The 376,558-nt window shown below is 37.7% G+C and carries 314 protein-coding genes, 4 tRNA genes, 2 other RNA genes and 7 pseudogenes; 207 read left to right on the forward strand and 120 right to left on the reverse strand.

Features of this window, described 5'->3' with window-relative positions; all coding sequences use genetic code 11:
• From H4J67_RS02455 to purF, 7 genes are all read left to right on the forward strand, one after another.
• Positions 1-2,227: FimV/HubP family polar landmark protein (locus H4J67_RS02455; RefSeq protein ID WP_310740483.1), on the forward strand; the 2,227-nt coding region annotated here is incomplete at its 5' end.
• A gap of 290 nt (positions 2,228-2,517) precedes the next feature.
• A complete protein-coding gene (gene truA, locus H4J67_RS02460; RefSeq protein ID WP_182176544.1) occupies positions 2,518-3,300 on the forward strand; it encodes a tRNA pseudouridine(38-40) synthase TruA in 783 nt (260 codons plus the stop codon).
• A 215-nt stretch (positions 3,301-3,515) separates the two neighbouring features.
• Positions 3,516-4,376 carry an acetyl-CoA carboxylase, carboxyltransferase subunit beta gene (gene accD / locus H4J67_RS02465; protein ID WP_182176545.1) on the forward strand — a complete coding sequence of 287 codons (861 nt, stop codon included), beginning with the start codon at positions 3,516-3,518 and terminating at the stop codon, positions 4,374-4,376.
• 21 nt (positions 4,377-4,397) lie between these two features.
• Positions 4,398-5,690 carry a bifunctional tetrahydrofolate synthase/dihydrofolate synthase gene (folC, locus tag H4J67_RS02470; protein WP_182202787.1) on the forward strand — a complete coding sequence of 431 codons (1,293 nt, stop codon included), beginning with the start codon at positions 4,398-4,400 and terminating at the stop codon, positions 5,688-5,690.
• A 30-nt stretch (positions 5,691-5,720) separates the two neighbouring features.
• Positions 5,721-6,344: an SPOR domain-containing protein gene (locus H4J67_RS02475; RefSeq protein ID WP_182176547.1), complete on the forward strand. Its 624-nt coding sequence runs from the start codon at positions 5,721-5,723 to the stop codon at positions 6,342-6,344.
• A gap of 158 nt (positions 6,345-6,502) precedes the next feature.
• Positions 6,503-6,985: a CvpA family protein gene (locus H4J67_RS02480; protein WP_070374279.1), complete on the forward strand. Its 483-nt coding sequence runs from the start codon at positions 6,503-6,505 to the stop codon at positions 6,983-6,985.
• A 112-nt stretch (positions 6,986-7,097) separates the two neighbouring features.
• Positions 7,098-8,615, forward strand: a complete 1,518-nt coding sequence (gene purF / locus H4J67_RS02485; RefSeq protein WP_182202789.1) for an amidophosphoribosyltransferase — start codon at positions 7,098-7,100, stop codon at positions 8,613-8,615.
• A 148-nt stretch (positions 8,616-8,763) separates the two neighbouring features.
• Here the strand turns inward: purF and H4J67_RS02490 are convergent, their stop codons facing one another.
• Together H4J67_RS02490 and H4J67_RS02495 are read right to left on the reverse strand one after the other, a co-directional pair.
• A complete protein-coding gene (locus tag H4J67_RS02490; RefSeq protein ID WP_182176549.1) occupies positions 8,764-9,363 on the reverse strand; it encodes a Yip1 family protein in 600 nt (199 codons plus the stop codon).
• Positions 9,364-9,632: 269 nt separating this feature from the next.
• Positions 9,633-9,911 carry a hypothetical protein gene (locus H4J67_RS02495; RefSeq protein ID WP_182176550.1) on the reverse strand — a complete coding sequence of 93 codons (279 nt, stop codon included), beginning with the start codon at positions 9,909-9,911 and terminating at the stop codon, positions 9,633-9,635.
• A gap of 259 nt (positions 9,912-10,170) precedes the next feature.
• On the opposite strand from H4J67_RS02495, the gene H4J67_RS02500 reads away from it, so the two are divergent.
• Positions 10,171-10,965 (forward strand): alpha/beta fold hydrolase, encoded by a 795-nt coding sequence (locus tag H4J67_RS02500; RefSeq protein WP_182176551.1) that lies wholly within the window; start codon positions 10,171-10,173, stop codon positions 10,963-10,965.
• Between the two features lie 71 nt (positions 10,966-11,036).
• Here H4J67_RS02500 and H4J67_RS02505 read toward each other — a convergent pair whose 3' ends face one another.
• On the reverse strand, positions 11,037-12,443 hold the full coding sequence (locus H4J67_RS02505; RefSeq protein WP_182202791.1) for a GGDEF domain-containing protein: 1,407 nt from the start codon (positions 12,441-12,443) through the stop codon (positions 11,037-11,039).
• Positions 12,444-12,993: 550 nt separating this feature from the next.
• Here H4J67_RS02505 and H4J67_RS02510 point away from each other — a divergent pair.
• From H4J67_RS02510 to H4J67_RS02525, 4 genes are all read left to right on the forward strand, one after another.
• Complete coding sequence (locus H4J67_RS02510; protein WP_182176553.1) at positions 12,994-13,647, forward strand: ABC transporter ATP-binding protein; 654 nt, start codon at positions 12,994-12,996, stop codon at positions 13,645-13,647.
• Positions 13,640-16,042 (forward strand): FtsX-like permease family protein, encoded by a 2,403-nt coding sequence (locus tag H4J67_RS02515; protein WP_404842770.1) that lies wholly within the window; start codon positions 13,640-13,642, stop codon positions 16,040-16,042. Before H4J67_RS02510 ends, H4J67_RS02515 begins: the two co-directional genes overlap by 8 nt.
• A gap of 7 nt (positions 16,043-16,049) precedes the next feature.
• Positions 16,050-17,153, forward strand: coding sequence for a lipocalin-like domain-containing protein (locus tag H4J67_RS02520; protein ID WP_182176639.1), 1,104 nt, complete (start codon positions 16,050-16,052; stop codon positions 17,151-17,153).
• A gap of 326 nt (positions 17,154-17,479) precedes the next feature.
• Positions 17,480-18,247, forward strand: coding sequence for a tRNA isopentenyl-2-thiomethyl-A-37 hydroxylase MiaE (locus tag H4J67_RS02525; protein ID WP_182176555.1), 768 nt, complete (start codon positions 17,480-17,482; stop codon positions 18,245-18,247).
• A gap of 2 nt (positions 18,248-18,249) precedes the next feature.
• Here H4J67_RS02525 and H4J67_RS02530 read toward each other — a convergent pair whose 3' ends face one another.
• The 3 genes from H4J67_RS02530 to H4J67_RS02540 form a co-directional block, all read right to left on the reverse strand.
• On the reverse strand, positions 18,250-19,281 hold the full coding sequence (locus H4J67_RS02530) for a GGDEF domain-containing protein (RefSeq protein ID WP_182176556.1): 1,032 nt from the start codon (positions 19,279-19,281) through the stop codon (positions 18,250-18,252).
• Between the two features lie 152 nt (positions 19,282-19,433).
• Entirely contained in the window at positions 19,434-20,189 is a 756-nt protein-coding gene (locus H4J67_RS02535; protein WP_182176557.1) for a UDP-2,3-diacylglucosamine diphosphatase, read from the reverse strand.
• A gap of 9 nt (positions 20,190-20,198) precedes the next feature.
• Positions 20,199-20,690, reverse strand: coding sequence for a peptidylprolyl isomerase (locus tag H4J67_RS02540; protein ID WP_182176558.1), 492 nt, complete (start codon positions 20,688-20,690; stop codon positions 20,199-20,201).
• Between the two features lie 190 nt (positions 20,691-20,880).
• Between H4J67_RS02540 and cysS the strand changes: the two genes are divergently transcribed.
• Positions 20,881-22,266 carry a cysteine--tRNA ligase gene (gene cysS / locus H4J67_RS02545; RefSeq protein WP_182176559.1) on the forward strand — a complete coding sequence of 462 codons (1,386 nt, stop codon included), beginning with the start codon at positions 20,881-20,883 and terminating at the stop codon, positions 22,264-22,266.
• A gap of 122 nt (positions 22,267-22,388) precedes the next feature.
• Here the strand turns inward: cysS and H4J67_RS02550 are convergent, their stop codons facing one another.
• The gene (locus tag H4J67_RS02550) at positions 22,389-23,159 is read right to left on the reverse strand and encodes an ABC transporter substrate-binding protein (protein ID WP_182202793.1); all 771 of its coding nucleotides are present in this window, start codon (positions 23,157-23,159) and stop codon (positions 22,389-22,391) included.
• A 584-nt stretch (positions 23,160-23,743) separates the two neighbouring features.
• Between H4J67_RS02550 and H4J67_RS02555 the strand changes: the two genes are divergently transcribed.
• On the forward strand, positions 23,744-24,229 hold the full coding sequence (locus H4J67_RS02555) for a carboxymuconolactone decarboxylase family protein (protein ID WP_259368459.1): 486 nt from the start codon (positions 23,744-23,746) through the stop codon (positions 24,227-24,229).
• A 272-nt stretch (positions 24,230-24,501) separates the two neighbouring features.
• Here the strand turns inward: H4J67_RS02555 and mltF are convergent, their stop codons facing one another.
• Positions 24,502-25,932 (reverse strand): membrane-bound lytic murein transglycosylase MltF, encoded by a 1,431-nt coding sequence (mltF, locus tag H4J67_RS02560; protein ID WP_310650685.1) that lies wholly within the window; start codon positions 25,930-25,932, stop codon positions 24,502-24,504.
• Positions 25,933-26,134: 202 nt separating this feature from the next.
• On the opposite strand from mltF, the gene purL reads away from it, so the two are divergent.
• Positions 26,135-30,061, forward strand: coding sequence for a phosphoribosylformylglycinamidine synthase (gene purL, locus H4J67_RS02565; RefSeq protein WP_182176562.1), 3,927 nt, complete (start codon positions 26,135-26,137; stop codon positions 30,059-30,061).
• Between the two features lie 251 nt (positions 30,062-30,312).
• Here the strand turns inward: purL and H4J67_RS02570 are convergent, their stop codons facing one another.
• Positions 30,313-30,555, reverse strand: a complete 243-nt coding sequence (locus tag H4J67_RS02570) for a hypothetical protein (protein WP_182176563.1) — start codon at positions 30,553-30,555, stop codon at positions 30,313-30,315.
• Positions 30,556-31,422: 867 nt separating this feature from the next.
• On the opposite strand from H4J67_RS02570, the gene H4J67_RS02575 reads away from it, so the two are divergent.
• Positions 31,423-32,097: a nitroreductase family protein gene (locus H4J67_RS02575; protein ID WP_182202795.1), complete on the forward strand. Its 675-nt coding sequence runs from the start codon at positions 31,423-31,425 to the stop codon at positions 32,095-32,097.
• Between the two features lie 161 nt (positions 32,098-32,258).
• A complete protein-coding gene (locus H4J67_RS02580; RefSeq protein WP_310650689.1) occupies positions 32,259-32,717 on the forward strand; it encodes a MarR family transcriptional regulator in 459 nt (152 codons plus the stop codon).
• Here H4J67_RS02580 and H4J67_RS02585 read toward each other — a convergent pair.
• From H4J67_RS02585 to H4J67_RS02620, 8 genes are all read right to left on the reverse strand, one after another.
• Positions 32,673-33,245, reverse strand: coding sequence for a lytic transglycosylase domain-containing protein (locus H4J67_RS02585; RefSeq protein ID WP_220463357.1), 573 nt, complete (start codon positions 33,243-33,245; stop codon positions 32,673-32,675). The genes H4J67_RS02580 and H4J67_RS02585 overlap by 45 nt on opposite strands.
• A 111-nt stretch (positions 33,246-33,356) precedes the next feature.
• Complete coding sequence (tadA, locus tag H4J67_RS02590) at positions 33,357-33,869, reverse strand: tRNA adenosine(34) deaminase TadA (RefSeq protein ID WP_182176566.1); 513 nt, start codon at positions 33,867-33,869, stop codon at positions 33,357-33,359.
• 2 nt (positions 33,870-33,871) lie between these two features.
• Complete coding sequence (gene hemW / locus H4J67_RS02595; RefSeq protein ID WP_182176567.1) at positions 33,872-35,020, reverse strand: radical SAM family heme chaperone HemW; 1,149 nt, start codon at positions 35,018-35,020, stop codon at positions 33,872-33,874.
• A gap of 2 nt (positions 35,021-35,022) precedes the next feature.
• Entirely contained in the window at positions 35,023-35,616 is a 594-nt protein-coding gene (locus tag H4J67_RS02600; RefSeq protein ID WP_182176568.1) for an XTP/dITP diphosphatase, read from the reverse strand.
• Between the two features lie 85 nt (positions 35,617-35,701).
• Positions 35,702-36,142 (reverse strand): DUF4426 domain-containing protein, encoded by a 441-nt coding sequence (locus tag H4J67_RS02605; protein ID WP_070374257.1) that lies wholly within the window; start codon positions 36,140-36,142, stop codon positions 35,702-35,704.
• A gap of 94 nt (positions 36,143-36,236) precedes the next feature.
• Positions 36,237-36,785, reverse strand: coding sequence for a YggT family protein (locus H4J67_RS02610; RefSeq protein WP_182176569.1), 549 nt, complete (start codon positions 36,783-36,785; stop codon positions 36,237-36,239).
• 42 nt (positions 36,786-36,827) lie between these two features.
• Complete coding sequence (proC, locus tag H4J67_RS02615; protein ID WP_182176570.1) at positions 36,828-37,643, reverse strand: pyrroline-5-carboxylate reductase; 816 nt, start codon at positions 37,641-37,643, stop codon at positions 36,828-36,830.
• 91 nt (positions 37,644-37,734) lie between these two features.
• Positions 37,735-38,415 (reverse strand): YggS family pyridoxal phosphate-dependent enzyme, encoded by a 681-nt coding sequence (locus H4J67_RS02620; RefSeq protein ID WP_182176642.1) that lies wholly within the window; start codon positions 38,413-38,415, stop codon positions 37,735-37,737.
• Between the two features lie 76 nt (positions 38,416-38,491).
• Here H4J67_RS02620 and H4J67_RS02625 point away from each other — a divergent pair, with 76 nt between their 5' ends.
• Both H4J67_RS02625 and H4J67_RS02630 read left to right on the forward strand, forming a co-directional pair.
• Positions 38,492-39,535 carry a type IV pilus twitching motility protein PilT gene (locus tag H4J67_RS02625; protein ID WP_070374253.1) on the forward strand — a complete coding sequence of 348 codons (1,044 nt, stop codon included), beginning with the start codon at positions 38,492-38,494 and terminating at the stop codon, positions 39,533-39,535.
• Between the two features lie 64 nt (positions 39,536-39,599).
• Positions 39,600-40,727 (forward strand): PilT/PilU family type 4a pilus ATPase, encoded by a 1,128-nt coding sequence (locus H4J67_RS02630; protein WP_182176571.1) that lies wholly within the window; start codon positions 39,600-39,602, stop codon positions 40,725-40,727.
• 119 nt (positions 40,728-40,846) lie between these two features.
• Here the strand turns inward: H4J67_RS02630 and ruvX are convergent, their stop codons facing one another.
• The 4 genes from ruvX to rsmE form a co-directional block, all read right to left on the reverse strand.
• Positions 40,847-41,281, reverse strand: coding sequence for a Holliday junction resolvase RuvX (ruvX, locus tag H4J67_RS02635; RefSeq protein WP_182176572.1), 435 nt, complete (start codon positions 41,279-41,281; stop codon positions 40,847-40,849).
• A gap of 19 nt (positions 41,282-41,300) precedes the next feature.
• Positions 41,301-41,855, reverse strand: coding sequence for a YqgE/AlgH family protein (locus tag H4J67_RS02640; RefSeq protein WP_182176573.1), 555 nt, complete (start codon positions 41,853-41,855; stop codon positions 41,301-41,303).
• 146 nt (positions 41,856-42,001) lie between these two features.
• Complete coding sequence (gene gshB, locus H4J67_RS02645) at positions 42,002-42,958, reverse strand: glutathione synthase (RefSeq protein WP_182176574.1); 957 nt, start codon at positions 42,956-42,958, stop codon at positions 42,002-42,004.
• Between the two features lie 69 nt (positions 42,959-43,027).
• Complete coding sequence (gene rsmE, locus H4J67_RS02650) at positions 43,028-43,789, reverse strand: 16S rRNA (uracil(1498)-N(3))-methyltransferase (protein WP_182176575.1); 762 nt, start codon at positions 43,787-43,789, stop codon at positions 43,028-43,030.
• A 240-nt stretch (positions 43,790-44,029) separates the two neighbouring features.
• Between rsmE and H4J67_RS02655 the strand changes: the two genes are divergently transcribed.
• The 4 genes from H4J67_RS02655 (at position 44,030) to H4J67_RS02670 (ending at position 51,745) form a co-directional block, all read left to right on the forward strand.
• On the forward strand, positions 44,030-45,208 hold the full coding sequence (locus tag H4J67_RS02655) for an efflux RND transporter periplasmic adaptor subunit (RefSeq protein WP_182202796.1): 1,179 nt from the start codon (positions 44,030-44,032) through the stop codon (positions 45,206-45,208).
• A 9-nt stretch (positions 45,209-45,217) separates the two neighbouring features.
• Complete coding sequence (locus H4J67_RS02660) at positions 45,218-48,325, forward strand: efflux RND transporter permease subunit (protein ID WP_182202798.1); 3,108 nt, start codon at positions 45,218-45,220, stop codon at positions 48,323-48,325.
• A gap of 188 nt (positions 48,326-48,513) precedes the next feature.
• Positions 48,514-50,619 (forward strand): TonB-dependent receptor, encoded by a 2,106-nt coding sequence (locus H4J67_RS02665; protein WP_182176578.1) that lies wholly within the window; start codon positions 48,514-48,516, stop codon positions 50,617-50,619.
• A 148-nt stretch (positions 50,620-50,767) separates the two neighbouring features.
• Entirely contained in the window at positions 50,768-51,745 is a 978-nt protein-coding gene (locus H4J67_RS02670) for a rhodanese-related sulfurtransferase (protein WP_182176579.1), read from the forward strand.
• A 93-nt stretch (positions 51,746-51,838) separates the two neighbouring features.
• On the opposite strand, the gene metK is transcribed toward H4J67_RS02670, so the two are convergent.
• From metK to H4J67_RS02735, 13 genes are all read right to left on the reverse strand, one after another.
• Positions 51,839-53,026, reverse strand: a complete 1,188-nt coding sequence (metK, locus tag H4J67_RS02675; RefSeq protein ID WP_182176580.1) for a methionine adenosyltransferase — start codon at positions 53,024-53,026, stop codon at positions 51,839-51,841.
• 130 nt (positions 53,027-53,156) lie between these two features.
• Complete coding sequence (gene murI, locus H4J67_RS02680; RefSeq protein WP_182176581.1) at positions 53,157-54,008, reverse strand: glutamate racemase; 852 nt, start codon at positions 54,006-54,008, stop codon at positions 53,157-53,159.
• Positions 54,009-54,129: 121 nt separating this feature from the next.
• A complete protein-coding gene (locus H4J67_RS02685; protein WP_182176582.1) occupies positions 54,130-54,870 on the reverse strand; it encodes an ABC transporter substrate-binding protein in 741 nt (246 codons plus the stop codon).
• Positions 54,871-55,901: 1,031 nt separating this feature from the next.
• Positions 55,902-57,047 carry an ABC transporter ATP-binding protein gene (locus tag H4J67_RS02690; protein WP_182202800.1) on the reverse strand — a complete coding sequence of 382 codons (1,146 nt, stop codon included), beginning with the start codon at positions 57,045-57,047 and terminating at the stop codon, positions 55,902-55,904.
• Between the two features lie 3 nt (positions 57,048-57,050).
• Positions 57,051-58,676, reverse strand: a complete 1,626-nt coding sequence (locus tag H4J67_RS02695) for an iron ABC transporter permease (protein ID WP_259368460.1) — start codon at positions 58,674-58,676, stop codon at positions 57,051-57,053.
• Positions 58,677-58,693: 17 nt separating this feature from the next.
• The gene (locus tag H4J67_RS02700) at positions 58,694-59,716 is read right to left on the reverse strand and encodes an extracellular solute-binding protein (RefSeq protein WP_182176584.1); all 1,023 of its coding nucleotides are present in this window, start codon (positions 59,714-59,716) and stop codon (positions 58,694-58,696) included.
• A gap of 232 nt (positions 59,717-59,948) precedes the next feature.
• Positions 59,949-60,929, reverse strand: coding sequence for a sterol desaturase family protein (locus H4J67_RS02705; RefSeq protein ID WP_182176585.1), 981 nt, complete (start codon positions 60,927-60,929; stop codon positions 59,949-59,951).
• A 94-nt stretch (positions 60,930-61,023) separates the two neighbouring features.
• Positions 61,024-63,237 (reverse strand): TonB-dependent receptor domain-containing protein, encoded by a 2,214-nt coding sequence (locus tag H4J67_RS02710; RefSeq protein WP_182202801.1) that lies wholly within the window; start codon positions 63,235-63,237, stop codon positions 61,024-61,026.
• Entirely contained in the window at positions 63,237-64,511 is a 1,275-nt protein-coding gene (locus H4J67_RS02715; RefSeq protein WP_182176587.1) for an imelysin family protein, read from the reverse strand. The genes H4J67_RS02710 and H4J67_RS02715 overlap by 1 nt, the downstream gene beginning before the upstream one ends.
• 150 nt (positions 64,512-64,661) lie before the next feature.
• The gene (locus H4J67_RS02720) at positions 64,662-66,401 is read right to left on the reverse strand and encodes a cadherin repeat domain-containing protein (protein ID WP_182202803.1); all 1,740 of its coding nucleotides are present in this window, start codon (positions 66,399-66,401) and stop codon (positions 64,662-64,664) included.
• A gap of 698 nt (positions 66,402-67,099) precedes the next feature.
• Positions 67,100-67,585 carry a VOC family protein gene (locus tag H4J67_RS02725; RefSeq protein WP_182176589.1) on the reverse strand — a complete coding sequence of 162 codons (486 nt, stop codon included), beginning with the start codon at positions 67,583-67,585 and terminating at the stop codon, positions 67,100-67,102.
• Positions 67,586-68,207: 622 nt separating this feature from the next.
• Positions 68,208-68,389, reverse strand: a non-coding RNA gene (ssrS, locus tag H4J67_RS02730) — 6S RNA.
• A gap of 92 nt (positions 68,390-68,481) precedes the next feature.
• Entirely contained in the window at positions 68,482-68,790 is a 309-nt protein-coding gene (locus tag H4J67_RS02735; RefSeq protein ID WP_070374245.1) for a cell division protein ZapA, read from the reverse strand.
• 185 nt (positions 68,791-68,975) lie between these two features.
• On the opposite strand from H4J67_RS02735, the gene H4J67_RS02740 reads away from it, so the two are divergent.
• The 7 genes from H4J67_RS02740 to gcvP all read left to right on the forward strand — a co-directional run bounded on the left by H4J67_RS02740 (position 68,976) and on the right by gcvP (position 78,955).
• Positions 68,976-69,545 (forward strand): UPF0149 family protein, encoded by a 570-nt coding sequence (locus tag H4J67_RS02740; RefSeq protein WP_070374244.1) that lies wholly within the window; start codon positions 68,976-68,978, stop codon positions 69,543-69,545.
• A gap of 14 nt (positions 69,546-69,559) precedes the next feature.
• On the forward strand, positions 69,560-70,927 hold the full coding sequence (gene pepP, locus H4J67_RS02745) for a Xaa-Pro aminopeptidase (RefSeq protein WP_182202805.1): 1,368 nt from the start codon (positions 69,560-69,562) through the stop codon (positions 70,925-70,927).
• A 189-nt stretch (positions 70,928-71,116) separates the two neighbouring features.
• Entirely contained in the window at positions 71,117-72,340 is a 1,224-nt protein-coding gene (gene ubiH, locus H4J67_RS02750) for a 2-octaprenyl-6-methoxyphenyl hydroxylase (RefSeq protein ID WP_182176592.1), read from the forward strand.
• A 72-nt stretch (positions 72,341-72,412) separates the two neighbouring features.
• On the forward strand, positions 72,413-73,681 hold the full coding sequence (locus H4J67_RS02755) for a UbiH/UbiF/VisC/COQ6 family ubiquinone biosynthesis hydroxylase (protein WP_182176593.1): 1,269 nt from the start codon (positions 72,413-72,415) through the stop codon (positions 73,679-73,681).
• 476 nt (positions 73,682-74,157) lie between these two features.
• A complete protein-coding gene (gene gcvT, locus H4J67_RS02760; RefSeq protein WP_182176594.1) occupies positions 74,158-75,246 on the forward strand; it encodes a glycine cleavage system aminomethyltransferase GcvT in 1,089 nt (362 codons plus the stop codon).
• 184 nt (positions 75,247-75,430) lie between these two features.
• On the forward strand, positions 75,431-75,820 hold the full coding sequence (gene gcvH / locus H4J67_RS02765) for a glycine cleavage system protein GcvH (RefSeq protein ID WP_182176595.1): 390 nt from the start codon (positions 75,431-75,433) through the stop codon (positions 75,818-75,820).
• A gap of 243 nt (positions 75,821-76,063) precedes the next feature.
• A complete protein-coding gene (gcvP, locus tag H4J67_RS02770) occupies positions 76,064-78,955 on the forward strand; it encodes an aminomethyl-transferring glycine dehydrogenase (protein ID WP_182176596.1) in 2,892 nt (963 codons plus the stop codon).
• A gap of 479 nt (positions 78,956-79,434) precedes the next feature.
• On the opposite strand, the gene H4J67_RS02775 is transcribed toward gcvP, so the two are convergent.
• Together H4J67_RS02775 and H4J67_RS02780 are read right to left on the reverse strand one after the other, a co-directional pair.
• Positions 79,435-79,896 (reverse strand): hypothetical protein, encoded by a 462-nt coding sequence (locus tag H4J67_RS02775; RefSeq protein WP_182202807.1) that lies wholly within the window; start codon positions 79,894-79,896, stop codon positions 79,435-79,437.
• Positions 79,897-79,986: 90 nt separating this feature from the next.
• Entirely contained in the window at positions 79,987-80,169 is a 183-nt protein-coding gene (locus tag H4J67_RS02780) for a hypothetical protein (protein WP_182176598.1), read from the reverse strand.
• A gap of 271 nt (positions 80,170-80,440) precedes the next feature.
• Between H4J67_RS02780 and H4J67_RS02785 the strand changes: the two genes are divergently transcribed.
• The 21 genes and pseudogenes from H4J67_RS02785 to H4J67_RS02880 all read left to right on the forward strand — a co-directional run bounded on the left by H4J67_RS02785 (position 80,441) and on the right by H4J67_RS02880 (position 103,027).
• The gene (locus H4J67_RS02785) at positions 80,441-81,154 is read left to right on the forward strand and encodes a triacylglycerol lipase (RefSeq protein WP_182202809.1); all 714 of its coding nucleotides are present in this window, start codon (positions 80,441-80,443) and stop codon (positions 81,152-81,154) included.
• Positions 81,155-81,184: 30 nt separating this feature from the next.
• Positions 81,185-81,349 (forward strand): annotated as a pseudogene (locus H4J67_RS20985) (hypothetical protein); the annotation flags it as partial.
• A gap of 60 nt (positions 81,350-81,409) precedes the next feature.
• Positions 81,410-82,716: pseudogene (locus H4J67_RS02790) on the forward strand (efflux RND transporter permease subunit); the annotation flags it as partial.
• Positions 82,717-82,720: 4 nt separating this feature from the next.
• Entirely contained in the window at positions 82,721-83,407 is a 687-nt protein-coding gene (locus H4J67_RS02795) for a HupE/UreJ family protein (protein ID WP_259368476.1), read from the forward strand.
• Positions 83,408-83,481: 74 nt separating this feature from the next.
• Positions 83,482-84,021, forward strand: a complete 540-nt coding sequence (locus H4J67_RS02800) for a hypothetical protein (protein WP_182202918.1) — start codon at positions 83,482-83,484, stop codon at positions 84,019-84,021.
• 75 nt (positions 84,022-84,096) lie between these two features.
• Positions 84,097-84,417: a DUF6488 family protein gene (locus H4J67_RS02805; RefSeq protein ID WP_404842774.1), complete on the forward strand. Its 321-nt coding sequence runs from the start codon at positions 84,097-84,099 to the stop codon at positions 84,415-84,417.
• Positions 84,418-84,659: 242 nt separating this feature from the next.
• Entirely contained in the window at positions 84,660-85,046 is a 387-nt protein-coding gene (locus H4J67_RS02810; protein ID WP_310740489.1) for a CopL family metal-binding regulatory protein, read from the forward strand.
• Between the two features lie 176 nt (positions 85,047-85,222).
• On the forward strand, positions 85,223-85,741 hold the full coding sequence (locus H4J67_RS02815; RefSeq protein ID WP_182202813.1) for a DUF411 domain-containing protein: 519 nt from the start codon (positions 85,223-85,225) through the stop codon (positions 85,739-85,741).
• A complete protein-coding gene (locus tag H4J67_RS02820; RefSeq protein WP_182202814.1) occupies positions 85,741-87,195 on the forward strand; it encodes a TolC family protein in 1,455 nt (484 codons plus the stop codon). The genes H4J67_RS02815 and H4J67_RS02820 overlap by 1 nt, the downstream gene beginning before the upstream one ends.
• On the forward strand, positions 87,195-88,985 hold the full coding sequence (locus H4J67_RS02825; RefSeq protein ID WP_182176603.1) for an efflux RND transporter periplasmic adaptor subunit: 1,791 nt from the start codon (positions 87,195-87,197) through the stop codon (positions 88,983-88,985). The genes H4J67_RS02820 and H4J67_RS02825 overlap by 1 nt, the downstream gene beginning before the upstream one ends.
• A 17-nt stretch (positions 88,986-89,002) precedes the next feature.
• Positions 89,003-92,140, forward strand: a complete 3,138-nt coding sequence (locus H4J67_RS02830; protein WP_182202816.1) for an efflux RND transporter permease subunit — start codon at positions 89,003-89,005, stop codon at positions 92,138-92,140.
• Between the two features lie 97 nt (positions 92,141-92,237).
• Entirely contained in the window at positions 92,238-92,888 is a 651-nt protein-coding gene (locus H4J67_RS02835) for a PepSY domain-containing protein (RefSeq protein WP_182202818.1), read from the forward strand.
• Positions 92,888-94,741, forward strand: a complete 1,854-nt coding sequence (locus tag H4J67_RS02840; RefSeq protein ID WP_182202820.1) for a 2Fe-2S iron-sulfur cluster-binding protein — start codon at positions 92,888-92,890, stop codon at positions 94,739-94,741. The genes H4J67_RS02835 and H4J67_RS02840 overlap by 1 nt, the downstream gene beginning before the upstream one ends.
• A gap of 32 nt (positions 94,742-94,773) precedes the next feature.
• Positions 94,774-95,070 (forward strand): hypothetical protein, encoded by a 297-nt coding sequence (locus H4J67_RS02845; protein WP_182176607.1) that lies wholly within the window; start codon positions 94,774-94,776, stop codon positions 95,068-95,070.
• Positions 95,071-95,129: 59 nt separating this feature from the next.
• Positions 95,130-95,663 carry a cytochrome c gene (locus H4J67_RS02850; protein WP_182202822.1) on the forward strand — a complete coding sequence of 178 codons (534 nt, stop codon included), beginning with the start codon at positions 95,130-95,132 and terminating at the stop codon, positions 95,661-95,663.
• A 99-nt stretch (positions 95,664-95,762) separates the two neighbouring features.
• Positions 95,763-96,182 carry a nuclear transport factor 2 family protein gene (locus H4J67_RS02855; RefSeq protein WP_404842775.1) on the forward strand — a complete coding sequence of 140 codons (420 nt, stop codon included), beginning with the start codon at positions 95,763-95,765 and terminating at the stop codon, positions 96,180-96,182.
• Between the two features lie 295 nt (positions 96,183-96,477).
• Positions 96,478-96,807: a hypothetical protein gene (locus H4J67_RS02860; RefSeq protein ID WP_182176610.1), complete on the forward strand. Its 330-nt coding sequence runs from the start codon at positions 96,478-96,480 to the stop codon at positions 96,805-96,807.
• 179 nt (positions 96,808-96,986) lie between these two features.
• The gene (locus tag H4J67_RS02865; RefSeq protein WP_182202826.1) at positions 96,987-97,400 is read left to right on the forward strand and encodes a hypothetical protein; all 414 of its coding nucleotides are present in this window, start codon (positions 96,987-96,989) and stop codon (positions 97,398-97,400) included.
• Positions 97,401-97,831: 431 nt separating this feature from the next.
• Positions 97,832-98,461 carry a heme-binding protein gene (locus H4J67_RS02870; RefSeq protein WP_182176612.1) on the forward strand — a complete coding sequence of 210 codons (630 nt, stop codon included), beginning with the start codon at positions 97,832-97,834 and terminating at the stop codon, positions 98,459-98,461.
• A 428-nt stretch (positions 98,462-98,889) separates the two neighbouring features.
• Positions 98,890-99,687 (forward strand): annotated as a pseudogene (locus H4J67_RS02875) (transposase).
• A 451-nt stretch (positions 99,688-100,138) separates the two neighbouring features.
• On the forward strand, positions 100,139-103,027 hold the full coding sequence (locus H4J67_RS02880) for a pitrilysin family protein (RefSeq protein WP_182202827.1): 2,889 nt from the start codon (positions 100,139-100,141) through the stop codon (positions 103,025-103,027).
• A gap of 265 nt (positions 103,028-103,292) precedes the next feature.
• Here H4J67_RS02880 and adhP read toward each other — a convergent pair whose 3' ends face one another.
• The 9 genes from adhP to H4J67_RS20430 all read right to left on the reverse strand — a co-directional run bounded on the left by adhP (position 103,293) and on the right by H4J67_RS20430 (position 113,829).
• Complete coding sequence (adhP, locus tag H4J67_RS02885) at positions 103,293-104,303, reverse strand: alcohol dehydrogenase AdhP (RefSeq protein WP_182202829.1); 1,011 nt, start codon at positions 104,301-104,303, stop codon at positions 103,293-103,295.
• 326 nt (positions 104,304-104,629) lie between these two features.
• Positions 104,630-105,289 carry a peptidylprolyl isomerase gene (locus tag H4J67_RS02890; RefSeq protein ID WP_182202831.1) on the reverse strand — a complete coding sequence of 220 codons (660 nt, stop codon included), beginning with the start codon at positions 105,287-105,289 and terminating at the stop codon, positions 104,630-104,632.
• A 291-nt stretch (positions 105,290-105,580) separates the two neighbouring features.
• Entirely contained in the window at positions 105,581-107,335 is a 1,755-nt protein-coding gene (locus tag H4J67_RS02895) for a M14 family metallopeptidase (RefSeq protein WP_182202833.1), read from the reverse strand.
• A 2-nt stretch (positions 107,336-107,337) separates the two neighbouring features.
• Positions 107,338-108,984, reverse strand: coding sequence for a M14 family zinc carboxypeptidase (locus tag H4J67_RS02900; protein WP_182202835.1), 1,647 nt, complete (start codon positions 108,982-108,984; stop codon positions 107,338-107,340).
• Positions 108,985-109,247: 263 nt separating this feature from the next.
• Positions 109,248-110,036, reverse strand: coding sequence for an amidohydrolase (locus H4J67_RS02905; protein ID WP_182176619.1), 789 nt, complete (start codon positions 110,034-110,036; stop codon positions 109,248-109,250).
• The gene (locus tag H4J67_RS02910) at positions 110,024-111,154 is read right to left on the reverse strand and encodes a methionine aminotransferase (protein ID WP_259368477.1); all 1,131 of its coding nucleotides are present in this window, start codon (positions 111,152-111,154) and stop codon (positions 110,024-110,026) included. The genes H4J67_RS02905 and H4J67_RS02910 overlap by 13 nt, the downstream gene beginning before the upstream one ends.
• Positions 111,155-111,479: 325 nt before the next feature.
• The gene (locus H4J67_RS02915; RefSeq protein WP_182202836.1) at positions 111,480-112,925 is read right to left on the reverse strand and encodes a hypothetical protein; all 1,446 of its coding nucleotides are present in this window, start codon (positions 112,923-112,925) and stop codon (positions 111,480-111,482) included.
• Positions 112,925-113,410 carry an AAA family ATPase gene (locus H4J67_RS20425; RefSeq protein ID WP_259368463.1) on the reverse strand — a complete coding sequence of 162 codons (486 nt, stop codon included), beginning with the start codon at positions 113,408-113,410 and terminating at the stop codon, positions 112,925-112,927. Before H4J67_RS20425 ends, H4J67_RS02915 begins: the two co-directional genes overlap by 1 nt.
• A gap of 119 nt (positions 113,411-113,529) precedes the next feature.
• Positions 113,530-113,829: an ATP-binding cassette domain-containing protein gene (locus H4J67_RS20430; RefSeq protein ID WP_259368464.1), complete on the reverse strand. Its 300-nt coding sequence runs from the start codon at positions 113,827-113,829 to the stop codon at positions 113,530-113,532.
• Between the two features lie 270 nt (positions 113,830-114,099).
• Between H4J67_RS20430 and H4J67_RS02925 the strand changes: the two genes are divergently transcribed.
• The 5 genes from H4J67_RS02925 to H4J67_RS02945 all read left to right on the forward strand — a co-directional run bounded on the left by H4J67_RS02925 (position 114,100) and on the right by H4J67_RS02945 (position 117,043).
• Complete coding sequence (locus H4J67_RS02925; RefSeq protein ID WP_182202838.1) at positions 114,100-114,420, forward strand: hypothetical protein; 321 nt, start codon at positions 114,100-114,102, stop codon at positions 114,418-114,420.
• A gap of 51 nt (positions 114,421-114,471) precedes the next feature.
• Positions 114,472-115,260 (forward strand): phytanoyl-CoA dioxygenase family protein, encoded by a 789-nt coding sequence (locus H4J67_RS02930; protein WP_182202839.1) that lies wholly within the window; start codon positions 114,472-114,474, stop codon positions 115,258-115,260.
• A gap of 223 nt (positions 115,261-115,483) precedes the next feature.
• Positions 115,484-115,885 carry a hypothetical protein gene (locus H4J67_RS02935; RefSeq protein WP_182176624.1) on the forward strand — a complete coding sequence of 134 codons (402 nt, stop codon included), beginning with the start codon at positions 115,484-115,486 and terminating at the stop codon, positions 115,883-115,885.
• Positions 115,886-116,180: 295 nt separating this feature from the next.
• Positions 116,181-116,558 carry a PAS domain-containing protein gene (locus H4J67_RS02940; RefSeq protein ID WP_182202841.1) on the forward strand — a complete coding sequence of 126 codons (378 nt, stop codon included), beginning with the start codon at positions 116,181-116,183 and terminating at the stop codon, positions 116,556-116,558.
• A gap of 185 nt (positions 116,559-116,743) precedes the next feature.
• On the forward strand, positions 116,744-117,043 hold the full coding sequence (locus H4J67_RS02945; protein ID WP_182176625.1) for a YkgJ family cysteine cluster protein: 300 nt from the start codon (positions 116,744-116,746) through the stop codon (positions 117,041-117,043).
• 123 nt (positions 117,044-117,166) lie between these two features.
• Here H4J67_RS02945 and dnaK read toward each other — a convergent pair whose 3' ends face one another.
• The gene (dnaK, locus tag H4J67_RS02950) at positions 117,167-119,059 is read right to left on the reverse strand and encodes a molecular chaperone DnaK (protein ID WP_182202843.1); all 1,893 of its coding nucleotides are present in this window, start codon (positions 119,057-119,059) and stop codon (positions 117,167-117,169) included.
• A gap of 336 nt (positions 119,060-119,395) precedes the next feature.
• On the opposite strand from dnaK, the gene H4J67_RS02955 reads away from it, so the two are divergent.
• Complete coding sequence (locus H4J67_RS02955; RefSeq protein ID WP_070374211.1) at positions 119,396-120,160, forward strand: Crp/Fnr family transcriptional regulator; 765 nt, start codon at positions 119,396-119,398, stop codon at positions 120,158-120,160.
• Positions 120,161-120,171: 11 nt separating this feature from the next.
• Here H4J67_RS02955 and H4J67_RS20435 read toward each other — a convergent pair whose 3' ends face one another.
• Positions 120,172-120,306 (reverse strand): hypothetical protein, encoded by a 135-nt coding sequence (locus H4J67_RS20435; protein WP_259368465.1) that lies wholly within the window; start codon positions 120,304-120,306, stop codon positions 120,172-120,174.
• A gap of 78 nt (positions 120,307-120,384) precedes the next feature.
• Here H4J67_RS20435 and H4J67_RS02960 point away from each other — a divergent pair, with 78 nt between their 5' ends.
• Positions 120,385-120,801, forward strand: coding sequence for an alpha/beta hydrolase fold domain-containing protein (locus H4J67_RS02960; RefSeq protein ID WP_310650688.1), 417 nt, complete (start codon positions 120,385-120,387; stop codon positions 120,799-120,801).
• Between the two features lie 309 nt (positions 120,802-121,110).
• On the forward strand, positions 121,111-123,111 hold the full coding sequence (locus tag H4J67_RS02965) for an alpha-amylase family protein (protein ID WP_182176628.1): 2,001 nt from the start codon (positions 121,111-121,113) through the stop codon (positions 123,109-123,111).
• A 103-nt stretch (positions 123,112-123,214) separates the two neighbouring features.
• Here the strand turns inward: H4J67_RS02965 and H4J67_RS02970 are convergent, their stop codons facing one another.
• Complete coding sequence (locus H4J67_RS02970; RefSeq protein WP_182202845.1) at positions 123,215-123,580, reverse strand: carboxymuconolactone decarboxylase family protein; 366 nt, start codon at positions 123,578-123,580, stop codon at positions 123,215-123,217.
• Positions 123,581-123,906: 326 nt separating this feature from the next.
• Between H4J67_RS02970 and H4J67_RS02975 the strand changes: the two genes are divergently transcribed.
• The 11 genes and pseudogenes from H4J67_RS02975 (at position 123,907) to H4J67_RS03025 (ending at position 133,260) form a co-directional block, all read left to right on the forward strand.
• Positions 123,907-125,106, forward strand: coding sequence for a serine hydrolase (locus H4J67_RS02975; RefSeq protein WP_182202847.1), 1,200 nt, complete (start codon positions 123,907-123,909; stop codon positions 125,104-125,106).
• 114 nt (positions 125,107-125,220) lie between these two features.
• Positions 125,221-125,496: a hypothetical protein gene (locus H4J67_RS02980; protein ID WP_070374206.1), complete on the forward strand. Its 276-nt coding sequence runs from the start codon at positions 125,221-125,223 to the stop codon at positions 125,494-125,496.
• Positions 125,497-125,604: 108 nt separating this feature from the next.
• Entirely contained in the window at positions 125,605-125,937 is a 333-nt protein-coding gene (locus H4J67_RS02985) for a hypothetical protein (protein WP_070374205.1), read from the forward strand.
• 49 nt (positions 125,938-125,986) lie between these two features.
• Positions 125,987-126,543 (forward strand): annotated as a pseudogene (locus H4J67_RS02990) (GNAT family N-acetyltransferase).
• Between the two features lie 111 nt (positions 126,544-126,654).
• Positions 126,655-127,518: a TIR domain-containing protein gene (locus tag H4J67_RS02995; RefSeq protein WP_182176632.1), complete on the forward strand. Its 864-nt coding sequence runs from the start codon at positions 126,655-126,657 to the stop codon at positions 127,516-127,518.
• Positions 127,519-127,994: 476 nt separating this feature from the next.
• Positions 127,995-128,702: an SDR family oxidoreductase gene (locus H4J67_RS03000; protein ID WP_182176633.1), complete on the forward strand. Its 708-nt coding sequence runs from the start codon at positions 127,995-127,997 to the stop codon at positions 128,700-128,702.
• A gap of 104 nt (positions 128,703-128,806) precedes the next feature.
• Positions 128,807-129,889: a DUF418 domain-containing protein gene (locus tag H4J67_RS03005; RefSeq protein WP_182176634.1), complete on the forward strand. Its 1,083-nt coding sequence runs from the start codon at positions 128,807-128,809 to the stop codon at positions 129,887-129,889.
• A 531-nt stretch (positions 129,890-130,420) separates the two neighbouring features.
• On the forward strand, positions 130,421-130,705 hold the full coding sequence (locus H4J67_RS03010) for a hypothetical protein (protein ID WP_182176635.1): 285 nt from the start codon (positions 130,421-130,423) through the stop codon (positions 130,703-130,705).
• Between the two features lie 189 nt (positions 130,706-130,894).
• Complete coding sequence (locus H4J67_RS03015) at positions 130,895-131,374, forward strand: hypothetical protein (RefSeq protein ID WP_182176636.1); 480 nt, start codon at positions 130,895-130,897, stop codon at positions 131,372-131,374.
• A gap of 338 nt (positions 131,375-131,712) precedes the next feature.
• Positions 131,713-132,477: a CPBP family intramembrane glutamic endopeptidase gene (locus H4J67_RS03020; protein ID WP_182202848.1), complete on the forward strand. Its 765-nt coding sequence runs from the start codon at positions 131,713-131,715 to the stop codon at positions 132,475-132,477.
• Between the two features lie 552 nt (positions 132,478-133,029).
• Positions 133,030-133,260, forward strand: a complete 231-nt coding sequence (locus tag H4J67_RS03025) for a glutaredoxin family protein (RefSeq protein ID WP_070374193.1) — start codon at positions 133,030-133,032, stop codon at positions 133,258-133,260.
• 387 nt (positions 133,261-133,647) lie between these two features.
• On the opposite strand, the gene H4J67_RS03030 is transcribed toward H4J67_RS03025, so the two are convergent.
• Positions 133,648-134,883 (reverse strand): DEAD/DEAH box helicase, encoded by a 1,236-nt coding sequence (locus H4J67_RS03030; protein WP_182176638.1) that lies wholly within the window; start codon positions 134,881-134,883, stop codon positions 133,648-133,650.
• Positions 134,884-135,099: 216 nt separating this feature from the next.
• Here H4J67_RS03030 and H4J67_RS03035 point away from each other — a divergent pair.
• From H4J67_RS03035 to minE, 6 genes and pseudogenes are all read left to right on the forward strand, one after another.
• Positions 135,100-136,277, forward strand: a pseudogene (locus tag H4J67_RS03035) (IS3 family transposase).
• Between the two features lie 836 nt (positions 136,278-137,113).
• Entirely contained in the window at positions 137,114-137,386 is a 273-nt protein-coding gene (locus H4J67_RS03040) for a DUF904 domain-containing protein (protein ID WP_182174277.1), read from the forward strand.
• On the forward strand, positions 137,386-137,667 hold the full coding sequence (locus tag H4J67_RS03045) for a cell division protein ZapA (RefSeq protein WP_182174280.1): 282 nt from the start codon (positions 137,386-137,388) through the stop codon (positions 137,665-137,667). Before H4J67_RS03040 ends, H4J67_RS03045 begins: the two co-directional genes overlap by 1 nt.
• A gap of 91 nt (positions 137,668-137,758) precedes the next feature.
• Complete coding sequence (gene minC, locus H4J67_RS03050; protein ID WP_182174283.1) at positions 137,759-138,478, forward strand: septum site-determining protein MinC; 720 nt, start codon at positions 137,759-137,761, stop codon at positions 138,476-138,478.
• A gap of 28 nt (positions 138,479-138,506) precedes the next feature.
• Complete coding sequence (minD, locus tag H4J67_RS03055; RefSeq protein ID WP_070374181.1) at positions 138,507-139,316, forward strand: septum site-determining protein MinD; 810 nt, start codon at positions 138,507-138,509, stop codon at positions 139,314-139,316.
• Position 139,317: 1 nt separating this feature from the next.
• Positions 139,318-139,596, forward strand: coding sequence for a cell division topological specificity factor MinE (gene minE / locus H4J67_RS03060; protein WP_070374180.1), 279 nt, complete (start codon positions 139,318-139,320; stop codon positions 139,594-139,596).
• Between the two features lie 136 nt (positions 139,597-139,732).
• Here the strand turns inward: minE and H4J67_RS03065 are convergent, their stop codons facing one another.
• The 3 genes from H4J67_RS03065 to H4J67_RS03075 all read right to left on the reverse strand — a co-directional run bounded on the left by H4J67_RS03065 (position 139,733) and on the right by H4J67_RS03075 (position 143,047).
• A complete protein-coding gene (locus H4J67_RS03065; protein ID WP_182174286.1) occupies positions 139,733-140,377 on the reverse strand; it encodes a thioredoxin domain-containing protein in 645 nt (214 codons plus the stop codon).
• The gene (locus H4J67_RS03070; protein WP_182174289.1) at positions 140,374-140,817 is read right to left on the reverse strand and encodes a disulfide bond formation protein B; all 444 of its coding nucleotides are present in this window, start codon (positions 140,815-140,817) and stop codon (positions 140,374-140,376) included. Before H4J67_RS03070 ends, H4J67_RS03065 begins: the two co-directional genes overlap by 4 nt.
• A gap of 70 nt (positions 140,818-140,887) precedes the next feature.
• Positions 140,888-143,047: a S46 family peptidase gene (locus H4J67_RS03075; RefSeq protein WP_182174291.1), complete on the reverse strand. Its 2,160-nt coding sequence runs from the start codon at positions 143,045-143,047 to the stop codon at positions 140,888-140,890.
• 332 nt (positions 143,048-143,379) lie between these two features.
• On the opposite strand from H4J67_RS03075, the gene H4J67_RS03080 reads away from it, so the two are divergent.
• Positions 143,380-144,204 carry a zinc-dependent peptidase gene (locus H4J67_RS03080; RefSeq protein ID WP_182174294.1) on the forward strand — a complete coding sequence of 275 codons (825 nt, stop codon included), beginning with the start codon at positions 143,380-143,382 and terminating at the stop codon, positions 144,202-144,204.
• 100 nt (positions 144,205-144,304) lie between these two features.
• Here the strand turns inward: H4J67_RS03080 and H4J67_RS03085 are convergent, their stop codons facing one another.
• On the reverse strand, positions 144,305-145,510 hold the full coding sequence (locus H4J67_RS03085) for a S41 family peptidase (protein WP_182202850.1): 1,206 nt from the start codon (positions 145,508-145,510) through the stop codon (positions 144,305-144,307).
• Positions 145,511-145,779: 269 nt separating this feature from the next.
• Here H4J67_RS03085 and H4J67_RS03090 point away from each other — a divergent pair, with 269 nt between their 5' ends.
• Both H4J67_RS03090 and H4J67_RS03095 read left to right on the forward strand, forming a co-directional pair.
• Positions 145,780-146,301, forward strand: coding sequence for an NUDIX hydrolase (locus H4J67_RS03090; protein ID WP_182174300.1), 522 nt, complete (start codon positions 145,780-145,782; stop codon positions 146,299-146,301).
• A gap of 97 nt (positions 146,302-146,398) precedes the next feature.
• Entirely contained in the window at positions 146,399-147,553 is a 1,155-nt protein-coding gene (locus H4J67_RS03095; protein WP_182202852.1) for a helix-turn-helix domain-containing protein, read from the forward strand.
• Between the two features lie 83 nt (positions 147,554-147,636).
• Here the strand turns inward: H4J67_RS03095 and H4J67_RS03100 are convergent, their stop codons facing one another.
• Complete coding sequence (locus tag H4J67_RS03100) at positions 147,637-148,359, reverse strand: DUF642 domain-containing protein (protein ID WP_182174306.1); 723 nt, start codon at positions 148,357-148,359, stop codon at positions 147,637-147,639.
• 1,836 nt (positions 148,360-150,195) lie between these two features.
• On the opposite strand from H4J67_RS03100, the gene H4J67_RS20990 reads away from it, so the two are divergent.
• The 3 genes from H4J67_RS20990 (at position 150,196) to H4J67_RS03115 (ending at position 153,494) form a co-directional block, all read left to right on the forward strand.
• Entirely contained in the window at positions 150,196-151,095 is a 900-nt protein-coding gene (locus tag H4J67_RS20990; protein WP_182174309.1) for a peptidoglycan DD-metalloendopeptidase family protein, read from the forward strand.
• Positions 151,085-151,522, forward strand: a complete 438-nt coding sequence (locus H4J67_RS03110; protein WP_182174312.1) for a polymer-forming cytoskeletal protein — start codon at positions 151,085-151,087, stop codon at positions 151,520-151,522. The genes H4J67_RS20990 and H4J67_RS03110 overlap by 11 nt, the downstream gene beginning before the upstream one ends.
• Positions 151,523-152,249: 727 nt before the next feature.
• Complete coding sequence (locus H4J67_RS03115) at positions 152,250-153,494, forward strand: EAL domain-containing protein (protein ID WP_182202853.1); 1,245 nt, start codon at positions 152,250-152,252, stop codon at positions 153,492-153,494.
• Positions 153,495-153,866: 372 nt separating this feature from the next.
• Here H4J67_RS03115 and H4J67_RS03120 read toward each other — a convergent pair whose 3' ends face one another.
• Positions 153,867-154,079 (reverse strand): hypothetical protein, encoded by a 213-nt coding sequence (locus tag H4J67_RS03120; RefSeq protein WP_182202855.1) that lies wholly within the window; start codon positions 154,077-154,079, stop codon positions 153,867-153,869.
• A 950-nt stretch (positions 154,080-155,029) separates the two neighbouring features.
• Between H4J67_RS03120 and H4J67_RS03125 the strand changes: the two genes are divergently transcribed.
• From H4J67_RS03125 to H4J67_RS03135, 3 genes are all read left to right on the forward strand, one after another.
• Complete coding sequence (locus H4J67_RS03125) at positions 155,030-156,634, forward strand: ABC-F family ATPase (RefSeq protein WP_070374171.1); 1,605 nt, start codon at positions 155,030-155,032, stop codon at positions 156,632-156,634.
• Positions 156,635-156,823: 189 nt separating this feature from the next.
• On the forward strand, positions 156,824-157,282 hold the full coding sequence (locus H4J67_RS03130; RefSeq protein WP_182202857.1) for a DUF1456 family protein: 459 nt from the start codon (positions 156,824-156,826) through the stop codon (positions 157,280-157,282).
• 4 nt (positions 157,283-157,286) lie between these two features.
• A complete protein-coding gene (locus H4J67_RS03135) occupies positions 157,287-158,468 on the forward strand; it encodes a DEAD/DEAH box helicase (RefSeq protein WP_182174321.1) in 1,182 nt (393 codons plus the stop codon).
• Here H4J67_RS03135 and H4J67_RS03140 read toward each other — a convergent pair.
• A complete protein-coding gene (locus H4J67_RS03140; protein WP_182202858.1) occupies positions 158,465-158,848 on the reverse strand; it encodes a YkgJ family cysteine cluster protein in 384 nt (127 codons plus the stop codon). The two genes, H4J67_RS03135 and H4J67_RS03140, sit on opposite strands and share 4 nt — an antisense overlap.
• Before the next feature lie 179 nt (positions 158,849-159,027).
• Here H4J67_RS03140 and H4J67_RS03145 point away from each other — a divergent pair, with 179 nt between their 5' ends.
• Entirely contained in the window at positions 159,028-159,852 is an 825-nt protein-coding gene (locus tag H4J67_RS03145; protein ID WP_182174327.1) for an SDR family oxidoreductase, read from the forward strand.
• A 59-nt stretch (positions 159,853-159,911) separates the two neighbouring features.
• Positions 159,912-160,442 carry a redoxin domain-containing protein gene (locus H4J67_RS03150; protein ID WP_182174330.1) on the forward strand — a complete coding sequence of 177 codons (531 nt, stop codon included), beginning with the start codon at positions 159,912-159,914 and terminating at the stop codon, positions 160,440-160,442.
• Positions 160,443-160,484: 42 nt separating this feature from the next.
• On the opposite strand, the gene H4J67_RS03155 is transcribed toward H4J67_RS03150, so the two are convergent.
• Together H4J67_RS03155 and folD are read right to left on the reverse strand one after the other, a co-directional pair.
• Positions 160,485-160,973 (reverse strand): glutathione peroxidase, encoded by a 489-nt coding sequence (locus tag H4J67_RS03155; protein ID WP_182202860.1) that lies wholly within the window; start codon positions 160,971-160,973, stop codon positions 160,485-160,487.
• A gap of 32 nt (positions 160,974-161,005) precedes the next feature.
• The gene (gene folD, locus H4J67_RS03160) at positions 161,006-161,857 is read right to left on the reverse strand and encodes a bifunctional methylenetetrahydrofolate dehydrogenase/methenyltetrahydrofolate cyclohydrolase FolD (RefSeq protein ID WP_182174336.1); all 852 of its coding nucleotides are present in this window, start codon (positions 161,855-161,857) and stop codon (positions 161,006-161,008) included.
• Between the two features lie 353 nt (positions 161,858-162,210).
• Here folD and H4J67_RS03165 point away from each other — a divergent pair.
• From H4J67_RS03165 to H4J67_RS03230, 14 genes are all read left to right on the forward strand, one after another.
• A tRNA-Pro gene (locus tag H4J67_RS03165) sits at positions 162,211-162,287 on the forward strand.
• A 48-nt stretch (positions 162,288-162,335) separates the two neighbouring features.
• Positions 162,336-162,412: transfer RNA gene (locus H4J67_RS03170), tRNA-Arg, on the forward strand.
• A gap of 17 nt (positions 162,413-162,429) precedes the next feature.
• Positions 162,430-162,505, forward strand: a tRNA-His gene (locus H4J67_RS03175).
• Between the two features lie 57 nt (positions 162,506-162,562).
• Positions 162,563-162,639, forward strand: a tRNA-Pro gene (locus H4J67_RS03180).
• Between the two features lie 462 nt (positions 162,640-163,101).
• Positions 163,102-164,409, forward strand: coding sequence for a trigger factor (gene tig / locus H4J67_RS03185; protein ID WP_182202862.1), 1,308 nt, complete (start codon positions 163,102-163,104; stop codon positions 164,407-164,409).
• Positions 164,410-164,638: 229 nt separating this feature from the next.
• Positions 164,639-165,247, forward strand: a complete 609-nt coding sequence (gene clpP / locus H4J67_RS03190) for an ATP-dependent Clp endopeptidase proteolytic subunit ClpP (RefSeq protein WP_083278125.1) — start codon at positions 164,639-164,641, stop codon at positions 165,245-165,247.
• 80 nt (positions 165,248-165,327) lie between these two features.
• Complete coding sequence (gene clpX, locus H4J67_RS03195) at positions 165,328-166,605, forward strand: ATP-dependent protease ATP-binding subunit ClpX (protein WP_070374163.1); 1,278 nt, start codon at positions 165,328-165,330, stop codon at positions 166,603-166,605.
• A gap of 158 nt (positions 166,606-166,763) precedes the next feature.
• Entirely contained in the window at positions 166,764-169,112 is a 2,349-nt protein-coding gene (gene lon, locus H4J67_RS03200; protein ID WP_070374162.1) for an endopeptidase La, read from the forward strand.
• Between the two features lie 291 nt (positions 169,113-169,403).
• Entirely contained in the window at positions 169,404-169,679 is a 276-nt protein-coding gene (gene hupB, locus H4J67_RS03205; protein ID WP_070374161.1) for a nucleoid-associated protein HU-beta, read from the forward strand.
• A 196-nt stretch (positions 169,680-169,875) separates the two neighbouring features.
• Positions 169,876-171,789 carry a SurA N-terminal domain-containing protein gene (locus H4J67_RS03210; protein WP_182202863.1) on the forward strand — a complete coding sequence of 638 codons (1,914 nt, stop codon included), beginning with the start codon at positions 169,876-169,878 and terminating at the stop codon, positions 171,787-171,789.
• A 134-nt stretch (positions 171,790-171,923) separates the two neighbouring features.
• A complete protein-coding gene (locus H4J67_RS03215; protein WP_220471610.1) occupies positions 171,924-172,475 on the forward strand; it encodes an SAM-dependent methyltransferase in 552 nt (183 codons plus the stop codon).
• Positions 172,476-172,737: 262 nt separating this feature from the next.
• Positions 172,738-174,216 carry a glycerol kinase GlpK gene (gene glpK / locus H4J67_RS03220; RefSeq protein ID WP_182174348.1) on the forward strand — a complete coding sequence of 493 codons (1,479 nt, stop codon included), beginning with the start codon at positions 172,738-172,740 and terminating at the stop codon, positions 174,214-174,216.
• A 124-nt stretch (positions 174,217-174,340) separates the two neighbouring features.
• A complete protein-coding gene (locus H4J67_RS03225; RefSeq protein WP_182202865.1) occupies positions 174,341-175,207 on the forward strand; it encodes a class I SAM-dependent methyltransferase in 867 nt (288 codons plus the stop codon).
• Positions 175,200-175,961, forward strand: coding sequence for a type 1 glutamine amidotransferase domain-containing protein (locus H4J67_RS03230; RefSeq protein WP_182202867.1), 762 nt, complete (start codon positions 175,200-175,202; stop codon positions 175,959-175,961). The genes H4J67_RS03225 and H4J67_RS03230 overlap by 8 nt, the downstream gene beginning before the upstream one ends.
• Before the next feature lie 39 nt (positions 175,962-176,000).
• Here the strand turns inward: H4J67_RS03230 and H4J67_RS03235 are convergent, their stop codons facing one another.
• Entirely contained in the window at positions 176,001-176,525 is a 525-nt protein-coding gene (locus tag H4J67_RS03235) for a VF530 family DNA-binding protein (protein ID WP_182174357.1), read from the reverse strand.
• A 69-nt stretch (positions 176,526-176,594) separates the two neighbouring features.
• Positions 176,595-177,425 carry an SDR family oxidoreductase gene (locus H4J67_RS03240; protein WP_182202868.1) on the reverse strand — a complete coding sequence of 277 codons (831 nt, stop codon included), beginning with the start codon at positions 177,423-177,425 and terminating at the stop codon, positions 176,595-176,597.
• A gap of 95 nt (positions 177,426-177,520) precedes the next feature.
• Between H4J67_RS03240 and H4J67_RS03245 the strand changes: the two genes are divergently transcribed.
• The 6 genes from H4J67_RS03245 to H4J67_RS03270 all read left to right on the forward strand — a co-directional run bounded on the left by H4J67_RS03245 (position 177,521) and on the right by H4J67_RS03270 (position 184,586).
• On the forward strand, positions 177,521-178,333 hold the full coding sequence (locus H4J67_RS03245; RefSeq protein ID WP_182174363.1) for a crotonase/enoyl-CoA hydratase family protein: 813 nt from the start codon (positions 177,521-177,523) through the stop codon (positions 178,331-178,333).
• A gap of 87 nt (positions 178,334-178,420) precedes the next feature.
• Complete coding sequence (locus tag H4J67_RS03250) at positions 178,421-179,323, forward strand: radical SAM protein (protein ID WP_182174367.1); 903 nt, start codon at positions 178,421-178,423, stop codon at positions 179,321-179,323.
• 161 nt (positions 179,324-179,484) lie between these two features.
• Complete coding sequence (locus tag H4J67_RS03255; RefSeq protein ID WP_182202870.1) at positions 179,485-180,249, forward strand: ABC transporter substrate-binding protein; 765 nt, start codon at positions 179,485-179,487, stop codon at positions 180,247-180,249.
• 340 nt (positions 180,250-180,589) lie between these two features.
• Positions 180,590-182,887, forward strand: a complete 2,298-nt coding sequence (locus tag H4J67_RS03260) for an ATP-binding protein (protein WP_182202871.1) — start codon at positions 180,590-180,592, stop codon at positions 182,885-182,887.
• Positions 182,888-183,134: 247 nt separating this feature from the next.
• Positions 183,135-183,497 carry a response regulator gene (locus H4J67_RS03265; RefSeq protein ID WP_182174376.1) on the forward strand — a complete coding sequence of 121 codons (363 nt, stop codon included), beginning with the start codon at positions 183,135-183,137 and terminating at the stop codon, positions 183,495-183,497.
• A gap of 27 nt (positions 183,498-183,524) precedes the next feature.
• Positions 183,525-184,586: an HD domain-containing phosphohydrolase gene (locus H4J67_RS03270; protein ID WP_182174379.1), complete on the forward strand. Its 1,062-nt coding sequence runs from the start codon at positions 183,525-183,527 to the stop codon at positions 184,584-184,586.
• Between the two features lie 166 nt (positions 184,587-184,752).
• On the opposite strand, the gene H4J67_RS03275 is transcribed toward H4J67_RS03270, so the two are convergent.
• From H4J67_RS03275 to H4J67_RS03295, 5 genes are all read right to left on the reverse strand, one after another.
• Positions 184,753-186,024, reverse strand: coding sequence for a flavohemoglobin expression-modulating QEGLA motif protein (locus H4J67_RS03275; RefSeq protein WP_182174382.1), 1,272 nt, complete (start codon positions 186,022-186,024; stop codon positions 184,753-184,755).
• 130 nt (positions 186,025-186,154) lie between these two features.
• Positions 186,155-186,778, reverse strand: a complete 624-nt coding sequence (locus tag H4J67_RS03280; protein WP_182174385.1) for a DUF502 domain-containing protein — start codon at positions 186,776-186,778, stop codon at positions 186,155-186,157.
• 63 nt (positions 186,779-186,841) lie between these two features.
• Positions 186,842-188,710 (reverse strand): glutathionylspermidine synthase family protein, encoded by a 1,869-nt coding sequence (locus tag H4J67_RS03285; protein WP_182174400.1) that lies wholly within the window; start codon positions 188,708-188,710, stop codon positions 186,842-186,844.
• A 400-nt stretch (positions 188,711-189,110) separates the two neighbouring features.
• Complete coding sequence (locus tag H4J67_RS03290) at positions 189,111-189,422, reverse strand: hypothetical protein (RefSeq protein ID WP_182174403.1); 312 nt, start codon at positions 189,420-189,422, stop codon at positions 189,111-189,113.
• A 54-nt stretch (positions 189,423-189,476) separates the two neighbouring features.
• Positions 189,477-189,863 carry a hypothetical protein gene (locus H4J67_RS03295; RefSeq protein ID WP_182202873.1) on the reverse strand — a complete coding sequence of 129 codons (387 nt, stop codon included), beginning with the start codon at positions 189,861-189,863 and terminating at the stop codon, positions 189,477-189,479.
• Between the two features lie 222 nt (positions 189,864-190,085).
• Here H4J67_RS03295 and H4J67_RS03300 point away from each other — a divergent pair, with 222 nt between their 5' ends.
• Positions 190,086-190,769: a glucosaminidase domain-containing protein gene (locus tag H4J67_RS03300; RefSeq protein WP_182174421.1), complete on the forward strand. Its 684-nt coding sequence runs from the start codon at positions 190,086-190,088 to the stop codon at positions 190,767-190,769.
• 616 nt (positions 190,770-191,385) lie between these two features.
• Here the strand turns inward: H4J67_RS03300 and H4J67_RS03305 are convergent.
• A complete protein-coding gene (locus H4J67_RS03305) occupies positions 191,386-192,210 on the reverse strand; it encodes an AraC family transcriptional regulator (protein WP_182174424.1) in 825 nt (274 codons plus the stop codon).
• A gap of 180 nt (positions 192,211-192,390) precedes the next feature.
• Here H4J67_RS03305 and H4J67_RS03310 point away from each other — a divergent pair, with 180 nt between their 5' ends.
• Entirely contained in the window at positions 192,391-193,059 is a 669-nt protein-coding gene (locus tag H4J67_RS03310) for a glutathione S-transferase family protein (RefSeq protein WP_182174428.1), read from the forward strand.
• A gap of 139 nt (positions 193,060-193,198) precedes the next feature.
• The gene (locus tag H4J67_RS03315) at positions 193,199-194,155 is read left to right on the forward strand and encodes an alpha/beta fold hydrolase (RefSeq protein WP_259368466.1); all 957 of its coding nucleotides are present in this window, start codon (positions 193,199-193,201) and stop codon (positions 194,153-194,155) included.
• A 25-nt stretch (positions 194,156-194,180) separates the two neighbouring features.
• Here H4J67_RS03315 and H4J67_RS03320 read toward each other — a convergent pair whose 3' ends face one another.
• On the reverse strand, positions 194,181-194,870 hold the full coding sequence (locus tag H4J67_RS03320; RefSeq protein ID WP_182174431.1) for a hypothetical protein: 690 nt from the start codon (positions 194,868-194,870) through the stop codon (positions 194,181-194,183).
• Positions 194,871-195,599: 729 nt separating this feature from the next.
• Here H4J67_RS03320 and mgtE point away from each other — a divergent pair.
• The 3 genes from mgtE (at position 195,600) to H4J67_RS03335 (ending at position 200,109) form a co-directional block, all read left to right on the forward strand.
• Positions 195,600-196,955 carry a magnesium transporter gene (gene mgtE, locus H4J67_RS03325; RefSeq protein ID WP_070374140.1) on the forward strand — a complete coding sequence of 452 codons (1,356 nt, stop codon included), beginning with the start codon at positions 195,600-195,602 and terminating at the stop codon, positions 196,953-196,955.
• A 319-nt stretch (positions 196,956-197,274) separates the two neighbouring features.
• The gene (locus tag H4J67_RS03330; protein ID WP_259368467.1) at positions 197,275-198,192 is read left to right on the forward strand and encodes a phospholipase A; all 918 of its coding nucleotides are present in this window, start codon (positions 197,275-197,277) and stop codon (positions 198,190-198,192) included.
• Positions 198,193-198,216: 24 nt separating this feature from the next.
• Positions 198,217-200,109 (forward strand): nitrilase-related carbon-nitrogen hydrolase, encoded by a 1,893-nt coding sequence (locus H4J67_RS03335; RefSeq protein ID WP_259368468.1) that lies wholly within the window; start codon positions 198,217-198,219, stop codon positions 200,107-200,109.
• A gap of 67 nt (positions 200,110-200,176) precedes the next feature.
• On the opposite strand, the gene H4J67_RS03340 is transcribed toward H4J67_RS03335, so the two are convergent.
• Positions 200,177-202,003: a glycoside hydrolase family 3 protein gene (locus H4J67_RS03340; RefSeq protein ID WP_182202874.1), complete on the reverse strand. Its 1,827-nt coding sequence runs from the start codon at positions 202,001-202,003 to the stop codon at positions 200,177-200,179.
• Positions 202,004-202,540: 537 nt separating this feature from the next.
• Between H4J67_RS03340 and H4J67_RS03345 the strand changes: the two genes are divergently transcribed.
• The 7 genes from H4J67_RS03345 to H4J67_RS03375 all read left to right on the forward strand — a co-directional run bounded on the left by H4J67_RS03345 (position 202,541) and on the right by H4J67_RS03375 (position 217,299).
• On the forward strand, positions 202,541-204,049 hold the full coding sequence (locus tag H4J67_RS03345; protein ID WP_182174437.1) for an MFS transporter: 1,509 nt from the start codon (positions 202,541-202,543) through the stop codon (positions 204,047-204,049).
• A gap of 465 nt (positions 204,050-204,514) precedes the next feature.
• A complete protein-coding gene (locus tag H4J67_RS20995) occupies positions 204,515-207,766 on the forward strand; it encodes a di-heme oxidoredictase family protein (RefSeq protein WP_182174440.1) in 3,252 nt (1,083 codons plus the stop codon).
• An 82-nt stretch (positions 207,767-207,848) separates the two neighbouring features.
• On the forward strand, positions 207,849-209,282 hold the full coding sequence (locus H4J67_RS03355) for a glycoside hydrolase family 16 protein (RefSeq protein WP_259368469.1): 1,434 nt from the start codon (positions 207,849-207,851) through the stop codon (positions 209,280-209,282).
• A gap of 859 nt (positions 209,283-210,141) precedes the next feature.
• Complete coding sequence (locus H4J67_RS03360; protein ID WP_182202876.1) at positions 210,142-210,927, forward strand: ABC transporter substrate-binding protein; 786 nt, start codon at positions 210,142-210,144, stop codon at positions 210,925-210,927.
• 477 nt (positions 210,928-211,404) lie between these two features.
• Positions 211,405-212,352: a class I SAM-dependent methyltransferase gene (locus H4J67_RS03365; RefSeq protein WP_182174446.1), complete on the forward strand. Its 948-nt coding sequence runs from the start codon at positions 211,405-211,407 to the stop codon at positions 212,350-212,352.
• A gap of 417 nt (positions 212,353-212,769) precedes the next feature.
• Positions 212,770-213,348, forward strand: a complete 579-nt coding sequence (locus H4J67_RS03370; protein WP_182174449.1) for a DNA-J related domain-containing protein — start codon at positions 212,770-212,772, stop codon at positions 213,346-213,348.
• A gap of 348 nt (positions 213,349-213,696) precedes the next feature.
• Positions 213,697-217,299 carry a response regulator gene (locus H4J67_RS03375; protein ID WP_182174452.1) on the forward strand — a complete coding sequence of 1,201 codons (3,603 nt, stop codon included), beginning with the start codon at positions 213,697-213,699 and terminating at the stop codon, positions 217,297-217,299.
• Between the two features lie 215 nt (positions 217,300-217,514).
• On the opposite strand, the gene H4J67_RS03380 is transcribed toward H4J67_RS03375, so the two are convergent.
• Complete coding sequence (locus tag H4J67_RS03380) at positions 217,515-218,693, reverse strand: multidrug effflux MFS transporter (RefSeq protein ID WP_182174455.1); 1,179 nt, start codon at positions 218,691-218,693, stop codon at positions 217,515-217,517.
• Between the two features lie 770 nt (positions 218,694-219,463).
• On the opposite strand from H4J67_RS03380, the gene katG reads away from it, so the two are divergent.
• The 3 genes from katG to H4J67_RS03395 all read left to right on the forward strand — a co-directional run bounded on the left by katG (position 219,464) and on the right by H4J67_RS03395 (position 224,669).
• On the forward strand, positions 219,464-221,686 hold the full coding sequence (gene katG, locus H4J67_RS03385; RefSeq protein ID WP_182174458.1) for a catalase/peroxidase HPI: 2,223 nt from the start codon (positions 219,464-219,466) through the stop codon (positions 221,684-221,686).
• A 1,298-nt stretch (positions 221,687-222,984) separates the two neighbouring features.
• Entirely contained in the window at positions 222,985-223,911 is a 927-nt protein-coding gene (locus H4J67_RS03390) for an ABC transporter ATP-binding protein (RefSeq protein WP_182174461.1), read from the forward strand.
• Positions 223,908-224,669, forward strand: coding sequence for an ABC transporter permease (locus H4J67_RS03395; protein ID WP_070374125.1), 762 nt, complete (start codon positions 223,908-223,910; stop codon positions 224,667-224,669). Before H4J67_RS03390 ends, H4J67_RS03395 begins: the two co-directional genes overlap by 4 nt.
• Before the next feature lie 328 nt (positions 224,670-224,997).
• Here the strand turns inward: H4J67_RS03395 and H4J67_RS03400 are convergent, their stop codons facing one another.
• Entirely contained in the window at positions 224,998-227,157 is a 2,160-nt protein-coding gene (locus H4J67_RS03400; RefSeq protein WP_182174464.1) for a putative Ig domain-containing protein, read from the reverse strand.
• Positions 227,158-228,064: 907 nt separating this feature from the next.
• On the opposite strand from H4J67_RS03400, the gene H4J67_RS03405 reads away from it, so the two are divergent.
• The 7 genes from H4J67_RS03405 (at position 228,065) to H4J67_RS03435 (ending at position 242,327) form a co-directional block, all read left to right on the forward strand.
• Complete coding sequence (locus H4J67_RS03405; RefSeq protein WP_182202878.1) at positions 228,065-230,734, forward strand: glycoside hydrolase family 16 protein; 2,670 nt, start codon at positions 228,065-228,067, stop codon at positions 230,732-230,734.
• Between the two features lie 76 nt (positions 230,735-230,810).
• Positions 230,811-233,795, forward strand: coding sequence for a TonB-dependent receptor (locus H4J67_RS03410; protein ID WP_182174470.1), 2,985 nt, complete (start codon positions 230,811-230,813; stop codon positions 233,793-233,795).
• A 124-nt stretch (positions 233,796-233,919) separates the two neighbouring features.
• Positions 233,920-235,248 (forward strand): glycoside-pentoside-hexuronide (GPH):cation symporter, encoded by a 1,329-nt coding sequence (locus H4J67_RS03415; protein WP_182174472.1) that lies wholly within the window; start codon positions 233,920-233,922, stop codon positions 235,246-235,248.
• Positions 235,249-235,403: 155 nt separating this feature from the next.
• Positions 235,404-236,816 (forward strand): family 16 glycosylhydrolase, encoded by a 1,413-nt coding sequence (locus tag H4J67_RS03420; protein ID WP_182174475.1) that lies wholly within the window; start codon positions 235,404-235,406, stop codon positions 236,814-236,816.
• Between the two features lie 99 nt (positions 236,817-236,915).
• Positions 236,916-240,362: a hypothetical protein gene (locus tag H4J67_RS03425; protein WP_182174478.1), complete on the forward strand. Its 3,447-nt coding sequence runs from the start codon at positions 236,916-236,918 to the stop codon at positions 240,360-240,362.
• Positions 240,363-240,454: 92 nt separating this feature from the next.
• Positions 240,455-241,342, forward strand: a complete 888-nt coding sequence (locus tag H4J67_RS03430; RefSeq protein WP_182174481.1) for a glycosyl hydrolase family 17 protein — start codon at positions 240,455-240,457, stop codon at positions 241,340-241,342.
• Positions 241,335-242,327: a glycosyl hydrolase family 17 protein gene (locus H4J67_RS03435; protein ID WP_220463281.1), complete on the forward strand. Its 993-nt coding sequence runs from the start codon at positions 241,335-241,337 to the stop codon at positions 242,325-242,327. The genes H4J67_RS03430 and H4J67_RS03435 overlap by 8 nt, the downstream gene beginning before the upstream one ends.
• A gap of 144 nt (positions 242,328-242,471) precedes the next feature.
• Here the strand turns inward: H4J67_RS03435 and H4J67_RS03440 are convergent, their stop codons facing one another.
• A complete protein-coding gene (locus H4J67_RS03440) occupies positions 242,472-244,382 on the reverse strand; it encodes a methyl-accepting chemotaxis protein (RefSeq protein WP_182174484.1) in 1,911 nt (636 codons plus the stop codon).
• 400 nt (positions 244,383-244,782) lie between these two features.
• On the opposite strand from H4J67_RS03440, the gene H4J67_RS03445 reads away from it, so the two are divergent.
• The 9 genes from H4J67_RS03445 to yeiP all read left to right on the forward strand — a co-directional run bounded on the left by H4J67_RS03445 (position 244,783) and on the right by yeiP (position 256,085).
• Positions 244,783-245,949: a sensor histidine kinase gene (locus H4J67_RS03445; protein ID WP_182174487.1), complete on the forward strand. Its 1,167-nt coding sequence runs from the start codon at positions 244,783-244,785 to the stop codon at positions 245,947-245,949.
• Positions 245,950-245,964: 15 nt separating this feature from the next.
• Entirely contained in the window at positions 245,965-246,786 is an 822-nt protein-coding gene (locus tag H4J67_RS03450; RefSeq protein WP_182174490.1) for a LytTR family DNA-binding domain-containing protein, read from the forward strand.
• Between the two features lie 200 nt (positions 246,787-246,986).
• Positions 246,987-247,754, forward strand: coding sequence for a sugar-binding protein (locus tag H4J67_RS03455; protein ID WP_182174493.1), 768 nt, complete (start codon positions 246,987-246,989; stop codon positions 247,752-247,754).
• Between the two features lie 156 nt (positions 247,755-247,910).
• Positions 247,911-249,533, forward strand: a complete 1,623-nt coding sequence (locus tag H4J67_RS03460; protein ID WP_259368470.1) for a glycoside hydrolase family 30 beta sandwich domain-containing protein — start codon at positions 247,911-247,913, stop codon at positions 249,531-249,533.
• 48 nt (positions 249,534-249,581) lie between these two features.
• The gene (locus H4J67_RS03465; RefSeq protein ID WP_182174499.1) at positions 249,582-250,094 is read left to right on the forward strand and encodes a tyrosine-protein phosphatase; all 513 of its coding nucleotides are present in this window, start codon (positions 249,582-249,584) and stop codon (positions 250,092-250,094) included.
• Between the two features lie 393 nt (positions 250,095-250,487).
• Positions 250,488-251,759 (forward strand): sugar MFS transporter, encoded by a 1,272-nt coding sequence (locus tag H4J67_RS03470; protein ID WP_182174502.1) that lies wholly within the window; start codon positions 250,488-250,490, stop codon positions 251,757-251,759.
• Between the two features lie 14 nt (positions 251,760-251,773).
• Positions 251,774-254,350 carry an exo 1,3/1,4-beta-D-glucan glucohydrolase gene (locus H4J67_RS03475; RefSeq protein ID WP_182202879.1) on the forward strand — a complete coding sequence of 859 codons (2,577 nt, stop codon included), beginning with the start codon at positions 251,774-251,776 and terminating at the stop codon, positions 254,348-254,350.
• A 146-nt stretch (positions 254,351-254,496) separates the two neighbouring features.
• The gene (locus H4J67_RS03480; RefSeq protein ID WP_182174508.1) at positions 254,497-255,417 is read left to right on the forward strand and encodes a M14 family metallocarboxypeptidase; all 921 of its coding nucleotides are present in this window, start codon (positions 254,497-254,499) and stop codon (positions 255,415-255,417) included.
• A gap of 95 nt (positions 255,418-255,512) precedes the next feature.
• Positions 255,513-256,085, forward strand: coding sequence for an elongation factor P-like protein YeiP (gene yeiP / locus H4J67_RS03485; RefSeq protein ID WP_182174511.1), 573 nt, complete (start codon positions 255,513-255,515; stop codon positions 256,083-256,085).
• A gap of 76 nt (positions 256,086-256,161) precedes the next feature.
• Here the strand turns inward: yeiP and H4J67_RS03490 are convergent, their stop codons facing one another.
• Genes H4J67_RS03490 through pspF form a run of 6 tightly spaced genes read right to left on the reverse strand, consistent with a single transcriptional unit; the run spans position 256,162 to position 262,574 of the window.
• Complete coding sequence (locus H4J67_RS03490; RefSeq protein WP_070374110.1) at positions 256,162-256,944, reverse strand: ATP-binding cassette domain-containing protein; 783 nt, start codon at positions 256,942-256,944, stop codon at positions 256,162-256,164.
• A 1-nt stretch (position 256,945) separates the two neighbouring features.
• Entirely contained in the window at positions 256,946-257,935 is a 990-nt protein-coding gene (locus H4J67_RS03495) for an oligopeptide/dipeptide ABC transporter ATP-binding protein (RefSeq protein WP_182174514.1), read from the reverse strand.
• Positions 257,935-258,828: an ABC transporter permease subunit gene (locus tag H4J67_RS03500; protein ID WP_182174517.1), complete on the reverse strand. Its 894-nt coding sequence runs from the start codon at positions 258,826-258,828 to the stop codon at positions 257,935-257,937. Before H4J67_RS03500 ends, H4J67_RS03495 begins: the two co-directional genes overlap by 1 nt.
• On the reverse strand, positions 258,818-259,846 hold the full coding sequence (locus H4J67_RS03505) for an ABC transporter permease (protein WP_182202881.1): 1,029 nt from the start codon (positions 259,844-259,846) through the stop codon (positions 258,818-258,820). Before H4J67_RS03505 ends, H4J67_RS03500 begins: the two co-directional genes overlap by 11 nt.
• A gap of 1 nt (position 259,847) precedes the next feature.
• A complete protein-coding gene (locus H4J67_RS03510) occupies positions 259,848-261,473 on the reverse strand; it encodes an ABC transporter substrate-binding protein (protein ID WP_259368471.1) in 1,626 nt (541 codons plus the stop codon).
• Positions 261,474-261,482: 9 nt separating this feature from the next.
• Positions 261,483-262,574, reverse strand: coding sequence for a phage shock protein operon transcriptional activator (pspF, locus tag H4J67_RS03515; RefSeq protein ID WP_182174523.1), 1,092 nt, complete (start codon positions 262,572-262,574; stop codon positions 261,483-261,485).
• A 191-nt stretch (positions 262,575-262,765) separates the two neighbouring features.
• On the opposite strand from pspF, the gene pspA reads away from it, so the two are divergent.
• From pspA to ffs, 11 genes are all read left to right on the forward strand, one after another.
• On the forward strand, positions 262,766-263,434 hold the full coding sequence (gene pspA / locus H4J67_RS03520) for a phage shock protein PspA (RefSeq protein ID WP_070374104.1): 669 nt from the start codon (positions 262,766-262,768) through the stop codon (positions 263,432-263,434).
• 56 nt (positions 263,435-263,490) lie between these two features.
• Positions 263,491-263,703, forward strand: coding sequence for an envelope stress response membrane protein PspB (gene pspB, locus H4J67_RS03525; RefSeq protein WP_070376993.1), 213 nt, complete (start codon positions 263,491-263,493; stop codon positions 263,701-263,703).
• Positions 263,700-264,146, forward strand: coding sequence for an envelope stress response membrane protein PspC (gene pspC / locus H4J67_RS03530; RefSeq protein WP_182174526.1), 447 nt, complete (start codon positions 263,700-263,702; stop codon positions 264,144-264,146). Before pspB ends, pspC begins: the two co-directional genes overlap by 4 nt.
• 132 nt (positions 264,147-264,278) lie before the next feature.
• Positions 264,279-265,709, forward strand: coding sequence for a YcjX family protein (locus H4J67_RS03535; RefSeq protein ID WP_220463282.1), 1,431 nt, complete (start codon positions 264,279-264,281; stop codon positions 265,707-265,709).
• 60 nt (positions 265,710-265,769) lie between these two features.
• Positions 265,770-266,813, forward strand: coding sequence for a YcjF family protein (locus tag H4J67_RS03540; RefSeq protein WP_182202882.1), 1,044 nt, complete (start codon positions 265,770-265,772; stop codon positions 266,811-266,813).
• Positions 266,814-267,043: 230 nt separating this feature from the next.
• On the forward strand, positions 267,044-267,856 hold the full coding sequence (gene phhA, locus H4J67_RS03545) for a phenylalanine 4-monooxygenase (protein WP_070374101.1): 813 nt from the start codon (positions 267,044-267,046) through the stop codon (positions 267,854-267,856).
• 9 nt (positions 267,857-267,865) lie between these two features.
• Positions 267,866-268,204 (forward strand): 4a-hydroxytetrahydrobiopterin dehydratase, encoded by a 339-nt coding sequence (locus H4J67_RS03550; RefSeq protein WP_070374100.1) that lies wholly within the window; start codon positions 267,866-267,868, stop codon positions 268,202-268,204.
• A gap of 110 nt (positions 268,205-268,314) precedes the next feature.
• Positions 268,315-269,865 carry a transcriptional regulator TyrR gene (gene tyrR, locus H4J67_RS03555; RefSeq protein WP_182174532.1) on the forward strand — a complete coding sequence of 517 codons (1,551 nt, stop codon included), beginning with the start codon at positions 268,315-268,317 and terminating at the stop codon, positions 269,863-269,865.
• Between the two features lie 33 nt (positions 269,866-269,898).
• The gene (maiA, locus tag H4J67_RS03560) at positions 269,899-270,552 is read left to right on the forward strand and encodes a maleylacetoacetate isomerase (protein WP_182202884.1); all 654 of its coding nucleotides are present in this window, start codon (positions 269,899-269,901) and stop codon (positions 270,550-270,552) included.
• Positions 270,553-270,698: 146 nt separating this feature from the next.
• Complete coding sequence (locus H4J67_RS03565) at positions 270,699-271,556, forward strand: DUF3014 domain-containing protein (protein ID WP_182174538.1); 858 nt, start codon at positions 270,699-270,701, stop codon at positions 271,554-271,556.
• Between the two features lie 159 nt (positions 271,557-271,715).
• Positions 271,716-271,812, forward strand: an RNA gene (gene ffs, locus H4J67_RS03570) — signal recognition particle sRNA small type.
• Between the two features lie 563 nt (positions 271,813-272,375).
• On the opposite strand, the gene H4J67_RS03575 is transcribed toward ffs, so the two are convergent.
• From H4J67_RS03575 to H4J67_RS03585, 3 genes are all read right to left on the reverse strand, one after another.
• A complete protein-coding gene (locus H4J67_RS03575; RefSeq protein WP_182174541.1) occupies positions 272,376-272,639 on the reverse strand; it encodes a late competence development ComFB family protein in 264 nt (87 codons plus the stop codon).
• A gap of 99 nt (positions 272,640-272,738) precedes the next feature.
• Positions 272,739-273,344, reverse strand: a complete 606-nt coding sequence (gene priC / locus H4J67_RS03580; protein WP_182174544.1) for a primosomal replication protein PriC — start codon at positions 273,342-273,344, stop codon at positions 272,739-272,741.
• A 22-nt stretch (positions 273,345-273,366) separates the two neighbouring features.
• The gene (locus tag H4J67_RS03585; RefSeq protein ID WP_182174546.1) at positions 273,367-274,152 is read right to left on the reverse strand and encodes a TSUP family transporter; all 786 of its coding nucleotides are present in this window, start codon (positions 274,150-274,152) and stop codon (positions 273,367-273,369) included.
• Positions 274,153-274,600: 448 nt separating this feature from the next.
• Between H4J67_RS03585 and H4J67_RS03590 the strand changes: the two genes are divergently transcribed.
• The 14 genes from H4J67_RS03590 (at position 274,601) to H4J67_RS03655 (ending at position 289,266) form a co-directional block, all read left to right on the forward strand.
• Positions 274,601-275,383 (forward strand): DUF3450 domain-containing protein, encoded by a 783-nt coding sequence (locus H4J67_RS03590; protein ID WP_182174549.1) that lies wholly within the window; start codon positions 274,601-274,603, stop codon positions 275,381-275,383.
• Positions 275,383-276,726, forward strand: coding sequence for a MotA/TolQ/ExbB proton channel family protein (locus H4J67_RS03595; protein WP_182174552.1), 1,344 nt, complete (start codon positions 275,383-275,385; stop codon positions 276,724-276,726). Before H4J67_RS03590 ends, H4J67_RS03595 begins: the two co-directional genes overlap by 1 nt.
• Complete coding sequence (locus tag H4J67_RS03600) at positions 276,726-277,250, forward strand: MotA/TolQ/ExbB proton channel family protein (protein WP_070374083.1); 525 nt, start codon at positions 276,726-276,728, stop codon at positions 277,248-277,250. The genes H4J67_RS03595 and H4J67_RS03600 overlap by 1 nt, the downstream gene beginning before the upstream one ends.
• Before the next feature lie 12 nt (positions 277,251-277,262).
• Complete coding sequence (locus H4J67_RS03605; RefSeq protein WP_070374082.1) at positions 277,263-277,664, forward strand: biopolymer transporter ExbD; 402 nt, start codon at positions 277,263-277,265, stop codon at positions 277,662-277,664.
• Positions 277,665-277,667: 3 nt separating this feature from the next.
• Positions 277,668-278,282 carry an energy transducer TonB gene (locus H4J67_RS03610; RefSeq protein WP_182174555.1) on the forward strand — a complete coding sequence of 205 codons (615 nt, stop codon included), beginning with the start codon at positions 277,668-277,670 and terminating at the stop codon, positions 278,280-278,282.
• A 5-nt stretch (positions 278,283-278,287) separates the two neighbouring features.
• The gene (locus H4J67_RS03615) at positions 278,288-279,559 is read left to right on the forward strand and encodes a lipopolysaccharide assembly protein LapB (RefSeq protein WP_182202886.1); all 1,272 of its coding nucleotides are present in this window, start codon (positions 278,288-278,290) and stop codon (positions 279,557-279,559) included.
• Between the two features lie 1,252 nt (positions 279,560-280,811).
• On the forward strand, positions 280,812-283,055 hold the full coding sequence (locus H4J67_RS03620) for a TonB-dependent siderophore receptor (protein WP_310740499.1): 2,244 nt from the start codon (positions 280,812-280,814) through the stop codon (positions 283,053-283,055).
• Between the two features lie 72 nt (positions 283,056-283,127).
• A complete protein-coding gene (locus tag H4J67_RS03625; protein ID WP_182202887.1) occupies positions 283,128-284,333 on the forward strand; it encodes a PepSY domain-containing protein in 1,206 nt (401 codons plus the stop codon).
• A 156-nt stretch (positions 284,334-284,489) separates the two neighbouring features.
• The gene (locus tag H4J67_RS03630; protein WP_182174564.1) at positions 284,490-284,696 is read left to right on the forward strand and encodes a hypothetical protein; all 207 of its coding nucleotides are present in this window, start codon (positions 284,490-284,492) and stop codon (positions 284,694-284,696) included.
• Positions 284,697-285,430: 734 nt separating this feature from the next.
• Complete coding sequence (locus tag H4J67_RS03635; protein WP_182174949.1) at positions 285,431-285,604, forward strand: hypothetical protein; 174 nt, start codon at positions 285,431-285,433, stop codon at positions 285,602-285,604.
• A 38-nt stretch (positions 285,605-285,642) separates the two neighbouring features.
• Complete coding sequence (locus H4J67_RS03640) at positions 285,643-286,035, forward strand: response regulator (RefSeq protein WP_182174567.1); 393 nt, start codon at positions 285,643-285,645, stop codon at positions 286,033-286,035.
• Between the two features lie 52 nt (positions 286,036-286,087).
• A complete protein-coding gene (apt, locus tag H4J67_RS03645) occupies positions 286,088-286,642 on the forward strand; it encodes an adenine phosphoribosyltransferase (RefSeq protein WP_404842772.1) in 555 nt (184 codons plus the stop codon).
• A gap of 8 nt (positions 286,643-286,650) precedes the next feature.
• Positions 286,651-288,873, forward strand: a complete 2,223-nt coding sequence (gene dnaX, locus H4J67_RS03650) for a DNA polymerase III subunit gamma/tau (protein WP_182202889.1) — start codon at positions 286,651-286,653, stop codon at positions 288,871-288,873.
• A gap of 63 nt (positions 288,874-288,936) precedes the next feature.
• The gene (locus H4J67_RS03655) at positions 288,937-289,266 is read left to right on the forward strand and encodes a YbaB/EbfC family nucleoid-associated protein (protein WP_146798582.1); all 330 of its coding nucleotides are present in this window, start codon (positions 288,937-288,939) and stop codon (positions 289,264-289,266) included.
• 209 nt (positions 289,267-289,475) lie between these two features.
• On the opposite strand, the gene H4J67_RS03660 is transcribed toward H4J67_RS03655, so the two are convergent.
• Positions 289,476-289,832, reverse strand: a complete 357-nt coding sequence (locus H4J67_RS03660) for a helix-turn-helix domain-containing protein (protein WP_182174922.1) — start codon at positions 289,830-289,832, stop codon at positions 289,476-289,478.
• Positions 289,833-289,968: 136 nt separating this feature from the next.
• Between H4J67_RS03660 and H4J67_RS03665 the strand changes: the two genes are divergently transcribed.
• From H4J67_RS03665 to H4J67_RS03675, 3 genes are all read left to right on the forward strand, one after another.
• Positions 289,969-291,300 (forward strand): aldehyde dehydrogenase, encoded by a 1,332-nt coding sequence (locus tag H4J67_RS03665; RefSeq protein WP_182202891.1) that lies wholly within the window; start codon positions 289,969-289,971, stop codon positions 291,298-291,300.
• Between the two features lie 79 nt (positions 291,301-291,379).
• Positions 291,380-292,165: a 2OG-Fe(II) oxygenase gene (locus H4J67_RS03670; RefSeq protein ID WP_182174579.1), complete on the forward strand. Its 786-nt coding sequence runs from the start codon at positions 291,380-291,382 to the stop codon at positions 292,163-292,165.
• 439 nt (positions 292,166-292,604) lie between these two features.
• Positions 292,605-293,627 carry a phospholipase A gene (locus H4J67_RS03675; protein ID WP_259368472.1) on the forward strand — a complete coding sequence of 341 codons (1,023 nt, stop codon included), beginning with the start codon at positions 292,605-292,607 and terminating at the stop codon, positions 293,625-293,627.
• A 61-nt stretch (positions 293,628-293,688) separates the two neighbouring features.
• Here the strand turns inward: H4J67_RS03675 and H4J67_RS03680 are convergent, their stop codons facing one another.
• Positions 293,689-294,117 carry an organic hydroperoxide resistance protein gene (locus H4J67_RS03680; protein WP_182174582.1) on the reverse strand — a complete coding sequence of 143 codons (429 nt, stop codon included), beginning with the start codon at positions 294,115-294,117 and terminating at the stop codon, positions 293,689-293,691.
• A gap of 110 nt (positions 294,118-294,227) precedes the next feature.
• On the opposite strand from H4J67_RS03680, the gene H4J67_RS03685 reads away from it, so the two are divergent.
• The 3 genes from H4J67_RS03685 to H4J67_RS03695 all read left to right on the forward strand — a co-directional run bounded on the left by H4J67_RS03685 (position 294,228) and on the right by H4J67_RS03695 (position 296,402).
• The gene (locus tag H4J67_RS03685) at positions 294,228-294,668 is read left to right on the forward strand and encodes a MarR family winged helix-turn-helix transcriptional regulator (RefSeq protein ID WP_182174585.1); all 441 of its coding nucleotides are present in this window, start codon (positions 294,228-294,230) and stop codon (positions 294,666-294,668) included.
• 72 nt (positions 294,669-294,740) lie between these two features.
• On the forward strand, positions 294,741-295,373 hold the full coding sequence (locus tag H4J67_RS03690) for a TetR/AcrR family transcriptional regulator (RefSeq protein WP_182174588.1): 633 nt from the start codon (positions 294,741-294,743) through the stop codon (positions 295,371-295,373).
• A 45-nt stretch (positions 295,374-295,418) separates the two neighbouring features.
• A complete protein-coding gene (locus H4J67_RS03695; protein ID WP_182174591.1) occupies positions 295,419-296,402 on the forward strand; it encodes an MDR family oxidoreductase in 984 nt (327 codons plus the stop codon).
• Positions 296,403-296,573: 171 nt separating this feature from the next.
• On the opposite strand, the gene H4J67_RS03700 is transcribed toward H4J67_RS03695, so the two are convergent.
• Positions 296,574-297,089, reverse strand: a complete 516-nt coding sequence (locus H4J67_RS03700; RefSeq protein WP_182202893.1) for a fused DSP-PTPase phosphatase/NAD kinase-like protein — start codon at positions 297,087-297,089, stop codon at positions 296,574-296,576.
• Between the two features lie 144 nt (positions 297,090-297,233).
• On the opposite strand from H4J67_RS03700, the gene H4J67_RS03705 reads away from it, so the two are divergent.
• The gene (locus tag H4J67_RS03705) at positions 297,234-297,440 is read left to right on the forward strand and encodes a hypothetical protein (RefSeq protein WP_182202894.1); all 207 of its coding nucleotides are present in this window, start codon (positions 297,234-297,236) and stop codon (positions 297,438-297,440) included.
• Between the two features lie 145 nt (positions 297,441-297,585).
• Here H4J67_RS03705 and H4J67_RS03710 read toward each other — a convergent pair whose 3' ends face one another.
• Complete coding sequence (locus H4J67_RS03710) at positions 297,586-297,885, reverse strand: DUF3301 domain-containing protein (RefSeq protein WP_070374063.1); 300 nt, start codon at positions 297,883-297,885, stop codon at positions 297,586-297,588.
• 15 nt (positions 297,886-297,900) lie between these two features.
• Positions 297,901-298,950, reverse strand: a complete 1,050-nt coding sequence (locus H4J67_RS03715; RefSeq protein ID WP_182202896.1) for a DUF3549 family protein — start codon at positions 298,948-298,950, stop codon at positions 297,901-297,903.
• A 110-nt stretch (positions 298,951-299,060) separates the two neighbouring features.
• On the opposite strand from H4J67_RS03715, the gene truC reads away from it, so the two are divergent.
• Positions 299,061-299,819 (forward strand): tRNA pseudouridine(65) synthase TruC, encoded by a 759-nt coding sequence (gene truC, locus H4J67_RS03720; protein ID WP_220463284.1) that lies wholly within the window; start codon positions 299,061-299,063, stop codon positions 299,817-299,819.
• 13 nt (positions 299,820-299,832) lie between these two features.
• Here the strand turns inward: truC and H4J67_RS03725 are convergent, their stop codons facing one another.
• The 5 genes from H4J67_RS03725 to H4J67_RS03745 form a co-directional block, all read right to left on the reverse strand.
• Positions 299,833-300,162 (reverse strand): hypothetical protein, encoded by a 330-nt coding sequence (locus H4J67_RS03725; RefSeq protein WP_182174597.1) that lies wholly within the window; start codon positions 300,160-300,162, stop codon positions 299,833-299,835.
• A gap of 268 nt (positions 300,163-300,430) precedes the next feature.
• Entirely contained in the window at positions 300,431-301,261 is an 831-nt protein-coding gene (dapD, locus tag H4J67_RS03730) for a 2,3,4,5-tetrahydropyridine-2,6-dicarboxylate N-succinyltransferase (protein ID WP_070374060.1), read from the reverse strand.
• A gap of 37 nt (positions 301,262-301,298) precedes the next feature.
• Positions 301,299-303,920, reverse strand: coding sequence for a [protein-PII] uridylyltransferase (gene glnD, locus H4J67_RS03735; RefSeq protein ID WP_182202897.1), 2,622 nt, complete (start codon positions 303,918-303,920; stop codon positions 301,299-301,301).
• A gap of 116 nt (positions 303,921-304,036) precedes the next feature.
• Positions 304,037-304,825: a type I methionyl aminopeptidase gene (gene map, locus H4J67_RS03740; protein WP_182202899.1), complete on the reverse strand. Its 789-nt coding sequence runs from the start codon at positions 304,823-304,825 to the stop codon at positions 304,037-304,039.
• Between the two features lie 76 nt (positions 304,826-304,901).
• Positions 304,902-305,516 carry a hypothetical protein gene (locus H4J67_RS03745; protein WP_083277881.1) on the reverse strand — a complete coding sequence of 205 codons (615 nt, stop codon included), beginning with the start codon at positions 305,514-305,516 and terminating at the stop codon, positions 304,902-304,904.
• Between the two features lie 455 nt (positions 305,517-305,971).
• Between H4J67_RS03745 and rpsB the strand changes: the two genes are divergently transcribed.
• The 20 genes from rpsB (at position 305,972) to H4J67_RS03845 (ending at position 329,575) form a co-directional block, all read left to right on the forward strand.
• Positions 305,972-306,700 carry a 30S ribosomal protein S2 gene (gene rpsB, locus H4J67_RS03750; RefSeq protein ID WP_070374057.1) on the forward strand — a complete coding sequence of 243 codons (729 nt, stop codon included), beginning with the start codon at positions 305,972-305,974 and terminating at the stop codon, positions 306,698-306,700.
• 122 nt (positions 306,701-306,822) lie between these two features.
• Entirely contained in the window at positions 306,823-307,695 is an 873-nt protein-coding gene (gene tsf / locus H4J67_RS03755) for a translation elongation factor Ts (protein ID WP_070374056.1), read from the forward strand.
• Between the two features lie 144 nt (positions 307,696-307,839).
• On the forward strand, positions 307,840-308,580 hold the full coding sequence (gene pyrH, locus H4J67_RS03760; protein ID WP_070374055.1) for a UMP kinase: 741 nt from the start codon (positions 307,840-307,842) through the stop codon (positions 308,578-308,580).
• A gap of 24 nt (positions 308,581-308,604) precedes the next feature.
• Positions 308,605-309,162 (forward strand): ribosome recycling factor, encoded by a 558-nt coding sequence (gene frr / locus H4J67_RS03765; RefSeq protein ID WP_070374054.1) that lies wholly within the window; start codon positions 308,605-308,607, stop codon positions 309,160-309,162.
• 99 nt (positions 309,163-309,261) lie between these two features.
• Entirely contained in the window at positions 309,262-310,005 is a 744-nt protein-coding gene (gene uppS / locus H4J67_RS03770; protein WP_182174610.1) for a polyprenyl diphosphate synthase, read from the forward strand.
• A gap of 69 nt (positions 310,006-310,074) precedes the next feature.
• On the forward strand, positions 310,075-310,944 hold the full coding sequence (locus H4J67_RS03775; RefSeq protein WP_182202900.1) for a phosphatidate cytidylyltransferase: 870 nt from the start codon (positions 310,075-310,077) through the stop codon (positions 310,942-310,944).
• Positions 310,945-310,957: 13 nt separating this feature from the next.
• A complete protein-coding gene (ispC, locus tag H4J67_RS03780; RefSeq protein WP_182174616.1) occupies positions 310,958-312,205 on the forward strand; it encodes a 1-deoxy-D-xylulose-5-phosphate reductoisomerase in 1,248 nt (415 codons plus the stop codon).
• A complete protein-coding gene (gene rseP / locus H4J67_RS03785) occupies positions 312,206-313,561 on the forward strand; it encodes a sigma E protease regulator RseP (RefSeq protein WP_182174619.1) in 1,356 nt (451 codons plus the stop codon).
• Between the two features lie 27 nt (positions 313,562-313,588).
• Positions 313,589-316,063, forward strand: coding sequence for an outer membrane protein assembly factor BamA (gene bamA, locus H4J67_RS03790; protein ID WP_182174622.1), 2,475 nt, complete (start codon positions 313,589-313,591; stop codon positions 316,061-316,063).
• 146 nt (positions 316,064-316,209) lie between these two features.
• Positions 316,210-316,728 carry an OmpH family outer membrane protein gene (locus H4J67_RS03795; RefSeq protein WP_259368473.1) on the forward strand — a complete coding sequence of 173 codons (519 nt, stop codon included), beginning with the start codon at positions 316,210-316,212 and terminating at the stop codon, positions 316,726-316,728.
• 173 nt (positions 316,729-316,901) lie between these two features.
• Entirely contained in the window at positions 316,902-317,942 is a 1,041-nt protein-coding gene (lpxD, locus tag H4J67_RS03800) for a UDP-3-O-(3-hydroxymyristoyl)glucosamine N-acyltransferase (RefSeq protein WP_220463285.1), read from the forward strand.
• Between the two features lie 4 nt (positions 317,943-317,946).
• The gene (gene fabZ, locus H4J67_RS03805; RefSeq protein ID WP_070374046.1) at positions 317,947-318,399 is read left to right on the forward strand and encodes a 3-hydroxyacyl-ACP dehydratase FabZ; all 453 of its coding nucleotides are present in this window, start codon (positions 317,947-317,949) and stop codon (positions 318,397-318,399) included.
• A complete protein-coding gene (lpxA, locus tag H4J67_RS03810; RefSeq protein WP_182174628.1) occupies positions 318,400-319,194 on the forward strand; it encodes an acyl-ACP--UDP-N-acetylglucosamine O-acyltransferase in 795 nt (264 codons plus the stop codon).
• Between the two features lie 32 nt (positions 319,195-319,226).
• A complete protein-coding gene (lpxB, locus tag H4J67_RS03815; RefSeq protein ID WP_182174631.1) occupies positions 319,227-320,429 on the forward strand; it encodes a lipid-A-disaccharide synthase in 1,203 nt (400 codons plus the stop codon).
• Positions 320,426-321,151: a ribonuclease HII gene (rnhB, locus tag H4J67_RS03820; RefSeq protein ID WP_182174633.1), complete on the forward strand. Its 726-nt coding sequence runs from the start codon at positions 320,426-320,428 to the stop codon at positions 321,149-321,151. Before lpxB ends, rnhB begins: the two co-directional genes overlap by 4 nt.
• Positions 321,151-324,708, forward strand: coding sequence for a DNA polymerase III subunit alpha (gene dnaE / locus H4J67_RS03825; protein WP_182202902.1), 3,558 nt, complete (start codon positions 321,151-321,153; stop codon positions 324,706-324,708). Before rnhB ends, dnaE begins: the two co-directional genes overlap by 1 nt.
• A 171-nt stretch (positions 324,709-324,879) precedes the next feature.
• Positions 324,880-325,836 (forward strand): acetyl-CoA carboxylase carboxyl transferase subunit alpha, encoded by a 957-nt coding sequence (accA, locus tag H4J67_RS03830; RefSeq protein WP_070374042.1) that lies wholly within the window; start codon positions 324,880-324,882, stop codon positions 325,834-325,836.
• A gap of 133 nt (positions 325,837-325,969) precedes the next feature.
• Positions 325,970-327,340, forward strand: a complete 1,371-nt coding sequence (tilS, locus tag H4J67_RS03835; protein ID WP_182174639.1) for a tRNA lysidine(34) synthetase TilS — start codon at positions 325,970-325,972, stop codon at positions 327,338-327,340.
• A 108-nt stretch (positions 327,341-327,448) separates the two neighbouring features.
• Complete coding sequence (sstT, locus tag H4J67_RS03840; RefSeq protein WP_182174642.1) at positions 327,449-328,687, forward strand: serine/threonine transporter SstT; 1,239 nt, start codon at positions 327,449-327,451, stop codon at positions 328,685-328,687.
• 318 nt (positions 328,688-329,005) lie between these two features.
• Complete coding sequence (locus tag H4J67_RS03845) at positions 329,006-329,575, forward strand: alkylphosphonate utilization protein (protein ID WP_182174645.1); 570 nt, start codon at positions 329,006-329,008, stop codon at positions 329,573-329,575.
• 112 nt (positions 329,576-329,687) lie between these two features.
• On the opposite strand, the gene H4J67_RS03850 is transcribed toward H4J67_RS03845, so the two are convergent.
• On the reverse strand, positions 329,688-330,140 hold the full coding sequence (locus H4J67_RS03850; protein ID WP_182174648.1) for an isoprenylcysteine carboxylmethyltransferase family protein: 453 nt from the start codon (positions 330,138-330,140) through the stop codon (positions 329,688-329,690).
• 203 nt (positions 330,141-330,343) lie between these two features.
• On the opposite strand from H4J67_RS03850, the gene H4J67_RS03855 reads away from it, so the two are divergent.
• The gene (locus H4J67_RS03855) at positions 330,344-331,240 is read left to right on the forward strand and encodes a DMT family transporter (RefSeq protein WP_182174651.1); all 897 of its coding nucleotides are present in this window, start codon (positions 330,344-330,346) and stop codon (positions 331,238-331,240) included.
• Positions 331,230-331,679: a GNAT family N-acetyltransferase gene (locus H4J67_RS03860; RefSeq protein ID WP_259368474.1), complete on the forward strand. Its 450-nt coding sequence runs from the start codon at positions 331,230-331,232 to the stop codon at positions 331,677-331,679. Before H4J67_RS03855 ends, H4J67_RS03860 begins: the two co-directional genes overlap by 11 nt.
• 105 nt (positions 331,680-331,784) lie before the next feature.
• On the opposite strand, the gene H4J67_RS03865 is transcribed toward H4J67_RS03860, so the two are convergent.
• From H4J67_RS03865 to H4J67_RS03880, 4 genes are all read right to left on the reverse strand, one after another.
• Positions 331,785-333,143 carry a M28 family peptidase gene (locus H4J67_RS03865; protein WP_182202904.1) on the reverse strand — a complete coding sequence of 453 codons (1,359 nt, stop codon included), beginning with the start codon at positions 333,141-333,143 and terminating at the stop codon, positions 331,785-331,787.
• Between the two features lie 32 nt (positions 333,144-333,175).
• A complete protein-coding gene (locus tag H4J67_RS03870) occupies positions 333,176-333,709 on the reverse strand; it encodes a YaeQ family protein (RefSeq protein ID WP_182174657.1) in 534 nt (177 codons plus the stop codon).
• 78 nt (positions 333,710-333,787) lie between these two features.
• Positions 333,788-334,171: a ribosome recycling factor family protein gene (locus H4J67_RS03875; protein WP_182174660.1), complete on the reverse strand. Its 384-nt coding sequence runs from the start codon at positions 334,169-334,171 to the stop codon at positions 333,788-333,790.
• Positions 334,172-334,244: 73 nt separating this feature from the next.
• Positions 334,245-335,012, reverse strand: a complete 768-nt coding sequence (locus tag H4J67_RS03880) for a hypothetical protein (RefSeq protein ID WP_220463286.1) — start codon at positions 335,010-335,012, stop codon at positions 334,245-334,247.
• A 324-nt stretch (positions 335,013-335,336) separates the two neighbouring features.
• Here H4J67_RS03880 and cysB point away from each other — a divergent pair, with 324 nt between their 5' ends.
• A complete protein-coding gene (gene cysB, locus H4J67_RS03885) occupies positions 335,337-336,311 on the forward strand; it encodes an HTH-type transcriptional regulator CysB (RefSeq protein ID WP_070374031.1) in 975 nt (324 codons plus the stop codon).
• A 251-nt stretch (positions 336,312-336,562) separates the two neighbouring features.
• Here cysB and H4J67_RS03890 read toward each other — a convergent pair whose 3' ends face one another.
• The 3 genes from H4J67_RS03890 to pabB all read right to left on the reverse strand — a co-directional run bounded on the left by H4J67_RS03890 (position 336,563) and on the right by pabB (position 340,117).
• The gene (locus H4J67_RS03890; RefSeq protein WP_182174663.1) at positions 336,563-337,954 is read right to left on the reverse strand and encodes an L-serine ammonia-lyase; all 1,392 of its coding nucleotides are present in this window, start codon (positions 337,952-337,954) and stop codon (positions 336,563-336,565) included.
• A gap of 132 nt (positions 337,955-338,086) precedes the next feature.
• Positions 338,087-338,656 carry a CoA pyrophosphatase gene (locus H4J67_RS03895; RefSeq protein ID WP_182174666.1) on the reverse strand — a complete coding sequence of 190 codons (570 nt, stop codon included), beginning with the start codon at positions 338,654-338,656 and terminating at the stop codon, positions 338,087-338,089.
• 39 nt (positions 338,657-338,695) lie between these two features.
• Entirely contained in the window at positions 338,696-340,117 is a 1,422-nt protein-coding gene (gene pabB / locus H4J67_RS03900; protein ID WP_182174669.1) for an aminodeoxychorismate synthase component I, read from the reverse strand.
• A gap of 168 nt (positions 340,118-340,285) precedes the next feature.
• Between pabB and H4J67_RS03905 the strand changes: the two genes are divergently transcribed.
• From H4J67_RS03905 to H4J67_RS03920, 4 genes are all read left to right on the forward strand, one after another.
• On the forward strand, positions 340,286-341,809 hold the full coding sequence (locus H4J67_RS03905) for a fumarate hydratase (protein WP_182174672.1): 1,524 nt from the start codon (positions 340,286-340,288) through the stop codon (positions 341,807-341,809).
• Between the two features lie 131 nt (positions 341,810-341,940).
• On the forward strand, positions 341,941-342,159 hold the full coding sequence (locus H4J67_RS03910; RefSeq protein ID WP_182174675.1) for a TIGR02922 family protein: 219 nt from the start codon (positions 341,941-341,943) through the stop codon (positions 342,157-342,159).
• A 225-nt stretch (positions 342,160-342,384) separates the two neighbouring features.
• Positions 342,385-343,737 carry a DNA recombination protein RmuC gene (locus tag H4J67_RS03915; RefSeq protein ID WP_182174678.1) on the forward strand — a complete coding sequence of 451 codons (1,353 nt, stop codon included), beginning with the start codon at positions 342,385-342,387 and terminating at the stop codon, positions 343,735-343,737.
• Positions 343,738-343,787: 50 nt separating this feature from the next.
• Positions 343,788-344,987, forward strand: coding sequence for a GGDEF domain-containing protein (locus H4J67_RS03920; RefSeq protein ID WP_182174681.1), 1,200 nt, complete (start codon positions 343,788-343,790; stop codon positions 344,985-344,987).
• Positions 344,988-345,235: 248 nt separating this feature from the next.
• On the opposite strand, the gene H4J67_RS03925 is transcribed toward H4J67_RS03920, so the two are convergent.
• Positions 345,236-346,573: a sodium-dependent transporter gene (locus tag H4J67_RS03925; protein WP_182174684.1), complete on the reverse strand. Its 1,338-nt coding sequence runs from the start codon at positions 346,571-346,573 to the stop codon at positions 345,236-345,238.
• Positions 346,574-346,910: 337 nt separating this feature from the next.
• On the opposite strand from H4J67_RS03925, the gene H4J67_RS03930 reads away from it, so the two are divergent.
• Positions 346,911-347,744, forward strand: a complete 834-nt coding sequence (locus H4J67_RS03930; protein WP_182202906.1) for an ion transporter — start codon at positions 346,911-346,913, stop codon at positions 347,742-347,744.
• A 99-nt stretch (positions 347,745-347,843) separates the two neighbouring features.
• Positions 347,844-350,711 carry an ATP-binding protein gene (locus H4J67_RS03935; RefSeq protein ID WP_182174746.1) on the forward strand — a complete coding sequence of 956 codons (2,868 nt, stop codon included), beginning with the start codon at positions 347,844-347,846 and terminating at the stop codon, positions 350,709-350,711.
• A 25-nt stretch (positions 350,712-350,736) separates the two neighbouring features.
• Here the strand turns inward: H4J67_RS03935 and H4J67_RS03940 are convergent, their stop codons facing one another.
• The 5 genes from H4J67_RS03940 to H4J67_RS21155 form a co-directional block, all read right to left on the reverse strand.
• A complete protein-coding gene (locus H4J67_RS03940) occupies positions 350,737-350,952 on the reverse strand; it encodes a helix-turn-helix transcriptional regulator (RefSeq protein ID WP_182174749.1) in 216 nt (71 codons plus the stop codon).
• Position 350,953: 1 nt separating this feature from the next.
• Positions 350,954-351,412 (reverse strand): hypothetical protein, encoded by a 459-nt coding sequence (locus H4J67_RS03945; RefSeq protein ID WP_182174752.1) that lies wholly within the window; start codon positions 351,410-351,412, stop codon positions 350,954-350,956.
• Between the two features lie 334 nt (positions 351,413-351,746).
• Entirely contained in the window at positions 351,747-352,055 is a 309-nt protein-coding gene (locus H4J67_RS03950) for a DUF962 domain-containing protein (RefSeq protein WP_182174755.1), read from the reverse strand.
• Positions 352,056-352,079: 24 nt separating this feature from the next.
• Positions 352,080-352,715, reverse strand: a complete 636-nt coding sequence (locus H4J67_RS03955; protein ID WP_182174758.1) for a LysE family translocator — start codon at positions 352,713-352,715, stop codon at positions 352,080-352,082.
• A gap of 264 nt (positions 352,716-352,979) precedes the next feature.
• Positions 352,980-353,093 carry an SCP2 sterol-binding domain-containing protein gene (locus H4J67_RS21155; protein ID WP_404842776.1) on the reverse strand — a complete coding sequence of 38 codons (114 nt, stop codon included), beginning with the start codon at positions 353,091-353,093 and terminating at the stop codon, positions 352,980-352,982.
• 349 nt (positions 353,094-353,442) lie between these two features.
• Here H4J67_RS21155 and H4J67_RS03960 point away from each other — a divergent pair, with 349 nt between their 5' ends.
• The gene (locus tag H4J67_RS03960; protein ID WP_182174761.1) at positions 353,443-354,138 is read left to right on the forward strand and encodes a pseudouridine synthase; all 696 of its coding nucleotides are present in this window, start codon (positions 353,443-353,445) and stop codon (positions 354,136-354,138) included.
• Between the two features lie 587 nt (positions 354,139-354,725).
• Here the strand turns inward: H4J67_RS03960 and H4J67_RS03965 are convergent.
• From H4J67_RS03965 to H4J67_RS04000, 7 genes and pseudogenes are all read right to left on the reverse strand, one after another.
• Positions 354,726-355,010 carry an Hpt domain-containing protein gene (locus H4J67_RS03965; protein WP_182174764.1) on the reverse strand — a complete coding sequence of 95 codons (285 nt, stop codon included), beginning with the start codon at positions 355,008-355,010 and terminating at the stop codon, positions 354,726-354,728.
• 4 nt (positions 355,011-355,014) lie between these two features.
• On the reverse strand, positions 355,015-355,272 hold the full coding sequence (locus H4J67_RS03970) for a hypothetical protein (RefSeq protein ID WP_182202907.1): 258 nt from the start codon (positions 355,270-355,272) through the stop codon (positions 355,015-355,017).
• Positions 355,245-355,430: pseudogene (locus H4J67_RS03975) on the reverse strand (response regulator); the annotation flags it as partial. The pseudogene H4J67_RS03975 and the gene H4J67_RS03970, both read right to left, overlap by 28 nt.
• A 37-nt stretch (positions 355,431-355,467) precedes the next feature.
• Positions 355,468-356,064: a response regulator gene (locus H4J67_RS03980; RefSeq protein ID WP_182202924.1), complete on the reverse strand. Its 597-nt coding sequence runs from the start codon at positions 356,062-356,064 to the stop codon at positions 355,468-355,470.
• Between the two features lie 9 nt (positions 356,065-356,073).
• A pseudogene (locus tag H4J67_RS20460) lies at positions 356,074-356,520 on the reverse strand (ATP-binding protein).
• 48 nt (positions 356,521-356,568) lie between these two features.
• The gene (locus tag H4J67_RS03995) at positions 356,569-356,757 is read right to left on the reverse strand and encodes a histidine kinase dimerization/phospho-acceptor domain-containing protein (protein ID WP_182174773.1); all 189 of its coding nucleotides are present in this window, start codon (positions 356,755-356,757) and stop codon (positions 356,569-356,571) included.
• A gap of 5 nt (positions 356,758-356,762) precedes the next feature.
• A complete protein-coding gene (locus tag H4J67_RS04000; RefSeq protein WP_182174776.1) occupies positions 356,763-356,939 on the reverse strand; it encodes a hypothetical protein in 177 nt (58 codons plus the stop codon).
• Between the two features lie 263 nt (positions 356,940-357,202).
• Between H4J67_RS04000 and H4J67_RS04005 the strand changes: the two genes are divergently transcribed.
• A complete protein-coding gene (locus tag H4J67_RS04005) occupies positions 357,203-357,499 on the forward strand; it encodes a hypothetical protein (RefSeq protein ID WP_182174781.1) in 297 nt (98 codons plus the stop codon).
• Between the two features lie 15 nt (positions 357,500-357,514).
• Here the strand turns inward: H4J67_RS04005 and H4J67_RS04010 are convergent, their stop codons facing one another.
• The 3 genes from H4J67_RS04010 to mfd all read right to left on the reverse strand — a co-directional run bounded on the left by H4J67_RS04010 (position 357,515) and on the right by mfd (position 362,953).
• Entirely contained in the window at positions 357,515-357,808 is a 294-nt protein-coding gene (locus H4J67_RS04010; RefSeq protein ID WP_070374015.1) for a DUF1244 domain-containing protein, read from the reverse strand.
• Positions 357,809-357,816: 8 nt separating this feature from the next.
• Complete coding sequence (locus H4J67_RS04015) at positions 357,817-359,340, reverse strand: CsiV family protein (protein WP_182174784.1); 1,524 nt, start codon at positions 359,338-359,340, stop codon at positions 357,817-357,819.
• A gap of 73 nt (positions 359,341-359,413) precedes the next feature.
• Positions 359,414-362,953: a transcription-repair coupling factor gene (gene mfd, locus H4J67_RS04020; RefSeq protein ID WP_182202911.1), complete on the reverse strand. Its 3,540-nt coding sequence runs from the start codon at positions 362,951-362,953 to the stop codon at positions 359,414-359,416.
• 178 nt (positions 362,954-363,131) lie between these two features.
• Here mfd and H4J67_RS04025 point away from each other — a divergent pair, with 178 nt between their 5' ends.
• The 3 genes from H4J67_RS04025 (at position 363,132) to glnS (ending at position 367,897) form a co-directional block, all read left to right on the forward strand.
• Positions 363,132-363,788, forward strand: a complete 657-nt coding sequence (locus tag H4J67_RS04025; RefSeq protein ID WP_182174790.1) for a DUF1456 family protein — start codon at positions 363,132-363,134, stop codon at positions 363,786-363,788.
• 296 nt (positions 363,789-364,084) lie between these two features.
• Complete coding sequence (locus H4J67_RS04030; protein WP_182174793.1) at positions 364,085-365,935, forward strand: DUF885 family protein; 1,851 nt, start codon at positions 364,085-364,087, stop codon at positions 365,933-365,935.
• Positions 365,936-366,226: 291 nt separating this feature from the next.
• On the forward strand, positions 366,227-367,897 hold the full coding sequence (gene glnS, locus H4J67_RS04035) for a glutamine--tRNA ligase (RefSeq protein WP_182174795.1): 1,671 nt from the start codon (positions 366,227-366,229) through the stop codon (positions 367,895-367,897).
• A 525-nt stretch (positions 367,898-368,422) separates the two neighbouring features.
• On the opposite strand, the gene trpA is transcribed toward glnS, so the two are convergent.
• From trpA to H4J67_RS04065, 6 genes are all read right to left on the reverse strand, one after another.
• Positions 368,423-369,277, reverse strand: a complete 855-nt coding sequence (trpA, locus tag H4J67_RS04040; RefSeq protein WP_404842773.1) for a tryptophan synthase subunit alpha — start codon at positions 369,275-369,277, stop codon at positions 368,423-368,425.
• A complete protein-coding gene (gene trpB / locus H4J67_RS04045; protein WP_182174798.1) occupies positions 369,274-370,521 on the reverse strand; it encodes a tryptophan synthase subunit beta in 1,248 nt (415 codons plus the stop codon). Before trpB ends, trpA begins: the two co-directional genes overlap by 4 nt.
• 93 nt (positions 370,522-370,614) lie before the next feature.
• Positions 370,615-372,003 carry a bifunctional indole-3-glycerol-phosphate synthase TrpC/phosphoribosylanthranilate isomerase TrpF gene (gene trpCF, locus H4J67_RS04050; RefSeq protein WP_182174801.1) on the reverse strand — a complete coding sequence of 463 codons (1,389 nt, stop codon included), beginning with the start codon at positions 372,001-372,003 and terminating at the stop codon, positions 370,615-370,617.
• 1 nt (position 372,004) lies between these two features.
• On the reverse strand, positions 372,005-373,036 hold the full coding sequence (trpD, locus tag H4J67_RS04055) for an anthranilate phosphoribosyltransferase (protein ID WP_182174804.1): 1,032 nt from the start codon (positions 373,034-373,036) through the stop codon (positions 372,005-372,007).
• The gene (locus tag H4J67_RS04060) at positions 373,029-373,691 is read right to left on the reverse strand and encodes an aminodeoxychorismate/anthranilate synthase component II (RefSeq protein WP_182202913.1); all 663 of its coding nucleotides are present in this window, start codon (positions 373,689-373,691) and stop codon (positions 373,029-373,031) included. Before H4J67_RS04060 ends, trpD begins: the two co-directional genes overlap by 8 nt.
• Positions 373,684-375,348 (reverse strand): anthranilate synthase component 1, encoded by a 1,665-nt coding sequence (locus tag H4J67_RS04065; RefSeq protein ID WP_182202914.1) that lies wholly within the window; start codon positions 375,346-375,348, stop codon positions 373,684-373,686. The genes H4J67_RS04060 and H4J67_RS04065 overlap by 8 nt, the downstream gene beginning before the upstream one ends.
• Positions 375,349-375,677: 329 nt before the next feature.
• Here H4J67_RS04065 and H4J67_RS04070 point away from each other — a divergent pair.
• The coding region (locus tag H4J67_RS04070) for an RNase RNM (protein WP_182202916.1) at positions 375,678-376,558 on the forward strand (881 nt) is incomplete at its 3' end.

Here is a 376,558-nt window from a genome sequence, read left to right on the forward strand (position 1 = left end):
TATTCATTTAGATGATGATCTAGATGATCTGGACGGACTCGATGATTTAGATGATTTAGAAGACATATCACTTGATAGCGACGAGTTAGAAGGTGGCGAGTTAGACCAAAGCGACTTAGATTCCTTACTTTCAGGCCTTGATGACGATGATGACGACGTTCCAGCGGATAAAGATCAAATTAATAACAATGAAAGTAAAGAAGAGCTGCCAGGTGAAGCATTAGAAGGTGGTGAATTAGACCAAGATTTATTGAATGACCTATTAAACGGCATTGGCGACGATGACGATAGTGCTTTAGAGACAATTGAATCTGTACATGAAGAAGCTGCAACAGAACTAACCGATCCAGACGATATCGATGCACTGATGGACTCAATGGCTACCGCAGCGTCAAAACCTAATCCAGAGAAAGTAGCAGATGCAGCTGATGATAGTTCTGCTGAGTTAACTGACCCAGACGATATTGATGCACTGATGGATTCAATGGCCGCCGCAGCGCCAAAACCTGAGCCAGAAAAAGATGCCGCCGATGATAGTACTGCTGAGTTAACTGACCCAGACGATATTGATGCACTGATGGATTCAATGGCCGCCGCAGCGCCAAAACCTGAGCCAGAAAAAGATGCCGCTGATGATAGTACTGCTGAGTTAACTGACCCAGACGACATCGATGCACTGATGGATTCAATGGCCGCCGCACCGCCAAAACCTGAGCCAGTAGCAGATGCCGCTGATGATAGTACTGCTGAGTTAACTGACCCAGACGACATCGATGCACTGATGGATTCAATGGCCGCCGCAGCGCCAAAACCTGAGCCAGTAGCAGATGCCGCTGATGATAGTACTGCTGAGTTAACTGACCCAGACGATATTGATGCACTGATGGATTCAATGGCCGCCGCAGCGCCAAAACCTGAGCCAAAGGATATAACTGACAATAGTACTGAAGAGTTAACTGATCCTGACGATATAGACGCACTGATGGATTCAATGGTCAAAGAAAGTGCGGTTGCTGAATTAAATGAACAAGCTGAGAATTTTGAAATATCAGATCCCGATGATATCGACGCCTTGTTAGATTCAATGTCAGCCCCAGAACAGATGTTAAAACCCATTACCGCCGATGATATTATTGATCCTCTTGATGAAATGGCTGCTGAAAATATAGCATTAACTGACCCTGATGATATTGATAGTTTATTAGGTGATATTCAGGGTAATGCAACTGAGACTAAAGAAGATGAAAATAAAGCGCTTATCGATAATTTTACCAATGAATACGTAGCGCCATTTTTATCAGTAGATTTTAGTGAACTACTTAAAGATGATACCGAAGTATTAGTTGACGATACTCATGCAAGTCATGACGAAAGTATAAACGAAAAAATTAGTAAGAAAGATAATGACTTGTCAGATAATTTAGATATAGATGCACTTTTGGCTGAGATGGCTGACGGTGACAATTTAAACTCTGATGATTTAGATATTGGTGACGATATACTCATCGATGGACAAGTCAATGAACTAGAGCCAGAAGCAGCAACTGATTATACCGATAGTGATGTATTAGCTGATTTATTAGCCGATGAAAACATCTCTGACGATTATTTTGTTGATGAAAATAGTGAAAATAGTGAAAATAGTGAAATTGATGAGATTGATGCACTCGCTCATGTTGACTTTGATGACTTATTGGCAAACATAGCAGAAGAGAGTCAAACGACACCTTCAGATGATCTCGACTTTTCAACTGACTTCAATGCTAATGACATTGACTTAGACGCTGTTGATTCCGATGATGAGATTAAGATTGAAGTTGACACTGAAGATGATTTCGATATTGACTTAGATGATGTGTTAGATATTGGTGATGACCTCAATAGTGATAATAATTTAAATGTTGATTTTGAAGATGAAGATGAAGATGAAGATGACTTTGTCTCTGTCGACTCTTTATTATCAGATAGTTTAAGCGACACAGAAGACGAAGAGCCCTATAATAAAACTGATTTTAATGTGGGACTTAATGAGTTCCCTGAGTTTTCTGGTGAAAACGCCGCCGAAGAAGAAGATGATAACGGTATTGCCGCTAAATTAGATTTAGCGAAAGTTTATATTGAAATAGGAGATAACGAAAACGCCGAAGTAATACTACAAGACGTAGTAGCAAAAGGTGATGCCCAGCAACAATTTGATGCTCAACAACTACTTGATAATATTAGTTAATCAAGAGACGTTATTTCATTCTATAAAAGCCACTGTTGTGGCTTTTTTTATATAAGTGAAATAGGCGCAATAATAGAAAACGCCAAAGTAATATTCAAGACGTAGTAGCAAAAGGTGATGCTCAGCAACAATTTGATGCTCAACAACTACGTGATAATATTAGTTAATCAAGAGACGTTATTTCATTCTATAAAAGCCACTGTTGTGGCTTTTTTTATATAATCAAAGAACCTGATTGGCATAAACCTTAAAATATTGGATAATGCGCGCATTATAATCGGGAGTTATTGATGCGTTACGCTTTAGGTATTGAATACGATGGAAGCCGTTATCACGGTTGGCAACGACAAAAAAATGCGGTCAGTGTTCAGCAAAATGTAGAAAAAGCTTTATCAAAAATTGCTGATGAAAAAATTGAAGTTATTTGTGCAGGCAGAACTGATACGGGTGTTAGTGCGACTAACCAAGTTATTCACTTTGAAACGGACAAAGTTCGTAAAGATGTTGCTTGGACACTGGGCGTAAATACCAATCTACCTAGTGATATTGCTGTGTCTTGGGTTAAGCAAGTGGACGACAGTTTTCATGCTCGATTTAGCGCCACAGCACGTCGTTACCGCTATGTTATTAATAACAATCGTTTAAGATCTGCAATTTTAAGCCAAGGAATAACCTGCTGTCATTATCCACTTGATGAAAAGCTAATGCATCAAGCGGCACAGTCTTTATTGGGTAAACATGATTTTACTTCCTTTCGCACCGTTCATTGTCAGTCGCATTCTCCGGTTAGAACATTGATTCATTGCAATGTTTCACGACAAGGTGATTTTGTTATTATTGATGTTAAAGGCAATGCTTTTTTACATCATATGGTGAGAAATATTGCGGGTAGTTTAATGCGTATAGGCCAACAATTAGAAACAGTAGTGTGGTTGGGCGAAGTACTTGAAGCTAAAAATCGTTGTGTAGCTGGCATGATGGCATCTGCTGCAGGTTTGTATTTTGTTGGTGTTGACTACCCACAAGAGTTCAACATTCCAAAACCTCCGCTGGGGCCACTGTTTTTACTTTGAGATAAATAGTGACAGAATGAGTAATTACAAACTGCTAATTCCAACAAAACAGACCAGTTTTTTGTATTCATAGTAGGGTTAAATGTGCTTTAATTGTCGAATATAGTTAGAATAATTCAAAAAATTAATAATTTGCTGATAGGTTCGAAACCAATATTGGCAAGTTTTCCTATGTTCCCATGAACATATTAGGTAAAAGAAGGCAAAAATAAATTATGAGCTGGATAGAAAAAATTCTCCCAAAAGCAAAAAGCACCCAAAAACGTAATATCCCTGAAGGCGTTTGGAGCAAGTGTACTTCTTGTAATGCAGTACTATATAAAGCAGAACTCGATAGATTATTATCTGTTTGTCCAAAATGTGATCACCATATGCGTATTTCAGCACGCAAACGTATTGATTGCTTTTTAGATGCAAATAATCGTGCTGAATTAGGTGAAGAGTTTGAAGCACAGGATATTTTAAAGTTCAAAGATTCAAAACGTTATAAAGACCGCCTAAGCGCTGCACAAAAAAGTACCGGTGAAAAAGATGCACTGGTTGTTATGATAGGCGAACTTAATGGTATGCCTATCGTTGCTGCTGCGTTTGAGTTTGCTTTTCTAGGTGGTTCAATGGCATCAGTTGTTGGCGCTCGTTTTGTTAAAGGTGTTGAATACTGCCTTGAGCATAACCTACCACTTGTTTGTTTTTCTGCAAGTGGCGGAGCACGTATGCAAGAAGCATTATTTTCATTAATGCAAATGGCAAAAACAAGTGCAGCATTAGCGAAAATGAGCGAAAAAGGCTTGCCTTACGTTTCGGTATTAACTGACCCTACGATGGGCGGCGTATCTGCAAGTTTAGCTATGCTCGGCGATATTAACGTTGCAGAGCCTAAAGCGTTAATTGGCTTTGCGGGTCCACGTGTTATTGAACAAACTGTTCGAGAGAAGTTACCTGAAGGTTTTCAGCGTAGTGAATTTTTAAAAGAAAAGGGTGCTATTGATATTATTGTTGACCGACGTGAAATGCGTAGTACGCTTTCTCGTATGTTAGCTAAATTCATGGGACATCCAAGCCTTAACGCTTCATAACTAACGTTTCATAACAACACTATGCCAACAAACAACAAAAGCCATTTTGCTAGCAAGTCGCTAGCTCAATGGCTTTCTTATTTAGAAACAATACATTTAACTGAGATCGACTTGGGGCTCACACGCATTTCGCTTGTGGCTAAGCGATTAAATATTGATTTCAGTTTTGCCCAAGTGATCACGGTCGCAGGTACTAATGGTAAAGGCACTACCTGTGCTTTTATTGAAAATGCTTTGCTCGGTGATGATAAAACAGTTGCGGTTTATTCTTCACCACATATTGAAAAGTTCAATGAACGCTTACGTATTAATAATATTGACGTTGACAGTCAGTCATTGATCAACGCCTTTGAGCAAATAGAGCAACAACGTGGTGATATTTCACTAACCTACTATGAATACACAACATTAGCCGCATTTTTAGTTTTAATGGAAAGAAAACCTGCTTTTATTATTTTGGAAGTAGGTTTGGGTGGGCGTTTAGATGCCACAAACTTAATTGACGCTGATATTGCGGTTATAACCACGATAGACTTAGACCATCAAGCGTACCTAGGTGATAATCGCGAAAGTATTGGCTTTGAAAAAGCGGGTATCATGCGTGCGCATCAAAAAGTTGTTATTGGTGATACCGATTGTCCTATATCAGTACTTGCTCATGCTAAAAAACTTAAAGCCGTGTTGAGTCTGCGAGGCGATGACTTCTCTATTGAACCGCACCAAGTACCCGCTTGTCACTCTTTGTGGCGTTGGACATTTGGCGAGTACCAAATCAATGATTTAAATAAGCCTTTTATACCTCAAGATAATGTAGCAACAGCACTAACAGTATTGGCTTTACTTAATGATTGTTCTGTTGTTTTTAATACTGAAAGTGTAAATGTCTTAATAAACCAAACAAAAGTTGCTGGTCGAACTGAGCTTATCAGTAAAAAATCGTTAAACAGTCCGGTGCTACTTGATGTTGGCCATAATCCTCAAGCAGCACGTTATTTAGTTGAGTATTTAAAGTCGCAAAAGTATGACAAGCTTTATGCAGTTACCGGTATGTTAAAAGACAAAGATATTGCTAACACCTTTGGGCCATTATCCACATTAGTTGATAAATGGTATTTAGGCAGTTTATCTATGCCTCGTGGAGCTACCGCAAAGGAGTTAGCCGAAAAATTGTTATTAAATGAAGATTCAGCTAATTGTTTTGACAATATCACTGAGGCATTTAGAATGGCTAACAAAAATTCAACAGCAACAGATTTGATCTTAGTGTTTGGATCATTTTACACCGTAGCTGAAGTCCGACGTTTATTGCTGTAGTTTTTATTAACTGCAGCCTGGGAGTTCCATTTGTCTACACCTTTTCAAAACCGCTTAGTTGGCACCATTATTGTGGCTGCGGTTGCTATTATTATTTTGCCAGACTTACTAGACGGTAATAAAAAGACCTATCAAGATGAGTTTGAAAAAATTCCACCTCCGCCTAAGGTCGAGTTTGTTAAGAACACTCCAAGCTTTCCTGAAGATAAAATTTTTATAAATACCGACGAAATACTGAGTGATGAAACGGCGTTAGATGACGATATCTCTTCGACTGAACAAGCAATAAAAAATACAGCTGAAACAGAGAGTGACCCGAGCTTAAATAACGCTGTAGCGACCAAAGAAGACGATAAAGAGTCAACTGAGCAAGCAATAGATAATATTTTGCCAGAAAAGTCCGTGTTGCAACAAGCATGGGTAGTACAGCTGGGCAGTTTTCGTCATAAAAAAAATGTTGCACAGTTATTACTCAAGCTTAAAGATAATGGTTATACCGCTTTCACAAAGCCGATAAAAACAAAAAATGGCCCATTAATTAAAGTTTTCATTGGTCCTGAACTGATCAAAAACTCATTGATAAAAAAAATCTCAGCATTGAAAAAATTAACCGGTGTTGAAGGTAAAATTGCTCGTTTTTATCCGACAAAATAATAAGTTATAACCACTGCCCAATAATACAGTGTAAAAAGTAGTTGAGCACTTTCAATGGCAATGGCTATTTTAAATAAAACATTGGTAAAATAAGGGGCGTTTCTGTTAGAATGCGCGCCTTATTATGCTGGTAAATATTCATTGGTAACGATTAATTTATGGTTTGGATAGACTATGCCATCTTGGCAATTGTAGGCATTTCAACATTAATTAGCTTGGTTCGCGGCTTTGTCAAAGAAGCTGTTTCGCTAGTTATCTGGATCAGTGCCTTCTTTATTGCCAGCCACTTCTATGTAAATCTTGCTAGTTTATTGACAAACATTTCCGATCAAGTCCTACGTAATGCCGCGGCAATTGCTATTCTTTTTATTACCACGTTAATTCTTGGCGCTATGGTAAATTATCTTATTGGTCAATTGGTCAGTAAAACCGGCTTGTCTGGAACCGATCGCCTGCTAGGGCTTGTATTTGGTGCATTACGTGGCGTGTTAGTTATCAGCGCAGTATTATTCTTTATGGATGCATTTACGCCAGCGTCATCAACCGCATGGTGGGCAAGTTCTCAACTCATCCCCGAGTTTACACTCATTGTTGAATGGTTTTTCGAATACCTAAAGAATTCATCAAGCTTTTTGAAATAACGTTATTGTAGTGCCATGAAAATGGGGCTGATGTTCATTAGTATAATTTTTATTTACTTAGCGTTTATGTTATTAAAACGCCCTTAAACTTAGTTCTGTGGAGAATAAACGCATGTGTGGTATTGTTGGCATTGTTGGTAAAACATCGGTAGGTCAAGCATTATATGACGGATTAACTGTACTTCAACATCGTGGTCAAGACGCTGCAGGTATTGTGACTATTCACAACAATACCTTTAGACTACGTAAAGGAAATGGTTTAGTAAAAGACGTGTTTCATACGCGTCATATGTTGCGATTACAAGGTAACATGGGTATTGGTCATATTAGATATCCAACCGCAGGTACTTCAAGTTCTTCAGAAGCTCAGCCATTTTATGCCAATGCTCCTTTTGGTATTTCTCTTGCACACAATGGTAATTTAACCAACGCGATTGAATTAAAAGAGTGGTTATTTAATGTCGCACGTCGCCATGTAAATACCACCTCTGATTCTGAATTGTTACTCAATATTCTCGGTCATGAATTACAATTGACTGAAAATTTGAAATTAACACCTGATGACATTTTTACTGCAATATCTAATGTACATGAGCGTATTCGTGGTGCCTATGCAACGGTTGCTTTGATTATTGGTCATGGCATGGTGGCATTTCGTGATCCTAATGGCATCCGTCCTTTAGTATTTGGTAAGCGTGAAACGGCTACCGGTATCGAATATATGATTGCTTCTGAGTCGGTAGCGCTTGATGCAAACGACTTTGAATTTGTCCGCGATGTTGCGCCTGGCGAAGCTATTTATTTCACTGAAGATGGGCAAATTCACAGCCAGCAATGTGCAAAGAACCCAACATACAACCCGTGTATTTTTGAATATGTTTATTTTGCGCGTCCTGATTCAGCAATTGATAAAATTTCTGTTTACGGCTCTCGTGTTGAAATGGGCAAAAAATTGGGTGATAAAATTGCAAAAGAATGGGAAGACGTAGATATCGACGTTGTTATCCCTATTCCAGAAACATCATGTGATACTGCTTTAGAAATTGCTCGCCATCTTGGTATCCCATACCGTCAAGGTTTTGTGAAAAACCGCTATATTGGTCGAACTTTTATTATGCCGGGTCAAGAGCAGCGTAAGAAGTCAGTTCGCCGTAAACTTAATGCGATAACAACTGAGTTTGCTGGTAAAAATGTATTGTTAGTCGATGACTCTATTGTAAGAGGGACGACTTCTGGGCAAATCATTGAAATGGCTCGCTCTGCGGGGGCAAAAAATGTTTATTTTGCCTCAGCCGCACCAGAAATTCGTTTTCCTAATGTTTACGGTATTGATATGCCAAGTGCCAATGAACTGATTGCTCATGGCCGTGAATTAGACGATATTTGCCAATTAATTGGTGCAGATAAACTTATTTTTCAAACCTTAGAGGATTTAGTTAGTGCTGTGGGCAGTGTAAACCCTGAAATCAAACAATTCGAGACATCTGTTTTCGATGGTCAATATATAACTAAAGATATTACTCAGGGCTATTTAGAACGTTTAGATGCGATGAGAAATAATGAGAATAAAGAAGACTCAGATAAAAATGCTGATTCAATTATAGATATGCACAATGAAGGTGCTGAATAGCATCAGGCTTGTCTGAACGACACCATAGAAAAATAAAGTAAAATAAAAGCCCGTTTAGTTTATCACTAAGCGGGCTTTTTTATCATCAAATGCTAAAGATACATATTTATAATAAATGACTTATCGACTTAAATTTATAATAAAAGCGTTAAGATATATGTTCAGAGCCAAAGCCCATACCTAGCATAATAGCGCTAAATGCCATTAAAGAGACTAAAAGAACTAATCCGCAAGTAACCACCGAGCTTGAATAAATAAAGCCTTTTTCTTCTGGAATATTCATCATGATGGGTACGCCAGAGTAAAGTAAATAGACTGAATAACAAAGTGCGGCTAGTCCCGCTAAAGCAACAAACCATAAAACAGGAAATAAAGCGGTTACGCCAACCATTAATAATGGTGTTGCTGTGTAAGCGGCTAACTCTAAAGATTGGGTGAAATCAGGCTTAGCATCAAAAGTTTTTGCCATCCATTGAATTAAAAAAGCTAAACCAATAACACCAAAGATCAAACCAAAATACATACCGACAGACATAGTCATTGCGCTTGCCTGAGTTAATTTTATTGGATCTCCTACGCCTATTGTCCAACCAATATGAGCAGCGGCAAAATAACTACAAATGGCAGGTATTAACGCTATGGTTAAAATATGAACCATGCTATACATTAAGCTTTCGTGGCGCCTTTCTATTGTGTGCCACTCTTTCTTAGGGTCAGTATACAATCCCCATATATGGTTTAATATCATAATAAAATCCTCTCGCTGTCCCCAAAATTACATTTATTGCTTTTTATTTTTTATTAATAAATGTCTGTGTCGATCAATGTTTTTATTATTGATAGCTTATTTATGTAAGATGGCGAAGCTTTCGTCAAGAGATGAATAGCAATTAAGCTAAATTAAATGCAAATAACTTCTTTTTATACCGAAAATAACAGATGTTTATATAGTGATATATTATTTTGTTCTTTCAAAGAAAAGTGTGGGCTATTAAGAATGTCATTGTTAATTGAAAATCAGGCGACTTTTATTCTAACAATATTCATGACTTCTATCTCAAAGCCGGCAATTATTTCAGTGCTTGTGTAATAGGTCATGTTCACTTGTTGTTTGCTAAGCGATTTATAAGCTTTTTTCCGCTTATATTTAAATGGAGCATCACAGCCTTTTATCATTATCGTATTAATAAACCACTCATCTTGTTCGCGTTGAACATGAGAGACGACAGTAACATTTTCACTATGAACAAGTTTGTCATGTTTTTTTAAGAGACTGTTTACTGTTTTCTTTTTCATCTTTATTACCTTGACGAGACGTTGTAATGCCCGGACCTAAAATAGTAGCGCCATTGATATTGGCTTTGTATTAATAAGATAAACTATTCTAAACTTTATTATATCTTTTCGCAAAATTGACAATTAAGACGGAACATCATTAAAGTATTACCATAGTAAGGCGGGATATTAGCGAACTTATTAGGAGATTTTTTTTAAATTTAGCTATACTAGCTACTCTTAAGTTTGTATAACTCATCGTAATGGGGTGTTTGTAGTAATGAGCAAATCAATTCTTTTCCATACTATTTATCCACATAAAACCAGTAAAGTATGGGTTGTTTTTGTCCATGGTGCTGGCGGTAGTTCGGCAATTTGGTTTCGTCAGATCAGAGATTATCAAAAAACCTATAATGTGCTCTTACTTGATCTTCGTGGCCACGGAAAGTCCAGCCATCTGGTACAAACCTTTGTTGATAGTAATTACTCCTTTAATAAAGTCTCTGAAGATATCATCGATGTTTTAGATCACAACAATATTAAATGTGCACATTTTGTTGGTATTTCTTTAGGAACTATTATTATTCGTAACATAGCTGAAATTGCGCCTCAATATGTATCAAGTATGGTGCTAGGTGGCGCTATCACTCGTTTTAATGCTCGTAGTAATATCTTGGTTTATTTGGGAAATACCTTTAAGCATTTTTTACCGTACATGTGGTTGTATCGTTTATTTGCTTTTATTATGATGCCGAAAAAACGCCATAAGGAATCGCGGCACTTATTTGTTCGTGAAGCTAAACGTTTGTGCCAGAAAGAATTTATTCGTTGGTTTAAGTTAGCGATGGACGTGAATCCCTTGATGCGTTATTTCAAAGAAAAAGAAATTGATATACCTATCCTTTATATTATGGGCAAGGAAGACCATATGTTTTTGGGGCCGGTGATGGAAATGGTTAAACAACATAAAAACAGTTTATTACACACCATCCATAAATGTGGTCATGTCTGCAATGTTGAGAACCCCGAACTCTTTAACCAACATTCGTTAGAGTTTATCGCTCAACAATACTAATATTATAAGATATATCTACCCCTTGAGAACAAAGTTATGTTTTTTCTTTTATAAGAATTAGTCTATAGCGGTTAAACAGAACTGATTTGGTTACGCCCGTTTTCCTTTGATTTATACATGGCTTTATCCGCTCTTTTGAGAAATAAACCAACATCATCTGACTTAGTTAATTGAGTTGCCCCCATACTTACGGTGACCTTTACTTTTTTATTATCAATAATAAGAAAGGCATTATCAACAGCCGCGCGGATGCGTTCAGCAACAATTAACGCGAAGTCGATGTTGGTAGCGGGAAGAATGAATGCAAACTCTTCACCGCCAATTCGCCCCATCAGATCATTCTCTCTCAGTACCAATTGGCTTACGTTGCAAATAAGTTTTAAGACATCATCGCCAATCGAATGTCCATAGGTATCATTAAATACTTTAAAATAATCTACATCTAACATTAATAAACACAGTGGAACTTGATAACGATGGGATCGCTCTAATTCAAGCTGCAAAGATTTCATAAAAGCGCGTCTGTTAGCAATGCCGACTAACTCATCCGTTGTCGCCATTTTTCTTAATTTATTAATGTCTTGTTCTATATGGTTAGCCATTTTATTTAAATTTTTGCTCAGTGAGCCAATTTCATTTTTTACGATGACCTTGCTACGTGCTTGGTAATTTCCTTCGGCAATATTTTGTGCATCGTGAACCAGTGAAAATATGGGCATAACAATTTTATTTCTGACATAAAAAGTAATAATTAACGCCATAAGCGTTGAAATAACTAATAATAAAATGACATACCATAAATGTTTTTTTTGCTTAATGTTAAACTCATCAGCCTCGACAATTAACCTAGTTTCTACAGCTTCGATAAATTTTTGAATAGGTTGCATGATGGCCCTTTTTTCTTGCTGGTATTGAGGTGAAAATAATAGCTTAACCGCAAAAGCCCTTTCAGGCTCGCCTTTAAGGGTAAACGTACCTTTACCATCGTTGTAGAGTCCTGCCATTAATGCAAAAGCCTGTTTTTCTATAGTCATTAAATTATCTGAGCGGGCTTGGGACTGTTGAAGAAGTAACAACTCACTTTCTGTAAAGCCCATATTCCCCATAAGTGTCTTTAATGGGACTTGTACGCCTAATTTATCTGAAGTAAATCGTTCTGGCGTAAGTGAGGTGTGCCAGTAAGTGGGAGGGTATTTTTTTGGTCGAGGAGAATCCCCGTTTCGTATTGCAATGATGTCAAAGTAATACTCTTTATAAATTTCATCCCCGGTAACCACATAATTACGTGCCATACGTGTTAGGTCATCTGAACTTTGACGTAGTTCATTAGCAATGCCTAGCGAATATATATGGTGCTTTTTATCCTTAATTGCTTGTAGATCAAAAATACCAATAATATGAAAGACAACATAACCCCACATGCTTAATATGACGATAAAGCATAAAAAACCGATTTTATTGCCAGTGGAAATATTCATCAATAACCTATTGGTTTGGTGTTAGCTATGCAATAGTACACAGTTGTTACTATTTACTTATTTCATTCACTAAAGTCTAACCATGAAATTAAAATTTTACAGACACTTTTATTAAGTGTTGAGTTTATCCAAACGAGTATCCTTATAGATTTATAAATCTATAAGGTATGATATTACTAATATCACTGTTTTAAAGCTTACTTTGAGTATAGACACTTCTGATCATCTTGTGTAAATAAGCGATAATTCTTGATACGGGTATGATAAACAGGCATTAATTTAATCCCCATAGGTTAGTTATTTACGATATTTCGGCCACAACACTATTAGCGCCTAACTTCTTTTTATCAGTGTTAAACACCGAAGTGTGAGTTAATGGAGCCGTAATAAAATTTATTTATATTGTTAATTACTCACTTAGTGTCGGCTAAATGAAATCTTATTCATAATTACCTGGCTAAATGAAGGGGTAATTTTAGGGGATTAAATACTTTGGGGTGCTTTTGTAGTATTTTTACCATGATATTCTGCTTAATAATAAGGAGTTACCGTGATTTGCGTAAAAGACTTATCTTTTAGCCGTAATGATGGCGCCAACAAACAAAATATTTTAAATAAACTCGATTTATTTGTACCTGCAACACAGCACCTTGCATTACTTGGTGATAGTGGTTCAGGTAAAACAACCTTTTTGCATATTTTAGCGGGACTCTTGCAAGCAGATAGTGGCTCGGTAAGTATTAATAATCAAGAGCTTTCATCACTGAATGAGACAGAACTTGCGCTTTATCGTCGTAAAATAGGGCTAATATTTCAGCATTACCAATTGCTTGACTGTTTAACTGTAAAGCAAAATATTCTCTTTCAACACAAACTCAATTACCCCAAAGAAATTGCGGATGAATTTGACCATATCGTCAATAAACTCGGGCTCCAAAGTAAGCTTGATTCATTGCCAGAAAAACTCTCAGGGGGAGAACAACAAAGAGTTGGCATCGCAAGAGCTTTACTTAACAAACCTCAGATAATTTTTGCAGATGAACCAACAGGTAACTTAGACCGGCAGCGCTCGCACCAAGTCGTTAAACTTCTTACTGAGTTATGCACTGAGCAAAAAATCAATTTGGTGATGGTGACTCACAGTCATCAATTAACCGATTACTTTGATCATGTAAAAGTACTTAGAGATGGGCATTTTGAATAATTTGACCAATGAAATTAAACTTATTCTCGCCACTCATTTAGCCTTCTATCGAAGACATCCTTGGTTAATGGCATTATTTTTTCTTGGTTTTAGTCTAGGTAGTGCACTATTAACCGCAATTTCTGGTCTTAATCAAGAGGCTAATACACGCTATGAGAATTCTTCCGCATTAATCAATAACCCCGTTACACATTTAATTAAACCATTAACAGGGAAGTACTTTATTGATGGCAATATATGGCTCACTTTACGACAACATGGCTTTATCAATACTCAACCCGTTTTACGAGGTCAATTAAAAACCAACAAAGGGGAAACGCTTGCCATTCAAGGTGTGGATACTTTGCTATGGTTAAACCGTGCGCAATACCAACAAAGTGATGAAAATGTTAATAAAACTGCTCAACGATTTTCCCTTTCTACCTTATTAGTTGACTCAAAATTTGCAAATCGTATCGTGACAAAAACAGGTGAGCCGATAAATTTTTCGCTGCAAAACGCTCAGCAACAACCTGAAGTTATATTAGCTGACAATATCGGATTTTGGGCGATCACTGATATTGCCAATGCTGATTATTTATTAGCCGCTAAAGGGCAACTCAGTTTTATTGAGCTCTCGCATGTTAGCGAGCAGCAATTAATAGAAATAGCAGAGCTAATTGCTGGGCAAGCACAGTTGATCGATGCAGAGCAACAATCGTTCGATGTTTTATCTGAAGCCTTCTTTTTTAATCTGACTGCACTTGCCATGCTAGGTTATATTGTTGCGGCATTTTTGAGTTTTAATGCGATAAAACTGACCTTAACTGCGCGACAAAAATTAATAGAGCAAATGCAGCTATTAGGTTGCATTAAGTTAAGTGTTCAATTGAGCCTTGTCATTGAGCTTATTATTGTCAGTATTTGTACTGCTTTATTAGGCACATTAGGTGGTTATTTAATTGCTAATGCATTAGTGCTTGATGTGAACAGCACTTTAGTTGGCTTGTATCAACTCGATAAAGCGCTTGTGATCAATTGGCAATGGTCAAATGTCTTATTAGGGTTTGCCCTTAATATTTCGGCTTTGGCAGTAATACTTTTAGCGCAAGCCAAACAAGTTGCCCAAAAAAGTCAACTGATGTTCTATAGTTTGTTGGTCAGTACATTAGCGGCGGTCATAGGTTTACTCTATTATGCGACTAATGAGTATCAAGCCTTGCTGCTGTGTTTTGCGCTTTTAATGTTATTTATTTTACTTGTGCCTAAAGTACTGTCTCTCTTGGTTTCATTACCGTTCACCATTACAAATCCATTAACACAATGGCTTCATGCCGATACCCGACTCCATGTAAAAGATCTTCATATTGCTATTATTGCAATTTTAGTCGCGCTTGGTAGTGCCATCGGTATGCAAATTATGGTGAAAAGTTTTAGCCATACATTAAATGCCCATCTTGAAAAACAATTAAGTGCTGATATATATTTGCGTTCAGATAAGCTCGATAACAACTTAAGGCAAGCGCTCACTAACTTGCCTGAAGTTGATAAGTTAAGTATTTATATGCAAAGTGATGGTGATGTAAATAAAGTCCCTGCGAATCTTGCAAGCTTTGGTAATAGCTTTGAACATTATCAACATATTTCGCTGACTTCAGGCTCAGCCATTAATGGAGCAAATTTTTATGGTCAAGGCTGCTTGGCTAATGAACAAAGTAAAATTAAGTTTAATTATTCATTAAATGACGTGATGGTATTTAAGCAAAACTCAACTAAATTTACTTGTCGTATAACAGGGTTCTTTTATGATTATGGTAACCCAAGAATATCGTTACTTACGCTAGAAGAACGCCATAAAACAGCCGCACTAAATCATGATGTTTTTGGTTATTCAATACGGCTAAAAAGTAGTACTTCCGTTGCCGTTTTTAGCGAGCGTTTAATGGACGAATTTAAACAAGACAGTACAAAAATTTTAGCCAATAAAAGATTTAAAGAAATCGCTAATACCTTGTTTGAAGATACGTTTGTAGTGACCAAAGCACTCAATGGTTTTATTCTCGCTATTGCATTGTTAAGTTTGTGTACCAGCCTATTAAGTTTAAGTGTTAATCAATTAAAGCAATTAACCATATTACGTAATTTAGGCGTGACACAGCGGCAATTATTAACCATGAAATTGCTACAAACAGCAGGTGTAGTGGTTTTTACCGCATTGTTTGCTATTCCGCTCGGCTTCGCATTGGGCTTCGCGTTATTGAAGTTTGTCATGCCAATTGCCTTTGGCTGGACTATTCACTTTAGTTTAGATTTAAGCAGTTTATTAATAACTTGTTTAACGCTAGTTGGAGTCTCTGTTTTATGTGCCTATTTACCGATTCGAAAATTAACTAACTTATCGACTAAGGAGTCATAATCGCGTGATAAAAAGACAAGTTTTGGTCGGGGTATTATTGACTCCGTTTGTTTTTGTACGATTTACGCTTGTGCTGCTAATTTTTGCGCTGTCTGCGTGTCAACCTGCTGAGCAAGAAACAACATCATCTAAATTACAAGTGGCTATTGGCAAACCGGTAATACAGGGCACTGCTCTTATCTTCCCCGCAGATCATGGTATTCATGCTGAACAAGGTATTGAGTGGTGGTATGTGACGGCTAATTTGCAAAGTGACACGGGTGAGACTTTTGGGGTTCAATGGACATTATTTCGCACACTAATGCCAGGTAACCTTGAGTCAAAATGGTGGGATAATAATCTTTACTTTGCTCATTTTGCAATGCAACACCAACAAGATCATGTTGCGTTTGAACGGTTTTCACGAGCAAGGCAAGCTAAGGTCATTAGCTCGCCGTTTAATGCCAGTATTGATGATTGGCAGTTGGGCAGTATCAACAACGAATTTTTACCACTCAATTTAACCGCAGCCCATGAAAAATATGAAATCGCTCTAACTCTAAGCGACAGTCCAATAGTTTTGCATGGCGACAAGGGCTATAGTCAAAAAACACAAAGTGGTCATGCATCTTATTACTTTAGTTATCCCTTTTTAAAAGTAAAAGGTCGCCTAACTTTTGCGGGTAACACCTATAACGTTACGGGTAATGCATGGTATGACAGAGAATGGTCGGCGAGTTTACTCGACAAAAATCAACTCGGTTGGGATTGGTTCAGTATTGTTGACACTCAATCAGCCGCTCAATCAGAGAAGCAAGGACTCATGCTCTTTTGTATTCGAGGTAATAATAATAATTATGAGTATTGTAGTGGTACTGAGATAGCCCCCAATGGCGTAACAACACCACTTTTTACAGAAGATATTAAATTGTCTGTTATTGAAACCGTGACATTAAATAACAACGATTATCCTAGTAAATGGCAAGTTGAATTAACGAATAGACCAACCATTATTATTGAAAGCATTACCAAAGATTCACGTAATCAATTAACGATCCCTTACTGGGAAGGACGAGTAAAAGCAACGGGTGGTTTTAATGGTATTGGCTATGCTGAAATTACTGGCCACTAATTATTCATTATTAAGTTGTTATTTTATAAACCCTGGTCAAATGACTAATAAAAGAACTCATCCGTAAGTTATATGTAAGACTTGCAATCATTATTGCCTGATAATATTAGTTTCTTTGCTGTAAAAAAGTGGATTGAGTGAGATGATTTTGTTTCATAAAAGGCCCTTACTTTGTGGTATTAGCGTCTAAAGTAACGTTTAAAGTAGCATATAAAGTACTCAATATTATTTTCTCGTTAACTTTCTCTAAAATAGCCGCGCAATTATCAATAAGGGTATGATAAAATCTATTTAAATCTAGTGTATATAGTGAAGAATTTCACCAAATGTCGACTGCAAAATTATTATCTCCAATACTGTCATTCTTAAAGTGCGAAACACCACAAGCATGGCTTAATGAAGCCGTAAAGCCTGAAAATTTATCTGTGCTATTAATTGATCACCTGGTCTGTGAATTAAAAGCAGCTCAGTCTGCTATGTTTTTGATCCGAAAATATGCAGTTGATAAAGAAAGTGGTGATGCTTTGTTGGCATGGCTGCAGCCATTTGAGCAATTAATCTATAAAAGGCAAGGGGATTGGCGCTCATTACCGTCGAAAAACAAGTTAACTAAAGCCATATTACCTAAGTCAGGTTCAGCACACGGGCAAGGCCTTATCGACAAAATGGTCTTACTGATAAAAGAAGAATTACATCATTTTTATCAAGTATTAGAAATGATGGATGAGTATGGTATTGAATATCAAAGTATTACGCCGTGCCGATACGCGAAAGGCTTACTTCGCCATGTAAAATCTTTTGAACCTGATGCTATGGTTGATAAGTTAATTATCGGTGCCTTTATCGAAGCTAGGTCGTGTGAACGTTTTGCTAAAATAGCCCCTCATGTTGATAAACGTCTTGGTGATTTCTATATATCATTATTGCGCTCTGAAGCTAGGCACTACCAAGACTATTTATCATTAGCGACAGAAATAACCGGAAAAGATATTTCTGAACGAGTGAGGTACTTTGCCGATATTGAAGCGGCATTAATTATTAGCCCTGACGAAGACTTCAAGTTTCACAGTGGTTTACCAATAAAAGCTATTTAATTTTAGTAAGCATTTTCTGGGTGTTGTGTGGCAATTATACTCGCTAAAACACAACAATTTCGCCCTGAATTTTTAGCTTTATATAAAGCTTGGTCTGCATTATTAAATAATGTAGACCAAGTCATATTACTTTGTAGTTCGGCAACACCGATAGATACTGTTATTGGCGGCAGTTGCGTATTACTTTGGCGTTGGACTAACTTTAATGTTGAAATAGCCAGACGAATTTTTTCAGCCATTGAATGAGCAAATTGTTGAGATTTGTTTGATAGAATCACTATAAATTCTTCACCACCGTAGCGTACAGGAATATCATCTGATGCTACATGTTCTTTGATGATTTTAGCAACAAGTTGAATTACTTTATCACCGACACTGTGCCCGAAAGAATCATTCACTTTTTTAAAGTGATCAATATCGATAACTAAAGACGAATGAGTCTGACTCAATGATAGCGTTTTTAATCTTTGCTCACATCCTCGGCGATTTAATAATCCGGTTAAGGTATCAATTAAGGCCTCTTGACGAGATTCTTCTAACTTTTGTTTTAGCTGTGAAACTTCTTGAGAAGCCTTATAAAGTTCGGTTGATAAAAACTTATGTTTAACTTTTGACTGACCTATAGTGTTAAACAAAAATGTTGTAATATTTTGCAGCGGTTTATATACCCTTAATTGACCAAGTGCCTTACTTATTTTATTTAGGTGGCTTATCGCGGCTTTTTCATTTGAAACTTGATGATCAAGCTGCGCTAAGGTACTACTTAATGTGTACCCTAAAGGTGTGAATATTTTATCTTCAATTTGTTGAGTATTTGATAAAAACTTAACAAATAAAGAATCGAGGAAAATAGTGTCTAAGGGTTTATAGGCGGCTAATTGAACATCTATTTTACTATTGAGGGATAAAATTTCTTTAGTGAAATAATAATAAGCTACTGCGTAATGACTAGGTGTAGGTGCAACATTATGAAAAATCATGAATTTTTTTGCTTCTTCAGAAATAATCATAGCGTGATGAAAGTTCTCCTGCATAATACGTCCTTTTATTATTTTTTACATCATAACAGTTAACTAAAAGTAAACTCAATGTAAAAGCATATAGAAACGTGTGGTTTTATAAACTTTTATTGACCAAGCTATAAGTTATTTATATAAGTATTAATCAATTTAAAACAAATGGAATTTTAGTCAGTTTTAAAAGCTTGTGAAAGTAACTTTATACTGTTTTCTGTTACCTTTAACCAAGCGCCCTGTTCATACCAGTCACCTAGTACAATACGTTGAGCGGGAGCATTATTTACTTGAATATTGTGGATGTTTGGACGATGGGTATGTCCATGTATCATTAACTGACTTTTATATGACTCAAGTGCGTTTATAACTTCAGTTTCGGTAACGTCCATTATTTCTTGTGATTTCATTGCCGTTGCACTGGCACTTTTTATGCGATAGTTCTCAGCAATTTTTCGGCGTATAAACAAAGGCAAGTTTTTGATGATGGCTTGCCACCACCATGAGCGTGATTTTTTTCTAAAGGCTTGATAGGCAATATCACGCGTACATAAGGTATCGCCGTGCATAATAACAACAGGTTTACCGTATAAATTAATAAGGTCTATTTCAGGTAATAAAAGCATACCACAGGCTTTAGCATATTTTTTACCAAGTAAAAAATCTCGATTACCATGAATATAGTAAATACGGGTGCCTAGCTTGCTTAATGTTTTTAAGGCGTTGGAAACGTTTATAACAAAAGGATTTGTATCATCATCGCCAATCCAGTACTCAAATAAGTCACCTAATATATAAAGCGTTTCGGCTTTAGGCGCATCATTTTCAAGGAATGACAAAAAACAGGCCGTGATATCAGGCCTATTTTGAGCTAAATGTAAGTCGGCAATAAAATAGGTTACCGACTCTTTTAATACCGTGCTGGTCACTGAATGAAATTAATCAATAATCGCAGATTCAATGATAATTTCTTCTTTTGGTACATCGTCATGACCGAGCAAACGGCCAGTATCAACTAATGTCATTTTATCAACAATATCCATGCCTTCAACAACTTCGGCAAATACACAATAACCCCAACCTTGCACAGATTCGTTTTTAAAATTTAAAAAATCATTGTCGCTTAAGTTGATAAAAAATTGAGCTGAAGCTGAATGTGGCTCTTGGGTTCTTGCCATCGCTAAAGTGCCACGCTTATTTTCTAAGCCATTACTTGCTTCATTCTGAATGGTTTCACGAGAATCTTTTTCTTCTAAGCCAGAAGCAAAACCACCGCCTTGTGCCATAAAACCTTTAATGACACGATGAAAAATAGTGCCGTTGTAAAAACCATCTTCAACATATTGCTGAAAGTTTTTTGCTGTAAGAGGTGCTTTATCAAAATTTAATTCAATTTTGATATCGCCTAAGTTTGTTTTTAAAATGATCATTTTATTTACTCTTCAATTTCGATATGGGAATTGTAAACGAAAGCACAGAACTGTAAAGCAAACTTATGGATATTGTGTAGGTAAATAATGACCCTAGCGCTTTGTTCGGGTACAATTATCGAAAATTAATAGAATTTTTATTAACTATTAATTACCCCTATTTTAATCATGATCGGAGCCAGAAAATCTTATGTTACAGATATACAATACATTGACCCGCCAGAAGGAAGTTTTTATCCCAATTGAAGCAGGTAAAGTGGGTTTGTATGTGTGTGGTTGTACGGTTTACGATTTATGTCATATCGGTCATGGGCGCACTTATATTAGCTTTGACAACATTGCTAGATACCTAAGATTTTCTGGTTATGACGTAAATTATGTCCGTAATATCACCGATGTTGAAGATAAGATAATTAAGCGTGCACAAGAAAATAACGAAACACCAGACGAGCTTACCGAGCGTACTATTGCATTAATGCATGAAGACTTTGATAGTTTGAACATTGAACGACCAGATGTAGAACCAAGAGTGACGACGCACATGGACGAAATTATTGCCATGATCGTCACACTTGTCGAAAAAGAGCATGCCTATGTTGCTGCTAGTGGCGATGTGTTGTTTGCTGTATCGAGCTTTGCAGACTACGGCAAACTCAGCGGTCAAAATTTAGAGCAATTACAAGCAGGCTCTCGTGTAGAAGTTGATGAAAGTAAAAGGTCACCACTGGATTTTGTTTTGTGGAAGTCAGCTAAACCACGTGATCCAAGTTGGGAATCACCTTGGGGAGCAGGGCGTCCCGGTTGGCATATTGAATGTTCGGCGATGAGTGCTAAAGAACTAGGTCATCATTTTGATATTCACGGTGGTGGCTCAGATTTACAGTTTCCACACCATGAGAATGAAGTAGCACAAAGTTGTTGTGCGCTTGATTCCCCTTATGTGAATTATTGGATCCATACTGGTATGGTGCAAGTTGACCAAGAAAAAATGTCAAAGTCACTCAATAACTTTTTTACTATTCGTGATGTGCTCAGCCAGTATGACTCAGAAACCGTTCGGTTCTTTTTAACCTCTGGACATTATCGTAGTCAGCTAAACTATTCTACGGATAATTTGGAACAGGCACGTTCTGCTCTAGAGCGTATTTACACAGCTTTGCGTGATGTTGAGGTGCTTGCTGATTTTTCACTAGATAAAAATGACACGTTTGTTGCTCAATTTATTAAAGTAATGAATGACGACTTTAATACACCACAAGCGTTAGCGGTATTATTTGATTTAGCCAAAGAGTTAAATGTCGCTAAAAATGAAAGCAGTGATAAGGCACCTTATTTAGCTGCAACACTCAAAGGTCTGGGAGAATTGATTGGTTTGCTACAACTATCTCCAGCAAGTTTTTTACAAGGAAAAGGTGACAGCGATGAAGTCGCTGAAGTTGAAGCGTTAATAAAGCAACGTAATGATGCGAGAACAAGTAAAAACTGGCTATTAGCTGATGAAGCTCGAGATAAATTAGCGGCGATGAATATTATCGTTGAAGACAGTGCGGGCAAAACTACATGGCGTAAAAGCTAATTTGTAGTTGATTAACAGCCAGTGAGTAAAAGTCAAACCTCAATAACACATTGTTATTGAGGTTTTTGTTTTAAAAGGCATGTTGCTTTTTAAATTAAAGGATTGACACAATAATGTGTTAATTACTGATTATTTACGGTCCAGCGTTTAATTATTTTAGCAATTTCGCCGCTTTGTTCTAACTTGGCAATGGCTTTATTAATCAGATTAAGGGTTTCAAGAGTACAGGATTCACGGCTTAACATAATATGAATATTATCTTGGTATATTTTTAATGAGTGCATCTCAAACTCATCTTGCAAAAAGTATTTTTCAGAGAACACTTTCATCGTTACTGGGTCGACCAAAAATCCGTCGATGTGACCTTTTAGCAATAGCGCTACATTTTGCTCTAGATCGATAACGTTATTAATATGGCTATGAAAATCTTTGGTCGTAATAAGTTTTTGAAACTCCTCACCATAAAAATATCCTCCTTCTACACCAATCATATAATTAGAACTAGCCAGATCACCTAATGTCTCGAGCTTAATTTTATCAGCCATGCCTTTTTTGACAAAAAGATTAACTTTCTCAAGACGATAAGGTAAAGAAAAATAAGCGCTTTCTTCTCGTTCAAGCGTATAGGATGCACCCATCGCCATATCCATTTTGCCTGTTTTTATGTATTGTAAATGTCTTTTCCAAGGCAATTCAGTGAAGGTTACCTTAAAATTGGTCTCTTTAATAATCGCATTGAAAATATCGAAATCTAAACCAACAAGTTCTTGTTTTTTATTGTGGTATTGATAGGGATACCATAACTCCCAACCAACAGCATAATCTCTTGAAGGAGCAGTATGAGCAGGACTATTCACAATTAATAATAGAACTAAGAGTATATATTTTTTCATTCTATTTCTTCCATGCATCAGCTAATTAATGAATCGAGATCCTGATATTACGGTAACTTTACTTGCCTAGACGTGTTTTATAGACAAATTTATATCCTTATATTGCACTATCAATGGTATTAACAGCAACAATTTGTTACATCTACATTGACATAAGCTTAATTTAAAAGCAAAAAAGGGCATTTTTTGTCGATAAAAATAAATTATTAGCGTTGAACCCATTAATTATCCGCTAGATAAAGAGCCATACGGCTAGATTTAGCTTGCTCTGTAGTTTTTCGCTGCTTAACGGCGAACACGTTAACTTTATTATTGCTAAAGTCAATTTTGCTGAATCTCACCGCCATTTCCGTGATGTACAGGGTCTTATTATTTTCATACTTTCCTATCAGCTCAATAACTCGAAGATGTTGCACTTGCAATATTATGGAGTTGTACTAATGTATCTTTAACGATTAGTTTACTACTTTGAAATAGTTCTGGCGTTAGTTGAGCCACTTGCTGGCGATGAAAATGAAAACATTGTTGAGCTTGCCCGTTTTTTTAATGAAACGTTAGGTTTTTGTCCTAATAGTGTGCTGACCATGCAACGGCGACCAGCTATAGCTAAGGCGTTTATTCGTTTAAATATTGCTGTAATGGCAAATGAAGGTAGAGTAACCGCTGAACAAAAACGTTTGGTGGGCTATATAACCAGTGCTAATACAGGTTGTCGCTATTGCGAGGCACATACAATTTTAGCGGCAGAGCGCTATGGTGGAACTGACCAAAGGTTAGCTGATATTTGGTCTTTTCGAACAAGTGATAGCTACAGTAAAGCGGAGAAAGCAGCGTTTGAATTTGCGCTTGCGGCTTCAAGTGTACCCAATGCCGTTGACACTAGTATATCTGGCGAATTACATAAATACTGGGATAACGGTGAAATTATCGAAATCCTTAGCGTTATATCTTTATTTTGCTTTTTAAATCGTTGGAATGACCCTATGGGGACAACCATGGAAACAGGGGCTGTTGATGCAGGTAATCGGCTATTGAACGAGTCAACATGGACTCAAGATAAGCATACTTAAGGTTATTGGTGAAAACCAATAGTGGTTTTCTATTGGTTTTCTATTAGGAAATGTCCCAAGCGACGGGTGCTTATCTTCTGCTTTTGTCGTTGTAACTGTCTTTTTCTATGGGTACTTTGTACTTGTCGTCTAATTTTATTGTTCATTTTTCCTCTCCTTGAACTTATTTACTTACTGAGTATTGCTTAATTATATTTCACTTTGATGACAACCTAAAAGTTATTCAGTGAAACAACAGGTAACTTCACATTAACACAGATTATCAACTTAAGTTATTCTATTATAGCGATTGCTTCAGTTTCCAATGGTTGGGGAAGAACATTTTCTCTTGATTTATTATCCATCCAAGTCAAGGTGTCGTAGTAACGTCTGATGTTTTCAACATAATTTACCGCTTCATCACCACGGGCATAACCGTATCGAGTTGGTTTGTAATATTTTTTTTGTTTTAGTAATGGTAAGCGATCTTTGACCTCTACCCAGCGGTCGGGATCGCCACCTTGTTTTTCTGTTATTTTTCGTGCGTCATTTAAATGGCCTAAACCAATATTATATGAGGCAAGAGCAAACCATAAACGGTCGGGGAAAGGTACTCTATCGGGCATTCTATCGATCATTTGTTTAAAGTATTTAGCACCACCACGAATACTTTGTTCAGCATCTAAGCGACTTTTAATGCCCATTTGCTTAGCCGTTGGCAAAGTTAACATCATCATACCACGCACACCCGTATAAGAACGTGCGTGAGGTTCCCAATGAGATTCTTGATAACTAATTGCGGCCAATAATCGCCAGTCAATCTCTTGGCTATACTTTAGAAAGAGGGGTTGGTATTGAGGCAGTTTACCTTCAACCGCTTTAATAAACATGCGGGTATCAACATAATTAAACTCTTCAACATGACCATAATATTTGTCATTAAGCGCTAATAATGTACCGTCGTGATGTACTTTGCCAAAAAACTCAACAAGACTGGCATAGATTGATTGGTCATTATTTTTTCTAACAGCCCAAGCCAAAGGTTGTGGTTTTTTTATGGTAAAGCCAATGCTGATTTCAGGATAATAGCGGCGATTAACTGCTAGGGTATTGCTGTCGATAATGGTGTAGTCGATTTCTTCTGATAATACTTTTAGTAATAATTCTTCACTATCAAATTCATCACTGATTTGCCAAGTTAAGTCACGATGGCTATTTTTTAATTGAATAAGATTTTCTTCATGGCTTGAATGCGCCATGATCAGTAAATTCCCAGTTAAATCTTCTATGTCACGAGGTCGAACGCCACCTTGTTTAAAAACAAGTTTTTGACTGATATCATCATAACTAGGAGAGAAATTATATTTTTGACGTCTTTTTTCGGTTACCGCTAAGCCGGCTGCTAATATATCGACTTGGCCGCTATCTAATTTATCAAAAAGTTCTTCAAGGCTGTAGCTAGGCACTACTTTTAATTCAACACCTAATGAGTCTGCATAATTTTTTACCAGCTCATATTCAAAACCTGCAGCATCTTCAGCTTCTAGATAATAACTGGTTAAGCCATAAATAGTACCGACCTTAATATAGCCACGCTCAATTATTCGCTGCAAACTGGCATTATTTTCTGTTGGCTGACAGCCGAATAGCAAAAAAATACTCAAGAAGAATATACTTACAAACTTGCTGATTTTTTTAACTATTTTAAAATTCATCTTTATCATATAATGTCATTGTGGCGTGATTCCAGCTTTATTCAAAGCACTTTTTATCAATTATCAAGATTAACTGTTTAAGTTAATCTTTTAACGCTTATCAAAACCCTTTATATAAACTATAATATGCGCGATTTTTCTTCCATTATTTTAACTGCGAAAACGCAACTAAAATAAAACTAAACTGGTGATTACGTTTATGACGATGTTGATGAAAACCCTTCGCGGCGCTCCTGCTCTTTCAGACTTTCGAGTTAAAAAGTTATTGGCTCAATGCGCTGAATTAGAACTTCCTGTGACAGATATTTACGCTGAATTCACACACTTTGCACATATTTCAGCTGATCTTAGTGACGAAGAGTTTCAAGTTTTACAGCAACTTCTCAAGTATGGACCAAACATTGAAGAACATGAACCTGTTGGTCTGTTTTTATTGGTTACTCCTCGTCCGGGTACTATTTCTCCTTGGTCTTCAAAATCAACAGATATCGCTCATAATTGTGGTCTAGCGAAAGTTAACCGTTTAGAACGAGGTATTGCTTATTATATTACCGGCGAACCTTTGGATGCAAAGCAGCAGGCTCAACTCAATCACTTAATTTCAGATCGAATGATGGAAACTGTTTTTACTGAGATGTCAGCAACTACTGCGCTTTTTGCGACGGCTGAACCTAGTGAGTTAACCGTTATAGATATTGAAAATGGTGGTAAAAACGCATTAATGGCTGCCAACGTCGAATTAGGCTTAGCGCTAGCTGAAGATGAAGTAAATTATTTATTTGAAAACTTTACCAAATTAGGTAGAAACCCTCACGACATCGAACTCTACATGTTTGCTCAAGCAAACTCTGAACATTGTCGTCATAAAATATTCAATGCGGATTGGACTATTGATGGTGTTAAACAGCCGAAGTCGCTTTTTAAAATGATCCGTAATACCCATGAAATAAACCCTGACTTTGTCTTAAGTGCCTATAAAGATAATGCTGCCGTTATGGTTGGTAATAAGGGCGGTCGTTTCTTCCCTAATCCAGCAACCAACGTTTATAGTTATCATCATGAAGACATTCAAATTTTAATGAAAGTTGAAACGCACAATCACCCAACAGCTATTTCTCCTTACCCTGGAGCAGCAACAGGCTCAGGTGGTGAAATTCGTGATGAAGGCGCGACAGGTATTGGTTCCAAGCCCAAAGCCGGTTTAGTGGGCTTTTCAGTATCAAATTTACGCATTCCTGATTTTGTTCAACCTTGGGAAACTGATTTTGGTAAACCAGATCGTATCGTTTCAGCATTGGACATTATGTTGGAAGGTCCTTTAGGCGGAGCGGCATTTAATAATGAATTTGGTCGTCCAGCTATTTTAGGTTATTTCCGTACTTACGAAGAAGAAGTTAACTCGTTTAATGGCTCAGAGGTTCGTGGTTACCATAAACCTATCATGCTAGCCGGTGGTTTGGGTAATATTCGTGACGAACATGTACAAAAGCGTGAAATTATTGTTGGTGCTCACTTAATCGCACTTGGTGGTCCGGCAATGAATATCGGTTTAGGTGGCGGGGCAGCATCATCAATGGCTTCTGGCCAATCAGCCGAGAACCTTGATTTTGCTTCTGTGCAACGTGAAAATCCTGAAATGGAACGTCGTTGTCAAGAAGTTATCGATAAATGTTGGCAGCTTGGCGAAGACAACCCTATCGCCTTCATTCATGATGTTGGCGCAGGTGGTTTATCAAATGCATTTCCTGAATTAGTCTCTGATGGCGGACGTGGCGGTGTTTTTGAACTGCGTAATGTTCCTAATGATGAACGTAGCATGGCTCCTCATGAAATCTGGTGTAACGAATCTCAAGAACGTTATGTTATTGCGGTATCAGACAAGAATTTAGCAACTTTTGAACAAATATGTCTTCGTGAACGCGCACCATTTTCCGTAGTTGGGCGTGCTACCAAAGAAGAACACTTAACGGTTACTGATGCACATTTTTCTGGTAATGCGAAATGCGATACCCCGATTGATTTGCCGCTTGAAGTCTTATTAGGCAAAACGCCTAAAATATTTAAAGATGTCACCACAGCTAAAGCAGCGGGTGATGTGTTCTCTTTAACGGACATTACCTTAGCAGATGCCGCGGACCGCATATTATCATTACCGACAGTTGCAGAAAAAACGTTCCTGATCACCATTGGCGATCGCTCGGTAACGGGTATGGTTAATCGTGATCAAATGGTTGGTCCTTGGCAAGTACCTGTCGCCGATTGTGGTGTTACTGCCTCCGCGCTTGATTCTTACCATGGTGAAGCGATGTCTTTAGGTGAACGTACACCGGTCGCATTATTAAACTTTGGCGCTTCTGCTCGTTTAGCGGTCGCTGAATCACTAACTAATATTGCCGGTACAGATATCGGTGATTTAAATCGTATTAAATTGTCTGCTAACTGGATGTCACCCGCAGGTCACCCAGGTGAAGATGCTGGTTTATACGAAGCGGTTAAAGCCATTGGCGAAGAACTTTGTCCTGCACTTGGCTTAACTATTCCGGTTGGCAAAGACTCAATGTCAATGAAAACCAAATGGGAAGATAACGGCGAAGAAAAATCAGTCACTTCACCTATGTCATTAATCATTACTGCTTTTGGTGTTGTTGAAGATATTCGAAAAACAGTCACTCCTGAGTTAAGAATAGATCAAGGCGAGACTCGACTTGTAGCTATTGATTTATCAAAAGGTAAAAAGCGCTTAGGTGGCTCATGTTTAGCACAGGTTTATAAGCATTTGGGTAATGAAACCCCCGATGTAGATTGTCCTGAAACCTTAAAAGGCTTCTTTAATGCTATGCAAACCTTGGTTCGTGATGAAAAGCTTATTGCTTATCACGATATTTCTGATGGTGGTTTATTCACAACTGTCGTTGAAATGGCTTTTGCCGGTCACACCGGTGTTGATATTGATTTAACAAAATTAAGCTCAGTTTCAGGTAATGATATTGACGTATTGTTTAATGAAGAGCTCGGCGCTGTTATTCAAATTCGTGAAAGCGATGTTGCAGTCATTGATGCTATTTTAGCGGCTCATGGAATTTTAGATTGTTGTACTGATATTGGCCGCATTAATAACGAAGATACGCTTCGTTTTAGCCGTGATGATAAGGTAGTACTTGAAAATTCTCGTACTTATTATCGTACTGTCTGGGCACAAACCACCTATAGAATGCAGTCACTGCGTGATAATCCAGAATGTGCTCAACAAGAACATGATGTTAAGTACGATACCGAAGACCCAGGTTTACATGCTGAGCTTACTTTTGATATTAATGAGGATATTGTTGCTAAGTTAATTGCACAAGATTCATTGCAGGGCACTAACCCTAAAATTGCGATATTGCGTGAGCAGGGTGTTAACTCTCATGTTGAAATGGCGGCCGCTTTTGATCGTGCTGGTTTTGTTGCTATTGACGTGCATATGTCTGATATTTTATCAGGGCGTGCCGATTTAGCTGACTTTAACGGTTTAGTCGCTTGTGGTGGTTTCTCTTACGGCGATGTATTAGGTGCTGGCGAAGGTTGGGCAAAATCTATCTTGTTTAACAAAGATGCTAAAGCGATGTTTAAAGCCTTTTTCGAACGCCAAGATACTTTTACTTTAGGTGTTTGTAATGGTTGTCAGATGTTATCTAACCTGAAAGAAATTATTCCAGGTTCGGCAGCGTGGCCACATTTTGTACAAAACAAATCTGAACGTTTTGAAGCACGTTTCTCATTAGTTGAAATTCAAGAAAGCCCTTCAGTATTATTTAAAGGTATGTCAGGTTCTCGTATGCCGATTGCTGTTTCTCATGGTGAAGGTCATGCAGAATTTAGTTCTGAAGAAGCTATTGGCGCAGCCAATGATTCTGGCACAGTTTCAATGCGTTATGTTGATAACTATGGTCAAGTTACTGAAACTTACCCAGCTAACCCGAACGGCTCGCCAGACGGTATTACCGCCCTAACCACATCAGACGGTCGCGTTACCATCATGATGCCACACCCTGAACGTGTTTTTAGAACGGTTGCTAACTCATGGCACCCCGATGAATGGCAAGAAGACTCACCTTGGGTACGCATGTTCCGTAATGCGCGTGCTTTTATTGGTTAATTTTTTCTAGCTTGTCTAGTTAAAAATAAAGCGCTTAACCATTTAATGCCGTTCACTTAAGGTGAGCGGCATTTTTTTGTCTAAAATTATTTTACTCAGAAAATTATTTATAGCGTTGTTTTAATCAATGTAAATAATTTTTGCTCAGTGGTGTGGCTTATTTGCATGGTTATTAGATTGCTTTAATGCTAACAAGTGACAATGTAAGTTATTTAAAACATATCAAGTGTGTGACCTTTAATTCTAGATAACTATCCTTGGTGTTCCCCATAGCCCATAACCAAATCATTGGCATTATATTTATTTGCTAAAGATGGAATAATATCATCGTCTAATCCTTCCTTAACGTGTAAATTTTTACCTTTAAAATGATAAAGCTTAACGAATGATGTTAGATGATCTAAATGATTTTTAGATTGTTTCTTTGAGTTCATTGGCTGAAAGTAAACACTGCAACTTTCTAAATAACAGTTAAACAAATGAATATCACTCATTAATAGTTTTACTAAATCAGATGACTTTTCAATAATTTTATTATTAAATGTTTTATGCGTTACGGTATTTTCCTCTGTTTCTATGCCGCTAGTACCTTGCCATTACTTAACCATTGATGGTCACCAACGAATAAAACTGATGTATCTGAAACACGTAATAAATGTGTATATTCTGCTTGTTCAAATGTCCAAAGATGTGATGCTTATCTTCGGTTTTCTGCTACCACCAAGTCATACTGATTTTCCTTTAGTTGCTTTTTTAGTGTGATAAATTGATCGCGCTGCTCCCGTATTTTATAGCTAATAGAAATACCTTCTTGTTTGGAAAGATGAATTAAGCGATTAATTTTTCTTCATTCACTAACTCAGTCGTTGTTTTATGATTAAGCCAGTGTTTATAGCGAGAAGGTTTTTCTTTTGTTGCTAAAACAGTGATGCGAGCGTGATTATTTTTAGTGAAATTAACTCGCTTGTTCTAGGCTGAACTAGCGTTAATATAGTTGAGAAGCTATCCATGTATGTGTCTCCAGTTACTTTAAAGCCAAATAATCAACTATAGTTTATTTATGAAAATACGTTATGTAGTCACAAGACTTACTTAAACTTAAACTTAAACTTAAACTTAAAAAGGAAGGATTTATAATAAAATAATTATAAAAATTCGAAAATATACATAGATTTTAATTTATTGAAAATATTAGCGTTAATTGTAAAGCGTGATTTGAATTTATTTAACTTATCGACAATAGTGTAAAATATAGGTAAGGAAAATAGCATGCTGACCTATAATTGTTGTTGCACTTGCAATATCTGAGCAGTGTTATATTCTGCTAGATGTTGGTATTAAATAAAAAGAGATAAATCTCGATGCAAGATCACGACTCAAGCCCGCTCACCGATTACATTGAATACCCCGTTGAAGAAATGCGATTGCGTTCTGAAAACTTCTACTTAGATATAAAACGTCGTCATAGCATTCGCAATTTTAGCGATCGCCCTGTGCCTAAAGATATTATAGAAAACTGTCTAAAAGCTGCTGCAACGGCGCCAAGTGGTGCCAATCATCAACCTTGGCACTTTGTCGCTGTACATAGTAGCGATATAAAAAATAAAATTAGAGAACAGGCTGAATTTCATGAACGAGGCTTTTATGAAGGCCGAGCAGGTAAAGAGTGGTTAGGTGCTTTAAAAGCGCTCGGCACAGATGCTAATAAACCTTACTTAGAAAATGCACCGTGGCTTATCGCCATATTCAGCCAAAAGAAAGGTGGCATAAGTTCAACAGAGAAAAACACTAACTATTATGTTCATGAATCTGTTGGGATCGCGACGGGTTTTTTAATTAATGCCTTACATACTTCTGGTTTAGTGACGCTAACCCATACACCAAAACCTATGTCTTTTTTAAGTAAAGTGTGTGGACGTCCAGAAAATGACCGCGCTTATATGTTACTTATTACCGGCTATCCAAGCGAAGATGCTACTGTGCCTCAGCATGCTTTAGTTAAAAAACCACTGAATGAAATTGCGACATTTTTGTAGTCATTATTTTAAAAACCCGAGGTACTCTCATTACTATATCTGCCAGAAATAAAGCGTTTAGGCTAACGAAAGAAATAGCTGAACCCTTAGATTTAACCAAGCACTTACCGTTTAGAGTCGCAGTTGTTAGCAATTTACTCGCTTTAAATCGTGACTGGAAAATTCGTGAACTCTGTGATCTAGAACCCAGAGAAATGCGCGTTCTATTAAATATTGGCTCATACATGCCGATTAAATCAGCGGACATAGCTTATCAATCTCGTATTGATTCTTATAATGTTAGTCGTGCAGTAAAAGCATTAGATAAAAAAGGTTTAATTGACATTCGTCGAGATGAAAAAAGTAAAAACATTAAAATTTTAGCCCTAAATGACCAAGGTCAGGCATTATATCAACAACTTACTACCGCGATGGAGTTGCGCTCAAAAGAGCTTGAAAGTGTTTTAACCGCTGATGAAACTAGTGCTTTTTATCATGCGCTCAGTAAAATTGAAGATAAAGTTGAACAATTACTAGCGAAACAAGCGCTCACTAAAATAGCGCAAGGTGAAGATGCTCCTGGCGATCAAAAAGAATTAATTCGTTGGTACAAAAAAGGGCAAAGTGGTGATGTGGGTTAAATAGCGCTGATGTAAAATTTTTACCCGTCCAACATAAACTTCAGTTTCAGGAAAAGGCGGCACGCCGTTATACTTTTTAACAGCGCCTTCGCCCGCGTTATAGGCCGCTGAAACTAAAGTAATATTTCTACCGTACTTCCTTATTAAACGTGCTAAATTCTTACTGTCAGCGCTAATATTTTGTTTAACATCGAATGAATTCCTAACGCCTAACGCTTTAGCTGTTGCCGGCATTAACTGCATGAGCCCTTGTGCGCCAGTTTTAGATAACGTTTGAGGGTCAAAGTGTGATTCGGCATGAATAACGGCAAGAATAAGGGCAGGGTCAATTTTATAAAGTTTTGCTTGTTGATTAATGGTTGTTCTGTAATGATCAATAAATAAGCGCGTGTTATGCCAGTTAACCATAGCGTTAAGTTTGCAGGAAAAGCAACCTATGCTGACTTGTTGATAATTTGAGGTGCTAGGGGGCAATATCAGAAAAAGAGCTAATGCCTTTTTCTGATTGATATTGGTAAACTTTGACACTATCTTCTGCAATGACATGATGAGTAAAGCACATAAATAGTAAAAATTAGCCGCAAGATAATTTTAATAAAACGCTCTAGGTTGAAGTAACAATAATACTGAGTATAGCGCTTATTTTTGAACTAACTTCGCTTGCTGTTTTAGCGCTTTTTTTTCAGCTCTGCGGCGTTTAAAAAAAGCGGACAGTAATTGGCTACACTCTTTTGCCATTATGCCGCAAGACAGCACAATTTGATGATTATGCTTTTCATCAGACAATAAATTAAAGGCACTACCTGCAGCGCCTGTTTTTAAGTCTGGCGTTGCGTATACCACGCGTTTAATTCGGCTATGCACCAATAAACCGGCGCACATTGGGCAAGGCTCCAATGTTACATAGAGCGTACAGTCGAGCAGACGGTAGTTTTGCAAAGCTAAGCCAGCTCGGCGTACCGCAACCATTTCAGCGTGGGCTGATGGGTCGTTAAGTGTAATCGACTGATTGTAGCCTTCACTTATCACTTGATTATTAGCGACAACTACAGCACCAACAGGAATTTCGTTAATCGCTTCTGCTTGTTGGGCAAGCTCAAAAGCTCGTTGCATAAACACTTGGTCTAATGCTTGTTGTGCTTCGCTATCCATCACTATAAAAACATCTCGAGTAAGTCATTTAAATAGCGATGACCTAATTTACTGACTTGCCAAGTGCCATCAGTGTTTTCTTGCATCAATTGTTTTTGTTTAGCGACTTGCAATGTTGGCAAGACAGTTTCAATTGATAAGCCTGTTCTTTGTTGATATTCCGTTAAGCTAAAACGTTCATGTAAGCGCAGTCTGTTCATCATATATTCAAAAGGTAATTCTTGTGCACTGACTTCAACTAAATGATCTAAGTGTGGACGACTCTCGTCTAAGTAACCTTTAGGGTGTTTTACCTTGATAGTACGGAAAACTTTACCATTAAGTGGGTCTGTTATTTTGCCATGCGAGCCACAGCCAATGCCCAGATAATCACCAAACTGCCAGTAATTGATATTATGCTGACATTCAAAGCCGGGTTTACTGTAAGCCGAGATTTCGTATTGCTGATATCCCGCGGCAGCTAATAAGGCGATACCTTGATCTTGAATATCCCAAAGTACTTCGTCTTCAGGCAACTTAGGCGGGCGAGAATGAAAAGCGGTATTGGGTTCTATTGTTAACTGATACCAAGATAAATGGGTTGGATTCAGTGAAATAGCGGTGGTTAAATCATCAAGGGCGTTAGCAATGTTTTGCTGCGGTAAGCCATGCATCAAGTCAAGATTAAAAGTTTTTATACCACAAGAATAGGCTAACTCGGCTGCTTTTTTTGCTTGGTTACTGTCATGAATTCGACCTAATTTTATTAGTTTGTCAGATTCAAAACTTTGAACACCAATCGATAGTCTTGAAACACCCCCATTAAAGAAACCAATAAATTTTTCAGCTTCAACGGTGCCTGGGTTTGCTTCTAACGTTATTTCAATGTCATCTTTATGTGCGAAGCGCGCGAGGACTTGGGTTAATAAACTTTCAATGGCCTGTGCAGAAAATAAGCTCGGTGTACCACCACCAATAAAAATAGTGTGTAATGGGCGATCACTTAGAGAGAACTTGGCGATATCTGCATCTAAATCATCAATAAGATGTTTTACATACTCTTCTTCTGGAACCGCTGATTTCAAAGCATGTGAGTTAAAATCACAATATGGGCATTTTTCAACACACCAAGGGATATGGATATATAAAGAAAGCGGGGGCGCTTGTAGCATTATTATTTAACACCAAAATGTTGCACAAGTTTAGCAAGTGCTTGGCCGCGGTGGCTTAAACTATTTTTTAAATCGCGAGGCAATTGTGCTGAAGTTTGTTGCTGTAGTTCTTGCCAAAAAATAGGGTCATAACCAAAACCTTGTTCGCCCAATCTTTCACGGGTAATTGTACCTTCCCAAACGCCATGACAAATTATCGGCGTTGGATCGTGCTCGTGTTTCATATAAACCAGTACACAATGAAAACGAGCGGTACGTTGTTCATCAGGTATGTTTTGCAATGCTTTTAACAGTTTATTCGTATTGTCACTATCACTAGCGTTTTCACCCGCATAACGCGCCGAATAAACCCCCGGTGTGCCATTTAATGCATCAACCTCTAAACCAGAGTCGTCAGCGATTGCCGGTAAGCCCGTTATTTTAGCTGCATGACGCGCTTTAATGATGGCATTTTCAACAAAAGTAGTGCCTGTTTCTGCCACTTCACTGACATTAAATTCACTTTGGGGTTTTATTTCAATGCTATATGCGGCTAATAAATGGCTGAGTTCTTTAATTTTACCTGGGTTGCCTGTGGCTAATACGATGGTTGACATTTTGTACCTTGAGCGTGTAGAAATGAAAAAATAAAATCAGGTAAAACCTGATTTTATATATTAATTATTTGTATGCAATTAGTGATTAATCAACATAAAATTTCTGTTTGAATTTAAGCTGGTGGGTTTCTTTGCCGTCACTAATGGTGATATCAAAGTAAAAGGTTTCTTCGTTGGTGTAATTAACTTGTGCTAAATAATAAATAGCATCACCTTCTTTTACTTCGTCAAATTCAAGGGTTTTGATTTGACCAATATCATTTCGAGCTTTTCCTTGAATAGTTACGGCTTTTGCTGGCGTTGACGGTTTAGTATCGTCTAAAACTGAAATATTAATTAAACCGTTAAAACGACTACGTTCAATATCATAAGCTTTTGCTACTTTTGGGGTCAAAAATGTGGCATTTATTGCCATATAATGAACTTGCATCGAACCCAGTTTTTTCATGTTTTCAGCAAAAACGTTACTGACTAGGGTCAATGAAACTAAAATAATAAATAAACAGGTTTGAAAGATATTTTTCATAATGTGTTCCTTTTTGTTTTAATTATCCATACATTTAATAAGACAGGTTTTATAGCCAAATTATTACAAAACCTGTTTTATTGTTTCTATGTTATTATAGCATTGCCCAACCTGGAATGGCGCCAGATAGGAAAATATTAATTACGTTTAGTAATAAGAAAGCAATAAGTATAGATAAGTCTAAACCGCCAATGCTGGGTACAATACGTTTTATCGGTTTTAAAAACGGTTCAGTTAACTGCTGGAAGATAGCTTGCGTAGGGTTGTACCCCTGAACTACCCAGCTCATTAATGCCATAACGAGCATTAACATAAATAGCAATACACCCGTTTGTTTAATTAAATAGATAAGACCTAAGTATAGCGCCGAAATAATATTGATATCACCACCATTAAGTAATGGGATAAGAATAAACTTTAACGCTGCTACGGCAAAAGCTAATAACAATGTTGATATATCAATACCACCAAAACCAGGTATAACCCGGCGAAGCGGAATAACGGCTGGGTTGGTTACTTTTACAATAAACTGGCTTAACGGGTTATAAAAATCAGCACGGACCAATTGTAACCATACACGTAAAACTAACAACATTAATAATGCGTCAAAGGCAAAGCTCAGCAAATAATTAATGGCTTCCATCTACTTCTCCAAAACTTAATAATTAATAAAATTCAAACGGTATTAAACGTTATTTTGCGCCATTTCTTTAGCGCGATGCAATGCACTGTTCATTGCATTTGTTACTATTTTATCCAAACCATCATCTATAAAAGAATTAATAGCAGCATTGGTTGTACCACCTTTTGAGGTGACCTTAGCACGTAATTCGCTGATTGGAATATCGTTGTTGACCACCATTTGCGCAGCACCTAAAGCGGTTTGCTGCACTAATTCACGGCTTTCTTTTACTGAAAAACCTAACGCTATCGCTTGTTTTTCCATTGCTTCCATAAACAAAAAGAAATAGGCCGGCGCCGAGCCAGAGACCGCAATAATATTGTCAATTTCATCTTCAGTGGCTAACCACTTGATAATACCCACCGAACTCATTAGTTCTTCGGCAACCTGTTTTTGTTGAGTATTAACATTTTCGTCGGCATATAAACCAGTAACACCTAAACCAATCTGCGAGGGGGTATTGGGCATAGTACGAATAATGCCACATGGTTTGGCTAAGGCTTTTTGCATTTGTGCAACAGTGCATCCAGCAGCAACGGAAATAAAGCACTTGCTGCTAATGTCAATTTCTTGGCTGATTTTTTGGCAAACCTCAACAATAAAGTGAGGTTTAACACCAAGTACAATAAAATCTGCAAAATTAGCCGCAACGATATTGTCTGCGGTTTCTTTAATACCAAGTTGCTCTTGTAAAGCCAGTCGCTTCTCAGGTGAAGGATTTGATACGATAATATCTTGAGCGGCAAAGCCTGTGTTTACTAAGCCAGAAATAATTGCGCCATTCATGTTACCAGCGCCAATAAAAGCAATTTTTGTCATGAAATACCTATGATAAATAAGAATGTGAATATTTTAACTATTGTAACTAATTATACTTAAAGAAAGTGAAATAGATTGTATCCGAATATAACTATTTATCTTCTCTAGCGCCAAAAATGGCTGAGCCAACTCTGACCATAGTCGAACCTTTAACAATAGCGTCACTCAAGTCTCCTGACATGCCCATCGATAAAGTATCCATACTAGGATGGTCTTTTTTTAATTGCGTATAAAGTTGCTGCATTTTTTCAAAACTTTGTTCAGAGGCATTTTTCTCAGGGATAGCCATTAAGCCGCGCAGGGTTAAATGTGGGCAATGCTCAATACAATCAATTAACGCTTTAATATCTTTAACGGCTATGCCGGATTTGCTTTCTTCGCCACTAATATTGACTTGTAAACAAACGTTGAGGGGAGTATCTTGGCTAGACCTATGATCATTAAGGCGTTTTGCTATTTTAATGCGGTCAACACTATGTACCCAAGCAAAGTTATCGGCAATTAATCGTGTTTTGTTTGACTGTATAGGACCAATAAAATGCCAAGTAATGTCTGACAAACTTTGTAATTCTTCTATTTTTTCAACGGCTTCTTGAATATAGTTTTCACCAAATTCTCGTTGGCCTGCTAAATAAGCTTGTTCGATCATGGCACTGGTTTTGGTTTTACTAACCGCGAGTAAGGTCACCTGTGAAGATGGACGTTTTGCTAGCTCGCAAGCATTAAAAATTTGCAGATTTATCTTAGCAAGATTATCTTTAATGGGTGTCATATTGTTTTGTGTCAATTTAGTTTCAACTTACTTTATATTATAAAATTATAAAAAATAATTATTAAGAGGTCTTTTTATGGATATTACCGAATTACTTGCCTTTAGTGTGGAAAATAATGCATCTGATCTACATTTATCTGCAGGCACTCCGCCTTCAATTCGTGTTGACGGTGACGTACGTAAACTCAATATCCCAGCATTTGACGAGAAAGATGTTAATGCTCTGGTCTATGATATTATGAATGATCGTCAACGGAAAGAGTATGAAGAAAATTTAGAAGTCGATTTCTCTTTTGAAGTGCCAAATTTGGCACGTTTTCGTGTCAATGCTTTTAATCAAAATCGTGGCCCTGCAGCAGTATTTCGTACTATTCCAAGCAAGATATTATCCTTAGATGATTTAGGCTGTCCTGATATCTTTCGTGAAATTTCTGATATACCTAGAGGCTTAGTTTTAGTGACGGGTCCAACAGGCTCGGGTAAATCAACCACTTTAGCGGCTATGGTCGATTATATTAATAACAACAAACACGATCATATTCTTACCATTGAAGATCCTATTGAGTTTGTTCACGAAAACAAAAAATGTTTAATAAACCAACGTGAGGTCCATCGCGATACACTAAGTTTTGAAGCTGCTCTGCGCAGTGCTTTACGTGAAGACCCTGATGTTATTCTTGTTGGTGAAATGCGCGACTTAGAAACTATTCGTTTAGCAATGACAGCGGCGGAAACCGGCCACTTAGTTTTTGGTACTTTACATACAACCTCTGCACCAAAAACCATCGACCGTATCATTGATGTTTTCCCCGGTGAAGAGAAATCTATGGTGCGTTCAATGTTGTCAGAATCACTTCGTGCGGTTATTTCACAAACCTTGATTAAAAAAGTGGGTGGGGGTCGTGTTGCCGCTCATGAGATAATGTTAGGTGTTCCTGCAATAAGAAATTTAATTCGTGAAGACAAAATAGCGCAGATGTACAGTGCCATTCAAACCGGTATGTCTCATGGCATGCAAACCATGGATCAATGTCTTCAAGGTCTAGTGAATAGAGGCTTGATAACTAAGCAAGATGCGATGGAAAAAGCGGTGGATAAAAATCAGTTTAGAGGTTTTTAAAGCACGCTCAAACCATGGGTGTCTATTACTTCACATTACGGTTTAAAAGATAAGAGAAAGATCAATGAATTTTCATGACTTATTACAAAAGATGGTAAAAGAAGGTGCCTCTGATATGTTTGTTACCGCTAAGCTTGCGGTAAGCGCCAAAGTAAATGGCGAGTTACAAGCAATCGATGATCACCTTTTAACAAGCGATGAATCGTTAGCTCTTGTTCATAACGCAATGAACGATAAACAGAAAAAGCAATTTACCGAAGAAAAAGAATGTAACTTTGCCATTTCAATTGACGACATTGGCCGCTTCCGTATTTCAGCCTTTTGGCAACGCGATATGGCAGGTATGGTTGTCCGACGTATTGTCACAGAAATTCCTGATGCTGACGAACTCGGTTTACCGCCAATCTTAAAAGATGTAGTCATGTCAAAGCGCGGTTTAGTACTTTTTGTTGGTGGCACGGGTACGGGTAAATCAACATCAATGGCTTCATTGATTGGCTATCGTAATAAAAATTCGCGTGGCCATATTCTTACCATTGAAGACCCTGTTGAATTTGTTCATGAACATGCGCGTTGTATGGTAACGCAACGAGAGGTCGGCTTAGACACTGAAAGTTTCGATGCGGCCTTAAAAAGCTCATTACGCCAAGCACCCGATGTTATCTTAATTGGTGAGATCCGTAACCAAGAAACCATGGAACATGCGTTAAGCTTTGCTGAAACCGGGCACTTATGTATTGCAACCTTGCATGCAAATAATGCTAACCAAGCGATTGACCGTATTATGCATTTAGTGCCTGCCGATCAACATGGCAAGTTATTGTTTGATTTAGCGTTAAATTTACGCGGTATTATCGCTCAGCAACTGATCCCTACCTGCGACGGTAACGGGCGTGTTGCGGCGATTGAGATCTTACTTAACTCGCCTTATATCGCTGAACTTATTAAAAAAGGTGATATTGGTAGTATTAAAGAAGTGATGGAAAAGTCTAAAGAACTTGGCATGCAGACCTTTGATGGTGCTTTGTTTGAGTTGTATCAAAAAGGCTTAATAAACTATGCTGATGCATTGCATCATGCTGATTCACCTAATGATTTACGCTTGATGATTAAGTTGCGCAGTAATGAGCAAGGAGGCACCGGTGCATTAAGTGGCGTGACCATTGACGGTTTTGGCCCTAAAGATATTTAGTTAACAGATGCTTAAGAAACATTGCTAGGTGTTAAGCTAAGTTTCCTGAACAGTGTAACAATAGATAGTCAAACCACTTGACGCATGAGCTTTATGTGGTTTGACTATATTGCTATTTTCTAGTCGTAAAGCGTTTCAAAATAGCTTTCAATAATTAATCTTGCTGACTCAGCATCAATATTATCTTTTTTTAAATTACGATAGCCACCAGCGGCAAATAAACGTTCTTTGGCATCCGCTGTGGTTAAACGTTCATCTTGAAATTCTACCTTCAAAGCGAATTTATTGGATAAGCGGTTACCAAATTTTTTGGCATCAAGGGTTAACTGTTGCTCACTACCATCCATATTTAAGGGTAATCCCACCACTAAATAGTCAGGTTGCCATTCTTTAATAAATTTGGTTAATTCCATCTCATTAGGAATACCTTCTTTAGCTCTAATCGAGCCTAAAGGAGAGGCACTTCCTGTCAGTTCTTGGCCAACAGCAACGCCAATATATTTTTTACCAAAATCAAAACCTAAAACGGTGCGTTGGCCGACATCTTTTGACACTTATTATTCCTTAATGTTGTTAAGCATGGCCAATATCCGTAGATAAATGAGCCATATCAATACCTAGCTTTTCTGTGGCTTTTTTCCAGCGCTGCTCAATCGGTGTATTAAAAACAATATCACCATCAGCAGGGGTTAAAAGCCAGGCGTTAGTTTTTATTTCTTCTTCTAATTGACCCGGCCCCCAACCAGCATAACCTAATGTGACCATATATTTTTCAGGGGCTTCTTCGGTACCTAGTGCCATTAAAATATCTTTAGAGGTCGTTATCATCACCTCTTTACTGAGTGATAACGATTGTTTCCAGCAACTTTGTGGACTATGTAAAACAAAGCCTCGGTCTTGAGATACTGGACCTCCAGTTAACACTTGTTGGCCTAATTCAGGTGCTTCTTCTTTTTTAGCATCTATTTGGACGAGCAACTCGTTTAAAGTAACGTTAACGGGTAAGTTAATAATAAGCCCCATGGCACCTTCTTCATTATGTTCACAAATATAGGTCACGGTTTTATTAAAATATGCATCGTCTAATGCAGGCATTGCGATTAAAAGTTGATTTTCTAAGCTTTCCATACCTTCACCTTTTTACATCTTAAGTTTAAAAAAAACTCTATGCATCATTGTTTTTATAGAGGTATGGTAACCCTTTACTTTAAAGGGTTACCGCTAGTAATAGACTCATAACTTTATTTTGGTGATAAAAAGTATAACTAAAAGGCTTATACTCTAGGGCGAATATTTTCTTCTATTGCATCCATTAATTTACCACTGATATTAATAGGATATGCAGCTTCAATTTCTCGGATACAGGTTGGGCTGGTCACGTTAATCTCGGTAACTTTGTCACCAATAACATCTAACCCTACAAAGTATAGACCACGTTTCTTTAATTCAGGGGCAATAGTTTCAGCAATTAACCTATCGGTTGCGCTAAGGGGTCTTGCTTCACCACGACCACCGGCAGCTAAGTTACCACGCGTTTCACCTTGTGCAGGGATACGCGCTAGACAATAAGGCATAGGTTCACCATTAACAATAAGGATGCGTTTATCGCCATCTTTAATTTCAGGCATGAATTCTTGCACCATGGCGTATTGATTACCGTGGTTGGTCAGTGTTTCTAATATAACACCAACATTAGCATCATTTTCTTTTATACGAAAAATTGACGCACCGCCCATGCCATCAAGTGGCTTGATAATAATGTCTTTTTCTTTTTGATGAAATTCACGAATTTTATCATTGTTACGTGTCACTAAGGTACGTGGTGTTAGCTCGGCAAACCAAGCGGTAAAAAGTTTTTCATTACAGTCACGAAGGCTTTGAGGTTTATTCACAATTAATGTGCCTTCAACCTCCGCACGCTCAAGCATATAAGTCGCGTAGATAAACTCAGTATCAAAAGGAGGATCTTTACGCATGAGCACCGCGTCAAGCTCTGAAACTGCTATATCGTTTACGTCGTCGAGTTCATACCAATGTTGAGGATCGTCAAAAACTTTCAATTTTTGTGCAGTCGCACGGCATTGTCCTTGGTCAAGGTATAAGTCTTTCATTTCCATGTAATAAATTTCATATCCACGCTTTTGCGCTTCAAACATCATCGCCATAGACGAATCTTTTTTTACATTGACCTGTGAAATAGGGTCCATTACTACGCCAAGTTTAATTGTCATTTATTTTTCCTATATCTTGCAAACAACTCAAATTAATTTCAATTGCACACAATCATTAAAGTATTATTACTAGTTAATATCGCCAAAGCGACATTGCAATGCGGTAATTGCAGTTAATGCTGCTGTTTCTGTTCTTAATATTCTGGGCCCTAATAAAACATCAACAAAAGAGGCTTGATTGGCTCGTTTAATTTCATCATCACTTAAACCTCCCTCTGGACCAATAAGTAAACGCACTCGCTGATTTGACTCATTGATGTTTTTTTCAGGCAAATTCATTATTGAGTATTGCGCTTTTGGGTGTAAATTTAGTTTTAATGAACCAGTTTGCTGAGTTAGCCATTCATCTAAATAAACAGCAGGCATAACAATAGGGACCGAACAACGGCCACTTTGTTCACAAGCACCAATCACTATTTTTTGCCATTGGTCTATTTTTTTCTGTAAGCGCTCACCTGTCAGCTTTACGCCACAACGTTCAGTAAATAGTGGGGTTATGGTATTAACACCAAGTTCAACCGATTTTTGTAAAGTAAAATCCATTCTATCGCCACGGGAAATACCTTGGCCTAAATGAATGTTTAGCGGTGACTCTACATGCTTCTCTGTGAACGACGTTATAACCACTTGTGCACTTTTTTTATTAACATCAGTGAGTTCAGCTTGATAATCGCCTAGTAAACCGTTATTAAATTCACCGTTGAAAAGAGTTAAGGAATCACCACTCTTTAAACGTAAAACTCGTATTGTATGGCCAAAGGCATCTTCACTTAAGGTGACTGTGTCGCCAATAGAAAAGGATTGTTGTTGATAAATTCTAGGATTGCTCATTTTATTTTATTTTTTATTATCTTAACAAGAAATATAAGGGCGACTTGCTCTTATTTCAATTATCATTTTATAAAATAGCTGAAAAACGGCTTTTTAAAATAAACATCGCCTGTTTTAAGTCTTTGATTACCTTTTTTGACTGAATTTACTATGATCAAATGTAATAATAACTTTTTAAGCAGCTTGATTTTTATTAGCTGTTTTCGTTTCCTGCTTATACATCCTAAACGGAGAACATAGATGTTCACAAAACACCTACCATCTTTTCAACCTATTTTATCTCGCGTGAGTCTTTTGTCAGTTATTGCTTTGACTGTTGTTAGTTGTGGACAAGCTGAGCAAGTTAAACAAAAAACGCCAGCTCCTGCCGTTTCTATTTATGAAATAAAAGTAAATGAAATTGGTAGCTATCGTGAATTTTTAGGGCGTTCCGTTGCCTCAAAAGAAGTTGATTTACGTGCTCGCATTGAAGGTGAATTAATAGCACGTCACTTTGACGAAGGTTCTATCGTTGAAAAAGATCAAGTACTACTTAATATTGAACCTGCGGCTTACCAAGCCTCTTTAGAATCTGCAAAAGCAGATTTAGCTAGTAGAGTTGCAGGTGCAGAAGGTGCGGCACGAGATTTAAAACGAGGGCGTGAAGTTGCAGGAGATGGCTATATTTCACAATCTGATCTTGATAAGTTAATCACTAATAACTCCCAAGCAAAAGCGGCGGTGCAGGTGGCTGAGTCAACACTAGAAACAGCTAAGTTGAGTTTAAGTTATACCGTGATTAAAGCGCCATTTTCAGGGCGAATTGGTAAAGTTAATTATAGTATTGGTGCCGTTGTGAGCCCGAGCAGTAATACCATCGCGACATTAACAGCAACAGACCCCATCTATGTGAGCTTTCAAGTAGAAGAAAGCGACTATATTTCTTATTTACAAAAAAATACGCATCACCCTAAAGATTTATCCATTGATATTTCATTACGTTTACCGAACAACACCACCTATGGCGAAAAAGGTTTGCTTATTTTTGCCGATACCAAGATAGACCAGGGTATGGGGACGGTTGAATTACGTGCGAAGTTTAATAACCCTGACGGTATTGTTGTGCCTGGCTTGTTTGTCACCTTAATTATCGAAGGCAAGCAAAAAGAGCAAATGGCGCTAGTCCCTCAAGTTGCCGTTCAAGAAAGCCAACAAGGCAAGTTTGTCCTTGTTGTTAGCGACGATAATAAAGTTGTGCAACGTTTGGTTACTTTAGGGCGAAGAATGAATGCGATGTGGGTCGTTGAATCAGGTCTTAAAGCGAACGAACAAGTGATCATAGAAGGTTTACAAAAAGTAAGAAGTGGCGTTGAAGTGAAGCCAGTTATCAAAAGAATTGACCCGCTTACCGGTACTATTTCTGACCTTTTAACTAAGTAGGACACTCCCATGATTAGTAAAACGTTTATTCATCGACCCAAGTTTGCTTTTGTTATCTCAATTGTTATTACTTTAGCGGGCCTTATTGCCATGGGGATATTGCCCGTTAATATGTACCCTGAAATAACACCACCGCAAGTTCAAATAACAGCAGTCTATCCCGGTGCTAGCGCTCAGGTTGTCGAAGAGTCAGTTATTCGTCCCATTGAAGAAAAAATCAATGGTGTTGAAGATATGATGTACATCGAGTCAACAGCGTCAAATAATGGTTCAGCAACCATTACTGTATTTTTCAAGGTGGGTATTGATGACGATATGGCGCAGGTCAATGTGCAAAATCGTGTGGCATTAGCCCAAAGCTCACTGCCATCAGAAGTGACCCGACAAGGGGTAACGGTTAAGAAAAAATCTAGCTCAATGTTAATGGCCATTAATTTATTTTCAAAGCAAGCGGGTATAGACCAACTTTTCTTAAGTAACTATGCGACCAATTCATTAACTGAGCCGCTGGGACGTATTCCTGGCGTAGCAGAAGCTAGTGTTATGGGTGAAATGACTTATAGCATGCGAGCATGGCTGCGACCTGACCGTATGGCATCATTAGGGGTTACGGTTACGGAGGTAAAACAAGCACTTCAAGAGCAAAATTTAATTGTAGCGGCAGGGAAGTTAGGTGCGAGCCCTTCATTGCCAAATCAACAGTTTGAGTATTCAATTCAAGCGAAAGGGCGATTAAAAACGGTTAAAGAATTTGGGCAAACCATCGTAAGAGCTCGTTCTAACGGTAACTTTGTCCGTTTATCTGACATTGCACGTTTAGAACTTGGTTCGCAAAACTATGGCGTTCAAGCACGTTTAAATGGTAACGAAACCGCATTTTTAGTTATTTATCAATTGCCTGGTGCAAACGCAACTGAAGTCGCTCGGTTAGTAAAGTTAGAGATAGAAAAATTATCAGCACGTTTTCCTGACGGGCTTGAGTATGCTATTCCATACGACACGACTGAATTTATTTCACGTTCTATTGATGAAGTAAAAACGACCTTATTTCAAGCAATAGTTTTAGTTATTCTCGTGGTTTTCTTATTTTTGCAAAACTGGCGAGCCACACTGATCCCAACTATCGCTATACCGGTTTCATTAATTGGTACCTTTGCTTTTATGTTAGTGATGGGATATTCCATTAACACCGTTACACTCTTTGGTTTAGTGCTTGCAATAGGGATTGTTGTCGATGATGCCATTATTGTTATTGAAAATGTTGAACGCATTCTAAAAGAAGAAAAACTCGACATAAAAGAAGCGGTGACTAAGGCCATGGAACAGGTTTCAGGGCCAATTATCGCAACTACTTTAGTACTGCTAGCTGTATTTATTCCTGTCGCCTTTATGCCGGGTATTACTGGTGAATTGTACAAACAGTTTTCAGTAACCATCTCATTTGCTGTTATCATTTCGTCTATTAATGCCTTAACGTTAAGCCCAGCTCTTTGTACTGTTTTATTAAGTAAAGAGAATATGAAACCGATCAAATGGTTGATGCCTTTTGAACGGGGTATTGAAAAAATGACAGGAAGCTATACCACAGGCGTTAACTTCTTATTAAAACGTGCTACTCGCGTCGGTATTATTGTCGGTGTTTTGTTTGTAGCTACAGGGTGGTTAACCACATCGGTACCCACGGGGTTTGTTCCAAGCGAAGACCAAGGTTATGTTTTTCTCGATATCCAATTACCTGATGCGGCTTCAAGTAACAGAACACAGGCACTTATTGATAAAATAACGCCAATGATAAAAGCAGACCCAGCCGTTACTGATGTTATTACTGTCTCAGGTGTTTCGTTATTAGGTGGGGCAGGCTCGAACAATGGTTTAGGTATTATCATGCTAAAAGATTGGGAAGAAAGAACGGAGCCAGCATTAGCACTGCGTGCTGTTATCCAGCGTTTAATGGGGCAACTGTGGACAATGCCAGACGCACAAATAATGATATTTAATCCTCCGCCTATTCCAGGTTTAGGGACAAGTTCGGGTTTTGAATTTAAACTACAAGACAGTGAAGGCCGAAGTCCTAGTGATTTAGCACAAGTGATGAATGGCCTTATTTATGAGGCAAATCAACGACCTGAATTAACTCGCGTTTTTAGTACTTACCGCGCAAATGTTCCACAATACTTTTTAGAGGTTGATAGAGATAAAGCAAAAGCTCAAGGTGTTGCTTTGTCTGATATTTTTATAACGTTACAAGCGCAGTTAGGGTCAATGTACATTAACGATTTCAGCCAGTTTGGGCGAACCTACAGAGTAACCGTTCAAGCTGAAAAAGAGTTCCGTAAAGATCCCTCTGACTTGCGCTACTATTTTGTGCGTAACCAAGACGGTGAAATGGTGCCGTTAACGACACTTGCTAAGCTTGAGCCTATTTTAGGCCCTACCAGTATCGGACATTTTAATTTGTACCGTAGCGCAAATATCACTGGCCAAGCATCGAGTGGTCATTCGTCAGGTGAGGCGATAGCGATTATGGAAGAATTGGCTGGAAACTTACCCCAAGGCTATATTTTTGAGTGGGCCGGGCAGTCTAAACAAGAAATTGAAGCGGGCAATTTAGCGCCTGTTTTATTTGGCTTAGCGTTGTTGTTTGTTTACTTATTTTTAGTCGCTCAATATGAAAGCTGGACTATACCGTTTTCTGTCATCGCCGCAGTGCCTTTAGCCTTATTTGGCTCAATGCTGACACTTTATATCTTAGGGATGGAAAACAATATTTATGCGCAGGTAGGGTTAATACTACTGATTGGCTTATCGACTAAAACTGCCATTCTTATTGTTGAGTTTGCGATGGAACTAAGAGCCCAAGGAAAGACGATCATGGAAGCGGCACTTGATGCTGCAAAGTTAAGATTTAGAGCGGTATTGATGACGGCACTGTCTTTTATTTTAGGTGTTATTCCTTTAGTTATGTCGTCTGGTGCAGGAGCCAGTAGCCGAATATTCCTTGGTGTTACCGTACTTTCAGGTATGTTAGCGGCCACTATACTGGGTACGTTGTTAGTGCCATATTTCTATATGATGATTCAACGTATGCGGGAAAAAATTAAAGGGTCATCGAGCTAGATATAACGGCTTAGAAATTTAGAAATTTAGAAATTTAGAATTTGAAAAGGCTTTTCACAAATGTGGGAAGCCTTTTTTTGGCAAGCTATTCTTACAACTACTGACAATTATTAGACACAAAAGTACTGAACTCTACAGTTGTTTTCTAGATAATAACGGCATATATCACCTCATCAAATGGTTAAAAAATGCTAAGTACACTAAGTCGTAATCAACAGAGTTTAGTTTGGACAAAAATTGCCTTAACACTCATTTCAATATTTTCAATATCAGCTCCATCATTTGCGTTTGCAAATAAATCCTTTCAAGAAGAAAAAGCCATAAATATAAAGGCTAAAGTTGAACCTATCGAGGTTATTGAAGTTGTCTCTCGTCGTAATCAAGCAAATACGGAAGTTTCTTTTGAAACTAAAAAACTTATGAAAATTGCTGGACTAGATCATGATCCACTGAGTGCCGTCTATAGTATGCCTGGTGTGGTTTATGCGGGTGGCGATAGTGGTGGAGAACCTGCTATTCGTGGTTCATCACCAGATGATAATGCATTTTATATTGACGATATGCCTGCGGGATATATTTTTCATTTATTTGGGGACAGTATTTTTAATGAAAACGTTGTGGGTGATTTTTCGCTTCATCCTGCTGCTTTTGGCAGTCAATATGGCAATGCAACTGGCGGCGTTTTCGATGTAAAACTCCGAGACCCTCGTAATCAAGACTTTACGACTACTGTGGATGCAAGTTTGATGAAAACAGGCGTAATGATAGAGAGCGGGATAAATGATGACCAAGCTTTTTATTTATCGTATCGCCGAAGCTTGATTCATTTGTTTTTACCCGAAGGTGAAGAAGAAGATGGCTACACTGTTTTTAAAGCCCCGGTGAGTGACGACTATCAAGGTAAATATCAGTGGCTAATTGGTGATGAACACAAATTAACTTTTACCTTAACAGGAGCCAGTGACATTGGTGGCATTAATGTATCAAAGGCTTCAGAAGAAGGTCGAATAGATCCTGATTTTATTGGCGACTTAAAAATAAAAAGTCAATTTGATAGCCAAGGAATTTCCTGGCAGTTCTACGGAGACAATGGTCGATTAATGCATTTAACCGTAGGTCATTCTATAGAAAAATCAGAAGAATCATATGGCGCAGGACAATTTATTAACCTTGAAAATGAATCTTATAATTCCCGGTTTGTCTATCAAATAGACTGGTTTGAAGCGCATAAATTGATTACAGGTATTGATTTAAGCAATAATGAAAGTACTTATAGCTTTGATGCTATTCCTTATTATTGTACTGATCATGATCCCGATTGTGAAAGTAAAAAAGGAGATCGTATTCAAGACAATGACAGTTTAACCAATAATAACAGTGCCGTTTATTTTAATGATATTTGGTCGTTCGATGAAAACTGGTCTTTAGAAATGGGCTTACGAGCTGAGTACAATGATTTTACGGAACAGAAATTTTTTCATCCGCGAATTTCGCTTAACTGGTATGTAAACAATGATTTAACCATAAAGGCGAAAACAGGTACATATAATCAATTTCCTGACCTTGAAACTGTATTAAAAAGCGTAGGAAACCCGCAACTTAAATCACCAAAAGCAACACACTATGCTCTAAAATTCAGTTATCAAATAAATGATTTATGGGAAAGCACTATTGATTTATATTATAAAAATTTAGGCGATTTAGCGCGGTCACTTGATGAAGACGATGTTAATGCTCACTTACATTATAGTAATGACTTATCTGGAGCTGCTAGAGGTTTAGAGTGGGTAATTAGAAGGGAAGAGGGTGACGGTTGGTATGGTTGGGCGTCATTGAGTTGGTCGAAGAGTGCCCGAACTGATGATTTCACCAATGTAACGACTGAGTATTATTTAGACACGCCGTTACTCGCTAACATGGTGGCCAACTATAAATTTAATGAAAAATGGGATTTCGGCGTAAAACTGAGCATCAGAAGTGGCGCAAAATATACACCAATTGTAGGTTTATATAATAACCCCGATCATCAAGATTATTACCTTCCTACTTATGGGGATTTGAACTCTGAAAAACTCCCTACATATAGTCGTCTTGATATACAGGCGAATTACAAGACAACCATATGGGGAAATAAAGCTGAATGGACATTTGCTTTATTAAACGCAACGGGGAGTAAGAATATTTCTGGTTATTATTATGCACCTGATGGTACTGAAACTTTAACTGATTTTAAAATAGAAGGAGAAGAAGGAATGGAACCATTTCCTTCTATTGGTGTAAAAATTCAATTCTAATTTAATTGATCAATGGGATAGGTACTTTATCTAAATAAAGTCTTTTGATAGAATGCGCGTCTTTCGCCAATGCTGATTATATCAGTGTTGGCTTTATTTCAATCTACAGCTCCAGATTTACGATTTGGCTGGCTCAATGGGTATTATTATGCAAAACATCACCGTGTGTGCACTTTATAAATTTGTCCGCTTAGAAAACTTCGAACAACTTAAATCTCCTCTTTTATCAGTCATGTTAGATAATAATGTCAAAGGTACATTATTACTTGCCAACGAAGGCATTAATGGTACCGTAGCAGGCACACAAGCTGGTATTGATGCAGTATTAACTTTTTTAGCAAGTGATGAGCGTTTAGGTCAAGTGTCTAACAAATACTCTTATGCAGATGAAAACCCTTTTCAGCGTAGTAAAGTTAAGTTGAAAAAAGAAATCGTAACTATGGGTGTTGAAGGTATTAATCCATTATTAACGGTGGGTACTTATGTGAAACCTAAAGAGTGGAATGCACTTATTGCTAATCCTGAAGTATTACTTGTTGATACCCGCAATGATTATGAAGTTGAGATTGGTACTTTTGAAAACGCAGTAAACCCGAAGACTGAAACTTTTCGTGAATTTCCAGAATATGTTGCTAAAAATTTAGATAAAAATAAACACAAAAAAGTAGCAATGTTTTGTACTGGTGGCATCCGCTGTGAAAAATCAACTGCATATTTGAAAGAGCAAGGCTTTGAAGAGGTATATCACCTTGAAGGTGGCGTACTTAAATATTTAGAAGAAGTTGATCAAGATGAATCGATGTGGCAAGGCGAGTGTTTTGTTTTTGATAGTCGAGTTGCAGTAAAACACGGTTTAGAGCAAGGTCAGTATGATCAATGTTTTGCTTGTCGTTATCCGATAACCGAACAAGAAAAGCAAAGTGAGCATTATGTAAAAGGCGTTAGTTGTCATCGTTGTTATGATAAATATACTGATGAGCAACGTAGTGGCTTTGCTGAGCGCGAACGCCAAATTAATTTAGCAAGCCAACGTGGTGAAAAACACATTGGTGGCCATGTTCAAAGTGTCATTGAGCAGCGACGAAAAGAAAAAGTAGCTGGTAAAAAAGCGCAGTCGACTGAATAGCCATAAATTTAACTCATATTTTACAATAAAAAAGCGACTCTTTAAGTCGCTTTTTTATGTTCAGGAGTAACGATTATGTTGAAACGTTAAAAATTAAAACCCAGCGGCTTTACGAAGCGTGTCGGCTTTATCTGTTCTTTCCCAAGTAAAGGCGGTAAAAGTATCATCACCTACTGTTACTTCAACAGGTTTACGACCAAAATGTCCGTAAGCGGCTGTCATTTGGTACATAGGGTGTAATAAATCAAGCATTTTAGTAATGCCGTAAGGTCGTAAATCAAAATACTCTCTAACTAACTCAATCAACGTTGCTTCTGATACTTTACCGGTACCAAAGGTTTCAATTGAAATAGATGTTGGCTCAGCAATACCAATGGCATAAGAGATTTGAATTTCACAACGGTCAGCTAGGCCAGCAGCAACAATATTTTTTGCAACATAGCGCCCTGCATAAGCGGCACTGCGGTCAACTTTTGATGGATCTTTACCTGAGAAGGCACCACCACCATGACGAGCCATGCCGCCATAGGTATCGACAATAATTTTACGACCTGTTAAACCACAGTCACCAACGGGACCACCAATAACAAAACGACCTGTAGGATTAATAAAGTATTTAGTATCTTTAGTTAATAACTCAGCAGGTAACACAGCTTTGATGATATTTTCCATTACAGCTTCGTGCAAATCTTCTTGAGAAATTTCTGGGTTATGTTGAGTTGATAAAACAACCGCGTCAATCGCTACTGGTTTATTATCTTCATAAATAAAAGTGACTTGAGATTTAGCATCAGGACGTAACCAAGGTAAGACCCCTGATTTACGCACTTCAGCTTGACGCTCTACTAATCGATGAGAATAAAATATTGGTGCAGGCATTAACGTTTCAGTTTCATTGGTCGCATAACCAAACATTAATCCCTGGTCACCAGCACCTTGATCTTCTGGGTTTGCTCGGTCAACACCTTGGGCAATCTCAGGTGATTGCTGGCCAATTAAATTCATAATGCCACAGGTTTCACCATCAAAACCGACGTCAGACGAAGTATAGCCAATATTACTGATTACATTACGGGTAATCGTTTCTAAATCAACCCATGCAGTGGTAGAAACTTCACCTGAAATAATAGCTACACCAGTTTTCACCATCGTTTCACAAGCGACACGGGCATTCTTATCTTTAGCGATAATAGCATCAAGTACCGCATCAGAAATTTGATCGGCGATTTTATCTGGATGACCTTCAGAAACTGATTCAGAAGTGAAAAATTGAGTAGACATAAAACCTCAGGGAAATTTAATAGTTTAAGATATTTTTATATTGAAGTTATTCTAACTGCAAGATTAACTATTTTCTAGTTTTTTTACGCCTAGAAGGCTAAACGGCTAAAAATAATTGTGAATTGCTCATTTAAAGAGCAGGGAGTCGTTGTAGTGAGACATTTTCATCAAAGAGTACTGACATTAACTGGGCTTGTTCCGGTGATATCTTTGAGCTAAAAAAATGTTGTTGGGAAATATGTTCATGACTTGCCAGTAATCCCTTAATTTCAAGTTGTCTGGCAAGCTGCTCAGTTACCGGTAGAGCAGTTTCCATAATGGTAATTTTATCACCGACAATATCTTGTATAAGTTGGCGAACAAAAGGGTAATGAGTACACCCTAATACGAGGGTATCAATATTACTTTGCACAAGTGGCAACAAGAAGACATTTAGTATTTTACGGCACTGTTCACTTTCATAAAGGCCTTGCTCAATAAGTTCTACTAAGCCGGGACAAGGTTGGATATAAATTTCAGTACCATTTCTATGCTTATTTACTAATGATAAAAAACGCGTATTTATAGCGGTTGCTTCTGTTACCAATAAAGCTATTTTTTTGGTTTTACTATGAATTGCGGCAGGTTTAATTGCGGGCTCAACCCCTATGATTGGAATTGAAACACGTAAACGTAGCTGATCAATCGCGCTAACGGTTGCAGTATTACAGGCAACAACAATTGCTTTTACCTGCTGGTTAATCAACCAGTCTGTGATTTTATTTACCCGTTCAATAATGTTTACTGACGATTTATCGCCATAAGGAGCAAATTGGCTATCTGCAACATAAATAATATTTTCATGTGGTAAGTTTTTATGAATACATTTCGCAATCGATAAACCACCAATACCAGAGTCGAAAACACCGATCGCTTGAGAATTTGCTGGAGCTAACTTTAAAGGGACTACTGTTTTTTGGGCGACTAGCTGATTTTTAATCATTATATCTGTCATTAATGAGTAAGGGATTAAATTTATATTTGTTATATTGATTTTAGTCAAAGAAGTAAAGTGATCTGAGTGTTATTTATTGAATTTATTGAATTTATTGAATAAATTAAATTTAAAGCACATGCCATTTACTTTTTAGCTTATCTAAAATGCCACTGCTTTTAATTTGATGATAAGCATCTATATATTTACTGACAACCTTTTCATCACTGTTAAGACTAAAAGCAAAATATAAATCATGGTTAATGACTGATATAGGCATAATTACTTTTAGGTTACTGATATCTAAGTTTAATTTATTTGCTCGTACTTTTAAGGTGTTCTTTGTACCCGTAATAATGTCAACCCTATTGAGATATAGCATTTGTAAGCTTTGCTCTGGTGAACCAAGTATATAAAGATAGGGGTATTCATGCTGCTGAAAATATTGTGCAGTACTTGATGAATTCGCTACGGCTATTTTGTATTTTTTTAGTTGCTGAATATCAGTTATTGATGTTTTAAAGTTTTCTTTTAAGCCCCAAGCGTAAATATCTTCTTTTGTTAATTTCCCCCCCCAAATGAATAAGTTTTCCCGAGATAAGGTACGAGAGAGTGAAAAAATAAGTGTATTAGGTTGGTTCAAGGCTGTTCTGTAAGCGCGTGCCCAAGGCAATATTTGCAAATCAATATTATCACCGGTAATTTTGAATATTTCTTTCATAACTTCAACTGAAAAGCCACTTAACACACTACTTTCTTGGTAGAACTGGTAGGGGGGTAATATTTCAGTGACAACAAGCTGTTCGGCAATACTTGATGCGGTATTACCTAGCCAAAATATAATAATCCAGAGATACTTTCTATTTATCAATTATCTAACTCATTTAACAAGGGTTAATAAACTTAGTATAGAGCAAATTAAGTTTTTGTTCTTCCTATGATATTTAAAAATCCAAACAAACAAATAATAATGTCAGTAAAGTAATCAATAAACTACCGTTAGCCTTTTAAAGTAAGATAAGTTACCACAATGTCTCATTGTCGCTAATACTCTGCGTCTGTTTATTTACGCACAAATGGACTTGTTGTTAATTCAATATTTAACTTGGGCTGAAGTGCCTGATCTTATTTTGCTTATTTCATCAATGATTGTTGCCAATTGACTGTTAATTATTTGCTCTGAGTTTGTTTTGTTGAAAACGATGGCGTTAGATAGTTGTATTCAAATTGGTTTACTGTTATTTGTCGTTTCGTAACTTTGGTTTGCAGTAAACCTAATTGATTTTTCTGGGGATGGATTGGTATAGTCTTAGTGATGACGTTAGCCGAAGTGATATTTTCTCCCTACCATTGATGTTCATATTGACCGTTTAGCTCCAGCACATTTAAGTGTAACATACCTTGGTGTAGCATTATTTTATTCTTTAGGCTTCGCTATAGTCCCAATATTAGGTGGTTTTTTTATTAGATGACTTTGGAGGTTTTGGGGGCTTCATGCCCCCCATCACTGCTGTGTTTTTTTGTTATATATATCGAAGACTACCCGTTTAAAAGTGGCTAAATTTTGATGATGGAGTTAGAGAAAAATAAATGTGAGAACGTTTTTAGAAATCAACAAAATGTCAGGTTATGGGGGCGAGTAAACAATACCGCTAACCTCTTTTCATGCAAGAGAATTAGTGCAAATATTGGTGGTTAGCTGATAACGTCTAATTGCCAAATAAATAATCTTTGCGTGATTTTAATTTCTAATTTTTATTGAAATAGCGATCCTAACCATATCCACTGTTTCTTATCATCACTTTAAAATAAACTTAAGTGTGAGTTAAAAGAATTTTTACACTTTATGGTTGCAAAACAACCTTAAGATTGACGTTGTTTTGATAGAAACCCCGCTTATAGTTACCCTAAAATATCATCATAACTATTAAAAACTTGATAGTTATGGCTCTTGATTTTTATCGCTATTTTTTGCCCCAACGTGAATAAAAAATTGCTATAAAAGCTCAACTGTTCAAATGATAAAGATAGGTCTCTATCAATACTACTCAGTAAATAGTGAAATCCATGTTCAGTGATAGAGATATTATCAACTTTGACATTGTTTTTCTCAAACCCGCCTTCACAATACACAATAGCTTGTGACTTCAATAACAATTGTAGTTGTTGAGGACACCCTTTGTAGGTAACCATATTTTCTTTTAAAAAAATATCTTCAGTTGATGGTAATTCTCCAACAGCTGATTGAAATTGGCCATTGATCGCCTTTACAGGTATCCAGCTACCTAATTGCAAAAAATCAGCAACTTGCCAGCTGTTTGGTGAGTGACAAACATCGGCAGGTCTACCTATTTGAAGGATACTTCCCTGATGCATTACTGCAATTTTATCTGCAAAAGTAAAGACTTCGTCTTTGTTATGAGTCACAAATATAGCACTCATTTTTAACAGCTTTAAAATTTGGCGCATTTCTAACATCAATTCATTGCGTAAACGTGCATCAATATTTGAAAAAGGCTCATCAAGTAATAATAAGGTAGGCTGAGGTGCTAATGCTCTAGCAATAGCAACTCTTTGTTGTTGTCCACCGGACAACTGATGTGGAAATCTTGCTTCTAAACCTGTTAACTTAAGTAAGTTGAGCAAATCAGTCATTCGAATTTTTTGTTCACTTTTGGGCAGTTTACTAATTCCAAAGCAGATGTTTTTTTCAACTGATAAATGAGGGAACAATGCATAATCTTGAAAGATCATACCGATATTACGATGTTCAGGAACTACATGCTTAAATGGCGTTATAGTGAGAACATCTTCTTCAACGATTAAATGAGTACTACTTGAATTATTACGTTTTATGTTTAACTCACCCGTACTGGGTGAATTAAAGCCCGCTATAGTATTAAGCAATGTGGTTTTTCCACAACCACTTGGTCCTACTAATCCAAGAATATCACCAAAGTTTAGTGTTAAGTGGGTATCTAACAAAATGACTTTATTATGTAATTTAACCGAAAGTTGCTTAACGCTTAATAATTCATTTTCGACCATTTACTATAAATCCTTACTTCTGTTGAGCCAAATAATAGGTAATAGGCCTAAAAAAACAATTAAAATAGCACTCAAGGCTCCTTGCTCAAGCATTTCGTCTGATATTAATTGATAAATTTGTATACTCAATGTATCAAAATTAAAGGGCCTTAGTAACAATACGGCGGATAGTTCTTTCATTGATTCAACAAATACGAGTAACCATGCTACAAAAATAGAAGGTCTCAGTATTGGCAGATGTACCTTTTTTAACATTTGTCCTAAACCCACACCCAAACTTGCAGGAGCAAGATCAACAGAATTAGGTATCTGTTTGATACCACTTGATATTGTTCCATTGGCAATCGCTGAAAAACGAACCACAAAGGCAAATACGACAGCAAAAATAGTGCCGGACAAGACTAAACCGGGTTCTTTAAGCTGAAGATACCTTGCTATATCATTAATAAAATGATCAAGGGGTCCAAAACTAGCCAATAGTGCCATTGCTAAAACTGTTCCAGGAACGGCATAACCTATTCCTGATAAACTTGAAGGAAGTATTCGCCATTTATCAAAGCTCAATCGACGATATAAACTACATAACAATGCAAAGAAAGTGGCAATAGTTGCGGCATAAAATGACACTTCAATACTGTTAAGGCTTGGTGAAACTAAATTTGCTAGCTGAGCCATACTGCTGTATTCAACTGCCATAATAACAAGTAAAGCGAAAGGTAAAAGAAAACCCGCTAAAACCAATATCCAACAAAAACTGCTAATGAGTAGTTGTTGAAATAATGACAATGTAATAATTTCAATATGCTGATTAGGCCTATTTGATTGATGATTTTGACCGGCTCTCGCACGTTGTTCACCAACAACTACAAACAAAATTATCAGCATTAATATACTGGCCAAAGCATTTGCTGTTGCTAAGTCACCATAGCCCAGCCAAGTATCATATATAGCTGTAGTCAGTGTATTTACCGCAAAATAATTTACCGTGGCAAAGTCAGCTAAGGTTTCCATAAGGACTAAACTCGCTGATATCGCTATTGCTGGCCGTGCCAGCGGTAAGGCAACTTTTAAAAAGCTTTGTTTTGCTGACAACCCTAATAAACGTCCGGCCCTTAATAAGTTTTGATCTTGTTGCTCAAGTGCAGTACGCGTCAACATATAAACATAAGGAAACAAAACTAACGAAATTACAATGGAAGCTCCAAGTAAAGTACGTATATCAAAGAACCAGTAATCACTCGGCGACTGCCAATTAAACCAACTACGTAACGCGCGCTGAACGGGTCCTGCGTAATCAAACAGATCAGTATAAAGATAAGCAACTAAATAGGCTGGCATTGCTAAGGGCAATAAAAGTAGCCATCTCAGAAAGTTTTTACCCAAAACGTTGGTATGAACAATGAAAGCCGCACTCAAGGTGCCAAAAATTAAAGACAAAAAAACGACCAACACCCCTAGTACTAGCGTGTTAGTAATATAGTCAGGTAAGACTGTTCGCCAAAGATGAGAAAATAAATCACTTGACGAACTAAAGCTGGCTAATACCATAACTAATACCGGTGTTATGAGTAAAAATACTATGAGCCAGCAGGCACTTCGCCAGATATTATTTTTTAATGGGGCTATCAAGAAATAATAATCATCCTTTATAAATCAAATTTAGCTTTATCTATAAGTTTAAGCGCTTCTTTTCTATGCTTTGCGATCGATTCTAACGACAATGAATCTGCTTTAAACTTACCCCATGAGGCAACTAAATCAGATGGCATTACATCAGTTCTCACTGGATATTCCATATTCGTTTCAGCATAAAGCTTCTGTGCTTCTTTTGACACTAAGAATTCCATTAAAGCTTTAGCATTGTCATTATTAGGAGCATATTTTGCCATGCCCATTCCTGATATATTCACATGAGCACCCCGGTTATTTTGATTGGGAAAATTAATATATACCGAATCAGCCCATAACTTCTGCTTTTCATCAACCAACATTTTGCCAAAATAGTAACTATTACCTAACGCTATATCACATAAGTTTTGATGAATTGCTTGTACTTGACCACGGTCATTACCCTGAGGTTTGCGGGCTAAGTTAACTTTAAAATTTTCTAACCAAGTGAGGGTTTCTGTTTCACCATGAGCAGCAATCATAGAGGCAACGAGTGCAATATTATATGAATGTTTACCGCTTCGAGTGCATATTCTTCCTTTATATTTAGTGTCAGCTAAATCTTCATAATTGATATTGATAGCACCCAAACGTTTAGCTGAATAAATATTACGAACACGTGTTGTAAGTGCATACCACGTATTGTCTGTAGCACGATATTGACTAGGAATTACATCAAGTAACGTTTTAGAGCTATAAGCTTGGAGTAGATCGCGGTCATGTAATTCAATGAGCCGACTAATATCCGTCGTTAATAATATATCTGCGGGGCTATATTTACCTTCTCGGGCGAGGCGTTCCGCCATGCCTTTTTTAGCAAAAATAACATTGACTTTAATCCCCGTTCTTTTTGTAAAAATGTCAAACAAAGGCTTGACTAAAAACTCTTGCCGGTAAGAATACACATTCACCTCATCACTAGCTTGTAAAGATGATGAAATAAGTAAAAAGCTAGTAAAAATTAGGAATAAATTTTTTCGGATGGACGCTATATTTTGCATTATATTACCCTGACAACTTTATGCCAGCCTCTGTCGACAGTATTTATAGGTTGGCAAGATTAAAGAAAATATTATAATTTGTCAATCTATTTGAGAATAATTCTTGTTTAGATTACTGTTCTAAGAATCTTGTTGTCTTAGGAAATCAGTAGACTCGGTATATGTTAATACCACTAATCACTATAACTAAAAAATATAGGGCAAAAATTTTTAATTGAATACCATTAACGTACTAAAAAAAACGTAAACGAAAACGTAATTTTCTATATACGTTGATAAAAGGTTGTAAATAAATACCCATTAGCGACTTATGCAATTCCCCTTCTTTACCTATACCAAAAGACAACGCTCCAACCTCAGACGCACGCATAAGACAGTTGAATAAGCGATCCCAGAGGGATAATACCGTACCAAAGTTTTTATCAAAATGCTTAACGTTATCACTGTGGTGAATTTGATGCTGTGCAGGGCTTAAAAATAACCCTTCTATTTTATCTCCCCAACTTATCCTAATATGGCTATGACGCAGATTTGAGCCCATAATATTAAAGGCAAAAATAAAAACATTGGCACCAATAATATCAATCATTTTTAATGTGGGCCCAAATAAGTAATAACACAAGCCAACAACAAAGCCTTGCGTTAACGCCATACGGCAAGCATAGAGATAATTTTCAATGGGATGTGAGCGATATATAGTAAAGGGTGTTAGTACGGTTGCAGAATGATGAACTTTATGGAACTCCCATAAATAATGACTTTTGTGTAAACAATAATGTAATAAGAAACGAGTAAAATCATCAAAAATAAATAGTAATATGGTAAAAATAACCATAATACTTGCTGAAGATAAAGTAAAGTGCGCTATAGGCCCAAATAACCATTCTATTGCTGATGAAATACCTAAAGCCACAGGCACCATTGTTAAGATAATAAAAGGAAATAACGCCGCCTTAAAAAGTTTATTTATAATAAATAAACCATAATCATTGAGTGCTGAGCGCGCTAAGAAAATTTTCCTAGGAAATAAAAAGGCTATTAATCCTCGTTGCTTTTTTTGCGTTGAGTCAGACTTTATTATCTTCTTTAAGTTAACAAAATATACTACGCTGGCAAATAGTAATGCCGATAAAATATAACCCCAAAATAAGCGTTGGTTAGGATCAAGGATATAAAGGGCTAATTCTTTAAAATTTGAGCTAAGAAAGTCCATAAATATAAATAACTTTTCGTAATAAGGTTACAAATAAAAACGATAAGTATGACACTTAACGCTTTTATTTAATTTTAAACACTATTAACGCTAATTAGAAGCTATATTGATAGCCAACAGAAGCAGATCTAGGTTTACTAGGGCGAGCTCCATAAGGGCGTCGACTAACTATTTCTTGATTATCGAGTAAGTTATCAAGCTTAAGATAGATACTGCCCATATCTCCTAGTTCATAACTTGCAGCCATATCAACGATTGTTAGTGATTGTGTTGTTACGCCAGACAGCAGAACATTTTCACCTGATGCTTCTTTCATTTCACCAATGTAGCGGGTAATTAAATTAACTTGCCAATTATTAGCTGCTAAACCGATATCAAGTGTTAACTGATTTTCAGGTAAATACGGTAAAGTATCTCCAACTTTGACGTCTCCCCACATACTAAAGTCAGAGCTAAATGCACTATCAAACTCGCCTCTAGTATAGGTGTAGCTTAACAATACGGGTAAGTCATAGTCCGCTGATAGCTCATAAGTGTGTTTTGCACTTAATTCAAGGCCTATAACATTTGCTTCACCACTGTTGAACTCGCCATCAGTATTATCTTGACAAAGCGAGGCAGTTGAAAAAGAGCAGCTTTCCTTTAAATTTTCTATATCGTTGTAAAATATAACCGCTTCAAGTTGACTACTCTCGTCATGATAACGAGCACCTAACTCATAATTAATGCTATTTTCAATTTTGACATTAGTTGGCTCTTTTGGACTCGTCGGCACAAAACCTTCATGAACACCAAAAAACAGCCCAGAATGTTCAGTTAATGTGTAAAATCCACTTAAACTTGGTAACCAAATATCAGTGCTTTTCTTTTGCCATTCACCTTCTTTACCTGGCGCTTGATTTTGGTAACTGGCATCAAGAAATTCACCACGTAGGCCAAAGGTTAAATCTAATGCACCTAACGTTATAGTATCTTTAAAAAATATAGAAATAGCATCAGTTTTTTCTTTGTTTGTGTCTCCAGGCAGCGTTGCACTATCATCACTGAGTAGTTTACCTGACGTCATTGTATATGTATCCGTAGTGTGACGTCGCTTGATTTGATCTTGATGAAACCTAAAACCAACATTAAATACATGTTTTACATTTAAAAGTGTATGGTAGAGGTATAACTCTGTTTGAATACCTTGCGAATAATATTCACGTTGGTTATCTCCTAATATAATCTTTTCATATTCTCTTTCTGTGTTTCGTTGACCCGTTAACACTTGATAAAAAGGTGCATTAGCGTCTGTTTCAGGATTCGTTAAAATATCCTGTAAATCAGTGACTACTGCCCCTGCTTTAAAACCGTTAATCTTATCCCAAGAACGCTCAAAATCGTTACGGTACAAGCGGGTTGTCACATCAAAATTGTCATTACCAATAAAGTGTGTGAACTGTACTTGCTGATGCTCCCAGTCCATTAAATCTTTTTGGCTGGCTACATAACGTTGATTAGCATTTTGCTTAAAATCAGCGTCAGTTAACCCTAAGTAAGTCTCATTTGATTTTTCATTAGCATGGGCTAGCTTTAATTCAATTATCTGATTATATTGGCTACTAGATAAGTCATATTGAAACTTAGCCATAATATCGTTTTTCTTAAATCCGGTATCACCACCACCGTCCAACGTTTTAAAACCATCCGCTTCGATATGCACCGCATCAACTAAATAGCCAAAATTACCATTAGTGGTACCAAAGTAAGCTTTCGTTTTAGCATACCCGTCAGATCCAAAGGCAAGGTCTATAGCACCTTCTTTGTTCTTAGGTACTTGGCGGGTTGTCATATTCAATGCACCAGCTACAGTATTTGGTCCATACTTAATTGCAGAAGGGCCTTTAAATACTTCTAGGGCAGTCATTTTACTGATCATTGGAAAGTAATATGCTGCGGGTGCAGAGTAGGGTGCAGGACCAATTAATACACCATCTTCCATGATGGTGATTTTTTTACTACGTTCCGGTGTCGCACCACGAAAACCTATATTAGGTCTTAAACCATAGCCATCTTCTTCACGAATATTAACGCCAGGTACGCTATATAGTACACGGTTAATATCATCAAACTTAAATTTTTCTAACTCAACTTCACCTATTAACGTAGCTGCTCCAGCTTCAGTACGCAATTTATCATTATGGCCAATAATTTGAACACGTTCAGTGTATTCAGAAGCCGTATCACTAGTACCATCGTCAGCATTAACATTAGGATGAAAGGCAAAGGCAAAAACAACAGCAATATATTTATGCTCGTTAATCTTCATTAATCGTTATCTCCTGCGGATGTCGCGGGTAAATTAAGTGATAAACTGGTAATAAAATCTATTTTAAGTTTATCAGTGACTTCTTTAACATTGGCATGAGTTTCTGTTACTTGTGCTTCATTATTAACAAGGGCTTTAGCCAAACTGTTCTGATAATTCTGCACACCATCAATGGCTAGCTGAACGCCTGCAGACATTGAATCTGCTGTATCTTGATCGCCAACATCAATCAGGTAATGAGTAAAACCAGTACCAGTTTCTCCAGTTAAAAGCTTTTGAAATGCCAGTAAGTTGTTTTCAATATTAGTAATAGAGTGATGTGCATATACTGATTCTACAACGTCAGGACAAGCTTGTGATCCACAGCTATTAGCCTGAAGCCCCAATGGGGTCGCTAACTTGCCATCCTTAGTGAATGTTTCTAAATAAAATAAACCATCACTGATAAGATTAATCGCTTTTAGTTCAGTGCTAAATTCGCTGCCTATACTACCTGCTGCTTTAAGTGTACTTGCAAAACCATTGTCACCAGACCAAGCTGTTATTAATTCTTTGGCACTATTATTAACATCGCGAGCAGCTTCAACCGCAAATTCACATCGCGCGACTTTTCGATATTCATCTGTTTGATTGTCCCAATTTTCAGGCTGAGTACTCGTAGTGCAACTATGATTAAGTTGTTCGTTAAACAATAAATATTCTATAGCGGCTAAACCACGTCGTGAAGGTGTACGTTCAGCAATATTAAATGGCTGCCCATTGACAATCCCAGCTTTAAAATTTACCACTTCAAAATCAACAGAACATGAATTGACTACAGGCCAAGAATAAATTTTATCCCGTAATAATCCCTCATTATCAACTAAAGGACCAACTTTCATTAACTCTGCTTGTTGCCATACATTCATGGTGTTGCGCCATGCTGTCTTTGCACTATCACGCATAGCGATAACTTGCTCGCTTGTTGCATTACCCAAAGCTGCGTCTGTTTCCATTTTACAGTAGGCTGCTATCTCTGGAATTTGTGCTGCTGATGCTGTTGAAAATTGTTCAAAAATTGGCGTGATTATATTATCAGTAATGTTTTCAAGTAACGCTTGCTGAGTAAAATTACTGCCAGGGTTTGGCGCAGGGGGCGTAGGGTTTGGTATAGAGACTGAAGTGGTACCAAAGTTTTCACCACTACTGCTGCTGGTACTTTCCCCACAAGCACTCACTAATAGAGCCGTAGCGACGGCTATAGAGAGTGCAGTGTGATTAATGTTAACTGACATTTTTTAACCCTATAATGTAAATAAAATGAATGTTATAGATATTAATAATTATTTATTTGTGACTATTCTATAAAAATTATTCACAAATAAATAATAACCAAGCCTTTATACGAAACAACTTAAGGCTTGGTTTAGTCTTAACTTAAAATACTACCAATTAGCAACGTTGTCAGCATCTAAGCCCAATGCTTCTTGCAATATATCACGCGCTTTCTCTAGGTCAGCAATGTAAGTAGTTACAGCTGTTTTATCAGCAGAGCCAAATGGGAGCAATACTGGCTTTTGTCCAAAGTAACTGTGAATCTCAGCAAACTCTGCATCTGTGATTGGCGAATGAGGATTAAATTGTAAGCCTAATGCAAAGCCTTTCATTTCAGACCAGTGTTTAGCAACGTCTTCGTAGCTATAATCGTCGCCTGATTTAGCTAAATCTCCACGAAGGTCATTAATATAATGAACAACGGTAGCAGCAATGGCTTTTTCCCATGCATGAACGATATTATCACGCTGTGTTTCAAGTGCGGTTGTTTGCTCTGCAGTAAATACAGAACCTACGTTATCATTAATCATTTTACGAGCTGATAAGAATGCTTCCATGGCATCTTTAGTATAATTCGTTGGATTGGCATTACTTGCAGAGCCGATGTCACGTTTAGCTGCATTAGCAGAGCTACCTAAATTTACTTCTGATGTTAAATCAAATAAGCCATCACCGTCAGTGTCATGTTTACCATTCCAATCAGTACGACCTGTGGTTGCATCGTCAGCCTTAACTTTTCCAGCAATCTCTTTATCGGTATATTCTAAATAATTACGAGCAGCGCCAAAGTAACCAAAACCTTCATCAAAACCATGTTCAAGAGCAGTATCTGCTTTACCAGTACCACGGGGATCAATATTGTCTATGTCTAAGCCTTCATCTAAATAATCATCAGTAGCTTGAGAGTAGGTGATGCTCATCAATAAGAACTTTTGAAGCAATTGTTTTAAGTCAGTACCATCAGTATTGACATAAGCTTTAGTGATAGGACTATTTGTCGCCTCATCGAGGCGAATATTAGCATCAACTGCGTTATCAGCCAATTGATCAAAATAAGCGTCAACTAACGTTTCTGGTGTCATGCCCGCGCCCGCGCCAACAAAACTAGTACCATCAGTCCAATCTTTACGCATGCGACTAGCATCATTACCGGCTATTTTACCGACTAAGTTTTTAGCGCTTGAAGAGATATCGGTAATGAATGGTTGTTTGGTATCATCCAAGAAGGTCAACGAAAAGTTGTTTTCATATTGATTACTGGTGGTACGAAAATAAGAGTTTAACTTCTCAATTACCTCTGCTTTATTTGCAAACTTATTGGCGTCTATATCAGCTTGTAGCCCACTACCAATATAGCTGGTTAATTCAGAAATTAACGCATGACGAGCGATTTGCCCTGTATAACCAACACTTGATTCATCTGTAATTAATTTACTTTCAAACTTATAAGTATCCAATAAGTCATTAACAGTAATAGTGACTTCTTTCGAAAATGAAAGGCCTCCACTGTCTGTAACTGTGATATTGGTAGCCAAAGATTCAGCATTTTCAAAGTTAGCCATAGCGTCAGTTTTTAAACTTAATTCATCGCCAGTAATAGCAAACAGTTCGTTATCAGTTGTATAGGTAAATGTATCACCTGAGTTTGCATCAGTTGCTGACAATGTTCCAATAACTGCGCCTGCAGAATTTTCGTCTACAGTGATATTGCTAACTGCAACATCTGTTGGGGCGGTGTTAGCTGGCGCAACAGGTTCAGGGCTTGCTTCGTTAGTGCTTGAACCACCACATGCTGACAAAGTTAAGGATGCTGCTATTGCTAGCACAAGAGCTTTTATGTTCGTTTTCATGAGAGACCTTTAAGTTATAAATAATATCAATTTACATGATGCTTTTTTTATTGCGGTAACATTAACACTAATGTTAATGCGAATCAATATCATTATCAGTTATATTTAATTCTTAAAAATTCTAAATCAGTGAAAATTCGTCTCTTACGTGAAGGCGTCGTTTTACCTGTTAACTTTAAGGAAACTGATTTTTTGAATGATAAACTGTCTAGTGAAAATGAAAAGTCCTGTTATCGTTAATAATTAAAGTGAGTACCCTCGAACAACAGCTAACTTTGAAGCTCTTTAAATTCTCTTAATATTAACTTAGTATTTTTTGAGCTTAAGTATTAACATCTCAATAGGGTTTAATGTCGCTAATTATTAATGTATATGTTTAGCTATTTATGGTTGAGACTTTAAACAAGTCGTCGCATAGATGGCATACTAAAGAGGTAATTAAATTGTTTTATACAAAATACTATTTTGAATCTAATTTTATTATTTATTTATTGATATTCGAATTTTATACGTATCATTCGTATTTTATCAATGGTGCTGGTTATTTATCTCTTTAAAATTGGATTAAGCAACGTGGTATATTTTATAGATACCTTCACGAGTAAAGGCAAAGTTATTCTTCTTCGACAAAAAGACACAAAAAAGGCTACTCTTAGGTAGCCTTCAAATAATTTTTTACGTGTGTTATTTTAAATTTATTACTCGTAATCAGAAGCGTAAGTTTCTTCGTAAGAATGCGAATAAAGCTCAAATAAGTTGCCAAACGGGTCTTCTAAATACACCATTTTTGCTTGTCTAGTCTCGTCTTCTGGATGGTAGCGCATAACGTCCATACGTACTTTTCCACCATATTGTTCTGTGCGCGCCATCGCACCTTCAAAGTCGTCTGTTTGAAGACAGAAATGGAATATACCTAAGCGTGAAAAATCAACGTCGTGACGTTCTTGCCGCTCTTTCATTTCAAACATCTCAACACCAATGCCGTCAGTTGTTACTAAATGCGCAATATTAAAGCCTTTGAAACCTTCACCAAAAACAGCCACACACATTCTACCAATGGCAGTCTCGCGTTCTTCTTTTACCTTGGTGTTGCCCATTACAATCTTTAGACCGAGCGCTTTAGTGTAAAACTCAACCGCTTTATTCATATCGCCAACCATGAGGCCTACGTGATTCATTTTCATAACTTACTCCAACATTATATTGATTAGTTCTTACTTCGTTTCGATGAGGTAATACTACGCCTAATGTTGCTTAATAAAAAATTATCAATTGTTATTATAATAATAACGTTTTGTTATGATTTTTTATGTTTTTAGCAGTGAAATACTGCTTGAAATTCACTATGACTTTCAAAAGTAAAAATGGGCATAGCCCGACAGACTTGTCCTGAATTCATGAGTGAAATTAATATTAATGCGCTAACGCCTAACGATCGTTTTATGGCAACGCCATTCTTTTTTAGTTAATTATTTAGGCGTATCGTTCTTGATGACCAAGTACTATAATTAAGAACCTATTCGTCAGCTCATCGTTAACATTTGACAGTGAATCAATATAAACTGATTTATGTTTGTTCTCATATCATGACGAAACTTTTATAAGGTTGCGCGAATTGTATTTGGAGGTTTATATGTACAAGTTTTTCAAAAGTGTTCGCCATAGCTGTGATGCTTATTGCCTTTATTGGGCAAGGAGCCATCTTTAATCGTGAGCACTTTATTTTTTCTAGCGTTGCGCGAATTTATTCGATTTTGACTAAACAAATAAGCCATACAATAATTTATTAAATTATTGTACGAAAAGGATGCTTCCAAGGTGCCGCAGTCGACTTTAGTCCTGAACACCGGGTGTTCAGGGCGGAGGTATCATTTCAACCGTAGGCTTCCCGATACGAGCCGGGCTTGCGCAATAGTTAATAATCAACTTCCTTAGTTAAAACTTATCGGCTCAGGGACATAGTTAACATACAAACACCCCAGAAGACGAAGTTAGTATAGCTAATTTTTCAAAGCGATTTAAGTGTTTTTTTGTAACTTAAGTTTGTTTGTTTTTTTAGTGAACAGAGGTTGCTGAAAAATCAAGCTTTCTTGAGGTATTCGGAAATTACAGCTTGTTTGATAGTCGCTTGTAGTAAATCAATTTTACTTTGCAGCGCAGCACGTTCATCGATAATTTCTTTACGAGCAGCTAATAAATCATTAGATAAGTTAAGTGCAGTCATTACTAGTGATTGTTCAGGTGTCTTTATAGAACAAGTTTTACTGTCTGTTAGTAAACGTTGGTTTAACTCTTCCGCGGCTAATAGTAAAGACGACTCTTGCCCGCTAGGACATGAAATCTTTAGTCTTCTATTAGCAACTTCAATGGTAACCGAGTGTTGACTCATAACAGGCTGATTCTCAAAAAAACATCTTAATTAATAGTAATATATACATATCTGAGCACTATAGCGATGAGCAGTACACTATGCAAGCGTTCTCTAGGGTTTTCTCCTTTTAATCTCTAGCATCATAAAAGCGTGAATGTTACGATACCTTGCATTAACTCACGAATTTTATTGATGATTAAAACATGTCCAACGAAACCTCTTTAGACTTTGCCTCAGTGCAAGCAATTCTTACAACAGAAAGTATTACCGTCCATGGCGCTGAATTACATGGGGTATTAACTGGCTTAGTTTGTGCCGGGTTTACCTTTGAAAGTGAGGACTATATCGTGATGATTAATGACTTGTTTAATAACGGTGAAGGTTTACCTCGTGCCGTTAAGTCGTTGGTCAAATCAATGTTTGCAAAAGTTTGGCATGACATTATTGATGACTCTTATGGTTTTCAATTAACGTTACCCGATGATGACGATAGTATAGTTGAACGTGGTCATGCTTTAAGTGTTTGGGTACAAGGCTTCAATTTAGGGTTCGGCCTACAACAAAAAAACAAAGCGGTATTATCAGAAGACGTTAAAGAAGTCCTTATTGATTTTGCTGAAATCTCTAATTTGTCTGACGAAATGGAAGAAGACGAAGATACCGAGCAAGCCTATTTTGAAATAGCTGAATATGTCAGAATTTCTGCTTTATTGTGTTTTACCGAGCTCGGCTCACCGCCAGAAAGTAAAAGCGCAGAAGATACTGTCCACTAAAAAAAGATTAAGTCATGAATACATCAACTTTAGTTAAAAATACTTTATTACCTTTGGCAGAATTTATCCAACGTCGTGCTCAATTTTTTACCTCGATGCCAGAAAATTCTATTGCGATATTTTCCGCTGGACAAGAAGTCACGCGTAGCAATGATACCGAATATGCTTTTTGCCAAAATAAAAGTTTCTATTATCTAACAGGATATAACGAACCTGATGCTATTTTAGTGCTGATTAAATCTGTTGGTAAGGGCGAAGAAAATCAACAAAGTATTTTATTTAACCTTGAAAAAAATGCCCTTCAAGAAGTCTGGCACGGTAGGCGAGTAGGACAAGCGATAGCGGTAGAGCATTATGGCGTAGATGAATGTTTTCCACTAACTGAAATAGATCAATACCTCCCTGATTATATTGCGGATAAAAGTCACTTGTTATTTTGCCAAGGAAAAAGTAGCCACTTTGATAGCCAAATATATGCATGGTTATCAGCAGTTAAAGCGCAAAACCGCCTTGGCGTAAAAGCACCAACACTACTGGTTGATTGTCGAAATATTATTGAAGAAATGCGTTTAATTAAAAGTGCTGGCGAGCTCGATATTATGCGCCAAGTAAATATTATTAGCGGTGCGGCTCATGCTAGAGCGATGGAGCAGTCAGCGATTGGTAAATTTGAATATCAATTAGAAGCGGAAATACTACATGAATTTGCCAGTAATGGTGCAAGGCACCCCGCTTATGGCAGTATCGTTGCCTGCGGCGATAATGGCAATATTTTACATTACACCAACAATGATGACGTACTGAAAAATAACGAATTGGTGTTGATTGACGCCGGTGGTGAACTTAGCGGCTATGCGGCTGACATTACTCGCACCTTTCCTGCAAATGGCAAGTTCACATTAGCACAACGAGAAGTCTATCAACTGGTGCTAGATGCACAGAACTTAGCGATTGATGCAATAAAGCCAAATGCAACCTTTGTCGAGCTTAATGTTTTAGTGAATAACTTCTTGACTTCAGGTTTACATCGTTTAGGTATATTATCTGGGAATTTAGATCAGTTACTTGAGGACAAAGCCTGTAAAAAGTATTTTATTCATGGCTTAGGGCATTGGTTGGGGTTAGATGTTCATGACGTTGGTGATTATCAGTCAAATAATAAACGCGAGCAATGTCGAGCGTTTGAACAAGGTATGGTGATGACCATAGAGCCGGGCATTTATATTCCACTTGATGATTATAGTGTTGATAAAAAATGGCGCGGTATAGCAATAAGAATTGAAGATAATATAGCAGTAACTGATCAAGGTCATGAAAACTTAACGGTAAATGCGCCAAAATCAATTGCTGAAATTGAACAACTAATGACTGCGAATAATTAACTGACTTTTTTTATTGTCAATTCACATTGCCATATGAACTTGTCATCATAGATTTACGTATTTACATTCAGGCAGCAATCATCAATCAATGTTTTATTTCACAGTCCAATGAAAAATTGGCAATGAACTTAGCATTTCACTTTGACGCTTTATCTTAAACGACTGTATTAAATAGCTAAAAAAGTAACTATGAAAAAAGAATTCGATATCGTAATTTCTGGTGGTGGTTTATCTGGTGCATTAATGGCGCTGAGTTTGATCGACTGCAAAAAACAACAGGGTCAGCCGCTATCTATTGCCATTGTTGAAGCTCACCCGGTATTAGAAGATCCAAGATTAACTTTTGACGATCGTGTGTTAGCGCTTTCACATGGCACAGCGACCTATTTAGAACGTTTAGGCGTTTGGCAACAATTAAAGCATCTAGCCGAGCCTATTAAAAACATTCATATCTCTGATCGAGGCTTTTACGGTAAAGCTCGACTTTATGCTGAGCATCATCAAGTTAATGCACTCGGCTTTGTTGTTGAAATGTCATTGCTTGGGCAAGCATTATTAAGCCGTTTAAAAGAGAAAAACAAAATAATAGGTAATATCACTTGGTTCACTCCCGATAAAATAACTGATATTACTTGGCAAAAAGAGCAGGTTGAACTGACGCTTAATTCAACAGTAAAGCTTAGCGCGAAATTACTATTAGCCTGTGATGGTGTTCATTCGGCCTGTCGAAAATTTGCTAACATTGCGGTGCAAGAGTCTCACTACGGTCAATCGGCACTTATTACCAATGTAAGTACGGCTATTGCCCACAACAATTTGGCTTTTGAACGCTTTACTGATAATGGTCCTATCGCGATGTTACCGTTGTCGAAACAGGGGAGCGCAACAAGTGATAGTCGTTGTTCTTTGGTGTGGACATTACTGCCTGAACAAGCAGATAAAATGCTAGCACTTAGCGATAAACAATTCCAAGATGAACTTGAAAATGCTTTTGGTAATTGGCTTGGCGCAATAACCCAAGTGGGTAAACGCGATGTTTATTCGCTTAAATTATTAATGGCTGATGAACAGGTTTTTCATCGGATGGCACTTATTGGTAATGCTTCTCACACAATTCATCCTATTGCCGGACAAGGTTTTAATTTAGGTGTAAGAGATGTTAAGCAAATGGTGGAACTGATCAAAGTAGCCTTAAATAACAATCAAGACATTGGACAGTTTTCTCTGTTAAGTCATTATGCCTCGCAACGAAAGTTAGATCATCAGCAAGTCATTGGTTTAACTGATTCGTTAGTGACACTTTTTTCAAATAAATTACCCCCTTTAGTTATAGGTCGTAATGTTGGTTTGAAAGTCATGAATTATTTATCACCTTTAAAAAGTCGCCTCGTTAGAAAAACGATGGGTTATTAAGGGTGAAACGAAGGTTACAAAAAATACTAAGTTAACCTAACGTAAAGCCATTTTAAAATTAAGAAGAATAACATGCAAAAATTTGATGTATTAATTGTTGGCGGTGGCATGGTGGGCTTAACCTTAGCTTTAGCGCTACGTCAGCAAACACAGTTAACCGTTGCAATTGTTGACACTTCACCGCCGGATGAATTATCAGAACAGCCTGATGTTCGAGTTAGTGCGCTGAATGTCGCCAGTAAACAAATTTTTGATAATCTGGATGTTTGGCCATTAATTCAACAAAAACGTATTCAAGCTTATACTGATATGCATGTTTGGGATAAAGCCGGCTTTGGCAAGTTACTTTTTTCTTGTGACGATTTAGCCGATACCTCAGCCAATGAACAGCTAGGTTGGATCGTTGAAAATAGCGTTATACGTCAGAGTCTTTGGCAAAAAGCACAAGTAGATCAAGGTATAATTTTTTATACTGAAAATACCTTAAGTAATATAAGTATTGGTGAAAGTGAGGCTTTTGTTAGTTTTACATCAACTAACGGCAACCCTATGCCAATAACCGCTAAATTAGTGGTTGGTGCTGATGGCGCAAATTCTTGGGTTAGACGTCAAATGGCGTTCCCCTTAACTTTTCGTGATTATGATCATCATGCTATTGTTGCTACGGTAAAATGTTCTCAAGGACACCAAAATACTGCATGGCAAGTTTTTCTAGAAACTGGCCCTTTAGCGCTACTGCCACTTAACGACGCTCATGGAACGCAAGACTTATGTTCGATTGTTTGGTCTACATCCCCCGAAGATGCAATTCGTTTAAATGGCTTAACCCCAATAGAGTTTTCAAAAGCATTAACGGCAGCAAGTGATGGGAAATTAGGGAATATTGAACTGCAGAGTAAACGTTTTACTCATCCGCTAACTATGCGTATCGCCCAAAGCTTCGTTCAAGAGCGTATTGCTTTGGTGGGTGACGCTGCTCATACTATTCATCCATTAGCAGGCCAGGGCGTTAATTTAGGTTTACTTGACGCGGTATCATTGGCGCAAATTATTAATGACAAAATAACCCAACAAAAATCCCCTAATGACGCTTGGTTAACCACTCGTTTGTTAAATGAATATTCGCGTTGGCGTAAAGCCGAAGCAACCGAAATGGTTGCGGCAATGGAGTCAATTAAACAAGTGTTTACACCTCAACAAGGCGCTATAAAATTGTTGAGAGGTCTGGGGTTGTCTTTAATTAATAACTTAAAGCCCGTTAAGCAAGTCTTAATTAAACAAGCATTGGGTTTGAAAAGTGATTTACCTAAACTTGCAAAAATCAAAGACAAGTTATTTTAAAATTAACGTTGCTTTGAGCATTTAAGTAAACGCTTTTTACATGACCGTAATAGCTTGTAATAACGTTTGCTCTGTTTTAAATAACTTATCTAATGATTGTCTTTTAAGTGTATGGTTAATCAATGAAAAATAATTTTATAAACGTCCTGATGTTTCTCCTTCCTTTTGATATTATTAGCTTTTAAATTAATAAGTTCTCCTGAAAAAAAATGTCAGTAAAAAACACAAAATAAAAACCCAAGATTCTATTTTTTAACGAAGTAAAACTGATTATAATTTTCAAAAGCTGTATTTTTAAAAATTAAATTTGGATTAAAATATTTATCTGGTTTAAAATTTGTATTATTGGCTGTTTTCTTTGTTTTTAGTTGAATCGGTTGCTTTGCGCGGCTATAATCTGGCCAATTATTTTGTAAATATACGACCTTTAAGCTTGGCTTAATGGTGAATTCAACAATTAAAGTGGAATACATACGATGACTAATAAAACCGTATTACATGCTAAGCACATCGAAGCTGGCGCAAAACTAGTTGATTTTCACGGCTGGGAAATGCCAATTAACTACGGCTCGCAAATAGAAGAGCATAATGCTGTTCGAACTGATGCCGGCATGTTTGATGTTTCACACATGACCATTGTTGATATTAAAGGTGTTGATGCCAAAGCATATTTACGCCGTTTAGTGATTAATGATGTTGCAAAATTAGCCGTTGAAGGTAAAGCCCTTTATACCGGTATGCTTAATCACGAAGGTGGTGTTATTGATGATTTGATCATTTATTTTTTCACTGAAACTTATTATCGTTTGGTTGTTAATTCAGCAACGCGCGTAAAAGATTTAGCGTGGATGAATGAACAATCGGCTGGTTTCGACATTACAATTAACGAACGTCCTGAATTTGGCATGATTGCCGTGCAAGGTCCTCAAGCTAAAACTAAAGTAGCTTCACTATTAACACCAGAGCAAACACAAGCTGTTGAAGGTATGAAGCCATTCTTTGGTGTTCAAGCCGGCGATTTATTCATTGCCACCACGGGTTATACCGGTGAAGATGGTTATGAAATAGTGGTTCCAGAAGACCAAGCAGCAGATTTATGGCAAAAACTACTTGACGCAGGTGTTGCACCTTGTGGTTTAGGCGCGCGTGATACCTTGCGCTTAGAAGCTGGCATGAATCTTTATGGTTTAGATATGGACGAAACTGTTTCGCCATTAGCGGCTAACATGGCATGGACCATTAGCTGGGAACCAACAGATCGTAACTTTATTGGCCGTGAAGTATTAACTGCCCAAAAAGCTGCTGGCGACCAACCTAAACTTGTTGGTTTAGTTTTTGAAGAAAAAGGTGTATTACGCACTGGCTTAAAAGTGATTACACCATTTGGTGAAGGTATTATTACCTCAGGTACATTCTCGCCAACATTAGGTCACAGTATTGCTATGGCTCGTGTTCCTCGCAGCGTAAGCCCAGGCGACACTGTTGAAGTAGAAATGCGTAAAAAATTAGTGAATGTTAAAGTGATCAAAGCTGGTTTTGTTCGCAATGGCAAAAAAGTTTTTTAATTAATTTTTAATCATAAAATTTTGTTAGAAAAGCAAGTAGAATGACAATGTTGGTCGAGGGTAAGTCTATTTACGCTTGTCCAATATAGAAGAATAATTAAGCTATAGTATTTAATTGTTAGCCAATAGCGACAATTAAAATTGAGTTTACGATAAACAATAATTAACCTCAGGAAAATAAAAAATGAGCAACATTCCTTCAGAACTAAAATATGCAACATCACACGAATGGGTACGTCAAGAAGGTAACGGCGTAGTTACGGTTGGTATCACTGAACATGCACAAGACTTATTAGGTGACATGGTATTTGTTGAATTACCAGATGTTGATGATGAGATCAGTACTGGTGACGACGTTGCAGTAGCAGAATCTGTAAAAGCAGCTTCAGACATCTACGCACCCGTTTCAGGAAAAGTTATTGAAGTAAATGAAGACTTAGAAGATTCTCCTGAATTAGTTAACTCAGACGCTTTTGGCGCTGGTTGGTTATTCAAGGTTCAGTTAGCTGATGAAGCAGAGTTAGATGCTTTATTAGATGCTGATGGTTACGCGAACTCTATTGACGAAGACTAATTTTGGGCACATTTAGCTTTCATGCTGCGTTGCTTTTGTTACTCGTCTAACTCACTTGCTTAGTAAACCTTTAGCTAAAGGCTTACTAAGCTCATAAGACTGATAACTTTAATGCATTGCCTAAAAGCTAACTGTTTACGAAATCTGTTATTAAGCCTCCAACTGATTTTTTTGGGCTTTATTTTAGTTACGCAGTAACTAAAGACCCAGTTAATTAATTACCCACTTAAGAGAAGCTGTTTTATGACTACTCAATCAAAATCACTTGCTTATTTAGAGCAAACTCAAGACTTTATTCGTCGTCACATTGGCCCTAATGCCGAACAAACTCAAGCGATGTTAAATGACATTGGCGCAGAGTCGGTTGACGCACTTATCAATGAAATCGTACCAAGTGATATTCGTTTATCAGCATTGCCTGCGATTGAAGAAAGTAAAACAGAAGCGCAAGCCTTAAGTGATTTAAAAGCGGTTGCAAGCTTGAACAAAGTAAACGACACCTACATTGGTTTAGGTTACTACGGCACATTAACACCGAACGTAATTTTGCGTAATGTGTTAGAAAATCCAGGCTGGTACACAGCTTACACGCCATACCAACCAGAAATTGCTCAAGGTCGTTTAGAATCATTATTAAACTACCAGCAAATGTGTATCGACCTTACCGGTCTTGAACTAGCTTCTGCTTCATTGTTAGATGAAGGTACTGCAGCTGCTGAGGCTATGGCATTAGCCAAACGTGTTTCTAAAAACAAAAAATCAAACTTATTCTTTATCTCAAGTGATGTTTATCCACAAACTATCGATCTTGTTAAACAGCGTGCAGAAATGTTTGATTTTGACGTTATCGTTGCTCCCGCTCACGAAGCCGCTGACCATGATGTTTTTGGTGCTTTGCTACAATACCCAAGTGCATCGGGTGAAATTACAGATATTAGTGAGTTAATTGAAAAAATTCACGCAAACAAAGGCATTGTTGCGGTAGCCGCCGATATCATGAGTTTAGTAATGTTAAAAGCACCAGGTGAATTAGGTGCTGATGCCGTTATTGGTTCAAGCCAACGTTTTGGTGTTCCAATGGGCTACGGCGGACCACACGCTGCATTTTTTACTACCTCTGAGAAATACAAACGTTCATTACCTGGTCGTATTATTGGTGTTTCTAAAGATACCCGTGGTAACGCTGCATTGCGTATGGCAATGCAAACTCGCGAACAACATATTCGCCGAGAAAAAGCTAACTCAAACATTTGTACTGCTCAAGTACTCTTAGCTAACATGGCGGCGTTTTACGCGGTTTATCATGGTCCTAAGGGCTTGAAAATCATTGCTAATCGTATTCATCGTTTCGCAGATATTTTATGTTTAGGTACATCAACCAAAGGCTTAACGGCTATTCATGCTAACTACTTTGATACCTTAACGTTCAATTTAGATAATAAAGAAGAAATCGTTGCACGCGCATTAGCTGCAGGTGTTAACTTCCGCACTGATGTTGCGGGTCAAATTAGTATTTCTCTCGATGAAACAACCACTCGTGCTGATATTGCTGGCTTATTCGATATATTATTAGGTGTAGGTCATGGTTTAGACGTTAGCGACCTTGACGACAAAATAGTGAGTAGCGGTCATTCTTCAATTCCCGCCGCATTAGTACGTGAATCTGAAATATTGACTCACCCGGTATTTAATTCATACCACAGCGAAACAGAAATGCTTCGTTATATCAAAAGATTAGAAAACAAAGATTTAGCATTGAATCATTCAATGATTTCTTTGGGTTCTTGTACGATGAAGTTAAATGCAACAGCACAGATGATCCCAGTTTCATGGCCTGAATTCGCTAACATGCACCCATTTGCGCCCATTGACCAAGCTCAAGGTTATAAGCAAATGATTGACGAGTTAGGCGATTGGTTAGTTGAACTAACGGGTTACGACAACATTTCAATGCAACCAAATTCTGGTGCTCAAGGTGAGTATGCGGGGTTAATCGCGATTGTTAAATATCATGAAAGTCGTGGCGATGCACATCGTAATATTTGTTTAATTCCATCTTCTGCTCACGGTACAAACCCTGCGTCTGCGCAAATGGTTGGCATGAAAGTTGTTGTTGTTGCTTGTGATAAAGAAGGTAACGTTGATATGGACGACTTGCGTACCAAAGCAAGCGAAATGGCCGACAATCTTGCCTGTATTATGATCACCTACCCGTCAACGCATGGTGTATATGAAACAAGCGTAGCAGAAATTTGTAACATCGTTCATGACCATGGTGGTCAAGTTTACCTCGACGGTGCAAATATGAACGCACAAGTAGGTGTAACATCTCCAGGTTATATTGGTGCAGATGTTTCTCACTTGAACTTGCATAAAACTTTTGCTATTCCACACGGTGGCGGTGGCCCAGGTATGGGACCTATCGGCGTTAAAGCACACCTTGCGCCATTCTTGCCTGATCATGCATTAATTAACGTTGATGAAAGCACTAAAGGTAATGGAGCAGTTGCAGCAGCACCCTTTGGTAGTGCAGGTATTTTATGTATCTCTTACCTCTACTGTGCAATGTTAGGTAAGCAGGGCGTTACAGATGCGACTAAATATGCGATTACTAATGCTAATTATTTAGCTAAAAAATTAAGCCAACATTACCCACTTTTATATGCAGGAAAAAATGGTCGTGTAGCTCATGAATGTATTATTGATTTACGTCCACTTAAAGCAACATCGGGTATTAGTGAAGTTGATATAGCAAAACGTTTAATTGATTATGGTTTTCACGCACCGACCATGTCGTTCCCAGTAGCGGGTACTTTCATGATTGAGCCTACAGAGTCAGAGTCTAAAGTTGAACTTGACCGTTTCGTTGAAGCGATGGTTTCTATTCGCGATGAAGTACGTAAAGTTGAATCAGGTGAATGGTCAAGTGACGACAACCCATTGCATAATGCTCCTCATACGTTAGCGGATATTACTGATACTTGGGAACGTGGTTATTCTATTAAAGAAGCGGTATTCCCAGTTCCTGCTGCAGCAAAAAATAAATTTTGGCCAACAGTTAACCGTATTGATGATGTTTACGGAGACCGTAACTTAATTTGTTCATGTCCTCCAATTGAAAGTTATATCGATTAATTTTATTTTTGATCACAACACTTAGAGTTGGAAACCAGTGACATCAAGTTGGAAACTGTAAATGTAGTTGGAAACTTTAGATGAAATTAAGAAAGGCGAATCAGAAATGGTTCGCTTTTTTATTTTTTTAAATAAATATATAAATTTTATTCCCATACTGGGACGGGAATTAAGATGGTTAATTTCCGTATGGTAGTTTTTAAATGTTTGGATAATCATCTTCACTTTACTAAAAGACTATTATCGACTTTATATTTTTTGTCAAACTTAAGAAAGTTAAAATATATTAAAAGGGTAGAGATATTTAAGGGTACTTTTTACTGTTTTAAACCTTTTCTTAGTAGCGCTTGTTCAAAGTGAGTTTTTACTTTTTGACCATATGTAGGCTCCATATGGTGATCCGTAATTAAGTTGGTTAACTTCCAAGTAAAATAATTTAAAAGGCGAATCAGAAATGATTCGCCTTTTTTGTGGATAATTTAACTAAGAAGACGCTTATCTAGCTCTTTAGCTGCATTTATTGCACTAAATATTTCAGATTGAAGTAATTTATCCCAAATATCTAAACATGTATTTATAGCAGTTTCATCCTCATCCTCTGAAGCTTCGTCGTGAAGGCGTTGAAGGACTGCAATTAATGATGAATCAATGATATTTATGTGTAGATTTGATGGGTTTTTATTCCGGTCATTACTTAAGTTAGTAACCAAATCTAACAGAGGGTCACTCAACTCAGTTAAAGCGCCAGAGTAATTTTCTAGTGTATGGAACAATTCAAACAAGCAGTACTTAGCAGACTCGGACTTTACAAATACGTCAAATAAATTGTTAACATTCTGTTTTGTCCAATAATGTTCACTTCCAATACATCCTCCTATTTTTCGCAAAATACCCGCATCATTATCGTTCACTAGAGTTTTGTAAGCAGGCTCTAGTTTCAAACTTTTATCATGATATTTATCTTCCTCTAGGAATTGCTTAACTACGGAAGCACAGCCTTCTCTTAGGTTTACATTATCTTTTAATACGAATTAAATTTTATCTTCAAATAACTTATTGAAAAACCATCTTGCGTAAACTTGTCGAGCTGCTTCTTTCTTTACTTCATCAAGCGGGTAATCAAGCATCCTCATAACTAAACTGACAAATTTTTGTTGGTATTTACCTTCAAATCCTTTATTAAAAAAGTAATGTACTCCATGGCCACATGTCATACGAAGATCTTTATCACAGAGTTCTATGAATTTTTCTAGAGCATAGTTGTTGTCGTAATTTGCCATTGGCAACAGTAAATCAATAGATGTAATGTTAACCGCGGGGTGTGGATCATCTATGGCATTGTCTATAAGGTGCTTATTTTCAAGAGCATAATTCTTATCATTCCAAAATATTCTTTAAATACCACCATATGCCATACCACTTCAGCTTACTGGAGGGGAGAAAACCTGGATTAATGAAGAGAGCGCCGTTAGCTTTCCTGAATTATTGGCAAATGAGACTAAGATAAATGAGAATGTTGATTTTATTGAATTTGACTATTTTACAAAGATCATAAATTTGACTCAAAATGTATTTGCGAACTCAATAGTAGGTTTAGTGAATAAGGTTCAAGGGCTTAATTTTAGGAAACCAAAAATTAGAAAAAATTCATCTATTGAATCCCTAACAAGCTCTTTGGCTACTTTTCTGGAAGGTGAGTCAGATGACTATGACAGTATTGTGTTTATTTGTTATAGCATGGGAGGGTTAATTGCTAAAAACTTTATTTTGAATCACCTAGCAGAAGAATATGAAGATATTGACTTACCAGTCATAGGTTATATCTCTCTGGCTACACCACATAGGGGCTCCTTTCCCGCTTTAATTTTGGGACCTGCGAATGTTAATGCTAAAGAACTAAAACCTTTAAATAAAGATATGACAGCACTAAATGATCTCTGGGTGGATAGGTTTCATAACCTTGCAAAAAGTTATTACGTTGAAGCTCAACATGATGAGTGTGTGGGCAGTTTAAGTGCTACACCAAATACTACTAAGAAATTAAAATCAAAAACTTTGCAAGTAAGTCATAGCGGAATTTGCAAACCTAGCGATTCTAAAAGTTTAACTTTTAAAATAGTAAGTAAATATTTACTAGAAATTATAAATAGTTACATCCAAAAAAAGTTGACTGAAACAGAGTATGAATCTTATGTGTAGTCATATGACAAAGAAATATTTGTTATCAAAATGGCTTTAGCTTCAATTGAAGAAAAACTAATAGAAGATGCTAAGGAGTCATTTTTTCACGCAGAATTGATTATGCCACTTCAAAAGAATGAGATTGAGGTTTTTCAAGAGCTCAGAAGTAAAATTATAAGTATATATAGAACATACGTTTCATGTAAAGGCACCAAATCAAATAGTGAAGTGGTAAAAGAAATTCATAATAAAATTGTAGAACTAGATAAAACTTCAGTACCACCCAGTGTTGCCGATAATTTTATTATTTTAAAACCACGCAGTGAATGGCCAAATCCTAATAAACCTAAAGCACAATTTATTGAGGAATTAGCAGCCGGAGTAGAGCCTATGCCGGGTAATCGATATGAGTTCTTACAACCAATACAAATGCGCTTTAATGAGTTGTTATCAGGGGTTCGTGCAGAGCTGGCTATCAAAGTGTTTGGCGATGACTTTGATACTTTAGCAACGTTAGGAAAGAGTATAAACACAGCTATTATTAATGTTGAGGGGACTGCTGATATTCAAGTAGAAAGAACGACTGGTTTACCTATAATGACGATTAATCCTAAACTTGCCCAGCTAACAAAATATGGAATAAGCGTGAAGCAACTACAAGATCAACTTTCCACAGTGTTAGGCGGTTCGGTTGCGGGTAAGTTCTATAAGGTGACCAACGTGCAGACATAGTAGTACGACTTCCAGAAGCGCTAAGAACCGATGTTGATGCCTTGTCTTACTTACTGATACAGATGTTAGATAACAGTTATGTTCCATTACAGGAGTTAGCTGAATTGGTATTGGTTGAAGGTGCAAACCAAGTCAATAGAGAAAATGGCAAACGTAGAGTGGTTGTTACCGCTAATGTTCGAGGGAGAGATTTGGGCTCATTTGTTAAGGATATTCAGGCCTCTATTGATAAGTCTGTTGAAATGCCTGCGGGTTACTGGATTGAATATGGTGGCACTTACCAAAAGTTACAATCAGCTTTAGATCGCCTATCTATCGTGGTTCCTATTACGTTGGTGATGATTATTGGTCTTCTTTTCTTGGTTTTAGGCTCATTTAAAGATTCCATGATTATTTTTACTGGCGTTCAATTAGCTTTAACAGGAGGGATTTTTGCTTTACTATTGAGAGATATCCCTTTTTCAATATCAGCCGCTGTTGGCTTTATTGCTTTATCAGGCATTGCTATTTTAAATGTCCTAGTTATGGTTTCGTTTATACAAAAACTTAGACGTGAAGGAGCTGCTTTAGATACGGCTATTATCGAAGGTGCATTGACAAGACCTCGACCTGTTCTAACAACCGCGCTTGTTGCCTCATTAGGTTTTGTGCCTATGGCGCTTAATACAGGGGTAGGCTCTGAGGTTCAACGTCCACTAGCAATTGTGGTGATCGAAGGGGTGATTTCCTCAACTATATTGACGCTATTCGTTCTTCCAGTTTTATATCGTTTGCTGCATAGCGAAGAAACCTTGACTGAAACAACTCATTCAAAAACAACTCATTCAAAGGAAACCGTAAATGTTTAATATTATGCAGCGATATGGCTTGTTGAGTTTTATCGTTTTACTTGCCATATGGTTACCGATTGAAGCTTTTGCTCATGGTGTCGATGAAAGCACAAGAGCATTTTTACTACAAAACACTGGTGTACAAATTATCCCATTTTTGTATATTGGTGCTAAGCATATGGTGACAGGGTACGATCATTTATTGTTTTTAGTAGGTGTGTTGTTCTTTTTATATAGAAGTCGAGACGTTTTATTGTATGTCAGTATGTTTACGCTAGGACACAGCTTAACCTTATTGTTTGGCGTGATCAGTGACATACAAGTTAATGCTTACTTAATCGATGCCATTATTGGGCTATCAGTTGTTTATAAGGGCTTTGATAATTTAGGTGGCTTTAATCGACTCTTTGGTAAATCACCCAATGCCAAGCTTGCTGTACTGATTTTTGGCTTTTTTCACGGTTTTGGCTTAGCAACCAAGTTACAAGAGTTTCAACTTCCTGATGACGGTTTAATTACTAATTTAATTGCTTTTAATGTTGGGGTTGAGTTAGGACAGTTTACCGCCTTGGCCTTTATTCTTTTAGTGATTAATTTTTGGCGTAAACATAGTAGCTTCACGCGCTTTGCGACCAACACTAATTGTTTGTTGATGAGTGCAGGGTTTATGTTGGTAGGTTTTCAACTGACTGGTTATTTCATTAACTAATTTATTAAATTTTTACTATTAAACTTTACCCTAATTTAAGAGACAAAACGATGCAACAAAGCGGTCCAAAAAATATGCCACAAGCTATCACATTAACGAATTCAGCATTGCTTAAATACACACTGTTCAGCTTAGTATTTGCAGCAATTACACTTTTAACCATTATATTACCTGCGGAATACAACATCGATCCCACAGGGATAGGACATAAACTTGGGCTAACCGTTTTTCACAACGTAAAGGCCGAAACGTCCACTCCACTCTCTTCACAAGAAGTAGCCAAAAAATCAAAAGTTGTTACAGAAACCATTGAAGTAATTGTTCCTGCTGGTCGCGGTGTTGAATACAAATTTATCATGGCGCAATACCAAAAGCTTGAATACGAATGGATAACAGATAGTTCAGCATTGTATTTTGATTTACATGGTGAACCAGAAGGCGACACCACGGGCTATTTTGAAAGTTATGTAATAGCAACACTGGGTGAAATGAAAGGGAGTTTTACGGCACCATTTGCTGGTTCACATGGTTGGTATTGGAAAAATACTTCTGATGCACCTGTTACTGTTCAACTTATTGTAAAAGGTGAATACACTAAGCATGGCCTTAAATAATCACCTCAAGTAATAGATAAAAAAACATACTTTGAATTTAATTAAAATAACGGGAACACCGAAATGAAAACTTGAATAGCAGCCTTATTCATTACATTGATATTTACCACAAGTTCAGCATTTGCGCATACTGACCACGGAAAAATAAGCCCTAAAGTAGCAACACAAATTGCAGCTAAAGCTATCCAAAAACTGACTTTTAAAGATTTAGGTTTCAAGGTTGGAAAATTAGACCCGAGCTGGAAGAGTTTGACCTCAGAAGATTTCAAATTACATGCAGCAGAAGCTAACCGTTATATTGTTAGTGCTAACAATAAATCAGAAAATAAAACAATTTATTTCCTGATGACAATGTCAGGCGAAGTATTAAAAGTAAATTCTGAAGCGAAGTTTTAGTCTACTAAAGGAGTTAGCTTTATACGCCTCCTTAGTTTTATTTGAAAGGTAGGTAAATAAATTTTTTGATATTTAGCAGGACAATTAATTAAAAACCAATGGTTTTCTGAAGTTGCAATAGTTCCCTTGCTTATGACACTACTACACATTAATGTCGTTTTATTTACATCGCCAACATTTACTTATTGTAAAAAAGCACTTGTTATGCGAATATTTAGTTAATTATATTATGTTGGTTACTTGTGACTTTTAATTTTCCTAAAACATTATTAGTATTGCTAGTATGTTTGGCCTTTGTTGGTCAGGCAATGGCGTCTACTCTTATGTCTTATCATATGATGAGTATGAAAGTTATGAATGACCAAGAGCAATCACAAGATATGTCAATGATGGATCATAGCATGCATAAAATGGCTAATGATTCTTCTCGTGATTCTGAAACATCAGAAGATGATTGTTGCGTAAAAGCATGTAGCTGTTTTACTGGTAGTTATTCAAGTCTTGCAACATTATTGAAATACGCTGTCAGTAACCCAATTATAGATTTATCTTCAAAAATACCCTCGTATTTATCGTTGGCACAAAGTCAACAATCCACATCTCTTTATAGACCTCCAATACTTAGTTAAATACAGAATAAGTGTGTCCAAAATTTGGGTCATTTATATAACTAATATCTGTATTAGGCTTTTTTTATCCCTGAATTTATTTAAATTCATTACTAAACATTAAAAATAACCTAATTAATCAAAAAATCAATCAAAAAATCAATCAAAAAATTAATTAATATCCCATTGGGGGAATTATGTTACCAAATAAATATAGTTTAAAGATCATCGCTACATTTTTCGTAGTGGCATTGATCGCAAGTTGTTCTGATAGTGATGCAGTTAGAGCAGAATCGAATACTGCTAAAGCACAACCTATATATCTAGACGTATATAAAAGTTCGACTTGTGGCTGTTGCAAGAAGTGGATAAGTCATATTGATGAGAATAGGTTTCAATCCAAAGTTCATGACAGAAATGATATTTCAAGCATTAAAGAAAAAAGAGGGATTCAGCCACGATATCGCTCTTGTCATACCGCTATTTCTAAAGATGGTTACGCTTTTGAAGGACATGTACCTGCAAAATTCATTCAACAATTCTTGAACGAAAAGCATGATGATACTGTCATTGGCTTGTCAGTTCCTGCAATGCCTTTAGGCTCTCCCGGTATGGAAATGGGGGATAAATTTCAACCATATAAAGTTCTTCTTTTGAAATCAGATGGAAGCTATGAAATTTATTCAAATGTTCAGTCATATGAGGAACAGTTCTAATGATTAAACAAAGTATTAATAGCAAATTACGCACAAAGTGTGGGGTAAGTATATTAGCTCTTTTATTTATTCCATCGCTTGCTGCTCAACAACCCCTATCAAGTGTTGAAAGCATTTTATCTTTCGAGATGGCAATAAAATTGGCGCAGAAGAGTGATCCTTGGCTTACGGGTAATTTTCATAAACAAAGATCTATTGAGTCAATGAGTACAGCAGTTAGTACATTACCAGATCCTAAAATATCTATTGGTCTAGCAAATTTACCTACTAATGGATTTGATTTTGGTCAGGAAGGGATGACACAAGCTAAAATAGGAATAGCTCAAATGTTCCCTCGTGGTGATACCTTAACTATTAAAAGCCAGCAACTTCGAATTCAAAGTGAAGCATTTCCCTTCCAGCGTCAGGATAGAGAAGCAAAGGTTGCTGTCACTGTAGGTAGTTTATGGCTGGATGCATATCGAGTGCAACAGAGTATCGCTTTAATAGAAAAAAACAGGTCTTTGTTTGAACAACTAGCAGATATTGCAGAAGCTAGTTACTCATCGGCATTAGGAAAAACTCGTCAACAAGATATCGTTAGAGCGCAACTTGAACTAACTCAATTAGAAGACCGATTAGAAAAGTTAGGCCAACAAAAAAATCGTTTTGAAGGCATGTTATCTCAATGGTTAACCAAATTTTTGACAAGTAATGATTCTGTAGAAACGACTTTATATAGTGATTTTTCTTTACATGACATTGAGCTTAGTCATCAAATCCCACAAATAGATTTGCTTAATAATAAATTAGTTCACAGCCAAAGTTGGTTAAATTCACAAGAGCTAGTTCAATATTTCACAAGCCATCCATCTGTTATTGCTATTGAAAAGAAAGTGAGTGCAACTAAAACAGGTATTAAGCTTGCGGAGCAAAAATATCAACTGGAATGGGGGGTAAGTGCTAGTTATGGATATCGAGCCGATGATCCTATGGGGAGAAGCAGAGCTGATTTGTTTTCAGTAGGAGTGACGTTTGATCTTCCTCTATTTACCGAAAATCGACAAGATAAAGAAGTGCAGTCTGCCATTTTTAAAACAGAAGCCATTAAAACTGAAAAGTTATTGTTGCTTAGACAATTACTTGGTTCTTATTCTAGCGCCAAAGGAAGATTGCTACGTCTCAAAAATAGACAGAACTTGTACACATCGAAGTTATTACCTCAAATACATGATCAAGCAGAAGCATCACTCACAGCATATACCAATGATGATGGTGATTTTGCGGAAGTTGTACGCTCACGTATTGCTGTTTTAAATGCAGAAATAGATGAGTTAACCCTCAATGTAGAAGAGCAAAAATTAAACCTTGAACTAAATTACCTTTTCATTGGCAGCATTAAGACTGCAATGACGACTAATAATATGAATTATATCTCTAGCGGCCAATATGCAGCTAGTGCCGGAGAAAAATAATGAGCAATAATATTAAACCTATCTTTATGGGCATGATTATCGGGGGAATCCTAACTTTTGGAGCCTACACTGTGTTAATTCCTTCAGGGAATAAACAAGGTATAAATGCGGTATCTGAAGAAAAAAAACCGCAATATTGGGTTGCACCGATGGATGCAAATTATAAAAGAGATAAGCCTGGTAAATCACCTATGGGCATGGATTTAGTACCTGTTTATGATGATGGTGGTAAAGGACCTGATGAAGGCCCAGGAACCATCCGAATTTCTCCTGATGTAGTGAATAACTTAGGTGTTAGAACGTCAACAGCTAGCTATAAGTCATTACATACAGAAATAAATACAGTCGGATATGTTACCTACGATGAGGATAAGTTAATTGATATTCACCCGCGAGTTGAAGGTTGGATAGAAAAATTATACGTTAAGGCAGTTGGTGATCCTGTTAAGAAGAATCAGCCTTTATACGATATATATTCTCCTGCGTTAGTTAATGCTCAAGAAGAACTACTATTAGCACTGGATCGTAAAAACAATAGGTTAATCAGCGCTGCTGAAAACAGATTAGCCGCATTACAATTGCATATATCAGCTATTGAGAAGTTGAAGGAAACTAAAAAAGTTCAGCAAACCATTACTTTTTATTCGCCTCAAAAAGGTGTTGTCGAAAACTTAAAGATACGTGAAGGCTTTTTTGTTAAACCTGGTTCAACCCTTATGTCAATTGTTGATTTATCAGAAGTTTGGATTGAAGGTGAAGTTTTTGAAAGACAGGCAGGACAAGTCAAGACAGGAGCACCGATTACGATGACGTTGGATTATTTACCGGGAAAAATTTGGCAAGGACAAGTGGACTTCATCTATCCGACACTTAATCAAAAAACACGCACAGTGAAAGTACGTATACGTTTTAAAAATGAAAACGGTGACTTTAAACCTAATATGTTTGCTCAAATAACTATTCATCAAACGAGTGACGAACAAGCGTTACTTATCCCTAAAGAAGCACTTATTAGGACTGGTACCCAAGATAGAGTTGTTCTCGCTTTAGGTGAGGGAAGCTTTAAGTCAGTGATTGTTAGAGTGGGTCGTTATAATAATGAAAGTGTAGAGATACTTGAAGGACTCAGCGATGGTGAAAAAATCGTTAGCTCTGCGCAATTTTTATTGGATTCAGAATCAAGCAAGTCATCTGATTTTAAACGGATGAACCATGATGAATCAAAAATAGATGATTCAGTTCCTGATTCTGTGTGGGTTTCAGCTCAAATACAAAGTGTGATGGCCAATCATAAAATGTTGACGTTAATACACGCCCCTATCCCTGAGTGGGGCTGGCCAGAAATGACAATGGACTTCATCTCTACAGACTCTGTAGATTTATCGCAACTTAAAGAAGGTCTTAGCTTACACGTGGAAGTAACTAAAACATCAAATGGTGATTATCAAGTGAGTAACATCCATGTGCCAGATGATGTTGACATTAACGCGACTGATAATAGCATTGAAGCCAGCTCTAACACTTCTTTTGCAACAGTGACGGGAAAGATAAATTCATTAATGATAGATCATGGAATGATTAATATTAGTCGTTCTGCCATTAAAAAATGGAATAGACCTGCGGCAACACTAGATTTTATTACCGATAATGGCGTGAGTTTGGCTGGGTTTAGCCAAGGAATGGACGTTAAATTTACCTTTGAAATTAGAGATGGCAATTTTATCATCAATGATATTTCACCATTAGTACCTGTTTCTGGTGCTGATGCTGTCGACCACTCAAACCACTAATATAGGAGTTAATTATTATGATAGCTTCTATCATTCGTTGGTCTATAGGTAATCGTTTTTTCGTATTGTTAGCCACCGCCATTCTTGTCGGTGTGGGGCTATATGCAGTAAAGAATACCCCAATAGATGCCTTACCTGATTTATCAGATGTTCAGGTAATTATTAAAACCAGTTACCCAGGACAAGCCCCGCAAGTGGTTGAAGATCAGGTGACTTATCCATTAACAACTGCAATGCTGTCAGTACCAGGTGCTGAAACGGTACGTGGTTTTTCATTCTTTGGTGACTCTTATGTTTATGTCATCTTTGATGAAAATACAGATTTATATTGGGCGCGGTCACGAGTACTTGAGTATTTGAGTCAAGTAGTACCTAGTCTACCAACAGAAGCTAGACCTCAACTCGGGCCTGATGCAACAGGCGTTGGCTGGGTATATCTTTACGCGTTAGTCGATAAAACAGGCCAACATGATTTGAGCCAATTACGTAGTGTTCAAGATTGGTTTTTAAAATATGAATTACAAGCGGTAAAAGGGGTTTCTGAAGTTGCTGCCCTTGGCGGAATGGTCAAACAATACCAAATACAAGTGGACCCCGATAAGTTAAGAGCTTTTGGTATTCCGCTTTCAATGATCCAAACAGCGATAAAGCAAGGAAATCAAGAGATTGGAGCCTCTGTGGTTGAAATGGCTGAAGCTGAATATATGGTCAGAGCTACAGGCTATTTGAAAGGTGTTGACGATTTAGAAAATATACCTTTAGGGGTAAACCAAAATGGTACCCCTTTATTGCTTAAAGATGTTGCTGACATTGGTACGGGACCACAAATGCGTCGCGGTATTGCCGAGCTTAATGGTGAAGGTGAAACCGTTGGCGGCATCATTGTGATGCGCTTTGGAGAGAATGCACAAGAAGTGATCGCACGCGTTAAAACAAAACTTGAGGAGCTTAAAGCGGGTTTACCCGATGGTGTAGAAATTGTGACAGTTTATGACCGTTCAGCCCTTATTGAACGTTCGGTCGATAACCTAGCCGATAAGTTAGTAGAAGAATTTATTGTTGTTGCGCTTGTATGTTTGGTTTTCTTGTTTCATTTACGCTCTTCTTTAGTGGTTGTTTTTAGTATCCCTGTTGGCATTTTAACCGCCTTTGCTGTGATGCATGCTCAAGGATTGAACGCTAATATTATGTCATTAGGGGGCATTGCTATTGCTATTGGCGCAATGGTAGATGGTGCTATTGTGATGATAGAGAATATGCACAAGCATATGGAACGGACTCCACTGAGCAAGGATAATCGTTGGCGTATTGTCGCCGATGCCGCTACAGAAGTAGGTCCAGCATTATTTTTTAGCTTGATGATAATCACCGTTAGTTTTATTCCTGTGTTTACTTTAGAAGCACAAGAAGGACGAATGTTCTCGCCATTAGCGTATACCAAAACTTATGCCATGGCGGCTTCTGCGGCATTAGCGATTACTTTAGTACCCGTATTAATGGGCTACTTTATTCGTGGTAAAGTGCTTCCAGAACAAAAAAACCCCGTGAATCGATTTCTCACAGCCATGTATATGCCTGCACTAAAAGCGGTGTTAAATTTTCCTAAAGTGACACTTGTTGCTGCACTAGCTGTGTTTGCTATTGGTTTATACCCACTAGATAAAATTGGTAGTGAGTTTATCCCTCCACTTGATGAAGGCGATTTGATGTATATGCCAACTACTTATCCAGGGATCTCTATTGGCGAAGCTCGTCAATTATTGCAACATACTAATAAGTTAATTAAAACGGTGCCAGAAGTTGAAACTGCCTTTGGGAAAGTTGGGCGTGCTGAAACAGCGACTGATCCGGCGCCTTTGACGATGATCGAAACATTTATCCAATTAAAGCCTCAAAGTGAATGGCGAGAAGGTATTACCACTGATAGTTTAAAAGCAGAGTTTGATGGGCTAGTTAACATTCCTGGGTTAACCAATGCTTGGGTTATGCCAATAAAAACACGTATTGATATGCTCGCAACGGGGATTAAAACGCCAGTAGGTATTAAAATAGCTGGACCTAAACTCAATGTTATCCAAGATATTGGTCAACAACTTGAAAATATCTTACAAGATGTGCCAGGCACCGCCTCAGTATATTCAGAGCGTGTCGCAGGAGGACGTTACATTAATGTGGATATTCAGCGGGCCAAAGCGGCTCGTTATGGTTTAAATATTAGTGACATACAACAAGTTATTGCTACCGCTATTGGCGGCATAAATGTTACTCAAACCATTGAAGGGTTAGAGCGTTATCCGGTGAATTTACGTTACCCTCAAGATTACCGAAATTCTCCTGAGCAATTATCATTACTACCGATTGTTACGCCTAATAGGCAGCGTATTTCTCTTGGCGATGTGGCCAATATTTTTGTTGAAGATGGACCTCCAGGCATAAAATCTGAAAATGCCCGTTTAAATGGTTGGGCATTTATTGATATTGAAGGCGTTGATGTTGGCACTTATGTTGAGTCAGCCAAAAAAGTGGTTACTGATAAGTTATCACTGCCAACGGGGTATTCTATTGCTTGGGCAGGGCAATACGAATACATGGAACGTGCAAAAGCAAAACTGACTTACGTGGTACCGCTTACCTTATTCATCATTGTTATTCTCCTGTACTTAAATTTTAGAAATGTTATTGAAGTCGCAATGATTATGGGGACGTTGCCGCTCGCGATGGTAGGCAGTATTTGGTTAATTTACCTTGAAGGTTTCAGTTTTTCCGTTGCTGTCGGGGTGGGATTTATAGCCTTAGCAGGTGTCGCAGTAGAAATTGGCGTGATTATGTTGGTTTATTTAAACCAATCTTATCGAGACATGCTTAAAAAACATCAAGAACAAGGTATTACCACAATAAAAGCAGATGTTTTTCAGGCGGTATTATATGGTGCTGGCATGCGTGTTCGCCCAGTAATGATGACCGCAGGTACAGTCATTGTTGGCTTATTACCGATTTTATATGGCACAGGTACAGGCTCTGAAGTGATGAGCAGAATTGCTGCACCTATGGTAGGTGGAATGTTGAGTGCGGTTATTTTGACATTACTTGTTTTACCTACGTTGTATTATTTATGGCGCTCGTCATCGGTAAAAAGTACGGCAAAGAAGGCATAACAATATGAAGTTACTAAAAACTAGCCGTAAATTTCATAAATGGTTAATGTTGTTTTTGGGCCTTCAGTTTTTGATCTGGTCAATATCAGGAGCCTATATGGTGATATTTGATATTGACTATATTCATGGTGATAGTTTGGTGGTTAATCACCAAACTAAACTTGATGCAGATACTATTACTTATCCGTTTTCAAAACTACGTCAGCAATACCCCAATGCCGAAAGCATAGAAGTTGAGGTTTTCATTGATCAAGCTGTTTATCGTTTTAAGCAAGGGAATAATAAATATCTCGTTGATGCTCAAACGGGCCAGCAGCTTTCCCCGTTAAATGAGGTGTCCGCGATCCGAGCCGCTCAACATTATTATAGTGGTAAAGGTGGCGTGGCAAAAGTTGAAATTATTCAAGAAAATCCGCCATTTGAATTGAGTCGTCGAGCTTTACCCGCTTGGCGAGTTAACTTTGATGATTTTGGCAATCCTTCGATTTATGTTTCAGCTCAGACGGGGAAACTTGTCAGTAAACGACATGAATTTTGGCGTATCTTTGATTTAATGTTTAGCTTGCATGTGATGGATTACGAAGATGAAGATCCGAGTAATCAACTATTGTTTTGGTTCACCTTATTTTCGATATTGGCATCAATATTTGGTGGAGTATTAAGTTACTTTGTTATTTTTAAAAACCGAGCAAAAAATACTACAAACATAGCTCATTTAGCTAAAGAAATTACAGGAGAAGCAAAATAATGTTACTCCTTAAAAAACTGCATAAGTGGTTGTCGTTATTGGTCGGATTGCAACTATTGATTTGGTTAAGTACTGGCTTGTATTTCAATCTAATGGATCATGAAAAGGCATCGGGTAATCAATTTCGTCAACGCCCGGCTGTAGCTCAGGTAGATATTAATAGGTTAGTTGAGCCTCAACTGGTGTTGTCTAGATCTAAGCGGTCAGTATCATTAAAACAAATATCTTTGTTAGCACAACCTTATTATTTATTAACTCATCAGAAAGGGTTATATAGCCATTTTAGCAACAATTACTCTGTTGTTGATGCTTATACAGGTAAGCCCATAGTTATTGATGAGGTAATGGCTACAAAGCTAGCGCAATCTTCTTATAAAGGTCAGGGAAGAATTAACAGTGCCATTAAATTATCCCCGCCTTATGACGATATACCGCGCGAACAAAACCATGTTTGGCAGATAAATTATGCTGATTATATTAATACTAGTGTTTACATAGATGCTGGCTCAGGCCGGATAATTAAACATAGTAATGATGATAAGCGTTTTGTAGATATTTTCTTTATGTTGCACTTTATGGATTATGGCACCGAGGGAAGCTTTAATAATGTTCAAATCACTGTTTTTGCTATTTTCACTCTTTTCTTTTCCCTAACTGGTTTTATCTGGACAATTGAACTGATTTTTAATGGCCAATACAAAGTTAATTTTGGTAGGAGAAAGCGTAATTTAGCGTTGTTTGACAAGAATGAGCAGGCTATGGGGGAATTTGAAGTAACTGCCAATACAAGCATACTTGATGGGCTGATTGATCATGATATAGTTTTGTCATCAACCTGTGGAGGTGGTGGTACTTGTGGGCAGTGTAAAGTGCGTATTGATGGGAAAGTTAAAGTCACTTCAGCAGATCATGTTCACTTTACGGATGAACAATTACAGCAAGGCTTCCGCTTAGCATGCCAACATGATGCAAGTGAAGTTGAACAGCTCACCTTATTGGATTCAACAAAAGCTAAAAAGCACCAACTTGAATTAACCCATAGTGAATTTGTTAGCCCATTTATGAAAGAGCTTCGCTTTAAAGTTGTTGGCGGGTATAAGCTTGCTTTTAAAGCGGGTGCTCATATGCGCTTTTTTATTCCTGCTGCCAAAGGTGTATCTATTCCGCAGCGTTTACCTGAAGCATTAAAACCCCACTGGCATCATATTGAACATTTAGAATATGAGCATAACGCCTGTAGTCGAAATTATTCCTTGGCTAATGGTCATGGTCAAAATAACGGTGGTGCAGAAGAGCTGATGTTTACCATCAAAATTCAAAATGCTCCTGACAAAATTGTATTTCCTGGTGTCGGTTCAAGTTATTTATGTAACTTATCTGTAGGTCAGACAATAGAAGCGGTAGGACCCTTTGAAGATTTTTATGCAAAACCATCAAGCAATAAAACTATGATACTAATTGGTGCTGGCTCTGGTATGGCTCCGCTTAAATCTCTGATTGAAGAGCAGTTACATAGCGGTATAAATGAGAAGTCTACTAAAAGAGGAATTTACTTTTTCTATGGTGCTAGAACGGAGGATGATTTGTTGTACCAAAGTGAATTCTTTCAATTAGCTAAACAATTTGCCAACTTTAATTATTTTCCGGTGTTATCGCAACCATCGGCTGAATGGACGGGAGCAAAAGGCTATGTTCAAGAGCTTTTAAAATTACAAATTGAAGGTATCAGTCAAATAAATAATGTTGAATTTTATTTGTGTGGACCACCAGACATGATGAGTACAACCATTGATTTACTGAAAACAAAGAATGTAGATGCAAGCAATATTGCATTTGATGAATTTACACAATAAACCTTAATAATTTATTAAACTAGGAGTAAACCATGAAAACTTTAACAAAAATAGCTTTGGTGTTAATACCAGCCATCACTTTATCAATGGCAGCTACTGCACATGATCCTAAATTGCATGTCAAAAAGGCTGAAAAGGCTGATTGTAGCAAAATGGATCACAGCAAGATGGATATGAAAGATCCTGTCGCTATCGCTATGATGAAAAAATGTATGAAGCAGGCTGAGAAGTCAAAAGATAAAATGGATCACAGTAAAATGATGGATCACAGTAAAATGAAAAAAACTGAGCAAAAAAAGAAAGATGGTGATAACGAACATAACCATTAATTAACTAAAATAGCCACTTAGCGTCTGTGTTAGGTGGCTTTTTGCTTAAAGGAAAGCATATGAAAATTATTAAATCATTATTACTATTTGCTGTATTAGGTATAGGTGCAGCGGCTACGGTGATGTATTCAGGTGTAGTTGATGTTGCGGCTGATGAGCCACATGGTGATTTGGTTTACTGGTTTTTAGAAGAAACCAGAGAAAACTCTATAAAAAAATCAGCTCAAGCTATTGAAGTACCTGATTTAAGTGCTCCTGAACTGTTATTAACAGGAGGCAATGACTACGAATTTATGTGCTCTAGTTGCCATTTAAAGCCTGGTCAGCGTGAGAGTGATATGAGCGTAGGCTTATATCCCGCACCACCTAACTTATCACTTTTTCCTGAAAGTCATGAAGGGCAAGAACACGTCGATGCAGCACAAGCTGATCGTAAGAGTTTTTGGGTGATTAAGCATGGAATTAAGGCATCAGGCATGCCAGCATGGGGTAAAACCCACGACGATGAACGTATATGGGCAATGGTTGCTTTTATAAAACGATTACCGACTTTGACACCAGAGCAATACCAAATACTTACCGCGATAGATTAATGTCTAATTAAATTTAAGAAAAAGGGATAAGTGATGATAAAAATTAAAATACCCATGTTGATTGTCTGTTTAGTCTTAGTGTTTTGAGGAAATGTAAGTATTGCGAAAGATAATGAACATCATTCTGGTCAAAAAACTGAAATGTTTATCGGTGTTGATTCACCTGCCGGAAAAGTGGTTATGCAATTCCATCTAGTGCTGAAAACCGTTGATCAAACTACAGCGAGGAAGCTACTGGCAGATAATGTTTTAATCTTTGAAGGTGGTGGAGTGGAACGCTCAGCCGATGAATACGCTCACCATCATATGTTTTCAGATATGAAATACCTTGCTGCTATGAAGAGTGAACCATTAGAGCATAATGTAAAAGTTATGGGTAACAGCGCGGTGTCGGTGTCACGCAGTAAAACTATGGGAACTTACAAAGGAAAAGAACTAAAGTATGAAGGTATGGAGACTATGGTGCTAAAAAAGCAACAAGTAGAATGGAAAATAGTTCATATCCATTGGTCAAATTAGTAATTAAATCAAATAATTAAAGTGGTAATGATAGTGATTAAATCTATAGTTTTTATTACTGTTTTGTATGTTAAGTTTGGTTCCATCTTAAGTATTTTTTGTTATTTATAACTAATTTATTTTTTAGGTGGTAACTCACTAGAAATTTTAAATGCGAATCAGAAATGATTCGCCTTTTTTATTTGTAATGATCTCTTTGTTATTTATTGCTAACACGGACTATACAAGGAGATAGCGACAAAGTTTGTCGCCTCGTGAGTAGATACTTTCATAACTAACGATATAAGGGATTAAGATGGTCTCAACTAAAATTTATGGGTATGCAGTAGGAGAAAATAGCCGATCTATTTCTAATTATATTGCTCATGAGCTGCTAACCGTTGATTGGCAGCTTGGTCATTATCAACCTAAATTGTTTGCTAATAATATGAAACATGCAGATTTACTTGTTATCGTTGCTAATCTCAGTTGCACTGAGGGTCTAATAAAAATAGAAAAAATGGTAAAGGTAGCTGAAAATTTGGCAGTAACGACAGTAGTTTTTTTGCTTCACCCAAAACAACAATTAAATAAGTTACGTTCGATAAAGAAATTAACTAGGAAATTAACTAGGACAGTCGCTTAAAGTTGAAGAATAGAAGCTTCTTAACTATAGTCAATAAATGACTGCTATTTAAAAGGACTTTGTCATGACAACCGCAAGAAGACAACTCATTAATATATCTGACACACCTTATTACCATTGTATTTCTCGCTGTGTACGTCGTGTTTTTTTAAGAAATTAACTAGGACAGTCGCTCAAAGTTGAAAACGCGAGTAGAAGAAGCTAAAAAAGGTAAGCAACCCCAAATGTTACTGCCCTTTGTGGGCAACCCACGACAAGCAATGCCAAAAGGTTTACCGTTTGAACTTAAAGATTACCTTGAATTAATTGAAATGACAGGGCGTTGCCTTCGTGAAGATAAAGCGGGTCATATTGAGAAAAACCAACCCGCACTGCTTAGCCGTTTAAATATCACTCCTGAAAATTGGCTAACCCTGACAAAAGATTTCAGAAAGCTTTTTCATGGAGCGGTGGGGCACAGCGATGTATTGTCTGATTACTCTGAGCATAAAGGCTTGAAGCGGCGAAATAATGTCAGTTGTTGTGATAAGCTTTTAGCGCAACGATTCAGTACTCATTATTCACCTCATTTTCTAACAACACATCAAGCCTGATGTGTTTTTCGTGTCCAGAAAACACCATTTATCCTGTTTATTTGAAATGATAATAAATAATATTCGACTTTAGGGTTTTTGAGTGATGACTGAGCTTTTTTTGAGTGTTTTTTAGTCTTTTGTTGTTGGTTTGTTTTAGGATGTATTATAAGTGAGTGTCCTAGTTAACTTGTTGTTGTCATCTGTTAATTAAGTTTATGAAATTTAAAAAGGCGGATCAGCAATGATTCGCCTTTTTACTTATTACGGTTAGAAAAGTGAGCCGATATCGGCTTTCTTGTAATTCAGCACTAATCGACGGCAACCAACAGGTTTTATTGAAGATAAAATTTAATATTGAATTGAACTAATTTCCCAGTTTTACGTATCTAGTCTTAATAAAAAATTAAAACAGTGAGAAACACTGTTTTATAAGACCTCAAGGAAATTCTATGAAATTACTTTTCACACTTCTTGTTCCACTGATTTTGGCCGGTTGCTCCGTGTTTGGAGAAAGTGGAGTTGATAGCGCGCCTTATACACTATTGAAATCTGATAAGGCACAGAAAATTGAAGTGCGTAACTATGAATCGATAGTGCTAGTGTCATCTGACATGTCAGCCGACGGAATGAACGGTGCTTTTAGGAATCTGTTCAGATACATTACTGGTGAGAATGAAGGCGCCACTGAAATAGCCATGACAGCACCTGTACTGATGGATGAATCAGAAGCATTATCTAAGGGTACCAAAATCACTATGACCGCTCCGGTGTTTATGAAAGAGCGATCAGAACAACAAGTAATGTCATTTGTAATGCCTGCCGATTTTACGATACAAAGTACCCCTAAGCCAACCAACCCAGACGTCTGGATAACAGAACTAAAGGATTACAAAGTCGTGGTGATAAAGTTCAGTGGACTACTCAGTGATAGTAATGTTGAAACACAAACCCAAATTCTCAATAGCTGGATAGCGAAAAATGGCTATACAGCAGTTAGTGAGCCTATTAACGCAGCCTACAATGGTCCTTTTACCATTCCATGGTTTCGCCACAACGAAGTGTTAATTGAAGTAAAATAGCCCAAAATGCATTACTATTGGTTGTTGTAAATGCCAGTCAGGGTATCTGTTTTCCCTCTGACTGGCTTGCTGCTGTGCAAGACGAAACATTTAAATGTCTGCTTTTTCGAATAACGTTCATTGACCAAATAATCACAAAATCTCTTAACAGGCCACCCATAATAACTTAGGCAGTTTTCGTTCAATAAACTAGACTTAAGTTACCTTTATTCAGTCGGGTGATTGTTATGCCTAAGCCTCGTTCACAACAAATTAGTTTATTGGATACACCTTATTATCACATTTGCAGTCGAACGGTACGCAAGACTTTTTTGTGTGGCGTAGATAAGCAGACGGGTGTCAGTTTCGAGTATCGACGCAGATAGATTGAAAAACGATTATTTACATTATCTCAGGTATTTTAGATAGATATCTGAGCTTATACTGTCATGCATAATCATTTACATATCGTCTTGCATGTTGATAGTGAGCCAATAGAAAACTGGTCAACCGATGAAGTATTACAACGTTGGGATCAATTATTCAAATGGACCTTATTAACTCAAAAATATTCGAACAGACAACCGCTTTATAAGTTTCAACTAGCGACGGTTAAAAGTACGGTTGAGATGTATAAGCAGCGTTTAATTGATATCAGTTGGTTTATGCGCTCATTGAATGAGCCGATAGCTCGACAAGCTAACCGAGAAGACCAATGTACCGGACATTTTTGGGAAGGACGCTTTAAATCACAAGCACTGCTTGATGAAGCGGCGTTACTGCCGTGTATAGCATATATTGATGTAAACCCTATACGAGCAGGTATTGCGGTTACCCCAGAGCAGTCTGACTTCACCAGTATTCAACGACGCATTAAAGCGGCTATAACCGGTGAGCAACCGACCTGCTTATTACCTTTTACGGGCAATGAACCCCATCAAGAATCCACTGGCGCGTGTATTTATTTTAGCTTACAAGATTACTTAACTCTGGTTGATGAAACAGGACGCCTCCTGGGTGATGATAAACGAGGCGCCATCGACACTACTAGCGCAACTATCCTCGCGAGGTTACACATCAATGATGAAAGTTAGCTAAAGCTTAATACGGATTTTGAAACTATCTTCACAGGCGCTATCGGTATTGCTGAACATTTATGTGAATTTAGTGAGCATGTTGGTTTACAGCGAACACATGGTATAGCGAACACTCAGGTCTGTTTGAATAGTACACAACGCTTTTTATGAATAAGACGTAACCTTACTACTATTTTAAAGCAGTGGGTTCAACTTGGTTATCATTTGATGCTTTAAGAAAGTAGTTGCATAAAGGACTATATAAACTCGCTTTACCTTATCAAAAGATATTGTCATAAGCTAAAAAGACAAGCAATGGCTTATCATTATTATTTGTGGTTATTATGGGTGTGATTATTTAGATAGTTATTTATAATAATTATGCGCTACAAAAATAAGGTTGGCACTTTTTTGTTAGTACTATCTTTACAGTAAGAATACGCAAAAAAACGCCAATTAAACATAAACAGCCCAAACATAAAATAATTGCCTTCCCATTTTATTCCTTTATTTATAACCCGTACTTATTTTGTTACATGATGTAGCGGCTTATCCTGAAAAATTTAATGAAAAAATTCTCAGAGTTACATAAAATACATCAATAAAAATAAAGGGAACTATGATGAAAAAGAAATATTTAGCGGCTGTCATAGCTGCAAGTTTAACGTTATCCGCCTGTATGGCAACCAGTAGCGACTCTGGCAATAATATGTCACAGCAATCAAGCCAAGAGAGCGCAAACAAAGTCTTTAGCCAAAAATACTTGTTCAAAGAGTTGGCTAATGGTTTACGTGTCTTAGTGGTAAAAACAGACTATCCAGATCTTGTTTCAGTACAAATCCCCGTGTCTGTAGGTTCTCGTGATGAAAATGAAGTAGGTAAAACAGGCTTTGCCCACTTCTTTGAACATATGATGTTTAAAGGTTCAGAAAAATTTCCGCAAGCTGTTTATGCCGATCTATTTAAGAATGCCGGTGTTGATAACGGTGCTTACACCACCAACGATTACACTAATTATCATTTAGATTTTTCTAAAGATCATTTAGATAAAGTATTAGAGATTCAAGCTGATCACTTTAAAAACCTAAAGTACACCGAAGCACAATTTAAAACAGAAGCCTTAACGGTAAAAGGTGAGTATTTAAAAAATAATGCTAGTCCAACTCGAAAGTTGTTAGCGGCGGTGCGAAAAGAAGCATTCGATACTCATACTTATAAGCATACCACTATGGGCTTCTTTGAAGATGTAGAAGCAATGCCTGATCAAGTTGCATATGGTGAACAGTTCTTTAAACAATTTTATAAGCCAGAATACGTTTCTTTAGTAATTGTCGGTGATGTTGAACCAGAAGCAACAATGGCCATGGTCGAGAAGCATTGGGGAAATTGGCAAAAAGGTGATTTTGTTAGCACTATAGCACCTGAGCCAAAACAGGAAGCTGCGAAATATGTTCATGAAAAATTCGATGGCTTACCGGGTCACTGGTTACTCGTTTCTTATAAAGGTGCTGATTGGCAACCCAAGAAAAAAGATCGCGCGGCTTTAGATTTAATTTCTGAATTGTATTTTTCCAATAACTCAGCATTGTATCAAGAACTCGTTGTTGATAAGCAGTTGGCTAGCCAAATGTTTAACTACAACCCTGAAACAAAAGATGCTGGCTTACGTCACGTATTTATCAAAGTGAATGATGAAAAAGACCTAGCAACGGTTCGTGATGCAGTAAACCGTACTTACGCACAAGTAAGAACTGAGCTCGTTTCTTCAGAAAAACTTGATAACTTAAAGTCTAACTTAAAATATAGTTTTGTTAATAGTTTAGATTCATCAGAGTCTATCGCTTCAACATTGGCGAGTTATATGCATTTTGACCGCGATCCCGAAACGATTAATCACCTCTATAATAGCTTTGACAATATTACAGCTGAAGATATTCAACGTATTGCTAATGAATACTTTATTGATGAAAATCGCACAACAGTGACTTTATCAGCATTAGATGAGATTGCCGACTTTGAAAAAGAAGTTGACTTAAATGGCGCCGTTGCAAAAATAGTCATGAAAAATTCGCAGCCGAGTACTCCACAGTTTGCGGTATTAGATAAGACCAATGACTCACCGTTGATTGATGTTAACTTCTTATTTTATACCGGTGCTGCAGCGGATCCAGCCGGTAAAAAAGGAGTAGCGGCTTTAACCGCTCGTATGTTAACTCAAGGCGGCTCGGCAACAAAAAGCTATCAAGATATTAAGAAAGGTTTATACCCTTTAGCTGGACGTTTTTCGTCGCAGCTTGATAAAGAAATGATGTCATTTACTGGTCGGGTGCATAAAGATAATGCTACTCAGTGGTACGAACTTATTAGCGATCAATTATTAAATCCAGGATGGCGTGAAGACGATTTTAAGCGTCTGAAAAAAGAGCTTGTTGATGGTATTAAATCAGGTCTTAAATCTTCTAATGATGAAGAATTAGGTAAAGAGGTGCTTTATAGCGAACTTTATCAAGGGCATGTTTACGAAAACTACAATAGTGGTGATTTGTCTGACTTAGCCGCTATTACTCTTGAAGATGTTAAAGCGTTCTACAACACCCAACTTTCCCAAGCAAAATTAAACTTAGGTATAACTGGCGCTATGCCTAGTGCTTTAAAAGCACAATTAATGACAGATTTAGCGACTTTACCCGTCGGTGATGAAAAGCGCTTAACAATTGCTAAAGCACCCGTTTTAAAAGGTCATCATGCGACAATTATAGAAAAAAGTGCGCAATCAACAGCGGTATCTTTTGGTTTTCCCATTGATACTATACGCAGTGATAAAGACTGGGCGGCACTTTGGTTAGTGCGTTCATACTTTGGTGAACATCGTAGTTCTAACAGCTACTTGTATCAACAAATTCGTCAAGCGCGTGGCATGAACTATGGAGATTATTCTTATATTGAATATTTTCCACGAGGGATGTACCAAACTAAACCTGATGCAAATTTAGGTCGTTCTAGTCAAATTTTTCAAGTGTGGTTACGTCCTTTACGTTCAAATAATGATGCTCATTTCGCAACGCGTGCCGCTTTGTATGAATTGGACAACTTGATTGAAAAAGGCATGAGCGAAAAAGACTTTCAAGCAACACGTAATTACTTAACGAACTATGCACCGCAATTAGTGGCCAGCCAAGATCAACAGTTAGGTTATGCACTTGATAGTGGGTTTTATCAAACAGAAGAGTTTGTTAAGTACGTTCGCGATCAATTTGCAAAACTATCATTAGATGATGTTAATCGTGTTATCAAAGAAAATTTACAAACAGATGATATTCATTATGTTTTCATTTCAGGCGATGGTAAAGACATGAAGCAACGTTTGTTGTCTGAACAAGTATCACCGTTAACATATAACAGTGATAAGCCAGCAGAGCTTTTAGCGACCGATAAAATCATTGAAAGTTACAAGCTAACACTGCCGTCTAAAAATGTTGAAGTGATTGCAATAAATGAGGTTTTTCAATAAATTGCGTTTACACTCACTTTAATAAATATTCGTTATTATCTTATTGAAGATTATAAATAACTAAATAAGAATAACGCATGTAGTTAAAAATAAAAAACCGGCATCTGCCGGTTTTTTATTTATTAATAACGATTAATTGTGCTTTATGCATCGAGTTTAGATATATCTGTTATTGGGCTAATAAACGGTGATTGTAATTTTCCAACTCAAGTTACCAAAGATATCGCAGCGTTAGTTGCAAATGCCAATAGCTAGATAGAAATGATTAAAACTTCATAACCACTCGACCGGTAATTTCGCCGTTGATCATATCTTCAAAGATATCATTAATATCTTCTAGTGACTTTTCAATGGTGATCGCTTTAACTTTTCCTCTAGCGGCAAAATCTAAGCATTCAACTAAATCTTTACGCGTATCCACAATAGAGCCGACAACGCTAACACCATTTAAAACAGTATCAAATATAGGTAACGGCATATCTTCGGCGGGTAAGCCAACTAGTACACACTTACCCCCACGACGAATAACTTGGTAACTTTGTTCAAAGCCACTTTTACTAACAGCGGTACAAATACTGGCATGAACGCCGCCTGTTTCAGCTAAAACTCTTGCTACAACATCATCAGACTTGAAATCTAAACAAAAAGAGGCCCCCAAATCTTTAGCCAATTTCAATTTTTCAGTGCCAGTATCAATAGCGATGACATTTAAGCCCATTGCTACAGCATATTGCACAGCTAAATGCCCTAAGCCATCAATACCAAAAATAGCTACCCATTCACCTGGTTTAGCCGTAGATACTTTTAATGCTTTATAAGTTGTAACACCTGCGCAAAACAAGGGGGCAGCATCTACATAGCTAATCTCGTCTGGTATTTTTACAACATAGTTGCCATCTGCTTTACAGTATTCAGCATAACTCCCATCAACAGAGTACCCTGCATTTTGCTGTAACAAACAGAGGTTTTCATTACCAGATAAGCAGTAATCACAATATCCACAAGCACTATATAACCATGGAATACCTAAACGGTCACCAAGATTAAAGTGCTTAACTTGCTCGCCTACTTCAACGATTTCTCCAACACCTTCATGGCCTGGAACAAGTGGCATCTTAGGTTTTACTGGCCAGTCACCATGACACGCATGTAAGTCGGTATGACATACACCACAAGCATGAACCTTTACTAAAACTTCATGACTCGAAATTGTAGGCTTATCAAGTTGTTTAATTTCGAGCTTGTCTTTGAATTGATGAATAACAGCTGCTTTCATTAATGACCTTTCTTTAAGTTAATACATTGTAAAAAATATTATAGTACTCAACTTTAATAAAAATATGATGTAGAACAATAAATGGCCAGAAAGAGACGTTGATGGCTATCTTAATTTGTTAATAAATAATAGCAATTTAGTAAAGGTGAGTTATTTTTCTTGAGACATAATAATGTTTACTTATATCAAGGTGAAGACTGTTTTATTCATGGCTTTTAAGCGTAGATGCATATCTTGAACATTAATTTTTTGATCTGCCGATAACACCAATAAGCGATTATTACTTACGGGTCAATCTGATGTGATCAGCAATAATTAATATTAAGTTATTCTTTGTCGGCAATACGGATTGACGCTTTAATGATGTTGACCGCTTCTCTAGTTTTACCTCTTTGGCTACCTAAGGCTTCAATTTTAGTTAAGCTATCTTCTATATCAGTTACTACTTTACCAAAAACAGTATGATTACCGTCTAAATGAGGTGTCGCGTTAAAAGTAATGAAAAATTGACTGCCATCAGTGCTTGGGCCTGAATTTGCCATACTTAACATACCCGGTTCACTGTGGCCTATGTCACTATTAAATTCGCCATCGTATTTATAACCTGGGTTGCCCGTGCCATTACCCAATGGATCGCCACCTTGCGCCATAAAGCCAGGAATAACACGATGAAAACTTAGCTCATCATAGAAACCCAATTTAGTTAAGTAAATAGTACTAGAAGCATGCATAGGTGCAGAGTCTGTGAATAGCTTGATGGTCAGGTTACCTTGGTTTGTTTGCAGCTCCCAAAAGTAATCTCTTCCTTGGGTAAAGTTCAGTAATGGCGGTCTACTTAACGTTGTTTTCCAAGCAGGGTTTGTTTTATCAACCGCTTGTTTAGTAATAAATCTATCAATAGTATTTAATGCGGGATCTATTCCACAACATGCGGCCAGTACCATGATTAACAAAAGACTGGTGATGATGTTTTTCATATTATTCATAAAAGACTTCTTATTTTATTTTAATTTTTTGAAAATATACTAAGTTATCAAATATTATTAGGTATTAACGACTAAGAAATAATAATTTTTATTAACTGATCAATCATTAAGTCAGCAGCTTAAGATGACTAAGCTTTGATGCCACAATGCTGTTTCGTATGTAAGGCGTATTATAATATTTTTAGCACTTCACTAGAGGGGAGAAGTGTTAAATAACGGCTAATAAAAAACCGACAGAGGCCGGTTTTACATTACTATGTTATTAGCAGAATATTACCTTTATATTCTTTGTTAAAACTTAAACATTTTACTGTGCTTGCCGCCTTTTTCTGAGTCTACTGTCACTTTATAAGTCCCTTTGCCATCGACAATCCATTTCACTATGGTTGTTGAGTGACCCGCAAGCGTGGCGACCTTAATCATTGCTGGGTTTAAGTCGTGGTCAGTATGTGTGTTGGCACCTTCGCTAATAACGGTTAACCCACTTAATATTGAAAAGTCATCAGAGAGAATCGATATGCGGTCTTCAAACGACAAATTATTATTAATGTCTTGTGATAATCTTGTCGGAATTGCTCGCTCATTAGCAATATTAACCGTTATTTCATACAAACCATTACTGAGCTTGCGCGTTGATGAACGAGTTACTTCTAACTGTGGCATATGGTAAGCGTGAAATAAGGTAAAGGCCATATTTCGGTGTGCTTCTTCTTCTAATAGGAAAGAAGGTGGCGTTCTACCAAAATTCTTCTTAAAACCGCCAACTTCTATATCGCCATAAATTGGATGCTTTACTTTAGTCCAAGGAACAAAAGCATCACCAAATAAAATATGCTTGTTGAAATTGTGATTTTGATTGCCTAATTTATCGCTTGTTTTATCGTTTGGGCGAAACATATTAGCCGATGTCCAAAGTTCATTCGTAAATGCCATAATACCGTTGTTGCCATAAAACCAATCAAATTCTCCACCGTAGACTTGATAAAGATCTTTCCAAGCGACGAGGTAGCGATAATTGGGTAGTATTTGCTCACCTTGGTTGGCGATAAAATCATAGACGCTAATATCAGAACGGGTATATTTGTTATTGGCTTTACCCGGACCACGTAAAATCATACCACCGGTATTATGGTAACTTTGCGCGGCAGCAATATTACGATGAGCTTTAACAAATTTAGCCACTGCACTGGTTTCTTTTAATGAAAAAGGATAACGGCGTGCACCTCTTTGAATATAAGCTGGCTCCCATTCATGGGCCCAATCACGATTAGGATCATATTCGTAAACCCCTTTACCATCTTCGTTGACAAGACCGTCACCATCATTGTCGTATCCTTCAGCTCCTAACATGCGGTAATCGCCAGTTTGACCTTCTTCAACAGGTACCATTAAACCTGGGTATTTTTCGTCTTCTTTGTGAGTACCACGTACCTTATCTTTAATGCGCATGCGAGTAATGTGGCCATCATTATTGAGATCTTCTGGACCATCTTCATCGATTTCACCGTCAAGATCGTTGTCAGTAGGTACCATGCCCGAACGAGGAGAGTGCGCAGTATTAGCCTGCTTCATAAACCAGTCACGCCCGTCAGGATTAATTGTAGGGACAATATAGAAAGCTTTATCGTTAAGTAGATCGGTGATCCACTTTACTTTTCCGTAGCTCTCAGTTAAATACCAAGCGGTATAAAGAGAAACCTCTGTACCTTGAATCTCATTAGAATGAATATTGCCATCAATATACATCGCCGGTTTTGTCGTATCATCACCGTTGTTATAATTGGTAATTTTAATAACAAAAATATCACGACCTTCGTAAGACTGACCAATAGATTCTAGTCGAGTAAGTTTAGGGTAAGCTTTATTTATTTTTTTGAGTATCGTTATAGTACTTTCTGAGTCATAAAAACGATTCCAGCGTATATCTACCTTTGGGTCTAAAGGCGCACCTAATGCCTGTAATCCAGTGAGTTTGTCTGCGGCTTGTGCCGTTATAGTTAACAAAGCTGTGGCCGTTAAAATGCAGATGAGCAATAGTTTTTTCATGATTAAGCTCCAAAATTAACGGTTTGTGTCACCGCATCGATGACAGGTGAAGATACTTCAAATGAGGCATCATTGAAGCCTTTGGTATTGATTAGCCACTTGATTTCTTGTTGATCGCCATGAGCGGCAATAGGCGCTAATAATGTTCGCTTGCTACCACCAATAAATTGTTCTTTGGGTAAATTCCACTGAACTCTTACGGGAAGCATCCAACGGGTGAGTTTACCCATGGCGCTTTGTGTTGGAAGTTTGCCGATGTTTTTTATTTTTAAGGTCACTCGGTAAAGATCTTTACCTATTTTTTTTACGCTCTGGCTCACGTTAAGCTCAGGAAAAAGTGTGGTTAGCGAAGTAATATATTCCGAACTTTTAGTTTCAGCAAATACGCCAACATCAGGATTATTTAAATAGGCAAGTCGAAAACCACCCACTTCTACCTTTTCATCTACAAAGTCTGGGTGTGAAATTTTTGTCCACGGTATAATCGCTCCTTGCAGATTTTTTTCCTTGGCGTTAGTTACCAAACGAGCTTCTTTGGTATCTTCGCTTGCAGAAGCGTTTTTGTTATTTTCAACATCAGCCTCTTTATTTTTTTCTACGTCAGCTGATTGGGCAATGGTTATTTGCTTAAAATTCCAGCCGTTGGTGGCTATTGACCAACGACCCCCGTGAAAATAGGCCCAGTCGTGAAAAGTACCTTGACCACGGTTTTCTGCTTTTACCTGCCAGTCTTTATGATCTTGCTGCCATAGGTGAGTAAATAATTTATAACCGTCAACATCTTCTTTAGGCATTTTATCAAAGGCTTCCAGTGGACGTTTATATTCACTTACCAGTACTTTATTAGCCGACCAGTTTTCATGGAGGTTGTCGTATTTAGAAAAATTAACGGTCATTAAAATATTTTGATGATCGATAACAAAATCTATTAAGGCACGCGTTTCAGGTTCAGATGCTTGATTAATACCAGAGCCAATACCAAAATAGTCATAGTTATAAGTAAAGTTTTTATTTATTGCTGTTCCGCCATAGCCATCTTCATCTAATTTACCATCACCGTCGTCATCTTTTCCTTCATTGAGTAAACGGTATTGACCTGCTTCGTTTTTAAGGCGATCAACTTTTACTAATAAACTAGCATCTTGTTCACTAGCTTTATATAGGCCAGAACTGTCTGAGATCCTTAACTGAGAAATAAAACCATCGTTGTTAAGATCATTAGGACCATCTTCATTAATTTTTAGGTCGTTATCGTCATCTGTTTTTAAGTCATTAAAGCTCGTTGAATAACCATTTTTACCCAGTATAAAACTTGTGGCATCAGGGTTTGGCATAGGTACGACAAATATACTTTTACCATTTCGGGTGACTTTACCTGATTTTAGATCCTCGATTAGGCGCATCGCAAGTTCAGTACCGACTAAATAATCGCCATCAACGTTGCCAGTAACCAAAATTGCTGGTGAGCTTTTATCACCAAATTGAGCCACTATTATCGACTTTCCTGATCGTGAAGTACCAATTTGCTGAGTTTGAACACCCAGTTTTTTTAATTGTTTTAACATTTCTGCGTGGCTGGTGTATTGGTTAATATAGTCTTGACCAAGACAACTGCCAGAGATGAGGAATAACGCGAGTAGTCGCTTCATTTACTTATATGCTCCAGTTATAAAAACGCTTAATTATTAGAATATGTTTTATAGGCGAACTTTAATTAGCCATAAAGAGTATATATTTTTTTCAATGAATTCAAAGAAAAGTGAATTAAATGAGCTGGTTTGCTAGTAATTCAGGTTAGATGCTCAAAATGTATAAAAACCTAAAACAACTTAACCACTTATAATCTTGTTTTAGGTTTGTCTTGTTTATAACAATAAACGGCTTTGGCTTACGAGAATAAATTGGCTGGTTTTTAATACAACTCAAATTTATCTGCATCTAAAAAGGCGGGGAATTGATTTTTAAATTTATCAAGCTTACTGAAGTCGAGTTGGGTTGTGATGATTTGTTGTTGGTGATCTGTGGCAGAAAGTATGTTCTCACCATCAAAATTAATGACAGTTGTGCCACCAGAGTGAGGCATATCGTTACCGTCTGGTCCGATACGATTAACTCCGACCACAAAACTTTGATTTTCCATCGCTCGGGCTTTTAATAAGGTATCCCATATAAGACGACGTGGAGCAGGCCAATTAGCAACGTTGACCATAAGATCATAATCTTGGCGGTTTCTCGACCAAACAGGAAAGCGCAAATCATAACAAACCAAAGGCAGTATTTTTATACCCCTAATGTTGATTATTTTTCTGTGCTGGCCTTGCTCAACAAAGTCTTGCTCTTTGCCTAAACGAAATAAATGGCGCTTGTCATAATGTTCAACCCGACCATCAGCAAAGACCCAATAAAAACGATTCACTTTTTTATCATTTTGGCTCACTAAAACCGTGCCAGCCACTACACAGTTATATTGCTTTGCTATTTTCTTTAACCAATGTAGAGCAGAGCCACCATCTTCTGGCTCTTGCACATCTTTTCTATTAATACAAAAACCAGTTGAAAATGTTTCTGGTAGCAATAATAAATCGACGGCAGCATGGTCAGTAAAGTGATCTTTGAAAAGTTGCTCTAAACGATCAAAATTGCTTTGTTTGTCTAACCAACTAATATCGAACTGCACTGCGGCTATGGTTAAAGTTGACATAATATTCCTGCGGCTTTAAGTAGAGTATCGTCATTTTTTGCGAAACAAAGTCTGATTACTTTATTATTTTGATGATAAGACTCCCTTTTTTCAGCGGGATACAGGGGACTTAACGGAATGGCAGCAACACCGACTTCTTGGGTTAACCACTGACAAAATTCACGATCATTTAGCGCTGAGATTGCAGAGTAATCAAGCAATAAAAAATAAGTACCTTTTGACGGTAGCATCTTAAAGCGAGAGTCTTTTAGTGCATTGATCAGTAAGTCTCTTTTTTGCTGATAGAAATTTGATAACTCGGTGATATGCTCGGGATGCTGTTTTAGCATTTGCGCTATAGCTATTTGTGCCGGGGTAAATGAGCAAAAGGTAACATACTGATGAATTTTTCTAAACTCGACCGTAAGCGCATCAGGTGCGGCGCAATAACCCATTTTCCAGCCGGTGCAATGAAAGGTTTTACCAAAACTAGAGACGACAAAGGCGCGTTTAAACAAATCAGGGTAACGTAAAATACTTTCATGACGTAAGCCGTCAAACGTCATGTGTTCGTATACTTCATCGCTTATTACATATAAATCATATTTCTCAATCAAAGCTTGTAAGCTAGTAAGATCTGCAGCACTGAGTATTGATCCCGTTGGGTTGTGTGGGCTGTTGATAATAATGGCACGTGTATTTTCATTAATGGTTTGCTCAACTAACGACCAGTTTATTGCATAGTTAGGCGCATCTAGTGCGACATGGCGACAAACTCCACCAGCAAGTTCAACGGCTGTCTCATAAGAGTCATAAGCGGGATCAAAAATAATCACTTCATCATTTGGACGAACCAGCACTTGTATTGCAACCCATAGTGCTTCGGTAGCCCCCGAGGTTATTGTAACGTTTTTTAGCCCATTCAGTTTTTGCGCAGTGGTTAAATCTGTTTGATACTGTCGATGCACCATAGCGGCAACTTGCGTTAATAACTCAGGTAAACCGTTTGAGGGTGAATATTGATTTTTACCTTCACTAATGGCTAAGTTTATTTTATCTTTTAAAAATTCTGGTGTATCAAATTCAGGAAAACCTTGCGACAAATTAATTGCCTGATATTGATTTGCCATCATCGACATTTCTGTGAAAATACTGGTGTCTAGATTAGGCAGTTTACTGGTAAAAGAAGATGGCACAAAAGGCTCCCTGGATTATTAAGTCGATATTTTTGAGGAAAATTAGCTTAAATAAGCATGGTTCAATCGGTCTTTATTTAAATAGACTGTGAAGCAATAATTGAATGTTAAGGCTAACGGCTGATGAGTTCAATCGTTATCCTTTTTAAATCGATATCTTAGTGTAAACAACCGTTAATAAATTAACGGCTACTTTTAGCGCGTACTGTTAACAACATTAAGCCAATTGCGAGAGCAGCATAATAATAAGGCATGCCCGTTTGCCAACTTATGGTGCTATTAACGCCAAAAAGTCTAGATATAGTGCTGCTTGAATAGGTCCTATATACCAAATTGCCGGGCATAGCACTTCAAACATTCGCTTTGTGCCGGTCAATACCTCACAAAAATAAGCAAGGGATACGGTAAATGAAATGGCTATAATTAATTGTATGATTAACAGCCACTCGGCTATCGCCGCAAATCTAAGTACACTACCCAAAATGGCCAATGCTAATAATATCCATGCAGCAGAGTAGCTCGCTAAACTTTGCAATAGCGCTGACTTTTTACTGTAGGTGACTAACTCAACCGTATTTGCTTGTTTTTCTTCTTGGCCGAACTGTGAAAGCACTAAAACACACCATAACCATGACAGCGGTAAAAATATGCTAACCAGTAATTGCTGACTGATAAATAGTTGAATAATATTTAACGTTAAAAGACCTAACAGCCAGTAAATCGAATGGCTTTTTAATAATAATTTGAGTTCTAAACGTAATAAGCGAGTAAAAGCAAAGTGCTTGGTTAGCATGGTAAATAGCACATCGAGTCGATTGAACACTTGACGGGTTAAGGTGTTTATTAGCCATGAGGTTTGTTTGGTTTCAGGTACGGGGTTTCGACTAAAACGATCAAAAAAGGTTACTGCAATAATAAAACAGCTTAAGCAAATGATCAGTAACGGCAGAATACTCGATAAATACTGTGCTGTTGGCTCTATTCCTTGCCAAAGAAAAGTGTTTACTGCATTTTCTTCATCAACAACCGTTACGCCAATATGTGTTGAGCCTGCTTGTGGCGGAAAACGTTCTGCAACCTCGGTTTCTATAGCAGAAAGTATTGCGCCAACTCCTGAAACGCTTTCAATGGTTTGAACAATAGAGCCGGTCCACAAGAAAAAATAAACAACATTGCCAAAGCCACCCTTAAGCCATTTTATTGATTCAAACATTATCGCCACTAAAGCAACAACTAATAACACCGGTAGAACAAAGACTAATTGGGGCCAAGCTAACGCCCAAAGGTCTATCTGATAATTTTCCCCATAATAAAGTTGCAGTAAAATACAACTGATCAGCATAACCAATACGATAGTAAACAAAATTAAAACATTGGTGCACCATTTGGCGAATATAAAAGATAACTTACTCATAGGAGTGGCGGCAATAAGTTCGCAGGTCATCGATTTTCGATCTAATTCAAGGCCATTCTTAATCAGATAAAAACAAATAATAGGTAAAAATAAAACATTCAACATCGCCAAACAAACACCTAACCAGGCACTGTTATAAAGACCTCTATAGCCATTGATAATAAGTGTTTGATATTGAGCATCGAGTGAAGGGAAAAAAAGTAAGGTTAATACCGACATCGCCAGTAAAGTAACCACAAAGCTTTGCTGGCGAGTTCGTTGTTTAAAATCAGCGACCCTACATTGCCATAATTGATTCATTAACATGCCCTCGCAAGAACCGTTCGAGCACGCTTATTACTGGTAAAGTAGAGATACGCATCTTCTAATATTGGCGCTCTTGGTATTGCTCGCGCATCAGGGCAGTGTTCAGCGACAATATTTAACTCGACCTTGTTGTCTTTTCGCACACTGTGGCTGACAATAAAATCGTGCTGAATTTGTTTTAATTCATTCAAGTTAGTGGTGAGATGCCAGCATTTATCGGCAACTTTTTCTTGTAGTGCCTTTGGAGTTGCTGATTGAATTAATTGCCCAGTTTGCATAATCGCAATTTGGTCAGCAATAGATTCAACATCTGCGACTATGTGAGTTGATAAAATAATGCAACGGTCATCGGCTAATTCAGTTAATAACTGGCGAAAATTGGCACGTTCTTGTGGATCTAGACCCACAGTTGGTTCATCAATAATCAATAATTTCGGGTCATTAAGTAAAGCCTGTGCAATGCCAATGCGCTGTTTCATCCCCCCGAATAACCTTTCAATGGCATATGAGCAGCATGGGTAAGGTTGAGCTTAGCAAGTAAATCCTCGATTCTTTGAGTTGCTAAAGATTGATTTAACCCTTTTAAGCCGGCCATGTATTACAAAAATTCAATAGCCGACAATTGGTCATAGACGCCAAAATATTCAGGCAGGTAACCGAGTTCGTTACGCAATAACTGTGGTGATTTAACAATGTTTTGTCCTTGCCATAAAATTTTTCCTTGGCTAGGTTTTGTTATCGTAGCAAGAATACGCATTAAGCTAGATTTTTCTGCGCCATTAGCGCCTAGTAAGCCTAAAATCCCTGGTCTAACTTGTAGTGATAATAATTTGATTGCTAGTTGTGTGTGCTTGCCAGTTTGGTATTGATGGCTAAGTGATTGAATATCCAATAACATTGTATTTCCCTTCGACATTAAGATGTTATCTATTTAGCAAAGTTTACGCCAAAAATAAGTTGTTTTAATTCAATGGATTATTGTTTTTGGTTTTTATTTTTTTGAAAAAAAATGTTCAATTAAACCAACTATTAGTGAAATTATTAACGATTAATAAATTTCACTAAGGTACAACGGTGACATTGTGTTTTATAATACTTGCGTTAAATAATAGCGTGGCCTTTTTAGGTCAATCAACATGTTAATTTTAATAACTTTTAGGCATATTTGATGAAATTTATAGCTGCCTTTATTGTTGTACTCTTGTTGTTTAGTGCAAAAAATTTCTACGCTTTCGAAGCGAAAAAAGTTGATATCGGTGATATTATTTCAAAAGAAAAATTCTCACGATACAAAGACGTTGGCGATTTCATCGAACATTCTCCGAAAGTAACCATTGAAGTTAGACCTGAGCCAGAAGATATCGCCGAATATGGCACTGATGTTGTTAAATCTTTGACGGGTTCCGATTGTGATAGAGATGGCATTATGGATGATAATGCTAAGTGTAATGCGGTTTATTACAAACTGTGGATGAAGTATGAGCGTTAATCAATCATCAAAATATAATTTTAAACAGTCAAGCCAAGGTAAAAGCCGTTAATGTTAGAAAATCAAAGTCAGTTGCAGGGGCATTATGATGCCCAAGGTTACTTTGTTATTAGAAATTACTTTAATGACACTGAAATTTCAGCCCTAAGACAAGTGGTATTGAAATTTCACGATCTTTGGAAAAAAGATCACGCAAAATTTTATCAAGAAGAAGCGTTCAACTCTTCTTTGATCACCGGCAGTCAGTACTTAGCATTTGACGATCGCGTTAAGCTTTTCAACTTTATTAGTTCAAAAAAAATAATGGCTGTTGTCGAGTCGGTTATAGCGGCAAAGCCAGCCTTTATGAATACTCAATTGTTTTTTAATCCCGTTAATCCAGCACAAAAAGATTTTTGGCATCGAGATTGCCAATATGATCACGAGGTTGAAGAACAGAAAAAAGCCATTCAAGAGACACAAGTTGTTCACTTACGTGTGCCATTATTTGATGAGCGCGGTATGGAATTAGTGCCCGGAACACATAAACGCTGGGATAACGAAGAAGAATTTAATGTTCGACAAGAAGAAAAGGGCAGAGTGAGTAGCGAAAACCTTTCTACCGGTAAAGAAATAAAGTTAGCGGCCGGTGATTTATTAGTTTTTTCGGCCGATATGATCCACCGTGGTTTGTATGGACTTGATCGATTAGCGTTAGATATTTTAGTTTTTGATCCCACTGGCGATTTTGCTGACTACGTTGATGATGATTGTTTACCCGAATTTTCGATGCTAGATAAGATTGAAGATCCAAGGTTATTTACCAATACCTTCGACTTAAAGGCAATAAAACTAAAATAGTAAAGTAACACTTATTATTGGTATCTATTTTTAAATTCAGCTACCTAGATAGACTGAGTTTTTTATAAAAAAAAGTTGATGATTTCAATGAGAAAATAACAATTAATCATTACGTTATTACATTAACTTTATTAAATTAATCTTATATATTATGCTTAATGATAAATGATTATAAAACCCAGCTTCTCGATTAATTATCATTAGATAAAATAGGTAGATTTCATTGATTCAAAAATTTGCTTCGCACGGCCAATGCCAATTCACACTCGATAATAATATTATTATTATCGATGCAGTGGGTCCATGGAATGTCGAGTTTTTCAAACAAATGCACGCTAATCTACAACAAGTCGTCCTAGAAAACTTTATCAATGTAAATTACGGGATCATTGTGATACTTAAAGGAGAAACATTAGCAACACAGGAAGGTTTAGATTATCACTTGTATAAAGTGAAGCACGGAACCGCTAAGGCCATTGCTATTAATATGATACACAGCTCATTTGCATTAACCACTCAACTTGAATTTGAGGCTGTGTATAATAAGGCTGGCATTAAAAACAAATTTTTTAATAACACATCGACTGCTAAACATTGGTTAGAAAGTGAATTAGTTTCCTTATAATCGTTTTTAACAATAGTGTAGTATTAAAGCGTATCTGATAATTTTGAAGGCCCAAATATTAGTTTTTTTTGTGTTGACTTGAAAATATACTTTTCTGGATATTTATTTGAGCTGAACTAAACTACTCTTAAACTTATTAGTTACGGCTAAGTTAAAATGAGCACTTGTTGTGTTTCTGCGTTTATCGACCCATTGTTTTTTATGAGTGACTTAAACTGGCAGAAATAGTTTACTGTTGTCTATCGTCTATTTTTTAACTATTTATTTTGACACGAGTAAGGCGTTAGGTGATTTTATGTTTACAGAGAATTCAGAAGACTTTATCTATAATTCATCGATTGGTATTCATGCTGTATCGCCAGAAGGTATTATTGTTTATGCCAATGAGTGTGAACTTGAAGTGTTAGGTTATACAAAAAATGAATACATAGGGCATCACATCTCAGAGTTTCAGATAGATGAAAGCTGTTTAGCTGACATGATGACACGTTTGAGCCATTTTGATATATTGAAAAATTATCCTGCAAGAGTCCAAGGCAAAGATGAAATTAAATATATTATCTACAACTCTAGTGTTTACGAAGAAGATGGCGAATTTAAGCATACGCGTTGTTATGGAACTGAAGTAGAAAAGGTCATTTATGATGTTTTCTTTAAACATTTTGATTTCTAACGTTAGTATTGAGAGGCAATAGCGTCTCCAAATTGTACAAAATATTGTGGCTGTTTTGTAGTGCAGTGCTTTAATCAGCTCTTTTTATGTCTGCTATTTGCCCCATCATCTTCTATTTGCTCGAGAAGTTGGGCCGTTTAGCGTATCCTATTCACCATTAAGTTTATTGTTATTTATTATTTATTATGAACATTGAAGTAAAAAATATTCCCGTTCCCGAAGTCACCTGTGCAAATTGCCAGGCATGTTGCTGTAGTTTAGAAGTTAGAATTATTTCAGATACTGGTGTGCCTCATCGCCATATCTATATTGATGACCATGGACACGAATCCATGTTACGACTTGATGATGGTCTGTGCTCAGCGTTAAACAGAGATACATTATTGTGTTCTATTTACGAAAATAGACCTTGGGTTTGTCGAGAATTTGAGATGGGTTCATATGAATGTATCGACGAAAGAACAGAAAAGCTCTATACCTCTTAGAATAGTTAGCTGTTTATTTTATCATAATAAAAAACCCCTAATAATTAATATTAGGGATTTTGTTTTTATACTGTATTATGATAAATAAGTGCTTAACTTACCTTATCAGCCACCATTGGTTGATTAACCATTACTCACTTCTTCAAAGTCAGCGTCAATAATCTCTTCGTTTTTAGCACCATCATTAGCCGCATCACCTTGAGGCTGCTCTGCTTGTGATTTCGAAGCTTGCATTATTTTACTGTGCGCTTCTTGTAATGCTTTTTGTCGCATTTCTATCGCCGCTTTATCATTGCCATTAACGGCCATTTTTAATTGCTCAATTAATGTTTTAAGCTCGGCTTGTTGATCTTCACTCAAGCTAGTCATTGACGTTTGTACCGTGTGAATCAATTGATCGGCTTGGTTGCGTTGTTCAACTAACTCACGTTTTTGCTTATCTTCAGTAGCGTGCTTGTGGGCATCGTCGACCATGCGATTAACTTCATCTTCAGTTAAACCACTTGATGCCGTAATTTTAATACTCTGCTCTTTACCTGTTGCTTTATCTTTTGCTGAGACATTTAAAATACCATCTGCATCAATATCAAAAGTGACTTCAACTTGCACCGAGCCACGAGGGCCGGGGTTAATATCTGTTAAGTTAAATTGACCTAACGATTTATTATCTGTTGCCATTTCACGCTGACCTTGCAATACATGCACAGTTACCGCGGCTTGATTATCTTCGGCCGTAGAGAATGTTTCAGAAGCACGTGTTGGTATCGTAGTATTTTTATCAATAAGCTTAGTCATTACACCGCCTAAAGTTTCAATACCTAGTGATAATGGCGTTACATCAAGTAATAACACATCACCGACCGTTCCTGATAACACACCTGCTTGAATCGCTGCACCAATAGCCACTGCTTCATCTGGGTTAACATCTTTACGTGGCTCTTTACCAAAGAAGGTTTTAACTGCTTCTTGTACTTTTGGCATACGTGATTGACCACCTACCAAAATAATTTTATCAATATCACCTTTACTTAAACCAGCATCTTTGAGTGCTTGGTCACACGGAGCGATAGTCTTTTTCACTAAGTCATCAACCAAAGACTCTAATTTTGCTCGGGTAATTTGAACGTTTAAATGTTTAGGACCACTAGCATCAGCAGTGACATACGGTAAGTTCACGTCAGTTTGTAGTGCTGATGACAACTCTATTTTTGCTTTTTCAGCCGCTTCTTTAATACGCTGTAACGCTAATGGGTCTTGGTGAATATCAATACCGCTTTCTTTTTTAAATTCATCAGTAAGGTAGTTAATCAGGCGTAAATCAAAGTCTTCGCCACCTAAAAAGGTATCACCATTGGTTGCTAATACTTCGAATTGTTTTTCGCCATCTACATTAGAAATTTCAATAATTGAAATATCAAAGGTACCGCCACCTAAATCATAAACCACCACTTTCTGGTCAGCTTTGTTATTTTTATCAACGCCGTAGGCTAATGCCGCAGCTGTTGGTTCATTAATAATACGCTTGACATTAAGTCCAGCAATTTTACCGGCATCTTTGGTTGCTTGGCGTTGTGAATCATTAAAATAAGCGGGGACAGTAATAACCGCTTCGGTAACCGTTTCACCTAAATAGGCTTCAGCATCTTTTTTCAATTTACGTAAAATTTGCGCTGATACTTCTTGTGGTGATAATTTTTTACCATTAACTTCAACCCAAGCATCACCATTGTCTGCTTTGACAATTTTATAAGGGGCTAACTTAATGTCTTTTTGTACTTCTTTATCATCAAATTTACGACCAATTAAGCGTTTAATCGCAAATAATGTATTTTTAGAGTTGGTAACGGCTTGTCTTTTTGCCGGTTGGCCCGCTAATGTTTCCTCGTTTGCATAAGCAACAATTGACGGAGTGGTGCGGCTACCCTCTGCATTTTCAATAATTTTAGCAACGCCACCTTCCATAACGGCTACACATGAATTTGTTGTACCTAAATCTATACCAATAATCTTAGACATAATAATTACCTATTATTTATTAAAAAAAGTCTAATGCTTTATGGTCATTATCCAGCAAGCAGTTTGACCGTATAAACAAACTAACGTTGATGTTTTAAGGTTAGATGTTTGGTTAGTGGCGCTATAATAGCTAAGGTCATAAAATGCTTCTGTCACAAATATGACAGTATCGATCATTTTATAATTTTTATATTATCTAGGCTTTATAAGTTAAAAGTCAGCAGATTAACGTGAGGAATAGTCTGTAAATTTAAAAAGCAACATTGTCTTTTGCTCTATAGATACAAAGGGTAGAATAAAACTATTCGTGCCAGCTATCGCTTAAATACTACTCTTATGAATAAAGACGCTACTCATCTACCTCAAAAAGCTAGCCCAGTTTTAGTAAAGCAAGCTAATATTTTTGCAGATTTACCGGCGAAGTTAATTGAAGATTTTCAACAAGAATTTCAGCTTGATGAATGGTACAAAGGTGATTACTTTAATCCGGCCTTACTTACTCAGCGATTTTTTGTGGTGATTAGCGGTAGTTTAGAAATCAAACAAAGTAATCCAGAAACGGGAAGAGAAGCTACGTTAGATATGCTTTATGCGGGCGACTGTTTTGACTTAATGGTGCTGTTAGACGATCAACCACATGAGGTTATTGTTTCACCTTTAACAACGGTAAAGTTATTGTCAGTGAAACTTTCCACCATGCGGCATTGGTTGTGGACGTATCCAGAGTTTAACCAGCAATTTATGCCTTACTTAGCGAAAAAAATGCGTGAAAAAGAACAACAAGCCAGTAGCCTAGTTTTACACGATGTTACTACACGTTTAAGCCGTATTATTTTAGAACATATTAATAAAATTAAGTTTTATAACGGCACAATAGAAGCAGAGCATCAACATCATTTGGTTAACGGTTTAAACGATGAAACCTTAGCGCGGATGACTGGCTCAGTTAGGCAAGTGATAAATAAGCAGTTACAACACTGGAAAAAAGAAGGTACGCTTGATAAAAAACGTAATCAATTGATTATTAAAGATTTAGAGGCTTTAGTGAAAGAAGCTAAATATACAGAAACTTTACCTAACGCCCCTTTTTTTAAACCCTAAAGGCAAAAATATCAATAATTAATAGGGTAGCCGGTATTTTTATTGATGATATCAAGCTCTCTAGAACGTCTAATACCTTCCATAATATCGGCTAATATCTTTTCATACTTTGAATGGCTAGAAGAAAATGCGACATAGACTTTCATTGGCTTAGAGGCATTGCAGTATGTTTAAATTGGCGCCTTTAATAGGTGAGGGGCCAACACTCAGTTTTGTGCAAGGCCGTGCAGTGCAAGCAAGATAAACGCTTAAGAATCGATAAGCAGATTTTAATTTACCCAAGTGTTGATTACACAGGCCAGCAGCCTTCTTTTACTGAGAATGGTTCAGATTTTTTACTTGAGCAAGATAAAATAACTTGGTACTTTAATCAGTACTTTAAAGCGAGTGATAACCGTAAAACAGCATCACCTTTGTATGGTGAAATAAGTAAGACTTTACCTGAAACCTTAATTATTACCGCCGGATGCGACCCGTTAAGAGGTGAAGGTTTAGCTTATGCTAAAGCGCTAAAAGCGGTTGGGGTAGCGGTGCATCATCAGTTGGATGGGTTAACGCATGCCTATATGTTACTTGATGCATTGGTTGAAGAAGAGTGTCAGCAAACTTTTCAGCTGGTCGCTAATTTTATTAATAAATAGCTAAGCTTGCCACAGACTTCTGTGGCAAAAGCATTCATTATCGCAAGGTCTTGTTACCAGAGAGCAAGATCTCTTTATCATAATGTCAGTGATCCCATTACCGACGTTGTCAACACGTTTCATCTTCATCTTCATCTAGGTCATCATAATTTCAATATAGTTTCTTGTTTGGTAAAACACCGACAATAAATGGTTGAATACGTATTCATCTTCTTTGATATAGCGCTTTGTTTAAATTTAACGCAACCTGTCTTGGCTATTTAATAAGCAAATACAAACATTAATTTTACATTAGGAATAACAATAAAAATGAAAACTAAAGTAATAAAATCGTTATTAACAACAGGTATGGCATTAGGTATTGTTTGTCAGGTTCAAGCTGCTGCTCAACCGACTACTTTTGTTCATCTCTTTGAATGGAGCTGGCAAGATGTTGCCAAAGAATGTGAAGACTACTTAGGCCCTAAAGGTTATGCCGCAGTTCAAGTGTCACCACCTAATGAGCATATTCAAGGGGGACAATGGTGGACTCGATATCAACCGGTAAGCTATAAAATTGAGAGTCGAGGCGGTAACCGTGCCCAGTTTGTCGATATGGTGAATCGTTGCAAGGCTGTTGGCGTAGAAATATATGTTGATGCAGTTTTAAATCATATGGCATCTGGTAGTGGTACGGGTACTGCAGGGAGTAATTATGGTAACAAAAGCTTCCCAAATTATGGGCCACAAGACTTTCATGATACTTGTGCCATTACCGATTATAACAATCGTTGGCAAGTCCAAAACTGTGAACTAGTCGGCTTAACCGATCTTAATACCGGTGCTGCTTATGTACAAGAAACGCTCGTGGGTTATTTAAACGACCTGCAAGGCATTGGCGTTACAGGCTTTCGGTTTGACGCCTCTAAGCACATGTCATTAGGTGATATTCAAGGGGTATTATCGAGAGTTAATGGTTCGCCTTTGGTCTTTCAGGAAGTGATTGATCAAGGCGGGGAACCCATCACCTCCAGTGAATACCAAAGCACAGGTTTAGTAACCGAATTTAAATATACCACACAGCTAGGTAACACCTTCAAAAATGGCAGCCTAGCATCACTGAGTAGTTTTGGTGAAGCTTGGGGCTTTTTACCGAGTAGTTCCGCGGTAGTTTTTGTCGATAACCATGATAATCAACGTGGTCATGGTGGCGGTGGTAATGTGATTACTTTTGAAGATGGCCGTTTATACGACTTAGCGAATCTATTTATGTTGGCTTATCCGTATGGTTACCCAAAAGTTATGTCGAGCTATGACTTTCAGGGTGATACTGATGCGGGTGCTCCAAGTGTTCCGGTCCATAACAATGGTGATCTAGAATGCTTTGGCAGTAGTTGGAAGTGTGAGCATCGATGGTCATATATTGCTGGTGGTGTCGACTTTAGAAATAATACCGCAGATAACTGGAACACCACAAACTGGTGGGATAATGGCAATAACCAAATTGCTTTTGGTCGAGGTAGTTCGGGTTTTGTCGCAATTAATAAAGAAGATGTTAATTTAACGTCTACGCTAAATACACAAATGAGCGCAGGTAGTTATTGTAACGTTTTAAAAGGTCAATTATCTGCTGATGCTAAATCGTGTAGCGGTGAAACGATTACAGTAAACAACGGTGGAAGTATTAATGCCAATGTAGGTGTTTGGGATGCATTTGCCATTCATCAAGGCGCAAAAATTAATGGTGAAGTAACAGGCCCAGCAACATTGAAACGTACGGTGATATTTATTCAAGCACAAACGCAAAGTGGTCAAGATATGTTTATTCGCGGCGGCATTGATCATAACTACGCCAATAATAATCTTGGTAGAAATTGTCAAACCACTAATTTTGAGTGTGCAATGACTATTCGCCATAACAATTTAAAAAGCGCAACGACAACGCCATGGAAAACCAATGAAAGCTACTTAGATTGGTATGGCAGTGAAGCCGCTCAAAGTAGCACCGCTGAAGGAACTCCGCTTGATTGGACCACCAATGCTTGGCCTGCAGGTTGGGGAGCAAAGCGTACCGTTGCTAATGATGGTTATGGTGAAGAGCCGTTAAATATTTGGGGTCAACATTACTGGATGTTAGATGTTGATATGGATTGTAGTAAAGCGGTTAATAACAAGTTTGAAGTAAAAGCCTATGTTAAAAATGGTCAAGGTTGGGAAGGTGACATCAACCAAGCTAACACACCCTATGCATCGAGTAATCATTTTGCTGAATGTGGAAAAATCAACAAGTTTAACTTCAATAGTAATGCCGTAGAAATTCGAAGTTTTTAGAGTTTTGTCGCGTTTTTATGATGATTTTTAACTAAATAAGTGAGCAGGCTAGGCAAATTTTTTGTCTAGCCTTTACAACTTTAAAGCGATATTTATAGACGATTTATAAAACTTCTTTAGCGGCTCTAAAAGACTCTTGTGCAGCTGGCGCGCCACAATACACAGCGCTGTGCAGTAATACTTCTCTTATTTCCTCTTTAGTCGCGCCATTATTTAATGCACCACGAATATGCCCTTTAAGTTCTTGAGGAGCTCTTAGTGCTGCCAGCATAGCGATAGTGACTAAACTACGGGTTTTAAGATCTAATTCAGTTCGCTGCCAGGTTGCTCCCCAGCCATGATCGTTGATGTAGTCTTGCATAGGTTGACTAAAATCATCGGCATTATTAAGTGCGCGGTCAACAAATTCATCGCCCATTACTTGACGGCGAATTTTTTCACCTGCTGTTTTTTCGTTGTTAGCTAACATATATTATCCTGTTTTTTATTGGGCGGCCCAAGCACCGTCCATGGGAAGTGCCGAACCGGTTATACTACGCGCACTATTACTGCATAATAATAAAATAAATCCACCAATTTTACGAGGGTTAACCGTTGGTTAGGTTCCGCTTCGCCTCACTTTTAACCAATAATTAAAGTCTCTTAACGTGGTGTTAGCAGTACAAAGGATGTGAAGTTAAGTCATTCAAGCACAACAAAAAAAATTGGCTATTTGCTCCATCGTCGCCTATTTTGTCCACTTATGGCTGCGTTAGCTTACAATACAAAACTTGGCATTGATAAAATGGATTTTAAATGAAAATACCTTTGTTAATCTTTACTATTTTAAACACTATATCATTCACCGTAGATGCTAACGTTAGTGATGGTTTTAGTGAGTTAAACTCTGAAACTCCTGGTTGTGCTGTTGGTGTGGTGAAGACAGGTGAATTAGTTTATGAGCGCTATTTTGGGCAGGCAAACTTACGCTATCAAGTTCCAATAGATAAGAAAACCGTTTTTAATTTGGGGTCTATTACTAAACATTTTACTGCTGTTTTAGCGTTACAATTAGAGGTGAAAGGCCAACTATCTTTAAATGATTCATTGAAGAAATATTATCCCCAAGGCCCCCGTTGGTTTGAAAATATCAAGTTACGTCATTTAATTAATCACCAAAGTGGTCTGCCAGACTATTTAAATGATGAAAAAACTAGGGAGGAACTTGTAAAAAGGGTATCTACCATACCCCATGTACTTGAAGATCTAGTTGTAGGGAAGCCGATTGCACGTGATGTTACTCTAATGCACGTTCTTGATACTATGATGGCGTTATCTGCACCATCATTCAAACCGGGAGAAAATTCAAGTTACAGTAATACGGGTTATTTGTTTTTGGCTGATATACTTGAAAAAGCTAGTGGAATACCTTTTAGTGACTTAGCTAAAAAACAACTATTTAAACCACTTGGAATGTCTTCGACTGAACTTGTGAGTTCACAGACTATTGAAATTCCTTGGAGTGCTACGGGGTATAGTGTTGTAAATTGGCCTACATACAAATATCGACGTAATTCATCAAATCTAATTACCCAGGGCGATGGCGGAATTTTATCTACGCTTCCTGATTTTGCCAAATGGATAAGTCATTTAATGTCCCCTATTGATGACAAATTATTTTGGAGTACATTCTTGCATCCGATGAAGCCTGTTTCCAACATTGGAGGACTCTCCAGTTTCCAGAATACTGACGACAGTAAAGGTCATTTTATCAGTCAAATATTATCTTCTTTAAAGACCGTTTCTAAAATTGGAGGAGTACCATATAATAATGGGCTGTTCATTAGGAAGGTTAAAGGTGAGACAGTATATTCTCATAGAGGTTTATCAATTGACTCAATGGGGAGTTACTTTTGGCTTTCACCTAGTCATAATGTTGGGTATATTCAACTTTGTAACTTCAGCTTCGATAAACGGTCATCTGTAAACGAAATATTGCATACCTATGCTGATTAACAAGCTAACAAAAAATTAAACAAGGACAAAAAGCCGTTGGCTTTTACCCCTTGGTCGCTATTTTAACTAACCATTACTCCCCCTTAAATGGGCGTTATATTACAAGGTATTTCCATGCTCTTTTTGATTATTAAACTATTGATGTTAGCTCTTTCATATAAATTATACTTGATGAAAAAGGAACCTTATTTTTCAGCATTATTGTTTAGTATTCCCTTAGCTATTGTTGGTTTAATTATGGGACATACATTCATGGGGGTTTTTGTTGGCAGTGCCATTTTATTTGCCTTAGCTTTCGTTTGCTTCGTACTTATGTCTAAGTTACCAACAGGGATGCCCGAGTACAGTGTATTAGCTGTAACGGCAATTATTGTTGCATTTGTAATATAGCAAGGTATTCAAGCTGGGCTTTTAACCCTTGGCTAGCTTACGTTTAGCTTCACATTTTAGCTAACTAAACTTTACCCTTAATTGGGCATTTTTTTTACGGAGATTTATGTGAAAAGTTTACTTAAAAGTATTCAATATGGAATGTTAGATTTTATTGAGGGAGAAAATCAACCTGATTACACATCTGATAATGTTACTGATTGCATTACATTACTCTTAGAGTTTATGTCGTCAATGGGATCAGAAATTCAAACTGTTGATAGTACTAAAAATCATATTAAATATTTAATCTTATCTTTGAACGAATTAAACGATGACTGTGGTCAATGTTTAATAGAAACTGACCAACGTGAAGATATTTGTGATTTCATTCAAAAAGTAACAACTAAAGCCAATGTAGAATTTGAAGGTGATGTTACAGAAGAATGGCGAGAGTGGTAAAAATAGTAAGCGACTCAAGTAGAATACTATAGTTCATGGAGGATTTAGGTTGTTATTTCCAGTATTAGAAACTAATCGTTTAAGGTTAGATAAATTAACGACAGAAGATTCAAAGAGCTTATTTGATTTATTCTCAGACAATTCAGTTGTCAAATATTATGATCTGGACGCATTTACTGAACATTCACAAGCGAGTAATTTAATAGAATTCTTTAACGCCCGCTTTACAGAAAACTCTGGTATTCGTTGGGCTATACGCTTAAAAGAAACACATCAATTAATAGGGACTTGTGGGTTTAATACTTGGAGTCCTAAAATGAAAAATGCTGTGATAGGTTACGATTTGCTGCCTAAGTTCTGGGGCAGTGGTTACACAACAGAAGCTGTGCATAGAATTGTTAAATCAGCATTTTGTGGTGAGTTACCATGCGGAGCATTGAATCGCATTCAAGGTGTACGGTTCTGGGGAATCTAGCCTCAGAGTCTCTTTTACTCAACGTAGGCTTTAAAGAAGAGGGGATTCGCCGTCAAAGTGGATATTGGAAGAATCAGTTTCACGACCTTAAATGTTTTGGCTTAATAAAATCAGAGTATGGTGAAACATAAGCTATTAAATAGAATAAATAACCGTTGGCTATTTGCTTCTTCGGCGCTTATTTTAGTCAACAATTATGCGCCAGTTAATTGGGTGTTATATGCAGTGCAAGGATCTGAGTAGTGAAGCTGTTAAAAAATAAAATCAATAAACTAGCAGAAATGAGTGAAGCGTTTAATTGGAAAAACTGTAGTAAAAAGCATGAATCACTTGATCTGATTTTAGGGGAGCCTTTACCTACGTGGGATACATGGGTAAATGATATAGAAAATATTTTGAAACAAACAGTTAAGGCAAATTCAGAACCTTTTATTTATTTTAAAGCTGCAAATAATTCAAAGGTAACAGGTAATAATGAAGACAAATTTGAGTTTGCAAAAGACAATTATATTAAAACATTAAATGCATTAATTTCGTTAATAGATGAAGGCGATATATTTAATGAATTATTAGTTTCAGGGCCACCAAAAAAAACCAATAAACCCAAAGGTTCGACCGAAAAAACAAATGCAACTAACTCTCTAGTACCAAGTAATAATAAAGTACTTATTGTTTATGGGGATGACAATGCTTTAAAAATTGAATTAGCGCTATTTCTTACACAAATTGAAATTCAGCCAATTTTTTTGCACAGAGAAGTGGATGCTGAGCAAAGTCTCATTGAAAAACTCGAGGCCAACAGTGATGTATCTTATGCATTCATATTATTTACCCCTGATGAAGTTTCGTATACGATTGATCAATCTAGTGTTATAGATGCTGAGAGAAAAAAAGTTATTAGAGCCAAACCTAATGTCATTTTTGAGTTTGGTTATTTGGTCGCTAAGCTTGGGAGAAAAAATGTCTGTGTTCTTCATAAAGGCGATGTGGATATACCTGCTGATTTAAGCGGTTTTATATATAAAAAAGTTGATGATAATATCGATGATATTGGGCTGTTTTTAATTAATGAAATTAAAGCAGCTGGTTTTAAGCCTGAATTATAATAGTGTCTATGCAGTTACTTAAACGGCCACAAAACATTTGCTTCTCTTGTTCCTGTTATTATAAATAGTTATTTTTCCAAGCTTAATAAAGTGTTTTATGACAAAAAACCATGATTATAGATTACCCTAGAGAGCCAACGACCCAGTGCAATAAATGTGGTTTGAGATATAAAATATCTTATTCTGTTTGCCCCCATTGTGTTGGTAAAAACAAGGGACAAATTATTCGTGATATTCACATGACACACTCAAAACAAGCGAAAAAAATCTCCAGTACAGGTAGGCAGTTTTTTTATTTGGCAATTATTCTAGTTTGCTTCTTAATTGTGTTATTTTAGTTTGCTGTTAATCAAACTATAAGCCATTAAAGAGAGACCAAAAACAGTTTTCTGTTGCGCTCTCATATTTGGTAAATATCTACCATTTTAGTAAACCATTTTTGCCTCTAAACGGGGTGTCATATTTAAAGGTTCAACATGAGTGATTTAATTGTATTAATAACGGGTGCTAATAGAGGCATTGGTTTCGAATTAACAAAACAATATCTTATAAATGGGTGGACAGTAATTGCTACCTTTAGAAATGAAAAGGCATCGGCTGACTTAATAACATTGAAGGATAAGTTCTCTGAAAAATTACTCATTGAATTAATGGATATCACCTGTCCAGAAAATATTGAGAGGTTAGCAAATAAACTCAGTGAAGAAAGTATCAAAATAGATTTAATCATAAATAATGCTGGTTATTTAGATCAAGAAAATAAAAGTATTCATGACATTAATTATGCAAATGCTGAAATGAGTTTTAAAGTGAATTCGCTTGGCCCATTGTATTTAACTCATTGTTTTTTATCTTTGATGAAGAAAAATCGTCTATGTAAAATAGCTATAATTTCTTCTGTTATGGGATCCCTAACACGAGAAAGAAGTGTAGATTGGTATGGTTACCGAATGTCTAAGGCAGCAGCCAACATGCTAGCCGTGAATTTATCCAATGAACTTGTTAATGACAATGTCGCTGTGGTGGCTGTTCATCCTGGTTGGGTTCAAACAGATATGGGCGGTTCTTCTGCAAGAGAAAATGTTAAAGATTCGGCTCTTGGAATTATGAAAGTGATTCTACATTTATCTATTGATACCACTGGGAAATTTTATGATTTTAAGGGGGAGGAATTACCGTTTTAATAAGTTGTTAAATAGGAAAAATAAAAGGTTGTTTTTTCTCCTTGAATGCTATTTAGCTAATGATTTTGCCTATTAATAAGGCGCTACGACTCTAAAGGATATTTATGAAGCAAAGAATCATGGGGTTTGACCTTGCTAGAGCTTTAGCAATATTTGGAATGGTTATCGTTAATTTTAAAATTGCGATGAACTCTGAAACAGGTAACGATTTTTTATTGTGGTTTTCTGCGCTGTTTGAAGGAAGAGCATCTGCTCTTTTTGTTATCCTTGCAGGAATTGGTGTTACATTTTTAACCAATAAAGCTCGAAAGTCAGAAGATAGAGCGATCATATACAAGTGTCGATTATCGCTAATCAAAAGAGCTTTATTACTTATAATTATTGGGCTGATGTACACACCAATATGGGAAGCGGATATACTACACTTTTATGGCTTTTATTTTATGATTGCTGCGATTGTATTCATGGTGAGTAATCGCTTTTTGTTGATTGTATCTGCTTCGATTACCTTATCCTTTCCTATATTGATGTTGTTCTTTAATTATGACCAAAATTGGAATTGGTCTAGTTTAACATACATGAATTTATGGTCTTTCGATGGAATGATAAGGCATGTACTTTTTAATGGTTTTCATCCAGTATTCCCTTGGGCTAGCTTTCTTATATTTGGGATGTGGCTAGGGCGAGTCGATTTATCGCAAACCACGATCAGAAATCGATTACTTATATGGTCTCTTGTCACCTTAGTAACGACTGAGCTTATATTTTACTTCGCTCGCTTTTATATTGGAGATGGTGCCGAGTTTGGACTTACGCCAGAAGACATTACCGCGCTTTTTTCGATCTCTATTATACCGCCTTTTCCTCAATATATTATTTCTGCTGGCAGTTCTGCGTGTATAGTTTTGGTTGGCTGTTTATATTTTTCGGATAAGTTTAGAGAAAGTAATATAAATGTATGGTTATGCCAAACGGGTCAGTTGTCTTTAACTCTCTACGTTGCACATGTAATCTTAGGTATGGGAGCTCTTGATGGTCTTAATAGGCTAAATAATCAGACTATAGATTCATCTTTAATTAGTTCATTGATCTTTTGTGTTTGTGGCGTTGCTTTTAGTGTTTTTTGGCTTAAATATTTTAAAGCTGGACCGCTAGAATTTCTGTTTCGAAAGCTAACAAACGTTTAAAATGAAAAGTACAACAGACTATTCTTTCGTTCACATTTTAATTAACAATGATTTTATCTAAAGTTAGGCGGATGGGATTACGAAATTTACGTTGTATTTACCACTAATTATCACGAGTACCTTTTTATTTATATTTACTGTAGCGTTTCAAAGTTCACCGTTTTATCATTACTCAACGTTTAAAAAGTTCAATTCCACCTCAACAATATAGAGTTGAATTACATGAAATGGTAATTAACAAAACATTATTAGAAAATGAACCTCTAGATCGAAAATTAGGGTAAAGGCATTAATAAGCAATAAAAAGAGTATTGTTCCTTCGTATACTTTTATGGAAGCGGTAATGAGCAATTTTACGAGTTTTTCACGTTTTATGTATATGACTATTTACTCTCTTTTAGTTTTTATACTCGCTCATCAAGACCTTAAAAGCTAACAAACGATTGAAGTAGAATAAATAAAAGTTGGCTGTTTCCAATGGACACTTATGTTAACTAACAATTTTAACAACTTAGTAATATTTTGGATGTGATGAAGTATCTAATTGTTATGTACAACAGCGCTAGTTTTGTAGCTTCATTGTGGTGTCTTTCGGCAATAACGCCATTATTGCTTTTAGTGGGTAATGATATTTCTTGGATGTCGATAGTTGCGGTTGGTTTGATTATTCTTTATGGCTCTTCAATATCCTTATTTAGAAAAGAAAAAATAGCTCAAGGCTGTTGGTGTAAATCTGATGTTTTTGTATATATTATTGTTCCAACGTGTCTATTTACCTATGTTACTTGTATGATGCTATCTAGTGTAAACGTCTAAGTTACTCGACATCTAAAGAGTGGCTGACCTTGTGTTTAACTTACCATTTTATTCAACCATCCTTAACTTTTGATGAGGTGTTATATTGTAGATGAGCATTGGATATCTCATTGAATTTATGATTTATGACTCAATTTTAAACCTAAACAGTGTTATCAAATAGAGTTAACTTTAAAAGGATTTATTAAAGTGCCACATACCTTCGAATCAAAAAATGTAAAAGCAAAGTTATCAATCTCCTTAAATAAACTCGTGTTATTGACTTTTCTAGTGGTGATTGCCTATTTTGGCTATGAAAAATATGCTTTACATAACGCTGAGCAAACACAAGCATCCGTTTTTATTTTAACTCCTCAAGTCAATGATATTTACTTTTTAGACATTAGGTTGATTAATAATAAATTGAATCCTAAGCATAAATATAGATTAGCTAAAGTGGTAAGTGTTAGCGGCAGTAATGTGGCTATTGTTTATGGAAGGGTTTTCTATCAATGGCAGAATGCAGTGGTAAATAGCATTAAGTATGATGATTTAAATAATAATAATTATTTTGAGCTAATACCCGATTACATTCCTTTTAGTTTAATTAAAGAAATGAGGGCTAATGAGGCTATTTATCTCGTTAAACGACCTATTCGAAATAAACTTTATGGTAAATTTGTAAATTAAGATGTTTAATGAATCTGCCTAGTTGGTTTTAGCTCAATACTGCTGTTGTTATTTCACATGCTAACATTCACTAAAAGTACAAATAAGGCTTTCTCTTATTATAAATCAGCATAAAAATCGGCTTCCCTAATAATATTGCTGACTTTTGCAAATATAATAGTGGGAGCTTCTAAGGTCTCTACTTAAATGACAGGATCTTACTGCCTGTTTTATTGGACCTAATAGATATACAGGTTAATTTTATCAGTAAGTAGGGTTCGACAATTACGTTTTAATATTATGCATTTAGATTAACTTCTCAATTGTTCTGCTTTTATCAATTGGATTTTAATATATTTATGACTATCTCAAAGGTTAACAACGCATCAGCGGCATTAAATAAGATGATGTTATCGGTATTGTCAATGTTATCGGTATTGTCAATGTTATCGATATTACTGTTAGCTCTAGCACTACCGATATTTTCAACCCTTATTGTATTTATATCAGGTCTTGGTTCAATATTTTTAGATGATGTACATACTATTGAACAGCTGAGCATGAATCTAGGCTTTAATTTTACAACATCAATAGTTTCAGTATTTTTAATGCTACCCCTTCTTCAGTATTATCTTTCCGCAAAAAATAAAGAAAATATAGTTAACCGATTAGCTTTAAAATCTATAACGTTAACACGACTAATAATGACCTTATTAGCCGTGTTAACCTTCTCATTATTTGAATATTTTATATTTCGTCTGGGTATTTTTGAAACGCCAAGCTTTATGCTCGACTTTTTAGAATCAATAGATACAGGACTTGAAATTACATTACTTATTTTAACAGTTGGAATCGTAGGTCCTTTTTTTGAAGAAATTATTTTTAGGGGGATCGCCTTCTATAAGTTAGAACAAATTTCGCTAAACCCAACGTTCATCATTCTCATTACCAGTTTAGCGTTTACCTTGATACATTCTCAATACGAACAAATAGAGGTATTTATTTTACTCTTCTTATCTTCGTGCTTATTAGGATTGATTAGATATGTAAGTGGGAATTTATGGTATTGCATTTTTGGTCACATGGTCATGAATATTATAGTGGTTGCAGAAAATTTTTTATAAAAGACTAAAACAACTTCCTCATCCTATAATCATAAAGCGTTTTTAAGCTATTCTATAATGTCTGTTACCTTTAAGGGTAATGTCATTAGGGGCAGGATAGCTCTTCCAACAAAATGTTAGTAATAACACCTAAGCATCAACGGCAATTTTTAACGAGCTGACCACCTAAAATCAATTGATACTATCAAAGGTAGCATTAATAATGTAAGGGTGAATGACAGCTATGGTCGCTTAGCTGTTTGTCAGGGGAAAGGTAATTCTACATATTCTGAATGCTGCAAACCGTCCAAAAAATTAATGATGTTCACATTTGCAAGGTGGATGAAACCAAAAATTAAAAAAATTTAATTGATAAAATTTTACTGTTGGTAGCTCTAAGCAGAAACGATTGAATTAAAGCTCAAACAACTAGTTGATATATTTTTATCACCTTGGTTTAGCACAGCCGATTCATTTTCTTTGTATAAAATTGAAAGTTCCGTTAATTCACCTTTGTTTTTTCTGAGAGTTCAGTAAAATAGTGAATCTTTAACAATTCTGCAAAGGTTAGTGATGAAACGCGTTGTTTTATATATTTCAGATAAATGTCCCCATTCTCGTGAAGCTCAAAAATACTTGGATAATAATGGCATAAAATACAGATTAACCAATGCGAAAATGCAGCGCGGTAGAAAAGAGCTTGACGCTATAGGAGCTAGCTCTTTGCCCGCCCTTAAAATTGGTAATGAAGTCATGATTGGCTGGAATCTAAAAAACTTTAAGAAACTCTATGCCGAAGATTAACAAGCTCAATTATCTCATTAGATAACTGAGCAACCAACGAGCACAGAATGCTTGATTACTCTATTTCTAATGGATAAAAAGATAGAAAAGTAGGGCATCATATAATCTTTCCCTGAGCATTATTATAATTAATGATCACTTTTTGCGTATTACTGAGCAACGAATAGCACCCAATAGGTGTGGTGATCCATTACCGCATACGCACTAAAATTAATCGCTGAAGATTACTTAATACGTTGTGCTTATTTGCACCGCAACCAGGTTAATGCTGATAAAATTTTGCCCAGTGTACTTATCTTGACCGCAAAAAAAACACGCTAAAAGGCATCGACAGTTGATATTTGTAGCCGAGCTAAAAATCTCTAGTTGGCTACTTTATAGCTCTCCTTATTTTCTTTTTTTTCTTGTGCTATTTGTTCTGTTCGTTTTATTTGTTTTATTTGTTTTACTTACCTTTTTTTTGACTTCTTTAGGTAATTTTGAAAACTCTTTATGAAAAGGCTGCTCTGTAACAACAGGAATGACTTGTCCTATGCTATTTTCGATATTAATTAATTGCCTCATATCATTTTCTACAGCAAATGAAATGGCCATTCCACTTTTACCGGCCCGAGCAGTTCGACCTATGCGATGTATGTAATTTCTTGGATCTTCAGGGAGGTTATAGTTAATAACTAAAGTAATATTATTAACATCAATTCCGCGAGCAGCAACATCAGTGGCAACTAATACTCTTAGATTAGAATCTTTAAAGTTTTGTAGCGCTTCCTCTCTAACGGCTTGTGTTTTACTACTATGAAGGCTAGCGGCTGTTATTGATGCTTTTTCTAATGCTTTAACAATGATGTCGGCGCCATACTTTGTTTTACAAAAGATAAGCACTTTTTCAAATTCAGGTTTTTGCAATATATTAAAGAGTAAAGGTACTTTATTCGCTTTATCAAGATGGTATACGCTTTGATTAACCAAATCGATAGTGACCGTTTCAGCCGCAACTTGAATTTTTATTGGATCTGTTAATATTGCTTCTGCCAGTATTTCTATTTCAGCGGGCATAGTCGCTGAAAACAATAGTGTTTGTCGCTTCTTTGGCAGTTTAGATATTATGGTTTGAACATCTTTAAAAAACCCCATATCAAGCATAGTATCTGCTTCATCTAAGACAAATATTTCTAACGCCTTAAAATTTATATCACCCGTTTCAATTAAATCTAATAATCGTCCAGGGGTTGCCACTAAAATATCAAGTCCAAGCGCGATCGAGTCAACTTGAGCTTGTCTTCCGACACCACCATAAACAACCTTAGTTTTAAGTCCTAAGCCCTCAGAGTAGTCATCAATATTTTGCATTATTTGCGAGGCAAGCTCTCTCGTTGGCGTTAGTATTAGCGAACGCGTGCTCTTCGCTTGGATATCTATTTTATTCCGACCAAAATTATTGATAATAGGCAGTGAAAAAGCCGCCGTCTTTCCTGTTCCCGTTTGCGCTATACCAAGAAGATCATTCCCATCAATAAGAGCCGGGATACATTCTTTTTGGATCGGTGTAGGCTGTTTATAGCCTTTAAGAGTAACGCGATCAATAATTGACTCTAAAAGTGAAAATTCTTTAAATTCTGACATGCTGCCTCGGTGTCCTTTAATCAATAGCCGACTATTCTAACAGAATGCTTGAATATATTTAAGACGTATTAAGATGGCTTTTTTTGACGAGTCCCCACAAAAGATCTCATTAAAACTATAGTTAAGTAACTAAGTACTCTGACTGTAGTAACATAGTCGATTTGGCCACCTAACTAGAGATGTTATTATACACCTTATCAAACTTTAGGTGACACCATGACAAAAAGAACTAAACCCAATTTCACACCAGAATTCAGATTTGAATGTGCTCAATTAGTCGTTGATAAAGGCTACTCTGTACTTGAAATGGCAAAAGCCATGAATGTAGGTAAATCATTGTTAGATAAATGGGTTCGCCAATTAAAAAATGAGCTCAATGGTTTAACGAGTAAAACTATGCCATTAACACCAGACCAACTTGAAGTTCGTGCACTTAAAAAGCGTATTGCTCGCATTGAAGAAGAAAAGGAAATTCTAGAAAAGGCTACGGCTCTCTTGATGTCATACTCACTCGCCAGTTTGCGATAATTAAAGCCCTTAAAGGGAGTCATACTGTTAAACGTTGTTGCGATGTGTTTGCTATTCATCGCAGCAGCTACAAGTATTGGGCAAAGCAATGCAGACGTATTAAGCCTGAAAAGGTTAAAGCAATGGCGATGGTAAAAAGCATTCATGCTAAAAGTAATAGCTCGGCAGGTGCTCGCACCATTTCAGTTATTGCCACTGCAAGAGGCTTGGCGATTAGCCGTTATGTTGCTAAGCGTTTGATGAAAGAACAAGACTGGGTCAGTTGTCAGCTGCCAAGTCACAAATACAAGAAGGCAATGCAGCCACGTGTAGCGATATTAAACACACTTGAACGCCAGTTTGCTGTATGGTAGTTGTGTCCATTTTGGTGCGGTAATATAACGTTTATTTGGACGGGAAATCGTTGGGCATACCTAGCTGTTGTTATGGACTTATTTGCACGAAAGTTAGTGAGCTAGGCAATATCGTATTCACCCGATACTAAGTTAGCAGCGAAAGCCTTATCAATGGCATTTGAATCAAAAGGTCGACCAAGAAATTTGATGTTTTATTCAGACCAGGGAAGTACTTATACAAGTAGGAACTACCATCAGTTATTGTGGCGATATCAGATTAAGCAAAGTATGAGCCGTTGTCGTAACTGTTAGAATAATAGTCCGATGGAGCGATTTTTTAGAAGTTTAAAAACAGAATGGGTGCCAACAGCAGGTTATCGCTCATTTATTGAAGTTAAAAAGTCAGTTGTTAACTACATCATTCGATATTACAGCAAAGTTAGGCTTCACAGTTATAACCGAGGACTAACACCCAATGAGTCAGAGAAAAGATACTGGCTTGAATACAAATCTGTGGCCAGTTTTACTTGACCACCTCACATCCTCTAATGGATTCAACTACTTTAGATTACAAATAATAACCTTTCCTGAATCGTTGATGTAAGCAGAGATTGCTTTATGGAAAGAGTTCGCTAAATAAACTCTCGCTATAATAAACGCTCTTGAGTCAATAGCGGGAATCGAAGTAAATTATTATCTATTTCCGCAATGCGCACAAAGTTAGCATTAGCTGTTTTATGATGAACGACGGTTTTGGTGGCTTAGTTGTCTGTCAGGATAAAGATGCATCTACCTGATCCGAACACTGTAAACAGCTCAAAAAGCTAATGATGATAATATCCTCATCATTATGTAGGCATTGCCAAACGAAACATTATCAAGCGGTAATTTTTTAAGCTCATCAGTTTGTTCTCATAGAGGAGTAAAACGTAGTGACTTATTTCCTTTATTGTTATCTATGGCCTTATTTTATCCAGTTTTGTCTTGAATATTTATCTCGAACTGTTATTTGTGTCGTTGTGTTATTATTTGAACACAGACTTGATGTGGGTCAATGTTTTAGTTATAGATAAGAAGGTTAGGAAAGGTAAGTTAATTCATTGATACAAATTGTAGATATTAAGATAGTCTGCGTTGCTAAATGGGTATTTATGTTAATTATCGCAAAAATTCACAGGCTAGACCTCTTATATTTTTCGTTTGTTATTTGGTCGAAGCGCTTGTTTTTTAAACGTGATTTATTAATCTATTCTATCTTTAATAATTGTTACACAAATTAAGGCGATAATTGTCTTAAAAAGTAGCATTCTGACTCACTTTATATTAAATTTGCCGCCCTTAATTAGTACGGTTAACAAGAGCGCCTTATGAACGAAAATACTCTCCCACAACTCGAACAACTGATCGAAAATATCATTGATAAAAATAACCAATTAAAAAGTCAAATAGCAGAATTAGCAGAGCAAAAAGCAGGCTTAGCTCAGCAAGTAGCAGAATTAGCTGAGCAAAAAGCTTTACTTGTCGATGAAAATGAAACCTTTCAGCTTGAAGTCTTAGAAGGTGAAGAAAAACAGAAACAAACAAATAATGTATTAACTGCTTTATTAGCTAAATTGCAAAGTGCAGAAGAGCTTAGTTAATGTCTATTAAAGACTCTAATGGCATCAGCATTGAAATTATGGGTAAGCTACATCAGTTTTCTTGCCTAGCTGAACAGGCAGAGGATTTAAAGGAAGCGGCTAGTAAACTTGCTGTTATGTGCGATGACATTAAACAGCAAAGAGGAAACGCTAGCAGCGAGCGTGCTTTATTAGTTGCGTCAATTAATTTAAGCTATTCATTATTAATGGCAAATAATAAAATTGAGCAAAATCAACACAGGCAAGAAGTGTTGATTTCGACACTTAAAAACGCTTTATAAACACTTTCACCTTTTCTAGTATTGCCACTATCGCTGAGTAAGTTAAGATAGTGGTAATAATCGTTACTTTATACTTAGGAAAAATTTAGCTATGGCTGATGCTAGCATTGAATTTAAAGGTTCAAGCTTTACCCTGTCTGTTTTACATTTAAGAACATCAAAATTAGCAGATATTCGGTCTGATTTAGCAAATAAAGTCGCGCAAGCGCCAGATTTTTTTTATCTTGTTCCTATTGTGGTTAGTATTGAAAAATTAGAGGGTTCGGTTGACTATCAAGCAATCAAATCATTAATAGAAGAATTCAATTTTACCTTTGTTGGCTTTACCGGGTTAATACCTAAAGAACAACGAACGTTGATCCGCGAACTGGGTTTTTCATTTGTTAATACGGCAAAAAGCCAGTCTTTAGATAAAGCGCCTAGTGCAGAAAAGCCAGAAGTCGCAAAAACTGAAACGATAGCAGATATACCAGAACGTGGACTTTTCAGCGATAAAATACATCGTGGTCAAATTCGTTCTGGTCAGCAAGTTTATGCTAAAGACCAAAATTTAGTGGTTATTGGCTCAGTATCTGCTGGAGCTGAAGTGATTGCTGATGGTAATATTCATGTTTATGGTTCGTTACGTGGTCGAGCCATTGCCGGCGCAACAGGTCACCATCATGCGCAAATATATTGCCAAAATCTTGAAGCAGAATTAGTTTCGATTAATGGTAACTATTGGCTAAGCGAGTCAATGGAGCAACATTGGGGCTCACCCGTATATATACATTTGACTGACAGTGAATTAACGTCATCAAAACTTATTTAACTTTTAACTTATAAAGGATATTCGGTCTATGGCACGAATAATAGTAGTTACATCAGGAAAGGGTGGGGTTGGCAAAACGACATCAAGTGCGGCAATTGGTCTTGGTTTGGCGTTAAAAGGTCAAAAAGTTGTGTTAATTGATTTTGATATAGGCTTACGAAATCTTGATTTGATTATGGGCTGTGAACGCCGAGTTGTTTATGACTTTGTTAATGTGATTAATGGTGAAGCCACCCTAAATCAGGCATTAATTAAAGATAAGCGTGTCAGTAGTTTATCTATATTACCTGCTTCACAAACCCGTGATAAAGATGCGTTAAATAAAGAAAACGTTGGTAAGGTTCTCGAAGAGCTTGGAAAAACCTATGACTATATAGTTTGTGATTCTCCAGCGGGTATCGAAGCAGGCGCTATGATGGCGCTTTATTATGCTGATGAAGCTATAGTCACTACTAACCCTGAAGTTTCATCGGTTCGTGACTCTGATCGAATTTTAGGTATGTTAGCTAGCCGCTCTCGCAGAGCTGAGCTTGGCTTAGAACCTATTAAAGAACATTTATTATTAACGCGTTATTCACCTAAGCGTGTTGACGATGGTGAAATGCTAAGTGTTGAAGATGTGGTAGATATTCTATCCATACCTTTATTAGGTGTTATTCCGGAATCACAAGCGGTACTTAAGGCATCTAATGCCGGCGAACCAGTGATCCTAGATACTGAAAGTGATGCAGGAAAAGCGTATCAGGATGTGGTTGATCGCCTTTTGGGTGAAACTGTTGATTTTAGATTTTTACATGCCAAGAAAAAAGGCATTCTTAGTCGTATGTTTGGAGGATAACATGGCATTACTTGATTATTTTTTACGTAAAAAAGAAAAACAGGTAACAACCGCTTCTAAGGCGAAAGAACGTTTACAAATTATTGTTGCCCATGAGCGCAATAGTCGAAATAAACAGCCTGATTACTTGCCGCAACTCACTGCGGATATCCTTGAGGTATTGCGTAAGTACATTAAAGTAACCGATGAAAGTTTTTCGATAAACCTTGATAATAAAGGCGGCGATTTAAATGTCTTAGAACTTAATATTGAATTAAGTGATGAGAACAGTATTAACTAAGTCGATTTGATAGTGTTTATCAGACCTTATTGGTAAACATAAAAAAGGCGCTTATTCTTTGAGAGAATACGCGCCTTTTTCATTTTATTTTACGATAAAATGATTAAACATTTTATCGTTATCTTGTTTTTAACACTTAGTAGGCTTCGGCGATGGCTTCTTCAACTAATTGAGTTAATTGTTCGTAGCCAAAATTAACCAGAGGTTTTCCATTAACAAAAAACTGCGGTGTTGCTCGAACTTCGAGGGTTTTACCGTCTGCGATATCTCGCATTATAACCTTGCTAACGTTTTCGCTACTGACATCACGCATGAACTGGGCGCTGTCCAAGGGTAAGTTCTTTAATAACGCACGAGCACTTTGTGGTTGAGCAACATGATGACGAGTCCAGGCTTGTTGTTTGTCAAATAAAATTTCTACTGCCGGCCAAAACTGTTCTTGTAAGTGTGCGGCTTCGAGTAGTTTAACCACTTGATCTGAACCCTTATGGAAAGGGGTATAGCGCATCATAACTTTAACTTTACCAGGGTAGCGTTTAATTAAATTATTTACCAGTGGGTAAAAAGCTGAACATGTTTCGCAAGCAGGATCGAAAAATTCGACAATGGTCACTTTTGCCTCTAACGGTCCTTTTATTGGCGCGCCAACACGTTCAATAATGTCTAGATTTTCAACCTTAGCGCTCTGCTGGCTATTGTTTGCTTTAAATATTGTTGCTGCGCCAATAAAAGCCAAAAGGATAATTAGGCTGGCGCTAATGAAAAGTATTTTTTTATTCATGGTGATTCCGATTTAGTCATAAAAAATAATAATAAAGCCATGAGACTAAAGGTTAATAAAGACATCATTGGCATATTTAAGAACCCAAAAACATTGAGGTGCGTTTCTGAACAAGGGATATCTTGTACGCAGGGTTGTGCGCTTTTAGGGATGTAACCGGCCACTAATAACACATGAAATAATGCGGTGAGCCAGCCAAATAACACCAATACACCCGCATAACGTGTCACTTTAGCGTCAAATGGAAATAAGGCCATTGGTAAAATAACGACCAAAGGGTACATAGCAATTCGCTGATACCAGCACAAAGAGCAAACGGGGAGTTTAACAACCTCACTAAAAAACAAACTAGCAAGCGTGCTTATGGTGGCGAGTACCCAAACTGAAAAGAGTAACAACCAACCTTTGGATAACGTATTGTTAGCAGATATATCGTTCATATAATCTCGTTTAGTTAACGTTGAAAATCTAGCTTAAGCCGGATTTTCAAGGTAAATAAAATTAAGTTAATTATTCAACGATATCCATTTCTTCAATAAGATTGGTCGCGCCGTCAACATGTTCCATCACCCATAACATGTATTTAATATCAACGTGAATCGATCTGTTTAATTTAGTGTCGTAATCCCAATCACCAATAATACTTTCATAAACACCGTCAAAGACTAAACCAACAAATTCTGCTTTATCGTTGAGAGTAGGTGAGCCAGAGTTACCACCGGTGATATCTAATGTGCCTAGGTAGTTTACGGGCACTGAGCCGAGTTCTTTTTTAGCGTACTCGCCGTAACTTTTACTCTTAATTAACTCGAGTTGTTTTTTAGACGCATTAAAGGGTTTAATACCTGTGTCTTTTTCTACTATACCTTCAAGTGTGGTAAAAGGTGTTGCAGTGAGTCCGTCTACTGGTGAATAACCTTTTACGTTACCGTAAGTAATGCGTAATGTACTGTTAGCATCTGCGTATACAGGGAGTTTCTTATCGTTAAAATAGGCGATTAGCGCTTCCATATATTTAGGACGATAAGCTTGAATATTACCTGACAATTCTTCGTCTTCTTCTTCAAGTGCTTTTCTTACAGAAAAAGTCTTTACGGCAAGTTGAATAAAGGGATCTGAGCTTTTTTCAAAGTCGGCTACCGATTTATTCATCCAAGCAAGGCGAGTTTCTTGGTCAGCAATTGTTGATGTTTGATACATTTTTTCAAGCTTAGTGCTTAAGGCTTTTTTATTTAGCCCTTGTTCAAGTTCAAAAAATTCATCGATGGCGAGAATACGTTCTGATTTGGGCAATTCAACATAATGTGTCAACATAGCGAATAAAATCTTTTGATCGATATTCGCATCGAATCGACGATTAAAGGTTTTCATGCTTTGTTCAAAACGTGCAAGATCACGTTCTTGGTAACCCCTCTCTCTCGCTACGTTTGGTTTGTTTTTTTCTACGGCTAAACGATGTAAACGATAAGCGGTGCTTAACATTTTGTTGTAAGCCATGTAACCTAAAATTAGATCGCGTGCTTGAGTTTTTTGGTTTTGTTTTAGGAGCTTATTTAGGCCGGTAAGTGCGTTGCCATATTTAGCTTTTCGCATTTTATCAGCATTGATCCAAGTGCTTAAGTCTTGTTCTAGTTGCTGTTTACGGGCTAACGTTGTGCCTTTATTGTAGCTTTTTATCATGCTACCGTAATTCTTTGCGTAGTTAGCTAAGCCGGCTAAGGTGCTTTCGTACTTTATTCTCGCCTCACTTTCTGGTGCAGACTCGTTATTAATTAAGTCGATAAGCTCTTCACGATAATTTTTAGCATTAGGGTAAGTCCAAGTAAATTGGTTTTCAACCTCAAGTGCAGTGCGGTAACGGTTGGTGCGTCCTGGGTAACCTAGCACCATAATGTAATCGCCTTCATCAACACTACTTTTATTCACTTTTAGGTGATGCTTTGGCTCATAAGGTACGTTGTCTTTACTAAAATCGGCGGGTTGGCCATCTTTACCGACATATGCACGATAAAAACCATAGTCTCCGGTGTGGCGTGGCCACATCCAGTTATCAACATCACCACCATATTTACCAACACTACTTGCTGGAGCATGGACTAAACGAACATCACGAATAGTTAATTGTTTAAATAAATAATATTCTAAACCACCATGAAAATTAACAACACTACAACGATATTTGTCATCACTTTCACATTCAGCCACTAATGTTTTAGAGTTTTTATCTACGGCTTTATAGCGCTCAGAGCCCGACATGTTCTCGGTAATACTGCCTTTAATTAACGTGGTAACATCATTGATTTCTTCGGTTACATAGATACGGCTGCCGGGTGTAGCGGGTAGCTCTTCATCAAAGGTTTTTGCTAGAAAACCATTGGCGAGTAGGTTGTTTTCTGCTGTTGAGTTGTATTGAACAGAGCCATAAACACAATGGTGATTCGAGGCAACTAAGCCTTTATCAGAAACAAAAGAAGCCGTGCAGCCACCAAGGCTTACAATAGCACCCATAGGAAAACCAGTAAGATCGGTTAAATCGTTAGGATTTAATTTTAAACCTGCTCGGGTAAGTTCTGATGCAATGCTTGGCAATTGGTGAGGTTGCCACATACCTTCATCAGCCGTGGCAAATGTTGAAGCCATCGCTAATAATAAAATCGTTGTTTTTTTCATTAGAATTCTCTGGATTGTATTAATTTATAGTTATAGTTTTTATATTGATGAGTCGCTAGATAATACTGAGTAATATTTAGCAGCCACATATTTATCTATTTTTACGGTGAACATTATGCCAAAGATAGCTTTAAGGATAAAGTTTGATCTTTACCGCCACTTTTCAATGGTTTACTGAAAATAACGCCTAATTCTACCTGCTTCTTGTTATGAACTTTACAGCAGTTAAGCACTTAATTATAGAGCCTTCATCATTGTTATTATGACCAAGAGCTTGAAATTTAACTATTTCGTACCTATCTAAAGATAAATATTCTCAGGTAATGCTTTTTATGTTGTCTTATTTACTTCCTATCTTTATTGGCGTTTTACTGATTGGTTATTCTGTTGCCAAGCCTTATTGGCGAGAGTATCAGCGAGAAAAAATAAGAAGTCAGCCATTTAAAAAGTCTTGGCGAAAAATCATTCAGCAAAGAATGCCGTACTTTGGACAAATGCCAACAGATTTACAACTGCAGTTAAAGCGACATATTCAGGTGTTTTTGGCGGAAAAAAACTTCGTTGGTTGCAATGGGGTTCAAATAACCGATGAAATACGGATCACTATCGCTGCACAAGCATGTCTGTTATTACTTAATCGTAAGACAAATTTTTACCCTAAATTACAGACTATTCTTGTTTATCCGAGTGCTTTTATTAAAGAACAACAAAATGTGGGGATTGACGGTTTAAGGTATCAGCAAAGTGTTGCACTTGCAGGTGAGTCATGGGATTTTGGTAAGGTGGTACTCTCTTGGCAAGATACCCTAGCGGGGGCAAAGATCCCTGACGATGGACGCAATGTGGTCATTCATGAATTCGCTCACCAATTAGACCAAGAAAATGGTAAAGCTAATGGTGCTCCAATATTATATCAAGGGCAAAACTACAAGGCTTGGTCTGACGCTTTTTCTTTACAATTTGAAAAACTTCAAAGACAAGCACAAACCGGGGCACCATCATTATTTGACTATTATGGCGCTACTAATCCTGCTGAGTTTTTTGCGGTGACCAGTGAAGTTTTTTTTGAACAGGCTAATCCGTTTAATGCCAAGTATCCGGTGCTTTATCAACAACTCAAAAACTATTATCACGTTGACCCGCTTCACTGGAAATAGGGCGGTAATGGCTGACCTTTTAATCGCTTAATATTTTACACTGTAAAATATCGAGTGTTTTAAATGAATTAAAGCCAATTGATATGCCTGACTTTTCATCTTATCTACTTTTAAAGTATTGAATATGTGTCATTTTTCCTGAAGTATTTCCCAATTGATACTCTATATTTGCACTACCATTACCGTAGTATTTTATTTGGTAGGGAAACTGATACTTATTCGTTCTGTCATTGTATTCTGCTTGTGCCCAGCGGTATTTTAATGGGCAGTTATTCCTAGCCAGTGTCCATTTTCCATAATTTTTCTTGTAATGTTTACTACTGTGTTTTTCTTCAGGCTTTGCCTTACCTTGGCATACTCTATATTCAATCGCTGAATATTTGGCCATCGCATAAGCCTCTTCAAACGCTAATACAGCAATAGCAGGTAAGTCGGGTGCAACACCAACGTCTTCCCAATTCGTTTTTGTTAAAGGATTCATCGCGGTTCCGGTCGGTACAAAAATTGAAAGCCTTGAAGGTAAATAAAAAAAATGTCCTGGGTTGGCTCTTCCTTTTATTGTTTCTCCTACGAGGTATGCACGCTTTCTTACCTTTAGGTTATAGACAAATTCTTCAGCGGCTGAAAAGGTATTTTTACTGGTGAGAATGTAGACGGGCAGATTGGGCCTTTTATCACTGGGAAGATCATCAATCGTCCAATATTCTTCATTCTTATTTGTTTCTCGCCAATAAATACTATTAAGGTGTGTCTTCTTATCAAAAAAATAGCTGCTAAAATAGCGAACAAAATCTGCGCTTCCTCCTCGATTATTTCGTAAATCAATAATCAGGGAATCAACATCCGCTAGTTGCAATAAAATACGGTCTATTATGTCTTTAGCTTGTGGATCAGATGGAAACTTATCAAAGCTAATAAGGCCAACATTACCGTCGAGTATTTCGACTTTTCTAAAGTGTTTTTCAATATCTTCATTAGTATTGATTGTTACACCTGGTTGACAAAGTTTAACTCTGATGTGCTTGTCTTGCGTTATTTCCTGAATGTCATCAGTTAGTCTGTCTGCCAAGGTAAAACTTTCATTATAACCAAGATATTCATTATTATTAATATTCAATAAAAGCTGTGTTGCCACTTTGTTGGCAACATCAGGGAAGACATAATTATCGATTAATTTTTTCGATATACTATCGATAATGACCCTTTGCTTATCATAAGGTGTTTTGGCAACGGTCATTGCTACAACAGTAAAGTTGACAGGTAATTTACTGAAAAATAATATTAATAGCACACCATATTTAGTCATCAAAATTATCTTTTTTCGTTATTATCGATAATACACCTCTTAGCAACACAGCATTATTTTAAGCTTTACGAAACCATTCGTAAAGTAATGGGCTTTGCTGACAAATGATAACAGGGCAGGGATAATTTTTTAGATCTATGTCCTACCACTGTAGTAAGATAGATTTATACTTTTGGTTAAAAATTATTATGTTAGAAGATGATATGGTTTAATAATTAATGTTCATTTTTTTACCGGTGATTTTTTCAATATTTCTAAAGATACCCTCTATGCGTTTATTAAAATCAACGATTCACCCTGACATTAGTGACATGTCAGCACGCCAATTTACGCGAAAAGCAACGCGCGCTATTGTGTTAAAAGGCGAGAATATTCTTTTGCTCTATACCAAACGCTATCACGATTATAGCCTACCCGGTGGCGGCATTGATGACGGCGAAAGTCATGTGGCAGGCTTAGTGCGTGAGTTGAAAGAAGAAACGGGTGCACATGATGTAACAAATGTTCAAGCGTTTGGTTTATATGAAGAGTTTCGACCTTGGCATAAAGCCGATTTTGAATTTATGCATATGCAGTCTTATTGCTATATTTGCTCAATAGACGATGAACTACTTGAACCTGAGCTTGAATTACATGAAATTAGTAATGGTATGTATCCTATATGGATGAATATTCATCAAGCGATTAGTCACAATGAACACACGATGGCGAATAGTCAAAAAAAGGGATTATCCATTGAGCGTGAAACCTTTTTACTCAAATTGATTGCTAATGAACTCATAGCTTCATAATACGTAACATTTAAAAAGTAATATTAAACGGGGCAATGTTGATATACTTTTGACGTTTTTTGTTGAAGCTAACGAATTATAGGGAAATATACTTCAAATGATTAAGACTCAACCTTCGTTATTATTGACGGTGGCGGTTAATGAGCTGCTTAGTCAGTGTGAACTGCCGGCAACTTTATCGATAGAATTGTGTGCGTCGTCTTTAGCGATGAGCATGACGTCTTTTCGCCGCAAACTTGCCAAAGAAGATACAAGTTTTAAACTTATTCAAGGTAAGTTTTTAAATGAACTTTGTGTGGAAGCTTTATTAACTCAGCAAAGTAACATTGAAGACTTAGCGATTAAACTTGGCTATTCTGAAAGGGCGACCTTTGAAAGGGCTTTTCGTCAAAAATTTGGTATTACTCCTGCTCAGTTTCGCGAACTTTCCACTGCTAGTAGTACTGATAGCAATTATGAAAAATTGACAAGCACCGCTAAAAATATGCCACCAATGCCCAGAAGCTGTCGACAATTAATTGAAGAGAAAGAGCAAGGGCGTCTTAATTTACAGCGAGTTATTGAGATTATAGGACATGATGCAATTTTTTCTGCTCGTATTCTTGGACAAGCCAGTAAAGCGATTTATGGAAAAACTCCAAAAAATCTTCTTGAAGCCATAAGTCGTAATTTAGGGATAGGTCGTGTAGTTAATTTTGCCATTGTTTATGCAATGAAAGATGCACTGCAAGATCATGTTGAACAATGGATTGTTGAGCAGTACACTGAAGTCTTTTTGATGGCACCTAAAATATTTCAGCAAGTTCGTAAGTCATTACCCTCTAAAATCAAATTTGATATTGCCCTAACAGAGCAAGTACTTGTTTTTGCATTGCTTGGGGTGTTTTTACTCAGTCATAAAAGCACCTATAACCATGAGTTAATGCTTTATTCGCTGCGTGGTGTTGATGATTTAGATTCGCTTAATCGTCACATGAGAAAATCGATGGGGATCAGTATATTTTCGTCATCATCTCTAATGCTTTCGTTATGGCATATTGATGCTAGTTTGGTTAAACAGCTTAATCATTTAGAAAAAGTGAGTCAGTTAAAAGTGCTAGGGAGTATACAAGATGAGTTAGTATTATTTATGCTTTCGTGTTTGTATTTTTCAGCCGCAAGGTATGACGATTTTAGTCAATTAGAGCAAAAAGCTGAGTTGCTTCATCTTTGTGACTTTGATGAAATTAGAAAATTATTGATGAAAGGGTAATGTAACGTTAGAAAAAGAAACTTTCTCAGCCATCATGAAAAGGGGGCTACTTGTTATCAACTGAGAAAGTTATAAAGCTTGAATTACGCTTGTTTGACGAGTTTTCGCTGACGAACAAATAACAACGTTATTGCGATTAAAAACAAAATAAACATTGACGGCTCGGGAACCGAAATCACCTGGGCTAAAGAAACATTATCAACTAACCCCCCTAAAGTGTTCTGTGTACCAAATGATGCGAAACTTAAATTCATAGATTGTGCTTGAGCAGTAAATAAAACTGACTGTAGAGCCCAGTTTGGTGTTAAGTTTCTTGTGCTGTTAGCAATTAAAGCTGCAGTCATTCCTAAATCAAAGTCAACGTTTGCATCATACCAAAAAACATTAATTCCGTTATCGTCACTATTATTCGTTCTTGGTTTGTAATAGAACTCTAATAAATAGTCTGCACCAATTGTCAATGAATTTAGTGTTTGTGTCATTGCTGCGTTAGATGAGCCACGTTGATGAGAGTCTAATTCAACATGGTATAAGCCATCTTGAGAAGCTGTTACAACATTTTTTTGTAATTCTATGCCATTACCATATGACGTCTTCCAGCCAGGTAACGTTGAAAAAACATCCCAAGCACTTGTTTTGTTTTTAAATGCCTGTAAGTCAATATGAGAAACTAAACCCTTTGAAGTTGTTGCATCATCAAAGGTAAGTTGTTCAAAACTTCCGTTAGTAATTAATGATGCATGCGCAAAAGCACTTAAGCTGATTAAGGAAACAGACAATAAAATGTTCTGTATAAATTTAGACATATGAGTAAGCTCTTATTTGATTTTTTTAACCTCTATATTATACGTACTGATAGCACCCTAAAAATATGGCTAAACTGTCCATTTTAGGTGCTTACTATCAAGAATAACTACTTTTAGGTAAGTGGGTCTAACTTTTATTTATAAAGAGAATTTTTAATATTTCTCTTTTTAGTAATTCTACTTATTATCTAGGTACTTGATAAAAATAATTTACGTATTCTTTTATGTTACGAGGCTATAAAAGTTAAAGAGAAATCTTAGGCGATTCAAAGTATACTAAATAATGATTAATCTTTGTTTTATTATCCACCTAACGTAATTATCAAAACAGGCGAAGTAATAGGGGAAGGATTTTATGCGCTGGCAACATCCAACAAAAGGACTATTAAGCCTCGTTATTTTTTACCTGCTATCGAAAATAATGCCCCGAGTATCTAGTTTTTCGAATGGGTTATTGATACTGCACTAAAACAAGTCAGTTAGTCGCAAAAAAAGGGCTTAACTTCACTGTCATTGTGAGTGTAACATTGCAGGATTACAGTTATGCCAACCTGATTTTCCTAGAGGCATTGTTAGCAGCTCACCCCGATGTTAAACAAGGTTATTTAAAGCTAGAAATACTGGGAAAATGGCTTTAGATGATTTTCATTATGAATCAAAAATCGTGCAAGTTTTTATGGCCATGGGCGAAAATACTTGCTTAGATGATTTTGGCACAGACTATTCGTCTTTCACTTACCTTAGATAACATTAACGAGCGTAATTAATATAGCCCCAAGCTTTATGTTAAATATATTGCCTAGTATAGCTGATGTCGTCATTGTTGAAGTTATAATTAGTAGAAATTTACGTTATATTATCTACGGATATTAAGTTTTTATTTTACTTTTGATGACGACAAGCACTTTAGCTTGTTATGAGTAGCTCTGTTAGATAACGAACTAAAAGTATTGTTAAATAATGCAAAGCATTGATTGCAATGTGTTTTTTGCAAGTGTGCTTTTTGATTTATAAAGCTCTTTTTTATTTTTAAGAAACAATTTTAATTTACTGATACACTGCAGTTATGAATGTTTTTGATTAATTAGAACGCTAGGATTAGGCTTTAAGTGTAAAAGAATATAACGGGGTAATAACCCTAAGATTAAAAATTCTTGATACTGAAAATAAATCGGTTTAATCACACAACTTTTATAGTTATATGATCGATTAATTATAGTATTAAATGCAGAACTAAACTTATAACTGCATATAGAACTAAACGCGTATTACTCAACAAATTTTTGACTTAACGATCTCATTTGTTAGTAGAGTTAACAAAGATGATCAATGGTTTACTACACCTAAGCAGGCACTAAATGCTCAAAAACGCCTCGTGATATATCATTTTTCGACATGCTAGATACGCTAGTAGTTAAAAGGAATTATTATAGCTTTTAAGCGCAGCTGAGGATAAATAATTTTTTGACAACTGTTGTGTTAGTAATGTGGTAACAGTTTTTCATGCTGGCGTTACCAACACCTTAATAGCTTTCTAATTTTTTTCAGTTTTACTATTTCAGCTAGCAAAAAATATAACAAGCACTGAGAAAAATTATAAAAAGTATAAATCGAATCTATCAACACTTATTTCCAAGTCGGCAGTTTATTGTTCGTCAAAATGGTGAAATAAGATACATCAAAGCCTCTTCTACAGTGCAACTTAGCCTTGTTCTGTTGATTGCTTTAACATTTTCTTGGCTGTTGTTTAGTAGCGTTGAATATTTTTCATTGAACGATAAAGTGTTACAAAGCCAAGATAAATTGTACCAGTCACAAACATCTTTGGACCTGTTAGTGTTCAAATACCAAGATAAACAGAGGCAGTTGCAGCAGCAGTTATTACAAGTACAAGAGCAACAAGAATTACTGCGAAATGTATTGGATTCACTACCGACAGCCATAGTTGATCAAAAGCATGAAATTATTGGGCAAACTAGTGATGCAACTCCACCTAATATTGGTCTTAGCTTAGAAATAATAAGTAAAACTAATGATCCCATATGGTCGGTTATGCAGCAAAGTCAGACTGATATTGACCAATTGAAGCAAAAACAGCAATTTAGTTATAACCAATTAGAACAGCAAATAAATAAACGCAAGCAGGTACTTGAGCAAGCAATGAGACTGGCGGGCGTGTCTAGTGCAGCCGTGCTTAAGCAATCGACGTCCCCTGTATTCGGCCAGGGAGGACCACTCAACCAAGTGTTAGCCCAAGAACTTGATATTGACAATAAAAACTTGATAGAGAAATTACTCAGTTTAACCAAGCTAGAAGCGGCATTGAGTAATATACCAGTTATTTTTCCAGCAAAAGATTATTATATTTCCAGCCTTTTTGGTATTCGAAAAGACCCTATGCTCAAACACCCTGCAATGCATAAAGGCATTGATATGGCAGGTTGGTTAAAAACTGAAATATTTGCTTCGGCTGACGGCACTGTGCGTCGGGCAGGAATAAATGGTAGTTATGGCCGCTTTATCGAAATTGATCACCACAATGGATTTATGACACGCTTTGGTCATCTACATAAAATAAAAGTAAAGAAAGGGCAAGAAATCAGTAAGGATGATGTTATTGGCTTAATGGGGAGTAGTGGGCGCAGCACGAGTACTCACTTACATTATGAAGTTCTTTTTAATAACAAGCAGATCAACCCTCTTTCACTCATTAAGGCTTTGAAAAATGTTCTCTAAAAACAAAGATAAAGACGTAGCGGTAGAAAATAAACGCAGTAAAAATAATAACAAGATACCCTCAATTATTAGTTCTGACGTTAACATTGTGGGTAACGTATCTAGCGAAGGAGTGATTCAACTTGATGGTAGAATCGAAGGCGAGATACATGTGAGGCATTTAACAGTTGGTATTCATGGCCTGGTTGAAGGCGCTATTTTTGCTGAAGAAGCCGTTATTAAAGGCACTGTTACTGGATCTATCAAGGCGCAAAAAGTGATACTAGAAAAAACGGCAGAAGTGCGTGGTAATATTCAACATGAAGTCATTAGTATAGAGGCTGGCGCTGTTATCGAAGGTAAAATTAATCATATAAGCGAAAATGTCACTGAGCTAGCCATGTCCAAAAAAAGTGTAAAACCGAGTGAAAATCTCAGCACTGAGTAACCTAATGCAATAAAATACTACAAGAAAAATAATATTAGCCTCAACCTCATTCATAAGTAGACGAGCTGATATGTTGAAAAGTATTACCCAAGTGTGAATACTTGTTAATAATAGATTGAATTAAGTAAATAACATAAAAGTATCCTGTTATTGTGAGGGCGGTTATTTTAGAGCAGATTAACAAAGTTAAGCTTTATATTATTGCTACACCAGAACAACATCAGTATGGTTTAATCAGTCGCTTAGTCAATCTTTAAATAACAAGACAATGAAGTCTCGCGTAGGTCAGGTTTTCATACAAGTAATAAATCAACAATGACATTGCTGGGTAAAGCCATCACAATGGATAACAACCTACTCAACTAATCTTTACAGATTTAAACTATATATTACTTAACGAAGTGTCTATTACCACCCTAATCATACACGCATAAAAATTAGTATTTAATGCTCACATCTGTTCTTTTATAATCACTATTTTTAAATATGCTTCTTAGATATAACAATATTGATATCAATTAACTTTTTGAAATAATTGATAATAGTATTTTTTTGAGTGCGGATTTTAGTATTGTTATGTCGTTATATCTATATTTTTGTGCTACGGTTTCATTATAAGCTCTGTTAATTTATTATATTAAAGGATTTAATATGTTGGTGAAAATCTTTACTAATCTCATTAGTATTACAATTTGGTCGAGCCATCTTAATATTGGGCCTAAATATCATGATAAGTAACACCATCGATGGAGTGATTCAAGGTATTGTATCTATAAAAGATATAGATGACTCTGATAGCGTCAAGAATAAGCTCAATAAACTATTGTCAATTGTTCGCAAACATCTCGACATGGACGTAGCCTTTATTGCAAAGTTTGTTAATAAAGAACGAGTTATTAAAGTTCTTGATGCTAAAAACGATATGTTGTCAATCAATGTCGGTGATTCAGATCCGATAGATGACACCTACTGTGAAAAAATAGTTGATAATGTACTGCCAAATATTATTCACAACACTAAAGAAAATGATATCACCAATTCGCTCCCAATTACCGAAAAGTTATCAATAGGCTCGTATATAGGTGTTCAAATAATATTATCTAACGGTGAGGTTTACGGTACCTTTTGTTGTTATAAACAGTCACCAGATGACACCATAAATCAACGAGATCTATCTTTTTTAAATGCTATTGCAGATATTGCCAGTGAATTAATTGAGAAGAATGTTAAAACAGAGCTCAGTCATAACGAAATGAAAGCGAAGATTATCTCTGTACTAGAGCAAAATAAAATTAATATTCATTACCAGCCCATATTTAACCTTCGCAGTAACAAAATTATAGGTTACGAATCGCTTTCTAGATTTAACACGCTCCCTTATAAATCACCTGATATTTGGTTTGCAGACGCATCTCAAGTTAATTTAGGTGAAGAGCTTGAAATTTTGGCGATTAAAAGTGCAATCAAAGGTATTGATGAATTTAACTTAGATACCTATATTGCTATAAATACATCGCCGGCATATGTGTTAAATGGAGCTGTAGCAATTGCCTTACAGGGAGTAAATTTAGAACGTATTATTCTAGAGATTACAGAACATGCACCGATTAGAAACTACCCTGAATTTCGCAAGGCATTAGAGCCACTTCGTGAGCGGGGATTGCGTATTGCTATTGATGACGCTGGTTCAGGTTACTCTAGTTTCCAGCATATTTTGGAGCTTGAAGCTGATATTATTAAACTAGACATTACACTGACCCAAAACATTAATTCCAATCATAGAAAATATTTATTAGCAACTGCACTATGCGCATTCTCTAAATCGATAAATTGCAGTATTATTGCTGAGGGTGTAGAAACGGTTGAAGAGTTGAATTCACTAAGAGAATTAGGTGTTGATAGTGTACAAGGATATTTACTTGGCCGGCCAATGCCGATTAAAGAAGCGATAAATTATGTAACAATTTTTTAGTACTGAGGTTATAGAAATAACATAGTTCAGAAGCTATTTATCCTAAATCAGTAGGCAAGATTTTTTGAATGAATAAAATTTATCACCTTTATTGTTTGCTAACAAAACTTTGAATTGACTGCAATGGTCAATTAAAATGGGGAAGATTTTAAGTAAAAAAAATTAGTATGCTATCAGCAAGCTGACAACTTAACTCGTCATTAATAGCGAATCTTTTCTCTGATCATAAACTGATCGTTTATCTGGTTGAATAAACATGTGTTGTTATAACGAAAGGCTATTTTATAAAGCAATTAAAGTTGCTTTTAGCCTTTATCGACGAACTCGCATTATAAGCAATAATATTAAACATTATTCACAGTCACAACCCACTTAGTAGGCTAGAAAAGTATCCACTTCTTGTTTGAAATTTTCATGAGTTGTTAGCACTTTTAAAGATTGATAAAGAGCTTCTATTGCTGACAAATTTTTTGTAAAAACAATTTTTAGCTTCATAAAAAAGTATGCAGTAACTTCACTAGATAAGCCTAAGCTACCACTTTTTAAATGCATTTTATTGCCGCTACTGATCGCTTTTGGTAACATTAATTTAATAGCTCCGCTACGTGTTGGTACTTTTACTTTTTCATTTAATGCATGCCTAGCATGAGTTAATGGTAAGTTGAGTGATTATATGAGCGCCTTCAAGCACATATAAAGGGTTTGGGTTGAGGTCAATTTAAAGATAAAAATCACCATATATTTAACCGCCAGCACTAGGTTGTCTTTGCTTTTGTAAACGAATTTCTTGACCAGTTTTATGCCTTTTAAAATGCTTACTTTTAAGTCCTTATTTTTTTGTATCCCTCCACGTTGATGAACAATTTGATCTTGTACGTTGAAATTAGGGGGAACCGGTGTAAGTATCTTGTAAATCAATCAATATTTTGCATTGCTTTCTTGCCCTACATTGATTGACAACCACGCGAGGCATGTTGGTCGCAACAAAGGCACTAACAAATAACGATTTAAAAAAGCTCGTAAATCGACTTTTTGACAATATTATCATGGTTTTGATGATGTTGAACTAGCGAACTAGGGGGAGTGTAAAACCTGATTAGCCATCAGCCAAATTTTTAAATTCAGTTGTAACCTTAACTTTAATTTTATGCGGTGTAATAAATACTTTGTATGCTGTTTTAAGTGAAAACGATAAACTATTACCTGAGGATTTTATCTCTATTTATATATAGGCGTAAATTTATAACAATCAAAGGCGGGTTGTAAACTACTTATACAGCAGATGTTTTATGTCGTTAACTTTTATTATACTAAAATTATGCGTTGTTTATAAAATAATCACTTAAAAGTGAAGTTTCGATGGGGCTCTGAGCATTAATCCTGTATGATACGCGGCTTTATTATGGTGGCTAAGCATTTGTCTATTGATACATCTAGCTTAGTTATCCAAAATTACAGTATTAACTATCACTTTAAAGCCATCTGTTAGCACTTACTAGTTAATGAGTTTAGTTAACGGAAAATAGGAATATCTTTTGATCACTACATCTAACATTACAATGCAATTTGGCGCAGAGCCTTTGTTTGAAAACATTTCGGCTAAATTTGGCAATGGTCACCGCTACGGTTTGATCGGCGCAAATGGTTGTGGCAAGTCTACATTCATGAAGATACTCAGTGGTGACTTAGTACCAAGTTCAGGCAATGTCTCGGTTAGTACTGGCAACAAAGTCAGTACGTTGGGTCAAGACCAGTTCGCTTTTGAACAACACAATGTTATTGACACTGTTATTATGGGTGACATGCCATTATGGAAAGTAAAGCAAGAAAGAGATGCTATATACGCACAAGCTGAAATGAGCGAAGCCGATGGTATGCGTGTTGGTGACTTAGAAAGTGAATTTGCTGAAATGGACGGTTACACCGCAGAAAGTCGCGCAGGTGAAATACTACTAGAAGCAGGTATCGAAGAATCTTTTCATTATGGTTCAATGCAACAAGTTGCTCCAGGTTGGAAACTTCGTGTTTTACTTGCACAAGCCTTATTTGCTAACCCTGATATTTTGTTACTCGATGAGCCAACCAACAACTTGGATATCCATACCATCAGTTGGTTAGAAGCTGAGTTAAACAAACGTAAATGTACCATGATCATTATTTCTCATGATAGACATTTTCTTAATTCAGTATGTACACATATGGCTGATATTGATTACGGTGAATTACGGGTTTATCCTGGTAATTACGAGTTTTTCCTCGCGCAGTCTGGTTTGTTACGCGAGCAATTATTAGCCGGTAATGATAAAAAAGTTGCTGAGATCGCTGAGTTGCAAGACTTTGTTAACCGTTTTGGCGCTAACGCTTCTAAAGCGAAACAAGCAAGTTCTCGTGCTAAGAAAATGGATAAAATTAAACTTGATGATGTAAAGTCTTCAAGTCGTATCACCCCAAAAATAGCTTTTGCCCCTGGCAAGAAAATGCATAGACAAGCACTAGAGCTTGAAGGTTTAGCTCATGGCTTTGACGGCGTTACTTTGTTTTCTAAAGGTGATTTACTGTTAGAAGCGGGCGCTAAACTAGCTATCATCGGAGAAAACGGTGTTGGTAAAACGACGTTGCTACGCTGTTTAATGAGCGAGTTAGAGCAGACTGAGGGTGTTGTTAAATGGTCTGAAAATGCTTCTGTGGGTTATTGTCCACAAGATAGTGGTTCATTCTTTGACAACGACTTAACATTGATGGAATGGATGTCACAATGGCGTAGACCTTGTCACAATGATTTAAGTGTCCGTGGCATGCTAGGACGTATGTTATTCACTGATGATGATGCTAACAAGAAAGCACGTAACTGTTCAGGTGGTGAAAAGAATCGCTTGTTATTCGGTCGTTTAATGATGGCTGATATCAACGTATTAATTATGGATGAGCCAACTAACCACATGGATATCGAAGCGATAGATGCATTGAACAATGCGCTAAAAGACTTTGAAGGTACGCTAATTTTTGTTAGCCATGACCGTGAGTTTGTTTCTAGCTTAGCAACCCGTATTATCGATATTAAAGATAAAAAGCTTGTTGATTTTCAAGGTTCATTAGATGAATATCTTGATAGCCAAATACAGGCTCAAAAAAGAGCTTAGTCCTCTTTTAGCTGAGTTATTTGATTGTTGAAAACGCCTTTAATGGCGTTTTTAACGCTTTAACTAAGCACTATTTATAGATAAAAAAATGAGTTAGCCAATATTTAAAATGAGTGCGCTATACTCTCTACCACTCTGAAGACAACTCTACTGCTGCCTTCACCTTAACAACGTTCTCTAGGTCTAAACATGATAAACAATGATATTCTTCGTCGCTTAAGTACTTTACTTGATTTTGATGACGAAAAAACCCGTGCCGTCTTTAAATTAAACGCTTGTGAAATATCAGCAGAGCAATTGGTTTGTTTTTATAAAGAAAAAGACGATGAGGCCTATGTTGAACTACTTGACGTAGAATTTGCTAGTTTCCTCAATGGTTTGATTGTTGAAAGAAGAGGCGCAAAAGAAGGACCACAAGCGGTTCCTGAAGCTGTCTTAACTAATAACGCTATTTTTAATAAGTTGAAAATTGCTTTTTCTCTACAAGCTGATGAAGTGATCGATACGCTTGAATTAGCCGAGTTGAGCTTAACCAAATATGAATTAAGTGCATTTTTTAGAAGCATCAATAATAAACATTATAGAGATTGTAGTGATGAAGTTTTATCGACCTTTATTAAAGGTTTAAAAATTAAACTTCAAGGATAGTATTATGCCATTTTCGACACTGGGATTAAGTGAACCGCTTTTAAAAGCACTTGCTGACTTAAAATATAGCGAGCCAACGGCTATTCAGAAAAAAGCCATTCCGGTTATTTTATCGGGAAAAAACCTTGTTGCTGCAGCGCAAACAGGTACAGGTAAAACGGCCAGTTTTGTTTTACCCATGCTTGAAAAACTTAATACCGAACGAAAATTACGTGGCAAACGTATTCGAGCGCTTATTCTTACGCCAACACGTGAACTTGCCGTTCAAGTAGAACAAAGTATCCGTGATTATGGTAAGTATTTAGACCTAAGCTCAATGGCAATGTACGGTGGTACTGACATTGAACCGCAAAGGCAGAAGCTTATTTGGGGGGTTGATATTGTTGTTGCGACTCCCGGACGATTACTTGATATGGCTCATCAACGTGCTCTGCATTTTGATGAACTTGAAGTCCTTGTTTTAGATGAAGCTGACAGAATGCTTGATATGGGTTTTATTGAAGATATCAATAAAATCATTGAACGTTTGCCACTCGAACGTCAAAACTTACTGTTTTCAGCCACTATTTCTGATGATGTTCGAACGTTATCAAAGCGTACTTTTAGTAATGCGACAGAAATCTCTATCGGCAATAATAGTGCCTCTAAACCTAAAATTGACCAATGGTTAATAACGGTTGATAAAGGTAATAAATCGGCATTACTGAGCCATTTAATTATTGAACATCAATGGCAGCAAGCGCTGATCTTTATCGAAACAAAACACGGTGCAGCTAAACTTGTTAGCCAGCTAGAAAAACGTGGCATTAGTGCCGAGTCTATTCATGGTGGCAGAACACAAGCGATGCGAGAACAAGTTCTTAATGATTTTAAAGTCGGTAAAATTAAGTTTCTTGTCGCAACAGGTATTGCTTCACGTGGTCTTGATATCGGCGAGCTAACTCGAGTGGTTAATTACGACTTACCAGATCAAGTCGATGACTATATTCACCGTATTGGTCGAACAGGTCGAGCGGGAGCCTCTGGAGAAGCGGTATCATTTGTAGCCAAGGACAACTTTAGAAACTTGTGTGCGATAGAAAGCCGTTTAGGACATGTTATTAAACGCAAAGAATTTGAAGGATTTCCAGTCAAAAAAGTGGTGCCACTTTCTATATTAAATTACGTGCCAAAAAATAAACGTTAACTACGGCTCATTAATTTATTAAGTTTGTATTGTGCTTGTTGGGGATGGGTTAAATCGATGATTTCTATCATTTCACACTCATCCCTGATCATCTCACTGATATTACTCGGATAATCCCGGCAGTCTTCAGGGCGGTCTTGATAAATGGCACAAGTATATTTAACTTGCTCGCTAGCATCTTGGTTAGGCATCTTTTCTAGGAAAGGGCACTGTGTCAGTTGCTTACCGGTTTGAGGATTAAACCAAATCTTATCTTTTATTGCATATTGATGAATGTGCGGGCGAAAAATTTCCCACATTTCAATATCTTCAATCGAAGCTGCTATGCCTCCGTCGCCATATTTTATACAGCATTTTCCACATTGATTACAATCTTTCAATGGTTGCTTGACTCGTTTTAGTGTTTAAACAAAAGTGTATCATGTTAGCCTAACAATTATTGCGTAAGGCATTCGTGTTTCTTTATACAATTAATTATCTCACCTTGTGCTGATTTGATATCCCCAGTATGCTCACCGACAATAAAGCAAATTTTCGAATTAAAGGTAATAATAACAACGTGAAAAAATCTATTTTAATAACAGGTTGTTCAAGCGGTATTGGCTTAGATGCAGCCCTGACGTTATCAACAAGAGGCTATCAAGTTTTTGCTACCGCAAGAAAACAAGCCGATGTCGTTATGCTACAAGAAAAGGGTTTAACCGCTTGCCAGCTTGATTTAAGCCAAGTTGACAGTATCCATGCGGCACTTGCTTTTGTGCTCAATGAAACGGGGGGGACATTAGATTTTCTTTTTAATAATGGTGCCTATGGTCAACCGGGTGCACTAGAAGACTTACCAACTCAAGCGCTTATAAGCCAATTTGAAAGCAATGTTTTTGGCTGGCACGAACTGACTAAACAAGTGATTCCGATTATGCGCAAGCAAGGTCATGGCCGAATTATTCAATGTAGCTCGGTGTTAGGCTTTGTTTCTATGGCTTATCGTGGCGCTTATAATGCCTCAAAATATGCTGTTGAAGGTTTATCTGACACCTTAAGGTTAGAATTGAGATCAGCGAATATCGCAGTGATACTTTTACAGCCGGGTCCCATTAATACTCAATTTCGCGCCAATGCCTTAAGTGCTTTTACAGCCAATATTGACGCTAAAGACAGTGTCCATCATGTTGAGTATCAACAACAAATAGCAAGGCTGGCCAGTAAAACCTCGAATGCAAAATTTACCTTAGAAGCGGCAGATGTCACCAAAGCGTTGATCCATGCTTTAGAGAGTAAACGCCCGAAAATAAGATACAGAATTACCGTGCCTACTAAACTATTTGCCGTATTCAAACGTATACTACCGACAAGTTGGCTCGATAATCTTTTAGCTAAAGGTTAATGAGCTAAAATAAGGTAAACTAACAATAAAATATTATTCATTTTTAAAAGGTAACTCTGATGAAAAGAACATCAAAAGTAGTTTGTACATTTTTAGCATTAATGACGAGCTTTAGCTTGTTAGCCTCTGATTTAAAAGTGGGAGAGCAAGCACCAGATTTTAAATTGCAAGCCACCAATGGTGATTATTACCAACTCAGTGACTACCAAGGTAAGCAAGCGGTTGTTTTAGCTTGGTATCCAATGGCTAACACGCGTGGTTGTACCATTGAATGTAAGTCATTGGTTGAGAAGGGGCATTTGATCAGAGCGTATAATGCAAGTTACGTTATGGCCAGTGTTGACCCATTAGATGACAACAGAGATTTTGCTAAGAAAACCGGCGCAGACTTTCCGATGTTAAGCGATCCAACAAAAGCGACTGCAAAAGCCTACGATGTGTTGAATATGATGCAAGTTGCTAGTCGTGTGACATTTTATATTTCTAAAGAAGGTAAAATCTTGAAAATAGATGATGATATTTCGCCAAGAACAGCGGCAGAAGATATTGCTAGTAACCTTGAAATGTTAAAAGTAGCAAAAGCTCAATAAGATAATAAGAGCAGCCAATACTTTTTGGCTGCTCATTATAAGTTACTCAGCGAGTAACTTTTCTATATCCGCTTTAATGCTAGTTGGTTTAGTGGTTGGCGCATAGCGTTTAACCACTTGGCCTTTTTTGTTCACTAAAAACTTAGTGAAATTCCACTTGATGCTCTTAGAACCTAGTATTCCAGGTGCTTTTGCCTTTAAAAAGGTAAAAAGAGGGTGAGTGTTGTCGCCATTAACATCAATTTTATCAAATAATGGGAATTTGATATTAAACGTTAGATCACAAAACTGCTGTATTTCCTCATTACTGCCTTTTTCTTGTTGCTTAAACTGATTACAAGGAAAAGCTAAAACCGCTAAACCTTGTGTTTGATACTCACTGTAAAGGGATTGTAAGCCTTCATATTGTGGCGTAAATCCGCAGGCACTTGCCGTATTTACAATAAGCATTACCTTACCTTGATAGTCTTTCAACTCAACGGTTTCTTTTTTATTGTTTAGTGCATTAAACTGATAAATAGCGTCAGACATTGATTATTCCTTTATATTAAGCGGCTTAAAATTTAGTGAAATTCTTCACAAGCTATCAAAGTGTTCTCGATTAAACTTGCTACTGTCATTGGGCCTACGCCGCCAGGTACGGGCGTAATGTAAGCGGCTTTCGTCTGAGCTACATCAAAACCGACATCACCAACAAGTTTGCCATTGTCTAAACGGTTAATCCCCACATCAATAACAATAGCGCCAGCCTTAATCCATTCTCCAGGAATGAACTCAGGTTTTCCTACGGCCACAACAAGTAAGTCAGCGTTACGTATTTTATCTTCAAGATTTTTAGTGAATCTATGTGTGGTGGTTACTGTGCAACCGGCCAGTAATAGTTCTAACGTCATTGGACGACCAACAATATTTGAAGCACCGACTATAACCGCCTCTAAACCATGTGGGTCTATACCGGTAGTCTCTATCAGTTTGATAATGCCCTTAGGTGTACAGGGGCGCAATCCTGGCTGGCGAAGTGCTAGTTTGCCAACGTTGAATGGGTGGAAGCCATCAACATCTTTTAAAGGGTTAATATGCTCGATAATTAAATTAGCATCTAAACCTTTTGGCAAAGGGAGCTGAACAAGAATACCATCAATATTTTCGTCATTATTTAATTCATCAATTAAAGTAAATAATTCAGCTTGAGTGGTTGTTGGGGGCAGATCATATGAGCGAGAAAGAAAACCAACTTCTTCACATGCTTTACGCTTACTACCAACATAAACCTGTGAAGCAGGATCTGAGCCGACTAATATCACGGCTAGCCCGGGAGGTCGTAAGCCATTTTTAATGCGTACTGCTACTTTTTCTTTTACTGAGAGCCTAAGCTGCTGAGCAATATATTTACCGTCTATAAGAGTTGCTGTCATGATAGTTTCTATTAACTTAGTTAAATGATGAAAAACGACACTATTTTCGCATAAAAACTTAGACTGTTATAGCTACTGTTCCTATAAATGGTCTTTTATTCGGTAATATATCGTCAAATGAAGATTTAAAAATAAAATATCCGCTAAACAAGTAGGCCAATAACAGAATTTATTGGTAATTGAAGAGTTGCTATATTTATAGGCAATAAGTGCTGATTATCAAGCGGCTTGTTTTAAAAGTGAGCAAACGGTTATTTTTTTATAAAAAAGGTTTGACGGGACTCAGGCAACTAGGTAATATCCGCATCCGTTGAAAGGGACGTATTTTTAGTTCTTTTAAACGCAGTACATATCGGTGATTAGCGCAGCTTGGTAGCGCACTTGGTTTGGGTCCAAGGGGTCGCAAGTTCGAATCTTGCATCACCGACCACTTTTTTAATTATTTTTAATAACTAGAAATTTGGCCTGTAGGTAATGTGCGCCCTTAGCTCAGCTGGATAGAGCAACGCCCTTCTAAGGCGTGGGTCGCAGGTTCGAATCCTGCAGGGCGTACCAAACAGTATTTTACAATGGTGGCTATAGCTCAGTTGGTAGAGCCCCGGATTGTGATTCCGGTTGTCGAGGGTTCAAGTCCCTTTAGCCACCCCATTTTTTTCAAGAGATGGCGATAAAATATTGTAGTGAAGTAGGTTAAGTAGAAAATGTCGGTGATTAGCGCAGCTTGGTAGCGCACTTGGTTTGGGTCCAAGGGGTCGCAAGTTCGAATCTTGCATCACCGACCACTTCTTATTTTAGAGTCCTATTATCTTTGTTAACTCCCCGTATACATTTCTATTTATAAATCATAAATTTAATCTAAAACAACTCTTTAACTACCCGTTACACCAATCTTTATGCACTTTAGACTTAATTTATTACATTTAAATGAAGTCAGCACACACTGTTTTTACTCGTTTTATCACCCATTTAAAAAATAAGTCAAAAATAACGTCATTAAAGGGTCGACTCTTATAACAAGCATCGCTATAATTTCGCGTCATTATTTTAAAATCTAGGTCTATATCATGCCTTTTAAACCTCGCTGAGCGAGGAATTATTTATTGGTGTTGGTATTTACTCTGATTTTTCGGGCTTCTGTAGCATTGGTTATAGGGCTACAAACGTCACACTCTTTGGCTAATTAAGCTGTGAAGTAGTTGTGTTATTGAAAGCGTTACTAAAACGCTAAGTTTTGAGGTATTAAAATGCAAGTTTCAGTAGAGACTACACAAGGTTTGGAACGTAAGTTAACTATTTCTGTTCCTGCAGAATCAGTAGATGTAGAAGTTAAAAACCGTCTTCGTCACATATCAAAAACCCAGCGAATTAATGGTTTCCGTCCAGGTAAAGTTCCTGCGACTGTTATCCAAAAGCGTTACGGTCAATCAGTTCGTCAAGAAGTTGCTGGCGAATTAATGCAACGTAACTTTGTTGATGCAATCGTTGCAGAAAAAATGAATCCAGCTGGTCGTCCAAGTTTTATTGCTAAAAGCAATGAAGACGGCAAAGCGCTAGAATTCGAAGCTACTTTTGAAGTTTACCCTGAAGTTACTTTAACGGGCTTAGATTCAATTAACGTTGAACGTCCTGACGTTGAAGTTACAGATGCTGATTTAGATGAAATGTTTATTACATTACAGAATCAACATAAAACGTGGAAAGAAAACAAGCGTAAAACTAAAGCCGGTGACAAACTTGTTTTAGATTTTACTGGCCGTGTTGACGGTGAAGTTTTTGAAGGCGGCGAAGCTAAAGATTTCGAACTTGAGTTAGGCGCTGGTCGCATGATCCCAGGTTTTGAAAAAGAAATTACTGGCATGAAAGCTGGCGATGAAAAAACAATTAAAGTGACTTTCCCTGATGATTACCATGCTGAAAACCTAAAAGGCAAAGAAGCAGAGTTTGATATCGTTCTTCATAAAACTGAAGGTCCAGTATTACCAACAATCGATGAAGATTTTGCTAAATTGTTTGGTGTTCAAGAAGGTGGTGTAGAAGCATTACGCACTGAAGTAAGCACTAACATGACTCGTGAGTTAACCCAAGCGGTTAAAGCTAAAGTTAAAGAGCAAGTAATCGAAGGCTTATTAGCTGCTAACGATGTTGAAATTCCTAAAGCGTTAATCGCTCAAGAAATTGACGTTTTACGTAAGCAAGCAATGCAACGTTTTGCGGGTCAAATGGATCCTAATAACATGCCAGAGCTTCCAGCTGATATGTTTGAAGAGCAAGCTAAACGCCGTGTTAAAGTTGGTTTGTTACTAGGTGAAGTGATCAAAGTTAATGAATTAAAAGTTGATGAAAACAAAGTTAACGAATTAATTGCATCAGCCGCATCAGCTTACGAAGATCCAAAAGAAGTTATCGAGTACTACGCAACAAACAAAGAGCTTAACCAACAAATGCAAAATGTTGCATTAGAAGAGCAAGCTGTCGAATTGTTACTTGAAAGCGCAAAAGTTAATAAAAAGAATGCAAGCTTTAAAGATATAATGAATCCAGAAGGTAAATAAGACTGAGTCTTTTAGGATTCTTGCCACTGAGCAAAGAAACTTAATTGGCTCAGTGGCTGCCATTTGCTTAAATTTGTAGCACTTTAGTGAAACAAATGTGAATTGGTAGACCTTTTAGATTGACATTATGTCAAGCAATCGCTTAAATGGCTGGTATGGGGACATACGAGCCATTTTTTATATAGAAAGGAAATTTTAGTTGTTTACTTCTCAAAATAATTCTCAGAAAATCACCAGCACTATCGATAGTGCTTTAGTGCCAATGGTTATTGAGCAAACACCTAAGGGTGAGCGCTCGTTCGATATTTATTCAAGACTTTTAAAAGAGCGTGTTATTTTCTTGTGTGGTCAAGTTGAAGATCACATGGCTAATTTGATTGTTGCTCAGTTATTATTCCTTGAGTCTGAAAGTCCTGATAAAGATATATACTTATATATTAATTCACCTGGCGGTTCGGTAACTGCAGGTATGGCTATTTACGATACGATGAAGTTTATTAAGCCAAACATCAGTACCGTATGTATTGGTCAGGCGGCTAGTATGGGCGCATTCTTATTATCAGGCGGTGAAAAAGGTAAACGTTACTGTCTACCAAACGCCCGTGTGATGATTCATCAGCCACTTGGTGGTTTCCAAGGTCAAGCATCTGATTTTGAAATTCATGCGAAAGAAATTCTTTATATTAAAACCAAATTGAACACTTTAATGGCTGAGCATACAGGTCAGTCATTAGAGAAAGTTTCTCATGACACCGACCGTGACAACTTCTTAAGTGCAGAAAGTGCGGTTGAATATGGATTAGTTGACTCTATATTAACAGAAAGATTAGATAAATAATTTCACAACTTTGTGAACTAGATAATTTATGAAATACTTAACAGTATCTGTATTAGAAATTAAACAAATTGAGGTTCCGTATGACCGATATTAAAAATGGTGACGGTGATAACGGCAAGCTTTTGTATTGTTCGTTTTGTGGCAAGAGCCAACATGAAGTTCGTAAACTTATTGCTGGTCCGTCAGTATTTGTTTGTGATGAGTGTGTCGAACTGTGCAACGATATTATTCGTGAAGAAATAAAAGAAATTTCCCCGAAAGAAGAAAAAGAAAGCTTACCTACACCGATAGAGATCCGTGAAAGTTTAGATGACTACGTTATTGGTCAAGATCACGCGAAAAAAGTATTAGCCGTAGCGGTTTATAATCACTACAAACGTTTACGCAATGGTGACTCTCACAATGGTATAGAGTTAAGTAAAAGTAATATTTTACTTATTGGCCCAACGGGTAGTGGTAAAACATTACTGGCTGAAACCTTAGCGCGTTTGCTTGATGTGCCCTTTACTATGGCTGATGCCACGACATTAACTGAAGCAGGTTATGTTGGTGAAGATGTTGAAAACATCATCCAAAAGCTTTTACAAAAATGTGATTACGATGTTGAAAAAGCCCAGCGTGGTATTGTTTACATCGATGAAATTGATAAAATTTCTCGTAAATCAGATAATCCATCAATCACGCGTGATGTATCAGGTGAAGGTGTTCAGCAAGCATTGTTGAAGCTTATTGAAGGCACTATTGCTTCAGTTCCACCACAAGGTGGGCGTAAACATCCTCAACAAGAGTTTTTGCAGGTTGATACTTCAAAAATCTTATTTATCTGTGGTGGCGCATTTGCCGGTTTAGATAAAGTTGTTGAGCAACGTTCGCATACAGGTGCAGGTATAGGTTTTGGCGCAGAAGTTCGTGGCAAAGATAGCAAGAAAACGCTAACCCAACATTTACAAGATGTTGAGCCAGAAGATCTGATTAAGTATGGTTTAATTCCTGAATTTATTGGTCGTTTGCCTGTTGTAGCAACATTAACAGAACTTGATGAAGACGCATTAATCCAAATATTGCAAGAGCCTAAAAATGCGCTAACTAAGCAGTTTGGTGCATTGTTTGACATGGAAAACGTTGAATTAGAGTTCAGAGAAGATGCATTAATTGCTATTGCACACAAAGCTATGGTGCGTAAAACGGGTGCGCGTGGTTTACGCTCAATTGTTGAAAGTGTCTTACTTGATACCATGTACGAATTGCCATCAATGAATGATGCGATAAAAGTTGTGGTCGATGAAACAGTAATAAAAGGTGAATCAAAACCAATTATTATTTACGACACACCACAGGAAAAAGTAGCGAGCGAATAGCCGTTCATTGCTAAGATTTTAGGTGTTTCCACAAAAAGAGTTAGATGACATTGGTCATTTAACTCTTTTTTTTTGTCTATCCGTTGAAAGCTTTACTAAAATCCCCATATACTTTTTAACTACAATTTTTTCCCTACTGATTTTCGAGAGAGTAACCTATGACCGAAGAGTTATCTGGTATCAATGAAATTCCTGTTCTAGCCTTGCGCGACGTTGTTGTCTATCCCCAAATGGTGATCCCATTATTTGTAGGTCGCGAAAAATCTATTCGCTGTTTAGATATCGCAATGGAAAACGACAAGCAGGTTTTTCTTGTTGCACAAAAAGATGCCGCAGTTGACGACCCTACAGCCGATGATGTTTATCGTGCGGGTACGATTGCCACTATTTTACAAATGTTAAAATTACCTGACGGCACGGTGAAAGTGTTAGTTGAAGGAGCGCGTAGAGCGCGTATAACTCAATTTGTTGAAACACAAGAATACTTCACTGCCGATATTGAGTTTCTTGACGTAGAAACCGTTAACGAAGACGATTGCGAAGTCTTGGTTCGTTCGGCTATTTCTCAGTTTGAAGGTTATGTCAAACTCAATAAAAAAATACCACCTGAAGTGTTAACTTCAGTTTCAGGTATTGATGATGCCGAACAATTAGCGGATACCATGGCTGCACATATGCCATTAAAGTTAGCTGAAAAGCAAAAGGTACTAGAAATAGAGAATGTTGCTCAACGTCTTGAATACCTAATGGCACTGATGGAAGGCGAAATTGACTTATTACAAGTTGAAAAGAAAATTCGTACCCGTGTTAAAAAACAAATGGAAAAAAGTCAGCGCGAATATTATTTGAATGAGCAAATGAAAGCCATTCAAAAAGAATTAGGCGATGACGAAGAAGGTTCAAACGAAGTTGAGCAGCTTGAAAAGCAAATTGAAGATGCGCAAATGCCCGAAGAAGCTAAAGAAAAGACTTTAGCTGAAGTACGGAAATTAAAAATGATGTCACCGATGTCGGCAGAAGCAACCGTGGTTCGCTCATACATCGACTGGATGATCAGTGTACCTTGGAAGAAGCGTAGTAAGTTAAAGCGTAACTTAAAGCTTGCTCAAGATATTTTAGATAAAGATCATTACGGTTTAGATAAAGTTAAAGAACGTATTTTAGAGTATTTAGCGGTGCAGCAACGTGTTAGCCAGCTAAAAGGACCTATTCTTTGTTTAGTTGGCCCTCCAGGGGTTGGTAAAACGTCTTTAGGACAATCTATTGCTAAGTCAACCGGACGTAAATACGTGCGTATGGCACTAGGTGGTGTGCGTGATGAAGCTGAAATCCGAGGCCATCGCCGCACATATATTGGTTCTTTGCCAGGTAAGTTGATTCAAAAAATTGCTAAAGTTGGGGTTAAGAATCCACTCTTTTTATTAGATGAAATAGATAAAATGGCGTCTGATATGCGTGGCGATCCTGCATCTGCTTTACTGGAAGTGCTTGATCCGGAGCAAAATACGACGTTTAACGACCATTACTTGGAAGTTGATTATGATTTATCCGATGTGATGTTTGTTGCTACTTCTAATAGTATGGATATCCCCGGACCTTTATTGGATCGCATGGAAGTTATTCGTTTGTCGGGTTATACCGAAGATGAGAAGCTTAATATTGCCAAGAATCACTTACTTGATAAGCAAGTTGGTCGTAATGGTCTAAAAGAGAAAGAAATTTCAATTGAAGACAGCGCTATTATGGGGATCATTCGCTACTACACAAGAGAAGCTGGGGTACGTGGCTTAGAGCGAGAGATATCAAAACTTTGTCGTAAAGCGGTAAAAGCGATTTTATTAGATAAAACCATTAAGAAAGTCACTATTAATCAAGATAACTTATCTGAATTTTTGGGTGTACAACGTTTTGATTATGGTAAAGCGGATAGTGAAAATAGAATAGGTCAAGTAACTGGTTTAGCGTGGACATCGGTAGGTGGTGAGTTATTGACTATAGAAACCGCTTCGGTTCCTGGTAAAGGTAAACTGACTTACACCGGTTCTTTAGGTGACGTGATGCAGGAATCGATACAAGCAGCGATGACGGTTGTGCGTAGTCGAGCCGATAAATTTCGTATTAATGCTGATTTTCATGAAAAACGTGACATCCATGTCCATGTCCCTGAAGGTGCTACACCAAAAGACGGGCCAAGCGCCGGTGTTGGTATGTGTACGGCATTAGTTTCTAGCTTAACCGGTAATCCGGTCAGAGCTGATGTTGCTATGACAGGTGAAATTACGTTACGAGGTGAAGTACTTCCTATTGGTGGCTTAAAAGAAAAACTCTTGGCTGCGCATCGTGGTGGTATTAAAACGGTCATTATTCCAAAAGATAATGAACGTGATTTGGAAGAAATTCCTGACAATGTTAAAGGTGATTTGGTTATTCATCCGGTAAAATGGATAGAAGAGGTATTAGATATTGCCTTAGAACATCCTGTAGAAAAATTCAAATTAGGCAACTAATTTGTAAAAATTGCTGTTTTTTTAGTAAATAAAAGAAAAAATTGCAAAAAATTAACAAAAAACAGTGATTTTTGCTTTTCATACACTGAAACTGTGTTAAGTTAATGTCGCTGATAACGCTAGACCCCTATCCATACATAGGATTAGGGTTTGGTTAAGATAAAAATAAATAATAAATTTTATTTTCTTAAACACAGTGCTTGATGTTCAAAAGAAGCTCAATATAAAAGTTTCCGCAGGACGCTAAAACAAATGATGGCACTGAATAATAACAATTGAAGGGGAATACTTGTGAACAAATCTCAACTAATCGAAAAAATCGCTGCTGGCGCAGACATCTCTAAAGCTGCTGCTGGTCGTGCGTTAGATTCATTTATTGAAGCTGTTACAGACGAATTGAAAAATGGTGAGCAAGTTGCTCTAGTTGGTTTTGGTACTTTCTCAGTACGTGACCGTGCTGCTCGCACTGGCCGCAACCCACAGACGGGTGCAACTATTCAAATCGCTGCAGCTAAAATCCCAGCATTTAAAGCTGGTAAAGCATTAAAAGATTCAGTTAATCCATAATTATCTGCTTCAATTTTTGTAGATAAATTAGAAAAGCCTTTTTAAACGAAGGCTTTTTTTATTTTACATATCCCATAAATAGCTTCATTTATATCACTATAAAATAATTAAATCTTCGTCTGCTACTTCAAGGTCAGTGATGCTTCTGATAGAATCCTGAACAAAGATATATCTGTCGTAATAAATAGAGAAAAAGATGTTAGAAAATATTCGAGAAGGTTCACAGGGCTGGATTGCAAAATCAATCCTAGGTTTAGTTATTTTAACTTTTGCTTTAGCGGGAATTGGTACTTATACCAACTCAGTAGACACATCTGTCGCTGACGTTAACGGTGAAAAAATATCACAAGATGCTTTTAATAAAGCTTATCAAGCGCAACGTAATCGTATGGCACAACAATTTGGTGATATGTTCGAAACATTATCAGCAGATGAAAATTATATGGCGAACTTTCGTAACGGTATTTTAGATAACCTAATCAATGAAAAACTGATTGATCAAAGTACAGTTAATATGTCTATTCGCGCTTCTGATCAACGTATAAAGCAAACGATTCGCACGATGACTGAATTTCAGGTTGATGGTGTTTTCGATAATAATCGTTATTTAGCGATGATTAACCAAGCCGGTTTCTATCAATCTTCAGATTTTCGTGATTACTTACGTGTTCAAATGACTCGTCGTCAATTAACACAAGCACTTGTTGCCAGTGAGTTCAACTTGCCATACCAAGAAAAATGGGCAAACGCTTTACAAAACCAAAAGCGTAACGTCCGCTATGCGACAATTAATGCTGAACAGTTTAAAGCCGGTATTGAGTTAACTGACGATGCAATTAATCAGTACTACTTAGCTAATCAAGCCCGTTTTGAAAACGAAGAGAAAGTAAAACTTAACTACATCACACTTGATGTTAACGAAATTGCAAAAACAATTGAAGTCAGTGACGATGATGTTAAAGCTTACTACCAAGAGAATATTGCTAGCTATCGTCAAGACGAACAGCGCCGTGTTGCTCATATTTTAATTGAGTTTGGTGATGATGAAGTTGTGGCAAAAGTAACGGCAGAAGCTTTATTAGCCCGTGTTAATGCAGGTGAAGATTTTGCTACTTTAGCCAAAGAAAGTTCAGACGATACTTTTAGCGGTGAAAATGGTGGCGATTTAGAATGGATTGAACGTGGTGCCATGGGCGATGCGTTTGACGAAGGTGCGTTCGCGTTAACCGAAATTAATAGTGTAAGTGATATTGTTGAAAGTGACTTTGGCTTTCATATCATCAAATTAACTGACCTAAAAGCTGAACAAGTTCAAGCATTTGCTGATGTAGAAGTAGAATTGCAAGCAAAAGTGAGTCAAACAAAAGCACAAGATAAGTTTTATGATTTACAACAAGAAATGGCTCGATTAAGCTTTGAAGCTCCTGATAGTTTAGATGAAGCTGCTGAAGCCGTTAACTCAAAAATAATGACGACAGACTGGTTAAACAAATTTGGCAACACAGCGCCATTTGATAGTCCTAAAGCAATCGAAGCTGCTTTCTCTGACTTAGTCCTTCAAGAGAACTTAAACTCAGACATTATTGAAGTTAGCGATACTTTAGCGATTGTTATTCGTTTAGAAGAGTACCAACCAGCAGAAGTTAAGCCACTTACTGAAGTTACTGCGCAAATTCGTGATACCTTAATTAGCGAGAAAGCAACAGAGCTCGCACAAACAACAGCTGACTCTTTACTTGTTTCATTTAAAGCCGGTAATGATATTAGCGAGCCGTTAACAGCGATTAACGCCGTATTTGTTGAAAAAGCTGTTGTTGCTCGCTCAGGCAGTGATATTGCGCCTAGCTTAAGTCGTGAGGCTTTTAAATTACCTCATCCAAGTGAAGGTAAGATTTCAGCAACGACGGTAACATTAAATAATGGTGATTTAGCCTTATTAGAAGTTCAAGCTGTTATAGCGAGTAATGTTGATAAAGCACTTGATCCAAGAATGGCACAACAACAAACGCAGCAACTTGCACAATCTGCTTACCAAAGCTTTGTTGAATCATTGAAAGTTAATGCTGAAATTACTAGTAAAGCAATAGCGGCGCCAGTATCTCAGTTTTAAGTAGCTAAGTGACTCAGTTATCAAGCGATTAACTAACGATACTTATTAATAACTAGTATTGAATTAAATGAAGGCTGCAAATTGATTGCAGCCTTTTTTATTACTCATAGCAAAAAGTCAAAAAAACTAAAATTATGCATTCCTCCTTGCTAGAAAAATATTTACCTGAACTTAACCCTCATGAAAATTCATTACCCATCTTAGATCTGGCTTGTGGCAATGGCAGGAATGGTTTGTTTTGCCTAGAGAAAAATTTAGCGGTAACTTTTGCTGATATTAACACGCAGTCATTAGCGAATGTTAAGCAAGCAATAAGTCATGATGCAGATAAATACCAATCGACATTAGCGACCTTTTGGCTAGTTGACTTTGAACAAAAGCTTTCTCAGTCATTAATAGAAAATAGTCATAGTGCAGTAATCGTTTTTCGCTACTTACACCGACCACTTATAGAGCAGATTAAAGCGGCAGTAGTTCCTAATGGTCTCGTTATTTATCAAACCTTCACCTTAGGACAAGCTTTTCTTGGTCGCCCCAAAAACCCTGATTTCTTATTAAAAAAAGGAGAATTACTTGAGCATTTTGCTGATTGGCAAATTATTCATTCTTTTGAAGGGACAATAATTTCAGACACGGGTAGTAATAGCCAAGCCATAGCGCAAGTCGTGGCGAGAAAACCTTTATAATTGCTCAACATGCAAGTTGTGGCATGATCTGTTTAACCTGCTTAACTTTATTCATTCAGCGCAGACGGTTTTTTTTTACCGCAAAGTATTTTTACCGCAAAGTATCTTTTATCGATATGTTTAGGGATAACAATTTCAGACACGGGTAATCATAGCCAATCCATAGCGCAAGTCGTGGCGAGAAAATCTCTATAATTGCTCAACAAGCCAGTTGTGGCATAATCTGTTTAACTTTATTCATTCAGCGGAGACTTTTCTTTTTATGGCAAAGTACCTTTTATCAATAGACCAAGGCACGACAAGTTCACGAGCGATATTGTTCACCACCCAAGGTGAACGTTACGCGAGTGCCCAAGAAGAGTTTCCGCAATACTTTCCTCAAGATGGCTGGGTCGAACACAACCCTAACGAACTATGGCAGAGTGTCTTAAGTACCTGTCAAAAAGTGCTAGATGAAAACCAGTTGAGTGCTAGCGATATCTTAGGTATTGGCATAACCAACCAGCGAGAAACGACCCTCGTATGGGATAAAAATACTGGCGATGTTATTTATAATGCGATTGTTTGGCAAGATAGACGTACTGCTTTTTTTTGTGATTCAATTGATTGTCAAGAAATCAAAAATAGCATTATGGATAAAACGGGTTTAATTTTAGATGCGTACTTCTCTGCGACCAAAATTAATTGGTTATTGGATAATGTACCTGGCGCAAGAGAAAAAGCAGACGCAGGTCAGTTACTTTTTGGCACTGTTGATACTTTTTTATTGTGGCAATTAACGGCGGGAAAATCTCATAAAACCGATGCAACTAATGCTTCTCGCACTATGTTATTTAATATTCACCAACAATGTTGGGATGATGAATTACTGGCTTTATTTTCAATACCCAAAAGTATGTTGCCTGACGTGATGGACTGCGCCGCTGAATTTGGTGTCACGCAATCATCTTTATTTAATGGTGAAATACCTATTTTAGCGATGGCAGGTGATCAACAGGCGGCTTTATTTGGTCAAGCTTGTTTTACTGAGGGCATGGCGAAATGTACTTACGGTACAGGCGCATTTTTAATGCTAAATACCGGCAATAAAGCTTTAAAGTCAACTAATCGGCTACTGACAACTATTGCCTATCGTTTAAATGGCGACGTTACTTACGCTATCGAAGGCAGTATTTTTATGGCAGGGGCAACTATTCAATGGCTAAGAGATCAATTAAAGATCATTGATAAAGCAAGTGACAGTGAAAAAATTGCTGAAAATACGGTTGTTGAGCATGGTGTTTTTTTAGTCCCAGCATTCACAGGTTTGGGTGCCCCGTATTGGGATCCTAATGCCCGCGCTGTTATTTCAGGCCTTAGTCGTGACTCAGGTCGAAATGAAATAATTTCTGCCGCTTTGCAGTCGGTTGCTTTTCAAAGTAAAGACTTACAAAATGCCATGGCCAAAGATGGCTTAGCGCTCTCATTTTTAAAAGTAGACGGCGGCATGGCTGAAAATAACTGGTTGCTTAATTTTATCAGCGATATGTTATCGATAACAGTTGAACGCCCTGATATTGTTGAAACCACAGCGTTAGGTGTTGCTTATTTAACCGGCTTACAAGCAGGCGTCTTTTCTTCTGTTGATGAATTATCAACCTTGTGGCGCTGTGAAAAATGTTTTAAACCACAAATCAGCGAGCAGAAAAAAAATCGTCTTTATGCGCAATGGCAAGATGCCGTAAGTAAAGTACAAAGCTAATACCTTATCTTGCGAGTAGTTATCAATTTAGGCAAAAGCTAGCGATTGTTATTGTCACTGAAATTCTGCACTTTGCGCGTTAACAGGTATACAATGCTAATTTTATTATTCTATAAATCTCATTATGTATATTGATCCCAAATGGCGTGTTTTAACGGTTGGTGATGGCGACTTATCTTTTTCTGCCTCCTTACTAAAACATCATCAACCGCAGCAGCTGACAGCAACCATCTATGACAGCATGGCTTGTTTACAGGAAAAGTACGGTGATGTTTATTATCAGCAGTTACAGCAGGACAATTGCCAAGTCATCACTGATTTTGACGTTACTGATGAAAATACTTGGGGGACGTTAGCTAAAAAATCATTTGATTTGGTGATCTTTCAATTTCCATTATTACCCGCTTTTCCTTCTGAACAAGCTTTTCAAGCTCAGTGCCAACAATTAAGTGTTAATACCTTAAACAGAGCTTTACTGAGAAAATATCTGTTGAACTGCTTTCAATACTTTCTTGATGAAAATGGTGCAAAACTTGCGTTGATCACTTCAAAGAATGTTAAACCTTATTTGCAATGGAATATTGAAAAAGCGTTAATCACTAATACCGATATCAACTATATTGGTCGTTTTTTCTTTGATATTACTAAATTTCCAGATTATAAAGTCAGGAATGTAAACAGAGATAAACATGTTAAATCAACTCAAGGTACAACTTATATATACAGCTATGCGTCTTTAGAAAATTGTAAAGCGATGTTTGATGCTCACAGCGATGACTATATAACCTATAACCGCAAAAGTAGGGTGCCTGAAGATAAAAAATGCCTAGCTTGTCATACAGGCGCTTTTGCCACAGAGCACGACAAGCAAATGCATTTAGCCACTAAGAAACATCAGCAAATGTCTGCTTACGAGCAGCAATGGACTTATTTTTTGCAACAAGAACAAGCTAACAAAGAAATCTTAAATAGGGGCAATAAAGATGCATAACAAAAAAGTACTGATCCCGCTACCGCGCTATGGTTGCGATCCTTCAGAAGTTGCTATTCCTTGGTTATTGCTAAAAGAACAACAGGTTGAAATGACCTTTATAACGGCTGATGGCAAGGTCGCAACGGCCGACGACATTATGCTGACAGGAAAAAGTTTGGGTTTGCTCAAACCCTTATTACAGGCTAGACAAGATGCAATAAATGCCTATCGTCAACTGGAAAAATCAGCTGAATTTAATAAGCCTTTATCTTACACCGATGTGAAAGCCAGTGACTTCGATGGATTATTATTACCGGGTGGGCATGACAAAGGAGTAAAAGAATATTTAGAATCAGAGGTATTGCAAAGATTGGTGGTTGATTTTTTTAATGAAAATAAACCCGTCGCGGCTGTTTGCCATGGCGTATTAATTCCAGCGAGAAGTATTGATCCTAAAAGTCAAAAATCGGTCATCTATAATTATCAATGTACCGGGCTATTAAAGCGTCAAGAGCTTATGGCTTTCCAATTAACTCGACTTTGGTTAGATGATTATTATTTAACGTATCCAGAAACAACCACAGAAGATGAATTAGTGGCAGCACTTGCCAATAAAAATCAGTTTGTTGCCGGCAGTTTGCCAATAGCTCGTGATGATTTACAGCACTTGTCACGTGGCTTTATCGTCAAAGATAGAAACTACTTATCGGCGAGATGGCCTGGAGATATTTATAATTTTAGTTTGAAATTTATTGATATGTTGACAGATTAACCTTGCAGTAAATCTGTCACTTGAATGCTTATATTGATGTTACTTAGGAGAATCCGAGTAAGGGTTTGAAGATGCACTAGCTGGCTTTGAACGTTCAGGTTTTTCTGTTCGACGAGCAAAGCCCTGTTCACTTTTATCTTTATAACTCCCCTTACTGCTATTACTTCTGCTATCTCGACCTTGTGATGAAGGTTTGTTATCAGAAAAATTCGATGATCTGATTGTCGGGATAGGTGCTTGTCCTAAAATGAGTACGGCAGGGTCTTTAGGTTTTTGGCGTGCAGGTATTACTCGCAGACGTGGTGGAATTTCATATTGTTCATCATCGGCTTTAGGTAAGTTCTTAAATTGATATAAATAAAAACGTTCCATTTTTTCACGTGCCCACTCGGTCTTACGCAAAAACTTTAAGCTAGATTCAATACTAGGCTTGTTTTTAAAACAATTAATATTGGTATATTCCGCTAGAATTTCCCAACCGTAATGATCAAACACTTCGTTTAAAAGTGTATCTAATTTAAGCCCGTGCAGGGGATTATTGAGTTGTTCGTCTTCTAGCGTCATGAGATTCTTTTTTACTAAACAGTTATAGACATATTATATACGGATATGCTGACAATGTACTTGCCTTTATTATTTTTTGTTTCGATAACGTTCTTTTGCTTTTCGACCTTTTTTATAAAGTGCTGGTCTTAGAAAGCGTCTTAGTGAAGGAAATAGGTAAGAAACAGTGGTTAACCAACCGCTCGAACGAGGTAATGAAATTTCGATTTGCTGACTTTTGGCTACGCGGATTATTGCGTCGGTGACTTGCTCGGGACTGCTCATCGGTTGAGAAAATACGATGTCTTCTACTTCATCTATTTCAGACATAATAAAGCCCGTATTGATTGGCCCCGGAGAAACTAAACCAATACTAATTCCCGAGCCGCTTAATTCATCAGCAAGGGCATAGGTAAATGCACGCAGCCCAGACTTAGTTGCGCAATAGGTTGCAGCGCCTTGTAAGGGTGTTCGACCAGCTAAAGAGCCCACATTAACGATGCCGCCAAAGCCGCCATTAGTTATACTGCTGCGAATATAAGGTAAAATTAATGCCGACAGTACTATTGGCGCACGTAAATTTACATCGACCATTTTTGCTAATTGTTCAGCGGTATTATTTTCAACATTACCGCGCTGATGATAGCCAGCATTATTAATAAGATAATGAATACTGCCAAATTTTTCTTGAGCACTCTCTAGCATTTTTTGGCAATCAGCTGAATTAGCGACATCCATCTTGATCGTTAAAACCGAAGTTTCAACACTGAGTTCTTTTTCAATCTCGTCGAGTGCTTGTTGTCCTCTCGCTAATAAAACCAAATTAGCTTTCAATTTGGCAAAGGCTCGGGCAGTTTCTGCACCGACACCTGCAGATGCACCGGTAATAACAACTGTTTTACCTTGAAAATAATGTTCCATCTTTATGCTTCCAGTTTCATTTGTTTTTATTTGTTTTATTTATTTACATCTCATGTCGACAAGGTTATTTTACTCTGGTCTAACCAGAGGTATTTATGCCAGAAAAAACCGTATTGTTAACTATCGAAAACAACATTGCTTATGTTGCCCTTAATCGTGCAGATAAACATAACGCTATTAATATGACGATGTTTTATCAACTTGATAAAATTATTAAACAATTACAAAAAGATAAATCACTGCGAGCAGTAATTGTTCATGGTAAAGGTGTCGACTTTTGTAGTGGTTTAGATGTTAAGTCTGTGATGAAAGCGCCGGTTAATATTTTTAAACTCTTGTTTAAATGGTTACCCGGTCAATCAAATTTAGCGCAACGTGTATCAACGGGCTGGCGTAAAATTCCTGCTCCGGTGATTATGGCATTACATGGCAGAGTTTGGGGGGGCGGTTTACAAATAGCACTGGGTGGCGATTTTCGCTTTGTTGAGCCCAGCGCTACTTTATCTATTTTAGAGGCGAGGTGGGGACTCATTCCAGATATGGGTGGCACTTTAGCACTTAAAGAACACTTACCAGCAGATCAAGCCAAGTTGTTGGCGATGACTGGTCAAGAAATTTCTGCGCAGCAAGCGCTTGAATTCAAGTTAATTACCGATATTTGTGCAGATCCCTTAATGTCAGCAAAAAGTTTAGCAGAGAAAATTTGCCAGCAATCACCGGATGCGGTTGCCGGTGTCAAAAAACTTTATAATCATGTTTGGTGGCGCAGTGACCGTTTTACTTTAGCTCGTGAAACTTATTATCAATTAAAGGTTATGTTAGGTAAAAATCAAAAGATAAAAACCTACAATCAAACCCATAGCACCAGTGAAGCGAAAGACTTTAAAGATAGAGGTGATTGGTCGTAAAATTCAACTGAATATTTTCAGGTTAAATTTACGATTATTTTTCGATGATGTGTAGCTAACTAAAGTGATCTAAAAAGTGAGTAACGAATGTATCCCCTTGAATATATAGAGCCAGTTTTTCGTCCGCCGAGTGAGTGGAAGAGCCTTATTTTGCAAGTTACCAATGGCTGCTCTTGGAATAATTGTTCTTTTTGTGAAATGTATACGGCCGAAAACAAAAAATTTAAACCGAAAAAAGTCACATTGATTGAAGAGGAGATGATTAAAGTTGTCGACTCAGGCTTACCTGTTGGTCGGGTATTTTTAGCCGACGGTGACGCAATGATGTTACCGTTTAAACGCTTGAAAGAAATACTTGAGCTAATAAAACAATATTTTCCGCAAGTCACTCGTGTTGCAAGTTATTGTCTACCAAGAAATGTCAGTAATAAAACCGTTGAACAGCTAGCAGAGTTAAAGGCGTTAGGCTTGTCTCTCTTGTATGTTGGCTGTGAAAGTGGTGACGATGAGGTCTTACAATTAATTGACAAGGGCGAAACCTATCAAAGCTCTTTAATTGCGCTTAACAAAATTAAGCAAGCAGGTATTAAAAGTTCAGTGATGATCTTAAATGGACTTGGTGGACCTGAGTTATCCAAACAGCATGCCGTTAACTCAGCTAAATTAATGAATGAAGCACAACCCGACTATTTATCGACACTCGTGGTTAGCTTCCCTTTAGGGCAAGAACGTTTTGCTAAAAACTTTACTGACCGACAATATCAACCCTATCGACTGTTAAGTCAGCAAGAATTATTTATTGAAATGGCAACATTATTATCTTCGCTGGAATTAGAAAAAACTATTTTTAGGTCTGATCATGCTTCGAATTACTTAGTCTTAAAGGGCATTCTAGGGAAAGATAAAGAGAAACTAGTTAATACGGTGCAAATGGCATTAGCGCATTCTACAGAAATTCCGCTTCGTCAAGAATGGCAACGAGGATTATAGTTAGCTGATAAATGTAGTCTGTACTTTATTTACAGCAAATAGCTCCGTCACCATCAATAACGTTGATATGCGAAGGTATATTGGCAATATAAGTGTGGTTGACGTTAATTGATAATAAAGTCTGTTGATTTTATTTTATCGTGGTTTAGGATTCAGTTTTAATGAATAAATTTCTGATTAAGTCTATTTTACTATTTTTTATTGTGCTTGCTCCGCTGCAGGCACTTCAACAATTATTGCCAACACAAAAAATTACGTTTTATACTGAAAACTATCCACCTGCTAATTATTTAGTTAATGATAAGCTTAAGGGAATTTCAGTAGAGACTTTAAAAGCGTTATGGAAACATTTAGACATTGTAGAACAAGAAATTCTGCTTGTGCCTTGGGCACGTGGCTATAGATTTACTTTAGATAAAGCCAACACTGCTTTGTTTACCATTTCTAGAACTCAAGCTCGCGAAAGTTTATTTAAATGGGTTGGGCCTATTTTTCACTCTACTCATGTACTGATAGCCAAAAAATCAAAAAACTTTGAGTTTGCTAATTTAGGGCAGATTTTTTACCATAAAGTTGCCACCGTAGCAGGTGATATTTCAGAAATTTCGCTTCATCAAGTGGGCTTTCCTTCCTCTAACCTAGCAAAAGTCTCCACCTTAAAACAAACTTTTTTAATGATGCAATCAGATCGTGTCGACATGATTGTTATCTCTATACATGGTTTCGCTTATTTAGCAGAACAACTTGGGTTTGATGAAACTGACTATGAACAGGTCTGGCAGGTCAATAAGGTGGGTAATTATTTGGCTTTTAATATAAACACAGCCAATGATGTGATAGCACTATATCAAAAGGCCTTCGATGATATTGCACCGCAACGGTTAGCGATTAAAGCTACTTATGCTTTACCCCAGGCTGAGTATTAATGAGTTGAGTATATTAAGTGTCTTGTCTATTGATGACATTATCAAATATTAACTTGGCAGGTTTATTCTTAAGTTATTAAAATTAGTGACTTTGTTAATTCTGTGTAGTAAGAATGTAGTTATTATTATTATTATTATTCTTAAATGAGAGCTCTTTTCATTATCGGTTTTGCTATAAATAAAACCTTGCTATCTATCGATATAAAGCCATACTAAATTGATGTTAGGTAAACGGACTTAACACTAACCCTTGCCATTACATCAGGAATAAATATTACCTTACTTGCTATTTTACCCGCTGATAGTTGCCATAATTCTGTCAAAAAGACGGGATCATACTATGAACGTTGATACGCGGTTCCCAAACTTTCTGGTTAAGCCCTTTTTATTACTAATGGCCTTCGCTTTGTCCATCATTCTGACTGGATTGATAATATTTCAATATCAAAAAAATATCATTCTAGAACGCAGCGAAGATAACCTCGCCAGCATTGCTAATCTAAAAGTCGAACGAATCGAATATTGGCTTGACGGACTTGAACGTGATGCCAGTATTATCAGTAAAGATTATTATTTTACCACTCTACTGGAACAGTGGTTACTTGCTGGCGCTCCCGATAATGCTGACCGTAATAATATTTTAAAGCGCCTTAAAAATATTGAAGACAATAATAAATATGCTGCCCTATCGCTGCTCAACCTAGCAGGTCAGACAATATTATCGACTAACAACATAACAATGAACCCAGACAATGATTCGATAAAAGAGCAGGCCATAAACGTTATTCGCACTGAAAAAATGATACTTGGTGAGATTAACCTAGGGCAAAAAGAAAAACTAAAAATGTCGATGCTAGTGCCTTTATTTGTCGAAAGTAAAGGGGCTCGTCAGATCATTGGTGTACTTTATTTTAGTATTCATCCAGAGCAGTTTCTATTTCCTATGCTAGATGCTTGGCCAGTTGATCGCCTGAGTGCAGAAACCTTACTGGTACGCAGAGATAGCGGTAAGGCACTGTACCTTAATGAGGTACGTCGTAAGAAAGACTTATCGCTTAGTATGAGTATTCCGCTTAACCAAGAAGATATCCCGGGTACGAATGCTGTCAATGGCAAAACGGGTTTCTTTCGTGGTGTCGATTATCAAAACATACCGGTTATTTCCTATTTATCGCAGGTCCCTAGAATGGATTGGGGCATGGTGGCAAAAGTTGATGAAGCCGAAGTCTATGCACCGATTTATAGACGTGCTCGACAGCTAATTTGGATGGGAGGCATATTATTTGTGGCGGTGTCACTCGCTACTTGGTTGTACATTCGACGTGCTTTGGTTGTTGAACTAGCCCGATTGCAAGCAGATAAGCAATTAAAAAAGAGTGAAGAGTCGCTTCGACTTCTTGTCTCAAGTGTACGTGATTACGCCATTATAATGCTTGATGTCGATGGACGTATTAGCTCATGGAATAAAGGGGCTGAATATATTACCGGTTATACCTTTGCTGATGTGATTGGAGAGTTTTTCTCTTGTTTATATCCCCATGAAGAAATAATCGCAGGTCAACCACAAAAAGAATTACAGGTCGCTAGAGAGCTAGGCCGTTTTGAGATAAATGGCTGGAAAATCTGTAAAAATGGCACACGCTTTTGGGCCAATACGGTAATAGCAGCGATAAATAGCACTGATAACAAAGTGATTGGTTTCGCTCAAGTTACGCGTGACATCAGTGAGCAGCGACAAGGCGAGCAACTGCGTGCTGAAAGTGAAGCTTTACGTCACGCTAGTCAAATGAAAAGCGAATTTCTTGCCAGTATGTCTCATGAATTACGTACGCCACTTAATGCTATTATAGGTTTTTCAGAAGTCATTAGAGATGGCTTGGTGGGGGAACTTAGCCAACAGCAAAGTAAATATATTGGCAATATCTTTGAAAGTGGTCAGCATTTGCTTTCGCTAATCAACGATGTGCTTGATCTCTCGAAAGTAGAAGCGGGTAAGATGATCCTCGATATAGAGACATTTCAATTGACCAGCTTATTGCATGACTGTACTTCTATGATAAAAGAGAAAGCGTTATCGCGAAATATCGAATTAATCGAGGATGTGCAAGCAGATTTAGGTTTTATGCAATGTGATGGGCGCAAACTCAAGCAGATTATTTACAACCTATTATCTAATGCTGTTAAGTTTACACCACGAGGTGGCACCATTATTTTTTCTGCCTGCCATGCTGTTCGCGCTAACGTGATTATGATCACTGAAGATAATTCATGGAAAACTCGACTGATTAATGAAGTTGATGATGTTGAAACCACCTTTGATGAGTTTTTAGAAATCACGGTACATGATACCGGTATAGGTATTTCTGAGAATAATTTAAATAAGCTTTTTCAACCCTTCACCCAAATAGACAGTAGCCTATCCCGAAAATTTGGTGGCACTGGGCTGGGTTTAGTTATGGTGAAAGCACTTGCTCATTTGCATGGTGGATTTATGGCGGTATCGAGCGCAGAAGATAAAGGTGCTTGTTTTAAAGTGTGGATACCATGGCGTGATGTCAGCGTTAAAGACGTTTCTCTTTCAGTTAACCCACCCATACAAATAAAAGATGAGAATATTGACCGTAATTTGGTTAAATAGCATGAGTTGCCCTTTATTACTGAAGTTGAGAAGAGCGCTTCGGTACTGGTAAATTTAGCGCTAGAAAAAGACAGTTAAACTGGACTCCTAGAAAGACTGAATATAAAAGGGCGCGTTAATTTATCATTAAAGAATAAATATGCTCTAGGTTAATATTTTAGCGGTATGGCCAAAGATTACGTGAATAGATAAATAGTGAGTACTTCAGTTTAGTGAGCTTTAGGTAAACGCAGTAAGAGGAAATGGAATGGCTCGCATATTAATTGTTGAAGATAACCCGATGAACATGGAACTCGCCACTTTGTTAGTTGAAAAAGCGGGTCATAGCGTTATTCAAGCAAAAGATGCGCAAAGTGCCTTGCGTATAAGTCGAACAGAATTACCAGACTTGATCCTGATGGATGTACAGCTTCCGGGTCTGTCGGGTTTAGAAGCCGTGGTATTGCTAAAAGCATCTCCTGCGACAAAGTCTATACCTATTATCGCGTTAACTGCTCTAGCAATGAGTGGAGATAAAGAACTATGTTTGGCTGCAGGTTGCGACGACTATATATCTAAACCCTTGCGTTATAAAGTATTGTGGGCAGTAGTCGAAAAACATGTAATATAACCTCAATCTCTTAATAGGAAAATCGATATGAATAATCGACCCAGAAAAGTCCTTATTGTTGACGATGAAGACTTCAATCGAGAACTTTTTAAGGTGATGCTTGAATATGAAGGCTATCTTATTCAGACAGTTAATGGGGGAGAAGAGGCTTTAAAAAGTGTAGAGCAAGACCCACCGGATTTAATTCTCCTCGACATCATGATGCCTGGGCTGAATGGTAATATAGTTGCAGAAAGGTTAAAACTTAATCCTGAGACCATGTATATTCCAATTATTATGGTGACCTCGTTAGATGATCATGCGGCTAAATTGACGGCACTTAAAGTAGGCGCTGATGATTTTCTCACAAAGCCAATCGACCGAGCTGAAATTATATTACGGGTTAGGAACATGTTGCGCTTAAAGGATTACAGCGATCTGCTTTCAGACTACAACAATAAACTTGAAGATAAGGTTAAAGAACGTACGACTAAGCTTGAAAATGCTTATAAGGAAACTATCATCACTATGGTCTGCGCTGCTGAACTTAAGGATGAGGAAACTGGGGCACACGTACGCCGTATTGCACACTATTCATATCTGTTAGGGCGATTGCTTGGTCTGAGTGAAGAAATGAATAAAGCATTGTTTTATGCGAGCCCGATGCACGACATTGGTAAGATTGGTATATCAGATGCTATTCTTTTCAAAACAACGCCTTTTACACCCCAAGAGCGTGAAACCATGAACACACATAGTGCTATTGGCGCAAAAATTCTGCAAAAAGGAGATTCTCCTTTTATCAGAATGGGCGCTGAAATCGCATTAAATCATCACGAAAGATGGGATGGTACTGGCTATCCTAATGGTCTATCTGGTGAAGATATTCCATTACCTGCTCGTATTATGGCGTTGTGTGATGTTTATGATGCGCTGCGCTCAAAACGCCCTTATAAACCTGCTTTTAGTCATGAAAAGGCAGTAAAAATAATTACTGAAGGTGATGGCAGAACCATGCCAGAACATTTTGACCCTAAGGTGCTCGCCGCTTTTGCCGCATATCCAGAGAATTTTGAAAAGGTCTATGAAAAATATAAGGACGGCCACTAACGACTACTAACCTCTGTATAAGTAACGCTGTTTTAACAACAGCGTTAGCCGCCACCGCATATAAGCCTGATGACTGATAGTGCTTGTTGTTAAATCACAGCGTTAGCTTTAGCGGCTATTGCATTTAAGTTTGATGGCAGTTAGGACTTGTTACTAAACCACAACGTTAATTGAGCGTTTTTGGAATGCTGTCCAGTAACTCATCGTAATGGCTATAAACTTTAGGCATATCCATTTTATTGAGAAACTCAGAGCAGGTTAAGTAAGCTAATAAATAGCGTGCGTCTTCAACCCATGGTGGTAAGTATTTACCGGGTTGGCATAGCCCCATTTCCTCTAATTTGTATAGTACTGGAATGTCTTCAATATCTAATTTTCCACAAAATAATAACTTAAGACAATCTGCTCGACCATTAGCGGCGATAGCTTTTAAGAAATTATGCACGCGGATAAGTCCTTCTAAGTATACACCATCTTTGGTAAAGGGTGCGCCGCCAGTTAAAACACCCCCCCTGAAAACTCTCCGAGTATTTTCATAAGCTTGTGATTCATTGCCAATACGACCTAAAAAGTAGTCATACACTTCTAAAAAGTCTGCACCTTCAATCGACATTTGTATCGCGATAATACGGTCAGCTAGTCTGCGTAGTCTATCTAAATCGATAGAATTAGTGATATATTCAGAAAATACCGCCAAGCCCTCTTGTGTTTTAGTGGTCCCAGGATGACCAGCGGCTAATATTTTAAGGTGAGGCTGATTAAGTCCATTAATCGAAGTGGCAACATGAATATGGGCTTCATGATTAATGAGTTGTTGCGCGTCAAGATCAGTAAAACAGGCTGTCCTCCTAATCCGTATTAACTTTGGGTTTGCTAACGCGTTGGCAGATAGCTCATCAACCACTTCAACTTTCGGCGCATCTGTACCAAACATTTTAGTCACGGCTGCTTGCATTTGCTCAGCGATATCTGAAGCTAGATAACACATGGGTGGTGGACTACCAAAGTTGTAACTAGCATAACTACTAATTTGTTTGTCAAAAATATTCGCTAATTCAAGCGGTGTTGATTTACCGTCAGTAAATGGGTTGGTAGGTTTGCCGTAAAGCGCCTCAGAAAATTCATAAAACTTTTTAGTGCCTACCGATCCCATCATCAGAGCACCATATTCAAGCTTAGTTGAAATACGCTTTAGCCATTCATCTATGTCTGAATTCCCCATCAAGCTTCTAGCTTCACTCACTAAACTTAAGGTTTTACTGGGATCAAAAGTAGGGTAGTTAACCTTAGGTAGCTCTTTACACTTATCTGCAAAGAATTGCTGTTTAATATCTCTGTTCCATTCTAAATGGGTGAGTATTCTGATCGGTTGGCTAGCGCTGTATAGAATAGAACTTATCTGACAAATCCGTTCTTTTTCCACTTCTAATGTATTCATGGGTCTTTAAATTCCATAGTCATTACGAGTTACTTGCTGAGTTAACTCACAAAATTTGCGTTAGCACCAAAAGTAAATTGTTATGTTATTGGTTTTACTCTGTAAATTGGCGCATTAACACATGGTAAAGTTAAGGGGTTTTAAAATGATCTTTTGTTAATGTTTTTGCTGAGCCAACACCACATCCGACGATTAAGTTCATCACGCTTTTAGCACTGCCTTCAATGTGTTTAACATCTGCTTTAGGAGCAAAAATAACGAAACCATTAAATGGGCTAGGGCTGGTAGGTACAAATACCGCAAAATGGTCCTCTAATTCGTCAGTGATATAGCCCAAAACTAATTGTTCAGATTGAAATGCTTTAAGCATTACTGGGCGCGTAAAAGAACCACCATCTTTATTTTTAAATTGGCTCAGTATATCTCTTATTAGCGTATAGCCAGGAATAGGAACAAGTAAGCGTTGTTCTAATTGACCATGAACATAGCGTCCCCATACTGTTTGTACGAGTACTCCTATGATAAAGCATAATAAAAATACGGCAGTAAAGGCAAGAATTTCAGCTAAAGGAATGTGAGAGACAAATTGTGTTGAGAAAAAAGTAGATATCGGTTCAAAGGCCATTGAGAGTGAATTTAATAGCCAAAAAGCGACTTTAAAGATAATAACGACGGGCAATAATATAACCATTCCACCAATAAATGCTGTTAATAAAAAGTTTTTAATTTTTTTTAATATACTTAATAATTGCAAGTTAATATCCTAAATACGGTTGAAATAAGCGAAGATACGCTGAATGTTTGCCCAAGAACTCTTTTATACGTCATGTTTACATTGTAATGCTAAACAATCACTATCTTTATCTATAATCATAGAGGAGTCCACTCTTACGCCACTACCGGCATAATGACCATTTGCGGTAAAAGTACAAACTTGCACATACTTATCCTCAACATAGGGCAAGGGAAACAATGTTTGGTAGATTTGATCTCTTGTCTCAAAATTACCTGACTTTTCGGCAATCACTTGCTTGTTCTCATCTATTATCTTTATATTTGCACCACAGCGGCCAACGATTGGCTTACTTACGTAGCCAGTTTGCTTAAGTTCATCTGTTAATTCAAAGCTGGTATTTAATAAGTAGGGATGATTTGGAAATAGCATACATAGCACAGGTAAAATCGCTTTGTTGCTAGGAATAAGTGTCCAAAGTGGCTCAAAAACCATAATATTATCGTTTAGTAGTACGTCAGATAAGCTAGGTTTAATGGATTTATTATGCTGAGTTTTATTAATAACATCATCTTGATTTGCTCTTATTTCGTCAAGTGCAGTCTCCCACGCCCATGTTTTCCATATCCATTGAATCTTTATGCCGGCTGAATCTTCAATTTCATTATTTATATTGCACGTTAATGAATCAATCCCTACCAATATTTTACATTGATGGCCCGCCGCTTCTATGGCGTTTTTCATAAAGAGTGCATGATAGGTTTCTTCGGGGTCATTATCTTGTAATATATGAATAACGGAGTCGATAGCACGAGCTTGCCAAGCTTTAACTAAATGGCTAAATAAGGCTGTGCCTGCATCAGTTCCTCCTTTTACTTGGAAGTGTTTTAGCCATTTACCTTGTACTTTTCCAACCTCCATATAGCATGATGCCGAATCACAATTATATTCGTAGACCTTCAAGCCATGTTCAGACATTGAAAAATCAAAACGGCTTGTTACTAATTGATTAGCACGGTTAGACCATGAGCGCTGAATTTTTTCATTTAGGTTTTTGGGTAAGCCAAATTTTTCCAACAGCTCTGGATGTTCCAGCACGTAATCGGTAGCATGCATAAACATTTGATGCAGTTCATCTGTGGCCGTTTCGAGTGCTAAATGAGCTTGGGGGGATATACGGTAATAGCGTAAAGCGCTTGCATCATCACATGACAGTCTATGGCCAGCCATCATTTGAAAAAATGCATATTCGTCGTCATTGGCGAGGTTTAACCAAGGGGTATTGGCTTTATTTTGTGCTGGCGCAGTACAAGCTTCAATATTAAACACTGCGGGTTCTGGCAGAGAAAAAATCAGTGCATCTGTTTCATCATCAGTTTGTATTAACCACCCTAAAATGGTTGACCCATCAGAAGGGCAGTGCAGCCAGTAGTCGCCGTTACTGCCTAATTTTGCTTTTATTTCACGCGAATAGTTTTGCCCATTTGGCCAAGGTGCAAAGGCCATATTTTGTTCGGCGATATGCACTTTATCGTTAAAAACTGCAGTAATAATAGCTACGTGACCCGTTTCTTCAAATTCTCCACCTTCATCCCAAATCAGTAAACTTCCTACTTCAGGTAATCTCTTTGCACCATTTTCAAAGGCATTTAAGGCGAGTTCGTTATTATTTACAATATCTCTCACAGAACGTAAATTAAATATTTCGTAAGCCATCGCTACATCGTTAAAAATATAACCTTTGTTGGTGTAAAGCCATCGACGAGCAAATTCAACACATTGCCATTTATGTCCCATATAAATGTCATCTACATAGCTTCTAAAGTGACTACGCGATTTATAGATTAATGGGTCTACGGTATCATAATCGCTAGAATAAGCGGTTACATTGCCCATCGATATACCGATAGGTGTGCCAAAAGAGACATCTTGTATGTTTTTAATTTTAGTCATTTAGTCCAGACTTTAGTGGCTATTAGCGTAAAAAAAAATGCTTTCGCTATAGCATTGCCCTTTAAAATAGTTGAGTGAAATAATGCTTAAGATGAACGATAAGCTCATTTAATCTAACTTTACATTAAGCTTAATATTCTGGTCAAGATCAGATTAAACTAACGGTATTTTTTACGTGAGATATAGAGTATAAGTAGCTATGAAGCTAACCTTGTAATATTTTTGTTTAAGCGAACGGAGATAAAATAGCGGAGGAATATCCTATTTGTGCAAAATTGATGAATAAAATTGATGAATAAAATTGAGATGAAATTGATAAGTGTAAACCACTAAACGTTGAACACTTTTCGCTAATAGTTTGTCATCCTTCGAGGCTAGGCTATAACCGGTAAATAACTCACTAGTTATCTAAGGTATACGATGCAAATATTTCTTCATAACGACCATTCGCTTTTAATTCTTTAAGGCCTTTATTGAAGCCATTTCTGGCTTTTTTATCATGAAAAATAATATTATTAGGGCTTGCTCCAAAGAGTGGAAACTTATCTACTAATAAATGGGTATTGATTTGTCCTTCTTTTTGAATTTTAGCTCGGTAATGTTTAAATATTTGTAGGTCTAACTGGATGATATCGAAACGTTCTAGATATAACATTTTAACCTGTAATTTTTGATCATGATTCTCTAGATAAAGCGGTTTTTTGTTGGCCATTACGGCATACTCTCCACCCAAATGTGTTTTTGCGCCTTGCCAAGATAATAAAGATTATGAAGCTAGCTCATTCAGGTGAGTAAATTTATAATTATGCTTTTTTAATGCGAAGGCAAAATTTTCGTAAGCATAAGCTTCATCAGATAAGAAACCGGTAAGGTTTTCTTTGGTCATTGTTTTTAAGTTCATGTCACAAGCCGCATCAACATCTTTAGCTCTGAATGATGTTATCCGGCGAGCGTATGGATAATAAATGGCTTCTACTTCATAGCCAGCTGGAGCTATGGCTTCTCTTACTAAGGTTATTATTATACCGTCGTTAGTTTCAGGCATTACCCAAGGTGTAAGAGCATCACCAAAGGCAATAGTGATTTTTTGTTGAGCAAAGGAAGGCAGGGTAAATAACAAACTGATGATTAATAAAAATAGTTTTAGCGGCATATGTTAGTTAATAAGGTAATAAATAAGTAAAATAAGTACAGACGAAAAATAGACGAAAAATAATTTTTCACTGGTGTTTATCAAACAAGTAAATTTTTGCTGACACGATACGTCTGAACTAGGTGACTTTACTTTTAAAGCTTTAGCGGCGTATATGCTATACTTCCGATAAGTTAACCGCTTTTTATTCTTAACAATTTATCTCTAACTACAAGGCTTGCTATGAAATTAACAGCTTTTCAGTCAAAAACATTATTGATACTTATCCCCTTAATATTATTATCATCGACAGCGATTTATTTCTATGGCGCCAATGAAACTACTTTGCCAAAAATGACAGTACAAGAGAAAAAGGCTCGCTTTAAAAATTTAATTATTCCTGCAATAGACGAAGTTTATGATGAACTTATGGTTCAATATCTTGACGTTTCAGAGTCACTTAAGTCAGGTAGTGATAACGATATGATAGAAAAACTGAAAATAGAATATAAAGCCAAAACTGATAACGAACTGTTAATGGCGCTTAAACCTCACCCTAAAAGTATTGCTATTGCACAAGCGGCAATGGAGAGTGCTTGGGCAACCTCTCGTTTTTTTAATAAAGCTAATAATATTTTTGGTGTTTGGTCATTTGATGAAGATGAACCTAGAATCGCGGCACTGAAAAAAAGGGGAGATAAAACCATTTGGTTAAAAAAATATCCTTCTGTTAAAGCTTCGGTAAGAGGTTACTATCGAACCCTTGGGCGTAGTGCCGCCTTTAAAAAGTTTAGAGAATTGCGACTAAAAACTGATAACCCCTACTCTTTAGTTAAAAAGTTAGACCGTTATTCTGAGAAGGGTGCAGAATATGGTGATGAATTAACCTCTATTATAAAGTTTAATAAATTTAATACTTATGATTAACATACGGTTAAATTTATCAATGTCGTCATACTAATAAAACAATAAAATTGACGGGTGCTGCTAATAAATACAAATCAAAAATTGGCGTTTATTTATAAGGTTACGCCATTTTTTGCAGTGAATTTGCTTCTTTTCCTTTCATCGACAAGCGCCCGTTATTAAATATTCTGATCAGTTTCCGCTTTTTATTCAAGGGAGGCTGATTTAAAGCATGCTGAAGTAGGTATTCGTTATCTTCATCGTGCTCAATTTTATTTTTTGTTATCCTGCATAATACCTGCTCAACGTTATCCCCATTACTCGTAAAGACTTCAGCAAAGTTTATATCTTAGCTCCCCTTTATAATTCTGATAATCGATAGGCATTTAACCGTGAATCTAAGCAGGTTCTCAAACGATAAATTTATCTGGCGCAGACAAATTTCTGCTGTGGTTACTTCGAAAAAAGGATTCTGACAACACATTGCATGAATCTTGTGTCACTCTATCTCAAAACCTTGTAAGGGTAACTTTATTATATTTGAGCTTATAGGGTTTTGAAGTATATATTTGCGCTAATATATCTTTAACAACACTTAGGATACAAAACCCCTTAGCTAGAAAAATTTTAAAGTGGCCTAAGGTATCAGTGTTACCCCTTGATGTTTAATCATTAGCCTAAAAGCACCGGGAGTTATCCCGTAGCGGCGTTTAAAGTGCCGGTAAAAATGACTTAGATTACTAAAGCCCGAAGCAAAAGCAATTTCGGTTATATCGGTGTTGGTACTAGCAAGGTTTTTAGCAACGGCATCACAGCGCAGTTTTAAAAGGTATTCAATAAAACTGAAACCGGTGTGCTGGCGAAATTGGCGAGCAAAATGACTTCTTGATAGATTAACTTGCTTTGCCACCTTATCTAGAGTGATATCCATAGTGTAATTATTGTTGATCCAATCTTGAGCATTGGTCATTCGCAAAGATGATTGTGCATTTGCTTGCTGCTCGTAACCGGCATTGCTGATATGGTTCAGTAATAGTCGTAAGTAGAGATTTTCTTTTAAACAAACATTTAATGGTGAGCTCGATATGGGTTGTATTTCGAGTTCATTGGCAATTTTTTGCATTCCTTGCGTGCTGTGCTGGCTGCTTGAATTGAGATTGTTTGTTAGAAATCCTCCTTTAGATAACGTTTTTAAATACAAACTGTTGGCGGGTGTTGACAAGTTATCAAAGGACGGGGGAGCAATACATGCAAACAGTAATTTTGTTTCGATGTTTTTATCTGTCGTGATTGAATGTTGATATTGAGCAGGGATAAAAACGGAATGTCCGCTTAAAAGTTGATGGCTTTCGTCATTAATCGTTATGCTTACAGCACCTTTTAAACAAACGACAAACTCATGAAGGTTATGCTGGTGTTGCTCGATATCTCGACGTAATACAACACTGGAGGTCCAAAGCATCAAAATAGTCCGATAGTATAATTATGTGGTTCAATCGTATGCGACGCTGGGCAATAAAGCTATTAAAATAATATATACTTAGCACTATTGTACTATTGATTGCGGTCATCACGAATAAATCTTGATAGCGATTTATAGTACAATAGTTGGCTTTAGGCTTTTATCTTAATGGGGAAAACTATGATTGTTGTACACCACCTTAATAATTCACGTTCGCAGCGGGTGCTTTGGGCTTTAGAAGAGCTTGGCGTAACTTATGACGTTAAGCGTTATGAGCGAGACCTAAAAACAAATTTAGCGCCTAACACTTTAAAGAAAGTACATCCATTGGGTAAATCTCCAGTGATCACTGATGGTGGCATTACTGTTGCTGAGTCTGGAGCCATTATTGAATACCTTGCACAAACTTATGGTGGTGATGATTTTACTCCCGATATTGGCACAGAAGCACATCGCCAGTATATTTACTGGTTACATTTTGCTGAGGGAACATTGATGCCACAATTATTACTAAAAATTATCTTTGAAAAAATATTGAAAAGTACGATGCCATTTTTTGTTAAGCCAATTGCTAGAGGGATTGTGAAAAAAGTAATGAAAGGCTATGTTGGGCCAAATATTACCGGGAACTTAGACTTTATCGAAAGCCATTTAAAAAATAATCAGTGGTTTGCTGGAGAAGAATTATCGGGTGCTGATATTCAAATGAGTTTTCCTCTAGAGGCTTGGGTTGCCAAAAGTTCAAATGATAATAACTACCCAGAAATTACCGCTTACGTTAAGCGTTTTCAAGCCCGTTCAGCCTATCAAAAAGCCCTTAAGTCTGGAGGCAATTACGATTATGCTTAATAACGACTTATCATTATGGCGTTGTTAATGTTTGGATATTTACCCGGGATGATTATTCATTGTAGCTGTTACTGATAGAATAAATTCAGCTACAATCAATCTTCATCAGCAATATATAGAGAAAAAGGCCAATAATCTCTTGAAAATTTTAAAAATCAGTCTGTTTATACTGCTAAGCGTAGTCGTTTTATTTACCAGTTATCTTTATGTTAATCAAGCAGCTGATAAGTCTGTCGCTGAACTCAGCAAGCGCTGGGCTGCTGAACCATCACAATTTATGCAGATTGCCGGTATGAATATACATTTAAGAGATGAAGGACCAAAATCAGATGAAGAGCCTATTGTCTTAATTCATGGTACGAGCGCGTCACTGCATACATGGGATGGCTGGGTTGACGAACTAAAAAAACAACGCAGAGTTATTCGCTTTGATTTACCTGCCTTTGGTCTGACCGGCCCCGATCCTAAAAATAATTACACTATTGAGCATTATGCTGAAGTTGTTATTGCTGTGTTAAATAAGTTAAAGGTTAAAAAAAGTGTATTAGCAGGTAACTCTTTAGGCGGGTATATTGCTTGGGCTACCGCAGTGTTATATCCAGAGCGAGTCTCTCAAATAATTTTAGTCGACGCGAGTGGCTATCCTTTTAAGTCTGAATCTTTACCCTTAGCCTTTAAATTGTCTAAAAATCCAATAACAAGCCGGTTATTAAAAAATGTTTTACCTAAATCATTGGTGAAAAAAAGTGTTGAGAATGTTTATGGAAACCCTGACTTAGTCACCGGTGAATTAGTTGACAGGTACTATGATTTGGCGCTTCGTGAAGGAAATCGTAACGCTCTAAAAGAACGCTTTAAGCAGACGGTACCCGGAGATTTAGCCAAAAAAATCTCAACAATAAATGTACCAACGCTTATCATTTGGGGAAGAAAGGATAAGCTCATCCCCATCAAGCTTGCGATGAAATTTAAGAAAGATATTATCAACAGCCAATTAGTTATCTTTGATGATTTAGGGCATGTACCTCACGAAGAAAACCCTCAGGCAACAGTAGCAGTCGTTAAACAATTTTTACAAGATAATAAGTCTCAATAATCATTGCTATAACGCCAACTGGAATTTAGTGTAAGCCATTAACGATATCGTTAATGGCTTTTTTGTAGTAGATAGCGACCAATATAAGACGTTGTAGCTCACTGTCAAAGCGCTTATCTTGACGAGAACATAATTCAGTAACCACTTTAATTACCTTTGAGTAGTTGCTTGTGGCTAAGGGCTGTTGTTTACTTTCAATCTCTATTAAGGCCAATAATGCGGTAAGTTCGTGCGGCGCTAGCGAAATTAAACTTTGATTAGACGATAAATAAACTTCAATGGGGGTTAAATTTTCGAGGTCACGCTGGCACAGTGCATCACGTAAGGTATTATTGCTGCCAAATAACATCATTGAACGTAAATAAATAAAGGGTGGGGTATTGGCGGCTACTTTATTGCCAGCGAATAAATAATGTAAAGCATTGCGCTGTCTGTGATCTGTTTTTGTAAAGTTGTCTTGTACCTGAAGGGCAGGGGTAAAAAAACTCAATGTGTCGTTTGTTTTAATTTGTGCGATAAGCGCAACAGGTAAAATTTTACTGGCTATTAATGTCGTGGTTAATTGTTGATAAAAATCAAACGATGCGACTTGCGCTATTCCTTGTTGAAATAGATAAGCTAATTGAATGATATTTTCTGACTCACTTGAAGCTAAATAATGTTGGCGTAAATCATTATCGTCATCTGCTGACAATAAAGCGATGAATGTCTGCATATTTTCCTTCATTGTAACCCTTGTTTAATACAAATAATTGGCTCAGTGTATACTCTAATTGTTTTGTTGTGTGGTATTTTTAAATAATAAAATTGTTGCAGCTATTATCGCTTGGTAAGCCAAGTTATTAAAAACCTCAGGCGATGTTTAAGCGTTATTATCATAAGGCTTATTGACAGTTTTTAGGCGTTAGCTAACCGGTTAGCATTATCTGCACTCAGTGTTTACATCGACGCTTTTTATCACACGGAATAGAGAAAACCTGACTTTTATTATCCTTCAATACTCTTTGTTTTTTTTATTAATTTACAATGGAAGTTAAACAGCTGTTTTTCGCCATATCTAGCTAAAACAAGTGGTGCATAGTTGATATATAATCTATCAAGTAAATTTTACCGCCTTATCCAAGTAAATAATGTAAAATAGCCTGACTTTTATCGGGTCAATGGGCTGCTTTGTCTACATTATTATATGCACCTTGTTAAAATTATTTTTGTCCCCGTTATTTTAATGTCTAGTGACTGGCTCGCGCTTTTAGCAATGACTTATTGTTAAGCGCCTAAAGTAAGTGTTTTATTTACAGAAATTTAGCCGGGCTTTTCAAGTAATAGCCTGATCTGTTAACTAAGCCTTGATGTCAGTGGTGATTGCGACTAAGTTACGCTCAAGCAACTTGCTAAGCACGCCTCTTCCAGTAAATGATTGAATTAATCACTATAAGTAGATCCTATGAGCAATACTTTTACCAAACTTGTTAGCCAATTAACGCATTCATTAGAGCAAGAAGACGATCAAGAGCTGCTGATTTCAATAGAGAAATACCATCCGGCTAAATTGGGTAGATTACTCGAATCACTACCCAATAAATATCGCGATGATTTTTGGAGTTTGATCCCGGTAAATTACAAGGGTGAAGTCTTACTCTCTGTACACCGCGAACTGCGCCAATTTCTGATTAAAAAAACCAGCGAAGCTGATTTACTTAAATGTTTATCGACGCTTCAAATGGATGAGTTAGCCGACATTGATGCTGATTTACCATTACCTGTAGTAACCGCTATGGTTGAGGCCATGGATAGTCAGCGAAAAGAGCGTTACCAGACAGTGGCCTCTTTTCCTGATAATACAGCCGGCGGTATGATGGATGTTGACGCTACAGCGGTTAGAAAGGATGTTAGTCTTAAAGCCGTCTATCGGTATTTGTGTAAGTTAAGAAAAAAAGAAGGTATGTTGCCCGAACAACTTGACCAACTGGTTGTTGTTGATAGGAATAACAAGGTACAAGGAACCTTATATCTTAGTGATTTGGTTTCAATGGACAATAGCTTGTCAGTTGGCGACGTAATGAAAAATGATGTGCCCTTGATTGACTCGTTACAATCGGCCATTCAGGTTGCACAAATTTTCGAAGACCATGATTTAATCTCTGCGCCCGTTGTAGATGAAAATAATTTTTTGTTGGGGCGAATAACGGTTGATGATGTTATCGATGTGCTAAAACATAATTCAGAGCAGCGTTTATTGGCCTCCGCCGGCCTTAATGAAGAACTTGATATGTTTGCCCCTGTTTCTCATATTTCTTTTAATAGAGCTATTTGGCTGGGCACCAATTTAATCACCGCCTTTGTTGCTGCTTGGGTCATTGGCTTTTTTGAAGCATCAATAGAGCAACTTGTCGCGCTCGCGGTACTAATGCCCGTAGTGGCAAGCATGGGAGGCGTTACAGGTAGCCAAACGTTAACTGTAGTTACGCGCGGTATTGCACGCGATTTAGTCAGTAGTGCCAATATTGTTTCGCTAACCATTCATGAATTAAAAGTCTCTTTTATTAATGGCATATTATGGGCTGCAGTGGTCTTTTTAATTACTATTTTATGGTATGACGATTGGCAGTTAGGGGGCGTTTTTGCGCTGGCTCTTTTTGTTGTGAGCCTTACTGGCACGCTTTCAGGTGCGCTTATTCCTATAATATTGAAAAAACTGGGTGTAGACCCAGCCATTGCGGGCGGTGTAATTTTAACAACCATAACCGATGCGGTTGGTTTTTTAATCTTTTTAGGTACTGCGACTTATATTTTGATTTAATTAGCCTTACTTTAATCATCAGCAGAAGGCCAATAAGCCGCACCCTGGTGCTTATGTAAACTACTTTTATCACTGCCGTCGAGAAAATTCGGTACTTTAGTGCCGAGTAGCTCATAAATAAGTTTGACTGTCCCAATTGGATTTACCTGTTACTATGGCTATTATTAACTTTAGTTAACAATGTACTTAATCACCCCCTGTTTAAGTACTTAATAACAAAACAGTGAATGACGAAAAAATAAACTGAGCGATTATCACAATGCTTTTAAACATTGATTGATAAGTCGATCCTATACTAAATTTTTATGAGAAATAACACTTGAACAACGTCCATATACCAACAGTTATAACTAAAACCTTATGGTTAATCCTGTTTTTTTTACCTCAGTTATTAATGGCTGAAGAAATAAGTGTCGTCACAAAAAAAGAAAAATCTATTCTAGAGAAAAGAGAACAAGCGCTTTTGCAAACAACCGCTAACCCTTTTTCTATTTCGCAACATAGATTAAATTACCTACTGCCAGTCTCCTATATTAGTAAGCCAGGTACTCGCACGGTTGAAGAGTTAACTAATGATAATGTTGATAATGTAGAGGCTAAATATCAAATTAGCATCAAGTTTCCTATATATTTACCAACGACTGATGCTTCAGGTCTGTACTTTGGTTTTACCGCAGTATCGTATTGGCAATTGTACAACAGTGAGGCATCTAAACCTTTTCGAGAAACCAATTACGAACCTGAATTATTTTACAGCTGGCAACAGAATCACAGCATATTAGGCTTTGAGTTTAATCAAGTTCAGTTTGGCATCAATCATCAATCCAATGGTCAAAGTGGTCTTTCATCGCGCAGTTGGAACCGAGTTTTTGCGTCGTTAGTGTTTAGTGACGAAAGTGCTTTTTATTATATAAAAGCTTGGCATCGACTAGCTGAAGATGAAAAAGAAACACCACTTTCTGTGATTGGTGATGACAATCCAGATATTACAGGCTACCTTGGGCATATGGAATTTGGTGTTGGTACTCAGCTAGGCAAATTCAACCTTTTCACTGCGGTGCGAAATAATCTTAAATTGAGTGATAATAAAGGTAGTGTCGAACTAAATCTTTCTTATTCATTGACTGAAGGTTATGACTTTTTGATACAGTACTTTAATGGTTATGGGGATTCACTTATCGACTATGACCGTCATCAACAACGCATTAGTTTGGGTATGCAAATGAAATTTTTATAAGTAATGCAACGCCATCAGGTGTAATTGCCCACTCTTGCTGAACCATTAATTGTTATCCCACGCTTAAGTTTGTCGAAAGTTTGGGCTGCAATGTTTAATAGTATAAAATCCCCCTCGCTTAAAGTTATGACTTTAAGCTTGCATCACTGCACCAGCCCATTATCCGGAAAAAATATCATGCGAGTCGCTGTTTCTCAATTTGCCACCACTTTGGATGTTCAAGAAAATCAAGTAACCTGCCTGCGTATGATAAATGAGGTGGCCGTCTGTCAGCCAGCACTCATAGTGTTACCTCAATTTTGTAATACACTTTTTTGCCATACTGAACCAGTGTACAAGGACCGTAGTCAGGCTTGGCATCAAGCTTTAGACATTGACGGTCCTTTTCTACTGGCTATTGCACAGCAAGCCAAAAAACATCACTGCTACATAGTCATAAACGTTACTTTAAGGCGAGATGCTGCAAGTAGCTGCTCACCTGAACAAAAAAAGGATGCGATTAAAGCCGGTGTTAGTATAACCACTTGTTTATTTTCGCCGTTTGGGCAACGCCTTGACCAAGTCGATAAACAAAAATTAGAAGGTCATGAAAATGATTTTTTTATTAATGCAAATCAGGCGTCTACGTTAACTTTAACGCCGCTAGCAAAAATTGGACTGCTAATGGGGAGCGACACGATGACCTTTAACACCTCTCGTGAATTAGCTTTACAAGGTGGGCAATTATTCTGTAATTCAATAAGCACATTTGCCCACGATCAAAGTCACTTACATGATCCAGCTCGAGCATGTGAAAATAAAGTGTTTTTGGCCACAGCAAATAAAATTGGTCGATTGTCAGCAACGGGCTCTCTAAGTGGCGCAGGTCATAGCCAAATAGTTTCTCCTGAGGGTAAAGTACTCGCTAAAATGAACCATAATGAAGCAGGTTTTGTATTTGCTGATATTGATTTAGAAAATTCAGCGATAGCACCAAATAACAAATGCCGACCTGATGGCACTGATGTCTTTATACAACGACGCCCTGAACTTTATCAAGCGCTAACATTACCGATAATCAAAGTGGCTAAGCATGTGAATAGTGACAAGGTTCCCGAAACGGCGAATGTCGCAATATTTGCAACCTATAAGTCTAATGAACAAGCCATTGAAGATGTTTGTTTTTACATTGAAAACAACCTCAGTGATATTATTCAATTGCCTGAGTTATTTTTTATTGCAGATAAAACCATAACGAATAATGCTGAGCAACTCGCCGATATAGCCTCTTTGAGTAAACAACTCATTATACAAATCAGCTCAGTACTTAGACCTTTTCAATATGTGTGTACTAGTTTAGTGATTGATGGCGCACATCAGGCGGTGTTAATAAGCGAACAAGGCTTATTGGCAACACAGCAGCAATTACACTTTTGCCAACGATACCAGTGGACACCACTTGGAGATGCGTTAACTCTTGTAGAATTACCGTTAGAGCAAGGTAATATCAAGCTTGTTATGCTAACAGCTGATGATGCCACCATACCTGAAATAGTCAACGTAGCGGCGTTGAATCAAGTTCACTTATTACTGGTGCCTTTTGAAATTCAAGAGCCAGGTGAGGTTGAATATTGCTTGTTATCGCGTGCCGCAGAAAATAGAATTTGTATTCTTGCCGCGAGTCGTGAACAGAGCTTCGCTGCGGGCTGCTTATCGGTCGATTCACATAGTGATAACGCCAATAAAAAGGCCAATAAAAAGAAACAAAAACTACAAAAGTCTACGGGGTTTATTGCCAATTTAAGCTCAGGCGCTACCTTAATATCTGAACGCATGTCAGCTAAATTTACTGGCTATATTAATCAACCATTGGTTAAACACCAACAGGGAAAAATTACCAAAGCATTAGTCCATCCTATTGCCAGTTGCTCTAAGTGATGGTGGGTGCTCACTAAGTATGAATGCACCATCATTGTAGGATTTATTGCCAGTGAATATCATTATTTTATTTTTTGTAACGTAAACCATAACCGATGGGGAAGAGTGGTTTGGTTTTATTTTTCTTCTTTTCTGCTGAGGTTTTTTTGGGCCAAGAAAAAGACAGCTTTCCCTGAAAGTTAAACTCGCCAAAGAGCATGTCACTAACACCTTGGCCTTCCGAGCCAGGAAGCCAAGCAGCAATGAATGCTGCTGACTTATCTAATTCGTCATTAATGATTAATGTTCTCCCTGAGATCAAAATAACAACCAGGGGTATGCCCTTATCACTAATATCTTTTATCAATAGATAGTCTTCTGGGTGTAACTGTTTTAATGCTAGTGAGTTGCCATAGGGCGCTGAAATATTTACTTGACCGTTTATTTGTGACCCTGCTTCTATAATAAGGTTTTCACAATCTCTGATATCACCATGGCCTTCTGCATACGGGTACTCACCGATAACCACCACAGCGATATCATGATCTTTTGCCGATATTGCTGAAACATCATTATCACGGTTTAATACCGCATTGGGCGCAATTGCTGAAATACCTTGCCAGACAGAAGTGGCTCCCTCAAATTGATCGTTTCCTGATACACCTTGCCAATCAATGGTGAACCCCCCGCACTGATGACCAATATTATCAGCATTCTTACCCGTAACTAAAATACGAGCCTGCTTTTTTAAAGGCAGTGTGTTTTTCTTGTTTTTTAACAGCACAAGTGACTTTCTGACCGCTTCTCGTGCAATATTCCTATGCGCACTAGCACCAAAACTAACATCATTTGCCCAAATCCTTTCACTGGGACGAGGCGAATTAAATAAGCCGCTGGCAAACTTTATTGACAATATCCGGCGGACGGCGTCATTAATTCTTGATATAGGCACAGTTCCTAATTCAACATGGTTATGCAGATGGTGAATAAATTGCTGCCAGTTTTCGGGCAGCATAAACATATCGATGCCAGCATTAACGCCTTGAGCAACCGAGAGATAAAAATCATCACAGAGGTAATCAATACCATTCATGTCAGAAACAATGAAACCAGAAAAATTCAATTGTTGTTTTAGTACATCCGTGAGCAGATACTTATGACCATGGCACTTGTTGCCATTCCAACTATTAAATGACGCCATAACGGTCATTGCCCCCGCTTTTAAAGCGCTTATATAGGGGCTAATATGGGTATTGTTGAGTTCTTGCCAAGAAATATTAGCATCACCTTGGTCAATACCATGCGTTGTAGCTCCATCGCCAACCCAATGTTTGACACAAGCGATAACGCCTTCACCAGAAAGCTTTCCGTGAAGACCGTTGATAATTTCACTTGCGTATTGATTAATTAATTCTGGGGTTTCAGCGTAGCTTTCATAGCTGCGACCCCATTGATTATTTTGTGCAACAGCGAGGTTGGGTGCAAAGACCCAATCGACGCCACTCGCTAATACCTCTTTTCGTGTGACTTGTGCAATACGTGCTATTAAATCAGCATCGGCGGCAGCACCTAAACCGATATTGTGTGGGAAAATTGTTGCTCCCTTAAGATTATTGTGACCGTGTATGGCATCAACACCATAGAGTAAGGGGATTGCTAAGTGATTTTCGTCACTAACCATTGATGCTTGCCAATAGCTATCGGTTGTTTTTAGCCAACTGTTAAGGTCATTATTTTCGGGCAATGAACCAGCGCCACTCAATACCGAACCTAAATGGTACTTTCTGACATCATCGGGCGTACAGCTCAGTCGTTCCGCTTGGGTCATTTGTCCAATTTTTTGTGCTAATGTCATTTTTGACATTAGCTCATCAACTTGTTTCTTTATTGACGGCTGACTAAGTAGTGGCTGCATAGTATTGAGTTATCCTGACATTATTTAATTTCTTCATTTTGCCAATTTTATTTTAATGTCATTTGAGTGAGCTAAGCAGGCATGTAAAACGCTCTATCTACATCCTTAGCGTTGCTTAGTTGCTGACAAATATTTACAGGTATTACATCTCTCAAATGAAATTAAAAATATAAATTTAAACGGTTAAGTAATCCTAGCCCTATTATTTATAAATTAGTTTACTCTAACAGACTATTACGAATGTAAATTGATACAACTAAAATACGGTAGGGTGGACTTATTTTGAGGTTATTGGGATTTTATCAATTTTTCAGTAAAGACTTTTATTGGACTTTTGAGCCAGTAGAAAAAATTATATCAATTGAAAAAGCTCATTGTGACCATTTCATCGCCCCACAATGACCGACTCATCGTTTTTATATTGTTTAAGATTTACAATTATATAGTGTCGAATGACCTTTATAATTGAAACCTTTCACTAAATTTTAATTAGGCTAAAGTTTCATTCAATAATCATTTTTAACGGAATAGCGCTTTATGAGTACGCAAGAACATTATCAAACCGCGACTGAAGATAAAATTTCCACGCTAAGAAAAATTATCTATGGCTTTGGCGCTTTCGTAAATAACTTATTAGGTGCGGCAATTGGTACTATGACCATAGTGCTTAACTTGGGTTTAGGTATGAATCCAGCTTTAGTGGGTTTGTTAGGTGCATTACCTCGTTTGGTCGATGCCTTTACCGATCCGCTAATGGGGTATATTTCCGATCACACAAGATCAAAGTGGGGTAGACGCAGACCTTATATATTTTGGGGCGCTATTGTCGCAGGTATTACTTTTGCCTTGTTATGGCAATTACCGAGAGGCCAGAGTGAAGAATTTTACTTTTGGTTCTTTTTAATTGGTTCTATCATTTTTTATCTAGCCTATACTATTTTTGCAACACCATGGGTCGCATTAGGCTATGAATTAACGCCTGATTATCATGAACGTACCAGCATCATGGCTGTGCAGAATTTTATGGGCCAATTTGCGTGGTTATTTGCACCTTGGTTCTTACTGTTTATGCAAAATGAATCGCTGTTTAGCGATATGATTGAAGGTGCCAGTTGGTTGGCGGTAATTATTGGGCTATTTACTATTATTGTTGGTATTTTACCGGCAATATTTCTAACTGAACGCTTTACACCCATAGCGACTTCAAAAACGATTATTGACCCGAATGCACCACCAGTAAAACCAAGAAGCTTGAGTTATGCCGTTGCTGATTTCTTTAAGGGCTTTTTAATTACACTTAAATTTAAGCCTTTCCTTAGTTTATGTGGTGCAACCTTTTTAGTGTTCAACGGCTTTATGATGGTTTCAGCTTTCCAAAGTTACGTGATTATTTATTATGTCTTTGGCGGCGATCAAGCATTAGGTGCTGAATATGTCGGTTGGGCGGGTACGGTGTCATTTATTTCAACGTCTTGTGCTATTTTTATTGTTACTAAATTATCAAGCTGGTTAGGGAAGCGAAATGCTTTTTTCATAACCATTGCCATTTCTATCTTTGGTTATGCACTTAAATGGATTTGTTTTACACCGGATAATCCAATGCTAGTGATTATTCCACCGATATTTTTCTCTTTTGGTTTAGGCGGCTTGTTCACCTTAATGGGATCTATGGTTGCTGATGTCTGTGATCTTGATGAATTAGAAACCGGTGAACGACGTGAGGGTATGTTTGGCTCAATTTATTGGTGGGTTGTTAAATTAGGCTTGGCTGCGGCGATGGCAGCTGGTGGATTTTTACTTCATGCAACAGGTTTTGATGTTGCGTTAGCTGGAGCTCAATCTGCTGATACGCTGTTTTATATGCGCTTAGCTGATGTACTTGTGCCTGTATTTTGTTCAGTGGTTGCTATTTGGATGGTCGCTACTTACCCGATTACTGAGAAAATGGCTCATGATACCCGTAGTAAACTTGAGGCACGTCGAGGAAAAATGGCGGCCGAAGTGAATGACTTAGATAAAAATACTGACGGTGCTACGCCAGCCTAAGGCACTTATAAATTGTATATCTACATAGTTAACCATGTAGATATACAAGCCGCTTTATTTTTGTGAGATCTTTATTTTTTAGTTAAAATAAATACGAAATAAAATAAAGCTATTGTTTTTAAATTATTGTTTTAAATGAAGTTAAAGTAATTTTTTGTATGGGTGATAACAAAAGCTTATCATGAGTATTTGTTTATATCCCTTATCCATTTCAACTTTTCCGATCCCCCCTTTGACCGTGTTTTGATGCTGTTTGACCAATAATTGTGCTAAAAATATTCAAGTCTGAACATGACTATTTTTAGGATGCTCGACAGTAAGATAATTCAAAAATGCAGAATTAGCGCTTATTGATATAAGTGCAGCTGTATTGTTTATCTTTTGGGATCGTTATAAACCAAATTATTCATTAAGCTGGTTAATCATTGACTTAATTGAATATTTTAATAGAAGAATAATAAAATAATGAGCAAATTAATATTAAATCTTAGTGCACTAACAGGAGCTTTAAGTGTTCTTTCAAAAAAAATGCTTTCATTGTTATTACTCAGTACGCTAATAAGTTGTGGAGGTGGGTCAACTCCAACAGAAAAAGAGACTATCAATGCAGATACTGATAACGACGGAGTATTCGACCAAGTCGATTCGTGTCCTAATACATTAGCCAATACCACTGTCGATGCGAGTGGTTGCGACATCATTATTGTTAGTGTCGATACGGACAGTGATAATGATGGAGTTAAAGATGCAGATGATACTTGTCCTGAAACTCCAGACAATACAAGGGTAGACAGCTCTGGCTGTGCGGTCATTGAAGAGGTTGTTGATGTGCTTGTTCAAGCAGAAGATTACATCAGCTATTTTGATACCACGGTGAGTAATGAAGGCGGAGCAAGTTACCGTAATGACGCTGTAGATATCGAAGTTACCACTGATGTGGGCGGCGGTTACAATATCGGTTATACCCAAGCAACAGAATGGCTAGAATACTCGGTAACCTTAAGTGCTGGGACTTATACCATTAGCAGCCGCGTGGCTTCAGATTCAGGCGGTGGTAATTATACGCTGTCGATAAATGGCAATACAATTGGTAGTGACAATGTTGCTAGCACGGGGGGATGGCAAACCTTTGAAACCCATGTGGTTAATTCCTTTTTAACGACAAACGGTACTTCTACCTTACGGTTAGCGTTAAACGCAGGTTCATTCAATATTAATTGGCTGCAAATAACAGCGGTTATTGACGATGATTTAGATGGTATTGGTAACGACCTAGATTTGTGTCAAGATACGCTTGAAAATGCAGAAATTAATGAGGTGGGGTGTGCTGACTCAGATGGTGATGGCGTGTTTAATAATCTGGATAATTGTCCAGATACACCTATCGGGACCTTTGTGGATTTTCTGGGTTGTGAAGCCGTAGAACAGTTAATTGAAGTGGCGTTTAACAACGATATTCTTGTTGGTGGAGAAGACAGCCAAAAGCCAGGTTTTAGCTTATATACCTTTGATAATGACATTGGATTTGACGGCAGTAATTGCAACGACGGTTGTGCGGTTAATTGGCCGCCGCTTCTAGTGACTGATGGTGTCGCTTCTGGTGTGCCAAATTTATCAATCATTAATCGAAATGATGGCACAACACAAGCTGCCTATCAGGGTAAACCGTTATATTTTTATAAAGGTGACACCGAAAAAGGAACCATTGAAGGTGCGGCTATAGCGGGTTGGAACCTTCAAGAATACGGACTTTTTGGTGACATCGTGCCACTTTTTACCTCTAGCACGGCACAAGAACATGCTTTAATTTATGTAACTAATGATGCTGTGGTCACCAAGTTTGCTGACAGAGGACGTGATCGTCATGCTAAAGAGGATCAATTTCAGCAATACGACCATTACCTTTCTCATTATTGGACCCATAGAACAGCGCGCTATAAATTCACCGATTATGTGGCTAAAGGCGGCTCATCTATTTTAATTGAATGGGTAACACAATGGCAGCTTGAGGCATTAGAATTTAGGGCATGGTATTCAGGAATGAATACCATTGCTGAATACCATGGTAATTATGAGCCTAACGTTGTGACGGTCGGTCACGGTAGTTACGATGACGACCTTGTGCAAACAAGTACAAGTGGCGATCAATATAAATATTCAGTAACCATTAATGAGTTTCGCGGACTTAACGGAAGCACAGAAACCCTTAGTATTGGCCAACATATGGAAATTGAAGTCAGTCAGTTTTTATTAGGCGTTCCTAAGGGGCGGTCAAATTATTACGGCACAACTTATCTTTATCAAGTCGGTAAAGGTGGCATGGTTCCTTGGAAAACAGTCGGAGATTTTGATGATAAATCATCGGAGCGTGAAAACTCACACCCTATTGCTAAACAAGGTTGGTTAGGTGGTAATACCACATTACCTTATCAATATACAAATGAACCTAATGACCACTTCATGCAAATGGCAACTAATTTATCAAGTTTAAATGGGCAAGCGTTCGTTTTAGGAAGGCGTATACATCATACTTCTTTTGTTGATGGTAAACATGATGAAGACCCAGCCAATGGTGTTTTTTCAGAAATGGCAGGTAAGTCAGGTACGCATTTTGTTAATCATAGCTGTGCAAGTTGTCATGAACGTAATGGTAGGGCAGCTCCCGCAACTATTGGCGAGGCATTAGATAAATGGGTCTTTAAAATTGCTGATGCTGATGGTGATCCCGATGCCCAGCGTGGTGATGTTTTACAGCCATCGAATACGGGAAGCGTACAAAGCGAAGGAACGGTAGTTATTGAATCATGGACTGAGGTTAATGGATTACGTTCACCTAATTATAAGTTTTCAACAGGTACGCCAGAAAAATTCTCAGCACGTATTGCACCTCAGCTTGTTGGTCTTGGGTTATTAGAAGCAATTCCTGAAGAAACTATTTTAGCGATGGCTGATGTCAATGATGAATTTGCTCCCTTTGGTATTTCAGGTAAAGCGCAAAGTACTATCGATCCAGAAACCCAAGATATTCGTCTTGGGCGTTTTGGTTGGAAAGCCGCTACATCAAGCATAAAGCATCAAGTTGCGGCAGCGTTTAATACTGATATGGGGGTGATGACCTCTGTACTCCCATCACCAGATTGTGGTTCTGCTCAACAAGAGAGAAATGAATGTGGTCATGACCAATCTGAAATAAGCGACCAGCACGTAAACAATTTAGTGAAATATATTGCATTGTTGGGTGTGCGAGCGCAACGAGGCCTTGATGATCCTCAGGTACAACAAGGGCAAGCGTTATTCTCAAGTATTGGCTGTGTGGATTGTCATACCGCAACACTGCAAACCAGTATCTATCATCCGTTTACAGAACTAAGAAATCAAACTATTCATCCTTATACCGATTTACTGTTACATGATATGGGTGAAGGTCTTGCTGACAACTTAGGAGAGGGTAATGCTACAGGGGCTGAATGGCGAACAACACCGCTATGGGGCATAGGTTTGTCGGCTTGCGTTACTGGAGGTGTAGAAAACCCAGTTGGCGGCCAAGGTAATGAAGTTTGTACGCCCGAGCATAGTTATTTGCATGATGGACGGGCGAGAACGATTGATGAAGCAATTCTCTGGCACGGTGGGGAATCAGAAGCTTCTAAAGTTAAGTATGAAGCACTTTCTGATGCTGACGAAGTTTCATTAATAGCCTTTTTAAAATCACTATAAAATCAGCAGCTTATTAAATTGATTATCGATTGATTTAATAAGTTCTTTTAAGAGAAAAGAGAAAAGAGAAAAGAGAATGATAATGAACCAATATTCAGTTTATCCGCGCAATGTTAATTCAATGCTAAAGAATATCAGTTTTAAAAGTCGACTGTTTTTAATGAGTTTGCTAATAACTACACCTACTATGGCAGGTTGGGAAGTTAACTATATAGATACTTTTTCAGGAGACAGTGTTAATTGGCAAAATTGGACGGCCCAAGTCGATGCTAATTTTAATAACGAAGTTCAGTGTTATACCGATGATGACAGTTCCATTGATAAGAATTTTGATGTCTCTGATGGCACCTTAAAAATAATCGCCAGAAAGCAGCAAACTAATTGTGTAGGCTTGAATAATCAATCTAGAGATTGGACCTCCGGTCGAATTAACGGTAAAGATAAACGCGAGTTTCTCTATGGCAGAATAGAGTCAAGAATTCGTTTTCATAACCTTGAAGGGGGGGCTTGGCCGGCGTTTTGGATGTTAGAGAATCGTATTGCTGAAAGCCCACGTAAAAATGATGATGACTTTGTTAATTGGCCCAACCCCGGTGCTGGCGAGATTGATGTATGGGAATGGTTTGCCAACAGCCCGAGTACTTATATAACTAACTTTTTTAATACCGGTGGCGGCTCTTGTGGTAATGAAGTGAGATTTGCTTATCCAAATGGCGCTAATGATGTACTCGATTGGCATGATTACGCGATAGAATGGGATGAAAATAACATATCATTTTATATGGATGATACCTTAGTCACTTCACATAATGTATCGAATTGTCCACAATATAAAGAACCGATGTTTGTTTTACTCAACGTTGCTATGGGGGGAAATCTAGGTGGGTCGATAGACCCAAGCCTGCGTAAAGTAACCATGGAAGTGGATTATTTAGCGCACTGTACTGCTACTAATCAAAATAATGCTCAGCGCTGTAATGAAAATACGCCCGCTGTTTATGCTGATGATGATAATGACGGCATAGAGAATAGTCTTGATCAGTGTCCAAATACTCCATCAGGAGAAAGTGTTGATGAAAAGGGCTGTTTCGAGGAGATAGTTAATATATCTCCTGAAGTTTCTTTGTCGATAACACAGAATAATGTGACTGTGTCATCCGTTGATATTAGCGGAGGTTTAGTCACAATATCTGCTAACGCCACTGATGAAAATGCTGACGATATCCTTTCTTATGTTTGGCTTATATCCGGTACTATTCCATCACCTATTATCGACGGTGGTCTTGTTATTTTTGATCCCTCTTCTATGGCCGGCGGGAATTCATATCAAGTAGACTTGACCGTAACTGACAACGGTAACCCAAGACTTTCAGTAAGCAACACTATTAAATTTAGCGTTAACAATATGCCGCTTGACGCTGGCGATGATGAGAGAGAAAAAAGTAGTGGTGGTTTATTCAGTTATTTACTGCTGCTGATGTTGATAGTATTTAGGCAAAAGTATCTTCAACACTAAACTCACTATTGATAAAAAACGTTTGTAATTATGGCTCTGCTACAGGGGGAGTATACTTAAATATATTTAATGATAACCCCTCTATCATTTGATGAAATATGCTAGTGTTAAATTGTGTTTTGTGTGTGATTATAGACAGTTAGTTGACATAAAACTTTATTGTTTATATATAAAATATTACTGTGCGATGGGTGTTTTTTCGCCAACTTAATCAGTGTTTTCTATCTAACGCCATACAGTTTAGGGAATAACGTTGTGGGGCCATGACCGTTAACTCAGTCACTATTGACCTACTAATTCTTGCGTAGTTATGGTCTTTTCCATCGAAATTGCCCAGCCGACTAACAAGTCACCCTACCAGTAAAAAAATCTTAGTCGCGACGCCATCGTCTGAATTTATAGGTAAATTCAGACGATCTGCCATTCCTATAAACGGTCAATAGTACGACACCAAAGATAAATAATTGGATAGTTTTTTTGATGCTTGGATAGGCATGGCGATGTTTTTATTTTTATAAATTTAATTATATCAAAAACAGCCGCTAAAAATTGTCGATGCAACAGGCGGCTATAAAAACTCGGTCGTGGTAGCTGAAAATGTCTTTTTTTGGTTGATTAAGAGCGACTAGTCAGCTCTTTAAGTGATAAAAATACCTTATATCTGTCGTTAAACTCAAAACTGATGATCAAAATAGCGAATAACCTTAGTAGCTTGCTGAAAGCATAAATTAGGTATATGTTTTAAATAAGTAAAGGTTAATTAATCAAGAAAAAGATAACATTTTAGCTATTTACCATGGCTTGACATTACACCAGATATAACTAAAGACGTTATTACCTTAATTAGGAAATTTAGAGAATGGAAAATATTGAAAGGAATTCAAGCCTAGGCATTATCTTAATTATATTCACACTGTTATTTACCGCTCAAAGTCATGCAATAGAAAAGCTTCGTATCATAGGTGAAGATTCATTCCCGCCGTTTAATTATTACTTAAGTGAAGGTAAACATGTACCCCGAGGGTTTACAGTGGAATTGGTAAAATTGATTCTTAAAGATATAGGAATAAATAAAGAAACTAACATTGAATTACTTCCTTGGGCAAGAGCATTAAAAGTTATTGAAAATGAAGCTAATGTTCTTATCTTGGATATCGTAAGGAACCCGTCCAGAGAAGAACTTTATAAATGGGTTGGGCCTATAGCCCCGCGCGAAATATGGTTGTATAAATTAATATCTAGAAAAGATATTCAAGTGAACTCATTAGAAGATGTTAAACACTATATGGTGGGTGTTATGCGAGGTTCATCCTCATCTGATAAACTAATAAAAAACGGCTTTAAAGAAGGGGATAATTTAGCCTTCGTTACGCGTAAAAATCAAAATATAAATAAGATTATTCGAGGTCGTATTGATTTTGTAACTTTTAGTCCGGTGGAGTTAGCCTGGCGATTAAAATTACTTACGCCTAATGTTGATATAGATAATTTTGAAGCCACTCAGCTGTTATCAGGGGAATATCAGTATTATTTTGCCTTAAGTAAAAAAACATCTGATGAAACAGTTATCCTATTACAAAATGCATTGGATAAAGTAAAAGATGATGGGCGTTACCAAGCACTTTGGCAAAAATATATGAAGTGATTTTGTTAAGCCAATAATACGGTTCATTTTCTGGTACCTTCTTCTCTGCAAGCTCTCTAAGTAAAAGTTACTGCAGTTCTTATTTTTAATATTAACGACATGTCTTTTGGCTTTTATCTTTTGATTATCTAGTGGTCGTTCGCCTAAAATCAGTTTAAATCACAAGCAGTGCTCAATAAAACATTGGATGATCCTAGCCACAAAAAAGTATCCTAAACAAAATAGGCTCAATTAGGGTAACTTTTAAAAACAAGGTTGATTTATTGGGATATCAGTATTAAGACAGGCGGTGGTTAGTTATAATATTGCTTAAATAAGCTCGTGTTGCAGCATTATATTATTTTATTTATTTGATGTACTGCTTTAAAAGTAACTCGTGCTGACAAGTTTTAAGCGATAGTGTGTTCTTTGTTAACTTATTATCTAACAAATATAGACAATCCACACTAGAAATATACCTAAGGGCAGGACATAGATTTGACTATAAAGTGGCACGATCTCATCGAAAAAGCATGGAATGATAGAAAAGTCTTAAATGAATCAGATGAATTTGATTCTTGGCGTGTTTTCCATGGTTACACCGAAGGAGCGCCGGGTGTAGTTATTGAAAAATTTGGCACTATGGCCTTGGTCGAATTTAAAGACGATATTCGTGAGGACCTTGATGTAATAAAAGATGCACTATTACAGTGTTTTCCCTTCACGCTTATTATGGCAAAAGGTGATCAAACTCTCGGGTTACGCTTGAAGAATAGAATGTTCTCGCTTCATGGCGATATTGCTGATGCGCCAGAATTTACCAAAGAATACGGGGTCTATTATAGTTTGCTTGCCGACACGATGCATAATTGTGGTTTATATCTGGATGCACGTCCCGTTCGTAAGTGGTTAGCTAATAATAGTGAAGGCCGTCGCGTATTGAATTTATTTTCATTCACGGGCAGTTTGGGTATAGCGGCTTTAAAGGGGAACGCGAAGGCAGCTATTCACCTGGACAGATCGAAAGCGTTATTACCGCGTATTGAAAAAAGCTACGAAAAAAATACTATGGAATTTGGCACTCGCAGCTTTATAAAGGGTGATATATATAAGCATTTACCTAAGGCAATAAAAAGTGGTCAACAGTTCGAAGGCATTATTTTAGATCCACCACCAACTGTTTATAAGTCACCTTATGCAGAGCATCAGCCTAAAGGACAAGATTTTTCTAAATTGGTTAGTATGTGTTCAAAGCTTTTAAGCCAGGGCGGTTGGTTGATTTGTTTATTTCATCGTTATGATGCAACGTGGGATGAGTCAGATGCTGAAATTATTGAATCATCGGGTCATACTTTGAAAATGACAGAACGGTTTACCAGTGAGTGTGATTTTCCTGATGATAATGTTGACCGCAAGTTAAGAGTGACGGTATTCGAAAAAATTTAAGATAGATAATACCAACAAGTCATCACCCCTGATAAGTGAGTGGTGATGACTTATTTAATACTTTGCTGCTGCACAATAATAAATTGTAGACCTTTGCCGAACAAGGTAGTTATGCAATAATTTTTGTGGATTTTAGCTGGCTAGTAGATAAATACTATTCACCATATCAACAAATCAGTCTAACGCGGCTATCATTAATTTTAGTTATTATTTTTTCATGTTGCATTTTAGCTATTACTTATTTTCTTGAAAAGAGATGAAAATATTTTATATCTTTAATTGCAGGTGTGTTATAAAACTTACCCGCGAGTGATCGCTTGGCCGTTAAGGTGACTTATCATTACAAGACAATCGTTTAAGATTGATTTTTAATGTCTCTACTGGCTTAAAAGTATTAAATCAACAAGGAATGAACCTATGACCAATCCTTTGATTATTAACATACTGGGATATTTAAAAAAACAAAACAGTGCTTGTTCCATAATTGATTTAGTCAACCTTTGCCAACAGGAATTTTTGCTACTGATAGAAAAGGATGTTGATCCTCAAATTGCCATATTTCAAAAGAATTTTTTTGTTATGAATGCGCTTTATCAAATCCAACGAGATATTAAAAACGAAGGTTTTTTACTGACTATTTTTCCATTAGAAATTTGTTTAGTGCGAAATCACGCTGCGGCCAAAGATACTTTGGCTATGCGCGATACTGATCTAGCCCATTACTATTTAAACTGGTCTAACTTGAATAACATTACCCTTGCAGAAGTGGAGTCACTCTTTGCCCGTTTTTGGCAACATTACCGTGCAGTGGATAAGGTTGCTGCTGCTCTGATGACTTTAGGGGTAGATAAAAATATTGATTGGTCTGGGATACGTCGGGCCTATCAAAAGAAAATTGCCATTACCCATCCCGATAAAGGTGGCTGCGCGGCTGATTTTATTGAAATTCGCCTAGCCTATGAGGTATTAAGTTGGTGTTATCATCGCAAGGACTAATTTTACACTTGGTGATATTACACGACGCTAAGGAACTGATAATTGTAGAATTGCAAAGATAGTTTTTAATATCTGTCGTTAGACAGCCAAAGCGTGCATTTTAGCGGGAGAGGGATCTTAGTGCTGTTTGATTTTAAAGCGACTTAGTGCTAAGTTTTGTTGATAAAATGGGCTTGTATAACGATAAGCTTTCTAATAATCAGTTAATGAAATGTGTTTTCAACACACAACTCTATTATGGATATATTACGGATAATAGAGTTGACTGAGATTTATTAATTCCCCGGTAAGATATTTAAGAAAATACTTAACTTATACTAACGACTATGAAGAATAAAAATTAATAATATGAAATTAAGAATTACCTTTTACCTGTTATTAACTTTCACATTTATTCACAGTTTTCCATCAGTTTCACAAGAGCTGGACAATGAGCCGTTAGGTGTTATTACCGTTGTTGCAACTGAAAAAGACTTACCCTTTAGCTTTAAGCTCCCCAATGGCAATCCTAGTGGGCTTTATGTTGAATTTTGGCAGCTCTGGTCTAAAACTAACAATACTCCTATTCGTTTTGTTCTATTGCCCTTTGAAGAAGGTATAGCGTTGATCGAACAAAAGAATACCTTACATGTTGGGCTTTTTAAGAATCAGCAACGACAACAGTGGGCTAATTTTTCCTTACCTATCCATAATGTACAAACCGGTATCATTTATAATCGCTCAATTGACAAAAAATCTAAGCTAAGAGAATTAAGTGATATTAAGATAACCAGTCAATATTTTAGCTTTCAAGAATCCTACCTTAAGGAAAACTTTGCTAGCTTTGAGCAATCAACGCATAAAAGCTTTGATGATGCTCTCGAGGAGTTATTAGATAATGAGGTTCAGGCTGTTGTTGCTGAGTTACCTAGTGCCTTTGCACAAATAGCAAAAAAGGGCTTAACTGGAGTATTCACTATTTCTGAAGAGATTATTGCTTCTAATAATGTCTTTGGGGTGATAGCAAAAGGTCAACCTGAATTATTAGCTAAAATTAATGCTGGTATTGAAAACATTCCCGTTAATAAAATTATTGAATTAGAAAAACAGTGGCTCCCCACCTTAAAACCCTTTTTTCAAAAATCATCAACCGTTGCTAGTTTAACAGAAAACGAAAACAAATGGCTGTCACAAAATAATTCTTTTAGTTTGGGGATAGACTCTGCATTCCCTCCTTTTGAATTTAATGATGAATTGGGTGAACATAGCGGAATATCAGCTGATTACATGTTGTATGCAAAACAACAACTGCAAATAAATTTAACACCAACAGTAGGTATGAGTTGGGGGGAAGCGCTAGAGGAATTTAAACTTGGCAAAATTGATGTCATGTCTTCAATTTTTTATACAAAAGAAAGAGCTGAATATCTAAATTTTACTGAACCCTACTTCGAAATTTCTCTCGTCATTGTTAGTAAGAAAAACGCTTTCTATGCTGAAAGTTTATCGTCATTACAAGGCAGGAAGTTAGGTTTAATTAAAGGCTATGTTTATAATGAATTGATTAGTCGAGATCACCCCAATATTAAAATTGTAGATGTTTTATCGGTTGAAGACGGACTTAAAAAATTACAGTCGGGGGAAATTGATGCCTTTGTTGATTCTATTGCCGCGATTAATTATGAAATAAACAAAAATAAAATTAATGACCTGATTATTACCTCCTTTACCCCTTATACACTTGAATTATCGATGGCGGTAAGAAAAGGGCTTGAACCTCTTATTCCTATTTTAAATAAAACCTTTGCTGCGATGAATGAAAAAAAACGTTCTGCTATCGCAAATAATTGGTTATCGGTACACGTTCAATCGGGTACTGAATTATCAACTATTCTCTTCTGGGCATTACCGATAGTCTCATTGCTCATTTTGATTATTTTAGTGTTTTTTCGTATGAATAAAAAACTCAAAATAGAAATTGATGCACGAGTGATCAATGAAGAAAAACGCATTACCGCCCAACAAGATTTGGCTGCACAAAAACAAGCGATGGATGAACATTCGTTGGTCCTTGTAATCGATATTAACGGTATTATTAGCTACGCCAATGATAAGTTTTGCGCCATTATTGGCTATAACCGCAAAGAACTCATCGGTAAAAATCATAGTATTCTCAATGCTAATAACCAGTCAAAATATTATTGGCATAAGATTTTTGCGGCGATCTCTAAGGGGAAATATTGGCATAATGAGGTGCGTATTAAAGCTAAAGAGGGGCAATGCTATTGGGTAGACACTACGATTGTACCACTTTACGATAAAAATAAATTACTCAGTGGTTATACTTATATCAGTACTGATATTAGCCATCAAAAAGAAACGATTATTCGCTTAGCTGAAGCCAAAAAACAAGCGGATGTTGCTAATGAATCAAAAACCGCTTTTTTAGCTAACATGAGTCATGAAATCCGTACACCGATGAATGGCGTCATCGGCATGACTAACCTTTTACTTGATACGGCTCTAAATCCAGAACAACACAATTTTGCGAAAACAGTAAAAAATAGTGCCGAGTCATTACTGTGTATTATTAACGATATTCTTGATTATTCAAAAGTTGAAGCGGGCATGTTAGCGCTTGAACCACTTGAATTTGATTTAGAAGTATTGCTCCATGACCTTGCTACTAGTCTCGCTTTTCAAGCGCATAACAAGGGTTTAGAGCTAATTTGTCCGGCTAATATTTTACCCGCTCAGTCATTTATTGCAGACTCTGGGCGTATTCGTCAAATACTCAATAATCTTATCGGTAATGCGATAAAGTTTACAGAGCAAGGCGAGGTTTCAGTCTATTGCAAAGTTCAAGAGCAGACCAAGCAGCACACTAAATTACTCTTTGAGGTATCTGATACCGGCATTGGTCTAACGTTAGCGGATCAAAACAAGTTATTTGAACGTTTTAGCCAGGCCGATGGTTCAACAACCCGTAAATATGGTGGCACCGGATTGGGGCTATCTATCAGTAAACAATTAGTTGAATTGATGGGCGGCGAGATAGGCCTGAAAAGTGTTGATGGAGAAGGTTCTACCTTTTGGTTTAGTATAAATATTGCTAATGCTGATAACATGCGACCCAAGAAAATTTATGACAATTTACAGAATCAAAAGATACTGGTGGTTGATGATAATTTAACTAACCGGACTTTATTAGGTTTATTACTGACCAAGTGGCAAGTCGAGCATACCCTAGTAAATAGTGGCGATGAGGCATTAGAAAAACTCACCCAAGCTAGAATACAAGGATCTCCTTACCATATTGCTATTTTGGATATGCAAATGCCTGAAATGGATGGGTTTCAACTAGCAACTAAGATTAAAGCCGATAGCGATATTTTTTCAACGACTCGTTTATTAATGTTGACCTCACAAGGGCAACGTGGCGATGTTGAAAGATTAAAAGCGGCTGGCTTTAACGGATATCTAAACAAACCTGTTGATCAGTCGATTCTCTACAATACCTTAATGACCATTGCTGGCGTTAATGCCCAACAACCTTTGATCACAGCGTTTAGCGCTCGTGCACTTCCGCAGTTCAAAGCAAGGGTTCTTGTTGTAGAAGATAATGCTATCAATCAAAGGGTCGCACAAGGTCTGTTGAGAAAATTTGGTGTGCAAGTCGACCTAGCGGCTAACGGTGAAGAAGCACTAAACTCGTTACAAAACTTCCCTTTTGATTTAGTCTTTATGGATTGTCAAATGCCAGTAATGGATGGCTATGAAGCGACTAAAAAAATTCGTCTTCCTCAATCTAAGGTACTTAATAGCAATATTCCAATAATCGCCATGACTGCCAATTCAATGCAAGGTGACCGAGAGAAGTGCTTAACCGCAGGAATGGACGACTTTATTGCTAAACCTGTGAACCCTAACAAGCTACAAGAGGCGTTAAAACGCTGGCTACCCAAATATTAAGCGTTCGTTATGCAAGTAGTTAAAAATAAGAAAAAAGCTTAAGTTATATTTATCAAAGCCAAAATTAATCGAACCTGTGAAATGTTGATATTGACCCAAAATACAATACTTGTCAGCGAGTAAAGCTTTTTGTGTCAGAGTCTTAAGTCACGTATATCGTCATTATCTCAATTTAGTGGCAATCGTGGTAATAAATCAAATATCACCACCAATTGCTAACTATCTAACATGATACGGGCTTTTACTTGAGGCAACTTCCAGATGAAATACACTGGAATTATTGACAACATTAATAACACCAATTGCTCCGCTTCATTGAGTGGCAATAGTTGTAATAAATAAACAATAACTGCTGAACCACTCATTTGTACAAATCCTAGCAGCGCTGAAGCTGAACCTGCTTTTTCACCAAAAGGTGCTAGAGCTTGTCCTGCACAAGCTCCCATCAGTAATGAAAAACCAAGTGAACTGATCATTATCGGCAACATAAAAGCTTCAGGCGTTTGCCAAGTTAATAACGTTAACATTAACAATCCGGCGACAATCAGCAAAACCATACCAAAACCTATGGTTACCCGCGCACCAAATTTAACTAAAACCTGAGGAGCCAAAAAACAAGCGACAATATTAATGACAGCATTGAGACTAAACCAATAAACAAAGCTCTGTTGATCTAACCCCAATCGCACCATTAACCAAGCAGGAGAACTCGTTACATAAGCAATAATAATTGCCATTGATAACATTACGACCAACGCATTAAAAAGAAAGACAGGGTGTTTCGCTACCGTAATAAAATGCCCCAAGCTGATAAGGTTTTTAGAGGGGATGGTATGCGTGGGCCTGGTTTCTTTGAGGGTAAAAAACAAAATTAAACCGGCAAAAACAGCATACCCTGTCATAAATTGAAAGTTACTTCGCCAGCCAAAATACTCGGTTAAAACATTTCCCAGCAATGGTGCAAGCGCAGGAATACAACATATAGCACTGTTCAAATAAGAGTACATCACGCCACTTTCTATTGCGTTATATTTATCACGAACACTGGCAAAGGCGGCTACAACAATGGCGCAAGCACCAAAGCCTTGTACTAAACGGCTGAGGAGAAAAAAGGTTAAGTTATCTGCATAAGCACATAGAAGAGAAGCCAAGCCATAAATTATTATACCAGCCATAGCAACGGGACGACGACCATATCTATCGGCGAGTGGGCCACTTATTAGTTGACCAAAGCCCATGCTTAAAATAAATATCGTTATGCTCCATTGAATTTCCTTCATGGGAACAATAAGCTCTTCAGCCATAATGGGTAAAGCGGGTAAAAATATATCTATGGCTAAGGGGCTAAAAATAACCATTAAAATTAGTAGTGGTAAAAGTTGTTTGTTTGTCATTTTAGTCTCAATAATGATGACTGCCTAGTATAAGATATTGGCGTTATCAGCAGAAGCGAATTATTGTTAATTTAATGAAACTAAACAGCATTTCGCTTTAACTATACTTGTTAGTTAATTGTTTGGTGAAAATATCTTTAAGTAGAGTTAATTCATTGATTCTGACATAGCTCAGTCTAATGACTTGGGCAATGGTGTGGTTTGGCCCGGGTTCATTTCAATGAATCGCCCGAAGCGCTGACTCGTTGTAGGTCAATGGGTCTAAGGCTATCTGTGGCACAAGTGTTGTGCCAAGTTTTCCTGCAACCATAGGTATCAAAGTATGAGGACTTGCAAATCAACATCAGTGTCTTGCTTTTTGTTTAAAGGCTGCAAGCTGGTAAGGCATGATCTTTTAAGCAATGGCCTGCTTTTAACAACATCAGCTTATCAATTTTTAACGCTGCACTGGTAATTTTCGGTACTTTTTTGGACACTCATCCTTATGACAGCCCCAATAAAAGTATTCTTGGCAAAAATTGAAACTCATAAATCCTTCAATAGGTTAGTAGGGCAGGGTAATGCAAGGATAGCGGCATCAATTTCACCGCCGCGTACCTTTTCATCAAGTAGATGTGATGGGCCTTCAACAATTTTTAATTGAAAATATTAAACCATTCATTATGTAAAATAGAACATTATCTTCAATTTAATCAACTATTCAATTCTCCTTATTCTTCTTATGCTAACGATGAAGTTTTATAAACCCATTATTATAAAAAGGACTGCACATGTTTAAGAAAACCCTTCCGATTGCTGCGGCAATCTCTGTTGCTTTATCTGCAATGGTAATACCTACAACGGCATTCGCGGCCAATGAAGCAAAAACCAATCAGTTTTGGTGGCCAGATATGTTAAATCTTAGCCCCTTACGCCAGCATAGCGCTGAATCTAATCCATACGGCGAACAATTCAATTATGCTGAAGAATTTGCCAGTCTTGATTTAACCCAACTTAAAAAAGATATTCAAACCACACTGACTGACTCAAAATCTTGGTGGCCTGCAGATTGGGGGCATTACGGCCCATTAATGATCCGCATGGCATGGCACAGTGCTGGTGTGTATAGAGTACATGACGGGCGTGGCGGTTCGTCAGGTGGGCAACAACGTTTTGAACCCCTTAATAGTTGGCCTGATAATGCTAACTTAGATAAAGCGCGTCGATTATTATGGCCGGTTAAACAAAAATATGGTCGTAAAATTTCTTGGGCTGATTTAATGGTGCTTTCGGGCAATGTAGCGCTAGAGTCTATGGGCTTTAAAACCTTTGGTTTTGCTGGTGGCAGAGCGGATGACTGGGAACCTGATTTAGTTTATTGGGGATCTGAAACAACCATGCTTACGGATAATCGTCGCGATAAAAAGGGTAAATTGAAAGGCCCTCTTGCTGCAGTAGAAATGGGTTTGATTTATGTTAATCCAGAAGGCCCTCATGGTAAACCTGATCCACTCTTAGCTGCTCAAGACATCAGAATGTCATTTGGTCGCATGGCGATGAATGATGAAGAAATTGTTGCTTTAAGTGCTGGTGGTCATACTTTTGGTAAGGCACATGGAGCGAAAAAACCCAGTGATTGTGTTGGTGCAGAGCCGGCAGCAGCTGATATTGAAGCACAGGGTTTAGGCTGGAAAAACAAATGTGACAGCGGTGTTGGCGCAGATACCATAACCAGCGGCTTAGAAGGTGCTTGGACAACGACACCAACACAATGGTCGACGAATTACTTAGACAACCTAATGAACTTCACTTGGGTTCTAACGAAAAGTCCTGCTGGAGCTAAACAGTGGACACCTGAAAATAAAGCTGCGGTCAACTTAGTACCTGATGCCCATATCCCTAATAAACGTAATGCACCCATTATGTTTACTACTGATATTGCTTTAAAAGAAGACCCTGAGTTTCGTAAAATTGTTGAACGTTTTAGAGCAGAGCCTGAAGCATTTGAAAAAGCTTTTGCTCGAGCTTGGTTTAAATTAACACATCGTGATATGGGGCCTCGTGCAAGATACGTAGGCAGTGAAGTGCCCAGTGAAGTACTAACATGGCAAGACCCTATTCCTGCTGTCAACTATCAAATGGTTACCAAGCAAGATATTGCTGAGCTGAAAAAGCAAATAACACAGTCAGGTTTAACCACTGCTGAGTTAGTGAGAACGGCTTGGGCTTCAGCGTCGAGTCATCGTGTTACGGATATGCGCGGCGGTGCTAATGGTGCTCGCATTAAACTAGAGCCACAAAATAGTTGGACGGTTAATAATCCTGCTGAACTTAATAAAGTATTAACAACACTTGAAGTTATTCAAGCCAAATACAATAAGCAATCGGCTATAAGGCAAGTATCACTAGCAGACTTAATCGTATTAGGTGGCACAGCAGCTATTGAAAGTGCAGCCAAAAAAGCAGGTACAACAGTAGCTGTGCCCTTTATGCCAGGCCGTGCTGATGCAACACAAGCACAAACTGATGTTAAATCATTTAATTATTTAGCACCTAAAGCGGATGGCTTTCGTAATTTTTATACGGATGAAAGTTACCTATCGCCAACAGAGATGTTAGTGGATAAAGCCAATTCTCTTGGTTTAAATGTCCCTGAAATGACAGTATTGGTTGGCGGTATGCGAGCACTTGATGCAAACTATGACGGTTCATCTTTTGGGGTGTTTACAAATACCCCTGGTGTGTTAACGAATGATTTCTTTGTAAATTTATTAGATATGTCTACCGTGTGGACTAAAGATGAATCTACAGCTGGAGTTTATATCGGTGCTGACCGCGCTTCAGGCAAGGTAAAGTGGCAAGCGACACCGGTTGATCTTATCTTTGGCTCGAGCTCTGAATTAAGAGCCATTGCCGAAGTGTATGCCTCAGATGATGCTGACAAAAAGTTTATTAATGACTTTATTAAAGCCTGGGTTAAAGTGATGCAACTAGACCGCTTTGATTTAAAGTAAGCTTGTTCTTTGAACTATATCGCTAATACGCCCAAGGGTGTATTAGCTTTTTTTGGCAATAACATCTCATTCAAAACAGGGTTAATTGATGCAACTAGACCGCTTTAATATAAAGAATAACGAGACTAGCATCAGCTGAAAAGTTGACGTCACGTAAATAGCCACAGGGTGATTTAGGAAGTGTTAACGGTTGCTTTATCTTTAGATCAATAATTTCTATTTTAGTTTGTGCATCGGCATTAACACCAGTGACTTGACAACAGCCATTTTTGGAAAAGTAAGTGAAACTAACGTCCCAATGTGCAGAGTAGTTTAGTGCTTATGTTTTTGCTTTTATATAATAAGCATAAGCCTGTTTATATTCGTCTGCTTTACTATTCGTTTTGCTTAAAGCAATATATTGATCCTTTGGGCTAATACTTTCGACAGAATAGCGGGCACCATTTTAATAAATAAGTTTCGTTGAATAATCATCATTTTGATAACGGTCTGCGTCAAAAAACTTAGGGCCCCTTTTATTATAGGCAACAATAAACTGTTTATTATCTTAATGCTAAACAAAAAAATAAGCTTTTAAATCTTTATCTGGGATAAATTCGGTTATGTTGCTTAATAACTCTCTTACATATAAGTGATCTAATTCGTCATCGCACCTGTCTGCGGTATAAATAATTCTGTCGTCTTTAGGAAACCAACTTACTCCAAAAACAGAGACAACTGTACACTGAGTTAATTGTATTGGGGTTGAGCTATTAAGTGGCTTATATTAGGCATTAAAAATACCAGTTTTATCATTACTGATCAAAATTGCACAGGCATCAGGATTAATTGAGAAGCAAGAGACTGAGGTTTTTCTAAAGAACTCTTCTGCATTATAGGTCTCAAAGACAGGTTCCTTTTCTTCGATAACGGTTTGTTTAGCTACTTATTCTGCGGGTTTAGAACAGGCAAAGGGTAATAGTCCTGTTCAAATTATTGTAATCAATGGCGGACACTTTATCACGGGTGAAACCCGTTTATTGCGATGTTCAAGAAACCAAGACAGTTACTTGTTTTTTTTTCTATACCCGTATAGTGCATAAAATAAAGATTACAGATACGTTAATCAATGATGATAAATTTTACTTTATTTAACCCGTTTTAGGGTAGCATCTAAAAAACGATTGAAATTAGCTATGCCAAATAAGACCTAAATACAGCTAATACAAAAACAGGGCAACTAATTTATTGATTTTCCTAGCCATCAATAGGGTATCTCGTATACCTTAGTAGTATTCAAATACTGATGAGAAATAACCTTGCAACCCATTATTCAAATCACAGATGTTAACAAAGTATATGCGGGTGGTTTTCAAGCACTTAATAATATTAATTTATCAATAAAGCCTGCTGAAATCTTTGCCTTGCTAGGACCAAACGGCGCAGGTAAAACTACACTGATCAGCGCTATTTGTGGCATTGTTGATGCCACTTCTGGGCAAATCACCGTTGACGGTAAAGATATCGTTACCGGTTACCGACATACACGAAGTCTTATTGGCTTAGTTCCACAAGAGTTAACCACTGACGCCTTTGAAACTGTATGGACAACAGTTTCATTTAGTCGAGGTTTATTTGGCAAAAAACCGAATCCAGCTTTTATAGAAAAAACGCTAAAATCATTATCACTATGGGATAAAAAAGATAACAAGATGATTGAGTTATCCGGTGGTATGAAACGACGAGTGATGATAGCTAAAGCGCTCTCTCATGAACCTGCTATTTTGTTTTTAGATGAACCAACCGCAGGTGTTGATGTAGAGCTGCGCAAAGATATGTGGCAACTGGTTAGAGAATTACGCAACGACGGTGTCACCATTATTTTAACGACACATTATATTGAAGAGGCTGAGGAAATAGCCGACCGTATTGGTGTGATTAAAAATGGCCAACTCATTTTAGTGGAAGATAAAATAGCGTTAATGAACCAATTGGGTAAAAAGCAATTGATCCTCGATTTAAAAGAACCATTAAGTGAAATGCCTGCGCAATTGACTGACTTTAATTTGCAGCTACAAAATCAAGGGATGCAATTAATTTATAGTTATGACACCACCAATGAACACACAGGAATATCTGCTTTGCTTCAACAATTGTCATTAGCAGGTATTGCTTTTAAAGATATTAAAACAGATCAAAGTTCGTTAGAAGATATATTTGTTTCATTAGTAAGGGAAAAAACATGAATCGTTATGCTGTTGCGGCTATTTACAAGTTTGAAATGGCCAGGACTAAACGTACTATTTTTCAAAGTATTATTTCTCCAGTGATTTCGACGTCACTTTATTTTGTTGTTTTTGGTTCTGCCATTGGCTCTCGAATTACTGAAATAGATGGTGTGAGCTACGGTGCTTTTATTGTACCTGGATTAATTATGCTCTCGTTATTAACACAAAGTATTTCCAACGCCTCATTTGGTATTTATTTTCCTAAATTTACCGGCACTATTTATGAACTACTTTCTGCGCCGGTATCTTCCTTTGAGGTGCTGCTCGGTTATGTCGGTGCGGCAGCGACAAAATCCATTTTGCTAGCATTGATTATTCTCGCAACAGCGCATTTCTTTGTGCCTCTGGAAATAGCCCATCCATTTTGGATGTTGTTCTTTTTAGTGATGACCGCTATAACCTTTAGTTTATTTGGTTTTATTATTGGCATCTGGGCAGATAATTTTGAGAAACTACAAGTGATCCCACTTATTGTTATTACGCCTTTGGTTTTCTTAGGAGGTACTTTTTATTCTGTCAGTATGTTGCCGCCGTTTTGGCAAACCGTAACGCAATTTAACCCGGTTTTTTATTTGATTAGTGGCTTTCGATGGAGTTTTTATGAAGTGGCTGACGTAAGTTTACTAACAAGCTTTTTTGTGATGAGTGGCTTTTTAGCTTTTTGTTTATTAGCGGTTACTTGGATATTTAAAAGTGGTTATCAGATAAAACAATAATAGAGATAGGCTGTTTACGCTATTTAATCAAAAGTTACTAAAGGTTTTGTCCATTATGTACGACCTTTAGTGCTTTGTTTAGCCAATAAAATATAGGGTTACTTTGCCAATTAACAATACGTTTAAGCCAAATCCTATATTCAACACGAGTTCACTCTTGAGTAACATTTTTGATATTTTCATAAAACCTCTCCGCTTATTCAAATAAGTCTATTAAAATGAGATAAAAGGGCTTAGTAACGTAAACCAGAACCCTTTTTATTTTACTAAAAATTAATGTAAAACTTAGCTAATTAAAATACAAGCTAAGTTTTATTTTTAATCAACACTATTTATTATGACCGAAAGTAATATTATCAAAATAGCTTACGGTATCGGCAGCTCTGCCGTCAGTAAATTCAGGGAAAACTATCACCGAGTCAATATTAATGGTTTCAGCCATACCAATACGGCTAGAAAAGTCAAAAGTAAGCTCTTCCCATTCATTGATTTTAGTATTAGGAACCTTGATTTCTGCTTTTGCCGCAGCGCCTACAGAGAACTTTAATGCCACATCACTGATAACAGACTTATAAACCATTATTTTAACAATGCTATTGGTTGCGTCCATCGTAAAGGGTGTGGTATTGGCCGCCGTTGTTTCAGTACCAGCCCATGGCTGACCTGTCATTCTAGCGGTAAACATAGCAACTGTTGCTGAGTCATTCACTGTCGATGAAGCAGGGTTAGCAACAAATTCGAGTGCAGGGTTATCATCATTTTCAAATACCGCCCAAACAAAATCACTGCCTAAACCTGTGGCTTCAAAGTCATATGGAGTTCCTACAGCAACAAAGTTACCTTCAGAGACTTCTTCAGCAGCTGGGGTGGTAAAATCATCAAAGTAGAAAGTCCAGTTAGCGGCATCGCTCGCGGAATCGCCCATCACGCCATTATCAAAAATTAGTGTCAGTCTGGTTTCACTTGTACTGGTTGCGCCAGTAAAATCAAAGTTCAACTCTTCCCATCCTGAACCGGTATGGTTTGCTGTTCTTTCTGCATCCATATCGTCAAATTTAACTAATACAGGTACAGCACGAGAAGCCCAAACTTTCATGGTAATCATGCTATTAGCTGGAATTGCCGCCGGTGTAGTCAATGTCATGGTTGAGCCACCCCAAGTTTGACCCGCAGATTTAGTCATTTGACCCACTTGAGCGCTGGTATTAATACCCGTTGCATCTGGGTTGGCTAGCACAACAGCTGCTCCTCCATCAAAATCATTAAAGGTGTAACTTTGTGGGGCGGCTTCAAAATCAGTGGTACTTGTAGAGCCATCACCTACGACTTCTTCTTCAGCGGTTGCAGGTGTTGTTATTTCGTCATAATAAAAGGTCCAATCTGCCGCGTTTCCTTCTGCGTCACCCATAGTGCCTAAATCAAATATTACCGTAACGCTGTCTAAAGCGCCGGTTACATCATCTGCAAAATCGTAACTAAGATTTTCCCAGCCAGTGCCGGCATGATCCATTGATATTTCTTTATTAATGCCTTCAAGTTTAAATAACACAGGTACTGCACGCGCCGACCAAACTTTCATTGTGAAGGTGTTATCTTCCGCAGCCAAGGTTAATGCAGTAGGTAAAGTTAATGTACTGCCTCCCCAAGGTTGTCCAGCCAATTTTTTCATTTCTACGACTTGGTTGCTGGTATTTATGCCCATTGCTTGTGGATTAGTCATCACAGTTGACATGCCGCCATCAAAATTATTGAAAGCATAGGTCTCTGCAGCACCTTCAAAAGCAACCATATTACGTGTGTTTTCAACTGCAGCGTCAGCAACGGTAATGGTAAAGGTTTGCATTGTATCTACAGTGCCATCATTCACTGTTAAGGTGATCTCTGTAGCAGCAACATCACCCGATGCAGGTATGCCTGACAATATGCCTGTACTGTCATCAAACGTTAACCAAGAAAGCGCGCCTGGGACGGTCGTTGACATTGTCAATGTATCGCTGTCAGCATCGGTTGCCATAAGTGTGTAGGAGTATGACTCACCAACAGTAGCACTTGTAACGCCAGTACTTGTAATAACAGCAGCATTGTTAGCTTGTGCTGCAACAGTAACGGAAACAGTAAACGATTGAGTAATTTCATCAGTGCCATCACTTACGGTTAAAGTAATTGCTGTATCTCCGACATCACTATCTGCTGGCGTACCCGTTAAGCTTCCGGTTGCACTATCAAACGTTAGCCAAGCGGGTAGATTTGTGGCTGACATTGTTAAAGTGTCACCATCGGCATCGGCAGCGACTAGTGAGTAGCTGTAAGTGGAACCTGATTCAATTGTTGTGACGGCTGTGCTGCTAATAGTTGGTGCGGAGTTAACTTCTATAACGTCAGCAACTTTGTCATCGCTTGAACTTCCCCCACATGCAGATAAAGCTAAACCTAGGCTTAGGACGATTATGTTTTTGTTGAAGCTTTTTTTATTTTTTATATTAGTCATTTAGATCCCCTATAAACTGTTCAATTGTCATTTGATTATTTGCAGAATTTGCAATATAAAACCAAGCTTGTGTCATTATACTTTGGTTTGTATATAGTGCCGTGCTGCTTAGTTGAAGGTACTTACTTGGCTAATTAAATTGCCAAACTTGTTCTTCTTTTATTATTTTATGATGCATTTCTAGTTAAATTTAACTGAGATTAATCGTAGAAAAGCCAAAAATAAACTACAGTAAAAAGTGATACAAACAATCAGGAAACGGTGAGTCGTCCCTAATTTCATGGTCAAGTGGGTTTTTATTAAATTTTGTACCGAAATTGATTTTTTAGTGAGCGATCTGACTTTAAAGTGTACGAATCAATTAATGTAATGAGATAAATAATAGCTTTTATCCGCTAATTGTTAGCGGTGTTTTACAGGTGACGGGCGATCTTATCGGGCAATTACCCCTTAAGATAATGCAGAGTATTTATTAGTGTGATGTCAAGATACTAAGGTTTCACACTTATTAACGGGGTGTTTGTTGGTGTTAACTATTAAAAAGCTAATAGGTAAAGAGAGCAGTGAGCTTAGTCTTCATCATATTATATAGATGATGACTCATCCTGCTTTAAAGTTGTATTAGCCTCTTAATACAAAACCCAAGTAAAGCGGTAATTACAAAAGCCAAAAAGTCATCAAAAAAAGCCGTTCGACCCTGTTTTGTCCATTTCAACTTTGCACTATCCCATCTGACCGTATTTAAATGCTAATTAGTAAATCGTTGTGCTAAAAGATAGGCAGTTAATAACAATATTTTGTTTACGATTGTATTTGTATTCACGTGAGCTTTGTAGATAAAAGTAGCGTATAGACATTATAAAAATGATTATAAATATTTGATTTGGATATCTCTAGGGGAGAAGACATGAAAACTAAAAGCAGTGTTAAATTTAAAACACAAGGCTTGGCCGCATTAATAGGGCTAACGGTCACGTTAGGACTTGCTGGCTGTGGTGGTGCAGCCACCGAAACTAAAGCAGATATTATTGATCCACAACAACCTGTCTCTGATTGGAAAATGGTGTGGAATGATGAGTTTGATGCAAGCACAATAAACAGTCAAAACTGGACGCATGAAGTCAACTGTGACGGTGGTGGTAACCAAGAGAAACAATGTTACACCGACAGCGCTGAAAACTCATATATACAAGACGGTATATTAAACATTGTAGCCTTACCCGCAGCCGAGGGCTCCGCTTTACCTTACACATCAGCACGCATGATGACGCGTTACAAAGCCGATTTTAAATATGGACGCATGGAAATGCGCGCTAAAGCGCCTTCAGGACAAGGTAGCTGGCCAGCATTTTGGATGATGCCTACCGATGAAGAGTATGGCGAATGGCCACGTTCGGGTGAAATTGATATCTTTGAATCAGTTAACTTGGGTGTAGCGAGAGAAGACGGTACCGCAGAAAACCATGTTTACGGAACACTTCACTATGGTAAAAGTTGGCCTAACAATTCTCAATCAGGACAAGCTTATAGCCTAGCGAGTGGTGCTAACCCAGCTGATGATTTTCACACTTACGCCATTGAGTGGCAAGAAGGTGAAATTCGCTGGTACATGGATGACCATTTATATGCAACACAGCGACAATCCAAAATTCGCTACAACTCTAAAGATGAAGCGGTAGGCCTAGCACATCGAGGTTGGTTTACTGAATACTACGACCAGTTATCGGGTGAATTAAAAACCTATTGGAGCAAAGCTCCTTATGACAAAGAATTTTATTTAATACTTAACTTTGCTGTTGGTGGCACTTGGCCTGAAAATGTTAATGACTTAGGTGTTGATGCCACAGCTTTTGGTGCAGATAACAAATTTGAAATTGACTATGTACGTGTTTTCCAGTGTCAGCAAAATATTGATACCGGTAAAGGCTGTGAAACAGTAAGACCCGGTTACGATAGCTTAGAAGATGGTCTTATTGAAGGTAAAGCACCAGTTCCATTGCCTCCAAGTGATGGTGTTGCTAAAAACCTAGATATCTTTAACGGAACTTTAAATGCTAACTGGATTGCTTGGGATTGTTGTGGTGGTACTTCACCTGCAATTATCGCTGATGCCGATAAAGGCGATGCTGTTCAATTTAATATTAATGATAACAATGGCACCGTATTAGGTTTTTCAACGCGAGGCGGACATTTTGGAGATGATTTTTCTGGTGAGTCTAGCCCATTTGATGCATCACCATTGGTTGATTTAAATGGTACTTTGTCATTTGAAATGAAAGTGGTTACCCCACCATCTTCTGCGACTACTTGGTTATTAAAAGTTGAAGCCGGTGACGGCGGACCTAATACTGGCGATGTCGCGCTTAACACCAGTAATGAAGGTGCAGATCCTGTTGTGGGTCAATGGCAAACTTATACATTCCCATTATCAGTTTTACAAGACGCAGGTCTAGATCTTAGTGCAATTGATGTGGTGATGATATTTCCAGCTTGGCAAACAGGCGAAGGCGCTGAATACTTAATTACTAATATCGCGATTGAAGGTGACGTCGGCGGAGCGCCTGAACTAGTGGTCTTTACCGATGACGAAAATCCAAGCTGGCCAATGTGGGATTGTTGTGGTGGTTCTATGCCAACGGTTGAGTTAGATGATGATGCTCACGGTAACGTAGCTGAATTTTCTATCGGTGGTGAGCCAACGGTAATGGGCTTTATATCTAGAGCTGATAACACAGATTCACCTGCGCCATTTGATGCCTCTGCGATTCTTTCTAACGGTGTAATTCAATTTGAAATGAAAGTAACGGCTATGCCTGGTGATGCGGCTTGGATGTTCAAAGTTGAAGCAGACAATAATGCTACTTTTGCAGAACTTACCTTAACTGACTCTGTTGAAGGTGTTTCACCGGCTCTAGAACAATGGCAAACCTATACTTTTAACTTATCTGATTTAGCGAATGCTGGTTTAGATGTCAGTGCGATTGATGTCTTAATGGTATTCCCTGCATGGGGTGCTGGCGAAGGTGCCATTTACCGTTTAGATAACGTTAAAATTTATGACCCAACAGCAACATCTGTTAACAATGATGTTTTATTTGCTGATGCACCTGCTACAGGTTGGTCAATGTGGGATTGTTGTGGTGGTACAACACCTACACTTGAAAACGATGATACCGCTCATGGCGTAACGGCTGAATATGTTATTGGTTCACAACCAACGGTTGTTGGGCTTGATGCTGAAGATGGCGTTTTTGTAGATGCCTCAGGTATCTTAGCCAACGGTGTGGTGAAATTTGATGTTAAAGTTGTTACACCACCAAACGATGCGGCAAGTGTTTGGATGTTTAAAATCGAGTCAAATAAAGCCGATACTTTTGCAGAGCTTCCTTTAACAGGCAGCGCAGAAGGAAAAGCACCGACTACGGGTGAATGGCAAACCTACACATTCCCACTGCAAACATTATTTGATGCGGGTTTGGATATTAGTCAGATAGATGTATTAATGATTTTCCCTGCTTGGGGAACTGGAGAAGGGGCTGTTTTTCGTCTTGACAATGTGATGATAACGGCACTGTAACCACGATATTAGCAAAGGTTGAGCGGCTTTAAACAGCCGCCGTCATTAAAACTAATTTTAAGAAAGTAGGGTAACCATGAAACATTCAATTTTTAATAAAAAGCGCCTAGCTGTTTGTATATCAGCGGTTTTAGCAACCGGTTTGAGCAGTCAGCTTTATGCCGAAGAAGCAGTAACAGATAAAGTCAATAGTAGTGAAAAAGACGCTGCAATAGAAGTTATTCAAGTGACAGGTATCATGAGCAGTTTATCTCGCTCTATGTCAGTAAAAAGAAACGCTTCTGGCGTTGTTGACGTTATATCTGCTGAAGATATGGGTAAATTTCCAGACACTAACTTAGCCGAGTCATTACAACGTATTACCGGTGTTTCGGTCAGTCGTTCAAATGGCGAAGGCAGCCAGATAACCGTGCGTGGTTTTGGTCCAGAGTTTAACCTAATTACACTTAACGGTCGTCAAATGCCGGGTACAGGTAATTCACGTTCATACAGTTTAGAAAATTTGTCTTCTGATGGTGTTAGTGCTATTGAAGTACATAAAACAGCGCGTGCAGAAAACCCAAGTGGTGGTCTTGGCGCGACAGTTAATATTATTACCATGAAACCTTTTGCTAGCCCTGGTGAGAAATTTGTTCTTTCAGGAAAAGGTATTTATGACTCGTCTAATGTTGAAGGTGATGATGTTACTCCAGAATTTTCAGGCTTATACAGTAATACTTTTGCTGATGACACCTTTGGTTTTGCTTTGTCGTTCTCTCATCAACAACGTGACTTTCAACAACAATCGGCAAATATTCAAGGTTGGCAGTTTCAGCCAGACGCACAGCTCCCGACTTTAGATGATGACAAAGTCATTGATAATCGTGATGCAAATGCGGCAGCGGGTGCTTTTTTCCCTCGTGATATGAACTATGGTATTGCTAACGTTGAGCGTGAAAGAACCAATGCCAATGTTACTTTCCAATATGCGCCTATTGAAAGTGTGATTATGACACTTGATTATACGATGGGAGAGTCAACTACGGGCACTAATTCTATTGGTTGGGGTCAATGGCACGATTTTGGCGGCAACATTGATGCTTACGAATTAGATGAAAATGGTACGGTTATCTTTGCCGATTTGTCTGGTAATGATGGCTCTTATACGGCCAATCGAAATACAACTGAAACTAATGAAAGCTCATTAGGTTTTAATGTTGAATGGCGACCGTCCGATGACTTTGTTTTTTCAGTCGATTACCATAGCTCAGAAAATAAAGCTGACAATGGCAAAGATAAAGGCATGAATGGCACGGGATCATTAGTTTTTGGTTCAGATCAATTGGTTAATAAACATTATGACTTCAGACAAGGTGATATTCCACAAGGGACAATCTTCTGGAAAAATGGCTCTACAACGCTTGCACCGAGTGAGATAGATTCACATTTTAGCCAATTTGAGCATACTCCTGGAAAGTCTGAAATTGATCAACTGCAAATCGATGGTTCTTGGGAAAACCCAGATGACTCGTCATTAAAGTTAGTTAAGTTTGGTGTTGCTCGTACTGAGCAAACCATGGGTGGTTCACGTTCATGGAGTGGCCTGATTGGTGGTTTCTTGTTTAATCCCAATTATTCAGCGGCATTTCCTGATGGAATGTTTGAGTACAATACAACCGATGGCTTTTTGGATGAATTTTCAAATGGCGACAACCCTATGGGGGCTGGATACTATTATAGTTTTGACTTTGATGAAGCGGTTGCTCGTTCAGCGTATTATTTAAACAGTGATGTATTAGGCGACGACTTTTTTAGTACCGACGCTTACCGCCCTGGTAGTGTTCAATCACAATCTTCAGTAGATGAAGATACTACGAGTGTTTATGCATCGTCTTTATTTGAGTTTGAAGTTGCTGAATTACCCGTGCAGGTTAATGTTGGTTTTAGATATGAGCAAACCGATGTAACCAGTAATGTCTTGCAACCTATACCTACCGAAGTTTGGTGGAAAGGTGGCAGTGAGTGGCTTACTCAATATCAACCAGGTGAAAATACTATTTTATCGCTTGAAGGTGAGCATGATGTCTTTTTACCTATGATTGATGCCAAAATTGATCTTAGTGAGGAACTTGTTGCCCGTGCGTCTTGGGGGAAAACGATAGCTCGTGCTCCTTTAGGTAGCTTAGCTGGTGGTCGTTCATTAGGGGCAAGTACGCGTCCTAACTCTCGTATAGGTGGTGAAGGTAACACTAACCTTGACCCTTATGAGTCTACTAACCTTGATATTTCGTTAGAATATTATTATGCAGAAGGCAGTTATGCTGCTATTGGTTACTTTAGAAAAGATGTAAAGAATTTTATTAGTAGCCAAACGATAACGACATCAGTTGATGATATGCGTGATATTTATCAGGGACCACGTTGGAATCAAGCGGTATCTGATCTCGGTGGCACGCCAACCAGTGATGAAATTTTTGCACAAATGCAAGCTAACGGAGCGACGTTAAACGCTCAAGGCTTTATTGAACCAGCAGGTGATGATCCTTTAATGCAATGGGATATTACCCGTCCATTCAATGCCCCTGATGACAAGATGGTTGACGGCATAGAAGTCGCTGTTCAACATTTTTTTGGCGAGAGTGGTTTTGGTTTCGGTGCTAATGCGACCTTTGTTGATGGTGATGTTAAATTCGATGTTGATGACATAACTAAAGTTGATAGTGTTGCTGATTTAAAGCCGCAAACACCACTAACCGGTTTAAGTGATTCGGCTAACTTTCAATTGTTTTATGAAAAAGAAGGTTTGTCAGTAAAAGTCACTTACGCTTGGCGTGACGAATACCTTATTGGTGTAGGACAAGCTCAAGGTTCTTCTGATGCGCCACCACAATTTGCTAAAGAGTTTGGTCAAGTAGATATGAGTATTAACTACGACATTGATGAAAACTTTACGGTATTTGTTGAAGGGTTAAATCTGAATAACGAAACCGAGCAATCTTTTGGTCGTTACGAAGAGCAGTTTTTATCCGCTAGACAGTACGGTACTAGATATACTGTAGGTGTTCGTTACAGTTTTAAGTAAACCTGTAATCTAGTGAGTTTCAACTAATAGGCCTATATTGTTTTGCGATATAGGCCTTTTTTTTATTTTATAACCTTATATCTATAAGCTCGTTAGTCGAGTCAATAATCAAAAGAGACGCTTTATGTTAACAATTCGCGAAAAAATTGCTTATGGCTTGGGTGATACCGCCAGTAATATTATTTTCCAAACGGTAATGATGTTTCTGTTGATTTTTTATACTGATGTGGTGGGTATTTCGCCAGCTGTTGTTGGCACTATGTTTTTAGTGGTGCGTTTATTTGACGCGATAACTGATCCGCTGATGGGGGCACTTGCTGACCGTACTAGAACACGTTTTGGACAATTTCGACCTTATCTACTTTGGCTCGCTGTGCCGTTTGGCATTATTTCTATTATGGCATTTACTACGCCAGACTTGACGGGTAACGCTAAGGTTATATATGCCTTTGTTACTTATACCTTGTTAATGATGGTCTATACCGCAATTAATATCCCATATTCTGCGTTAGGTGGTGTTTTAACGACGCAGCCTGCTGAACGCGTATCAGTGCAAACTTATCGATTCGTTTTAGGAATGCTCGGTGGATTAATTGTTGCCGCAGGCACTTTGCCTTTAGTTGAGTATTTTGGTGATGGTGATAAAGCCAAAGGGTATCAGCTCACTATGGTCGCGATGAGCCTTTTAGGCGTGGCGATGTTTCTATTATGTTTTGGTGGTACTAAAGAACGTGTTTGCGTACCTGAAAATCAGCAAACATCCTTTTTCGACGATTTAAAAGCACTGTGGCAAAATGATCAATGGCGAATATTGTCGCTGGCAGGTTTATTTTTATTAACAGGCCAAGTATTAAGAGCCACATTAGCGATATATTATGTTAAATATGTGCTCGGTCTCGAAGCGCAAATTACTTTATTTATGTCGCTGGGCATGATTGGTAGCATTTTAGGCTGCGCTTGTGCTCAAGCTCTTGCAAAAAGAGTCTGCAAGATTAAGGCTTATATTAGTTTACAGCTCATTGCCGCTTTTATCTGTGTGATCAGTTATTTTGTCCCCAAAGATCAAGTAACCACCGCCTTTGTATTGTTTTTTTTATGGAGCTTCTTTTTACAAATGGCAACCCCTTTGTTGTGGGCAAAGATGGCTGACACCATTGATTATGGTCATTTGAAAACAGGTGTTCGCATAACAGGCATGGTCTATTCTTCGGTGGTGTTTTTTATCAAATTAGGTGTCGCTTTTGGTGGTGCTTTCGCCGGTTGGTTACTCGCTTATTATGGCTACCAAGCAGACGTTGAACAAACAGAAATGGCTAAAGAGGGGATTTTACTATCATTCACTGTTTACCCCGCATTAGGTTCAATACTTGTTGCCTGGGTCATGCGAAAGTACGTGCTTAACAAAGAAAAAGTTGAACAAATACATTTAGCCTTAAAGACTCACTGGGCTTAGTCGCTAAGCGAGAAGTGTCGTTTTTACCGCAAGGCTAGTCCATCTTGCCTTGTTTTGATTGCGATACATCCTAGTTCCCTTATTGTTGCTCTAATATTGCTAATAAATAACGCTATGTAGCTGAGATAACGTTATGAATTTGGAGCTTCAACAAAATGAATAATAAACAAAATAACAAAAAATCATTGCTGGTCTTGGTCTTAATTTTGATCCCCGTATTACTTGTTGGCCAAGAACTGATAAGCGACGATGAACGTTATCAGCCCGAGGAACCTCATTTATCTTCTGTTCATCAGGGTGACAAGCAAAGTGATCATAGTGAAAAAGATAACACGGTAGTCTGGGCAATTAATGTTGGTGGTAGTGAATATGTTGGCGTTGACGGTATAAGCTATCAAGCAGATCAATCGATAACTACTGGTGATATAGGTACGATTGAAAATATCAAAGGCTCACAAGATAGTTTTATTTATCAATCTTTTCGCTTTGGTAATATCGGCATTAAGCAACCCATGGAAAATGGACTGTACGATATCATTTTTAAATTTGCTGAACCCGAAGACAACGCTATGGATGCTCGTGTCTTCAATGTGTTTGCTGAGAATAAGCTGGTTATTAGTGATTTAAATGTCAGGCTTGCTCGAGATGGTAAGCATATATCGGCCTTAGCACGAGCTGTTTATAGTATTGAAGTAACCGATGGGCAACTAGATATAAACTTTGAAGCGATCAACGGGCAGCCAATCCTTAATGCCTTAATTGTCCGTAAAAAAAATACTGAGTCAAAGCAATGGCAATTGGTTTGGAGTGATGAATTTAATTATCAAGGTAAGCCAGATCCAAATAAATGGAGTTATGATATTTGGCCTGCTCGTAAGGTGAACAGTGAAGATCAAACTTATACCGATAACCTCAAAAATGTCCATGTAAAAGACGGTAATTTAGTGATCACCGCCTATAAAGAAAATTTAGATGATGCAAAATATACCTCTGGCCGTATTCACTCACAAGGTAAAGGTGATTTTCTTTACGGACGTGTCGACGTTAGAGCTAAGTTACCGGCAGGGCAAGGCACTTGGTCAGCTATTTGGATGTTACCTAGTGATCCTTTTAAATATTCAAGCACCTGTCAAGAAAACGACGATTGGCAAGGCAGTGCAACCTGTGATGCTTGGCCTAACTCGGGTGAAATAGACATCATGGAACACGTTGGTTACGACATGCAAACCATTCATGGTACCGTGCATAATAAAGCTTATTATTGGGCGAATTGGGAACAAAGAAAGGGCAGTATCGAAGGTCAAGATGTTGAAAAAGCTTTTCATCTTTACTCCGTTGAGTGGACGCCAGAGAGTATTACCGTATTGTTTGATAATGTGCCTTATTTCTTTTATAGCAATGAATCTAGCGGCTGGCGCGCTTGGCCTTACGATCATCCTTACCACGTTATTCTAAACCTTGCGATTGGCGGTATGTGGGGCAAAGCAGGTGGACCCATAGATGACAGTATTTTTCCGGTATCAATGGAAGTTGACTTTGTCAGAATATTTAAACCTTTAAATCAGTAAACCGTAAATTTTAGAAATAGATGAATTTAAACATTCATCTATTAATTTATTCAATTATTTAGAACAGTAAAGTACCTTGAGTTTAGGTAGGAATTAAAAATGAAAATATGTAATACCCACAACAATCAAGTGACCGGTGAATTTGTCACTATCGCTGACGAACGTTTTTATGCCATTAACAATGTTAATAAGATGGCTCCTTTTTTTGTTAGCGTTATTTCTAATAGTGACCATTGGCTATTTGTTTCATCAACGGGTGGATTAACCGCAGGGCGTGTATCGCCAGAGACGTCTTTATTTCCTTATATTACCGTAGACAAAATTCATGAAAGTGAGTTAAATACCGGTTGTAAAACTTTATTACGTGTTAATACGGGTAGTGAAAAGGTTGATTGGGAACCCTTTAATCGTGAGCATGAACTTCGTTTTAATATCACCAGAAACTTATACAAGAACGTTTTAGGCAATAAACTGTGTTTTGAAGAAATTCATAATGATTTGCAGTTAGCCTTTCGCTATACCTGGGCAACGAGCGACACTTATGGTTTTGTAAGGAAATGTGAATTAGAGAACTTATCAGATAAACCTTTAAGTGTTGAAATTATTGATGGTTTTCAGAATATTTTACCTGCAGGCACACCGCGCTTTACCCAAACAAATTCAAGCAATTTAGTGGATGCCTATAAGTGGACCGAGTTAGATGAAAGTTCAGGTCTTGCCTTTTTTACTTTGTTTTCGGGCATCACCGATAGAGCAGAGCCTTGTGAGTCATTAAAAGCCAATACGGTTTTTTGCCTTGGTTTAGATAACACTAATATTTTACTGTCATCTGAGCAATTAGGTGCTTTTCGACGTGGCGAACAGGTTGAACAGGAAACAACAAAGCGAGGTATTCGTGGCGCATATTTAGTGAATACTACCCTTGAACTTAAGCCGCACAGTGGTAAAAAGTGGCAATTTATTGCTAATATTGAGCAGACTCAAAGTCAATCTGTTGTCTTGCGTAGCCAGCTAGGCGACCAAAATAAACTTAACGACAATATCAACGATTCTATAGCCAATGGCTCTGATGAACTTGCTCGTATTATGGCTTCTGTTGACGGTTTTCAATTAACGGGTGAAGAGAGTGTTGCCGAGCATCACTATGCTAATGTCTTATTTAATGCCTTGCGTGGTGGTATTTTTGACGATCAATATCAGATCTCTGCAGATGACTTTACCAAGACGATTAATTTATTTAACCATAAGGTTTATCAACGCAATCAAGCGCTGTTAGACAGTTTGCCGGAAAAGTTAGATTTTGTGGAATTACTGACAGAAATTAAAACGTCTGGCGATAGCCAACTTGAACGCTTAGCTTCTGAATATTTACCTATATCATTTGGTCGTCGTCATGGCGATCCGAGTCGTCCATGGAACCAGTTCGCTATTAAATTAGTGGACGAAAACAATAAGCGTTTGTTAACTTACCAAGGAAATTGGCGAGATATTTTTCAAAACTGGGAGGCATTAACGTATAGCTATCCGCAATTTATTGAAAGTGTTGTTGCCAAGTTTGTTAATGCTTCGACGATGGATGGTTATAATCCTTATAGAATTACCAAAGAAGGTATCGACTGGGAAGTCGAAGAGCCTGATGACCCATGGAGCTATATTGGTTACTGGGGTGATCATCAAATAATTTACTTACAAAAGATGCTTGAGCTGTCGAAGCAATTTCATCCAGAAAAATTGACTGCGATGCTGCGCCAAACACTTTTCAGTTATGCCAATGTGCCTTATCGCATTAAGTCATTTGATGACTTGGTTAAAGATGCTAAAAGCACCGTCACCTATGACGAATCGCTCGCGCTTAACATTGAGCAACGTGTTAAAACAATGGGGGCTGATGGTAAACTGGTCCTTGATGCCAACGGGGATGTTTATCAAGTTAACTTGTTGGAAAAATTATTAGTACCCTTATTGTCTAAATTGGGTAATTTAGTGGTTGATGGTGGTATTTGGTTAAATACCCAAAGACCCGAATGGAATGATGCAAACAATGCCTTAGTTGGGCAAGGTTTATCTATGGTGACCTTATGTTACTTGCGTCGTTATGTTTGTTTTTTCCAAGAGTTAATTGCTAATGAAACACAAGATGTTGAGTTGTCTATTGAAGTTAACTTATGGTTGACGGATACGGCAAACGCATTAACACATTTAGTTTCAACGTTAACCCCTGAGCCAGTAACTGCTGAGGTACGCTATCAAAGTACTGCGGAACTAGGCATGGCAGCAAGCGATTACCGTCAAGCTATCTATAGCCAAGAAGGTTTTAGTGGCAAGACGCGTCAGCAGATTAGTCAGATCAGCGCTATGTTAAGTGATGCCCTAAAAGCGATTGAACATACGATTGAGACCAATGAACGCGCCGACGGATTATATAACGCTTATAATTTATTGAGCCTAGAAAATAAGACCTCCAAGGTTAAAAATCTGTACCCAATGCTCGAAGGACAGGTTGCTGCCTTAAGTTCTGGTGCACTTAAACCAAAACAAGTGGTTGATGTAGTCGAAGCGCTTTTTGCGAGTGATGTTTATCGCCCCGATCAAAAAAGTTTTATGCTTTATCCCGATAGAAAGCTGCCAAGCTTTTTAGAAAAAAATTGTGTTAATGCCCAGCAGGTACAAGAAAACGCTTCGCTGCAACAGATGCTTAAACAGGTTGATGAACGCATCATTTTGCAAGATATTGATGGTCAATATCGCTTCAATGCTGATATTACTAATAGCAATGTTCTACAAGATAAGTTAACTGAGCTTAGCCAAGAATATCCTCACGCACTAACAACTGATAAAACAGCGATTTTTGATCTTTATGAGCAAACCTTTAATCATCAAGCTTTTACTGGCCGCTCTGGTGGTATGTTTGGTTTTGAAGGTTTGGGCTGTATCTATTGGCACATGGTTTCTAAGCTTATGTTAGCGGTAGAAGAAAACTTTTTTAGCTGTGTTGAGCAAGGAGAAAGTGACGAGGTAAGGCGACAAATTGCCAGTTTATACTATCGAGTTCGTGATGGTATTGGTTTTAACAAAACACCACTTGAATATGGGGCATTTCCAATGGACCCATACTCTCACACCCCTAAACATTCAGGTGCACAACAACCGGGTATGACAGGACAAGTGAAAGAAGAAATACTTTCACGTTTTGGCGAGTTAGGGCTTCGCGTTAACGCAGGTGTTGTCTCGTTTGAACCAAGCTTATTGCAATCATGTGAATTTATTCAACAAGCAAAGCCATTTCGCTACCTAGATGTGAGCAAAAATTGGCAAGAAATAACGGTGCCAGCTATGGGGCTCGCTTTTACTTGGTGTCAGGTTCCAATTGTTTATCAGCTTAACGATAAAGTTGAACCTTCGTTAATAGTGACTTATAAAGACGGTAAACAGCAAACATTCTCAGCGTTGAGTTTACCTGCTAAAGAGAGTACTGAGTTGTTTCTTAGAAGCGGTCAAATACAGCAATTAACCTTAACGATATCAACTGATAATTTATTTTATTAATTATTATTTAGTATAATTTTTTGGTTGTTTGATTAAAGACGGGGTATCAATACCCCCTCAATTATATATAACGATGGTTATCGGAGACGAGCATGTCGAGTAAATACAATAAGCATATGTCATTGGCTGGAATGAATCTTGGTCATTCTTCTAGAGAAGACTTACAAAGTGCTGTTACTGGGGTACTAGAAAATAAAATTCATGGTATTTCCTTTAGCCCTTATACCGAAGGGCAAGGGCCTGGCACTAAGATAAGCGAGGCACAGATATCGGCACGTTTGGCTATTATTTCTCCAAGTATTAACTGGATCCGTTCTTTTTCTTGTACTGACGGTAATGAAAATATCCCCAAGATAGCCAAGCAGCGAGGTTTAAAAACCTTAGTCGGTGCGTGGCTAGATGATGATTTAGAAAATAATGAGAAAGAAATCAACAACCTGATAGCTGTTGCACAGCAAGGTTACGCCGATATTGTCGCTGTTGGCAATGAAGTCTTACTGCGTGAAGACTTGAGTGAAGGACAATTGATCGCTTACATTAATCGTGTAAAAGCAGCATTACCAGGTATCGAAGTAGGCTATGTTGACGCTTACTATGAATTTGAAGAACATCCCAAGGTTACCGACGCCTGCGACTTGATCTTAGCGAATTGTTATCCTTTTTGGGAAGGTTGTGCCCTTGAGTACTCCATCCTTTACATGAAAGACATGTACCGCCGTGCAATTAAAGCTGGCAAGGGTAAAAAAGTTATTATCACTGAAACTGGCTGGCCAAACGAAGGCCCAGCAGAGTGGGGTGCTGTGCCATCTTATGAAAACGCCATTAAGTACTTTTTAGGTACTTATCAGTGGGCAGAAGAAGAAAATATAGCGGTCTTCTATTTTTCATCATTTGATGAGGTTTGGAAAGTTAAAGATGAAGGCGGAGTTGGCGCGCATTGGGGCCTTTGGGATAAAAACGGGAAATTAAAGTATGTTTAAAAAACACAGTGATAAAGTAGCAACAATCAGTTCGATGAAGTTGCTGCATGAAAATGCTATTTGTTATTCTGGCTATCGTGACGGGCAAAATCCAAGAGAAGGTCTTTACCCAAGTTATGATGAAGTTAAAGAAGACTTACTCATTTTAAAGAAAAACTGGAGCTACCTTCGACTTTACGATTGTGGGCCACACGCCGAACTTGTTCTTGATGTTATTAAAACTGAAAAAATGCATTTCAAAGTCATGCTAGGCGTAGATATGGCAGCCGAAATGAGTAACCCTAACTGTCCTTGGGGGGCTGATTTTAGCCAAGAAGTTATTAATGCTAATCGTCAGAAAAATTGTGATGAAATTCATAGTATGATCGCACTTACCAAAAAGTATGATGACATTGTATTTTCAGTTTCTGTCGGCAATGAAGCAAGTGTCGAATGGACAGACCATATGGTACCTGTCGATAGTTTAGTAAACTATGTAAAACAAATTAAAAAAGAAATTCATCAACCGGTAACATTTTGTGAAAACTATGTCCCTTGGACATACAAACTTGAGCCCTTGGTTGCTGAACTAGATTTTATTTCCATTCATACTTACCCTGCCTGGGAATACAGAACGATGGAAGATGCACTCGAATATACCAAACAAAATTATTACAGTGTTGCCCATCATTACCCTGACAAACCGGTGATAATTACCGAAGCGGGTTGGACAACGGCATCAAATGGACGTGGCATAGAGCCTTGGAATGCTAACGAAGTACTACAGGCAGAATATTATCAGCAACTACTTGCTTGGACGACAGAAGAAAAAATTCTGACCTTCGTCTTTGAAGCTTTTGATGAACCATGGAAAGGATCTCCTGATAAATTAGAACCTGAAAAACATTGGGGACTCTTTAAAGTCGACAGAACGCCTAAGTTAGTGATGAAAAACATTTATCCAAACAAGGTTATAAACATTAACAAAAACAATGCTGTTGCTTAGTTTTCGTTAAAGCTTAACCGTCGATAAAAGTAATAACCCAAGAATTTTGTCAGCAAATATTGCTCGGTCAAAGTCGTTGGGTTTTTTTATTGGCCTAATTAAATGATTAAAAACCCCTTATTTACACAAGCCATTAACCTTTCCTTATATTTTAAAGCGTTTGACCAAGCTATCAAGGTTCATTGCCATTGCCGTGAGTGATTCACTTGAACAGGCTATACGGGTTGATATTTGCGCACTGTTTTCTGTGCTATCGCTTATCGTATGAACGTGAATATTAATTTCACCGACAACGGCTGCTTGCTCTTCTGTTGCTGTAGCCACCTGAGTGTTTAGATCTGAAATCAGCTGAATATTAGCAACAATCTCCTCAAGTGCCTCTGTTGTCTGTTGAGCATCCTTTGCGCCAATTTCGGCGGTCACTTTACTTTCCCTTACGCTATCAACAGCTCGCTGAGACTCTGATTGCAAAAGGTTGATCATTTTATTAATTTCATCAGTGGACTCACTGGTGCGCTTCGCTAAGTTACGAACTTCATCAGCGACCACCGCAAAACCACGACCTTGTTCACCTGCACGAGCAGCCTCAATCGCGGCATTTAATGCCAATAAATTTGTTTGCTCTGAAATTCCTCGTATGACATCAAGGACACTACTAATAGCGTTACTTTTATTCGCTAAAGATTCAATGGTAACAGAGACAGAATCCATCTTTTGTGCCATCTGGTATATATTCTCCGTTGATTCTTTAACAACAACTTGTGCATTTTTAGCTTGGGTTATCGCTTCGCTCGTCGAGTCAGCGGCATGTGCGGCGTTTGCTGCAATTTCTGTAATGGTTGAACCCATTTCGCTAATAGCCGTTGCAACTTGTGTGGCAATATCACGCTGACCTTCAGCATCGATTTTTGACTGCTCTGCATCTTGGGAAACCTCTAACGATGCGTGGCGGACATCTTTTGATGTTTTAGCAACATCATTAACTACCGAGTGTATTTTACTGATAAAAGTATTAAAACCATGGGCCAGACGTGAGACTTCTTCACTGCCGCTTTCACTTAGTCGGTAACTAAGGTCGCCTTCACCATCACCCAAGGCTTTAAATAATCCAGCGAGATCATTGATAGGTTGCGTTAAACTTTTTGCAAAAATGATACTGATAAAAATAAACACCACAACAATAATGACAAACCAAATTAGCATATAATTTCGCGACTCATTCAACGCTAAGTACAATTCAGCCTTTGGCACTTCTGCAACAACATACCAACCCAAACTTGAGATATAGCTTGTCGCTACGATTAAACTTTCTGTTTCTTGAAAAGAAAATGGTTGTTTTGATAACAGCGTTTGAAAATTTATATCTTTATATAGATCAGTCAAGTTCGCCTTTTCACTTTTTGCTTTATCTTGATGAATTTTTACCAACCCCGAGTGATCAACAAGATACACTAATCCTGACTCTTCAATTTTAAAGCTGTTTAGGTAATTAACCATGTCATTAAATGATTTAGATAATCCAGAAACACCTCGTCCATTAAGTTGTTGATAGTTGATAAAAACATCTACATTACCATTTGGATAAGCGTAGGTACTTGCCGACTCTTCTTTATTACTATTGGTGAATGCAAAAAACCAACCATCAAGACTGTCATCTTTGAGAACACGAAGAAAGCCATCTTGGTTCCAATATTTAGCTGTTTTTCGATCGGCGAAGGAGGCATTACTCAAATTGTTATCTTTAGCGATGTTACTCAGCATACTAATAACGTTAGCTTCATTGTCTTTGCTGGCACCAGAACCTATCCAATCGAGTAGAAAAGGGTTAGTGGCTATTGATTTTGTTAACACTTTCATTTCAGAAATTTCGCCATCGACTGCATTACGAACGCGTAGCAGTAGATTAGGTAAATCTGATTGTTGTAGTCTGGATATAAGCAGTTCTTTGGCTTTTGAGTGGCCGACAAAGCCAACAATACTGGTCGATATGATAACGGCCATTAACATGGCAATGACTAACTTAGACCGGATAGAAAGGGTGGTTAAAAATCTCATTAAATAGATCCTATTTGCAAGTTTTCTACAAACTTTGCTGTTACGGCGATTTGTCCATAAAATCCTTCTTATAAAGGTTTTAAAATAGATTCGCTATCAATTTATTTGAGTTTACCATATCCATGTAGTCTCACCATTTAAAACAACAACAATTTAATTTTCTTTCAAGATAGCTAATAATTTCAGCTGATTAAATATAAAATCACCTGACTTAAATAGCAAGAATACTTTTTGATGACAATGAACTATCGATTAACTTACTGACTTACTCAGTAAGTTAAGTTAAGCTATTTCTACCTTAATGAGGTGAAACGGTCTTTAGCAACGATAGTAAGGAAATTTTTATTCGACCAGCAGTGGCGGAAGGGGTAGTATAATATCAGATGATTTCGGAGCAAATATGTCTGACAACCCACTATTACGTTTGAATAAATTTATTTCAAAAAAGCCAGAGTATCTATTTTGGGCTTTACAAATTTGCTTTTGGTCTTTTGTTTCATTAATTAGCCTGATATCACTGACACTTTGGTATGTCCAAATCGATGTCGAGCACCTTAATCATACTTTTTGGCAGTCTGTTGTCGGCATATTTTGCTCATTGCCACTCTATTGGATTTTCATGAGGTGTTGGCAATCATCTATTTTTACCCGCGTACTGATAACCTTTGTTTCAGTGATCTGTATTTCCTTTATTTGGACACTTATTCGAGTCAAACTTTATATAGAGCTGACCAGCTCTGCTGGTAATTGGGACGAGTTTGGTGGCTGGTATTTTAGTAGTATCTTTATTTTCTTTTGTTGGGCTGGTTTTTTTCATGGTATTCGCTATTATCAATTGTTGCAATTTGAACATAAAATGTTGCTTTCAAAAGCAGCAGAAGCTAAAGAAGAGCAATTAAAAAGAGTGAGCGCGCAATCGGTAGCCCGAGATGCAAAAATAAAAATGTTACGTTACCAACTCAACCCTCATTTTCTTTGTAACACACTCAATGCCATTAATTCTCTGATTGAATGCGAAGCTCCAGAGAAAGCTCAGCGCATGACCGTACAATTAAGTAAGTTTTTACGTTATTCATTGGACAATAACCCTGATACTAAAATTGCGTTAGAATTTGAAATTATCGCCCTTAACTTATATTTAGAAATAGAGAAAACCCGTTTTGGCGAGCGACTTAAATTAGATTTTAAAATTTCTGATAATGCAAAGTTAGCTTTAATACCGAGTTTATTAATACAACCTATTATTGAAAACTCAATGAAACATGTTATCGCGCAAAATGAAGACGGTGGCACTATTAGTCTATGGGCTGACGTTGTTGATAAAATGTTGGTGTTAGAATTAAGCGATACTGGTTCTGGAGCCGCGGTTGACGGTAGTAAAATGAAAGGAAAAAGGAGTCGAGGTGTTGGCTTGCGTAATATAGATGAAAGACTTAAAGTGTTATATGCAGATGACTACGTATTTAACCTTAATATTATCCCATCAGGTGGTTTAAAAACTATCATTAAGCTGCCTTTTGAAACGCTTGATGAAATAACACCTGCTAGCCAGTACCAAACTCAATGACGGTGAGTTAAATTTATGAATAAGTTAAGAACAATTATTGTTGATGATGAGCCTTTAGCGCTTAATCTCTTGCGTGCAAAGTTAAATAAAATTCCTGAAATAGACATTGTTGCCGAATGTAAAAATGGTCGTGAAGCGATTGAAGCGACGATGGCCTTAGCACCTGATTTACTCTTTTTAGATATACAGATGCCAGGTGTCGATGGTTTTGGCGTTATTAAAAAATTACAATCTGATATTGTTCCTATGGTGGTTTTCACGACCGCATTTGAGCAATATGCTTTAGATGCGTTTGATGTGCATGCCGTTGACTATATTCTTAAACCTATTGATGACGAACGAATTCAGCGTGCCATTCAGCGTGCGTTGGTCCGCTGTGAAAGTGATGAAGACACTTTAAACAAATCTCGCATTATTAGTGCGATAGACTCAATCAATGAAATGGAAAACCCTGATAGCGTTTCTCCGCAGAGTATTAGCCTTCCTAAGCTTAATACCGACAAAGTTGAGCGTAAAATCGTTATTAAAGACCGAGACGATATAACCCTGTTAAAACAAACCGATATTGAATGGGTTGACGCAGCAGGAGATTATGTTTGTGTTCATGCGCAAGGAGTTACCCATATTAAACGCTGCACCTTGAAAAATTTGCTGGAAGATTTAGACTCTGAAATGTTTAAACGTGTGCACCGTTCAACGATTGTTAATCTTAATTATATCCAAAAAGTGATCCCTCATACTAAAGGTGAGTTTTTTCTTAAACTAGGTGAATATGACCAAGTTAAAGTGAGCCGTAATTATCGAGAAGTGATCAAGAGTTTTTTAACTGACATGTAGTATATTGACGACAACTTGTGGTCAATATGGCATTTTTTATTCAGGTGATCTTGTTATTGCCTTATATTGACCAGCCTACCGCTTCTAAAATCCCCTTTATCGTAATACGGTTGTTAAAAATAGCCGCTCATTAGATGATTGATATATCTGTAGATGTTACTCACTTGGGTAAACAGTCATTGTCAATTAAGGGATATTAAATGTTAAGTATTAAACAGATAATTATTGCGTCCATTTTTTCTATGGCATCAATTGTGCCTTGCTATGCAGCCGATAGTCACGCGGCTAATCGACTTAATTATTATGCACCCCATGCTGAAAAAGCGCCAAATGTTGATGGTATTGCCAATGAAAGTGTTTGGCAATTAGCACAGTGGCAAAATTTAGATCAACGTTGGTTAGGTCCAGAATTTTCAAAAGAAGACTTTCAAGGCCGATACAAGGTGGTTTGGACGCAAGCTAAATTATATATTATAGCTGAAATTATTGATGACATTCTCATCGATACTCATCGTGACCCCTTGAGCCAATATTGGGATGACGATTGCTTAGAGATTTTTATTGATGAAGATTTCTCTGGCGGTGATCACCAATATAACCATAATGCATTTGCCTACCACATGTCTCTTGATAACCAAGCCATAGATATAGGTACCAACAAAAAACCGCAGAACTATTCACATCATGTTCAAAGTAACTGGAAACAACAAGGCAACACGGTTATTTGGGAACTAAGCATCGATATTTATAACGATGAATATCAAGACACCACAACAGACTCAAGCCATATTAACAAACCAGTCGCTTTGTTTGCTGGCAAAGTGATGGGACTCATGGTGGCTTATTGTGATAACGACGGCAGTGAACTACGTGAAAACTTTATTGGCTCAGAATCTGCAGAAGGTGGAGCGGCTGATCGTGGTTGGATAGATGCGGGTATGTTCGGTAAGCTTATCTTGGCTAAATAACCGCTTAGATAAGCATTAAGTTTTTCTTTTTCTTCTCACAGACATGAGCATCATAAAATGAATAATATTGAAAAAAAATTCATTCATAAGTTATTTATTATAACAATCACTTCTCTCACCATAATGAGTTGTGCACCAGTAAATCAGGCAACTCAAATGAATAATAATACCACCGATATTAATTACCAGCTTTCAATGACCCAAGAAATATTACTGACTAGTGAAGCCGGTGATAAAATAGCGCCACAGCAGAATTTAATCTTTCAACAAGGTACAGCTACGGGCAAGGTTATTGTGGTAAGGCCAGATATTAAAAAACAAAAAATTATTGGTATTGGTACATCGTTCACTGAATCTTCCGCTTTTGTGCTTGCACACTTAACTAAAGATAAGCGAGCAGAGGTGATGGAAAATATTTACGGCGAAAAGGGCGCTAATTTTTCAATAGCACGCACGCACATTGGTGCAACAGACTTTGCCGTGGACGGTCGCTATTCATATGCAGAACGTAAAGATGACGCTAACTTAACCTCATTCAGTATCGCGGTAGACAGTGATGGTTTTAGCGCTCAACATTACCCTGGTATTAAAGATGAGCAATTTGATTTGTTGCCAATGATAAAAGAAGCTTACGCGATAAAAAATCAGCAAGTTGACAAAGATTTAAAGATAGTCGCTTCCGCATGGACTGCGCCACCTTGGATGAAAACGATTGAAGACTATTATGTTAAGCCAACACCTGAAAATAATCACCAAGGCACGGGCGGCGAATTAAAACCACAGTACGTCGCTACTTATGCAGACTACCTTATTAAGTACCTCGATGCATATCAGCAAGAGGGTATTGAACTCTGGGCACTAACGCCAGTAAATGAACCGCATGGCAACAGTGGTCAATGGGAAAGTATGCATTTTACACCTAAGACCCAAAATACTTTTATTAAGGACCATTTAGGTCCAAAATTAAAAGCGAGTGCGCACAACGCGGTTAAATTACTTATTTATGACCAAAATCGTGATGAAATGGAGCATTGGACTGATGAAATACTCGGGGACAAAGAAACGTCTGAGTATGTATATGGTACAGCCGTTCATTGGTACGAAAGCAGTAATCAAGTTAATGAAGATGTGTTTGACAGGGTTCATGAAAAATTTCCAGAGTTTTCAATTATACATACCGAAGGTACGATTGATGATTTAGGTAAAGATGCACCAGCAGGTATCTTAGATCCTGTTCGCTTTAAAGAAAGTAACTGGTTCAATAATGATGATTTTTGGTGGAACAAAAATGCGACCGACTGGGCGTACACCGCAACTTGGGCGCCTAAACCTGAGGATCATCCCATATACACCCCCGTTCATCGTTATGCACGTAATATTATTGTTAGTTTAGATCATTGGCTAGAGGGCTGGATAGATTGGAACATCGTACTCGATAAGCATGGTGGCCCTAATCACGTAGGTAACTTTTGTGGTGCACCTATCATGATTGATACTGAGACAGGTGAGGTTTATTACACCCCGATTTATTATGTATTAGCACAGTTTAGTAAAACCATTCGACCAGGTGATACGGCATTACAGGTTAATCAACAGTTAGATGGCTTAGACAAAGATGCTTTACACGCCAGCGCTGCGATTAATGATAATGGTTTGGTCAGTGTACAATTACTTAATACCACTAAAGCACCAATAAACTATTCATTACAAATTGGTAGTCAATATGCACAAGTATCTATTGCCGCTAATGCTCTGCAAACAGTGCGTGTTAAGCTTTAGTTTTTAATTGTTTTAACAAGCCATATAACTAATAAGAGTAAAGATTAAGTGAATAAACATCCCTTTGAAGTCATAGCGCTGGATAACGGTGCTAAGCTGATATTTACCCCTTGTCCCGGCACTAAATTAGTTAGCCTGGAACAATCACTTAAGCAGTTGAAGCAAGCGGGTGTTTCAATGCTGATCACTTTAATGTTTGATGAAGAAATGGCAAGTAACAAGGTACTTTCTTTACCTGAACTCTGTCGCCAGCATCAGCTTAGTTGGCTGCAATTGCCAATTATTGATGATGAAGCGCCGAGTACGGCTTTTGAAACACAATGGGCAATAAATAAACCGACCATAGTCGATGAATTGAAAAAAAAAGGTGTGGTGGCTATTCATTGTAAAGGCGGCACAGGTCGAACGGGAACTGTTATTGCTTTATTACTATTAGCACTAGGTTGGCCAGTCGATAAAATTGTTACAGAAGTACAAAAAGTGAAACCTAAAGCTTTGAAAATTAAAAAACAACGAGATTATTTGAATCGTCAATTAATAAAAGCCGAGACACTGTTTTGATCTGCAATATAAAGCCACTTTGCAGCCATAAGAGCCCTTATTTCATGTTAAGTTAGCTCAGAGGTAATTAATTAAACCCTTTTGCGATTTAATTTTGTCTGCTATTGGGTTAATTCATCTTACGGTGTTATTTAAATTCGCTTTTAACGCATTGATTACCCACTACACCTCATTTAAATTGCAACTATTTGTTGTATCACTCAAGATAAATTAATGACAGTAAACAGTGTTCTCGCGGTTTTACTGCCAAATTATAATAAAAAAAAGTCAATAATAAAGCCTGATATAGGTTTGTTATTAACATCACCAATTTTAAGCGATATAAAGAATAAACTTGCTACCGGACGTAGCTAAATTCTTTGTGTTTATTTTTAAGCAATAGGACCTCACCACATGGCTGGAACATCTTTTACTTTAGATCAAAGCAAAACCTCACAAGCGAATTCATCTAATGGATTTGGTGGAGATAACTCTACTCGCTTTGCGTTAATTTCACTGACATCATTATTTTTTATGTGGGGATTTATTACCTGCTTAAATGACATTTTGATCCCCCATTTAAAGGCTATTTTTTCGTTAAGTTATGCACAGTCCATGCTAGTGCAGTTTTGCTTTTTTGGCGCTTATTTTTTGGTTTCTTTGCCTGCGGGATGGTTTGTCGAAAAAATGGGCTATCAAAAAGGTATTGTGGTTGGTTTAGTGATTGCGGCTTTGGGTTGTTTAATGTTTTATCCCGCCGCTTCTTTACATAGTTATCCGGTTTTTTTAGCGGCTTTATTCGTTTTAGCTAGTGGCATTACCGTTTTGCAAGTTTCTGCAAATCCTTATGTGACTTTAATGGGTAAAAAAGAAACCGCTTCGTCACGATTAACCATGACCCAAGCGTTTAATTCTTTAGGCACAACTATCGCACCTTATTTTGGCGCGTTATTAATTTTAAACGAAGTGACTGATTCAATGTCAGCAAACAGTGCTGAATCGGTACAACTGCCTTATTTAGGACTGATGGCGGCCTTGTTAGTGCTTGCTGCTATTTTTGCTTTCTTAAAACTTCCACATATTGAAAGTGCTGAGGTCGTTGATGGCGAAAAAATTGAAGGGTCGGCATGGCAGTATCGCCATCTAGTTTTAGGTGCTATCGGTATTTTTGTTTATGTTGGCGCAGAAGTGTCAATTGGCAGCTTTTTGGTGAGCTTTTTAGGTGAAACTGATATCGCTGGTTTAGAAGAAACTCAAGCGGCAAAGTACCTTACTTATTATTGGGGCGGAGCTATGGTTGGGCGTTTTATTGGCGCTGCAGTCATGCAAAAAATTGATGCGGGTAAAACCTTAGCCTTTAATGCGCTTTGTTCAGTGATTTTAATTGCCATCACTATTTTGAGCTCTGGCAGTATAGCGATGTGGGCCATTTTATTAGTCGGGTTATTTAACTCTATTATGTTTCCAACGATTTTTAGTTTGGCGTTAAGTGGCCTTAAAAAGCACACCAGTCAGGGAGCGGGTATCCTTTGCTTAGCGATCGTTGGTGGCGCCATCGTCCCCGTATTACAGGGCCTGTTAGCGGATAGTATCAGTGTGCAGTTTGCTTTTATCTTACCTTTATTTTGTTACATCTATATCGTCTTTTACGGTTTGAAGGGTAGCAAGGTAGTCATAAAAACATAATGAATATCAACGCAATGAAATACTTAAAATTTGACAAAAAAAATGGGTTTCTTATCACGCTTTCGTTATTAATCCTTGGCTGCAGCCCTGCTGAAAATTTGACGTTGACGGTGCCAGAGACACAAGCTATTGATAGCAATAAAGCCGATAAAATTTGGCCTCAACTTGAAAGTGACGTTAAAAAAGATACGCAAGTCGAACAAAGAGTGGCTAACTTTCTGGCTGAGATGACCTTGCAACAAAAAGTGGCGCAAATGATCCAACCTGAAATTCGTGATATTACCCTTGAGGATATGCGTACCTATGGTTTTGGCTCTTATTTAAATGGTGGTGGAGGTTTCCCCAATAATAATAAGCATTCGACCCCTGCTGATTGGGTTTTATTAGCTGAGAAAATGTATCAAGCATCTGTTGATGATTCACTCGATGGTTCAACAATTCCAACGATGTGGGGCACTGATGCGGTGCACGGTCATAATAATGTTATCGGAGCGACACTTTTTCCTCATAATATTGGCTTGGGCGCAGCAAATAATCCGACACTTATTGAGAAAATAGCAGAAATAACCGCGACAGAAGTCATGGTTACTGGTATTGATTGGGTGTTTGCTCCAACCGTTGCCGTGGTTAGAGATGATCGTTGGGGAAGAACCTATGAAGGCTACTCAGAAGATCCCGAGATTGTTCGCTTATACGCAGCGTCAGTCGTTAAAGGTTTACAAGGTCATGCGAATAAAGATTTTTTAGGTGATAAACGCGTGATCAGTACCATTAAACATTTTATCGGTGATGGCGGTACGCAAGGTGGCGATGATCAAGGCGAAAATATAGCGAGCGAGCAAGAGCTCTTTACTGTGCATGCCCAAGGCTATGTTGGCGGTTTAACGGCGGGAGCTCAGTCGGTAATGGCTTCATTTAATAGTTGGCATGGAGATAAAGTACATGGTCATAAGTATCTGCTAACCGATGTCTTGAAAAATAGAATGGGTTTTGACGGTTTTGTTGTCGGTGATTGGAATGGTCACGGACAAGTTAAAGGCTGTATTAAAGAAAATTGCGCTCAGGCGGTTAATGCTGGCTTAGATATTTTTATGGTGCCAACAGAAGCGTGGCGACCACTCTATGACAATATAATTGCACAAGTAAAGCAAGGCGATATTCTGCAGTCACGTATTGATGATGCCGTAACGCGTATTTTACGGGTGAAGGTCCGGGCCGGGCTTTTTGAAAAGCCCAGTCCTGCCAAGCGTGTTTTATCAGGGAACATCGCCTTAATTGGCGGTGAGTCGCACCGCGAAGTCGCTCGTCAGGCCGTTCGAGAATCCTTAGTGCTGTTAAAAAACAACGGGCAGCTATTACCCTTATCACCTAAGCAGCACATCTTAGTGGCCGGCGATGCCGCTGATAATATCGGTAAACAGTCAGGGGGCTGGAGTATTACTTGGCAAGGAACCGGTAATAAAAATTCAGACTTTATCGGTGGCTCTTCTATTTATTCTGGGATTGAACAACAAGTCAGTGCTGCAGGTGGTCAAGTCACTTTGAGTGTTGATGGCAGCTACACAAACAAACCCGATGTAGCGATTGTCGTTTTTGGTGAAGAACCTTATGCCGAAGGGCATGGTGATATTGATAACCTTGAATATCAGCGTGGTCATAAAAAAGATTTAGCATTACTTACATCACTTAAAGCAAAGGGAATACCTGTTGTTGCTGTTTTTATTAGTGGTCGACCCATGTGGGTCAATGCCGAACTCAATGCTAGTAATGCTTTTGTCGCTGCATGGCTACCGGGCTCTGAGGGTAAAGCAATCGCAGATGTTTTATTGAAAAGCCTAGCTGATAACATCCAACACGACTTTACCGGTAAATTGTCTTTCTCTTGGCCTAAACTACCGACACAAATTGTCAATCGTTTTGACGAAGACTACCAACCATTATTTTCATATGGTTATGGTTTAACCTATCAAGATGACACTTTATTAGCTGACTTATCTGAGCATTCTAATGTGGCGCTTAATACGCATTTAATTACTGATATTTTCCTAGGTAAGGCGATAGCGCCGTGGAAAATGTTATTATTTTCTCAACAACAAAGCATTGAAATAGAGTCGAGTAGTGAATCACTTAAAGGAATTTTTTATCGAACAGTTGATAAAGAGATACAAGAAGATTCATTTCGACTCAAGACCACTGGCGCAGCGAGTGCGGGAGTTAAATTTATCAACAGCAACGGTTTTAGAGAAGATCTTACTAGTGAACTTGAAAAAAATTCGGCCTTAACATTTTCAGTTAAAAGAGACAGTGATATTAACACGCCTGTTTACATCACCATGAATTGTGGAACGATTGGCGACAGCGCAAATTGTCAGGCAAGTTATAATATTCAAGCCCAATTAGCGGCATCTAAGCAAGGTGAGTGGCAAGATATTGCTATTAGCTTAAATTGCTTTGCTGAGAAAGGTCTACAGCTGAGTAAAATTGCTGTGCCTTTTGAATTGCGTACCTCGGGCGCGGTTAATTTATCTGTTAACCATATTCGATTAGTGCCAAGCAAAGCGAATAGCGCACCATTGAACTGCCCGCAGTAGTCTATTTAGCTTAAAGGATAAGGCTGATTGTTGAGCTTTATCCTTTTTTCTGGTTGAATCAGCGTATTTATTGATAATGACCTTACGGTTGTTCCTATGTGCGTGTAAACTTGCTGATAATATTTACAATATCAAAAGAAAATCAAATGAATCAAGAAGAAAACTATCCGATTGGAACGCCGGGCAAAAAATGGACTGAAAAAGAAAATGTTCAGTGGTTTAAAGCACAAACGGTAACCCGTTCATATCAAGATGAAGTCGTTGAAAAGATAAGCGCAATAAAAGAAGATTTTGATGTTCTTCAGTATGGCGCATTATCGCTTAATGAAAGTCGTTATCCTTTGTATGTGATTAAAACAAAAAACTGGCAAGACAATAAAAAAACAGTTTTAGTGACCGGTGGTGTTCATGGCTATGAAACCAGCGGTGTGCAGGGTGCATTACGCTTTGCCCAAACACAAGCTGGCAAATATGCGGAACACTTTAATATTGTCATTGCGCCTTGTATCAGCCCTTGGGGTTATGAAACGGTTAACCGTTGGAATTGCAAAGCGATAGACCCTAATCGTTCTTTTTATCAAAACAGTCCAGCGCAAGAATCAGCAGCGATAATGAAGTATGTTGCCGAGCTCAACCGTGATATTTTCGTGCATATTGATTTACACGAAACGACTGACACTGATAATTCCACATTTCGGCCAGCACTTTGTGCTCGAGATGCGATACAAGAAAAAGAATGGCAAATCCCTGATGGCTTTTATTTAGTCGCCGATAGCGTAAAGCCAGTCGCTGACTTTCAAAAAGCGATTATTGATGCCGTTGAAGAAGTTACCCATATAGCGCCCGCTGACAAAAGCGGTAAATTGATCGGCGTACCCCTTGAACAGCCTGGCGTTATAAATTATGCTGCGCGAGAGCTAGGATTATGTATGGGCTTAACCAATGCTAAATTCTTGACCACCACCGAAGTTTACCCTGATAGCCCAAAAGTTGACGATGAAAATTGCATTCTTGCGCAAGTGGCTGCTATAACGGGCGGTTTAGATTATATTTTAAAAAGTGAATAACCTGATAAAACCGAAAAATTTGCATACTAAAACATTTTCATCATGTTAAGTTCGTGCTATTTTTCTCTGACATTTAATTTTAGGAATTATTATCCATGCCAAAGGCCAGTGATATAAAGAAAAATGCTGCGGTAGAGCATAACGGAAAAGTATTTATTGTAAGAGATATAGAGCGTTCAGTTCCTCAAGGTCGTGCTGGTGGTAGTTTATACCGTATGCGTATGTACGATGTTGTCACTGGCGGTAAGATTGATGAGACGTTTAAAGACTCGGATATGCTGAACTTTGCTGACTTAAGCCGACGTCCCGCGATGTTTTCATACATCGATGGTGATGAATATGTCTTTATGGACAATGAAGATTACACGCCATACAATCTTAACAAAGAAAGTATTGCTGACGAAGCTCTATTTATTTGTGAAGATACCTTAGGTTTATCAATTATTATTGTTGATGGTGCTGCGGTTGGTATTGATTTACCCCCGAGTGTTGAACTGGTTATTACTGAAACAGACCCATCAATTAAAGGTGGCTCGGCAACAGCTCGCACTAAGCCGGCAATTTTATCTACGGGCTTAACCGTTCAGGTGCCAGAACATATTTCAATCGGTGATAAAATCAAAGTGAATACCGAAGAACGTAAATTTATGGGACGCGCTGAGAAATAAAGTCTTGGTTACTTTATCTTCACTCTTATAAAGCCAGCATTTGCTGGCTTTATTGATATAACCATTAAGCGAGTTGTTAGCGGTGTAACAGTTGGAATCTTTGGTTGAGAATAAGTTTTTTGGTATATTGATGTTTTGGTCGACTGAGAATTTTTGCGGTGTCGCCCATCTCTACGACTTGTCCTTTACTTAAAACCATTATCTTATCGCTAAAATGCCTAACAATACCTAAGTTATGAGAAATTAAAATATAAGCGAGTCCCATCTGTTCTTGTAAATCGAGCAACAAGTTAATCATTTGCGAGCGTAACGAAGGGTCGAGAGAAGCTAAGGCTTCATCTAATATAATCACCTGCGGTTGTAATATTATCGCCCGAGCTAATGATATGCGTTGTTTCTGACCACCAGAGAACATGTGCGGATAAAAATTCATATGTTCAGCGAGCAAACCTACTTTTTGTAATGTTTCTCGAATCAGACAGTGGCGGTCTTCTTCATTTAATTTGGTATTGATCAATAAAGGTTCATTCAGCAATTGCCCAATGGTTAAGCTTGGGTTCAATGTTGTCCCAGAGTCTTGAAATATCATCCGTACATGCTGGCATCTTTGCTTAAAGTCTCCAGGTTGTAATGTTTGGCCATTAAGTTTTATGCTACCTGTTGAAGGCAGTTCCGCACCAACCAATAATTTTGCTAAGGTTGATTTACCCGATCCGGTTTCTCCAACAATAGCTAAGGTATGGTGAGCTTGTACCTCAAATGAAATCGGTTCGAGTGCGGTAAAATATTTTTGATTAAACCATTTTCGGCCTATTCTAAACGACTTACTTAAATTATTAACCTGTAATAATATTGTCATATTAATAACTTCCCTTTAGCGAGAAGTGGCAGCTAAATTGATGGCCATGATAGTTTGTTACCTTAGGTGCTACAACACAGGCCTGTTGAGCTCTAGGGCATCTTGGGCCTAATCGGCAACCTATAGGTAAATGTTGTAAAATAGGAATACTGCCGGGTAGCGCCATCAACCGTGATTTTGCTGGCAAGCCACTATTTGATTTTGGGCTACTATCAACCAGTGCTCGAGTGTAGGGATGAAACGGTTGTTCAAATATGTGCTTAGTGGTACCCGCTTCAACAAATTGTCCGCTGTACATTACCGTAATGGTATTTGTCCAATGTGTGACATTCTCAAGGTCATGACTTATCAATAATATCGACATGTTTTTTAATTGATTTAAACTCGCCAATAGGCGAAAAATTTGGCCTTGATTGGTACTCTCCATTGCCGTAGTTGGTTCATCTGCAATGAGGAGAATAGGGCGTTTGGCGAGTGCCATGGCGATCATGACTCGCTGACATAACGCTTCATTAAGCTGATGAGGATATTTTTTTAAACAAATTTTATGCTGCTTAATACCGACTTTATGTAAAAGACTAATCGCGGTTTCTTTACGTTGTTGATTTTTTTGCCAAAAATAACCCGTTAATTGTTCGCCATCAACCGCCTCGGTAAGTTGCATCCCTATGGTCATCGTTGGGTCTAAGCACGCCATCGGCTCTTGAAATATCATCGCGACATCTTTTGAAATAATGGCTTTACGTTCATCAACAGATAAGCGCATTAAATCTTTTCCTCGCCAGTGAAACCTATCGGCGTCGACATGCCATTTTTCATCAAGTACGCCAATAATAGCTTGAGCCAATAAAGATTTTCCTGAACCAGACTCTCCAACTAAACCACGAACTTCACCCTCTTTCATGGTTAAACTGACACGGTCAACCGCTAAAATAGGGTTAGTCGCTGATTTTAGCACAATAGACAAATTTCTGATGTCGAGAAGGTTCATTAAGCTTCCTTACTGATTTTAAGGGCGTGTCTCATACCTTCACCAACTAAATTAGTTGCCACCACGGCAAAAAGAATCGCCAAACCAGGCAGATAAACCGTCCACGGAGCAATATAGAATAAATCGATACCGTTTTTTAGCATCGCCCCCCACTCTGCCATGGGAATTTGTGCGCCTAATCCAAGAAAGCCTAATGCAGCAATATCAAGTATCGCAGCAGACTGGGCTAACGTTGCTTGGCTAATTAATTTCTCTAGAATATTGGGGAAAACAGAGTAATATAAAATTCTAAATGAACTTGCGCCGTCTAATCGTGAAGCCAGTACATAGTCTTTTCTGAACTCTTGAGTAACGACATTACGGGTTATATGGACAAACTGTGGAATGAGCACGATGATAATCGCCCATAAGGTATTACTCAACCCTGGCCCCAAGATAGCAACTATAACAATGGCCAGTAATAAAGAAGGGATAGATAAAATCACATCAAGAAAATGGTTAAGAAAGCTTGATTTTATTCCTGATGTTAAAGCTGATACCGAGCCAATAACACCACCAATACCTAAAGAAATAAGCACCACAACAAAACTTAAGCCAAAAGTTAGTGACGTGCCGTGCATTAAGCGAGACAACATGTCACGACCCAAATTATCGGTGCCTAATAAAAAACTGACATTACCATCTTCGTGCCATGCTGGTGGCAGTAATAAAAAATCTAAGTGATTTTCAACGGGAGTATAAGGGGTAATAAAAGGTGCAAATAAAGCGAGAATTGTTAAGAAAATAAAACAGCTAAAACCTATCATCACTACAGGTTTTACTTTGAAATTATGCCAAAGTTGCAGTAACGGTGAAGGAAACTCTTCCTCTAAGTATATTTTATCACGCGCCATTTCGACTCTCTCTTGCTAAAGGATTAAGTGCTGCATAGATAAAATCGATGACAATATGCACAATAAAAATAAAACTAGAAAGCGCTAAAAGCCCACCTTGAATTGATGTGTGGTCACGCTGAAATATACTTTCTATTAACCATCGGCCGATGCCTGGCCAGCTAAAGATAACTTCAGTCACCATGGCAATAGTTACTAAGTTAGCAAACTGTAAGCCAACATCACGAATAACGTGCACCATAGCATTTCGTATCGCGTGATGATAAATAATTTGTTTAAAGCTTAGCCCTTTTGCTTTAGCTGCCCGTATGTATTGGCTGTCGAGCACATCCATCATTGCTGTGCGAGCTAAGCGCACAAAAATGGTCGCAGGCGCAAGGGCGATAACACACGCTGGCAGAAATATATGTGCGCTGGCATCTTGAAAAGCTTGCCATTTATAAGGACTGTCACTTAATAAAATATCTATAAACTGTATGCCAGTAACATGTTCTATTTCAAACACTAAGCTAAGCTGTCCTGCTGATGGCAACCAACCTAATTGGATAGAAAAAATAAGAATCGCTAGTAAGCCTAACCAAAAAACAGGAATTGAATAACCCAGCATAGAAATAGTTAAAATAATATTGTCGGTAGCTTTACGGTGTTTAATAGCGGCAATAAAGCCAATAGGAATGCCAAAGACCATAGCAATAAAAAGTGCCACTAAGGTCAGTTCAATTGTCGCTGGTAAGAAGCGCATGATCTCGTTACTTATAGACAATTGGCTGGCCATTGAAATACCTAAGTCTCCCTGGAAAAGATGACTTATATACGCAAAGTATTGCTGAGCAATATTATTATTTGTTTGATACTGCTCAGCTAAAACGATCAACTGCTTAGGTGTCGCATTGATTTGCCCAGAAATATTGATTAACTGCTCACCAGGAAATAAAAAGCTCAAACTAAAAGACAGTAAAGTCAGTAGAAACATGGTGAAAATGAATAAATTTAGGCGGCGTAGAGTAAATATTAGCATATTAGTTTTTACTCACCCTGCTAAAGTCGATACCACCAAAGGGAGATAATAGTTCACCCTTAACAATATTTTTCCTTGCTTGAAATCGTTTAGAGTGGGCAATGGGAATTAACGGTACTTCAGTTGAAATAATCGCCAACGCTTGGCTATAAAATTTTTTACGTTGTGCCACATTTGTTGTTTCTAATGCTCGCTGTATTAAGTTATCAAACTTTTTATGACACCAAAATGTTCTGTTATTACCACTCCTAGCCGATGAACAGCTCAACAGTGGTGTAAAAAAGTTGTCTGGGTCTGGGTGATCCGCTGACCAGCCTAATAAGACACTCTGATGCTCACCTTTTGACAGCTGTTCAAGAAAAGAGCCCATATCGAGAGAGTTTTCAATTAACACATTAATACCTATTTTCTTTAAATCTGCTTGAATTAATTTAGCCATAGTAACCGCGTCTGGATTATATGCCCGTTGTACCGGTAACGCCCAGAGATTCATAGTAAAACCATTAGGAAAGCCAGCCTCAGTTAGCAATCTTTTAGCTTCAGCTAAGTCAAATGTTTGCGGTAAAGTATTCTTATCATAAGCCCAAGAGGTTGTAGGTAATAAACTATGTGCTATATCCGCTCTAGATTGATAGACAGTTTCAATAATGGCTTGCTTGTTAACGGCTAATGCAACCGCTTGACGTACTTTTACATTATTAAAAGGTGGCTTTAGGGCATTAAAACCAAGATAACCGACATTAAAAGAAGTCACTGCTTGTAGCTCTAATTCAGGTTTACTTTTTATTTTGTTATGAGCAATGGGAAAAGCAATTACATCACATTCACCCGCTAATAATTTTGTTAATCGCCCAGTATTACTAGGCGTTATATCAAAAATAAGCTGCTCTAAAGTACTCGGTTGATCCCAGTACGTTTTATGGGGGGCATAGCGAATATAGGAGCCGGGACGATAGTCTTTTAGTTTAAAGGGACCCGTGCCAATGGGCAGCGTGTCTATTTCTCGCTTAATATTTTTTAACACTAAGGTGTCAGCATATTCCTTTGATAATATGACGGCAAAGTCACTGGCAATGTTAGCCAAAATTGAACTGTCTGCGTATTTGAACTTAAAACGTATCGTGTATTCATTGATTTTTTCAATACTTTCAACGACATTTGAAAAACTTACACTTTGAAAAAAAGGGTATTTTCCACCCGAAACTTGATGAAAAGGGTGCTTAGGTAATAAAATACGGTTAAAACTGAACAGTACGTCATCGGCATTAAAAAAACGTGTTGGGGTAAAATAATCGGTTTGATGAAAGGCAACATTCTTGCGTAAATAAAAGGTAACCATTTTACCGTCACGTGTCACATGCCATGACTTTGCTAACGACGGAGCAATAGTATTTTCTTCGCCTCTAAATGAAATTAATCGGTTATAGAGTTGATTAGAAGTAGCATCAATGGTGGTACCAGAGGTAACCGTTTGCGGATTAAAACTTTCAGGAGAGCCTTCTGAGCAATAGACAATACTATGGTCACTTAATGAGGGATCATTATCAATATCACATGCCGTCATCCAACATAAAAATGGCAATATCATTATCTTCAAAAAATGTTTTTTAACAGCGAATATCGACATATAGCTCAACTACCCTTCATCTACTGCACTTTCTAATAAGTTATACTTTTTCAAGTAACCTCTTAGTTGATGATAGGTTAATTTGAGTGCGTCGGCAGTTTTCTTTTGATTATACTGACAATTTTCTAAAGCAGACTGAATCAAATCAATCTCATAATCCTGAGAAAGGTCTTTTAATGATAAAGGGAAGACCAATGATTGACTAACGGGCAATTGTTGATGGATTACTTCTTGACGTTTTTCTTCGTTTTTCTCTTTATCAACACTCGGCGCTACCACCGATATCCTGTCTTGGGTTTTAATGCGCTGAGAAGGTCGATAAGGGGACTCAAATGGGTCAATGACTAAGTCATGCACGGGTAAATGTGGGTTATTACAACGATAAACACTACGCTCGACAACATTTTTTAATTCTCGTACGTTTCCAGGCCAATGATATTCAAGCATGGCACGTTTCGCTTTTTCAGTAAAACCGCTAAAGAGCTCAAATTCTAATTCGCGCGCCATGTTAATCGCAAAGCTTTCAGCTAACATCATGATGTCTTCAATTCGCTCTCGAAGCGGTGGTAGAGTGATAACATCAAAAGCAAGTCGGTCAAGTAAATCTGCTCTAAATTCACCAGCATCGGCTAAGGTAGGTAAGTCTTCATTGGTTGCGGCAATTAAGCGCACATTGGTATTAATAGTTCTTGAGCCACCCACACGCTCAAACTCACCATATTCAACGACTCTTAAGAGTTTTTCTTGAATTAACCCCGTGGTATTGGCTATTTCGTCAAGAAAGAGGGTGCCATTGTCCGCACGCTCAAAACGACCTTCATGACGTTTACTTGCGCCGGTGAATGCACCACTGTCATAGCCAAATAATTCTGTTTCTAATAAGTTTTCATTTAATGCCGCACAATTAAGCTTTAAATAATTTTGATCCCAACGTTTAGATAAGTAATGAAGCCGAGCCGCAATAAGCTCTTTACCTGTTCCTCTTTCTCCAATTATAAGCACAGGTTTACTCAAAGGCGCTACTTGTGATACTTGCTCTAAAACTTCAAGAAAATTATTTGCTTGTCCAAGAAGATTATCCTTTTGATTAAAACGCGACATTACTTGACCTAATAATTGGTTTATTTCACTAACAAATAGTGTATTTTATTAATCGCCAGGTTTGAAGTGTTTTTTTTAATTATAATAACTTTATTTAAAACATGAAGTTAAGTTAATAGTAAAACTTGGCGCAAAACATGAATAAAGAATATAAGTAACATTAAATTAAATTATTGAATGAGGAAGTTGTTATGGGTATTTTTTCTAGGTTTACAGATATTATTAATTCGAATATTAACAACCTGTTAGATAAAGCAGAAGATCCTGCAAAAATGGTACGGTTGATCATTCAAGAAATGGAAGATACTTTAGTTGAAGTACGTTCGTCATCGGCTAAAATTTTAGCGGATAAGAAAGATTTATCTCGTCAAGCGACTCGTTTTGAAAAAGATGAGCAACAATGGCAAGAAAAGGCTGAACTAGCCTTAAGTAAAGGCCGTGAAGATTTAGCAAGAGCGGCGCTCGTTGAAAAGAAAAAGTGTGCTGAGAATGCACTGTCACTTTTAGATGAGTTGAACCACGTTGATGATCATATTGCTAAATTACAAAGTGAAGTTTCTCAGTTACAAGAAAAGTTAGCCGATGCAAAAGCAAGACAAAAAGCAATTATCATGCGAGAAAAAACAGCGACGTCTCGTTTAAAAGTTAAAAAGAATATCGATAGTGGTCGAGTTAATGACGCACTAAGTCGCTTTGACAGTTATGAACGTAAAATTGATGATATTGAATCACAAGTTGAGTCACTTGATTTAGGGAGCAAATCATTAGCAGATGAAATCTCTGATTTAGAGTCTGATGAAAATATTGATGATGAATTAGCGCAATTAAAAGCTAAAATGAAATCAGATAAGAAAAACTAAATAACTCAGTTTGTGTTGAATAACTTATAAGGAGAAGTACTGTGGAAGAACTTATAATGGTTCCTGTCATCATTTTTATGTTGTTAGTTGCCCCTATTTGGTTAATTTTACATTACCGAAGTAAGCGCCAGATAACCCAAGGTTTTAGTGAAGAAGAGTACAAGCAATTATCTGAACTTTCTGAATTAGCGGATAAAATGACCGATAGAATTAAAACGCTTGAAGCTATTTTAGATGCTGAAACACCTGACTGGAGAAGCAAGGTATGACAGACAAGCGCCGTGGTGAATTATACAGAAACTCGACCCAAGGAAAAATTGCTGGCGTCTGTGCTGGTCTAGCTGATTACTTTGGCTGGGAAACATGGTTAGTGCGTATCCTAGTGGTTTCGGGTGTTTTGCTAGGTATGGGTTGGTTTGTCGTTATTTATATTGCTGGTTGGTTTATTTTAGATAAAAAACCAGGCGCTACCACTAAAAAACCACAACCAGCACAATCACAATATGCATCAGCTACCATGAACACAGAAGAAGAACTTTCTTCTGAGTCTATTAAGGTGAAATCGCGTATTTGGCAATCTGGAGAGCCACCTAAACAAGCTTTTCAGGATATTAGGCATAAATTTAAATCCCTAGAAAGGGAAGTTCGAGCGATGGAGCATTATGTTACCTCACCTGAATTTACTGTTTCTCGAGAAATCAATAAGTTGTGATCAATAAAAAATTTAAAAGCGGCTTTTGCCGCCTTTTTGGGTTGTTCACTTAATAAATAGTTAAGCGTACGACTTATCTTTGTGATTAAGTGTAACCATTAAATATTATTATAACTTTCAGTAAGATAATTCATGGCATTTATAAATAAAATAAAGCTGAATAAATTAAAGCAAAAAGCGAGTGATTTATTAAATCGAACGCTTGACCAACACGTTACTTTGGCCGTTACAGGTCTTAGCCGTAGTGGTAAAACAGCCTTTATTACTTCTTTAGTCAACCAACTCGTTAATGAAGGCAATAATTCACAACTTGGTTTTTTTAATGTTGTTCATCAAGGGCGCTTCATTGCCGCTAAACGAGTGCCTCAAAAGCATTTACACATTGGCCGTTTTGAATATGACCAAGCAATGTCAGCTTTTTCACAAAATGAACCAACATGGCCTGAGCCGACCCATGGTATTAGTGAGATGCGACTTGCTATTCGTTATAAGCCCAAAGAGTCATTGTTGAAATATGCCAGTGATACAGCAACTTTATACCTAGATATTACTGATTATCCAGGAGAGTGGTTACTTGATTTACCGATGTTAAATCAAACGTTCGAGCAGTGGTCACAACAAACAACAGCATTATTGCTTACCGAACCTAGGTTTAAATCAGCAGAAACCTTTATAGAAAAAGTGAATCAAATAGATCCCTTTGCCAAGGTCGATGAACAAAGGTTGGCTGACTTATCAAAAGAATATACTGAGCTCTTATTACACTTTCGACACGAACTTGGTTTGTCGGTTATTCAGCCCGGACGCTTTATCTTACCTGGAGAATTAGCCGATGCGCCTATCTTGCAATTTTTTCCTTTCACTGCTTTTGAAAAAATGGATAAAAATGCTTATCAAAATGCCAGTGATGACTGTTTAATCGGTATGCTAAGAGCAAGATTTATTGAATATAAAGAACGTGTTGTTAAGGCTTTTTATAAAGAGCATTTTGTTAATTTCGATAGACAAATTGTATTAGCAGACTGTTTAACCCCCTTAAATAACGGCCCAGAGAGTTTTGCTGATTTGAAAACGGCAATGACCATGATTATGGAAAGCTTTAGCTATGGTCAAAGCAGTTTGTTTTCTCGTTTGTTTGCGCCAAAAATTGATAAGTTATTATTTGCTGCAACCAAAGCTGACCATGTTACGCCAGAGCAACACCATAACTTAGTCAGATTACTCGACCAGCTTGTTTATCAAACTAAACATCAGTTAAATTATGATGTTATTGAAATGAAAACACTGGCGCTAGCTTCTGTTAAAACGACACAAGCAGGAACGAGTCGTTACCAGGGGCAAGACATTCCTGTGCTTCGCGGCAAACGCTCTGAAAATGGAGAACTAATTACGGTTTTTCCAGGTGCGGTGCCGAATAAATTACCCGAACAAGATTATTGGCAGCAAGAGACGTTTAATTTTATTAGCTTTGCTCCAATGGATCCGATTGGACAACATGAATGCCTACCACACCTGCGTATGGATCAAGTGATGCAGTTTTTACTTGGTGATAAAATGAAATGATCGACCTTGATAAATATAAGAATGAAGCAAGTAATACCATTTTGCTTGGAGATAAAATAGATGAATGAACTCGATGAAAAATATCAACAGCAAATTCTTTTTGAAAATGATGAGTTAACTATAAAGAAAAGTCATTTACCTTCAAATGGCCAACAAGTTATTGTCGGTAATGACGATTGGCAGGCATCAGAAGATTTATCGTTAATTAAGCAAGGGTATCTAAATGATGATAACCCAAAGGAAAAAACAAAGCCTCGTTGGTTATGGCGGGTTTTAGGCACTGTTTTTGCTGGCGTTGTTATGGTAGAAACATTTACCTTTTTTCAACAGGGCTTTGCCCAATCTCCTATTTTAGCTGGTATGTATGGTGTTCTGCTCTTTGGTTTGTCAGTTATTGTTGGTTCAACGGCCATACGAGAGTATTCAGCATTAAGACAATTTAAACGCCAGCAAAGTACACAAGCAAAAGCGAAAGATATATTAGCAACCGATTTAGCTTCCCCTCGACATATTGACGTAAAAGCCTTATGTGAAAGCATTTCAGCAAATTTACCTTGTGATTTGATGTCTGAGCATGAAAAAAGCTGGCACTCGTTGGTCAAAGAGGAATACAGCGATGAAGAGTTACTGCAATTATATTCGCGTGAAGTGCTCTCAAAAGTTGACGAAAAAGCCTTGGATGAGGTAGCTAAGTTCTCAACAGAAGCCGTAGTATTAGTTGCTTTAAGTCCTATTGCACTTGTTGATATGATGCTAATGTTTTGGCGAAACTTACGGATGATTGACAAAGTTGCCGCCCTTTATGGTTTAAAAATTGGCTACTGGAGTCGAATAAAATTAATTAAACAAGTTTTTGTTAATATGGCTTATGCCGGCGCGAGTGAGTTAGTCATTGATTTAGGAGCTGACTTGGTTGGTGCTGAGCTATTAGGTAAGTTATCTGCGCGCATGGCACAAGGACTTGGTGCGGGTATGTTAACGTCACGCTTGGGTATTCAGACTATTAAGCTTTGTCGACCCATTCCTTTTGAAGAAAACACCCCTAAAACAGCTCAAGTGAGGAAAAAAATACTTAGCCAGGTCAAAAAATTATTAATAAGGTAGTTTTATTCCTTACGAGGCCTAAATAAGTTGTTTTTATCTTATTGATTTTATTTGTTATTGTTTTTGCATTTACATTTTTGTAATTTTTTCTATACGTTATTATTGTCTGGTTAAATAATAGTCAGTTAGCGTTTGGTATTTTTCCCGTCTAGCTTGTTTTATTATCATTGTAGAACATGACTCACTCATTGGTGAGTGTATAATGATAAAAATTAAAATAAGGTAATATCATGGGGATGGCGACGAAGTATATTTCGCGAGTTGCTGATGAAAATGGTCACATTCATTGGTCAGATGAAGAAAATAGCGTTTGGCAGGAATTGATCACTCGTCAATTAAAATGTGTTGAAAACAAAGCGTGTGACGAATATAAATTTGGCTCAAAATTATTAAATTTACCACATGACCGAATTCCACAGTTGGCAGAAGTTAGTAAAGTACTAAAAGAAACAACAGGTTGGCAGTGCGAGCCTGTACCGGCATTAATTGGTTTTGGTGCGTTTTTTAAGTTGTTATCAGAAAAAAAATTCCCAGTAGCTACTTTTATCCGCAGCCGAGAAGAGTTTGATTATCTGCAAGAACCTGATATTTTTCATGAGATATTCGGTCATTGTCCTTTATTAACCAATAAGTCGTTTGCTGATTATACTGAGGCTTATGGAAAAATGGGTCTCAATGCGACTAAAGAGCAAAGAGTCTTTTTAGCTCGTTTATATTGGTTTACCGTCGAGTTTGGTTTGTTAGATACCCCTGAGGGGATTAAAGTTTATGGCGGTGGTATTTTGTCTTCACCGAGCGAAACCATTCACGCGACTGAAAGCGATATTGTTGAACGTGAAAAACTTAACATACTTGATGTATTAAGAACGCCATATCGAATAGATGTTATGCAGCCTATTTATTATATGCTGAATAAAGTAAGTGATTTAGATGATTTAAGAAAATATGAAGTGGCTGATATTATGGAGTTGGTTGAGCAAGCACAAGCCTTAGGCTTACACCCAGCGAAGTTTCCAGCAAAAGAAATTAACAATGTGAGTTAAGGAAAAATAATGACTGAGCAATTATCTGTACAAAAATGTGAAGCATGCCAAGTTGGCGCGCCACAAGTGAGTGATGAAGAGTTACCGGCACTTTTATCACAAATACCAGACTGGATCCCTGAAGTGCGTGACGGGGTTATGATGCTTGAACGTGAGTATAAATTTAAGAACTACAAATTATCATGGGCATTTGCAAATAAAGTCTCTGCATTAGCCGAAGAAGAATTCCATCATCCAGCGATTTTATTAGAGTGGGGCAAAGTAAAAATTACTTGGTGGACACATGCTATTAAAGGGCTACACCGTAATGATTTTATTTGTGCAGCAAAAACTGACAAACTTTTGTAATATTTGCTTACATTAGATAATAGCAGCCTCCTACCTCAGGGGGCTTTTTTTTGTTGTACAAATTAGTTTACAATAGCAAACAGGAATACTTGGCTATTAAGGTAAGGTAAATGCGTTTAGAAATTGTTTGTTGCGATCGAGTCGGCATTGCCCGAGAAGTATTAGAAATATTTGTTGAACATGAAATCAATTTACGTGGCATCGAACTAAAGCAGCCCGGCGAAATTTTTATCAACATACCTGACTTAGAATTTAGCCAATTACAAACCTTTATGCCGCGTTTACGTTTAATTGAAGGTGTGAATGATGTAAAAACAACACCTTTTATGCCCTCTGAACGTGAGCGTAATGAACTCTCTACGCTGATTAAAACTTTTCCTGATCCCTTTATATCTATTGATGCAAAAGGTGATATCCGTATTGTAAATACCGTAGCTGCCAGTATTATGGGCTGTAAAGATCATGAAATTATTGGCGATAATGTTGGCAATTGGTTAAAAGGCTTTAACTTTAGTCGCTGGTTAGATGCCGATGAAGTCCTTGCTCAAACGCGTCGCTTAAAATTTCAAGATGATGACTTTGTGGCTGATATCATGCCTATCCATGTGACTGATCAAAGCGGTATCCCTGTTTTAGCGGGTGCGGTATTAATTTTAAAATCAGAAGCACGTTTAGGCCAACAAATAAGTGCCTTTAAACAAGCGAATGAAAATAATTTTGCCGGTATACAAGCAAGTAGTGGCTCGATGCGTAAAGTTATTCGTGAAGCAAAACGTATGGCACTCCTTGACTCTTCAATGCTCATTGTCGGTGAAACGGGCACGGGCAAAGAACTTTTAGCTCATGCTTGTCACGCCGCGAGTGATCGCAGTAACAAACCTTTTATGACTTTAAGCTGTGCAGCATTACCCGATGATGATGCAGAAACAGAACTTTTTGGCGCGGGTTCAAAAGGCGAAAATAAAGCTAAGCGGGGTTTGTTTGAATCAGCAGACGGTGGCACCATATTTCTAGATGAAGTGGGGGAGATGTCACCTAAATTACAAACTAAAGTGCTGCGTGTCATTCAAGATGGTACTTTTCGTCGCGTCAATGACGAGCAAGAGATAAGGGTTAATGTCAGGATCATTAGTTCAACCAACTGTGACCTGCTTAGCATGGTTTCTACCGGCGATTTTAGAGAAGACCTTTACTACCGTTTAAATGTACTTGGACTAAATATACCTTCATTGCGTGACCGACGTTCGGATATTATTCCTCTGGCTGAATTTTTTATTGTCAAATTTGGTCAACATATTGGTAAAACGATTGTCACTATGTCAGATGACTGTCGTGATTTTATCGAACATTATCCCTGGCCAGGTAATGTTCGCCAGCTCGAAAATGTATTAATTCGTGCGGTATCATTAATGGAAGGCAGTATTGTGATGACCTCTCATCTGCAATTACCTGCATATACACGTGAACATGGTTATCTAGAAAAGGAATTTGAAGGAACTTTAGATGCAGCGGTTAAGAGTTTTGAAGCTGATTTACTTAGAAAACTATATCCGGCTTATCCAAGTACTCGACAATTAGCGAAAAAATTAGGATTAAGCCATACCGCCATTGCAAATAAATTACGTGAATATGACATCAATAAAAAGACCGTTAAAATATAAATAACTCATACAGATAACAAATAGAGATATAAAATGAAACTTTTTGGTTATTGGCGTTCGTCCGCCGCATATCGAGTAAGAATTGCTTTGCATTTAAAAAATATTGATTGTGAATCTGTACCCGTACATTTAGTTAACAATGGCGGTGAACAGCACAGTGCAGCTTATATTGCACTTAATCCAACTCATTTAGTTCCAACGTTAATTGATGAGACAGTTGAGGGCGACTTGGTACTAAATCAAAGTATGGCAATACTTGATTACCTTGATAATAAATACCCTCAACCACAGCTCTATCCCGTAAGTATTTATGCTAAAGCACAAGTGCAAGCACTTGCCTTAGATATCGCCTGTGAAGTACACCCGGTGACTAACTTACGAGTACAACAATATCTCGTTAATACATTAGGTGCTGAAGATGGAGATAAATTAGCCTGGAGTCATCATTGGATGAGCATTGGTTTTGCTGCCTTTGAAGAAAAACTACAAAAGGTTTCAGGAAAATACTGCTATGGTGATTATGTCACTATTGCTGATCTTTGTCTTGTTCCACAAGTTTACAATGCCAATCGTTTTAAAGTAGATATGTCAGCATTTCCGCTTATTAATGCTATTTTTGAGCGTTGTAACCAGTTACCTGCTTTTATAAAGGCACTACCAGAAAATCAAGACGATGCTATTTTATAATTGTTAAGTAATAAGATAATAAGATAAAAACTCAATTTCAGATAAAAGTTATTATAGATCACGTATTTCCCTTGCAACTTAGATGAAAACGGGTTGCAATGGTTACTCATCATGCATTCTTTAGATAAATTGAATATTAGGTACCTATGGAAGATAAAGCGCAAAAAGGTAAACAGACCTCTTGGGGCATTATTGCCGTTATTATTGCTATAGTGATAGCCGCCTTAGTTTGGTTATATATGTCATCGACAACCGAACAAGAAGTTGTTGAGGTGGCGCCAGTGGCCGTTGTTAAGGTTGAAATTCCGCCCGAGCCTATAATAGAGCCAATAATAGCTGAAGAAGAAGCTTTTCCTTTAGTGGTGACAGAGCCTCTTGTTGCTATTGCGCCTAAACCGATATTACCGACCTTAAATGAAAGTGATGTTTGGTTACAAGAAAAGCTACCAAGCTTTACTTGGCGTAAAGAATTGTTAAAGTTGGTCATTGATAAAGATATGATCCGCCGTTTTGTGGTATTTACTGATAATTTTGCACAAGGTAATCTTGCTTACGAACATAGCCCGTTAATTAAACCTAATGCTAAATTTTTAGCAACTGAGGTTAATAACGGGGCAAGTAGCGATTGGAAGTGGGATGAGTCAGCAACACGACGTTTTACACTTTATGTTGATTTACTGCGCTCATTTGACAGTGAAACACTGGTGCAGTCGTACTTTGAAATGAAACCTTTAATTGATCAAGCTTATGCAGAGCTAGGCTATCCAGACGACAACTTTACTGAAGTGTTACATGATGCTATTACCAAGGTCTTGGATATGGAGATTCCAAAAGAATCATTAGACTTAGTTCGCCCCAGTGTGATGTTTCGCTACAAAGATGAAAAAATAGAAGCCCTTGATGCTGCCGATAAACTGTTATTACGTTTAGGTAAAGAAAACCTATTGGTGATTAAATCAGTCTTATTAGAAATTAATGAACGGTTGGCGCGCGAGCGTCCATAGTTTAAAGGTAATTTAAAGGTGATTTTAGCTATACACCTGCTAGTGTGGTTAAAAAAACAGCGAACGATTTTATTTATATAACTAGCGCTTGCATCAAGCTAAATCTTTAGCCATAATTCGCGCCGTTGAAGTGAGAACGACAACTTTCTATGGTGACCCTTTCGGTCCCCTCGCAATGATACTCTGTGAACTCGGCCAGATCCGGAAGGAAGCAACCGCAGCAGACGACTCATGTGCCGAGGTGTGGCTGCTAGGGTTGCCACCACTCTTTTCATCTATCACTTACAATCTTTAGATACCTTCTAACTTTTATTATCAACTCTGTACAACTAAAACTCCCATTTATACATTCGAGAAGGTATTTATCGCTAGCGAAATAATTCTATCTGATAGTCCCAAGAATATCCCGTAACAAACAAGCCAATAAAATATTAATTTACTGCCTGATGGTTGCTGGCAGCAATGTCATTTAAAGGGCTCATGATACTTGTCAGCTGTTAATAAATCATTTACTGATGTCATCACACATTCATATATCCTAACTGTAAGCACTGAAACACTCATAAATGAGTGCAAAGGGATAATACAGGTATATTTATGTCTTTATACTTTTAAGGTCATTTAAGTGGGTTAGCTGGTTTCTGACAAAGTTAAAGGCATTTAGCTAGTTAATGAATAAAAAGAGTAATATTAATTGGTATTAAAACTTTAATGGTTTAACAAAAAGGGCAGGTCATCAATTAAAGAAAATGCTTAAAGGTAAAAGCAAGTGAGCATTGACTTGACCACTTGCCTTATTAATAGATTAAAGAGCCGTAGTTAAGTGTTGTGAGTTTTCATAAACTCTATTGCCTTACTAATCGCAACTTTTACATTGTTTTCCATTTCAAAACGCTCTGAAGCAGGCAAGTAGAATGACATATCAACTTCATGTCTAATATAACGGGTGGGTAATTGATTGAGCACTACACAGGTTAAGTCCGCAATAAAATCAACTTCATATTTCTCTTGTAATTTTAGTGCGGCAAAGTGTTGTACGACTAGTTTTTCATAATAGTTATGAATGTCATCAGATATTCTCATTCCAGCCCTCTTTTACGATTAAATAATGGATCAATTTATTGTTTGTTATCATTTAAGATTAATGCGAGACGAAGTAAAAAGCGAGTTATTTAACAGATATCATCGCGGTTTTTCTGAAACTTCTATTTCGCGCTCTATTTTTGAAATAGCCTGACGACAACGACCTAACCTTTGATGAAGAGCAAGGACTTCATCCAATATTTTCTTTGCTTTGGCAGGCGTTGCGCTTTGACGAAGTTGCTCTCTTTCATTGAGCATAGCGAGTAAGCGGCGTTCAAACTCGTGGTGCTCTGCTAATTGCTGATAGAGCGCTTGACTGGATTTAAAGAGTTCTTTTGCCGCTTTTTTATAGCGCCTAGCGTTTATCGCTGTTAATCGGTATTGTGCTTCTTGATGAAGCCCTTTGTTTGATCTTATTGCATTGATTATTGATGATATTTGTTGCTCAATACCTTGTAATCTATTTTGTGATAGTTCTTTTTTTCCACTCTGTAATAACCGAGCCAATTCGATAGTTTTACCGCGTACCTCTTCAACATATGCACCTATTTTATCACTATTGGTGGCAAATAAAGCTTCTGAAAAGATATCTTTATCTTTTAAAAGATAATGTGATTTAGTCTGCTGATTTTCAGTATCAATAATTTTAGCCTGCTCTGCTAGACTATCTAAAACAGCTGTAATTCTGTCGATTGCTAATTGCATATTTGACGACCTCTTGACCTTGTTATTGAGTGAACCACGCATGATAAGTTAAATTTGCTGACATAGAAATAACGACGATGATGAAAACAGGACGAATAAAGCGGTTACCAAACTTTATTGCCCAATGCGCACCCACAGCGGCACCTAGCATGATAAATATACCCATCGAAATACCGATAATAAAATTAACATAACCAAAATAAATAAAGGTTAATAAACTACAAAAATTACTGACAAAATTCGTTGAACGCGCCAATCCGCAGCTCAGTAATATGTTTATTTTGTAGAGTGCACTTGAGGATGCGGTCCAAAATGCCCCGGTTCCAGGACCGGCGAATCCATCGTAAAACCCTAAGAGTAAACCCTGAATGCTTTGGGTGATTTTTAAACGAAAAGTTAACGTAGGTAGCCCCTTTAACTCAGTGACAATTGTTTTAGAAAACAGGGTGTAAATGGCAGTGATAACGATAACAATAGGAATAAATTTTTCTAGAAAATCACCTGACAAATAGCCAACAGCAAACGTGCCCACAACAGCACCTATCGCCGTATATAAAATAGATAAACGCCAAAATTTGGGATCAAATAACTTTTTACGATAAAAAGTCACTGAAGCGGTTAATGAACCAAAAGAAGCGGCAAGTTTATTGGTACCTAAAGCAAGATGTGGTGGTAAACCGGCAGAGAGTAATGTTGGAACAGTTAGCATACCTCCACCGCCAGCTATTGCATCAATGAGCCCTGCGATAAATCCAATGGCACATAAAGTGAACCAAATTTCAAAATTAAAAGTTGAATCTATAAACATAAATAAATATAGGTAAATTAGTGCTATAGGCTAATAGTAGCACGGTTTTAATCTTTAAATATGTCAAATTACCCACCTTTTTGTTATAAATATTATGAATATTTCAATAAATAAATTTGACTTAGTACGAATGAATTAGTAAAACTAATAGGAGCAAATATATTTACAGAAAATTGTGTTTGTTTAGTCGCCTAATTTATTCAGAAAGTTACTGCAAATCACTTACGATTTTTTTAACTTAATGTTTATTTTTGTAACGAAACCAGCAAATTTATATAATTTGCTGGTAATTAGCAGCCTTTTTTATGTACCTAGTTGACAGCAACGCTGTCGTCTGGGATTATTGCATTGTTTTATTCTAGAGAAATAAAAACTTAAAATGGCAGATTATTAAATTTGCGTTAACATCTCCATGTTATCCACATTCAATAGCAATTGGTTGGGAACTATGTCCAAATTTAGCAACAAGAAAAGCCTTATCGCTTCGACGATAATTGGCGCACTAGCATTAACAGCAAGCAACTTCGCTTCTGCAGATGCATTATCAGAACTACAAAAAGCAGAAGCTAGCACTTTTCAAGCTTCTAAAAAATCACAAGAAAAAATCAATAGTATTTATGAACAAACTATTGAACTTTTAGGTGAATATCGTTTAACTGTTGATGAAGCTGAAACTTTATCTCAATACAATGATCACATTCAATTAATGGTCAATGACCAACTTGAGAATATCAAATCTTTAGAAGATCAGATCGCTGGTATTGACAAAACTAAACAAGGTATCGTTCCTCTTATGTATAAGATGATTGATACGTTAGACAAGTTTGTAGCGTTAGATATTCCTGTGAATATTGAAAACCGTAAAGAGCGCGTTGCTAATTTACGTGACGTGCTAGGCGCTTCTGATATTTCGGTATCTGAACAGTTTCGTTTAGTACTTGAAGCTTACGAAATTGAAGCAAACTACGGTACTGTTTTTGCAGCTTATCAAGGTGAGCTTGATTTAGGCGACCGTACAATTACTGCTGATTTCGTTCATATGGGCCGTGTAGCTCTAGTTGCTCAATCACTTGACATGAAAAATGTTTGGGTGTGGAACAATGAGACACGCGGTTGGCAAGCACTGGGTGATGAATACTTAAAGCCTACTAAAGATGCAATCGCTATGGCGCGTAACCAATTACCAAAAGATTTGACTAAATTACCAGTATTTGCAGCGGGAGCGAAATAATGAGAAAAATTATTAATTTTGTAATGCTTGCAGCGTCAATGACTGTAGCAACTTCAGCCGTAGCTAATGACTTGGATGATTTATTAAAACAAGTTAAAAACGATCGGATTTCTGAAGGCAAGCTTGATAAAGCGCGCGAAGCAGAGTTCACTTCAGCTCGTGCAGACAAGCAAGCACTTTTGAATAAAGCTAAGAAAGAATTAGCCAATCAAAATACACGTAACGACCGCTTAACTAAAGAATATGCTGCCAACGATATTACAATCGCGCAACGTTCAATTGAGTTAGACAACGCTAAAGGTACTCTTGGCGAAATGTTTGGTGTTACTCGTGCTGCTGCCGCTGATGCTTACGGTCAAATCGTAACATCAATTGTAAGTGCTGAATTTCCTGGACGTGGCGCGACATTAGATGTTATTGCCAACTCTAAGAAAATACCTGAACTTGAGCAACTTGAAGAGTTATGGATTGCTTTACAAACTGAAATGACTCAATCGGGTAAAATTTCACAGTTTAGCGCTGAAGTAACAAGCTTAGATGGTTCAACCTCTACGCAAACTGTTACACGTATTGGTACTTTTAACTTAGTATCTGCTGATGGTTTCTTAAATTACAATGATGAAGTTGGTCAAATTCAACCTTTGGCTAAACAGCCAGCGGGTTATATTTCTAGCACAGCTTCTGATTTCTTTAGTGAAACTTCTGGCTACCATCCTCTATACGTAGATCCTTCACGTGGTGGTATCTTAGCCCTTGAAACTCGTAAGAAAGTTCTTATGGAGTTCTACCATGAAGGTGGCACTGTTGGTTATGCAATCACAGTATTACTTGTTATCGGTTTCTTAATTGCTTTAGAGCGTATGATTTTCTTAACAACTATTAGCTCTCGTATTAAGACTCAAGAGAAGAATATTGAACAGCCTAATGATAACAATCCATTAGGACGTTTAATCAAGGTTTATCACGAAAACAAAAATGTTGACGCTGAAACACTTGAACTTAAACTTGATGAAGCTATTTTACGTGAAACACCGAAAATCGATCGCGGTATCAACTTAATCAAAATGTTTGCTGCTATTGCTCCTTTAATGGGTCTATTAGGTACAGTAATCGGTATGATTATGACTTTCCAAACGATTACATTGTTTGGTACAGGCGACCCGAAAATAATGGCAGGTGATATCTCTCTTGCACTTGTAACAACTGCACTAGGTCTAATTTGTGCATTACCACTTATCTTAATCCACAGTGTTGTTGCGGGTAAAAGTAAGTCAGTATTGCAAAAGCTTGATGAGCAAAGCGCAGGGTTAATTGCTGCCATTGCTGAGAAGGAGTCTAAATAATGTTATTCCTGATAGAGCTTTGGGAATCTGTCAGGAGTTTTATTGCGACAGGTGGTAACGTATTATATGTTGTTGCCTTCGCTCTCTTACTGATGTGGGTAATGATGATTGAACGCTACTGGTTCTTATCAAAAATTTATCCTGCAATGAAAGACGATATCGTCAATCGTTGGGATGCACGCCAAGATACTACATCTTGGTATGCCCATCGGATTAGAGATACTTGGATCTCCGAAGCGACAGAATTACTAGAGCAACGTATGCTCACAATTAGAACCTTAGTGGCAATGTGTCCACTGATTGGATTGTTAGGTACAGTCACCGGTATGATTGGTGTGTTTGAGACAATGGCTCAACAAGGTACAGGTAATCCGCGTCTGATGGCTGCTGGTATATCAATGGCTACTATCCCGACAATGGCGGGAATGGTTGCTGCGTTATCAGGAGTGTTTTTCAGTACAAGGTTAGACGCTAAAGTTAAACTAGCAAAGGCTAAACTGATTGACAGTTTACCTCATCACTAGAGAGATATTCGAATGGCACGTAAACGTATTCGTGAAGACGAAGAAGCAGTAATTGATATGACACCGATGCTAGACATCGTATTTATCATGCTGATCTTCTTCATAGTAACCACTTCATTTGTAAAAGAAGCTGGTATTGAAGTTAATAAACCTAAAGCCGCTAACCAAAGCAAGCAAAAATCAGCTAACATCTTTATTGCTGTTAGAGAAAATGGCGAAATTTGGTTAGATAAACGTCGCGTTGATGTCGAACGTGTTGCTGCTAACATTGAAAAATTATTAGCAGAGCAACCAACTGATGTTGTTATCATTCAAGCAGACAAAGATGCAAAACATGGCATAGTTGTTAAAGTGATGGATGCGATTAAAGATGCAGGTATAGATAGAATTTCTATTGCTGCAGCGAAGGGGTAGTCTATGGTTCGCTTTTTAGTTTCATTACTACTAGGCGCAGCGGTAACTTTTGCACTATTTTCTTTTATGGCTTTTCTTGTTTCAAGTGGTGACATGACGAAACAAGATCCATTGGATAATATTATTGTAGAAGTTAATACTACGCCGCCTAAGTCAGCAGCAGAACGTCGACAGCGTGTACCGCCACCGCCGCCACCACCGCCAAAAACGCCACCTAAGCCTCAAGCTCCAGAGCCTGAAGCTAATAACAACTCAGGTGGACTAACGTTTAATATGCCTAGTGTGCAATTATCTGGTGCTAATTCAGGTATGTCTGCTCCGGGAGGTGGTTTTGGACGTGACGGTGATGCATCGCCAATCGTACGTATTGATCCTAAGTATCCACAGCAAGCCGCTCGTGATGGAAAAGAAGGCTGGGTTAAGCTTTCATTTACCATCAACGAACTTGGTGGTGTTGAAGATGTTGAAGTTATGGATTCAGATCCAAAACGTATATTTGACAGAGAGGCTAAACGCGCTTTGAAAAAATGGCGTTACAAGCCAAAAGTTGTTGACGGTGTTGCTCAACGTCGTCCTGGTTTAACGGTACAACTAGACTTTAGTATGAATAAGGAGTAATCAGAATGAATAAGATTTTTATATCTATATTGATCATTGGTTCAGTAACGATTGCTCATTTGCCTTTATCCCCTGTAGCTTATGCTATAGGAGCCGAACAGAGTGAGAGACAAGAGCGTAAAACACAGCTTGTTGGTCCTTCTGTTGGTAAAAAGGTAGCCAAAGCTTTTGAAGCTTACGGCGTTGAAGCTGAAGATGGTTCTAACATCGACAATGCTCTGACTTTGCTTTTAGAAATAAACGCAAAAAAAGATTATGATATTGCCTTTCTAGATCGTTTTATTGGCGTGATGTATGCGCAGAAAAGTGATGAAAAGAATGCAATTATCTACCTCAATAAAGCACTTGCACCTGATATCTTAAATGAGAAAGAGCATGCAGACTCACTAAAACTAGTGGGTGACTTGCAGATGCAAGTACAAGGCTATAAAGAAGCGCTTATTGCTTATGATGCTTGGATGAAATTTACAGGGGAAACTGACGGTAATGTTTGGATAAAAATAGCTCAGGCTAATTTAGAACTTAAACAATACGCTAAGGTTATTCCTGCTGCCGATAATGCTATCGCGGTTTTTGGTGATAATAAAAACCAAAACCCGCATGTTCTTAAATTAAACTCTTACTATGAACGTAAGATGTTTAAAGAATGTGTTGACGTTTTAGAAACAGCAGTGCAATTATTCCCTGAAGTTAAACTATTTTGGACTCAGTTAGCCTCGTTTTATGCGATGGTTGAAGATTACCCAAAAAGCTTACAAACATTGGATCTAGCTTATAAGCAAGGCTATCTTGATAAAGAAAACGAAATTAAGATGCTTGCTAATTTGTATGCCCAAAGTCGAATTCCACATAAAGCAGCTGTTTTAATGGAAAAGTATATTGATTCGGGCGTTGTACCTCGTGATGACAAAAACCTCTTTACTTTAGCTAACAGCTGGCATGCTGCTCAGCATATAGGTAAAGCTGCTGCTTACTACGGTGAATTAGCCAAAATGACTAATTTATCTAAGCATTACAGCAAGCAAGGTATGTTGTTAAATCAAGATGAGCAATTTGCTAAAGCGATAGTTGCTTTAAAGAAAGCCATCGAGATTGGTGTTAGTAACGAAGGTCGCTTGAACCAAAGTATTGCAGAATCATACTTTTATCTTGAAAATTATAAGCAAGCCAGTGTTTATGTACAAAAAGCACTAAAAGACCCCAAGTCACGGAGAACGGCTAAAGGTTGGGTTACTTATATCAAAGATACTGCAGCACGTAAGAACGCTTCTATTTAACTTCTTTTGTTTTTGCTTTAAAAACCAGCCTTATGGCTGGTTTTTTTATAGCTAAAATTCCTTAAATCCAAAAGATACTTTGTTAAATTTAGTTGATTACCTTTGATAAATTTTTGGACTAACCGCTTCATTAAAATAATAAAGACGTTGTATAGTGTGACAGCACATAATGTTTGAGACTACCAATCACTAAATGAGATTGGCTTCCAATGATCACTTTTGCCATAAAATAGACCTTTCCTAACACCCTAAATCAGCACCAAAAAGGTCTTCTCTGATACGAAAGAAGACCTTAGCCTTGGCTTATCTAGCGACAAGTGAACCGATGAAAATCAGCCCTGCGTTAGATAATAGAATTGTTCTAAATTTCATCTTGAATCTATAAAGCCAAAAATTCTAATTTGATTAGAAAATACCAAAGCGGACATTAGATTAATATGATTTTAGGTATTAATTTTTTATGGTTCTATCTCACTGTGGGGCACTTAGCGAGATAGGTTTATGGTCAGTATCTACCTATGGATCCATTAGTGTTTCTTTCACTAACGGCATCCATTCCAACAATACGGCTACTTTTTTGTCATATTAAAGTTAATTTATATCTTAAAAATAATTTAGTACGGGCTGCTATTTATATTTCTTTGGTACAAGTCTATTCAAAGCCATATTAAGCACTTCAGCATTTACTCTTCTAACCTTTATTTCAATACCATTGGCTCAGCAAAGAAACTGCCCTACAAATTGATCAGAGCATTATTACAGAAGCTGAAAAAAAACATTGTCTATGCAGCCACTAAGTCATAAACAATTAGTAACTATTGCTTTTTCTAGCAAAGAAGCCTTATTTTAAGCTATCTATCCCGATGTAAACACCTATTTAGATTTCAACACTTTGGTGATTAATCACATATCTGGCCAGTGTATTTGTCTAAACTTGGTTTTACCGAATGAAATAAAAGCCCAGGGGTTAAGTGCAATAAACTTCAACTGTTCATATTTTATTTACAACACCTATGTTGCCTGTTTAATACTAAAGCCATTTGAATAAACCTTGAGCGCTTCATCGTAAGTGAAGCGCTTAACTGAATGTATTCTTGCCAATAAATAGTAGTTTCTTTATTAAAATCATTCACTAGCGAAAATGTGTCAATAATTAATAAATTAAATCAGGCATTGCAAATGAGAATCATTTGCAATAATATGTGCGCAAACTTTAATAATAATCATTCTCATTAACACTCTAAGGAAAGTCGTGAACATTAAATCTGGAAAATTACTCTATAAAAAATCTTTATTAGTATTAGCTATTTCATCAGGTCTTGCTGGCCCCGCTTTCGCGCAAAGCAACGCAGAACAAAATATCACAGAAAAAGACATTGAAGTTATCACTATCAAAGGTCGAGCTGCACAATTTTATTTCGTTGATGAAGCTACAATGGCGACAAAAACACCAACTAAATTCATGGATTTGCCGCAATCGGTTCAAGTCTTAAGTAACGAATTAATGCTCGATCAAGCTGTTAGGCAAACAACAGATCTTTACCGCTCAATTTCAGGTGTTACACAGTTTAGTTATTCTGGCATTAACGCACGTGGTTTCCGTCAAGATCAGGTTAGATATGATGGCGTTCAAGGCGACCCGTATTCTGGATTTTCTATCCCTCAATTATTTAATATTGAACGTGTAGAAGTATTAAAAGGTCCTACAGGCATGCTCTATGGAGCTGGACAGCCTGGTGGATTACTTAACTACGTCACTAAGAAACCTAAATTTGAACAAACGGCAAACTTTGCTTTATTTACAGGTAACGATAGCTTATTTGGCGGAAATGCAGAAACCACAGGTACACTCAATGAAGATGAGACACTCGCGTATCGCGTAGGTGGCTTCTATCAAAGTAAAGACGGCTTCCGTAATAATACAGATGAAAAAAATACATTACTTTCTGCAGGTTTAACTTGGTTAGCAAATGATAAAACTGAATTAATTTTTCAATATGATTATATTGATCAAGATCTAGGAGGACATCGTTTACGTGGTGTTCCAGTAGATGACAATGGTAACTTTTTAACTGATCTTAGCTACAATGCAAACGAAAAATCAGACTTTCAACGCCTAGAAGCTGATGTTTTTCAAGTCACTGCTAATATAGAACTTGCTGATGATTTTACTAATACCACAGTGATAAGAGCATTAAGCAATGAACGAAATCAACAATATCATGAAAATGCGGGATTAGTTGGTGATCTTAACCCTGCAATCAAAGCAGCTTCTTTACCACTTTTAGGTGCATTAGGTTTTCCTGCTGAAGACACTGCGATGCTTCGCCAATTCCGTGATCAAAAGCGTAAAAATGACGAATTGAGTATCACCACTGACTTTGTTTACGAATCAACGCTTTCTGGATTAGAGCATACCTTATTATTTGGCTTTGATTATTCTGAAGTTGAAACTGAATTCCATAATAAATTTAGCGACTTAACAAGAACAACAGATGCAGACAATTTTGAAGATCCAAGACAGATATTCGATCCTGCTATTCATGTTCAAACAATAGATATTCTTAATCCTGTTTATGGTGTTTCAGATAGTAGCACTTATAAAATATTTAACCGCGGTATTACCGAAACTAAAAGCACACGTTTAGGTGTTTATGTGCAAGATCAAATTAGAATTAATGAACAATGGATAGCTATTGCTGGTGCACGTTTTGATCAATTTGAAGACAAAGATGTTACTAACAATAAAAAAATTGATGATAATAAAATTAGCCCACGACTTGGTGCTATTTATCAACCAAGTGAAAATATGTCGATATTCGCTAACAGAGCTGAAGGCTTTAACCCTCAAAGATTATCTAGCCAACCAGATATTGGTGAAATTTTTGATCCAGAAACCAGCATACAACATGAAATTGGAATTAAAAACATTTGGTTAGATGGCAGTATCACAACGACATTTGCCACTTATCATATTGTAAAAGAAGACGTTAAAGTTGCTAACCCTAACTTTATAGAAGGTACTGATGGTCCAGCGCAAATTCAAATTGGTGAAGTAACAAGTAAAGGTATTGAAATTGATGTTGTAGGTGACATCACCGAACATTGGACAGGTATGATTAACTACGCATACAACGACGCCAAAATCACAGGTGGCAATCCTGATGATATTAGAAACGCCATTGGTGACGAATTTGCCAATGCACCAGATCATACATTAGGTATGTGGACACGCTATGAATTACCAAGCTTAAACTCTTCATTCGCAGTTGGTTTTGACTTTGTAGATGACCGTATAAGTTTAGATGGTCAAAAAGTCAAATCTTATACAACTTGGGATGCTAGCTGGCAAACACAAATCGACGATTTTCACGTTCAGCTGAACTTAAAAAATATCTTCGATAAAGAGTATGCGACTAGTGGTTTTAATAAGCGTAATGGTCATTTCCCTGGTGAGCCACGCAGTATCTTATTACAAGTAAGTTACTCATTGTAATTTTCAACAATTAACATAGCAAACAGGCCTCAATTGATAGAGGCCTTTTTGCTTTATTAAGATCGATAATTTATGAATAAACAAAAGTTGTATGCATGGCATAGCTTAGCGGGCATTAAGCTATCTATATTAATTTGTTTTATATTAATCACAGGCACCTTAGCAGTTGTTTCTCACGAAATTGATTGGTTAGCAAACTCGAGTAAACGAGTGCTGCCCGCGATAGATTCATCAAAAATTAATTGGCCACTTATATATCAGGCAGCCAATAAACAGAACCCAGATGATGCTATTAGCAGCATTAATGCGCCAATAGACGACTGGTTTGCTGTTGAAGTTATACGAATAGATAAAAACGAACAACGCTACTTTCAATTTTATCACCCAGTAACAGGCAAGTATCAAGGTAGTGGAAGCTGGTACAATTGGCAGCGTTTTTTCAGAATGTCACACCGTCATCTTATGATGCCAACTATTGTTGGTGTTACCATCGTTGGCATTGTCGGTTTACTGATGTTTTTTTCACTTATTTCTGGTTTTTTTCTTATTCCTCAGTGGTGGAAGAAATTTTTTGTAAAGCCTAGAACTAATAATCGCAAGGTTTTCTGGAATGATTGTCACCGACTCTTTGGCTTATGGTCAAGCTGGTTGCTACTGGTTTTATGCGTCACAGGCACTTGGTACTTACTTGAGCAGTGGGGTCTAAATGCAAAATTTCCAGAGCAGGTTGAGTCGATTACAGTTTCAAAAAATCAATCTATAGAGATGCCACATCAAGATATATTTGAGAATATAATGAGTAATACTTCTAACTACCATGACATGGAAATCAAACAAATTATCTTACCCAGTCAACGACGTAACTCAGTAATAGTACAGGGACAAAATGGAACTGTATTAGTCCGTGATCGGGCAAATAATATCATTTTTCATCCGATTAGTGGCGAATTTCTTTCCAATAGATTTGCACAAAAACAATCAATTCATGTACGTATATCAGAAGCTGCTGATCCATTACATTTTGGTGTTTTTTATGGTATTTATACCAAAATACTGTACTTTCTATTTGGTACGGCCCTGAGTGCCTTGGCAATTTCAGGAACTTATCTATATGGTCTTAGGCAAGCTAAACTCCATCGTGATGAATTTAACCAAGTAAAAAAGAGTTGGCTAGCCGCATATAGAGGTATGTCACTTGGAAAGTGGCTATCTTTATTTTTAATTTTAATATCAATGGTCCTTGCCGTATTGTTATTTAACCAAATCGTATTAATTTAATAAGTACTATGAGCGAGTGGTCAAATATGACTTGACCACTTCAAAATAACCTTGGAGATCTTTTGGAGCTGCAATGATTCTTCTTCTGGATTAATTATCGAGTTAAAGAAATCAATAACGCAGTCTTATATTGATTTCAGAAATAGTTAAACGCTTTTGATTAAAATCAAGTTGGTGCCGCTTAAGGGGAAAGATAATGAAGAGAAGAAGTTTGTCTTTCCAGTGTCGTTTTCTCCAATCACTATTGTCTGTATTTTGAGCGCATCAATAAAGCTACTTGTTGGTGAGTATGTTAATGATGCTAATCGTATTGAAGTGATTGAGTTCTCCAGTGATCCGACAGGTGATAGTAACTTAAGTTAAGTGGATATTTTAGCCTTAGCAGTCCCTTATATACGACCTACTGAAAATAGCCTGACGCTGGAGGTTGCGTCTTTGCAATTAATTCAGACCCTCTCTGTTATAGGAAATGATGGGGACGAAGGTATAGCTGGGGACGTTAGTAATAATAATTCATCCGTTCTGCCCATATTAGATAATTAGTATTTGAGCTAAAGCAGCCTCATTATTGAGGTTTTTTCTTATTTGGATCGTGACAGTTACCTTTATATTGTTGTGGATGAGTAATATAACCCAAATTTTCTAGTTTATATGGCGCTAAGGGGGCGAAAGCGCCTTAGGCTTAATACTCTAAATTCATTTGAAACTAAAATCAGTCAAATGTCCGCTTTGGGGATTTGAGATCTAACGCCATGTAAAATTTTAGTTGTGAATAGATGTAAATTTTTAAGTGAAAAAGGAAGCTTTAGGATCTCTAAACTGCCATTAATACTCAAAAGCTAACGTCAGCTAATGGCTAATAAGTGACCTAAAGAACAAACCATAGTTAATGTCAGGAATGCGCACAAAGTGATCCTAAATATTCCGGTTTATCTCAAGTATTATGACAGAACAGTCGTCTTTTCAAAAAGCCATCTTAACTGCATCCTCTTAAATAAGAACAAGCGTAAATGAGACTAATATCAATCATTATGCGTAATTACAAAGACCATGATTTATCATTGTTCTAGCTCAAGTTTTACTAGAAATAAATCTTGTTGTCGGCTAGAATACTCGCTGAATATTTTCAAGTTAACGAGATAAAAATGTCACACGGCGAAGACTTCAAAGACAGCTCATCTATATTTCATTTATTAGCAGCGATTATTGTATTAGTTTCAGCACCACTTTTGCCTATGGTAATGGGTTGGTTCACTCTGCTTTCAAATTAGTATTTTCTCGTTTAATTAAAATAAGAAGTATTAATACCATGGTTATATTACTCGCTGATGATAAACAGAACGTTTTAGATTTTATTACCCCGTTACTCGAACAACACGGTCATATTGTTGAAACTGCCGGCAATGGTTTAGCTGCCTTTGAAAAGGCGCAACAGCAGCATTTCGACCTCTATATTATTGACCATCTTATGCCTTTTATGAACGGTATTCAGTTAAGTAAAAACCTTCAAAAAAAACCTTCTACCGTTAACACTCCTATTATTTTTATGACAACTCAAAATACTACCGATGTCATCGCTTTAACTCGCTCACTCTATTTCCAAGCCATTATTGCTAAGCCTATTAATGAAAACAGTTTGTTAAATGCAGTAAATGAAATAAATCAATTAAATAATACCAATACAAGTCGTTATTCACTGTAAATCATCGTACTTTTGCTTTATTCTTTAGCCATGATAAATTTTTACTTTTGATATGCTAACGATGACCGACACTGAACACTCTCTTTTACAAAATTCTATTCACGCCGTACCTGATTATCCTAAACCAGGTATTTTATTTCGTGACATTACAGGCTTGCTTGATGACCCTGCTGCTTACCAGTTAACTATAGATTTATTTGCTGCTAAATATAAAGATTCTGGCTTTACTAAGATTATTGGTACTGAAGCTCGTGGCTTTCTTTTTGGTGCACCTTTGGCATTAGCGCTTGGTATTAGCTTTATTCCTGTCCGCAAACCAGGTAAGTTGCCAAGATCGACAATTAGCCAAAGTTACCAACTTGAATATGGAACTGATACTTTAGAAATTCATCAAGATGCACTAACCGCAGATGATAAAATTTTGATAGTTGATGATCTACTTGCCACCGGTGGAACCATTGAAGCAACATTAACGCTTGCTAAAAAGCTTGGCGCAGAAGTCACCGATGCTGCATTTGTTATTTCATTACCTGATTTAGGCGGTGAAAAACGTTTAACAGATCTTGGCTTATCGATTTATTCTTTACTGCAATATAACGGCGATTAGGCAGTCATATGAGCTATCAAGTATTAGCACGTAAATGGCGCCCTAAAAAATTCACAGAATTAGTGGGCCAAGAGCATGTTGTCACTGTGCTAGTTAACGCACTAGAGCAGCAACGTCTTCATCATGCCTATTTATTTACTGGTACTCGTGGGGTGGGTAAAACAACGATAGCTCGAATTTTTGCTAAAAGCTTGAACTGTGAACAAGGGATAACTTCAACGCCTTGCGGTGTTTGTGATACATGCCAAGATATTGACCAGGGCCGTTTTATCGATTTACTTGAAATTGATGCGGCTTCTAAAACAAAGGTTGATGATACGCGTGAAATACTTGATAACGTTCAATATGCACCGACACGTGGCCGTTATAAAGTTTATTTAATTGATGAAGTACATATGTTGTCTCGTAGTAGCTTTAATGCGTTATTAAAAACGCTTGAAGAGCCACCTGAACATGTGAAGTTCATTTTAGCGACCACAGATCCTCAAAAGCTTCCGGTAACAGTGTTATCTCGTTGTTTGCAATTTCACTTAAAAGCATTAACCGTCGGCCAAATTGAACAAAAGACTCAGCAAATTCTTACCGCTGAAAACGTCTCAGTTGAACCCGGTGCTTTAACCTTATTAGCTAAAGCCGCTCGCGGCAGTATGCGTGATTGTTTAAGTTTAACCGACCAAAGTATCGCGCAAGGGCAGGGAAGTATTACTCTCGCCAATGTTCAACAGATGTTGGGCGGTGTCGATCAAAATTGGGTTTTTAAAATACTGATAAGCTTATTAAAGCAAGATCCTAAAGCGCTAATGCTGCTTTCACTCGATATAGCCTCATATGCACCTAATTACAGCCGCTTAACCGCAGAGCTTATTCAGTTACTTCATCAAGTTGCTATGACGCAAGTTATTGGCCAACACTTTGATTTGTCGCCTGAGCATAACCAATTGGTTGATAAGTTCAGTAAAGCAATGAGTGCTGAAGATATTCAACTTTATTATCAAATAGTGCTCAATGGTCGTAAAGACTTACCTTATGCGTCTGATGAACAAGCAGCTTTTGATATGCTTTTATTGAGATTATTAGCATTTACACCGATCAAAAATAGCGAAAGTTTACCCGATACTCAGGTTAGTCAATCCAGCGACTTTGACGATGTAAGCTTTGCTAAAGGCAATATTAATAAACCTGATAATTTTGTTGCGTCTTCTTTAGTTGAGCAGCCCCTAGTCGAGCAACCATTAGTTGATCAGCCTGTAGCCGATTTAGCTGAAAGTAGACCAAACCTTATAACGGGCAATGCTTCGCCAGTAACAGCAAGCCCTTTAGAAGAACAATCTATTATTACTCCGCCAGAGTACTTTGCTGTACCCGATGCGTCCTCAGAGCAAGAGCATCGTGCGATGCCTCCCTCTATAGACTCAGCTAAAGAAAGTAGACCCAACCTTATAACGGGCAATGCTTCGCCAGTAACAGCAAGCCCTTTAGAAGAACAATCTATTATTACTGCGCCTGAGTACTTTGCTGTACCCGATTTGCCCTCAGAGCAAGTGCATCCTGCGATACCTCCCTCTATAGGTGCAGCTGAAATAGCTCCAAATATCGATACACCTAGTTTCCAATCGCCTATAGAAAAAGCTATAGCGACCCGGAACATGTTACGTAGTCGAAAAAAAGGGTTGGAAAATAACGCAAAAAAGTCAAATGACGCTAAAGGGCGTCAAGACACAAAGACTCCAGATGTTCTTGAAGCAATAACTCATGAAGAGCCTCGTTCATATGTTCCTGCATTAACATCTATTTCTGAGCAGGCTTTTGATGTTAGTGCGATAGACCCAGCAAAAATACGCTCTGCTAATCAAGTCGACAAATGGGCAAATATGATTGACGCCATGTCGTTAACAGGGCGACTGCGTCAGCTGGCAATACATGCAACCGTTGATGAACGGTCTACCGACGATTTATTACTACTTAACTTAAATCAAGCGACTAAACATTTAAACAGCGATGTTGCTCATAAAAAGTTAGAACAATGCATCTCTGATTTTTTACAGCGAAAAATTACGGTAGAATTGACGATTGTCGATGAGACCTCTCATGATCCGTATCAAATTCAATCACATATTAATGATAAACGTTATGACTATGCGAAAGAATTATTACAAAATGATGAAATAATTATTGGTTTGAAAACTCATTTTCAAGCACAATTAGATGAAAATTCGATTGTAGCATTGTAACTGCTACTTGATATTTGTCGCGTTAAGATCTATCTTTGGCGGCAACAGAACTTTGGAGAAAAAATTATGATGAAAGGTGGCATGGGCAACTTAATGAAACAAGCCCAACAAATGCAAGATAAAATGGCTAAAGCTCAAGAAGAATTAGCTAAAATGGAAGTTATTGGTGAGTCAGGTGCCGGCATGGTTAAAGTGACTATGACAGGCGGACACAGTGTTCGACGTGTTGAAATTGATGACAGCTTAATGGCAGATGATAAAGATATGCTTGAAGATTTAGTTTCAGCCGCGTTTAACGATGCCGTTCGTCGCGTTGAAGCACAAAATAAAGAAAAAATGGGCGCTCTAACAGGTGGTATGCAATTACCTCCTGGGATGAAAATGCCGTTTTAAGCTTTACTCTTAATAAAATGGCACCTTTTAAGGTGCCATTTTGTTTGAGTTACGATTTAAGATAACACTCAAATAAATTCTTTAGCGTTTTGGATCATTCTGTTTGTTAGTCCCAGGCCTAAGCCCAGGTTAAAATATAGCGCCGTCTAGTTTTCTATATAAAGGGCTATAATTTACTGTATTGCCGTGGCAACTGCGCCGCTTTATAATTAAATATTGTTTTCTTGTGTCCAATCTTTGAGCTTTTCTAAAATATCTAATGCGGTTCGGCCAAAGTCGGTGATTTCATACGCGACGGCAATAGGACGATCGCTAATAACTTCACGCGTTACTAAGCCTTGAACTTCTAATTCTTTAAGGCGTTGATCAACCATCTTTTTACTTGCGCCCCCTAACATGCGAGATAATTCGTTAAAGCGCACGGGCCCATCTTTTAAATGCCAGAGGATAGAGGCTTTCCACTTTCCCCCTAAAACGCGCATACCTCGTTCAATTAGACAGGGTTCTTCACAGCTTTGTGAATTTATTTTTTCTGCGTTACTTGTTGTTTTTATTGTTTTTGTAATCATTATTCTATTTTTATCTTAGTGGTTACTAAAAGTATACTGGTTGCTTTAATTAACCACTCTAGCATAATGTGGCTATATAGCCAATTTACTCTCTCGATGCATTATTGTTAATGCAGTTTTAGGAAACTATTTTATGCCAACACTTATCTCATACGATCCCATTAATAGAGCGCCTTTAGGCGAAGTCCCTGTTACTCAAGCCCCACAAATGACAGAGGTTGTGTTACGTGCACAACAAGCGCAAAAAGCTTGGTCGGCACTGTCTCTTGAACAACGTCAACAAAGTGTAGACAAGGCCTATAAAGGGCTGGCTATGGTTGAAGACGAACTGGCTTTATTAATTAGCCAAGAAATGGGCAAAGATCACCGAAGAGCAAGTTATGAAGTGGCGGGTACCGTTCAGAACGCCTCTTATTTTACTGAAGAAATAGTGCAAGCGCTCAAAAGTGAGGCGATAGGAAACAATGCGCAAATGCAATATCGCCCCTTAGGTGTGGTTGCTGTTATATCGCCTTGGAATTATCCACTGGCCATGGCGAATAACTTGCTGTTACCTGCATTAATTGCAGGTAATAGTGTGGTGTTAAAACCATCAGAAGAAACACCTTTGGTTGCTGAACTTTTTGTCAATACACTGAATAAATTATTACCTGAAAATGTATTACAAATAGTGCACGGTAATGCAGAAACCGGCAAAGCTTTAGTTGAAGCTGATATTAATATGGTCGCTTTTACCGGTTCACTCGCGGCTGGTAAGCATATTATGGCAAGTGCAGCAGCAGGGCTTAAACGCTTGGTTATGGAGTTAGGTGGTAACGATCCGCTTATTGTGATGGCAAACGCAGATATTAATAAAGCGGTACAATTTGCTGTTGCAAGTTCTTTTGAAAATGCTGGGCAAATGTGTACGTCTACCGAACGCATTTATGTTGATGAGCAAATCGCTGATGAATTCGAGCAGAAAGTTACGGCTTTAGCTAATCGTTATCAAGTGGGCGCTTGGGATCAAAAACATGTCAACTTTGGCCCGATTGTTAATCCTAAGCAGCATGCTCATGTTTTATCGCAACTTAAAGATGCACACGCTAAAGGTGCAAAATTTTTATTAGGGACACATCACTACGAGTTGCCTTATATACAGCCTACTGTTATCACTGGTATTACCGCTAATATGCTTTTAGAGAAAGATGAAACCTTTGGCCCTGTGGTTGCTATTAGTCGCTTTAATGAGTTGTCTGAAGCAGTTGAACGAGCCAATGCCAGCTCGTATGGTTTAGGTGCTGTGGTTTTTGGTCATGATGGTGCTAATAAGGTTGCAGAGCAAATGGAAGCGGGAATGGTCGCGATTAATCAAGGCGCCGGAGGCCTTGGACCTTGGGTTGGGGCGAAACAAAGTGGTTTTGGTTTTCATGGCACGGCAGCTGGTCATCGCCAGTTTAGCCAATTACGCATTATCAACAAATAGCAATACACGATGGTCAGCACAACCCTTTAACTAAGTAAATGGGTTAAGACCAGCACACCCATTATTGAAAGAGTAAAATATGAAACAAACAATAGACACAAACACTGACTTTTTTGTCGCCGCATTAGAAGCCGGCGCAGAGCACCCGGCTTTACCTGCATGGGGCAACAGTCAGGTTAATCCTGCTAATTTGAGCAAAGATTTTGATATCAGTCATATTGAACGTCGAGAATTGATAGAGGTGCCTGGAGCATTTCAATTATTGAATGTCTTAAGCAAAGATGAGTGCGCGCAGCTTATCGATATTAGTGAACAATTAGGTTTCTTGCCAGATGCTGCCGTTTCTTTACCGCGCAGTGTTCGACACAATGACAGTTTAACCTGGATAGTTGATGAACAAACTGATGGAACTATTTGGCAACGTATTGCGCATCTAATGGATGACCGACAGGCTATTTTTGGTGGTCGTAAAGCGTTGGGGATCAATGCACGCTTTAGATTCTATCGTTATAACCCTGCTGACTACTTTAAGCCTCATTCTGATGGCTCTTGGCCGGGTAGTCGCGTTATTGGTGACGAGCTAGTCTCTAATGCTTATTCTGACCGATATAGTGAAATGACTTTTTTAATCTTACTAAGTGAAGACTTTCAAGGTGGAGAGACACGTTTTTTAGTGAATGCTGATGATCCCAATCAGCCAGCATCAAGAAATGATAAGGTTAAAAATGTCGATGTTCGAACCCCAGTAGGCGGTATATTATGCTTTCCTCATGGTATGCATCCTTTACAATGTATTCACAGCTCTCTGCCTATTACTGAGGGGATTAAATATATCATTCGTAGTGATGTTTTATTTGAATTATAAGTGTTTCTCAATGGCCTAGTTGCTTTATATTTACGAGTGTAAAAAGTGTTTTGTAGTTAGTAGAGCAAATTTAATAACTTTTAAGGTGACTGCTTATTGAACACGTAAAGAATATCAGTCAATATAGCTGAGATATTTTGTCAAATGAGCATCAGCCCTAATGATACGCTTATTTTTAGCTTTGCCATTGATAGGAAAAATATAATTGGATATTCCCTCTGACTAAAGAGCATGGCGCTGCACCAATGGCTTTCATTATATTACCTTTGGTCGGCGCATTTTTTGTCGATATTACCAATGCCTTTATCATCAGAATAGCCCTAAATTTTTAAAGCGCATTGACTTTGTATACATCGAGAAAGCTCAGCGTTAGCGACTTGTTAGCTTTTAAAATGCCTGTAAATGTTCGCTTTGTTCGCCTACTTAAAGGAATACTCTAATGAAAAGTCCGCTGCCATTGGCATTTATATTAATTTTTGTTTCGACATACGCAAGTGCTAAACAAGATAAAGCGTCATGTGTCATGAAGTTGTTTACCCTTGGTACTGAATCGATGACACTGGGCGAAATTAGATCCGTTTGTGCTAGCCAAGAAAATGATATCACTAGACAACAAACAAAGACCCAACCAACAGAATTACAGAGTAGAACAGGCGGTATTACCGATAGAATAAAACGTGAGAAATTGACTGAGTTTGAACCTTATGTGCTTACTCCCCATAAAATGAATTTTGTATTGCCAGCAATGACAACAAATAAAGTGAACAAGCAAGCATATAGATCCTTTGAAGGCTATGAAGACAACTTAGAAAATGTTGAAGCAAAATTTCAACTAAGCCTTAAAGTCCCCTTAAATTATGACAAAATATTTATAGAAGGCGATGGGCTTTACGCCGCTTTTACCTTAAGTGCCTGGTGGCAAATTTATGCGAGTGGCATCTCTAAACCCTTTCGAGAAACAAATTATCAGCCAGAAATATTCTATCTTGCACCGCTTAATTGGCATCCGTTTGGAGGTAATACCGGCTTTATTGTCGGGGTAGAGCACGAGTCTAACGGGCGAGCACAAGACTTATCACGTAGTTGGAATCGTATTTACACACATATTCTGTTTGAGAAAGAAAAATTTGCGCTATCGATTAAACCTTGGATAAGGTCATCTGAAAAGGAAAAAACTTTTGCTTTAGATCCCGACGGAGACGATAACCCTGATATCGAAGATTACATGGGTAACGTTGAGTTAAGCATGGCCTATAAATGGCGTGACTATGAATTTAATTTCAAAGGTCGACAAAATTTCAGTAGTCATTACGGCGCTGCTGAGCTTGGTTTTACTTTTCCGCTGTGGGGTAAGCTAAGGGGTTACGCAACGGTGTTTACTGGTTATGGTGAAAGCCTTATCGATTATAACTATAGTCAAACTAGGTTTGGTATTGGCATCTCACTCAGTGATATTTTATAGCAAAAAAAAGCACGCGCTTTATTTTATAAAGGCGTGCTTTTTTGTCAAACTATGTTGGATATTAAATTACTGAAAGTTCGATTTCAATGTTACCGCGTGTCGCATTTGAGTAAGGGCACACAAGATGCGCTTTATCTACCATTGTTTGCGCTTGTGCTTTATCCATATCACCTAATGATATCGTTAACTTAACCGCTATACCAAAACCACCTTCAATAGCACCAATAGAGACTTCTGAATTAATAAAAGTTTCGCTCGGTAAACTGGTTTTTTCTTCACCAGCAACAAATTTAAGTGCACCAATAAAACAAGCCGCATAACCAGCAGCGAATAATTGCTCAGGATTTGTACCTTGTCCATCATCTCCACCTAAACCTTTCGGCGTCGATAAGGTAATGTCTAAGCGACCATCATCAGATTTTGCTGTACCTGCGCGGCCACCCGTTGCTGTTGCTTTTGCTGTGTAAGCAATGTTTTCTAATACGTTCATAATAAACTCCAAGTCATTAATATTTACTTTGTGTGCAAAATATATAACAAACAAATACTGATTGCAAATACTTTGTGTGCAAATTAAAATGTCACATTCAGGAGAGCATTATGTCATTTGATCAATTAAAACTTAAAAACCAGCTTTGCCATCGATTATATATGGCATCGAACAGTATTGTTCGCGCTTACCGTGAACCACTGAGAGAACTCAATATTACTTACCCACAATATGTGGTCATGATGGCATTGTGGGAGCATGACAAAATAACTATTGCCGCGCTTTTAGAAAAAACCATGATTGATGGTGGGGCGATGACACAAATTTTAAAGAAAATGGTCGATAAGTGCCTTCTAGAAATAATTAAAGACGACAACGACAAGCGTAAGCGCCTAGTGCAGTTAACACAACAAGGGCAAGAATTAAAAATAAAGGCTGCAAATATTCCTAATACAATTAGCTGTAAATTTACCCATATTAACAGCACACAAGTCAGCCAACTTATGGAATTACTCGACCTAGTAGTCAATGATTTAGCGATAGAAACATAGCAAAATGTAAATAAAACACCAGTTATAATAATAATATTCGCATTAACTAGACGATCGGTCTATTATACAAAAATGAATATTCCAGCAATTCAAGCACGTCGCGGTAGACCGCCCAAAATAGCGCGTGAAAATCAAGATACCAAAGCGGAGTTAATTCGCAGTGGTCTAGAACAACTCACTAAAAATGGCTTTGCCTCCTCAGGAATTGATCAGATCTTAAAGAAAGTGGCTGTACCTAAAGGATCTTTTTATCATTATTTTGCCAGTAAAGAAGCTTTTGGCCAGGCGGTCATTGAAAACTACGCCAATTATTTTGCTAACAAGTTAGATGCATGTTTGTTGGATGAAGCCTTTCCTCCTTTAACACGCATTAGTCATTTCGTTGAAAGTGCCAAAGTAGGCATGGTCCGCTATCAATTTAAGCGTGGTTGTTTAATCGGCAATCTAGGCCAAGAAATTGATTTACTTCCTGAAAGTTTTAGACAGCAATTGATTGATATATTCCTTTGTTGGCAGCATCGCTTAGCTACATGTCTCAGAGCAGCACAAAAGCAAGGTCAAATTTCACCAAGCGCAGATTGCGAACGACTGGCTGAATACTTTTGGATGGGTTGGGAAGGCGCGGTTAGTAGAGCAAAGCTAGTTCAAAATACTTCACCCTTAGATAATTACCTGAATTTTTACATAGTCGGTTTACCCCGATAATTTTTTCATCATTTATAGACGATCGGTCTAAATAAGGAATAGCAGATGTTTAAAGGCATTTTAATTGAAAAAGACGACCAAGGTTACCGCGCGGCAGTTAAAGATATTGACGACAACTTACTACCAGAAGGTGATGTTACCGTTAAAGTTTCCCATAGCACGCTTAATTACAAAGATGCTTTGGCCATCACGGGTAAAGGTCCGGTCGTTAGACAATTCCCTATGGTTCCCGGTATCGATTTAGTCGGAACGGTTGAACACAGTGAGAGTGATAAGTTTGAGGTTGGCGATAGTGTACTGCTCAATGGTTTTGGTGTCGGTGAAGTGCACTGTGGCGGTTTAGCTGAAAAAGCGCGATTAAAAAGTGAATGGTTGATCCCATTGCCAAAAGCATTTTCACCACGCCAAGCCATGGCTATTGGTACGGCAGGTTATACCGCGATGCTTTGTGTAATAGCACTTGAAAAAAATGGCGTCACTCCAGATAAAGGAGAAATTTTAGTAACCGGGGCAAACGGTGGCGTTGGCAGTTTTTCAATCGCAATCCTAGCGAAATTAGGCTATACAGTTGTTGCTTCAACAGGCCGCGTTGATCAAGTTAAATATCTAGAAAAACTAGGCGCGTCAGCCGTTATCGACCGTGAAACGTTATCGCAACCTGGTCGCCCAATGACCAAAGAACGTTGGGCCGGCGCAATTGACTCTGTAGGTAGTCATACGTTAGCGAATGTTTGTGCGAGTATGAAATATGGTGGCACTGTTGCAGCCTGTGGTTTAGCGCAAGGCATGGATTTTCCTGCCTCTGTTGCTCCTTTTATCTTACGTGGCATAACCTTAGCGGGTATTGATAGTGTAATGCGCCCACTCGCAGACAGGATTGAAGCATGGCAACGACTTGCTGATATTTTAGACCCTAATGTTTTTGAAGATATTTCTACCGACATCACCTTGGTAGAAGCTGTCGATGTGGCCAGTGATTTAATGGCAGGCAAAGTGCGTGGTCGAGTGGTTGTTAATATTAGTGGGTAAAGCTATAGGTAAAATGAGTACAAATTGATATTTTGTAAGTTTCTACTCATAACTACCGGTAGTTATTAAAAATTTTTATAATAGAACATCTTAGTTAGCTGTAACTGACAAAGAGTAGAGGCTCAGTATTTCTTGAGCCTTTACGACATAAAGACAGCTAGATTGTTAACATTATTGCGTCTTTAGCACTTTTTTAACGGTAGCTTCTAAACTAGTTAACCCCGCTTTTTTTCCTGTAACAATCGCCTCATCAATACTTTTATTGTGATTGAAGTGCGCATCTAATGCGAACATAGCACCAACACGGTTACCGCTGGCACAATGAACAAAAGCTTGTTCTTTATTTGTAATGGCAGCAGTAAATAATGTGAGATTTTCTTTATTGATATCACTGGCACCACTAATAGGTATGGCAATATAATTCATGCCTAAGGCTTCTACTTTAGCTTGTTCGTCAAAATCGTCAAATTCACCAGTACCCCGTAAATTTATTACTGTTTTAATACCGCTTTTTGACAGCATAATGATGTCACTCTCGCTGGGTTGCCCACCAATAATAAATTGCTGGCTATATTGTGTAGCATTTTTGGCTGAGAGCTTATCACTAACGTCATTAGCTTGGCTAAAACCAGATAAAGTGAACATTAAAATTAAAAAGGTAATAACTACGCTTGCTTGTATATTCATTAGTGTACTTCCAATGGGTGAACTAACTTTATATGATTTTTGTTTTGAACATATTTTATGAAAAGATATTAAAAACGCTAGTCATGGCAGTTTTTTAATATATATTAATTATATAAAACTTGATATTAAAGGTAGCAAACTAAAATGATTTTTGGTGCAAAAAACAAAGAAGAAATCTTTCGTTTGAAAATTGAGAACAACCCATTAAAAAATCGTATTGAATCACTAGAAAAAAAATTATTATTAGCTGAAAATGATAATTCTCAGTTAGCGGAAGATATGTCTACTAACGATAGTCGTGCTCGCACACATGAAGATCTGAATAAGCTTTGGATGCAGTCTTTAGTTTAATTAACCAAGTTTGTCAAGAGTTCATTATTACGTGGTTGCATAGATGAATGGATGCAGGGTAACGCAGGAGCAGTTACCGAGCGGCCAATAACGGTCTGTATTTTTTATTTAGCTTTTAGTCGCTAGGTCACTCGTTGGTAGATACTTATATTTTGTACATGGGAACATGGGTGTTTTCTAATTTGTAACCCTTTAATGTTGCTTGACCTTGATAACTTGACTCACCGTCACCACTGAACTCAAAATCAAAAATACTGATCCAATGGGGTCCTAAAGCTTTACTAAAGGTTAAGCGACTTGACCGCCGCGAAAGCGAAATAAACTGCAAACCATCTTTTTCACAATATGCTGTTATGTGGCGTAAAGCGAATTCTGAAACTTTTCTAAGGTAAATGAAGTACCACAAAAATAAACAGACAATCAGTAATAAATAAATATTTTCCATTCTAGCTCTCTATCATTAGCGTTGAAATAACATACCAATAGCTTTACTTAACTCATCGCTACGGTTTGGCGCTCTCATACATTGAAATATTAATGGCCGTAAAGTAGGAATAGCCACTAAATCTTTAAAAATAGCTTGGAAGACGGCAATATCATGCTGAGTAACTAATAACTCCAAAAAAGACATGATTTGCGATTCACTGGTGAAAACTTGCCAGCATCTCCCTGCAATCACTATCGCTATTTCTTCAGACATACCTTGTGCAGGCGACGCTTGCTTAATTAGGGTATTAATAAATACTACCACATGAGGGTGTTCACAACTTGATGATAAACTTCGTAATAAAAAACTCAGCTCAGCGCTACTGTCTTCATCTGTTGCACTCTCACGCTGCTTAAATTCTGCAATGAGTCTATCAATAATATCTACTGATAACTTAACATTTTCTAATGCTGAACATAATGGCTTAAGAACCGGCGAAGGTAATTCAGGGAGAGCGTTAACTATTATTTTTTGTATTTCTTTAGCAGATAAACGTACGACAAAATCATTTAAGCCTTGCACGCCTACGCTGTGGTAATCCTGCCAAGATTTTTCGCCCGATAAATAACTTAATGCGCCAGAAAAATACTGGCTACTATTATTTTTTGTTTCCAGCGAAATTAAACTGTTCATATAGGCTAGTTTGTATTGTGGCGGAGTAAAATGATAAGGATTACTTTTAAGTAAGGCTTCTTGTTGCTCATTTGGCACCGTACTAAGTTCAGCGCCTAATGCTTCAATAATAATAGCAATAAAATGATCCCTTGCGGCTAAGTTAAGTAAACCACGCTCATCAAGAGGTATCTTTACAAACCATAAATATGGCGAAGTGTTTTGCTTTTGCCAAAAAGCCAACGCTATAAAGGCATGGCCTTGAGAAGGAAATGGATAAGGGATCTGGTTTGCTTCAATTTTAGTAAAACTATCTTTTGATAATTTATCTATTTTTCGGCCAATATCAAATACCCGATATTGAGAGCCAGAAAGCTTTAATAATTCAGAAATAGAAGAAATAGTATTCATAGCTTAAATAATAAATAAAATAATAATCGAATAATGTTGGCATTATAGAGATAATAATAGATCAATACTATTTGCTTTTTGCATAGCAGATAAGAAACCTAGAGATAATCATGCCTTTTGATGAAAAACCCATCTTAACGATATTATATCAAGATGATTACATTGTTGCTGTTGACAAACCAGCAGGACTTTTTGTTCATAGAAGTTATATGGATAAAGATGAAATATATTTTGCCTTACAATTGGTGCGTGACCAAGTGGGTAAATATGTTTATCCCCTTCACCGATTAGATCGCCCGACATCAGGTGTTTTATTATTTGGTTTAAACGAAGAAGTAGCACGATTAATGGGGCAAGTGTTTATTGATAAAAAAATTCAAAAAACATACTTTGCTTTGACGCGGGGTCATTTACTGGGGGCAGGGGAAATAGATTATCCCCTTAAAGAGAAGCTCGATAAATTAGGTGATAAAAATGTTAGCCTTGATAAAGCACCGCAAGATGCTGTTACTCACTACGAGTCTTTATTAACTGCAAGTTTACCTATTAAGGTCGGTAAATTTGATAGTGTGCGTTATTCATTAATTAAATTATTGCCTACCACGGGAAGAAGACATCAAATTCGCCGTCATTTAGCGCATTTACGCCATCCTATTTTAGGTGATATTAATTATGGGGATAATAAACAAAATCCATTTTTTATTGAACATTTTGGCTTTAAACGGCTGATGTTAATCGCTAAAAAAGTGGCATTTATTCACCCTATTACGAACGTACAGCTGACAATTGAAGCTGAATTTGATCAGCAATGGCTAGAGGTTTTTGATGAACTATCTTGGGAGACTAAAATAATAAAGACCTTAACGTAATCATTACATTAGCTTATTCAGCGGTAATAATACGAATAGAATTTATATCTCTAGCAATTAAAGCAGCATAAACATGTGTGGTTCGTTGGTTATTATCGTCGCTAATTTTTGGCCCTTTAATATTGACAGTATTAACAAAAATATCATTACTATAACGTTCGCGTTGCTGAGCAAATGCTAACATCATTTGCTGATCTTCCGTTACTGGACGATGAAGCAATGACATCATCAAATGATGGTCAGAGAGCAATGGTTTTTTTTCTATTGTTACTTGTGGGGTCGAGCGACAAGCCGTCAGTAATAAAGTGCTAAGAACAACAAGCAAAGTTAAAATATTTTTCATGATCAGTCAATAATAAAACAAGTGATACCTCTAGATGGCAAATGGTATGCCAAGTGTTTTATTGATTGTTAAATCAGTTGAGCTAAATGAAGTGAGGATAATTAATTAACTGTTATTTATAAAGAATTTTTAATTTTTTTATTTAATGAAAGCAGATGTTTTTGTAAAGATCATTAACTTTGACAGCCAAGCTATAGCAAAGACTGTTCAGCTGTCAAAAAAATAGCGGTGATAAATTCACCGCTATTTTTACAAAGAATTTATCGCTTTATTCTTCTGATACCGAACGAAGTAAAGCATTAATACCAACTTTTGCGCGTGTTTTAGCATCCACTTTTTTCACAATTATCGCTGCGTATAAACTGTAGGTACCACACTTAGAAGGTAAGTTGCCTGGTACGACTACCGAGCCCGCTGGCACACGTCCGTAATGTATTTCACCTGTTTCACGGTCAAAAATGCGAGTACTTTGACCAATGTAAACGCCCATAGAGATTACAGCGCCTTCTTCAACAACCACACCTTCAACAATTTCTGATCGTGCACCAATAAAGCAATTATCTTCAATAATAGTTGGTCCCGCTTGTAAAGGCTCTAATACGCCACCGATACCAACACCACCAGATAAGTGTACATTCTTACCAATTTGAGCACATGAACCGACAGTTGCCCATGCATCAACCATACAGCCTTCATCAACATAAGCGCCGATATTAACAAAGCTTGGCATAACCACTACATTCTTACCAATGAAACTACCCGTGCGCACAGATGCGCCAGGAACGACACGAACACCGTCAGCCTCAAAGTCTGCTTGTGTGTAATCAGTATATTTCATCGGAACTTTATCAAAAAAGGTACTTTCGGCGCCGTCGATGACTGCGTTGTCCCAAATTCTAAAAGAGAGTAAAACTGCTTTTTTTAGCCACTGATGAACAACCCATTCACCAGCTACTTTTTCTGCAACACGTGCTGAACCATCATTTAAGGCGGCTAATGCGTTTAATACCGCCTGCTTTACTTCAATTGAAACAGTTTTTGGCGTGATGTTCATTCGATCTTCAAAAGCTTGTTCTATGGTGCTTTGTAAGTTTGACATGGTAATTCCTATTCTTTTAAATTTATGGTCTAAAGTGTTAAATGCTATGTTGTTTTTCACATAGCATCGCTGAAAGTTGTTGCTGTTGTTCTTGTGTTAACGCTAAATTATCACTGTTTGAAACTGTAAAAACATCATCTATCTTTTCACCAAAAGTCGTAATTTTTGCTGAGTGAATATTTAGTTTGTTTTCTTGAAAAATTTTCGCAAATTTAGCTAATAGGCCAGGTTGATCAAGCGCAATTATTTCTAATACCGTAGTTTTATCGGTTGCTGTTTCAATAAAGCTCACTTTAGTGGGAACTTTAAAGTTATCAATATAGGTAGGAGCAGGTTTGTTTTTTACTTTTGGCAGTGGCTTCATTAATGATTTAGTGAGTTTGTTGGCTATATCTAATGCCCGACTGCTGTCCGTTATCGCTCTATTTTTTTGATCTAATACCACAAAGGTATTTAAGGTATAACCTTTCTTACTGCTAATAATTTTAGCATCATGAATCGATAAACGCTGCGCGTCGAGTAAGGTCACCATTTTTGCGAAAATATTTGCAGAGGCTTTGGTATAAATAAATATTTCAGTACCGCCTCGATAAGGTTTAGGACTGATCAACACTAAAGGTTTTACGATACTATGTTTTATTATATGACGGCTATGCCAAGCAATTTGTACCGGTGAATAACGTAAAAAGTATTCGGCTTTAAGCTTTTTCCAAAAGGTTCTAATTTGATTAGCATCGCACTCGTAATCTTTGAGCAGTTCAAGTGCTTTTTCTTGGTTCTCTCGTGTTTTTGCACGTAAATCAACTTGTTTTTCGAGTCCGCGTCGAAAGGCTCTTTTGGTATTAAAATAAAGCTCTTGTAGTAAATTTGCTTTCCAGCTATTCCATAAGCTTTCATTGGTTGCGCGCATATCAGCAACAGTTAAACAATAGAGATAATCTAAGTGAGCTTCATCCCTGACAATAGCAGCAAAAGTTCTGATCACTTCTTCATCAGCAATATCTCGACGTTGTGCGGTTACCGACATGACTAAATGGTTTTTGACCAACCAGGCAATCATGCGACCATCGTGATCACTTATCGGGTGAACCTTGCTAAATTCTAACGCATCAACGGCACCTAATTTTGCATGGTCGCCACCACGACCTTTCGCAATATCGTGAAAAATGCCAGCAATATATAAGACTTCTGGCTTACGAATACGCTGCATTATCTTGCTACAAAGCGGATAATCATTGTCGTGTTGAGGTTGGCTAAAACGATAAATATTTTTAATTAATCGGTAGCTATGTTCATCAACAGAGTATGCATGAAATAAATCAAACTGCATCTGTCCTACAATACTTCGCCATTGCGGTAAATAAGCAGCAATAATTGAATGGCGATGCATTAAGCTAAAGGTTAAGCCTAAGCCGTTAGGATGCTTCATTATTTCGATGAAGATTCGTCGACATTCGGCGTAATCCATTAACCCTGAAATTAAACGTCTGCGGGCATTTCTTAATAATCTGAGTGTCTGAGGGTGTAAATCGGTAATATTTTCATTTTGAGCAACCAGTAAAAACAGTTCCATAATTTTTACTGAACTCATAAAAACTCTGTCGTTTACTGCATTTATTTGGCCATCAATAATAATGAAATCTTTAGTCAGGGGGATCTTTTCAACTGGATGATTCTTTTTGATAATGGCATATTCAAAATGCTGTAACAGCATCTTATTAAGTTCAGCAACACGGCCAATAATACGAAAAAATCGCTTCATCATGCGTTCAATAGCAAATTTACCTTCATCACCAAAGCCCATTAAACTGGCAACTTCGCCTTGGTAGTCAAAAAGTAAACGGTTTTCATTGCGACCCGCAATAATGTGCAAAGCGGCACGCATTCGCCATAGATAGTCTTGACACTCTAATAATTCAAAAAATTCGTTTTGTGTTAAATAATGATGAGCAACAAGTTCTTCCAGTGAGTCGGCAACAAAATGTCGTTTGGCAACCCAAGCGATGGTTTGAATATCTCGCAGGCCACCCGGATTAGCTTTTAAATTCGGCTCTAGCGTATAAGATGCACCATGGTATTGTTGGTGGCGTTCATATTGTTCTTCGCGTTTGGCCAAGAAGAATTTTTTTGAGGTCCAAAAGCCATCTTTTGCCAATAACGGATATAAATTTTGTGTGAGGGCTTCATTGCCACAAATTTGGCGCATTTCCATCAGGTTTGTCGCTATGGTAACGTCGCTTTTTGCTTGCTTTACACATTCTTTTACACTGCGGACACTGTGACCAATATCGAGCTTTACATCCCATAACTGGGTAATAAAAGCGGATATTTTTTCGGATAAGGCATCACTGATCTTTTCTTGAGTCAGTAATAATATATCGACATCAGAATAAGGATGTAACTCACCTCGACCATAGCCACCAACAGCGAGTAAGCTAATTTGATCTTCATCTAAATTGTGTTGGCACCAAAGTTTATGGAGAATTTTGTCGACAAACTCTGAACGCGTTGACACTAATATGGATACCTCTACATAAGGAAATTTATCTTTTTGCCATTGCTGAAAATCACGGCTAAGTTGACAAATATCTTGAGTAGAAATAAAAGGGGAGCTAACGGCTAATGGGGTACTATATTCTATCGGAAAAAGAGTTTGCATAGCTGAATATTTTACTCAATAAGTTAAGGCGATAGACATCATGCTTTATTTAGCCATTAAAAAGCAAATAACGACTATCGCTAACTTATACTTTGTTAACAAAACCAGTAATAAAACTAGTTATGCAGATGTCTTGGAATCGTATCATCGCTATGCAATGTTAAAATTTCACAGCCTGTGAGAGTAACAACAAGTGTATGTTCCCATTGTGCCGACTTTTTGCCGTCTAAGGTGTAAACGGTCCAATTATCTTCTTTATCTAGTAGTGTATTAGCACGACCAAGGTTAACCATAGGTTCGATAGTAAAACACATACCTTCAAGCATTTTTTCTTTGTCGGTATTTTTATAATGAACGATCTGTGGTTCTTCATGAAAAACGCTGCCAATACCATGGCCACAATATTCTTTTACAATAGAGTAACGACCTGATTTTTTTAAAAACTTTTGAATAGCAGTGCCAATCTCACCAAAGGTGTTGCCAGGTTTTACTTTTTTCAATCCCACATACAAAGCTTCTCTGGTGATACGACATAAACGATTGTCTTCAAGACTTACTTCGCCAATAAGAAACATTTTACTGGTATCACCGTGATAGCCATCTTTAATAACAGTAATGTCCATATTAACAATGTCACCATCAACTAGTGGTACATCGTTAGGAATACCATGACACACCACGTGATTAACTGAGGTACAAATTGATTTAGGAAAGCCATGATAATTTAATGGCGCTGAAATGGCATCTTGCACTTTGTCAGTATAGTCAGCGCATAGGGTATTTAACTCATTGGTTGTCACACCCGCTTTTACATAAGGTGTGATCATCTCTAATACGTCGGCGGCAAGTTTTCCTGCGATACGCATTTTTTCTATTTCTTGCTGAGTTTTAATTGTAATACCCATTTATTCCTCTATTGTCTGTTTAGTGTAAAGGCTACGGTTGTTATTTTGCCTAAAAGTGTCGTTATTGTCTATTGGTCTAGTTTTTTGCAAGTTCAAGCTCAACAGCTTCTATTATTGCACTCGGGTTTTGCAAATATAAGTTATGGTTTAGTAAGGTTAGATTTTCATTATGAGCAATTAATAGGGCGGGGATCGCTTTTGTACCAATATACTCTTGAAAATCATAAATTTCTTGTAAAACAAATTCGGCTTCCTTGGCTATTTTACCTTCCTTAAATACTTTTGCAGGCGGTGATAGCTTAAGTTCATCAATGATAGGCTGAAAATCACTTTCGTGCGTAAACGCTGTACCTTGTTCAAAATGCTGTTTTTGGATAGCTTCAATAAGCTCTAAGGTTAAGTGAGGCACTTTTTGACTAACCCATCCGATTAAATTAGCACTTAATGTTGAGTCTTTCTCTACATTAAGAGTTTTGACATATTCGTGACTAAATTCAATGTTAGCGTCATCTTCAACGGCATCAATAGTTTTTCGGCTGACTTTCTCATCTCCTTCATAGTGAGCACTGTGCCATAAATTTAAAGTGATATTTGGATAAGCATCAGCGATTTCTTTAACTAAAGAAGTTGTTGCAAAGCTCCAAGGGCAGTGTGTGTCATAAATAAAAAAGAGTTCAGTAGACATGGTCATATATCGCCGTAGTGTTAAGTCAAAATTTAATAAAAATATAGAACCACTAATTTTAGCGCGTACAGTAAAATTATCCCAGTAATATTATTACTATATTAATTAAGGAATATTGACCTTTAATTGTTAATTTCTAGCCTTTGGTAAATTAATATGGTATAAAGTGCGCCGTTAAATTTGTCGATTTAATAGCATAGATATTTAGATTTTATCTAAGTATTACTCAGTGTTTTCGGTTATCCGATTACTAACTTGTTGTTATCGATAGTGTTTAGCTTTTAAACTTGTATTATTAAAAATAATAATACTTATTATAAATTCACATACATTTATTAAGAATATGTCGGGGTGCTCAGTTTGAATTTGTCTTAATTATAAGCAAATAATCGAACAATAAAGAGTCAGGTATATTTGAATGTATGAACGCTTAACCCCCTAAACCAAATAAAGGAAAAATCATGCCAAACGTTTCTATGCGCGATATGCTTAAAGCAGGTGTTCATTTCGGTCACAAAACCCGTTACTGGAACCCAAAAATGAAAACTTACATTTTTGGTTCACGCGATAAAGTTCATATCATCAACCTTGAACAAACTGTTCCTATGTTCAATGAGGCCCTTGCTTTCTTATCAGGTGTTTCTGCGAAAAAAGGTAAAGTTTTATTTGTTGGTACTAAGCGCGCTGCAAGCGATGCAATTAAAGATGCTGCTATTAAATGTGATCAGTTTTACGTTAATCACCGTTGGTTAGGTGGTATGTTGACTAACTGGAAAACAGTTCGTCAATCAATTAAGCGTTTAAAAGATCTTGAAGCACAAAGCTCTGACGGTACTTTTGAAGCTCTTACTAAAAAAGAAGCTTTAATGCGTACACGTGAAATGGAAAAACTTGACAAAAGTCTTGGTGGAATCAAAAACATGGGTGGTTTACCTGACGTTTTATTCATCATTGATGCTGATCACGAACACATTTCTATCAAAGAAGCTAAAAACTTAGGTATTCCAGTAATATCTGTAGTTGATACAAACTCAAACCCAGATAACATTGATTTCATTATCCCGGGTAACGACGATGCAATTCGCGCTGTGACTTTATACACTGATTCTGCTGCTAACGCAGTTTTAGCTGGTCGTGAAAAGAACATTGTTGTTCAAGCTGAAAAAGACGGTTTTGTAGAAGCTGAATAATTTCAGTTTTTCATAATCTTTTTTGCTATTGCCACAAGCGTGTTTGCGCTTGTGGCAACATATTAATATTTATGCCCGGCTTTAAATAGTTTAGGGGATAACAAAATTTGAGGAATTCTCTCATGGTAATTACTGCTGCAATGGTAAAAGAACTTCGTGAACGCACAGCTGCGGGCATGATGGATTGTAAAAAAGCTTTACAAGAAGCTGAAGGCGACATGGAACTTGCGATTGAAAATATGCGTAAGAACGGTCAAGCAAAAGCGGCTAAAAAAGCCGGTAACATCGCTGCTGAGGGTGCTATTTTAATTAAAAGCGCTGATGGCGTTGCTGCACTTCTTGAAGTTAACTGTCAGACTGATTTTGTTGCAAAAGATTCTAACTTCTTAGGTTTTGCTAACGAAGTTGCAGACGCTGCTTTAGCATCAAAAGCGACAATCGAAGAGTTACAAGCTCAATTTGAAGAAAAGCGTATTACGCTTGTGACTAAAATTGGTGAAAACATCAATATCCGTCGCGTTTCATACGTTGAAGGTGCTGCATTAGCTTCATACAGCCATGGCGCTAGTATTGGTGTTGTTGTTGCTGGTGAAGGCGATGCTGAATCATTAAAGCACATTGCTATGCACGTTGCTGCAAGTAAGCCTGAATTTTTAACACCTGAAGATGTTGCTGATAGTGTTGTAGAAAATGAACAGCGTATTCAACTAGATATCTTAAAAGCTGAAAACGATGCTCTTGATGATAAAAAGAAAAAACCTGTTGAATTACTTGAAAAGATCATCATAGGTCGTATGAAGAAATTTACCGGTGAAATTTCTTTGACAGGTCAAGCATTCATCATGGAACCTAAGAAAACTGTTGGTGTTGTTCTTAAAGAGAAAGGCATTACGGTTTCTAACTTTGTTCGTTTAGAAGTTGGTGAAGGCATTGCTAAGAAAGAAGAAGATTTTGCTGCTGAAGTTGAAGCACAAATTGCTGCATCAAAAGCTTAATTTTTAAGCATTTAATTCAGTAAAACAGTTCTTTTTTCAGTTTAGACTTTCGATAGTCAGCTAAACGTATTAAAATAGCCGCGGTCAAATTGATCACGGCTATTTTTTTCGCCTATTTATAGACAAAATACAGGAATGTTTTTTATGAGCATCAGTCCAAAACCAATATATCGTCGAATTTTATTAAAACTTAGTGGTGAAGCCTTAATGGGTGAAGAGGGTTTCGGTATCGACCCTAAAGTTTTGGATCGTATGGCTCAAGAAATTAAAGAACTGATTGAAATGGGCATTCAAGTGGGTTTAGTTATTGGCGGCGGTAATTTGTTCCGTGGCGCTGGTCTTGCAGAAGCAGGAATGAACCGCGTTGTTGGTGACCAAATGGGTATGTTAGCAACCGTAATGAACGGCCTCGCGATGCGTGATGCCTTACATCGTGCTTTTGTTAATGCTAAATTAATGTCTGCTATTGACTTGGCAGGTGTTTGTGACCGTTATAACTGGGCTGAAGGCATCAGTTTATTAAAATCTGGCCGTGTTGTTATTTTCAGTGCCGGTACCGGTAATCCTTTCTTTACCACAGATTCAGCAGCCTGTTTACGCGGCATTGAGATTGAAGCTGATGTGGTTTTAAAAGCGACTAAGGTAGATGGCATCTACTCAGATGACCCTGTTAAAAACCCTGATGCTACCTTATATAGCCAATTAAGTTATAACGAAGTATTAGAAAAAGAACTCAAAGTAATGGATTTAGCCGCATTTACGCTCGCGCGTGATCACAATATGACTATTCGTGTTTTTAATATGAATAAGCCAGGTGCACTAAAAGCAGTGGTAATGGGCGGTAATGAAGGTACAACTATCGACCATTCAGAAAATTTAGTTTAATTTTTGATTTAAAGGAAATTCAACGTGATAAATGAAATAAAACAAGATGCTCAAGACCGTATGAGTAAAAGTATCGAATCATTAAAAAGCAATTTAAACAAAGTAAGAACGGGGCGAGCACATCGTTCTTTACTTGATAACATTGTTGTTGATTATTACGGTATGGAAACACCATTAAGTCAAGTGGGCAACATTGCTACGCCTGATGCCCGTACTTTAGCGATTACTGTCTTTGATAAAGGCATGATCGGTGCAGTTGAAAAAGCAATTTTGAAATCTGATTTGGGCTTGAACCCATCATCTCAAGGAACACTTATTCGTATTCCTTTACCACCTTTAACAGAAGAACGTCGTAAAGATCTTGTTAAAGTGGTTAAAAATGAAGCTGAAAATGGCAAGGTAGCTATTCGTAATATCCGCCGCGATGCTAATTCAGATGTAAAATCATTAAATAAAGAAAAAGAAATCAATGATGATGAAATGCATCAGTCTGAAGATGATATTCAAAAATTAACCGATACGTATGTAAAACAGGTTGATGATATCTTATCTATTAAAGAAAAAGAGTTAATGGAAATATAACTTCTTTAACCGATAATATAAACCGTAGTTATTAAATGATCACTACGGTTTTTTTTACAGAAAATTTGAATCTAGCTTGATTAGCATGACGGAACGATTATGACTGAAGCAATAACAGATACTTTAATAAAAGTACCGCAACACGTTGCCATTATAATGGATGGTAATGGACGTTGGGCGCAACAACGTGGAAAAACACGAGTTGCAGGTCATAAATCAGGTGTTGAATCGGTTCGGACATCAGTGAGTACTGCAATAAAATACGGGGTGAAAGCATTAACACTTTTTGCCTTTAGTAGTGAAAATTGGCAGCGTCCAGAACAAGAAGTTAGCGTATTGATGGATTTATTCATGTTTGTGCTAACACGAGAAGTGAAGAAGCTTCATAAAAATGATGTGCGCTTCCAAGTGATTGGCGATGTTTCACGTTTTTCAGAAACGTTACAGAAAAAAATAAAAGTTTCAGAAGATTTAACCGCAAACAATAAAGGTATGGTATTGTCTATTGCAGCTAACTATGGCGGACGTTGGGACATCGCTAATGCCGCTAAAGTTTTAGCTGAAAAAGTATCCAATAACACCATGTCTGTTGATGATATAACCGAAGAAACACTCCATCAATATACTTGCTTAGCTAACCTACCTGAACTTGATTTACTTATTCGTACCGGTGGTGATTTTCGCATAAGTAATTTTTTATTATGGCAAGCAGCTTACGCAGAATTTTATTTTACAGAAACATTATGGCCTGATTTTGATGAACAAGCGCTCATTAACGCAATGGGATGCTTTGACCAAAGAGAACGACGTTTTGGTCAAACAGGTGAACAAATAAAAAATTAAGACTATAAATTAAAAACAATAAAAACAATAATAACAATAAAATTAAATAGCATTTATAAGGGTTTCCATTTGTTAAAACAACGTATTATTACCGCTGTTATCTTAGCGCCTTTAACTATTTTCGCCATTTTCTATTTACCTTTAGATCAATTTGCGGCTTTATTTATGGCTGTTATGGCTATTGGTGCATGGGAGTGGGGGCCTTTAATGGGCTTTGCCAATAAGCGCCGTCGTCTTGCTTTTGTCTGTGCGACGATTATTCTAATATCAGCGCTTTGGTACGCACTACCATTGTTACAACTCTGGTCTATTGATGGACCGCTTCATTCAGGTGTGTCGCTGGTATTATGGATTGCTGTCGCTTGGTGGATTCTATCAGCAACGCTGACCTTTCTTTATCCTCGCTACAGTAAGTTTTGGTCAAGCCATCGCTCGATTCGTGGTGTATTTGGCTGGTTAACGCTTATTCCTACTTGGCTCGCTTTTATGGTGCTGCGTAGTAATGATTACAACCAAGATCCGTATAATGGCGCTCAGCTGATTATGTTTTTATTCTTAATGGTGTGGAGCGCTGATGTTGGTGCTTATTTTGTCGGTAAATCTATCGGTAAACATAAACTTCTTCCTAACGTTAGTCCAGGCAAAACTCTCGAAGGTTTTATTGGTGGTGTTGTTTGTGCCTGTATCTTTATTAGTATTGCCGGTTACTCGCTTGGATGGCAGCAACATCAATTTACCTTAGCGTTAATTGTTACCGCTATTATCACGACAGTGTCAGTGCTAGGTGATTTAAATGAAAGTATGTTTAAACGCCAAGCAGGTATAAAAGACAGTGGCGCAATTTTACCTGGTCATGGTGGTATCTTGGACAGAATTGATAGTTTAACCGCTACTGCGCCAGTTTATGCATTATGTTATGCCTTATTAGGCTGGCAGTAGGTTGATATAAACGATGCGTAAACTTTGTATTTTAGGTTCAACAGGATCGATAGGTGTTAGCACTTTAGAGGTTGTTAGGCTTCATCCCACGTTATTTTCTGTTGAGTCTTTATCAGCGAATACTCGGGTTGATGAAATGTTGGCGCAGTGTCAGGAATTTAAGCCGAGCACTGTTGTTATGGTGGCCGAGCATGCCGCACAAGCTTTAAAAGTAAAACTCGACCAAAATGGTTTACAAAATATTCAAGTACTCAGTGGTGGACAAGGCTTAATTGATATTGCTCAAGCTGATACCTCAGATACGGTCATGGCTGCTATTGTTGGAGCGTCAGGTCTTTTGTCTACTATGGCTGCAGTTAAGTCGGGTAAAAGAGTACTGTTAGCCAATAAAGAAGCTTTAGTGACTTCAGGCGCTTTGTTTATAGATGCGGTTGAAAAGTATGGTGCAGAATTACTGCCGATAGACAGTGAACACAATGCTATTTTTCAGTGCTTACCCGCTAATGTGCAAGCTAAGCCCGGTCGATGCGACTTAGCAAGTAATGGTGTCAGTAAAATATTACTGACCGGCTCAGGTGGTCCGTTTAGAACTTTTTCAGTCGAACAATTAGCAGAAGTAACCCCAGCACAAGCTTGTGCCCATCCTAATTGGGAAATGGGCCGTAAAATTTCTGTAGACTCTGCGACTATGATGAATAAAGGCCTAGAATTTATTGAAGCAAAATGGTTGTTTAATATCGACCCTGACGATATCCACGTTGTCTTACATCCGCAAAGTACCATTCATTCAATGGTGCAATATAAAGACGGTAGCGTGATAGCTCAAATGGGTAATCCTGATATGCGCACCCCCATTGCTCATGCCTTGGCTTATCCACAGAGAATTGATTCAGGTGTCGCTCCCTTAGATTTTTTCAATACACCATCATTTGAATTTGAAGATGTCGATTATCAAAAGTATCCTAATTTAAAATTAGCCATAGCTGCTTGTAAAAGTGGCCAAGGTGCATGTACAGCTTTAAACGCCGCTAATGAAATTGCTGTTGATGCTTTTTTGAACGAAAAAATAAAATTTACTGATATTGCAAAAATAAATGAAACTTCTGTGAATAAATTTGTCTCAGAAAGGGTGGCATCAATTGATGATGTTGTTGCGCTTGATGCAAGTGCTAGAGAATTTTCACGTAATTTAATTGCCAGTGGCTGCTTTGTAGTCGATGATGTGGCTATTAATGCAGTTAACGAAAAAGGTAATCTATAGTTGTTTGATTTTTTTTGGAATTTAGCCTCTTTTGTTGTCGCTTTAGGTATTTTGATTACGGTGCATGAATACGGCCATTATTGGGTTGCTCGCAGAAACGGCGTACAAGTAGAACGTTTTTCAATTGGCTTTGGCAAAGTATTATGGCGAAAAGTTAATAAAGAAGGTACAGAGTTTGTTATCGCCTTAATACCATTGGGTGGTTACGTTAAAATGCTTGATGGCCGCGTTGATGAGGTCAAGCCCGAAGATATCGATAAAACCTTTAATAATAAAACGGTTTATCAGCGTATAGCCATTATTGCTGCTGGGCCTCTAGCAAACTTTGCTTTTGCTATTTTTGCTTTTTATCTGATGTTTCTAATTGGTGTGCCGAGTGTAAAGCCGATTGTTGGTGAAATAATGCCAGAATCTATAGCGCAGCGGGCGAATCTTACCAGTAACAGTGAAATCATTGAAGTTGCCGGTCAAAAGACCCTAGATTGGCAAGATGTCAATCTAGCGTTAGTCTCGCAAATAGGTGAGAGCGCTTTTACTATAAAAACAAAAGAACAAGGTAGTGTTTCGCCGAAAACTTATTATTTGGATGCAGCTAACTGGTCTTTTTCACCGGATAAAGAATCGGCCATTAGTAGTTTAGGTATTGCTCCATATAGAGCGGCTGTTTATGCTGAGCTAGCTTATATTGAAGAAGGTAGTGTTGCAGATAAGGCCGGCCTAAAAGTTGATGACAAGTTAATTAGCATCAATAACGAAAGTATTAATGGCAGTTGGGCGATGTTTTCAAAAAATATTAGTCAACTTCCGGAACAAAACGTTATTTTAATCGTCGAAAGACTAGGTGAAAACCAAGAGATAGTGGTGACACCTGCTTTAATTGAACGTGCGGGTAAGAAAATAGGTTATTTGGGGGTGGTTCCAAAATCTGACTCTTACCCAAAAGAATATTTATTTGAGTTACGTTACGGCGTTGTTGATGCTTTAGGACAAAGCTTACAGCGTAGTTGGAACTTAGTAGTATTGAGTTTTGACATGATAGGCAAGCTCTTGACGGGTGATATTTCTGTTAAGAACTTAAGTGGGCCTATTTCTATCGCACAAGGAGCAGGAAGTAGTGCACAATATGGTTTGGTATATTTTTTAGGTTTTCTGGCTTTAATTAGCATTAACTTAGGTATTATAAATTTATTACCTTTACCAGTGCTTGATGGCGGGCATTTATTTTATTACCTTGTGGAAATTGTCACAGGTAAACCCGTATCAGAAAAAATACAAGAAATAGGTTTTAAGTTTGGTACACTAGCCCTCTTAGGCTTAATGAGTATCGCATTATTTAACGATTTTTCGCGGTTATAACAAAAGAAGTAATAAAAGTTAGCATTTATGATAATTAAAAAAATTGCCCTTGCGGTATTATTAGGTGCCTTAGGTACAACAGCACAAGCCTCTGAAGAATTTCAAGTAGAAGATATTGAAGTAAAAGGGTTACAGCGTGTCGCACTCGGTGCTGCTTTGACTCATATCCCTTTTAATACGGGAGATACGCTCAATGAATTCCGTATTTCTCAGTCGATAAAATCTCTCTACAAGTCAGGACATTTCAATGACGTTGTCGTTTATCGTGAAGGTAATAGAGTCATCTATCGTGTTCATGAGCGTTCAACGATCAGTGAAATCACCTTCGATGGTAATAAAGACTTAAAAGAAGAGCAACTAACTGAGAGTCTTGACGGCAGTGATATTCGAGTCGGTGAAACACTCGACATGACTATAATTTCTGGTATTGAGGTTGGCTTGGAAGATTTTTACCACAGTATTGGTAAATATAATGCCGATGTAAAAGCTGAAATTATTCACTTGCCTCGTAACCGCGTTGACATAAATTTTGTTTTCACCGAGGGTGATGCTGCAGCAATAGAGCAGATTAACGTCGTTGGTAACGAAATTTTTTCTGATGTTGAGCTTCTTGAACGCATAGAACTTACCTTTGATTCTCCTTGGTGGGATTTTATGGCGCAAGACCGCTATCAAAAACAAACCTTACAAGGTGATATAGAAACGATTAAAAGTTACTATTTAGACCGTGGTTATCTGCAATACAAAGTAGACTCTACTCAGGTGTCAATGACCCCTGATAAAAAAGCGGTTTATATTGCTTTGAATATCACTGAAGGTGAACAGTTTAAAGTCAGTGAAATCGATTTTATTGGTGATATGGTTGGGTTTGAACGCACGATCCGAGCTATTAACCCATTACGTCCAGGTAAACTTTATAACGGCGCAGAGGTAACTTATACCGAAGAAACTATCAGCCGTTATCTTGGCCGTTATGGTTATGCTTACCCTAAAGTAACCGTTATTCCTGAAATTAATGAAGAAGAAAAAACGGTTAAACTGACTATTTCTATTGACCCTGGCAAACGTGTTTACGTTAACCGCATTAACTTCGCAGGTAATAATGTTACTGCCGATAAAGTACTACGCCGTGAAATGCGTCAAATGGAAGGTGCTTGGTTATCGAATAATGCTGCCGAAAGTTCAAAAGCATGGCTACAACGTTTACCTTACTTGGAAGATGTTGAATACGAAACTAAACAATTACCAGGTGATGATGACTTAGTTAATATTGACTTTATGGTTAAAGAGCAACCTTCTGGGTCTTTTACTGCCGGCATTGGTTATGGTTCTACGACTAATTTAAGTTTAAGTGCGGGTATACAGCAAAACAACTTTTTAGGAACGGGTAACCGCTTGGCATTTAATGTTAATACCATGAGTTATCAGAAAAGTGCGAGTATTTCTTATACCGACCCATACTTTACTGTCGATGCTGTTTCTTTAGGTGGACAAATATATTACAACGAGTTTAATGCGGGTAATGCTAACTTAGTTGAATACAATAATAGAACTTATGGTGTCGGGCTGAACTTAGGCTTTCCTATTAATGAATATGTTCGTTTAAACTTTGGCGTAGGTTACAAAAGTAACGGTATTACACGTTTACAAACTTACGAACAAATTCAACAATTTTACGAGATATATTCTGATCCTAATAACCCAGATGGCGGTTTAGAATTTGAAAGTTTCGATTTGTCGGTGGCTATATCTCGCACGACATTGAACCGTGGTACCTTTCCAACAGACGGCTCAAGTCAAAGTTTGACTTATAAAATGACAACGCCAAATTCAGATGTTGATTATTTTAAAATTAATTTAGACACTAAATGGTACTTCCCATTAACACAAGACCAACGTTGGACAGTGCTCGCACGTTTAAACGCCGGTTACGGTAATGGTTATGGCACCATAGATGGTAATGACCAGATATTGCCTTTCTGGGAAAACTTTAGAGCGGGTGGTTCTGATACGTTACGTGGTTTTGAAAATAACATTGTTGGCCCACGTGCGGTATTTCGCTATCCAACACAAATCACCGGTACCCCTGATCCGGTCGAGGGCGGAAGTAGTTGTTGTTTAGGGCAAGATCACGATTTTATTAACGTCTCACAGCGTTCCGTTGGTGGTAATGCCATAGTTGTTGCGGGTATCGAACTTATTGTACCGACCCCCTTACTTGATGAAGGTTTTTCGAACAGTGTTCGCACCAGCTTTTTTGTCGATGTGGGTAATGTTTGGGATACGGAGTTCAAATTAGAAGACTACAACGATCTAGTGACTTCTGAATTTGAAAAAATTGATGATTATTCAGATGTTGGCCGTTATAGAAGCTCTGCCGGTTTATCAGTGCAATGGTTATCTCCTATGGGTCCAATGATCTTTAGTTTCGCGAAAGCACTAAAATCAGAAAAAGACGATGATAAAGAGTTCTTTAGTTTTAATATAGGTAAAACATTTTAATAAAGAGAACTTTCAGGCATAGTGCGTATAAATTTACTAAGGGGGTTTAATTCTTATAGTTAGCCCCCATAGCTATTACATGACAATTATAAAAATTAATGCAACTTATATCAAAGTTGTGAAGTAATAATATTTTGGAGATAAAATTGAAAAAATTCATTAAAACAGTTACTTGCTCTGCAGTAGCGTCAACGTTGTTATTAGCAAGCTCAGTAATGGCTGCTGATCAAAAAATCGCCGTGGTTAATTTCCAAGAAGTGATGAGTAAAATCCCACAAACAACGGCAGTAATGCAGGTTTTAGAAGCTGAGTTTAAAGATGATAAAGCTGTTTTAGCTCAGTTAGAAAAAGACATTAAGTATTACCAAGAAAAGAAACAGCGTGACGGTTCATTAATGAGCGCTAAAGATATCGAAGAACTTGATACTCAAATCGCAACATTATATCAAGATTACCAAGCTAAAGGTAAAGCGTTCCAACAAGCAACAGGCTTACGTAAGAACGAAGAAACAAACAAAATTATTGCCTTGGTTCGTCAAGCTATCGACAGCATTGCTGCAAAAGACAAATATGACCTTATTTTAGAACAGCAAGCCGTTATTTTTGCTAAGCCAGATGCAATGATCACTAATAAGGTTGTTGAACAGGTTAGTAAACTTAACTAAGTCTACCGCTAAGTAGAAGATAAAAGGTTAATTGAAACCTTACCGTTATAAAACTTGCAACTATTATTGATAATATTAGTTGCAAGTTTTTTTTCTAGCCTAATAAAATCATATTGGTTTTAGCGTCTTTTCCAGTTATGCTCATTGAGCATCCATAAAAATATTAAGTGTTTATGTCTTATACTCTCAAACAGCTAGCTGAAAAAATTGGTGCTGAGGTTCATGGTGATGAAACATATATTATTCATTCACTTGCCACACTATCAACCGCTGATGCACAACAAATTGCATTTTTAGCCAATAAAAAATACAGCCAACAGCTTGCTGATACTAAAGCTGGTGCGGTTATTATTTCTTCTCAACACCTTAATGACTGTAATACCCATGCGCTAGTGATGAATAATCCCTATTTAGGTTATGCACTTACCGCACAATTACTGGATACTACTCCAAAACCGGCTAACAGTATTCATCCCTCGGCTCAAATTTCAGCGGATGTTACTTTAGGTGAGAATGTCGCCATCGGCGCTAATACTGTGATAGAGCAGGGCGTAGTTATAAGTGATAATGTTACTATTGGCGCGGGCTGTTTTATTGGTGTTCAAGCAAAAATCGGCGCTAATACTAAATTATGGTCAAATGTTAGCATTTATCATCGTGTTGAAATTGGTCAAGATTGTTTAATTCAAGCGAATACGGTTATTGGCTCTGATGGCTTTGGTTATGCAAATGACCAAGGTAAATGGTTGAAAATACCTCAGCTGGGAAGCGTGATTATTGGTAATAAAGTCGAAATTGGTGCCAGTACGACTGTCGATCGTGGCGCGCTAGAAAATACAGTAATTAAAGATGGTGTTATTTTAGATAATCAAATTCAAATTGCTCACAATGTTGTCATTGGTGAAAATACTGCAATGGCAGCTTGTAGTGTGATTGCAGGCAGTACCGTTATTGGCAAGAATTGTGTGATAGCGGGCCTTGTTGGTATTAATGGTCATATTGAAGTTGGTGATGGTTGTGTTTTTACCGGCATGACCATGGTGACCAAAGATATTAATGAATCCGGTGTTTATTCTTCGGGCATGCCGTGCCAACCCAATAAAGAATGGAATAAAAATAATGCCAGAATTCGCAAATTAGAAAGTATACTTAAGCGCATTAAGAGTGCAGAGCATGACATCGAGCACTTAAACAATATTATTGAAAAGGAATAGTCCGTTGGAATTACCAAAAAACACCATTGAAATTGCAGAAATCAAAGCATTACTGCCACACCGTTACCCTATGCTTTTGGTCGATCGCGTTTTAGATTATCAGCCAATGAAAACATTGCATGCTATTAAGAATGTTAGCATTAATGAACCTGTGTTTAATGGTCATTTTCCTGATCTCCCTATTTTTCCTGGTGTGATGATCCTCGAAGCCTTAGCACAAGCAACCGGGCTTTTAGGCTTTAAAAGCACAGATGGCAGAGATAAAAATGAAATGTACTTATTTGCTTCAATTGATAAGGCAAAATTTAAAAAGTCTGTTGTGCCTGGTGATACTATGCATTTGCATGTCGAGTTCTTAAAAGAGCGTCGCGGTATGTGGAAATTTTATGGCGAAGCTAGGGTCGAAGGTAAAGTTGTTTGCTGCGCTGAACTTATGTGTGCAAGAAGAGTGGTGTAAATGGTGACTTCCAACAATCAGAGCTTAATTCACCCACAGGCGATTATCGAAGAAGGCGCTAGCATTGGCAAAAATGTTAGTATTGGTCCTTGGAGTTATATTTCTAAAGATGTCGTTATTGGCGACAACTGTGTGATTAATTCCCATGTTGTTATTAAAGGCCCAACAAAAATTGGCGAAGGCAACAAATTCTTTCAGTTTGCCAGTATTGGGGAAGATTGTCAGGATCTGAAGTATGCCGGCGAGTTAACCGAATTAATCATCGGCGACAATAATGTTTTTCGTGAATCTTGTACGGTCCATCGCGGCACGATTCAAGATAATAGCCTAACGCAAATAGGCAGTAATAATTTGTTTATGGCGTATACTCATGTTGCCCATGATTGTATAGTTGGCAGTCACTGTATTCTTGCAAATAATGCCTCTATTGCTGGTCATGTCCATGTAGGTGATTACGCTATTTTAGGCGGTATGACAGGCGTTCATCAGTTTTGTCATATTGGCGCACACAGCTTTGTTGCGGCAAATTCGCTGATTTTAAAAGATATACCGCCTTATTTGATGGTGTCTGGTCAACCGGCTTCTCCTTTTGGTTTAAACTCAGAAGGGTTAAAACGCCGAGGTTTTGACAAAGAGGTTATTTTAACGATTAAACGAGCCTATAAAGAAGTTTATCGTAAAGGTTTAAACGTTAACGAAGCTTTAGAAAAAGTTGCCGCATTAGCCGATGATATGCCAGAGTTAACCTTGTTTGCTGAGTTTATTAAAAACTCTAGCCGTGGCATTGCCCGCTAAACACGATTGTTAAAAGTATAGAGTAAAGGTTAATGACAAACACAGTAGAAAAACAGGCTATTCTCCAAACATCACCCATTATAAATAGTTCAACTGCTCAACAACCGCCCGTGTTTGGGCTTGTTGTTGGCGAGCATTCTGGCGATACGCTCGGCGCTGGTCTTATGAGCTCTCTAATATCTGTTTACCCTAATGCCAAGTTTATCGGTATTGGTGGTCCAAAAATGCAAGCTCTGGGTTTTGAAAGTTTGTTTGAAATGGAAGAGCTTTCCGTGATGGGCATTTTTGAAGTATTGGGACGCCTCAAACGCTTATTTCATGTCAAAGACTGTTTAGCCGCTCAGTTTATTAATGATAGACCCGACGTGTTTATTGGCATCGATGCACCCGATTTTAATTTACGCCTAGAAAGACAACTAAAGAAAGCGGGTATTAAAACAGTTCATTACGTTAGCCCATCTGTATGGGCTTGGCGTGAAAAGCGTATTTTTACCATTGAAGCGGCTACCGATATGGTGCTGTCGTTATTGCCTTTTGAAAAAGATTTCTATGATAAATATGAAGTGCCCTGTACTTTTGTTGGCCATCCGCTAGCAGACGATATTCCATTTTACTCGGATAAGCGTGAAGCGAGACAAGCCCTTAACTTACCGCTTGATAAAAAAATACTTGCACTTATGCCCGGTAGTCGTGGTGGAGAGTTATCTCGATTAACCGAGCCTTTTTTAATGTCTGCAGTAGAACTGTTAGCACAAGACCCACAATTACATTTTGTTGTGCCGATGATCAGTGATAAGAGAACCAAACAATTTAGCCAATTGAAAGAGAAAATAGCGCCAAATTTAGCGGTAACAATTATTACTAATAAAACCCAGCAAGTAATGGCGGCCAGTGATTGTTTACTCATGGCCTCTGGTACGGTAACCCTAGAAGCTGCATTAGTTAAACGCCCCATGGTGATTTGCTATAAGTTCAATGCTTTTACTTATCACATGTTTAAAGGTCTAGTAAAATTAGAATGGTTTTCATTACCTAATTTATTGACGAAAAAAACACTGGTACCTGAATTACTGCAAGGTAAAGTTAGCGTTGATAACATTGTGCCGTTAGTTAAAGAACGTTTATATCAAGACCAAACATCACTTGAAGATGAATATATGAAAATTCATCTCGCTTTAAAACAAAATGCCAGTCAAGAAGCGGCGAAAGCTGTCATGGATCTAATGTCAAAATGAGTAATGAAGCGGTAAGCGACACCAGTTTAACACCCATTAAGAAAGTGGCAAAAGCTAAAAAGATTTTTCCACCTTTTGAATACCCCATTGCCTACTGTATCGCAGGAGTCGATGAGGTTGGGCGAGGACCTTTGGTGGGTGACGTTGTTACTGCTGCGGTTATTCTTGATCCCGAAAATCCTATTGAAGGTTTGATGGATTCAAAAAAGCTATCAGATAAAAAGCGTCAGTTACTTGCGGTGGAAATAAAAGAAAAAGCTATTGCTTGGGCTGTTGGACGAGCAAGCCCCGAAGAAATAGATACCTTAAATATTCTGCATGCCACTATGTTAGCGATGCAGCGAGCAGTACAAGATCTATCAGTAACACCTGATTATGTTTTAGTTGATGGTAATCGTTGCCCTATTTTTATGCAGGTGAATGGCAACATTGCTAGCCAATCTGTGGTGAAAGGCGATGATCGGGTCAGTGAAATAAGTGCGGCGTCAATCCTTGCAAAAGTCGTTCGTGATGATGAAATGCTCGCTTTAGATGAATTACATCCCGAGTATGGCTTTGCAAAACATAAAGGTTATCCAACCAAAGCCCATTTAGAAAAAATAGTAGAGCACGGTGTACTTGATTGCTACCGAGCAAGCTTTAAGCCAGTAGCAAAAGTTATTGCTATGCAGGGTGTTTTACCGACAAAAACTCAACAAGAAGACTCCCAGGTGAAGTGTTAATGTCAGAGCAAGTATTAGTTGGTGCACCCGAATTAGTGTCAGTCAAAGCTCAACCAAAATTTATTCATTTGCGAGTGCACAGTGACTATTCATTATGTGATGGTTTAAATAAAGTAAAACCTATTGTCGCCAAAGCTTTAGCTTTGGGAATGCCCGCCATCGCACTAACCGACCAAACAAACCTTTGTGGTCTGGTTAAATATTATCATGCTGCTCATGGCGCGGGAATAAAACCGATTATTGGTTGCGATCTCTGGGTTAAAAGTGATGAATTAGAAAATGAACTTTCCCGCATTGTTGTTTTAGCCACAAATAATGTTGGCTACAAAAATCTCACTGAACTTATTTCTAAAGCCTACCTTCGGGGTCATGTTCAAGGCAAGGCAGTTATCGATAAGCATTGGTTAATTGACTATGCTCCAGGTTTGATCTTATTGTCGGCGGGTCGCGAAGGTGATATTGGTAAAGCGCTGATTAAGGGAAATGTCGAGCTAGTCAATAAAATGGTCGATTTTTACCAAAGCTATTTTCCTGATTGCTTTTATCTTGAACTGATCAGAACCAACAGAGAAAACGAAGAAAACTATATTCATTTGGCAGTCGAGCTGGCAGAAAAAGCTTCGCTCCCTGTGGTAGCAACGAACGAAGTGATGTTTATTTCTCCTAAGCGCTTTGATGCCCATGAAATACGTGTTGCCATACATGATGGTTTTACCCTCAACGATAAACGTCGCCCGAAAAAATATTCTAAAGAGCAGTACCTTCGAACTGAAGAGGAAATGTGTGAGTTATTTTCAGACATCCCTGAAGCGATTGAGAATACAGTTGAAATCGCCAAACGCTGTAATGTTACGGTTAGGCTTGGAGAATATGTTCTCCCTGACTTTCCAACAGAAGGTTTATCGATTGAAGATTACTTGGTTAAAGTCTCTGAAGAAGGTTTACAAGACCGCTTAGAGACCTTATTTGATAAAGACGCTGCAGATTTTGCTGAAAAGCGTAAACCCTACGACGAACGTTTAGCCATTGAACTTAAAGTGGTTAACAATATGGGCTTTCCCGGTTATTTTTTAATCGTGATGGAATTTATTCAGTGGAGTAAAGATAATAATATTCCTGTGGGTCCTGGCCGTGGTTCTGGTGCCGGCTCGTTGGTCGCTTATGCCCAAAAAATTACCGACTTAGATCCCCTTGAATATGATTTGCTCTTTGAACGTTTTTTGAATCCTGAGCGTGTCTCTATGCCAGATTTTGATATCGATTTCTGTATGGACAGGCGTGATGAAGTTATTGATCACGTTGCTGAACTATATGGCCGTGATGCCGTGTCGCAAATTATTACCTTTGGCACCATGGCAGCCAAGGCGGTTATTCGAGATGTTGGACGAGTACTCGGTCACCCTTATGGTTTTGTTGACCGCATCTCTAAGCTTATACCGCCAACACCAGGCATGACACTAGCCAAGGCCTTTGAAGAAGAGCCTAAGTTGCCAGAAGCTTACGCACAAGACAGTGAAGTCAAAGATTTAATTGATATGTGCCGTATTTTAGAAGGCACAACACGAAATGCCGGTAAACATGCCGGTGGTGTCGTGATATCACCAACCACCATTACCGACTTTGCGCCACTTTACTGTGACGAAGAGGGTAAAAACCCGGTTACTCAGTTCGATAAAAATGATGTTGAAGATGCCGGTTTAGTTAAGTTTGATTTCTTGGGACTTCGCACGTTAACGATTTTGCAGTGGGCTATCGAAATGGCTGATGCAAAATTGTTAAAACAAGGCAAAGCGCCTATTGATATTACCCGCATTAATTTAGAAGACCCAGCCAGTTTTAAAGTGTTATTAAGATCTGAGACAACGGCAGTGTTTCAGCTCGAGTCTAGTGGTATGAAATCACTTATTGCAAAATTAAAGCCTGACTGCTTTGAAGATATTATCGCCTTGGTTGCGCTCTTTAGACCAGGACCATTGCAGTCTGGCATGGTTGATAACTTTATTGAACGTAAGCATGGTCGTGAAGAAGTAAGCTATCCGGATGCTACTTGGCAACATATTGACTTAAAGCCTATTCTTGAACCGACTTACGGTATTATTTTATATCAAGAACAGGTTATGCAAATTGCGCAAGTATTGGCGGGTTACTCGTTAGGTGGCGCGGATATGCTACGCCGCGCTATGGGTAAGAAAAAACCTGAAGAAATGGCCAAACAGCGTGATGGCTTTGAGCAAGGCGCGATCAACCGAGGTGTTGACGGCGAACTTGCGATGAAGATCTTCGATTTGGTGGAGAAATTTGCGGGTTATGGTTTTAATAAATCGCACTCAGCGGCTTACGCCTTGGTTTCTTATCAAACCTTATGGATGAAAACACATTACCCTGCGCCATTTATGGCTGCGGTAATGTCAGCCGACATAGACAACACCGATAAAATTGTTACCCTAGTTGATGAATGTGGCAATATGGGTATAGATTTACTACCCCCTGATGTTAATGCCGGTCAATATAAATTTACCGTTAACGAGCAAGATCAAATTGTCTACGGTATTGGCGCAGTAAAAGGTGTGGGTGAAGGTCCGATTGATGCCATTATTGCCGCACGCGAAGCCGGTGGTGAATTTACAGATCTTTTTGATTTTTGCGCGCGACTCGATCTGAAAAAAATTAATAAACGTGTTTTAGAAAAATTAGTTAAAGCCGGGGCCATGGACAGTTTAGGGCCTAAAAAAATTATCAACGGTAAAGAAGTACCACATCGTGCTGTTTTATTTGAAACATTACCTGAAGCCATAAAGGCTGCAGACCAATATGCAAAAGCACAGGCAGTTGGACAGAATGATTTATTTGGCTTAATTAATGAAACGTCAGCAGAGCCGCGACAAGCCTTTAAAGATGTGCCGATGTGGGCTGAAGAAGTTTGGCTTAATGCAGAGAAAGAAACGTTAGGTTTATATTTAACGGGTCATCCCATCAATCGTTTCTTAAGTGAAATAAAGCATTATGCGACTGGACGCTTAGTAAGTCTGCAACCGACCAGTAAAGACAAAATCACGGTTGCGGTTGGTTTAGTGTTAGGTGTTAGAGTTATGGTCAATAAGCGCGGCAGACGATGGGCCTTGGTTACGCTTGACGATAAAAGTGCTCGCATGGACATTAGACTCTTTCCCGATGACTATGATAATTTTGCTGAATTGCTGGTAAGTGATGCTATTTTGGTCTGTAGTGGACAGGTCAGCTTTGATGAATACTCCGGAGGCATTACAATGACCGCTCGAGATATCATGACGGTTGGTGATGCTCGTGAAAACTATGTCTCTTCAGTAGATATCAATGTCAATAAAAACAAGGCAGGCGCAGGTTTTATTGATAAATTTACCGAGGTATTAACACCTTATAAGGATGGTACGTGTCCTGTTCGGTTGTTTTATCAAAGAGATGAAGCAAAAGCTATGCTAGAATTAGGCGTACAATGGCGCGTTACGCCTGCAGACCCTTTATTACATGAATTAAAAACCTTATTAGGTGATGGCGACGTTACTTTAAGGTTTAAATAATTTAGGGCGCATTAAAGGGTTATTTATTGTTAACCATTATAAAAAATTTATAACAAGGTCGATGACGACTTTGTTAGCAACTTAATAGTCAAATTTAAATTATTAAGTACTCTATTTGAATAATCATGCTGTTGTTATAAAACGGCATAGAACATAGGTAAGAATAATCATATGTCATTAAATTTTTTAGATTTCGAGCAGCCTATTGCTGAACTTGATGCCAAAATTGAAGAGTTACAATTAGTCAATAACGGTCAAGAATTAGATCTTGACCTTGAAGATCAAATTACTCAATTACGCGGTAAAAACGCGGAGTTAACCAAAAAGATTTTTGCAAATCTTGACCCTTGGCAAACAGCTCGTGTGGCACGTCATCCACAGCGTCCTTATACGCTTGATTACATACCACGCATTTTTACTGAATTCGATGAGCTTGCTGGTGATAGGCACTATGCAGATGATAGAGCCATTGTTGGTGGCACTGCGCGTTTAGACGGTAAACCTGTGATGATTATTGGTCATCAAAAAGGGCGTTCAACAGCAGAAAAAGTTAAACGTAATTTTGGTATGCCTCGTCCAGAAGGTTACCGTAAAGCCTTACGCTTAATGCAAATGGCTGAACGTTTTAATATGCCGATTATTACCTTTATTGACACGCCAGGTGCCTACCCGGGTATAGGTGCAGAAGAGCGTGGCCAAAGTGAAGCGATAGCGATGAACTTAAAAGTTATGTCACGTTTAACTGTACCGATTGTTTGTACGGTTATTGGTGAGGGGGGGTCTGGTGGTGCATTAGCGATTGGTGTTGGTGATCGTGTCAACATGCTGAAATATTCTACTTACTCGGTAATCTCTCCTGAAGGTTGTGCATCCATCTTGTGGAAAACCGCTGAAAAGGCACCTACTGCCGCTGCCGCCATGGGTATTACCGCTACGCGTATTAAAGAATTAGAACTTATCGATAATATCGTTGAAGAACCATTAGGTGGTGCACATCGTGATATGGATATTATGGCAGCTAACTTAAAGCAAGAATTAAAATCAAACCTTGCCGAATTAGAAGGCTTGTCCAAAGAAGAATTAATTGAAAAACGTTATGACAGATTAATGTCTTTCGGTTATTGTTAAGTTGCTATAAATCGACACGAGCAAAGTAATATTGAATACTCTGCTGATGAAGTTGTAGCCTTATCTTACTGATTCTATCTCTAAGTTAAGGCGACAGTTTTTTTGTTTTCAGTGTCAATTAACCAAGTATTCTATGATTAAACAGACCTTAATAGATTTTTTTTCCAATCACCCTCAAAAATCACTGCTTGTTGCCTACAGTGGCGGTATCGACTCTCAAGTGCTGTTACATTGCCTTAGTGCTTTAAGAGCACAACATGCTATTAATAGCGATATTCGTGTTTGTCATGTTAATCATGGCTTAAGTGTTAATGCCGTTAAATGGCAAGCCTTTGCTAAAACACAATGCCAACTATTTTGCCTGCCGTTAGATATTATTGAAGTAAACGTGCAAGCTGTTGCCCAAAAAAGCTTAGAAGCGCTTGCGCGCGATGCCCGCTATCAAGCACTAAAATCAGTAGCTAAAGCAGGTGATTTAATTGTTACGGGTCATCACAGTGACGATCAGGCTGAAACTTTTCTACTCGCCCTAAAAAGAGGCGCAGGTTTGAAAGGGCTCTCAGCGATGCAAAGTGAGATGATATTGGGGCAACAATTACTGGTCAGACCGTTGTTAACTATTTCACGAACCGATATTGAAGCCTATGCGAAAGAGTATGGTTTAGCTTGGATAGAAGATGAATCAAATACGGATGAGCGTTTTGACAGAAACTTTCTCCGCCATCAAGTTTTACCTAAGTTAAATCAACGTTGGCCAAGCATCAATAAGACGATTGCACGCAGTGCTGAACATTGCTTTGAAGCACAACAATTACTGGATGAATTAGCGCAGCAAGATTTAATTGCTTGTCAGTCCTCAGCTAATAAGCTTAGTGTTGTTGATGTAAATAAGCTCAGCGAAGCACGTCTTAAAAATCTATTGCGCTATTTTTTGGCTTGCCATGGATTCTTAATGCCAAGCCAAAAGCAATTAATGCAAATATGCCAGCAGCTTAATGCACAAGCGGATAAGTCGCCAGTTGTGCAATTAGCTGAGTGTTGTATTAGACGTTATAAAGGTGAGTTACACCTAACGGGTATCTATCAGGACCTGTCGTTGTGGCAACAAAACGTGGCATTAGGGCTGTTAGCGGATGATAAACCGTTAGATGTTTATCTTCCCGATCAATTAGGTTGGTTAAGTTTTTCTAATGTATCAGCACAAGTACAAGAAAATAGTGCTTGGCAGTCAGTGATAAAAAAACCGGCAGAGCAACAAAAAGTGACGATTTGTTTTTCTCACGAAAACCCAAGGTGTTTACCACAATATCGACAGCATTCAAGACCATTAAAGAAAATCTTACAAGAGCTTGCTATACCAACATGGCAGAGAAAAAGGTTACCTTTTATCTTTTATGATAATGAATTGGTTGCGGTAGTCGGACAGTTTGTTTGTCAGTCCTATCTCGCCGAGAACAGTGACTCAGCATTTACGCTATCATGGCATGGTCAACTGCCTCTTTAAAGGTACCGTGTAACGAATAAACTAGACAGTGTCGGTGCATAAGTGGTAAAAATCTTTCATCGATACGTTATCTTAATAACAAAAACAATAACTAAAATAAGACAAACTATGACAACACAAAATACCTCTGTAGAAAAAACATCATTTTTGGGTAAGCTAAAAGCTATTAACATCGTTAATCAAATCATTATTGCACTTGTTGTTGGTATTGTTTTAGCGCTTATTTTACCTGAAGTTGCACAGTCATTTTCGATACTCGGCAGTTTATTTGTTAGTGCACTAAAAGCGGTTGCCCCTATTTTGGTATTCGTTTTAGTCGCTTCATCTATTGCTAACCAAAAACAAAATAGCGATGCTAACTTAAAACCGATTGTTGGGCTTTATTTACTCGGCACAATAAGTGCTGCGCTGGTTGCTGTAGCACTAAGCTTTGCGTTTCCGGTGCAATTAACATTAGATATTGTTGGCGCAAGTGCTAATCCGCCACAAGGACTAGGTGAAGTCTTATCAACCTTAGCGTTTAAAATTGTGGATAATCCGTTCAATGCGGTTGTTACTGGAAACTTTATTGGCATTTTAGCATGGGGCTTAGGCTTAGGTTTTGCGTTAAAGAAAGGCAGTGAATCAACGAAGGTTATGGTTCATGATTTAGCCGAAGCAATTTCAAGTGTCGTTAAATTGGTTATTCGTTTTGCACCCTTAGGTATTATGGGCTTAGTCGCTAATACGGTTGCGACCACAGGCTTTGATACCTTAAGTGAGTTTAGACACCTAGTACTATTACTTTTAGGTTCTATGGTTATTATTGCTTTAGTGGTTAACCCGCTGATTGTTTATTTTATTACGCGTAAAAACCCTTATCCGCTAGTCTTTACTTGCTTAAAAGAATCGGGTATTACCGCTTTCTTTACGCGTAGCTCTGCAGCAAATATTCCGGTTAATATGGAACTGTGTGAAAAACTTGATTTACATGAAGATACCTATTCGGTTTCTATTCCTTTAGGCGCCACCATTAATATGGCTGGTGCGGCGATCACCATTACGGTATTAACGCTTGCTGCGGCCAATACTTTAAATATTGAAGTTGATTTTGCAACCGCTATTTTATTGAGTGTCATCGCCTCAGTATCAGCTTGTGGAGCCTCTGGTGTTGCAGGTGGTTCATTGTTACTTATTCCATTAGCCTGTGGTTTGTTTGGTATAGACAGTGACATTGCTATGCAAGTAGTCGCGATAGGCTTTATTATTGGTGTTATCCAAGACTCTGCCGAAACAGCCTTAAATAGCTCTACCGATGTTATTTTCACGGCAGCGGCTTCGCATCACATCACTAAAAATCTAGAATAAATGAAGCCCTCGTTAACCACCTCATATAGAGAGGTGGTTGATTTTAGACCCTGACGCTAATTCAGGGTGATAGTTTTTTGCCACTTTATTGCCCAGCAACAAAGCTATACTTTCACTTTAGTATTCAGTAACAGAGCTATACCGCCACTTTAGTATTCAGCAACTAAGCTATACGGTCACGTTTTAGCCAGAGTAAAGCGTAGCCTTTAAATAATGGCTCAGGTCAATTATTTCCCGTTGTTAATCAGCACTTTTTAAATCACTGAATTAGGGGCATAATAGCGAAAAACCCTCTTCAAAAATTAGTGAATTAATATTATGCCTACCGAAAATGCCTTAAAAGCACGCAGTAATGCTAGCTGTGAATTATGTACGTCAACTGAACAATTAGCTGTGTTTCCTGTGCCACCAACCAGCGACTTAAGTGCTCAGCAGTGTGTATATCTATGTGCTATATGCACAGCACAAATTAATGGTGACACTTCAATGGATGTAAGTCACTGGCGTTGTTTGAACGACAGTATGTGGAATCAAGAGCCTGCTGTGCAAGTTATGTCGTATCGCTTGCTTCATAAACTGTCAGCAGAGAGTTGGGCACAAGACGCTTTAGAAATGATTTACATGGAAGATGATGTTAAAACTTGGGCTGAGCAAGGCATTGCCGCTGCTGAGCGAGAGGGGCCAACAAGAGACAGTAATGGCACTGATTTACAAGACGGCGACGATGTTACCTTGATTAAAGATTTAAAAGTTAAAGGCGCTAACTTTACGGCTAAGCAGGGCACTATGGTGCGTGGTATTACCTTAACGGATAATCCTGAGCATATTGAAGGAAAAGTTAACGGTACACGTATTGTTTTAGTTTCGGCGTACCTGAAAAAAGCTTAAGTAAAACATGTTGTTTATATTAGCTTTTAAAAAGCTATGTAGCATCAACAAAGCCATCAGAGTAAGTCAGTAAAGCCCCAACATTGCGGTTTTACTGTCTGACTCATATCGTTTATAACCAACGTCTTACTTTTAGCTGATAATCACGGTATTGTTGACCAAATATTTTTGTTAACATTTTTTCTTCGGGAATTATTTGAAAACGTGTCATGCAGCCAATAAATATTAAAATAATAGGTAAAGATGCTAAATGTTGTAAGTAATAAGTGAGCGAGATCAGTGAAATCAGCATGGCTAAATACATTGGATTTCTTGAAAATGAATATATGCCAGAACTTACCACAGTTGAGCTTGTTTCTGGCTTAGTGGGGTTAACGGTTGTTCTATGCTTTTTAAAACTGACTATTGCACAAAGGCCGACGACTATCGCGATAAAGAACAGCGCGAGGGCAACCGGTAAATGTGCCGGCCAGCTCAAAGTGAGATCGGGTGATATTTTATAAAAAACTATCATTAATAACACGGCAATTAATATCTGCACTACGGGTATTACTTTTAACTCCATGATTTGCCTTAAGCTTAAAAATTTTATGGCTGTTATTTTAGTAGATATTAGTGGCTATTAATCACACTAAATCGATAAGTTTATTTTTAGATGTTCTTGACGTAGTCAGATAATATCGCCATCGATTATTTGTATACTCGTTATGTTTCTTTAGTTTTCTTCGGGTTGAATTTTCAATATAGCACCGATAAAGGATATATAAAATGTCAGTCCCCATTGCTTACTTTGCCGTTATTCTTATCTGGTCAACAACACCACTAGCGATAGTGTGGAGCAGTGAAACTATTCATCCAACCTTAGCGGTATTGTTGCGGATGCTGATTGCGGTTGTGCCTGGCTGGTTCATACTGAAAGCTTTTCGTATTGAGCTTCCTTGGCATAAAAAGGCGCTTAAACTTTATAGTTTTTCAGCGATAGGCATTTTTGGTGGGATGTTATTTGCGTATTTAGCCGCTGGCTACATTTCTTCTGGGCTGATGTCGTTAATGTTCGGCTTGGCACCTATTTTATCTGGGGTGCTAAGTCAGCGATTTTTGGCTGAGTCTGCATTATCAACAGCAAAAAAAATAGCCTTGGCGATCGCTATTTGCGGCTTAGCTACAGTATGTTTTGATAAAATATCACTTAAAGGTGATGGATATATTGGCATTATCGCGGTATTGATTGCGGTTTCATTTTTTAGTTTAAGTGGTGTATTGGTCAAAAGTGTTGACGTTGCTATAAACCCTATGGCAACAACCCTGGGTTCACTATTATTAAGCTTACCTTTATTTACCTTAGTTTGGCTTATTTTCGATGGCAATATTGCGCATCAAACATGGAGTAACAAATCAATATTAAGTGTCGTTTATCTTGGTGTTATTGGCTCTTTAGTGGGTTTTATTGCTTATTTCTATATATTACAACGCCTAAAAGCGAGTACGGTGGCATTGATCACTATGATCACCCCAGTGATTGCCATTTCACTGGGGTTACTATTAAATAATGAAACGATTAATTTTAATTTAATCGTTGGCGCATTAGCTATCATTGCTGGTTTAGCTATTTATCAATGGGGCGATTCAGTGATTAAACACCATCGTAATAAATATGCTCAGTGATGAAAAAGTAACCATAGGATTTCGACAAGCCCAGCAGAGTGATATCGGCTATTTATTACAATTAAGAAAAGCCTCAATGGGCGAACATCTTATTGCTGCAGGTTTGGATTTATCTGATCAGCAACACCTTGAACGAGTGAATGATTTTTTTGCAGATTCAACTATTATTTTGATGAACAATGAGCCTATAGGCTTAATAAAAATAGCCGTATTAGCGAATAAATTACACATCAGGCAGCTGCAAATCATACCAATACATCAAGGAAAAGGAATTGGTGGTAAGGTTTTAGCCTTAATTAAAAGAAAAGCAAAAGAGTTAAAACTACCAATAACATTAAATGTTTTGTTAGCAAATCCAGTTATTTCTTTATATTTACGCCATGGTTTTGTTGTCACTGGCCAGAATGAAGTTGAGTATCAAATGCGCTGGTTACAATAAAATAAGGCCAGTAATTAAAATCACTGACCTTATGTTCAGGATGAACGGTATGTCACGATGCCATGGATGGCAAGGAGTGACGGTGTTCAGGACGAACGGTCAAACTTAGTAGATTTTACCACTCGATCGAACAGTATTTACATCAATACGTGTTGGGGTAATACTGCCATCAACTAGTCCTTGCGTAGCGACTGATAACGTCTCAATAACCTGATACATCGACGCTAAGTCTAGGCTGCTAATATCATCAGACGTTTTATGATAATGCTGGTCTTTATCGAGTTGGGTACTACTAAAACTGTGAGCTGGAACACCTAAACGCGCAAGTGTTGCATTGTCTGAACGATAAAATAACCCCTGCTCTGGGTAAGGGTCTTGGTAAATTTCACTGTTTTTAGCCGCTAAGCTTACGTTAAGTAATTCACCTAAATTTGAACGCTCCATTCCTGTCATCCAAACCGAACCAGCGCCAAACTTTGAAGGTTTACCTATCATCTCAATGTTTATCATTGCCACAACGTTGTTAGGATCTAATTGCTGTGAAAAATATTTAGAGCCAAAGCCACCAATTTCTTCGGCGGTAAAAGCACTAAAAATTAAGGTTCTTGCGTTCTTACCTTGATGGGCATAGTGTTGTGCCAGATTAATAACAGCAGAGGTGCCCGACGCATCGTCATCAGCACCATTAAAAACCTCTTTACCATCAGCCGTTACACCTAAATGATCATAGTGTGATGAATATAAAACCACTTCTTTTGCTGTCGCTGGGTTTTTATCTTTGCCCGGTAGTATCGCAACAATATTGGTTAAGGTTTTTTCAGTTATCGAAGTACTCGCGTTAACGTTTACCGTGGTAACTTCATTATCATCGGCTAAAACCATAACAATAGCCCCTTGGTGATCAAGGTTAAGCTTAGTTAAGCCTCGTTGAAAGTAACCTCGATAACCAGCAAAAGTTTTAGCGTGAGCACTATGGATAATAACCAGGTGTTGGCCACCGTCATTATTCATTTTACTAAGAGCCGCGCGCATATCATCCGCTTCAGCAATAATATGGGTGTTAACATTTTCAAGGCTCTGCCATGAAAGCGTGGCCATAGTACTTGCCATACCTAAATTAGCGTCAGCAATAGTCTGACCATTTAAGGTCACCGTTAATGCTGTTGGCATAATACTGGTTACATTAAATGTTTGTTTGAAATCTTTATTGCCTTCGAGTGGGCTTAGTCCAATGTCGGTAAACCTCTGGCTAATATAATCACCCGCTTGGTCAATACCAACAGAGAAGCTGGCTCGGCCTTTTAAATCGTCACTTGCGAGATAAGTAATATCTTTAATAACTTGTTCCGATGACATTTTAGCAATTTTGGCTTTAGGTGGTTCAGGCTCACTGCATGCAGAAAGGAGTGTAATGCATGCAAAAAGAGCTAAAGTTAAGCAGCTTTTAGTAAGGTGACTTTTCATGCTTATTATTTCCCTATCCATGTTGGTATTAATTATTGTAATTTTGTTGTTTCAATTAACAGTGTTTCATTACCCGCCGTTAACCATAATTGGCCATCTTGGATACTGCACTGAAAGTCCATAGAGCGGCCAGCAAGTTTTGCTAATGCATCACAAGTTTCTTGGCTAATGAGCTCAATGGAAAGTTTATTGAGTAGACATAATTTGTTTTGTGACTGTTTCCACCAGGTTTCAGCACTACTGCCATAGGCATAAAGAATCACTTTTTGGGCACGATTACAGGCTTTTTTGAGACGTTTTTCATCCAGTTGCCCAAGCTCTATCCATAACTCTATCACTTCAGAGTAATTAATTTGCCACAGAGCGGCTTCTTCTTCGTCACTCACACCCTTACCAAATTGCAGATGTTCATTTGCATTTAAAATAAAAGCTAACAAGCGAACCATCATGCGAATATTTGTTTCTGAAGGATGTTGGGCGATGGTTAAATTGAGGGTGTCGTAGTAATTTCTGTCCATATCTGACAGTTGTATACTGGCTTTATTTATTGTTGCTTTTAGTGCCATGATTATCCGTAAAGTAAGAAATGCTAATTAAGCTTATAATACCCGTATAACATTAAGGAATACAGCAGGTAAGTCCTTTTATTCGACCAGCCACTCTAATTCATCAATGACTTTTCTGGCTTCAGCAATCGTGCAATCAGTGCGGGCCATTAATTGGTTAACAGTAATGTCTGACTTTAATTTAGCAATACGTATAAGTTCATCGTGACTAAGTGCTTGCCTTTGACTCATTAAGTAACTAACTAGCCACTGCCAACTCGGCTCTTCTGAGTCTTGTATAAAAGCGACAACGTGTTCTAATTGTTCAAAGCTAGCTTTTAGTTGCCAATTGCGCGAACGGCCAATTCTATAAAGTTCACAGCCACTAGCTCTTATTCCTGCTTTTAACGCATAAGCTTTTATTACTTTTCTAAGCAATGAGGGCAGATTAATGACAGGTATATGATTTGGCGATGTTTTCATAAGGAGCGAGTAATGTTAACAGAGAATAAAAAACCAGCAAAATGCTGGTTTCAGTCTTACTAATAATAATTGACTACCATTTTTTCTTCGGTTGAAATAATAAGTCTATATCATCTTCTTGATCTTTGGCTTTTTTCGCCGCATCTTTAGCATTAGTGCTTTTAAGTGCATCGGTTATTTCTTCAAGTTGGATCTCAACCTCAGCTTTTTTATTGATGGTATATTCTGTTTGTGAAGGATGAGCGGACAATGTTTGCAAAGCTTTCTCAAAATATTGGCGCGCTGACCCCAACATTTCTTTTTGGTAAGCCATGTTGCCACGTTTTAGCAAGCTTTCAACACCAATCTGTAGTTGCATAGCATCGAGCTTTTTATCTTCATGGGTAAATGTTTGTGCGTCTAATGCTCCTTTGACTTGCTCTGACTTAAGTGTTGCTCGTAATTTTTTAATACATTGCAAAATACTAACAAGTTGTTGTTCATTATCAGGGAGAATGAATGGTTCCTCTTGTTCTGAATTTGAAGCCGCGAGTTCTTGAGACGCTTTTAACCTTGACTCAATATCATCAACTTTACCTTTAATTTTTTTTGAATCAGGTAAAATTGATCTCATCGCTTTTGCTGCGGTTAAACTGCGTCGATTAAGAATGTTGACGATACTAGGATTACTGGGCAGGTTAGCAAGATGTAGAATAAGGTCTTCACTTTCATCTATAATCGCTTTTTGCTTAGCCGCTTTTATGCGTTTGTCTTTTTCTTGTTTTGCTTTGTGCTGTTGAATTGCACCAACACCCACAACTATAATGATTAATGCGATAATTAAAGCAATGATAATGCCCATAATGTTAACTACTCGTCTATGAAAATAGAAATATCTTTCATGCAGTCTACAAAAAATGGACACATTAGCATAGCCTTATATGAACCTTTTATCTCTAATACTAATTAAGGCTATTTATATAACTTTTTATTTTGAATGAAAAACTTCATTTTATCTGAAAAAAGTCAATTTTAACTTCGTTATGTGTATTTTGTAGTAATAATACTACATTTTTAAATTAAATCGTTTATATAAGCATAATAATGAAAATTAATATGGAATAAGTCTTCATTTAAGTATATATTTTTTGCATAAGCAATCAGCATAAAATTTTGAAGTATAATTATGAAACTGCAACAACTGCGCTATATTGTTGAAGTACTCAACAATAATTTAAATGTCTCTGCAACAGCAGAAAGTTTATTCACCTCTCAACCGGGTATAAGCAAGCAAGTTCGCATGCTAGAAGATGAACTCGGTATTCAAATTTTCGGCCGCAGTGGCAAACATTTAACGCATGTTACTGCCCCAGGCAATGAAGTTATCAATATTGCTACAGAAATTCTCTCTAAAGTTGAAGCGATTAAAGCGGTTGCGCGTGAGCATACACAACCCGATGAAGGTAAATTACGTATATCAACCACGCATACTCAAGCGCGATATGCATTGCCTGAAGTGATCAAAGGCTTTATGAAAAAGTACTCAAAAGTTTCTTTGCAAATGTCTCAGGGAACACCAGCGCAAATTAGTGATGCCGCAGGCAAAGGTGACGCTGATTTTGCCATTGCGACGGAATCATTACACTTATATAACGATTTAGTGATGCTACCTTGCTATCACTGGAATCGCAGTATAATAGTGCGACCCGATCATCCCTTAGCTAAAAAACAAGGCATTACTATTGAAGATTTAGCAAAGTATTCATTAGTGACTTATGTGTTTGGTTTTACTGGACGTTCAGAGCTTGATACGGCTTTTAATAGTGTTGGAGTAGAGCCTAAAATTGCCTTTACTGCCACCGATGCTGATGTAATTAAAACATATGTGCGTTTAGGTGTTGGCGTTGGTGTGATTGCCACTATGGCTATCGACCCTAGAATTGATAGTGATTTAGTGACTATCGATGCCAGTCACTTATTTAATTCAAGTACCACTAAAATTGGTTTTAGACGCGGTACTTTCTTACGTGGTTACATGTTTGATTTTATCGAGCGTTTTGCTCCTCATTTAAATCGTGATTTAGTCACTAAAGCCGTTTTATTGAAAAATAATGCTGAAATAGATGAGATGTTTGCGAATATTAAATTGCCTGTTCGTTAAAACAACTGTGATACAAATCAATAACCACATAAAAGCGACTGATATCAGTCGCTTTTTTATGTTCAGGATGAAGAGTATTTCGTGATGGGAAGTATAGAAAGTATGGCAAGGGACGACGAATGTTCAGGATGACCTTTCTCAGACATCCTGTCTTTCAAAACATTAATGCTTCGCTGCACAACGATGGCAAGGAACGACAAATGTTCATCCATTAACCCTTTGTCAATTGGAGCTTTGCGATTAAAAACGTCTTAACATTCGGTAATGTTGACCGCTAAGCCGCCACGAGAAGTTTCTTTATATTTAGTTTTCATATCATTGCCAGTTTCCCACATGGTTTTAATCACTTTATCCAGTGGGACTTTTTGATTACCGGTGCCGCGTAAAGCTAAACGTGATGCGTTGATCGCTTTTACCGAGCCCATAGCATTACGTTCGATACAAGGAACTTGAACTAAGCCACCAACAGGGTCACAGGTTAATCCTAAATTGTGCTCCATACCAATTTCTGCCGCGTTTTCTACTTTACTTGGCGAACCACCCATAATTTCAGTTAATGCGCCAGCTGCCATAGAACAAGCTACGCCAACCTCACCTTGACAGCCCACTTCAGCACCAGAAATTGACGCGTTAGTTTTATATAAAATACCAATGGCTGCGGCGGTTAATAAATAGCGTACACAGGTATCTTCATCAACGGGTCTAACAAACTTATCGTAGTAGCATAATACGGCAGGTATAATACCCGCTGCACCATTGGTTGGGGCTGTTACAACTCGACTACCTGCGGCATTTTCTTCATTAACTGCAAGAGCAAATAAGTTAACCCAGTCCATCGCTATAAGTGGATCGTTGTTATTTTCAACTGATAATGCCTTATAAAGGGCAGGAGCTCTGCGCGCAACTTTTAAGCCACCGGGTAAAATACCTTCGGTTTTAATACCTCGGTCGACACAATCTTTCATTGCTTGCCAGATATTAACGAGTTTAGCCCTAATAGTGGCTTCATCGGCTAAGCACTTCTCATTATTCATCATGATGGTACTGATCCTGAGGTTTTTCTCATTAGCTTCGTTGATAAGCTCAGTCGCTGATGAGAAATAATGAGGACGTTTTATATTGTTGTGCAGAGATAGTGCTTTATCTTTTTCTTTTTCAAAGTCGCGCGCGTTAACTATAAAGCCGCCACCGATTGAATAATATGTTTGCTCTAGTAATAACGTACTTTCTTTTCCTGGGATATCTTCAAAGGCAAAGATAGTCATGGCATTTGAATGAGCAGGTAACGTTTTACGGCGATGATAGATAATTGCATCATTTTTAGGGAATGATACTAAGTGCTCGCCATTAAGCGAAATTTTTTGGCTACCCACTACGGCTTCTAGAATTGAATCAATAGCGTCGACGGCAATCGTATCCGGATTTTCGCCAGACAGACCTAAAATTACCGCTTTGCCGGTGCCATGGCCAATACCAGTTTGCCCTAACGAACCAAAAAGTTCACATTTTACCCGCGTTGTTTGGGCTAATTTATGCTCATCTTTGAGTTGTCCAACAAACAATTTCGCTGCTTTCATTGGACCCACAGTGTGAGAGCTTGACGGGCCAATGCCAATAGAAAACATATCAAATACACTAATCATACTAAAACCTGAATTTATTTTGATAAAATTATCAAAAGATGGAATTATCTTCGGTAATTGTAACTGAAAGCTATCACCATGAAAAACAATAATAGTTTAATTATAGTTGATATTAACTAAAAACCTAAAGGTTCACGATAATTGAATGGCCAAATCTTTCAGCATTACCGCGGTTGCGCCCCATATATTATGGTGTTCGAAAGGCATAAAGTGAATTGGAAAGGGTTTGCGATGACGCTCAATGGTCACCATGTAGTGATTATTAAAATCGAGAAAATGCTGTAATGGTACCTGAAATATTTCAGCAACTTCATTTTTATCGATCACGTAATTTTGGTTTTTATCAATAAAAGCAATGATGGGGATAACCACATAACCACTGATTGTTTCATAAGGAAGTAATTGGCCAACAATATTAATGTTGTTACTATTTAAACCTATCTCTTCTTCGGCTTCTCTTATGGCGGTGTTAATAAAGCTTGTATCAAAGTCCTCCATTTTTCCACCGGGAAAACTGATTTGCCCAGGATGATGCTTTAAATGACTAGCACGTTTTGTTAACACAACAGAGAGTTGTTTATTCTCTTCTATTAGTGCGATTAACACCGCAGCAGGTTTTAGTGCGCCAAGGTGCTGGTATTGATGAAGGGAAACATCAAGTGCTGAAAATTGAAAGTTTTGTAAAAAATCATGCTTGTTCATTATAAATCCATCAATGGCGAAAGCCAAAACTACAATAAGTTAAAGCGCTGATAACACAGGTAATATTTTATTTACTTTATCGAAGGTTTCTTGATATTCAGCGTCAACCTTTGAATCTGCCACCACGCCACCACCGGCCCAGCAATAAATGATGCTCGCTTTGGTCGCATTATTTTTTTCGCACAGCAAGGTACGTATAGTAATACTCGTGTCCATATTGCCACAAGCAGAAATATAACCAATAGAACCACAATAAATACTTCGTTGATGAGGCTCTAATTCATCAATTATTTCCATGGCCCTTATTTTTGGAGCGCCAGTAATTGAACCGCCAGGAAATGAAGCCGCTAATAAATCAGTCGCTTGATAAGGTTGTGCTAATTCACCTTCAACGGTGCTGACTAAGTGATGAACCGCAGGAAAACTTTCAATATTAAACAACTTAGGAACTTTTACCGAGCCAGCAATACAGACTTTACTGATATCATTTCTCAGCAAATCAACAATCATTAAGTTTTCGGCACGGTCTTTCTCTGAGTGCTGTAAATCAACTGAATTTTGTTGGTCTATGACAGTATTATCACTGCGTGGTTTAGTGCCTTTTATTGGCTTACTCTGTACTTTACGCCCTGTTTTTTGTAAAAATCGTTCAGGAGAAATACTGAGAATACTGGCTTTTTCAAAACGTAAAAAAGCAGAAAAAGGTGCTTTGTTTTTATCACGTAACGCGCAATAAGCTTCGAATTCATCACCTTGATATTGAGCACTAAAGCGTTGCGCTAAATTAATTTGGTAGCAATCTCCTGACAATAAGTAGTCTTGTATGCATTTAAATTTTTCATCATAAAGCGCTTTACTGATATTCGACTGCCAATCGGTCATTAATGAAAACTTTTCTTTTACTTGTGTGGTTTTCTTTATCAAAGCTAACTGCTGATTTATTGCAGTTGTTAGGCTTTCACGTTGTGGTTGTGGGCAAACCAACCAAAACTGTTGAGCTTGGTGATCAAAAATTAATGCCTGAAAATAAAGCCCTATCGACATTTCGGCTAAATCTATATCTTGCGTTGTTTGATGGGGCAAGTTCTCAAAACGTCGGCCTAAATCGTAAGAAAAGTAACCGACACTGCCGCCATTAAAAGGTAAATGGCTGCTGGCAACAGTTATGTTGTTGAAGCATTGCTGTTGAATTTCTTTTAACAGCGTTAATGGATTTTGATGACTGATTTGTTTTTTGTCATCTTTTAACCACTGTACTTCAGTTTGATCGCCGCGAGTGGTTAGCGTAATTTCGGGTTGCCAAACCAAAATGTCAAAGTTGCTATCAACGTGGGCAGGTGACTGTTGTTCACCACAAGAGTCAAGCCACATCGCCCAAGGCTGATGACTAAAAGCTGAAAATAAAGCTTTTACATCGATAGATTTTTCTACAGTAAAATGCTGGGCAGAAATAGTAAACATGACAGGTTTTACTCGATAATATTGTGGAAGCTCGTTAACAAGAAGGGTATGATATCTGCATATTTATAACTTTCAACCATTTTAAGCTTCCCTAGTTTATCTATAATTTCAGGTAAGTAGGAAATGCCGTTGAACTACATCTGCCGATCTGCATAAAAAGAGACCCTCATGACTATCATTAAACAGCAAGATTTAATTGAAAGTATTGCCGATGCATTACAGTACATTTCTTATTATCACCCTTTAGACTTTATTCAAGCGCTTGAAAAAGCCTATCATAAAGAAGAAAGCAGCGCAGCTAAAGACGCTATTGCTCAGATCTTAATTAATTCTAGAATGTCAGCCCATGGCCAGCGTCCTATTTGTCAAGATACCGGCATAGTGACTTGCTTTGTAAAAGTGGGTATGGATGTTCAGTGGGACAAAACTGACTTAACGGTTCAGCAAATGGTTGATGAAGGTACTCGCAGAGCTTACTTAAACCCAGACAACCCATTGCGCGCTTCTATTGTAAAAGACCCCGCTGGCGCGCGTCTTAATACTAAAGATAATACACCATCGGTTGTTCATATCGATATGGTTGCCGGTGGTGGCGTCGATATTATGATTGCAGCGAAAGGCGGTGGTAGTGAAAATAAATCAAAAATGGTGATGTTAAATCCTAGTGATTCAATTGCTGACTGGGTAGTAAAAACACTGCCCTCAATGGGCGCAGGTTGGTGTCCTCCGGGAATGTTAGGCATAGGTATCGGTGGAACAGCAGAAAAAGCAGGGGTACTTGCTAAAGAAAGTTTAATGGAACCGGTAGATATTCAAGATCTTATTGACCGTGGTGCTGAAACAGCCGAAGAAAAACTGCGTCTAGAAATTTTTGAACGTGTTAATAAATTAGGTATTGGCGCACAAGGTCTCGGTGGTTTAACGACAGTTGTAGACATTAAAATTATGTCAGCACCTACCCACGCGGCATCAAAACCTGTGGTGATGATACCCAATTGTGCGGCAACGCGTCATGTCCATTTTCACTTAGATGGTTCTGGTCCAGCTAACTTAACACCACCAAAATTAGAAGACTGGCCAGAAATAACCTGGGAAGTCGGTGAAAACGTGCGTCGTGTTAATGTTGATACCTTGAAAAAATCCGATATCAGTAGCTGGAAAACCGGTGAAACTGTATTACTGAGCGGGACTATCTTAACCGGACGTGATGCTGCTCATAAACGTATTCAAGATATGCTAGCCAAGGGTGAAAAGTTACCGGTAGACTTTACTGACAAGTTTATTTACTACGTAGGTCCTGTCGATGCTATTGGCGATGAAGCTGTGGGTCCAGCTGGCCCAACGACAGCAACACGCATGGATAAATTTACAGAAATGATGCTCTCTGAAACAGGCCTACTTGGCACTATCGGCAAAGCTGAACGTGGTGCCGAGACCGTTGAAACCATCAAAAATCATAAATCAGTCTATCTAATGGCCGTTGGTGGTGCTGCATACTTAGTATCGAAAGCCATTAAAAAAGCAAGAGTTGTTGCTTTTGAAGATATGGGGATGGAAGCTATTTACGAATTCGAAGTTGAAGATATGCCGGTAACGGTAGCTGTTGATAGCCAAGGAGAATCGGTTCACGTCACGGGCCCTGCTATTTGGAAAGCTAAGATTGAAGTGCAGGATGCCAAATCAAAAAATTAATTGATGCTTGTGTAAGCTACTAATTTTAAAACAAGCGCCTTAGGGCGCTTTTTTTATTGATGATAGTAAGTTGATTATTTTCGTCTATACTAATAGAACATTATTAAAATTAAGTATTAAAAACATTAACTATGACTAACACTAACCTTCGCACTGTTACTATTATTTATTATAATGAGGATTCACTTGAGTTAATGCACTTTATTGGACAATTTGCAGAAAATGCCAGTGGACGTGTCATTATTCCGGAAAAATTTAAAGAAGATAAATCGATTGTTGCTGTGTGTGATGGAGAAATAACCATTCTTAATAAAGTTGGCGATCGCATTCATCTTATCAATGATTATTAAATATGGACTTGTTGATGAACAAGCTTAGAATAAACTTAACCTGAGTATATTTCTATGGTTTAATACTGATAATATTTACAGTGTTGCTGATGTGATTTTATGCCTATCGACGAATTCCTTGTTTTTTTAGAAAAAATTCCTACCGAAATTTTTATGCTGTTCAACATTATTTTATTGGTATTGTGCTTTTTAATAAGTTTTATAGTTTTTTTTAAAATAAAAAAAATGTCACTACAGTTGTTTCTGCAAGATGAAAAGTCACAGCTATTGTTTGAAAAATTAACCGTTGATAGTGAAGTCTCAAATAAATACCAACAGCAACAACAACAGCAAACTAGCTTTAATCATCAACAATTGGCAAACCAACAAGTTGAGTTAAAGACTTATTTCGAACAACAAATCTCTGATTTTAAAATTAAGTTGTTGTACCAACATGCTGAGCAAGGTGAGAAGCAATCATCGAGTTTACATGCAAGTAGTGAAAAGTTACACCGCGCATTACACGAGCACCAAGTCGTTTTTAATCAGAATCAGCTAAAATCGGTTGATCAACTTGTTGAACACTTAAATCGAGTGACGCACATTAGCCGTGAAGAGTTAACTAAGTCATTGCAAGCATCGAGTGAGCAAATGGCCAAACGTATTGATGGATTAACTGTCTCTACCGATAACCGCTTAAAAGAAATCAGCGGGCAAGTAGAAAAACGTTTAGCAGAAGGGTTTGAGAAAACAACAAAAACCTTTAATGATATTTTGCAACGTCTTGCCTTGATTGATGACGCGCAAAAGAAGATCACGGAACTTTCCTCAAACGTAGTCAGCTTACAAGAAGTATTAAGTGATAAGCGTTCACGGGGGGCTTTTGGCGAAGTTCAGCTTAACAGTTTAATTCGCAACGTCATCCCCGAGCAAAACTTTTCTTTACAGCACACTTTATCAAATGGAAAAATTGCTGATTGTATTTTATTCTTACCTGAGCCAACCGGTAATGTCGTTATCGACTCTAAGTTCCCTTTAGAAAACTATAAGAAAATGCTGGATAACCAGCTAGGGGAGCATGACCGAAAATCGGCAGAGCGTCAGTTTAAACTCGACATAAAAAAGCATATTAATGATATTAGTTCTAAATACTTGATTGAAAAAGAAACCGCCGACGGGGCTATTATGTTTATTCCTGCAGAAGCTATCTTTGCTGAAATTCATGCACACCAAGGTGATTTAGTTGATTACGCCAATAAAAAGCGAGTATGGCTGGCATCGCCTACCACGCTAATGGCTATATTAACAACGTCACGCTCAGTACTAAAAGATGAAGCTACTCGTAAGCAAATACATGTTATTCAAGCGCATCTCTCACACTTATCGCAAGACTTTAGTCGTTTTAAATCTCGTTTTGCCAATTTAGCAAAGCACATAGACCAAGCAGCGAGTGACGTAAAACAAATTCATACCTCGGCAGATAAAATATCGTCACGCTTTGATAAAATTGAACAGGTTGAGTTGAAAAATGATAGTGATGAAAAGCCCACTGGTGCAGACAGTAAAATAGATAATGAGCAAGCTCTGCCTGTTGTTTAACCTGATTGCTTCTCTACCCTTTAGTGATAACTTAATCTAAGGAGTTAATCTTGTTGCAAAGAATTAAAGGACTAAAAACACTATTTATTAGTTTAGGCACGGTTACCTTAGTTTATTTTTTGATGATGGAAAACCAAGCTTTTTGGCTAAAGCAAATAGTGATTGTCGAACAATTATTAGTGGTGTTCTTGGCTGTTGTGATCGTCTTTGCCAGTTATTTTAATCGTAGCCGGTTAGCTTACTTATCATTATTGTGGCTTTTATATTACGCCAGTATCACTTTTTCACCGCCTTGGTCAACGTGGTTACTACAGCAGGGTGATTGGCTAACGTTATTTGGCTGTGGTGTTTTACTTTTATTTTCTTTGATAAAAGACCGTGGCGTTATCTCGATTCATGGTCTTTATCGATTAATCGCTATTTCTTTAGTGGCTATCACTAGCTATGTCTGGTTAACGATGAGTGAGCCAATTATCATTTTTGTACAAACATTTTCCCATATTGCAGGCTTTAGTAACGTTATTCGTTTAGAGTTGCCACTAGCTTTATGTAGTATGGTTATTGTTTGGCGGGCAGTGATTAAAGCAGATTTAGTGACTTCAGCGGTTGCTATTTCCTTACTGTTTTGGCTATGTTATCAATATCAATTAATTGAGCTACCGCTAAGTTTAACCTTGGCATTACTCAGTTTGTATTTCGTGTTAGTCATTGCTGTCGACGCTTATTTTCTTGCCTATCGAGATGACTTAACGGGCTTGCCATCGCGTCGCGCGTTCAATCAGTTAGCCTTATCACTTGGACGAAAATACACCCTTGCTATGCTAGATATTGATCATTTTAAAAAGTTTAATGATACCTATGGCCATGACATTGGCGACCAAGTATTAAAACTAGTGTCAAAAAAAATTGGCAACGTTAAAGGGGGAGGGAAAGCATTTCGCTATGGCGGAGAAGAGTTTACCATCGTATTTACCGGTAAAACTCTTGAGCAAGCCTTTACTGAGTTAGAAGTGGTCCGCCAAGCTATTGAAACCTATAAAATTGTCATTCGTCAGCCACAGAGAAAAACAAAACAACAACGAAATGCTAAAAAGGTAAGCAAAAATAGTGAGTTTAAAACTGTCAATGTTACTATTTCAATTGGTGTTGCAGTGCGGGAAAGTAAACAAAGCTTTGAACAAGCGTTAAAATGCGCGGATCAAGCATTATACAAAGCTAAGAATAAAGGGCGAAATAACGTTAGTGTCTAAAGCAGGCTAAATATGATGACTGTCTGCAAGTATAATACTGGGCCAGCAGAAATTATCGTTCACAATTAAGGTGAACCATGCCGAAGCAAAGCATCGTTACTGAGCAAGCCTTGCATTGTTTAGTGAAGTTAACGTGACCCGTGATATTATTAATTGCCACCGAGCACAAGGTACCGGCTCCCCTGAACTTGTTTCAGGGGCTGATGTTAAAAGGCTGTATTAATGCGGGGTAAGCCAGTGATTAATGCTTAATTTAATATCGCAACGTTAACAAAAACCACACTTAACAAGAGTGGGCATACAAAACGAAGGTAGTTTCCCCAAATGGGTAGCCACTTCCTACCTTCTTGTAGCGCTTTATCACGTAATTTATTACCTCTATTCCATAACCAACCAACAACGATAAAGTAGAATAAACAACTTAATGGCTGCAATATGGTTGTTAATGCTCGAATGACTAAACCAAATAATTCGTCAAAAAAAGCAATTAACAATATGCTGGCACAAAGAACCACGAAGGAGACTAGCCACGTCGCTTTTGAACGAGTAAAGTCTTTGTCTTCCATTAAATAAGAGACAGGTACTTCAGTTGAAGAAATAGTTGAAGTTAATGCAGCAATGGATAACAACAAGAAGAAACAGCTTGAAACAATCAAGCCGACATTGCCCATTGAATTGAACAGCTCAGGTAATATCTTAAAGATTAACTGGCCTTCTCCAATCAACTCATTATTACTGAAAACTTCAACTCCGGCTTCTTGAGCAACAAAAAGTGCCGGTATGATTAACAGGCCGGCCATAAAAGCGATAAAAGTATCAAGTGCGGTAATAGAAATGGCTAATTTACCAATGTCTTTACCTTTTTGCATGTACGAGCCGTACACCATCATACCGCCTACGCCAATAGATAATGAAAAGAAGGCTTGCCCCATTGCTGATATGATGAGTTTAGGGTTAGTAACCTGTGAAAAGTCAGGAATTAAATATAACGCTAAGCCTTTTTCTGCACCGGGTTGGCGTAAAATATAAATGATTAAACCAATTAGCATCACTAACAACAATGGCATTAAACGCCCTGACCATTTTTCAATACCGGCATTAACGCCCTGATGTATAATGGCGGCGCCTAGTAAGATAAAAAGCGGCGTAAATAATAAATTACGTTCGGTGCTTGATGTGGCTAACCACTGTGAAATATTGGTTAGGCCTAACAGCTCAGCGAATGCCGATAGTGCATGCGCTAACATCCAGCCAGCGACGATAGTGTAAAAGCTTAACATCATTATAGCGCCACATAGGCCTATTATGCCGGCATATTTACCTACAGTAGGCGAAGTGTCTTTACAAGCCTCTTTTAATGCAGCCACTGGATTTTTTTGCGCCTGGTTACCAATATATATTTCTGCATACAAAGCGGGAAGGGCGAGTAAAAGTGTTACAAGTAAATAAACGAATAAAAAAGCACCACCGCCATTATTAGCGGCTTGGGTTGGAAATCCCCAAATATTGCCTAAACCAATGGCTGATCCTGCAGCGGCCAAGACAAACCCGATACGGGAATGAAAAGAATCTCTAGTGTGTGTCATATAGTATTGAATGCAAATTATTTTTATTTGGTGATGAGCTTACCGAGTTCAGATCATATAGCAACGGTTTTTTAAAAATTTGTTTCTGATAAAATATAAACACTGTAAACCTAGTAACTAATGGCCGATAAACTTGCTTTCAAAAATATTACCCCTATATAAGTTGAAGTTAAATTAATGTCATTATAAATACGTATGAAAGGTGTGGGTGTTGTTAAATTTTCAAGATAAGCTTGGACATTATCCCCTAAAGCTAGATTTATTTTAATAAGAACGTTGTAATAACTCGTTTGTTGGCGTTAACAGAGTTGAATGTTATTTTGAGAGAACTTTATTTATGAATTCCTATGTGATGCGTGTCCAAGAACGGCTAAAAAAAATTGACGCTAGCCCGTTTTTTCAATGGTCAATTATTGCCGTTATTATTATGTCAGCATTACTTATTGGCGCAAAAACCCATAACTTACCCCCGCAAGCATTAAGAATATTGGTTTTTTTAGACAGTGTTATCACGGTGTTTTTTGTCATCGAATTATCAATACGCTTTATGGCATTTCCAGATAAAAAGAATTTCTTCAAAAGTGGTTGGAATATCTTTGATACATTAATTGTTATCGGTAGTTTAATACCAACAGGTGGCTCAGGTGTCTTATTAGCAAGACTGTTGAGAGTGTTTCGGGTTTTACGTCTAGTTTCTATGGTACCTGAATTACGCTTGCTGATAAATTCGCTGCTCAAAGCTATTCCTCGTATGGGCTATATCGCCTTACTCATGTTTGTTATTTTTTATATTTATGCTGCGGTTGGCAGTATGTTTTTTAATAATATTAATAAAGAACTCTGGGGCGATGTTTCAATATCGATGTTGACTCTTTTTCGTATTGCCACTTTTGAAGATTGGACCGATGTGATGTATGAAACGATGGCGATTTATCCACTTAGCTGGATTTTTTACCTGACCTTCATTTTCTTAACGGCTTTTATCTTTTTAAACATGATGGTTGGTACTATTCTAGAAGTTATGGGCAAAGAAAATGAAAATTATCGCGCCGAACAACATGGCGAATCAGGTGAAGGAGGAGAGCCGGCTAGCCGCGCACAAATTGAAAATCTTGAGTGTGAGCTTGCCGAAATTAAGACTTTACTCAAAGAAAAACTCAACCATCGCTGAGATTAATTTTTATAGATAACCGAACACTTGTGGGATTTAATTAAATAAGATGGTATAAAATAAAAATCATATTTAATTCAAGTGTTTTGGTTGTTCTTAATGATTGCTTTCAAGCGAATTTTCTATTTTTTTATCGTTATTATTGTTCAAGCTTCATTTTTTTCGTCTGCGGCGCTAGCCGCTGATCAAAATACCCTGCTCAGTGATGAGCAAAAGATATCACAAGAAATTGAAATTCTTAAAAAAATTGAAGATGACCAGCAAGCGGTTGATTACTCAATATCATTATTAACGCACCCAGCTTTAATTCCCCAGCAAATTATTGATATCTTAGATATTCAACAAAAACGTTACTATCAGTTAACCGAGCTTGGATTAGGATTAGCTAGCGCTCAACGAATACAATTAATTGCCAGTGAAAATAACTTTAAAAAAATAGCGGCAGATGCTAATAAAATGATCGGTATATATCACTATTTAATTGGTGATTATCCAGAGTCTGTAGCCGCTTCTCAAGCCGCATTAAGTTATTATATAAACTCACCTGAGCCGCTTACATTGGCTGGGCTATACAATAATATTGCCTTGGTTTATATTAATCTGGGTAATACCAGTAAAACCTTAGTCAATTTTCAACTAGCCGAAAGCATATACAATAAATTGGGTAGTGAGCAAGATAAAATAGATGTGCGTTATAACATTGCCGGTCTATATTTAATTTTAAAAAGATACGATATCGCGATTGAACTCTATCTCGATGTTATTGCACAGCTTGCTTTTGTCGATGATAAGCTCACCTTAGCTAAAGCCAAAGGAGAATTGGGCACTGTTTATAAATATTCAGGAGAGTATCAGCAATCTCTTAAATTGCTGTTACAGGCAATAGCGTATTTTGAACAATCTAATAACGACTATTATTTAGCGGCTTTTAGTCATAATATTGCCGGTCTTTATAATATGATGAATCAGCCAATAAATGCAATTAAGTATGCAACACAAGCGATAAATTTGGCTAAAGCTTCAAATCATAACAACGCTTATGCGGGTGGTTTGTATAGTCTAGCGCAAGCAGAGTTTTCGTTGGGCTATGTTGAAAAAGCCTATGAAAGCTTACAGCTCTCTAATGAAATAGCTAAAAAATCCGGTCATGAAGAACAAATAACGAATAATATGGCGCTGCTGGCGTTAATTTATGCGGCACAAAACAAGCAAAGTGCAGCCTTCGAAACACATCAAAAATATAATAAAAGAACAAGAAAAATAGCGAACAATCAGCTCAATAGTCAATTATCAGACTTTGAATCTAAAAAATTAAGACAAGAAGTTAGCCAGCTCAAGCAAAATGAGCAACTTCAGGCATTAGAGACAGAGCGAGCCGATCAACAACGTAATTTTAGCTTAGTGGCCGCTTGTTTTATCATTGTTTTGGCGTTATTTATTTTCAACCGAAATGTTGAAAAACGCGCTAAATTTAAATTATCTGAGCGAGTTAAAAACCGTACTCAAGAGTTAGAACTTCTGACCAGCGAATTGGTCAAAGCTAATGCCATTAAAAGTCAATTTCTTGCCAATATGAGCCATGAAATAAGGACCCCTTTAACGTCAATTATTGGTCAAGCAGAGGCAATAATAAATGGTGATGTTGATGAAAGTTACCTGCAAAAAGAAGTTAAAATAATTCACGGTAATAGTTTACATTTATTAGAGCTTATTAATAATATTTTAGATTTAAGTCGCGTTGAGGCCAATAAGTTAGAATTAGAACTTGTCGAGCAAGACTTACACGTTATTTTGCATGACATTGCTAATATTTTTATTAAATCAGCGACAGTCAAAGGATTACAATTTCAAATAGTACACACCTTGCCAAATAAGTTTATGCTGGCCATTGATGGCTTTCGCTTAAAACAAATCTTAATTAACTTATGTTCCAATGCCATTAAATTTACCAGTAAAGGCTCAGTTACTCTTGATATATCGGTCAAAGACGCCGCGTTAACTATTGCGGTTAGTGATACCGGTATTGGCATGAGTGAAACACAATTGCAGGAAGTCTTTAGCAGCTTTACTCAAGGAGACAGCAGTATTAGCCGACGATTTGGTGGATCAGGTTTAGGACTATGCCTATCAGAGCAATTAGCCAAATTAATGTCAGGAAAAATCACCGTTATCAGTACGCTAAATAAGGGCAGTATTTTTACTTTAGTCTTACCTTGCAAGCAACTTGAATGGATTCAATTAGCCGACATTCCTCCCACTAATATTGTCGCCTCTGCATTTACTGCAGATGCCAGTGATATTAAATTTGAAGGGCAAGTCTTACTGGCCGATGACCATGATGATAATCGCCGGTTAATTGCTCGTTTATTAATATCACTAGGCTTAGAGGTATTGTCAGCCAAAAATGGTCGAGAAGCCGTTGAGCTTTGTTTAAAAAACAAACCTAAACTCATTCTTATGGATATACAAATGCCAGAAATGGATGGTATTGAGGCTTTTAAAGTATTGCGACAAAAAGGATGCTCTAGCCCAATAGTCGCATTGACTGCCAATGCGATGTCCCATGAAGTTGACAGATATTTAGCGCTTGGTTTCGATGGACATTTAAAAAAACCTATTGAGCGAAAATTATTTATTGCGACCATAGCTAAATATTTTGGTGAACAGATCGATGAAAGCGCAGCAGAACAAGCCATTTCAAGCGTAGATATGTCCGATTTAGTGACAGAGTTTAAATCGAACTTAGTGTTAGAACAGCAAGATATCATTCTTCATATTAAAAATAATGAATTAGATAAGCTTGCTGAATTGGCTCATCGTATTGCTGGTGCCGCACAAATGTTTGGCTTTTCACTCGTTTCAGTGAGAGCGATAAAATTAGAAAAACATATAAAAAATGGCTCTTCTGAGCTGATCAGTGAAGCGGCACAAAGCCTACTTAATGAAATAGACCAAGTACTTTGGTAGGATTATTCCCCTGAGTCTTCATCCGCTAAGGCTGCTCTTGATATATAAACACTTGGTTTATCGGTTGTTCAAATATATCTGCAATTTTAAAAGCAACTTCCAAAGAGGGAGAATATTTTCCTTTTTCAATGGCTACTATGGTTTGCCTAGAAACTGAAATGCTATCAGCAAGCTTTTGTTGTGTCATTTCTTGATGCTCAAAACGCAATTTTCTAATGTTATTGGTAATGACTTTAGCCATATTAATAGCCTCGACGATAAGAGACTAATTTAACTGACGAACAAACAATTTCGGCAAGCAAAGCAATGGCAATAATTAAATGCATAATTTCATACTCTTTAGCTAAACCAGGCATTGAAAAAGTAAATTTTGATAGTACGGGGAACAGAATATAGAAGGTCACACAAAAAACACCCAAGGACAATATATTATAAGCATATGAGTTTGCCCGCCTTGAAATTATTTTATCACGCTCATCACTTTTATCATTTGTTTCTCTATACTTGAAAATAGCTAGGATAGTTTGTAAGACTACTTCTAAAAAAATAGTATAAATTACTGCAGTAAACAATAAGCCATACATAGCCTCTACCGAGAATAATTGCCGCTGATATAAATTGACGACACCCAAGGCATAATTGCCCCAAATACCAAGGGTAATTAAAAGTGATACTAAAATATTGCTTTCTCTGTAAGACATAATCTTTCCTAGGTTGATAAATTTGACACCGTGTATACTATATTTGACATGAGCTAGCATAAGACTTAACACATTCGATGTCAAATATGTTTTACATCATAGGGGTTTATTTTATATTATGATTGGTTTACTTTACCTTTTGCTATTTACAGAGAAGGGTAGCAGCGGTCTTAGCGGATCTTAATTTAATTTATTGGTAATTATATCGGGTAGTTAGCGATAAAATAAAGGGCATTCAAAAGATTTACTGCCTTCTCGTTCTATATCGATAAAAGGCAGATTATGAGTGTTATCGGCTATTTCACTCTTGGTTAATATGGGGCTTATATCAAAGTTAAAATTTAATTTTTCTTGTTAACATATCCTTAAACATCACCCAGTCGCCGAATAAACTATAGAAAGGATAGGTAAATGTGGCGGGTTTGTTTTTTTCAAAGAAAACATGTCCCAGCCAAGCAAAGCCATAACCTATCACAGGAATGAACCATAAGCCTTGCCATAGCGCATAGTTAATACAATATATAATCAGTAATATTATTAACGACGAACCGATAAAATGTAAACGTCGACAGATAATATTTTGGTGTTGGCTTAAATAAAATGGATAAAACTCGCTAAAGGTCTGGTATTTTTTTACCGCCATCAGTTATTCCTCTCGTCAGTGATGTTAATTAATTTTACTGGTCAATATTTTTAAGCCAATAAGTATCATTGCTCCGCCTAAAATTCGGTCTATCCAATGACCCAAACGTTGAAATTTTTCGTTTATCATTGGCTGAGATAGCAAAACGACTACAGATGAAAACCAAGCGAGTTGAATAGCCATCATCCAAAGTCCATAAATAACTAAGTGAAATAAGGGTAAATCAGGAGAAAGTACCACGGTAAAAAGCGCGACAAAATAAATCGGTGCTTTTGGGTTTAAGGCATTACATAAAAAACCAACACCGATATTTTTCACAGATGAACCTTTAATCGACGGTTGTGAATCCGCTTTGTTACTGACTTGTGTCGAGGCTTTTGCACGGAGCCCCTGAATGCCTAAATATAATAAGTAGCAACCACCCAATATCTTAATTACCCATAGTGTTGCTGCCGAGTTAGCGATAACGGCAGCTAAGCCTAAAGCAGAATAAATGATGTGTATTGATAAACCGAGTGCAATGCCAATACTGCACATAAAACCGGCTTTTTTGCCATGGCTTAGTGTTTGTTGAGACACCAAAACAAAATCAGGCCCAGGTGAAGCGGCAGCTAATAAATGAATTGAACTAATTAACAGTAAACCTTGTAAAAGTTCCATAGTGTTTCTCATTGATATGACTAGTGAAACTTTAATATTCTTTGACGTGTTCAGCAAGTAATGAATTGCTGAGCAACTAAGGTTTTTTTAGTTTTTGAAAAATTTACCGGTTATCTTTAAAGTTAATCTTGGATCGGTATTTAATTATTCGATATTGGTGTGATGTTTTTGTCTTTATATTAACCCCTTTTCTTGCTTGGTCTGCTGGAGAATAATAGCAAGGCAGTTAAGCACGTTATGAACGATATGAGGTAAATATTTAAGCTAAAGCGCATCAATCAAATGCTTTGTTTCAAGCCCTAGCTTAATATCACCAACAATTTTTAATCGTCGTTGAAAGAATAGGGTATCGTGAGCCTCCTTATACCTGGAAGTAATAGTAAGTCATCACTACTGGCTGAAAATCTTACATCAGCTGCTTATTTTTGGTTATCTTCGGCCATAATTAATTGACCATTGTTTTAGATGAGTAACTCATTTAATGCCAAGTCGGTTATTGAAATATGTAGCCATTTATCTTCTAAAAACGCGAAGTCATTGCCGGCTAAGTTTTCTTTAAACACAGATTGCAGTGCGGTCAACAATAAATTTTTTTGAAGTCAATAAAGTACAACACTTCACGTTGGCTTTAATATTTACAGCGCTTTTTATTTTTCTTAGTTGATTCTTACTGGCTATGAAGGATAATAGCGATACTTATAATGACTTAACACTGATCTAATTAACCATGCGTATTGATAAATTTATATGTAAAAGCACTGAACTGACCCGAAGTGAAGCGAAGAAACTGCTAAAAATGGGGGATGTTTTAGTTAATGGTAAGGTGATTAAGAATGCAGCAACACAAGTGCATGAAAATAACAGCGTTACCGTTAACGGTGAAGCGCTCACAGCGCGCACTTCTCGCTACATTATGATGCATAAACCCTTAGATACTATTTGCAGTAATATTGATGAAGTTTATCCGTCTTTACTCAATTATATTGAAGTGGACAAAGTGTTTGATCTTCACATTGCGGGACGTTTAGATGCTGATACCACAGGTTTAGTCTTAGTTACCGATGATGGCCGTTGGTCGCATAATATCATTTCACCCAAAAAAAACTGCGCCAAGGTTTATCGCGTTAATTTACGTAATGCAATATTACCTGAAAAGTCAGCTGAGCTAATTGAGCGCTTTAGCGCTGGGTTACAGTTACAAGGAGAAGATCAACTGACTCTGCAGGCTAAACTAGAAATACTCAATGAAAAAGAAGTATTACTGACCATAACCGAAGGTAAATACCATCAAGTTAAGCGAATGTTTGCCGCTGTTGGCAACAAAGTGATTGGTTTACATCGTCAGCAAATCGGCAAAATTAACTTAGATGTTGAATTAGGCATGTGGCGCTACTTAACGGATGCCGAGGTAAATAGCTTTTAGTCGGCTACTTTTTGTGTTGTAACCCTCACTGACTAGCACCTTTATTAATTGATAAGTCAGTATAAATGACATAATTTGCTTAACCTCCTAGTAAAAAGTAGCAATGAATAGCGGCAACGCCAAGACTTGTCACGTAGCTTCGATAAACTTTACTTTCTTAGTGATGTTAATGGTTGTTATTGGTTAGTACTTTTAAGCTAATGCCTATTATTGATGCTACTAAAATTTGGTCAATTGAATCACTTAATCTTGAGTTTTTACTTTGTTTTTACCTCGAGTAACAAAGCTATCGCGGATGAAGAACACGTCAGAAAAATAGTCATCATTGAAAGTTTTACGGTATAAGAATGCCATAAAATATATAGGCGCTTTTGACCGTTCCTTGATACTTAATTACCTATTAGGGTTGCAACTCATTTAGTTTTATCTCTAATAAAAACAAGGGCTTTCCTTGTTTTTATGTTTGTTGAAAGATAAAAAATGATTTAGCCACTAGTGATACGCAAACTCATCAATCAATTGTACTGATTAATAGCCAAGCTTATAAAATTTTCATGGTGTTACTCACCAAGTTAAGAAATGAAAATTTAATGCGCTTTTAAACGATCAGCAAGTAATGAATTAAACACCTCCATGGCGGTATATAATTCAATTATGCGCTCATTCAATGCTGTTATATTTTTCTTTTTTGATAGTATTTCTATCTTAGTGACTAAGTTTTGTACTTGAGCTCCACCTAAGTTACCCGCTGCCCCTTTAATTGAATGCAGGTTATAATTTATTTTTTGCCAATTTTCTGCCTTTATTGACTCTTGCAGTTCGAGTGTTTTTTCTTCGCTATCATCTAGGTAACATTTTACCAATAATGTCATTTTTTTAGGATTTCCCCCCCAGCCTTTTTAATAAAGAAGCTTTTTGCCAAGCGCTAATATGCTTACTTGCAGATTTTTCAATGGATTGACTACTTAAGGTGAGATGGTCTGAACTTAGGGTGTCAGTATCGAAACGCTCTTCTTTATCCGCTGTTACGCCAAGCCATAAGTTTAATTTAGCTTTAACTTTATTTATTTCTATAGGTTTTGTTAAGTAGTCATCCATGCCTGCTGTTAAACATTTCTCTTTATCTCCTTGCATTGCATTGCATTTGCTGTCATCGCAATAATAGGAATAACTTTATTCTTTTGGCCTGCTTCTCCTTTGCGAATAAGTTGTGTTGCTTCATAGCCATCCATTTCCGGCATTTGGCAATCCATTATAACCAAAGAGTAAGGTTGGCTTTTTAATGACTTCTTTAAGCTTGTTAGTGCTTCTAAGCCGTTTGCTACCGCGTCAGCTGTTAATCCTAATTCTTCTACCCCCCCAAGCGACCATTTGGTTTATGCGATTGTCCTCAACAATTAATATTCTTATATTTTTGGCAGGTGAAACTAATAATGGTTTTTTATCTTCGGTTGTTACTATTTTCATAGCATTAACATAATCATGAATAACTAATGGTGATGCTTGCTTTAGTATTTCTCCACCATGAGCAACAACAGATAAGGCTTTAAATAGATTTGATGTTGTTGTTGGTTTAGGAAAATAAGCACTAAAACCAATATCTGCAAAATGTTTTGCGTCTCCTCTTTCACCCATAGAGGTCATCATAACCAGTTTTATTGCTTCAAATTCTTGTTGGCTTTTAAATTTTTTCGCTAAGGTTTCTCCTGACATATTAGGCATTTGCATATCAAGTATGGCAATATCAAAAAAGGGTGCACCTGTATCTTCATGTCGCTTTTTACATAGGACCAATGTGGCATCACCGCTATCAGCTTCTTCAATATTTGCCCCCCAAAGTTGTAACTGCGAGCGAAGGACATCTCGATTAGTCTTATTGTCATCAACAATTAAAATGCGTAATGCCGAAATATCTATTTCGAGTATAACTAGGGTCTATTTTTTACTTTTCTCAACTAACAAGGTAAATTCAAAACAACTACCTTCACCTATCTTATCAACTACTTTAATATCGCCATGCATTAAATCACACAGTTTTTTCGTTATTGTTAACCCAAGTCCTGTACCACCATATTTACGTGTCGTCGATGAGTCTACTTGACTAAATGCTTAGAAAAGCACTTTTTTTTTATCTGCCGGAATACCAGTTCCTGTATCAGATATTTGACAGTGTAATATTAATTCATCACCATAATTACTTTTTTTAGTGATGAGTTTTACGGTAATAACTATCTCTCCATGATTTGTAAATTTTATTGCATTGCCGACAAGATTCGTCAATATTTGTCTAATTTTGCCCAGATCTGATTTGATCATCGAGTCTTCTATATCTGTAAGATCTAGGATTATTTCTAAACCTTTATCTTGAGCAGGTATGGCCATAGCTTCAGTAAAGTCACCTAAAAAGTTTCTTAAATTAAAATCTAAGTATTAAAGTTCGAGTTTACCCACATCAACTTTTGAAAAATCTAAAATGTCATTAATTAAAGTTAATAAAGAGTCAGCACTAGATTTTGCAATATTAACACGGTGTTTTTGTTCTTCATCAAGTTTACTATTAAGTAATAAACCTAGCATGCCTAATACACCGTTCATGGGGGTGCGTATTTCATGGCTCATATTTGTTAAAACTCTGATTTTAATTTCGTGCCTTCTTCCGCTTTATTAAGTGCAGCAATTCTTTCTTGATATGAGTCATTAATATTACGGCTAATAACCAGTAAAAGTGCAATAACGAAAAGGCTGAGTAAAAGTGCAGTTACTGCGGATATGTATGAATCATTTTGCTTTTCTACCAACAATGAGTAAGCTTTTTTGTATTTGTGCAGAGAGATGATTTTCAATACTTTGTAATATTAGTTTTTATTTTTAAGCACACCTAAGGTATATAAAGGATCATTCTCCCATAAATGGTTTTGCAAATACTCTAATGCTTCATTGGCGGGGTCATCATTAATAATAGTCAGTTAGTCTAACAGTACTATTTATATAAAAAATTAAACTTTTATTCTTAGTTGCCGATTAAATGTACAACAAGACAATAACTAATAAACGGACAAGTATAGTGGATGTACTGATAGATTTATTGCCTGCGGCCAACCAAGTAAAAATCGCCCAATCAAAAAAAGATAAGCGCCAAGCTAATAAATATAATCGTCAAATGAACTCAGCAGCAAGTCTGCCCGATGTAGCAGATGATGTTAAAAATGGTGTGGGAATAAAAAAAGTGCTTTGGAGAGGGCCGGAGCGCCGCTCATCTGCTGACCGACGTCATTTAAATAATAAACGCGGACGTTGGTTAGAGTCACGCGACAGAAATGATCGCCGAACGACTCAATATGCAATATCAGTGAAAATTTAATTGCCGCTACGTGGTTTACTTCTTTTGTAACTGATTAAATTTTTCCATTTGCTCTGCTGTTGCTGGCAATTGGTGTTTTTCTTTCCATTCGCTATAGGGCATACCATAAACTTGCTGACGAGCGGTCTCGATATCTACTTCAACACCTAACTTCTCAGCCTCTGCAACGGTCCATTTAGAAAAACAATTACGACAAAAACTCGCTAAATTCATTAACTCAATATTTTGTACATCTTTTCTACTGTCTAAGTGAGCCAGTAAACGACGAAAAACAGCGGCTTGTATTTCTATTTCTTTATCCATATTCATCTCTTTATTTAGTTAAGTGGAGTTGACTGTTCAACTTCCTTAGTGGGTTTGTCATAAGGCAGAATACGAATGATCATACCTATATAAGGATGATCAAAATAGTGTATTTCCGTGCTTCTGACTCGTCGGTCTTGTTTAAAGTTTATCGTTTTTAAAATTGCCGATGGTTTTTGTTTATCACCAGGTACTAACTTCTGTGTTGCTTGTTCGGCTAACGACATATTCATTACGTTGAGATCAGCAGTAATATGTAAATAAAAGTCAACTTCTACCTTGATAAAACCCTCTAGTGTCCAATTTTGAGGAGGCTTTATTGGGGCTGCTTGCATGGTGCTAGTATTCAATATTAGCGCTGTGTCGGTTATATCTTGCTCTATTTCAGCGAGTAAACTTTTTGTCTCAGTAGGTAAACTGGGTAGCTTTATCAGCAGCGCTTGTAAACGTTCTGCCATTATTTTTTCTTTTACTGTTTCATCTGACCCTTCTATTTGGGCCGAACTATCCTTGTATAAGGCGCTATGCAGGGCCTCTTCTTGGCTTTGTGCTTGTTTGCGTTGCTGTTGAAATTGTTGCAATTCTTTTTGGTATTGTTCGGCAAAATTTTCACCGGCAATAACTTTCAGTGGCACAGCTAATTGTTTAGTTTTTGTTTTTTGACGCCAGCCAAAATGCAGTAAGGGTTTGAAATTTCGACTGCGGGCTATTTCTTTAACAATATCGTCAAGTTGTAATGATTCTTTATTAAGTAAGTAGTCTTCATCACTATAGATATCTTCAATATTATTAATAGTAGGTGGTACTTGCTCAATATTAAAAGCGTTATAACTTTGATAAGCATAAGCATCGGTTGATTGAGTAAAGTGCTTAAATTCCTCTACAGAAATAGTACAAAGACCCTCGGTAAATGAGGCGGTTTCGTTGGCATAAGTTAAGGGCAAGGTTGAAAATTCAGCCGCTGCTTGCTCAAGTAACATTAAGCGTTGCGTTAATTCTTTTTCGCTCATCACTTGTTTTGGTAATGGCATAGCTAAACTGCTGTCGTCATCCATCCTTAATGAACTATTTATCGGTGCTGGGCTATCATCGATATTGTCCAACACCACTGGGCTATGTGTGCTATCGCTAAATTTTGATACTGATATCTCTGTTAACGACTCGTCTATCGTTTGGGCTGAAAGTGTTTGTAATTCAGCTAAGCTTTTAGCAACATAGTAAGGCTGCTCTTTTATCGCCGCTATAGCTTGCTCAAGAAATGATTGAGCATAAGTAGGATTATCACAACGGGGTAATTGCTGTTTTAAGCTGGCGATATCAGGGTTAAGGTAAGGAACTAATAAGTCGATAATATTTCGATATTTGGGTAAAGCCGTATTATTTGGAAACTTCTCTTTTAATTGCGCTTTATCGCTCAGTTGACTAAACAGGATCACTTCCACTTCAAACCAGCGATCGTCATTATCTTTATCTGTGGCACTGGTTTGTTGTGAAAATATTAAGGCTGCACAGAGCAGCGCTAAATTTTTTAAATTCATTAATCATCCAAAGAGTTATAACCTGCCTTGTTATTGTAAACTAAGGCATTGAGTCTGCTCTGTTATCTTACGGTTATTTTTTTGTTTTTACTAAATCATTTAACATAGATGTCACTAAAATAAAGCGTGATTTACTGTCTTCAGTGGCAATTTTAAATTGGAGTTTATTAGCGCCAACTAATTTATAAACTTTGGGCTGTTGCTGAATAAGACCAATAATAAGCGTAGGATCAACCTTTGTCTCATCGCTAAACTCAATAGAGCCACCTGCTGGACCTGCTTCGATGCGAGAAACCCCTATTTTTTGCGCCTTTAAACGTAACTTCGCAATATGGACTAGATTTTTAGCCGCTTGCGGTAATAAGCCAAAACGGTCAATTAATTCTACCTGAATTTCGTCAAGTTCATTTTTATTGCCGCAACTGGCGATACGTTTATAAATACTTAATCGTAAGCTGACATCAAAAATATAATCGTCTGGTAGTAATGCCGGCACCCGTAATTCAATTTCAGTTTGCTTAGCGGTCATATTTTCAAGCGATAGTTGTTTGCCTTGTTTCAACGCTGAAACGGCTTGATCGAGCATTTCCATATAAAGAGTAAAGCCGATTTGGCTCATCGAGCCACTTTGTCCCTCACCTAATAATTCACCTGCGCCACGAATTTCGAGATCGTGTGTGGCCAAGGTAAAACCAGCGCCTAAATCTTCAAGGGACGCAATAGCTTCAAGACGTTTCTTTGCATCTTTAGTAATACGTTTAACATGTGGTGTTAATAAATAAGCATAAGCTTGATGATGTGAACGACCCACTCGGCCTCGTAATTGATGGAGTTGCGCTAGACCTAAATGGTCGGCTCTGTCCATAATAATGGTATTAGCTGTTGGCACATCGATACCTGTTTCGATAATCGTTGTACAAACTAATACATTGTAACGTTGGTGATAAAAGTCGCCCATAATGCGTTCAAGTTCACGTTCACGCATCTGCCCGTGGGCGGTGGTTACTTTTGCTTCTGGCAGCAGTTTTTGAATATCTGCGGCGGTTTTATCTATGGTATCAACGTTGTTATGTAAAAAGTAAACCTGACCACCACGAAGGATCTCACGTAAAATAGACTCACGAATAAGGGCGTCGTCACGCTCGCGAACAAAGGTTTTTACCGCTAAGCGTTTTGCTGGCGGTGTGGCAATAATCGATAAGTCGCGCATGCCGCCCATCGCCATATTTAATGTCCGTGGAATAGGGGTTGCGGTCAATGTTAAAATATCAACATTACTGCGTAGTTGTTTGATTTTTTCTTTTTGTTTTACACCAAATCTATGTTCTTCATCGACCACTAATAAACCTAGGTCTTTATATTTAATGCTATTTTGCAATAATTTATGGGTGCCAATAAGAATGTCTATTTGGCCTGATTCAACATCAGCAATAACAACGTTTTGCTCTTTGGCTGTTTTAAAGCGTGATAATACTTCTATAGCAACCGGTAGATTAGCAAAGCGGTCGCGAAAGTTTTCATAATGTTGTTGGGCAAGTAAGGTTGTTGGCACTAAGATAGCAACTTGCTTACCGTCGTTAACGGCAACAAAGGCGGCACGCATCGCAACCTCAGTTTTACCAAAACCGACATCACCACAAACGAGCCTGTCCATGGCCTTATCGCTGAGCATATCAGACACTACGGCTTTAATGGCTTGCTCTTGATCAAAGGTTTCTTCAAACGGGAAACTGTCTGAAAAAGCTTGATACTCAGCTTTGTCACGTTTGAATTGATAACCTTTATTACTGGCTCTGCTGGCGTATATATCGAGTAGTTCAGCCGCCACGTCACGCACTTTTTCAGCGGCCTTTTGTTTTGCTTTACTCCAAGTATCGTTACCTAATTTATGTAACGGCGCACTTTCTGCGTCGGCGCCCGAATAACGGCTAATTAAATGCAATGAGCCAACCGGTACATAAAGCTTTGATTCACCTGCGTAAATTAAAACCAGAAACTCAGTGGTTATGCCACTGTTTTCAATGGTTTGTAAGCCCATGTAGCGACCAATGCCATGCTCAAAATGGACAACAGGTTGTCCAATTGAAAGCTCGGCCAAGTTTTTAAAAATAGCATCCGCTTGAATGGTTTGTTGTTTGGTACGGCGGCGACTTTGCTTTATCCGCTCTCCTAAGAGTTCATCTTCGGTGATTAGGGCTATCGCATTTTTCTTGGCGGTGCCTTTACTTTGAAAGATAAAACCACTGTTGAGGGTATTCACTGTGATGCCAAGTTTGTCCGGGCTTGCGACAAAGCTTTCAATATCGTCAAAATATTGTGGCTTGATATGGTTACGCTCTAATAACTCTAAAACACTTTCTCGACGGCCTTGGCTTTCGGCAACAAATAAAATTTTATCTGGGGTTTCTTTGTCGCGAATAAAATTATTGATTAATTCAAAAGGCTGTTTCAGTTGATGATTAACCGTAACATCAGGTAAGGGTGTGACATCAAAACGGATATGACCGGCTTTTGACTTTTCAATGTCGTCACTGTCAGTTTCTTGTAACGCGTTTATTACCGGCACTTTTTCTATTGAAATTCGGTCAAAAGGTTTTAAGGCACGATAAAACTCTTCACTATTTAAAAAGAGTTTCTTGGGGGCTAATAATGGCCGAGTCAGATCATAACGACGTTCTTCAAATCGGTAATCAATATCAAGCCAGTACTGTTCAATAGCCTTATCAATATCGCCACTGAGCATTATCCGTGTGTTTTCGCCTAAATAGTCACACAAAGTGCTCGTTTCTTCAAAGAACAAGGGGAGGTAATATTCAATACCTGCCGGTAAAATACCATCACTGACCTGATGATATATTGACTCTTTATGGATGGTGTTGGGGAATTCTTCTCGGTATTGACGACGAAATAAACTTATTGCTGCTTCGTCGGTCGGAAATTCGTGTGCGGGTAATAAATTTATTTCATCTATTTTATCACTTGAACGCTGGTTTTCAGGATCGAACAAGCGAATATCATCAATTTCATCATCAAAAAAATCTAAGCGAAACGGTGTTTTACAGCCCATAGGGAATAAGTCGAGAATTGCACCACGTGCAGAGAATTCACCATGCTCCATCACTTGTTCTACGCAGCGATAACCACTGGCTTCAAGATTTTGTCGCATTTGATGTAAGTCTTTTTTATCACCTACTTTTACGATCAAACTATTCGTACGCAAATACTGCGTTGGCGCAAGGCGTTGTAATAATGTTGAAACCGGCACAATAATAATGCCACTTTTCATATTTGATAATTGGTAAAGCGTTGCTAGTCGCTGGGAAATAATATCTTGATGCGGGGAAAAGGTATCATAGGGCAATGTTTCCCAATCAGGAAATAAGCAAATAGGCAGTTGCCGCTTTTTATTTAAACTTTTTAATTCTTGCTCGAAACGCAATGCTGACTGGGTGTCGTTGGTTAATAACAACATCGGAGCGTCGGCATTGATGGCGCCATGGTATATAGCTAGCGTGTCACTACTACCTAGTAAATTAGTCCAATGCTTTTTATCAGCATGTTTGCCACGACGTTTAGTTAATACAGGTTCAAATAAGCTAGCAGTTTTACTCATGATTTCTCTATCAAATAATGATTGTTAATAAGGCGCGCTAAAACAGCGCATTATCTTAACATGAGTTAACGTTAAATTTTAAGAACGAGTAAATACTTTTTTGTTTAAAAAACTATAGTGATATAATAAGGCCCAGCTTTACATTGGGTAAAGCCTGCTGTGTTTTTTGGAGAGTTTCGTGACCAATAATGATGTTTTACGTCGTTTAAGATATACCTTTAATTTTAATGATCAAAAGATGATCGACCTATTTAATTTAGCAAAGTTAACGGTAAGTCGTGAACAAATCAGTTATTGGTTGAAAAAAGAAGATGATCCACAAGTTGTTAACTGCACCGATGTTCAGCTTGCTACTTTTTTGAACGGTTTAATTATTGACAAACGTGGCGCCCGTGATGGTGAAACACCGCCAGCTGAAAAACGAATGAATAACAATCTTGTGCTCAACAAATTAAAAATAGCATTAGCGCTGCGCGCAGAAGATGTTCTCGATATGATGTCTACCTCAGGTATACGTATGACTAAACCTGAATTAAGTGCATTTTTTCGTAAGCCAGATCACAAACATTACCGCGAGTGTAAAGATCAGTTTTTGAGAAACTTTATTCAAGCCATTGATACCAAATATCATGTTAACCGTCCTGAAAAATTTACTCCAAAGCGTGAAGTTGAAACGGTAAAAAAACCTGAGTTACCAAAAAAAGACTATCAAGCCGCTAAGCCTAAAGTGAGCAAAATATACATAAACCCCAATGCCACTAAAGCAACAGAGAACGATGATAAACCTAAACGAAAAGTGTTAAAACTTAAGCCATCTGATATTTATAAGACTTAGGTTTTACGTGTGATTATTTATATTCAGTAACACTTGAGAATAAATTTTCCTATGTTAATCATAAAAGTACAAGTTTTACTTCAATTGAAAAGAGCTTTACCTCGGTATAAGCTCTTTTTTATGTCTGATAAAAAATAGAAGAGGTAAAGTTCCTTTTATCGTAATTACAAAGCGATTCGTCGAACAGCTATTGCCAACACTATTATTTTTGATCAAGACTAGATAAAAGCATTTTTAATTCAGAACATTTACAGTTATTGAAATGTAACTATATATTCCTATAAAAAGAGATACTTATGACTTTAAAAAGTACATTGCTGGTAGTAGCTATTTCTAGCTCATTACTTGGCGCTTGCACAGAACAAAAAGGTATTGATACACCACAAACAAGTTCAAAGGACGCTGAGAAGAAAAGTGCGATTAAAGCACTGTCTGAATCAGAAGAAGCTAATCAAATATTTGATGCTATTTTTGATGAAGGTGTTGCACGAAGCCCGATGATGCAAACTTATTTAGGTATAAAAACTGATTATGATAAATGGGATGATATTTCAGAAGAAAACACGCTAAAGGAATTAGCGATTACTCATGAAAACCTTCAGCGTGTTAAAGCCATCGATAGTAGCAAACTCGATGAGCAGACAATGATCAGCTATCACTTATTGGTACAAAAATTAGAAAATAAAATTACTGACCATAAGTGGCGTTTTCATAACTATCCTGTAAATCAAATGCGTGGTTTACATTCAAGTTTACCGGCATTTTTAATTAATCAGCATTCCATTAGTAATGTGAAAGAAGCACAAGATTATATTGCTCGAGTGCAGGGTGCTAAAGTACTTTTAGAACAATTAACGACACAACTAAAATTGCGTGAAGAGCTAGGTATTATTGCCCCTAAGTTTGTTTTTCCTCACGTTATTCGAGACTCTCAAAATATTCTTGCAGGTGCGCCATTTGAAGATGGAAAAGACAGTACGATTTTAGCTGACTTCACTAAAAAGGTGAATAAACTTGAGATCAATGTCGCTGAAAAAAGCACGCTGTTAGCAACGCTTAATACCGCATTAATGAACAACATAAAACCGGGCTATCAGCAATTAGTCAGTTATTTAGAAACGCTAGAAAAAAAAGCAGACAATAGAGATGGCGCTTGGAAATTTCCAGAAGGTGAAGCATTCTTTAATAACGCATTACAACGTACCACCACAACAGATTTAACCGCTAACCAAATTCACCAAACTGGCTTAAGTGAAGTGGCTCGAATTCACGGTGAAATGCGCACTATTATGGAAAAGGTTGGCTTTGAAGGCGAACTTGGTGAGTTTTTTGAATTCATGCGTAATGATAAACAATTTTATTACGCTGCTGATGAAGTGGGTAAACAACGTTACTTAGACGAAGCTGTTGCTTTAATTGATGATATGGAAGGACGTTTAGACAGTTTATTTTTAACTAAACCTAAAGCTAAACTAAAAGTTAAAGCGGTTGAGGCTTTTAGAGAAAAATCGGCAGGTAAAGCATTCTATCAACAACCTGCACCTGATGGCTCTCGTCCAGGTGTTTATTATGCCAACCTTTACGACATGCAAGCGATGCCAACATATCAAATGGCGGCTCTGGCGTATCATGAAGGAATACCGGGTCATCATATGCAAATAGCTATTAAGCAAGAGCTCACTGATATTCCAAAATTTCGTAAATTTGGTGGTTATACGGCACACACCGAAGGTTGGGGGTTATATGCAGAAATGATCCCTAAAGAAATTGGTTTATACCAAGACCCATATTCTGATTTTGGCCGCTTAGCCATGGAGTTATGGAGAGCTTGTCGCTTAGTGGTTGATACGGGTATTCACACGCAAAAATGGACGCGAGAACAAGGTATTGAATATTATGTAGCAAATACGCCAAATGCTAAGTCTGACGCGGTAAAAATGGTCGAGCGCCATGTTGTTATGCCGTCACAAGCAACCGCATATAAAATTGGCATGTTAAAAATTATTGAATTACGAGAAAAAGCTAAAGTTGACCTTGGTGAAAAATTCGATATTCGTGAATTTCATGATGTGGTACTTCGCAATGGGCCAGTACCCTTAAATGTTTTAGCGCAATTAGTTGATACTTATATAGTGAATAAAAAATAGCGAATAAAAAAGCTTAAGCTAAAGTGTTATTGCAGTAAAAAATCTTTATAAAAGAGAAGTGCCGTTTGGTACTTCTCTTTTTTATGGAGATTACGTAAATACCTATTGATGATAATCAGACGTTAATTGATTTTTCTAGGAATAAGCCGATATTTATTTAATTCTTAAGCAACTTTTGCCCTTAATGCGTAAAATTTATAATTTGCCGAGATAAGCGCTATTCCCTTTGATTAACAGTTGTTATAATGCCGAAAAATAACGTAGTTTAAATTCTTTTTAGAGGTTTTGTGGATGTCGGAAGCTGAAAAACGCCCAACAAATTTTATTCGTCAAATTATCGATGCGGATCTTGAAAGTGGTAAACATTCGAGTGTACAAACTCGTTTCCCACCTGAGCCCAATGGTTTTTTACATATTGGCCATGCGAAAGCAATTTGTTTAAATTTTGGCATCGCTCAAGATTACCTAGGCTTATGTAATTTACGTTTCGATGATACCAACCCTGAAAAAGAAGACATTGATTACGTTAACTCAATTCAAGAAGACGTAAAATGGTTAGGCTTTGATTGGGCGGGTAAGGTTCATTACTCCTCTGATTACTTTGATCAATTGCATGGTTTTGCTGTTGAATTAATTGAGAAAGGCTTGGCATACGTTTGTTTCTTAAATGCGGATGAAGCACGCGAACATCGTGGTTCGCTCAAAGCGCCAGGGAAAAATAGCCCGTATCGTGATACGAGTGCTGAAGATAACTTAGCACTTTTTGCCAAAATGAAAGACGGTAAATGTAAAGAAGGCGAATGTGTTCTTCGCGCTAAAATTGATATGACATCAAGCTTTATGTGTTTGCGTGACCCGATTCTTTATCGCGTTCGTTTTGCTCATCATCATCAAACAGCCGACAAATGGTGCATTTACCCGATGTACGATTTTACCCATTGTTTATCTGATGCTATTGAAGGTATTACCCATTCACTTTGTACATTAGAATTTCAAGATAACCGTCGTTTATATGACTGGGTACTTGAAAATGTATCGATTGATGTTGTACCTCATCAATATGAGTTTTCACGTTTAAACCTTGAATATACTGTGATGAGTAAACGTAAACTTCATACGTTAGTTGATGAAAAGCTTGTAAATGGTTGGGACGATCCGCGTATGCCAACGATTGCTGCCTTTCGTCGTCGCGGTTATACTCCGAGCTCATTACGTGAGTTTGCTAAACGTATTGGCGTGACTAAAATGGACAATACCGTTGAAATTGGTGTTTTAGAAGCTTGTATTCGTGAAGACCTCAATGACAATGCACCTCGTGCTATGGCGGTACTTGACCCGATTAAATTGGTAATAGAAAACTACCCAGCAGATCAAGTAGAAGAATTAACAGTAAAAAATCATCCAAGTGATGATGAACAAGGTACCCGCATTGTTCCTTTCGCCGCAGAACTTTATATTGAAGCGGAAGACTTTCGTGAAGAAGCTAATAAAAAATATAAACGTCTAGTGCTTGGTAAAGCCGTGCGTTTACGTGGTGCTTATGTTGTTACCGCCACACGTTGTGACAAAGACAGCGAAGGCAATGTTACGACCGTTTATTGTCATTATAATGCCGATACCTTAGGTAAAAATCCTGAAGATGGTACTAAACCAAAAGGTGTTATTCATTGGGTTGCTGCTCAGCAATCTATTGATGCAGAAATTCGTTTATATGACCGTTTATTTAATGTACCAAATCCTGCTGCTGCAGAAAATTTTCAGAGTGTGATGAATGAAGATTCGTTAATTACCATCAGTCACGCTAAAGTAGAGCCGTCATTGGTCAATGCTAAACCTGAACAAGCCTTTCAATTTGAACGCCAAGGTTATTTTTGTCGTGATAATAAAGACTCACAAGGTGATAAGTTGGTATTTAACCGTACGGTAGGTTTGCGCGATACTTGGGCTAAAATGGGTAACTAATTACCCTGCTATTACGTTTAAAACCTTTATTTACTGGAGTTTTACCGGTATATAAAGGTTTTTTTTATCTAAATTTATACTTTAATTTTTTCATCATATAGCTTGTATTGAATGGTATCGTAATTATTAATATATTTAGGTGTGTGATTTTAAAGTTTAGATAACAGATAAGCTATTTTTGAAAAACTAACGAAGTTAAAAAGTCCGCTAAACAATACGATACATGCCATTATTACTTTTGATTTAGATGACTTTAAATCAGTTTACGATAAATATTCACATATTTGTGGCGTGTTTAAAAGACCTAGAAAAAATCTGTACAAATTACTGTCGAAGGCATTCGCTGTAGTTTGAAAAAATCCGCTAGTGATAAATAATGCAATAGCATTATATCTATTATTTAAACGTGATTATTAATAAAATTTTCTTAGCAAGTTAACAAAGTATAATGATAAGAATAAAGGCAGCTGATGTTAATTCAGCTGGCTTTACTTAATTTTATAGATATCAAACAGGCGTTTATTATTAACGAGTCGCTGCTTTCATTTCTTGAACAAAATGTGTTAATGCCGCTAGCATAGCGACATTATCTTCAAGGTTATTTTCAATGATTTTAACCACTGCAGAACCACTTATCGCGCCAGCGGCACCTGTTGCAAGTGCTGCTTTAACTTGTTCTGGGTTAGAAATACCAAACCCTATCACGCCCGGTGAGGCATTATTTGCTTTTAGCTTTTCAATTAAATGAATAGCAGGATTAGTGGTTTCTGCTGATGCACTTTTAGGGGTATCCACCCCGGTTACACCCGCACGACTTAATACGTAGGTGTAGCCGTAGCTATATTTTGCAACCTGCTTTAATGTTTCTTCGCTGCCGTTAGGCGGAGCAATAAATATTGGCGCAACACCATACTTTAGTGCAGCAGCACGGAACGGGGCACTTTCACGCAAAGGTAAATCAGCAATTAACACTGAATCAACACCAGCAGCAGCCATATCTTTATAAAAAACATCAATACCACGAGCAAAAACTAAATTTCCATAAAGTAGTAAACCGATAGGGATTTCAGGCGCGTAAGCACGAACTTTTGCTAAAATAGTTAAGCAAACATCAGTGTCTACCCCAGCGTTGAGTGCACGCAATGCCGCCATTTGAATAGTAATACCATCTGCACTTGGGTCTGAAAATGGAATACCTAATTCTAATGCATCTGCACCAGCATCGATTAAAGCTTTAATTATTTCAAATGATTGCTCAATATTTGGATCGCCCATGGTCACAAACGGAATAAAAGCACCTTGATTCTTTTTTGCTAATTGAGCAAAAGTTTGCTGATAACGTGTGGTCATCTGTTTATTTGACGTTGTGTCTAAGCTCATTTTGCTTCTCCTTGACTTTTTACTTCATTTTCAGCTTGTAATACTGTTTGCACATGCGCTAAATCTTTGTCACCGCGCCCTGATAAATTAACAAGAAATACGGTTTCTTCAGTAACCGCTTCCGCCATTTTTATCGTGTGAGCAAGGGCATGCGATGGTTCAAGTGCTGGAATAATACCTTCATTCATTGCTAACAGTTTAAAAGCTGACAACGCTTCATCGTCATTAATGGGCACATATTGAGCGCGACCCGTATCTTTTAAAAAGGCATGTTGTGGACCAACAGCTGGGTAGTCTAGACCGGCTGAAACCGAGTACGACTCCTCTATTTGTCCTGATTTATCTTGCATAATATAAGTGTAGTTACCGTGTAACATGCCTTTTGTACCGGCAACTAAGGTTGCCCCATGTTGGTTGGTATTAACACCTTTGCCACCTGCTTCAACACCAATTAATTTTACACTGCTCTCTTTAATAAAATCATGGAATATACCAATGGCGTTTGAACCACCACCCACACAAGCAATGACATAGTCAGGTAAGCGACCTTCTTGTTTAAGGATTTGTTGTTTAGCTTCCTCACCAATCATTTTTTGAAATTCACGAACAATAGTTGGAAACGGGTGAGGACCTGCGGCTGTGCCTAACAAGTAATGAGCGTTTTCATAGTTTGCAGACCAGTCACGCAAAGCTTCATTAACGGCATCTTTTAAGGTGCCGGAGCCTGCAGTAACAGGGATAACTTCTGCCCCCATTAATTTCATGCGAAATACATTGGGTTGTTGACGTTCACAATCTAGTGCGCCCATATATACTCGACATTTTAAACCTAGCAACGAGCAAGCAATGGCTGAAGCCACGCCGTGCTGTCCAGCACCTGTTTCAGCTATAACTTCTGTTTTACCCATACGTTTAGCTAGTAGTGCTTGACCAAGGACTTGATTGGTTTTATGGGCGCCACCGTGTAATAAGTCTTCGCGCTTTAAATATATTTTAGCTAATGGATTTTTACATAAATTGCGGGTTAAGGTCAGGGGGGTTGGACGTCCCGCGTAATTTGTTAGTAGGTCATTAAACTCAGTTAAAAAGCTCTCGTCTAGTTGTGAGTCAATAAATGCTTGCTCTAACTGCTCAAGGGCAGGGACTAATAATTCACCAACAAACATGCCACCAAATTCGCCAAAATAGGCTGGTAACGTTGCTTTTGCTTGGGTCGTCTCTTGTTTAATTGTTTGCTCTGTCATTTTCTTTATTCCTAATGCTTTATACGAGTTACATGAACTAAGTGACTTATTTATAGCGTATAAATATTTACTTAATTTGTGTGTTCGGTCTTATTAATAGTGTCTAATGGCGGCGAAAACTTGTTGAAGTTTTTCGCGGCTTTTAACGCCTGGGCTTGTTTCAACGCCTGAGTTGAGATCCAAACCGAATAAATCTAGTGCTGTTTTCTGGCTAACCGCCTGTGTAATATTATCGATAGACAGCCCACCTGCTAGAAAACAATGGCTTAAGTCTTGCCTAGAATCGGCTAACGCTCGCCAATTAAAGGTTTCACCACTGCCGGCATTTTTGCCATCTAAGACATAAAACTGCGCATTTCTGATTAACTCAGGTACTTCGTCTTCGACCGGTAAAGCTTTCCAGCTTTGGCAGCCTTTTGGAAGTAATGGCTGCAATGAAGTGATATATTGTGAAGTTTCATTACCATGAAGTTGCACTGCAAATAAGTTTAGCTTGTGGGCAAGTTTCGCCACTTCTTCAATGGCATGATTAACAAACACGCCGACGTAACGTAAAGAGGGAACCTGTTCGACAATCATTGTTGCTTGTTGTTCGTTAACATATCTTTGCGACTTTTCAGCGAAAATTAAGCCACCAAATTGTGCGCCGGCATCAACAGCACTTTGGGCATAGTCAACTTGTGTTAAGCCGCAGACTTTGTTATTACCATAAATGAGTTTACGACAAGCTAAATCAATATCATCTTCTGCCATAATTGAACTACCCACTAGAAAACCATCAACTGCTGGCGCTAACTCGCGAACTTGTTCGTTGGTATAAATACCCGATTCAGATATAACGATGCGATCAGCCGGTAGTGTCGGCGCATAGTCAAAGGTTCGAGCGATATCAGTGGATAAGTCGCGTAAATCTCGGTTGTTAATACCAATAAGTTTAGCGCCTAAATCTATGGCTCGATCGCGCTCCTCATCGTTAGATATTTCAGTCAAGACCGCTAAGTTATATTGCTCAGCGATAGCAGATAAGTCTTTATATTCTTGGTCTGATAAAACGCTTAACATCAATAAAATCGCATCAGCGCCATAATATCGCGCCAAATAAACTTGATAGGCATCAACAAAGAAATCTTTATTAAGTACTGGACAATTTACCGAGTCAGTCACTATTTTTAAATATTCAAAAGTGCCTTGAAAGTATTTTTCGTCTGTTAAAACAGAAATAGCAGCAGCATATTTATCGTAAATCTGACAAATAGCCTTAGGGTCAAAATTTTCACGAATTAAACCTTTTGACGGCGAAGCCTTTTTACACTCTAAAATAAAACTAGCATGCGTGTGACCTTTTTTTCTATCAAGTGCACCATACATATCTTTTTGAGTGGGTACTAAAGTGTCAATAAATTCACTTAATGGAAAATCAATTTTACGTTGCGCTATTTCGATACGTTTATCAGCAACAATTTTTTCTAGTACATTTGCCATGTTATGCCATTGCCTTTGAGTCTGAATTTGAGTTTGAAATCACGACCATATTTTCTAAAGTCGTTAATGCTTTACCTGAAGCTAATACTTCTCTTGCCATGTTAGCGGCTATTTTTAAATCAGTTGCTTTATCATGTAGGTACAATAAGGCAGCACAATTAATAATGACGGCGGCATTATGAGCAGGCTTGCCATTACCACTGAGAATAGCGCGAATATAATCGGCATTTTCTTGTGGCGTACCGCCCTTAATATCTTCTAATGTATAACTGGGTAAACCAAAATCAGCGGGAGAAAGGGTTCGGCTTGTACATAGACCATTGGCTATCTCGCTAATTTGCGTTTCGCCGTGTAAAGCAATTTCATCTAAGCCGCTACCGTGAACGACCCAACCACGCTTAACCCCAGTTAACAGTAAACTTTTTGCCATTACATCGATAAGCCCTGGTGTATAAACACCGAGTAACATTGTGCTCGGTGAAGCAGGATTTACTAATGGCCCTAAAATATTAAATAAAGTGCGCACCCCCATAGATTTTCTAACCGGAGCAGCATGCTTAAAACCCGGGTGATAAGCCGGAGCATATAAGAAACATAAATTTGTTTGTGCTAAACACGCACTTGCTGTCGTTGGCGACATCATTAAATTGACGCCAAAGGCCTCCAGTAAATCCGCGGAGCCAGACATGCTAGAAACACTTCGGTTACCGTGTTTCGCCATTTTTAAGCCACACGCCGCGGCTAAAATTGCCGCAGTAGTTGATATGTTAATGGTATTTGCGCCATCACCACCGGTGCCTACACAGTCAGCAACGTTATGCTCTTGCTGCGGAAATGGAGTTGCTGAGCCTCTTACGGCTAGAGCAGCACCTGAAATTTCGTTAGCTGTTTCGCCCTTTATTTTTAAGGCAGTTAATACACTTGCTAACAGTACGGGCTCAACCTCACCTTTGATCATATTTTTAAAAAAATCTTCAGCTTCAGTCTGACTAATATCATTTCCATCAACGAGTTGTTGTAAAATTTTACTCATAAGAACCTTCCGCTACTTTGTGTGGTGAAGCCAGTAAATAATCAATAGTTTGCGCTAATAACGTGCCGCCATAAGTCGTTAGGATTGACTCTGGATGAAATTGAAATCCTAAGGCTACGTCTGTTTTATGCTCAATGGCCATCGGTAAACTGATTTGTTCAGATGTGATATATTCAGCAATAATATCAATGGTATTAGGGACTTCACTTGCTACCAGTGAATGGTAGCGAGCCACAGGTAACGGGTGATTTATCTGGTCAAAAACACCAGTTTGACGATGGGTAATACTCGAGGCTTTACCATGGACAATTTCAGGTGCACGGATAACTTTACCGCCATAGTGTTCAACTAAGGCTTGATGGCCTAAACAAATGCCTAAAATTGGATATTTACCGGCACATTTGGCTATTAATGCCATTAAACAGCCGGCTTTATTGGGTTCTCCTGGGCCGGGCGATAATACGAGTAAAACTCGTTTGGTGGATTTTTGCATTTGTTCAAAGATAAAATCTGCCGATAGGGTGTTTCTATATATGGTCGGTTCAAACCCTAAACATTGAAATTCATCGACCAAGTTGTAAGTAAAAGAATCTAAGTTGTCGAGCATGAAGATCTTTACGTTGCCATTAACAGGGGCTTCTTGATGACTATGCATGATTACTCTCCTTGCACAGGTTATTTAGCTTAGTGCTGTCGCTACTCGGGGCGGCAGTGATCTCAACAGTGAACAGTTCTGCATGTTGAATGGCATTAATGACCGCTTGTGCTTTTTGCTTGGTTTCATTGGCCTCTGACTGGGGGTCTGAGTCGTAAACAACACCGGCACCCGCTTGAACATGCGCTATACCGTGTTTAACAAAAGCTGAGCGGATAACAATACAGGTATCCATTTCACCGTCACCAGTTAAATAGCCAACCGCGCCGCCATAACTTCCCCGACGTTTGCCTTCTACTTCTCGAATTAATTGTGTCGCTTTTACTTTTGGGGCTCCCGATAAAGTGCCCATATTCATACAAGCCTGATAAGCGTGTAGAGCATCAAGGTCAAGCGCTAAGGTGCCACAAACTCTAGAGACCAAATGCATAACATGAGAGTAACGGTCAACTTTTAATAAATCAGCAACATAGCGAGTACCTGCTTGGCTAACGCGGGCAATATCGTTGCGAGCTAAATCAACCAGCATAGTGTGCTCGGCTAATTCTTTTTTATCTAAACGTAATTCAAGTTCAATGCGGCTGTCTAAATCAAGCGAAATTGAACCATCTTTATTAAGTCCGCGCGGACGAGTTCCGGCAATGGGATAAATTTCTACTTGACGATTTTTATGTTGATATTTTAATGCAGATTCTGGGGAAGCACCAAAAATACAAAATTCGCTGTCTTTTAGGTAAAACATATAAGGGCTAGGGTTGCTTTGCTTTAACGCTTTATAAGCATTTAAGGTATTTGAGCACTTTAGCGAAAAGGTACGAGAAGGTACCACTTGAAAAATATCACCGGCGCGAATATTTTCTTTTAACTGATTAACCGTGTCACAGAACTGTTGATCTGAGATGTCGCTAATAACTTCATTTTTTTCAATCGGCTTGTCATCAGGTCTTTCTTGAGCAATATATTGTTGAGCCAAAATACTTTTTATATCGGCTAACCGTTGGCGAATAGTCACAAGATTATTATTGGCCGCTTCTCCTGAAAAAATATTACCAATAACTTCAGTTGATTGCGCTTCATGATCGATAACCACAACGGTTTCAGCCAAATAATAGACGAAGTCTGGGCAGGTATTATCTCCTTGGCTTACTGTCGGTAATTGCTCGGTCATCGACATCATGTCAAAAGCGAAGACACCACCTAAAAATATCGCAAAAGGGTGATTATTGCTATTTTTAAGCTTGTTGAATAAGCGCAAACTTTGAAAAGGATTAATAGCGAGTAAGCGCGATTTTTCATCCAGTTGTTGAGTCAGTTCGGGGAAAATTGCGCTAAGTGTTTTATCTTTAACACTTAATGAGGCGTGTTCAGCTAAATGCTGTTGCGCAAACTCAAGGGCCGATTGGCCATTGTTCGTTAACGCTTCAAACGTAACAAGATTGCCATGACAGGTTATTTTTAATGCCGCATCGGTAAGTAATAAGCTTTTTAATTGATGCTTTTTATCAATTTCAGCCGATTCTAATAATAAGTTATTGTCGCTGTTTTGGCTTAACTGGTGAAATATCGCCAGGGGATCGGTCTGATATTTAACGGTTTCTGATAGTGTGGTAACACTGCCAGTTTGCTTATCTATGGTAAGCGTATTCTGATGATTCATATTCTTTCCTAGCTTTTAACGTCTAATTTAAATTAATGGTCAACCTGCATAAATAGGCAATAGCCACCATATAAACCAACTTTTAACGCGCGTAATAATCATGTTTTTCTCGCCATAGTACTTTAGCTTTGAGCTAAAAAGGAAAAAGCCCACTTATTATGAAATAAGCAGGCTTTTTGAATTTTTACGTACAAGTAAACATCACAACCCACTTATGTAGATTTATGCCACCAACAATTCATCGAAATAGTTTGTTTTACTTGTATCATTATTGTCTTCATCTCAGTAAAATTGCCTTAGCAATTAATTCCCCTATAGAAGAACCGATTATGACTGTATTGTCAACCTCTGATTTAGCTGATTATTATAGCCTACGGGTCGATTTGCACAGTCATACCAAATGTTCTGATGGAACACTGACGCCGCAAGAGCTTGTTGAACGGGCGGTTAACTTCCAATTGAATGTTTTAGCCATTACCGATCACGACACGGTTAAAGGTTTATCTATAGCTAAAGATTATATTCTAGAAAAAAATCATCCATTAACTATCATCAATGGCATCGAAATATCAACCAGCTGGCATGGTTTTGAAATTCATATTGTTGGCTTAAACATCGATGAAAATAATGAACAATTGCAAACGTTAATTGCCAGCCAGCAAGCAGCAAGAGAATTACGTGCCACCACCATGGGTGAAAAACTCACCAAATGTGGCTTCCCTGGCATCTACGAGCAAGCGAAAGAACTTGCAGGGCAAGGCTCTATAACGCGGGCACACTTTGCTAAAATATTATTGCAAGAAGGCCATGTTGATCATATGCAAAAAGCCTTTGATAAATACATTGGCAAAGGCCAACGCGCGTTTGTAAAGCCCAACTGGTGTTCTATTGAAGAAGCTATTGCCGCTATTCATCACGCTGGCGGTAATGCGGTGATTGCTCATCCGGTTAGATATGACTTATCAACCAAATGGTTACGCCGCTTAGTGGTGCAATTTAAAGCGGCAAAAGGTGATGGTTTAGAAATAGTATTACCGCAAATGGCTAACGAACAACGAAAATTAATGCTAAGCTTTTGTTTAGAATATGATTTACATGCATCTATGGGCTCAGACTTTCATTATCCAACGCGATGGAGTGATTTAGGTCGTAATTTACGTATGCCCGATCAGGTGAAACCCATTTGGGACCTTTGGCCTAAGGCCGTTAA

Source organism: Colwellia sp. BRX10-4 (genome assembly GCF_014077465.1).
Taxonomy (GTDB): Bacteria; Pseudomonadota; Gammaproteobacteria; order Enterobacterales; family Alteromonadaceae; genus Colwellia_A.

Bases quoted from the DNA above. Each gene is read 5' to 3' on its own strand.
- truA (WP_182176544.1), top strand. From the start codon at position 2,518: ATGCGTTACGCTTTAGGTATTGAATACGATGGAAGCCGTTATCACGGT.
- accD (WP_182176545.1), top strand. From the start codon at position 3,516: ATGAGCTGGATAGAAAAAATTCTCCCAAAAGCAAAAAGCACCCAAAAA.
- folC (WP_182202787.1), top strand. From the start codon at position 4,398: ATGCCAACAAACAACAAAAGCCATTTTGCTAGCAAGTCGCTAGCTCAA.
- H4J67_RS02480 (WP_070374279.1), top strand. From the start codon at position 6,503: ATGGTTTGGATAGACTATGCCATCTTGGCAATTGTAGGCATTTCAACA.
- purF (WP_182202789.1), top strand. From the start codon at position 7,098: ATGTGTGGTATTGTTGGCATTGTTGGTAAAACATCGGTAGGTCAAGCA.
- H4J67_RS02490 (WP_182176549.1), bottom strand. From the start codon at position 9,363: ATGATATTAAACCATATATGGGGATTGTATACTGACCCTAAGAAAGAG.
- H4J67_RS02495 (WP_182176550.1), bottom strand. From the start codon at position 9,911: ATGAAAAAGAAAACAGTAAACAGTCTCTTAAAAAAACATGACAAACTT.
- H4J67_RS02500 (WP_182176551.1), top strand. From the start codon at position 10,171: ATGAGCAAATCAATTCTTTTCCATACTATTTATCCACATAAAACCAGT.
- H4J67_RS02505 (WP_182202791.1), bottom strand. From the start codon at position 12,443: ATGAATATTTCCACTGGCAATAAAATCGGTTTTTTATGCTTTATCGTC.
- H4J67_RS02525 (WP_182176555.1), top strand. From the start codon at position 17,480: ATGTCGACTGCAAAATTATTATCTCCAATACTGTCATTCTTAAAGTGC.
- H4J67_RS02530 (WP_182176556.1), bottom strand. From the start codon at position 19,281: ATGCAGGAGAACTTTCATCACGCTATGATTATTTCTGAAGAAGCAAAA.
- H4J67_RS02540 (WP_182176558.1), bottom strand. From the start codon at position 20,690: ATGATCATTTTAAAAACAAACTTAGGCGATATCAAAATTGAATTAAAT.
- cysS (WP_182176559.1), top strand. From the start codon at position 20,881: ATGTTACAGATATACAATACATTGACCCGCCAGAAGGAAGTTTTTATC.
- H4J67_RS02550 (WP_182202793.1), bottom strand. From the start codon at position 23,159: ATGAAAAAATATATACTCTTAGTTCTATTATTAATTGTGAATAGTCCT.
- H4J67_RS02555 (WP_259368459.1), top strand. From the start codon at position 23,744: ATGCAACGGCGACCAGCTATAGCTAAGGCGTTTATTCGTTTAAATATT.
- mltF (WP_310650685.1), bottom strand. From the start codon at position 25,932: ATGATAAAGATGAATTTTAAAATAGTTAAAAAAATCAGCAAGTTTGTA.
- purL (WP_182176562.1), top strand. From the start codon at position 26,135: ATGAAAACCCTTCGCGGCGCTCCTGCTCTTTCAGACTTTCGAGTTAAA.
- H4J67_RS02570 (WP_182176563.1), bottom strand. From the start codon at position 30,555: ATGAGTGATATTCATTTGTTTAACTGTTATTTAGAAAGTTGCAGTGTT.
- H4J67_RS02575 (WP_182202795.1), top strand. From the start codon at position 31,423: ATGCAAGATCACGACTCAAGCCCGCTCACCGATTACATTGAATACCCC.
- tadA (WP_182176566.1), bottom strand. From the start codon at position 33,869: ATGGATAGCGAAGCACAACAAGCATTAGACCAAGTGTTTATGCAACGA.
- hemW (WP_182176567.1), bottom strand. From the start codon at position 35,020: ATGCTACAAGCGCCCCCGCTTTCTTTATATATCCATATCCCTTGGTGT.
- H4J67_RS02600 (WP_182176568.1), bottom strand. From the start codon at position 35,616: ATGTCAACCATCGTATTAGCCACAGGCAACCCAGGTAAAATTAAAGAA.
- H4J67_RS02605 (WP_070374257.1), bottom strand. From the start codon at position 36,142: ATGAAAAATATCTTTCAAACCTGTTTATTTATTATTTTAGTTTCATTG.
- H4J67_RS02610 (WP_182176569.1), bottom strand. From the start codon at position 36,785: ATGGAAGCCATTAATTATTTGCTGAGCTTTGCCTTTGACGCATTATTA.
- proC (WP_182176570.1), bottom strand. From the start codon at position 37,643: ATGACAAAAATTGCTTTTATTGGCGCTGGTAACATGAATGGCGCAATT.
- H4J67_RS02620 (WP_182176642.1), bottom strand. From the start codon at position 38,415: ATGACACCCATTAAAGATAATCTTGCTAAGATAAATCTGCAAATTTTT.
- H4J67_RS02625 (WP_070374253.1), top strand. From the start codon at position 38,492: ATGGATATTACCGAATTACTTGCCTTTAGTGTGGAAAATAATGCATCT.
- H4J67_RS02630 (WP_182176571.1), top strand. From the start codon at position 39,600: ATGAATTTTCATGACTTATTACAAAAGATGGTAAAAGAAGGTGCCTCT.
- H4J67_RS02640 (WP_182176573.1), bottom strand. From the start codon at position 41,855: ATGGAAAGCTTAGAAAATCAACTTTTAATCGCAATGCCTGCATTAGAC.
- gshB (WP_182176574.1), bottom strand. From the start codon at position 42,958: ATGACAATTAAACTTGGCGTAGTAATGGACCCTATTTCACAGGTCAAT.
- rsmE (WP_182176575.1), bottom strand. From the start codon at position 43,789: ATGAGCAATCCTAGAATTTATCAACAACAATCCTTTTCTATTGGCGAC.
- H4J67_RS02655 (WP_182202796.1), top strand. From the start codon at position 44,030: ATGTTCACAAAACACCTACCATCTTTTCAACCTATTTTATCTCGCGTG.
- H4J67_RS02660 (WP_182202798.1), top strand. From the start codon at position 45,218: ATGATTAGTAAAACGTTTATTCATCGACCCAAGTTTGCTTTTGTTATC.
- H4J67_RS02665 (WP_182176578.1), top strand. From the start codon at position 48,514: ATGCTAAGTACACTAAGTCGTAATCAACAGAGTTTAGTTTGGACAAAA.
- H4J67_RS02670 (WP_182176579.1), top strand. From the start codon at position 50,768: ATGCAAAACATCACCGTGTGTGCACTTTATAAATTTGTCCGCTTAGAA.
- metK (WP_182176580.1), bottom strand. From the start codon at position 53,026: ATGTCTACTCAATTTTTCACTTCTGAATCAGTTTCTGAAGGTCATCCA.
- murI (WP_182176581.1), bottom strand. From the start codon at position 54,008: ATGATTAAAAATCAGCTAGTCGCCCAAAAAACAGTAGTCCCTTTAAAG.
- H4J67_RS02690 (WP_182202800.1), bottom strand. From the start codon at position 57,047: ATGGTCGAAAATGAATTATTAAGCGTTAAGCAACTTTCGGTTAAATTA.
- H4J67_RS02700 (WP_182176584.1), bottom strand. From the start codon at position 59,716: ATGCAAAATATAGCGTCCATCCGAAAAAATTTATTCCTAATTTTTACT.
- H4J67_RS02705 (WP_182176585.1), bottom strand. From the start codon at position 60,929: ATGGACTTTCTTAGCTCAAATTTTAAAGAATTAGCCCTTTATATCCTT.
- H4J67_RS02710 (WP_182202801.1), bottom strand. From the start codon at position 63,237: ATGAAGATTAACGAGCATAAATATATTGCTGTTGTTTTTGCCTTTGCC.
- H4J67_RS02715 (WP_182176587.1), bottom strand. From the start codon at position 64,511: ATGTCAGTTAACATTAATCACACTGCACTCTCTATAGCCGTCGCTACG.
- H4J67_RS02720 (WP_182202803.1), bottom strand. From the start codon at position 66,401: ATGAAAACGAACATAAAAGCTCTTGTGCTAGCAATAGCAGCATCCTTA.
- H4J67_RS02725 (WP_182176589.1), bottom strand. From the start codon at position 67,585: ATGAAAATGAATCACGTAGGCCTCATGGTTGGCGATATGAATAAAGCG.
- H4J67_RS02735 (WP_070374245.1), bottom strand. From the start codon at position 68,790: ATGAGTCAACACTCGGTTACCATTGAAGTTGCTAATAGAAGACTAAAG.
- H4J67_RS02740 (WP_070374244.1), top strand. From the start codon at position 68,976: ATGTCCAACGAAACCTCTTTAGACTTTGCCTCAGTGCAAGCAATTCTT.
- pepP (WP_182202805.1), top strand. From the start codon at position 69,560: ATGAATACATCAACTTTAGTTAAAAATACTTTATTACCTTTGGCAGAA.
- ubiH (WP_182176592.1), top strand. From the start codon at position 71,117: ATGAAAAAAGAATTCGATATCGTAATTTCTGGTGGTGGTTTATCTGGT.
- H4J67_RS02755 (WP_182176593.1), top strand. From the start codon at position 72,413: ATGCAAAAATTTGATGTATTAATTGTTGGCGGTGGCATGGTGGGCTTA.
- gcvT (WP_182176594.1), top strand. From the start codon at position 74,158: ATGACTAATAAAACCGTATTACATGCTAAGCACATCGAAGCTGGCGCA.
- gcvH (WP_182176595.1), top strand. From the start codon at position 75,431: ATGAGCAACATTCCTTCAGAACTAAAATATGCAACATCACACGAATGG.
- gcvP (WP_182176596.1), top strand. From the start codon at position 76,064: ATGACTACTCAATCAAAATCACTTGCTTATTTAGAGCAAACTCAAGAC.
- H4J67_RS02780 (WP_182176598.1), bottom strand. From the start codon at position 80,169: ATGACATGTGGCCATGGAGTACATTACTTTTTTAATAAAGGATTTGAA.
- H4J67_RS02795 (WP_259368476.1), top strand. From the start codon at position 82,721: ATGCAGCGATATGGCTTGTTGAGTTTTATCGTTTTACTTGCCATATGG.
- H4J67_RS02800 (WP_182202918.1), top strand. From the start codon at position 83,482: ATGCCACAAGCTATCACATTAACGAATTCAGCATTGCTTAAATACACA.
- H4J67_RS02815 (WP_182202813.1), top strand. From the start codon at position 85,223: ATGTTACCAAATAAATATAGTTTAAAGATCATCGCTACATTTTTCGTA.
- H4J67_RS02820 (WP_182202814.1), top strand. From the start codon at position 85,741: ATGATTAAACAAAGTATTAATAGCAAATTACGCACAAAGTGTGGGGTA.
- H4J67_RS02825 (WP_182176603.1), top strand. From the start codon at position 87,195: ATGAGCAATAATATTAAACCTATCTTTATGGGCATGATTATCGGGGGA.
- H4J67_RS02830 (WP_182202816.1), top strand. From the start codon at position 89,003: ATGATAGCTTCTATCATTCGTTGGTCTATAGGTAATCGTTTTTTCGTA.
- H4J67_RS02835 (WP_182202818.1), top strand. From the start codon at position 92,238: ATGGTGATATTTGATATTGACTATATTCATGGTGATAGTTTGGTGGTT.
- H4J67_RS02840 (WP_182202820.1), top strand. From the start codon at position 92,888: ATGTTACTCCTTAAAAAACTGCATAAGTGGTTGTCGTTATTGGTCGGA.
- H4J67_RS02845 (WP_182176607.1), top strand. From the start codon at position 94,774: ATGAAAACTTTAACAAAAATAGCTTTGGTGTTAATACCAGCCATCACT.
- H4J67_RS02850 (WP_182202822.1), top strand. From the start codon at position 95,130: ATGAAAATTATTAAATCATTATTACTATTTGCTGTATTAGGTATAGGT.
- H4J67_RS02860 (WP_182176610.1), top strand. From the start codon at position 96,478: ATGGTCTCAACTAAAATTTATGGGTATGCAGTAGGAGAAAATAGCCGA.
- H4J67_RS02870 (WP_182176612.1), top strand. From the start codon at position 97,832: ATGAAATTACTTTTCACACTTCTTGTTCCACTGATTTTGGCCGGTTGC.
- H4J67_RS02880 (WP_182202827.1), top strand. From the start codon at position 100,139: ATGAAAAAGAAATATTTAGCGGCTGTCATAGCTGCAAGTTTAACGTTA.
- adhP (WP_182202829.1), bottom strand. From the start codon at position 104,303: ATGAAAGCAGCTGTTATTCATCAATTCAAAGACAAGCTCGAAATTAAA.
- H4J67_RS02890 (WP_182202831.1), bottom strand. From the start codon at position 105,289: ATGAATAATATGAAAAACATCATCACCAGTCTTTTGTTAATCATGGTA.
- H4J67_RS02895 (WP_182202833.1), bottom strand. From the start codon at position 107,335: ATGAAAAAACTATTGCTCATCTGCATTTTAACGGCCACAGCTTTGTTA.
- H4J67_RS02900 (WP_182202835.1), bottom strand. From the start codon at position 108,984: ATGAAGCGACTACTCGCGTTATTCCTCATCTCTGGCAGTTGTCTTGGT.
- H4J67_RS02905 (WP_182176619.1), bottom strand. From the start codon at position 110,036: ATGTCAACTTTAACCATAGCCGCAGTGCAGTTCGATATTAGTTGGTTA.
- H4J67_RS02910 (WP_259368477.1), bottom strand. From the start codon at position 111,154: ATGTCGATGATGGCAAATCAATATCAGGCAATTAATTTGTCGCAAGGT.
- H4J67_RS02915 (WP_182202836.1), bottom strand. From the start codon at position 112,925: ATGAATCAATTATGGCAATGTAGGGTCGCTGATTTTAAACAACGAACT.
- H4J67_RS20425 (WP_259368463.1), bottom strand. From the start codon at position 113,410: ATGAAACAGCGCATTGGCATTGCACAGGCTTTACTTAATGACCCGAAA.
- H4J67_RS20430 (WP_259368464.1), bottom strand. From the start codon at position 113,829: ATGTTATTGGATATTCAATCACTTAGCCATCAATACCAAACTGGCAAG.
- H4J67_RS02925 (WP_182202838.1), top strand. From the start codon at position 114,100: ATGAAATTTATAGCTGCCTTTATTGTTGTACTCTTGTTGTTTAGTGCA.
- H4J67_RS02930 (WP_182202839.1), top strand. From the start codon at position 114,472: ATGTTAGAAAATCAAAGTCAGTTGCAGGGGCATTATGATGCCCAAGGT.
- H4J67_RS02940 (WP_182202841.1), top strand. From the start codon at position 116,181: ATGTTTACAGAGAATTCAGAAGACTTTATCTATAATTCATCGATTGGT.
- H4J67_RS02945 (WP_182176625.1), top strand. From the start codon at position 116,744: ATGAACATTGAAGTAAAAAATATTCCCGTTCCCGAAGTCACCTGTGCA.
- dnaK (WP_182202843.1), bottom strand. From the start codon at position 119,059: ATGTCTAAGATTATTGGTATAGATTTAGGTACAACAAATTCATGTGTA.
- H4J67_RS02955 (WP_070374211.1), top strand. From the start codon at position 119,396: ATGAATAAAGACGCTACTCATCTACCTCAAAAAGCTAGCCCAGTTTTA.
- H4J67_RS20435 (WP_259368465.1), bottom strand. From the start codon at position 120,306: ATGAAAGTCTATGTCGCATTTTCTTCTAGCCATTCAAAGTATGAAAAG.
- H4J67_RS02965 (WP_182176628.1), top strand. From the start codon at position 121,111: ATGAAAACTAAAGTAATAAAATCGTTATTAACAACAGGTATGGCATTA.
- H4J67_RS02970 (WP_182202845.1), bottom strand. From the start codon at position 123,580: ATGTTAGCTAACAACGAAAAAACAGCAGGTGAAAAAATTCGCCGTCAA.
- H4J67_RS02975 (WP_182202847.1), top strand. From the start codon at position 123,907: ATGAAAATACCTTTGTTAATCTTTACTATTTTAAACACTATATCATTC.
- H4J67_RS02980 (WP_070374206.1), top strand. From the start codon at position 125,221: ATGCTCTTTTTGATTATTAAACTATTGATGTTAGCTCTTTCATATAAA.
- H4J67_RS03000 (WP_182176633.1), top strand. From the start codon at position 127,995: ATGAGTGATTTAATTGTATTAATAACGGGTGCTAATAGAGGCATTGGT.
- H4J67_RS03005 (WP_182176634.1), top strand. From the start codon at position 128,807: ATGAAGCAAAGAATCATGGGGTTTGACCTTGCTAGAGCTTTAGCAATA.
- H4J67_RS03010 (WP_182176635.1), top strand. From the start codon at position 130,421: ATGAAGTATCTAATTGTTATGTACAACAGCGCTAGTTTTGTAGCTTCA.
- H4J67_RS03020 (WP_182202848.1), top strand. From the start codon at position 131,713: ATGACTATCTCAAAGGTTAACAACGCATCAGCGGCATTAAATAAGATG.
- H4J67_RS03025 (WP_070374193.1), top strand. From the start codon at position 133,030: ATGAAACGCGTTGTTTTATATATTTCAGATAAATGTCCCCATTCTCGT.
- H4J67_RS03030 (WP_182176638.1), bottom strand. From the start codon at position 134,883: ATGTCAGAATTTAAAGAATTTTCACTTTTAGAGTCAATTATTGATCGC.
- H4J67_RS03040 (WP_182174277.1), top strand. From the start codon at position 137,114: ATGAACGAAAATACTCTCCCACAACTCGAACAACTGATCGAAAATATC.
- H4J67_RS03045 (WP_182174280.1), top strand. From the start codon at position 137,386: ATGTCTATTAAAGACTCTAATGGCATCAGCATTGAAATTATGGGTAAG.
- minC (WP_182174283.1), top strand. From the start codon at position 137,759: ATGGCTGATGCTAGCATTGAATTTAAAGGTTCAAGCTTTACCCTGTCT.
- minD (WP_070374181.1), top strand. From the start codon at position 138,507: ATGGCACGAATAATAGTAGTTACATCAGGAAAGGGTGGGGTTGGCAAA.
- minE (WP_070374180.1), top strand. From the start codon at position 139,318: ATGGCATTACTTGATTATTTTTTACGTAAAAAAGAAAAACAGGTAACA.
- H4J67_RS03065 (WP_182174286.1), bottom strand. From the start codon at position 140,377: ATGAATAAAAAAATACTTTTCATTAGCGCCAGCCTAATTATCCTTTTG.
- H4J67_RS03070 (WP_182174289.1), bottom strand. From the start codon at position 140,817: ATGAACGATATATCTGCTAACAATACGTTATCCAAAGGTTGGTTGTTA.
- H4J67_RS03075 (WP_182174291.1), bottom strand. From the start codon at position 143,047: ATGAAAAAAACAACGATTTTATTATTAGCGATGGCTTCAACATTTGCC.
- H4J67_RS03080 (WP_182174294.1), top strand. From the start codon at position 143,380: ATGTTGTCTTATTTACTTCCTATCTTTATTGGCGTTTTACTGATTGGT.
- H4J67_RS03085 (WP_182202850.1), bottom strand. From the start codon at position 145,510: ATGACTAAATATGGTGTGCTATTAATATTATTTTTCAGTAAATTACCT.
- H4J67_RS03090 (WP_182174300.1), top strand. From the start codon at position 145,780: ATGCGTTTATTAAAATCAACGATTCACCCTGACATTAGTGACATGTCA.
- H4J67_RS03095 (WP_182202852.1), top strand. From the start codon at position 146,399: ATGATTAAGACTCAACCTTCGTTATTATTGACGGTGGCGGTTAATGAG.
- H4J67_RS03100 (WP_182174306.1), bottom strand. From the start codon at position 148,359: ATGTCTAAATTTATACAGAACATTTTATTGTCTGTTTCCTTAATCAGC.
- H4J67_RS03110 (WP_182174312.1), top strand. From the start codon at position 151,085: ATGTTCTCTAAAAACAAAGATAAAGACGTAGCGGTAGAAAATAAACGC.
- H4J67_RS03115 (WP_182202853.1), top strand. From the start codon at position 152,250: ATGATAAGTAACACCATCGATGGAGTGATTCAAGGTATTGTATCTATA.
- H4J67_RS03120 (WP_182202855.1), bottom strand. From the start codon at position 154,079: ATGTTACCAAAAGCGATCAGTAGCGGCAATAAAATGCATTTAAAAAGT.
- H4J67_RS03130 (WP_182202857.1), top strand. From the start codon at position 156,824: ATGATAAACAATGATATTCTTCGTCGCTTAAGTACTTTACTTGATTTT.
- H4J67_RS03135 (WP_182174321.1), top strand. From the start codon at position 157,287: ATGCCATTTTCGACACTGGGATTAAGTGAACCGCTTTTAAAAGCACTT.
- H4J67_RS03150 (WP_182174330.1), top strand. From the start codon at position 159,912: ATGAAAAGAACATCAAAAGTAGTTTGTACATTTTTAGCATTAATGACG.
- H4J67_RS03155 (WP_182202860.1), bottom strand. From the start codon at position 160,973: ATGTCTGACGCTATTTATCAGTTTAATGCACTAAACAATAAAAAAGAA.
- folD (WP_182174336.1), bottom strand. From the start codon at position 161,857: ATGACAGCAACTCTTATAGACGGTAAATATATTGCTCAGCAGCTTAGG.
- tig (WP_182202862.1), top strand. From the start codon at position 163,102: ATGCAAGTTTCAGTAGAGACTACACAAGGTTTGGAACGTAAGTTAACT.
- clpX (WP_070374163.1), top strand. From the start codon at position 165,328: ATGACCGATATTAAAAATGGTGACGGTGATAACGGCAAGCTTTTGTAT.
- lon (WP_070374162.1), top strand. From the start codon at position 166,764: ATGACCGAAGAGTTATCTGGTATCAATGAAATTCCTGTTCTAGCCTTG.
- H4J67_RS03210 (WP_182202863.1), top strand. From the start codon at position 169,876: ATGTTAGAAAATATTCGAGAAGGTTCACAGGGCTGGATTGCAAAATCA.
- H4J67_RS03215 (WP_220471610.1), top strand. From the start codon at position 171,924: ATGCATTCCTCCTTGCTAGAAAAATATTTACCTGAACTTAACCCTCAT.
- glpK (WP_182174348.1), top strand. From the start codon at position 172,738: ATGGCAAAGTACCTTTTATCAATAGACCAAGGCACGACAAGTTCACGA.
- H4J67_RS03225 (WP_182202865.1), top strand. From the start codon at position 174,341: ATGTATATTGATCCCAAATGGCGTGTTTTAACGGTTGGTGATGGCGAC.
- H4J67_RS03230 (WP_182202867.1), top strand. From the start codon at position 175,200: ATGCATAACAAAAAAGTACTGATCCCGCTACCGCGCTATGGTTGCGAT.
- H4J67_RS03235 (WP_182174357.1), bottom strand. From the start codon at position 176,525: ATGACGCTAGAAGACGAACAACTCAATAATCCCCTGCACGGGCTTAAA.
- H4J67_RS03240 (WP_182202868.1), bottom strand. From the start codon at position 177,425: ATGGAACATTATTTTCAAGGTAAAACAGTTGTTATTACCGGTGCATCT.
- H4J67_RS03245 (WP_182174363.1), top strand. From the start codon at position 177,521: ATGCCAGAAAAAACCGTATTGTTAACTATCGAAAACAACATTGCTTAT.
- H4J67_RS03250 (WP_182174367.1), top strand. From the start codon at position 178,421: ATGTATCCCCTTGAATATATAGAGCCAGTTTTTCGTCCGCCGAGTGAG.
- H4J67_RS03255 (WP_182202870.1), top strand. From the start codon at position 179,485: ATGAATAAATTTCTGATTAAGTCTATTTTACTATTTTTTATTGTGCTT.
- H4J67_RS03260 (WP_182202871.1), top strand. From the start codon at position 180,590: ATGAACGTTGATACGCGGTTCCCAAACTTTCTGGTTAAGCCCTTTTTA.
- H4J67_RS03265 (WP_182174376.1), top strand. From the start codon at position 183,135: ATGGCTCGCATATTAATTGTTGAAGATAACCCGATGAACATGGAACTC.
- H4J67_RS03270 (WP_182174379.1), top strand. From the start codon at position 183,525: ATGAATAATCGACCCAGAAAAGTCCTTATTGTTGACGATGAAGACTTC.
- H4J67_RS03275 (WP_182174382.1), bottom strand. From the start codon at position 186,024: ATGAATACATTAGAAGTGGAAAAAGAACGGATTTGTCAGATAAGTTCT.
- H4J67_RS03285 (WP_182174400.1), bottom strand. From the start codon at position 188,710: ATGACTAAAATTAAAAACATACAAGATGTCTCTTTTGGCACACCTATC.
- H4J67_RS03290 (WP_182174403.1), bottom strand. From the start codon at position 189,422: ATGGCCAACAAAAAACCGCTTTATCTAGAGAATCATGATCAAAAATTA.
- H4J67_RS03295 (WP_182202873.1), bottom strand. From the start codon at position 189,863: ATGCCGCTAAAACTATTTTTATTAATCATCAGTTTGTTATTTACCCTG.
- H4J67_RS03300 (WP_182174421.1), top strand. From the start codon at position 190,086: ATGAAATTAACAGCTTTTCAGTCAAAAACATTATTGATACTTATCCCC.
- H4J67_RS03305 (WP_182174424.1), bottom strand. From the start codon at position 192,210: ATGCTTTGGACCTCCAGTGTTGTATTACGTCGAGATATCGAGCAACAC.
- H4J67_RS03310 (WP_182174428.1), top strand. From the start codon at position 192,391: ATGATTGTTGTACACCACCTTAATAATTCACGTTCGCAGCGGGTGCTT.
- H4J67_RS03320 (WP_182174431.1), bottom strand. From the start codon at position 194,870: ATGCAGACATTCATCGCTTTATTGTCAGCAGATGACGATAATGATTTA.
- mgtE (WP_070374140.1), top strand. From the start codon at position 195,600: ATGAGCAATACTTTTACCAAACTTGTTAGCCAATTAACGCATTCATTA.
- H4J67_RS03340 (WP_182202874.1), bottom strand. From the start codon at position 202,003: ATGCAGCCACTACTTAGTCAGCCGTCAATAAAGAAACAAGTTGATGAG.
- H4J67_RS03345 (WP_182174437.1), top strand. From the start codon at position 202,541: ATGAGTACGCAAGAACATTATCAAACCGCGACTGAAGATAAAATTTCC.
- H4J67_RS20995 (WP_182174440.1), top strand. From the start codon at position 204,515: ATGAGCAAATTAATATTAAATCTTAGTGCACTAACAGGAGCTTTAAGT.
- H4J67_RS03355 (WP_259368469.1), top strand. From the start codon at position 207,849: ATGAACCAATATTCAGTTTATCCGCGCAATGTTAATTCAATGCTAAAG.
- H4J67_RS03360 (WP_182202876.1), top strand. From the start codon at position 210,142: ATGGAAAATATTGAAAGGAATTCAAGCCTAGGCATTATCTTAATTATA.
- H4J67_RS03370 (WP_182174449.1), top strand. From the start codon at position 212,770: ATGACCAATCCTTTGATTATTAACATACTGGGATATTTAAAAAAACAA.
- H4J67_RS03375 (WP_182174452.1), top strand. From the start codon at position 213,697: ATGAAATTAAGAATTACCTTTTACCTGTTATTAACTTTCACATTTATT.
- H4J67_RS03380 (WP_182174455.1), bottom strand. From the start codon at position 218,693: ATGACAAACAAACAACTTTTACCACTACTAATTTTAATGGTTATTTTT.
- katG (WP_182174458.1), top strand. From the start codon at position 219,464: ATGTTTAAGAAAACCCTTCCGATTGCTGCGGCAATCTCTGTTGCTTTA.
- H4J67_RS03395 (WP_070374125.1), top strand. From the start codon at position 223,908: ATGAATCGTTATGCTGTTGCGGCTATTTACAAGTTTGAAATGGCCAGG.
- H4J67_RS03400 (WP_182174464.1), bottom strand. From the start codon at position 227,157: ATGACTAATATAAAAAATAAAAAAAGCTTCAACAAAAACATAATCGTC.
- H4J67_RS03405 (WP_182202878.1), top strand. From the start codon at position 228,065: ATGAAAACTAAAAGCAGTGTTAAATTTAAAACACAAGGCTTGGCCGCA.
- H4J67_RS03410 (WP_182174470.1), top strand. From the start codon at position 230,811: ATGAAACATTCAATTTTTAATAAAAAGCGCCTAGCTGTTTGTATATCA.
- H4J67_RS03415 (WP_182174472.1), top strand. From the start codon at position 233,920: ATGTTAACAATTCGCGAAAAAATTGCTTATGGCTTGGGTGATACCGCC.
- H4J67_RS03420 (WP_182174475.1), top strand. From the start codon at position 235,404: ATGAATAATAAACAAAATAACAAAAAATCATTGCTGGTCTTGGTCTTA.
- H4J67_RS03425 (WP_182174478.1), top strand. From the start codon at position 236,916: ATGAAAATATGTAATACCCACAACAATCAAGTGACCGGTGAATTTGTC.
- H4J67_RS03430 (WP_182174481.1), top strand. From the start codon at position 240,455: ATGTCGAGTAAATACAATAAGCATATGTCATTGGCTGGAATGAATCTT.
- H4J67_RS03435 (WP_220463281.1), top strand. From the start codon at position 241,335: ATGTTTAAAAAACACAGTGATAAAGTAGCAACAATCAGTTCGATGAAG.
- H4J67_RS03440 (WP_182174484.1), bottom strand. From the start codon at position 244,382: ATGAGATTTTTAACCACCCTTTCTATCCGGTCTAAGTTAGTCATTGCC.
- H4J67_RS03445 (WP_182174487.1), top strand. From the start codon at position 244,783: ATGTCTGACAACCCACTATTACGTTTGAATAAATTTATTTCAAAAAAG.
- H4J67_RS03450 (WP_182174490.1), top strand. From the start codon at position 245,965: ATGAATAAGTTAAGAACAATTATTGTTGATGATGAGCCTTTAGCGCTT.
- H4J67_RS03455 (WP_182174493.1), top strand. From the start codon at position 246,987: ATGTTAAGTATTAAACAGATAATTATTGCGTCCATTTTTTCTATGGCA.
- H4J67_RS03460 (WP_259368470.1), top strand. From the start codon at position 247,911: ATGAATAATAATACCACCGATATTAATTACCAGCTTTCAATGACCCAA.
- H4J67_RS03470 (WP_182174502.1), top strand. From the start codon at position 250,488: ATGGCTGGAACATCTTTTACTTTAGATCAAAGCAAAACCTCACAAGCG.
- H4J67_RS03475 (WP_182202879.1), top strand. From the start codon at position 251,774: ATGAAATACTTAAAATTTGACAAAAAAAATGGGTTTCTTATCACGCTT.
- H4J67_RS03480 (WP_182174508.1), top strand. From the start codon at position 254,497: ATGAATCAAGAAGAAAACTATCCGATTGGAACGCCGGGCAAAAAATGG.
- yeiP (WP_182174511.1), top strand. From the start codon at position 255,513: ATGCCAAAGGCCAGTGATATAAAGAAAAATGCTGCGGTAGAGCATAAC.
- H4J67_RS03490 (WP_070374110.1), bottom strand. From the start codon at position 256,944: ATGACAATATTATTACAGGTTAATAATTTAAGTAAGTCGTTTAGAATA.
- H4J67_RS03495 (WP_182174514.1), bottom strand. From the start codon at position 257,935: ATGAACCTTCTCGACATCAGAAATTTGTCTATTGTGCTAAAATCAGCG.
- H4J67_RS03500 (WP_182174517.1), bottom strand. From the start codon at position 258,828: ATGGCGCGTGATAAAATATACTTAGAGGAAGAGTTTCCTTCACCGTTA.
- H4J67_RS03505 (WP_182202881.1), bottom strand. From the start codon at position 259,846: ATGCTAATATTTACTCTACGCCGCCTAAATTTATTCATTTTCACCATG.
- H4J67_RS03510 (WP_259368471.1), bottom strand. From the start codon at position 261,473: ATGTCGATATTCGCTGTTAAAAAACATTTTTTGAAGATAATGATATTG.
- pspF (WP_182174523.1), bottom strand. From the start codon at position 262,574: ATGTCGCGTTTTAATCAAAAGGATAATCTTCTTGGACAAGCAAATAAT.
- pspA (WP_070374104.1), top strand. From the start codon at position 262,766: ATGGGTATTTTTTCTAGGTTTACAGATATTATTAATTCGAATATTAAC.
- pspB (WP_070376993.1), top strand. From the start codon at position 263,491: ATGGTTCCTGTCATCATTTTTATGTTGTTAGTTGCCCCTATTTGGTTA.
- pspC (WP_182174526.1), top strand. From the start codon at position 263,700: ATGACAGACAAGCGCCGTGGTGAATTATACAGAAACTCGACCCAAGGA.
- H4J67_RS03535 (WP_220463282.1), top strand. From the start codon at position 264,279: ATGGCATTTATAAATAAAATAAAGCTGAATAAATTAAAGCAAAAAGCG.
- H4J67_RS03540 (WP_182202882.1), top strand. From the start codon at position 265,770: ATGAATGAACTCGATGAAAAATATCAACAGCAAATTCTTTTTGAAAAT.
- phhA (WP_070374101.1), top strand. From the start codon at position 267,044: ATGGGGATGGCGACGAAGTATATTTCGCGAGTTGCTGATGAAAATGGT.
- H4J67_RS03550 (WP_070374100.1), top strand. From the start codon at position 267,866: ATGACTGAGCAATTATCTGTACAAAAATGTGAAGCATGCCAAGTTGGC.
- tyrR (WP_182174532.1), top strand. From the start codon at position 268,315: ATGCGTTTAGAAATTGTTTGTTGCGATCGAGTCGGCATTGCCCGAGAA.
- maiA (WP_182202884.1), top strand. From the start codon at position 269,899: ATGAAACTTTTTGGTTATTGGCGTTCGTCCGCCGCATATCGAGTAAGA.
- H4J67_RS03565 (WP_182174538.1), top strand. From the start codon at position 270,699: ATGGAAGATAAAGCGCAAAAAGGTAAACAGACCTCTTGGGGCATTATT.
- H4J67_RS03575 (WP_182174541.1), bottom strand. From the start codon at position 272,639: ATGAGAATATCTGATGACATTCATAACTATTATGAAAAACTAGTCGTA.
- priC (WP_182174544.1), bottom strand. From the start codon at position 273,344: ATGCAATTAGCAATCGACAGAATTACAGCTGTTTTAGATAGTCTAGCA.
- H4J67_RS03585 (WP_182174546.1), bottom strand. From the start codon at position 274,152: ATGTTTATAGATTCAACTTTTAATTTTGAAATTTGGTTCACTTTATGT.
- H4J67_RS03590 (WP_182174549.1), top strand. From the start codon at position 274,601: ATGTCCAAATTTAGCAACAAGAAAAGCCTTATCGCTTCGACGATAATT.
- H4J67_RS03595 (WP_182174552.1), top strand. From the start codon at position 275,383: ATGAGAAAAATTATTAATTTTGTAATGCTTGCAGCGTCAATGACTGTA.
- H4J67_RS03600 (WP_070374083.1), top strand. From the start codon at position 276,726: ATGTTATTCCTGATAGAGCTTTGGGAATCTGTCAGGAGTTTTATTGCG.
- H4J67_RS03605 (WP_070374082.1), top strand. From the start codon at position 277,263: ATGGCACGTAAACGTATTCGTGAAGACGAAGAAGCAGTAATTGATATG.
- H4J67_RS03610 (WP_182174555.1), top strand. From the start codon at position 277,668: ATGGTTCGCTTTTTAGTTTCATTACTACTAGGCGCAGCGGTAACTTTT.
- H4J67_RS03615 (WP_182202886.1), top strand. From the start codon at position 278,288: ATGAATAAGATTTTTATATCTATATTGATCATTGGTTCAGTAACGATT.
- H4J67_RS03625 (WP_182202887.1), top strand. From the start codon at position 283,128: ATGAATAAACAAAAGTTGTATGCATGGCATAGCTTAGCGGGCATTAAG.
- H4J67_RS03640 (WP_182174567.1), top strand. From the start codon at position 285,643: ATGGTTATATTACTCGCTGATGATAAACAGAACGTTTTAGATTTTATT.
- apt (WP_404842772.1), top strand. From the start codon at position 286,088: ATGCTAACGATGACCGACACTGAACACTCTCTTTTACAAAATTCTATT.
- dnaX (WP_182202889.1), top strand. From the start codon at position 286,651: ATGAGCTATCAAGTATTAGCACGTAAATGGCGCCCTAAAAAATTCACA.
- H4J67_RS03665 (WP_182202891.1), top strand. From the start codon at position 289,969: ATGCCAACACTTATCTCATACGATCCCATTAATAGAGCGCCTTTAGGC.
- H4J67_RS03670 (WP_182174579.1), top strand. From the start codon at position 291,380: ATGAAACAAACAATAGACACAAACACTGACTTTTTTGTCGCCGCATTA.
- H4J67_RS03675 (WP_259368472.1), top strand. From the start codon at position 292,605: ATGAAAAGTCCGCTGCCATTGGCATTTATATTAATTTTTGTTTCGACA.
- H4J67_RS03680 (WP_182174582.1), bottom strand. From the start codon at position 294,117: ATGAACGTATTAGAAAACATTGCTTACACAGCAAAAGCAACAGCAACG.
- H4J67_RS03685 (WP_182174585.1), top strand. From the start codon at position 294,228: ATGTCATTTGATCAATTAAAACTTAAAAACCAGCTTTGCCATCGATTA.
- H4J67_RS03690 (WP_182174588.1), top strand. From the start codon at position 294,741: ATGAATATTCCAGCAATTCAAGCACGTCGCGGTAGACCGCCCAAAATA.
- H4J67_RS03695 (WP_182174591.1), top strand. From the start codon at position 295,419: ATGTTTAAAGGCATTTTAATTGAAAAAGACGACCAAGGTTACCGCGCG.
- H4J67_RS03700 (WP_182202893.1), bottom strand. From the start codon at position 297,089: ATGAATATACAAGCAAGCGTAGTTATTACCTTTTTAATTTTAATGTTC.
- H4J67_RS03705 (WP_182202894.1), top strand. From the start codon at position 297,234: ATGATTTTTGGTGCAAAAAACAAAGAAGAAATCTTTCGTTTGAAAATT.
- H4J67_RS03710 (WP_070374063.1), bottom strand. From the start codon at position 297,885: ATGGAAAATATTTATTTATTACTGATTGTCTGTTTATTTTTGTGGTAC.
- H4J67_RS03715 (WP_182202896.1), bottom strand. From the start codon at position 298,950: ATGAATACTATTTCTTCTATTTCTGAATTATTAAAGCTTTCTGGCTCT.
- truC (WP_220463284.1), top strand. From the start codon at position 299,061: ATGCCTTTTGATGAAAAACCCATCTTAACGATATTATATCAAGATGAT.
- H4J67_RS03725 (WP_182174597.1), bottom strand. From the start codon at position 300,162: ATGAAAAATATTTTAACTTTGCTTGTTGTTCTTAGCACTTTATTACTG.
- dapD (WP_070374060.1), bottom strand. From the start codon at position 301,261: ATGTCAAACTTACAAAGCACCATAGAACAAGCTTTTGAAGATCGAATG.
- glnD (WP_182202897.1), bottom strand. From the start codon at position 303,920: ATGCAAACTCTTTTTCCGATAGAATATAGTACCCCATTAGCCGTTAGC.
- map (WP_182202899.1), bottom strand. From the start codon at position 304,825: ATGGGTATTACAATTAAAACTCAGCAAGAAATAGAAAAAATGCGTATC.
- H4J67_RS03745 (WP_083277881.1), bottom strand. From the start codon at position 305,516: ATGACCATGTCTACTGAACTCTTTTTTATTTATGACACACACTGCCCT.
- rpsB (WP_070374057.1), top strand. From the start codon at position 305,972: ATGCCAAACGTTTCTATGCGCGATATGCTTAAAGCAGGTGTTCATTTC.
- tsf (WP_070374056.1), top strand. From the start codon at position 306,823: ATGGTAATTACTGCTGCAATGGTAAAAGAACTTCGTGAACGCACAGCT.
- pyrH (WP_070374055.1), top strand. From the start codon at position 307,840: ATGAGCATCAGTCCAAAACCAATATATCGTCGAATTTTATTAAAACTT.
- uppS (WP_182174610.1), top strand. From the start codon at position 309,262: ATGACTGAAGCAATAACAGATACTTTAATAAAAGTACCGCAACACGTT.
- ispC (WP_182174616.1), top strand. From the start codon at position 310,958: ATGCGTAAACTTTGTATTTTAGGTTCAACAGGATCGATAGGTGTTAGC.
- bamA (WP_182174622.1), top strand. From the start codon at position 313,589: ATGATAATTAAAAAAATTGCCCTTGCGGTATTATTAGGTGCCTTAGGT.
- lpxD (WP_220463285.1), top strand. From the start codon at position 316,902: ATGTCTTATACTCTCAAACAGCTAGCTGAAAAAATTGGTGCTGAGGTT.
- lpxA (WP_182174628.1), top strand. From the start codon at position 318,400: ATGGTGACTTCCAACAATCAGAGCTTAATTCACCCACAGGCGATTATC.
- lpxB (WP_182174631.1), top strand. From the start codon at position 319,227: ATGACAAACACAGTAGAAAAACAGGCTATTCTCCAAACATCACCCATT.
- rnhB (WP_182174633.1), top strand. From the start codon at position 320,426: ATGAGTAATGAAGCGGTAAGCGACACCAGTTTAACACCCATTAAGAAA.
- dnaE (WP_182202902.1), top strand. From the start codon at position 321,151: ATGTCAGAGCAAGTATTAGTTGGTGCACCCGAATTAGTGTCAGTCAAA.
- accA (WP_070374042.1), top strand. From the start codon at position 324,880: ATGTCATTAAATTTTTTAGATTTCGAGCAGCCTATTGCTGAACTTGAT.
- tilS (WP_182174639.1), top strand. From the start codon at position 325,970: ATGATTAAACAGACCTTAATAGATTTTTTTTCCAATCACCCTCAAAAA.
- sstT (WP_182174642.1), top strand. From the start codon at position 327,449: ATGACAACACAAAATACCTCTGTAGAAAAAACATCATTTTTGGGTAAG.
- H4J67_RS03845 (WP_182174645.1), top strand. From the start codon at position 329,006: ATGCCTACCGAAAATGCCTTAAAAGCACGCAGTAATGCTAGCTGTGAA.
- H4J67_RS03850 (WP_182174648.1), bottom strand. From the start codon at position 330,140: ATGGAGTTAAAAGTAATACCCGTAGTGCAGATATTAATTGCCGTGTTA.
- H4J67_RS03855 (WP_182174651.1), top strand. From the start codon at position 330,344: ATGTCAGTCCCCATTGCTTACTTTGCCGTTATTCTTATCTGGTCAACA.
- H4J67_RS03860 (WP_259368474.1), top strand. From the start codon at position 331,230: ATGCTCAGTGATGAAAAAGTAACCATAGGATTTCGACAAGCCCAGCAG.
- H4J67_RS03865 (WP_182202904.1), bottom strand. From the start codon at position 333,143: ATGAAAAGTCACCTTACTAAAAGCTGCTTAACTTTAGCTCTTTTTGCA.
- H4J67_RS03870 (WP_182174657.1), bottom strand. From the start codon at position 333,709: ATGGCACTAAAAGCAACAATAAATAAAGCCAGTATACAACTGTCAGAT.
- H4J67_RS03875 (WP_182174660.1), bottom strand. From the start codon at position 334,171: ATGAAAACATCGCCAAATCATATACCTGTCATTAATCTGCCCTCATTG.
- H4J67_RS03880 (WP_220463286.1), bottom strand. From the start codon at position 335,012: ATGGGCATTATCATTGCTTTAATTATCGCATTAATCATTATAGTTGTG.
- cysB (WP_070374031.1), top strand. From the start codon at position 335,337: ATGAAACTGCAACAACTGCGCTATATTGTTGAAGTACTCAACAATAAT.
- H4J67_RS03890 (WP_182174663.1), bottom strand. From the start codon at position 337,954: ATGATTAGTGTATTTGATATGTTTTCTATTGGCATTGGCCCGTCAAGC.
- H4J67_RS03895 (WP_182174666.1), bottom strand. From the start codon at position 338,656: ATGAACAAGCATGATTTTTTACAAAACTTTCAATTTTCAGCACTTGAT.
- pabB (WP_182174669.1), bottom strand. From the start codon at position 340,117: ATGTTTACTATTTCTGCCCAGCATTTTACTGTAGAAAAATCTATCGAT.
- H4J67_RS03905 (WP_182174672.1), top strand. From the start codon at position 340,286: ATGACTATCATTAAACAGCAAGATTTAATTGAAAGTATTGCCGATGCA.
- H4J67_RS03910 (WP_182174675.1), top strand. From the start codon at position 341,941: ATGACTAACACTAACCTTCGCACTGTTACTATTATTTATTATAATGAG.
- H4J67_RS03915 (WP_182174678.1), top strand. From the start codon at position 342,385: ATGTCACTACAGTTGTTTCTGCAAGATGAAAAGTCACAGCTATTGTTT.
- H4J67_RS03925 (WP_182174684.1), bottom strand. From the start codon at position 346,573: ATGACACACACTAGAGATTCTTTTCATTCCCGTATCGGGTTTGTCTTG.
- H4J67_RS03930 (WP_182202906.1), top strand. From the start codon at position 346,911: ATGAATTCCTATGTGATGCGTGTCCAAGAACGGCTAAAAAAAATTGAC.
- H4J67_RS03935 (WP_182174746.1), top strand. From the start codon at position 347,844: ATGATTGCTTTCAAGCGAATTTTCTATTTTTTTATCGTTATTATTGTT.
- H4J67_RS03940 (WP_182174749.1), bottom strand. From the start codon at position 350,952: ATGGCTAAAGTCATTACCAATAACATTAGAAAATTGCGTTTTGAGCAT.
- H4J67_RS03945 (WP_182174752.1), bottom strand. From the start codon at position 351,412: ATGTCTTACAGAGAAAGCAATATTTTAGTATCACTTTTAATTACCCTT.
- H4J67_RS03950 (WP_182174755.1), bottom strand. From the start codon at position 352,055: ATGGCGGTAAAAAAATACCAGACCTTTAGCGAGTTTTATCCATTTTAT.
- H4J67_RS03955 (WP_182174758.1), bottom strand. From the start codon at position 352,715: ATGGAACTTTTACAAGGTTTACTGTTAATTAGTTCAATTCATTTATTA.
- H4J67_RS03960 (WP_182174761.1), top strand. From the start codon at position 353,443: ATGCGTATTGATAAATTTATATGTAAAAGCACTGAACTGACCCGAAGT.
- H4J67_RS03965 (WP_182174764.1), bottom strand. From the start codon at position 355,010: ATGACATTATTGGTAAAATGTTACCTAGATGATAGCGAAGAAAAAACA.
- H4J67_RS03970 (WP_182202907.1), bottom strand. From the start codon at position 355,272: ATGCAAGGAGATAAAGAGAAATGTTTAACAGCAGGCATGGATGACTAC.
- H4J67_RS03995 (WP_182174773.1), bottom strand. From the start codon at position 356,757: ATGAGCCATGAAATACGCACCCCCATGAACGGTGTATTAGGCATGCTA.
- H4J67_RS04010 (WP_070374015.1), bottom strand. From the start codon at position 357,808: ATGAATATGGATAAAGAAATAGAAATACAAGCCGCTGTTTTTCGTCGT.
- H4J67_RS04015 (WP_182174784.1), bottom strand. From the start codon at position 359,340: ATGAATTTAAAAAATTTAGCGCTGCTCTGTGCAGCCTTAATATTTTCA.
- mfd (WP_182202911.1), bottom strand. From the start codon at position 362,953: ATGAGTAAAACTGCTAGCTTATTTGAACCTGTATTAACTAAACGTCGT.
- H4J67_RS04030 (WP_182174793.1), top strand. From the start codon at position 364,085: ATGACTTTAAAAAGTACATTGCTGGTAGTAGCTATTTCTAGCTCATTA.
- glnS (WP_182174795.1), top strand. From the start codon at position 366,227: ATGTCGGAAGCTGAAAAACGCCCAACAAATTTTATTCGTCAAATTATC.
- trpA (WP_404842773.1), bottom strand. From the start codon at position 369,277: ATGAGCTTAGACACAACGTCAAATAAACAGATGACCACACGTTATCAG.
- trpB (WP_182174798.1), bottom strand. From the start codon at position 370,521: ATGACAGAGCAAACAATTAAACAAGAGACGACCCAAGCAAAAGCAACG.
- trpCF (WP_182174801.1), bottom strand. From the start codon at position 372,003: ATGGCAAATGTACTAGAAAAAATTGTTGCTGATAAACGTATCGAAATA.
- trpD (WP_182174804.1), bottom strand. From the start codon at position 373,036: ATGAGTAAAATTTTACAACAACTCGTTGATGGAAATGATATTAGTCAG.
- H4J67_RS04060 (WP_182202913.1), bottom strand. From the start codon at position 373,691: ATGCATAGTCATCAAGAAGCCCCTGTTAATGGCAACGTAAAGATCTTC.
- H4J67_RS04065 (WP_182202914.1), bottom strand. From the start codon at position 375,348: ATGAATCATCAGAATACGCTTACCATAGATAAGCAAACTGGCAGTGTT.